Annotated in this window: 448 protein-coding genes, 25 tRNA genes, 3 rRNA genes, 1 other RNA gene, 1 pseudogene and 2 riboswitches (2 of these 480 running past the window's edge); of the genes and pseudogenes, 238 read left to right on the top strand and 240 right to left on the bottom strand. The window is 49.4% G+C overall.

All coding sequences use genetic code 11. The features are described from left to right. The 5 genes from mltG to IPP75_05615 form a co-directional block, all read right to left on the bottom strand. On the bottom strand, window positions 1–436 hold the beginning of the coding sequence (gene mltG, locus IPP75_05635) for an endolytic transglycosylase MltG (GenBank protein ID QQS69362.1). 626 nt of this gene lie to the left of the window's left edge; 436 of the gene's 1,062 nt are visible here — the first part of the coding sequence; the start codon lies at window positions 434–436; its stop codon lies beyond the left edge, outside the window. Further along, the gene (ruvX, locus tag IPP75_05630; protein QQS69361.1) at window positions 426–851 is read right to left on the bottom strand and encodes a Holliday junction resolvase RuvX; all 426 of its coding nucleotides are present in this window, start codon (window positions 849–851) and stop codon (window positions 426–428) included. The genes mltG and ruvX overlap by 11 nt, the downstream gene beginning before the upstream one ends. 2 nt (window positions 852–853) lie before the next feature. After that, window positions 854–2,695: a hypothetical protein gene (locus IPP75_05625; GenBank protein QQS69360.1), complete on the bottom strand. Its 1,842-nt coding sequence runs from the start codon at window positions 2,693–2,695 to the stop codon at window positions 854–856. Then, window positions 2,688–3,965 carry an ethanolamine ammonia-lyase reactivating factor EutA gene (locus tag IPP75_05620; GenBank protein QQS70165.1) on the bottom strand — a complete coding sequence of 426 codons (1,278 nt, stop codon included), beginning with the start codon at window positions 3,963–3,965 and terminating at the stop codon, window positions 2,688–2,690. Before IPP75_05620 ends, IPP75_05625 begins: the two co-directional genes overlap by 8 nt. A 298-nt stretch (window positions 3,966–4,263) precedes the next feature. Next, a complete protein-coding gene (locus IPP75_05615) occupies window positions 4,264–4,548 on the bottom strand; it encodes a hypothetical protein (protein QQS69359.1) in 285 nt (94 codons plus the stop codon). Between the two features lie 370 nt (window positions 4,549–4,918). Between IPP75_05615 and IPP75_05610 the strand changes: the two genes are divergently transcribed. Continuing rightward, a complete protein-coding gene (locus IPP75_05610; GenBank protein ID QQS69358.1) occupies window positions 4,919–8,110 on the top strand; it encodes a hypothetical protein in 3,192 nt (1,063 codons plus the stop codon). 131 nt (window positions 8,111–8,241) lie between these two features. Here the strand turns inward: IPP75_05610 and IPP75_05605 are convergent, their stop codons facing one another. The 10 genes from IPP75_05605 to IPP75_05560 all read right to left on the bottom strand — a co-directional run bounded on the left by IPP75_05605 (window position 8,242) and on the right by IPP75_05560 (window position 22,377). Continuing rightward, window positions 8,242–9,054 (bottom strand): hypothetical protein, encoded by an 813-nt coding sequence (locus IPP75_05605; protein QQS69357.1) that lies wholly within the window; start codon window positions 9,052–9,054, stop codon window positions 8,242–8,244. 234 nt (window positions 9,055–9,288) lie between these two features. After that, the gene (locus IPP75_05600; GenBank protein ID QQS69356.1) at window positions 9,289–11,241 is read right to left on the bottom strand and encodes an alanine--tRNA ligase; all 1,953 of its coding nucleotides are present in this window, start codon (window positions 11,239–11,241) and stop codon (window positions 9,289–9,291) included. A gap of 90 nt (window positions 11,242–11,331) precedes the next feature. Then, window positions 11,332–13,710 (bottom strand): hypothetical protein, encoded by a 2,379-nt coding sequence (locus IPP75_05595; protein QQS69355.1) that lies wholly within the window; start codon window positions 13,708–13,710, stop codon window positions 11,332–11,334. Between the two features lie 134 nt (window positions 13,711–13,844). After that, window positions 13,845–15,023 carry a tRNA-specific 2-thiouridylase gene (locus IPP75_05590; protein QQS69354.1) on the bottom strand — a complete coding sequence of 393 codons (1,179 nt, stop codon included), beginning with the start codon at window positions 15,021–15,023 and terminating at the stop codon, window positions 13,845–13,847. Window positions 15,024–15,418: 395 nt separating this feature from the next. Next, window positions 15,419–16,339 carry a hypothetical protein gene (locus tag IPP75_05585; protein QQS69353.1) on the bottom strand — a complete coding sequence of 307 codons (921 nt, stop codon included), beginning with the start codon at window positions 16,337–16,339 and terminating at the stop codon, window positions 15,419–15,421. A 69-nt stretch (window positions 16,340–16,408) separates the two neighbouring features. Beyond that, complete coding sequence (locus IPP75_05580) at window positions 16,409–17,401, bottom strand: DUF916 domain-containing protein (GenBank protein ID QQS69352.1); 993 nt, start codon at window positions 17,399–17,401, stop codon at window positions 16,409–16,411. 170 nt (window positions 17,402–17,571) lie between these two features. Then, the gene (locus IPP75_05575; GenBank protein ID QQS69351.1) at window positions 17,572–18,540 is read right to left on the bottom strand and encodes a hypothetical protein; all 969 of its coding nucleotides are present in this window, start codon (window positions 18,538–18,540) and stop codon (window positions 17,572–17,574) included. A 121-nt stretch (window positions 18,541–18,661) separates the two neighbouring features. After that, window positions 18,662–19,906, bottom strand: a complete 1,245-nt coding sequence (locus IPP75_05570; GenBank protein ID QQS69350.1) for a hypothetical protein — start codon at window positions 19,904–19,906, stop codon at window positions 18,662–18,664. Between the two features lie 164 nt (window positions 19,907–20,070). Further along, window positions 20,071–21,315 carry a hypothetical protein gene (locus tag IPP75_05565; GenBank protein QQS69349.1) on the bottom strand — a complete coding sequence of 415 codons (1,245 nt, stop codon included), beginning with the start codon at window positions 21,313–21,315 and terminating at the stop codon, window positions 20,071–20,073. A 303-nt stretch (window positions 21,316–21,618) separates the two neighbouring features. Continuing rightward, on the bottom strand, window positions 21,619–22,377 hold the full coding sequence (locus tag IPP75_05560; protein QQS69348.1) for a hypothetical protein: 759 nt from the start codon (window positions 22,375–22,377) through the stop codon (window positions 21,619–21,621). A 293-nt stretch (window positions 22,378–22,670) separates the two neighbouring features. Between IPP75_05560 and IPP75_05555 the strand changes: the two genes are divergently transcribed. Continuing rightward, window positions 22,671–23,672, top strand: a complete 1,002-nt coding sequence (locus IPP75_05555; protein ID QQS69347.1) for a hypothetical protein — start codon at window positions 22,671–22,673, stop codon at window positions 23,670–23,672. A 97-nt stretch (window positions 23,673–23,769) separates the two neighbouring features. Here the strand turns inward: IPP75_05555 and IPP75_05550 are convergent, their stop codons facing one another. The 8 genes from IPP75_05550 to IPP75_05515 form a co-directional block, all read right to left on the bottom strand. Beyond that, window positions 23,770–24,444 (bottom strand): hypothetical protein, encoded by a 675-nt coding sequence (locus IPP75_05550; GenBank protein ID QQS69346.1) that lies wholly within the window; start codon window positions 24,442–24,444, stop codon window positions 23,770–23,772. Window positions 24,445–24,506: 62 nt separating this feature from the next. Beyond that, a complete protein-coding gene (locus IPP75_05545) occupies window positions 24,507–24,821 on the bottom strand; it encodes a F0F1 ATP synthase subunit epsilon (protein ID QQS69345.1) in 315 nt (104 codons plus the stop codon). A gap of 10 nt (window positions 24,822–24,831) precedes the next feature. Beyond that, entirely contained in the window at window positions 24,832–26,148 is a 1,317-nt protein-coding gene (locus IPP75_05540) for a F0F1 ATP synthase subunit beta (GenBank protein ID QQS69344.1), read from the bottom strand. 124 nt (window positions 26,149–26,272) lie between these two features. Continuing rightward, a complete protein-coding gene (locus IPP75_05535; protein ID QQS69343.1) occupies window positions 26,273–27,178 on the bottom strand; it encodes a F0F1 ATP synthase subunit gamma in 906 nt (301 codons plus the stop codon). Window positions 27,179–27,245: 67 nt separating this feature from the next. Beyond that, a complete protein-coding gene (locus IPP75_05530) occupies window positions 27,246–29,237 on the bottom strand; it encodes a sodium-transporting two-sector ATPase (GenBank protein ID QQS69342.1) in 1,992 nt (663 codons plus the stop codon). Further along, complete coding sequence (locus IPP75_05525; protein QQS69341.1) at window positions 29,234–29,779, bottom strand: hypothetical protein; 546 nt, start codon at window positions 29,777–29,779, stop codon at window positions 29,234–29,236. The genes IPP75_05530 and IPP75_05525 overlap by 4 nt, the downstream gene beginning before the upstream one ends. Then, entirely contained in the window at window positions 29,769–30,392 is a 624-nt protein-coding gene (locus tag IPP75_05520; protein QQS69340.1) for a hypothetical protein, read from the bottom strand. Before IPP75_05520 ends, IPP75_05525 begins: the two co-directional genes overlap by 11 nt. Before the next feature lie 30 nt (window positions 30,393–30,422). Further along, window positions 30,423–31,268 carry a hypothetical protein gene (locus IPP75_05515; protein ID QQS69339.1) on the bottom strand — a complete coding sequence of 282 codons (846 nt, stop codon included), beginning with the start codon at window positions 31,266–31,268 and terminating at the stop codon, window positions 30,423–30,425. 86 nt (window positions 31,269–31,354) lie between these two features. Between IPP75_05515 and IPP75_05510 the strand changes: the two genes are divergently transcribed. Then, window positions 31,355–32,188, top strand: a complete 834-nt coding sequence (locus IPP75_05510; GenBank protein ID QQS69338.1) for a hypothetical protein — start codon at window positions 31,355–31,357, stop codon at window positions 32,186–32,188. Between the two features lie 102 nt (window positions 32,189–32,290). Here the strand turns inward: IPP75_05510 and IPP75_05505 are convergent, their stop codons facing one another. From IPP75_05505 to IPP75_05455, 11 genes are all read right to left on the bottom strand, one after another. Then, window positions 32,291–33,430, bottom strand: a complete 1,140-nt coding sequence (locus tag IPP75_05505) for a cysteine desulfurase (protein QQS69337.1) — start codon at window positions 33,428–33,430, stop codon at window positions 32,291–32,293. 237 nt (window positions 33,431–33,667) lie between these two features. After that, window positions 33,668–34,051, bottom strand: a complete 384-nt coding sequence (locus IPP75_05500) for a hypothetical protein (GenBank protein ID QQS69336.1) — start codon at window positions 34,049–34,051, stop codon at window positions 33,668–33,670. Then, window positions 34,032–34,469 carry a hypothetical protein gene (locus tag IPP75_05495; protein ID QQS69335.1) on the bottom strand — a complete coding sequence of 146 codons (438 nt, stop codon included), beginning with the start codon at window positions 34,467–34,469 and terminating at the stop codon, window positions 34,032–34,034. Before IPP75_05495 ends, IPP75_05500 begins: the two co-directional genes overlap by 20 nt. Before the next feature lies 1 nt (window position 34,470). Continuing rightward, window positions 34,471–35,286, bottom strand: a complete 816-nt coding sequence (locus IPP75_05490; protein QQS69334.1) for a TatD family hydrolase — start codon at window positions 35,284–35,286, stop codon at window positions 34,471–34,473. Window positions 35,287–35,291: 5 nt separating this feature from the next. Further along, window positions 35,292–36,740 (bottom strand): methionine--tRNA ligase, encoded by a 1,449-nt coding sequence (locus IPP75_05485; GenBank protein QQS69333.1) that lies wholly within the window; start codon window positions 36,738–36,740, stop codon window positions 35,292–35,294. Between the two features lie 189 nt (window positions 36,741–36,929). Next, the gene (locus tag IPP75_05480; GenBank protein QQS69332.1) at window positions 36,930–37,988 is read right to left on the bottom strand and encodes a hypothetical protein; all 1,059 of its coding nucleotides are present in this window, start codon (window positions 37,986–37,988) and stop codon (window positions 36,930–36,932) included. Next, on the bottom strand, window positions 37,985–38,320 hold the full coding sequence (locus IPP75_05475) for a PadR family transcriptional regulator (protein ID QQS69331.1): 336 nt from the start codon (window positions 38,318–38,320) through the stop codon (window positions 37,985–37,987). Before IPP75_05475 ends, IPP75_05480 begins: the two co-directional genes overlap by 4 nt. A gap of 64 nt (window positions 38,321–38,384) precedes the next feature. After that, window positions 38,385–38,645, bottom strand: a complete 261-nt coding sequence (locus IPP75_05470) for a hypothetical protein (GenBank protein QQS69330.1) — start codon at window positions 38,643–38,645, stop codon at window positions 38,385–38,387. Window positions 38,646–38,680: 35 nt separating this feature from the next. Continuing rightward, a complete protein-coding gene (locus tag IPP75_05465; GenBank protein ID QQS69329.1) occupies window positions 38,681–39,091 on the bottom strand; it encodes an HIT family protein in 411 nt (136 codons plus the stop codon). A gap of 181 nt (window positions 39,092–39,272) precedes the next feature. Next, on the bottom strand, window positions 39,273–39,815 hold the full coding sequence (locus IPP75_05460; GenBank protein QQS69328.1) for a ClbS/DfsB family four-helix bundle protein: 543 nt from the start codon (window positions 39,813–39,815) through the stop codon (window positions 39,273–39,275). Window positions 39,816–39,830: 15 nt separating this feature from the next. After that, window positions 39,831–40,265: a DUF1801 domain-containing protein gene (locus tag IPP75_05455; GenBank protein ID QQS69327.1), complete on the bottom strand. Its 435-nt coding sequence runs from the start codon at window positions 40,263–40,265 to the stop codon at window positions 39,831–39,833. Window positions 40,266–40,374: 109 nt separating this feature from the next. Here IPP75_05455 and IPP75_05450 point away from each other — a divergent pair, with 109 nt between their 5' ends. Then, window positions 40,375–40,653: a hypothetical protein gene (locus tag IPP75_05450; protein QQS69326.1), complete on the top strand. Its 279-nt coding sequence runs from the start codon at window positions 40,375–40,377 to the stop codon at window positions 40,651–40,653. 57 nt (window positions 40,654–40,710) lie between these two features. Here IPP75_05450 and IPP75_05445 read toward each other — a convergent pair. The 5 genes from IPP75_05445 to IPP75_05425 form a co-directional block, all read right to left on the bottom strand. Beyond that, window positions 40,711–40,795, bottom strand: a tRNA-Leu gene (locus IPP75_05445). 42 nt (window positions 40,796–40,837) lie between these two features. After that, window positions 40,838–41,746, bottom strand: coding sequence for a TPM domain-containing protein (locus tag IPP75_05440; protein QQS69325.1), 909 nt, complete (start codon window positions 41,744–41,746; stop codon window positions 40,838–40,840). A gap of 118 nt (window positions 41,747–41,864) precedes the next feature. Further along, on the bottom strand, window positions 41,865–42,455 hold the full coding sequence (locus IPP75_05435) for a LemA family protein (protein QQS69324.1): 591 nt from the start codon (window positions 42,453–42,455) through the stop codon (window positions 41,865–41,867). 209 nt (window positions 42,456–42,664) lie between these two features. Continuing rightward, window positions 42,665–43,477, bottom strand: a complete 813-nt coding sequence (locus IPP75_05430; protein QQS69323.1) for an IS982 family transposase — start codon at window positions 43,475–43,477, stop codon at window positions 42,665–42,667. Window positions 43,478–43,532: 55 nt separating this feature from the next. Continuing rightward, entirely contained in the window at window positions 43,533–44,786 is a 1,254-nt protein-coding gene (locus IPP75_05425; protein QQS69322.1) for a transposase family protein, read from the bottom strand. Window positions 44,787–44,922: 136 nt separating this feature from the next. On the opposite strand from IPP75_05425, the gene IPP75_05420 reads away from it, so the two are divergent. Beyond that, entirely contained in the window at window positions 44,923–46,698 is a 1,776-nt protein-coding gene (locus IPP75_05420; GenBank protein ID QQS69321.1) for a lactate permease LctP family transporter, read from the top strand. Between the two features lie 86 nt (window positions 46,699–46,784). Here the strand turns inward: IPP75_05420 and IPP75_05415 are convergent, their stop codons facing one another. The 3 genes from IPP75_05415 to IPP75_05405 form a co-directional block, all read right to left on the bottom strand. Beyond that, complete coding sequence (locus IPP75_05415) at window positions 46,785–47,183, bottom strand: hypothetical protein (protein ID QQS69320.1); 399 nt, start codon at window positions 47,181–47,183, stop codon at window positions 46,785–46,787. 127 nt (window positions 47,184–47,310) lie between these two features. After that, window positions 47,311–47,384 (bottom strand) — tRNA-Cys (locus IPP75_05410). A gap of 61 nt (window positions 47,385–47,445) precedes the next feature. Further along, window positions 47,446–48,444 (bottom strand): TerC/Alx family metal homeostasis membrane protein, encoded by a 999-nt coding sequence (locus IPP75_05405; protein QQS69319.1) that lies wholly within the window; start codon window positions 48,442–48,444, stop codon window positions 47,446–47,448. 397 nt (window positions 48,445–48,841) lie between these two features. Between IPP75_05405 and IPP75_05400 the strand changes: the two genes are divergently transcribed. The 8 genes from IPP75_05400 to IPP75_05365 all read left to right on the top strand — a co-directional run bounded on the left by IPP75_05400 (window position 48,842) and on the right by IPP75_05365 (window position 60,253). Further along, complete coding sequence (locus IPP75_05400; GenBank protein ID QQS69318.1) at window positions 48,842–49,927, top strand: DUF4922 domain-containing protein; 1,086 nt, start codon at window positions 48,842–48,844, stop codon at window positions 49,925–49,927. Window positions 49,928–50,307: 380 nt separating this feature from the next. Then, window positions 50,308–50,384: transfer RNA gene (locus IPP75_05395), tRNA-Gly, on the top strand. Window positions 50,385–50,854: 470 nt separating this feature from the next. Continuing rightward, window positions 50,855–54,619, top strand: coding sequence for a hypothetical protein (locus tag IPP75_05390; protein QQS69317.1), 3,765 nt, complete (start codon window positions 50,855–50,857; stop codon window positions 54,617–54,619). 176 nt (window positions 54,620–54,795) lie between these two features. Continuing rightward, window positions 54,796–56,259: an AAA family ATPase gene (locus tag IPP75_05385; GenBank protein QQS69316.1), complete on the top strand. Its 1,464-nt coding sequence runs from the start codon at window positions 54,796–54,798 to the stop codon at window positions 56,257–56,259. A 445-nt stretch (window positions 56,260–56,704) separates the two neighbouring features. After that, complete coding sequence (locus IPP75_05380; GenBank protein QQS69315.1) at window positions 56,705–57,106, top strand: hypothetical protein; 402 nt, start codon at window positions 56,705–56,707, stop codon at window positions 57,104–57,106. Between the two features lie 9 nt (window positions 57,107–57,115). Further along, complete coding sequence (locus tag IPP75_05375; GenBank protein ID QQS69314.1) at window positions 57,116–57,532, top strand: DUF1761 domain-containing protein; 417 nt, start codon at window positions 57,116–57,118, stop codon at window positions 57,530–57,532. Between the two features lie 482 nt (window positions 57,533–58,014). After that, window positions 58,015–58,986 carry a hypothetical protein gene (locus tag IPP75_05370; protein QQS69313.1) on the top strand — a complete coding sequence of 324 codons (972 nt, stop codon included), beginning with the start codon at window positions 58,015–58,017 and terminating at the stop codon, window positions 58,984–58,986. 289 nt (window positions 58,987–59,275) lie between these two features. After that, window positions 59,276–60,253 carry a hypothetical protein gene (locus IPP75_05365; protein ID QQS69312.1) on the top strand — a complete coding sequence of 326 codons (978 nt, stop codon included), beginning with the start codon at window positions 59,276–59,278 and terminating at the stop codon, window positions 60,251–60,253. Window positions 60,254–60,300: 47 nt separating this feature from the next. On the opposite strand, the gene IPP75_05360 is transcribed toward IPP75_05365, so the two are convergent. After that, complete coding sequence (locus tag IPP75_05360) at window positions 60,301–61,134, bottom strand: hypothetical protein (GenBank protein ID QQS69311.1); 834 nt, start codon at window positions 61,132–61,134, stop codon at window positions 60,301–60,303. A 144-nt stretch (window positions 61,135–61,278) separates the two neighbouring features. On the opposite strand from IPP75_05360, the gene IPP75_05355 reads away from it, so the two are divergent. Then, a tRNA-Phe gene (locus tag IPP75_05355) sits at window positions 61,279–61,354 on the top strand. Between the two features lie 64 nt (window positions 61,355–61,418). Here IPP75_05355 and IPP75_05350 read toward each other — a convergent pair. The 4 genes from IPP75_05350 to IPP75_05335 all read right to left on the bottom strand — a co-directional run bounded on the left by IPP75_05350 (window position 61,419) and on the right by IPP75_05335 (window position 65,065). Next, window positions 61,419–62,123, bottom strand: a complete 705-nt coding sequence (locus IPP75_05350; GenBank protein QQS69310.1) for a VIT family protein — start codon at window positions 62,121–62,123, stop codon at window positions 61,419–61,421. 434 nt (window positions 62,124–62,557) lie between these two features. Beyond that, on the bottom strand, window positions 62,558–62,731 hold the full coding sequence (locus IPP75_05345) for a hypothetical protein (protein ID QQS69309.1): 174 nt from the start codon (window positions 62,729–62,731) through the stop codon (window positions 62,558–62,560). 45 nt (window positions 62,732–62,776) lie between these two features. Continuing rightward, complete coding sequence (locus tag IPP75_05340; GenBank protein QQS69308.1) at window positions 62,777–63,286, bottom strand: hypothetical protein; 510 nt, start codon at window positions 63,284–63,286, stop codon at window positions 62,777–62,779. A 153-nt stretch (window positions 63,287–63,439) separates the two neighbouring features. After that, complete coding sequence (locus tag IPP75_05335; protein QQS69307.1) at window positions 63,440–65,065, bottom strand: alpha-glucosidase C-terminal domain-containing protein; 1,626 nt, start codon at window positions 65,063–65,065, stop codon at window positions 63,440–63,442. A 150-nt stretch (window positions 65,066–65,215) separates the two neighbouring features. Between IPP75_05335 and IPP75_05330 the strand changes: the two genes are divergently transcribed. The 3 genes from IPP75_05330 (at window position 65,216) to IPP75_05320 (ending at window position 68,291) form a co-directional block, all read left to right on the top strand. After that, entirely contained in the window at window positions 65,216–66,463 is a 1,248-nt protein-coding gene (locus tag IPP75_05330; GenBank protein ID QQS69306.1) for a transposase family protein, read from the top strand. Window positions 66,464–66,530: 67 nt separating this feature from the next. Next, window positions 66,531–66,737 carry a hypothetical protein gene (locus IPP75_05325; protein ID QQS69305.1) on the top strand — a complete coding sequence of 69 codons (207 nt, stop codon included), beginning with the start codon at window positions 66,531–66,533 and terminating at the stop codon, window positions 66,735–66,737. Between the two features lie 252 nt (window positions 66,738–66,989). Beyond that, window positions 66,990–68,291: an alpha,alpha-trehalase gene (locus IPP75_05320; GenBank protein ID QQS69304.1), complete on the top strand. Its 1,302-nt coding sequence runs from the start codon at window positions 66,990–66,992 to the stop codon at window positions 68,289–68,291. 14 nt (window positions 68,292–68,305) lie between these two features. On the opposite strand, the gene IPP75_05315 is transcribed toward IPP75_05320, so the two are convergent. After that, entirely contained in the window at window positions 68,306–68,866 is a 561-nt protein-coding gene (locus IPP75_05315) for a helix-turn-helix transcriptional regulator (protein QQS69303.1), read from the bottom strand. Between the two features lie 65 nt (window positions 68,867–68,931). On the opposite strand from IPP75_05315, the gene murB reads away from it, so the two are divergent. The 4 genes from murB (at window position 68,932) to purD (ending at window position 73,637) form a co-directional block, all read left to right on the top strand. Next, window positions 68,932–69,963: a UDP-N-acetylmuramate dehydrogenase gene (gene murB / locus IPP75_05310; GenBank protein QQS69302.1), complete on the top strand. Its 1,032-nt coding sequence runs from the start codon at window positions 68,932–68,934 to the stop codon at window positions 69,961–69,963. Between the two features lie 113 nt (window positions 69,964–70,076). Continuing rightward, window positions 70,077–71,528 carry an amidophosphoribosyltransferase gene (locus IPP75_05305; GenBank protein QQS69301.1) on the top strand — a complete coding sequence of 484 codons (1,452 nt, stop codon included), beginning with the start codon at window positions 70,077–70,079 and terminating at the stop codon, window positions 71,526–71,528. Beyond that, on the top strand, window positions 71,525–72,220 hold the full coding sequence (locus IPP75_05300; GenBank protein ID QQS69300.1) for a hypothetical protein: 696 nt from the start codon (window positions 71,525–71,527) through the stop codon (window positions 72,218–72,220). The genes IPP75_05305 and IPP75_05300 overlap by 4 nt, the downstream gene beginning before the upstream one ends. A 112-nt stretch (window positions 72,221–72,332) precedes the next feature. Further along, the gene (gene purD / locus IPP75_05295) at window positions 72,333–73,637 is read left to right on the top strand and encodes a phosphoribosylamine--glycine ligase (protein QQS69299.1); all 1,305 of its coding nucleotides are present in this window, start codon (window positions 72,333–72,335) and stop codon (window positions 73,635–73,637) included. An 18-nt stretch (window positions 73,638–73,655) separates the two neighbouring features. Here purD and argH read toward each other — a convergent pair whose 3' ends face one another. From argH to IPP75_05270, 5 genes are all read right to left on the bottom strand, one after another. Then, window positions 73,656–74,846: an argininosuccinate lyase gene (gene argH / locus IPP75_05290; protein QQS69298.1), complete on the bottom strand. Its 1,191-nt coding sequence runs from the start codon at window positions 74,844–74,846 to the stop codon at window positions 73,656–73,658. Beyond that, the gene (locus tag IPP75_05285; protein QQS69297.1) at window positions 74,836–76,134 is read right to left on the bottom strand and encodes an argininosuccinate synthase; all 1,299 of its coding nucleotides are present in this window, start codon (window positions 76,132–76,134) and stop codon (window positions 74,836–74,838) included. The genes argH and IPP75_05285 overlap by 11 nt, the downstream gene beginning before the upstream one ends. A gap of 457 nt (window positions 76,135–76,591) precedes the next feature. After that, window positions 76,592–76,807, bottom strand: a complete 216-nt coding sequence (locus tag IPP75_05280) for a hypothetical protein (GenBank protein ID QQS69296.1) — start codon at window positions 76,805–76,807, stop codon at window positions 76,592–76,594. Between the two features lie 270 nt (window positions 76,808–77,077). Then, the gene (locus IPP75_05275; GenBank protein ID QQS69295.1) at window positions 77,078–77,788 is read right to left on the bottom strand and encodes a hypothetical protein; all 711 of its coding nucleotides are present in this window, start codon (window positions 77,786–77,788) and stop codon (window positions 77,078–77,080) included. Window positions 77,789–77,867: 79 nt separating this feature from the next. Continuing rightward, entirely contained in the window at window positions 77,868–79,277 is a 1,410-nt protein-coding gene (locus tag IPP75_05270; protein ID QQS69294.1) for a serine hydroxymethyltransferase, read from the bottom strand. Window positions 79,278–79,712: 435 nt separating this feature from the next. Between IPP75_05270 and IPP75_05265 the strand changes: the two genes are divergently transcribed. Then, entirely contained in the window at window positions 79,713–81,236 is a 1,524-nt protein-coding gene (locus IPP75_05265; protein QQS69293.1) for a UDP-N-acetylglucosamine 1-carboxyvinyltransferase, read from the top strand. Window positions 81,237–81,306: 70 nt separating this feature from the next. Here IPP75_05265 and IPP75_05260 read toward each other — a convergent pair whose 3' ends face one another. The 3 genes from IPP75_05260 to IPP75_05250 all read right to left on the bottom strand — a co-directional run bounded on the left by IPP75_05260 (window position 81,307) and on the right by IPP75_05250 (window position 83,207). Then, complete coding sequence (locus IPP75_05260; protein ID QQS69292.1) at window positions 81,307–81,903, bottom strand: sortase; 597 nt, start codon at window positions 81,901–81,903, stop codon at window positions 81,307–81,309. Between the two features lie 556 nt (window positions 81,904–82,459). Next, window positions 82,460–82,534, bottom strand: a tRNA-Gly gene (locus IPP75_05255). 10 nt (window positions 82,535–82,544) lie between these two features. Continuing rightward, on the bottom strand, window positions 82,545–83,207 hold the full coding sequence (locus tag IPP75_05250) for a hypothetical protein (GenBank protein ID QQS69291.1): 663 nt from the start codon (window positions 83,205–83,207) through the stop codon (window positions 82,545–82,547). A 178-nt stretch (window positions 83,208–83,385) separates the two neighbouring features. Between IPP75_05250 and IPP75_05245 the strand changes: the two genes are divergently transcribed. Together IPP75_05245 and IPP75_05240 are read left to right on the top strand one after the other, a co-directional pair. Further along, window positions 83,386–83,462, top strand: a tRNA-Arg gene (locus tag IPP75_05245). A 50-nt stretch (window positions 83,463–83,512) separates the two neighbouring features. Beyond that, on the top strand, window positions 83,513–84,472 hold the full coding sequence (locus tag IPP75_05240) for a YihY/virulence factor BrkB family protein (GenBank protein QQS69290.1): 960 nt from the start codon (window positions 83,513–83,515) through the stop codon (window positions 84,470–84,472). 622 nt (window positions 84,473–85,094) lie between these two features. Here the strand turns inward: IPP75_05240 and IPP75_05235 are convergent. Both IPP75_05235 and IPP75_05230 read right to left on the bottom strand, forming a co-directional pair. Further along, window positions 85,095–85,171, bottom strand: a tRNA-His gene (locus IPP75_05235). A 178-nt stretch (window positions 85,172–85,349) separates the two neighbouring features. Next, entirely contained in the window at window positions 85,350–85,703 is a 354-nt protein-coding gene (locus IPP75_05230) for a hypothetical protein (protein QQS69289.1), read from the bottom strand. A gap of 272 nt (window positions 85,704–85,975) precedes the next feature. Between IPP75_05230 and IPP75_05225 the strand changes: the two genes are divergently transcribed. From IPP75_05225 to IPP75_05215, 3 genes are read left to right on the top strand one after another with little or no spacing between them, the layout of a single operon-like run. Then, the gene (locus IPP75_05225) at window positions 85,976–87,082 is read left to right on the top strand and encodes a hypothetical protein (protein QQS69288.1); all 1,107 of its coding nucleotides are present in this window, start codon (window positions 85,976–85,978) and stop codon (window positions 87,080–87,082) included. Next, entirely contained in the window at window positions 87,079–88,299 is a 1,221-nt protein-coding gene (gene pgsB, locus IPP75_05220; protein ID QQS69287.1) for a poly-gamma-glutamate synthase PgsB, read from the top strand. The genes IPP75_05225 and pgsB overlap by 4 nt, the downstream gene beginning before the upstream one ends. After that, window positions 88,296–89,024 (top strand): DUF2272 domain-containing protein, encoded by a 729-nt coding sequence (locus tag IPP75_05215; GenBank protein ID QQS69286.1) that lies wholly within the window; start codon window positions 88,296–88,298, stop codon window positions 89,022–89,024. Before pgsB ends, IPP75_05215 begins: the two co-directional genes overlap by 4 nt. 8 nt (window positions 89,025–89,032) lie before the next feature. On the opposite strand, the gene IPP75_05210 is transcribed toward IPP75_05215, so the two are convergent. The 4 genes from IPP75_05210 to IPP75_05195 all read right to left on the bottom strand — a co-directional run bounded on the left by IPP75_05210 (window position 89,033) and on the right by IPP75_05195 (window position 91,194). After that, window positions 89,033–89,677: a hypothetical protein gene (locus tag IPP75_05210; GenBank protein QQS69285.1), complete on the bottom strand. Its 645-nt coding sequence runs from the start codon at window positions 89,675–89,677 to the stop codon at window positions 89,033–89,035. A 23-nt stretch (window positions 89,678–89,700) separates the two neighbouring features. Next, entirely contained in the window at window positions 89,701–90,534 is an 834-nt protein-coding gene (locus tag IPP75_05205) for a hypothetical protein (GenBank protein ID QQS69284.1), read from the bottom strand. A 247-nt stretch (window positions 90,535–90,781) separates the two neighbouring features. Next, window positions 90,782–90,858: transfer RNA gene (locus tag IPP75_05200), tRNA-Pro, on the bottom strand. Window positions 90,859–91,117: 259 nt separating this feature from the next. After that, window positions 91,118–91,194, bottom strand: a tRNA-Pro gene (locus IPP75_05195). A 310-nt stretch (window positions 91,195–91,504) separates the two neighbouring features. Here IPP75_05195 and IPP75_05190 point away from each other — a divergent pair. Beyond that, window positions 91,505–92,701, top strand: coding sequence for an ISAzo13 family transposase (locus IPP75_05190; GenBank protein QQS69283.1), 1,197 nt, complete (start codon window positions 91,505–91,507; stop codon window positions 92,699–92,701). A 61-nt stretch (window positions 92,702–92,762) separates the two neighbouring features. On the opposite strand, the gene IPP75_05185 is transcribed toward IPP75_05190, so the two are convergent. From IPP75_05185 to IPP75_05120, 14 genes are all read right to left on the bottom strand, one after another. Next, on the bottom strand, window positions 92,763–93,380 hold the full coding sequence (locus IPP75_05185) for a hypothetical protein (protein ID QQS69282.1): 618 nt from the start codon (window positions 93,378–93,380) through the stop codon (window positions 92,763–92,765). Next, complete coding sequence (locus IPP75_05180) at window positions 93,380–94,177, bottom strand: YmdB family metallophosphoesterase (GenBank protein ID QQS69281.1); 798 nt, start codon at window positions 94,175–94,177, stop codon at window positions 93,380–93,382. Before IPP75_05180 ends, IPP75_05185 begins: the two co-directional genes overlap by 1 nt. A 126-nt stretch (window positions 94,178–94,303) precedes the next feature. Further along, window positions 94,304–95,269, bottom strand: a complete 966-nt coding sequence (locus tag IPP75_05175; protein QQS69280.1) for an IS1 family transposase — start codon at window positions 95,267–95,269, stop codon at window positions 94,304–94,306. Between the two features lie 605 nt (window positions 95,270–95,874). Further along, window positions 95,875–96,396: a hypothetical protein gene (locus tag IPP75_05170; GenBank protein ID QQS69279.1), complete on the bottom strand. Its 522-nt coding sequence runs from the start codon at window positions 96,394–96,396 to the stop codon at window positions 95,875–95,877. 67 nt (window positions 96,397–96,463) lie between these two features. Continuing rightward, window positions 96,464–102,514, bottom strand: coding sequence for a hypothetical protein (locus IPP75_05165; protein ID QQS69278.1), 6,051 nt, complete (start codon window positions 102,512–102,514; stop codon window positions 96,464–96,466). Between the two features lie 121 nt (window positions 102,515–102,635). Next, a complete protein-coding gene (locus IPP75_05160; GenBank protein QQS69277.1) occupies window positions 102,636–103,382 on the bottom strand; it encodes a hypothetical protein in 747 nt (248 codons plus the stop codon). 3 nt (window positions 103,383–103,385) lie between these two features. Then, window positions 103,386–103,715: a hypothetical protein gene (locus IPP75_05155; protein QQS69276.1), complete on the bottom strand. Its 330-nt coding sequence runs from the start codon at window positions 103,713–103,715 to the stop codon at window positions 103,386–103,388. A gap of 18 nt (window positions 103,716–103,733) precedes the next feature. After that, window positions 103,734–105,248 carry a ribonuclease Y gene (gene rny, locus IPP75_05150; GenBank protein ID QQS69275.1) on the bottom strand — a complete coding sequence of 505 codons (1,515 nt, stop codon included), beginning with the start codon at window positions 105,246–105,248 and terminating at the stop codon, window positions 103,734–103,736. 170 nt (window positions 105,249–105,418) lie between these two features. Then, complete coding sequence (locus tag IPP75_05145; protein QQS69274.1) at window positions 105,419–106,411, bottom strand: class F sortase; 993 nt, start codon at window positions 106,409–106,411, stop codon at window positions 105,419–105,421. A 27-nt stretch (window positions 106,412–106,438) separates the two neighbouring features. After that, window positions 106,439–108,160, bottom strand: coding sequence for a hypothetical protein (locus IPP75_05140; GenBank protein QQS69273.1), 1,722 nt, complete (start codon window positions 108,158–108,160; stop codon window positions 106,439–106,441). A gap of 106 nt (window positions 108,161–108,266) precedes the next feature. Next, complete coding sequence (gene tsaB / locus IPP75_05135) at window positions 108,267–108,659, bottom strand: tRNA (adenosine(37)-N6)-threonylcarbamoyltransferase complex dimerization subunit type 1 TsaB (GenBank protein ID QQS69272.1); 393 nt, start codon at window positions 108,657–108,659, stop codon at window positions 108,267–108,269. Window positions 108,660–108,671: 12 nt separating this feature from the next. After that, window positions 108,672–109,793 (bottom strand): hypothetical protein, encoded by a 1,122-nt coding sequence (locus tag IPP75_05130; protein QQS69271.1) that lies wholly within the window; start codon window positions 109,791–109,793, stop codon window positions 108,672–108,674. A 197-nt stretch (window positions 109,794–109,990) separates the two neighbouring features. Continuing rightward, window positions 109,991–110,428, bottom strand: a complete 438-nt coding sequence (tsaE, locus tag IPP75_05125) for a tRNA (adenosine(37)-N6)-threonylcarbamoyltransferase complex ATPase subunit type 1 TsaE (GenBank protein ID QQS70164.1) — start codon at window positions 110,426–110,428, stop codon at window positions 109,991–109,993. After that, window positions 110,400–111,791 (bottom strand): lamin tail domain-containing protein, encoded by a 1,392-nt coding sequence (locus tag IPP75_05120; GenBank protein ID QQS69270.1) that lies wholly within the window; start codon window positions 111,789–111,791, stop codon window positions 110,400–110,402. Before IPP75_05120 ends, tsaE begins: the two co-directional genes overlap by 29 nt. A gap of 239 nt (window positions 111,792–112,030) precedes the next feature. Between IPP75_05120 and IPP75_05115 the strand changes: the two genes are divergently transcribed. Both IPP75_05115 and IPP75_05110 read left to right on the top strand, forming a co-directional pair. After that, on the top strand, window positions 112,031–112,546 hold the full coding sequence (locus IPP75_05115) for a PRC-barrel domain-containing protein (protein ID QQS69269.1): 516 nt from the start codon (window positions 112,031–112,033) through the stop codon (window positions 112,544–112,546). 58 nt (window positions 112,547–112,604) lie between these two features. Next, on the top strand, window positions 112,605–114,062 hold the full coding sequence (locus IPP75_05110) for a hypothetical protein (protein ID QQS69268.1): 1,458 nt from the start codon (window positions 112,605–112,607) through the stop codon (window positions 114,060–114,062). Here the strand turns inward: IPP75_05110 and IPP75_05105 are convergent. The 5 genes from IPP75_05105 to IPP75_05085 all read right to left on the bottom strand — a co-directional run bounded on the left by IPP75_05105 (window position 114,044) and on the right by IPP75_05085 (window position 117,532). Beyond that, window positions 114,044–114,649: a RecX family transcriptional regulator gene (locus IPP75_05105; GenBank protein QQS69267.1), complete on the bottom strand. Its 606-nt coding sequence runs from the start codon at window positions 114,647–114,649 to the stop codon at window positions 114,044–114,046. The genes IPP75_05110 and IPP75_05105 overlap by 19 nt on opposite strands. Next, window positions 114,646–115,158, bottom strand: coding sequence for an NUDIX domain-containing protein (locus IPP75_05100; protein ID QQS69266.1), 513 nt, complete (start codon window positions 115,156–115,158; stop codon window positions 114,646–114,648). The genes IPP75_05105 and IPP75_05100 overlap by 4 nt, the downstream gene beginning before the upstream one ends. Next, the gene (locus IPP75_05095) at window positions 115,159–115,737 is read right to left on the bottom strand and encodes an alpha/beta hydrolase (protein QQS69265.1); all 579 of its coding nucleotides are present in this window, start codon (window positions 115,735–115,737) and stop codon (window positions 115,159–115,161) included. Window positions 115,738–115,739: 2 nt separating this feature from the next. After that, entirely contained in the window at window positions 115,740–116,777 is a 1,038-nt protein-coding gene (gene recA / locus IPP75_05090) for a recombinase RecA (GenBank protein QQS69264.1), read from the bottom strand. A gap of 137 nt (window positions 116,778–116,914) precedes the next feature. After that, window positions 116,915–117,532, bottom strand: a complete 618-nt coding sequence (locus IPP75_05085) for a transposase (GenBank protein ID QQS69263.1) — start codon at window positions 117,530–117,532, stop codon at window positions 116,915–116,917. Between the two features lie 86 nt (window positions 117,533–117,618). Here IPP75_05085 and IPP75_05080 point away from each other — a divergent pair, with 86 nt between their 5' ends. From IPP75_05080 to IPP75_05035, 10 genes are all read left to right on the top strand, one after another. Next, on the top strand, window positions 117,619–119,442 hold the full coding sequence (locus IPP75_05080; GenBank protein QQS69262.1) for a type II/IV secretion system protein: 1,824 nt from the start codon (window positions 117,619–117,621) through the stop codon (window positions 119,440–119,442). A gap of 9 nt (window positions 119,443–119,451) precedes the next feature. Then, window positions 119,452–120,663 (top strand): type II secretion system F family protein, encoded by a 1,212-nt coding sequence (locus IPP75_05075; GenBank protein QQS69261.1) that lies wholly within the window; start codon window positions 119,452–119,454, stop codon window positions 120,661–120,663. Between the two features lie 172 nt (window positions 120,664–120,835). Then, window positions 120,836–121,324, top strand: a complete 489-nt coding sequence (locus IPP75_05070) for a prepilin-type N-terminal cleavage/methylation domain-containing protein (protein QQS69260.1) — start codon at window positions 120,836–120,838, stop codon at window positions 121,322–121,324. Window positions 121,325–121,406: 82 nt separating this feature from the next. After that, window positions 121,407–121,868, top strand: coding sequence for a prepilin-type N-terminal cleavage/methylation domain-containing protein (locus tag IPP75_05065; GenBank protein ID QQS69259.1), 462 nt, complete (start codon window positions 121,407–121,409; stop codon window positions 121,866–121,868). Beyond that, the gene (locus IPP75_05060; GenBank protein QQS69258.1) at window positions 121,865–122,656 is read left to right on the top strand and encodes a hypothetical protein; all 792 of its coding nucleotides are present in this window, start codon (window positions 121,865–121,867) and stop codon (window positions 122,654–122,656) included. The genes IPP75_05065 and IPP75_05060 overlap by 4 nt, the downstream gene beginning before the upstream one ends. A gap of 3 nt (window positions 122,657–122,659) precedes the next feature. Continuing rightward, window positions 122,660–124,078: a hypothetical protein gene (locus IPP75_05055; GenBank protein ID QQS69257.1), complete on the top strand. Its 1,419-nt coding sequence runs from the start codon at window positions 122,660–122,662 to the stop codon at window positions 124,076–124,078. 48 nt (window positions 124,079–124,126) lie between these two features. After that, window positions 124,127–125,197: a type IV pilus assembly protein PilM gene (gene pilM, locus IPP75_05050; protein QQS69256.1), complete on the top strand. Its 1,071-nt coding sequence runs from the start codon at window positions 124,127–124,129 to the stop codon at window positions 125,195–125,197. Further along, window positions 125,197–125,793, top strand: coding sequence for a hypothetical protein (locus IPP75_05045; GenBank protein QQS69255.1), 597 nt, complete (start codon window positions 125,197–125,199; stop codon window positions 125,791–125,793). Before pilM (IPP75_05050) ends, IPP75_05045 begins: the two co-directional genes overlap by 1 nt. Beyond that, window positions 125,783–126,382, top strand: coding sequence for a hypothetical protein (locus IPP75_05040; GenBank protein ID QQS69254.1), 600 nt, complete (start codon window positions 125,783–125,785; stop codon window positions 126,380–126,382). Before IPP75_05045 ends, IPP75_05040 begins: the two co-directional genes overlap by 11 nt. Further along, complete coding sequence (locus IPP75_05035) at window positions 126,379–126,684, top strand: hypothetical protein (GenBank protein ID QQS69253.1); 306 nt, start codon at window positions 126,379–126,381, stop codon at window positions 126,682–126,684. The genes IPP75_05040 and IPP75_05035 overlap by 4 nt, the downstream gene beginning before the upstream one ends. Window positions 126,685–126,689: 5 nt before the next feature. Here the strand turns inward: IPP75_05035 and IPP75_05030 are convergent, their stop codons facing one another. From IPP75_05030 to ruvA, 8 genes are all read right to left on the bottom strand, one after another. Next, complete coding sequence (locus IPP75_05030) at window positions 126,690–127,412, bottom strand: PH domain-containing protein (protein ID QQS69252.1); 723 nt, start codon at window positions 127,410–127,412, stop codon at window positions 126,690–126,692. Between the two features lie 53 nt (window positions 127,413–127,465). After that, the gene (locus IPP75_05025; protein QQS69251.1) at window positions 127,466–128,533 is read right to left on the bottom strand and encodes a transposase; all 1,068 of its coding nucleotides are present in this window, start codon (window positions 128,531–128,533) and stop codon (window positions 127,466–127,468) included. 82 nt (window positions 128,534–128,615) lie between these two features. After that, a complete protein-coding gene (gene ruvB / locus IPP75_05020) occupies window positions 128,616–129,641 on the bottom strand; it encodes a Holliday junction branch migration DNA helicase RuvB (GenBank protein QQS69250.1) in 1,026 nt (341 codons plus the stop codon). An 11-nt stretch (window positions 129,642–129,652) separates the two neighbouring features. Then, window positions 129,653–130,474 (bottom strand): aldo/keto reductase, encoded by an 822-nt coding sequence (locus tag IPP75_05015; protein QQS69249.1) that lies wholly within the window; start codon window positions 130,472–130,474, stop codon window positions 129,653–129,655. Continuing rightward, entirely contained in the window at window positions 130,443–130,946 is a 504-nt protein-coding gene (locus IPP75_05010) for a hypothetical protein (protein ID QQS69248.1), read from the bottom strand. The genes IPP75_05015 and IPP75_05010 overlap by 32 nt, the downstream gene beginning before the upstream one ends. A gap of 2 nt (window positions 130,947–130,948) precedes the next feature. Beyond that, window positions 130,949–131,593: an SDR family NAD(P)-dependent oxidoreductase gene (locus IPP75_05005; protein QQS69247.1), complete on the bottom strand. Its 645-nt coding sequence runs from the start codon at window positions 131,591–131,593 to the stop codon at window positions 130,949–130,951. Window positions 131,594–131,603: 10 nt separating this feature from the next. Further along, window positions 131,604–132,488, bottom strand: coding sequence for an aldo/keto reductase (locus IPP75_05000; protein ID QQS69246.1), 885 nt, complete (start codon window positions 132,486–132,488; stop codon window positions 131,604–131,606). Between the two features lies 1 nt (window position 132,489). Next, window positions 132,490–133,062, bottom strand: a complete 573-nt coding sequence (gene ruvA, locus IPP75_04995; GenBank protein ID QQS69245.1) for a Holliday junction branch migration protein RuvA — start codon at window positions 133,060–133,062, stop codon at window positions 132,490–132,492. A 117-nt stretch (window positions 133,063–133,179) separates the two neighbouring features. Between ruvA and IPP75_04990 the strand changes: the two genes are divergently transcribed. Then, window positions 133,180–133,857 carry a transposase gene (locus tag IPP75_04990; protein ID QQS69244.1) on the top strand — a complete coding sequence of 226 codons (678 nt, stop codon included), beginning with the start codon at window positions 133,180–133,182 and terminating at the stop codon, window positions 133,855–133,857. Between the two features lie 36 nt (window positions 133,858–133,893). Here IPP75_04990 and ruvC read toward each other — a convergent pair whose 3' ends face one another. From ruvC to IPP75_04945, 9 genes are all read right to left on the bottom strand, one after another. Beyond that, window positions 133,894–134,370 (bottom strand): crossover junction endodeoxyribonuclease RuvC, encoded by a 477-nt coding sequence (gene ruvC, locus IPP75_04985; GenBank protein ID QQS69243.1) that lies wholly within the window; start codon window positions 134,368–134,370, stop codon window positions 133,894–133,896. Further along, window positions 134,351–134,794, bottom strand: a complete 444-nt coding sequence (locus IPP75_04980; protein ID QQS69242.1) for a hypothetical protein — start codon at window positions 134,792–134,794, stop codon at window positions 134,351–134,353. The genes ruvC and IPP75_04980 overlap by 20 nt, the downstream gene beginning before the upstream one ends. Before the next feature lie 39 nt (window positions 134,795–134,833). Continuing rightward, entirely contained in the window at window positions 134,834–135,649 is an 816-nt protein-coding gene (locus tag IPP75_04975) for an inositol monophosphatase (protein QQS69241.1), read from the bottom strand. 4 nt (window positions 135,650–135,653) lie between these two features. After that, window positions 135,654–136,379 (bottom strand): YebC/PmpR family DNA-binding transcriptional regulator, encoded by a 726-nt coding sequence (locus tag IPP75_04970; GenBank protein ID QQS69240.1) that lies wholly within the window; start codon window positions 136,377–136,379, stop codon window positions 135,654–135,656. A gap of 96 nt (window positions 136,380–136,475) precedes the next feature. Continuing rightward, window positions 136,476–137,177 carry a Crp/Fnr family transcriptional regulator gene (locus tag IPP75_04965; GenBank protein QQS69239.1) on the bottom strand — a complete coding sequence of 234 codons (702 nt, stop codon included), beginning with the start codon at window positions 137,175–137,177 and terminating at the stop codon, window positions 136,476–136,478. A gap of 16 nt (window positions 137,178–137,193) precedes the next feature. Then, window positions 137,194–138,660 carry a ComEC/Rec2 family competence protein gene (locus IPP75_04960; GenBank protein ID QQS69238.1) on the bottom strand — a complete coding sequence of 489 codons (1,467 nt, stop codon included), beginning with the start codon at window positions 138,658–138,660 and terminating at the stop codon, window positions 137,194–137,196. A gap of 47 nt (window positions 138,661–138,707) precedes the next feature. Further along, window positions 138,708–139,217: an NUDIX domain-containing protein gene (locus IPP75_04955; GenBank protein QQS69237.1), complete on the bottom strand. Its 510-nt coding sequence runs from the start codon at window positions 139,215–139,217 to the stop codon at window positions 138,708–138,710. A gap of 67 nt (window positions 139,218–139,284) precedes the next feature. Beyond that, window positions 139,285–139,665 (bottom strand): ion transporter, encoded by a 381-nt coding sequence (locus IPP75_04950; GenBank protein QQS69236.1) that lies wholly within the window; start codon window positions 139,663–139,665, stop codon window positions 139,285–139,287. 236 nt (window positions 139,666–139,901) lie between these two features. Beyond that, a tRNA-Lys gene (locus tag IPP75_04945) sits at window positions 139,902–139,977 on the bottom strand. 312 nt (window positions 139,978–140,289) lie between these two features. On the opposite strand from IPP75_04945, the gene IPP75_04940 reads away from it, so the two are divergent. From IPP75_04940 to IPP75_04925, 4 genes are all read left to right on the top strand, one after another. Then, entirely contained in the window at window positions 140,290–141,717 is a 1,428-nt protein-coding gene (locus IPP75_04940) for a glutamine synthetase (GenBank protein QQS69235.1), read from the top strand. 68 nt (window positions 141,718–141,785) lie between these two features. Beyond that, on the top strand, window positions 141,786–142,856 hold the full coding sequence (serC, locus tag IPP75_04935) for a 3-phosphoserine/phosphohydroxythreonine transaminase (protein ID QQS69234.1): 1,071 nt from the start codon (window positions 141,786–141,788) through the stop codon (window positions 142,854–142,856). After that, window positions 142,853–143,773, top strand: a complete 921-nt coding sequence (locus tag IPP75_04930) for a 3-phosphoglycerate dehydrogenase (GenBank protein ID QQS69233.1) — start codon at window positions 142,853–142,855, stop codon at window positions 143,771–143,773. Before serC ends, IPP75_04930 begins: the two co-directional genes overlap by 4 nt. A gap of 113 nt (window positions 143,774–143,886) precedes the next feature. Further along, on the top strand, window positions 143,887–145,446 hold the full coding sequence (locus IPP75_04925; GenBank protein ID QQS69232.1) for a hypothetical protein: 1,560 nt from the start codon (window positions 143,887–143,889) through the stop codon (window positions 145,444–145,446). On the opposite strand, the gene IPP75_04920 is transcribed toward IPP75_04925, so the two are convergent. From IPP75_04920 to IPP75_04885, 8 genes are all read right to left on the bottom strand, one after another. Then, on the bottom strand, window positions 145,443–145,940 hold the full coding sequence (locus IPP75_04920) for a hypothetical protein (protein QQS69231.1): 498 nt from the start codon (window positions 145,938–145,940) through the stop codon (window positions 145,443–145,445). The genes IPP75_04925 and IPP75_04920 overlap by 4 nt on opposite strands. 188 nt (window positions 145,941–146,128) lie before the next feature. Further along, entirely contained in the window at window positions 146,129–146,632 is a 504-nt protein-coding gene (locus tag IPP75_04915) for a DUF192 domain-containing protein (GenBank protein QQS69230.1), read from the bottom strand. 6 nt (window positions 146,633–146,638) lie between these two features. Then, entirely contained in the window at window positions 146,639–147,703 is a 1,065-nt protein-coding gene (locus tag IPP75_04910) for a hypothetical protein (protein ID QQS69229.1), read from the bottom strand. 3 nt (window positions 147,704–147,706) lie between these two features. Further along, complete coding sequence (locus IPP75_04905) at window positions 147,707–149,086, bottom strand: ATP-grasp domain-containing protein (GenBank protein ID QQS69228.1); 1,380 nt, start codon at window positions 149,084–149,086, stop codon at window positions 147,707–147,709. 102 nt (window positions 149,087–149,188) lie between these two features. Next, window positions 149,189–150,001, bottom strand: a complete 813-nt coding sequence (locus IPP75_04900; GenBank protein ID QQS69227.1) for an IS982 family transposase — start codon at window positions 149,999–150,001, stop codon at window positions 149,189–149,191. A gap of 82 nt (window positions 150,002–150,083) precedes the next feature. Beyond that, a complete protein-coding gene (locus tag IPP75_04895) occupies window positions 150,084–151,049 on the bottom strand; it encodes a hypothetical protein (GenBank protein QQS69226.1) in 966 nt (321 codons plus the stop codon). Between the two features lie 128 nt (window positions 151,050–151,177). Beyond that, a complete protein-coding gene (dnaJ, locus tag IPP75_04890; GenBank protein QQS69225.1) occupies window positions 151,178–152,335 on the bottom strand; it encodes a molecular chaperone DnaJ in 1,158 nt (385 codons plus the stop codon). A 62-nt stretch (window positions 152,336–152,397) separates the two neighbouring features. Continuing rightward, window positions 152,398–155,316 (bottom strand): hypothetical protein, encoded by a 2,919-nt coding sequence (locus IPP75_04885; protein QQS69224.1) that lies wholly within the window; start codon window positions 155,314–155,316, stop codon window positions 152,398–152,400. A 170-nt stretch (window positions 155,317–155,486) separates the two neighbouring features. Between IPP75_04885 and IPP75_04880 the strand changes: the two genes are divergently transcribed. Continuing rightward, the gene (locus IPP75_04880; GenBank protein ID QQS69223.1) at window positions 155,487–155,756 is read left to right on the top strand and encodes a zinc ribbon domain-containing protein; all 270 of its coding nucleotides are present in this window, start codon (window positions 155,487–155,489) and stop codon (window positions 155,754–155,756) included. A gap of 182 nt (window positions 155,757–155,938) precedes the next feature. Here IPP75_04880 and IPP75_04875 read toward each other — a convergent pair whose 3' ends face one another. From IPP75_04875 to IPP75_04845, 7 genes are all read right to left on the bottom strand, one after another. Beyond that, window positions 155,939–157,090, bottom strand: coding sequence for a hypothetical protein (locus tag IPP75_04875; protein ID QQS69222.1), 1,152 nt, complete (start codon window positions 157,088–157,090; stop codon window positions 155,939–155,941). A gap of 53 nt (window positions 157,091–157,143) precedes the next feature. Beyond that, window positions 157,144–159,072 (bottom strand): molecular chaperone DnaK, encoded by a 1,929-nt coding sequence (gene dnaK / locus IPP75_04870; GenBank protein ID QQS69221.1) that lies wholly within the window; start codon window positions 159,070–159,072, stop codon window positions 157,144–157,146. 346 nt (window positions 159,073–159,418) lie between these two features. Further along, complete coding sequence (locus IPP75_04865) at window positions 159,419–159,898, bottom strand: nucleotide exchange factor GrpE (protein QQS69220.1); 480 nt, start codon at window positions 159,896–159,898, stop codon at window positions 159,419–159,421. Continuing rightward, the gene (locus IPP75_04860) at window positions 159,899–160,147 is read right to left on the bottom strand and encodes a hypothetical protein (protein ID QQS69219.1); all 249 of its coding nucleotides are present in this window, start codon (window positions 160,145–160,147) and stop codon (window positions 159,899–159,901) included. Between the two features lie 83 nt (window positions 160,148–160,230). Beyond that, window positions 160,231–160,467, bottom strand: coding sequence for a hypothetical protein (locus IPP75_04855; GenBank protein QQS69218.1), 237 nt, complete (start codon window positions 160,465–160,467; stop codon window positions 160,231–160,233). Then, a complete protein-coding gene (locus IPP75_04850) occupies window positions 160,464–161,162 on the bottom strand; it encodes a transcriptional regulator (GenBank protein QQS69217.1) in 699 nt (232 codons plus the stop codon). Before IPP75_04850 ends, IPP75_04855 begins: the two co-directional genes overlap by 4 nt. Window positions 161,163–161,787: 625 nt before the next feature. After that, window positions 161,788–162,504 (bottom strand): hypothetical protein, encoded by a 717-nt coding sequence (locus IPP75_04845; GenBank protein ID QQS69216.1) that lies wholly within the window; start codon window positions 162,502–162,504, stop codon window positions 161,788–161,790. A gap of 100 nt (window positions 162,505–162,604) precedes the next feature. Here IPP75_04845 and bcp point away from each other — a divergent pair, with 100 nt between their 5' ends. The 4 genes from bcp to IPP75_04825 all read left to right on the top strand — a co-directional run bounded on the left by bcp (window position 162,605) and on the right by IPP75_04825 (window position 164,561). Beyond that, a complete protein-coding gene (gene bcp, locus IPP75_04840; GenBank protein QQS69215.1) occupies window positions 162,605–163,066 on the top strand; it encodes a thioredoxin-dependent thiol peroxidase in 462 nt (153 codons plus the stop codon). A gap of 268 nt (window positions 163,067–163,334) precedes the next feature. Further along, entirely contained in the window at window positions 163,335–163,628 is a 294-nt protein-coding gene (locus IPP75_04835) for a transposase (protein ID QQS69214.1), read from the top strand. Window positions 163,629–163,695: 67 nt separating this feature from the next. Continuing rightward, window positions 163,696–164,400 carry a DDE-type integrase/transposase/recombinase gene (locus IPP75_04830; protein ID QQS69213.1) on the top strand — a complete coding sequence of 235 codons (705 nt, stop codon included), beginning with the start codon at window positions 163,696–163,698 and terminating at the stop codon, window positions 164,398–164,400. After that, entirely contained in the window at window positions 164,340–164,561 is a 222-nt protein-coding gene (locus IPP75_04825) for a transposase (GenBank protein ID QQS69212.1), read from the top strand. The genes IPP75_04830 and IPP75_04825 overlap by 61 nt, the downstream gene beginning before the upstream one ends. Before the next feature lie 53 nt (window positions 164,562–164,614). Here IPP75_04825 and IPP75_04820 read toward each other — a convergent pair whose 3' ends face one another. From IPP75_04820 to IPP75_04805, 4 genes are read right to left on the bottom strand one after another with little or no spacing between them, the layout of a single operon-like run. Further along, window positions 164,615–164,950, bottom strand: coding sequence for a hypothetical protein (locus IPP75_04820; GenBank protein ID QQS69211.1), 336 nt, complete (start codon window positions 164,948–164,950; stop codon window positions 164,615–164,617). Continuing rightward, on the bottom strand, window positions 164,950–166,794 hold the full coding sequence (locus tag IPP75_04815; protein ID QQS69210.1) for an elongation factor 4: 1,845 nt from the start codon (window positions 166,792–166,794) through the stop codon (window positions 164,950–164,952). Before IPP75_04815 ends, IPP75_04820 begins: the two co-directional genes overlap by 1 nt. A gap of 32 nt (window positions 166,795–166,826) precedes the next feature. Continuing rightward, entirely contained in the window at window positions 166,827–168,428 is a 1,602-nt protein-coding gene (locus IPP75_04810) for a virulence factor MviN (GenBank protein ID QQS69209.1), read from the bottom strand. A 40-nt stretch (window positions 168,429–168,468) separates the two neighbouring features. Then, entirely contained in the window at window positions 168,469–171,027 is a 2,559-nt protein-coding gene (locus IPP75_04805) for a type IV secretion system DNA-binding domain-containing protein (protein QQS69208.1), read from the bottom strand. Window positions 171,028–171,143: 116 nt separating this feature from the next. Here IPP75_04805 and IPP75_04800 point away from each other — a divergent pair, with 116 nt between their 5' ends. Continuing rightward, entirely contained in the window at window positions 171,144–171,566 is a 423-nt protein-coding gene (locus IPP75_04800; protein QQS69207.1) for a hypothetical protein, read from the top strand. Here IPP75_04800 and ftsH read toward each other — a convergent pair. The 4 genes from ftsH to tilS all read right to left on the bottom strand — a co-directional run bounded on the left by ftsH (window position 171,563) and on the right by tilS (window position 177,360). Then, complete coding sequence (gene ftsH / locus IPP75_04795) at window positions 171,563–173,431, bottom strand: ATP-dependent zinc metalloprotease FtsH (GenBank protein QQS69206.1); 1,869 nt, start codon at window positions 173,429–173,431, stop codon at window positions 171,563–171,565. The genes IPP75_04800 and ftsH overlap by 4 nt on opposite strands. Before the next feature lie 97 nt (window positions 173,432–173,528). Beyond that, window positions 173,529–175,487, bottom strand: coding sequence for an ABC transporter permease (locus IPP75_04790; protein ID QQS69205.1), 1,959 nt, complete (start codon window positions 175,485–175,487; stop codon window positions 173,529–173,531). Next, window positions 175,484–176,305, bottom strand: a complete 822-nt coding sequence (locus IPP75_04785) for an ABC transporter ATP-binding protein (protein ID QQS69204.1) — start codon at window positions 176,303–176,305, stop codon at window positions 175,484–175,486. Before IPP75_04785 ends, IPP75_04790 begins: the two co-directional genes overlap by 4 nt. 128 nt (window positions 176,306–176,433) lie before the next feature. Further along, window positions 176,434–177,360 (bottom strand): tRNA lysidine(34) synthetase TilS, encoded by a 927-nt coding sequence (tilS, locus tag IPP75_04780; GenBank protein ID QQS69203.1) that lies wholly within the window; start codon window positions 177,358–177,360, stop codon window positions 176,434–176,436. Between the two features lie 17 nt (window positions 177,361–177,377). Here tilS and IPP75_04775 point away from each other — a divergent pair, with 17 nt between their 5' ends. Both IPP75_04775 and IPP75_04770 read left to right on the top strand, forming a co-directional pair. Continuing rightward, window positions 177,378–177,638 carry a hypothetical protein gene (locus IPP75_04775; GenBank protein ID QQS69202.1) on the top strand — a complete coding sequence of 87 codons (261 nt, stop codon included), beginning with the start codon at window positions 177,378–177,380 and terminating at the stop codon, window positions 177,636–177,638. Then, window positions 177,635–178,186, top strand: coding sequence for a histidine phosphatase family protein (locus tag IPP75_04770; protein QQS69201.1), 552 nt, complete (start codon window positions 177,635–177,637; stop codon window positions 178,184–178,186). The genes IPP75_04775 and IPP75_04770 overlap by 4 nt, the downstream gene beginning before the upstream one ends. On the opposite strand, the gene IPP75_04765 is transcribed toward IPP75_04770, so the two are convergent. Further along, window positions 178,146–179,180 carry an IS30 family transposase gene (locus IPP75_04765; GenBank protein QQS69200.1) on the bottom strand — a complete coding sequence of 345 codons (1,035 nt, stop codon included), beginning with the start codon at window positions 179,178–179,180 and terminating at the stop codon, window positions 178,146–178,148. The two genes, IPP75_04770 and IPP75_04765, sit on opposite strands and share 41 nt — an antisense overlap. 104 nt (window positions 179,181–179,284) lie before the next feature. Between IPP75_04765 and IPP75_04760 the strand changes: the two genes are divergently transcribed. Beyond that, window positions 179,285–180,049 (top strand): sulfite exporter TauE/SafE family protein, encoded by a 765-nt coding sequence (locus IPP75_04760; protein ID QQS69199.1) that lies wholly within the window; start codon window positions 179,285–179,287, stop codon window positions 180,047–180,049. Window positions 180,050–180,155: 106 nt separating this feature from the next. Here the strand turns inward: IPP75_04760 and IPP75_04755 are convergent. Continuing rightward, a tRNA-Met gene (locus IPP75_04755) sits at window positions 180,156–180,232 on the bottom strand. A 211-nt stretch (window positions 180,233–180,443) separates the two neighbouring features. Between IPP75_04755 and IPP75_04750 the strand changes: the two genes are divergently transcribed. Continuing rightward, window positions 180,444–181,325: an aminoglycoside phosphotransferase family protein gene (locus IPP75_04750; GenBank protein ID QQS69198.1), complete on the top strand. Its 882-nt coding sequence runs from the start codon at window positions 180,444–180,446 to the stop codon at window positions 181,323–181,325. Here the strand turns inward: IPP75_04750 and IPP75_04745 are convergent, their stop codons facing one another. The 5 genes from IPP75_04745 to IPP75_04725 form a co-directional block, all read right to left on the bottom strand. After that, entirely contained in the window at window positions 181,326–182,111 is a 786-nt protein-coding gene (locus IPP75_04745; protein ID QQS69197.1) for an SDR family oxidoreductase, read from the bottom strand. It abuts the gene before it with no gap. A 76-nt stretch (window positions 182,112–182,187) separates the two neighbouring features. Further along, window positions 182,188–183,102, bottom strand: a complete 915-nt coding sequence (locus IPP75_04740) for an SHOCT domain-containing protein (GenBank protein QQS70163.1) — start codon at window positions 183,100–183,102, stop codon at window positions 182,188–182,190. A gap of 165 nt (window positions 183,103–183,267) precedes the next feature. Next, window positions 183,268–184,263: a glycosyltransferase family 4 protein gene (locus IPP75_04735; protein ID QQS69196.1), complete on the bottom strand. Its 996-nt coding sequence runs from the start codon at window positions 184,261–184,263 to the stop codon at window positions 183,268–183,270. 113 nt (window positions 184,264–184,376) lie between these two features. Then, on the bottom strand, window positions 184,377–185,039 hold the full coding sequence (locus IPP75_04730; protein QQS69195.1) for a hypothetical protein: 663 nt from the start codon (window positions 185,037–185,039) through the stop codon (window positions 184,377–184,379). A 26-nt stretch (window positions 185,040–185,065) separates the two neighbouring features. Continuing rightward, window positions 185,066–186,757, bottom strand: a complete 1,692-nt coding sequence (locus IPP75_04725) for an LCP family protein (GenBank protein ID QQS69194.1) — start codon at window positions 186,755–186,757, stop codon at window positions 185,066–185,068. A gap of 931 nt (window positions 186,758–187,688) precedes the next feature. On the opposite strand from IPP75_04725, the gene IPP75_04720 reads away from it, so the two are divergent. Both IPP75_04720 and IPP75_04715 read left to right on the top strand, forming a co-directional pair. After that, window positions 187,689–188,153, top strand: a complete 465-nt coding sequence (locus IPP75_04720) for a G5 domain-containing protein (GenBank protein ID QQS70162.1) — start codon at window positions 187,689–187,691, stop codon at window positions 188,151–188,153. A gap of 83 nt (window positions 188,154–188,236) precedes the next feature. Beyond that, window positions 188,237–188,998, top strand: a complete 762-nt coding sequence (locus IPP75_04715) for an alpha/beta fold hydrolase (GenBank protein QQS69193.1) — start codon at window positions 188,237–188,239, stop codon at window positions 188,996–188,998. A gap of 6 nt (window positions 188,999–189,004) precedes the next feature. Here IPP75_04715 and IPP75_04710 read toward each other — a convergent pair whose 3' ends face one another. Further along, window positions 189,005–189,925: a hypothetical protein gene (locus tag IPP75_04710; protein QQS69192.1), complete on the bottom strand. Its 921-nt coding sequence runs from the start codon at window positions 189,923–189,925 to the stop codon at window positions 189,005–189,007. 128 nt (window positions 189,926–190,053) lie between these two features. Between IPP75_04710 and IPP75_04705 the strand changes: the two genes are divergently transcribed. Then, the gene (locus IPP75_04705; GenBank protein ID QQS69191.1) at window positions 190,054–191,247 is read left to right on the top strand and encodes an MFS transporter; all 1,194 of its coding nucleotides are present in this window, start codon (window positions 190,054–190,056) and stop codon (window positions 191,245–191,247) included. A 603-nt stretch (window positions 191,248–191,850) separates the two neighbouring features. Here the strand turns inward: IPP75_04705 and IPP75_04700 are convergent. The 7 genes from IPP75_04700 to IPP75_04670 form a co-directional block, all read right to left on the bottom strand. Beyond that, window positions 191,851–191,925 (bottom strand) — tRNA-Met (locus IPP75_04700). 60 nt (window positions 191,926–191,985) lie between these two features. Then, window positions 191,986–192,675, bottom strand: coding sequence for a hypothetical protein (locus IPP75_04695; GenBank protein QQS69190.1), 690 nt, complete (start codon window positions 192,673–192,675; stop codon window positions 191,986–191,988). Window positions 192,676–192,730: 55 nt separating this feature from the next. After that, window positions 192,731–192,967, bottom strand: a complete 237-nt coding sequence (locus IPP75_04690) for a hypothetical protein (GenBank protein QQS69189.1) — start codon at window positions 192,965–192,967, stop codon at window positions 192,731–192,733. A gap of 123 nt (window positions 192,968–193,090) precedes the next feature. Beyond that, complete coding sequence (locus IPP75_04685) at window positions 193,091–193,561, bottom strand: septum formation initiator family protein (protein ID QQS69188.1); 471 nt, start codon at window positions 193,559–193,561, stop codon at window positions 193,091–193,093. Between the two features lie 42 nt (window positions 193,562–193,603). After that, window positions 193,604–193,679, bottom strand: a tRNA-Ile gene (locus IPP75_04680). 67 nt (window positions 193,680–193,746) lie between these two features. Next, window positions 193,747–194,484, bottom strand: a complete 738-nt coding sequence (locus IPP75_04675) for a hypothetical protein (GenBank protein ID QQS69187.1) — start codon at window positions 194,482–194,484, stop codon at window positions 193,747–193,749. Beyond that, the gene (locus IPP75_04670) at window positions 194,481–195,389 is read right to left on the bottom strand and encodes an ATP-binding cassette domain-containing protein (GenBank protein QQS69186.1); all 909 of its coding nucleotides are present in this window, start codon (window positions 195,387–195,389) and stop codon (window positions 194,481–194,483) included. Before IPP75_04670 ends, IPP75_04675 begins: the two co-directional genes overlap by 4 nt. A gap of 108 nt (window positions 195,390–195,497) precedes the next feature. Between IPP75_04670 and IPP75_04665 the strand changes: the two genes are divergently transcribed. After that, window positions 195,498–196,379, top strand: a complete 882-nt coding sequence (locus IPP75_04665; protein QQS69185.1) for a magnesium transporter CorA family protein — start codon at window positions 195,498–195,500, stop codon at window positions 196,377–196,379. A gap of 74 nt (window positions 196,380–196,453) precedes the next feature. Here IPP75_04665 and IPP75_04660 read toward each other — a convergent pair whose 3' ends face one another. From IPP75_04660 to IPP75_04620, 9 genes are all read right to left on the bottom strand, one after another. Continuing rightward, window positions 196,454–197,038 (bottom strand): HAD-IA family hydrolase, encoded by a 585-nt coding sequence (locus IPP75_04660; GenBank protein ID QQS69184.1) that lies wholly within the window; start codon window positions 197,036–197,038, stop codon window positions 196,454–196,456. Next, window positions 197,035–197,877, bottom strand: coding sequence for an NAD(P)-dependent oxidoreductase (locus tag IPP75_04655; protein ID QQS69183.1), 843 nt, complete (start codon window positions 197,875–197,877; stop codon window positions 197,035–197,037). The genes IPP75_04660 and IPP75_04655 overlap by 4 nt, the downstream gene beginning before the upstream one ends. Next, window positions 197,874–198,557 (bottom strand): HAD-IA family hydrolase, encoded by a 684-nt coding sequence (locus IPP75_04650; protein QQS69182.1) that lies wholly within the window; start codon window positions 198,555–198,557, stop codon window positions 197,874–197,876. The genes IPP75_04655 and IPP75_04650 overlap by 4 nt, the downstream gene beginning before the upstream one ends. Then, the gene (locus IPP75_04645) at window positions 198,544–199,575 is read right to left on the bottom strand and encodes a tRNA-dihydrouridine synthase (protein QQS69181.1); all 1,032 of its coding nucleotides are present in this window, start codon (window positions 199,573–199,575) and stop codon (window positions 198,544–198,546) included. Before IPP75_04645 ends, IPP75_04650 begins: the two co-directional genes overlap by 14 nt. Window positions 199,576–199,579: 4 nt before the next feature. Beyond that, a complete protein-coding gene (locus IPP75_04640) occupies window positions 199,580–200,452 on the bottom strand; it encodes a hypothetical protein (GenBank protein ID QQS69180.1) in 873 nt (290 codons plus the stop codon). A 2-nt stretch (window positions 200,453–200,454) separates the two neighbouring features. Further along, on the bottom strand, window positions 200,455–200,742 hold the full coding sequence (locus IPP75_04635) for a hypothetical protein (protein ID QQS69179.1): 288 nt from the start codon (window positions 200,740–200,742) through the stop codon (window positions 200,455–200,457). A gap of 35 nt (window positions 200,743–200,777) precedes the next feature. Beyond that, window positions 200,778–201,884, bottom strand: a complete 1,107-nt coding sequence (locus IPP75_04630) for an ABC transporter permease (protein ID QQS69178.1) — start codon at window positions 201,882–201,884, stop codon at window positions 200,778–200,780. Between the two features lie 2 nt (window positions 201,885–201,886). After that, complete coding sequence (locus IPP75_04625; protein QQS69177.1) at window positions 201,887–202,651, bottom strand: ABC transporter ATP-binding protein; 765 nt, start codon at window positions 202,649–202,651, stop codon at window positions 201,887–201,889. A gap of 115 nt (window positions 202,652–202,766) precedes the next feature. Then, window positions 202,767–202,964: a hypothetical protein gene (locus IPP75_04620; protein ID QQS69176.1), complete on the bottom strand. Its 198-nt coding sequence runs from the start codon at window positions 202,962–202,964 to the stop codon at window positions 202,767–202,769. A 301-nt stretch (window positions 202,965–203,265) separates the two neighbouring features. Here IPP75_04620 and IPP75_04615 point away from each other — a divergent pair, with 301 nt between their 5' ends. Continuing rightward, window positions 203,266–203,787, top strand: a complete 522-nt coding sequence (locus IPP75_04615) for a hypothetical protein (protein ID QQS69175.1) — start codon at window positions 203,266–203,268, stop codon at window positions 203,785–203,787. Between the two features lie 259 nt (window positions 203,788–204,046). Here the strand turns inward: IPP75_04615 and IPP75_04610 are convergent, their stop codons facing one another. After that, the gene (locus tag IPP75_04610; protein ID QQS69174.1) at window positions 204,047–204,649 is read right to left on the bottom strand and encodes a hypothetical protein; all 603 of its coding nucleotides are present in this window, start codon (window positions 204,647–204,649) and stop codon (window positions 204,047–204,049) included. A 70-nt stretch (window positions 204,650–204,719) separates the two neighbouring features. Here IPP75_04610 and IPP75_04605 point away from each other — a divergent pair, with 70 nt between their 5' ends. Both IPP75_04605 and IPP75_04600 read left to right on the top strand, forming a co-directional pair. Then, window positions 204,720–206,012, top strand: coding sequence for a hypothetical protein (locus tag IPP75_04605; protein ID QQS69173.1), 1,293 nt, complete (start codon window positions 204,720–204,722; stop codon window positions 206,010–206,012). Continuing rightward, window positions 206,009–206,755, top strand: a complete 747-nt coding sequence (locus IPP75_04600) for an endonuclease/exonuclease/phosphatase family protein (GenBank protein QQS69172.1) — start codon at window positions 206,009–206,011, stop codon at window positions 206,753–206,755. Before IPP75_04605 ends, IPP75_04600 begins: the two co-directional genes overlap by 4 nt. A gap of 127 nt (window positions 206,756–206,882) precedes the next feature. Here IPP75_04600 and IPP75_04595 read toward each other — a convergent pair whose 3' ends face one another. The 7 genes from IPP75_04595 to IPP75_04565 all read right to left on the bottom strand — a co-directional run bounded on the left by IPP75_04595 (window position 206,883) and on the right by IPP75_04565 (window position 213,815). Continuing rightward, window positions 206,883–208,637 (bottom strand): hypothetical protein, encoded by a 1,755-nt coding sequence (locus IPP75_04595; protein ID QQS69171.1) that lies wholly within the window; start codon window positions 208,635–208,637, stop codon window positions 206,883–206,885. Between the two features lie 33 nt (window positions 208,638–208,670). Further along, the gene (locus IPP75_04590; protein ID QQS69170.1) at window positions 208,671–209,117 is read right to left on the bottom strand and encodes an NUDIX domain-containing protein; all 447 of its coding nucleotides are present in this window, start codon (window positions 209,115–209,117) and stop codon (window positions 208,671–208,673) included. Continuing rightward, on the bottom strand, window positions 209,110–209,706 hold the full coding sequence (locus IPP75_04585; protein QQS69169.1) for a threonylcarbamoyl-AMP synthase: 597 nt from the start codon (window positions 209,704–209,706) through the stop codon (window positions 209,110–209,112). Before IPP75_04585 ends, IPP75_04590 begins: the two co-directional genes overlap by 8 nt. Window positions 209,707–209,717: 11 nt before the next feature. Further along, window positions 209,718–210,092, bottom strand: coding sequence for a hypothetical protein (locus IPP75_04580; protein QQS69168.1), 375 nt, complete (start codon window positions 210,090–210,092; stop codon window positions 209,718–209,720). A 20-nt stretch (window positions 210,093–210,112) separates the two neighbouring features. After that, window positions 210,113–210,928 carry an A/G-specific adenine glycosylase gene (locus IPP75_04575; protein QQS69167.1) on the bottom strand — a complete coding sequence of 272 codons (816 nt, stop codon included), beginning with the start codon at window positions 210,926–210,928 and terminating at the stop codon, window positions 210,113–210,115. A gap of 23 nt (window positions 210,929–210,951) precedes the next feature. Continuing rightward, window positions 210,952–212,934, bottom strand: a complete 1,983-nt coding sequence (locus tag IPP75_04570; GenBank protein ID QQS69166.1) for a hypothetical protein — start codon at window positions 212,932–212,934, stop codon at window positions 210,952–210,954. A gap of 161 nt (window positions 212,935–213,095) precedes the next feature. Beyond that, window positions 213,096–213,815 carry a hypothetical protein gene (locus tag IPP75_04565; protein QQS69165.1) on the bottom strand — a complete coding sequence of 240 codons (720 nt, stop codon included), beginning with the start codon at window positions 213,813–213,815 and terminating at the stop codon, window positions 213,096–213,098. Window positions 213,816–213,851: 36 nt separating this feature from the next. Here IPP75_04565 and IPP75_04560 point away from each other — a divergent pair, with 36 nt between their 5' ends. Beyond that, window positions 213,852–214,907: an amidohydrolase family protein gene (locus IPP75_04560; protein ID QQS69164.1), complete on the top strand. Its 1,056-nt coding sequence runs from the start codon at window positions 213,852–213,854 to the stop codon at window positions 214,905–214,907. A 330-nt stretch (window positions 214,908–215,237) separates the two neighbouring features. Here the strand turns inward: IPP75_04560 and pyrB are convergent, their stop codons facing one another. Together pyrB and aspS are read right to left on the bottom strand one after the other, a co-directional pair. Next, the gene (gene pyrB / locus IPP75_04555) at window positions 215,238–216,158 is read right to left on the bottom strand and encodes an aspartate carbamoyltransferase (GenBank protein QQS69163.1); all 921 of its coding nucleotides are present in this window, start codon (window positions 216,156–216,158) and stop codon (window positions 215,238–215,240) included. A 31-nt stretch (window positions 216,159–216,189) separates the two neighbouring features. Then, window positions 216,190–217,947 (bottom strand): aspartate--tRNA ligase, encoded by a 1,758-nt coding sequence (gene aspS / locus IPP75_04550; GenBank protein ID QQS69162.1) that lies wholly within the window; start codon window positions 217,945–217,947, stop codon window positions 216,190–216,192. Between the two features lie 201 nt (window positions 217,948–218,148). On the opposite strand from aspS, the gene cas2 reads away from it, so the two are divergent. Then, complete coding sequence (gene cas2, locus IPP75_04545) at window positions 218,149–218,649, top strand: CRISPR-associated endonuclease Cas2 (protein ID QQS69161.1); 501 nt, start codon at window positions 218,149–218,151, stop codon at window positions 218,647–218,649. Window positions 218,650–218,764: 115 nt separating this feature from the next. On the opposite strand, the gene IPP75_04540 is transcribed toward cas2, so the two are convergent. Both IPP75_04540 and IPP75_04535 read right to left on the bottom strand, forming a co-directional pair. Beyond that, a complete protein-coding gene (locus IPP75_04540) occupies window positions 218,765–219,025 on the bottom strand; it encodes a CBS domain-containing protein (protein QQS69160.1) in 261 nt (86 codons plus the stop codon). Between the two features lie 8 nt (window positions 219,026–219,033). Then, window positions 219,034–219,792: a hypothetical protein gene (locus IPP75_04535; GenBank protein QQS69159.1), complete on the bottom strand. Its 759-nt coding sequence runs from the start codon at window positions 219,790–219,792 to the stop codon at window positions 219,034–219,036. Window positions 219,793–220,034: 242 nt separating this feature from the next. On the opposite strand from IPP75_04535, the gene IPP75_04530 reads away from it, so the two are divergent. After that, window positions 220,035–220,712, top strand: coding sequence for an IS1595 family transposase (locus IPP75_04530; GenBank protein QQS69158.1), 678 nt, complete (start codon window positions 220,035–220,037; stop codon window positions 220,710–220,712). Window positions 220,713–220,780: 68 nt separating this feature from the next. Then, window positions 220,781–221,461 (top strand): thioredoxin domain-containing protein, encoded by a 681-nt coding sequence (locus tag IPP75_04525; protein ID QQS69157.1) that lies wholly within the window; start codon window positions 220,781–220,783, stop codon window positions 221,459–221,461. Between the two features lie 333 nt (window positions 221,462–221,794). On the opposite strand, the gene IPP75_04520 is transcribed toward IPP75_04525, so the two are convergent. From IPP75_04520 to IPP75_04505, 4 genes are all read right to left on the bottom strand, one after another. After that, window positions 221,795–222,457 carry a nicotinate-nicotinamide nucleotide adenylyltransferase gene (locus IPP75_04520; protein ID QQS69156.1) on the bottom strand — a complete coding sequence of 221 codons (663 nt, stop codon included), beginning with the start codon at window positions 222,455–222,457 and terminating at the stop codon, window positions 221,795–221,797. Then, on the bottom strand, window positions 222,450–222,614 hold the full coding sequence (locus tag IPP75_04515) for a hypothetical protein (protein ID QQS69155.1): 165 nt from the start codon (window positions 222,612–222,614) through the stop codon (window positions 222,450–222,452). Before IPP75_04515 ends, IPP75_04520 begins: the two co-directional genes overlap by 8 nt. Before the next feature lie 28 nt (window positions 222,615–222,642). Continuing rightward, window positions 222,643–224,190 (bottom strand): hypothetical protein, encoded by a 1,548-nt coding sequence (locus IPP75_04510; protein ID QQS69154.1) that lies wholly within the window; start codon window positions 224,188–224,190, stop codon window positions 222,643–222,645. 58 nt (window positions 224,191–224,248) lie between these two features. Continuing rightward, a riboswitch (cobalamin riboswitch) is annotated at window positions 224,249–224,468 on the bottom strand. Between the two features lie 38 nt (window positions 224,469–224,506). After that, window positions 224,507–225,022 (bottom strand): hypothetical protein, encoded by a 516-nt coding sequence (locus tag IPP75_04505; GenBank protein ID QQS69153.1) that lies wholly within the window; start codon window positions 225,020–225,022, stop codon window positions 224,507–224,509. 66 nt (window positions 225,023–225,088) lie between these two features. Between IPP75_04505 and IPP75_04500 the strand changes: the two genes are divergently transcribed. Then, entirely contained in the window at window positions 225,089–226,444 is a 1,356-nt protein-coding gene (locus IPP75_04500) for a hypothetical protein (protein QQS69152.1), read from the top strand. Here the strand turns inward: IPP75_04500 and IPP75_04495 are convergent. Beyond that, window positions 226,431–226,862: a GtrA family protein gene (locus IPP75_04495; protein QQS69151.1), complete on the bottom strand. Its 432-nt coding sequence runs from the start codon at window positions 226,860–226,862 to the stop codon at window positions 226,431–226,433. The genes IPP75_04500 and IPP75_04495 overlap by 14 nt on opposite strands. After that, window positions 226,863–228,209: an O-antigen ligase family protein gene (locus IPP75_04490; GenBank protein QQS69150.1), complete on the bottom strand. Its 1,347-nt coding sequence runs from the start codon at window positions 228,207–228,209 to the stop codon at window positions 226,863–226,865. It abuts the gene before it with no gap. A gap of 60 nt (window positions 228,210–228,269) precedes the next feature. On the opposite strand from IPP75_04490, the gene IPP75_04485 reads away from it, so the two are divergent. The 6 genes from IPP75_04485 to glmS all read left to right on the top strand — a co-directional run bounded on the left by IPP75_04485 (window position 228,270) and on the right by glmS (window position 236,661). Further along, entirely contained in the window at window positions 228,270–229,244 is a 975-nt protein-coding gene (locus tag IPP75_04485; protein QQS69149.1) for a carbohydrate kinase family protein, read from the top strand. Beyond that, complete coding sequence (locus IPP75_04480; GenBank protein ID QQS69148.1) at window positions 229,241–230,530, top strand: adenosylhomocysteinase; 1,290 nt, start codon at window positions 229,241–229,243, stop codon at window positions 230,528–230,530. Before IPP75_04485 ends, IPP75_04480 begins: the two co-directional genes overlap by 4 nt. Before the next feature lie 132 nt (window positions 230,531–230,662). Then, window positions 230,663–230,781, top strand: a riboswitch (SAM riboswitch). A gap of 36 nt (window positions 230,782–230,817) precedes the next feature. Beyond that, a complete protein-coding gene (locus tag IPP75_04475; GenBank protein ID QQS69147.1) occupies window positions 230,818–231,948 on the top strand; it encodes a methionine adenosyltransferase in 1,131 nt (376 codons plus the stop codon). Window positions 231,949–232,172: 224 nt separating this feature from the next. Beyond that, a complete protein-coding gene (locus IPP75_04470) occupies window positions 232,173–233,621 on the top strand; it encodes a sugar transferase (GenBank protein QQS69146.1) in 1,449 nt (482 codons plus the stop codon). Next, window positions 233,611–234,741 (top strand): glycosyltransferase, encoded by a 1,131-nt coding sequence (locus IPP75_04465; GenBank protein QQS69145.1) that lies wholly within the window; start codon window positions 233,611–233,613, stop codon window positions 234,739–234,741. The genes IPP75_04470 and IPP75_04465 overlap by 11 nt, the downstream gene beginning before the upstream one ends. Before the next feature lie 84 nt (window positions 234,742–234,825). After that, complete coding sequence (gene glmS / locus IPP75_04460) at window positions 234,826–236,661, top strand: glutamine--fructose-6-phosphate transaminase (isomerizing) (GenBank protein ID QQS69144.1); 1,836 nt, start codon at window positions 234,826–234,828, stop codon at window positions 236,659–236,661. Here glmS and IPP75_04455 read toward each other — a convergent pair whose 3' ends face one another. The 3 genes from IPP75_04455 to IPP75_04445 are packed head-to-tail and all read right to left on the bottom strand — an operon-like array spanning window position 236,662 to window position 239,574. Continuing rightward, entirely contained in the window at window positions 236,662–237,747 is a 1,086-nt protein-coding gene (locus IPP75_04455) for a glycosyltransferase family 4 protein (GenBank protein ID QQS69143.1), read from the bottom strand. It abuts the gene before it with no gap. A gap of 2 nt (window positions 237,748–237,749) precedes the next feature. After that, the gene (locus tag IPP75_04450; GenBank protein QQS69142.1) at window positions 237,750–238,529 is read right to left on the bottom strand and encodes an HAD-IIB family hydrolase; all 780 of its coding nucleotides are present in this window, start codon (window positions 238,527–238,529) and stop codon (window positions 237,750–237,752) included. A 1-nt stretch (window position 238,530) separates the two neighbouring features. Then, window positions 238,531–239,574 (bottom strand): NTP transferase domain-containing protein, encoded by a 1,044-nt coding sequence (locus IPP75_04445; protein QQS69141.1) that lies wholly within the window; start codon window positions 239,572–239,574, stop codon window positions 238,531–238,533. Window positions 239,575–239,667: 93 nt separating this feature from the next. Here IPP75_04445 and galE point away from each other — a divergent pair, with 93 nt between their 5' ends. From galE to IPP75_04430, 3 genes are all read left to right on the top strand, one after another. Then, window positions 239,668–240,681, top strand: coding sequence for a UDP-glucose 4-epimerase GalE (gene galE, locus IPP75_04440; protein ID QQS69140.1), 1,014 nt, complete (start codon window positions 239,668–239,670; stop codon window positions 240,679–240,681). Window positions 240,682–240,772: 91 nt separating this feature from the next. Beyond that, on the top strand, window positions 240,773–241,327 hold the full coding sequence (locus IPP75_04435) for a hypothetical protein (protein ID QQS69139.1): 555 nt from the start codon (window positions 240,773–240,775) through the stop codon (window positions 241,325–241,327). Between the two features lie 65 nt (window positions 241,328–241,392). Then, complete coding sequence (locus IPP75_04430) at window positions 241,393–243,561, top strand: hypothetical protein (protein ID QQS69138.1); 2,169 nt, start codon at window positions 241,393–241,395, stop codon at window positions 243,559–243,561. A 140-nt stretch (window positions 243,562–243,701) separates the two neighbouring features. Here the strand turns inward: IPP75_04430 and IPP75_04425 are convergent, their stop codons facing one another. The 5 genes from IPP75_04425 to IPP75_04405 form a co-directional block, all read right to left on the bottom strand. Beyond that, window positions 243,702–244,208, bottom strand: coding sequence for a hypothetical protein (locus IPP75_04425; protein QQS69137.1), 507 nt, complete (start codon window positions 244,206–244,208; stop codon window positions 243,702–243,704). 78 nt (window positions 244,209–244,286) lie between these two features. Next, a complete protein-coding gene (locus IPP75_04420; GenBank protein QQS69136.1) occupies window positions 244,287–246,530 on the bottom strand; it encodes a glycosyltransferase in 2,244 nt (747 codons plus the stop codon). Then, window positions 246,527–247,471 carry a methyltransferase domain-containing protein gene (locus IPP75_04415; GenBank protein ID QQS69135.1) on the bottom strand — a complete coding sequence of 315 codons (945 nt, stop codon included), beginning with the start codon at window positions 247,469–247,471 and terminating at the stop codon, window positions 246,527–246,529. Before IPP75_04415 ends, IPP75_04420 begins: the two co-directional genes overlap by 4 nt. 25 nt (window positions 247,472–247,496) lie before the next feature. Beyond that, window positions 247,497–248,723, bottom strand: a complete 1,227-nt coding sequence (locus IPP75_04410) for an ABC transporter ATP-binding protein (protein QQS69134.1) — start codon at window positions 248,721–248,723, stop codon at window positions 247,497–247,499. Further along, complete coding sequence (locus tag IPP75_04405) at window positions 248,720–249,517, bottom strand: ABC transporter permease (protein ID QQS69133.1); 798 nt, start codon at window positions 249,515–249,517, stop codon at window positions 248,720–248,722. Before IPP75_04405 ends, IPP75_04410 begins: the two co-directional genes overlap by 4 nt. A 133-nt stretch (window positions 249,518–249,650) precedes the next feature. Here IPP75_04405 and IPP75_04400 point away from each other — a divergent pair, with 133 nt between their 5' ends. From IPP75_04400 to IPP75_04385, 4 genes are all read left to right on the top strand, one after another. Continuing rightward, window positions 249,651–250,856 carry a glycosyltransferase family 4 protein gene (locus IPP75_04400; GenBank protein ID QQS69132.1) on the top strand — a complete coding sequence of 402 codons (1,206 nt, stop codon included), beginning with the start codon at window positions 249,651–249,653 and terminating at the stop codon, window positions 250,854–250,856. After that, window positions 250,840–252,006 carry a glycosyltransferase family 4 protein gene (locus IPP75_04395; protein QQS69131.1) on the top strand — a complete coding sequence of 389 codons (1,167 nt, stop codon included), beginning with the start codon at window positions 250,840–250,842 and terminating at the stop codon, window positions 252,004–252,006. The genes IPP75_04400 and IPP75_04395 overlap by 17 nt, the downstream gene beginning before the upstream one ends. Window positions 252,007–252,041: 35 nt before the next feature. Further along, window positions 252,042–252,980: a GDP-mannose 4,6-dehydratase gene (locus tag IPP75_04390; protein ID QQS69130.1), complete on the top strand. Its 939-nt coding sequence runs from the start codon at window positions 252,042–252,044 to the stop codon at window positions 252,978–252,980. An 86-nt stretch (window positions 252,981–253,066) separates the two neighbouring features. After that, a complete protein-coding gene (locus IPP75_04385; GenBank protein QQS69129.1) occupies window positions 253,067–254,308 on the top strand; it encodes an acyltransferase in 1,242 nt (413 codons plus the stop codon). A gap of 381 nt (window positions 254,309–254,689) precedes the next feature. Here IPP75_04385 and gmd read toward each other — a convergent pair whose 3' ends face one another. Then, window positions 254,690–255,718: a GDP-mannose 4,6-dehydratase gene (gmd, locus tag IPP75_04380; GenBank protein ID QQS70161.1), complete on the bottom strand. Its 1,029-nt coding sequence runs from the start codon at window positions 255,716–255,718 to the stop codon at window positions 254,690–254,692. 95 nt (window positions 255,719–255,813) lie between these two features. Here gmd and IPP75_04375 point away from each other — a divergent pair, with 95 nt between their 5' ends. Next, window positions 255,814–256,905: a glycosyltransferase family 4 protein gene (locus IPP75_04375; GenBank protein QQS69128.1), complete on the top strand. Its 1,092-nt coding sequence runs from the start codon at window positions 255,814–255,816 to the stop codon at window positions 256,903–256,905. Here IPP75_04375 and IPP75_04370 read toward each other — a convergent pair. The 6 genes from IPP75_04370 to rpmH form a co-directional block, all read right to left on the bottom strand. Next, window positions 256,902–257,477 (bottom strand): hypothetical protein, encoded by a 576-nt coding sequence (locus IPP75_04370; protein QQS69127.1) that lies wholly within the window; start codon window positions 257,475–257,477, stop codon window positions 256,902–256,904. The two genes, IPP75_04375 and IPP75_04370, sit on opposite strands and share 4 nt — an antisense overlap. Window positions 257,478–257,495: 18 nt before the next feature. Further along, window positions 257,496–260,468, bottom strand: coding sequence for an SGNH/GDSL hydrolase family protein (locus tag IPP75_04365; protein QQS69126.1), 2,973 nt, complete (start codon window positions 260,466–260,468; stop codon window positions 257,496–257,498). A 79-nt stretch (window positions 260,469–260,547) separates the two neighbouring features. Continuing rightward, the gene (locus IPP75_04360) at window positions 260,548–261,015 is read right to left on the bottom strand and encodes a KH domain-containing protein (GenBank protein ID QQS69125.1); all 468 of its coding nucleotides are present in this window, start codon (window positions 261,013–261,015) and stop codon (window positions 260,548–260,550) included. Between the two features lie 2 nt (window positions 261,016–261,017). Then, window positions 261,018–261,974, bottom strand: a complete 957-nt coding sequence (locus tag IPP75_04355) for a membrane protein insertase YidC (protein ID QQS69124.1) — start codon at window positions 261,972–261,974, stop codon at window positions 261,018–261,020. A 1-nt stretch (window position 261,975) separates the two neighbouring features. Further along, a complete protein-coding gene (rnpA, locus tag IPP75_04350; GenBank protein ID QQS69123.1) occupies window positions 261,976–262,359 on the bottom strand; it encodes a ribonuclease P protein component in 384 nt (127 codons plus the stop codon). A gap of 10 nt (window positions 262,360–262,369) precedes the next feature. Next, window positions 262,370–262,507, bottom strand: coding sequence for a 50S ribosomal protein L34 (gene rpmH, locus IPP75_04345; protein QQS69122.1), 138 nt, complete (start codon window positions 262,505–262,507; stop codon window positions 262,370–262,372). A gap of 276 nt (window positions 262,508–262,783) precedes the next feature. On the opposite strand from rpmH, the gene dnaA reads away from it, so the two are divergent. The 3 genes from dnaA to recF all read left to right on the top strand — a co-directional run bounded on the left by dnaA (window position 262,784) and on the right by recF (window position 266,628). Then, window positions 262,784–264,175, top strand: a complete 1,392-nt coding sequence (dnaA, locus tag IPP75_04340) for a chromosomal replication initiator protein DnaA (GenBank protein ID QQS69121.1) — start codon at window positions 262,784–262,786, stop codon at window positions 264,173–264,175. A gap of 285 nt (window positions 264,176–264,460) precedes the next feature. Continuing rightward, a complete protein-coding gene (dnaN, locus tag IPP75_04335; GenBank protein QQS69120.1) occupies window positions 264,461–265,552 on the top strand; it encodes a DNA polymerase III subunit beta in 1,092 nt (363 codons plus the stop codon). Between the two features lie 20 nt (window positions 265,553–265,572). Continuing rightward, complete coding sequence (gene recF, locus IPP75_04330) at window positions 265,573–266,628, top strand: DNA replication and repair protein RecF (protein ID QQS69119.1); 1,056 nt, start codon at window positions 265,573–265,575, stop codon at window positions 266,626–266,628. On the opposite strand, the gene IPP75_04325 is transcribed toward recF, so the two are convergent. The 7 genes and pseudogenes from IPP75_04325 to IPP75_04295 form a co-directional block, all read right to left on the bottom strand. Further along, entirely contained in the window at window positions 266,629–268,011 is a 1,383-nt protein-coding gene (locus IPP75_04325) for a hypothetical protein (GenBank protein QQS69118.1), read from the bottom strand. 119 nt (window positions 268,012–268,130) lie between these two features. Further along, window positions 268,131–269,399 (bottom strand): peptidoglycan DD-metalloendopeptidase family protein, encoded by a 1,269-nt coding sequence (locus tag IPP75_04320; protein ID QQS69117.1) that lies wholly within the window; start codon window positions 269,397–269,399, stop codon window positions 268,131–268,133. Continuing rightward, complete coding sequence (locus tag IPP75_04315) at window positions 269,396–272,557, bottom strand: peptidoglycan DD-metalloendopeptidase family protein (protein ID QQS69116.1); 3,162 nt, start codon at window positions 272,555–272,557, stop codon at window positions 269,396–269,398. The genes IPP75_04320 and IPP75_04315 overlap by 4 nt, the downstream gene beginning before the upstream one ends. A gap of 80 nt (window positions 272,558–272,637) precedes the next feature. After that, a pseudogene (locus tag IPP75_04310) lies at window positions 272,638–274,485 on the bottom strand (DUF87 domain-containing protein). Window positions 274,486–274,558: 73 nt separating this feature from the next. Continuing rightward, window positions 274,559–275,422, bottom strand: coding sequence for a hypothetical protein (locus IPP75_04305; protein QQS69115.1), 864 nt, complete (start codon window positions 275,420–275,422; stop codon window positions 274,559–274,561). Window positions 275,423–275,445: 23 nt separating this feature from the next. Next, window positions 275,446–276,579 carry a PrgI family protein gene (locus IPP75_04300; GenBank protein ID QQS69114.1) on the bottom strand — a complete coding sequence of 378 codons (1,134 nt, stop codon included), beginning with the start codon at window positions 276,577–276,579 and terminating at the stop codon, window positions 275,446–275,448. A 52-nt stretch (window positions 276,580–276,631) separates the two neighbouring features. After that, on the bottom strand, window positions 276,632–279,847 hold the full coding sequence (locus tag IPP75_04295; protein QQS69113.1) for a hypothetical protein: 3,216 nt from the start codon (window positions 279,845–279,847) through the stop codon (window positions 276,632–276,634). A 380-nt stretch (window positions 279,848–280,227) separates the two neighbouring features. Between IPP75_04295 and IPP75_04290 the strand changes: the two genes are divergently transcribed. From IPP75_04290 to IPP75_04265, 6 genes are all read left to right on the top strand, one after another. Continuing rightward, window positions 280,228–281,055, top strand: a complete 828-nt coding sequence (locus IPP75_04290; protein ID QQS69112.1) for a hypothetical protein — start codon at window positions 280,228–280,230, stop codon at window positions 281,053–281,055. Continuing rightward, a complete protein-coding gene (locus IPP75_04285) occupies window positions 281,052–281,351 on the top strand; it encodes a hypothetical protein (protein ID QQS69111.1) in 300 nt (99 codons plus the stop codon). The genes IPP75_04290 and IPP75_04285 overlap by 4 nt, the downstream gene beginning before the upstream one ends. Beyond that, window positions 281,348–281,755 (top strand): hypothetical protein, encoded by a 408-nt coding sequence (locus IPP75_04280; protein ID QQS69110.1) that lies wholly within the window; start codon window positions 281,348–281,350, stop codon window positions 281,753–281,755. The genes IPP75_04285 and IPP75_04280 overlap by 4 nt, the downstream gene beginning before the upstream one ends. 4 nt (window positions 281,756–281,759) lie before the next feature. Then, on the top strand, window positions 281,760–282,227 hold the full coding sequence (locus IPP75_04275; protein QQS69109.1) for a TrbC/VirB2 family protein: 468 nt from the start codon (window positions 281,760–281,762) through the stop codon (window positions 282,225–282,227). Window positions 282,228–282,275: 48 nt separating this feature from the next. Continuing rightward, window positions 282,276–282,725 (top strand): hypothetical protein, encoded by a 450-nt coding sequence (locus IPP75_04270; protein QQS69108.1) that lies wholly within the window; start codon window positions 282,276–282,278, stop codon window positions 282,723–282,725. 111 nt (window positions 282,726–282,836) lie between these two features. Further along, window positions 282,837–283,685, top strand: coding sequence for a transposase family protein (locus IPP75_04265; protein QQS69107.1), 849 nt, complete (start codon window positions 282,837–282,839; stop codon window positions 283,683–283,685). A gap of 90 nt (window positions 283,686–283,775) precedes the next feature. On the opposite strand, the gene IPP75_04260 is transcribed toward IPP75_04265, so the two are convergent. Beyond that, window positions 283,776–284,264, bottom strand: a complete 489-nt coding sequence (locus IPP75_04260) for an Hsp20/alpha crystallin family protein (protein ID QQS69106.1) — start codon at window positions 284,262–284,264, stop codon at window positions 283,776–283,778. Between the two features lie 282 nt (window positions 284,265–284,546). Here IPP75_04260 and IPP75_04255 point away from each other — a divergent pair, with 282 nt between their 5' ends. After that, window positions 284,547–285,083 carry a ComF family protein gene (locus IPP75_04255; protein QQS69105.1) on the top strand — a complete coding sequence of 179 codons (537 nt, stop codon included), beginning with the start codon at window positions 284,547–284,549 and terminating at the stop codon, window positions 285,081–285,083. 276 nt (window positions 285,084–285,359) lie between these two features. On the opposite strand, the gene IPP75_04250 is transcribed toward IPP75_04255, so the two are convergent. Beyond that, window positions 285,360–285,452, bottom strand: a tRNA-Ser gene (locus IPP75_04250). A 46-nt stretch (window positions 285,453–285,498) separates the two neighbouring features. Between IPP75_04250 and IPP75_04245 the strand changes: the two genes are divergently transcribed. Next, window positions 285,499–285,669 (top strand): hypothetical protein, encoded by a 171-nt coding sequence (locus tag IPP75_04245; protein QQS69104.1) that lies wholly within the window; start codon window positions 285,499–285,501, stop codon window positions 285,667–285,669. A 95-nt stretch (window positions 285,670–285,764) separates the two neighbouring features. On the opposite strand, the gene IPP75_04240 is transcribed toward IPP75_04245, so the two are convergent. Then, window positions 285,765–285,854 (bottom strand) — tRNA-Ser (locus tag IPP75_04240). A 64-nt stretch (window positions 285,855–285,918) separates the two neighbouring features. On the opposite strand from IPP75_04240, the gene IPP75_04235 reads away from it, so the two are divergent. From IPP75_04235 to IPP75_04220, 4 genes are all read left to right on the top strand, one after another. Continuing rightward, on the top strand, window positions 285,919–286,278 hold the full coding sequence (locus IPP75_04235; protein QQS69103.1) for a hypothetical protein: 360 nt from the start codon (window positions 285,919–285,921) through the stop codon (window positions 286,276–286,278). A 5-nt stretch (window positions 286,279–286,283) separates the two neighbouring features. Next, complete coding sequence (locus tag IPP75_04230) at window positions 286,284–286,994, top strand: hypothetical protein (protein ID QQS69102.1); 711 nt, start codon at window positions 286,284–286,286, stop codon at window positions 286,992–286,994. Between the two features lie 92 nt (window positions 286,995–287,086). Next, complete coding sequence (locus IPP75_04225) at window positions 287,087–287,605, top strand: hypothetical protein (protein ID QQS69101.1); 519 nt, start codon at window positions 287,087–287,089, stop codon at window positions 287,603–287,605. A gap of 277 nt (window positions 287,606–287,882) precedes the next feature. Then, window positions 287,883–288,869: an IS1249 family transposase gene (locus tag IPP75_04220; GenBank protein QQS69100.1), complete on the top strand. Its 987-nt coding sequence runs from the start codon at window positions 287,883–287,885 to the stop codon at window positions 288,867–288,869. 47 nt (window positions 288,870–288,916) lie between these two features. Here the strand turns inward: IPP75_04220 and IPP75_04215 are convergent. Further along, window positions 288,917–288,993 (bottom strand) — tRNA-Arg (locus IPP75_04215). A 355-nt stretch (window positions 288,994–289,348) separates the two neighbouring features. Between IPP75_04215 and IPP75_04210 the strand changes: the two genes are divergently transcribed. Then, window positions 289,349–289,440 (top strand) — tRNA-Ser (locus tag IPP75_04210). A gap of 170 nt (window positions 289,441–289,610) precedes the next feature. Here the strand turns inward: IPP75_04210 and IPP75_04205 are convergent. Continuing rightward, window positions 289,611–290,933, bottom strand: coding sequence for an FAD-dependent oxidoreductase (locus IPP75_04205; GenBank protein QQS69099.1), 1,323 nt, complete (start codon window positions 290,931–290,933; stop codon window positions 289,611–289,613). Window positions 290,934–291,141: 208 nt separating this feature from the next. Between IPP75_04205 and carA the strand changes: the two genes are divergently transcribed. From carA to IPP75_04185, 4 genes are all read left to right on the top strand, one after another. Continuing rightward, window positions 291,142–292,209: a glutamine-hydrolyzing carbamoyl-phosphate synthase small subunit gene (gene carA, locus IPP75_04200; protein QQS70160.1), complete on the top strand. Its 1,068-nt coding sequence runs from the start codon at window positions 291,142–291,144 to the stop codon at window positions 292,207–292,209. After that, window positions 292,206–292,343 (top strand): hypothetical protein, encoded by a 138-nt coding sequence (locus IPP75_04195; protein QQS69098.1) that lies wholly within the window; start codon window positions 292,206–292,208, stop codon window positions 292,341–292,343. Before carA ends, IPP75_04195 begins: the two co-directional genes overlap by 4 nt. Then, window positions 292,340–295,525, top strand: coding sequence for a carbamoyl-phosphate synthase (glutamine-hydrolyzing) large subunit (carB, locus tag IPP75_04190; protein QQS69097.1), 3,186 nt, complete (start codon window positions 292,340–292,342; stop codon window positions 295,523–295,525). Before IPP75_04195 ends, carB begins: the two co-directional genes overlap by 4 nt. A gap of 316 nt (window positions 295,526–295,841) precedes the next feature. Beyond that, a complete protein-coding gene (locus IPP75_04185) occupies window positions 295,842–296,828 on the top strand; it encodes an IS1249 family transposase (protein ID QQS69096.1) in 987 nt (328 codons plus the stop codon). On the opposite strand, the gene IPP75_04180 is transcribed toward IPP75_04185, so the two are convergent. From IPP75_04180 to IPP75_04170, 3 genes are all read right to left on the bottom strand, one after another. After that, complete coding sequence (locus tag IPP75_04180) at window positions 296,783–297,463, bottom strand: transposase (GenBank protein ID QQS69095.1); 681 nt, start codon at window positions 297,461–297,463, stop codon at window positions 296,783–296,785. The genes IPP75_04185 and IPP75_04180 overlap by 46 nt on opposite strands. A gap of 25 nt (window positions 297,464–297,488) precedes the next feature. After that, a complete protein-coding gene (locus tag IPP75_04175; protein QQS69094.1) occupies window positions 297,489–297,674 on the bottom strand; it encodes a hypothetical protein in 186 nt (61 codons plus the stop codon). A 485-nt stretch (window positions 297,675–298,159) separates the two neighbouring features. Further along, on the bottom strand, window positions 298,160–298,768 hold the full coding sequence (locus IPP75_04170; protein ID QQS69093.1) for an HAD hydrolase-like protein: 609 nt from the start codon (window positions 298,766–298,768) through the stop codon (window positions 298,160–298,162). Between the two features lie 173 nt (window positions 298,769–298,941). Between IPP75_04170 and IPP75_04165 the strand changes: the two genes are divergently transcribed. Together IPP75_04165 and IPP75_04160 are read left to right on the top strand one after the other, a co-directional pair. Continuing rightward, window positions 298,942–299,457 carry an HIT family protein gene (locus IPP75_04165; GenBank protein ID QQS69092.1) on the top strand — a complete coding sequence of 172 codons (516 nt, stop codon included), beginning with the start codon at window positions 298,942–298,944 and terminating at the stop codon, window positions 299,455–299,457. Next, on the top strand, window positions 299,454–299,627 hold the full coding sequence (locus IPP75_04160) for a hypothetical protein (GenBank protein ID QQS69091.1): 174 nt from the start codon (window positions 299,454–299,456) through the stop codon (window positions 299,625–299,627). Before IPP75_04165 ends, IPP75_04160 begins: the two co-directional genes overlap by 4 nt. Before the next feature lie 137 nt (window positions 299,628–299,764). Here IPP75_04160 and IPP75_04155 read toward each other — a convergent pair whose 3' ends face one another. Together IPP75_04155 and IPP75_04150 are read right to left on the bottom strand one after the other, a co-directional pair. Next, window positions 299,765–300,610 (bottom strand): HAD-IA family hydrolase, encoded by an 846-nt coding sequence (locus IPP75_04155; GenBank protein ID QQS69090.1) that lies wholly within the window; start codon window positions 300,608–300,610, stop codon window positions 299,765–299,767. A gap of 83 nt (window positions 300,611–300,693) precedes the next feature. Further along, window positions 300,694–303,264 carry a valine--tRNA ligase gene (locus IPP75_04150; protein ID QQS69089.1) on the bottom strand — a complete coding sequence of 857 codons (2,571 nt, stop codon included), beginning with the start codon at window positions 303,262–303,264 and terminating at the stop codon, window positions 300,694–300,696. Between the two features lie 232 nt (window positions 303,265–303,496). On the opposite strand from IPP75_04150, the gene IPP75_04145 reads away from it, so the two are divergent. After that, window positions 303,497–303,778, top strand: coding sequence for a type II toxin-antitoxin system RelB/DinJ family antitoxin (locus tag IPP75_04145; GenBank protein ID QQS69088.1), 282 nt, complete (start codon window positions 303,497–303,499; stop codon window positions 303,776–303,778). Next, on the top strand, window positions 303,775–304,032 hold the full coding sequence (locus IPP75_04140) for a type II toxin-antitoxin system mRNA interferase toxin, RelE/StbE family (protein QQS69087.1): 258 nt from the start codon (window positions 303,775–303,777) through the stop codon (window positions 304,030–304,032). The genes IPP75_04145 and IPP75_04140 overlap by 4 nt, the downstream gene beginning before the upstream one ends. Here IPP75_04140 and tsaD read toward each other — a convergent pair whose 3' ends face one another. Further along, window positions 304,033–305,100 carry a tRNA (adenosine(37)-N6)-threonylcarbamoyltransferase complex transferase subunit TsaD gene (gene tsaD, locus IPP75_04135; GenBank protein ID QQS69086.1) on the bottom strand — a complete coding sequence of 356 codons (1,068 nt, stop codon included), beginning with the start codon at window positions 305,098–305,100 and terminating at the stop codon, window positions 304,033–304,035. 156 nt (window positions 305,101–305,256) lie between these two features. On the opposite strand from tsaD, the gene IPP75_04130 reads away from it, so the two are divergent. Together IPP75_04130 and murE are read left to right on the top strand one after the other, a co-directional pair. Then, on the top strand, window positions 305,257–308,025 hold the full coding sequence (locus tag IPP75_04130) for a hypothetical protein (protein QQS69085.1): 2,769 nt from the start codon (window positions 305,257–305,259) through the stop codon (window positions 308,023–308,025). Window positions 308,026–308,078: 53 nt separating this feature from the next. After that, window positions 308,079–309,446, top strand: coding sequence for a UDP-N-acetylmuramyl-tripeptide synthetase (gene murE / locus IPP75_04125; GenBank protein QQS69084.1), 1,368 nt, complete (start codon window positions 308,079–308,081; stop codon window positions 309,444–309,446). A 16-nt stretch (window positions 309,447–309,462) separates the two neighbouring features. Here murE and IPP75_04120 read toward each other — a convergent pair whose 3' ends face one another. The 3 genes from IPP75_04120 to IPP75_04110 are packed head-to-tail and all read right to left on the bottom strand — an operon-like array spanning window position 309,463 to window position 311,996. Continuing rightward, window positions 309,463–310,707, bottom strand: coding sequence for a hypothetical protein (locus tag IPP75_04120; protein QQS69083.1), 1,245 nt, complete (start codon window positions 310,705–310,707; stop codon window positions 309,463–309,465). Between the two features lie 3 nt (window positions 310,708–310,710). Next, complete coding sequence (locus IPP75_04115; GenBank protein ID QQS69082.1) at window positions 310,711–311,598, bottom strand: amidinotransferase; 888 nt, start codon at window positions 311,596–311,598, stop codon at window positions 310,711–310,713. 56 nt (window positions 311,599–311,654) lie between these two features. Then, window positions 311,655–311,996: a hypothetical protein gene (locus tag IPP75_04110; GenBank protein ID QQS69081.1), complete on the bottom strand. Its 342-nt coding sequence runs from the start codon at window positions 311,994–311,996 to the stop codon at window positions 311,655–311,657. 249 nt (window positions 311,997–312,245) lie between these two features. On the opposite strand from IPP75_04110, the gene IPP75_04105 reads away from it, so the two are divergent. Further along, window positions 312,246–312,512, top strand: a complete 267-nt coding sequence (locus IPP75_04105; protein ID QQS69080.1) for a co-chaperone GroES — start codon at window positions 312,246–312,248, stop codon at window positions 312,510–312,512. 112 nt (window positions 312,513–312,624) lie between these two features. Next, complete coding sequence (gene groL / locus IPP75_04100) at window positions 312,625–314,262, top strand: chaperonin GroEL (protein ID QQS69079.1); 1,638 nt, start codon at window positions 312,625–312,627, stop codon at window positions 314,260–314,262. 96 nt (window positions 314,263–314,358) lie between these two features. Here groL and IPP75_04095 read toward each other — a convergent pair whose 3' ends face one another. From IPP75_04095 to IPP75_04075, 5 genes are all read right to left on the bottom strand, one after another. After that, entirely contained in the window at window positions 314,359–314,808 is a 450-nt protein-coding gene (locus IPP75_04095) for a putative toxin-antitoxin system toxin component, PIN family (GenBank protein ID QQS69078.1), read from the bottom strand. Continuing rightward, window positions 314,756–315,022, bottom strand: coding sequence for a CopG family transcriptional regulator (locus IPP75_04090; protein ID QQS69077.1), 267 nt, complete (start codon window positions 315,020–315,022; stop codon window positions 314,756–314,758). The genes IPP75_04095 and IPP75_04090 overlap by 53 nt, the downstream gene beginning before the upstream one ends. Window positions 315,023–315,092: 70 nt before the next feature. After that, the gene (locus tag IPP75_04085; protein ID QQS69076.1) at window positions 315,093–315,617 is read right to left on the bottom strand and encodes a hypothetical protein; all 525 of its coding nucleotides are present in this window, start codon (window positions 315,615–315,617) and stop codon (window positions 315,093–315,095) included. 143 nt (window positions 315,618–315,760) lie between these two features. Continuing rightward, on the bottom strand, window positions 315,761–316,447 hold the full coding sequence (locus tag IPP75_04080) for a class E sortase (GenBank protein ID QQS69075.1): 687 nt from the start codon (window positions 316,445–316,447) through the stop codon (window positions 315,761–315,763). Between the two features lie 61 nt (window positions 316,448–316,508). Beyond that, the gene (locus IPP75_04075) at window positions 316,509–317,045 is read right to left on the bottom strand and encodes a hypothetical protein (protein ID QQS69074.1); all 537 of its coding nucleotides are present in this window, start codon (window positions 317,043–317,045) and stop codon (window positions 316,509–316,511) included. A gap of 104 nt (window positions 317,046–317,149) precedes the next feature. Between IPP75_04075 and IPP75_04070 the strand changes: the two genes are divergently transcribed. Continuing rightward, window positions 317,150–318,184: a bifunctional phosphoglucose/phosphomannose isomerase gene (locus IPP75_04070; protein QQS69073.1), complete on the top strand. Its 1,035-nt coding sequence runs from the start codon at window positions 317,150–317,152 to the stop codon at window positions 318,182–318,184. 6 nt (window positions 318,185–318,190) lie between these two features. Here IPP75_04070 and IPP75_04065 read toward each other — a convergent pair whose 3' ends face one another. Both IPP75_04065 and IPP75_04060 read right to left on the bottom strand, forming a co-directional pair. Beyond that, on the bottom strand, window positions 318,191–319,531 hold the full coding sequence (locus tag IPP75_04065; protein ID QQS69072.1) for a UDP-N-acetylglucosamine 2-epimerase: 1,341 nt from the start codon (window positions 319,529–319,531) through the stop codon (window positions 318,191–318,193). Between the two features lie 12 nt (window positions 319,532–319,543). Then, window positions 319,544–320,623 carry a mannose-1-phosphate guanylyltransferase gene (locus tag IPP75_04060; protein QQS69071.1) on the bottom strand — a complete coding sequence of 360 codons (1,080 nt, stop codon included), beginning with the start codon at window positions 320,621–320,623 and terminating at the stop codon, window positions 319,544–319,546. Between the two features lie 83 nt (window positions 320,624–320,706). On the opposite strand from IPP75_04060, the gene argS reads away from it, so the two are divergent. The 7 genes from argS to IPP75_04025 all read left to right on the top strand — a co-directional run bounded on the left by argS (window position 320,707) and on the right by IPP75_04025 (window position 324,761). Continuing rightward, a complete protein-coding gene (gene argS, locus IPP75_04055) occupies window positions 320,707–322,395 on the top strand; it encodes an arginine--tRNA ligase (protein ID QQS69070.1) in 1,689 nt (562 codons plus the stop codon). Further along, window positions 322,396–322,872 (top strand): NADAR family protein, encoded by a 477-nt coding sequence (locus tag IPP75_04050; protein ID QQS69069.1) that lies wholly within the window; start codon window positions 322,396–322,398, stop codon window positions 322,870–322,872. Further along, window positions 322,869–323,258 (top strand): MscL family protein, encoded by a 390-nt coding sequence (locus IPP75_04045; protein QQS69068.1) that lies wholly within the window; start codon window positions 322,869–322,871, stop codon window positions 323,256–323,258. The genes IPP75_04050 and IPP75_04045 overlap by 4 nt, the downstream gene beginning before the upstream one ends. Before the next feature lie 2 nt (window positions 323,259–323,260). After that, window positions 323,261–323,662: a peptide-methionine (R)-S-oxide reductase MsrB gene (msrB, locus tag IPP75_04040; GenBank protein QQS69067.1), complete on the top strand. Its 402-nt coding sequence runs from the start codon at window positions 323,261–323,263 to the stop codon at window positions 323,660–323,662. 30 nt (window positions 323,663–323,692) lie between these two features. Continuing rightward, complete coding sequence (locus IPP75_04035; protein ID QQS69066.1) at window positions 323,693–324,049, top strand: hypothetical protein; 357 nt, start codon at window positions 323,693–323,695, stop codon at window positions 324,047–324,049. Between the two features lie 65 nt (window positions 324,050–324,114). Beyond that, on the top strand, window positions 324,115–324,378 hold the full coding sequence (locus IPP75_04030) for a hypothetical protein (protein QQS69065.1): 264 nt from the start codon (window positions 324,115–324,117) through the stop codon (window positions 324,376–324,378). Beyond that, on the top strand, window positions 324,378–324,761 hold the full coding sequence (locus IPP75_04025; GenBank protein QQS69064.1) for a PIN domain-containing protein: 384 nt from the start codon (window positions 324,378–324,380) through the stop codon (window positions 324,759–324,761). Before IPP75_04030 ends, IPP75_04025 begins: the two co-directional genes overlap by 1 nt. 232 nt (window positions 324,762–324,993) lie before the next feature. Here IPP75_04025 and IPP75_04020 read toward each other — a convergent pair whose 3' ends face one another. After that, window positions 324,994–325,323 carry a helix-turn-helix transcriptional regulator gene (locus IPP75_04020; GenBank protein QQS69063.1) on the bottom strand — a complete coding sequence of 110 codons (330 nt, stop codon included), beginning with the start codon at window positions 325,321–325,323 and terminating at the stop codon, window positions 324,994–324,996. A 149-nt stretch (window positions 325,324–325,472) separates the two neighbouring features. Here IPP75_04020 and IPP75_04015 point away from each other — a divergent pair, with 149 nt between their 5' ends. The 3 genes from IPP75_04015 to IPP75_04005 all read left to right on the top strand — a co-directional run bounded on the left by IPP75_04015 (window position 325,473) and on the right by IPP75_04005 (window position 326,977). Then, window positions 325,473–326,045 (top strand): NAD(P)H-dependent oxidoreductase, encoded by a 573-nt coding sequence (locus IPP75_04015; protein ID QQS69062.1) that lies wholly within the window; start codon window positions 325,473–325,475, stop codon window positions 326,043–326,045. Between the two features lie 8 nt (window positions 326,046–326,053). Next, window positions 326,054–326,239 carry a hypothetical protein gene (locus IPP75_04010; protein ID QQS69061.1) on the top strand — a complete coding sequence of 62 codons (186 nt, stop codon included), beginning with the start codon at window positions 326,054–326,056 and terminating at the stop codon, window positions 326,237–326,239. A 111-nt stretch (window positions 326,240–326,350) separates the two neighbouring features. After that, complete coding sequence (locus IPP75_04005; protein ID QQS69060.1) at window positions 326,351–326,977, top strand: NAD(P)H-binding protein; 627 nt, start codon at window positions 326,351–326,353, stop codon at window positions 326,975–326,977. Window positions 326,978–327,049: 72 nt separating this feature from the next. Here the strand turns inward: IPP75_04005 and IPP75_04000 are convergent, their stop codons facing one another. The 3 genes from IPP75_04000 to IPP75_03990 are packed head-to-tail and all read right to left on the bottom strand — an operon-like array spanning window position 327,050 to window position 329,897. Further along, on the bottom strand, window positions 327,050–327,670 hold the full coding sequence (locus tag IPP75_04000) for a Crp/Fnr family transcriptional regulator (protein ID QQS69059.1): 621 nt from the start codon (window positions 327,668–327,670) through the stop codon (window positions 327,050–327,052). 27 nt (window positions 327,671–327,697) lie between these two features. Beyond that, a complete protein-coding gene (locus IPP75_03995; GenBank protein QQS69058.1) occupies window positions 327,698–328,063 on the bottom strand; it encodes a response regulator in 366 nt (121 codons plus the stop codon). 31 nt (window positions 328,064–328,094) lie between these two features. Beyond that, a complete protein-coding gene (locus IPP75_03990) occupies window positions 328,095–329,897 on the bottom strand; it encodes a CHASE domain-containing protein (GenBank protein ID QQS69057.1) in 1,803 nt (600 codons plus the stop codon). Between the two features lie 484 nt (window positions 329,898–330,381). On the opposite strand from IPP75_03990, the gene IPP75_03985 reads away from it, so the two are divergent. From IPP75_03985 to IPP75_03955, 7 genes are all read left to right on the top strand, one after another. Continuing rightward, a complete protein-coding gene (locus IPP75_03985; protein ID QQS69056.1) occupies window positions 330,382–330,636 on the top strand; it encodes a GlsB/YeaQ/YmgE family stress response membrane protein in 255 nt (84 codons plus the stop codon). Window positions 330,637–330,657: 21 nt separating this feature from the next. Then, window positions 330,658–330,927: a hypothetical protein gene (locus IPP75_03980; protein QQS69055.1), complete on the top strand. Its 270-nt coding sequence runs from the start codon at window positions 330,658–330,660 to the stop codon at window positions 330,925–330,927. A 69-nt stretch (window positions 330,928–330,996) separates the two neighbouring features. Continuing rightward, a complete protein-coding gene (locus IPP75_03975) occupies window positions 330,997–331,401 on the top strand; it encodes a YggT family protein (protein QQS69054.1) in 405 nt (134 codons plus the stop codon). Window positions 331,402–331,660: 259 nt separating this feature from the next. After that, window positions 331,661–332,239 carry an oligoribonuclease gene (orn, locus tag IPP75_03970; GenBank protein ID QQS69053.1) on the top strand — a complete coding sequence of 193 codons (579 nt, stop codon included), beginning with the start codon at window positions 331,661–331,663 and terminating at the stop codon, window positions 332,237–332,239. After that, window positions 332,229–332,903 carry an HAD family hydrolase gene (locus IPP75_03965; protein QQS69052.1) on the top strand — a complete coding sequence of 225 codons (675 nt, stop codon included), beginning with the start codon at window positions 332,229–332,231 and terminating at the stop codon, window positions 332,901–332,903. The genes orn and IPP75_03965 overlap by 11 nt, the downstream gene beginning before the upstream one ends. After that, window positions 332,890–333,534 (top strand): HAD family hydrolase, encoded by a 645-nt coding sequence (locus IPP75_03960; protein ID QQS69051.1) that lies wholly within the window; start codon window positions 332,890–332,892, stop codon window positions 333,532–333,534. Before IPP75_03965 ends, IPP75_03960 begins: the two co-directional genes overlap by 14 nt. Window positions 333,535–333,558: 24 nt before the next feature. After that, window positions 333,559–333,912 (top strand): MmcQ/YjbR family DNA-binding protein, encoded by a 354-nt coding sequence (locus IPP75_03955; GenBank protein ID QQS69050.1) that lies wholly within the window; start codon window positions 333,559–333,561, stop codon window positions 333,910–333,912. Here IPP75_03955 and IPP75_03950 read toward each other — a convergent pair. Next, window positions 333,909–334,604: a hypothetical protein gene (locus tag IPP75_03950; GenBank protein ID QQS69049.1), complete on the bottom strand. Its 696-nt coding sequence runs from the start codon at window positions 334,602–334,604 to the stop codon at window positions 333,909–333,911. The two genes, IPP75_03955 and IPP75_03950, sit on opposite strands and share 4 nt — an antisense overlap. A gap of 92 nt (window positions 334,605–334,696) precedes the next feature. On the opposite strand from IPP75_03950, the gene IPP75_03945 reads away from it, so the two are divergent. The 5 genes from IPP75_03945 (at window position 334,697) to IPP75_03925 (ending at window position 340,986) form a co-directional block, all read left to right on the top strand. Next, window positions 334,697–336,481, top strand: a complete 1,785-nt coding sequence (locus tag IPP75_03945) for a DNA primase (protein ID QQS69048.1) — start codon at window positions 334,697–334,699, stop codon at window positions 336,479–336,481. After that, entirely contained in the window at window positions 336,462–337,574 is a 1,113-nt protein-coding gene (gene rpoD / locus IPP75_03940; GenBank protein ID QQS69047.1) for an RNA polymerase sigma factor RpoD, read from the top strand. Before IPP75_03945 ends, rpoD begins: the two co-directional genes overlap by 20 nt. A 43-nt stretch (window positions 337,575–337,617) precedes the next feature. After that, the gene (locus tag IPP75_03935; protein QQS69046.1) at window positions 337,618–338,460 is read left to right on the top strand and encodes an HAD hydrolase-like protein; all 843 of its coding nucleotides are present in this window, start codon (window positions 337,618–337,620) and stop codon (window positions 338,458–338,460) included. 148 nt (window positions 338,461–338,608) lie between these two features. Then, window positions 338,609–340,210, top strand: coding sequence for a M48 family metalloprotease (locus IPP75_03930; GenBank protein ID QQS69045.1), 1,602 nt, complete (start codon window positions 338,609–338,611; stop codon window positions 340,208–340,210). Then, window positions 340,210–340,986, top strand: coding sequence for an HAD family phosphatase (locus IPP75_03925; protein ID QQS69044.1), 777 nt, complete (start codon window positions 340,210–340,212; stop codon window positions 340,984–340,986). Before IPP75_03930 ends, IPP75_03925 begins: the two co-directional genes overlap by 1 nt. A 59-nt stretch (window positions 340,987–341,045) precedes the next feature. Here the strand turns inward: IPP75_03925 and IPP75_03920 are convergent, their stop codons facing one another. Continuing rightward, a complete protein-coding gene (locus IPP75_03920; protein QQS69043.1) occupies window positions 341,046–341,609 on the bottom strand; it encodes an AAA family ATPase in 564 nt (187 codons plus the stop codon). Between the two features lie 131 nt (window positions 341,610–341,740). On the opposite strand from IPP75_03920, the gene IPP75_03915 reads away from it, so the two are divergent. Genes IPP75_03915 through IPP75_03900 form a run of 4 tightly spaced genes read left to right on the top strand, consistent with a single transcriptional unit; the run spans window position 341,741 to window position 345,101 of the window. Next, the gene (locus IPP75_03915; protein ID QQS69042.1) at window positions 341,741–342,151 is read left to right on the top strand and encodes a peptidoglycan-binding protein; all 411 of its coding nucleotides are present in this window, start codon (window positions 341,741–341,743) and stop codon (window positions 342,149–342,151) included. Between the two features lie 18 nt (window positions 342,152–342,169). Continuing rightward, window positions 342,170–343,387, top strand: a complete 1,218-nt coding sequence (locus IPP75_03910) for an O-antigen ligase family protein (protein ID QQS69041.1) — start codon at window positions 342,170–342,172, stop codon at window positions 343,385–343,387. Further along, window positions 343,368–344,516 carry a hypothetical protein gene (locus IPP75_03905; protein ID QQS69040.1) on the top strand — a complete coding sequence of 383 codons (1,149 nt, stop codon included), beginning with the start codon at window positions 343,368–343,370 and terminating at the stop codon, window positions 344,514–344,516. Before IPP75_03910 ends, IPP75_03905 begins: the two co-directional genes overlap by 20 nt. Window positions 344,517–344,525: 9 nt before the next feature. Beyond that, window positions 344,526–345,101 (top strand): hypothetical protein, encoded by a 576-nt coding sequence (locus IPP75_03900; GenBank protein ID QQS69039.1) that lies wholly within the window; start codon window positions 344,526–344,528, stop codon window positions 345,099–345,101. A gap of 10 nt (window positions 345,102–345,111) precedes the next feature. Here IPP75_03900 and IPP75_03895 read toward each other — a convergent pair whose 3' ends face one another. Then, on the bottom strand, window positions 345,112–347,946 hold the full coding sequence (locus IPP75_03895; protein ID QQS69038.1) for a cation-transporting P-type ATPase: 2,835 nt from the start codon (window positions 347,944–347,946) through the stop codon (window positions 345,112–345,114). 110 nt (window positions 347,947–348,056) lie between these two features. Between IPP75_03895 and IPP75_03890 the strand changes: the two genes are divergently transcribed. The 15 genes from IPP75_03890 (at window position 348,057) to IPP75_03820 (ending at window position 358,879) form a co-directional block, all read left to right on the top strand. After that, window positions 348,057–348,359: a hypothetical protein gene (locus IPP75_03890; protein QQS69037.1), complete on the top strand. Its 303-nt coding sequence runs from the start codon at window positions 348,057–348,059 to the stop codon at window positions 348,357–348,359. A gap of 38 nt (window positions 348,360–348,397) precedes the next feature. Next, complete coding sequence (gene polA / locus IPP75_03885) at window positions 348,398–351,118, top strand: DNA polymerase I (GenBank protein QQS69036.1); 2,721 nt, start codon at window positions 348,398–348,400, stop codon at window positions 351,116–351,118. Between the two features lie 75 nt (window positions 351,119–351,193). After that, a complete protein-coding gene (locus IPP75_03880; protein ID QQS69035.1) occupies window positions 351,194–351,469 on the top strand; it encodes an AbrB/MazE/SpoVT family DNA-binding domain-containing protein in 276 nt (91 codons plus the stop codon). A 1-nt stretch (window position 351,470) separates the two neighbouring features. Continuing rightward, the gene (locus IPP75_03875; protein QQS69034.1) at window positions 351,471–351,863 is read left to right on the top strand and encodes a PIN domain-containing protein; all 393 of its coding nucleotides are present in this window, start codon (window positions 351,471–351,473) and stop codon (window positions 351,861–351,863) included. A gap of 6 nt (window positions 351,864–351,869) precedes the next feature. Beyond that, on the top strand, window positions 351,870–352,535 hold the full coding sequence (locus tag IPP75_03870; protein QQS69033.1) for a class I SAM-dependent methyltransferase: 666 nt from the start codon (window positions 351,870–351,872) through the stop codon (window positions 352,533–352,535). 272 nt (window positions 352,536–352,807) lie between these two features. Further along, window positions 352,808–353,701 (top strand): hypothetical protein, encoded by an 894-nt coding sequence (locus IPP75_03865; GenBank protein QQS69032.1) that lies wholly within the window; start codon window positions 352,808–352,810, stop codon window positions 353,699–353,701. A 69-nt stretch (window positions 353,702–353,770) separates the two neighbouring features. Beyond that, window positions 353,771–354,073, top strand: a complete 303-nt coding sequence (locus IPP75_03860; protein QQS69031.1) for a hypothetical protein — start codon at window positions 353,771–353,773, stop codon at window positions 354,071–354,073. Beyond that, window positions 354,070–354,342 carry a type II toxin-antitoxin system YafQ family toxin gene (locus IPP75_03855; protein QQS69030.1) on the top strand — a complete coding sequence of 91 codons (273 nt, stop codon included), beginning with the start codon at window positions 354,070–354,072 and terminating at the stop codon, window positions 354,340–354,342. Before IPP75_03860 ends, IPP75_03855 begins: the two co-directional genes overlap by 4 nt. Before the next feature lie 44 nt (window positions 354,343–354,386). Next, window positions 354,387–355,265 carry a hypothetical protein gene (locus tag IPP75_03850; GenBank protein QQS69029.1) on the top strand — a complete coding sequence of 293 codons (879 nt, stop codon included), beginning with the start codon at window positions 354,387–354,389 and terminating at the stop codon, window positions 355,263–355,265. Further along, a complete protein-coding gene (locus IPP75_03845) occupies window positions 355,234–355,506 on the top strand; it encodes a hypothetical protein (GenBank protein ID QQS69028.1) in 273 nt (90 codons plus the stop codon). Before IPP75_03850 ends, IPP75_03845 begins: the two co-directional genes overlap by 32 nt. 87 nt (window positions 355,507–355,593) lie before the next feature. Beyond that, complete coding sequence (locus tag IPP75_03840; GenBank protein ID QQS69027.1) at window positions 355,594–355,935, top strand: PadR family transcriptional regulator; 342 nt, start codon at window positions 355,594–355,596, stop codon at window positions 355,933–355,935. After that, window positions 355,932–357,056: a PspC domain-containing protein gene (locus IPP75_03835; GenBank protein ID QQS69026.1), complete on the top strand. Its 1,125-nt coding sequence runs from the start codon at window positions 355,932–355,934 to the stop codon at window positions 357,054–357,056. Before IPP75_03840 ends, IPP75_03835 begins: the two co-directional genes overlap by 4 nt. 61 nt (window positions 357,057–357,117) lie before the next feature. Next, the gene (locus IPP75_03830; GenBank protein ID QQS69025.1) at window positions 357,118–357,705 is read left to right on the top strand and encodes a hypothetical protein; all 588 of its coding nucleotides are present in this window, start codon (window positions 357,118–357,120) and stop codon (window positions 357,703–357,705) included. A gap of 18 nt (window positions 357,706–357,723) precedes the next feature. Then, window positions 357,724–358,302, top strand: coding sequence for an HAD family phosphatase (locus IPP75_03825; protein ID QQS69024.1), 579 nt, complete (start codon window positions 357,724–357,726; stop codon window positions 358,300–358,302). Further along, on the top strand, window positions 358,295–358,879 hold the full coding sequence (locus IPP75_03820) for an HAD family phosphatase (GenBank protein ID QQS69023.1): 585 nt from the start codon (window positions 358,295–358,297) through the stop codon (window positions 358,877–358,879). Before IPP75_03825 ends, IPP75_03820 begins: the two co-directional genes overlap by 8 nt. Here the strand turns inward: IPP75_03820 and IPP75_03815 are convergent. Then, window positions 358,859–359,116 (bottom strand): hypothetical protein, encoded by a 258-nt coding sequence (locus IPP75_03815; GenBank protein QQS69022.1) that lies wholly within the window; start codon window positions 359,114–359,116, stop codon window positions 358,859–358,861. The genes IPP75_03820 and IPP75_03815 overlap by 21 nt on opposite strands. 109 nt (window positions 359,117–359,225) lie before the next feature. On the opposite strand from IPP75_03815, the gene mutM reads away from it, so the two are divergent. Further along, entirely contained in the window at window positions 359,226–360,098 is an 873-nt protein-coding gene (gene mutM / locus IPP75_03810) for a bifunctional DNA-formamidopyrimidine glycosylase/DNA-(apurinic or apyrimidinic site) lyase (GenBank protein ID QQS69021.1), read from the top strand. Here the strand turns inward: mutM and IPP75_03805 are convergent. Beyond that, window positions 360,093–362,270 (bottom strand): bifunctional alpha,alpha-trehalose-phosphate synthase (UDP-forming)/trehalose-phosphatase, encoded by a 2,178-nt coding sequence (locus IPP75_03805; protein QQS69020.1) that lies wholly within the window; start codon window positions 362,268–362,270, stop codon window positions 360,093–360,095. The genes mutM and IPP75_03805 overlap by 6 nt on opposite strands. 142 nt (window positions 362,271–362,412) lie before the next feature. Here IPP75_03805 and IPP75_03800 point away from each other — a divergent pair, with 142 nt between their 5' ends. From IPP75_03800 to holA, 4 genes are all read left to right on the top strand, one after another. After that, on the top strand, window positions 362,413–363,489 hold the full coding sequence (locus IPP75_03800) for a Fic family protein (GenBank protein ID QQS69019.1): 1,077 nt from the start codon (window positions 362,413–362,415) through the stop codon (window positions 363,487–363,489). A 61-nt stretch (window positions 363,490–363,550) separates the two neighbouring features. Next, the gene (locus tag IPP75_03795; protein QQS69018.1) at window positions 363,551–363,841 is read left to right on the top strand and encodes a hypothetical protein; all 291 of its coding nucleotides are present in this window, start codon (window positions 363,551–363,553) and stop codon (window positions 363,839–363,841) included. After that, window positions 363,838–364,104 carry a type II toxin-antitoxin system mRNA interferase toxin, RelE/StbE family gene (locus IPP75_03790; GenBank protein QQS69017.1) on the top strand — a complete coding sequence of 89 codons (267 nt, stop codon included), beginning with the start codon at window positions 363,838–363,840 and terminating at the stop codon, window positions 364,102–364,104. The genes IPP75_03795 and IPP75_03790 overlap by 4 nt, the downstream gene beginning before the upstream one ends. Window positions 364,105–364,113: 9 nt before the next feature. Beyond that, the gene (gene holA, locus IPP75_03785; GenBank protein ID QQS69016.1) at window positions 364,114–365,034 is read left to right on the top strand and encodes a DNA polymerase III subunit delta; all 921 of its coding nucleotides are present in this window, start codon (window positions 364,114–364,116) and stop codon (window positions 365,032–365,034) included. 37 nt (window positions 365,035–365,071) lie between these two features. Here the strand turns inward: holA and IPP75_03780 are convergent, their stop codons facing one another. The 3 genes from IPP75_03780 to rpsT form a co-directional block, all read right to left on the bottom strand. After that, window positions 365,072–365,455 (bottom strand): type II toxin-antitoxin system VapC family toxin, encoded by a 384-nt coding sequence (locus tag IPP75_03780; protein QQS69015.1) that lies wholly within the window; start codon window positions 365,453–365,455, stop codon window positions 365,072–365,074. Next, on the bottom strand, window positions 365,452–365,739 hold the full coding sequence (locus tag IPP75_03775) for a hypothetical protein (protein ID QQS69014.1): 288 nt from the start codon (window positions 365,737–365,739) through the stop codon (window positions 365,452–365,454). Before IPP75_03775 ends, IPP75_03780 begins: the two co-directional genes overlap by 4 nt. A gap of 172 nt (window positions 365,740–365,911) precedes the next feature. Beyond that, on the bottom strand, window positions 365,912–366,277 hold the full coding sequence (gene rpsT, locus IPP75_03770; protein QQS69013.1) for a 30S ribosomal protein S20: 366 nt from the start codon (window positions 366,275–366,277) through the stop codon (window positions 365,912–365,914). A gap of 174 nt (window positions 366,278–366,451) precedes the next feature. Between rpsT and IPP75_03765 the strand changes: the two genes are divergently transcribed. The 12 genes from IPP75_03765 (at window position 366,452) to IPP75_03710 (ending at window position 379,158) form a co-directional block, all read left to right on the top strand. Continuing rightward, on the top strand, window positions 366,452–368,440 hold the full coding sequence (locus tag IPP75_03765; protein QQS69012.1) for a hypothetical protein: 1,989 nt from the start codon (window positions 366,452–366,454) through the stop codon (window positions 368,438–368,440). 27 nt (window positions 368,441–368,467) lie between these two features. Then, window positions 368,468–369,154: a tRNA pseudouridine(55) synthase TruB gene (gene truB / locus IPP75_03760; GenBank protein QQS69011.1), complete on the top strand. Its 687-nt coding sequence runs from the start codon at window positions 368,468–368,470 to the stop codon at window positions 369,152–369,154. A gap of 76 nt (window positions 369,155–369,230) precedes the next feature. After that, window positions 369,231–369,497 (top strand): 30S ribosomal protein S15, encoded by a 267-nt coding sequence (gene rpsO / locus IPP75_03755; protein QQS69010.1) that lies wholly within the window; start codon window positions 369,231–369,233, stop codon window positions 369,495–369,497. A 175-nt stretch (window positions 369,498–369,672) separates the two neighbouring features. After that, entirely contained in the window at window positions 369,673–371,823 is a 2,151-nt protein-coding gene (gene pnp, locus IPP75_03750) for a polyribonucleotide nucleotidyltransferase (GenBank protein ID QQS69009.1), read from the top strand. A gap of 99 nt (window positions 371,824–371,922) precedes the next feature. Next, complete coding sequence (locus IPP75_03745; GenBank protein ID QQS70159.1) at window positions 371,923–372,234, top strand: four helix bundle protein; 312 nt, start codon at window positions 371,923–371,925, stop codon at window positions 372,232–372,234. 39 nt (window positions 372,235–372,273) lie between these two features. Then, window positions 372,274–372,900, top strand: a complete 627-nt coding sequence (locus IPP75_03740) for a uracil-DNA glycosylase (GenBank protein ID QQS69008.1) — start codon at window positions 372,274–372,276, stop codon at window positions 372,898–372,900. A 33-nt stretch (window positions 372,901–372,933) separates the two neighbouring features. Further along, a complete protein-coding gene (locus IPP75_03735) occupies window positions 372,934–375,051 on the top strand; it encodes a ribonuclease J (protein ID QQS69007.1) in 2,118 nt (705 codons plus the stop codon). A 70-nt stretch (window positions 375,052–375,121) separates the two neighbouring features. Continuing rightward, window positions 375,122–375,631: a hypothetical protein gene (locus tag IPP75_03730; protein QQS69006.1), complete on the top strand. Its 510-nt coding sequence runs from the start codon at window positions 375,122–375,124 to the stop codon at window positions 375,629–375,631. Beyond that, window positions 375,631–375,864 (top strand): hypothetical protein, encoded by a 234-nt coding sequence (locus IPP75_03725; GenBank protein QQS69005.1) that lies wholly within the window; start codon window positions 375,631–375,633, stop codon window positions 375,862–375,864. The genes IPP75_03730 and IPP75_03725 overlap by 1 nt, the downstream gene beginning before the upstream one ends. A gap of 44 nt (window positions 375,865–375,908) precedes the next feature. Further along, window positions 375,909–378,170 (top strand): DNA translocase FtsK 4TM domain-containing protein, encoded by a 2,262-nt coding sequence (locus tag IPP75_03720; GenBank protein QQS69004.1) that lies wholly within the window; start codon window positions 375,909–375,911, stop codon window positions 378,168–378,170. 398 nt (window positions 378,171–378,568) lie between these two features. Beyond that, window positions 378,569–378,949, top strand: a complete 381-nt coding sequence (gene rpsF / locus IPP75_03715; GenBank protein ID QQS69003.1) for a 30S ribosomal protein S6 — start codon at window positions 378,569–378,571, stop codon at window positions 378,947–378,949. A gap of 5 nt (window positions 378,950–378,954) precedes the next feature. Next, complete coding sequence (locus IPP75_03710) at window positions 378,955–379,158, top strand: 30S ribosomal protein S18 (GenBank protein ID QQS69002.1); 204 nt, start codon at window positions 378,955–378,957, stop codon at window positions 379,156–379,158. A 162-nt stretch (window positions 379,159–379,320) separates the two neighbouring features. Here IPP75_03710 and IPP75_03705 read toward each other — a convergent pair whose 3' ends face one another. Then, window positions 379,321–380,280, bottom strand: coding sequence for a transposase family protein (locus tag IPP75_03705; protein QQS69001.1), 960 nt, complete (start codon window positions 380,278–380,280; stop codon window positions 379,321–379,323). A 152-nt stretch (window positions 380,281–380,432) separates the two neighbouring features. Here IPP75_03705 and IPP75_03700 point away from each other — a divergent pair, with 152 nt between their 5' ends. The 8 genes from IPP75_03700 to IPP75_03665 all read left to right on the top strand — a co-directional run bounded on the left by IPP75_03700 (window position 380,433) and on the right by IPP75_03665 (window position 384,540). After that, window positions 380,433–380,909 carry a single-stranded DNA-binding protein gene (locus tag IPP75_03700; protein QQS69000.1) on the top strand — a complete coding sequence of 159 codons (477 nt, stop codon included), beginning with the start codon at window positions 380,433–380,435 and terminating at the stop codon, window positions 380,907–380,909. Window positions 380,910–380,914: 5 nt separating this feature from the next. Continuing rightward, a complete protein-coding gene (locus IPP75_03695) occupies window positions 380,915–381,235 on the top strand; it encodes a hypothetical protein (protein QQS68999.1) in 321 nt (106 codons plus the stop codon). Between the two features lie 55 nt (window positions 381,236–381,290). Further along, on the top strand, window positions 381,291–381,620 hold the full coding sequence (locus tag IPP75_03690) for a hypothetical protein (GenBank protein QQS68998.1): 330 nt from the start codon (window positions 381,291–381,293) through the stop codon (window positions 381,618–381,620). A gap of 1 nt (window position 381,621) precedes the next feature. Continuing rightward, on the top strand, window positions 381,622–382,188 hold the full coding sequence (efp, locus tag IPP75_03685) for an elongation factor P (protein QQS68997.1): 567 nt from the start codon (window positions 381,622–381,624) through the stop codon (window positions 382,186–382,188). A 35-nt stretch (window positions 382,189–382,223) separates the two neighbouring features. Then, on the top strand, window positions 382,224–382,562 hold the full coding sequence (locus IPP75_03680) for a GIY-YIG nuclease family protein (GenBank protein QQS68996.1): 339 nt from the start codon (window positions 382,224–382,226) through the stop codon (window positions 382,560–382,562). Beyond that, a complete protein-coding gene (locus IPP75_03675) occupies window positions 382,559–383,035 on the top strand; it encodes an NUDIX domain-containing protein (GenBank protein ID QQS68995.1) in 477 nt (158 codons plus the stop codon). Before IPP75_03680 ends, IPP75_03675 begins: the two co-directional genes overlap by 4 nt. Next, window positions 383,019–383,744: a TlyA family RNA methyltransferase gene (locus tag IPP75_03670; protein QQS68994.1), complete on the top strand. Its 726-nt coding sequence runs from the start codon at window positions 383,019–383,021 to the stop codon at window positions 383,742–383,744. Before IPP75_03675 ends, IPP75_03670 begins: the two co-directional genes overlap by 17 nt. 136 nt (window positions 383,745–383,880) lie before the next feature. Then, complete coding sequence (locus IPP75_03665; GenBank protein QQS68993.1) at window positions 383,881–384,540, top strand: hypothetical protein; 660 nt, start codon at window positions 383,881–383,883, stop codon at window positions 384,538–384,540. 14 nt (window positions 384,541–384,554) lie between these two features. Here the strand turns inward: IPP75_03665 and IPP75_03660 are convergent, their stop codons facing one another. Continuing rightward, a complete protein-coding gene (locus IPP75_03660) occupies window positions 384,555–385,205 on the bottom strand; it encodes a Crp/Fnr family transcriptional regulator (protein QQS68992.1) in 651 nt (216 codons plus the stop codon). A 188-nt stretch (window positions 385,206–385,393) separates the two neighbouring features. On the opposite strand from IPP75_03660, the gene IPP75_03655 reads away from it, so the two are divergent. Together IPP75_03655 and IPP75_03650 are read left to right on the top strand one after the other, a co-directional pair. Next, window positions 385,394–386,020: a PH domain-containing protein gene (locus tag IPP75_03655; protein QQS68991.1), complete on the top strand. Its 627-nt coding sequence runs from the start codon at window positions 385,394–385,396 to the stop codon at window positions 386,018–386,020. Between the two features lie 30 nt (window positions 386,021–386,050). Then, window positions 386,051–387,775, top strand: a complete 1,725-nt coding sequence (locus tag IPP75_03650) for a serine hydrolase (protein QQS68990.1) — start codon at window positions 386,051–386,053, stop codon at window positions 387,773–387,775. Between the two features lie 3 nt (window positions 387,776–387,778). Here the strand turns inward: IPP75_03650 and IPP75_03645 are convergent, their stop codons facing one another. The 3 genes from IPP75_03645 to IPP75_03635 form a co-directional block, all read right to left on the bottom strand. Then, window positions 387,779–388,678 (bottom strand): hypothetical protein, encoded by a 900-nt coding sequence (locus IPP75_03645; protein ID QQS68989.1) that lies wholly within the window; start codon window positions 388,676–388,678, stop codon window positions 387,779–387,781. Between the two features lie 116 nt (window positions 388,679–388,794). After that, the gene (ychF, locus tag IPP75_03640) at window positions 388,795–389,889 is read right to left on the bottom strand and encodes a redox-regulated ATPase YchF (protein QQS68988.1); all 1,095 of its coding nucleotides are present in this window, start codon (window positions 389,887–389,889) and stop codon (window positions 388,795–388,797) included. Continuing rightward, complete coding sequence (locus IPP75_03635) at window positions 389,834–390,103, bottom strand: hypothetical protein (protein ID QQS68987.1); 270 nt, start codon at window positions 390,101–390,103, stop codon at window positions 389,834–389,836. Before IPP75_03635 ends, ychF begins: the two co-directional genes overlap by 56 nt. A gap of 82 nt (window positions 390,104–390,185) precedes the next feature. Here IPP75_03635 and IPP75_03630 point away from each other — a divergent pair, with 82 nt between their 5' ends. The 16 genes from IPP75_03630 to IPP75_03555 all read left to right on the top strand — a co-directional run bounded on the left by IPP75_03630 (window position 390,186) and on the right by IPP75_03555 (window position 406,154). Next, on the top strand, window positions 390,186–390,776 hold the full coding sequence (locus IPP75_03630) for a hypothetical protein (protein QQS68986.1): 591 nt from the start codon (window positions 390,186–390,188) through the stop codon (window positions 390,774–390,776). Window positions 390,777–390,942: 166 nt separating this feature from the next. After that, on the top strand, window positions 390,943–392,970 hold the full coding sequence (locus tag IPP75_03625) for a hypothetical protein (protein QQS68985.1): 2,028 nt from the start codon (window positions 390,943–390,945) through the stop codon (window positions 392,968–392,970). A 472-nt stretch (window positions 392,971–393,442) separates the two neighbouring features. Further along, window positions 393,443–394,483, top strand: a complete 1,041-nt coding sequence (gene pilM / locus IPP75_03620) for a type IV pilus assembly protein PilM (protein ID QQS68984.1) — start codon at window positions 393,443–393,445, stop codon at window positions 394,481–394,483. Next, complete coding sequence (locus IPP75_03615; GenBank protein QQS68983.1) at window positions 394,483–395,232, top strand: PilN domain-containing protein; 750 nt, start codon at window positions 394,483–394,485, stop codon at window positions 395,230–395,232. Before pilM (IPP75_03620) ends, IPP75_03615 begins: the two co-directional genes overlap by 1 nt. Further along, complete coding sequence (gene pilO, locus IPP75_03610) at window positions 395,233–395,904, top strand: type 4a pilus biogenesis protein PilO (GenBank protein ID QQS68982.1); 672 nt, start codon at window positions 395,233–395,235, stop codon at window positions 395,902–395,904. It abuts the gene before it with no gap. Beyond that, a complete protein-coding gene (locus IPP75_03605; protein QQS68981.1) occupies window positions 395,901–396,152 on the top strand; it encodes a hypothetical protein in 252 nt (83 codons plus the stop codon). Before pilO ends, IPP75_03605 begins: the two co-directional genes overlap by 4 nt. A 15-nt stretch (window positions 396,153–396,167) precedes the next feature. Then, a complete protein-coding gene (locus tag IPP75_03600) occupies window positions 396,168–397,970 on the top strand; it encodes a type II/IV secretion system protein (protein ID QQS68980.1) in 1,803 nt (600 codons plus the stop codon). Window positions 397,971–398,119: 149 nt separating this feature from the next. Continuing rightward, window positions 398,120–399,187, top strand: a complete 1,068-nt coding sequence (locus IPP75_03595) for a type IV pilus twitching motility protein PilT (GenBank protein QQS68979.1) — start codon at window positions 398,120–398,122, stop codon at window positions 399,185–399,187. Further along, window positions 399,187–400,407: a type II secretion system F family protein gene (locus IPP75_03590; GenBank protein ID QQS68978.1), complete on the top strand. Its 1,221-nt coding sequence runs from the start codon at window positions 399,187–399,189 to the stop codon at window positions 400,405–400,407. Before IPP75_03595 ends, IPP75_03590 begins: the two co-directional genes overlap by 1 nt. Window positions 400,408–400,539: 132 nt before the next feature. After that, window positions 400,540–401,019, top strand: a complete 480-nt coding sequence (locus IPP75_03585) for a prepilin-type N-terminal cleavage/methylation domain-containing protein (GenBank protein ID QQS68977.1) — start codon at window positions 400,540–400,542, stop codon at window positions 401,017–401,019. Window positions 401,020–401,113: 94 nt separating this feature from the next. Beyond that, a complete protein-coding gene (locus tag IPP75_03580; GenBank protein QQS68976.1) occupies window positions 401,114–401,965 on the top strand; it encodes a prepilin peptidase in 852 nt (283 codons plus the stop codon). A 98-nt stretch (window positions 401,966–402,063) separates the two neighbouring features. Then, complete coding sequence (locus IPP75_03575) at window positions 402,064–403,131, top strand: transposase (GenBank protein ID QQS68975.1); 1,068 nt, start codon at window positions 402,064–402,066, stop codon at window positions 403,129–403,131. A gap of 53 nt (window positions 403,132–403,184) precedes the next feature. Beyond that, the gene (locus IPP75_03570; protein ID QQS68974.1) at window positions 403,185–404,021 is read left to right on the top strand and encodes a type II secretion system protein; all 837 of its coding nucleotides are present in this window, start codon (window positions 403,185–403,187) and stop codon (window positions 404,019–404,021) included. A 4-nt stretch (window positions 404,022–404,025) separates the two neighbouring features. Next, complete coding sequence (locus tag IPP75_03565) at window positions 404,026–404,439, top strand: hypothetical protein (protein ID QQS68973.1); 414 nt, start codon at window positions 404,026–404,028, stop codon at window positions 404,437–404,439. After that, entirely contained in the window at window positions 404,439–405,110 is a 672-nt protein-coding gene (locus tag IPP75_03560; protein ID QQS68972.1) for a prepilin-type N-terminal cleavage/methylation domain-containing protein, read from the top strand. Before IPP75_03565 ends, IPP75_03560 begins: the two co-directional genes overlap by 1 nt. 33 nt (window positions 405,111–405,143) lie before the next feature. Beyond that, window positions 405,144–406,154, top strand: a complete 1,011-nt coding sequence (locus IPP75_03555) for a pilus assembly PilX N-terminal domain-containing protein (protein ID QQS68971.1) — start codon at window positions 405,144–405,146, stop codon at window positions 406,152–406,154. 111 nt (window positions 406,155–406,265) lie between these two features. Here the strand turns inward: IPP75_03555 and IPP75_03550 are convergent, their stop codons facing one another. After that, on the bottom strand, window positions 406,266–407,174 hold the full coding sequence (locus tag IPP75_03550; protein ID QQS68970.1) for a tyrosine-type recombinase/integrase: 909 nt from the start codon (window positions 407,172–407,174) through the stop codon (window positions 406,266–406,268). 80 nt (window positions 407,175–407,254) lie between these two features. Between IPP75_03550 and IPP75_03545 the strand changes: the two genes are divergently transcribed. The 13 genes from IPP75_03545 to IPP75_03485 all read left to right on the top strand — a co-directional run bounded on the left by IPP75_03545 (window position 407,255) and on the right by IPP75_03485 (window position 415,928). After that, window positions 407,255–407,767 (top strand): nucleoside-diphosphate kinase, encoded by a 513-nt coding sequence (locus IPP75_03545; protein ID QQS68969.1) that lies wholly within the window; start codon window positions 407,255–407,257, stop codon window positions 407,765–407,767. A 308-nt stretch (window positions 407,768–408,075) separates the two neighbouring features. Beyond that, a tRNA-Arg gene (locus IPP75_03540) sits at window positions 408,076–408,150 on the top strand. Between the two features lie 11 nt (window positions 408,151–408,161). Further along, window positions 408,162–409,079: a hypothetical protein gene (locus tag IPP75_03535; GenBank protein ID QQS68968.1), complete on the top strand. Its 918-nt coding sequence runs from the start codon at window positions 408,162–408,164 to the stop codon at window positions 409,077–409,079. Window positions 409,080–409,104: 25 nt separating this feature from the next. Beyond that, a complete protein-coding gene (locus tag IPP75_03530; protein ID QQS68967.1) occupies window positions 409,105–409,680 on the top strand; it encodes a PH domain-containing protein in 576 nt (191 codons plus the stop codon). 5 nt (window positions 409,681–409,685) lie between these two features. Beyond that, window positions 409,686–410,813, top strand: coding sequence for a peptidylprolyl isomerase (locus IPP75_03525; protein QQS68966.1), 1,128 nt, complete (start codon window positions 409,686–409,688; stop codon window positions 410,811–410,813). Window positions 410,814–411,265: 452 nt separating this feature from the next. Further along, window positions 411,266–411,342 (top strand) — tRNA-Asp (locus IPP75_03520). 258 nt (window positions 411,343–411,600) lie between these two features. After that, the gene (locus IPP75_03515) at window positions 411,601–411,855 is read left to right on the top strand and encodes a type II toxin-antitoxin system Phd/YefM family antitoxin (GenBank protein ID QQS68965.1); all 255 of its coding nucleotides are present in this window, start codon (window positions 411,601–411,603) and stop codon (window positions 411,853–411,855) included. Further along, complete coding sequence (locus IPP75_03510; GenBank protein QQS70158.1) at window positions 411,855–412,274, top strand: type II toxin-antitoxin system VapC family toxin; 420 nt, start codon at window positions 411,855–411,857, stop codon at window positions 412,272–412,274. The genes IPP75_03515 and IPP75_03510 overlap by 1 nt, the downstream gene beginning before the upstream one ends. A gap of 186 nt (window positions 412,275–412,460) precedes the next feature. Then, window positions 412,461–412,796 carry an MscL family protein gene (locus tag IPP75_03505; protein ID QQS68964.1) on the top strand — a complete coding sequence of 112 codons (336 nt, stop codon included), beginning with the start codon at window positions 412,461–412,463 and terminating at the stop codon, window positions 412,794–412,796. Between the two features lie 92 nt (window positions 412,797–412,888). Then, window positions 412,889–412,964 (top strand) — tRNA-Thr (locus IPP75_03500). 516 nt (window positions 412,965–413,480) lie between these two features. Further along, window positions 413,481–413,555, top strand: a tRNA-Gly gene (locus IPP75_03495). A 228-nt stretch (window positions 413,556–413,783) separates the two neighbouring features. Continuing rightward, window positions 413,784–414,143, top strand: a complete 360-nt coding sequence (locus IPP75_03490; GenBank protein QQS68963.1) for a hypothetical protein — start codon at window positions 413,784–413,786, stop codon at window positions 414,141–414,143. 165 nt (window positions 414,144–414,308) lie between these two features. Next, window positions 414,309–415,928: a glycosyltransferase family 2 protein gene (locus tag IPP75_03485; GenBank protein ID QQS68962.1), complete on the top strand. Its 1,620-nt coding sequence runs from the start codon at window positions 414,309–414,311 to the stop codon at window positions 415,926–415,928. A gap of 45 nt (window positions 415,929–415,973) precedes the next feature. Here IPP75_03485 and IPP75_03480 read toward each other — a convergent pair whose 3' ends face one another. Beyond that, window positions 415,974–416,384 (bottom strand): hypothetical protein, encoded by a 411-nt coding sequence (locus tag IPP75_03480; GenBank protein ID QQS68961.1) that lies wholly within the window; start codon window positions 416,382–416,384, stop codon window positions 415,974–415,976. 560 nt (window positions 416,385–416,944) lie between these two features. After that, a tRNA-Val gene (locus tag IPP75_03475) sits at window positions 416,945–417,021 on the bottom strand. Between the two features lie 513 nt (window positions 417,022–417,534). Here IPP75_03475 and IPP75_03470 point away from each other — a divergent pair. The 4 genes from IPP75_03470 to IPP75_03455 are packed head-to-tail and all read left to right on the top strand — an operon-like array spanning window position 417,535 to window position 421,251. Then, window positions 417,535–417,894: a cupin domain-containing protein gene (locus IPP75_03470; GenBank protein QQS68960.1), complete on the top strand. Its 360-nt coding sequence runs from the start codon at window positions 417,535–417,537 to the stop codon at window positions 417,892–417,894. Then, the gene (locus IPP75_03465; protein ID QQS68959.1) at window positions 417,882–418,748 is read left to right on the top strand and encodes a hypothetical protein; all 867 of its coding nucleotides are present in this window, start codon (window positions 417,882–417,884) and stop codon (window positions 418,746–418,748) included. The genes IPP75_03470 and IPP75_03465 overlap by 13 nt, the downstream gene beginning before the upstream one ends. 55 nt (window positions 418,749–418,803) lie before the next feature. Further along, a complete protein-coding gene (thrS, locus tag IPP75_03460) occupies window positions 418,804–420,675 on the top strand; it encodes a threonine--tRNA ligase (protein ID QQS68958.1) in 1,872 nt (623 codons plus the stop codon). Window positions 420,676–420,687: 12 nt separating this feature from the next. Next, entirely contained in the window at window positions 420,688–421,251 is a 564-nt protein-coding gene (locus tag IPP75_03455) for a hypothetical protein (protein QQS68957.1), read from the top strand. On the opposite strand, the gene IPP75_03450 is transcribed toward IPP75_03455, so the two are convergent. Next, complete coding sequence (locus tag IPP75_03450) at window positions 421,180–422,151, bottom strand: transposase (GenBank protein ID QQS68956.1); 972 nt, start codon at window positions 422,149–422,151, stop codon at window positions 421,180–421,182. The two genes, IPP75_03455 and IPP75_03450, sit on opposite strands and share 72 nt — an antisense overlap. Window positions 422,152–422,496: 345 nt before the next feature. Between IPP75_03450 and IPP75_03445 the strand changes: the two genes are divergently transcribed. The 7 genes from IPP75_03445 (at window position 422,497) to IPP75_03415 (ending at window position 426,337) form a co-directional block, all read left to right on the top strand. Continuing rightward, window positions 422,497–423,105, top strand: coding sequence for a hypothetical protein (locus IPP75_03445; protein QQS68955.1), 609 nt, complete (start codon window positions 422,497–422,499; stop codon window positions 423,103–423,105). A gap of 51 nt (window positions 423,106–423,156) precedes the next feature. Continuing rightward, complete coding sequence (locus IPP75_03440) at window positions 423,157–423,363, top strand: hypothetical protein (GenBank protein QQS68954.1); 207 nt, start codon at window positions 423,157–423,159, stop codon at window positions 423,361–423,363. 9 nt (window positions 423,364–423,372) lie between these two features. Beyond that, on the top strand, window positions 423,373–423,633 hold the full coding sequence (locus tag IPP75_03435) for a type II toxin-antitoxin system RelE/ParE family toxin (GenBank protein QQS68953.1): 261 nt from the start codon (window positions 423,373–423,375) through the stop codon (window positions 423,631–423,633). Continuing rightward, complete coding sequence (locus IPP75_03430; GenBank protein QQS68952.1) at window positions 423,614–423,937, top strand: MGMT family protein; 324 nt, start codon at window positions 423,614–423,616, stop codon at window positions 423,935–423,937. The genes IPP75_03435 and IPP75_03430 overlap by 20 nt, the downstream gene beginning before the upstream one ends. A 35-nt stretch (window positions 423,938–423,972) precedes the next feature. Then, complete coding sequence (locus IPP75_03425) at window positions 423,973–424,872, top strand: tRNA dimethylallyltransferase (protein ID QQS68951.1); 900 nt, start codon at window positions 423,973–423,975, stop codon at window positions 424,870–424,872. A gap of 60 nt (window positions 424,873–424,932) precedes the next feature. Further along, entirely contained in the window at window positions 424,933–425,574 is a 642-nt protein-coding gene (locus IPP75_03420; protein ID QQS68950.1) for a transcriptional regulator, read from the top strand. 136 nt (window positions 425,575–425,710) lie between these two features. Beyond that, a complete protein-coding gene (locus tag IPP75_03415; GenBank protein QQS68949.1) occupies window positions 425,711–426,337 on the top strand; it encodes an MBL fold metallo-hydrolase in 627 nt (208 codons plus the stop codon). On the opposite strand, the gene IPP75_03410 is transcribed toward IPP75_03415, so the two are convergent. Beyond that, window positions 426,282–426,485: a four helix bundle protein gene (locus IPP75_03410; GenBank protein QQS68948.1), complete on the bottom strand. Its 204-nt coding sequence runs from the start codon at window positions 426,483–426,485 to the stop codon at window positions 426,282–426,284. The genes IPP75_03415 and IPP75_03410 overlap by 56 nt on opposite strands. Window positions 426,486–426,652: 167 nt before the next feature. After that, window positions 426,653–426,844, bottom strand: coding sequence for a 50S ribosomal protein L28 (gene rpmB, locus IPP75_03405; protein QQS68947.1), 192 nt, complete (start codon window positions 426,842–426,844; stop codon window positions 426,653–426,655). An 84-nt stretch (window positions 426,845–426,928) separates the two neighbouring features. Between rpmB and IPP75_03400 the strand changes: the two genes are divergently transcribed. Continuing rightward, window positions 426,929–427,540 (top strand): site-2 protease family protein, encoded by a 612-nt coding sequence (locus tag IPP75_03400; protein QQS68946.1) that lies wholly within the window; start codon window positions 426,929–426,931, stop codon window positions 427,538–427,540. A gap of 61 nt (window positions 427,541–427,601) precedes the next feature. Here IPP75_03400 and IPP75_03395 read toward each other — a convergent pair whose 3' ends face one another. Then, a complete protein-coding gene (locus tag IPP75_03395) occupies window positions 427,602–428,069 on the bottom strand; it encodes an asparaginase (GenBank protein ID QQS68945.1) in 468 nt (155 codons plus the stop codon). A 457-nt stretch (window positions 428,070–428,526) separates the two neighbouring features. Here IPP75_03395 and IPP75_03390 point away from each other — a divergent pair. Continuing rightward, window positions 428,527–428,603: transfer RNA gene (locus IPP75_03390), tRNA-Pro, on the top strand. On the opposite strand, the gene IPP75_03385 is transcribed toward IPP75_03390, so the two are convergent. The 3 genes from IPP75_03385 to IPP75_03375 all read right to left on the bottom strand — a co-directional run bounded on the left by IPP75_03385 (window position 428,582) and on the right by IPP75_03375 (window position 431,702). After that, the gene (locus IPP75_03385; protein QQS68944.1) at window positions 428,582–430,234 is read right to left on the bottom strand and encodes a recombinase family protein; all 1,653 of its coding nucleotides are present in this window, start codon (window positions 430,232–430,234) and stop codon (window positions 428,582–428,584) included. The two genes, IPP75_03390 and IPP75_03385, sit on opposite strands and share 22 nt — an antisense overlap. Window positions 430,235–430,289: 55 nt before the next feature. Further along, entirely contained in the window at window positions 430,290–430,724 is a 435-nt protein-coding gene (locus IPP75_03380; protein ID QQS68943.1) for a hypothetical protein, read from the bottom strand. Window positions 430,725–431,162: 438 nt separating this feature from the next. Next, complete coding sequence (locus tag IPP75_03375; protein QQS68942.1) at window positions 431,163–431,702, bottom strand: hypothetical protein; 540 nt, start codon at window positions 431,700–431,702, stop codon at window positions 431,163–431,165. Between the two features lie 262 nt (window positions 431,703–431,964). On the opposite strand from IPP75_03375, the gene IPP75_03370 reads away from it, so the two are divergent. Then, window positions 431,965–432,177 carry a hypothetical protein gene (locus tag IPP75_03370; protein QQS68941.1) on the top strand — a complete coding sequence of 71 codons (213 nt, stop codon included), beginning with the start codon at window positions 431,965–431,967 and terminating at the stop codon, window positions 432,175–432,177. 361 nt (window positions 432,178–432,538) lie between these two features. Beyond that, a complete protein-coding gene (locus tag IPP75_03365) occupies window positions 432,539–433,249 on the top strand; it encodes a reverse transcriptase-like protein (GenBank protein QQS68940.1) in 711 nt (236 codons plus the stop codon). A 38-nt stretch (window positions 433,250–433,287) separates the two neighbouring features. Here the strand turns inward: IPP75_03365 and rnpB are convergent. The 6 genes from rnpB to IPP75_03335 all read right to left on the bottom strand — a co-directional run bounded on the left by rnpB (window position 433,288) and on the right by IPP75_03335 (window position 437,854). Further along, window positions 433,288–433,674, bottom strand: an RNA gene (rnpB, locus tag IPP75_03360) — RNase P RNA component class A. Between the two features lie 135 nt (window positions 433,675–433,809). Beyond that, on the bottom strand, window positions 433,810–434,160 hold the full coding sequence (rplT, locus tag IPP75_03355; protein QQS68939.1) for a 50S ribosomal protein L20: 351 nt from the start codon (window positions 434,158–434,160) through the stop codon (window positions 433,810–433,812). A gap of 4 nt (window positions 434,161–434,164) precedes the next feature. Beyond that, window positions 434,165–434,359: a 50S ribosomal protein L35 gene (gene rpmI, locus IPP75_03350; protein QQS68938.1), complete on the bottom strand. Its 195-nt coding sequence runs from the start codon at window positions 434,357–434,359 to the stop codon at window positions 434,165–434,167. Between the two features lie 24 nt (window positions 434,360–434,383). Further along, window positions 434,384–434,932, bottom strand: coding sequence for a translation initiation factor IF-3 (locus IPP75_03345; GenBank protein ID QQS70157.1), 549 nt, complete (start codon window positions 434,930–434,932; stop codon window positions 434,384–434,386). 101 nt (window positions 434,933–435,033) lie between these two features. Further along, window positions 435,034–436,569: a YifB family Mg chelatase-like AAA ATPase gene (locus tag IPP75_03340; protein ID QQS68937.1), complete on the bottom strand. Its 1,536-nt coding sequence runs from the start codon at window positions 436,567–436,569 to the stop codon at window positions 435,034–435,036. A gap of 325 nt (window positions 436,570–436,894) precedes the next feature. Continuing rightward, window positions 436,895–437,854: a transposase family protein gene (locus IPP75_03335; GenBank protein ID QQS68936.1), complete on the bottom strand. Its 960-nt coding sequence runs from the start codon at window positions 437,852–437,854 to the stop codon at window positions 436,895–436,897. Between the two features lie 477 nt (window positions 437,855–438,331). Here IPP75_03335 and IPP75_03330 point away from each other — a divergent pair, with 477 nt between their 5' ends. The 9 genes from IPP75_03330 to IPP75_03290 all read left to right on the top strand — a co-directional run bounded on the left by IPP75_03330 (window position 438,332) and on the right by IPP75_03290 (window position 451,286). Continuing rightward, window positions 438,332–438,685 (top strand): hypothetical protein, encoded by a 354-nt coding sequence (locus IPP75_03330; protein QQS68935.1) that lies wholly within the window; start codon window positions 438,332–438,334, stop codon window positions 438,683–438,685. A gap of 51 nt (window positions 438,686–438,736) precedes the next feature. After that, the gene (locus tag IPP75_03325) at window positions 438,737–439,000 is read left to right on the top strand and encodes a hypothetical protein (GenBank protein ID QQS68934.1); all 264 of its coding nucleotides are present in this window, start codon (window positions 438,737–438,739) and stop codon (window positions 438,998–439,000) included. Window positions 439,001–439,106: 106 nt separating this feature from the next. Then, window positions 439,107–441,980 carry an ATP-binding protein gene (locus tag IPP75_03320; protein ID QQS68933.1) on the top strand — a complete coding sequence of 958 codons (2,874 nt, stop codon included), beginning with the start codon at window positions 439,107–439,109 and terminating at the stop codon, window positions 441,978–441,980. A gap of 135 nt (window positions 441,981–442,115) precedes the next feature. Further along, a complete protein-coding gene (gyrB, locus tag IPP75_03315; protein ID QQS70156.1) occupies window positions 442,116–444,095 on the top strand; it encodes a DNA topoisomerase (ATP-hydrolyzing) subunit B in 1,980 nt (659 codons plus the stop codon). Window positions 444,096–444,098: 3 nt separating this feature from the next. Next, window positions 444,099–446,669 (top strand): DNA gyrase subunit A, encoded by a 2,571-nt coding sequence (gene gyrA / locus IPP75_03310; GenBank protein QQS68932.1) that lies wholly within the window; start codon window positions 444,099–444,101, stop codon window positions 446,667–446,669. 40 nt (window positions 446,670–446,709) lie between these two features. Continuing rightward, window positions 446,710–447,522, top strand: coding sequence for a hypothetical protein (locus IPP75_03305; GenBank protein QQS68931.1), 813 nt, complete (start codon window positions 446,710–446,712; stop codon window positions 447,520–447,522). Between the two features lie 276 nt (window positions 447,523–447,798). Continuing rightward, window positions 447,799–449,269: ribosomal RNA gene (locus IPP75_03300) — 16S ribosomal RNA — on the top strand. Between the two features lie 253 nt (window positions 449,270–449,522). After that, window positions 449,523–450,581, top strand: a complete 1,059-nt coding sequence (locus IPP75_03295) for a Fic family protein (protein ID QQS68930.1) — start codon at window positions 449,523–449,525, stop codon at window positions 450,579–450,581. A gap of 159 nt (window positions 450,582–450,740) precedes the next feature. After that, on the top strand, window positions 450,741–451,286 hold the full coding sequence (locus IPP75_03290; protein QQS68929.1) for a hypothetical protein: 546 nt from the start codon (window positions 450,741–450,743) through the stop codon (window positions 451,284–451,286). Window positions 451,287–451,357: 71 nt separating this feature from the next. Here the strand turns inward: IPP75_03290 and IPP75_03285 are convergent, their stop codons facing one another. Further along, a complete protein-coding gene (locus IPP75_03285; GenBank protein QQS68928.1) occupies window positions 451,358–451,939 on the bottom strand; it encodes a GNAT family N-acetyltransferase in 582 nt (193 codons plus the stop codon). A gap of 83 nt (window positions 451,940–452,022) precedes the next feature. Between IPP75_03285 and IPP75_03280 the strand changes: the two genes are divergently transcribed. The 7 genes from IPP75_03280 to IPP75_03250 all read left to right on the top strand — a co-directional run. Then, window positions 452,023–452,099, top strand: a tRNA-Ala gene (locus IPP75_03280). Window positions 452,100–452,422: 323 nt separating this feature from the next. Then, window positions 452,423–452,499 (top strand) — tRNA-Ile (locus IPP75_03275). Between the two features lie 817 nt (window positions 452,500–453,316). Next, window positions 453,317–457,187 (top strand): 23S ribosomal RNA (locus IPP75_03270). 253 nt (window positions 457,188–457,440) lie between these two features. Next, window positions 457,441–457,557 (top strand): 5S ribosomal RNA (rrf, locus tag IPP75_03265). A 375-nt stretch (window positions 457,558–457,932) separates the two neighbouring features. After that, window positions 457,933–459,480, top strand: a complete 1,548-nt coding sequence (locus IPP75_03260) for a prepilin-type N-terminal cleavage/methylation domain-containing protein (protein ID QQS68927.1) — start codon at window positions 457,933–457,935, stop codon at window positions 459,478–459,480. Next, window positions 459,467–460,066, top strand: coding sequence for a type II secretion system protein (locus IPP75_03255; protein QQS68926.1), 600 nt, complete (start codon window positions 459,467–459,469; stop codon window positions 460,064–460,066). Before IPP75_03260 ends, IPP75_03255 begins: the two co-directional genes overlap by 14 nt. Then, window positions 460,063–461,373, top strand: partial view of a hypothetical protein gene (locus IPP75_03250; GenBank protein ID QQS68925.1) — the 5' portion only. It continues 297 nt past the right edge of the window; the window shows 1,311 of its 1,608 coding nt (coding positions 1–1,311); it begins with the start codon at window positions 460,063–460,065; the stop codon falls past the right edge of the window. The genes IPP75_03255 and IPP75_03250 overlap by 4 nt, the downstream gene beginning before the upstream one ends.

Below are 461,373 nucleotides of genomic sequence, written 5' to 3'. Positions count from 1 at the left end.
CAACGAGTGCTTGACGGATTTGGTCAAGCCGCTTGCCGGGAAGTATGGTTACGAGGGTTGTTGCCACCTTACCCCTCGTGAGCTGTGAAACGATTTCCGGTACACCCTGATTTTGACTTATTTCGTAAGAACCGGCCTGCAGATACCGGCTGACTTTATGAAATCGTGCATAGTACTGAAATGCCGTTTCGCTCCGGATTAGTCCCGCTGTTTTGAGCTTTTTTGCAATGCTCTGAACCGAATCCCCCTGTTCGATTGCGACCGTTTCTGCTCCGGTGCCACCAACGGGCCTTAAACCTGCCTGGTAGCTTCGCCAAAACAAAAGCCCTGCAACAAGGACTCCTACGAGCAGTACTGCTATGCCGCCAAAAACAATCTTCCAAACACTTCGTTTGGGTCTATGTTTTGCGGCAAATCCATGCATTTTATATGCCATTATTATCTCCTCCTTCATCAAAATATCGCTCGAGTATTACAGCTGCTGACATGGCGTCTACGTCTGATTTTGAGTAGTCCTTGCCCATGGCTCGCAAGGCTGATTCGGCCTCTTCGCTGGAAAGCGTCTCGTCAGCAGTTCGTACAGGTATGGTCAAAACACTGCTGAGCTCTCGGGCAAATGCGGCACATAGTTGACTCTGTTTGCTTTCGCTGCCATCCATATTGTGCGGCACGCCCACCACTACGAGCCCTATACTCTCCTCGACAATGATACGCTGTATCGCTACTAACAGATGTTCCGATGCTTGTAGCGTGGTAAGGGGTCGAGGCAACCGTGCAATTTTGTGGGCAATAGCGAGTCCCACTCGTTTCGAGCCATAGTCAATCGCCAGTATGTACTCGTAAGCCGCCATGGTTACTTAGTAGTTGGTTTTACCACTGTAATGGTGATTTTAGTTGTGTCTTTCGGAGCAGTAGATACCCAGAACGGCCCGTAGCTTACCTGCACATCGGTAACACCCGGAAGCGCACCAATAGTTTGCTTTATTTCGTTTGCTTTCTTGCTTGCAACCTGCTTCTTGAGTTCTTCAACGTTGAGCTCTGGGCCAGCGACCGATTCCACTCGCACGCTGACAACGGCGCTTGTCGCCGAACCAGGAGTTTGCTGCGTAAACACTGCCTTGGCGATACCGTCGTCGAGAATTTTTTGCTTTTTGCTGTCAATTTGCTCGTTCACATTTGCAACGACAAGTGCCTGCAAATCGAGTTGTTTTATACCAAGCATGCTGTAAGGCACTACAGCACTTACCGTCACAATATCTGCTGTTTCACCCGGGTTTGCACTTGGAGTTACCTGTTGTTCGCCAGCTAAAAAGGTCGACGGTATGGGCAAAACCCCTTTTGCTCGCAGCGCCGCCTCCATGTCTTGTTTTAACTGCGCTGTGTCTTGGGTGGAGATTTTCGCCTTTGCCGCGTCTATGTCAGCCTGGGCGACAACCTTGACGATTTCGTCTGTCCCGCCGGAAAATGCCGTAGATGACTTGGCGGTGACATTGTTGAGCGAAAGGGTAAATGTCGACGCTGCAATGTTATATGATACGCCTGGCTTTAGGGCCGTAACCGACACCGTTGCCGAAGTGTCGCTCAAGCTCTTGCATACCCCGCCACTCGTAAAAGCACTTGTATCCAACACAGCTGTCGACTGCGTTATGTAGGTCATACCGCCAGAACTCACACTAGTTCCTGTTGGCACCGTAATGGTATTCCCGCTTGCGCTGCAGTTTGTGAGTAAAACTTTGCCGGTTGCTTTTTGACCCTTGTTCAGCTGGCCAGTTGTCGCGATTTGCTGAGTATAGCTCTTCTGTTGGGTCTGTGCGGTTGCCGGAACAATCTTATTTTCCTCGTCGAGTTGCTTTGCAGCGGTGTTGAGTGTAAGGCTTAGATTACTCTTTACGACCTGTGAGTTTGTTTGAATAACTACTGTTGCCTTCGGCAAAACTTTCGTCGCAAACACCCAGCCCACAATAAGCGCAATAACCCCAAGGATAATCAAAGCAACGCGCAGACGAAACGCATCAAAATTAGGTACGGCCAGCTTTTTATTCTTCTTTACGGGCGTTACATTCGGTTTGTCTTCGCCCGTGGTTTTGCCTAGCTCGGTACCGTCATCAATAATAACTTCTTCACTCGGCTCATCAGCAACAGGCGTCATGCCGGCCAACTCACCAATGGGTGTTGTGGCGGCCGTCTCTGCATTGAATTCTTCGTCTGAGTTCGCGGTACTGTCCGCGACTGAGAGAGGCTCATCCACACTTTCGGGTTCATCGCTCGGCATGTCTGGACGCGGAGGAATAGTTGGCTTGCTCGAAGGTGTTTCAGCAACGTGCATACCAATAAGCCCTGCAAGCGGCAAAAGGCTCGCCTCTGACGTCACAAGAACAAGATTCTTCTTTTCGGACTCAGCGGCACGTTTCAGTAGTCGCATATTGACAATGCTTTGTAGTACCATCGCACGTTTTGGCAATACCAATGCAATGATGCCGCCCTTTGCGCTCTTGACCCTCTCAATTATGGCCGTGATTTCGTCGTCAACATCAACATACAATGTTTCTTTTGCTGTTGTGCCAGTAACCGTACTTAGCTTCGGCGAAGGAGTCAGTGCCGCGATTGGTTTGCGGACAGGTTTTTGCTTAACAGGCTTTGGCGATTTAAGCTTCGGCTTGCCCGCTTTCACGACTATCTTATTTTCATCAGACATGGAGAATCCTATCCAGCTTTTCTTTTATGCTATCGCCGCTCGTACCGGTATATTGTACCGTATCGAGTCCTACTCGCAGCAGGCCCATAGCCGTTACATACGTATGGTCTTTCACTTTGCCGCTCTGGTCAATTATGCCTACTACTTGGTCAGGATGAATATGTTCGATGATAGGCTTACGGGTAAACGGCAGTTTTGTATACCAGTCGCTGTCGTGTAAACGGTCAACCAACATTTGCAAACTTGAACCGCCCCCACACAGGTACAAACGGTGCGGCAAATGGTCAAGCTTGGTAAATTCGCTCAGCGCCAGTTCAACGCCGTCGACCCACACATCGAGTACTTTTGAAAGCGCCTCTTCGACTGCGGCAACTTTTTGCGTAGGCACACTATTCACTGCGAGACCCAACTTCAGCTGTTCGGCATCATCAAACTCTACGCCTAGGTCACGCTCAATAGCTCTCGTAAATGCCCGGCCACCTATGCCAAACATCTTTGTTCCCTGTACGCCTCCGTCATTTACCACAGCAATGTCCGTAGTACCACCACCCACGTCCATCAGTATGGCGCTCATACTGGCCGACTGGTCGTCTCCAATGACCGAACGAGCCACGGCAAATGGTTCGGCCGCCACCGCCACCAGGTCAAGGTCTAGCTGTTCCGCTGTGCGTTCTAACGCACCAATGTGTATCAGTGGCGCAAAAGCGGTGTAGAGCTGCACGAGTACGTCCTTGCCCTGAAAACCGACTGGGTTTGTGACGGGGTAGCCGTCTATTTCCATACCAACGAGCGCACTATTCACCAGACGCACACTAACGTCCTTACCGCCCAGCTCCCAGGCAAGCTGTTGCTTTGCCTTTGCTTCGGCCCGTTGCTGAACGAGTTTGATAATGCGCTCAACTTCGGGCATATCCATAGCCCTTTCCGGCGTTTTGCGCACAACTCTTACGGTGGTAGTGGTCCCCTTCACTAACTCACCAGCTATACCAATAACTGCGCTTCGCACACTCACACCTGCCTGCTGTTCGGCCTCGTTGAGCGCAGCGTCACAGTTTTCGACCACTCCGCCGATGTCCGCAATAGCTCCTGCCTGCATATCGCTAAGCTTTTGACGTGCCCTGCCAGTACCGATGATGTCGATGGCCTCATCAGTCACGCGCGCTATCAGTGCCTTCACGTACTCTGTGCCTATATCGAGTGCAACGAGATACTTTTCTGGCGGGCCAGCCTCTTTCCCGCGCTTAACCCGAGTTTTGGCCTTTGTAGCCATAGCAGCAGCACTATCTTTAAGAACCTTGACCTTATCAAGCATATGGTTTCCATTTTACCATAAGATGGAGCGCTGACCCACACTCACTTTTTGAATGTCATCTTGAGCGAAGCCGAAAGATCCCGTCTGATGTACGCCTAACGAGATCCCTCCACTCCGGTCGGGATGACACAGGAGTAAAAAGTGAGTGTGGGTCAGGATGCAGTGCTCGCAGTAACGTTTTGCTCATCTAAGGAGCGGAGCCATCTGTGCGAGCACATTTAAACCAGAAATGGATAGCCTTCCAGATGAGAAGTCTTTATAGACGTTTGTGTGCCTTAGGATCAAACAAGCGTGCCACCGGAATGTACTCAACGTCTTCACCGTAATTGGTCTCTAGCTCTTCAGCACCTTCCAAATTCCAGCCCGCTTCCGGATGATTTTGGACTGTCACGCAAAACCCTTCGAGTGTGCGCGTAATCATTAGTGGCATGTGCTCCGCCTCTTCGGGACTGGTCGGATGGGTGGCGTCTAGCCACAGTCGTCGCTCCATATCAACTCGCATGGCATACGGCCTGGCAAAACGGACATCGTCAACCTCCATGTGACCAATACGATAAACATCGAGTTCTTCGGGCAACAAGGCGTGTCGCCTACCGCTTTATACTTCTCTAAACATCACAATTCCTTTCGTACACGGATTTCACACCAGCCAGCCTGCTCAGATGCGGAACATCTGACTCCGCCGGCTTCTTTGGCTCCTGCACATTTTTCCTCTGTAGTACTCACTTCACCGTACCCCAGTACGGTTCGTTCCGTGCTGCGAGGAGAAAATGCACATGAGCGGTAGAGTGCGAAACTCGTGTCTTACTAATTTATAAGTAACTACATTGTAATAAATGGTATTGCAATTCTATTCTATATTAATTAGAAAATTGCAATATTATTTTATAAGTAGTATAATTCATTGCATTATGAGTGCTGAAACGTGCCAAACGCTGGTTCGTCCTGAGTTCTGTCATGCCGAGATAGAAGCGATGATAAATGAGCCTTCCTTACTTGCCTTACAAAGGATGGGGACATACAATCCGAAACTTTCCGCTAGAATGGATTTCCAAGAGGTCGCTCCTGACGGACACATGCGCTTCTTCCTCCGCGAGCAGTCACTCGGTTACTACGATGAAGTCATTACCGCGCTGCACGCTCTTGAACCTGAATACAAAGGATTCCTGAAGAAATCTGCCTATGAAAAACCCGAGCGTATCATACATCACCCTGGCATGTTCGCCGGCGTCTTGAACGAGGAAGAGAACGAGGAGGTATGCAGGGCTGCCGCGGCCAATGAGGTCTTGATGTCGGAATTCTTCGATGAATTCGCTGTTACAGCGCCTAAGCACGTCGCCGCCGAGGCAGCCAACCAAGTCCTAACGCTTCAGGATAACATCCCGGTGGTATCCATGCTCGCCGCTTTGCGTGAAACCAATGCCCTTCCCCCTTTGGAAAAGCGCGGCCGTTTGTTGGACAATATGAACCGTAACGCCTACTTCTGGGGCTCATTAGGGGCTAAAGCGGTTTTATGTCCACCGGTCCGCAAAGACAATGACTACACAGGGCGCAACCACCGCGCCATGGACAATCTCAAAGAAACGATTGCCGCCGGCATCATCAGCGTAGAGGAGATTTTGGCGAATCTGGACGGTCGTATCGAAACAGGCTTGTCGACACTAGGGAGCAGCGTATATGCCCCACAAGTCCAACATGAAGCAATCGGGACACGCCTTTTGTTTGACCTACAAGGATTCTCCGGCAGATCAAAGGAGGAAGCTGTACTTGCCGCAGTGAAAGCAGATCTGAAACTGGAGCTGAAGAGGCACTCGCGATCACATGAACGAATCTTCGCATATTTATCCAAAGACGACCCAGTGCTTTCAGCTGCGATCCAACGGTTATGCACGGATTATGACGAATTACACGGCACCGACACGCTGAAAGCCTTTCAAAAAGAACTTACTGACGCGCAAAACGGCATCGAACATACGAAGTCAAGCTGGGAAGCACGCGTTTATAGCGCTGACCACGAAACGCTCCAAAAGATACATGATGCCTTGCTTGAAATACCTGAAGGCGAAAAACACCCTAGGGAGCTGAAGGTTTATTCCGCCCTTGAAATATCTCCCGACGATACCGAGTTCGCCCGTAGTGTTATAGAGCTGGCTGCGCTTAGGAAAGAGGACTATCTTCTCTATCATTTGGATAAACTTGCGAAGCTTTATGAGGGGGAAGAAGAACGCCTGAAAAAAGTCGTCATGACCCTTTGGAATGAATCGAAAGATAACGTACCGACAGATACATGGGATTTGCTCGCTTCCATTGTAGGCGAGGAGGATTCCATAGTGGAAAGCATCAGGAGGAAAGTGCTGAATAGCAGTTCTCTTTATAATATGGCCTATACTATCCGCGATGTGCTTGAAGCGGACAAACCGGCTCTCACCACTGAAGAATGCGTCCAGATGCTCACCGAACGTCTCTCAGGCATGGATGAAGATGACGAAAACTGGGCCCAGCAAATCGTGATTAACCTCTGCTATAACTTCTTCGGCAGCAAATTGACCAAAACTATGCTCACACAGTTACCAGACACGAGCAAGCTGAAAAATACTTTACTTGATACTGAGGATGCATACGTCAGGACACTCTTGGAAAGTCCTGAATACTTTGACGTATACATGGGGGCGTGCAGCCTTCGCAAAATTGCCCATAAAATGACGCCGGAGGAAATCGAGCGAAGTGTATCCGGCATATTCAACAAGCTTGCCACTGAGCATCTTGTCGATACGCTGTGGGCCATATGGCCTTACATGACCGACCACCATAGACAATACGTCTTCGACAGGTTTACGGCCAACCCAGCACTCATGAGCCTGGAATCCCAAAGATCCTACATGGAGCGGTACTTCAAACAGAGCATCGAGAGCCGAGTGCTCGCCCAGACGCCTTACGAAGACCCCTTGCGAAAAGTCGCACCGAAAGCCCATGGCGGCATGATCCGACGATTACGGGCGAAGACATTCAGTGATGAAGTCCTCAGCGAACGAGTATCAGCCATGCCATTCGCACCGGAAAGCATTGAGGGTAGGCGGCGTAACATCCTGCTGCATTATTCTTACTTCTATGATTTGTGCGACAGGTTGCGGGACTGTACTGACGTCACGGCGACGCTCCCGGTACTGCGGGGCAAAAGCACTGAAAAGAATGAGTTGGCGGCGCTAGAGACAATGGTCCTATACCGGGAGCTTACCGGTCAAACCGAGATGAAACTGCTCGCGGCGCTCACGCCAGAGGAACGCTCAGAAGGAACCTGCCGCCTTGCACTGGAACGGCTGGGCGTATACGACCAGCGGGCAACGAATGCGATAAGCTATCTGCGCGCGGACGGTATAGATCTCATAAAATATGCCATGTGGCTGCACACCTCAAGCCGAAGCGGAAAGCTCCAGAATTACTTCGGTGAGATGATGGGTTTCATAGGAGATGGCAATGATATTAACGCCTGGAAGTTCAGGCATCCGAAGGGCAATAACCTTACAGATATACCGGAATCCGCACTAGAAATATGGAAAAAAGACCATACCGAAGCTTTCAAACTGGCCAGCGATGCCTCTACTATCACCCTGACACACGCATTGGAAGCGGTGTATTTGGCCGGCGTACAGCCCATAAGTAACTGCCTGCATTATGCGTATGGATCGAACCAACATGGCGCTGGCGGCCTGCTCTCGGCAGACGCGAAGATGATGATTATGCGCAACAGCGGCGGGAACGTCATAGGCAATGCGGTCATGAGAATCGCGCAGGACGATCGCATGAAACCGGTCTTGGTGCTGGAACCGTTATACGCGATGCACCCTGACCCGTACTGGAAACGAGAAATGGTCATGAACGCCATCACCACAGCTGAGAATTATGCAAAAGGCATGGATATGCCTCTGTTTGTCTTGTCGGCCGGATTCCAGACTGAGATGAGACGTGCCGCGAAGACATTATGGTCAGGCGCGAAGTTTACCTCGGCACTGCTGTACCCCACAACAGCGCCTTATTCGTACGATGACTCTGCCGGCATCACGGAAAAGAGAGCTTTCATACATGCGCTGAAGCGCGGTCCGTAGCTAGCATAGTTTCCCTAATAAGTGATACGCGCACGGGTAAATAATGCCTGGCGCGATTTGAAACTGCGGGGTCAAATCATCTTGGCAAGCTCATGCATATTTAACTTACTGAGTGAAACAAAACAGAAATTCTATCGCATTACCGTCGCATTGTCACCGGTTAGGTAATCGTAATAGACTGTCGGCCGTACTGTCCGTGCTATTACGCGTGCGCCACCAGTTCTGTCGAAGCCGCTTTCGACTGTTTCTACGACAACTCCGCCAGCATCAATATCTATAGCAAGCTGGCCTCGGGGGATATCTTTGTCCATGACTCCTATTTCTTGAGAGTCGGTGTATCCGCTCTCCTCACCCGGATCAATCAGTATCATCGCCTGAGTAGCGAGCTGTCCGTTGCCATCAGTGGCGTTTGCATATGCTGCGTAACGCTTGGAAACTCCTTGCGACCACCATGACTTATCGCGTACGGCAGGCATGACAACACACGCACCGTCTATACATGCCGCTACGAAGAAAGTCCCGCTACTCTTTGCGAAATCGGCCAACGGCTGGAGCTTACCAGCGATTTTCTCAGGGTCGGCTTCTCCGAAAGGATAGACATGTTCAAACCATTCGCCAGTTTTTCTCGCATCTATGCTTCGCCGTAAGTCGAGTGTAGGGTCAAATTTGTCATCCACCGGTGTTAAATCTACTTTCTGACCGATAAAAGCCGCTCTTATTCCTATTTGGTATGTTCGGCCGAATACAACACCCTCTCCCGTCCGAATAGATAAAATCTCCCCAGGAACTGAATCTGCCGTAGTCTGAGTATGTACTGACAGAGCTGTAGCAATTGGACCATCTACTATTATTTCCTCGGATGCATCAACGAAGGGAAGACTTTCATAGGGGCGGACAATCTTGGGCTGTGTGAGCGCTGGATCACGATTGGAAAATGAAATCATTTGACTCTCCTCATATAAGATAAGAATTCAACATTATAAAATATACAATACGTTATTCGTGCACGTTTTTCAATATTAAATTATAGTTTATTCAAGGTAATTGGTGGTTAAGGATATCTACTGTCGGAAAGTTTGACTCTCGGTCAGACCATAGCGGCCGTTACGCCAGAAGAGTCCAAAGGTCTCTGTCTGTAGGCGCGAGCGAAGGGTCGTCGTAGGCTATACCGTCGTAGGCTATACCATCGCCGCTTTAATTCTTCTGATGCCGGCGGAGCTGGCTTCTTCTTTGAGGATTTTGTAGTGTTTACCGTTTGGTTTGCCGTCGTCATCGGTAGCAAGCTGGCCGGTGTGGTCAACGTGCGGGCCACCGCAGATTTCGAGTGAAACTATGTGGTCGTCTGTACCCATTTGGTACACCTTAACCGTATCACCGTAGCGTTCGCCAAAGGGGCCGATTGCTCCCATATCGAGCGCCTCTTGGGTTGGGTACTCGGTAAATTTCACGGGGTGGTCTTCGGCGATCCACTGGTTTACGAGGTCTTCGGCGCGTTTGATTTCTTCTGGGGTCATTTTGCGGTCGAGGTTAAAGTCAAACCGCAACCGTTCTTCGGTGATATTGCTGCCGTGCTGGCGCAGTTCTGGCCCAAAAATTTCGCGTAGGGCACTTTGTAGCAAATGCGTACCGGTGTGGTAGCGTTTGTGCTGCATAGTGTGTCCACCTAGCCCGCCTTTGAACGTACCTTTTGCGGCCGTTTGGCTTCGCTGACGCTGTTCTTGCATCCTGGTATCAAATTGTTCACGCCAACCTTCATCTACTTCAATTCCCTGTTTAAATGCTTCCTCAACACTCAGTTCAACCGGGAAACCATACGTGTCGTACAGTTCAAATATATGTCTTCCCTCCAGCTTTATATATGTAAGTTCAGATTGTTCTACACTTGGGAGTGAACTAATGGGTGCTTCTTTGGTACTTGCAATCAATTTTAAATGTTTTAGTCCGTTTCGGAGGGTTTGGCGAAAGGTTTTTTCTTCTTTCACAAGGATGGCAATAACGTTTTCACGGTTTTCACGAACTTCGGGAAAATCCACTTCATAAATATCTGCAATCACTGGCACAACTGCTTCAAGGAAGTTTTGCTCTATACCAAGGTCAAAGGCAAAGCGAATGGCACGGCGCAGCAGACGGCGCATAACGTAGCCCTGCTCTTTATTGCTCGGCGTCACACCATCGACCGCCAAGAAGGTAGCGGCACGGAGGTGGTCGGCAATCACACGCATGCTTTCGGTGTGGCTATCGTACGTCTTGCCGCTGATTGTCTCTAGCTTTTCTATAATCGGCCAAATGACAGATATTTTGAACATATCAGGCGAGTTGAGCTGCGCGGCCGCGATGCGCTCAAGGCCAGCGCCAAAGTCGACGTTTTGTGCTGGCAACTTCTCGAAGCCAGCTTCGGTACGCACATACTCCATAAACACTGAGTTACCTATCTCCATAAAACGGCCACAGTCGCAGTTCGGGTGACAGTGTTCACCCCATTTTGGGTCGTGCTGTATAAAATCAAATTCGTAAAATACTTCGCTGTCGGGGCCACCTGGTTCGCCCGCAGGCATGTCGGCAATTTTACCAGCACGGCACCACCAGTTTTTGCTCGCATCGTAGAAGAAAATTCGACCGCTCTGCATGCCTTTGGTGTAGCCATCTGCCTCCGAGCCTATGTCGACAGCTTTGGCTTCAATGCCTTTTGTCTTGAATAGTTTTTGCCAGATTTCGGCCGATTCGGTGTCTTTTGGTATATTGTTTGCGCTGTCGCCAATGAACGCGGTGACATATAGCTTCTGGGGGTCGAGCCCGACCACGTCCGTCAAAAACTCCCAGAACCAAGGCAGCTGCTCGGCCTTGAAGTAATCACCAAGACTCCAGTTGCCAAGCATCTCAAAAAACGTTGTGTGGCGGTTATCGCCAACTTCTTCGATGTCTTGGGCACGCAAACAGGTTTGGCTGTCAACCAACCGGTTGCCTTTCGGGTGAGCCTCGCCTAGCAAGTACGGCAGTAGCGGCTGCATACCACTGCCCGTAAAGAGTGTGGTCGGGTCGTTATCGGGCACTAGCCGTGCCCGCGGAATGACCACGTGGCCACGCTGAGCAAAATAGTGCAAGTACGCCTTACGTATATCTTGTGCATTCATACGCTGTAGTATACCAACCCGCCCCCTATTTCGGCCATACCTTGCAAATAACCTGCACGTACGAGCATGTTATTTGCAAACACCGCAGACTTAACGACGAACATAATACACATTGTGCCTATGGAACAGCCGAAACACAGGGATTGCCGCGATAAGGAGGCCTGCGAGTATGGTGCCGACACCAAGTTTCATGTTTATTGGTATACTCCCCGTCCCTATTCCCGAGCTTGGTTCGGTGCTTCCGGCCGCTGCGGCCGCCTCCCGGGGGGCGAGCACGCGGTAGATACCTCCGTTTCGGCTATAGTACACATCACCCAGCGAATTTACTGTCACCTGTGAACCTTCAGCCACATACGTGTCAGCAAATGTGGTCGGGTCTACACTGAGTACCCTGCCGCCAACAGAAACTACTAGCTGTCCGGCACGGTTCGCAATGTTGCTAGCACTCCCGGCCCCGTTGCTAAAGAGCCTCGTACGTGCAACACCCAGTGTTTGAGGATTGAATTCAAAAAGTGTTGCTCCTCCTAAACCATATAGCTTGCCCCCAGGACCAACTACCATGCTGGTGATAGATTTTGCGCTCGCGACTGGCACGGTTTTCACCTTGAGTGTCCGCTTTTCTAGGTCATAGGCCACAAGTGCCGCACCACCCGCAGCGTTCGGTCCTACACTACCACCTATATACAGTGTGCCGTTATGATACAGAAGGCTTGCAATAGATTGGTCGTTTAGCACTGTTTGCGCAGGTAAAGACACGGCTTGTTTTGCTGTGGCATATACCCCCACAGAACCACTCGGCTTTGCGCCCATTTGACTCACCCCAAATGCAACCTGTCCCTTCGCGGCACCCGCAAGAGCACTCACCGTTCCAGCGCCTAAGCTAACCGGCCCGCCAAAACTAGGTGTTGTGGTCTGCGTGCCTGCATCATACCGTACAATCATACCCGTCGTCGTGCCAGCCAGAACTGACCCTTCAAGCGCAACCATACTTGCAACTGCTCCTTGCGGCTGTGCAACCATCTTACGAGCTTCTGACCTATCTCTGTCTGCTTCAAGTACGGCTGCCCGCTGAGCACCCGATGCAGCATAAAGCGTGTCGTCAGGTGCGATTGCCAGCGCCGTAACAGGCTGAAAACCACCTAAAAGGGGCGAGGGTGCGGCAATTTTTAAGCCCCGGTTTGTGGTATTTGCGACAGCTAGCCTGCCGCTGCGGCTATAGACAACGCACCGCGTTGCATCGAGCCAGCAGTTTCCGCGCACGGGCTGCATATCGTTACTGTTCGCCGCCTGTCTGAACGCCTTTGTGGTTGGGTCGTACGAACCAAGCGCACCGAAATATACCGTTGGTGGCCGCACCATAGTTACCGTAGTAGTGACAGAGGACGCTTCTGTCTGCCCTGTCTGTCCGCCAGGAGTCTGGGCAGAATCTGTTTCGCTTGCCTGTTCATTGTTCTGCGTCTGAGTCTGAGACTGATTTTGAGTTTGCGTCGGCTTCGGGTCGTTTTGTTTTTTGGGCTGCCCCGAGGTGCCAGTTGTGGGTGTATTCGTCGTGTCCGGTAGTGTTGTGGTCGGCTGGTTTGTTTCCGCTACGGGTTGCGCCACTGTAGGCGCCGCAGCTGGTACCGTCACAACCGTCTCTTGCGGGAGCGAACCAGCAATATTTCCAGATAACGCCCGCTGGTCAACAACAGCTGCTTGGGCTAGGTCATACACCACTGTTTGAGATTGTGTTGCGAGGTACAGAAATCCACCGTACGCTGCTTCGACCCGCAGCGAGGTCGTTCCTGCGGGGAGATTTTGGACAGCAAGTGGTGTTTGGGCGCCGGATTGGGCGTCTATACTAAGTATGCCGAGTCCGTTCGCACTGTACAGTTTGCCTTCTTCATACGCCAGACCACCCTCGGCCTGCGGCAATACCCCTGCATCACGCCACGCGCCGGTTCCGGCACTGTATCGGTACAAACGGCTTGTGGACTGTGTCTGCGCCACAAAGTACGCCGCACCACCATCGGCTACTACAGCGTCGGTAAAGGAAACCCGTGGAGAACCTGGCAGTTCCTGCTCGCTAACAGTCAGTTTATCTGGGTCAACATCGTAGACATAGCCAGCGCTTGTTCCTACAAGCACATGGCGGTTCGGTAAGCTTGCATACGCCCGAGCGGTCACAAATACGCCATCAACGCGCTGCTCGGCACTATAGACTCGCTGCATGGTACGAAGATTTATCACCTGCAGCGGCGCATTAATACCCGCAGGCATAGTCACTGCCAGTGGCACACCATTTTTGTCTTTGGTAAGCACCATGCCATCAATGCTCGTCGCAATGAATGGTTTGCGAGCCACCAGCTCTTCAGAGGACTGCGCAAAGGCTACCGGCATCCAGACACCAAGAAGCATCCAACCTAGTACCGCTGCCATATAGACAAAACGGTTAACCCGAAACGGTGCGTGAGATAACGCAAAAACCATGAGAGACGACCTTTTTTAATTTTTGTACTGTTTATTTGATGAAGTACATGCTTATGGTAACAAACCAAAATATGCCCGTCAAGTGGCACAAATAACATCTCTGTTGTGTTGCAAATTTTACTGCGTAACTGGCATCACGCCACGATGCCCCCGCCGAGTACGGCATCCCCTTCATACAGAACAGCCGATTGGCCGGGAGTGATGGCGCGAACAGGGCTATCCAGGTGAAGTTCACCCCTGTTTTTTTGGGTATCCCAGGTGAAACGAGCTGGAATGAGCTCGGCGCGGTAGCGCGTACGCACAGAGTACGCTTTTCCTTCTGTTGGCGCATTGTTAATCCAGTGCAGTTCAGCAAGCTGGAGGCTATCGCGCCAGAGACTCGAGTCTTGGATGTCGGTGGTGACGTAGACTTCGTTTTTCGCCATGTCTTTGCCGGTGACGTAGTATGGCAGGCCCCCGCCCACCCCCAGCCCTTGGCGCTGACCGATGGTGTAAAAGATGGCTCCGTCATGTTCGCCAATTCGTACCCCGTTTTGGTCTACGATATCGCCATGGGGCTGTTCGCCGAGTTCATGGATAAGAAAATCTTTTATCCCTACTTTACCTATGAAACAAATCCCTTGGCTGTCTTTTTTACCCGCTGTGGCTAGACCACGTTTTTCCGCTTCGGCGCGTACTTCCGCCTTTGTTGAGAACTCACCAATGGGCATGAGGCTGTGGCGCAGAGCGTCTTCCGTGACCCGGTAGAGGAAATAGGTTTGGTCTTTTGCGGTATTGGCGGCAGTATGCAGCGACGCGGAGGTTGGTAGTTGGTAGTTAGTAGTTGGTAGTTGGTAGTTGGTAGTTGGTTGTTGGGCGTCAGGAATTTGGAATTTAGAATTTAGAATTTGTTTGGTATTTGATATTTGTGATTTGGAATTTGCCGAATTATGAATAATCCTGGCGTAGTGTCCGGTGGCAATCATGTCTGCGCCATCGGCTAGGGCTGCCTCGAGAAAAAGCTTAAACTTGACCTCTTGGTTACACATAATATCTGGGTTTGGCGTAATGCCCCGGCGATAGCCGTCAAGCATATAGTCAACTACTCGCTGACGATATTCGGTCTCGAAATCGTAGAGCTTGAAGGGAATGTCGAGCTGCACCGCCACTCGCTTTGCGTCCTGATAGTCCTCTTTCCACGGACAGAGCATGCCAGGCAAGTCTTTACTCCAGTTCTTCATATAGACTCCCGTGACGTCGTAGCCCTGCTCTTTCAAGAGCGCCGCTGTTACGGAACTATCCACACCGCCGCTCATACCAACGAATACTTTCATGGGAATAAGTATCGAGTATAAAGTAGTAAGTGACAAGTGCGGTCAAGTGTTTTTGGGTGGGGGCATAGGGCTTAGTTGCGGCCGCAGGCCGCCAGGAATCGTCGCGCTAGCGACATAGCTTAGTGGTGGCCATGCGTAACCTCCTGGCTCAGCTGTTGTCGGCTTTGACAACTTCCGACAGGTGGCGCGACTTGTTTGAGTGAAGTTAGGAATGCCAGTGGCAATCCTGGCTGAACGAGTTGTCGCGTCAGTTGTCAAAACGAACAACTAGCTGACCAAGAGGTGGAGCTTTTGGCCTGGTTTTAGGTCCAGGACCTTTTGGCAGCAAAAGGTCCTGGTCGGCTGGCGGGCGCGAAGGCCCGCATTTGTTTTTGCGGCAAAAGAGCTTGGTCGGTTTAGCGTTGGATTTCGTTGTTGTATAGCTGCGCCTGCTGCTCAAGCTGCTTGTGGATGGCTGTCAGCTCGTAACGCTTACCAACCCAGAACATAGCAATAATGAGTGGGACCATTAGCAGTAGCGGCCACCAGATATATACAACTTTTGTGACCCCTCCACCGTTTGCTCCATTTTTACTTCCTGTGCTGCTCTGGGTAACAGGCCCATTTCCAACACCAACAATCTGTAAAAAAGCAGTCGCGCCGGTAGAATCGGTCGCTTTTACAACCACCCGATATATACCAGCGGATTTATAGGTATGGGTAATATCAAATGTGCCGGCAAATGGCTGACTCTTCAGGTCTGTCGCACTGCCGTCACCCCAGTCGACACTTATGGCGTAGGGTCCGGTACCACCACTAAGAATGATTGGCCATGTTAACTGTGAGCCAACGGGAGCACCAAGCTTAGCAAGGTTACTAGAAAGAGTAATACGCTGCCCAAAAGCAGCAAATTGGGTGTCCTGAAAAGTAACCGTCACTTTGTTACTCTCAGGGCCCTCTTGGTCAAGCGCATCATATACCTTGGCAACAAGCTCATTGCTCCCGCCAAAAATGTCAACCTGTATACTGTAGCTCCCCCCGGCGCAATCCGCCGAACCAACAAAAATGTTGTTGCTAAAGATTTTTACCAGCAGACCAGTTTTACAGAGACCACTAACTGTTATAGGGGTTGTGTTGAAACTACGGCCCGATGTGGGGGTTGTAATGGTTGCCGGCGTTGTTGGGGGTGGACTCGAAACTTTTCCCTGCAAACCAGTAGTGCCACTTTGTTGGGGGTTGGGGCTACCAATTTGTCCATGTACCGTTGCAACGGTGCCAACAACAAGCAGCAAGCTTAGCACGGCAGTTGGTAAAAGTTTCTGTGTAATGTGTCTCATAAATGACTACTATGCTTATGGTATACCTCAAGCATACCGGAAAATGAGCTCCGCGACCAGACGTGTCTTCTAGCGACGACCAGCCCGACGAACGACACCGGCGTTATAGCGCTTTATTGCTCTCGGCAAACCAAAAATCGCAAAGATTATAAGCCCAAGCAGCACTAAACCTATGACAATCAATACAAGAGGAAGTACAAAGAAGCTCGTCTTCCCGCTAATCAGCTGCCCCGTGGTCCCATACCCAAAATTTCCTTCAACCGTATATTTTCCCCATGAGCCAACTTTGTCAAGCTTTATGCTAAACCGCCTTATGCTATCTGGCAATACATTGCCCTTGGGGTCGGTGTTATTTATTTCTGTCGTTTGCAAGACTTTGTCACCTTTTCGCAAAATAATCTTCCCGAAGGGCTGCTCGTGAACATTTCCGGTGTTCTTGAAACGTGCCATCACATACAAATTCTTATTGCTCGTAAAGAACGCGCTCCCGCTATTTGCCGTTTCGCTCTTCCTTACGTCAAAACTGGCTAGCGTCATGCCCTCTCGAATATCACCAGGTACACGAACGAGAATGAGCGAACCTACACTTGCTGAAAGAGTAATGTTTTGTCCTTGCTTGCCGCTTATTGCCAAAAATCGGACTGCCCCAAAATATCCGCCACCTGCGGCATCTTTTGGTATAGTTACGCTTACTTTTACGTTTTTGGATTCACCTGCGTTTACCGAAATATTAGGAATAGCCGCAATATGACGCTTTAGGCTATGGCTAGGAGCATATTTATCATCATCAAGGATGAGGGCCGGCTGTCCAAGCTCGTTGTCACCGGCAATAAAATCGTTAACGATTGCCTTGTATGTTGTGTTCGAGTTGGTTACGTTTTTTACGGTCACCGTTACTGTTTTTGTTTCACCGGGCGCAATGACTAGTTCTGTTCTAACGGGAGAAATAAAAATACCACTACCACCATCTTGTGTCTGGGCGCTGGCGCTTTGAATAGCCAGACTAGCCGTAACCCCGACCACTGCAATAACGATTGATACAAGTTTAATAAAATTGCGCATGGCTTCCCTCTTTTTAGTCTTTGCACTTATGGTAACAGAAACGGAGTTTTTTACAATGTATTGTCGCTGTTATTTTTACCATATGCTCATCGTGTGCTTGCATTATGTCTCGCCCCTAAACGTTCACTGAACGTGGTTCGCCTTTTTGACGTATGCACAAGAAAGCCAGCTCAGAATGTTGCGAGTGCAATATACTGTAGCGTTGTCACATATATACCAGGCGCCTGTCCATTCGCAATATTGACTATATAGCTTATGGTATATAGTCGATAGGCATCTGATGTTGTTGAGTTTGCGATAACATCGCCGGAAACAAACTTATAACTATTTGGGGTATTGTATCCCGCACCAATGGTTGCCACACCGCTTCCCTGCACTTCCTGTCCCACAGATGGGTTCACGTTAGCTCGAAGATTCATACCAAACTGATTCACACCTTGCCGAGATACATCTGGTACTGCAAGTGGTGTAATTGTATTCACTCCAGACGTAAGGGTCGGGCCAAATGCTCGTACGGTATACCCAAACTCAGCGTTCGTCGCAACGAGCATTTGCAATTTTCCTGTTTTCGTAGACGTCGGAGAAAAGTCGCCAAAATCTGTATATGCCCCTGTTGCGGTACCACAGTCATACGGCTGGATTGTCACTCCCGTACAAAAGAGCAAAAATGGAGGCACTGTTACGTTAATGCTTAATGAGCGGTTAATATTAAACGCCAGGCCGCCATAGTCAAGATTAGGACCGGTTGCATCTGTGGACGCAAATGACTCTACCCGAATAAAATACGTTCCTGCGCTGCTAGGATTGACGATGTTTGAAAATTCATACAATGCCGCGGTGTTGGCGGGGGGAATACCCGGCGTTCGCGTTAGGATTATTTCATTACCTGTCGAGGCTGGAGATATTGTGAAGCCATTTATCCCCGTTTGCACTTCTAGGACAGCTCCCGTTGCACTAAAACCCGTTGGTGGTGTGCAAGGTTGGCCAATCAACGGGTCATTGGCACACACTTGTAAACGTACACTCCCAACCGAGGAAGCGCTCTGGTGGACAAACGAAACCTCGTATCGAGTCGTCGCACTTACTACAGAGTTTGACAGCTTAACTGAACGAACCTGTAGCTGAATCCCCTGGGCCATATTTACCCAAAAGACTACTCCCCCCAGCATAACTGGAAGGAGTAGTAGAGAGAAAACACCTTTTTGTATTTTGGAACGATTGAACATAGGAGACCTTTCCACCGTTCCTCGTATTGTACTTCTAGAACGTACCCGTCGCAATCAGTATCTCATTGCCTGTGTAGATGCCGGCTGGAGTCGTTAGACTTGGGGTGGCAGCAAACACTAGGTTGCTATTGATGCGGCTGACTGGACCAGTACTAGAGGCGATTGGGTCACCGTAGGTACTTCTGACACCTTCTGTTGTGTTGCGGTTGTCCATACCGTAGTAGATGGTGCTTGGGGTACCTTCGTTCTCATGCGTACCATCGTTGTAGTTCGCGTCGGCCGTGATTGTACCGGTGCTCGACGCAACACCCGTGGTTGTCCGACTGTCTGAGACAAAGAGTCCAAAGGCAGCGGTGCCAGCGACGAGGTTAACAGGTGTGCTACCGTTACCACCACCGTTGATGCCAGGGATGTTACAAGTACCAGCAGGAGGTGAGGTCGTGAGACCAGCAACTGCACAGGTGTTCGTGGCTTTCATGCGGACAATGGCGCCACTGGTTGCGTTTGTAGAAAGCTGCATGTAGGCCGTAGCGGCGTCAATGGAGCCAGCGTCAAGTACTTTTGGTGTACCTTGACCAATTTCGAGAGCGGGAGCGGTTGACTCAGCACATTCGTCGACACTTGCACCACCGGTACCGTCAATGTTTACACCAGAGACACAGAAGGTCAGTGTTTCCATAACGCGAGCCGTGATACTAATTTGTCGGACTGTGCTCATAGCAATACCACCGTAGTCAACATAGGTACCCGTGGTAGTTGCACCACCGGTGGTGTTGGCTGGTGAATACCCAGAACCGTTACCGGTAGCATAGGTAAGTACGCGAGCATAGAATGATGTTCCTGCTGCAGTTGTTGGGTTGGTGAACCCACCAGTAAACGTAATAGTGATTGGTGTCGCTGCTGTCAAGGTGAGGCCGGTGACAAGCACAGTGTGAACTGGGCTACCAGACCCAACTGTCGCGACGCTACCGGTGTCTACCGTGGGGCTTGAGATAGTTGGTACTGTGGCGGCAGAGAATGCACATGTTGCGCCAATGAGCGGTGTGTCACCACAGAAGTCAACAATGAGCTCCTGCGCATTTGCGACTGGCGTAAAAGTTAGTTGATACTGAACACCAGTGGCTGATGGTGTAGAGTCGCTGAGCTTGATGGAGCGGGTCGTCACCTGCGCGGCTTTCGCGACAGATTGCTGCAAAAGCGGCATGACTGCCCCCGCCAGCAATGCCAAGGCCGACAGGAACGCCGCGCTGCGTCCAATTATTTTATTATTTATTTGCATAACACTGTTCTCCTATAGTTTTTATTTTAGGTGTTAACCTCGGCATCGTATCACGCTTGCGGCTAGTTTTTCAAGTATAAAACTATAGGAGCGAGAAGCCGATACGCTCGTTGCGCACCGGCTTCTCCTTACATACGTTGTATATTCTACTCTATCTGTAGACCCTAGAACGTACCCGTCGCAATCAGTATCTCATTGCCTGTGTAGATGCCGGCTGGAGTCGTTAGACTTGGGGTGGCAGCAAACACTAGGTTGCTATTGATGCGGCTGACTGGACCAGTACTAGAGGCGATTGGGTCACCGTAGGTACTTCTGACACCTTCTGTTGTGTTGCGGTTGTCCATACCGTAGTAGATGGTGCTTGGGGTACCTTCGTTCTCATGCGTACCATCGTTGTAGTTCGCGTCGGCCGTGATTGTACCGGTGCTCGACGCAACACCCGTGGTTGTCCGACTGTCTGAGACAAAGAGTCCAAAGGCAGCGGTGCCAGCGACGAGGTTAACAGGTGTGCTACCGTTACCACCACCGTTGATGCCAGGGATGTTACAAGTACCAGCAGGAGGTGAGGTCGTGAGACCAGCAACTGCACAGGTGTTCGTGGCTTTCATGCGGACAATGGCGCCACTGGTTGCGTTTGTAGAAAGCTGCATGTAGGCCGTAGCGGCGTCAATGGAGCCAGCGTCAAGTACTTTTGGTGTACCTTGACCAATTTCGAGAGCGGGAGCGGTTGACTCAGCACATTCGTCGACACTTGCACCACCGGTACCGTCAATGTTTACACCAGAGACACAGAAGGTCAGTGTTTCCATAACGCGAGCCGTGATACTAATTTGTCGGACTGTGCTCATAGCAATACCACCGTAGTCAACATAGGTACCCGTGGTAGTTGCACCACCGGTGGTGTTGGCTGGTGAATACCCAGAACCGTTACCGGTAGCATAGGTAAGTACGCGAGCATAGAATGATGTTCCTGCTGCAGTTGTTGGGTTGGTGAACCCACCAGTAAACGTAATAGTGATTGGTGTCGCTGCTGTCAAGGTGAGGCCGGTGACAAGCACAGTGTGAACTGGGCTACCAGACCCAACTGTCGCGACGCTACCGGTGTCTACCGTGGGGCTTGAGATAGTTGGTACTGTGGCGGCAGAGAATGCACATGTTGCGCCAATGAGCGGTGTGTCACCACAGAAGTCAACAATGAGCTCCTGCGCATTTGCGACTGGCGTAAAAGTTAGTTGATACTGAACACCAGTGGCTGATGGTGTAGAGTCGCTGAGCTTGATGGAGCGATCTGAAAACTGTGCTGCACTCACTAATGCATGCTGCAGCACCGGTACGGCGCTACCAACTACGAGCGCCAGCGCCATCAGGGCGGCCGTCGGGCGTCGTAGCGACTTATAGTTGATATTCATAGGTAAATCTCCTTAATGTTGTAACGTGTTAATTAATATTTACATCATCAATGTAACACTCCTCTTACAATCTTGCAAGAATATTTACAGAGAAAATTCATACTTTGTTGTAAAAATTAATGCTAAACGTTGTTAATAATATATATAACACTTTTCGCTTCGACTATTTTAAGTTACCCAAATATGGCCCTATTCATTGTGTTCAAATACTAATGGCTCGCATAGACAAGCTTTGTTTTTTGTTTCGGGTGCAGAGCGTTGCGCTACGGCTTGATGAAAACACAGGCAGGAGCAACGTACCGCCTAAAAGGTTGCCGTTGCAACGATAGATTGTCCGGTGGAATATGTACCGCCTGGGGTGACGGCAGATATATTCGCAATATAAGAAATTGTGTAGATTGTATAGCTTGATGAAGATACAGACGAGGCAATTGTATCTGTTGAATTGTACTTAAATGAGTTCACCGTATTATAAGCAGCAGAAACTGTGCCAAAACTAAAGGGCTCAGTGGGGTAGTCGGGGTCATGGACCGGTTCGGTTCCGAACGCATTTGGTGATGCTGTCGCAAGATTATTCGCACGCAAGTTCATGCCGAACTGTTCGCTGCCAACACTAGATGCAGCTCCCGACATCGGCGCTAACTGGTGACCACTGTTGGTAGGTGGCGCACCGACAATTTGCACGACGTAACCGCTACTCAAATACGACTTTACCTTGAATTGAACAGTGCCTGTTTTCGTTGAGCCTGTGTCTAGCACGCCGAGGTCAACATCTGGCGAACCTACAATTGAAGCCTCGAGCCATGGAGTTCGGTCGGTGTTGAAACCAGCCTGAGCCTGAAACGCGCTTCCTTTCGTATTACCAACCGTAAGCTCTCCTGCTGACTGCTTCGAGCAATAACTCCCAGAACAGGCGTTCAGTTCGCCGCCAGTACCAAAAAAGACTTCGTTGACCTGATAACTTGAGGAAGATGACTGTTGCGCAAATACGGCCGTAGCACTCCAGCTAGTTGCGAGTACAATCGAGACGAGGGAAATCCGAAATAATGTTTGTATTTTCATAATAGTATTCTACTCACGCTTATTTTCTCGCATTTTGTGTTTCGATGCAAACAAAAGACCTCTTGCAGAATACGCCGTATATCCAGAACGCGATGATTTTTGTTTCAAATTGGCAATAGCCGACAAATCGTAACCGTTGTTACGATGCGAAGGTTATTGATTTATTTGGGACAAAAAGGGCGCGTTATGGACTGCGGAGTTATTTTGCGGGGAGGTCTTAAGCAACAATATTATTCCTTTTAAACGGCTCGTGCTGTATGATTAAATCAGTATAAGCATAAGAGAAAAGCCCCATGGCAGATGATGAAAAAAAGAACGGTGAGGATTCGAAAAGTCTCGAGTCTGCCGGCAGCAGCAGCTCTCTTGAGACGAGCGCGGACGACAACAGTCTCGAAAACAGTGCGAGTTCGGCTGGCAAAATAGACGATACGCCTTTGGCATCAGCCCAACAGGGCTCTTTTGTCCAGCAATTCATCAGAAAAGTGAATATTTATTTGTTGTTGTTCGTATTCTTGCTTGCAGTTGCGGGTGGAATAATTCTTATTACATATCTCAACAGCAAAAAACAAGAAAAAAGCACCATTCAAACTCAATCCCTCAGTCAAGATACACTCAAGCAGCTCGCAACCAGTGACGTAACAGTCGGTCAGCCGAAACAAATTCTGAGCGTGCAAAGTAATGCTGTGTTTGCTGGCAAGGTACTCATACGTGACAGCCTAGAGGTTGCAGGGGCAATTCAGGTTGGAGGAAGTCTTAGCGTGCCTGGAATAACCGTGTCGGGTAATAGCATATTCGAACAACTCCAGGTAAACAAAGGCCTAAACGTAGCAGGCGATACAAGCATTCAGGGTCAGCTTGCCGTCCAGAAAGGACTGAGCGTTGCGGGTGGCGCCACCTTTGGAGGGACGATATCCGCGCCAGCAATCACCGTAAACACCCTGCAGATGAACGGCAGTCTTACGCTTACTCGCCACATTGTCATTGGCGGTTCTACACCCGACAGGGACAACGGGCCAGCCCTCGGAGGCGGCGGTACCGTCGCGCTCAGCGGCTCCGACACCGCTGGAAGTGTCAATATAAACACTGGGACCAGTCCCGTGGCTGGCTGTTTTATTACCGTCAACTTCACTCAAAAGTATAATGCCACACCAAATGTAATTGCGACTCCTGTCGGCTCAAATGCCGCCCTTGTCGGCTACTATGTAAACCGTAGTGCTTCGAACTTTAGTATTTGCGCCGCAAACAACCCACCCGCAAACGCCAGCTTTGGGTTTGATTATTTCATTGTGGAGTAGTCCGGACTTACGGTTTCGTCTTACGTGTCATACAAAGTATTATTTGTACAGACCCTCGACAGTTTGCTGCCTACACATTTGAAAACGCCAAAAAATTCTAACGAAAACGCATGCTCGAGAGTATATTATAGAAAATACTATAGCTTGGATTTATTGCACTGTCAGTATACTTTAGGAACACTGCATATTCCTTACCGCTGTCGGTTTTGATAGTGAAGAAATTGCTCCCATCTTTTGATATTGTCCCCACAACGGCCCGACTCGGGTTTGCCATATCGCACAAAAAATCTACCTCTTGCCATTTTGCTGGAGCAAGGCCGGTCTTAGCATCCCGCTTGCTTGCCTCTGTGAAGGTAGTACAATTTTCTGAAACGACATCATGTGAGATGGTAGCCGAGCCGCCATAGACAACGATTGCCCGGTTTATGCCTAAGCCTTGGGGAGTTTTATTGATAAATATCTCCAGCACCTGACCGTCCGAGTCATGGATATACATGTAATTGGGAGTATGCGTTGACTGGGTCACGGGCACTTCTTTCCACCCGCTTGGAGCCTGAAACATAACTTCAGGTTTTTCAAATGTCTCCATCTTTAGCGTATTTGCGCCGTAAGACCTACTAAGAGACGGTGTGCTTTTAATTTCCTGTTTCGGTGAAAGTCTGAGATTGTTTAAGCCGTACACTATCCCAACAATAATAAGTATTACGAACAACCAAAAGAGACGCTTTTTAAGTCTTGTATGTTTGTGTAACTGTCTATCGAGCTGATACATACCCTGTCCCCGCCTGTACTATACCATAGTTGACCAAAAGCACCGGAAACACCGGTGTTGGCCTACACATCCAAGAACACAATGACACTGTCTGCTTTAACATGCATAATCCCACCCTGTATACGGATTTTTTCTTCGCCGGTTTTGGTACGGACAATGATATCGCACGCCACAAGGAGCGTGATGAAATTGTGGTGCCTCGGCAAAATGTCAAAGGGACCTGTCTGACTCGCCGCACTGATACTTTCGGCATCACCATCAAAATATACCTTGTACGGCGCATAGACCTTTACATACATGGAGGTGCTGTCCGCGGTGCCCTGTTTCGCCTGGGATGCTTCTTTTTCCTCTGTTGGCTTCACTTGGTCTTCTTGCATACTGGGCTACCTAAATGATTATTTCTTCGATGCTCTTGAGGGTTTCCTCGCGCGTGAAGTAATCGCCCTTTATGCCGTTGTGTTTTGTCATGACATTCATGTTTTGGGAGAAATTGGTAATGAGCTTTTTAGCCTTGGCGTAGTCAGCTCGGTCTGCAGGGCTCAGTTCGTTTTCACCAATAATGGCGATGATGCCTTTGAGTGACTCATACTTCTGCAGCAGGGCTTGCACCTGAACACTCAGGAGGTAATGTCGTTCGCCAACAATCTCCGGCGTGAGTAGGCTAGAGTTTGTAAGCGTTAGGTCAACTGCCGGTCGCACGCCTTGTTCGGCCACTTTACGCGACAACACTATAATACTGTCCATCTCATGCTGAATAAATTGCACTGCCGGGTCAGAGATATCATCGGCTGGGACGTAAATAGTCTGCACCGAAGTAATGGAGCCGTTTTCGTTCGCGCTCAAGCGGTCCTGAAGAACTTTCACGTCCGAGAAAACAGTAGGCTCATATCCACCTTCGTTTGGCACCTGGTCCAAAATGGTCGAAAGTTCGTTGCGGGCCTGAATGTAACGGAACATGTTGTCCGCAAAAAACAATATGTCTTTGTGTAGTTCATCGCGAAAATGTTCCGCTGCAGCTGTTGCCGACACACCAATGAGTGAACGCTGTACCGGATTTTCGTTCATTTGCGCAAAGAACATAACGGTGTTCTTAAGCAGGTCGTTTTCGCGCAGTGTATCCCACAGCTCGTGTCCTTCACGAATACGTTCACCAATGCCGGCAAAGAAAGAAAGGCTACCGTCACTCTTACCGCCGCCTTGGGCAGTATTGTTTATAAGCTCCATGGTAGTCACGGTTTTACCAACACCGGCACCTCCAATTACCCCAATTTTTCGCCCTTTTACAAAAGGAGTCAGGAAGTCAATGACTTTTATGCCTGTTTCCAAAATTTCTGGTTTGGCCACGGTAAAATTACTACTCCGGGGCGGAAGTTTCATGATATCTTTGCGTTTTGCTTCGTCGGCGCCAATGGCCGGCTGGCCGTCCAGCGGGTCGCCAAGGGCGTTAAGAATGCGGCCAATGGTTGGCTCACCAAGCGGCACTTCAATCCCTTTGCCGGTGCGTTGTACCGTATCGCCCTTTAGGAGGCTCCTGTCTGTTCGCACATTGAGGCAAAAGGCAATGCCGCCGACCTCAAGATGGTCGACGAGCAGTTGCGTTTTCTGCTCGTTGTCGGCCGCGAGTATTTCGTTGATTTCGGGTGGGTCTGCGTCAAATTGTACGCGCACAACGAGGTCTTTTATGGAAACTACTACGCCAGCCACAAGTCGCTCCCTTCGGTCGCTTCAAATTCCAAATTCCAGATTCCAGATTCCAAATGAAGCTCATTGGAATTTATGTATTGGAATTTGTTTGGTATTTGGTATTTGGTATTTGGTATTTGGCCACTCATGCTGCCACTCCTGCTTTACTCTTTTTCATGCCATTGATAATCTCTTTTAGACGTTCGTCTTTCACGCCGCGGCGCGCCCGGTTGTAAGCAAGGTGCAGGTCGGCTTTTTCTTCGTCGGCTCGTTGGTGCGAGGCACTCATAGCACGGAAACGCGAAGCATACTGAGCCAGCTTCGACTGTAGTATCAACTGCCCAAGCGCAATTTTCATCATAGAACGCTCGAGGTGAGAAGCAACGGCGAAACTAGACGGCTCAAAAATATAGTTTGCCTCACTAATAACCTCATCGGGTTTATCACTTGCCATACCAGCAGTTTTGACCGCCATAGAAAGCGAGATTCGCTTCACTTCCTGGTTCATGAGGGATATATATTGCTGGTAAAACACACTGCATTTTTTGTACTCTTGTACTTCCTTAATAATGGGCGCAACATTGATATTTTTGTCTTTACTGGGCAGTTTGTAATACTTCCGGAAGGAAACACCTCGCTGCGAAAGCTGCATCGCGCCGTGATGCCCAATGACAATGATGTCGTTCTTGTCTTTATCGTAACTATCGAGCATGGACTGCACGAGTTTTTGGTCAATGTCACCACTAAAACCACCTTCGGCTGTAATGATAATATAAAGCTCTTTATCGATTATGGTATGACTCTTGCCTTCATCTCGCCCAAAGCTAAACAGGCTGTCGACACGAAGCTGGGTATAGATTTTCCAGATTTCATCAAAGAATTTAGTGGACTCAAGAACCTGATTTTTCGTTTGGGCGATGCGCATACTGGCAATACCCTCAAACACACTGGTTAACTCTACTAGTGTTGCCATGCTGGCTTCATCTTTGGCGATTTCATTTGGCCGCCTCACCGGTCGCTCCCCCTGGTCGCTCCAAATACCAAATACCAACTACCAACTACCAAATGAAGCTCATTGGAATTTATGTATTGGAATTTGGTAGTTGGTAGTTGGTCATTCATGGTTTTTTCTCCGGAATTACCGCATCCATGACGTGACCATTTGTCGCTGCCTTGTTTTTTTGCTTTTCAAGCTCAACAGACATCATTTCGTCAACTTTTTGCTCCTCTGTCTTTTCGGGTTTCGCTGTCTCGGTATGTTCGGTAGCCTTCGGTTCTTCTTTTTTATCCTCATGCTTTTTCCCGCCTAGCAGCTTCTTGAACAGCGGGTGCGCCGGTTCGTCCGAGTGTGTCTGTTCTGGTTGTGCAATAGGCGCTGGCGGTGACGTATCGGCACTATCTGAATGCTCTTCTGGGGTTGGGGCGGGCGCTACCGGCTGCTCGGCAACTGGCTCTGGCTGCGGCGCACTATCTGTGGAGGCCTCGGAATCACTCTCTGCTGGTTTTTCTACGGGCGAGGTATCATGCTCTTCGGCAGGAGTGGCTGCTTTATCCGAAGCATCTGGTTTACTTTCTTCGGTTTTTTCGGACTTTTCACCGTCTTTTGCGGCATCTGCTTTGGTGTCAGTGGCGTCTTTTGGTGCATCGGGCTTGTCTGCCGTTGGTTCTTTTGTATCGACCGGTTTTGGTGCGTTCTTCACGCATTCACCGGCAAGCATGTCGTGAACCTTCTGGTAGCCTTCGTCTTTTTCAACCTTCTTAGCAAAGTCGTTGGCGTTTAGCTTGAGGGCATTTATATCTAGTACTGCGCCGTCTTCAAGGTTCAGTACTATATCGAGCATAAGCTGCTGCGCCATAAGCGAGAAGGTGTCTCCGGGCGCCTGCGTCAAGAGTTCAAACACACGCTTACCGGTGGCAAGCGCCTTTTTGGCTTCAGGGCCAAGCTCCGAACCGAAGTGCGAAAATTCCTCGGCTTGTCTGTAGCTCGCGAGCATTTTGAGCGTTTGCGCAGCAAGCTCTTTTTGGCGCTTGTTGTGGCCGACACCACCGGCACGCGTCACGCTCAGGCCGATGTTGAGCGCTGGGCGAATACCATTTCGGAACGTATCCATATCAAGAATCCATTGACCATCGGTAATAGACATAATATTTGTCGGCAAATAGGCAGTAATATCACCATTGGCCGCATGAACGACCGGAATAGAGGTAAGACACCGCCCCGTGCTGTCAAGACGCCCAGCGCGCTCAAGCAAGCTAGAATGGGCATAGAACATGTCGCCAGGGTAGCTATCTCGCCCCGGACTCACCCCAGAAAGCAGCGCAACTTCGCGGTAGGCATGGGCGTGGCTGGTCAGGTCGTCGTAGACAATAATGGTGTCTTGGTCGCACTTTTGCCACAAATATTCGGCCATAGCACATGCCACGTACGGTGCAATGTAGCTCATAATGAGCGACTCAAACATGGTGCTCACAACAACAATAGCTTTTTCCATACCGCCGTTATCTTGCAGGCGCGTGAGGAGGGTATCGACATCGCTACGACGCTTCGCAATAAGGCAGTAAACCACAATCTGGTCAGTATTTTTTTGGTTAATCGCCAGCTGCGTAACCACAGTACTTTTACCCGACTTACTGTCTCCCAGCAGAGCCATGCGCTGACCGCGCACCATCGGAAAGAGAGCATCTATGGCCGTCACGCCGCTTTCAAGCTGGTCTTCTACGAGCTTACGGGTGTACAGGGGCGGCGCGGTATTAAAGACCGGCCATGTTGCGTCGGCCGGAACTGGTCCTTTGCCGTCCAGGGGGTCGCCAGTTACCGAGACAACCCGACCCACAAAGTCCTTGCCAACCTTACATACAAGCTCTTGATGCTGCAAAACCGCTACCATGCCGACGCGCAACGGCTCCGAACCAAGATGCAGCACCAGCACATGGTCCTCCAGAATTTGGTTTATGAAGCCCTTGCTCCCGTCTTCGAACATAACGAGAGCATGAAGGGCAGAGGGCTGGAGGCCGCTAACCTGCACGAGGAATTTATCAACACCAATCACTTCACCAACCGGCTTGCCAGATTCGACCAATTTTTCAAAGTGTTGGTTACTAAAACTCATGATACTCCCTCGACCACCGGTGGTGCAGGCATTGTGGCAGTGGCGGGTTGGGCGTTTGACTCCCGTAGCCGCTTCATTAGCAGCTCTCGTTTGTCGGCAAATGATTTCCCGAGTGACATATCAAAATACCGGTTTGTGGTACGAAGCACACAACCCGCTCCAATGCCCGGCTGCAAACCAACCGCTACTAACACATGCGGGTGTACATGTGCCCGCAGCCACATGAGTAGTTTGGCAAGAAACTCAGGAGTAGGGTCGGCACTAAAGCTCATATGTATTTTCGGCGCTTCTTTACGGAGTAGTTTCAAAAACTCGAGCAGGCTTTTTCGAGCATGCGGGTCACGCAAATCGAGTTTGTTTGTTTCGGCCAGCTGGTCCATCAGAGCACTCAGCTTGGGAAGCTGCACGTCCGCACCGGTCCGAATCTTGTCGCTGGTCATCGCTGCTTCAAGTCGTTCGAGTTCACGTATAAGCCGGCCCAGGTCAATCATACCGACAACCCCTACCGGCAAAACTGGTGCCGCCTGAGTTTCAGGCACCATGATTTATATCCTGTATGATAGCTTCGCGGTTTGCCTCAAGGTCAGCCAAGATGTATTCGAGTTGGTCGTTCAAATCAATTTGGTCACCTATAGCGGCAAGCACGTAATGGTTGATGATATCGGTCATATTCTGCTCGAAACGCTCAACCATTTGCTGCTTCTCGGCAACAATCTGCGCCTGTACCTGCTGACCTAGCTGGGCGCGCTGTTCCTCTATGGCAGAGTTTGTCTTCTGAATAGAGTCTATGGCAAGCTGTTTAGCGTCGTTAATGGACTGTTCGTATTTTGCGAATTCATCTTTGAGATTTTTAGTAATCTCTTCCTTCATGTATTCGTTTAGCTGGCTGGTGGTGAGCCGAAGATCTTGCTGCAAAAACATAGCATTTTCGGAAATAATCTTCTCGAAGTGAAGACGACCCCTGTTGCGAAGCTCTTCCCGGAAGGTGTCGTTGAATATGTGCTCCACATCTTCTTCGGCAGCTTTTTCTATATCGGCATTGTCATTTCCTTTTTTCTTGCCGCCGGTTGTACCCATACGCACCGCGAGCCATATGAAAGCCAGAGTCGCTGCCAGTAAGCTCCCGAGTATCAGTGCCAGCTGCCAAATTGTCATATATGCGTCCCCACCCCTATATGCTTGTGTTTACAATTTCAATAGTAAGTATATCGCGATTAGGCCAATAACAAAAACGATTAGCCCCAGTACCACAACCTGAATAAGCCCCCGAAGAATAGACTTCTTCGCGAGAGGATTGCGACCGATGGAAACGAGGCTACTGCGTACCCCGCCGTACAGTAGGCTGCCAGTCATAAAAATGGTAATAAGCAAGATAGCCAAACTTACGTACAGTCGTACAGTGCTCACTGGTTTGCCCGCAATACTGTCGCCTGACTTACGCAAGAAAGCTGGAACGGGTGGTCCGCTGACCGAGACGGCGAGCGGATTACGCGAAATACCAATGTCTATTTGTATAAAGCCAATGGCGACATCTTTCTTGCCGGCTGAGGTCGTAAGCGCAGCATTGCCGCTAACATTTTTTGTGCCGTCAAAGCCACTGAGTGCCTTGCCAAGAATTACTCCTTGCCGCGAGTCTGCCTTCATGCCTATACCGTCCAGTGCCGATATGCTTATGATGTCACCGCTTTTGATTGCGCCGTTCTGGTTGCTTACCAGCGCGTCGTACTTGCCGTTTGAAGCAACATACACTTGCGCGTTACTACTATCGCCGCCCAAAGACACCACGGTGTCGTTTGCCGAGACAACCACGCCGTGCATGGCTTTGTCGGTTTTGTTCGTGAGCGCCTGAACTTTTCGGCTATCTTTCGGGTCAAGCATGACTATCATGCCCTTCTGGACAACCCCAGTTACACCGTAGCCCTGTGAAACCGTTTGCGCGCTAACGATACTGGGGAGCGAAACGACTAACCCAAAAAGCGCCAGTAAAACAAACCGCTGTATTTGACGAATCTGTTTTTTTATCTGTTGCATATGCTTCAAAGTATAACCGTTTTACCACTGATACGACAAGGCTTTTTATCGGTTTCTTCGCAACTTTCGACTATACTAGAGAGACTATGTCTATCACCAAAGCAATCATCCCTGTAGCCGGCTGGGGAACACGCCGGCTTCCTATTACTAAAGCCATTGAAAAATGCATGCTACCCATTGGCAATCGCCCAATCGTCGACTACGTTGTGCGCGACTGTGTCGCAGCTGGCATAACCGACATTTACTTTATTGTTGGCGAACAAAGCGAACAGCTGCACACCTACTACCGTGATAATGTCGAGCTTACCGACTACCTTATCCGAAACGGCAAACAAGATATGCTACCGCTTACAGAGACACCTCTTGCTCGGTTTCACTACATCGTACAGCCAAGCTACGGCAAATACGGCACCGCCGTTCCAGTTGACCTAGCCATGCCGTACGTCAACGAAGGTGAATCTGTGGTGGTTGTCATGGGCGATGACTGTCTCTATAACAGTGACGGCAGCTCCGATATTGTACGTATGCTCGAGGCAACCCCAGAAGGACAAAGCGCTATACTTGCCGTGCCGGTGACCGATAGCTCCATACAGCAGTACGGCCACATTGTAGCTGACGACCAGGGCAATTTGGTGCGAATTATTGAACATCCAGACCCCATGCCAGAACAATTCATGAAAAATGTCAGCAAGTACGTCTTGAATTACTCTATGCTCAAGGCGGTGAGCGAATACGTTGCCCAGCCTATTGATGCGGGCAAGGAATACTACATCTTCCATCCATTCCAAAAAGTTATAGAAGACGGCGGTGTCATGAAAGTAGTTTCCGCGCAAGGAAAGTATCTCGATGCGGGAACCGTCGAGGGCTGGCTCCACGCCAACCAAGTCGTGATAGCCGAAACCCACCCCACCAATCTCTAGACCCAAGGAAAACCATACTCAAAACCATACTCAAAGGACAGTCCTCTTAGAGTGGTTTTTTGTAAGAGATAGTTATTTTCTTCCATCTGTTGTTTCGTTGTGTTATTTACCTTTTGTTATATCTGTGAGCGCTTGAATGAATTTTTCCATATCGGCTTTGGTGGTTGCGCGGCCCATGGTAATTCGCAGGCTACTCTGGGCAGCCTCATCGCCGATGCTCATGGCGCTCAGTACGTGACTTGGCTCCTCGGAGCTTGCGCTACACGCCGAGCCAGCTGCAGCGAAAAACCCACGCTCTTCGAGCTGCAAGAGTACGCGCTCGTTATCGAACCCGGGCAAGGTAAGATGTACATTGTTGGGCAGGCGGTATTTGAGCGACCCGTTGATGATTACACCTGGGATTTTTTGGCATAAGAGGCGGATAGCTCCGTTTTTCACTTCGTTTAGTCTTGCAGCCTCGTTTTGACGCATCGTTTGCGCCACATCAAGTGCCGTTGCGAAGCCGATGGCACCAGCGACATTTTCGGTACCACTACGCAGCCCTCGTTCTTGTCCGCCACCCCGGATTATCGGAGATAGCTTCACGTGACTTGCCGCGTATAGCACGCCGGTTTGCTTTGGCCCGTATATTTTACCGCCATTTAAGGTCATGAGGTCAATGCCAAGGCTCGCAACAGATAGTCCAAGATAGTTTGCCGCCTGGCACGCATCGGTATGAAAGTACAGGGGCGTCTTATTCCCTGCCTTTTTTCGTTCGGCACGGATTTCTGCCAGCATGGCCGAGATATGGCGCAAGGGTTGAATGGTACCGACTTCGTTATTCGCGTACATGACGCTCACGAGCACCGTATTAGGAGCAATTTTCTGACGCAGGTCGTCTAGAACCACCCTGCCCTGCTCTGTCGCAAGCGCAACGGAACAATTAAACTGCTGCGCCGGTGCTAGCACAGACTCATGTTCAATGCCGCTAACCACAACGGAGCAATTTGGAAAATTTGCCATAACTCCCGCTATAGCTAAATTATTCCCTTCTGTGCCACCAGCAGTAAAAATAACTTCGGTCGGTCGTGCCCCGAGCCAGTGCGCCACCCTACCCCGCGCATCTTCCAGCGCCTCCCTTGCCTGCCGAGCCGGCAAATACGTAGCCGACGGGTTGTAAAAGACGTCTGAAAAATACGGTTGCATAGCAGCTAGTACCGCTGGGTCAACCGGCGTTGCCGCCGCGTGGTCAACATATATCATAGTATTATTTTAACTCCATAATCATTGTGCTACCACTACTGAAGTTATTATGAGCAAAGCGAACGAGGCGATAGCCGAGCTTTAGAGACAGGAAGAGAGCTGGTGCGGATTCACTCGGCAGCAGCGAGGAGGTGAGACTTGCCAGTGGCGAGTCGCAAGGCAATCTTCCGGGGCAAGCTATGCCTGCCGCAGTGAAGTTGCGGGGTCGCAGGATGTGACAAGGGCATCCTTAATTCTTTATACCCCCGCTTGTGCTAACAGTGGGTCAAACTTCCCATGCATTCGGCGCTGATACTCTTTTATTGCTGCACCAAAACGCTCGGCTTCTTCAAGTGATGCGGGCTGATACGGCTGGCCGTCCTGCGCTTTGTATATCCCTTGAGGCCGTATGTCATACCGAGTTGTTCTCACCTGGCGTGAACCGTCTTTGTCCGTCCATTCTTCGTGCCAAACCCACGTGTGCCGGTCAAGGCAGAAGAATTCACGCCGAGTGCCCGCTGGAATCTGCCCAAACACCTCACCGCCCATCTTTGCAAGGTCCCTCAAAATATTGCGGTGGATGGTTGCTTTTCGCGCTTCAATATCTTCTGAGCCTATAATATTAAGCAGCTTGCGTAACATCACCTGCCTCCGGTGGGATAGTAGTGTATTGCGCTGCCACTTGGGCTCGAGCTGCGTTAAGGCTCACGACATTTCCTGTATTTGGCGGCACGCCCGCACTATTCTCAGTTGTCTGGAATAAGTAATCCATAGCACGGTCAACCATCATTTGGCTTTTAGATATTTCTGCAACTATGGGGTTAGTTGACCCGGGCGTATCTTTGATTGCATGGCGGGCAATATCTCTTTGAACAGCTTGAACTTGTGGTAATCGTCTGTGATTTGCAATAGAAAACGCGTAATCGTTTGCAGAGGCATCGGTCTCAACCATAACAGCCCCAATCATATGCCTCTCAAGCTCGCTGAGAGCAGGAGCTTTATTGGTCATCTCTGGACTCTTTATGAAAGAGCCAGTAAAAGTGGGGAGTTGGATTTTCATACTATGTACGTTTAAATAACTTCCTTGCATTTGTGGTGGTTGTTACGGCTAGCTCACTAACAGTAGTACCTCTTAGCTCTGCTAGAAACTCCGCCGTTTGCACTACATGCTTCGGCTCACACACTTTACCACGAAAGGGCTTAGGAGTCAAGAAGGGGGCATCTGTTTCTAACAGTAGTGAGTGTTGTGGAATTGTGCGATATGTCACAATTTGCGCTTCATCCCGTGTAAAGGTGGCAATACCGTTGACTCCAATGTACAGCCCATGGGCTACTGCTCGCTCCATATTTTCCTGCGAGTCAGTGAAACTGTGCAGCACACCCCTTACCCCCTGGTAACTTTCAAATATCGGCCAAAAATCATCGAATGCCTCTCGTACATGAAAACTAAGCGGCAGATTGTGTTCCAACGCCAGTTCGAGCTGAAACCGCAAAACGGCCGCCTGGTCTTCCTTGGGCGAGTGGCCATAAAAATAGTCGAGCCCACATTCTCCAACCGCCACCACCTTTGGCAGCGAGGCAAGCGCCGCAAACCGCGCTTGGGTGTCGCGCCCCAAATGGTCTTTTGCCTCATGGGGGTGAATACCAATGCTTGCCCAAACTCCTTCGTGCTTTTGGGCAAATGCAACCGCAAGTTCACTATCTGCCAAGGTGGTGCCGATGGTGAGCAGGCGCGTCACACCAGCCTCACGCGCAGCAGCCAAGACCGATTCTGCGCTCCGCGTGTTTTTGTCTGCAAACCATTTATCGTGTACGGGCGTCAGGGCGGCTTCTATTTCATGCACGTGACAGTGCGTATCAAAAAACGAGGGTGCCACCTAGGTTACTCCTGAGGCGCTGAAAGTTCAAGTTTTGGGAAAAGTGTGCCTTCCACAGGGTGGACTATGCCGTCAGCAAACAGAGCCTGTATTTTCCCAGCAGTCGAAGGTAAAAATGGCTCAAGCATTTGGGCAATCTGCAGCAAATCGCCCACAAAGGCAGCAAGGACTTCGCGCAGGTGGTCTTGGTCGTCGGTTTTGGCTATGAGCCACGGCTTTTCGGTGTCTATAAGCTGATTAAGCCCCCGCACCTGTTCCCATACACTGTCAAGTGCTCGGTCGAATTTGCAGAGCGCGATGGCCTCTGTGTAGGCCCCCATGTCATGCTCCGCTTCTGGCACATCGCCTATGACGCCGCCCTGATATTTCTGTACCATGGCAGCTGTCCGTTGCACGGCATTGCCAAGTTCATTGGCGAGTTCGTTGTTGTACGCCAGCTCAAATGCTTCCCAGCTAAAATCACCATCATCATAGCTCGGTACATGGCGCAAGAAATAGTAGCGGAACGCATCGGCACCGTATTTCTCAATAATTTCAGTGGGGCTCACGCTGTTACCGAGCGATTTGCTCATTTTCTTACTGTCGACAGTCACATAGCCGTGGACATACAGTTGTTTCTGCAGGGGCAGGCCGAGACCAAGCAAGATCCCCGGCCATATGGCGGCATGAAAACGCAAAATTCCCTTGCCCACCACCTGCACGTTTGCTGGCCAATACTGTTTAAAGTCGTCGTGTTCGGGATAGCCCAGCACCGTTATGTAGTTGAGGAGCGCGTCAAACCACACGTAAATAACCTGGCTTGAGTCGCCCGGCACGGGTATGCCCCAGTCAATCTTTTCTTTCGGACGTGAAATGCTGATGTCGTCTAGGCCTTCGCGCAGCAGCGACAGAATTTCGTTGCGGCGGGTGGCAGGTGTTACCAGAAGCTCGTTTTTCTCTATGGCTTCGCGGATGGCCCCCGTGTAGTTGCTAAGCCGGAAAAAGTAGTTTTCTTCCTCGATTTTTTCGTACGGGCGGTTGTGGTCAGGGCAAATGCCCTTGTTCTCTTGCACGGTCGTTTCAGTAAAAAACTCTTCGTCGCCAGTGCAGTACCACCCCACATATTTGTTTTTGTAAATGTCACGTGCGAGTGCTTTCCATATGACCTGAACGCGTTCTTCGTGGGCTTTGTCTGTGGTGCGGATAAAACGGTCAGGCTTAACATCGAGCGCCGCCATGAGTTCGCGGAACTTTTCTGACATTTGGTCGGTAAACTTTTGCGGATCTAGCTTGAGTTCGGCAGCTTTTTCGGCAATTTTGCCGCCGTGTTCATCAGTGCCAGTGCTAAAAATGGTGTCTTCACCTCGCACCCGCGCTGCCCGCGCCAGCACATCGGCCATCACAAATTCCATAGCGTGACCCAAGTGCGGTTCGCCATTGACATAAGGTATAGAGGTAGTAACGTAGTATTTCATTATAGATATTGTACCTGCTTTCTCTCCCCGTGTCATTCCGGGCCTGCCTCGGAATGCGGGAGGTTAAAAATAGAGTTAAGAGATATGAGTTAAGAGATATGAAAATTATGCCCGCGGGGGCATTATGTTCACCTGGGAAGCAAAAATAACAGAGAACGTTTTCATCTGGGGTAAATTATATCGCATCTCTTACGATTTGACGAAAAGGCCATAGTTAGAGTTAACAGTTTGATTTTGAATGTCACCGAAATCGTATGGGCGAAGAGTACCATCAGCAGTAGTGGTATACATTTGGAGCACGACGTTTTGTTTTGGGTGATCGCGGCGTAGTGCATCATAGGCGCTGCAAAGTTGTGTGGTGTCTATAGTCCCATCTGACATACGCGTCTGTATGGGTACGCCCAACTGAAACCCTTGGTCGCGGAGCTGGCGAAATAGCATACCATTCGTTTCGTTATCGAATACATACGGAATTTCATCACCGCATTGCTGCAAGTAGGCCAGCCTCGGATGGAGAGGCGCTGTGTTGCTATTAGAGAATCGACTGGATTTGGGCGGGGGAATGGGTGTAACAAGCCGGGTTTGCCAGACAAGCAGTATTAGGCAGAGGCTCGCAACTATACCAATTGGGCGGTGCAGTTGCGGGCGACCTACGGAGTGTTCTCGGTATAAAACCACTGCAAGTAGTAAAAATGCTCCGCTGAGTAGCGCGTAGGGCTGCCAATTATTCGACCATGTATTCTGAGCTCCATTTGGCTCCGCCCAGCTCCGTACCGCACCAAGGGTGGTCTGTGTTTTTTCCCAGCGACCCTGTGCGACCCCTTCCGAAGAAAGCGCCTGCAAAGCTACGGTGCCAGTGCCTACAGCAAAAAACACCGCCACAGTAATAGCAATTGTGCGTAACCCAGAGAGCCAGTTGTGTCGTGAAATATAGTGCTTTTGCGCCCACAAACGCAGCGTCAATATGCCTTTTGTCAGGCGCAGGGGTTGAACTGATAACGGTTCGGAACTACTGTGTTTTTCAGGCAAGCCAACCAGTTCTATAGCATGATGTAACTTGGTTTTTGAAATAGTCTCTCCGCCCTCTGTAAGTAGCACATCGCGCAGGGCCTCAACGTTTTGACGGTAGACTTTGGAGCGAAAACGGGTCAAGCGCTGGAGCTCCTTAAGGTGCGCAACTAGCAGCGGCTCAGCAGCAGTCGAAAGGATGAAATCCTGGCCTTGCAGGGTTACAACAGTTGTTTTCATGGTTTTCCTCCCAGATATGTTTGTATGTACGTTAGAAACTCACGGTATTCGGCTAATTTTGCCTGGCCCTGCTTCGTCAGGCGGTAGTAACGCCGCGGCGTCTGGCCCGGCTCCATCAGCCAGTCAGAATCAAGCAGACCGTCTTTTTCCATGCGGTTCAGAAGCGGATAGAGCGTGCCCACTCGTGACGTAAACGGCGTTTTACTCAGCGAAATCAGCAACTCAGCGCCGTATCGTTTCCCTTTTTCCAGCTCAGTCATGACTGCCAAATGCAACATCCCGCGGATAATCTGCTGCTTTTCTGGGTCATTTCCAATATTTTTATTTGTCATAGTACTATTTTGTATAATAGTATACGGTTATGCTCTCCGTCAAATAATAATGCATTGCCTGGGTTTACTGAATATTAATCGCAACAAATACCAAAACCGGGGGAATAATGAAATCCAGGAAGAATTTGAGTGTTTTTGGGTTAGGATGAACGCCAAGTTTTGAAAGATACCACTCGTGGAATGTTTTTTTCTCGCCAAATTGCGCCGTGCTGAGAACACACCACCCAAATATTATCAGTTGCGCATAATACACTAGCACCCCAACTGTTATCAGCCGCCAGTCGAGCCAGAATGGCGAAGTGTAAGCCACAACAATGAGCGCCATATGTCCTACGATTATTAGTGGCCGGAAAAATCCTTTCACGATAAAAGCTTGGCGACTTCTTTGGCTTCGATAGGGTCGAGGTCGGCAAAAAGGTCGGTTTCAAACTGTTCCGATACTTGATATAAATAGTCCTCATTAGTCCGCGGAATAACATGAAAATGAACATGGTTAACTTTTAGCTTATTTTGCTGTTTGAATGGTCTATAGTTTTGCCGTATGTCACACCCATCACCAAGTTTACCGATTATTTTTTGCTCAACATCGTAGATTAAATCAAATATGTCCGTAAGTTCTTCGTGCGTGAGCTTCCACGGCTCCTCAATGTGACGCTTAGGAATCACCAGTATGTGCCCCGGAACCTTACGCGGGTTACTCAGCAGCATAAAAGCATGCTGGTTCTCGGTAATAACCCTACCCTTTGCATCACAAAACGGACAGTTTTTCATGCGGTTTCCTTTTTACTGGTGAGATTTTACGCCCACACTAGAACCCATTTTAGCACTAAATCCGAGAACTGAGATTTTCGGCGGCTCGCCCCCAACCCGACCCGCCGAACTGCTTCGCAGGGGTTTTGTAATAGTTTTTTTGATCGAACCTATCTCGTCAAGAAAGAAAGATGTATCGGAATCATTTTCGCACAGTTTTTAGATGCAGCTTAATCTTATTTATTGCCCAGTCATAGTGGCTCGCTGTTGCGGAAACGCAGTATGCACCTAGCGTTGACGTCTCAGTCCAAGCGAAGTGTTTTTTCTCAAATAATTCCTTGTCAGATAGCGAATCAATCAACTGCATTACTTCTTTGTGACTGGCAAGCACCATCGTCCTCGCCATGACATATGTAGTTGTTTGATGTTTCTCCCAAAACTCTACGTTCATCTTGCCGTATGTCTTCCAGTTGTACGGCTCGGGCAAAAATGGTTGGTTTTTGCCGTGTTGGTTGGATTGTATCCAGTCAAGAAGTAGCTGATGCCACTCGTACAAATGTACGAGCACGTCACGCAGGTTTTTATCGCGCTTCCAGTGAGCTTCTTTTTTATTCGCAACTAAATCGCCAAAGGCAAAGGTAGCCTCTTGCTCATCGCCAGACAAGGAGTTGACAAGTTCCCAAATCTTCGTAAATTGATCTTCAGAAGCTTTTACGAGCTCTGCTTTAGTTGTTGCTCTGCTCATAAATACCTCCTTTAATTACCACTGGCTGTAGTGAAGTTCGCCATTTTTATATCGCATGTTGATATCTTCCAGCATAGCCATAAGTGCCTCTTCGTGGATGTCGCTCAGCCGCTTAAACCGAATACAGCTTTTGCCGACGTTGACTTTGCCAAGCTCGGGAGCGTACTTTTCGGCCACATACTGGTCGTCGACTATTGCACATGCGTACAAAGCCATGTAGTGCTTCTGAGCCGCTAGCGCAAGTACCGGCCAGGTTGTCGGCGTTTTGGCGGATTTCGGCTGATACTGCATCTCACCGTAACCCAAGCTTACACCACCGCTTGTTGGGAATAGGACGGGTTGCATATCGGGAGCATGCAGACGAATTAGCGAATCGACTACGGCAAGTTCGGGACCAAAAGTACCGGCTTTATCAAAATATTCTGCGAACGATCTAGCTTTAATGAGCATATTTATAGGCCTTTGTTATCCTTGATATTGTCATATTGCAATTATAACATCGTACATATTTGACCAAGACATAGACCGCCAAACCTTTCTCGCTAAAAAATCGGAGATTTTGAGCGAAAAGAAAAGTTTAGAGGAAAGTTTGACGAACATAACAACCAACCAAAATTCGTGGATAGAACCTATGCAAAATTGGCTCAAAACCGCAAAATCTATCTGTTATTTGCGCGAAACCGACGACTTTAGCGGACAAAAAGCCGTCTTGTCTGAAATCTTTGGATTGAACCTGTTTTTGCTCAGCAAAACCCTCACCCAAACCCAAACGGCGAAAGCCCAAAACCCACTTTTTGAAAGGGGGCGGAAAGTGGGTTTTGCTTATGGCGGGAACTAAGAAATCTGAACCAAAAAATCGCCCAGAAGGGCGAATATTTGGATTTTTACTCAGAATTGGTGCGCGGGGCGGGACTTGAACCCGCACGACTTTTGGTCACAGCATTTTAAGTGCTGAGTGTCTACCATTCCACCACCCGCGCCTATCGTCATTGTACCAAAGACATGGGGACACGAGAATAGCCTCACCAGCTGCCGCCGGAGCCGCCACCGCCGAACGAGCCGCCGCTGAAGCCGCCAAAACCGCCTCCGCCCGAACTGCCAAACCCACCGGAGCCGCCAAAGAAACCGCCGCCACTTCCCCAGAAACCAGTGTCATCGCCACTGGCTGCCCGCGACCGATAATTTTTGGAAAGCAGGTAGTCGAGTAGTAAGCCCAGTAGCAATCCCAGGCTAAACACAACAGAGGCCAACAGGGCAGCCGCGGTGAAAAACAGGATTATACCGGGTATAGAACCTATGACGCCACCTGCCCACCAGCTCTTGGTACGCGCTAGGAACGAAGCAAGGTAGGCAAGAACAAAAATGCCAGCGTAGACGAAGAACTCTAGGACTCCTCCGCTCGGCAGAGTTTTCTTTGGCTCACTTAGTCGTTCCCCGCCAATAACGGCAATCATGCTGTCGACCCCGCTCGTGATGCCGGCAGTATAGTTGCCTTGTTTAAACGCTGGCGTTATTTTTTCACGGATAATGAGGCTACTTTGTAGGTCAGTAAGGTACGGTTCTAGCCCGCGCCCAACCTGTATACGCACTTTTCTGTCCTGAAGCGCCATAAATAGGAGCGCCCCGTTGTTCGCTTCTTTACTGCCAATTCCCCAGCTCTGTGCTACGCGGAAACTGTAGTCGAAGTCGTCTTCGCCTTGCAAACTTTTTATGGTCAGCACGGCTATTTCGTTTCCCGTCTTCGCCTTATAGTCGATGAGTTTTTGACTCAACTGCGCTTCGGTGGCATCATCTATAACATTTGCCTGGTCAAGTATGGCAGTTTGTTTTGGGGATGACGGGATATCGAGCGCGGAAGCAGTGACATTCCATACACTAGTAGCTGCAAGTGCAATCAGAAAACCAGCGGTGATGGAGCGGATTAGTTTCATTTCATCCTTATGACTTTGTCATTCCGGCCATCGCGCCGGAATCCATGGTGCTTTCCGCCAAAACGTGCCACGGCAAGAAACGCATGGATCCTGAAACAAGTTCAGGATGACAGTGTCTTTATTGAGCAGCGGCTGGCTGGGTTAAGTTGACCTTTGGAGCATTTTCGGCACCGGTTTGCGCAGTGTATAGGTCTTTTTTGTCAAAACCAAACATGCCAGCCAGAATGTTTTTGGGGAAGCGCTGAATCATGGTGTTGTAGGTGGTGGCGACGGCGCTGTAGTTATCGCGTTCTACTTTTATGCGATTTTCCGTGCCCTCTAGCTGAACCATAAGGTTCTGGACGGTTTCGACACTACGCAGTTCTGGGTAGTTCTCTACGACAACCAGCAACCGACTCAGGGCACTTTCGTACTGCTGCGAGGCAGCCAGCCGGTCTTCGGTGGATTTTGCGCCGCCATACTGCGTGCGAGCCGCTGCGAGGTCACCAAATACTTTTTGCTCTTGGGCTTGTGCCCCCTTGACGCTTTCGACGAGGTTCGGCACAAGGTCAAACCGACGCTGGTAGGCGCTGTCGAGTTGTGCCGCAGCTTGGTCAACTTTGTTGCGCTGCGTAACGAGCCCGTTGTAGCCGCCGACAAACCAGCCGAGCAGGCTTAGCAATAATACACCCACAATACCAAGTGTCATCATGCCTTTTGATAGTTTCATATACTTCCTCCAATTACGTATATATAACTATACACGAATAGACTCGTTATGAGTCGGAATAGTCGGATAGATTATTTTTCAGCTGCTCCGCCTACCCGTCTGCGCGACTATTCCAAGTGCTAGTGCAGTATATTCCAATCCAAGAATGAGCCTGAAGCTACCAGAAACAAACAGCTAGCGTTTTGTATATAGTGTCTTCAACACCCCAATCACGCATTAGCCATCTGGTAACCAAGTAGTACCCGCACATAGTGTGTAAAGTAACCTTTAACACTTCTTGGGAACGAAGTGACCAGGAAGTGGTGTTCCTTAAGCTTACCGAAGGTAGCTTCTATCTTTGGTCTCATGTGGAGCAAAAGCATTTGCCAGTCTGCGGCTAATTTCTTTCTTTGAGTATGATGCGGTGGTGCGATCACTATAGTTTTATGTTTCTTCCAGAGTCGCTTGCGCATGACGCTGCCACCGTAGTGACTATCGCCGACAAGTATCTTCGTGTGGTCATTCACGAGTTGTTCGATGTGCTGATTGTCGTGTTCATTAGCAGGAGTAAATACAACAGCTGCTAACCTGTTGTTGTAATCTATGGCCGCATGGAGCTTGAACCCGTAGTGCCACCCTTGCCAGTTCTTGCCAAAGTCGGCTACACCCTTGGCTACTTTGTGTCTGTTAGCACGTATGGGCTTACAGACGGGGAGCATTGTGCTGTCGACAAAGCGGAGCGGTGCTCCGCTTGCTAGAAGCGTCTGTAGCAACCAAACCATCTGTGGCAGTAATCGATGCACGTGAGCCACAAAGTTTTGGTACTTGGGCATATGAGGAAAACAATCCGAGTACTCTCTGCAAGCCCAGCCGTACAAACTCGAAAGGTTTTTGTGGGGTTCGGTGAGGCCATCCCATATGAGGATAGTGAGGAGTTCACTGTCTTTAAGGGCCGGATGCTGACCTCGTTTGTTTGGTTGGACGACTATGTCGTCTACCCAAACAAACACATCTACGATATTATTCCTCTGTAAAGCACGCATATTTTCCTCCTGTTTGTTTTGAAAGATTTACAAGAGAAATTGTAGCGTGCTTTATCTATTGGTGGCTAATGCGTGATTGGGGTTTCAACAACTGGTCTTTTGCTTTGTTCATGGCTATCGCCCAAGCTGTATCACTTTCAGCATACGCCACTTCGTCTAGTTTCTCAAAACTGCTGCCTGTCTTCAGGTATTGTTTGGCGTCTGGCAATGACTTCAGCTTCTCGTACGGTACCATGTACCCATTGACTGGGTAGCGATGTGTCCTCTTGCCCGTCTTTGAGTCAACGCTCGTTATGCGGTAACCGCAGGGTCGGTGGAAGTTCAGGTAGGGCACAAACCACGTACAGTACCAGCTGTTAATATCCGGAGCATATTCCCTGGGTATATGCGCATAGCCTAGGGCTTTTCGGATAATGCTACCATTCTTGGTTTCAACCAATCCATTGTCTCCGCTTTGGTAGGCTCGAGACTTACTGAGCTTGATGAGCATTGCTTTCAGGAGGGCAGCAACTTGTTTGTTGATGTACTCCGAGCCATTGTCGGCGTGGAATTCTACAATGACAAATGGGAACAGCACCAAAGCTGCTTCGAGGGCTGGCAGCATGTAACGCTCAGTGATTCTCTCGACCGCGACCACCACCTCCCACTGGGTAACTTCATCAACCAGATTGATGTGGTACACACCCTTTTCTTTGTCCTTATCTCCCTGGTGGACAGTATCTATACGGATGAAGCCAGGTTGACCGTTCGGGCGTGGTTTGCGGCGCTCGCCAATAGCTATTGTTGTTGCTTGCGTTTTGGTGAACGTATGGCTTTGGTTACGGTATGTTACGGTGCCACGTAGATTGTATATGTGGCTGACGGAGATTGCGCTAAGTCGTTCGTAGCGTGCATCGCCAAATGTCACAAAGGCTCGTTGGGCTAGAACTTTTGCCGCTTTGCCACTGAGCCGATCATGGGCATCATCCAGCTCTGCTAGCAGCCCAATGTCTTCACGCGTGTAGCGCAGTGCAAACTGGTTTCTCATGTTCACTGGCTCCAGCGCAATACAGCCAGTCCGCAGGTACTGTCCAATAAGCCGAGTCACCTGGGCACGGCTGTACCCCGTGACGGCTATGGCGTATTCTCGAACGACGCCTTTGTCTTTTTTGCCCAAGTGCTGGTAGTCAAGACGAACGACCAGTTGCTGTAACCAGGCATAAGCCTCTTGCTTATGTACGATTGTAAGGTCAAGTGACTGAGTGCCTGAGACAAACTGTCTGAGTTCTTCAATAGTTGGTAGCGTGTGTTGCTGCATAGTAATAGTCATCCTCCCATGCTATGCCAGCTGTCGATATTTCAGGCTCATAGTATTTTAGAACCTGATAGGCGGTTCAGGCTCATTTTGCGTTGGATAAGAGTAGTGCTATTCACATTCCGCTTATGCATGCTATAGTGACAATAACATGTGGGTACAACTCACGAATCCGTTTGAAAATACCGCGCTGTCTGCAGCAGTTGCTGCTGTGCCAATCGTAGCGCTGTGTGCCATACTGCTTAGCCGCAAAATGGCGGGGTGGAAAGCCAGCTTGGTTACGCTAGGTCTTGCGCTTTTGGTCGCGGTATTTGCCTTTACTATGCCGCCGCACCTTGCGCTTCTATCGACGGCCTACGGTGCCCTCCAGGGGCTTTTCCCCATTGGGTGGATTGTGCTGAATGCTGTGCTTTTGTACAACATTTCGGTACGCACCGGCAGTTTTGCCATTGTGCGCGACACTATAGAATCAATTACGGTTGACCGGCGGCTACAGGCACTCCTGATAGCCTTTTGTTTTGGCGCGTTTTTGGAAGGTTCAGCCGGGTTCGGCGCGCCGGTGGCAATAACCGCTGGCATGCTGGTAGGCCTCGGTTTCAATGCGCTGTATGCTGCGGGGATATGCCTCATAGCCAACACCGCACCAGTGGCATTTGGCGGCATAGGCATAGCGGTGATTACGGCCGGTACGGTGACAAATATAGACCCGAACCTGATTAGCCGCATGGTCGGACACCAGCTACCGTTTATTGCCGCCATTATCCCGCTGTGGCTTACCGTCATCATTGCCGGGTGGAAAGGGGCGCGAGAAATATGGCCAGCGCTCGTCGTCGCTGGCGGCTCGTACGCGCTTACCATGTTTGCAACGGCTTCGTTCATAGGCCCAATGCTTCCCGACATTCTCTCGGCCGTGGTGTCTATAGCATGTATGGTCATTCTGCTTAAATTTTGGCAACCAAAAAAGGTTTGGCGCTTCCCTAGTGAACGCACCGAAACAGCGGTAGCGCACACCAAAACGCACCATCATTCCACCAGCACCATTGTGCGTGCCTGGACGCCGTTTGTGCTGCTGGTGATTTTTGTGGGCAACTGGGGCAGTACGGGCATAAAGGCGCTCCTAGACCACACAAGCCTAAAAATTCCCTTTGGCGCGCTTGACCACGCTATCCTGATTGGCGATAAACCCAAAGAAATTGTGTACAGTTTTGGCTGGCTGTCAGCTGCTGGTACGGCCATTTTGTTTGCGGCAATTTTGTCGGCGCTGCTCCTGCACATGCCGTGGCGGGCATTTTGGGAAACTGTGCAAAAAACACTGCGCGAACTTTCTAAACCGCTTCTTACTATTGCCGCAGTAGTTGGGTTTGCCTACCTTGCGAATTTTTCTGGTATGTCGGCTGCACTCGGTCACGCCCTGACAGTGACCGGACACTGGTTTCCGCTCATTGCACCGCTTCTTGGCTGGTTGGGGGTTTTTATTACGGGTAGCGACACGTCATCTAATGCGCTCTTTGGCGGCATACAGCAGCAAACGGCGCATACGCTGGGGATTGACCCCACCCTCACCGTTGCGGCAAACACCAGCGGTGGCGTGACGGCAAAGATGATTTCGCCCCAAAGCATCGCCGTCGCCACGGGTGCGACTGGCCTCACCGGGCAAGAAGGAACGCTCTTTCGGTTTACCATTTTGCACAGCCTTGCGCTCGTGAGCATCATAGGTGTAATTACGTACCTACAGGCCTATCACCTGCCCTGGATGATTCCCAAGGCCGCCGAAGTTGCCGCTGCCGCCAGCCAGACGCGCATAGGCGGTGGTGAGATGGTGCTCGTTGTGCTTTCGGTCGTGGCCGTCATCGTCACGGCCCTGGTTGCGCTTCCAAAGCGCCTCCCAAAGCCAAAGAATTCCGCTGGCACGGCTGTCGCGGAATAGGGCGCAACAGCCAGCGTTCAGCGACCAGGTCATCAACTCTCTCCTGGTAAAAGAGGAAGTCGCGGTGCGGGTGCAAAAGCCCGTGTTCAAAGTATCTTGGCGAGAGCCTCAGGCGTTCTTATCACCTTATCTATAAGCGCATCACGGCAAGGGTCGCCCGTGTTTTGACTGAGCGCAAAAATAGGTTTACCCAGCGCCGAGGCATAGGCCATTTCCATAGTCACGCTCGCGCCGACATAGTCATCTTTGTTATACACATAGCAGACTTCCGCCTTGCGTATCCAGTCGAAGTGCTCGAGCGTCAGACCTTTGAAAACTTTGCTGGTGATGAATGCTGAGTGGAACATATCGGTTTCAGCCACAATATCGCCGCCGCTCGGAAAACTCGGCTCAAACACCAACACCCCCAGCTTCTCAAGCCTCGCACAAAACGCCGCAATTTCCGGTGCATACTTTTTACTGCCGCACACAACAACAGATTTCATAGTCATTCATTGCCCCTGCAATTAGTTTCTTATACGAGTGCGTTAGCACGAGCTTTAGGGGGAGTGAATGTTTTTGATTTTAGTTCAAAAACATTCAGAGGGGCTAGCCCTTCTTCTAATTTACTTATGGAGGCACCGAGCGGGTTCGAACCGCTGTACGAGCTTTTGCAGAGCTCTGCCTAACCACTCGGCCACGGCGCCATACCGTGTGATTATACAGGAGTGGGACGAGTTTTGGCTACCTGGTTACAGTGTTTGACCGCTATGCGGCTGGCTGGTGTGGCGGGACGGGGTTTTTAAATAAGAGTGAGGCAGCCACTCCGCTCGTTAGTATCGTGAAAAGGATGCCGAGGCTAACAGCAATCGGCGGATGAAATCCAAGTGGCGCGGCTATCATCTTTAGCCCAATCCACAGCAATATGCCGGCCAGTGCCCAGTTGATGGCCCAGAACTTCGATGAGACGGCGTCATAGACGAAAAAGAGTGAACGCAGCCCCAAAATGGCAAAGACATTGCTGGCATAGGCAATGTAAGTGTCCCCTGTTACTGCGAGCACGGCCGGGACGCTATCGACTGCAAAGAGGATGTCGGTCAGTTCTATCATGAGGATAACGGCTGCCATCATGGTGAGCATGCGCTTACCGCCTACGACAGTGGTAAGTTTATTGCCATCAAATTTGTGGTGAATGGGCAATAGTCGGTCGAGAAGTTTCCAGGTTTTGGTTTTCAGAATATCATCGGGCTCTGGGTGTTCGGCCGAGCGAGCCTGCTGGAAGGCGTGCAGCGCAGCCCGGAGCAAGATGAGCCCGAAAATAATGCTAACCCACGAAAAACGCTGCAACAGCTCCAAGCCCGCTACAATAAATATCAGACGGAAAAGAATGGCCCCAGCGATACCGTAGTTCAGGATACGCCGGCGATACCGCTGCTCGACATGGAAGGCGGTAAATATGATACCAAACACAAAAAGGTTATCGAGACTGAGTGCTTTTTCGACAGCCCACGCCGCGACGTATTCGGCGGCGGCACGCTCACTGATAAAAATATAGATAGGGATAGTAAAGAGCAGCGCGATACTTATGTAAAACACCGACCATTTGACAGCCTCACGGAAGCTCACCACGTGGTCACTGCGTCCGTGAATGTATTCGATTATGGCATAGAGCACTAGCGCAGCACCGATTGCGGCATACATAAACCACGGCACCGCGTAGGTTACAGCCTCGTTTGCCGTCGTTTCGGCAGCAAATAATATATTCATGCCCGACCAGTATACCACGCGAAACGCTCTCACGAATTTCGCACCAGCCAGCCTGCCCGAGATGCGGAGCATCTGACACCGCTGGCTTCTTTGACTCCTGCACATTTTTCCTTTCCAGTACTCACTTCACCGTACCTCGGTACGGTTCGTTCTGTGCTTCAAGGAGAAAATGCACATGAGTACAAAGTGCGAAACTCGTGGCTCTGTGAAATGTTTGAGCACAAGTATAGGTTTTTTATGGATGTTCAGCCGCACCCAAAAACGTTTGATTTTAGGCAGAATTACCAACATCCTGAGTCAGAACGAATCATTGGTGACGCTTTGCGCTGAAAAAGGCACATTATTTGCCGAATGCAGTTATAATGCTCTTGGAACTAAATCTACAAATAGCAAACATATGCCCGTTAGCATAGACCAAACCGTACGAACATGCAGTTCATGGCCACATGAAGGTGTCGAGGTGCCAGGCCGCATACTTGACATCCCAGAGATATGGCCGACGGGAAAGCCTCAAGACCCCGAGAAACTCACCTTGGCACTTGGTGTCCTTTGCGCACAGCAGCTCGCAACATGGCCAAAGTATGCTACAAGGGTCGGCGGCCTAGACAAGTTACAGTATGAACAAGTCGCCGTCGGAGGCGCCCATGTTTTAGTTCAGTTTAACCCAGGCAGAAGCCAGCGCCCAAATTCTCACACGAACATGAAAATTACACCCGAAAATTGCTTTCTTAGTCCAGGCAATCAGCCCGAGGAAGAGAGAGCAATCATCGTAGGCAATGCACTTATTTCCGTGAATCCATTTCCGCTTTCACCAGAGCAATTTGTCGTATCATCTCGTACCCATGAACCACAGACACTAGGTTCTCAGCTCACTGCAATGCTTACGCTAGCTAAGGCTATTCGGGGCAACGGTACACTCGGCTATAACGGTGCCGTCAACGGAGGAGCGTCTAACCCCGAACATGCCCACATGCACATCGTGCCAGGCCTTCCAATAGAAGCTGGTTTGGCAAAAAGTGGCTTGGGCAAAGCACTCCTTTCCCGAAATGGCGTAGACATATACATGCCCGGAGGCCTCGTTGCATCTCAAATTGTCGTGCGGGGTAGTGAGCCGAAGGCAGTCCAAGATACCATGCTCCGCCTAGCAGATAAATTACGGGTAGCGAACGAACGGGAAGCACGCATGAATGTGACGGCACGCTATAACGGAAAATCTAATGTCTTTCAAGCCATACTTACCCCAAGAAACGAGGCTTCAGCAGAAGTTGAGTGTATGACTACCGGAGAGGGCGACAAACCTGAACCCGTTACCTTCCCTCTCACTCCCGCATTTGCCGAAATGAGCGGACTAATAATTCTACCGTTCGAAAAGGGCCGCATACAGGTGACCGAGCAAGTGGTGCGCCAAATTTTCAAGACAACTGCTCGTGGCTACGACGAAACACGCGACAGCCTCGGCAATCTCCGTTCACTGGCTGCGTAGCGTTTGGCAGTTGCAACCACGCCAACAAACAAGTATAATCTCTCCCTGTTAGTCGTACTGGTTTCTAACCAAAATCACAAACTAGGGAGCGAAGTCGACCGTTTGTGATTTTGAGAGGAGCACCTGGCTAAGACTGGAGCTCGGCGAAAGAAAATTATTTTTTTTCGGCGCAGCGGAAGTCGCTGCCAAGGTGTGACGAGCGGGTCTAGCTCAGTTGTTTAGAGTGAGGACCGCCAGTGGCGGTACGCAAGGGAGCCCACTCTTGCAAACTAGTTTGCAAAGATGTGGCGACGGGGTCGCGGAATGTGACCGTTCCTTGCCAGGCCAAGTGCGCGCTTCGCAAATACCACACCGTACTTTACAATATATTTACCACATATGCGGGTCTAGCTCAGTTGTTTAGAGCGCGTCCTTGCCAAGGACGAGGCCAGGGGTTAGAGTCCCCTGACCCGCACCATGTAAAGAGTCTCACGAAAGTGAGGCTTTTTATATGGTCTGGCGTGAGAGATTCTAACGCCTGGCCGAGTAGAGGCCAGGCTGAGAAGCACCAGTGGTGCTTTGCAAGGGAATCTTCCGGGTCAAGCTATGCTTGACGCCGTGAAGTTCCGAGCCTGCCGAAGGTAGGTAGAGTCCCCTTACCATAAAAAATATCCCAGGTTAAACCCGCCCCTGTTATTTTGCCGTCCCAGACGAAAATTCACATTAACCACCCCTGTGCGAGGATAAACCTCGTAAGACCAATTAACTTCTTATAACCTCCTCGCTAACGTAGGACGACTGTTGTATAATTTTGCTAGGATTTCAACCCGTTTATAACCTATGACAAAAATACCAGTAACTATCAGTCAACTAGCAAAATACGGTCTTGACTATGTAAGCCTAATATCAAGTAGTGCCTCAAGAAGTCGACCGATTAAGACTGAGCCTATGGACGGCAGCCTCGTGCCTGTCGCCGATTTGATTTTTAAAAGTGAAGTCGACTCGACAACAATCAACCTAGTCACCTCATTGGGCAGCCAATATGACCCAGACTTATCGAGTGAAGATAAGACTGACGAACAGCTCCAGGCTGAGCATCGCGTTGTACGCGACAGGGCTATCTTCGATAAAATCCAAGAAATTGACACAAAGATAAAAACTGACGAATATACAAAGAGGGTCGTCTTGCAGACTGGCTTTATATCCTTTGAGGGTAAACGCTACAAGGAGACCGAGTTCGGTGAAGAGTATGAAAACTACGAAGCACCGTTGTTACAAATTCCAGTAGCTGCCATTAACTTTAGATACACGAGCGATGGAGCTAATGTAGTCATTGAGCTACCCGATAGCTATGTAGAAGTATTGAGCGGCCCACTCAAAAACTACTTGCCGCAACAATACTACGATAACGTTTTTAAGTTTGTTGCCGACTCGGAAGCTGAGGGTAAGACTAGCCTCCCAATCGGAAGTGAGTTTATTGAAGATTTGTGGTCAGCAATTAGAGTGCAACTTGATAGAGTAGATGCCAAGTCCATTTCTGAATCACCAAGTTTTGATACCAGCATAGTTGCGATTACGAATAAGACTAACCACTTTTTAGCTGAAGACCTTAGGGCGATTGCTGCTCTTGAAGATGAAGACCTGATTGAGACTTCCTTAGGAAGCTGGGTATCTGACGAAGATATGGCAATAGAACAGGCCGTATCAGACGATGGCAGTACAGAGATATTCTTTCCATTCGATTATGACAAGTTCCAGCTTAAAGTATTGGGCATTACAGCCAATAAGGCCGTCATAGTCGAAGGTCCTCCTGGCACTGGTAAATCTCAAACCATTTCAAACCTACTAGTTCATTTAGCATCTACAGGAAAAAGAATATTATTCGCTAGCCAAAAAGACCAGGCGATACGTGGAGTAAAGGACAAGCTAAAAACTCTTGATGTACCATTTCTCTTCGGCTACATACCCGATAAAACCTCTAAGCTATACACGGCTGATGACGAAAAAGACAGTGCTGCGAATACGCTGATAGCGTTAAATAGAGAGTTTCAGAAAGGCAAAGTCGGCGACTTAAAAGAGCCGCTTGAGTTGCTTGCTGACCGTTCAAAGATTTTCGTAGAGAATATGAGCATTGAGCGTTCACTCTACTCGCTTTATGAAGAACGTCGAAACCTAGGCTACCTCGACCCTTATTATAATTACGGTATCGACCTAGAGTTTTATAACCAATGTTTAGATTTTGAAAAGACTATTGAGAATCTCGAGTCTGCAATCAAACAATTCGAGAATGCTCACAGTAAATTTATAAGAACAGCTGATACCAAATTTAAGGACCTTGAAATTGACTATCAAGGAACTATTGCTTCCATAGAGAACGTAAACGATTACTTCAAAACCCATATGCCAGAACGGTCTGGCTTTTTTGCGAGCAAGGTAAATGACCTAAAGCTTCGTAGTGCACTAAGAGAACACTGCAAATCCATCCCTCAAGAAATATACGTAGAGTTTGAAAAGATATTATTTTCCGACAATACAAAGTCAGCAAAACTAAAATTACTAGATGGACTTAAGGCATACTTTGTATATTCAAATGATAACCAAATATTAGCGAATACCCGTTCAGAACTCGACGAATTTCTTCAGAACAAAGATATGCCACATACTGCCCTCGCAAGCCTTAAAAAGATAGTCAGCGAACACGGTAGCGAGAACAAAGTATTCGAAGACCTCGAAAGGTATAGTGAGATTTCTGCTCATATAGACGAGGCGTCGTTATACTCCGCAAACGAGCTGAACCGAGAAATCAAAGATATTCGAAAGTTCTATAGAAAAAACATTACTAACTATGTCCGCAACCGAATACTAACAAGAGTTGGTGAAGCTAATAACAGCAAAGAGCTAAGAGCGACTTTAGCACAAGTTGCCAGAAGCCTTTCAAAGAGCAAGAAAGCAAATAAAACTTTTGACAGGCTTAAGCATAATGAAGATAACTTTAGTGCTATGTCAAAAGTTCTGCCTATCTGGATGATGAGCTTGGACGATGTGAGTCGTATTGTCCCATTGGAGATGAACGCATTTGATTACGTGATTATTGACGAAGCATCACAGTGTAATTTTGCTTATGCGTTTCCAGCAATGTACCGTGCAGAGCACACAATATTCTTTGGGGATACGTTACAAATGCGTGACGATAACATTATGTTCAAGTCTAATGACCAGCTTAATGCAATAGCAAAGAAGCATAAGATTCCTGATGTTTATCAGATTAAAGCTGAAGAAGACACAGTTAAATCAGTGATGGACATCGCAAATCTAAATGGGTTTAAGACCACAACTTTAAAGTATCACTATCGGTCCCCTAAAGAACTAATTGGCTTCTCTAATGAGGCATATTACGAACCTATCGGCCGTAAGCTTGAAGCTGTAAACGACAATATCGTCCCCTACAAAGATACTGGTCGTGTCTTGCTTAATCATTTGGTAACTCCAAATGATAATGAGGAGATGGGCAGTAGAACAAACATTGCGGAAATACACAAAATCCAACAGCTGGTAGAAGAAATTAAGATAGACCCAATTCTAAAAGACAAGTCTATAGCAATATTGACATTCTTTAACGAGCAAGCCGAAGAAATACGTAAAGCCATCCCGGATGAAGACATCAAAGTTTCGATTATTGACGGCATCCAGGGTGATGAACGCGATATTGTAATTTATTCATTTGTCATCAAAGACCCATGCGATAAGCGACGTTATATCGCGTTAACTGGCGAAGGTGGCGAAATACGTAAAGACATAGCTGCTGGCCGTGTGAACGTTGCGTTTAGTCGTGCCCGACTTCAAGTCCATTGTGTGACATCTCTTGCTACAGAGCTTTGGCCTGAGGGTATTTGGATTAAGAAGTACCTGGAGTATGTCGATAAGAACGGAGCAATATCAAGAAGGCATAGTAAAGCTGAACAGCGTTTTGATTCTCACTTCGAAGAGCAAGTTTTTAACTACTTATCGAAACAACTTGATGCGAATGAGTTTACACTGGAAACGCAAGCAGAGTCACTTGGGTTTAAAATCGACCTCGTTGTTCATCATAATGGCAGGAAGCTTGCCATCGAGTGTGATGGCCCGACTCACTTTGAAGGCGGAGACGGGCAAGTTTATGTACAGAACGACTGGGAACGTCAAGGTGCCTTAGAGGTAGCGGGATGGACCTTTTATCGTATTTCCTACTTTGATTGGGTTGACGATCAGGCAGAAGAAGAGAAAGCCTTACTGGTGCATCTAGGAGAGTTCTTTAATGATGAGCATAATGCAGGCAAGACGAGTGTCGTTAAAGAGCTAGAAAAAGAAACGGTTGCACCTGAAGATGCCCCAAAAGACACGTATATTACCGATTTCTCTGATGAACGGGTTGATAATGTGAGTCCCGTGAACGCAACACCCGCACCACGAGCAACTAGAACGAAGGCTAAGACTTCGACAAAAAAAGAGTTTAGTGTCGGAGACCGTGGTGTTGACCAAGAAGTATTTGAGGGCTACTTGCAAGCTAGGTCTGGCGGAACGATAAACATAAGATACCAAAGCACACGTCCTGGCAGTGGTAATTATTGGCGAAGTGTCAACTTAATCAAGTACGACGGTACTTATCTCTACTCGGAAGGCTCTGGTAGTTACCCTATCCGCTACCGTCGCGATCGTGTGCTTGAGTTTAAATAGACACTCATTTTACTATCTTTATTCCCAACAATATTTCACCCCTGTTAACTATATTTTATTGTTGGGCGATTTCCAAAACATAGGATTTTTAGTCGTCGGAACATTTTAGGTAGGTAGTGCGTTTACGGACTGACTAAAATACACTTTTTGATAGGTAGGGGGACTATAATGTAGACGTGGACAGCATAAGTAAGCTCACTATTGAGGGCTTTAGATTATTTAAGGCATCTCGTACAATCGAGTTTCAAAAACCCGATAACGATAAAATTGGTCTAAATGTAATTGTAGGCTCGAATAATGTAGGCAAGTCATCGGTACTCAATCTTATTGGTACGGGCTATTATAATCAGGTTAACCGTGAGGACTGGACTTCAGATAGCCCAAAGATAATTGTGGATGCGGGTGATAAAAAAGGTATTATTCAATACTCAAAAAATCAAACCAACCCTACCATTATTCAAGAGCCTGAGGGTCAATGGCCAAATATTATCAGTATGTACTTGCCCTCTGATAGACGCTGGGCATTTGAGGCATCAAACGTTTATATGGGTATGCTTGGCGGAAATCCAAATCCCACAGATACTGACCGTATTAACCAGCTTTATCAAGTGTCTCAAAACGTATCAAATAACTATGGTTCAAACCAGAACTTTGAGGAAACACGAAAGCCAAATCAGAACTTTCTCAGCACTCTACTCGTTATTTCCGAGAGCGACAACCTCACTGAAAAATATACCGATTTAGTGAGAGAGTTTATACCAAATTACACAGGTTTTGAACTACTGAGGCAAAGAGGCAATAAGTATCAAGCCCTTTATCGCTCGACCCAATCGAACCAAGTTATCGATATGGCACTGGTTGGTGATGGCGTACAAACCATTATGGTTATTTGTGCCTACTTGCTGCTTATCAGAGAAAGTCAGGCGGGTGCTATAAACGGTATTCAGCAACAAGTTAGTATGCTCGTCCTAGATGAACCTGAAGCCTCCCTACACCCCCAAGCTCAAAAGAAGCTCTATGAGTATATAAAAGAGATATCGAGAAATGTTCAGGTCATAATGGCTACACACTCACCTTATATGATAAGTTGGGATATTATACCTAAAGGTGCAAAGATAATTAGAATAGCCTCAAGCGATGGCGAGCAAGCCGAAGTGTACGAGCTTTCCAGAGATAAACACCCTGATATAAGATTTACTACACAGCCTAGGCGACAGCATAACCTAGACATTATTTCGAGAGAGATTGTTTTTGCTGATAGAGTTTTAATGGTTGAAGGTTTAGACGACGCAAATATTTTACGTGAGTATATTCTCAGTGAACATATAAGGGCGAACTTTGAAATATGCGGACACGGTGCTGATGGTGCGGGCAGTATACTTAATTGGCTAAAACTGGCGACTGCACTAGGTATTAAACCATCTGCTATTTACGATAATGACAGCGTAGCGGACTACCAGATGGCTACGGCTGTATATGGCACTGACCTTATTCAAAAATGGACAACAGACGACATACGAGATAAGCCAAAAGATAAAACTCCCAAGGTAGGCCTCTTTAATGAAGACGGTACGATTAAGGCATCTTCAAAGCAGGAGGTGGAGGGTATTATCCAAACTATTAACACGGCTCTAGTCTAGGGCGTGTAAGTCTAGTGAGGAACTAACATATTCTTATAGTTGGTATACGGGACAGCCAGTATATCCCTCCAGCGTTGCACTTCTGACCTCAATAAAGTGTAGTAGTCTATGTCGTTATGGTGTACAACTTTTGAGTGGTCTTGCACCAAAAGAAATGCCTCAGCTTGTCTGGGGTTTTTCTTTTGGTCTGGTAGGGCTCTAATTCCTGCCAAAAAAGGCCAGGGTGAAAACTGCCGGTGGCAGTTTGCAAGGAAATCTTCTCTTGAAAACTTGTTTTCAAAGAAGAAGTTTCGAGCCTGTGGAACGCTGGTAGAGTCCCCTCACCCGCACTAATAGAAAATCGAAATACCACCCCTGTTAAGCACCGAATATTTCGGTACTTTTTGCTTAGACCCATCCGATACTCTAAATATTAGCCTTGGCCTTATTGTAGTAAAATTAATTCATGACAACGAACTATTACGACACGTTAATCCAAATAGCTGAAGACTCTCCCATTGCAGTTGCGGAAGTGCCCGTAGCAAAGAATAACAAACCAACGATAGCTAGTATGCAGTACGACATGGTTGCAAATAATCCTTACCAGTTCACGTCGGACGATGTGATATTCGGGATTTATGCTAAGCGCAATCAAATAGAGCCGAGCCAAGCCGAGCGAGAAAAGTACTTTTCGAAAGGACAGCCATGCTTTCGCTCATCACCACTAGGTAAAAGATACGGTTGGGGCGTACACAGTAACTCCGAAGGCAAGATAGCTATATATCCTGCCGACTCAAGTGAGTATATACAACTCGCGAGTGACCCGACCGTAAAGCAATTAAAAGCAATGCGCTCTAAAAGAGCATAGGGAGAATACATGTTTAATACATTAAATGAAGTTAACTGGCTAATAATCTTACTTGCCACATTTGTTTATTTCATACTCGGTGCAATTTGGTTTACTCCGTTATTTGGAAAGGCATACGATGCCGGTACGGGTGTAATAAGGTCTTCTAAGCAAAAATGGCCAGCGATTTATTACTACGCACCATTTCTGAGCAGCTTGGTGGTAGCGATTGCGATAGGCGTAGTGATGTACGCATTGAATGTCCAGAACTTTGCAGATGCCGTTATCACCGGATTGCTCTTCGGAATTAGCTTAGCTGCAATTTCGTTTAGTAACGGCGTAACGCCAAACATGCCCCGACCTGTTACTTTCGGACTTGTGGTGGGCGGCTACCACCTAGTAAGTGCAATAATCGTTTCGATTATTATTTATACCCTCGGCATGTAAATAATCTGGCGAGCAAATCTCCTGATAAATTAAACATTCCTACTAACTCCCTTAGTTTATTCGTCCAGGTTATCGGGTAAAGTGGTTGAAGTACGTCGGATATGTGGCACCAAGTAAAAAGTCTCACGAAAGTGGGGCTTTTTACTTGGTTATGGGCTGAGAGATTCTAGCCTCTGGCCTCGTAAAGTCCAGGTTGAGAGCCGCCAGTGGCGGGTCGCAAGGCCGGAAACTGATTGCGAGCTATGCTTGCAGTAAGTTGAGGCGAGGGGCGAGAACCGGCAGAAGCATCGTTCCAACGAGATCGTTGCAGAGCGCCATTAGTACTTCGCAAAGAAGTTTTTGAAATCCAGGGTCCGAAATCTAGGGGCTAACGAACTCACCTCTTATTTGGGTTAGGCCCTTTAGCCGTTCATTTACTCCGTACATTTCTTACTGAGCTACCAGATGAGGCTAGTTCGTGATTCTGGTAGTATACTTGTGGTATGGATACACCATCTGATGTACCGGAGAAAACTAGGCTATCTTGGTTACGTATGACCAAAAAGTGCGGCATTATCATAGCGATTCTTGTTAGTTTACTAGCAATCACGTTTGGTGTTGTTTTCTCAGCGATGCAACAAACTACCGCAAAAAAATCTACGGCGGCAGGCAATCAATTCATAAAATCTGCTGAAACCTATGTCATGTCCACCCTTCCCAAAGCAATTTTGAAAGCGGAAGCGGAAGATTCTAAGATTGTAAATAAGGCAAATGACAGCCGTCCAGCCCCAACACCATCACTCGACACTGTGCTCACAAAAGAACAGCGCGCCGCAATGAATGCACCATATGTCTTGCCATATGAGATAAGTGCCAAATCACTTGCGTCACATGCACCACCAAAGCTTGCCGCTATTCCTGACGGTGCACAAAAGAGTGCGCAATACGCTAAGGCAGAGGCCTTACAAACAGACTTACAGGACATGTACAAGAAGATTGGCGAAAGGTATGCTGCCGAAAATTGCAGCGTAGAAGTAAGAAACGCAATCATGGCTCTAAATATGGAGATTACTGACAAAGAAGAGGCTCCTCGACGCTCTGACGCAATCGGTGTAAAAGAACTTTACGAAGAGGAGCTGCCTATTTTTGAAAAATATTATGCCCAAATCGTAAACGACCAGACGAAGGTGTGCCTTACAAACAGCAAGATGAGAATTTTTGATAGTCAATTTGCAAACATCATAAAACAACGTAGATACGTTGCAACACAAATTGGTGCTGGTGTGCGCGGCGAACCACTACACCGACCAATCCTAAGCTCAGTAAATTCATACAAAGAGATCGTCGCAATGCAGCTCTCCATGTCAATCTCAAGTTTCAACCAAACTAAAGTAGACCCCAAGACAATACTTTACGATTTTGCCGTTGAACAGTTTCCTTACCTTAAACCAGATATTCGACAGTTTATGTATTAAGACCTCGTAACATCTATCGAAAAGAAGCTAGGACTTTTGTTTTTGATATTATGCCAAATGGGATTCTGCAAACTACCATTTAGGCAGGTACCGTAGGGGGCCTCGAAAAAAATGGTGTGAAATACAGTAATTTGTGCTAGAGTTATATTCATGTCCATACAAAGTTTCGGCTTTAGCTTTTTTACCACTCCTCGCAAGGAGGCCGTGTAAGCTTTTAGCCAAAAACTACCAGCAAACACCCGCCTCCACCAGGAGGCGTTTTTAATTATAAAGATACAAGGATACATACATGCCACCGATCTTATTACCTATAGAATCATCTACCGTTGCTATTCAGGGAGAGCCGGGTTCGTTTCATGATGTCGTTGTTCGTCACTCGAGACTACTTATAAATCCGCGGATCGTTGCGTGTGAGACTTTCGAAGAAGTGCATGATAAATTAAACAAGCACGAAGTTGACTTTGGTTTTACTGCACTCGATAACACGGTCGACGGTCAGGTTCAGCCTTCTATGCAAGAATTGTTGCGAAATGATGACTCTTTTGTAGTTGAAATGTTGCGGGCACTCATTCGCCAATATCTGGCGGGGCACGAAAGTTTCTCCTCACTAGACGCACTACAAGAAGCTGGCGATAGCGTTCGTGTTATTTCACACCCAAAAGCATTAGGTCAAGCAAGGGTTGCTCTACGAAAAATACTACCCCATGCGATTTTAGAAGAAAGAAATGATACTGCTGGTGCTATGAGAGAAGTCATAGAACGAGCAGGCGAACCAGATAGGCATGGTTTACGCTACGTTGCGATTGCTGGCAAAATGGCCGTACACAAGTACCGAGATCAGGGCGCAGTGGCAATCCTTAATGATCCGGTAAGCCCAGACAATAATTACACAACCTTTGCGCTTTTATCTCCGGAGCCCCTTCTAAATCCATGGGCGACAGATACCGCACTGCACATAAAGCAGCCCGCAGACCATCCCGGGTCTCTTGAAGAAATTCTTCGCCATATGCGAAGACGAGATTTTGATATACGCCATCCATTTGCGCGTAGGAGTCTCGGCCTAAACCTAAGCGCTATTGATAGCATATCTGAAGCAAGAACGGCAGCTCGCTACAGTTTCTACATGAATGTCGTGGCTGCACTCACACATTCAAGCGTACAGACCGCAATACAGCAACTTGAACGGGCCGGCAATGCAGTGCGAGTTATTGGTAGCTACAGTAGCTCGCAAATTGATGACCCCGAGAAAGCTCTATTGGCCGTATAAAGTAAAGCGGCCTAATGACCGCTTTACATCCTAGCGCATATTACTTACTAGTCATCCATGTCGTCATGCTCGTGTTCACGATCACCGTGATGACCGTGGTGGTCCACAACGTGCTCAACATACGATACGCACTTCCCTTGATTTTGGAAGCCCCAGTGGTCGACCGTCATAAGCCTTTGCCAGCCACCGTTTTTGCACTGATTTTTCGTAGTAACGACTTTCTTGAGAGTGTAAAGTTTATCATTTGGCTGGATGCCAGGATGTGACACCATGTACTGCCCTCGGACGTCATTGACACTAACAGCCTTTGTGCTGTCATCTACATATATGTGGGCAACGTCCGAATGATTACTTATGCCCTTCACTGTTAGACTGGCTGGCATGGTAACGCCCGAACCTAAGTCCACATCCACACTGCCCCATACGTTTGCAGCAGTCGTTAGATTACGCACCGTGACTTCGGAGCCATTGACGACCAGTCCGTTTCGGCTATTGTTCTTAAGTATTACACTCACTAGTTTCACGCCGGATGATTGAAAAACATTAATACCGTGTAACTTAACACCCGCTGTACCATCGATGGTAAGGTTACGAACGGTAACGCTATTCATTCCAACAACACCGAGTGCGGCATTATTATCATTGTCTGTCTTTGTGAAATTTGGAGATATGGTATGCCCACCGCCCTTCACTACTGTGTTTGATGGCACATTTATTTGTGCTGTACTTGTACAGTCAGCAGTCAGTTTCCAGACGCCAGCGATACTATCGTCGAAAGAGCAGCCGTTTACGGTAGTTAGTGCGCTTACGCTACTGGTCGAAAAAGCTGCCGCCGCAAGAAATCCAAGCACGACTAGCCCTGTTGTAAGATACTTTCTCATAAACCCTCCTTTAGATGGTGCTTATAGTTTAAACCTATTGCTCAGGAATAAGTGTGTTTTATCTTACAAAATAGTTACGGTAAGCTGGCGCATTTGCACGGCTTGAGTTTACACCTCTGTTAGGCTACAATAGCCTGTTAGTGTGGCTCTTTAGCTCAGTTGGTAGAGCAGAGGCCTGAAGAGCCTTGTGTCCCCAGTTCGAGTCTGGGAGGAGCCACCAAGTAAAAACCTCAGTGAAAGCTGAGGTTTTTACTTGTCTAGCGATAGCTAGGCGAAGAAAAGCTCTAGCTTATTGCAGTACCAAAAGCGCGGCCGATGGCGTATGTCACCGCCATAGCCGTTATACCGCCGACCAGTACGCGAAGTACGGCGGCACGTTTGTTGGCGCCACCAAATTTTGCGCTGTAGTAACCGGTGAGGAACAGCCCCGCAATGACTGCCAGCAGTGTGGTCTTTATGCGGGTACTATCGGGCGAGGCAACCGCCGCCGTGAGCGGTATGAGCGCCCCCAGCCCAAACGAAAAGAACGAGGCGATACCAGCTGTCATGGGGTTAGTGAGGTCGTTTTCGTCAAGCTTCAGTTCGGCCTCAAGGTGCGCTTTTACCGGGTCATCGGCGCTCAGTTCGCGCGCAAACTGAAGCGCGGTTTTGCGTGAAACGCCCTTTGCTTCATAAAACGCTGCCAAGTCTTCCAGCTGACCAGCCGGATCTTTTTCCAACAGTTTCTTTTCGCGCGCTATGAATGCACGCTCGGTGTCACGCTGCGTGCTAACCGATATGTACTCGCCGACCGCCATGCTAATAGCCCCGGCAATTAGTCCAGCGAGGCCGGCCGTAAATATTGCACCCTTGTTGTTGGTAGCACCTGCCACACCAAAGATGAGCCCTGCGGTACTAACAACGCCATCGTTTGCGCCAAGCACGGCCGCGCGAAGTCCATTGAGCTTGTCGTTTTGTGAAAGTGCTAGTTTTTTCTTGAGTTCGTCCATAGGTGCCTTCTTTTCTTATATATTGAAAAATTAATTGGTCAGTATCTTTGAGATACGTTTGGTGGGATTGGAGGGGCTCGACCCACCTTCGGCGGGCTCGGAACTTCACGGCGTCAGGCACAGCCTGACCCGGAAGTTTCCCTTGCGACCCGCCACTGGCGGGTCTCACCCCGACTTGCGTCAATGTGAATGCTGCGACCAACGCCAACTGAGCTACAATCCCTATCCAAGAGGCCTAGCCGCATCCTGCGGCCCCGGAAGTTCACTGTTGCAAACAAGTTTGCACCGGAACATTCCCTTGCCGACAGTCACTGACTATCCTCACCTCTTCGCCGATTCGGAATAAATCCGAATACTGCTCTCCTCCTGCCCTAAAGCTCGGCTATCGCCTCGTTGACGATACAGGATGCTTCGGTTGCACTAGCAAGTATACGCTAGTCTTTTGGTGATGTGGAGAGGTGCCATAGGTGGCAGTGGCGGCAGTGATAGGCGTGGGGGCGGCGGCCGTACCAGTATTCACTTGTGGTAGCCGTGGCTGCAGCCTGTTTTTTTGTGTCAAAGGCAATCTTGTCTGCACAGGGTAGTTTTACTTCATCTTTATCGTCCATATCTGTTATTGTACCCCAATGCCAGTTTAGTTTTCGTCTAACCAGTTATTTTTTCCTTACTACCGTTTCTCCGGTCGTGTGATCACGTGTCAACTGACCTAGCAAAGTGAGCATTTCAACGCGTAAACCTTCTAAGGGCAGTACGATTCCCTCGTAACTGGTGGGCGGCAGCTCTGCTCTCTCGGCAGCGCTATATCGCCTAACGAGCCCTAAATCCTCCAGATCTTCACGAGGTAACAGATAGTATACTGTAGTCACGCTTGGAGCATGTCTTGGTATGTTTGTACGGCAGGCGCGACACGGCTCCATTGTCGAGACGATTGTATCAATACTCGATCTAGGCAAGCCTAAGCTCGCGCTCAAGATTGCATATATTTCAGCGTGCAGCTCTGGGGCATTTAGTCTTTTATCTGATGCTACTCCAATCCCGCACGTCCATACGGAAGAGAGAGCAACCGCACCGACAGGTACATCGATACCACGCTGTTCCCATGCTGCACGTGCGATAGTCACCGCATACCTGGCCGCTTCCTCAATATGCGATGGGACTGTCATTTCCATATATCTATACTATACCATATTTTTTTATATTACGATATTTGCTGTAGTGATTGTTTGGTGCTCTAAAAAAACTCTGTTGATTCTCTAGAACCCTTGTTTGATACCGGCATTAGGCCAGGGACAATAGATCGTACTAGCAAAGCCACCTTAGGCGGAGTGCATTTGCCCAACTATCACGGCCTCGTACGGCTGAAGTTTAAGCTGATTTTTTCGAGATATACCGGCCGAGCATGACTGCATCGAGGACATTAGAATATGGCTTCCCGGTGGCAGGTCATAACTGCGGCGTCGATTGGAAAAATTCAGGACTATAAGCAGCTGTTCATTACCAAGCATCCGGGCAAAAGAAAACACGTGCGGGTTTGTTGCATCGAGTGTTTCATAGCCACCATGCTTGAGCACGTTGCTCCGAGAACGGAAGTCGAGAAGCCAACGGTAGAGCGAAAGAAACGTATCATGTTTTTGCGACATTGTCGCAATGTTGCACTGTTCATGCTGGCCAGCAAGGGGTAGCCATGGCTTGGCATCACTGAAGCCAGCATACTGACCGCCGTCCCACTGCATCGGCGTACGTTCAGGGTCACGCCCTAGGCCTAAACCAGGCTTAATAGCGTTGAGTGGGTCTTGTTCTTCGTCGGGAGCGATGTAGGCATTTTTCATTCCAAGTTCATCACCATAGTACATAACCGGCAGCCCCGGCAGTGTTGTCTGTAATATAGCTATGAGGCTCGCCTGACGCTCGCCAACCCGTGAAACCAGTCGCGGCTGGTCATGGTTGCCAAAACAGTAAACAGGGGTGTGCTGCGATGGGTCGATAAAGCCTTGAAACTCAGTTATGAACCCTCTGAAATGTTGCGCCGTAAAGGTAGCATTTATGCCTTCGAAATTAAATGGCATGCTCACGCGCGGGTTCACCCCATAAAAGCCAAGATATTGGTCGCGCGTGGTAAAGACGCCGTCGGGGTAGTCTTCAAATATCATAATTCGGTCAGGATACTGCTCGACAACATCGGTGAGCTCACGCAAATAGTCAAATAAGTGCGGTCCAAAACGACTGTGCACGTGAAGCAGCCTCCAGTACGGATCCGCGCTGGGCGTCTCTATAAATGCAGGATTAAGCGGATCGTCACGTAAGTGTTCATCCTTGGAAATCCAGCGCACCGCATCTGCCCGCATTCCGTCTACGCCTAGGTCAAACCAAAACCGCAGAACTCGCTGCATTTCACGGCGAACGTCTGGGTTTTCCCAGTTCCAGTCAGGCTGCTCTTTGAGGAATGTATGTAGGTAGTACTGCCCGGTCGCTTCATCCCACTCCCAGGCAGAGCCACCGAATATGCTAATCCAGTTGTTTGGTGGGGAGCCGTCTGGTTTGGCATCACGCCAGACATAATAGTCACGTTTTGGGTTATCACGGGAAGATTTCGACTCCTGAAACCACGGGTGCTGGTCAGATGAATGGTTCGGCACAAAATCTATCATGACTTTAATGTCTCGCTCGTGTGCTTTTGCTATAAGCTCCTTGAAGTCATCAAGACTGCCAAACAGTGGATCTATGTTGCAGTAGTCACTCACATCATAGCCAAAGTCGGCCATGGGGCTCGGAAAAAAAGGCGAGAACCACACCGCATCTACCCCAAGTGAATCTGGCTCCCCCTTCAAGTACGGCAGTCGACGAATAATCCCCTGCAGGTCGCCCACACCATCCCCATTGCTATCCTGAAAGCTACGCGGATAAATCTGGTAAATCGCATTCACATCTTTCCAGGTTTTCATGTTTATTCCTTGCTTATGTGTGTCATTATACTTCTCTTGTCGAGCGGCGTCGAGCGGCACTCTTATCCAACGCAAAATGAGCCTGAACCGCCTATCAGGTTCTAAAATACTATGAGCCTGAAATATCGACAGCTGGCATAGCATGGGAGGATGACTATTACTATGCAGCAACACACGCTACCAACTATTGAAGAACTCAGACAGTTTGTCTCAGGCACTCAGTCACTTGACCTTACAATCGTACATAAGCAAGAGGCTTATGCCTGGTTACAGCAACTGGTCGTTCGTCTTGACTACCAGCACTTGGGCAAAAAAGACAAAGGCGTCGTTCGAGAATACGCCATAGCCGTCACGGGGTACAGCCGTGCCCAGGTGACTCGGCTTATTGGACAGTACCTGCGGACTGGCTGTATTGCGCTGGAGCCAGTGAACATGAGAAACCAGTTTGCACTGCGCTACACGCGTGAAGACATTGGGCTGCTAGCAGAGCTGGATGATGCCCATGATCGGCTCAGTGGCAAAGCGGCAAAAGTTCTAGCCCAACGAGCCTTTGTGACATTTGGCGATGCACGCTACGAACGACTTAGCGCAATCTCCGTCAGCCACATATACAATCTACGTGGCACCGTAACATACCGTAACCAAAGCCATACGTTCACCAAAACGCAAGCAACAACAATAGCTATTGGCGAGCGCCGCAAACCACGCCCGAACGGTCAACCTGGCTTCATCCGTATAGATACTGTCCACCAGGGAGATAAGGACAAAGAAAAGGGTGTGTACCACATCAATCTGGTTGATGAAGTTACCCAGTGGGAGGTGGTGGTCGCGGTCGAGAGAATCACTGAGCGTTACATGCTGCCAGCCCTCGAAGCAGCTTTGGTGCTGTTCCCATTTGTCATTGTAGAATTCCACGCCGACAATGGCTCGGAGTACATCAACAAACAAGTTGCTGCCCTCCTGAAAGCAATGCTCATCAAGCTCAGTAAGTCTCGAGCCTACCAAAGCGGAGACAATGGATTGGTTGAAACCAAGAATGGTAGCATTATCCGAAAAGCCCTAGGCTATGCGCATATACCCAGGGAATATGCTCCGGATATTAACAGCTGGTACTGTACGTGGTTTGTGCCCTACCTGAACTTCCACCGACCCTGCGGTTACCGCATAACGAGCGTTGACTCAAAGACGGGCAAGAGGACACATCGCTACCCAGTCAATGGGTACATGGTACCGTACGAGAAGCTGAAGTCATTGCCAGACGCCAAACAATACCTGAAGACAGGCAGCAGTTTTGAGAAACTAGACGAAGTGGCGTATGCTGAAAGTGATACAGCTTGGGCGATAGCCATGAACAAAGCAAAAGACCAGTTGTTGAAGACACTATATACAAAACGCTAGCTGTTTGTTTCTGGTAGCTTCAGGCTCATTCTTGGATTGGAATATACTGCGGCGTATAGTAAAAAACATGAAAAAGCAATCACCGCCCCGACAACCGATTGTATTAATCCTGCTTGGTTCCTCCCTGACTACGCTTGGCCTCTGTATGCTCGTCATCATAATTACGAACGCTCACCCTTCAGCGTACTTACGTATCTTGCAGCTAGTTTTCAGCCTCACTGGAATTTGTATTATCTTCGCTGGCGTAGCAATGTTACGAAAAAAGCAGTCCTAGGCATACCCTCCCCCAGCTTGTACCCACTGCAATCGAGCAACACTTGCAGAGCGGACAAAACTCTCATATCTTTAGTTTCGGGAGCCTTGGGAGGACAGTCCTCCCAAGGTTGGAAATGTGTTGTGATATGTTACTGGCGGGAGAGGCGGAGGCTACGATAGTATTTCGCGCATCACGTACACGCCCGTTACGAGGGACACATGTCGGTTTTACCGTTGACGCGGCGGGGGCGACAGCATACGCTTAAAGCATATGCTAGATAACGAGCTGTTCGACAAAGCAATGGCCGCGGCCGAACAGGCGGCGCGAAAACTACTACCCGCAAAACACGTACCATTGTCGGCCACAGATGTTGCTACTGCTCGATCTTACATTGCCGACTATTGGGTAAAGCTGGAGCGTTACCATCCAGCAGATGATGAAAGCTTGCTCGGCATGCCAAACCCATACCTTGTGCCCAGCTACGATGAAACGGCCAGCTTTGACTATAACGAACTGTACTACTGGGATAGTTACTTTATGGTACAAGGCATATTAGATGAACCGCACCGAGACTTAGTCATCGGCATACTAGAGAATCTGCTGTATTTGTTTGAGCGGTTTGGAGCTGTCCCAAATGCTTCTCGAACGTACCTAACCGGGCGGTCACAACCGCCGCTCCTAACCAGTTTTATATTTGATGTTTACAGTGCCTATTCCCTTAGTGAAACTTGGTTAAAAAAAGCAATATCCGTTGCGCAGGAAGAATATCGCGTCGTATGGTGCGGCACAAAGAAGCCCAACGAACGGCTTGTGTACAAAAATCTCAGCCGCTACTACGATATTAACCACCTTCATGACCTTGCCGAGGCCGAAAGCGGCTGGGATATGACCCCACGGTTTAACCGCAGGGCGCTACATTATCTTCCGGTCGACTTAAATGCGCTGCTTTATAAATATGAGACCGATTTTGCCCGCGCTGAAAGAATTTTTGGCAACGAAGAGGGGGCAAAAAAATGGCTTACGGCAGCCGAGAGCCGCAAAAAAACCATGAATGAACTCATGTGGGACCAACTACGTGGCCTGTACTACGACTATGACTTTAAAAAACAGAGACGCGGTAACATAAGTAGTCTAGCGGCATATTTCCCCATGTGGGCTGGAATGGTAAGCGAAAAACGGGCTGCAAATCTCGTGAAAGCACTGCGGCGATTTGAAAATAAAGGCGGTCTCGCTACAACCGACGCTTTACCACTTGGGCAGTTTGTGCCCGGTAGCATGCCCGTCCAGTGGGCCTTCCCGAATGGCTGGGCACCGCTCCACTTCATTGTCGTGGAAGGCCTGTTGAAATACGGCTACCGTGAGGACGCTGAACGAATTGCTACGAAATGGCTCCACACCAACCTTGACTGGTTCAATGAACATGGCGTGTTTCTGGAAAAATACAATGTGGTTAGCCCCGACAAACCACCGCAAAAAGGCGTGTACCCCAGCCAAACCGGCTTCGGCTGGACAAACGCCGTGTTTGAACGGTTTTGCCAAGAGTTTATAGACGTGAAGTCGGCCAACCCGTAGCTTCCTCGGGCTTACTACTCGGGTTTATTTGCTTTTCCGCCGCTAAGCCGACGGGTATTACCAGGATTATCGTGGTTATACAGTACTTGGTGCAAAATGCCCATGACCGCTTTTGCTTGGTCGTAGCTCATGCCAATCCGCGAAATAGTCAGGTGCGGCGCATCTGGCCCGGCTGTCTGAGAGAAGTTGACTATAACTCCCTGCTTGTTGGAAACAACTTCCACGCTATCGCTGTACATTACTCGCGGGTCAAGCATTATCATCATGGCGGCAGTACGCTGACGAGCATCGTCTTGCTCGGTGTGGGCGTGCGGTTCGCTATCTTCATGTTGATGGTAGCCGGCCAAGTGCCAGAGCTCATCTGCGTTATCGTCCTCTAGTCCAAAGTGACTAATGAGTAGTAAGAGTATGTCTTCGCTGGGGCGGTCTTTGCCCGCCTCTATGTTTGAAAGATATTTTTCTTCAATTTCCACTGCACCAGATACCTCTGCAACACTTTCGCGGTGCGCTTCACGGAGCTTGCGAAGCTTTTTGCCGAGTAGGCTGTATGGTGCGGACGTATCTTTCTGTGCCATAGGCTTTCTATTCTATCCCTGTTAGGGCCGATGTGCAAGAGCGATACTGGGTGTATACTGGGGTTATGCTCACCATAAACGAACACGTTTCTCTTGCCAGCTACTCTACCATGCGCCTTGGCGGCGAGGCAGCCTATCTTACCGAAATCCATACGCGCGAAGACCTAAAGGAAGCCTTCCGCTGGGCTAGTGAGAAGGAGCTGCCCATGCTCATGATTGGAGGCGGTAGTAACATCGTCTGGCGGGACGAAGGTTTTCCGGGACTCATTATGGTAAATCGTATACTTGGCTACGAAGATTACGTGTCGCTCGACAGCCACTTCATAACCGTTGGGGCTGGCGAAATCTGGGATACGGTGGTCGGTCGCAGCGTAGCTGCCGGGCTCACGGGCATTGAAGCACTCAGTCTCATTCCGGGCACTGCCGGGGCAACACCGGTACAAAATGTTGGAGCATACGGCCAGGAAATCGCCCAAACTATCACTAGCGTCGAAGTATTTGACCGTACCACCGGTCAGCTGACCACTGTGCCAACAGAGGCCTGCGGGTTCTCCTACCGCCATAGCCTGTTTCAGACCGAATACCGCGAGCGGTTTTTCATAACTGCCATTACACTTCACCTCACAGCCGGAAACCCCTTCCCGCCTTACTACAGTGCTGTCGAGAAGTACCTCGCCGAGCACCCAGTGAATGGGCCTGTGACCCCAAGGGTCATTCGCGATGCCGTCATTGACATTCGCAGCACCAAGCTACCAGACCCAGCGCTCGTCGCAAATAACGGCTCGTTTTTCGCAAACCCAATCGTAGACGGAAAAACATTCATTGAACTCATAGAAACCTACCCCACCATGCCCAACTACCCAAGCGAAGGCGGTGGCGTCAAAATCCCCGCTGCCTGGCTGATTGAACAAGTGGGCTACAAAGACGTGCACGATAGCAGGACTGGCATGGCAACATGGCCCGCCCAACCACTTGTACTCGTCAACGAACACGCCAAAAGCACCGCTGACCTCCTGAAATTCCGCGATGAAATTACCCAAGCCGTCCAATCTCGCTTTGGTATCACCCTCTGTCAAGAACCCGAACTCCTCCCGTAGCTTGCGTACAACTATACAAAAGCGGTACTATATAGGAAGTACGGAGCGAATGTAATGGACAGATAATGGTAGGGCTGTCTGTTTGGCGTTTACTCCCGGAGGATTTCCGACACATGGTTATTAACCAGTCTTATATGCGTCCAAAAGAAAAATGTGCCGTTTTTGGCATATTTGGAGCGAGCCCAGAAGTAGAAGCGGCTCGTTTGTCGTTTTATGGGCTATGTGCACTCCAACATCGCGGGCAAGAAAGCTCGGGTATAGCGAGCAGCGATGGCAAAAACTTGCACTTGCACAGTGACTTTGGACTCGTGACAACTGTCTACCGCGAAGATGACCTGGTGAAGCTTCCTGGCCATATTGCCATCGGTCACAACCGCTATTCTACCTCTGGTGGCACCGACGACTGTTTTAACCAGCCATTCTTAGACGACAAGCACGACTTAGCCTTTGCGCACAACGGGAACATCCCCGACACCACCAAGCTTCAGGAGTTCCTCAAGGGCCACCATATCTCTACGCGCAAGCTGAATGATTCCGGCATGATGGCAGCGGCAATCGCCTGCCAGCTCGAACAGGGTCTGTCGCTGCCCGATGCAATAGCCGCATGCTACCCACTCTTCACTGGCGTGTTTTCGGCCGTGGCCATGAACCAAGATACACTAATTGCCTTCCGCGACCAGCACGGCATACGGCCGCTTTCTCTCGGCAAACTCGAAGATGGCAGCCACATCGTTGCTAGCGAGACGTGCGCCCTCGACACCATAGGAGCAACCGTAGAGCGCGAAATTGCCCCAGGTGAAATGGTTGTCATCACAACAGATGGTATTGAGTCTCGTCAGGTAATCCCAGGCGAACAGAAGCTCGATATCTTCGAGTTTGTCTACTTTGCACGCCCCGATAGCATCATCCTCGGCAAAAGTGTCAATGAAGTGCGAATGAATTTCGGACGTATCATGGCACACGAGTCACCGGTGGCAGCAGATGTTGTTATCCCCGTTCCAGACTCGGCTATTCCTGCCGCACTCGGTTACGCCGAAGCTAGCGGTATACCGTTTGAAATGAACCTTATAAAAAACCGCTACATACACCGCACGTTCATTCGCCCCACGGCCGAACTTCGCGAGCACGACCTCAAAATGAAACTTAACCCGCTGGTAGATGCCATATCCGGTCGACGCGTTGTCCTGGTGGACGACTCAATTGTGCGCGGTACCACCATGCGTAAAACCGTGCAAATGCTTCGCGACGCTGGCGCCACTGAAGTTCACCTCATGATAAGCTCACCACCCGTGCTCTACCCCGACTACTACGGTATAAATACTCCGACACAAAAAGAACTCGTTGCCTCGGAAATGACCGTGCCAGAAATACGTGCATACGTGGGTGCCGACTCGCTGTATTTCCTGAGTTACGACGGCATGATAGAGGCAACTGACCTCCCCGAACACTTTTTTTCGGCTAGTTGCTTTACGGGCATATACCCCACACCCATCGGAAAGCGCGCGAAGGAAATTACCCACATAAACATCACCGACCGGCTCGTACCGGAGCAAACTGCGGCATGAAGCGTGCCGCCATCGCCATACTGGCATCGGGCAGTGGCAGCACGGCAGAAGCATTCATCCGTAACGTACAGACACAAAACTACCCGCTCAATGTCCGTCTGGTCATATGCAATAATCCAGATGCGTTTGTTTTTGAACGCATCAAACATTTGAATAGTGAGCTGAACCTCAATATTACCTCTGTGGTCGTGAACGGTCACACGCAGGCAGCAGAAAAACCCCCTTTGCATGGGCAACAAACGGACGAAGAGCAAATGGCAATTTTGGAACTCCTCCAAAAACATAACATTGACTGCGTTCTGCTACTGGGTTACATGAAGCGTGTGGGTACACGGCTAATCAGTCGCTATGGATGTCTACCAGAGCACACAAGCATATACCAGTGCCGTATGTTTAATACGCACCCTGGTTTGCTGCCTCAAACCATTGGAACCCACGGTCTGGGCACCCAAGAATACACGCTGGCACAAGGTATGACAGAGGCCGGACAAACCCTCCATGCAGTCGCTCACGAGTACGACACAGGGCCGACTGTGGCCGAACATCGCGTTGTGGTTGAACCCGACGACACAGCAGAGACACTCTTTGCCCGCGTACAGACCGCAGAAAAGGAGCATATCGCTAGCGACATCATGACGTTTCTAACTGCACAGGAGGAGTACCACAGCACCCACGACTCAACAGTAACGTAACGTTGTCATCCTGAACTTGTTTCAGGATCCATGCCTCTGATCAGATACAGAACCGCTCAGATTGCATAGATTCCGAAACCAGTTCGGAATGACACAAGGAAAAGGAGGTTCTATGGCAACTGTACTAATCATCGGGAGTGGCGGGCGAGAACACGCGCTGGCGTGGGGCATGGCACAATCGCCCACGGTTGAAAAAGTGTTTGTTTCGCCCGGGAATGCCGGTACGGCCACGGAAACTAAATGCGAAAATATCGCAATTTCTGGTGATACTGAAGTGGTTGCGTTTTGTAAAGATCACAGTGTTGATCTTGTGGTTATTGGTCCTGAGGCACCTCTGGTAGCTGGTCTGAGCGATATACTACGCGCTGCAGGTATCACGGTTTTCGGCGCTAGCAAAGCCGCTGCGCGGCTCGAGGGCAGCAAGGCGTTTGCCACCGAGTTCATGCAGCGCCACAGTATTACTATTCCTGAATCTGTCATCGTGGATTCTGCGGACAAAGCTCAGGCAGCAATTGCAAAGTTTGGTGGGGCAGCAAAAAGCGTCATAAAAGCCGATGGTTTAGCCGGGGGCAAAGGCGTGTTCTTGCCAGATACTGATGCTGAGGCGTCCGATGCCATAAAAAAGATTGTGAGCGGCAAAGTAGACGGCGACGGTAGCCGGTTTGTTATACAGGCTAGGAACCACGGCCCGGAGGTTTCTGTGTTTGTGCTGAGTGACGGCGAAAACTACCAGATAATTCCGCTCGCCTCTCAGGATCACAAACGACTTCTTGCGGGCGACAAAGGACCGAATACTGGGGGCATGGGTGTGTACGCCCCCCTGCCCGACTGGATGCTTTCGGCTGCACAATGGAACAAAATTGCGACAATTGCGCAAAAAACCGTCACAGGCATGGCTACAGATGAAGCGCCGTATCAGGGAGTACTATACATGGGCCTCATGCTTGCCGAAGAATTGGGTGGTGACCCGCTGGTTATTGAGTATAATGCCCGTTTTGGCGACCCAGAGACAGAGGTTATAATCCCGCTCCTACACGGCAACGGTGTCGATATATACGATATGCTGTATGCCACTGCCACAGGTGCCATAGCAGAATTTGCACTACCAGAAAATTACAATGCTGCCGCACTAACCATTTGCCTCGCCGCCGAGGGCTACCCCGAAGCACCCAAAACTGGCGCAGAGATTAGCGGGCTTAGCGAAGAGTACCGAGATGTTAGTGTTTTTCACGGTGGAACAAAGCTCGAAAACGGCGCCACTGTTTCTTCAGGTGGTCGTGTCCTCTTTGTCACCGGCCTAGGCGTGAACCTTGAAGCCGCTTCAGCTGCCGCTAACGCGGCCATTGGCGAAAATGCCATTCACTTCCCCGGCATGCAGTACCGCCCCGACATCGCCTGGCGCGCCCTCGGTTCGTAATCACATACCGCGCACTTCCTATTGGTATCGCTCCTTTACCTTCTGATACGCGTCGCGAAATGCTACCCCCTGTCGCACTAAACGATTAACCTCACTCACGCTTTGCATGTCAGAAGTTATCGCTTTTTTGAGCGCTGCTGAATGCATAATTATTTCAGGGATTGTCGCAGTTAACACGTCGAGAGTTTCAATTAAAATAGTTGTCGCCATGTAAAGCGGCTTTTTCATTAGCTGGTAGTCTCTGTGATAACCGCTCCCAACGCCTGTTGCCACGGCTGCAATCTGTCCTGTGTATGTCGAATACATGTGTGCATGGGCTCTCATCACCTCAAACACATCGTAGTTTCTTTTATGTGGCATTATGGACGAACCAGTTGTGTATTCATCTGGCAAACTCATAAAATTAAATTCTTCTGTCGTGAACAAAATCATGTCATTTGCAAATTTTCCCGCAACCGTCATCAATAGTGCATACGCCTGAACAACCGATTGCTCAAATAAGCCTCTCGACATACCACAGTAGAGGGGATTCTGTTGAGTTTTTCCAAATCCTAATGCTTTCGTCGTGAGGTCGCGCCGTATTGGCAAATCAACCCCATAGCCAGCAGCTGACCCAAGAGGATTCTGGTCAATATAGTGATGTGTTGCCTCTAGGAGCAGCTGGATGTCAGTGAATGCGTCATGATAGCTCATTAGCCATGCTGAGACGGTAGATGGCATCGCCTTTTGGGTATGTGTGTACCCTGGCATCGGCACTGCACTAGTGGCTCGCGATTTTTGTTGCAACTGGTATGCCACACTCGCGAGACCGCGTTGCACAAGCTCGAGGCTATCTTTCATGTAGAGTCGCATCATCACGAGAGATTGATCATTTCGACTTCTCGCAGTATGTATTTTCTTACCCGCGTCACCAACTTGCTCAATTACATACGCTTCAATCGCACTGTGCCCGTCCTCTACACCAGGCTTTATGACAAATGAGCCCTTTTTCCACTCTGCTTTAAGCTGCTTGAGTGCTGCAACCAATGCTGTCGTTTCACTCTTGCTCAGAAGGCCGCACTGGCCAAGCATTTTTGCATGGGCAATCGACGCCTTTATATCCCAGCCGAGCAGTACTGCGTCTAGCCAGACGTCATCCCCGACCGTATACTTTTCGACTATGGGATTAAGTTCTGGGCCTGATGCGCTTTCCCAAAGTTTATTGCTCATAGTTATATACTCCGTACGAGGTTTGTTGTGACAGGTTATATATTTCTATGAATCCTGGTGACGCATTTTGGTTGAACGCCGGATTCCTCTCAAATGTAGCGAGATTTTCATTAAATAATGAGTAGGGGGAATCGAGCGATACTACTACCACACTTCCTTGATGTAATTTTACTGTGACACTTCCTGAGACTTTTTTATTTTGGTTTTTTATATAGGCGTGTAGATGTGCCATGGTCGGCTCAAACCATTGAGCCGCATAGAGCAAATACGCCCATTTCTGGTCAATGAATGATTTCATTTCATTTTCCACTCGGGTCGAAACCAGCATCTCTAGCTTTTTATGTGCCTGTGTCAAAATAGTGCCGCCAGGGTTTTCAAAAATTCCTCTTACTTTAAGTCCGACGAGCCTATCTTCAATAAGATGAACTACTCCTACACCATGTCGAGCACCAAGCAGGTTGCAGTGTGAAATAATATCTACTAATGGCATCTTCTTATCCTGCACTCCCACTGGCACGCCGTGCGCGAACTCAATGGTAATGTATGCAGGCTCAATTGGCGTGCTAGCAATAGGGTTGCACCACCGCAATATCTTCTCGAGAGGCGCTTCAAGAGATGGCTTTTCTATTTCACCACCTTCAGCAGAGTTGCCCCACATGTTTTCATCATATGAATAGAGGCTAGCCTCAGTTTGTATCACATTAATACCGTGTTTCTTCGCATATGCCAGTTCCTCTGCTCTGCCCATTGCCCATTCCCTTACGGGTGCAATGATTTTCAAATGCGGCGCAAGAGTAGTGATATACGATTCAAATCGCACTTGGTCATTACCTTTGCCTGTGCAGCCATGCGCCACTACCTCACAATTCGACTTCTCGGCAATTTGTACCGCAATTTTCGATATCATGACTCTTCCAAGCGGCGTATGAAGAGTGTACCCGCCCTGATAGTCGGCGTTTGCTTGTATGGCTAGGCTAAGTATTGATTCTGCGAACTCCGTTTTTGCATCATATACCAGCGCCTCTACGGCACCAAGATCAAGCGCCTTTTGCCGGATTGCCTCTAGGTCATCTGCTCGCTGGCCAATGTCGACTGTCAGCGCCACTACCTCGCACCCATATTCCTCCTGAAGCCACTTCAGCATCACCGATGTATCTAGCCCACCCGAATAAAGTAATAGGCATCTGCCAAAATTGCCTTTTATTGCCTCATACGAGGCTACCTTCTTATAGGCAGGGGCATTCCAAACCAACTGCTTTGCATTTGTTTGTGTGTGTATGTAACTCATAAATATCCTCCAAATAAAAAGACTCCCGGTACTATGGGAGTCGTCTCGGAGTCTGATTTTTTTATGCGCGAGGACCACTCCCATTCATACGAGAGTCACGACGGTTTTGCATGTAGTATTCACATTTCATACATGTACAATAACAGAATTTTGAGTCTGACACAATAGTAGCACCCCTAACTGCTCACTGCGCCGAAAAACAGAAGCCAGGATTAGCTCGATAAGACCCATCTCGACGACTGCCTCATCTGTTAAGGGTTTTGTCGTCTTACCATTGTCGAACGAATTAACAGATATTGGGAGGTAGCGAGCAGTTACGAGCACCCTGCCCATGGCTCGCATGTCTATCTCGGAGTCACTACTCCCTGTTTTGTAGCTATAATAACAACTAGACTAAAGAATAGTGCTAGACAAATTAGGAATCTTTTTTCAACGAAGTGTGTGGATATAGAAGCAGTTACAAAACGCCGGTGAAAAACTGCACGAAGGATATAAGGGCGACGGTATCACCAATACGTTCGAGTTGGTCGTGACCAGCTTGCTGTGATTTCGGGATGAACGACGCAAAAAATGCGAGCACCCAAACACCAGCGAGTTGCACCCACGCCACCACCAGCGGTCCTTTTTCGGTAGATTTGTACCACGGCTTTTTCAACTTTTGATTTTGAGCCATAGTTTGATTGTACAGTAAGTCTAGCTAATAGGCGGGTAGTCGGCAGGGGGCTTTCGGTGGCTAGCTCAGAGCATAGCTGTAGACAAAGGCCGCCCGTTGAATCATCGCATAAGCGATGCGACTAAGACGACCGCGCGGAAGCTCCTGGCTCAGGTGTTATCGGACTCTAGATTTTCGTAAAAATGTGACGCAGCAGAATTATTGGGTTGTGTTTACCATTTAGCAGCCGGCGAGAAGCTAGAGCTGTACCGAAACCTGTCGGCTACTTTCTCAGTTAGCAGCGAGACTTTCAGCGCCGCGAACGTGCTGAAGCGCACCCATCATAATAACCCAGCATGCATCTGAGGAGAGTACCCTGGCACCGGGAGAGTGCTCATTAGCCCACTGACTCATATCGTCCATTTGTTCGTAAGGCACGGTTATGCTTGAGACGTGAGGCAACTTAACTTCCGGCCCAAGTGCAATGCCGTCACCATAATCACTCAGTGGTCGGCCAGAGACAACTGCCTCTACCGCACTACCATCTATACCAAACCAGACGCCATAACTTCCTCTTTCAAATGTGTAGCTTGTGTTGGGGCTTCTTGCACCATATACTTCGGACAATGCACGAGGTGGATAGTGCAGATGCGGATTTTCTAGCGCTTTATGCTGGCGCAGATGCTCACCGTACTCCCCTGTACGGATTTCTTCACCTTCATCGTGGAGCTGTTTGGCGCTTACAATTGCACCGCGGCGCGCAATACCGACCAATGCCCTTGCATTTGTAACATGAAAATAATTGCCTAGTGCTTTAAGCGGAGGAAATCCTAGGCCCGCAAGCTCTGCGATGAGCTCATCCGTCGCATAATAGTCCGCGCCATGGGCATGCCCTGTGTTAGTCATGCCGGTAATATCTGGCCGCGAAGCACAAACAGCACCACCTTGTCGCAAAGAATAGCTTGGCTCGGGCGGCCGTAGAACAACTAACCGTTCTGACATAAAAGAAATTATAGCACTTTTTTTAAAAAATGCAATCAGTTCATGTGGCTTCTACATTTTTTGGACACAAGAGGTTAGACTAGCACTTGCAGGGGTCGCAAGAACAGGTTTCACCGCATTTGCAGGTTTTACTGGGGTGAGTTTCACCGCATTTGCAATCTTTGCAGTCCGTACAATCTTTTTTGCCACTACAGTCGCCGCATTTTTTCGTATCGCTTGGGAGAGGGAACTGGCGAGAGAATGCTTTTACTTCTTCGTGAATGGCAGCGAGTTTTGCGTCGTCTTCGCGGGCATCAATTGCCTGCTTCATCCACTCAGCAATCTTCACCATATCTTTTTCTTTCAGCCCGCGCGTAGTAATTGCCGGGGTACCAAGGCGTATGCCACTGGGGCGGAATGGCGGGAGCGTGTCGTTTGGTACGGAGTTTTTGTTGAGGTTTAGGCCTACTTTATCGAGCGCTTTTTCGGCAACACCACCGTCTATACCGAAGCTCTGGTGCACATCTGCCAGTATAAGGTGGTTGCTCGTACCGCCGGCCACCAGCACAAAGCCGCGCTTTTTCAGTTCTTCTGCCAGTACCGCCGCATTCTTCACGACCTGCTTCGCATACGTTTTGAATTCTGGGCGGAGGGCTTCACCAAACGCCACGGCTTTTGCGGCAATGGTATGCATGTGCGGGCCGCCTTGCGTGCCAGGGAAGATGGCGCGGTCTATGAGTGTAGGGATGTTTTGAATGGTCTTTTCTGGTGCCTTGAGCGGGGTCGACACCGTGCCTTTAGAAAGAATGAGGCCGCCACGCGGGCCACGCAGCGTTTTGTGGGTGGTAGTGGTTATGACATGGAAGCCATAATCAAACGGGTTCTTCGCTTCACCCGCCACAATCAGCCCGGCTATATGCGCCATGTCGGCCATAAGCAAACAGTCGGGACCAACCTCTTTGGCAATGGCCGCGAATTTGGCATAGTCGAGTTCGCGCGGGTAGGCACTAAAGCCTGCAAGCAAAATCTTTGGCTTGTGTTTAAGCGCCAACTCGCGCAGTTCTTCGTAATCTATCTCGCCAGTCGTAACATCTTTCACCTTGTAGCCGACAAAGTTGTATATGTGCGCCGAACGGGTCATGGGGTTACCGTGGCTCAAGTGACCACCGTGACCAAGGTCCATTCCAAGCACGGTGTCACCTGGTTCGAGCCAAGCATAGTACACGGCTTCGTTTGCGGGAACGCCCGAATGCGGCTGCACATTGGCATGGTCTGCCTTAAAGAGTTTTTTCGCGCGGTCTATGGCGAGTTGCTCGAGCGGGTCGGTGAAATCTTGGCCACCATAGTAGCGCTTACCCGGGTAGCCTTCGCTGTATTTGTTCGTAAAAATACTGCCGTTTGCTTCAAGCACATCGGCCGAGACGTAGTTTTCGCTCGGGATAAGTTCTAGCCCTTCGTGTTCGCGATTGTCTTCAGCAGCAATCAAATCAGCCACTTGCGTATCTACCATTGCATACCCTCCTTATTTGGAATTGTCATCTTGAGCGAAGTCGAAATACCTTCTGAAACAAGAAGATTCCTCCACTACGGTCGGAATGACGTAACCCCTTATTGCTACCTATAGTGTAACCCGTAGCGAATGAGCAGCATATAGTAATTTTGTCTGCGGAACTGTTTAGGAGGACCTTGTCCTCCTCGCTTATTCGGAATGAATCCGCATAAGCTCTCCTCCTGCCCTAAAGCTCGCCTGTCGGCTCCGTCGCTTCGCTGACACAAAATGGAGGACCTTGTCGCATCCTGCGACCCCGCAACTTCACTGCGGCAAGCATAGCTTGCCCGGAAGGTTGCCTTGCGACTCGCCCCTGGCAAGTCTTTCGCTTTGCCCATTGCTTGATTGCTTGTCGGAATTGAGTGTAATATACCACTAGTGATATAATAAGCCTCCATGACAACGCAAACAAACGAACGAATTGGTGATTTTGTGGCGCGTGTGCGCCAAGAACGTGGCATGACTCAGACTGAACTCGCTAAGCGGCTTGGTACGAGCCAATCTGCCATCAACAGAATAGAGAAGGGGCGGCAAAACCTCAGCCTAGAAACACTCGGACGACTGAGCGAAGCACTCAATAAACAAATAATTTCCTTGGGTAGTGGTTCGGTTAATCTACGCATAGCAGGTGGGCACGAACTCCATGGCTCCATTCAACTCAAAACCAGCAAAAATGCAGCAGTTGGCCTCCTGTGCGCTGCGCTGCTAAACCATGGTACAACTAAGTTTGTAAATTTCCCTCGTATCGAGGAAGTGTTCCGGATACTCGAAGTGCTGGAAAGCATTGGAGTGCAGGCCAAGTGGACAAACGGGAGCGACCTGGAGCTACGCCGGCCCGCCAAACTAAATCTGGGCAACATGAACAAAGAGGCTGCCCGAAAAACCCGCACGGTAATAATGATGATGGGCTCGCTCATGCATGAGCATAAAGAGTTTAAAATCCCCTATGCGGGGGGTTGCAAGTTGGGCGAACGCACGGTGGAGCCACACCTCTTTGCCCTGCAAGAATTTGGCCTCGACGTTAAAGCAACCAGCGGCCACTACCAAGTATCCGTGAAGCCAAGGCCCGCTGGCAGGTTTGCGCTGTACGAAATGGGTGATACCGTTACTGAAAACGCCCTCATGGCTGCCGCTGGGCGCGAAGAGGAAACCACCATAGAGTTTGCCAGCGCAAATTACATGGTGCAAGATGTGTGCTTTTTCCTACAGAAGCTTGGTGTCAAAATAGACGGCGTAGGGACAAGTACTCTGCGCGTTCGTGGCGTCAAAAACATCAAGAAAAATGTAGTTTACGCACCAGCCGAAGACCCTATAGAAGCCATGTTCTTCATAGCTGCAGCCGTGACCACAAACTCGGAAATCACCATTGAACGCGTGCCGATAGCGTTCGTAACACTTGAGCTCCTAAAGCTCAAAAAAATGGGCCTGAGATACGATATAACCGAGCGATACCATGCTACAAATGGCAAAACCGAGCTGGTTAATCTTCACATCCAAAAACACAACGGCGAACTACGCGCACTCATAGATAAAATTCATTCACTCCCCTACCCCGGCATAAACACCGACAACTTGCCCTACTTTGTTCCTATGTGCGCCGTCACCAAAGGTCGCACACTCATTCATGACTGGATGTATGAAAACCGCGCCATTTACTACACAGAGGTCACAAAAATCGGTGCAACGGTGGAGCTGGCTGACCCGCATCGCGTTTACATAACCGGCCCAACCAAGTTCACCCGCGCAGACGTATTTTGCCCGCCCGCCCTTCGTCCAGCCAGCCTCCTGCTCATAGGTATGCTCGCTGCGGATGGCGTTTCGACACTACGCAACATATACACCATTCAGCGCGGCTACGAAGACTTGGCCGAACGCCTAAATAGCCTTGGCGCTCGTATAGAAGTATTTCAAGATTTGTAGAAGATGTCGGGACGGGCCATAGAATAACGAATTCGGCGTCTCGAACGCACTCGGAGCCTGTACAAATGAATTACTTGCGTCCGCTGTAGGTAAAGTAAAAAAGCTGGCGGAATTCGCTGAGCGTTGGGCCAGTGCAAGTTTGTAGCATGAGCCGCGGAGGTCCGCTGTAGTTCAGAACGCCGACATTTGTTGGGTCAACCACCTCGTGACTGACCAGTTTATATACAAAAACAAATCCTTTGTCTGTCGTTATGATAGCTTCAGCACCGGGCTGAATTCCTAGTAGCGGGCCAAAGACCCACGAGGTGGCATGACCGTATATAAAAGTATTGCCCTCGCGTGAATTTGCCAACTTTGATGCTGTGTCAAACTGAACTTTGTCGTTATGAAGTGTCCAGGTTCTCGAAACAGTATCGTATGAGCCGTCTACCACCGGTAGGCTGATTCCAACACTAGGAACTTCTATCTTGATTGGTCGACCAATGGCAAACGGGACCGGTGGAGTTATTTTTGTATAGTCAGGCAGGGCTGCAGCATAGGCCTTAAACTGTTTGTCATACTCACGCAACGCAAGCGGGTAAACAGATGCGCAAAGCAATATGCCCATGGTCAGGATATACAGTGCTGCTTTCGTGGTAAACCCAAAACGCCTTTTCTGCGGTGTCATAGGTATATTATATCATAATTTATACAAAATATGTTACTGGTACAACATTTTAAACAAAGGTAGGACCTTATTGACCGGTTACGAGGCGTTCGTCCGAGCTTCAGGGGGAGTAGGCCGTATTCGGATTTATTCCGAATACGAGCCGTTGAGGGTGAAGTTTGCCAGCGGCAAACCGCAAGGCTCTCTGCCGGTTAGGCTATGCCTAACCACACGCAGAAGCGGGACCGCAGAATGTGGCGAGCCCCTCATATATTTGGTGGGGGGAGTCGACCTTTCACCTTCGGTGAAACCCTGCTCCCATGGTCGCAGGGCAAGGGCGGCTGAGCGCCACTGGCGCTCGCGTTCGCCTCACCCAGCCCAGAACCATGCAAAAAACCTTTCCTTTCGGAAAGGCCTTTTGCATGGTGCGGGTGGGGGGAGTCGACCTTTCACCTTCGGTGAAACCCTGCTCCCATGGTCGCAGGGCAAGGGCGGCTGAGCGCCACTGGCGCTCGCGTTCGCCTCACCCAGCCCAGAACCATGCAAAAAACCTTTCCTTTCGGAAAGGCCTTTTGCATGGTGCGGGTGGGGGGAGTCGAACCCCCGTCCCGGGCTTGGAAAGCCCCTATAATAGCCGTTATACGACACCCGCTTGTTTCTCATTATACCTGATTATAGACTCCTTGCATCCATCCTTTTAGACGTCGAAAAAACTGCACTCCGTATTTCTGCTCCCCTCTTGCGCGCAAAATAATGTGGGCAGTGCCATATGGTAGTTTCCCGGCAGCCTTTCGGCTTTTATTTTCCCGCTTATCTATACTAACCCAGCCAAAATTGCTCTCAGATAGGCCAGTTGTCTTCAGCCAGAAGTCCTTACTAAGCTCCGGGCTAGTATCGGGATAAATGTGTATAGCCAAATTTATATTTTTGTCTGGAACACCAAGCCCACGCAACCAGGCCATTATCAAACGTATGACCTCGGGGTCTGAATTTGCTACTCTTACTTGTTCAGTAGTTTTAGCTCCTTCCCCAATATACAACCCGAGACCCAGCATCCAAAGATCCCTTTCCGTCAATGTGCCTATATCTGTGATGCCTCTTCCTATTTGTGCGGCTGTATCTGCAATCCTTTGTCTGCGACGAACTAATCCAGCTCTTTTTGAGCCATTTTGCATCCTTTCCCGCACCTGAGCATTTGGCGTGAACTGCATATTCCGAAACCAATAGCTCATTGTGCTTAACGGAACGCCTGTCTTTTCATGTATTAGTACATAGGAATAACCCTGCCGCCTCAGCGATAAAGCTTTTGATTTTTTGTTTACCATAATATTAGTATAGTATATCTAATTCATATATTCGAAATGTGAAGGCTATTAGAAGTGCAGCGCTCCCTGGTAGCTTAGTTGGGAAGCTTTGAGTAAAAGACGTATGCGGCATCTATTCTAGCCAACTGGGTTTTAACTTTCTACATGATTTCGCTATACTCTCAAGTGGCGCTTGTATGCCCTGGTAGCTCAGCTGGATAGAGCAGAGGACTTCTAAGCCTAAGGTCGCAGGTTCGAGTCCTGCCCGGGGCGCCACAATTGATTCTTCATTTTGATAATCCCAAGTGAAGTTGTACTCTGTAACCATGGCATCCGCGGTGAAAAAAAGAAATTTCATAGAACGAAAAATAGACTGGCTTGACCACTTTCAGCAAAAATCTTTGTTCTCGTTTCCCTACGCCGTACTCAAAAAACATAGTGATGATGAAGCTGGCTACCAGGCCACTCTTATTGCCTACTATGGGTTTTTATCTATATTCCCACTCCTTATAGTCGGCACCGGCATTGTGCAAATATTATCCCAAAATGACCCAACGCTTCGTGAAACTTTTTTGCGTAACGCTACGAGCTATTTTCCGGCCATAGGCAATACCCTTGCAGACAGTATCAAAACTCCAAGCAAAAGTGGCCTAGCCGTTTTCCTGGGCTTACTGATTGCACTGTACGGCACCAAAGGCGTAGCACACGCAGTGCAACACGCCCTCAACCACGTATGGTCCGTACCGCGAAACCGCAGAGCCGGCTTCCCTAACTCAACGTTCAAGAGCTTTGGGATAATCGCTTTTGCCGGAGTAGGGTTCATTGCCGCAGCCACACTCATCGGGTATACCACGGCAGCAGAGCATGAGCTATGGGCACGCATGTTGCTAGGCACGGGCGGGTTCATTGCGCTCTTTAGTGTGTTTTGGGGGGTGTATACATTTGGGTCATCGGCGCGACGGCATCCTGTGGTAAATGTGTACGGTGCACTTTTTGCCGCCGTAGGGTTCCTCGTTCTGCAGACGCTCGGTAGCTATATTATTGCCAACCAGTTGAAATCGCAGACTGGCCTAACGGCCCAGTTTGCAGTGGTACTTGCTATATTGTTTTGGCTCTACCTGCAAGCACAGGTATTTTTGCTTGGAGCAGAGCTCGCAAGTGTGCGATTTCATCGCCTGTGGCCACGTAGCATTACCCCTCAGCCGCCGCTACCCGCCGACCACAAAGCCTACGACCTATATAGACACCGCGAAACTTTCACCGATGACAAGCCCGTTGGACACTAAAAACTACACCTCCGCAGTATATGTTGATACCTTACGCGGCCCATCTTTTCCCAAGATAAAGTCCCCGCTTTCGCAGGGGCTTTACAGGAGCGAATAATGGGGCTTGGTCACCTTCGGCGACCCCACAACTTCATCTTTGAAAGCCACGTATTTCACACCAGCCAGCCTGCCAACCAGCAAAGCTGGTTGCACCGCTTGCTTCTTTGACTCCTGCACATTTTTCCTTTCCAGTACTCACTCGCCGTACCCTAGTACGGCTCCTTCCGTGCTTCAAGGAGAAAATGCACATGAGCTCAAAGTGCGAAATGCGTGAAAGCATAGCTTTCAAGAGAAGATTGTCTTGCGACCCGCCACTGGCGGGTCTCACCCACGGCCTTGGGCGTGTGTTCAAGCCGCCACGCCGCCAAGATAAAACCCCCGCTTTCGCAGGGGCTTTATCTTGGGGCGAATGATGGGGCTTGGTCACCTTCGGCGACCCCACAACTTCATCTTTGAAAGCGTAGCTTTCAAGAGAAGATTGTCTTGCGACCCGCCACTGGCGGGTCTCACCCACGGCCTTGGGCGTGTGTTCAAGCCACCACGCCGCCAAGATAAAACCCCCGCTTTCGCAGGGGCTTTATCTTGGGGCGAATGATGGGGCTTGAACCCACGGCCTCCAGTGCCACAAACTGGCGCTCTAACCAACTGAGCTACATCCGCCATAAAACAGAGGTGATTATAGTCGAAATATGACAAAATTTCAATCATGCGAAAAATCTTACGTGAAACAGCACACTCAAATAGCTTTTTACATGCCGTTTTATACGTAAAAAAGCCGAAAAATCGGCTTTTTTACTTGGGAATGCTATTTCTTCTCTGTTTATTTCGTCTGGGGTGACTACGCGGCCATCGTTTGGTTACGACGTCGGTCGCTTAACGCAGTCAGAATGGCTAGCCCCATAACTGTCAGACTCATACTCACCGCCACCCACACACTACCGCCGGTATTTTCTAGCTTTGGCGGGTCAACTGCGCCGAGCACTTGCGGAATGGTGTTCTTTTGGTTTACGAATGTACACTTCACATCCGCACCCGGCACGACTTCCATGGTTACCGAACTGCCTTCACGAGTTATCTCAGCCCCAGTACACGTAGCGCCGTTCAGTGTCCAACCGTTCACGCCATCGTCAGTCAGACTAAAGCTAGTCTCTTCATCGCCGCCACCGTCGCATTTTTCAGGCGCGTCACCCAAGATGTTAGGTTGCTAAATCGTCTCATAGTCCGTGCACCTCCTCTATTCCAACACCCTAGCCACCCGTATATTCCGCACTATACGCCCCTTATCTCGCAATTGAAAGCGTGAGTGGTATTGATTGTTTCCCAAAGCTGTTTATTCTGTTGTTGTTATACGCCAGCTTTGTTTATTTTTCTGTAAAAAACTTTATAAAACCAAGAATCTATTTTTACTACAATTTTATTGTATTTTCGTAAATTTTATGTTATATTAAATTCCGGAGCTATGAGATGGATGTCTTAGATTATTCGTACGAACTGATGCGCTTGCTCTTCCTGAGTGGAGCAGTCTTTGGTTTGCTGTATAAAAAACGATACGGCGTGACACCTGGCGGCATCATTGTGCCGGGGACACTTGCGATTGAGCTTGGGAGCAGTTTGAAGGCATTCTCAATCTCAATCTTAACAGCCGTTATCTGTTATTTTCTGCATAAATACACCTTTGGTAAGTACGCACTATCAAAACGCCAATCCAACTATATCTTTATTGCATATAGCGTCTGTATCAACATTGCGTTGACCCTCCTGCTCGGAAAACGCCATTGGATATCGACGGAAATTGGCACGATTAGCCTTATCTCATCTGGCCTGATTGCCATTTCAGCTCACAAATACCGTCTTGGCACCGTCCTCAGAGGAACACTGAGCGTCACGGCACTCACGTACCTGGTTGGTCTGACTCTCGCCAGTTTCGTTCCTTTCCACTTACTTTCCCAAACGACGATTCAGCTCAGCAGCTACGTCAGACTCGGTTTCTTGCACGCTGCCATTTTCTTCCCGCTCAGCCTACTCGCTTCCTACACTATCTACCGAAAGATGAACACCAAGCTATTTGGATACCTCCTGCTCCCCTATATCGTCGTGATGCTGACGAGCTCATTACTACAGGCCGCCCTCATCTCAGCAGCCATCTACGTTAACTACTACTTCGTGAAGTATGTCATGGAACGAACCCTCATTATTGGACTCGAGCGATTCGTCATTAGCTTGTTCGGAAGTTACTTCTTTATTTCCCTGATTGACTGGATCGCGATTCAGACGAAAGTTCATGGTTACCGGCCATCGCCGCTGGCTGCTCTGGTAGTCGTTACGGTTGCAACCAATAGCCTTGTCCTGTCCATTCCTCGTTTACACCTGCGGCGCGCCGATTTTTCGATTGCTCAGAAGATGTTGCAGATGAGCACCGGCACAGTGGCAGCGTACATTAGACGGGCTGCAGCCAATGGTCTCAGCCGCTGGAACGCTGCAAACTGGGCATCCCTGTCGCACCGTCTCAGCGTGACGACAAAACAATCCCTACATCTGAGGCGTCCAGCCTGGCTCAAGGAGCAGCTATGATTATCCCCTTGTTTGTCGGCTTGCTGTACGCGATCTATCTCGTATTTTCAGCCTATGACACGCGGAGATATCACCGTCAGTTAAATCAGATTCCTCATCGTATTCACGTTAATGGTATCCGGGGTAAATCTTCGGTGACCCGCCTGATTGCTGCCTCGTTACGCGAAGGTGGGCTACAAACGGCCGCCAAGACTACCGGAACAGCCGCACGGGTTATTATTGATCACGACACAGACATTCCGGTGCCGCGCAAAGAAGCCGACATTGCCGAACAACGGCGCATGATTAGTGCATATCTTGGAAGCAAGCATAGCATGTACACCAGTCGGCCATACCAGGCAATTGTATTCGAGTGTATGGCGATTAACCCACTGTACCAGCGCTATCTCGAACGAAAAATTATGCGTTCTACGATCGGAGTTATCACCAACGTCCGTGAAGACCACATGGATCTGCTTGGACATACCTTGGCAGATATTGCTCGTAGCCTTGCTTCAACGATACCAATAAACGGCCACTTGGTGACTGCCGAAACCGACCCTGCAATTCTCGCCATTCTTCGAGAAGAGTGTGAGAAACGAGGTAGTAAACTCCATCCGGTTGGTACCCACCGCGTCAGCAGTAGGCAGATGGCCAAGTTTGCCCATTTTGAATATGCCAGCAATGTCGCCATCGCCATTAAGGTTGCCGAGCTCATCGGGATCAATCGACAAACCGCCCTGAGTGGGATGCACAAGGCGAATCCAGACCCTGGGGCATTTGTCCTGCAAGAGCTAGCTGTCCCCAATCGAACCCTGTTTTGGGCGAACCTCTTTGCTATTAACGACCGCGAGAGTTTTATCTATACAGCCAATGTCTTACACGAAAAAGTCGGGCCGAAGACGAAAAAGGCTGTTATCTTGAACAACCGTCTCGATCGCCCTGAACGAGTCCTCCAGTTCGTAAACATTTGTCTTGACGACATTAAAGCAGACTACATTATTACGTTTGGTGACTACGAGCCGCAGATCAAAAAAGAATTGGCACGGCACACCAAACATAGGGCAAAAGTCCTTTACCTAGGAAACTCGACTGCGTACAAGAATGCTGATGGCGAGACATTGTTACGTGCCATTACGAAAAAGATTCGCGCCAAACGATGCGTGCTGTATGGAACGGTCAATATCCACACGAAGCAAGCCGAAGCCCTGTTGCATGTTTTGGAGCCAGCCGTATGATCACACGCAGACTGACAAAGTTACCTCGTTTCCTTAGAGAAACCTTGCGTACCTTCTTTACCGGTGATCGGACGCCAAGACGCTTTGTAACACAAAGTCTTCACACGCTATCCCTCATCGTCTTCTTTAGTGGGGTTGCCCTCGCGCAGCATTCAGCCACCAAGCCTACGGCGCTCAGCCTCAACCAGGTCACGCCGGCGAACACGACCACCTCGGTATCACCTTCGACTCCAAATACCGAGAGTAATGGACTGAAACGAGCAAGGATTGCGCTCGCTGAGTACGGTAAAGGAGTAAAAGAACGAGTCCCTGGGTGCAACTGTGGCCAGGCAGTTGATGTTTACACCGGAGGTAACCCCGTCCAGTGGTGCACCGCCTTTGCAAGCTGGGTAGCCCAGCAAGCCGGTACTCCAGTGCGCAACCCGGATACCCACGGCTGGCGAATATTCAATTCCCAAAAATTTATGGCCATCCTCCAGGCAAACCATGCTTTCTACTCAAAACAAGATTTAATCGACAAGAAAACAACTCCTCAGATTGGTGACTTTGTTATATCTTGGCGTGGTAACTATGCAGAAAAGCTCGGTCACGTCGATATTATTGTGAAGTTAAACCCGAACGGTACGGCTGATCTCGTCGGTGGCAATGTCGGGAATGCCATTTCATACCGTGCAAACTATCCCTACCTCGATTCGTACGGTTTTCAAGGAATCGGGCGACCATAGCCGTCGAACTACGGGGTACTCAGCAGTTGAAGTAGTATGCCGACTGCAAGAGGGACAATGAGGTTATCAAAGCCAAGCGCAGCAATGTTCTCAAGCAGCGTCGCGGCAAACGCCCCACCGATTATATACGGCCAGGCCAGTCCGTTATCTGATAATGCGCTGTAGCCGATGAGTAATGCCAGCGATATGACAAAAAAGGTGGTGCTACCGGCAAGACTTTTGGTGCGGCCATAGAGATGATATTTGTTTTCGGTACCAAACCGCCCGCCGATGATAGCGGCAAATCCATCGGCCAGCGCCATTTGCAAAATAGCCGCAGCATAAATTCCTTTTGACGTGGTAATGATAGTAAGCAGACCGACGCTAAGCGCAAAGAATATTTCACCGTACGTTGGGCGCTGCACACTGCCAATAGCCTTAAACACGCCCAGGTGCATACTCGCCAAAACCACTACAAAAAACGCGAGGCTGAGGAGGCGTATTTCCGTCCAGTCAAGGAAATACGGCCAAAATGCCACGAACGTACCGACCGTGACATGCACAAATTTGCGTCCGACTTCCCCGTGCAACCAATGCTTTCGCCAACCCCATTCGCTAAGAAGCAGGAGCCCAAACACAATGCCAACCGCAAGGCCCATGTTTATTAGATTCATCACCAAATATTGTACGCTTGAGCCTAGTAGGCAGCAAGGCTGGCAAGAAGCGCGTCGTACTGGGTGCGCAGTTCTGTAGAGAACAAGACGTTTGGCTCTGCCATGTGCTGGGCGGGGGTGGTTATGCCCGACGCTGGCGCAAAGTCACGAGCATAATTTACGGCAACAACGCGGTAGCGCGAACCGCTAATAACTTTATGTCCCTGGACACATACGCCAGAGACGAGCAAGTTAGAAACTGATTCTTGAACACTGTAGCCTCCGGCGGAAGAAGGTAGGCTTCGGACTGCGTACGAAACATCGGCGCCGGAGCCTTCTATGCCATGCCAGCTCGTGTCGTATGCGCTAAGCGGGGGGACAACATTGTCCGGCTCCAAACAGCCAACACCGCGACCGACAGAGGTAGACCAGTCATCGCTCATGCCCCCCACAATAACATATGGGTTTGACGAAAAGCGCACAACCTCACGATGGCCAGTGTCTGCAGCCGCAACTTTTGCATCTTGTACGCTCGCCGTTCCCCAGCTGGTTGGATAGCAGAACTGTACGCCAAAAGATTCGTTCCTGAATGCTGTCTTTTCACTCCCACAGCTAGATGATGTTGTCTCTTCAATCTTTTTTTCTGTGGTCGTTTGAGCTGGTTGTTTCTTTTCCGAAGCGGTTATCTTATTTTGTGCTGTTTTTGCCGGTGCAGTAGCCTTGCCGCCCAGCAAAAACCCAACCAGTACTGCTAGCCCTACTACTATGAGCGCGACCGAAGCATAGAGCACCTTCCTGGGCAGGCGTTTTGTTTTTGCGACCGCCGCTACCTCGGCTTCATCGTTTTTCTGAGTATCGTTATTCGTTTCTGGCGACATAGTACCCTCCGTGTTATATGCTTCATACTACAGTGCATGGGGAATTTTGCAATAAGCACTAGCGTAGTTGGGGTGGCAGGATTATCGCTGCGCTCCTCCACTCCGAAAGGGACGTGAGCAAGCTTCCGTTTCCTTTCTCCGCTACGCGACCTTCACGACCTACGATCTTTGCTGCGCGAATCTCTGGTCGTGGGTCCAAACCCGGCTATGCCATACAAAAGACTCGGCACGTGCCGAGTCTTTTGTATGGTCGGGGTGGCGGGATTTGAACCCACGACCTCGTCGTCCCGAACGACGCGCGCTACCAAGCTGCGCTACACCCCGGTGAAATTAACAGAGGTAATTATAGCACCCTGGGTGAAAAGCCGTAAATAACACCTGTATTGCATGAGGGAAGATGCGGCGTAGTATCCCACGAGGGGACAGGATTATCGGGCTTCGCCCTCTTCCCTGCGGTACTCGCTAAAAACAAAAGTAAACTTTCGTTTTTTGCTCCGTTCCTCGTCCACGAACCTGCGCGCAAGCTCGCACCACATCTCACTGACATAAGAAAACACCCCAGCTCTGCTGAGGTATTTTCTTATGGTCGGGGAGACAGGATTTGAACCTGCGACCCCTCGGTCCCAAACCGAGTGCGCTACCGGACTGCGCCACTCCCCGACAAATTGACGACGTAAATGTATTGTACCCTATTCTATGAACGCGGTAGAACCAAACCGCGGTCACTTTCGGCGACCCCGTCGCCACATCTTTGAAAGCACAGCTTTCAAGAGTGGACTCCCTTGCGGTCCGCCACTGGCGGATCTCACGCTACCGGACTCAAGCCACTCCCCGAAGGTCACAGCACGATTTTAACAGATATACCTTCGGATGTACACAGCTTCACATTACCTGTTCTAGTTCTTCATGCTATAGGCCTCCTGACAAAATAATCACCACAACATAGCCTCAATCTGCCATACTGTTAGGTATGACAGAAACAAATACGATCACCCAAGAAAACCAATATGAACTACTACGCCCTGTTCTCAATGAACGCCAATGGCGTATATATCTCGGGACAGAAGCTCGTAAGCTAGGGCTCGGTGGTATCTCACAGGTTGCCAGGGTTGCCAGCGTAGATCGTGAGACGGTCTCCAGAGGGATAGCTGACAGTAAAGCCCCACCACTCCTTGACCGTATCCGTCTACCTGGTGGCGGCAGAAAGACACTGACGGATACTGACCCAACCCTGGAAACTGATCTTGAAGCACTACTCGATCCCAAGGGGGATCCAATGAGCCCAATACAGTGGACTACCAAATCACTCAGTAGGCTTGAGAGCACTCTCAACAAAGCCGGTCATGCAGTCAGCTACCGTACAATTGGCCGTATCCTCAAAGCAAAAGGCTTCTCCCTACAGGCAAATAAGAAGAACGTTGAGGGTGTTTCACACCCTGACCGGGACGGTCAGTTTCAATTGATCAATACTACCATCAAAGACTTTCTAGCAACCGGCGACCCTGTTATCTCAGTTGATTGTAAGAAAAAAGAACTCCTCGGCAACTTCAAGAACAATGGCCGGGAATGGCAGCCAAAAGGTAGCGCAGAAGTCGTCAATGTCTACGACTTTCCATCTCTCGCCGACGGCAAGGCGGTGCCGTACGGCATCTATGATCGACTCACAAACACCGGGTTCGTGAATGTCGGCACCAGTGCCGATACCTCAGCCTTTGCTGTTGAAAGTATCCGACGGTGGTGGAAGGAACATGGTCGTAAACTGTATCCCAATGCAAAGCGTCTCCTGATCACTTGTGACGGTGGCGGGAGTAATGGTTCACGGAACAGGTTGTGGAAGAAGGAATTACAGGAGTTGGTCGATGAGATAGGTATACCGATTACCATCAGGCATTACCCTCCAGCTACGAGCAAGTGGAATGCCATAGAGCATAAGCTCTTCTCATACATATCCATCAATTGGAGAGCGAAGCCATTGACTAGTCTAGAAACTATAATCCGACTTATCTCCAGCACAACCACCACATCAGGGCTGACAGTCACAGCCGTAGCCGATACGAATATCTATGAAAAAGGCATCAAGATATCTGACAAAGAGCTCGCCGCACTAAACGTGCGGCAAGAAGACTTTCATGGTGAGTGGAACTATACGATTGGGGTGTCGGCTTAGGATGTGGGGATTATTTTGTCATGAGGCCATAGCATTGAGAACTAGAATGTAAGACGTAGATTTAACGTTTAGAGAGACGGCCTTTTTCGGGGATTCGCCATCTGCGCAACAACCAGGTTTGGCACACAAAACACATGAGAGCCGCCACAGAGAGGAAGGCAAAGCCAAGAATAATTATTTGGGTCTCGACGTTATTCTGGTTTATGCGAGCAATAAACACTATGCCGAGCGGCGTCAGCGCTAATATCATTTTCACCCAAAACAACACACGTTCGGTGAGCAGTTTTCGTTTACGGGCAGGGATTTTTTCAACTGGTTTATGAGCAACCACAGGAACCGCCCTTTCTGCGGCCACATGCACTACTTTATTGGTAACTTTTGCTGCGGCGGGGATGTATTTGGCAAACACCACATAGAAAACTGCACCTATAATAACCGCTGCCAATAATATGGTTCCAATCAATAAAAGTATGGATGGCTCTTGCGCCGCTACTGTCGTAACAGGACGAAGCTCTTCTACCGGTACATTCTTTGGAAAGATTGTCTTGCCAAGCTCAGAGTCAAAAAATCCCGGTAAATACAGCGCAAGCAGCCAAAACCATTCCATAAACACAGTAAAATAGCCTGTTCCGCCCAGGATTTTCAGGATTGAATTATGCACCTTTTTCTTTTGCTTCATTATTCCCACACCTCGCGAATGTGGCGGACGTGTACAGCGCGACCGGTGGAATCGTCTATTTCGGCGAGCAGGGCGCAGAACTGCATACGGCCGGATGTCTCAAGTTCATTTCGCGTTTGGTAGCCGTCGCGCCAACGCGGTATTATGCTGTCGAATGTTACGCCCAGGGAAGAGTCCAGCGAGCCACACATACCAACGTCGGTTATGTGTGCCGTGCCCTTCGGGAGCACCTGTGCGTCCGCCGTCGGCACATGCCAGTGGTCACCAACCACCATGCTCACGCGGCCATCGAGGTAGTGGCCAAACACAATTTTCTCGCTACTAAAATCACCGTGTAGGTTCACAACGCTGGCGGCGTATGATTCGCGGGGAACAGCCGCGAGGATTTCGTCGATTTTCTTCAACGGATTTTCTGTCTCTACTTCGGCCTGCTTACCGACTATGCTACCAAGTATACTCACCACCAGAACTATACTTTTGGGCGAATCAACGAGCTTATAGCCCGGCCCTGGGCAACCAACCATATTGGCCGGACCGACCACTGGCTGCTGCGGGTCTTCGAGAAATGAAGTTAAACGCTCATCTGTAAATGAATGGTTCCCGCCCGAAAATGCCTGCACGCCAGCAGCTTGCAGGCGCGCCATGTCTTCTGGCGACATGCCCTTCCCCTCTGTAACGTTTTCTGCCTGCGCCACCACAAAGTCTATGCCCTCACTACGTACCAAACCCGGCAACATTTTCTCAACTGCCCGCATACCCATTTCGGCCATAACATCGCCCACGTAGAGGATTTTCATGCTTACAGTATACCTGTTTGGGGAGTTTGAGTTAAGGAGAGAGGTCAGAGTTAAGAGATACGAAATAAGAATGCGGCCGCAGGCCGCATAGAAATTGTGGCTTAAGTCACATTTCGGGTGGCTCAGTTAATCTGTTCTCTCAGAGAAGAAACTACGGAGGATTGTAATTGTACGCTGTTTTGAGGTTCCTCTGTGTGCGGTTAGCCTGTCTTTCCAGACACCAAATCTACCTTCTAATGCGTTGGTGGTATTGGCTGGGTTCTTGCCAGTATCTCGTTGGTACGCTTGCATGTAGTCGTGCTGGTAGGTAAACAAATTGTCCAGGTTGCGGACGAGGCTGAAGTAGGCTCGCCTGGTACGTTCATGAGCGTATCTTCCTGTTATGTCATCTCGCTCTTTGAGCCATGAGCCGTACTGTTCGTACCAATCCGCCAAGGCAGCTGCAAACGTGGTGATGTCAGTTCTCGTGAGGGTAAGTGCTATGTGTCTCAGTGCAACGTTCTGCGCAAGCCTGGGTCGACGAGTGAGGCATCTGGTCATAGCCATGAGTTGATGAAACTGACAGTACTGTACAGGTATGGCATGATCTTCTAGCATTGTCTTCACGCCTCTACGCCCGTCAATGGTTGCCATGATGATGCAGTAGCCTAAGGACTCAAGTGTATCTGTTGCGACCTCATAATCCCTGGTTCGCTCTGTCCCCTCCAGAACGGCATAGTAGAGGACAGTGTTCTCGCCCAGGGCTGTATTCGCAGTAGGGTCAATAACGACTAACATACCCCAGCCATCAAAGTAGGTGACATCCATGACGACGGCAACCACACGAGGCTTGTGGACAATAGCTGGTGGCACATATGCAGCGAGACATGATCGTATACGTGTCTCACCGACCTTATGCGAACGGGCGAGATCACGGACTGTTCGGCCATCAAATGCATACTGATGCCAGAGTTTTTTTAGACGTCTGTCTGGTCGTGGTTTACTTTGCCATGATGCACCGCAATCTTCACAAACATAGCGTTGTAAGCCACGGCGTATACCATTCTTCTTTACGTTGGTACAATGAAAAAACGGACAGCGTTTCGCTCTCATAGTTTTTCTCCTAATTAGTTTTGCAACCTTAGGATACTATGAACAGCGAGCCTGTCCGTTTTAGTTGAAAGTAAGCATTAGCAGCAACCCGAAATGTGACTTAAGCCGAAATTGTCGCGCCAGCGATACAACTAGTGTTGGCCATGCGGAAGCTCCTGACCAGACTGTTGTCGGCTTCTACAACTTCCGAAAGGCAACGAGACTTGTTTGACGAGCAGCTAGTATGCCGGTGGCATACTAGCTGAGAGGAGTTGTCGAGTTGGTTGTAGAAACGAACAACTGACTGCCAAGATGCTGAAGCTCTGGCCGAGGTTTCTCGCTTCCTCTTTTCCGGCAAAAGAGGAAGTCGGCTGGCAGTCCGAGAACTGCCATGTGAAGTAAAGTTTAGTGAGACTGTGAAGATTAGTGAAAACACAGACGATAGTAGAGACGTATGGATGCTGAAACTAGTTCAGCATGACGGAGCATAAAGGCGTATGTCTTTCAATCAGGCCCGAGATAAGGTTGAGGATGACAAAACCGAACAAGCGCATGGATTCCCGCGTACGCGGGAATGACACCGTTGAGGAGCAATCCCTCACTTGACTCACGATGAAGGGGAAACCCTAGCGGGTGGTGGTCTTGGTGGGGGTTGTCGTCGCTGGCGTCTTCGTGCTGGCTTCTGGCGCCTTGTTTTCTGTGGTGGTACCGTTCGTGTTTATGATGGGCGCGATATTAATGAGCTGGTTGTTTGACTCACGGTAAATGATGGCGCGCTTGGGGAAAATGACGAGGTAGTCGCCCTTCTGGACGTTTTTGTAAAACTCGGCGTTTGCCTTTTGCAGTTTGGCTGGGTCTTCGACCCGTGCAACGGTCGGTGCTTCTGTCTCGTCTATTCGTAATACTTGCTTGAGCTTGTCCAGAACTCGCTTCGTTTCTGCACTGTTTTGCGCTTTCTGCGCGCTTGACGGATCACTTTTTACATCTTGGTACTTCTGGTAAAACACAAATGTACCTACCAGCCCTACAAGCGCAAGGCCTACCGCAGCCGCTACAAGACCATTTTTACCTGATATACTAAAACGACCCCTGTTTGATTTAACTTCGTTCGTATTTTCGTCTTCATCTTTTACCATTGTATCTGCCATATACTCCTCACTTTTCTTTACGTTAATTGTAGCGCGATTGACTGCAATGGTCTAGGTGAATTCAATGTTATCGGACCTGAATGTAGGCATTTCTAAACTGTGGGTCATCTACGCCGTTACCCTGTTTGCACATTATGCGAAGATATACGTCTGACTTGGCAGCGCCCGTTACGGCTGTCCAGGCTGAACTTTTCAATTCAGCCGTACCGCTTACATCCACTTCTGGACCGGTAGCTCCGTCTAAGTTAGCATACGTGCCTGTTTGGGTCGTAGCATATTGGACGCGACAATCGGCTCCTGCCGTTACTGCCCCCGCCATGCGACTTATGCCGAACCGAAACTCACTGGCACGAGTTAAATCTACTTGTAATCGTATAGGTGTATTCAAGAACTGTGTCTCCGCTGCGGGCATATTGGTCCACGTCTCTAGACCTGCCGCAAATGCGTATTCGTTATAGGCGGCAGGCACACAATCAACCCATGCGGTCCCCTGATAGCACCGGAATTTATTATTTGTTATATTGTAATATATACTGCCAGCTATGCCTGTTGGATCCGAGCCGCTTACTCCGTCGAGTACAAGCAGTACATCGGCTGCATCATCGACGAGTGTCCCAACCTCAACTGTATTCGAGATAGTATCAACCGTGAACATAGGCAAGTTTGCGGCATCTTGAACAACAAACGCATTGGCATTGTCGGCGGAGTTTTTGAAGAGTAGAGTGCCGCTATCGTTTACTGTCAGGACAGCAATACCTGCATCCTGCACCACGAAATCACCCGTGCTATCAAGATTGATGTTGAAAGCATTGGCACCAAGCGCAATAGTTGTTGTCGCGTCAAGGGCCATACTGTCTTTGAATTCGGTAAAGTCGAGGACGTCTGGACTTATGTCTGCGGCCGCAATGGTGCCATCGGTTATTTCGCCTGTTTCGACGCTGGTGCCAATGCTGGAATTGAGCGTCACTGTACCGCCCAAATTTATTGCCCCACCACCAGTCAGACCCGTGCCAGCGCTGACGGTCACATTCGAAAATGCAAGGTCGGCGTTGGCGACCGTGCCATCAACAATCTTCGTGCCATTCACGCTATCGGTCGCAAGCTTAGCCAGCGCCACTGCGCCATCCAGAATTTTTATACCCGTAACACTATCACTGCCCAGATCTATTGCAGCAATTGTTCCGTCTGCAATCTCGCTGCTCGTTATGTCGGTGCCGAGCGTGGCAGCAACGGTAATAGTGTCGGTTGTACCGTTACTGGTAATGCTCACACCGCTACCGTTGGCAAATGTCAATGTATCGGTAGTAGAGTCGGCTGCAGGGTTGCCAGCATCGGGCGTCGCAATAGTAAGGAAGAGGTTTTGCAGCTCGTTAGTCGTGCTGCCATCGACTTCGCTGGTCAGCCCTAAGTCGCTGCCACACATCCACGCGCTGCCATTGTATTTGAAGATTTCGCCGTTCAGACAGCCATTGGCCGCGACATCGGCAAACACAATTGTACCGTTGGTGATTTCACTGCTGTCTATGCTGGCACCAAAGTCGTTCGCAAGGTTGAGCGTGATAGTGCCACCAAGCGATACCGCGCCACCGCCTGTTAGCCCTGTGCCGGCGCTAACTGTGACGCTCGAATTTGCTAGGTCAGTGTTAGCGATTGTGCCGTCTGCAATGTCGGCACTCACAATAGTGCCGTCGACTATTTCGGCAGAGTCTATGCTAGTACCGAGCGTGGCTGCCACCGTAATGGTATCGGTGGTACCATCTCCGGTAATAGTGACGCCGCTGCCTCCGCTAAGGGTGAGTGTATCGGTCGCACTGTCTGCGACCGGACTTGTACCTGAAGAGGCTGCAAAGGTTTCAAACGAATTTATAGACCCCCCAGTTGCGTCTGCCGCACAAGCCCAAGCGCTACCGTTCCACTTCATGATTTGGTTACTTGAGCAACCGTTTTGCGCGATGTTGCTGAATTGGATTGTGGCACTGGCAAGGTCTGTACCAGTAATCGTACCGTTCGTTATTTCGCCGGACTCAATTGTCTGCCCGAGTTTTGTGACATTGCTGCTTAATGCGGCGTCGTCAACCGAACCGGCAGAACTAATGGTGAGCGCATCGGCTATATTTGCGTCGCCGAGCGTGCCGGTGTAGCTCAAGCTGCCAAGAGCAAGTGTCCCACTGCTGAGCGTACCAGTATTGTCGGCATCAAAGATATAGGCTTCAACTGCCGCCTCTGAAAGAGTGGTGTCACTGTCGGTACCACAGACCCAGGCAGAGCCGTTGAACTTGACGATTTCTCCGTTGTTGCAGGAATTGGCAGCGAGTTTTGAAAAAGTCAAAGTTGCGTCATCGATTTCCGCGTTGCTGATTGAAGTACCAAGTGTTGCAGCGATGGTGATAGTATCGGTTGTGCCGTTGCTCGTAATGTTCACACCACTGCCATTTGCTAACGTCAGGCTATCGGTAGTGCTATCGGCAGCCGGATTGTTCGCATCAGGCGTGACGACAGCCTGAAATACGTTTTGCAGCTCGTTCGTCGTGCTGCCATCGACTTCGCTCGTGAGGTAGCCATTGTTACTCACATAGGTATCGACCTGGGCTTCGCTCAGCACAGTGTCAGTGTCGTCGCCGCAGGCCCATACCCCGGCAACACGCTTCACAATCTTGCCGTCTACGCAGCTGAGAGCCGCCAGGGCATCGGTGTTATCAAGGTATCCAGCAAGGTCGATGTTAGTCGGGCTACCAAGACTGGTTATGGTGAGGATATTGCTGCTGAGGTTCAGGTCTTGCAGCTCGTTTGATGTTGAACCATCGACCTCGCTGGTGAGGTAGCCATTGTTACTGACATAGGTGTCAACCTGACCTTCCGTGAGTACGGTGTCAACATCGGCCGCGCAGGCCCAAGCACTGCCGTTCCATTTAGCAATTTGCGTGTTGGAGCAGCTCAGGCTCGCCAGAACATCGGTGTTGTCTAGGTACGGTGTAAGGTCTACGGTACTGGCGTTACCCGTGATTGATACCGTGTTGCCGGTGCGCGAAATGGCCTGGGCGTCGGTGTTGTCTAGCAGATTGCTGAGGTCTTGTGTGTTACCGCCAGAAATGCTCAGTACATGCGTGCCGGTGTTGTAGCTAAGCGTTTGACTATCGGTGTTGTCGAGGTAGCCAGCCAGTGAAACGCTGTTGCCGTTTAGTATGCTGAGATTATTGCTGGCAAGCGAGAGAGTTTGAGCATCAGTGTTCGTATCGACATCTGCCGCGCAGGTCCAGGCGCTGCCGTTCCACTTGGCAATTTGGTTTGTGCTACAGCTGAGGCCTGCCAAGACATCCGTGTTTATACTGGCAATATCTACGCCCGTTCCGCCTGAAATATTCAGGGTAGTCCCCGTAAGGCTCAGGTTTTGACTGTCGGTGTTGATAGGTGCGAGGTCAATGCTGTTGCCACCCGACACCGTAAGTGTTGTACCAGCGAGGCCAAGTGTCTGGGAGTCTGTGTTATCGAGGTAGCTCGCGAGGTCCACGGTGCTCGCGTTACCCGTGATACTCAGAGTGTTACCCGTCTTGCTGATGGCCTGGGCGTCGGTGTTGTCGAGCAGACTTCCAAGGTCAGCCGTGTTGCCGCTGCTAATAGTCAAAATGTGCGTCCCGCTGTTCCAGGTAAGCGTTTGTAGCTCGTTACTCGTGCTGCCGTCGACTTCGCTGGTGAGGTAGCCGTTGTTGTTAGCGTACGCGTCCACTTGAGCTTCGTTGAGCACCGTGTCTACGTCGGCGGCACATGTCCAAGCGCTGCCGTTCCATTTTGGTATTTGGTTATTGGAACAGCTGAGGCCAGCAAGCACATCGGTGTTGTCGAGATAAGCTGCCAAGTTAACCGAACCGCCATTTACCAGAGAGAGCGTGTTGCCACCAAGTGAAAGGGCCTGACTGTCGGTGTTGTCTAGGTAGCCCGAAAGATCAACGGTGCTGGCATTACCAGATATGGAAAGAACGTTACCCGCTTTCGAGATGGCCTGGGCATCAGTGTTGTCGAGGTAGCTGGCGAGCGAAACCGAATTGCCGCCAGATATACTTAGATTATTGCTGGCAAGCGACAGAGTTTGCTGGTCAGTATCGACCGCGGCATTCGCACACACCCAGGCACTGCCGTTCCACTGCGCGACCTGGCCATTACTACAGCTCAGGCTTGCCAGTGTGTCGGTGTTGTCTAGGTAGCCGCTCAGGTCAACGGTACTGGCATTACCCGTAATGCTCAAGGTGTTGCCTGTTTTGGATATAGCTTGTGCGTCGGTGTTGTCGAGTAGGCTGCTTAGGTTTGCCGTATTACCTCCGGCAATAGTTAAAATGGCAGCACCACTGTTCCAGCTTAAAGTCTGTGCGTCGGTGTTGTCGAGGTAGGAAGCGAGGTTCACGGAATTTCCGCCAGACACACTCAAGACATCCGCAACCAGCGAGAGAGATTGAATTTCGTTTGTAATACTGCCGTCGACTTCGCTCGTCAGGTAGCCGTTGTTGTTTGCGTAGGCATCCACTTGAGCCTCATTGAGCACGGTGTCCACATCCGCGGCACACGCCCAGGCACTACCGTTCCACTTGGCAATTTGGTTGGTTGCGCAGCTGAGACCGGCCAGGACATCGGTATTTATGCTCGCAATATTGATTGTGTTACCGCCGCTTACCGAGAGGTTTGTGCCAGCGAGGCTAAGTGTCTGGGCGTCGGTGTTTATGGGGGCAAGGTCAATGCTGTTACCGCCAGATACCGTGAGCGTTGTGCCAGCGAGGCTAAGTGTCTGGGCGTCTGTGTTATCCAGGTAACTGGCTAAGTCGACAGTACTGGCGTTGCCTGTAATGCTAAGGGTATTACCGGTCCTTGAGATTGCTTGGGCGTCGGTATTGTCCAGGTACGGGCTGAGGTCAATCGTGCTTGCACTACCGGTAATCGAAATAGTGTTGCCTGTGCGAGAGATAGCCTGGGCGTCGGTGTTATCGAGCAGGCTTCCAAGGTCGGCGGTATTGCCACTGGATATCGTAAGGATATGGGTGCCGCCATTCCAGCTGAGGCTTTGCAGCTCATTGCTAGTGCTGCCGTCGACTTCGCTAGTGAGATAGCCGTTGTTTGCGACCCATGCGTCAACCTGAGATTCGTTGGTGGTTGTGTCGTTATCTGCCGCACAGGCCCAGTTGCTACCGTTCCATTTTGCAACTTGGTTCACTCCGCAAGCAAGACTTGCCAAAACATCGGTGTTGTCGAGGTACGCGGCCAAGTTAACCGAACCGCCATTTACCAGAGAGAGCGTGTTGCCACCAAGTGAAAGTGCCTGACTGTCGGTGTTGTCGAGGTAGCCGGCCAGCGAGACACTATTGCCATTAAGAATGTTTAAGTTGTTGCCCGCTAGGTTGAGAGTTTGAGCATCTGAACTAGCGGCCGGGGAGGCGCAGCCCCATGCACTACCGTCCCACTGTACGACCTGGCCCACGCTACAGCTTAAGCCCGCCAGAACGTCGGTGTTTATGCTAGCGATATCTACGCCTGCGCCACCAGATATGTTTAGCGTGGTTCCACTGAGGCTTAGGTTTTGACTATCGGTGTTAATGGGTGCAAGGTTTATGCTGTTGCCACCCGAAACGGTGAGGGTTGCGCCGTTCAGACTCAGGGTCTGCGCGTCGGTGTTATCGAGGTAACTTGCAAGGTCTACGGTGGTCGTACTGCCTTCCAGCCCAAGTGTATTGCCAGATTTCGTCAGCGTCTGCCCTCCAGCCGCTACAAGGCTGCCAAGGTCAACAGTATTGCCATTCGAAATAGTCAGGAGATGTAGCTGTTCATCCCAAGATAAGGTTTGGCCATTTACGCCACCACCCGATAGCTGCAAATACGAACCCAGCTGGCCACTCGCCTGTAGCTGCTGAAGGCCGGTTGCAACGGTAAGCGCACTTTGTTTTTGTTGCTCTGAAGAAAGCCGCCCACTACCCTCCCCAAGCCGACGTAGGTTTGAGACCGGGCTACCAAAGTCTGGGAAAAACGTAAACAGTATAAAGAAAACTATGATGGCAGTCGGTACCATGCGGGTAAAAATATACCGCCAGCCATATTCGGCGCGTGTAGCTTTTGTATCTGGTGGAGTATATGCTTGCATGCGAGTTTTACGTGAATGTGTGTGTTAGCAAACGCTGTAAAAAATTATACGCTTATGGCTATTTTTTGCAACAAAAAAACAGAGGTAGTATGTAGTAGAATTTACTTCACTAATTTGTGCGCTACACCGCGGGAGAAAACTGTACTGTCACGCTAAAGGTTTTTGTTTCATTTGGCTGTATTTCAGACGCTGGATTGTCGGAAAGATACCCACTTTCGGTTGGCTCTACACAGATGAAATCGCGTGACGATTCTGACCAGACGGCAAAGAGCGGCAGACCCCCGCCAGAGATTGTCCATGTGCCACGGCTTGTTACAAGCTGCGCTTCTGAGCTAATGCTATCAATTTTGCGGGTGGCGATAAGTTCATCTGCAGCAAGCTGGTGTGCCTGTCCATCTATGACGACCTTTGCTTGCTCTGCGGTTTCGCCAGCAAGTACCGGAAAATACGGATGAAACGCCGGGTTTGCCGTGAATTGCTCTATGCCAATGTTGCGAACTTCGAGTGTTTCTTGCAGGCCATTTTCTAGTAGCTTTATGGCCAGCTCCATGCCGCATCCAGCATAGACAGGCGATAGGCCGTCCACCTGGGACGCTGGATTATCAAGGGTGAGTTTCACCTGGGACTCAGTTTGGTCGGATATTTCCCACTGGCAATTCCGGGCAAAACCATGCTGGTTAAGCCCAACCGTTTCACCGGGTCCAAATATGGGCGCGCACAGCGGAATACCACCGCGGTTTTTACCACTGGGCATATCCCGCCGAGCGAACAGCAAGTCCATCCCATCTGCAGTAGTCCACGACTCCACAAATGCCCCGTCGGCATTCACGACAGCATGAAATCCATTCGGGTGTTGTATGTCAATCATTTCCTAATATTCGAGTTGGACGCCGGTTTGTTTAGCGATTTTTTCAATCCAACGTTCCATACGGGCAATTTGAGCGTCCCGAGCATGGTTGTCTGTTTCGATATCATCGAGCCGTTTTAGGAACGCATCAAGCGTATTATTGAGGCGCTCAAAATTTTCTTCTAGCTTGTCAACGCGAGCTTCGAGTCGATCAAACCTTTCATCAACTCGCTCCATAAATGCGTCGAGTACACTTGCAATATCATGGACTATCTTCCCATGCAAATCTTGGCCAAACACATCGAGATCGGCCTTTGTGACGTAATCGTCGTGAACAACAGATTTCGCGCTCATACTGCTTACTATTATACCCTACTTCGCAAATTCGATGGCGCGAGTTTCACGGATGACGTTGACCTTTATGGTGCCTGGGTAGTTCATGCTGCTCTCTATTTTGGTAGCAATGTCGCGAGCAAGACGGATGGCACTGAGGTCGTCAATTTGCTGTGGCTTAACAAACACACGGACTTCACGACCGGCGCTGATGGCGTAGGATTTCTCTATACCGTTAAAGCCATTGGCAATGTTCTCTAGCTCCTTCATGCGCTCGGCAAAGTTTTCGGCCGAAATGTTGCGTGCACCTGGTCGGGCGGCAGATACTGCGTCGCATACACGTACGATTACCGCCTCCAGGCTCGTCGCCTCCATGTCATCATGGTGTTGTTCGGCAGCAAGCGCAACTTCTTCTGGCGCACCATACTTGCGAAGCATTTCGCCAGATATATGGTGGTGCTTGCCTTCCATTTTGTGGGTAAGCGCCTTGCCGACGTCGTGAAACAATGTCGCGTACTTTGTAGTAGTTGCATTAGCACCGAGTTCTTCGGCGAGCATGCCGGCCATGTGCGCCATCTCGGTGGAATGTTTAAGGACGTTTTGGCCGTAACTGGTGCGGAAGCGCAGTTCGCCGAGCATATGCAAAAGCTCTTTTGGCACGCCTATGACGCCAACTTCACGGGCAGCGTCTTCACCGGCGCGGACAACGTCTTTTTCAACGTTTTTCTGAGCTTTTTCGACAACTTCTTCGATGCGCCCTGGGTGAACCCGGCCGTCTTTAAGAAGCAGTTCGAGCGCCTGACGAGCGACCTCGCGGCGTACAGGGTCAAAACAACTAAGGACAATGTAGCCCGGGGTGTCATCGACCATTATGTCGACACCTGTTGCCTTCTGTAGCGCCTGGATGTTGCGGCCTTCTTTGCCGATAATTCGGCCCTTCATTTCCTCATCTTCTAGCTTCACGCTCGTCAGGGTACGCTCGGCCGTTACCTCACTCGCCATACGTTCCATGGCGGTGACCAGCAGCAGACCTGCTGACTCCTCGGCGTTGTCACGGGCTTCGTTTTGTAGCTTGGCAACAAGACCCATCAGGTCGTTGCGGATATCGCGCTCGGTCATCTGCATGAGCTTTTCGGCTGCATCGGCTTTGCTAAGCTTGGCAATCTTCTCAAGCTTTTCCTGCTGTTTTACGCGAATATCACGAATCTCGTTTTTGAGCGACTCTACTTCGTCCTCACCAGTGCGCAGTTTTTCACTGCGCTTGTCGAGTTCGTCGAGTTTTTTGTCGAGCGTCGTCTCACGCTGGACCAGTCGGTTTTCGAGGTCTTTCAGTTCGTTGCGGCGCGTTTGTTCTTCTTTGCGCGCCTGGTCGGCGACTTTGCGAGCGTCTTCACGTGCTTCATCGACAAGCTTGTCGGCTTCTTTTTTCGCCTTTGCCAACTCCTTGGCCGCCTTGTCATCTGCCTCGGCAGATTTCTTTTTACTGAGGTATGTGCTGCTGCCATAGCCAAGGCCAAGCCCTGCTACCGCGAGCAAAATGGTAATTGGATCCATGATCTCCCTTTCGTTCGGCCGGGCTTTACACGCAGCAATCGCTATCACTTCTCTAGCTACGACGTATCAACCCACCAAATTTCAACATAAAATTAACAATAGGTGGCTTCTCCCGAAAACTCCTTGAGATGCCTCCCTAAATAATACGCCGGTTCATTGCACCACGTCAATTACTGCATGACAGCACGAACAAGCACGCGCTGCTTTAGCGAAAATGTCCCGGGGACTTGACTACCCGCACAGGTAATCAGCGTCAACCCCGGCTTCGCAGTATCGGCCGAGACAATCATGCTCCCCATATCAACCTGCTCTTTGTCTACAACTTTTACATCAACTACTTTGTAGGTAAATACTTGTCCATCACCACGCTTGACCGAGATATCATCACCGCCACTGAGCTTAGTTAGGTCGTGGAAGATACCGCGCGTCGCTCCAATACCCGAGTGCCCATCGATTAGCATAGCCCCATTTTCACCTGGTTGCGAAGACCCATTGTACCAGCCCGCGTCGTAAATACCATACGGAGCCTGAAGCTCATTTTTCCGGTCAACACCCATAGGCAAGACTCGAGCGTGGACTTTCAGTTTTGGAATATCAACATAACGCGGCCTCAACGGAGACACCGCGTAGTTCCGAATAGTAGCGGCAGAAGGTTTTTCAGTCGAAGGCGGTACCGTTTCATCAGTACTACCTGTTGCGTCGCCCTTTACTTGTGCCTTATTCTGAAGTGTCTTTACCTGCACGGCAACCTGTTTGTTGGCAATAAAGCCGCCCAAGCTTACATATAAGCCAAAGCCAAACACCACGGCTGCAGCAAAATACATTATTGTCTGTTTTCGCAGGAGCGCCCTTAGCGGACGACGCTTCTTTCCTCTTGCTCGCTTTGTGGCGTAGACATCTTGACGGGGCTGGATTGTTGCAGCGGGTTGGGCGCCATGATGCCTCATATGTTTTGGCTTAACGTCCATGTATTGCCGCGGGGCGGACGTTTTAACAGAGGTTTTGTGCGACGCTTTTGGCGAAAGAGGCTGTCTTCGGACAGTAGCAATATCTTGGATGGTCCGCGACTGCACTGGTCGCGGCACATAGGAAACACTACGGCGCTTGTACCGTAGTGTTCCTGCAAAAACCTGGTTGTCGAGCGTCAAGCGCGCGTCGGACATGCGAGTATATCCTTAGTACTTTGTTGTTTATTTGCGTCGGCGAGTTGTGTGCGCGCGGGCATGAGCAGGGCGAGTTTTGCGAGCCATGCCAAGTAGCAGCAGTGCCGCACCAGCGGTAGCACCGAGCGTTAGAAGTGGGTTAGCAGACACAAGCGCAAAGCCCGTATCTGGAGCTGTTGGCTGATTCTGTACAGTTAACACCACGTCGTTGCCATCACCACCCTTGTACGATATCTTGAACACCACACCATTTTGCGTAAATGTTGCACCCTCAGGTAGATCTTTGAATACGCCCTGTACGGCTTGTGTGCCTTGGTTGTCAATAATGGTAAATGTTTGGCCTTGTTTTGGCGTATAACCATTGAAGCGCGTGGTTGCAAGCACTGATGTAGAAGTCCCATTTTGGTCGAGAGCAACAGTTGGGTAAGTTGCTGTCTTGTTGGTGACTTTTATCTGATCATAGCCAGTACATGGATCTGCGCCGCCAAGTTCAAACTGGTATTCACCCTGTATGTTCAGTGTGTCTACCGAGATACAACCTGGACTATTGCCTGGCGCGACACGGCCACCCTCGGCAACAGACAGACCTTCTGTTAATGTGCCCGTGCCCTTTAGTGTGCCGCCAGGTTGAACATACACGCTAACACGCTGCCCGTTTAGCGTCGCTGTTTCATTTGACACGACCGTTACATAATCAGTGGTAGTGCCGTCTAGCGCCGTGACTTTAACTGGGTTTGTCTGCGAGCCACTTGGCGTAGCTGATGTGTTACTTGTAGCGTTGTTTGTGAATGTACCAGTCGAGTTTGTAAGTTTTGTGAGTGACTTCCCAGCACCGGTGATGGTTCCGGTGAAGCTAACTGCAACTTTACCACCCACATAAACTTCGGTATCAGAAAGCAGTGTCACTGCACTCGACCACGTTCTGTTTGAGGCGAGGGCAGCGGATGTATCTGGATCCGTATCTGGACTAAAGCTGACGCTAGGATTATCCGTAGCACTACCGCCTCCAAACGTCATGGGTTTTGAGTAGTCAGTAAGGCTCATTGTAGCTCCGTTTTCCACGGTTACAGAGCCATATGTCATGTTGTTCAAGTCGTTATTTACGACACCCACACCGCTAGAGCCAATCCCACCTGACTGGCATCCGGTCGCGGTAGTTATACCTTCCCAACCAAGTGGACTTGCCACTGTCACGCTCCCAGCCGAGCTTCCGCTAGCGAAAGATGAAATGGCATTTCCGTACATACTGCTTATGGTCAATTTCCCTGGAGTAACTAGCTTGTACGGTGCCCAGCCAAGTGCCTCGCCATACATACTCAGGTCACCTGCTCCGGTAACAGATGTCGGGCTGACTGATGGAATGCTTACGCTGCAGGTCGATGCTTTCTCCATCGTAATTGCCGCCCCAGCAACAAAAGCTAGTTTGTCAACGGTGTAGCCAGAGAAGTTACTACCCCGAGGAACCACGACAGATACAAGTCCACCCAAGTCAACATTCAAGTCATTGGTTAACGCAACGTTTGAAGCTTGCATTTGATCAAAGCGAATGATATCCCCCGCCAGCGGGGCGCCTCCGCCGCAGCCCGACCAATTTGTGGCCGTACTGAATTTGTTGTCGCCGGCTGTGCCAGTCCATGTACAGGTTTGTACTGCGGCGTGGGCGACGCCGGTGAAACCGAGGGTGAGCAGCGATGACAGTGAGAGCACTGCCGCACTTGTGCCCGAAATAACTCGTTTAAGACGATTCATTGTAGTTCCTTTTGTAGTTTTTATTTGGTATTCCTGAATATGTATATACTCCATGCCTAACCGAAACACAAGCACTTTGGCACATTTTCTGTGGAAAACCGGCCTCTTATTTCTTTTGGGGGGTTATGTGTACGGGTGCGCCGTAGTGGGGCACAGCTACACGGTCATTTTCACCGCGGATTAGCCTTTCCACCCCTGTTTCAATCCACCTGGGATTTTGAGTGGCTACAATCGGAACATTGAGCCCTTGCGCCAGTGCGTTCGCAACCGTAAGGCCTATTCGAAGTCCCGTAAAACTACCCGGCCCCTGAAACACCACTATGCTCTTAATGTCATGCCAATCTTTATCCTGGCCGTCTAGCATGGTCTTCACCCTAGCGTGAATTGTCTCTGCCAATTGCCGGTGTGCCGTCCAGGTTTCATAAGCCAGTTGGGTTGCGTCATCGTACAGTCCAATCTCTGCCTCGGGGTTATCTGTTCTGAGTGTGAATATCAACATACTGAGCGTATATTAGCGCCCAGTACCACTAGATGCCGGGGCACTGCTGCACGTCGTGTCGGGCACAATGTACAAGGTCACGCTCCGAGCCAGGCGCTTCGCTATGGTATCGTTCTCCGAGCCTGCCCATGCGCCACCCGCGTAGGTCGAAATGTTTGTTGATTTCATGACTTCAATTCTGTCGGCTGGAACACCATTACTAACAAGCCTAGACTTAATCTTTTCTGAGCGTTGGGTTCCAAATGCCAGGTCTGCCGGTGCAGTTGTAGCGACAACACCTTCAAGTTTGATAGTAAATTCTTTGTCACTGTTTGTTTTATAGAAATCAGCAAACGACTTTACCATGACATCAGCATTGTAGCCTGCGTAATCATTCTGTGTATCAAAATTCAGGCTATCCGGTAAGAAGTAGGCGGGACGGTTGTAGTATGAGCTTATCAGATCTTGCTGGGACGAATAGTCTATTGATCCAGAACCATTGCCACCATTATTGGCGTTCACAATGGTATCAAAGTCTGATTTGGCTAAACACGTGGATTTTGAGCTTGGTTCTGTGGCTGTTATATCTGTGTCGCCACTTTCGGTAGTTTTTGTCGAACTATTCCCGGGCACCAAAGATAGCTCTTTCGCGCTAAATACAAAGCTTGAAACAACCCGTTTCCCATCTTCTTTGCCAGTGGTGACTCGCGCGTATTTTGTGTCTCCGCCAGACAGATCAAACAGATAATAACTCTCGCCCGAACTATTAAACTGCTGTTTGTTCAGCTTGGATTTTTCACCTTTTAGCTTCGCACCAGCACTGGTAAGAAATGCCTTCGTACTATTGTCGCCCGTTTGCTCAACCGCCTTGTCTATGTTGCCCTCGGTCACGTTGTTCATAAAGGCCTGCGCAAGTGCCCGTGACTGCATTTTTGGAGATATCACTACAAAAAACATGATTGCCGCAATTAGCAGTACAACAACCCCCGCAATCAGGCCTATAATCAGCCCCGTGTTGCTATTATGAGCGGGCTGGATTGGAGCGATTGGGGCACTCGGACTTACCGGACTTGGTTCGGGGGGCACTATCGCCACAGATGCTTGTGGGGTTACCTGCACAGGCGGTTGACTTGATCCGTTAGTATTTGGGTCCATTTTCCCTCCTCTTATGATTCCTTTTATGCTCCTATTGTATCACTTCGCTAAAATTCACGCTCTCAGCGCTGACCCACACTCACTTTTTACTCCTGTGTCATCCCGACCGGAGTGGAGGGATCTCGTTAGGCGTACATCAGACGGGATCTTTCGGCTTCGCTCAAGATGACATTCAAAAAGTGAGTGTGGGTCAGCTCTCAGCGTGGAAACAAATACGAGAACTTTGTCGAAAATGCGCAATCGATGATCCGTTCTGCTTCTCCAGCCGCGCTTATCGTGATGGTGGTGCGATTTTTGGGCAGTACCTCACGTACAACATCACTCCATTCCACGATCACGACAGTCAAGGGATCACTCAGATACTCCCGAAGCTCATCTACTATGATGCCGGGGTCATCAAGCCTATAAAAGTCGAAGTGAAAGATATTAAGTTTGGGGGCATCATATTGGCGAACAACAGTAAATGTGGGGCTTGCTACCCTGTCGGGGCTGCCAGCTCCACGTACTAGCCCACGTGTGAATGTCGTTTTGCCGCCACCAAGGTCGCTCACGAGCTCAATCACCTCGCCACCCTTCAGCCGCGCACCAATGCGTTCACCAAGCGCTTCAGTGTCTTCGGAGCTTCGCGAATGCATTTGCCAAGTCTTTTCGGTAGACATATGCTCCATATCCTACCGCGCATGCGGCTACCAGGGCAAGTACGCCTGGGTGTACTGCTGTGGGTTTTGGCAGCGCACTAACCTGTTTCGCAGGTGTTGTTGCGGTGTCTTTTGCCTTTGCGGTAGTTGCCTTGCTTGGTTTCTTTGACGTAGTAGTGGCAGGCTTTACCTTAGCGGCTGCACTTGTTTTCACCACCTTCTTGATAGCCGAGGCTGGTAGGGAAATTGGCTGGGCAATAATGTTGGTAGCGGCCTCCGTTGGCTTTGTTGTCCAGTACCACGCCCCGTTCGCCAGTGCCCATGCTTGACCGTCTGGAGCTGAATCGTACGGGTCTGACTGCGCAACAACCGCGCCAGAGCCATCCAGTACAGCTGCCTGTCCACTTGTGTTACTCATGCTCAAGCCTGTTTGGCTGGCATAAAAAGCCCGGAAACTCTTCGGCGCCATTGTCACGCCGGAAGGAAATAGGTAGGAATGCTTCGTCGCAAGACCTGTTTGAAGCGTAAAGCCAGAAAGATAGAACGGGGCATCATTCGAATTATAGAGTTCAATATATTCGTCCGTACTGTCCGTGCCCGTGCCAGCTGGGTTCGGCAGCAGCTCGGTAATGAGCGGTGGCGCAAGCCCGGCATTATCACCTGGGATAGCAGTTTCATCAGGGGTGGTCTCAACTTCATTTATGTTTTCGATGATTGCCGGAGGCTCTACGGCTGCCTGCACCCATTCGACTGTTTCAGCCGGTACGGTACTACCGAGCGGCGCAAGCATCAGCGTGCAGCCCGCCAGATTCCCAACGCGCCAAGGGTTTGCAAGACTAGGGTCGTGGTACCAAAGGGCGTATGTCATGCTTGCAGTTTCTTTCCGTAGGTCAAGAGCTGCAGTTGTCGTTCCCGTGACGCCAGGTTTTGCCCAGTTTACGCTGTCTACTGTAGTGAATGTACTCGAAAGACCGCTACTTTGGAGCCGACGTACCACAAATGTCCCCTTTGTATCTGCCAGCGAGACTGAGAGTTTTGTAACTAGCACCGCGTCGCAGGTAGCACCACCGTCGCTCGTCATGAGTAGTGCCTGACCAGCCGCTAGTGACCGAGCGGGAAGTTGTTGTGATGGCACAATAGCTCCTGGGTTTGCTGTGTCGCTGCCCGTATAACCAACCCAGTACTCACTAAGGTCGGTAATATCGGCCGTAGCTTGCAGTACAACCAGTTCTTCTCCGGTAATTTTTATCTCGCGAATAACGAGTGGCGGCACCACTACCGTTTCTGCTTGAACTTTTAACGGTACGAAGCTTAACGTTATTATTATTCCCACCCTGAGGATTGTACTCAGGTATTTCATAGTTAGTTCCCAGTCTATGCCCCTCAAAAAACCTATTGCAAGCACAGGCACAATAAAATATGTTTGTTATTTACAACATGTTTCGTCTTGAACCAATCTGCAACGGGATGATTATAGTAAATATTCCACACTTTTTATTCGGGCGAGCAAAAAGTGTGGAATCTAGCGTTGTCACGTAGATGATATATTCACACTTCCCTCAGTATGCAGGCTATTGCAGACACGGTATAATGCTTACTATGTTGAAGCTGAGTGAAAGTCTTACTGGCAGGTCAGTCATGAGCCTCAGAACGGGCCAGGCTGTCGGGACAACAACTGCGGCAATATTTAACCCGAACAACCTAAAAATAGAAGGTTTTTACTGTACTGACCGCTTCAGCAAGAAGCAGCTGGTGCTACTCTACCAAGATATCCGTGACATCATCCCGCAAGGTCTCGTCGTCAATGACCATGATGTGTTGGTTGAGGCGCATGAACTTGTACGGCTGAAGAAGGTGATGGACATAGGCTTTGAGCTCATTGGCAAACAGGTTGTAACTCTCAGTAAGCAGCGGCTCGGAAAAGTGTCTGATTACTCTGTCGAAGTAGAAACTATGTACGTACAGAAGCTCTACGTTTCGCAAGGGCTATTGAAGGGCCTAACGAAGGGTAACCTTGCCGTAGACCGTTCGCAAATAAATGAGATTACCGACAAAAAAATCATTGTAAATGACCTCCTCGATTCTGCGACCGTTCCTGCCGGCGCCGCCGCCTAGTTTTTGATATCTTCTAAACATAGTTGCTAATATAGATATTTTGTGTTATGATTTATATATGATTCGTTTGCCCTCCGCGCCCCAGGGCTCAGAGCCACAACCCGCAGGACAAATTACCTTGGAAAGTTTGCGGGATAAGTTTTCTCTGCCTGGCTTTACCGTCATCGAGGATACTGTCAGACAATACGAAACGTCAATCGAAGATATCCTTACTCCCGACACAACACAAGCGTCTTCTGTTACCGAGGTTGCACAGTCGCCATTTATCCTGTGCGGTGAAGACTGGCGCCAAGAATGTCAGGCGCTTCACGTAGACGCAGAAAGAAGTTTGGACAAAATAAAGAATGATGCTAAGCGAGTTGTCAGAGATGAGTTCGCTGCTTGTGGTATATACTTACCCGCCGAAGGCGGAGAAATACCAGAGGCATTGGCTGAAGCCGTGCAGGTATTTGAAAGAGCCGTTCAGCAGCTTCAGAACAGTGGTACTGCCATTTCAAGCGAGCTCAATACAATGCGCAGTAGATATCTTTGGCTTGTGGACTCATTTTTGGGAGACCCCTTACTCCCTGAGGATATTTCCGCGCGCATGCAAGAAAAGCTACAGCAAAAGCTTGCAAAGTTTGCGTTACACGATACTGCACCTCCCCAACCTCCGAGATGGCAAATCTTCAAACGAGCAGATTACACCGATCAAGCGAAAAAACAGGCTGGGTACCTTCGGAGTCGTTTGGGTAACGAAGCCTTGCCAACACCACAACACGTACTGGACGACTATTTCAAGAGTGTTCGGGGCGTACATATGAGAAGTGTTTACGGATACCGGCCGATGGTACTCGACAGAGGTTTTGAATCGGACGATACAAGCCAGATAGATAGCTTCCAGCGAGAGCATTATGATGCCTTTGGCGGCGAATACCTCATCGCGCTGACCCCCAGCGAATGGGCTGAAAGAGCAACTAGAACTTCGCTAAATGCAATATTATACAGCGACGACAGTCCGGTGTCTGCTTTTCTAGATGCCGCTGTCGATAAGATTTCTACAAATAAGGAAGATTATTGGCCAAAAGCCGCTGCGACGAGACGTACCACTCGAAAGCAAGCAGCCGCGGGCTATCAGTCAACACATATGCCAGGTAGTTCAAGCCAGGAAGCGGATAGATTGTACTCTCGTGGTAGTGAATTCAATGATGTAGCACCTAAAACCTTCAATAACGATCGGGAGCGATCTGTTTACGACGACATGCTGCTGGTTTTTGACGCAAGGTTGCCGCATGATGCTACGACAGATCTTCGCGATCGGATTAACGGAGTATGTGAGCAACTCATCAAACAACGGCCAGGTTTCATCGCAAAATATAAGCCTGGTGATAAATTATCTCGCCGTAGCATGCTCACAAAGCTGCGAGTAGCAACGCACCCGGATAGAACTTCCGATGGAGATATTTGCGCCATTCTTACAGATTTGCAGAATAGGTTGCGTGAGGAAGAGCAAATAGCTCAAAGCCCTTCTTCATAAAGAACAATCTTAATATCTTGATAGTTGAAGCCTTGGCTGGCTAGGTAGCGTATGAGTTTTTGGGAATCTTGGTAGCGGGTTTGGGTGCGCTTTTTTTCGATGAGAGCGCGGAGGATATCTCGCTCATCAGTTTCGTCCTCCGTAAGAACTGTGGTGATTATGTCATCGGTAATTTTCTTTTGCCGGAGTTCCATTCGCAGCTTTCTGGTGCTTGTTGCTTTAAGGAGTCGCCTGTTCTCGACCCAGCACCGCGCAAACTCCGCATCATCCACCAGCCCTTGTCGCCTTAGCTTTGGGAGGACAGTCCTTCCAAAGTCGTCGCTATAGCCTTTGCGCCGAAAATAGTCGTGCAGTTCACCCTCACTGCGCATGCGACGCGCCACATATGCAAGAGTGAGAGCATAGGCCTTGTCCGTCTGGGATTGCTGTTTTGCCCCTGTTAGCTCCACCTGGGATAGTTCCTGCCCTACCACAAAGCCACTATCCAGCAAACCTTCGGCACTCAAACTAAATGCATATTTGCCATCAACAAAAATGGAGTATCTTCCTTCTCGCTTGACCTGCGTTTTGATGGCCGTAATTTTCATGTTTTGTACAAAAATTCGTTTGTTTCAAGCAACCCGTCAGCAATCTGAGCGGGGTTATTCTGGATGAACGACCCAATCTCTGTCCGGCTAATCCAACGCACGTCGGCCACTTCGTCTTCCTGGAGGGTTAGTGTCGTTTCAGCCGGAATAGCGCCCCGGTAAAGCACTGTAAAGCGATTCAGTTTTCGCCAGTCGTATGAACCATTCGATTTATAGTAGTTGATTTGCTCGAGCTGGGTAACAACCCCAAGCTCTTCATAGAGTTCGCGCTCTGCCGCTGCAAGATATCCCTCGCCCGCGTCGACATGCCCTGCCGCTGCGGTGTCCCAACACCCTGGGTATAGTTCTTTGTCGTCGTGACGTTTCTGGAGCAGGATGTTTCCAGCCGAGTCTTCAAGGGTAATGCGCACAACCCTGTGTCGCAGTCCCTTTTCTTGAGCCTCATCCTTTGTGGTCGTGCCGATTACCGAGTCCTGGTCATCAACGATATCTATATGTTCGTCTCTCATTTACAGGAGTCCATCTCGCCTTAAAACTTCTGTCAGCTGTGTTAGTTTTTCGAATTTCGGCGATGTGCTGATATGTCCGCCTCCCGGGATGGTAATGAAAGTTCCGTCGACATCTCTGCAAAGCTGTTTTGCTTCAGCGTAGTCACAGTATGGATCATCGTCACCGTGGACAAAATAGAATGCCTTGGCACCTTGCTTTATTTTTTCTGGGGTAATTGTTTCAATGAAAAGAGCATCAAACTGGCCGGGTTCATACCATTTAACCTCTTTCAACAGGCGTTCATTCAAAAAAGTGCCGACGAGTACTGCTGCTTTTATTTTGGGAAACCAATCAGAAGCAAGCAAATGCAGGAGGGTTGTGGCGCCGGAAGAATGACCAATGACGATGTTGTCTGAAAAATCCCAACCGGATTGCCGCAGAAACGTATCGTACGCAGAGAGATCTGGCGTATGGCACTCGGGCAACTGCGGGAAAAATACTTCGTAGCCTGCCTGTTCCAGCCGACGCTGCAACCACCCTTGCCACGGCAATCCAGTAGGTGTCCCATCTGTCCCATGTAGTATGACCGCCCTTTTCACGCCTATTCCTTTGTAGCGGCTTCGCGGACTTTGGCGGCTATTTCGGTTTGGACTTTGGGGTTTTCTTGCAGGTAGGTTTTGGCGGCTTCGCGGCCCTGGCCGATTTTTTCGCCGCCGTAGGCGAACCAGGCACCAGCCTTTTCAACAATGTTGTGAGTAACCGCTAGGTCAAGAATGTCACCTGCTACCGAAATACCTTGGTTGTACATAATGTCAAACTCGGCTTCGCGGAAGGGCGGTGCAATCTTGTTTTTCACCACTTTCACGCGGGCACGATTGCCGATAACGCTATCACCGGCTTTTATTTGCGAAATGCGTCGAATGTCCATACGTACCGATGCGTAAAATTTAAGTGCGTTTCCACCCGTAGTTGTCTCTGGGTTGCCAAACATCACTCCAATCTTCATGCGAATTTGGTTGATGAAAATGACGGTGGTTTTACTGCGGCTAATAACGCCAGTCAGTTTGCGAAGCGCCTGGCTCATGAGACGCGCCTGCAAGCCCATGTGACTATCGCCCATGTCGCCCTCTATCTCGGCGCGCGGTACCAGTGCGGCCACCGAGTCGACCACTATGAGGTCAACGGCGTTACTGCGTACCAGTGTCTCTGTAATTTCAAGTGCTTGCTCACCGTTGTCCGGTTGGCTGAGCAACAGGTTTTCAACATCCACCCCAATACGCTTCGCGTAGGACGGGTCAAGCGCATGCTCGGCGTCTATAAACGCAGCCGTGCCGCCACGTTTTTGCACCTCCGCTATAGCATGGAGCGTCAGGGTGGTCTTACCGCTTGATTCCGGCCCGTAAATTTCTATAATGCGCCCCTTCGGGATGCCTCCGCCCAATGCAAGGTCGAGACTAAGGCTGCCTGTCGGCGTGCATTCAACCTCAACACCCTGATTTTCGCCAAGCTTCATTATGGAGCCCTTACCGAATTGCTTTTCGATGGTTTCTAGCGCTAAGCCAAGGGCTTTCGCCCGACCCTCACCCTCTTGCTTTGCTTCTTTGGTGTTGTCTACCTTATCGCTTGCTGCTTTTGCCATTTTCGTCCTCCCGTCTACGGTCACCTCGCCGGCAACCTGAATCAAATAATATTGTAGACACTGGTATACGCCCCCACGCCCCACAATGCAAACTCATTCCCAATTTCAAAGGACAGTCCTTTGAAATTGGTTTTTATCTACCATTCGTTGGCTAGTTCTTTTTTGAAAATTTCGATTAACTTCTTATTTTCTTCATAATCTGCAACAAATTCGGCGTATGCGGCGGGGCTTTTGAAAAGTTCTAACACGCGTTCAGGCCTCAGCCACGATACCGTATCTTGTTGCAAATAATACGGCAGGCTCGAGAACTCGTAGCTACGCCAATGGCGAGGGTTTAGGTGAATATACCGGGTGATATGTTGCAGGTACGCATCGTCAGTAATCATTGAGGCTCTGTAGCGCGACTCGAACAACGGTCCAGTGCGCTTGTACTTCTTGTTGAAATATCGGCTGTAGCTCGTCATGATACTCTGCATAAGAGATGTAAGCTCGTGCTGATGACGCTGGAAAAAGAACAGGTGAAAATGATTCGGCATGAGACAGTAGGCAATTAAGTCGACTTTATTATAGAAATTTGGGTACGACACACCATTTACGTTTTTTGCCTCTTCGGGAGAGAGGTATCTTTCGAGTATTTGAAGAAAGGTTATGAAATCTTGCTCATCGATGAATATTCGGTGTTTGCTATTACCCCTTGCGTACACATGGTAGTAACTTTCGGGAGCGTCTAAACGCATAACATTTCTTCTTGGCATAACCATACAATACCATATTTTTCCGTTTCAAAGGACTGTCCTTTGAAAAGTGGTTTGTGGTTATGGTTTTTGTTATACTGTGGGGAATGCGTGTATCAGATAGTTTGGTGGAGAAGCTACTGGCGTCGACTGGTAAGTTTACGGACGAACAGCTCGAGGCACTCCGAAAACAAGAAAGAAGCGAAAAAAAGCCCCTGCAAGATGTGGTAGTAAGTAGTAATACTCTGAGTGAAAAAGAACTTACTCAGCTGTATGCCGCAGAGGTAGATGTTCCTTTTGTAGAATTTGTGGCGCGTGACCTTCCCAGAGAAATTGTTGAGTTGATACCAGAGCGAGTAGCACGACAACACCGGGCGATTGCCTTCCAGACCGGCGAAGACGGCGTGGTATTCATAGCCATGGAAGATCCCGATGACGTGCCGGCGATAAGCTTTCTCCAAAAGCAACTCGGTAAACCGGTTCGGGTACATCTCGCGACAACGACGACAATTCAGAGCGCACTTGACCTATACAACGGTGATGCGAGCAATGTTGGGAGCGAAATAGAAAAAGTTATCGCCATTCAAGAAAAAAATGATGCCGATGAGGTAGTCGACAAAGCCGACGTAGCCGAAGACTCGCCCATTGCTCAGACCGTAAACCTCATCATAGACTACGGGGTGAAAAACAGTGCCAGCGACATTCACATTGAACCTCGAGAAAATTTTGTTGTGGTACGGTACCGTGTAGACGGCATACTACGCGAAGTGAATAAGCTTCCCCGCAAAGTCCTTGGCGCACTCGTGTCGCGCATAAAAATTCTCGCAAACCTCAAAATTGACGAACATCGCGCACCACAAGACGGACGCTTCAAAATAGTCGTGAGTAACCACGTCTACGCGCTTCGTGTTTCAACGCTCCCCATTGTAGACGGCGAAAAAGTTGTTATGCGAATTCTGGACGAGTCAAGTAAGCCGGCAACGCTCGAAGATTTGGGCTACTGGGGAGGCGCCCTTGAGGCGGTGCAACAAGCAATCGTTCAGCCACATGGTATGGTTCTGGTCACGGGCCCAACCGGTTCTGGCAAGTCTACCAGCCTCTTTAGCGTGCTTAGTATGCTCAATAGTCCAGGGGTAAATATCAGTACCGTGGAAGACCCCGTGGAGTACCGTATATTTGGCGCGAATCAGACGCAGGTGAACCCACTTGCTGGTATGACGTTTAGCAGCGGCTTGCGCGCACTGCTTCGCCAAGACCCGAACATCATTATGGTGGGAGAAATTCGCGACGGCGAAACAGCAGACCTCGCCGTCCAAGCGGCGCTCACGGGCCACCTCGTATTTAGCACCCTACATACAAACAATGCCGCGACCTGCCTACCTCGTTTACTGGATATGAAGATTGAGCCATTTCTTATTGCGAGCACTGTCAGAATTGTTGTTGGACAGCGTCTCGTACGGCGACTATGTATTGATTGCCGCGAGGTTTATGAGCCCGATGCCGCTCACCTCGACAAGCTCTACAAGATATTCCAGCTTAAGACTGGCGAAACAATGAAACGCCTACATGAGCTTGAGCAAACCGCACTAGAAGCGGGTCTCGGCGCGGCGACTCTCAGCAAAACTAATACCGCCGACCCAAGTGCTCTTGGCACCTCAACGAGCGGCATTGTGCGGCTCTGGCGACCACATGAAGATGGTTGCGATACCTGTAATCACACCGGCTATCACGGTCGAATGGGCATATACGAAGTGCTGCGTAACACCGATGACATACAGCAGCTGATTGTCGGCAACGCAACGAGCGAGAAACTTCAAGAACAAGCCTTGCGTGACGGCATGTTAACCATGCAAGTTGATGGGCTCGTTAAGGCGCTGCGCGGGCAGACTTCCATAGAAGAAATCTTGCGCGTTACGGCCGAGAAAGCTTAGTATAAGCATATGCTTTTTACATACAAAGCCCTCCGGAAAGACAACTCGAGCGTATCGGGCACCATAGAGGCCGCCGACCGTGATGCTGCCATGACCGCCCTGTCTCACCAAGGACTTCACCCTTTGCTCGTCTCGGAGGCTAGTGCACGCCGTGGTTTTGGCCTGAATAAAAAAGTCAAAAGTAGCGACATGGTTATTTTTACCCGCCAACTTTCTACCATGATTTCGGCAGGTGTACCAATTGCACGAGGCCTCGCGACGCTCCAAGAAAGTGCAAATAGCGCATATTTCCGCGAGGTGCTCGGGAAAATCACCAAAGACATAGAGGGCGGCACCCAGCTCGGCGATGCGTTTGCTAAGTTCCCCGGCGTATTTGACGAAGTGTATGTGAACATGGTTCGTGCCGGCGAAGAAGGCGGCATACTTGACGATATTCTGAAACGGCTCGCCACTCAAGTCGAACAAAACGCCAGTATCCGCAAAAAAATTAAAGGTGCCATGACATACCCCGTGGTAATTCTAAGCATAACTGTCGTTGCCTTTTTTGGGATTATGTTTGTGCTCATGCCAAAGATTTCCAAAATCCTGATGGACCTGGGTGGGCCCGATGCAAAACTCCCCGTGTACACACAAGTGCTGCTAGACCTCAGTCACTTTAGTCGCAAATATGCGTTTATACTCATCCCTGGCACATTTTTGGTTATATGGGCGGTGCGCCGTTACATCCAAACACCAAAAGGCAAATATCAGTTTCATGCCCTACTCTTGCGACTGCCCATTGTGAAGACCATTGTGACTAAGGTAGCAATTGCGCGTTTCTCTCGTACTTTTGCATCACTAATGTCGGCAGGGGTCGCCGTACTGGATTCTTTATCTGTTACGGGAGGGGCTATTGGCAATAAAGTCATAGAGAAGGAACTTGCCGCCGCCGCGGTACAGGTAAAAAACGGCCGACAACTGTCAGAAGTAATCGCCGAAAGCAAACACTTTCCGAAAATTGTGTCTCAAATGCTGGCAGTCGGCGAGGAAACAGGCACAACCGATACGGTCCTCATAAAAGTTGCTGATTTTTACGAAGAGGAAGTATCTACGGCTATAGATAGCCTTGCCTCGGTTATTGAGCCAGTTATGATTTTGTTTTTGGGTGCGGGCGTAGGTCTTATAGCCGCGAGCGTTATGGGGCCAATCGCCAGCCTGAGCAATAATGTTGGGAGCAATTAAGCCTGCTACTCGCTGTAGCAAAACTCCATTTTGCTAATATACTACTTGCCCTGCTCTCTCGAATTTCAAAGAGAGGACTTGACGTCGCTCCGCTTATGGTTATAATCAGACGCAGACTTACGGGCAAATCCGTCAAGCATTATAAAATCATATAAAAGGAGGGTGGGCCCCTATGGTTTCACTGAAAAGTAAAAAAGGTTTCACAATCGTTGAACTTTTGATTGTGATTGTCGTCATCGGTATCTTGGCGACGCTTGTGATTGTAACGTTCACTGGCATTCAGCAAAAAGGTCGTAACAGTCAGCGCCAGACTGACGTCAAGGCTATTCAAAGCCAAGTTGAAGCATTCTTTGCACAGCACGGTTTTTACCCAACTTTGGCTGATCTCCAATCTGCAACGTTCGTGTCAACGTACCTTAAGGGCTTGCCGCCAGAGGCACTGAAAGATCCTAAGGGTCCAACGGCAAATATTGGCGGTACGACTGATAGCGACAACTACAGCTACGTTGCCGAGGGTCCAACAGGCGGTACCGTAACCTGCGACAATGCTGTCGCAAATCCGCTTACGGGTGGTGAACCAGTTGATAATGGTTGCGACGCGTTCACTGTCTCTGCAACCCTTGAAGGTAGCACAACACCATTCACGCAGCAGAGTAACTAAAGTACTTTCATGTTTCCAGACAGGGCCGCACAGATAGCGGCTCTGTTTTTTTGGTACATAAAACCGTATAATAAACATAAGCATGAAGCGACCATTTAAAGGGGTGGGTACCAATGAACGCGGCTTTAGCGCTGTCGAGTTTTTAATTGCAGCTGTTGTATTTGGCGTACTGGTGACAGGCATAACCGATGCCTACATAACCATTCGCAAATCATACCGGATTGCCCGGCAACTCAACGAAATCTACACCGTACTGAGCGCCTGCCCAGAGATAGACCGGGCCCTCGAGTTCAACTCCATAACCGGCACCTCAAACTGTTACCCAAACAATAGTTTCGCAGTCGAAAATAACCAGGGCGGCAAAATTACCTATACCCCAGCACTCACTGTTACAAACACCTCGGCGCTTCCGGTATCTGACTCGTTGAGTGCGATTCCCGACTCGAAGGTGCTGAACATAAGCGTCGGCTACCCCCAGGAGAAAAACAGCCCTCCTCTAGAGCTGCGCATGCTTATTACCCGGAATGGGGTCGGCCAGCTATGAAATTTCGCTCGCTTCATGCCCAACAAGCCGGCCTGACAGTGATTGAGCTCATAGTAGTTATGACATTAACATTGATATTCTCAGGCATGGTAATTTCGTTTGCCCTGGACTACTGGGGCGCCTCAACAAGCCTCCAGAACGACAGCGAAACCTTTGTCACGCGACAAAATCTGGGCGATATACTACGCGACCGCCTAAACTCCGCAGCGAACCTCATAAATCAAAACGGCATACCAGACGCCAACACCCACGTTTCGGACCCAGCCGACCCGAGCGGCTCATACTGGACCCCCATTCATGCCGTACCCCGGGATATTGTTCTGCCAGCCGTTGGACAGTTTGCTCCGGTGCTTTACTACAACGGGCCAAGCGTCACGACAGCGAAAACTCAAATTATGAACGGTACACAGCCGTACTACGATGAGTTCATTCTGTACCTAGACGGGTCGCAAAAAACCTTAATGCTCCGAAACTTGGCAAACCCTGGCGCAAGCGGCAACCGCTATCGTACGACCTGTCCAGCCAGTACCGCAACATCTACTTGTCCGAAAGACCGCATTGTTGCAACCGATGTCACTTCGGTGAGTTTGCGGTATTTTTCGCGGTCTGGGAACGTAATTGACTGGACATCTATAATCGACCCTATTACTGGCGCATACATCGGCCCCGACTACCCCTCCGTAGAGGTTGTTGAACTTACGATTAACCTTGGTCGGGAAGCAATCATTAACGGGGCCCAGGGCACAAGCAACCAAACCATTGTGCGCGTCGCACTGAGGAACGGATAATCCATGCAGAAAAATTTTCGCGAGAATGGCTCAATTCTAGTAACCATCTTGGTTATTACTATGTTTTTGTCCAGTGTCTTGTTTGGGCTTATGCTACTAGCCAACTCTAACCTCTATAGAGCAAGAGGAAGAATTCTACTGTTACAGGCCCAATATTCCGCAGAGTCTGGTGCCGATGCTGCCATAGCCACCCTAAACAGCGGGAATACCGCTTACGCTGGAACGTCGAGTGATGTAACCGTCCTTAGTGGCAGCCAGTACCGCTCAACCTACTCTACTACGGTCACCGCAGGCAGCAGCGCAAAGGAGAAAATTATTGTCGCGACCGGCAAAGTGTATAGCCCAAAGGGAGCAACGACCCCAAAATTCACCCGCAAAATTCGTGTGACCGCCCAGCGCTCCTCAACAACAACTGCATCGTCAGTTGTGAGCCGTAACATTGTGGACATTGCTAGCGGCGTAAAGAAGCTGACGGCCCGCGATATTTATGCCAACGGGTACATTGTGCTTAACAAAAACACAACTGAGCTCATTGCAGAAAATATAACTGTTGCGGGCAAAAATACAAGCGCACTCAACTGCTCCATTAGTGGCGCAGGTAAACTACTGAAACCAGCGTCGTTTAGTAACCCAGCCCAGACCAAAACAAAACTGACGCTTGCCTTCAATAACTGCATTACTCCCCCCGGGAACACTTCAAATGCGAATTTCGACGTGCTCGTGAATAACACGAATGTCACTCCTATACAGTCAACCTATATACCCTGGAATCAATTCATGGACGCATCCTACCAGAACTCACCGAGTGGCTGCAGCGACTGGACAACCGGTGCCTCGCCTCGAAGCATCCCCAGCACCGGAAACGCCAAAAAAACTCACTTTCCAGACAGTGGCAATAATGTTAGCGCCAGCTGTGGCACATCGGGGAATCTTGCTCTCGGTTCTAATACCTACGTCATAAAAGACCACGTGCATGTTCGGGCAAACCTGTGTGGCGCAAGTGCATGCACGCCAACGTTTGAAAATCCTGACGCGTCAATAAAATTTGTTTTCGTAGAGGGAACCATTAACTTCGACGCCGTCAAAACAACGAGCGCAAGTGGCCCGCTCGTTTTCATAACGTACGGTGCTGACCCCGCCTCAAAGGCCGGTGTTTGCCCATATGGCGGATCATTATTTCTCGGGCAAGCAGGTAGCAGTGATACAGACGCGCCCAAAATATACTTTATGGCAATGAACGGCCTCTGTATTGACAAGACAAAGTTTGATAATTCGCCAGCCCTTGGCGGCATAAGCGGCAAAAACATATACGTCGCGTCTAACCCAAGCACCCCGCGCGACCTCGCCCTCGACCCGACCTTCCCTGTTGACCAAATTCCAGTAGACTTGGCATGGCGGCAAGCGGCCTATGAACGGTTGTAGTATGGTATTATAGGATAAAGAAATACTTATGTTTAACGAGTGGGCAGCATGAAAAAAACACACCCAATCCCCTATCTGTTTGAGGACAAGCCGCTGTTCGGCATGGACATAGGCCACAATAACGTGCGAATTATACAGTTGCAGGAGACGAAACGTAAGCCACGGGTTGTTGGGTACGGCGAAATAAACTTCGACGCCAGCCTTATCGAGGAGGGCGTCATTGTCAAGCCAGAGGAACTTGCTGCAGATATACAGAAGCTTTTCAAGCACAGCCTCGTTGGCGACATTACCACCAAGCGCGTCGCTATGAGCGTACCCATCGCAAGAGCGTTTACCCGGTCTGTTGAGCTTCCGAAGCTTAGCGACAAAGAAGTGATTGCTGCCGTACAAACAGAGGTAGAACAATACATTCCGGCTGCAGCGGAAAGTTTGTACATTGACTATTCGACCGTACAATCCAGTAAGGACAAGTGGACAACGTTTATCGTCGCCATGCCCCGGCGAATCGTTGATTCGTATCTTTTGGTTGCCCGTTTGCTTGGGCTTGAACCAGTTATTATTCAAACCTCAAGCGGAGCAGGGGCATACCTGTTTTCTCACGACAAACAGGGCGATTTGCCGAGTGTCCTCGTGGACTTCGGGAGTGACAGCGCTGATATTACCGTTTACGACAAAAATCCAATCGTAAGCGGCACGGTCGCATGTGGCGGCGAGGACATTACAAAGCTTATTGCGAAAGAACTAGAAGTAAATGTCCGCGAAGCAACCATTATAAAAACAAAGTACGGCCTAAGCTACAGCAAAAAGCAAAAGCAAATTGAGGCCGCACTAGAAAATAATTTGTCAACGCTGGTGAAAGAAATCCAGCGGAGCGTGCGCTACTACGAAGAACGCTCAAAGAGTAAACAGCGTATTGCGCAGGTTGTTGTAATGGGCGGCGGCGCAAACATGCCCGGTCTTGCCGATTATCTTACCAGTACGCTGCGCATTCCCGTTCGCGCTTTTGACCCTACGCATTTTATTGAATTCGGCCGCTTGCAGCCCTTTAATCAATCCGAGCGTATGTCATACGTTTCTGCGGCGGGCCTCAGTATACTTGAACCAAAGGAGGCGTTCTAGTGATAAACCTCCTCCCGCCGCCGCTCAAACAGGCCTATCGGTATGGTCGTATTAACAGGCACTTAACCCGCTGGATAACGGTGCTTGTCTTTAGTATCATCGGTGTTATTGTCATTACTGGAGTCGGCTACATTTACCTCAACCAAACAACAGAAAACTACAAAAAGCAAGTCGCGGCCGCAAACGCGCAGCTTGCAGCTCAAAACCTTTCCACCGTACAGCAAGAGGTAAAAGATATATCCAACAACCTGAAACTTGTGGTAGACGTGCTTTCCAAGCAGGTTCTTTTCTCTGAGCTGCTCACCCAGATAACAACGCTGCTTCCGAGCGAAACAAACTTGACTGGACTATCAATATCGCAAGCTCAAGGCGCAATAGATATCACCGCAGCCGCCAAAACATACGGCGCCGCTACACAAATGCAGGTAAACTTGAGCGACCCCGACAACGGGGTGTTTAGTAAGGCAGATATAGTCAGTATTAACTGTTCCGGTTCTACAGCTTACCCATGCACTGTGGTACTACGCGCCCTGTTTTCGAACAGCAGTTCCTATATGCTCATAAATAACGGCAAGGGGGCTTCGGGTGGACAATAAGAAACTCAGTCTTATCCTTGCGGGAGTGGCTAGCCTACTTGGCATAGGACTATTCGCCTCTGTTTTCTTTGCAAATAAACTGCTCAGTACAAAATCAGTAGAGCTTAGTAAGCTGAAGGCACAAGGTCAGGTTGCCGATGAACTGCAGATATCACTTCGAAAAAACAGGGCAGATATCGCAAAATACGCTGGCCTAAACAAAATAGCAAAGACGGTGGTACCGCAAGACAAAAACCAGGCACAAACTGTCAGCGAGATAGTAAAGATAGCAAATGACAGTGGCATCACAAAACTCACCTCAATTACCTTCCCTGCGTCGACCTTGGGTGGTACTGGGGCAGCAAAGGCCCAGGCCTCTTTAACACAAGTCACTCCCGTAAAGGGCATCGCCGGCGTATATCTTCTGCCCATAACCATTACGCAAGACTCAAACAACACGGTACGCTACGCGCAGTTTATTACCTTTTTGCAAAAGCTAGAGAACAATCGCCGCACTGCCCAAGTTAGCTCCATAAGCATCACCCCAGACGGTAAAAACCCGAATAACATTTCATTTACCCTTATTGTAAACGAGTATATAAAGCCATGAGCGCATCTATTGACACCGATCGGTTAAATAAGCAAGTCCACAGGCTCCTCACTTCATTCCTAAAACACGTGGCAATTCTGTTCTTCCTTGTATTAACTGCTCTATATGGTTTTCTTGTTTGGCGTATAAATGTACTCAGTAGTGCTCAACCAAGTCAGGAAGACATTACGGCCGCCACACAAAATGTGCCAAAACCAAAAATTTCTCAAGAAGTAGTACAGAAACTCCAGGGGCTACAAGACAATAGCGTGCGCGTTCAGGCCATTTTTAACGAAGCCCGCCAAAACCCGTTCCAAGAATAGTATTGCTACGCTGGATTTTCTTTATCGGTCTGAACCTGTGCTAGTTCCGTTTGTTCCTGCGCCCTCGCCTGGTACTGTTGGAAGTCTAGGAATTTTTGATATTCTGCAGCATCCACCGTAACACTGTGTGCTTGTTGTCCGTCTTTTCGGATAGACGTTGGGAGTCGACCACTCTCGAGCGCAGCAATAAAGTTTTCATGTGCTTCTATGAGTACTTTTGCAGCCGCATCGGGGCTAGGTACGGCCGAAAACGTGTAGTTCGCCTGTTCGCCAGGCGTTTCTATGGTGACAGCTCCAAACCCAAGTAGTGAACCAAAAAAGTCTTTGCGTACTGACACGTCTGCCACGTGCTGTAAACTCAGCTGCGATACTTTACTGCCAAATAAGCTTGGTTGTAGCACCTGTAGTACTGCTTCATCGGTTACAACCAACTGCTCTTGTGATTTTAGCCACGCCGGTATGGTTGTTGCTATTGCCGCCAGGGCACTGAAAAATCCCGCACCGGCAAGCACAACAGACCGGTATTGACTCGTGACTGTTTCTGAACTGCCTGCTGGTGCCGTAAATGCAACCGCCGCCGCCATAATAGCAACCACCGCAAAAAAGCCAATGAGCCAAATCGAGACATACACGAACCAATGGTGCCGAAACACACCCAAGATTTCTTCGTCCGCGCCAATAGGAAGACGTTTGTGGAGGCGTTCATTTAGTTTTGAGTCTATAGCCATACCTTGTATTATACCAAACTAGTCTGGGATGAGCTTTTTCCCCTGACCCACACTCACTTTTTTCCTCCTCCCCGTACATGAGCCACCGGTATCGGTGGTAGCAGCGGCGTACGTAGTAGCCGTTGCATATACTCCCAGGCTTGCTTGAACCAGCTCAGTCGTTTCTTGGGATGAATCTTCTGCTGTTGTTTTGGTAGTACTTTGACCGCATAGCGCCACAGTAACCACCAACCGAGGAAGACAAACAGCAGCAAGTTACGGATGACTTGTGGTTTTCTGACTCGTTGCCACTCCAATCGTTGCAACCACTTCACATCCTTGAAGGCTTCTTCAATTTCGAACCTTTCTGCGTAACGGTTCAGGACTTGTCTTCTGGTGAGGGCCTCTGTTCCCTCGCTCGGTAGGTTGGTCAACAAAAACCAGGGCTCCGGATCCTTCATGTTCGGATTGTAATCCGAACGAATAAGTCGGAGCTTATGTGTATGGTACGTGATGGGTAATTCCTCATGACTAATGTCATGGATGGGTTCCTTCCACCAGCTGGGATCCCAGGGAAGCTGAACGAGCTTGTCGCTCTTGGTACGAGCGATGAAGTGCACATCGTACAGGGCAAACAAAGTGAACAGTTTGTCACTAGCAAACCAGCGATCCATGACAAGTACCAGTTGCAGATCTGGTGCATTAACTTGAAGGAAATGGAACAGTCCCTCCAGCGCCACTAGAAGTGGCGCAATGAGAGCTGCTTCGCTGAGGTTCACCTGACACCAAATGGGTATAGCTCGACCCTTGCGATGCGACACCGCCAAGATGGCGATACAAAACGGGCCGAATTGAGAGTGGTCCAGAGAGCAGTACCACCGACCAGTATGCGAAGCTAACGCTTCGCTAACCAACAATCGCTGCAAGCGCACTGGCAGTTCCTCGTCAGTAACTAACCGACGAATGCGGTTTTCTCCAGTCCAGCGATTCAGCCCAAGCGTTCGACCAGCAGCGTTGAGCGAACAGAACTCCTGAAGGGAAAACTGTTCAACTCCGAGGAAGAAGCGACGAGCCTTAGCTTTTGGGATGTATGTCGCACGCAGCCGCTTTACAGCAGTTGCCATCTTTTGTAGTGTAGTCATTAGAAAACGACCTTTCTGTTTTAGCTTTTGTAACCAAAACTGTAGGGTCGTTTTTGTTATGTGTCAAAAAAGTGAGTGTGGGTCAGCTTTTTCCCTCTGTTGGTTTCACCCCGAGGTGGCTATATGCCTTATGTGTCACCTTACGGCCGCGTGGGGTTCTTTCCAGCAGTCCTATCTGAAGCAGGTAAGGCTCTATGAAGTCTTCTATGGTGCTGCGTTCTTCGGCCGTCATGGCGGCAATGGTTTCCACGCCCACAGGACCACCGGCGTAATTTTCTATTATAGCCGATAGAATCATGCGGTCAGCCGGGTCAAGCCCAAGCCCGTCAATCTCAAGCAGTTCGAGAGCTTTGGTGCTGATTTCGGTGTCGACAATTCCGTCGCCGTTTACATCGGCATAGTCGCGGACACGTTTGAGCAAACGGTTTGCTATACGCGGCGTAAGGCGGCTTCGTTCTGCCAGCTTTAGCGCCGCTGCTTTGTCAATCTTAACCCCGAGTATGCCTGATGCCCTCTGTATAATGGCCTGAATTTCACTTGGAGTGTAAAATTCCAGCCGGTGGACATGCCCAAACCTATCACGCAGCGGCGCCGCTAGTGCGCCTGTGCGCGTCGTAGCGCCGATGAGCGTAAACTGGGGCAAATCAAGCCGTAGCGAGCGGGCACTCGGGCCTTTACCAAGCATGATGTCGAGTTTGTAATCTTCCATGGCGCTGTACAGCACTTCTTCGACCGTGCGGTGCAGACGATGGATTTCATCTATAAACAGGATGTCACCGTCCTGAAGGTTCGTGAGTAGACTCGCCAAGTCACCCGCTCGCTCTATGGCCGGCCCAGAGGTAATGCGTATTTGCGCACCCATCTCGTTCGCAATAACGCTCGCCATGGTAGTCTTGCCCAGCCCGGGCGGACCGTATAGCAACACGTGGTCGAGCGGCTCCCCACGCTTTTTGGCTGCCGCTATTGCCAGCTGAATGTTTTTCTTCAACCGCTCTTGCCCAATGTAATTCGCAAAGTCGTGCGGACGCAGTTTGAGCTCAAACTCAACCTCATCAGTCGAGTCATCGTCATCCGCTACCACCGTATTCATAATCCGCTCAATCGCCATAGTACCCTACATTATGGCACATGTGTCGGATCCCAGCACGTACGGAGGTCTTGATCGAGGACAGCAAGGCGCTTCATGTCCTCTTCATCGAGCTGGAAGTCGAAGATATCTACGTTCTGCTGTACTCGTTCCGGCGTGACGGACTTTGGTAACACCACGAGGCCTTTGTCCACACACCAGCGCAACATAATCTGCGCGTAGCTTTTGTGGTGTTTCTGGGCGATTGCGACAATGGTGGGGTCGTCCATCTTTTTACCATGAGCAAGGGGGCTATAGGCCTCCGCAACTATGCCGTGTTCACGGCAGTATTCGAGCAGCTCAGGCTGCTGCAAAAACACATGTAGTTCCACTTGGTTGACCACCGGCATCTCTGTTGCATACAACTTCATTTCTTCGAGGTGTTTTATGGTGTAGTTGCTAACACCGATACTTTTTGCGCCACCTTCTGCCTTAATATTCTCGAGTTCAAGCCACGCCTTTTTGCGCATGAGTGACACTGGAAAGTGCAACAGTAATAGGTCAACGTAGTCCAGCCCAAGCCGCTCCATCGATTGGCGGTAACTTTTTCGCGTTTGTCCAACTGCAATAAGCTCGGTGCGGATTTTTGTAGTAACAAAAAGCTCCCCGCGAGTTTTACCGCTGCCTCGAAGTGCAGCACCAAGCCACTCCTCGTTACCGTACGCGTGGGCATCATCAAAATGTACATATCCAGTACTTAAAGCTGCCGTAACTGATGCATGCAAATCGGCTTCAACTTTTACCCGCCACAGCCCCAGTCCTACTTGCGGTATCTCCCGCCCATCAGACAGCCCAATCTTTGGTACGTTTATCATAGACGGCGACTCCTTCCTTTTTTAGCGCTGCCAATGCTTTCAGCTTCGTAGATTCTTCGTCAAAATACAACACAAGCTGGTTGCCAACCTTCAAGCCTTTGCGCTTCAGCAGAATCATTTGCGGATACGTTCGCTGGAGCACGATATCGTTGGTAGGTATTTGAATGCTGTCGTTCCCGACGCTGAACCGCAACAAACCCTTCTTTATTTCATACTGCATTACCTCGCTCCCAGTCATACGAATCATACGTCCTCTTTGCCACAAAGAACGGAAAATCATTAATGGCACTATTACCACAATCACCACAAGTTCTGTGAGTAATACCACCCGTAAGAATCCACTCGAAAATTGCTGAAGCACTAATATTGCCAGAAATGCACCAGCAATAAGTAATGCTTCTCTGGGAGAAAACAGTATCGCAAAAACTGATTTTACGCGCTGTTGTTTAGTAATTCTAACTTGCCACTTCATCCTTATTTCCTGTTTATGATTATTTCGCTAACCTCCATGTTTTTAGGAAGTTCCAGAAGCTGCTTGAGGCATTTGGCTACTTCATGGGGATCCATAAAGCCAGATGTATCCATTTGTTCGCCGCCTTTCTCAAACATGCCAGTCTTCATACCACCGGGGCAAAAACTTATAACACGGCACGGCGTATGTTTCAGCTCAGCCTGCAGCCCAAGTGTAAAACCACGCTGTGCCCATTTCGACGCCCCGTACACAAACTCATTTGTGGGTTTTGTACCAGTGGTTGAAACCACACTCACAATATCAGTACCATCACGTTTTATAAGCTCTATGAGCCGAGAAACAAGCTCTATGTTCGAAGCCACATTTATCTCAAACGTTTTTCGCACTACGGCCGGGTCAATCTGCCCAAGTTCTTGTACGGTAAAATGCCCGGCACATAGAATGAGCGCTTCCATAGGTTCTTTGGACTGGTGAATTTCTGCGACTATCTTGGCAACGTCGTTTGGCTCACTGAGGTCACCCAAGAAGTTATACTCGGCAACATCACACGTCCGACGAGATATGTTTGCAACCGTCTGACCCTCAAGCGCATACAGCTTTGCAATTTCCCTCCCCAGCCCATCGCTTGCCCCGGTAATAACTATCATAGCGACCTCCTTATGGTTTTATGGCTGCGTCGTAGCCCAATGGAACGCGGTCAGATACCAGCGTTTGGCCAGGAAACTCATCGCTGAGTCTTTGCCAGTCCTGTGCATCCAGCTCCCAACCAAGAGCACCAAGGTTCTCATCTAGGTGTTCAGGTGTTGAAGTTTTGGGTATGGTAATGACATTCTGCTGTGCAATGAGCCAGTTCAGTGCTATTTGGTATGGAGTTTTACCATATTTTTGTGCCATTTCATGCAAGATTTTTGCTTTTTCGAGCGCACCCTTGCTAAGAGGACCCCATGCGGTGACAAAAATATCGTTTTCTTGACAGTAGTGCAGGACGCCTTTATCGGTTATCTCACGGCAGTCTAGGCTATAGTGTAGCTGGTTGCAGACAAGCTTACTCGCGGTGTATTTTTGCGCTTCGGCGAAACGGCTTACTGTCATGTTACACGCGCCAATGTTACGTACCATGCCCTCTTCAACCAGGCGGTCCATTGCGCGCATGGTGTCAGCTATGTCCGTGCCTGCATCTGGAAAACGGTGCAGTAGGTATAGGTCTAGGTAGTCGGTTTTTAGGCGCTTCAAACTCGCTTCGCACGAACGCATTAAATCATCATATCCCTGATGATTACCAGAAACTTTTGAGGCGACAAAGAGTTTTGAACGGTCTACGTCTGCTGTTGCAATTGCAATCAGTTCTTCCGCATGGCCGTTTCCATAACTTTCCGCTGTATCGATGTGCGTGATACCTTGTTCAATTGCGTACCGAATAGCACCAATTTCTATTTCATCCTGTGAGCTATCCGCCTCCCAGCGACCGCCCATCTGCCATGTTCCCAGTCCATACACAGGCAGTGAAAATCCTGATTTGAGCGTTTTGACAGGTATGTCCATGTTAGCCCTTCAGCGCTTGTTTTATTCGCTCTTCGGTCGGGAGACTAGCATCTATTTGTTGCAGGGCAATTGCCGCATCCTGAGGGGAGTAACCGAGTGATACAAGCGCCTCCACGGCTTCGTCCTTCGTGTTCACGCCAGGCCGGTACACCACATCTTCAGCCGACGCACCTGGGGCTAAGCCAACTTTATCGCGCAGTTCTACCACAATCTGCTCTGCTGCGCGCTTACCAACACCCTTGGCACTTTGTAGTAACTTTACATCACCAGCAGCAATGGCACCTCGCACCGTGGCTGCAGACCCGAGGTCTAGCACGGCCATCGCAACCTTTGGCCCCACGTTTTTTACGCCAAGCAACTGTTCAAACAACTCTTTTGTTCCCTGCTCGCTGAAACCAAACAGGTCATAGCCCTGCTCGCGAATATGTTCGTACACGTAAAACTTTGCTTCCTTGCCATCTGCTGAACGGCCAAAGTCTTCGCTTGAGACGCTGAGACCATACCCCACACCTCCTACATCGAGCACCAACCCCGCCACCGTCTTTTCCACCACCCCACGCAAGCTCACTATCATCCTTCCATTATCCCACACTTCCCCTGCGTCAAGGACGGACCCTGACGCATCCAAAACGAACATATAGCAAACCGCTGCTGCTTGCGTCAGGGTCCGTCCTTGACGCATACTGTGGGCATGCCCGGAAAAAACATCATCAAGCAATACGCTCCAGAGAGTTACTACCACTTGTATACAAGAGGCGTAAACAAAAACATTACCTTCGACGGAGAGGCTGACTTCACTGTTTTCATTGGATTACTCAAACGCTATCTCTCACCAAAACCTAGCAAAAGCAATACTCGGCACGTATACCCATCTTTCGTCGGTCGTCTTGAGTTGCTTGCGTACGCTCTCATGCCAAACCACATACATCTTTTTGTGTATCAGCACGACCAATATGCCATACGTGACTTCATGCGGGCGCTACTCACTAGCTACTGCATGCAGTACAACAAAGTCCACAAAAGAGTCGGCCCGCTTTTCCAGAGTCGCTACCGTGCCAGTTTGATAGGAGACGACGCCTACCTCCAGCATATTTCACGCTACATCCACCTAAACCCGCACGACTGGAGAGAATCGGACAAAACGAGCCTTGATTTTTACCTCGGCAAAAGACATGCTGATTGGATTAGTACAAAGCGAATTATGGAGTATTTTTCGTCATCTGAAAACTATTTAGATTTTCTAGAAGATTATGAGGATGTCAAGAAAATGTACGATGAAATCAAGTGGGATCTCGCCACCATAGAAAACCCAGACCCAGAATCACCGTACGAACGGCACCTGCGTCAAGGACGGACCCTGACGCAGTAGAAGGCGTTGCGTCAGGGTCCGTCCTTGACGCAGAAGTTATGTGATTTTGCGGGATTGGGCGTGGGTGAGGGCGGCAGCGAGGGCGTCGGCGCAGTCATCGGGCTTTGGCACTTCGGCAAGTCCGAGGTGTATACGTACCATTTCTTGAATTTGTTTTTTATCGGCCCGACCATAGCCGGTAATAGCCATTTTTATCTGAAGTGGCGTGTATTCTGCTATTTCAAGATTGTTTTGGCTGCCGCATAGCAGCACGACACCCCTGGCCTGTGCCACCGTCATTGCAGTCGTAACATTGCGCGCAAAAAAGAGTTTCTCTACTGCCATGTGTGTTGGTTTTGTCTGCGTAATGATGTCTGTTAGCTCGTCATAAATTGTCTGCAAACGCACTACGTCGTCTTCATGTGCTGGCGTACGAATTACGCCAGCATCTACCAACTGCGTTTTGCCGCCCGTGACATCTATGACCCCAAAACCGAGTATGCCGGTTCCCGGGTCAATCCCCAGTATTCTCATTCGCTTTCACCTGGGATTCGGTTTTGTTCTCTGTGACCTTCACTTCGACTGGTTTTTTTTGCGGTCGGTAAAATATGGTCACCGGGGCAAGAAGCGCAGCCACAAGGCCAAGCCAAAATACCACGTTTACGACCGCATAGAATATGCTAAACCGCTGAATATCATAGGTTGCACTTTCATAATTCCCCCGTGCGTACGACACAACCTCTTTCTCGGCAACGGTCGCCGGGAAGCCATACCATTTACGCGTAAATTTCGCCGCGTCTTGTGTGCTAACCTGGTTCGTCGTCTCACCGTAGTAAAACCCTTTCGGAACATCAACCTGCCGCTGGCGTACTGGTACGAACGCTAATACTACAGATGTTATTGCCACAAGCGCCAAAAAACTTAGAAAAATAATCGTCGCCCGTTTGAACTCTTTCATACCAGCATAGTAGCACGTCACCCAGCCCAAAAACAGTGGCTACGCGTGCATACCTGGCAGAGCTGATGCTCGAATAATATGTAGCATCTTTTCGTGAACAATTTCGTTGCATGACACAAGTAGGCCATTTGCAAATTCGTCATATCGACGAGGACTGCCAAATATGTCGCTCGCAACTCCACCCGCCTCACTCACGAGAAGTGAGACTGCGGCGCTATCCCAAGGCGAGCCATACAGTAAGAACCCAGCTGCAAAATTACCTTTTGCAACTTGCCTTGCTCCGTACACGGCCGAAATAAAGTTGAACCCGCGCACATCAGCTGCATTCAACCCTGTGACGATATCTCCGATAGAAACGGTTGGTTTGATACCCCAAAGTCCACTTCCCTGCATCACATACTGACCAGCTAAATCTTTCGTCTGGCTTGTACGAAGCGTTTTCTCGCCGCAGAAAGCGCCACCACCCTTTGTTGCAAACATAAGTTCATCAAGATAGGGGTCATACGTTACCGACACATACGGTTGCCCGTTCTGCCGGTCGACCAAGGCAAGCGAAAATGTACTCACCGGAATACCGCAGCTAAACGGGCTGGTACCATCTATGGGGTCAACAACCCAGAGAAGCTCGCGTTTCGGTTCATAAGATGCTTCTTCACCAAGCACACCGTACGAGGGAAATTCACTCTTTACGCGCTCGATGACAAGTTCGTTAATTTGAGTATCGGCAACCGTGAGTGGTGTTAAGTCTTGTTTTTGTGTTATGGCAAGCTCGCTGGAACGAAAATAGCGGCGCATAATCTCACCTGCATCAAGCGCTAATGACTTTGCAAATTGAAGTTCTTTTTCGTACGCCACTAGGCTACCCCAGCAGGCCTTCGGCAATGTCGAAGTTGACGTGCGTATTTGCGACATCGTCGCAATCATCGAGTGCGTCCATGAGGCGCATAATTTTGCCAGCCGTATCGGCATCGGTAACGTCCACGGTGTTGTTTGGCACATAGGTTAGTTCTGCCTCGGTAATTTCGTAGCCACGAGCCTTTAGCGCGTCACGCACCCGTGCTAGTTCCGTTGCGGCGGTGTACACCTCGCTCAGCTCGCCATCTTCCTGCACATCTTCTGCGCCTGCGTCGAGCGCTTCCAGCATGAACTCATCGCCCTTAGCTTTCACCACAATCAGCCCCTTGCGCATAAACTGAAATGCCACCGCGCCCTTTTCGGCGATATTACCGCCGTGCTTACTAAACGCCAGGCGCACTTCCGGATAAGTACGGTTGATGTTGTCGGTTGCTACCTCGACCAATATGGCAACACCACCCGGGCCGTAACCTTCGTAGAGCACTTCTTGCAGCTCTGCCGCAGACTTGTCTTTTATGCGGTCGATTGCCCGCTGGATGTTGGCATGCGGCATATTTGCCATTTTGGCTTTGTCTATGGTAAGACGCAGGGCAAAATTGGTTTCTGGGTCAGTGCCGCTCCGGGCCGCTATGGCTATGGCATTACCAAGTTTGGTAAACACCGCACCGCGCGCCGCATCTTTGGCACCTTTTTCTCGTTTTATGGTAGACCACTTGCTATGTCCGGACATACAAAAACTACTCCATTTCTATCTGTTAGCTTACCATGTTTTAAGCGAAATAGCTAGTGCGGCAAGACAAAAATGCCCTCTTTCCCGTTACGACTCTTACCCTCGGCCGGGCAATGTATGTTTGAGTTCGAGACTGTCGAACTCATCACCCCTGTCTGTATGGAACAGCCTGTCACAGTCAACAATGTAGGTAAATTTTTGGTAGTCAATGAGTTCTTTTGCTTTGAGCTTATGCAGTTCAACCGCCGCTGTTTCTCGCGTAATTCCAACCATCTCCGCTATGTCCTGATGACTCAGCCGTAACCCTATTTTACAGCGACCGTCATCTTGCTTTTCACCAAAACGCGTGACGAGGTACTGAAGTATGTAAATGAGCTTATCCTGCGCATATGAGTGCTCTAAGGCATAGACATGCATGGTTGCGGCAACGTAGTGAGACATGTAGTTTTGGAAAATCTGCTCCTTTAGCTCTAGGTTTGTGGCGAGAGCATGTTCGTAGTCTTCTTTGCTCACCGCCAGCACCGTGCAGTCAGTCAGTGCCTCAAAATAGTAGATACACTGCTGTGACTTACCAAACACCCACGACATGGGAAACACATCGCCAGCCGTAAGAATGGTGACCGTGCGCTGGTCTCCGTCGCCCGTAATACCATAGACCTTCACAATGCCACTGCGCAGTACCATGACACTCGCGGGTACTTCACCTTGAAACAGGATGGTACGTTTTTTGGGGTAGTGGCGGGTTACCCCCACTGGCTCGAGAACTGATAGCTTGCCGTACTGTTTTCGTTCATCCATTGTCTTATTTATAGCATTAATACCGTGTCGTGGCTAGCTCGGTAAACCATATCCGCTTCTTTTTACGTAACAGATAAATGACCGTGATTATGAGTGCGTAACAGAGCGTCATGTCAACGACACTTAGGTACGAGTGGGTACGAAACACATGGGGTATTTGCGAAAGCAGGACAGTTACGTCAAGCATGTAGGTAAGCAGCAGTTGTGCCGGCAGCGCCGCCCAGCCTGCAGCAAGAGGAACGAGCATGCCCGCTAGCCCAGCGATAAAACTCAAAAGCATTGCTATGGGAATAAACAGCGCAACGAGCATATTGGCCAGCAACCCCACCAGTGAAACCTGGCCAAATATAAACATAACAAGCGGTATGGTCATGGCTTCTGCTGCCAGTGTTTCTACCGCCATGCTTGCAAGAAGCGGAGGTTGCTTTTTTGGGAAAAGCCGGTGCAGAACCGTAGGCGCAACGACCAATATGCCGAAAAATGCCAGCATAGACAGCCACCAGCCAATATCACTCCAGATATACACGGGGGTTGCATATGCTGTTAGTGCTGCAGCCAGCAAAATCAGCACCATCGGTCGAACCGGTCGACCATAATACCACGCGGCAAGCGCTAAACCACTTACTACTGCCGCGCGAACTATGCTCGCACTGGCACCAGTCACCAGCATAAAAAATCCTACCAACAACAGCGCCACTAAAACCATGAGTTGCTTTGAACGTTTTTCAAGCAAGCGTTTCGAGGCATTGAGCAGTATAGTCAAGTTATAACCACTGACTGCAATAATATGCGTTAGGCCAACCATGAGGAATGCCTGCGAAATAGCAAATGGCAGTGTACTCCTCTGCCCTATTAGCAGGCCACTGCCGAACGATGCCGCTGGTTCTGGCAGGGCAGTTTGCATACCGGCTACGAAACTACGCCGAAAATTATCCGCCCACGTCTGTTCGCTGGCAATACGCTGTATTTTTGTGTAGCTCATAGTGGCCTGTTTGCCGCCGCGAGTAGGGTATAGTTTGCCACTAACCTCCACTATATCGCCTCTATACACTGCAAACTCGCCGAAACCACTAACCTTTATGGTGCCCGGAGCCGAAACCACCATGGGCGATACAAACTGAACCCGTTTGACCTCAAAACTCAATTGCCCGCTCACACCATACACGGCGTCTTGACTAACTTTTGCGCGGAGCGTTACTTGCTGACGGGCGAAGTCTTGGTAGGGTTGTAGTGCTCGTAAATACACTGCTCCGCGCCACAAACCCAGACTAAGGCCAAACAGAGCAAGTAAAATGAAGTGAAATACGGGCTTTTTTACCCCTGTTAGTGCCAACACTCCAAGTAAAATGACAAACCAGCCCGGCAAAACTAAGTGCAAACGCGCCAGCAGCAAGCCAGCCAAAAAACTCGTGCATAGCGCCAGCACTTTATCTGTCCGCCGCGCTCGCATGTGGAGATACGAGGTAAAAGAAAACCACCGCATAATTCCAGACTAGCACTCGTGAACGCCTAAACCATGAGCGTCAAATGCTACGCGGCCAGACGAAGGCTATCCAAAACATCAAGGACTAACCCACCTAACCGCACTGGGGGTGATGTATCAAAAACTGGTACAGCCGCCACATCGTCTATTTCTCCGCATCGACGTATATTCCCCAGGAAGTTCGTTATACGATACGCACTTACATCAACTAAAATTGTCGGGTCATGTACGGCAGGGCCTACGTCTCGAGTATAAAACTCTGGGAAATAAGCAGGTATTATTCCGAGCTCTTCCTCAAGCTCTCTCCTGCAGGTGTACTGCAAACTCAAATCACCTGAATCCTTTTTACCCCCGGGCAACGTGTATTCTTTTCGCGCGCGTGAAACCGCCACGACGATACTTGCGGTATCTGGCAAACGACTTAAATCACTTACTGGCCGAGACCCGAGACCTTTTTCAAGTACTATTATGCCTGCAGCAACTGGGATAGCGCCTCCCAGTGCAATAAGTTCACTTCTGCATATAACGTGCTCTTTTTGCTTGTTTATTTCAGACATACTACCGCTAGTATACTCCCAAATTTTATATTTCAAGTAGTCTTTATGCTTTTTGCAAATCAGAAATTTACTCAAACAATCTAGTGTTGCGTTCGTAGCGGAGGTGGGCAAATATTTTCAGCAGCTTTAGCAGGCGAAGCAGTCGAATAGCGCGCAAAATTTCAAATGAGGCAGTCGGTACAGGTACTGCGGCGATAAGGTAAAACCAGTAGTGACGAACATAGCGTGCTCTGTCACGCGCGTAGTACCACTCAAACAAAAACTCAGCGAGAAAAATGACCCCAACCACAACATCAAACCACTCAACCGCAAGAAGTTGTTGGTGACTAAGCGTCTCGAAATGCTCAAGCGCCAAAAAGCAAAAGCTGAGCGCAACCAGCGTGAACATGACTACTTCCTTTATGGCGAGAAACCGCCGGAGTTTTTTAAGCTGTTTGCGACTATGCATCGTGCTTATGAGTATAGCCCAATAAATACCCCATACAAGCTGAGGTATTTATTTCGAGGGCCCAGTGAGACCTCGCCTTTGGCTCGCGCACTTTGCAGTCCTCGGAGTAAACTCCTGCGGGCTGCTCCGCTGGCGTCGAACTTCACGACTACGATTTGCTAACGCAAATCTGTCGTGAGTTCAAGCTCGCTGAAACCTTACCATACAAAAAGCTCCCACGGAGGGAGCTTTTTGTATGGAGGGCCCAGTGAGACTCGAACTCACGACACGAGGCTTAAAAGGCCTCTGCTCTACCGGCTGAGCTATGGGCCCTCGTCAAAATACGACTACGGGTTCCGTTGCGCCAAAAACAAGCAAACTTGTTTTTACCGAACTGCACCCTGCGTCGATTTCTCCTCTCGAAATTTCATTCAGTCGCTTCGCTCCTTGGATTGAAATTTCGGGCAGGCTGCAATTTCCGAGGGGGAAATTAACTCCTTACATTATCGATATTTTGAGTAAAAAGTCAATGATGTGTTCGCGAAATGTAGCGCGAAAATTACTTTTTAATTACTAATTTTAAATTTAATATTTTATATTTTTATTATAAGTATTATAATTTTTAGTATAAAAGGAGGAATATTTATGCCTAATGACAAAACTCTAAAAAACTTTCTAGAGCTTGACTACGAAACAATTGAGGAAATGAACCTTGCCGCACGGGCCATCACCGACCCAGACGAAGCACGCGACAAGCATGTAGCATACCTTGAGGAAGCGCGGCAGCTCAAGGCGGTTACCCTGTGCTTTAGCGACATAGAAGGACGGCTACATATGCTCGACTATGACCGCAAGTTCTTCCTTGCCTCGCTCGATAACCTCACGTTTGATGGTTCATCCATACGAGGGCTCAGCGAACAGAATGAGTCAGACTTAAGACTACAGGTCGACTGGACGAGCCTCACCTTTGTGCCGGCAGACATTTTTGGGGCTGGCAAGGTTATCGTCTTTGCCAATATCTGCGACCGAGAGCTAAAAGCCTACGCGACCGACTTCCGGGCGCAGCTACAAGGCTACGCTGCGGAATTGAAAGCCAAACAGGGCATGGAAGCCTATATGGCGCCAGAGATTGAAGGGTTCCTGCTCCAAGGTGTCGATGCCGAGCAGCATTACGATGGCCGCAAAGGCTTTTCGCTTGTTTCCACCGGCGGCTACTTTCACTCCCTGCCCCTCGATGAGCTGCGCCGTTTCATAGACGCAACCGCCGAAGCCCAACGCGCCATGGGTTTCGGGAACGAAAAAGACCATCCCGAAGTAGCACCCTCACAGTTTGAAATTAACTACCGCTACACCGATATTGTTCGCGCCTGTGACCAAGCGCAACTGTACAAGCTGGTCTGCCGCCAAATAGCTATGAACATGGGCATGACAGCAACATTCCTCCCCAAACCAATCCAAGGTGTAAACGGCAATGGCATGCACACCAACCTATCGCTTGCGAAAAACGGCAAAAACCTTTTTTATGACGGCGGCGGCGAAGCCGGACTTTCCAAACTGGGCTGGGATTTTGTGGGAAATATTCTACATCGCGCCTCCGACCTATGCCTTATTCTCAATGCCAGCGTGAACGCCTATCGGCGGCTTGACCCAGCGTACGAAGCGCCCAACCAAATCAAAGCTTCTGCAAACGACCGCAGCTCCATGATACGAATTCCTTTTGCCAATGAAAAAACCGCTCGCATAGAGGTACGCTCTGTTGCACCGGACGCAAACCCTTACCTGGTCGCCTTCTCCCTTCTCAAAACCGGACTCGATGGCAAGCCTCCTCGCGTCGATGCGAGCAAACGGCCCCGTGTCCGTGTCCTACCAGACAGCATCCACGACGCCATACGCATATACAAAACGAGTGACTATACATCGCGCCTGCTCGGTGAGGATTGCAAACAAAAATACCTTGCGCCCAAACAAGCCGTTGCTAACCGCAGCGCGCTTGAGCTTGGCACGCGCATAAAATCCGAGGAAATCATCCACCACCACGAGGTCACCAACCAGTTTTTGTGGAACAGTTTCTAGTCCGTTCCAGCCCGTTGTTTGACGAAGCGAGGCTTCAAAGCGTACCATAAAAGTACAAGGAGGGGCAGATGAAGGTACATAACTTCGGGGCGGGACCGGCGGTCTTGCCAGACGTGGCAGTGAAAAATACTGCTGAGGCAATCTTAGAACTTGACGGCAGTGGGTTATCGCTGCTTGAAATCTCACACCGAAGCACTGCATTTGAGGAGATTGCCCGTGAAGCCGAGGCGCTTTTGCACGAGCTACTGAATGTCCCAAGCGGATACCGCACGCTGTTTCTTGGCGGCGGTGCCAGCACACAGTTTGTAGTGGTGCCGTACAACTTGCTGAACAGCAAAGCTGCCTACCTCGAGACCGGCGCGTGGGCTAAAAAGGCCATCGCCGAGGCAGAGCATTTTGGTGAGCTCGAAGTAGTAGCGAGCTCGAAAGACAAAAACTTTACCTACATTCCTAAGGATTACACCATACCGACCGATGCCGATTATTTCCACATCACGACCAATAACACCATTTTTGGCAGTCAACTCCGCACCGATATAGACAGCCCCATTCCACTGGTAGCCGATATGTCATCTGATATTCTGAGCCGCCCCGTGGATGTCAGTAAATATGCCCTCATTTACGGCGGGTGCCAGAAGAACATGGGGCCAGCCGGCGTATCATTTGTGATTGTCCGCGAGGATGCTCTCGGCAAAGTGGAAAGACGCATACCAACCATGCTCGATTACCGCACTCATGTTGAACACAGTTCGCTGTACAATACGCCGCCCGTTGCCAGCATTTATACCGTTCGGGAGGTTCTAAAGTGGGTAAAGGCCGAGGGCGGCGTGAGCGAAATGCAGCACAGGGCTGAAGTGCGCGCAGCACTGCTATACAGTGAGATTGATCGTAATCCTCTGTTCTGCGGTACCGTCGAGCCAGCGGACCGTTCGCTCATGAATGCCTGTTTCGTGATGAGCGAGGGTCATGAAAGCAAAGAACAGGCTTTTCTCGACTTTGTAGCCAAGCGCAACATGATTGGGTTGCAGGGTCACCGTTCGGTGGGCGGATTCCGCGCCAGCATGTACAATGCCTTGCCCCTAGAGAGCGTGCAAGAACTGGTAGACTGCATGAAACTATTTGAGGAGGAACAGGCATGAATGTACTACTCGCCACCCAAAAACCATTCTCGGCTGACGCCGTTGCAGGCATAAAAAACATTGTCACCAAAGCAGGCCACACCCTCACCATACTAGAAAACTACAAGGACCAGTCCGACCTATTAAAAGCGGTCAAGAAAGCCGAGGCGCTCATCGTCCGCAGCGACATTGTGGATGCAGCGGTTGTGAAAGCCGCGCCGAATTTAAAGATTGTTGTGAGGGCCGGAGCAGGCTATGACAACATTGACCTTGTAGCGTGCACAAAACGCAATATTGTCGTCATGAACACGCCAGGCCAAAACAGTAATGCCGTCGCCGAGCTCGCTATAGGCCTCATGATTTACTCTGCTCGTAATTTATTTTCACCCGGGACGGGCACCGAACTTCGGGGGCGTTCACTTGGGCTCCACGCTTTTGGCAACGTTGGCAAATTGGTTGCCTCACATGCCCGCGGGCTCGGTATGAAAGTCTACGCTTACGACCCGTATGTGGGAAATGAAATTATGCGTGAATACAATGTCGAACCAGTCGCCACACTTGAGGACCTGTACCGCAGTAGCCACTACCTATCACTACACATCCCCGCCCTACCCGATACTATTGCTTCGGTACGTTACGAATTGCTTTCACTGATGCCCCACGGCGGAACACTGTTAAACACCGCGCGGAAGGAAGTTATCCACGAAGCTGACCTGAAACGCGCACTAGCTGAGCGCCCCGACCTGTCTTACGTGGCAGATGTCATGCCAGACAGCTACGAAGAGCTGGTAGTTGCCTTTCCTGGAAGGGTCTACGCCACACCAAAGAAAATGGGTGCCGAAACACTTGAGGCAAACGAAAACTCTGGCCGCGCCGCCGCGCAGCAAATTATCAATTTCTTTGCGTCAGGTGACACAACACACCAGGTAAACGGGTAGTTACGCAGTTACTGAGTGGGGTAGGAAAAATTCTCCGCAAACGGAGCCCAATATTGTTAATGTATTTATGAAATAATATACCGTTATTAATTAATAAATGTTATAATTGAGATATGAATTCAGGCCCTACCAACTACAACGTAGATCCTCTCTCACACGCGTCAGCCGAGCTGGACGTACTATTTAATCAGGTTCCATTACATACTGACTTGGGTTCGGCTGTACTAAAGGAAGAGTTCAGCCATGGGACCACATCGCCACGGATTGTACGAACTAATCAACTAGCTATTGCGTGTTTAGATAGTTGTACCTCGTTCAGGGCTGACCTAAATAGCGCTTTGGGAGCCTTTGCACATCATGAAAAAAAGTTGGATGAGTTTATTGAGGGAAAAGATACAGGGTTCGTCGCATATCAAGCCGGAAGGAAAGGCGGACAGGCACTAAGGACTATCCAGGAAGCATTAGAAGACCACAAAACCTCAATTGATCCCGAAAGTGGTCTTGAGCTGGCACGTAAGCATCTTGCTACCTATAATGAGTCACATGCTTCTGAACTACTTGTCGGACCAGTATACATAACCCTGCGGGGATTACGCGGCAAGCATGAACGTAACCTGTTTGAACCCCGCTGGCGTCACCGATCTCTTCTCTCTGGTAGAATAGTTACCCCCAGCTTAGCGGCGTTATATCTAGCACAAACTGGGCACCTCCCACCAGGGACTGCGACTCTGACCTCAGCTGGCGCTGTCTTAGTATTGTTTACGGGCCTTTATACTCACATGCCGATGGGTAATCGTAGCCTATCAACCGCAAAGGATGATCTATATAACAATCCAATCGTATATAGAAAAATACGCAAAGAACACATGGGCAATGGGGCATTCATGGGTGCGCTTATGAGCGTTGGTCTGCTTGACAAGGTTCAGGGCTTAGCAGCTTGGCAGCAACAGGTTCGCGAAAACGGACATAAAACTTGTTTCCCAGATGTTACGGATAGTAACGAGCAACATATTGATGCTTGGGACATGAAGAATCCTGTTTTAGCAGGCAGCAGGGCAGACTTGGTCGAAAACACAATACACCTCGGAGCCCACTCAGGCCAAAACCTGAGCTTTCTTACAGGACCCAATAGTGGTGGCAAGTCAACGCTTTCCAAAGCTTTAATCCAAAATCAGATTTTAGCTCAAATCGGTGCGCCAGTAGTGGCTACTCGCTTTGGTACCAACATCGCTGATACTATTGCATACCATATTCCACTGCCCCCTGATCTTTCAGAACAGAGCGGGCGGTTTGGCTTCGAACTTCAAAGAGTTCGGTCGATACTCAATGCAGCCTCGCCAGCATCTTTAACCATACTCGATGACTGCCTCGACGGCACAACTCACGAAGAACGTCTTGAGGTTCTGCAAGCTGTTATGGCAGAATTCGCTTACACTGCCGGGAATACTGTTTTCTCGACCCATGCTCATGAACTGGTAGATGATTTTGCCAACCATGAGCTAGGCCAATTTCTTCAAGTTGAGTTCTCTGGCAAAGGTCCGACATACAGAGTCATTCCGGGTATTTCGCATACTTCCCACGCTCGTGAAGTTGCGGAGAGCTACGGTTTTGACAGACGACAAGTCGCAGAGAGAATTCGAAAAACCGGTAAGACTCCGCCAGACTGGCTCTAGCCTTTTTTGTGCTTCTTTTTGTCGCCGTCGGGCTTCCATCGCGTAGAAAATAGGTTGAAGAGTACCAGTCCAGTACCGCTCAAGATAATGGCCGTCTGTAGGCTGTATAGCTGATGCCAGAGTTCTGTTGCAGTCACGTCAGCCTGAAGTGCGCGCGAAAAGTATGGCGTTGCCAAAAGCGCAAGCAGCGCCCCGGCTATTAGCGCAAGCGTTGCACTCAGCACAAGTTTTACACCCTTTGATTTCTTGCGCGTAAGAAGAATGGCGGCTGCCATTGGCGCTACCAGCAGCCCAAGCTGTACCCATTGCATAGTTGCCAGCCCGCCCCCGCTACGAGCAGATGCGAGCACCGTGTTGGCATCGCCAGCAACATAGGTTGCCAGTACACTTCCAAGACATAGAGACAAAAACGTAAATACTCCACTGGCATGTAGCAGCAAAACCGCTACAAATGGCACTAACACCAGTAGCCCAACCAAGATTTGTGCGTCCATACTGACACTATACCATAAGCATTATTTGGTAGTACGTGCTCTTCGTCTGAATGATTTGTACGTACGATAAACCGAACGAGCTACCGCAACGAACGCAATGAAACGACGTATCCGAAAAATGAGTGAAATCATAGGCATATACTACAGCTACAACTGAACTATTTCTTTAATCCAGCTCACACTATGCATCACAAGTGTATGTTCAGCGTTTGGCCTACAGCAAATGATTGCCCGGCGATTGTGCCAGATGGTAACTCAAGCACGTACGACGCCGGTTTTGTGGCACAAAAAAGCTTCGGAAAAGTTTGCGGCGATACATCAGCTGACATGTTGATGATTTTCTTCGCAGTATCGAGCCATAGCATATCTATGCTAAAGCGCATGCTTTTCATCCACATACAAGCCTGTTGTGGAGGGTCAAACACAAACAGCATACCGCTGTTTTCAGCCAGCCGCTCCCGGCCGCTCAGGCCACGTATTCGTTCTTCCTCAGAATCGGCAATTTCTAGTGCATAAACAGTATCTTTCCCCTGAAGTCTCGGCCCTGCGCTCACGGACTCTCGGATTAACACCACTAGAAAAGTAATAACTATCGCAACAGCAATAATAACCAGCGAAACCAGAGCCGGGCTACCAACCCGGACCCGAGACGCTGTCTTTGTTTCGGTTCCTTCCAAAACGTAATTAGACATATTACCTTATTGTACCGCACGATATTTGCGTATGAGCGCATCTGCGACTAGCCCGCAAACCGGCCTTTGGGTACCTACTGTTGGTGATTCGTGGAGCCGCAGACCCGGTGCCGCATTCAATTCGATTAGAAAAGACTTCCCCTCCGAGGGCGAACTGGCAATGTCCGTTGACATAATATCGACCCCACACAGCGGTAAATCAATTGAGCGAAGCAATTTTTCTATGCGTTTACACAAATCGGTATTTACGATGTCCGTCACATCTTCGGTTTGTCCACCAAGACTAACATTGGCTTTATCTAGAAGTTTTACTGTCTCGCCCAGGGCCGGTACCATGCCTAGGAATGCCTTTCCTCTGGCTCGTTCAATCTCAACAAGCGGAGTTATAGACATAGAACCTACTATTTTGTCGCCATCAAGTGACCCATCCCGCACAGCGTACCATTGTTTTCGCCTTTCCTCATTCGAACTAGAAACGAGCTCATGTATCGTATGCGTTCCATCTCCTACGATTTCTGCAGGACTTCGACGCACCGCGGCAACAAATGTATAATCGACAAAAAGCAGACGATAATCTTCCCCCTTAATGTGTTGTTGTATTAATACATCGGGGCATAATCTTTGTGCTTCAGAGACAGCCTGCTTAAGTACCCCTTTGTCTTCTATGCCAACAGTAATTCCATTTCCGTGAGAACCTTTAGCAGGCTTGACAACAACTGAGTGAAATCGCCTCAGGAAACTATCTGCGAAATCATATGACACAAATTTCTCTGTTTCAGGGACTGGTAGGTCGTAGGCTTTAGCAACAACCCATGTTTTTCCCTTATCGGTGGTTATAGTTTGAGCTAGTAACGAGTTTAGGGACGAAATAAAATTTAGTCTGTATGCCCTAAGAGGAATGGTAAGTTCCTCATATTTAACGAGGAAATATCGCTCACGATGGTTCGCGTTTTTCTGGTCATACAATACAAAAATTTTTGCACCCTTTTCGGCAAAACACCTTAAGACGCCCCGCATTGACGAACCGTTTCCAAGCATCGCGGTAACGGTTTTATAATCAACCTGTTGCATTTTCTACCCGGGTAGGTTAAATGTGGTTTTAATTGCACTTACAAGCTGCTGCGCTTTAGGATTAAGGTCGCTACCCTTCATGGTTTTGCCGAGCTTCATTATCTTGAGGATGCGTTTGCCGCGTTCGATTGTTTCTCCCTCGTTGTATCGACACATAATAACCATAGTGTCTTCGCCACTACGGCAGTCCTTGAGCGAGTAGCCATCTTTGACAAATTCCACGCGGTCACCAACTAGTTTGTATATTCCTGGTCGAATGTACTGTTTAAGTACAAAATCTTCACTACTCTGGTTGTTGAGTATCATAAGTGAGCCCGGTTTTTTGTAACGTGCAGCGCTTGGCAGAGCTTCGGTATCAGTAACCTCATAACGGTAGTTCCCGAGTTCAAGAATATGAAGTAGCATAAATGGTATTTTGCCATTAAGCATTTGCATGTCGCTAATGATATGAGAATATCCGGTCAGTCGAGCGTTGATTTCTATCGCGTACACTTCATCCTCAGGGGTTACGATAAGGTCCACGCCAAAGACTCCCTTATACCCGTGGCTGGATAGCTCCGAACCAATGACCGATGCGATTTCCTGCGCGCGATGCTGGACAATATCGGGGTATTCCGCCCCAATTTCGCCGCCGCACCATCGGGTTGCGCCTTCGAGTTTTGGGTTACATAGATATTTGCTGTCTACCAGCTGGCGCTGGATGCCTCCGCTAAAAATGCCGTATTTAGTAATACACACTTGAATGCTTGAGACTTCGCCGCGAACAAACTGAGACGCAACGACAGTACGACCTTGTGAATATTTTTTGAGTGATTTTACGGCGTCAACATAATCATCTTCATTGTGAATGGCGTAGCTGCCTTTTGAACCGGACGATTCTTCGTCTTGCAACATAAATGCCCCGCCAAACCGTTCGCGAAGTTCGCGGTACGAGGCTGCACGGTCAAGTTCATTCATGTACTTTATTTCGTACTCGGGTACTTTGATAAGGTCAGCAAATTCATCGCGAAAATATCGTTTATTCTCATAGGCATGAGCAATGGTGGGGGAGTTCATTAGGTACGTGAGAGGATTTACTTTGTAGGGTGGGTCAAGCGGCGAATAAAGGGGATACTTGCGCCGTGGATCCGCCTTAAACATCTCAATAAATTTCTTAGTAGTAACAAATTTACCGATGTTTTCGCCCGGAGTAAGCTTATTGAGGTTCAAAGATGTGACTTTCGCTTTGAGCGGCAGGTCTCTAAGCCAATTTTGCTGACGCGGGGTGACTATCTGTATATCGTCAAACAACATATCTAGAATAAGGAAATTATAGGGGTCAGGGCTCAACACCCCAATGGGGCGCGATGCATTATAATCGATAGCTAGCTTGTGTTTAACCATAATTGTCTTTTCTACGGTTAGTGTAGTACGAAACCGCGCGAGAAGGAACAGTACAAATTATAGCATGTTAAGGTTAATTTTGCAATATTATGATTACCCCAATCACGCATTAGCCATCTGGTAACCAAGTAGTACCCGCACATAGTGTGTAAAGTAACCTTTAACACTTCTTGGGAACGAAGTGACCAGGAAGTGGTGTTCCTTAAGCTTACCGAAGGTAGCTTCTATCTTTGGTCTCATGTGGAGCAAAAGCATTTGCCAGTCTGCGGCTAATTTCTTTCTTTGAGTATGATGCGGTGGTGCGATCACTATAGTTTTATGTTTCTTCCAGAGTCGCTTGCGCATGACGCTGCCACCGTAGTGACTATCGCCGACAAGTATCTTCGTGTGGTCATTCACGAGTTGTTCGATGTGCTGATTGTCGTGTTCATTAGCAGGAGTAAATACAACAGCTGCTAACCTGTTGTTGTAATCTATGGCCGCATGGAGCTTGAACCCGTAGTGCCACCCTTGCCAGTTCTTGCCAAAGTCGGCTACACCCTTGGCTACTTTGTGTCTGTTAGCACGTATGGGCTTACAGACGGGGAGCATTGTGCTGTCGACAAAGCGGAGCGGTGCTCCGCTTGCTAGAAGCGTCTGTAGCAACCAAACCATCTGTGGCAGTAATCGATGCACGTGAGCCACAAAGTTTTGGTACTTGGGCATATGAGGAAAACAATCCGAGTACTCTCTGCAAGCCCAGCCGTACAAACTCGAAAGGTTTTTGTGGGGTTCGGTGAGGCCATCCCATATGAGGATAGTGAGGAGTTCACTGTCTTTAAGGGCCGGATGCTGACCTCGTTTGTTTGGTTGGACGACTATGTCGTCTACCCAAACAAACACATCTACGATATTATTCCTCTGTAAAGCACGCATATTTTCCTCCTGTTTGTTTTGAAAGATTTACAAGAGAAATTGTAGCGTGCTTTATCTATTGGTGGCTAATGCGTGATTGGGGTTATGATTCGGTTGAAAATAGTTCATTGAAAAGCAGAGGTGCTATATGTACCGGCTCTCCTTGGGAAGGATATTCGTGAATTTTTAGACCTGGGGAGCTATTTACTTCAAGAAGCGGGATGTACTTGCCCTCAATGGGCTGTGCAATATTTTCAGTCATAATATCAAAACCAGCAATAAATAATCCCATTGCCTTGGTAATAGCGCATGCGGCGGCGACCCATGTTTGGTCTACTATGTCAGTCACATTTGCTGCTTCACCTCCGGCGCTTACGCTTTCTATGCCCGATACGCGGATAATCTCGCCCCTTGCAGGTATGTGCTGCATTGCAGGACTCCCTAGATATGCTTCGACCGCCTTGTGTTCTACCACCTTCAGGGGAGTATCTGAACCGTGACCACGACGGGGATCTTGATTGAGTAGCTCCACTAATTGTGAAACCGATGATACTCCGTCGCCAATAACACGTGCCGCACGACGCTCAGTTACGACCGGGACCTTTCCATTAATCACTAGTATCCGGTATAGCTTACCTTTGATTTGCTTCTGTATAATAACTCTTCCCGATGCGCTATTGTTCTTTGCCAAACTAATCGCAGCATACAACTTTTCGTGCGTTTCAATACCAACGCTAACACCAACACTTTGCGAGCCGTCAATAGGTTTTACGACAACAGTTCCGTACTGCTCGAGGAATGGCAGTGCAGCCTCAAAATTGTCTACAGTTGCGTATGGCGGCACATCATAGCCAAGTGATTGAACGAAAGAAAGTGTGAGGTCTTTATATACTGCTATGTGTCTTCCGTTTGCAGAACTTTTCATCGGACGCGAACCGCTAAATGTCTCAGTTTCGCCATCTGGGGTTGTAATTTTGCATAATTGAGCTCGCGGCCCAATCGTTTTCACCGCCCAGCCACGCTTCGCCGCCTCTTGCAGCAACAGCTGTCTTGTTACACTATTTGCCATTTGCGTAGTATAGCACTCGCTATTGTTGTGCGCTCTGAACTTTCTTGTAGATAAGATAGATTACCACTGCGAGTACTATCAAAATAAGCAATTCCATGGTTATGAGACCGCGTTGATTGAGCTTACGCTTATGCATGTGACTCTATTATTACGTGTTTGTAGCAAAAAGTGAAGCCTAGAAAAAGCCGCGTTTTTTTTGGTTCGGCCCGGAAGGCCTCGAGGAGTTCTTGCTGCTGCTTTGACAACTTCGTCGGCGTATCGACAATGATAGTTACTATATGCGCCCCACGGGTTTCTTTCTGAAGGTGCGGGACACCGTGGCCGCTCAGTTTAAAATCGCTCCCACTTTGGGTCCCAGCCGGAACTTTCATACGCACCGCTCCGTCGACCGTTTCGACATCTATTTCTGTACCGAGGGCGGCATCGACCATGCTGACGTGTTCGTCGCTGAGTATGAGGTCGCCTTCACGCGTAAAGTGTTTATGCGCTTTGACGCGGATGTGGACGTACAGGTCGCCTTTCGGGCCATTCGCAACAGCTTCGCCGTGCTCACGCAGGCGAATTGTCGCACCGTCGTCTATGCCAGCCGGGATTTTGAGTTGGACGGTTTGAGTGCGGCGTTCGGTGCCCTTGCCGCGGCAAACGCTACACACTTTTTCGGGTACTTTGCCCTTGCCCTGACAGGTTGGACAAACCGCCGCCTGCTGAATGTTGCCAAATATAGTTCGCACAGCCTGCACAACTTGGCCATTACCTTTGCAAGTGTCGCAGGTTTTGAGCTCATGACCTGGTTCGGCCGTTGTGCCTTTGCAGTGGCTACACGTGTCTTCTAGGTTGAGCCGGAGTTCGCTTTCGGTACCAAAAACGGCGTCTTCGAAGCTAATTTCCACGCGTGTCTCAACGTCGTTTCCTCGCGCCTGACGCTGCCCGCGACTCCCACCGGCACCGCCGCCAAAAAAGCTACCAAAAATGTCGCCAAGGCCAAGGTCACCAAAGTCAAAGTTTACGTTTTGCCCATTCCATTCACCGCCAAAACCACCAAACGGATTGCCACCTCCGCCACTGGCGCCACCCACGCCGGCGTGGCCAAACTGGTCGTAACGCTGGCGCTTGCTTTGGTCTTTTAGCACCTCGTAGGCCTCATTTACTTCTTTGAATTTCACTTCATCCCCACCCTGCTTGTCGGGGTGTAGCTCTACCGCCTTCCGGCGAAAAGCTTTTTTTATTTCGTCTGCACTGGCATCTTTGCCAACGCCCAGCACTTCGTAGTAATCACGTTTTGACATTAAAACTATTGTACAAAACTAGCACTCAAAAGTCTAGAGTGCCAATATTTGTCCCCTCCCCGTTATTTTTTTGAGTCGGATTTTTGCAGTTGGTATACGGCAAGGCCTATGAGGAAAACGGCGAGAAGCGTGAGCGAGAGCCATGCCAATGACCGTAACTGGTACAGAACTGCGCCAACCGCCACGTACATGCCCCAGCGTGTCACAAAACGATTATGTATAGCCATACCAAGTAGCATAATGGCAATTTGCTCGCCCAGGAACCACCAGCCGTACAAGCCACCAGCATTGCCGCCTATTACCTGCAGGCCAAGTGGAATTGTCGCCGCGCAGAGCATAGCCACCAAGTAGCTCTGGCTTGTTGCCGCATCACCTCGAGTTGCTCGCCAGTAGGCATAAAGACCGAAAAGTACGGCCAGGATATGTGTGTACACCTGTATATTTTCTACGCCGTTGTACCACAGAAGCCACATAAGCGAGAGGGCTATGATGCCTCCCGCCCATTCTCGGTCGCTTTGTTCGCGGTTCCAGGTCGCATGCAGTGTTGCACAGCCAGCTATCGCCAGTCCGAACGGCATTGTCCAGTGCGTACCAAGAGCAAATGTGGCCGCTGGTGCTATGTAAAGCATCACTAGCGAGGCAAGCTGGAACTGACGAGCATACGCAGTTGATTGTTTGTCGGCAGGCTGGAACCAGCCGACAAGATAACCCATGAGCGCAATCATCGTACTTAGGAAAACATACCAGCCAACTCCGTCTTGATTAAATGTGCCCCATAAGGCGGCCTGCAGCAGTAGCGGCAGTATGGTCATGATATCTGGCCGGCGTTCTACGTTTCGCGCAATGTACATCCATATGGTGGCCTGTAGTAAGCCCACAACCGCTGGCGCAAACCGCGATCCAGCCCATGCGGCACCAAACGATATTACACTGGCTGCAATATATCCGAAGACATACGACTGGCTGTCGCTATGGAGCTTTCGTTCAAGCTCCGACAAGGCAATCGGTAGCTTTGCGATACGCTTCATTGCAACCGCGCGCGCTACGACCATGCCTACCAAACAGAGCAAAAAACTACCCGCATACCATTCCGATGTTTGGAGTACTGGGAAAACGCGCGCAAAACCTATCGGGAGCAGTAGCCATAGGAAACTCCCGACCCATCGAGCAGTCTCAAGCCGATTCGCAAAAACGAGTACAAGATTCCACGTGCATCCTACAGCCAAGCCCGCCAGCCATACGCTTGGCTTCGATACCGCAAACACCGCCGGTAACGCCACAAAAAGACTACTTGTCTGAAGCCACTCCGCCACATCATCGTAGCGATATATGGCATATGCCACCACCGCAGAAAGCAGTCCGGCTACAAGCACCGACATAGAGCCTGCAAAGATTGCTATGAAGCTCGCAAGTGTAAGCGTGAGAACAAGCGCCGCCCGCCAATTTGTGCGCCACTCTTGGGTGTCGAGCGCTTTACGTCGTGTTGCTACAAAAATAACGAGCTGAAGGAAGGCGACTGCACCCGTCGCAACCGCCAATCCCCAAGCATGCCACTTGTTCTCGACGGCACGTAAACCAATACTAAACGGAAGCGTTACCGCAACTCCTATTGCGGCACCGTACATGTCTGGGCGATACTGTCTGACCCACAGCGTTAGGCCAAATATGACAGCAGCCAGCGTTGCAACTGCCGTGTACCATGGCCGTTCCCACCCCAAGAATGCGGCGACAACGAGTGATAAAAAGGTGATGTTAGCAAAAACTTGCATAAGCGAGGATCTGGCTCGTGTGAGTAGAACCCCTAGCTGCAGCGCGCCCAATACCAGCAGCAGTACCGTCACGTCTGTCAGTTTGTGCTGAGCGCCGTACGCAAAACAGGCAAGGCTTAATAGCAACGATACGTGTGAAACTACTGCGTTATTAATTCTCACATCATCCCGCCGGGCCTTCCAAGCCTGCAAGCCGTAGTAGAAAGCAGCGAGCAGTAGCGAAACGCCAAGCTGCACCACGCCGTAGCGCGGCCAAACGTACAGCGCCGTCAATATAGAAATCGGTAAAAGCAAGCTGCCGCTTAATGTGGTTGGCTCGTCGTAATCATCAACTTTTTTACGGTACAGCGACCATGCTTGCATGCAAAGCCCAACGGCTGCAAATCCCCAGCCGTAGAAATACAATGGCAACTGTAACACCGAAACGGCTGACTCAAACAACGAAACAAATGTACCGATAAAGATATATTCCATAAGCGGCGTCTTGAGCTTACGCAACGCGTGTCCATACAGCCCCAAACACAGCAGTGACGTTAGCAACCAGACCAGCTCGGGCTGGTCGTGCATAACATATGAGTAGGTCGCAAGACCCGCGAGCGGCGCGAGCATGAGACCCATACCTATAAACGTATTACCCGCAGCTTGCAGCTTCGGTTTATTGTCGTGCAGCCATAGTCCGCCGAAGTAGAGTGCAGACATCACGACTAGCACTGTTGCAACCCGGATGCTACCATACGCACCAGAGAGCGCCACAAAAAGCCCGGCCGAAGCCAGAAAAAGGAACGCGCCAAAGTAGAGCAAGAGTGTCGTATTATCCAAACTTGAGGGTTGTTGAGTACGGTCTGGTACATTACCCGAAGACTGCCAGTCAGGTACGGCTTCGGCGATAGCAGCCGGTTCAGCAACCGCAGCAGCCTGCACTGTAGCCGCAGAGTTTTCCGTCTTATCTCTATGTCGCTCGAATTCTTCTGTATCTATGACCGCTGTCGCCTCTAGTAGCGAAGGTGATGGACTCGGCATGCCTTGCGCCTCTAGGTCAGAAAGCATGCGGGCAAGCAGCGCTCTTTCGGCCTTAGTTTTTACACCATGCCTATATGCCGCTATGTAATCCATCCACTGCTGGTTTACGGAATTCGCCGGTGGTGGCGCTGTCTTACCCCTGCTAGAGAGGACAATAATGACAATAATTGCGAGGATAAAAAACCAAAACATGCACCCTCCTTGTTATTACTCATACTCTAGCATATGCAATTTGGGGTGTATATGTCCTCGGTTGCCTCATAAGACCGTCTGTAAAACCCATGCTCGTCTATGCTGCGGTTTTACGAAGTACCGAGTGGTAGGATTTTTAGCAGTGTATACTGGAAATGTAAGGAGTGACCATGAGTAAACAATGTCAAAGCTGCGGGATGCCTTTGCAAACAAAGAAGGCTGGTGACTGCCGCGGCAGCGAAGCCAATGGCGCCAAAAGCGAGCAGTGGTGTAGCATGTGCTACCAAAACGGTGCGTTCATAGGACCAGACCGCACGCTCGAGGAAATGAAAACTATCGTCGACAAGGCGCTCGTTGAAAACGGCAGCAGCCGCCTTATGCGCTGGCTGGCACAAAAGCAACTCCCCCGGCTCAAACGCTGGAAAACCAAAACGAAGTGAAGCTCACTGCTGTTATCCCAATATCCCGGGTGAAAACAGTGCTTTCAGAGGTCAGTCCTCTTAGCACCATCTGGTGCTTTTTCGCAGGCATGTTCGCGCTGAGTTTTTAACACCACAAACTAACCTATGCTATTTTTTAGCGTGAGTGAAAATAGTTTTTTAAGAATGAACTGCCTAGACAATCATTTGTTACTTATGAGTTCTGAAAGTATGCTGGGTGATTCTTTCCCGCCTAGATGACCGATTGGGCGATACTCAAACATTGAAACTGCGGCAGTTTGAACAATTGTTTTCAAGTCCTCATCTCTAAGAGCGCTTTGTTCATCAGGTGCAGCTGTTCCGTCCCTGGTTTTAGCTACAGCTACCACGACTCCCTCAACTGTCTTTGCGACCACAGCCCGATGATGGTATTGCTCAAGTAAGTTCTGGCTTACTTTTAGTTGTCTGACTACAAAGCTATAGCCAATATACACACCGAGCAATGCTCCATAAAAAGTAAGGCCAAGAAAATATTTACCAATTCCCTGTAAACTTCCAATGTCGCTCAGCTTGAGCCAGCCAAGCAGCACAGAAACCACCCCAATCCCATAGATAATTAGGACAAATAGGAGTACTCCATACCATCTTGTTCGTAACTTATCAAAACCAGCAACTCTTTGTTCAAAAACTTTTATGCGTGCATCATAGTGGGTTGCCCATGACCGTGCAGCCTGTACGGTTTTGATGTCGGCAATACGTTTTTTTGTAGCGTCGTTCGTCTTAGCTTCAAATTCAGTATATTTGAGATCAATTTTTTCTGAGGTCTTTTTTTCTAATGAGTCAAAGGCTGCCTCGATCTTCTGTAATGCCGCTTTAGTAAATGGGGATTTTGCCCCTCCTTTAAACGGAATGGAGTTCTTTACGGTTTTACCCAAGTCAAATATCAGGCCAAAGTCCTTTGACATATTTGCATCAACAATGATTTGTCCGTCTGCAGAAAGATTAGGATTGCCATCACTATCTAACCCCACACTCCATAACCCAATAGTGCTTCCGAGATGTATAAAGCTGCCTTGTTCGATCACATTTGGCTGAGATATTACGGTCTCTCGTAGCGAATTATTGAATATAATCCATCTATTTATTAGCTCACTCTTCGGGTAGTAAAGTGATGGCGATGTTGATTGATCTGTCACCGTCTGAAGACCAATCTTTATGTCCTGCCACATCTCAGCAAATCCTCGAAGTCGCTGGTTATTATTGTTCTTTGCGTGCTCAAGAAGCAGACCCACCTCTAGCGTCGCCCAGTTTTCCTCATTTATTGGTGTAGGCCAATTTTGGATTTCCTCAAACATTGCGCATTTCCTAGTTCATACATAAAGAAGGCGCATTTCTGCGCCCTCGTGGATTACTTTTCGTCGACGACTTCGCCTTCTATGGGGCCATCGTCTTTCTTTTTCTTGTCTTTTTTCGTCTCGGATGACGATTCTTCAGATGCGTCTTCACTTGGAGCGGCTGCTTCCGCTTCTTTGGCGGCCTGCTCGTACATCTTGGCGCCGATGGGCATGAGGACGTCGTTCAGCTCTTTGGTGGCAGCTTCTAGGGCGTCTTTGTCGGCCTTTTCGTCTGCGACGACTTTCTTGGCCTTTTCGACCGCTTCATCAATAGTCTTTTTATCGTCGTCACTAACCTTTTCTTCGCCCTTCAGTTTCTCGGCCTGGTACACGGCGCTGTCGAGGTGGTTGCGGGCTTCTACGGCTTCTTTTTTGGCTTTGTCTTCCTCGGCGTGGGCTTCGGCTTCTTTGGCCATTTTTTCTATCTCTTCTTTGTCGAGGCTACCGCTGCCCTGAATGGTGATGTTCTGTTCTTTGCCAGTGCCCTTGTCTTTGGCGGTGACATTCAAAATACCGTTTGCGTCGATGTTAAAGGTCACTTCTATTTGCGGTATACCGCGTGGCGCGGGGGCGATGCCGTCGAGTATGAAGCGCCCGAGCGATTTATTGCCCTCGGCCATTTCGCGTTCACCCTGCAGGACATGCACTTCTACCTGCGGCTGGTTATCTGCCGCCGTACTGAACACTTCGCTCTTGCTAGTCGGAATGGTGGTATTGCGGTCGATAAGTCGGGTCATTACGCCGCCCATGGTTTCGATACCGAGGCTCAGTGGGGTCACATCAAGCAACAAAACGTCCTTTACATCACCCTGGAGCACGCCGCCCTGTATGGCCGCGCCGATGGCGACAACTTCGTCTGGGTTCACACCCTTCATAGGGTCTTTGCCGAAGATGTTCTTCACCTTTTCAGCAACGGCTGGCATGCGGGTCATACCGCCCACCAGCACAACGTTGTCTATGTCGCTGGCTTTCAGCCCGGCATCTTTGAGGGCCTTTTCGCACGGAACAGCCGTTTTATCTATAAGCTCGCTCACGAGCTCTTCCAGCTTGGCGCGGGACAGTTTGTGCTCGAAGTGCTTGGGGCCATCGGCGTCGGCGGTGAGGAACGGCAGGTTCACGTCCACTTCCTGCGCAGTAGAAAGTTCTATCTTGGCTTTTTCGGCTTCGTCGCGAAGGCGCTGCATGGCGGCATTGTCCTCACGAATGTCTATACCGTGCTCTTTTTTGAACTCGTCGGCAAAGTAGTTAATGATAACGCGGTCAAAGTCGGCACCACCAAGGTGGGTGTCGCCGTTGGTACTTTTTACTTCAAATACGCCGTCACCGAGTTCGAGGACGGATACGTCGAACGTACCACCACCAAGGTCGTACACAACAATCTTCTCGTCGGCCTTCTTTTTATCAAGCCCATAGGCAAGTGCAGCGGCCGTTGGCTCGTTTATGATGCGTTTGACTTCAAGTCCGGCAATTTTACCGGCGTCTTTGGTAGCGTGGCGCTGGCTGTCGTCGAAGTAGGCTGGCACAGTAATGACCGCTTCGGTCACTGGCTCACCCAAGAACGCCTCGGCGTCGGCCTTGAGCTTGCCAAGAATCATAGCGCTCACTTCCTCTGGGCTGTACTCTTTACCCGCCATCTTTACCTTGGTGCTATTGCCGCTTTTAACGATTTCGTAGCCCATGAGCTTGAGGTCGCGCTGAACTTCTTTGTCGTTGAAATTCCGGCCAATGAGGCGCTTTACTTCATAAATGGTGTCTTTGGGGTTGGTGACCTGCTGGCGGCGTGCTACCTGGCCAACGAGCCGTTCACCCTTTTTATTGACAGCTACCACTGACGGCGTAGTGCGATTGCCCTCGCTATTCGTAATAATCTCTGGTTTACCAGACTGCATGACGGCCATGGCGCTGTTGGTTGTACCAAGGTCGATACCGATAATTTTGCTCATAATTCTACCCTTTCTTGTTAGCAGTTATACCTATAGAGTGCTAAAGTAGCTCCATTGTATACAAATTAGCACTCACCTGTCAAGAGTGCCAATTTTCTATTTCATATCAGTTACAAAACTGTGCAATGCTAAAACAATGTCTACTTCTGTTAGATCTTCGCCCACACAAGAGCTTACAACGTCTCGTAGGCTGCGCAATTCATCTTCATCTTCCGAGGCTTTTCGTAAGCCATCGGGAGTAAAATACTCATTTGTGAGAGCATATAATAAAACGAATGCCCTGACCGCATCGTGAAGTGTCAGGTCAGGGGCGCATTCTTGCCAAGTAGGAAATGACTTGGCCACGTTAGCCTTTCACGCGGACCATGGCGTGGCGGATGACGTCATCGCCTAGGCGGTAGCCGCTTTGGAGTTCTTCGCTCACCACTTCTTGCTTGCCATCACCTGCCTCCATACTAACCGCCTCGTGCAGATGCGGATCAAATGGTTCGCCGACGGTCTTGATGCGCTCGACACCGATGTCTGCTAAGGTTTTTTCAAACTGCCTGACGATACCCTCTATACCTTTAACGTATTCGTTCCCTTCAAGCTCTTTCGGAACATGTTTTAGCGCGCGCTCAAAGTTGTCGATAATAGGCAGCAGGTCTTTCACCACACTTGCCTTCACTGTTGAACGAAGTGAAGCGATTTGCTCGTCGTGCCGACGGCGAATGTTGGTGGCATCTGCTCGCTCACGCTGCAGCGCCTCTGTCAGCTGGGCATTTTCGGTAGCCAGCTGCTCAGCTACTTGTGCATAATCTAGGTCATCTTGCTTCTTTTTCATCATTTAGTTACTCCCTAAAAATCTTTCTACGGCACTTATACCCAAAGTTGCGGATGCCGTCACTAGCGCTTCTTCCACCTCTTTGGGTGTGTGCCCGTCCTTGACATACCGCTCTGCTTCAGCCATAGTGACCGCCCTTAATTGCTGTGCACCGATTAGATGTCCTCCTGAGACCATTTCTTGAAACGCTGCAACACTATCATTTGCCCATTCGTCTAACGGCGGTTTGTCTTTGCATTCATCAAGCGCCATTACAACGCCCCACCCAAAGCTTTTTCGTACGTGGAATGAAAGCCGTAGTCTGATTAGTGTAAATCATTTTGAATTGATTGTTTTTATTGTATTTCATCTGGCGCATTATCCTGATCTGCTGAAGGATTAGCTGCGGCAAGAGCAGCGGCAAGCAATACATCCAACGCTTCGCCTATACCAAAATCTTGTGGCGTTTCAGCTGCGAGCAATTCACCAGCCTGTACAGCAGCCTCTTGCGCCCCAGCCGTATCACCCGCTGCAGCCAGTTTACCGGCTTTGCGAAACCCGTCTGATAAGTGTGGGTCTGGACCCGAAGTCATAACACTTCCTCCAGGGTTCTCCCGGCGTGTGCGACGAGCGACATGACATCGCGGTAGCTTTGGCGAGTGGGGCCAAGCGTGCCTATGTAGCTGTGGTCGCTAAAAGGGCTACGGAACCGGCTGATAATGAGGCTCGCATCGGCACTGCGGCCAATGGGGTTTTCGGCACCAATGTAGACGCTCAGCGGCTGGTTTGGCGCGGCTTCACGCAGCCACGGTTCAAGATTATCAAGTAAACGCGCTACCTGTTGCACCTGGGCTCCGCCGTGAAATTCGGGCTGGCCAAACAGGTTGCTGAGGCCGGAAATATACAACTGGTTGCCAATGGTAGCAAGACCAAGATTATGAGTTAGTTCCACCAACGTATCCACGGCGTTACGAATGGCACGTTCGGGCAGGCCGCCGCCTTCAAGTCGTGCCGCAAGGGCACGTTCGGCACCGCGTTCCGGCTGTTTTTCGTCTGCTTCGGCGAGATTGTTTACGTAAAAACGGTAGCCTTTGTCGGTCGGGATGCGCCCGGCACTGGTGTGCGGCTGACGTATGAAGCCAAGGGCTTCAAGCTCGGCCATCTCTGCGCGTATGGTCGCGCTCGATACTCCAAACACCTTTGCAAGGAGACTACTGCCAACAGGCACGGCTACTTCAGCGTACTGCTCGATAATGGCTGTGAGTATTTGCTTTTGCCTAGGACTCATGACATCTCCTTGAGACAAACCTACGGTTTTTCTCAACGCGCCGGGCAAAAAATGCGATTTTTGCTCGGGCTGCTCTTTTCCCTATTCATTTTTAATGGTATAAGTTTATCAAACTGGCACTCAAAAGTCTAGAGTGCTAGGGATGGTGGTTAGGGGTTAGGAGTTTCCAGTTTTCAGTTTTCATTCAATTTCTCAGTGAGCAAGTCCCCAGAGAGTTCAGAATTCATAGTTCTGCCTGCGGCCGCAGGCCGCTAGTTATCCGTCGCGTTAGCGACATAACCAGTAATGGCCATGTGTAACCTCATGGCTCAGGTGTTGTCGGCTTTGACAACCTCCGACAGGTGGCGCGACTTGTTTGAGTGAAGTTAGGATTGCCAGTGGCAATCCTGGCTGAACGAGTTGTCGCGTCAGTTGTCAAAACGAACAACTAGCTGACCAAGAGGTGGAGCTTTTGGCCTGGTTTTAGGTCCAGGACCTTTTGGCAGCAAAAGGTCCTGGTCGGCCGGCAGTCCGAGAACTGCCAGTGTGAGTGAGGTATGGTGAGACCATAAAGTGTAGTGAATACATAGACGCTTTAGAAAGCGTATGGATCCTGAAACAAGTTCAGGATGACAATTCCTAATTCCTAGGTATGGCTCTTCAAATCGTGCAAAATGCGTTCTACCCAAACGCGGTAGCTCTTGTCTATTTGGCTGAATTTGTCATCGTGCTGAGCAATGCCTTCGGCCGAGTGAACGGCCTGGTCAAGGTCTTCGTTTATGAGGAAGTGATAGTATGGGCGGCTTAGTGCATCTTCCAGTTCACGTATGGCACTTTCGCGGCGGGCTGGCCATGCCTCATTAAACTCTGCCTCGTTTTCATACCGACTTTTTATCCGTTGCATCCATACCTCGTAGCTCGGCGGCACTACAAAGACGGCAATAATGTTATCTGAAAGCGATTTAAAGGTGTGTACACCCTGTACATCAACATCCACAATGGGCATTTTCCCCGCCTCGGCAGCACGCTCAATTTCGCTCGCCAGAACACCGTATATGTACTTGTGAACAAGCGCAGCCTCTATGTACTCACCAGCTCTTAGTTTTGCGACTGCTTGCTCGGTACTTAAGAAGTGGTAGTCAATACCGTCCCGTTCCAAAACACCATTATTTTCGCGTGGCTCACGAGTCGTACTGGTAACAATATCGTGGTAATGCCCGGTTTTTAGCATGCCGTTCATAATGGCATTTTTCCCGGCACCGGCTGTCCCAGCAAAGATAATGAGTTTCTGCGAACGCAGCGTCTCAACAGTTTTTTGGCTCGGGTGATAGTTTTGGAGTAGTTGTTTTATGTCGTCTTGCATGTAGTAGTTATAGCAGGAATGGGGCGTCAAACCAAACGTCAGCTTACCTTTCAGCGAGTCATGTCAGGGCAAACCTGCTCTTTGTGCTACAGTATCAGTCATGAAGCAGGCGCCAGACTTTACCCTCCTAGACCAAAACAGCGAAAATCATTCACTGCGAGATTACCGCGGAAAGTGGGTGGTGCTGTATTTTTACCCCAAAGATGAAACACCCGGCTGCACTATAGAAGCCTGTGGTTTTCGCGATACGCGTGAAGCCATAGCCGAATTTGGCAATGCCGTTGTAATTGGCGTTAGCAAAGACTCGCCAGAAAGTCACCGTAAGTTTGCCGAGAAGCACGGCTTAAATTTTACGTTACTTAGTGACCCCGACCACGCCGTTGCCGCTGCCTATGACTCGTGGGACCCAAAGTTTTTCTGGGGGAAAACCTTGCTGGGCACCAAACGAAACACGTTCCTAATAAACCCCGAGGGTATGATTGCAAAAGAGTACCACGGCGTTGACCCCAGCACACATGCCGCCGAAATCATCACCGACCTAAAAATACTCCAAAAAACCTGATTTCACCTAGGACGGATTATTAACAGATATGGGTTTTACTTGGTTTTAACTGTCTCCGGAAAATGAGTAATGATAGCATCCTTGCATTCAGAAATTATATGCGGCAAATAGCTTAGGTCTAAATCCTCTACGACATACTCATGTTTTTCATACACTGGGTCGGGCCGAAGAACAATCACACCTTTTAAGTGTATAATGCGCACCCAATCCTGCTCAACCCAATAAGACCTCTTCTGGTATACTAAACCATCAAAGGAGGTCTCTAGCAATGAGACGACAATTCACTGCTGAGCAGAAGGCGACGGTAGCCTTAGCTGCACTCAAAGGCGACAAAACCATTAACCAAATAGCCTCAGATTTTGAGGTTAACCCCACCCAAGTAAAGCAATGGCGGGATGCCGCAAAGTCCAGTATGGCTGACGCTTTTGCCGACAAACGAAACGCTGCCGCTAAGGCAGCTGACGCCCAGAAGCGAATCGATGAACTCCATCGGGTCATTGGCGTCCGTGATGCTGAACTCGAATGGCTTAAAAAAAAGATCCATCGTGAGCTGGGGCTGTAGCTCGCCAGACGCTTGTACCCCTTCGCTTCCACTAGTCAGTACGCTCTCATCAATCCATCGGTACGATTTGGCCGGTCTCATTGAACCAGACCATCCGTCCTTGTCGGTGACCCGGCAGACTGCATTGCTGGGACTGAGCAGACGCACGGCCTACTACCAGCCAGTAGACAATCCCAAAGCTCAAGCCCTGCTCAAACGGGACATGGATGCCGTCGATGTCGTCTACACGGATTACCCGTTCTACGGCTACCGCCGGATGCATCTGGAGCTACTGGACCGGTATGGTCTTGACCTGGGTCGAAAGCATATTCGTACGGTGATGAAACTCCTTGGGATAGAGGCTATCTACCCTAAGCCGAATACGAGTAAACCCGGTGTTGGCACGGGCCACAAAATCTATCCGTATCTGCTGCGTCATGTGAAGGCGGCATACCCGAACCACGTATGGGGCACGGACATTACATACATCAAAACACGGGATGGGTTCGTCTATATGGTAGCGTTCATCGACTGGTATAGCCGGTATGTCATATCCTGGGCCTTGAGCGACACACTGCAAAACGGTTTTGTCTTGCAGGCGCTCAAGGACGCACTGTGCTTTGTGGACGACTGCGGGCTGTCAATTCCAGACATCTGCAACTCTGACCAGGGTAGCCATTTACAAGTGAAACATACACGGGAACCCTGGAACAAGCAGGCATACAGATCAGCATGGATGGAAGAGGCAGATGCCTGGACAATATCTTCACTGAGCGCCTATGGCGCACCGTGAAATACGAGGACGTGTTCCCGCATGCCTACCAGAACCTCGCGGAGGCACAGGCAGGGCTGGAACAATACTTCACGTTTTACAACCACAAACGAAAACACCAGAGTCTTGACTACCGAACACCAGCAAGCGTATATTTCGACGTACGAACCGACCAACTCTAAGCGGCTTCGTAACCAATACTAACCAGTACCGGAACAGGTCTACGTCAAAGCGGTTATGTGAGCAGGTTGGGGAGCGCAGTATAGTGTCCTAGTGAATCAAATTTGAGCTCAACATGAAGATGTGGCTCGAGGGTACCGAATTGGAGCAGGCCGTGACCATTTGTATGCAATTTCTGACAGTCATCTTGCAATGCCTTCAGGTCGCAGTGGTGCAGCGCAGCTCCACTAATCTCCACCGTAGAACACGCGGTTCGATATGAAATGGTGGCACGCAACCAGCCGGCATCATCATAAGAATTTTGTTCCGTCAAATTGAGGCTTGGAAATTCTTTGCCGTCCACCCATATGTGCAGTTTTCCTATTGTTATATCAGGTTTGTCTGTCATCATTAATCTCGCTTGAGCATGACGGTGAAGGCTTCGGATGGGATGTCGACTTTACCGAAGCGTTTCATGCGTTTTTTGCCTTTGGCCTGTTTAGCGAGCACCTTTTTCTTGCGGGACACGTCGCCGCCGTAGAGCCCAATGGTCACATCTTTGCGGTAGGCCGATATGTCTTCGCGAGCAATAAACCGGCCGTTTATGCCTGCCTGCAAAGCAACCTGGAAGTTCTGGCGCGGAATAACTTCCTTTAGCTTTGCCACCACATCGCGGCCCAGTTTTTGGCTTTCACTGCGGTGCGCCATAACACTCAGTGACGATACCATTTCTCCGGCAACGTAAAAGTCTACTTTCACCAGGTCTTCGGCGCGGTAATCATCGAGTTCGTAGTTGAAACTGCCGTAACCGCTCGTAATGCTTTTGAGTTGGTCGTAAAAATCGGTCAGCAGGTTCGCGAGCGGTGCTTCAAAGCTCACGAGCGCTCGGTCTTCCATGTAGCTGAGGTTTTTTTGCAGGCCGCGCTTGCTGCTTATGAGCTGAATGACCGGGCCAACGTATGTTTGCGGCACAACTATCTCACCCTTTATCCATGGTTCACGAATTTCGGCAATTTTGGTCGGTTCGGGTAAGTCGGCAGCAGATTTGATATCTATTTCTGCGCCACTAATGAGCCTTACCTGGTAGTCGGTGCTTGGGTTAGTAACGACAAGCTCAAGGTTATATTCGCGCTCCAACCGCTCGCGGATGATATCCATGTGGAGCAGGCCTAAGAAACCAATACGCACGCCAAACCCAAGTACTGGTGAATTTTCTGGCGCAAACTGCAGGGCGGAGTCGCTGAGGCTGAGTTTTTCTATAGCATCCTTCAGTTCTTGGTAATATTCGTTTGACTCTGGGAAAAAGCCCGCGTATACAAACGGTTGGACATTGCGGTAGCCTGGCAGCGCTTGTGCGGCAGGCTGGGACATCAGCGTAATTGTGTCGCCGACCTTGGCTTCACGGGTCGATTTTAGGTTGGTGACAATGTAACCGATTTCGCCCACCTGCAGGCTGGGCCGTGCGGTCATTTCCGGTGTGAGTGCACCGACCTCAAGCGCCAAACCATGCGCGCCTGTTGCCATCATTTTAATGCCAGCGTTTTTTGTGATTGCCCCATCAAACAACCGTACGTACAGAATGACACCGCGGTAATCGTCGTAGTAGGAATCAAATATTAAGGCGCGCGTGGGACGACCTTTTTCACCCGGGACCGCACTTTCCCCTCTGTCATTTTCACCCCATTCAATTTCAGAGGACAGTCCTCTTAGAGTGGTGGGGGCGGGGATTTCGGCAACAATTTTCTTTAGCACAGCGTCGACGCCTTCGCCTGTTTTTGCGGAAATAAGCAAAATGTCTTCTTTTGTACAGCCAAGCAGTGCAATCACTTCGCGGCTAACCTTTTCGACATCGGCAGCTGGCAGGTCAATTTTGTTAAGCACCGGTATGATATGAAGGTCTTGCTCCATGGCGAGGTAGACATTGGCAAGCGTTTGCGCCTGTATACCCTGGCTGGCATCCACGACCAAAAGTGCACCCTCGCAAGCCTGCAGACTACGGCTCACTTCGTAGCTAAAGTCTACATGACCAGGGGTATCGATAAGGTTCAGTTCGTGACCCTGATACTCCATACGCACAGGAGCGAGTTTGATGGTAATGCCCTTTTCGCGCTCTAAATCCATGCGGTCGAGTAGCTGCGCTTTCATATTGCGCATCTCGACCGTTCCGGTCAGCTCAAGCAACCGGTCAGCCAGCGTCGACTTCCCATGATCTATATGTGCAATTATGCAGAAGTTTCTTATTTTAGACTGGTCCATGTTCTGGACAGTATAACAGAGGTGGGCTGGATTTAATATTCAATTTTGACTGGTTTCATCACGAACCGTTTCACCGAAGCAAAGAATTCCCGTGCTTCACTAAGCCCAAATAGTGCCGAAACAACCAGGTGTGTTGTAATAGTTGCGCCAGCAATTGCGCTTAGTTTGTACAGTAAAACAAGCCCCTTATCGGCCGTCATAAGCGGTAGGAATTGGACGGCTATAAACCCGGCCACAAGACTAAAGCCCGTCACCGATATTATGCGGAATATACCGCTCCAAAACTCTGCGTCAAACAACTTACGGTCACGTTTGAGCATAATGGCGCCAAGCACAGTTACTTCCACAGCCGCCACAATGGACTGGGCTATGGCTAGTCCAACCACCCCATAACTATACGGACGTGAAAGTTCATACGCCAAAACAACGTTAAGGCCAATTACAAATATAGAGACAACGAGCGGCGTCCGAGTGTCTTTCTGAGCGTAAAACCAGCGCGAAATAATGGCAAAAATGGTTCTAAACAGTATTGCCACACACAGCGCACCAAAAATGATAGCAATGTCACCACTTGTATTCCGCGAAAAAATTAGGCGCGCCAGGTAGCCTCGACCAAAAAAGCTTATAACCACAACTGGCAATATTATCCATATGATGAGCCGTAGCGTACGAAGAAAATCTTGCCGGAATAAGTCGGGCCTGCCCTGGCTTAAGCGCGTATTGAGACGCGGAAACACTGCTGTAGATATGGCGGTACCGATGAGCAAAATTGGTGCAGTATGCAGCACGTACGCGGTGTTGTAGTCGGCAACAGCTTTTGCCCCGCCAAGCTGCTGCGCAGATGCGAGATTTGTTTCAACAATACTCTGCACTTGGTCAAGGCCTTGGTCTAGTGACCGTGGTGGCAACTGTTTCAGCATGGAGCGAAAATCGTGCGAGCGCTTGATAGACGGCGACCAATGAAAGCCAAGCCCCGAAACACCAATCAGTATAACCAGCAGCTGTAAAAGTGCGCCAATTGCTGCACCTATAGCAAGCCCAACTATGCCAACACTATCTTTAAATATATACAAGCTGACAATAATACTGACGTTATAGAATATGGGCGCTGTTGCATAGAAGAAAAACCTGCCAAAAACCTGTTGGGTCGAAGCAATTATGCCCGAAATGGTAAACAACATGGGGTTCAGCGCAAGTATCCGCATCATGGTTGCGACATTGTGGAGCTGCTCTGCGGTGTAACCGTGCGTGAGCTTCTTCGCAAGCACGTCTGCAAATATAAACATAAACACACCGACGATTGCCAAAAATATGCCAAGGAAATTAATGAGGCTCGTTGCCAGCTCCCAAACACCCCGCCGGTCACCCTTTGCCAGTTTGTCATTCAAATAAGGCATAACTGCCACACCAAGAGCACCTGCTGCAATGATAAAGAAAAAGAAGTCTGGCAACACAAATGCCGCAAAGTACACCCCGGCGTTTTGTGGGTCGGTTATAGCGAGGTCACCGTAGTTTGCATTCACCAATTTGGTCCGAAAAAACCCGAGAACTTGGGAAATAAGGGCCGCTCCCATGAGCAGCATAGCGGCATTGCCGAAACTGATGCGTTTCCATTTTCGTGTCGCTATTCGCATATCTCTACGTAGTATAGCTCTCCGGCGGGCATGAAGTCACTTACTTTAAATGAACAACATGCTCTTCAGACAATACGCCATTGTTGTTAGTGTGTTCGGGCGATGCAGCAGGAGTAGATGTTTTTTTACGCTTCCGAACCCGTTTGCGTTTAGTCTTTGCTGGCTCCTCCTTTGTTGTGCTCGAGGAAATAACCGTTTTTACAACGCTTGTTACCTTCTGGTTTGTTGCGGGCTCTGTTTTGGGCTGCGTAACCCCGCTAGCTGGCGTGACTGATGGTTTTGCCTGCGGTACAGCCGCGACCGACCCGGAGAGGCCGTAGCGCTCACCAATAAACCGTTCTACAGCGCTTCTCTGCTGCGCATACAGCGAGCGACTATGGTCAATAATATGCTGGCTATAATCAAACGGAAAACCGGGCAAGTTTAAGCTTATGGCGGAGAACGCTTGGACTTTTTCTCCCCCTATGGTCATACTCACCGCAAAGTGACGGTTGTGCATGTGAACCATATCGTGGTCGGTAAACTTCGGCTCAAAATATTTCATCATGGTGCTCGCATCGTCTGCACTGGTTCGGAAGCTAATGATAGACCCCACGTTACCAAATACTGCGTCTTTTACTTCTGGGAGCATTTGGGCAATATACTGGTTTGCAACGGTGAGGTTTAGGCCATATTTGCGTGCTTCGCTCAGGATGGTAGCAAACGAATCGGTCGCAAAATTCTGGAACTCATCGACGTACAGGTAGAACGGTGTACGTTGTTCTCCTTGTATATCTGCCCGAGACATTGCCGCCATTTGCACTTTTGTTACAAGCAGCGCACCAAGTAGCGCCGCGTTGTCTTCGCCAACAAGCCCACGGCTAAGGTTTACGATAAGAATTTTCTTCTCATCCATAATTTGACGGATATTGAAACTGCTTTTCGGCTGGCCAATGATATTACGCACGAGCGGATTTGCTGTAAACGCGCCAACTTTGTTTAAAATGGGCGCAACCGCTTCGGTCATGAATTTTTCGTTCCAGCTGGCGAATTCAATCGTCCAGAAATTGCGTACCACTGGGTCGGTAACATACTGGAGCACATCGCTGCGGAATTTTTTTTCGGTGAGCATGCGGGTTATGTCTAACATGGTCGCTTGCGGATAATCGAGCAGGGCGAGCAGACAATAGCGCAAAATATATTCGAGCCGTGGCCCCCAACTATACTCAAACATGCGCTTAATAACACCAATCAGCTCAGATGAGGTGTGGGTTTTAAGCTTTGGGTCGTAGATTTCGAGTGGGTTGAAACCCATAGGAAAGTCTGTGTCGGCGGGGTTGAAGTAAACGACGTCGGCCGCGCGTTCGGGCGGTATTCGTTTTAATATATTTTGAGCATAGTCACCGTGCGGATCGATAACTGCAAAACCGTAGGGACTATATATGTCGGAGATAGTGAGCAGCTCAAGGAGGCCTGATTTGCCCGTACCCGTCTGCCCAATAATGTACAGATGTCGGCCTCGGTCGGTGCGCGGCATGCCAAACATAGTGTTGTGTCCACGAAAGTTCGTGGCAGCGAGGGGACTGAGCGTATCCTGCGTAGCTGCCGAGACAACGGGGAGGTTTGCTGGCGGCTCGGCCGTTTGACTGGTTGCCCACATGATGTACGGTGTTTCTACCGTGGTGTGCGGCAAGTGATACAGAGTGGCAACTTCTTCAATATTGCACATAAACCCGACCTTGTTAAACGCCCGACTGCGAAAATGTGCAATCAGAAACGGGTCGTCAATAATCCGCTTGGCCTCAAAGCCATTCAGGTATGTACTATTGAACTGCTTGTAACTAGCGACAATTGACTGCATTTGCAGCTGTGCCTGCTGTTTCAGAGTGTTCCCCCGGTAAACAATCCGCACCTGGGTTTCAAACGCCAACTTCTGGGTTTTTTGTTCTGCGGCACTTATACGCGTTTGCTGGTCGTCGGTTAGTTTGGCGGCATCTGCTTTCGTTTCTGGTGGCGCCCACAGCACACTAAGCATGCCGGTGGTTGTCATGCTGGACTGCCCTTTCATCTTCGCGACATAGCGTTCGCTGGCTCTATGCCAGTTTTGACTGGCGGGACGAATGAGTAGCTGCAGCCACGCCTCTTCGTCATCGCTAAACTTGGCAAGCGTCGCGGTAATGGCCGCAAGTGGATCTACCTCGAAACTTTGAAAAGTCTTTATGGGCAAAGCATTATTCCCTGTAAACCGCAGTTCGGTCACAAGCTGGGTCGAATACTGCTCCTCGGGATTATGTGCCGCATAATCTTCCACCTCAGTTATATGGACTGTGGGATACTGTGCATAGATTTGTTCTTCCACGTAACTTACTAGGTAGCGCGGTACCCACACATAAAAACCAATCCGTTTTCCGCGCACGGCTATTTCAAAACTAAGCCGTTCGCGTTTGGCCGCCTTTAAGATACCTGGCGTGGGTATGGTAAGTAGCCCGTGCAGACTGGCGAACATTTGCTCGGCCGCCAGTTCTTTTTTATCGTTGGTGCGTGGCACCTGCAGGAGTAGTACCACCCCTGTATCATCATGCGTTGGCTCTTCGGCCTTTCCAAATAGTTTTCCCGCCATAGTGAATTCCCGCTCCGTAAGCGGTTTCACCTCCTATTGTCTCACTTTTCGTGTATGAAAAATAGCCGCGTTTCCATGATTTGTAATTTATTCAATAAATATGTTATAATTATACTATGTCTAAATCAAAAAATGGCGAGCTCGCGCCTATTCGATATTCGTTTCATCCCACATCTGGCCCAGACTCCGAACAAGTTGCAGTAGGGGGCGCAGTTTGGGGAAAACTAGTACCAAATACCAGAAAAGACCGCAGATGGTGGCCATTTAGTGGAAATGCCAGTCTAGCACAATACGCAAGCCTCACAGTCGACTTAGATTCCAGCCCACGGGACGGGACTCTTAGAACCGACTATACCCCTCCGACGCTCACTATGAATAGTATGCTCGGTGTGCTTGTTTTTGGCACTTTATCTGAAGATGGTACCTTTATTCCTGATGAAACTCAACCAGAAGCTACCGTTGCGGTCCGTGGTGAGTATCCCGGTGCAACACTCGAATTGGCGGTCGTAGAAGCTATTGTTCGAGCCCAAACCAGTTAGTACAGCGCGGCTTCTTTAGGCAGATGCGAACCATCAAATAGCTTAGCGACTTCTTCTGCTTCGACGGTTTCTTTTTCCAGCAAGGCGTCTTTTAGCTTTTTCAGCTGTGCCATGTTTGCATTTATTACCCCACGGGCACGCTGGGCCGCCTCTGTTATAAGTGCTTCGACTTCGTCGTCAATAATTTTGGCCGTTTCGTCAGAGTATTCGCGTTCGTGCATGATGCGCTCCATCATAATGCCCTCTTCGGCGTGGAACACTTGGTCGCGAAGTTTACTTCCCATACCCTGTTTGGTAACCATTTCGCGCGCCAGTTCGGCGGCTTTCTGGAGGTCATTGCCGGCACCAGTAGTTACGCGGTCTTTCCCATACATAATTTCCTCAGCTATACGACCACCCAGCATACGAGCCAGCACATCTTTGTATTCGAGAATGCTGTGGTAGCTCTTGTCTTCAGGAGGGATAAACCAAGTCACGCCGCCAGTACCACCACGAGGTATGATGGTAACTTTGTGCACGACATCACTGTCTGGCAACACATGCCCAACAATGGCATGCCCAGCTTCGTGATACGCGGTGAGTTCTTTTTCTTTCTCGTTCATAACCTTGCTCTTGCGCTCCGGGCCAATCGCCACGCGCTCAAAAGCTTCAGTCACATCTTCTTGTGTAATCTGGTTGTGGTTATTTCTAGCAGCAATAATCGCCGCTTCATTGGCAATGTTTGCTAGATCTGCACCGGAAGAGCCAGCTGTTTTGGCGGCAAGGGCATCTAGGTCAACGTCTTTGGCAAGCGGCTTGTCTTTGAAGTGAATCTGTAGCACCGCCAAGCGGTCAGCTCGTTCTGGCAGGCCAATCATCACACGGCGGTCAAAACGCCCCGGGCGAAGCAACGCTGGGTCCAGCACATCGGCTCGGTTGGTAGCGGCAAGCACTATGACGTTTTGCCCCTGTTCAAACCCATCCATTTCTACCAAAATTTGGTTGAGTGTTTGTTCGCGCTCATCATGACCACCACCCATACCACTGCCGCGGCGGCGGCCAACGGCGTCAATTTCGTCGACAAATATGATGCACGGTGCGTTTTTCTTTGCTTTGGCAAACAGGTCACGCACGCGTGACGCACCAACACCCACAAACATCTCTACAAATTCAGAACCGGAAATACTGAAAAATGGCACGCCAGCTTCGCCAGCGACGGCGCGGGCAAGCATGGTTTTACCGGTTCCGGGTGGCCCGACCAGTAGTACGCCCTTTGGAATTTTTGCACCAAGTGCCGAAAACTTTTTGGGAAACTTCAGGAACTCCACTACTTCTTCTAAATCTTGTTTGGCCTCGCCCTGTCCAGCTATTTCCTTAAAGGTAACTTTGTCTTTTTCGTTGCCATACAGTCGGGCGCGAGATTTTCCGAAACTAAGCGCTTGGTTACCCTGCCCCTGCGCACTGCGCATCATCCAAACCAGTAATGCCCCTATAAGCAGCACTGGCACAATGGTGGTCAGCCCAAAACCGACAATGTTCGAGGTGGTCGAGCTAGACGGCTTGGCCGTAATCTTCACTTTGTCGCTCTTGATGCCCACGTCCACAGTGGTAGCGCCATCCTCGAGCCGTGATTTTAGCGTTGGCTTTTCCTTGTTCTTTTCCGTGATAACAAGCTGAGAACCATTAACTTCTATTTGGTTATACTTGCCAGCATTTGCTTCTTTGACAGCCTGCGAGAATGGGATTTCTTTGAGTGCCGTCGGTTGGTTCATTGCCGAAACCGCGATGAGTGTAAACAGTGCAATGAGGGCTATAAAGCCTATGTTTTTCCCGGTACGCTTGCCTGCAGGCCGCTTACCGCTTGAACGGGGTGATTTTGTCTCCATGTCGAACTAGTATACAACAGATACGTGACTTTTTCGACGATTTCACCTAGGATACACTTTTTAACAGAGAAGAGATTCACCCGACACGGTCTTATGTCTAGTTTTCATCACGCATGTCACGGATGGGGTTGCGCCCCAAGTTTGTGGCCAGTGGGAGCAGAGCGCTAAACAATGCCGACGCAACGATAATAGCCGCAATCGCAACCATAAGCTGACCATCCACCCCAAACAATACAAATTTTCTGTTTACGTCAGCAGCATTATACGCAAGGACGGCAGAAGTACTGATGTCTTGTGAATATTTGCCACTAAGCCAGAGCGAGATGATTGCGCCAAAACACAATGCTATGAGCGTAATCCCAATACCGAGATATATCGTGTATGTAAGGTAGACTTGACGAATATCGTTTCGTGTCGCACCGAGCGCACGAAATACAGCTGTTTCGCGTCGGCTGTCGGCTATAATTTTCCCCACAATGCCCATAAGTACCAAAGTAGCCAAGACGACGACCACGAGCGTCACATACTTCATGACCTTCCACACGCTTTGGCGTAAATCCTCTATAGCAGCCGCATTGCTGCCAAATGGTTTCATGTCGAAATATTTTCCTGCCGCATAACATTTTTGGGCACGACCAGCGTCTTGGCCGGGTGGCATCATACCGTTTGATTCAACTGAACATGTCTTATTTTTTACAAATGAACGAGCCTCTGCCAGGGTCGCGAATTCTGCATAGTACGCCCGTTCCGTGGGCAACGCTTTGTCATACGCGGTAACAAAGTTTGCAATGCTGGAATCAGGCTTTATGACGTTTACAGGTGAGAACCAACCGCTACCAAGACTTGATTGCAATATAGACGATGCAAGTGAACGCACGCTAAAGCCAAACTCATAGTTTTGGTCGGGTACAAGACCCACGATTCGCACAGGAACGATTGACTGAACTGGGTCTGGGTACGCCTCGTATTGTTTCTTGAATGCGAGCTCGTTGGCAGCTTGCTTTTTCTCTTCAGCAGAGCGCGTATCTTTTGTGATAGCAACCGCGCCACATGCCTCTGCCGGTACCGCATACTGGAGTGCGGGCGGTTGAAAATCACGCTTACCTTTGTTGGCCGCCATTTCACGAACCTGATCGCGAGCTATCTGCATAAGCTCCGCGCTTGACGCATTGCGGTAACATAGCTGGGCAGTTTTACCAGCAATGGCCTTGCGAACCGTGACGAGGCGTTCAAGCCGCTGACTTGATGTCGCCGTTGAGTTCAGGGGTGTCATACCCAATATCTCTTCCGCAACACTCATTGGTGCAATAACTGGCACGCTATTGTCCCTTCCTAGAGCTAAGTTTTGGCCCGGTAATACAAACGGGAGGAGTAAGTCACTATCGAAGGCCGACCAACCATTGCTGGTCAATGTATCAAAGCCAGTTGGGCCGTGGCCGCCGGTAGTATCTTTTTGGGTCTCTTTACCGTCTTTAATGGGCTGAATGTAACTATTGACCAGGCGCATACTCGGCCCTTCGAACACACTATAGTACGTACTTTTGTAGATTTTTTTCGCACCTGCTTGTGTTGCTGTTGCAACGAAATCATTGTAATCAATGTGCTGTACTGTGCGCATTTTTTCAGCAAAGAGCGCATTTGCTACTGGAGACATCCCATTGACGTAATACTCCTCGCTTCCTTTCGGACCACCCTGCATTGTCGGTAGATTGGGATCGACCGCAGGGTCGTATGTGATACCTAGGCGTTTCGCTGCTGCCTTTTTTTCGCTCGTCAGCCGAACTGTTTCAGTGCGCAAACGATCCATGAACTCTTTATCGTCACTTGAACTCCACAAGTTTCCGGCAACAATGGGACGAGCTTGAATGATAAAGCGGCTGCTCAAGCCCTCGTTACTAAAACCCTTTAAGCTTTGAGCTATGCCGCTAATCATAAACGCTACTGTTGCGATACCTGTAAAAAGGAGCGCCACAATTGTAATCACGATCCCTGTACGAACGGGTCGGGTCCGTAGTTTGGCGGCGGCAAGACGAATGCCATCAACTGGGAACATCATGCCACAATTCCCCCGTCGCTCATGTGAATTGCGCGATCTGCCATAGCGGCAAGCGCTAGGTCGTGCGTGACGACCACAATGGTCGCACCGCGCTCATCACGAATCCGCTGAAAGAGCTCGAAGATGGCGGTCGCATTTGAGCTATCGAGGTTACCGGTCGGTTCATCTGCGAGCAAAATCTCTGGGTTATTCTGTAGTGCACGCGCTATGGCCGCTCGCTGCATTTGCCCGCCAGACAGTTCACGTGGGTAGTGGCGCAAACGGTCAGCAAGACCAACCGTTTCGGCGGTTTCCTTGCTTTTTTCGGCACGGACTGCACGCTTGGTGCGGGCGAACATAGCCGGAACTTCTATGTTGGTTTGCAGCCGCAAAAACGGTTGCAAGTAAAAGAACTGGAACACAAAACCAATGGTGCGGTTGCGGAAGCGCGATAGCTTCCCATCGCGTAATTTTTGGAGGTCTTGGCTATGCACGGTGATAGCCCCGGTCGATGGTTTGTCGAGCCCGCCGATGAGTTGAAGCAGGGTGCTTTTGCCGCTGCCGCTCGTGCCTGTAATGGCAACAAATTCGCCCTTGTGTACCTGCACGGTCACGTCTTTGAGTGCCTCAACCGATGTTTTGCCCACTTTGTACGTTTTACTCACATTTTCAACATGAACGACAACTTCGCTATTTTTGGGAGTATATGATTTAGACTCACGAATGGTTTTAGCCGCTAACTTGAGCTCCTGAAGCGCAGTCTGCGCGTCCCCGTCGCAAGCCTTGAGGAGTTGCGTTGCATACAAGCGTTTTTCTTCTGTATTGTCTCGGCCCGCCATTTATTCTAGTATGCACCGCTTATGCTTGGTTTGCAATTAGCATACTCCGCAATATCACGCTAATTTTCCACACTTATTAGTCGGCCGAGTAAAAAGTGTGGCGAGACTATAGGGGCAAATCATTACACTCAATTTTGAAGGAGGGCATCGCTACGCTCTAGGTGCAGCGAATTTCCTTTGGCTATATCTACCTGTGAACCGTTTCGGCCGGTGCGGACGGCAGTGTCGAGTCGTAGGATAAGTTTGGTTGTCACTCCAATGGACGTGTTTCGGCGCAGCCATTCTGCCAGAACTTCCCTGGCCACTTCTTTTGGTAGTTCCCGGTACGCCAAACGGTCAATACTCTGGGGCGTGGTATGCCGCTGCAAGTATTCTCCCACAAGGCCCGTAATAGCATCGTTCAGTTCGGCCGCCTTTGCACTGTGTTCCAGCAGTTTTGCGCGGGCTTTTTCGTCTAGTTTTGTCACGACATGCTTGCGAATGTAGTTGCGTAAGTATGTTTCGTCGGCGTTTGTGCTGTCTTCGCGCCACGCCAAATTGTGCGAATGTGCATAAGCCCGAATCTGTTTTTTTGTCATACCTAATAGCGGCCGCCGCACAAGCTGACTTGACCGTAGCGAGCTGAGCCCTCTGCTTTTTGTTCCGCGTAGCCAGTTGATGATGATGGTTTCTAGCACATCGTCCTCGTGGTGGGCCGTGATGATGGCATCGGCGCCTGTCGCCTGCTTTACTTTTGCAAGAAACGCATAACGTGCTTCCCGGGCAGTCGCCTCACTCGCTCCCGCTCCCAACTCCGCTCGGTCATACACGAAAGACAGCCCGTACTGTTTGGCCAGTTTTTGTACCAGCTTTCGGTCCTCGACAGAGTCGGGCCGAATGCCATGGTCGAAGTGCGCAATAATTAGGGCTGAGGGCTGAGGGCTGAGGGCTGAATTTGTTCTACTTTGCCTTTTGTCCTTTGCCCTTTGCCCTGCCAACATATGCAAAAGCACCACCGAGTCCACTCCCCCGCTTACCGCCACCACATACCGCCCACCCGGCAAAGTAATTTCCATATACTATAATTATACGCGTGAAAGATACATCACTGGAAGCACGAGTTGCAGCACTCGAGGCCAGAAACAAGAAAGTTGAGGCAGAGAAGGCATGGGAAACCAGCTGGGTGCGACGCGGTGCCATTATGCTACTGACCTACCTGTGTGTGGTTGCCTACTTGCATTTCGTCATTCACGTGAGTCCGTGGCTGAATGCGCTAGTTCCTGTTTTGGGGTTTGGGCTATCTACCTTAACTCTGAGTTATATAAAGATACTCTGGAAAGGGCAAGGAAAATGAAACGACTCTACTTTATACGCCACGGACAGAGTGAGCTGAACAAGCAAAAAATATTAGCAGGCCACACCGACACGCCTCTGACGGCAAAAGGACGATCGCAGGCAAGGGCGGCAGGAAAAAATGCCCATGGCCTCGCCATAGATTGCATTGTGTCATCTCCTCTGAGCCGGGCGCATGAAACAGCACATATTGTGGCGCAAGAAATCGGCTTTCCGGCAGATACGATTATCTTGAACCCACTAGTAATAGAGCGGACGTACGGTGAATTGGAAGGTACCCCGTGGGATACCGAATCGCATATAGATGACCTTGACGGCGTGGAAACGCTCGCTGCTGTACTCGCACGCGCCCATGAAACACTGACGTTTGTGAGCTCGCTTCCGTACGAAAATATTCTCATAGCCAGTCATGGTACATTTGGGCTTGCCCTGCAAGCAGCCATACAGGGTGAGCAAACGTTTCAAGACGTAGATGGTATACCAAACGCCGAGGTAATTCGCTTCATCCCTACATTCTCATTCGAATCCGAACACCCCGTAGCTTTTTAATCTCACTTGAGAATACCTCATTCGGTGTTTTGTAGTCCAATCGTTTCCGTGGTCGGTTATTAATTTCTTCTACGATGTCATTCAAGTCTGCCTGGCTTAGCGCGGTGAAGTCAGTTCGCTTTGGCAGGTAGCGTCTGAGTAAGCCATTCGCATTCTCATTGCAGCCGCGTTGCCAGGAGCTGTATGGGTCGGCAAAATAGGCCTGTATATGCAGCTGCGCTTTGAGTACCGCATGTTGATGGTTCTCGCGGCCATTATCCAAGGTGGTCGTCCGCCTCGCTCGTGCCGGTAGGGCCTTGAATATGGCGAGCTGAGCCGCCACGGTATCGGCGCTCGTAATTCGCGCGACCTTACGGGCGAACAACTTGCCGGAGACTCGTTCGACTTCCGTGTGGATGCCATCGCCGACCGATTGTTTGCCCTCCACGCTGTCGCCCTCGTAGTGACCGAACTGTTTACGCTTGGCTACTGCCTTTGGCCGCTTATGGATGCTCACTCTATCTGGTATGTGGCTCTTATGGACACGTCTGCCTGGGCGTCTACGCCGCTTCTTCTGCTTTCTCGGGAGATACTCCCAAAGCTTCAGCTCGACTTGCTCAGGTGCGTAGAGGTACCGGTATATCGCCTCATGGCCAAGCCGCATGGCAGGGGTATGCGGATAGTCAATGGGTAGCCTGCCGGCAATTTGTTCCGGACTCCAGCCATCACGAATGTGCTGTTCAACGTAGGCGCGTAACCCAGCATATTTTGGCAAGGTGAGCTTTGGTTGCTTGCCGCTGCGTTTAGCGCGTTTGTTGCGCAGAGACTGCGCATGGATGGCAACATAGGTTACGGCGTGCACATTAGAATCATGCCAACTACCGGCTTCCAGCTCATGGCTGACGGTTGAGGGTGAGCGGCGTACTTGTCTGGCTATTTCGCGTACGCCGCAACCCCTGCTGTGTAACCGGGCAATCTCATCACGGTCTTCTGGCGTTAACTTCTTTGCTCCCATCTGAACATTCTACCTTTCTGGTAGTGTTCGGATTCTTACGAGAACTTAGAATCTAGCCCGTTCTGTCGGCCAGTGCTATACTAATAGCACAAGCGAAACCAAAAATGGAAAAAGATATCATCATATTAGTCGTGGGCATGGTTGTAGGCGCCATGAATGCAATCGCCGGCGGCGGTATGCTCATAGGCTTTCCGGTGCTACTAAGTTTGGGCGTGCCGCCCCTGGTGGCCAATGTTACGGCAAACATCATTACACCTCCCGGTCAGCTTGCTGCCGTATTTGCTTATCGTAATTTTTTGCGAAAAGTGCCCAAGCGGTACATTCTTATTTTGCCGTTTGTGGCAGTCGGGGCGCTTGCCGGAGCGCTAACACTGCGTGCCATGCCCAGTAACGACTTTGCCAAAATGGTTCCCCTACTCATTCTTTTTGGTGTTGCGCTATTTGCTTTTCAGCCTTCGCTGCATTTTCACCTGCACAGCCACCTACACGGCCGCCGAAAAAACTTGCTACCAATTTTGCTCATAGGGGTTGCCTTGCTGCCTATTACGTTTTACGGTGGATTCTTTGGGGCAGGCTACGGATTCATTATGCTGGCGTTTTTGGGGCTCGGCAAAATTCACGAAGTTCACATGCTTGCCGCCATGAAAAACGTGTCGGCCATACTGGTTTCCCTGATATCTATTGCCGTCTTGTATTCAACCGGATTGGTCGACTGGCATATTGGCATAGTCATGGCCGTAGGAACCACCATTGGCGGCTATCTTGGTGCGCGCGCCGCGAAAAGGGTATCTTCCTACTGGCTGCGCATAGCGGTCATCGTCATCGGCCTCGCCGCCGCCACCCACCTCGCCCTGAAGAACTATTCCTGACATTTCACCCGGGATCGCTATTTCTCATCCGTCGACTTCACCTCACTATATAAACCCGATATGAAGACTTTGAAAATAGCCTCCGAAGAGGCTATGAATCCTATTTTGGTAGCACCAGGTGGGCTCGAACCACCGACCTCAGGCTTATGAGTCCTGCGCTCTAACCAGCTGAGCTATGGTGCCTCGTCGAAGCTGCCGGCTATACCTCGTTTCGGCTGTTCGCCAAAAGCTTCGGTCTTTGCCAATGCGTCTCCTCTTAAAATCCTATTCAGTCGCCTACGCTCCTTGGCTTAGGATTTTATACAGCTTCAAGAGAACAGAGGGGATTGTAACAGATTGAACCGCAGATTTCCAGATTTTCGCCACATTAAAAGCGGTCTGGTATTATGATCCCATGCCTGCTCAAGAAACATCTACCAATACTATCGCCCGCGAAAAGCAAATCATACAAGACGTGATTGGCGCTAATAGCATTGAGGGGATTTTACTCAATGACGCCGGTTGGGACAGTCGAGTTTACGAGGTCAAACAGCATGGGTATTTCTTTAAGTTTCCACGATCAAACAAAATCCGTCGACGCTATGCTTTCGAGCTTGCGGCACTCAAATTAGCGAGTACGCTCACATCATATGTCCGTACACCTGAGCCGCTGTGGATTGGTAAAGATTACGCCTACTTTGGATACGAAGGCGTCAAGGGAGAGACGCTTGGGTCTGTCTTGCCAAGCCTAACCGATTCCCAAAAGCACATCATAGGCGAACATATTGGGCATTTCTTGCGATTATTACATGATTCGAAACTCGATGGGGCGAGAGAGGTATCGCCTGAAAGCGAAGCTGCTCAAATACAACGCTGGTATAACGAGAATCAAACTGGGATAGCAAAGCTTTTCGAACCACAGAAACTTGCGAAACTCGAAAAACTGGTATATCACACCTGGCCACGGCAGTTAGCAATACTGGGCTCGGATTCGGTGTTGTGTCACGGTGATTTTCATTTCGAAAATATCCTACACGATGCCGGGCAAGGTGTTGGCGTTATAGATTTTGGCGACGTCGCCTATTATGATCGCTCAAAAGATTTCCTAGAGCTAGATGATGACCCAATCGTATACCAGTCAGCGCTACAAGCCTACGGATACACCCCTAAGGATTTTGAGGAAAAAATCGCTCTACGCCAAAATATGATTCAAATCATCAATCTCGGTTTTTACCTTGGCAAGCAAAACCATTCTGGCATACAAAAAACTACTGAGAAAATTATGTTATTTTTGTAGCTACCGCAGTAGGCGGCCGCCGTCGGCTACTATGAGGGAGCCAGTGAGGTAGCTGCTGAGGTCGCTCGCGAGGAACAGCGCCACGCGGCCCATTTCGTCTGGGTCACCAAACCGTTTCATGGGTATCATGGCCGTAAACTGCGTTACCATTTCCTGGTTCATTTCGCCCATGTGTGTGCCGGGCGTACTCACCCCGCCAGGCGCGATGCCGTTTACCCGTATGCCGTGTTCCGCTAGTTCCAGCGCAGCGTTTTTCAGAAAACCCCACACACCGTGCTTCGAGGCATCGTAGGCAGCAAGACCCACGGCCGACGGGTGCAGTGAATCTATAGAGCAAACGGTGATAATATTGCCTCCCCGCCCCTGCTCTTTCATGATTTCGGCCGCCTGCTTGGTGCCAAGAAACACGCCCTTCAGGTTGACATCTATAACTTTATTAAACTGCTCTTCGCTCATGTCTGCAAGGGGTACCATGGGGTATATGCCCGCGTTATTGACCAGTATATCTAGTCCGCCAAAGTTATCGGTAGCCACCCGTAGCAGCGCCGAAACATCTTCAGCCTTGCTGACATCGCATAGCCACGTCGCAGCTGAGTTTGCACGGGTAGCATTGAGCTCTCCAGCAAGAATATCCATTTGCTCTTGCGCGAGGTCGCCAATAACAACGTTTGCGCCGGCCTCATGCAGCCTGCGCACAATGGCTTCGCCAATCCCCATGGCGCCGCCCGTCACCACCGCAACCTTGCCGCTTAGGTTAATAAGTTCGGGTAAAGAAAGTGTGTTCATTTTTCCATTGTACGCCCTAGCGCAATAATACGCTCATCGAGCTGCGGTCAACAAAAGCTGCAAGAAAACGAAAACCCTAGAGCCCAAGAATCTGTTTCTTTTTTGCTTCGAAATCGGCCTCTGAGATTATACCTTTTGCCTTTAGCTCAGCTAGCTTTTCGAGTTCACCCGTCTGTATAGGCGGCTGGGCTGCTGGCGTCGGTGCCGGAACTGGCGTGGCTGGTGCAGCACCCTGCAAAACACCAGCCGCTGCCGACAACGGCTGCCGCCCTCCGCCAAAGTTAAATATCTTTCCAACAAAATCAGTCTTAATCTGGTCAACTATAGTTTGCAAGTTAGTACCCTGCGGTAAGGTTACAGCAAGGGCACGCCCGCTCCGTAGCAGTTTCCAGCCAAAGATGATACTTAAGAGCCGTATGAGGAACGTAACCAAGCTTGCAACCACTACAAAAAGACCAACAAAGAAAAATATTTTCAAAAACAGGTCCATTGTCTTCACATCGTATGCCCATGAGGCAGGCTTATCGGGATTGTAGTTAATAGTTATTTGGTCACCAGCAGAAAGACCACAGTTACTACTTGAGCTTACGGTCGATTGGCTTCTGTATTCTTTTGACCCAACTGTGTAGGAAGCAACCATACTACACGAAGAGCCCCCAGAGGAGCTTGAGGAACCAGAACTATTTGTTTGGTCCGGGATCCCAACCGATACGACCGTCGCAGTTGTGGTAGCAGTCATGGCACTCGTTCCCGCAATCTTCCCTATTGCCGTTGGCATAACCATAAATACCACGCCTAGCAAAATGCCGCCAAGCGAGCCAAATATGCCAGGCCTTTTCTTTCCGGCGAACGGGTTATCAATTCCCGTTAATCCGTCCAAGACTAGCAGGCCACCGATAGCCTGTTGGGCGGCAGCGTACGTTGCAGTGTCTTTCTCTTTATACTGATTAAGCATGTCCTTTGCTTGTTTTTTCAAATTCCCCAGTGTCATTACCTGCTCCTTTTTTCTACTGATTTCTATTTATCATTTTCAAAGCGAATTATACACCGTTTTTTGTGAAGAGAAGAGGCATGATGCAGCATAAACAGTATGAGTCGACTGCCTAGAGGTCTGTGAAGGCAAGCCTAGGTAACAAAGATGGCTACTTGTGGCGTTTTACACATGTAAAACATCGAGTAAGCTCGTTAGTGACGCATCCAGCGTAAAGTTGGCCTTCGCCACCGTGCGTTCCTTTTTTGTGGCTGCGCCAAGGGCAACGGCTTGCTCTATACCCTTCAGAAGCGCCTTAGGGTCGCGCGGCTCCACGAGCGTGAGTAGGCCGCAGTTGGTTTCGGGTAGTCCGCCCAAGTTGCTTGCGACCACCCGACAGCCCGCATGCTGTGCCTCTATAGAAAGCATGCCGAACGGTTCAGCGTACACTGACGGTACAACCAATATGTCACTCCGGCTCAGCAAGCCTGCCATGCCCAGAACTGTTTTTTGCGGCGGAAGTAGTTGGGCGTATTGGTAGCCCTGTAGCATTCGCGCTATGGCTCGGCCAGTCTCAACATGCTGCCCCGCGAGTACAATGCTTACTTTGTGGCCATTGCGACGCATTACCTTTTCGTGCAGCATTTCTAGAACGGTATAGATGCCCTTTTCTGGGTGCAGGCGTCCAGCGTATAAAATCCTCGTGTGTTTGGCTGGTTTTGAGCGTACTACGCTTCCAAATACTGGGTCGGCAAAAGGCAACACTATGTGAATGCGGCTATACGGAATGTCAAGATACAGCGCCCACTGTTGCGCGCTATAGACGCTGGTTGCTATAACACTTTTGCCCGCTATATATGACTGGTACTGAAGTCTTTCACACGCATCGGGTATGACACAGTGCAGTATGATGGCCGCTTTTTGCTTCGTCGCTACCTGGTACGCAGCGTTCACAAATACAATTTGCCCAGTAAGTGCGGTAAGTTCGGCTGGTTCGCGCAGTGCCAAAAATGGAATATCGGCAAAATCTTTGCGACTACCTCGCTTACCGTGGCCAATCGTCACCACTTGTGCTGAAATACCGCGGCGCAGCAGCTCCCGTACGTGGCCGGCCGTGTACGTTTCTGACCCGCCAGTACCAGCCAACATCGGCTCACCGGGCGGCCACACAAATGAAATCATTGTCGCTCCTGTCGTTAATCGACTAAATAGAGTTAAGGAAACGACTGGTGCTAAGAGGAGTTTATCTTAAGATAATCTAGTATCTACAGTATACCACATTCGGCAGAAGATTGCTACTTCGTGGTGCGCTTGCCGATAGTTTTCGTAGTTTTTACGACCTTTTTGGCTGCCATGCGCCCAGGAGTGGCCTCGAGTGTTTTTTCCGGGCCAGGACAATGGCACTGCCCCATTTCGCCGCGATTTTTCATCATCATGCAGTTACGGCAGCGGCAAAAACGAACAGCCACCACCACAAACAAACTAGCTGCGTAGCCTAGTAGTGTCAGCAGTAAGAGCCGCTGGGCGCGTTTTTCCGTCATTTTGAGCGACTGACCACCAACCACATAGTAATCTTTGGCCGCCACGGTTACGCTCGCAATCCGAACACCCGGGCGCGGCGCCCACGTGACGGCGTGTGGCTCACCCGGCTTGGCATGGTTTACAACGCCCGCCGGCATGACAGCAAGCTTTTTGTACAGATAGCCCGACCCGGCAACTGGCTTGCCTTTTTTGTCGTATACAATAACGAACGGCACCGGGTTGTTAGCAAGGTCGGTCGCACCCATTTGTATACTGGTTAGCCCAAATCCGGCATCGAGTTGCTTTGCAGCCTGTGTTGCAAGAAGCTGCGGCATGTCATTTGCCATGAGCCTCCCTTGCTGCTGCACGAGTCCGTACATGCTAGCGAATACGATGGTTATGAGAAGAACGCGTGAAATAAGTGGGTGTCTATGCATATGCTGTATTGTACAGTAGTAGTGAGTTAGTTTGTACCAGTATTGGTTGTTTTAGGCACAGCGCTTTCCCCAACAATAAGTATGAAATCTGCTGCTGGGTAGCTCTTAGACAGGGTGGCCTCCGTAACAACGCTGGCTCCGTACGTTTTCTTCAAGTAGGCGAGAGTGTTTGGTTTTTTGCCAAGCGAATTGTCTATAATGGTCGTCTTTGGCTGATTTGCGGGGGCATCACCAACAACAAGAACGTCTGCACCTTGATTAAACAACTTCAGTTTTTCCTGTTTGGCTAGGCCAAGTGAATCTGTGCCGTTTAGTATCACGATACCGGCATTTTCCTTAACAAGTGGTCCGGCGGTAAACACTTTTTTGATTTGAGCGGCAATTTCACTGAAATCATCGAGGCCTGCCGCAGGTATGAGTGCCGACTGTCCTTCCGGAGAGGTGTAACTCGCAAGCATGGTCACTTTGTCGCCCTTGAGTGTGTTTATGTTGTATGAGTCTATTTTGGCATTGTCGATTTTTTTCATGTAGTAGTAGAGTGATTGCATTTCGCCAATCTGTAGGTCGGTGCGCACGTTGCTGCCAACTGCCTCGACAAGGTTGCTAATTTTGAGCGGGTTGGCCACAACCGCAGGACTCGACGCCTTATCTTTTATGGCTATAAGCATCTGCCGCTGGTTTTCAGTACGGTTAAAATCTGCCTGCGGGAACCCGTAGGACCCATAGCCTTCACCGCGCGCCCTTGCCAAATTCAGTGCCTGCTTGCCATCGAGCTTTACTGGGCCGTTGGGGTACTTTGCCAGGGCGCAGCATCGGCGTGTTGTCCAGTCAAGGCTGGAGTCATATATCCCCCGCGGGTCTTCGCTTTGAATATTAATAGTTATGCCACCGACGGCATTTACTAAGTCCTTGAACGCTGTGTAATTGACCAGGGCATTGTAGTGAATGTTTAATCCAGTGGCGTCTTCGACCACTGTTTCGAGTCCTTCCATACCGCTTTCTGGGAAAACCGAGTTGATTTTGCCGTGACCGCCTTCAGGTTTTGCAACCCAGAGGTCACGAGGAATGCTCAGCATAAGTGCGGTGTCATTTTTAGTGTTTACGCTGAGCACCATAATCGAGTCGGTCAGCTCTGCCCCGCCGTGGCCAAGGTCGTCGGCAGAATTACCTGCTACCAGAACGTTCACGCGACCATTGTCATTACGCAGTTCAGATGGCCGAAATACGCCGAGCAGACTAAATGGGTTTTTGTTGCCAGTGAGCTTGGCAATGTCTTTGTAGAACCGGGCACCAAATGTAAGCACCCCTATCAGCAGGAGTATGCCTAGAAACTTGAAAAATCGCTTAACCCTACCGCCCTTCTTCTTGTGCCGTTTGGCAGCCTGCTTTTCGGCCTTTTTCGCTTGTTTAGCGGCTTTGCGTTTCTGGCGGCGGCTCAAGCCCGGTTCGTCGAGCGGAACGTACTTTTGCTCTGAGCCGTCTAGGCGGTAATCTGCGCGCTCGGGCTGAACCTGTGACTCCGTCAAAACAGGGGAGGGGAGGTTTCGTTTTGGCATATCGGGCAATCCTACCGTCCTACCCTGAGACGGCGCTGAAACAACACCCGGTGTAGCGGGAGTGCGGAATTGTGGACGCCTGGGTGTCTGGCCTGGGCCAGTCAGGAAGCCATCCACGCTCGTCGCCCGACGAGGCTGAAAACTGTCGTACTTTTCTGACATTGCTTACGGCTAGTATAGCATTTTGCTCCGCTCGCTCCAATTTCAAATTTCAGTTTTAATTATATTTTTTTTATTTTGGCGAAAGAGTGTAGTGGTATAGGTTTTTCATAGCAACTAAGTTACAGGTACGTTCTGGCGCGGGTACCAAAACACAGGTGACCGCTTGCACGAAATGGTCTCCCCTTCCCTGTTTTAACGTAACGAAGCAAAAAAACTTTCAGCGCTATGACTGAAAGCTTTTTTGCGGCTTCTCGCGAAAACTACAGTAGCTGTAATTCTTCGTCGATGGCCAGTATAGCGGCGTCGCTACATGGTACTAGCTCATACGCCAACCCGTTTTGTATGGCAAACAACATTGCTCGCCCTTCTTCCCTGTTTTTTTATGTTTTGTAGGGATGTTATGTTTGTGTTTTTTGGCAATAACAACTACTCACGCCCGTATTATATTTCGTGTTTTGTAGTGGCCAATGCCACTGCATCTAGGGCGCCTTTAACATACCGGTTCGCTTTTTTTCTTTGCGTTAACCAGTCGGTTTTGTGGTTGTAATTGCTTTTTGTTTTGTTAGACGCCCTTACTGGCGCCTCTATCAAAACAGTATTAGTATAGCAAAAAGCTTACGTTTTGTCAATATTTATTGTTTGGCTATGGCTAATATTGCTTCTTCTCATAATCAGCCTTATGCTTATATAAAGGAGGGTGGGCATGTCTACATTTTTTTCACTCATGTTGCTTGGGGTGCTCAGCATATATCTGTGGAGCCTGCTGAAACCGAAAAAATTCTCCACGGTCATTCATCGCGATACGAGTAGGGGCAACCTTACAAAATTCTTTTTGCCTACCTTGTTAGTGCTGTTCGTAGTAATCGGTATAACCGCACCAGCTCAAACTGATACGAAGGTTTTGCAAACCACGGCAAATGTGAAACCACTTATGCAAGAAACGAGTAGCGTAAAAGGCGTAAGCGAACGCAAACCTGTTATTGAAACTGTTACTCGAACAGAGACAGAAGTGATTCCGTTCAAAAGTACAAGCGTAAATGACCCTGCCATCTCGGCAGGCACCACTACCATCAGAACCGTAGGTATAAATGGATTGAGAACCAAAACATACCTCATCACCATGACTGACGGCCAAGAGACTGCCCGTAAGCTAGTAAGCGACACGATTACTCAGGCACCAGTAGATGAGATAACGCACAACGGCACAAAGCGTGCAGTAACCCAATCCACTCCCGTCTGTGACAAAAACTATAGCGGCTGCGTACCCGTAGCAAGCGATGTTGACTGCGCAGGAGGAAGTGGCAATGGTCCGGCATACGTAGCTGGACCGATTAACGTCATCGGCAACGATATCTACGGGCTAGACCGCGACAATGACGGCATAGCCTGCGAGTAGGTCACTCTGTTAGCGGCGATTGTGGGGCGCTACGCATTGATGAAGAAGCCTCAAACTCTAGTACGCTGCGTTATACTGGGAAGATGTTTAAGAAAGTGAATATATCGACCGCTCTTGGGTATAATCTTGCAGGAATGCTGCACGAGCCAAATACCGACACGCTTCATCCGCTGGTGATTTTGCTGCATGGGTTTACGGGGTGGAAGGAAGAAAAACATATTGAGACGCTTGCGGAAGATTTAGCGGCACACGGGATTGCGGCGCTGCGGTTCGACGCACCGGGTTCAGGCGAGAGTGAAGGAACGTTTGAACATGATTACACAATGACGAATTACATTGCAGCCGTAGCTGATGTACTGCAGTATGCAAAAAATATCCCGGGTATAGATAACAGCCAAATCGGACTATGGGGTCACAGCATGGGTGGCTTCGTAGCGCTCGCTTCCGCGGTAAAATATCCAGACATACGAGCCGTTTGTTGCTGCCAGCCATCGTCGGGCCCAAAAACTATGAAACCTGGCGAAGAAGAAACGTGGCGCTCGCTCGGCTGGCAGGAGTTTTCTAACGACCACTTCCAAGGTATTCGCTTGCCCTACAGCTTTTATCTCGACCGCCAGTCCTACCACGCACGGCAAGAAGCGCCAAAGCTTGCCATACCTTCGCTGTTCATAGCGGGCACTCATGACCGCTCTGTGTCACTTGAAGACATTCGCGAAATGGCTGCGCTTGCCCCACAGCCGACCAGCTACGAAGAGTTCGAAACAACTCACGGCTACCACAAATACCCAGAAGCAATGCAGGCTATTAACGAAACAACTGTCAGCTTTTTTCAAGAATACCTGTAGCGAGGGTTAGGGCGCCATATCATCGTAAAGTGTGTCGAATGGCTTTGCATTAACGATTTTATCAATTTGTATGCCGGTATCATTTTTTGCAGTAGCAGGTAGTTCACTTACAAAATCGCCAGCTTCTTCGGTTACATACACGGAAAATATTGTGCTGCAGAGTGTTTCGGCAGGAAGATTCTCCTCAATCAAGTTTCCTTTTTTGTCAACAGTTACCTGACTTTCTAGGGTAGCTTTGTCACCAAAGATGTTCTCTATAATAACGTCGAGATTATCTACCTCCGGAAACTTGTTTTTGAATAGCGCTGTATACGCATTTTTGTCTGCCACAAACTGATACACATAGTTTCCGTCTTTCACCCGATACGATTTATAGGAAAAGACCTTTGAGTCAACTATCTCCTTCGCTATAGCGTCGACATTTGAGGAGGGAGCCATGATAGACGAATTGAAAGCCATGACTTTATTGTCCAGCTGTTCGGTGACGGATTCTTCGGGGTCTGCAACTTCATACCATTGGTCCAACACTGGCGCCCAAAGTTTTGGTAAGTCAAATACGCTGCCTTCTTCATTTGTGTACGAGCCTGAAATTTTATCAAGTCGAATATACGACTTTTCGTTCTGTTGTTGAAACGAAGCCGAGATTTCTATGTCTTGACCGCTCGCGTCCGACGAACAGGTAGCCCTACTTTGCAAGCGAAGCTCCTTACTTGGTAGTTTTACATATCCCTCATATACCTCTTTTATCCCCGTTCCGGTGCTCGATTGCCTTTGGAACAATGCTTCCGACTGTAACCCCTTCTTCACGTAGTTATAGAAGACCTCGTCTGGTTTTGGCCGAAGCTGAAAATATGAGAATGCTGCGGCCACTAGGAGCACGGCGAGCATAAGTACACTTGTGGTAATAATGTTTTTCTTTCGACCCATGTGACCTCCTCTTATAGTTTAACTATACACCGTTGTATATCATTCTAGAATAAATTGCTATGCTTTGCTTTGCGGTAAAATGCCGTATGAGCGTTTAAGGCATATTGGTATACTAACTAAGCATTTATATGAAACAGCAACAACCTAATGTCTCTCTCAATACCCGACTGCGGCCGCTCTACGTTGCTGCGTTTTTTCAGAGTTTTGTGCTGTGGTACGCTGCAGAGAAGCTTTTTATGCGTAGCATTGGGTTCAGTGATGCAGATATTGGGTTTATGGTAGCGGTGTATTCGGCAGTAATGCTGCTTATAGACATGCCGTCGGGTCTGTTGGCCGACCGGTGGAGTCGGAAAGGTGTCCTCATATTAGCTAGCTTCGCACTTGCCGGTGCCGCCTTTGTTGGTGGCGTCAGTAATGGCATAGGCCTGTACTTGCTTTGTGCTATTTTATGGGGCGTTTTTTACGCCTGCTATGCCGGCATGTATGAATCAATCGTATACGATACATTGGCAGAGGAAAAACAATCACCTGCTCTCTACCGGAAAATCTACGGTCGTATTCAAATAGCCGATAGTGCAGGTCTTGTTCTGGGTGGGCTCGTTAGTACGTTCGTTGCAACACGGTTAGGCCTGCGCGAAACGTACTTTCTCTCCATCCCGTTCGCACTCCTCGCTGTCACCGCCCTGTTGCTATTCCGCGAACCACAGCTGCATAAACATCGCAGGCAACTACTGGGCGCGCAGGTTCGAGAAACATTTCGTGTTGTCACGCGCAGAGGGTATGCCCTACCAGTCGTCATATCCCTCGTTATAAAAACAACTGTTCTTTTCATGATGTTTGAGTTTGCTCAGTTGTGGCTCATAACACTCAACGCTCCGACCGGATTCTTTGGGTTCGCGGGGGCTTTGCTGTACGCGGCCATTGGATTTGGCGGCTGGTTTGCGCAACATCTACACATTGCCTCTCGCAAACGAATGGTGTTGTTTGTTGTGTGTTTAGTGGTGAGCTTATGCGGTCTTGTATTTGTAAAGCAACTATTTATTGTGGTACTCCTGCAATTTGTAGTGATAGGCACATTAGTGGCTCTGGCGATTGCACTCACCAGTGTTCTGCACGACCTACTACCCTCCCACATACGCGCAAGCGCTGTTTCAGCCACTAGTACATTTGGCCGCGCCCTTATTATTCCTTTAGCGCTACTTTTTGGTTATGTGAGTGAACAAAGTTCGGTATTTTCCGCGACATATATCTTGCTTGTGCTAAGCATGTTCATGAGCTTGTTTGTGTTTACAATTCGCAGAAAGCATGTTGGTTCAGAGTAGTCGAACTACCTATGGTTTACGACATATCCCCGAAGTAAATATGAGGTGATTTATCGCATGGGGAGCGGCGGTCGTAAGTTTTGGGGGCGGGACCAGGACAGCGGACTTCGTCCTTCTCCGCTGCGGCGTGCTCGTCCGTCAGCTGACGGACTGCTCGCGTCCTCACTCCGCCGAACCTTTTTGGCTCGAATCTGAACCTCAGAACCAAGTAAAGAGTCGGTCGAAAGACCGGCTTTTTACTTGGTTGCGGGACCAGGGGCAAAGCCTTTGGCTTTCGCACTATGTCGTGCTCGAAACAAGTTTCTGCGCGCGACTTCGTTGGCGTCGAACCAGTGACCACGCACGCATTCGCGTGCTAGTCCCAGGTTCGCATCTTGGCCAAAACCAAGTTAAAACCCCAGTTGACACTGGGGTTTTAACTTGGTTGCGGGACCAGGGGCGCTGCTATTGGCAGCCATTCCTCATGTGCTCGAAGCAAGCTTCTGCGCGCATTCGTCATGAACGAACCCGGGGCCTACGCATCGACTGCGTCGCTGCTGGTCCCAGCTTCAAGTCTTGGCCTACAACAAGAAAAACGCCCCACCTTCGGTGAGACATTTTTCTTGGTTGCGGGACCAGGACTCGAACCTGGGACCTCATGGTTATGAGCCATGCGAGCTGCCGCTGCTCCATCCCGCGGCGACTGAACGGTTCTAAACGTTAGATACAAGTTTAACAGAGGTGTAAACAAAAGTCAAACTATGCAATCACTCGAACGCGGCTGAAGTTTTTGCCCGAAAGTTGAGGAAATGTCGTATTATCCCACGTAGACTCTGTCCCGCTAAGTTGCTTTGGTGATAACACCAGCGGACGATAGGCATTAACTGTCCTCTTCAGCGCGCCGGCACCTGCCCAGTATTTAGCAACCGTATCCTTTGTAGACCCGACAGCCAGTGGCCTGCCAGGTGCAAACGGCTGTGTAAATGCAATGATTTTATTTGTTTCTGGGGCATAGTAACCTGTTTCATTCCGCGCGAGATAGTAAGCCCTATGCAAGAGCTCGACCTTTTCGCGCCAAAGTGGATCCCTTTGCTGTTCTGGGGTCACGCGCGTATTGAGTTCTACGGACGCCCTTTCGGCTTCACTCAGCTGCGGCAGACCATTCGGAAGTGTTTTTGCAAGCTCTGATACTGATCTATCAAGAGAAGTTTCGTAGTGTTCTCTTGATGTAAATAGACTGCCCACTCCCGTATGTGTCAGCGTCAGGTTTGCTGGCTGAAAGGGTCGTACAAATGATAAAACCGCGTCGCGGCTCGCCCGGTATGATTCTACGTCTTCCTCGGAAATATTGTTAAGTCTCGGCACTATGTAGTCATCAAGAAGGAAGTCAAACCATAGCCCCGGTTTATATACTGCACATATCGGTTTGAGCCACTGCGTATAGTACATATAGGCAAAAACCTCTGTCCAGTCAGCTTCGGGCGATTCTTCGAGCCGCCATAGCTTATAGCAACCGCCGAAAAAATATCACTTTTATCGGCTCGTTTGCCTCGACACTGGCAGCGATTGATTTTTTAATGTGCGCTACATAGTCATCATTCAGAGAATATTTGCGAAATTTTTTCGTTGTTAATAGCCGAAAAAGAATCTCGTTAATATTCGATGCATTTATATTGTCAACGACTTCAACCGGCATAGCCAATTGTTCAAGTGATGACTCTATATATTCTTGTGCAGTCATAGTTTGGAGATGCGGGGCGGTCATAACGTGCCGTTATTGCCGTTCCGGGCAATCACCTATTCTCGGTCACCGCATCGTATATACTGTAGCACGGTGTTGACCTGAGTTTGAAACGTTGGCCTATCAAGTGTTCGTCCGGTGGAAGAAGAAATCAATCCATGATTCGAAATTTTCTTGGTAAAACGGCTTGTTTTTAGCAGGCTGTTCTTTATCTTCGCTTTCTGGCACCGCCACCGTGTTGGCAAGTGCTGTCTCTTTTGGTACAAGCAGCACCGTTTCACCCGGAGACGCGAGGCCAAAGTTTTGCCGTGCTGCCACCTCGCGGTATTGGCTGGTAGTGTAGTAGTTGTTCTCTAGTTTCTGGGTCTCATTTTGCAGCTTTTTCACCTCGTTTTGCTGCTGCATACGAGCTACCTGCTGCTGAAGGCTGTAGTTCGTTTGTATGGCCTTGGTTCCGCTCCAACTTATAAGAAGCACAAGCACCACAAATGCCAACGAACCAACATTGCGTACATCGCGCAAACTGAGTATGTAGGCCCTTACCGGCTCTTCGTAGCGGTACCATTTGTTGATGATGTTTGTCTTTAGCTTCACCCCTCTAGTATACCACCCCTGTAAACAACGCTTCGAGACTTATGGTGGGGGCGGTAGGACTTGAACCTACGACCAATCAGTTATGAGCCGACTGCTCTAACCACTGAGCTACGCCCCCTACAGAAATCCCGAAGCTGCGAGATAGTATAGCAAATCTAATCTATTTTTCACAGAGGTGACAAAGACTAGTTCGCGTCGCGCCTTTCAAAGAAGAACCACGCGGCTGCTCCCCCTGCTACAATCCAAGCAAGCACTATTACCATGGACTTCTCTGAACTAAACAGACCCGGGATGTTTGGCTGCACTATCACGCCTTCGAGCGCCCTAAACGGCAGGTATCCGGCATTTGACTTTAGTAGCAGGCTGAGAAGCTGTTCAGCAATGTTAACTCCAAACAAATACATCACAATCACACTTACTTGATTTCGTAACAATAGGCCCAAAATAAGAGCAAACATACCGGCTCCCCATATATACATTGCACCTTTCGCCACAATATCACCCCAAGCAATGCTTTGCGCACCCATGGTCTCGCCGCTCGCCGCCAGCCCAGCTACCCCACATGCAACCCCGACCAAGATAAACACGCCTGCACCCGCCAACATAGTCAGTGAAGCGACAATAGCTTTCGCAAAAACGACAGTTTTTCGGCGGCGAATAAGGGTTAGCGTGTGATAAATGGTATTATGTCGATATTCTTGCGTAATCTGCAGCAATATTAGAAGGCCAAGCAAAAAACTCGTACCCTGTATGGTAGATGTGATAATCCTTGCCAGAAAGCCGCTACCAATGCCCTCCAAGTGCTTATACCCGTTTACCCAGCCGTCCATAAGTATGACAAGCAAAAGGCCTAACCCCAATATGACATATGTAGAACGAAGTGTAATCAGCTTACGAAACTCGGAGCGTAGTGCAGACATCATTTCTTGCCTCCTTTTGCAGAAAATTCTTCGGTTCCAGCCGTAAGCTCCAAAAATGCTTCCTCAAGTGATGCGTCCTGCCGGGCAAGCTCCAGCACAGGCAGCCCGGCTTTAAAAAGAAGCTGGCCGACTTCATCCGTCGTCTTGCCAGATACTTTAAATCCATCATCCTGAGCGGTAAATTTCACCCGGGATGCCTGAAATGCCTTCTTAAGCTTCACCTCATTTACGCTTCTCACAAATACGCCGGCGTGCGCGCTCCCGGCCACCAGTTCTTTTATGGAGCCCTCTGCTATAAATTTGCCTTTGCCTATCACTACCACGTCGTCTGCCATTTGCGCCATTTCGCTTAGCAAGTGACTCGAAACAAACACAGCATTGCCCTTGTCTGCGTAGTCTTTGATAAACTGGCGCAACCAGGCTATACCTTCGGGGTCGAGGCCATTGGCGGGTTCATCGAGTATGAGATACTTCGGCTCACCCAGTATAGCTGCAGCAATCCCGAGTCGCTGACTCATACCAAGGCTGAATTTACCCGGACCCTTTTTGGCAACGTCTGCAAGTCCGACAATGTCGAGAACCTCATCGACTCGTTCTTGCGCTATACCGCCCGCGTCGGCCAAAACGCGCAAGTGGTTCCGTGCCGAGCGAGTTGGGTGAAATGCCTTTGCCTCTAGCAGTATCCCAACAACCTTCGAGGGATGCATATGGTCATATAGCGGCTTCTCGTCAAAGAGGGTTTTGCCCCCGCCTTTGTCTAGCCCAAGCATAAGCCGCATCGTAGTCGACTTGCCAGAGCCGTTTGGCCCCAAAAAGCCCGTTACTTTTCCCGGCTCAACCGTAAAAGTTAGGCTATCTACCGCTAGCTTCTTTTTGTATTTTTTGCTCAGATTTTGCGCTTGTATCATCTTGCTATTCTACTCCAGTCGCTTCGTTTCGCAACATAAAAATGCGGCAAGGCGACGCATCGCAGTCGTACTAATGCGTTTTTACCGTAAGCGCGATATACTAATCGTATGCAACGAAATGCGTGGGTACATGCAGAGTCACCGAGTGAGCACGAAATAAAGCTCCTGTGCGATAAATATAACCTTTCGGAACGGTTTGTGCGCGATGCCCTTGACCGCGATGAAATTCCTCGAATCGAAACCACCGGCAAACATAGCCACACCTACGTTATTACACGGTTTGCCTACCAAACAGATGATGGTGATATACAAACAGCGCCCATTTTGTTTGCCCTGGACGACGAGCGGCTCATTACCGTCAGCCTCGAGAAGCTCCCGAGCATACAGGACATATTGCCAGAAGATGCTAGCGACGGCGACGGTGGAGACCCGGTCCACCTTATGCTGCTGATACTGCTCAAGATAGATGCCGACTACGACCGTTTCATTCATGACTTATCTGGCCAAATCCGCCGCCTGCTTGAGCGACTCGGCAACCGCGAGGTCGGCCCACGTTCATTCATTCGTTTTGTTCACATAGAAGACGACATGAATGATTTTCTCAGCTCACTCGTGCCAACAAATGCGGCGCTTCGGCATCTCCTAAACGGCAGCTCGGTGTCTGGCTTTGCCGCTCACCGAGAGCTAGCCGAAACAGTTATACTGAATAACGAGCAATCTATTCAAACGTGCGAAACAAACCTGAAGTCGCTAAACTCCATTCGCCGCACCTACACGCTTATAGGCTCGCACAATCTTGACCGCACTATCAAAATCCTCACTATGGTTAGCGTGTTTATTTCCATACCAACCATGTTTTTCAGCATGTACGGCATGAACATAGACCTTCCTGAACAACGCAATACACAGGCCTTCGGCGGTCTCATAGTAGTGTGTCTCATCACCGTTATTACTGCCTACGCCATTGGCCGCAAAAAGCGGATATTTTAGTAGCGGCACCCCAACGGTGATTCATATTAGTATCAATTCTGTCCCAGCTGGGACAGAATTGATACTAGTCGCTATCACGTGAGATTCAGGGCAAGAATCTGTTCAAGTTTGGCTCGAAATGTCGGCAAATCGTTGTATTTGACGGTTTTTATGCCGAGCCCTTCTGCCCCGACAAGATATTCTTCGTGGTCGTCAGTGAAGACTGCTTCTTCTGGCGAAACTCCGAGTCTGTCTAGCGCGAGTTGATAGATGCGGGGGTCGGGCTTCTGAAAGCCGACATTGGCGGAACGGATATCGACATCAAAAAGCGCCCGAAGCTCCGAATGAATCAACCGCTCTATGACGCCGTGCCCGACATTACCGAGAAAGCCAACCTTGTAGTGCGGCTTTAAGTCGCTTTCGATGTAACGAAATAGCTCGAGATTGGGCTGCTCCTCGCGCCTTTTATGCGCGAGCCATGCTTCAAGTGACATACCCAACTTAGCCGCAAACGCCTCATTATAGGTCTGTTCGTCCACCTCCCCTGCGCACTCACGGTAGATAATATCGTCCAGAAATGCCTTGTCGCACAGCGGGTTCCCGCCCGCCGATTCGTACGTACGCCATATACCCTTCCCGACAAGCACTCCAAAACAGTCAAAGATGATAGCCTTAATCATCGCGCTATGTACGTCCAGTCGTCATGAGCATGACCCTCGTCAATCGCTCTTTGGTATGCCGCCAGTGTTTGCGAGATGAGCGGCACCTGCGCTGGGTCGATGTTGCGCAGCGCATAGGTTTCGTCTTTGGCTATGAGTTCTACGGCAAAGTTTATGGGGTCGGGGTAGTTTTGGTAATCTCGCCAGGCCATTTGCGTAGTGGCGCCGCCGGGCTTTTCCGCCAGCATCTCACCTGTTAGCTTTTGGTCTAGTCCGAATGCGTTTGCGAGACGCATGGCTTCGCCGAACCCTGCCAAGTGCACGGCCTGCAAACAGTTCAAAACCAATTTTATGCGTGTGCCATAACCAGCCGGGCCGAATAGTTTCACCTGGGAAGCTATTTTCTCCAGATGCGGTTTTACTTCGTTTAGTTTTTGCTCGTCACCACCAACTAGTAGCAACATGGTGCCGCCCTCTGCTCCCGCCCGACTGCCAGTCATGGGCATGTCGAGAAACGTTAGGCCTTTTTCGGCACACGCCCGCACAAGCTCGTCGACCCACTCTACTGATAGCGTCGCGCAGCTAATGAGCGTTTGCGCAGCGTTTGCGTGGGCAATGATGCCATTTTCACCCAGCCACAGCCCGCGCGAAGATTCGTCATTTGCCGTTACTTCAAGCACTATATCAGCAGAGCCAACCGCGTCTGCAACAGAGGCTGCCAGCCGCGCGCCGCGCGCAACCAAATCTTCTGCCTTGTCTAACGAACGGTTCCACACAGTCAGTTCGTACCCTTGCTTCAGAAAATTACTGGCAATCCCATGCCCCATTATCCCCAAACCCAAAACTGCTATTTTTATCATGATTGTTCCTTGTGATTTATTAGCCCTAGAATTGCTACAGGTATCTCAGTAAATGACTGTACAAATGCATCTACCGGATAATCCGCGAAATCTTCGCGCGTTCGTATGCCCTCTTCTAGGTTTGCGACAAAGTGCAGCCCGGCACCTTTCGCGGCAGCAGCATCTCCTGGCTGGTCACCCACGTAGACACATTCTTCAGGTTTCAGGCCATGCTCACTCTCTATGTGTGCAAACGCCCGCGGGTCTGGTTTATGAAATTTCATGTTATCGAAGTAATATATAGCGTCGACGTAGGTATGCAGAACGTGCTCTGGGTTAAGATAATGACTCATTTCCACCGCACGACGAGAGGTGAGCAACATATTTATCAACCCCATTTCATGCAGCTGTTTCAGGGTGGCGATATTCTCCTTCGCAATAGTATCAAGCCGGCCGGTTTTTACAAACTCATCGTATTTTGGCGAAAACAATTCCCAAAATTTTTGCTTGTCGACCCTGTTGTTTGAACGAATAGGAAGGGCATCGTCGAGTTTCATGCCCCATGTTTTACGGTGAACAGTACGCTCTATGGGGGGAAGCCCAAGTAACGCATACACTTCATTCTCAAGATGCCAACATGCCTCTTCAGTTAGAGTTAGGTTGCCGTCTATGTCGTGTATGACTGCTTTAATTTGCCGCATTGAAACCATTATACCTTTTGTGTGCTTCATCTAATGTGGCTAGTAACACGTCGGTCGAATTGGTTATCATGAGTTTTTCCCTTAGTTCTTTAGCGCCGTCGAAGCCTTGGATGTAGATTTTGCAGAATTTGTTGAGGGTATGAATGGGTCGCTCGCCGTTTTTCCACGTAGCCGCAAACAGCTCGACGTGTCGTCGAAACAGATTGATTTTACTTACTTCATCACATTTTTCCCATTTCAGAGGACTGTCCTTTGAAAATACGTAGGGGTTGTGGAAGACGCCGCGGCCGAGCATGATGCCGTCTAGTTTGTATTGGGCTGCGAGGGCTTCACCCTGTTCGCGGGACATAACATCGCCATTTCCAATAATGAGTGTGCTAAGCTTCTTGCGGTCGCGCATACCGCGCGCCGTTCCAATTAGCTCCCAGTTTGCCGGAACTTTGCTCATTTGCTTGCGTGTCCGACCATGGATGATAAGAGCCTGCAGATTTTGCTCGAGTAGGAAGTCAATCCAGTTCATGTCTACTTCATTGAAGCCAACCCTTGTTTTCACGCTGAGTGGGAGACATCCAGCAAGGCCGTCTTTAGATGCAAGAATTATTTCTCGCGCGAGCGGCCAGTTTTCGCGGCGTATAAGGGCAGCGCAAGCACCGTTTCTCACTTCACTTTTTGCGGGACAGCCCATGTTCAAATCAACACCGGCAAAATTGACGCCGTTTGGCAGCCCAAGCTCGCGCGCCAACGAACCGTCAGCAATCTGTTCGCAGACTGCACGAAAGTTTTCTGGCTGCAGCCCCCACAACTGGGCGATTACCTTCCCTTCCTTCTCGGCGAAACGAAGCTTTTTAAGTAAATTTGGTCGCCCCGGGCTCATCAGCCCGTCGACATTCACAAACTCGGTAAAAAACAGGTCTGGCGCGGCGCAACTAGCCACCACCTGCCGAAATACCGTGTCTGTCACGTCATCCATCGGCGCCAACACAAAAAACGGCTTCGGCATATCTGTATAGGAATTCATACGCTTATTGTACAGTTTTGGCTATAACAAAGCCCTGTTCTTCAAGGTATGCGCTTGCTCGTTCAATTCGCTCGGTAAATACACCTTGCTTAATGAGACTGTAGCTTCCAAGCATACTGCAAAGCCGGTTCACATACCCAAGGTGTCCATTGCCTTCACGAAAATGCACCATTCGCGCTAAGATTGTCCGTTGGGCCAATTGTTCTTGTTTAACCCCCCAGCCTCGCTGGTCGCCTATGGCGTCGAGTGCATCGGGGATTATTTGTTCAAGCAGCGTAGCTCCCCGCATACGCATCTTTGCTTCACTGCCCATACGCGCAAGTCCAGCATTGCGCCCCTTTGTCGCCTCAATAAACTGCTTCAGCAATTCTGATTGCTGCACAAGCGTACCGCGGTATATTTCTAATGCTTCCATCTTCGGTACGAGCGTGTGTTCCGCAGCTCGACGAGGAGCATCAGAATCATAACTCGCCTGACCTTTGCGTTGGTTTTGTGCATTTCTGGTAACGACTGATGCTTTCCGTCCATACGCCTCTATGTAATCTGGGAGCAATTTTCTTTCCGCGGCCGACAATGCAACGGTCGTTATCCTTCCGCTGGCAGTCCTGTGTGTAACCGCTTGTTTCCCTCTACCGCCTTTGTCCCGCTGGACCGCAGTACCTACCAGTGAACTAAAAAGTGCACCCGGTTCGGCAAGCGCTCGCATGTGGGCGGTAATGTCAGAAAATGTTTCGCCTATTGAGGCTTGATAACAATCTTCGGCAACTAGTAGCCTTGCAATGGCCATGCGAGTATCATTCCAATCTGGTCGTTCAGTGGGTGGCGGAGTAGACGGTTCAAGCCCAGGGAGCGTATCTGCATGAGGGGTGTGCGACATAATTATCCGAGAATCTTGGGTTTGCCTTGTTCGTCTAAGCGCATGTGCGCACACGCCTTACCTGGTTGGATAGTAATACAACAATCGCCACACATTTTTCCTAGCCCCTGTGCAAGCGTCTCTCTGACCTCCTGTGCAGAGCTTACGTGCCGATCAAAGTCATCAGGACCAACCGGAATACCAATGTCTCGCAGCGCTTCTGGGTCACCCTGCATACCACGTAACCCCTCATAATACGATGCCATGAGCATGCTAGGGGTGGTAATAGATGTTCCTCGGATAAAAGCCATATTTAAATGATAGCATTTTTTAGCATTTTTCGCAACTATTCCCAGCGGAAGACGCGGAAGGCTATGAGGTAGACCACGACGCACCAGCCTAAAATAATGCCGAACTGTGGCAGCAGGTCAAACACGCCGCGATTTTCGGTGATAATGAGCCGTGCGGCGTCGATAACCGGTGTTAGCGGCAAGTAGTTCGTAACCCCCTGCAGCCATTCGGGCATGAGAAACCGTGGGAAAAAGCTCCCCGAAAGAAACATCATGGGGAAGGTGATTATTTGGGCAAGCGGCGCCGCCTGTCGTTCATTTTTTGCCCAGCCACCCACCGCCAGCCCTATACCAAACAGCATAATTGCACCGAGCGAAACCAGCAGCCCCAATACCAAATAATTCCCCCTCATGTTCAGATTAAATACCGTTAGCCCCACCACAAACATGGTGGCTATGGAAAGCAAGCCGACAATAGTGTTTGAAATGGTGTTGCCCAGGAAGTACTGCCACACCTTCAGCGTAGTGGTATGGTACCGCCGAAGCACACCGCGCTCTTTCAGCTTTGGAAACACGCTGGTTGGGCCAAATATGCCCGCACCAAGGAGTGAAAAACCAAGCAGCCCCGCAAACACATAGTCAAACTGGGTTAACCCCTGTTTGGCGGTAGATTTCGCCGTAACGGTGAATGGCTTTTCTGACGGCACAAACTGCTTGTTGATGCCTTCAAATATGCCGTTCAAAATGGCCGCGAGTGTCTGCCCGCCCTGTTCGTTGCTTTTGTTGTAGAGTACTTGGGCTTGTCCGGTTGGATAGCCCTTGTCGCCCACCCGTCCAAATTCTGCGGGCAGAATAATGGTGGCATCTAGTTCGCCACGACTCATTTTTTCTTGGGCTTCGCCTAACGTTTTCACCCGGGAATCTATTTTTAACACCTTATCTTTTCGCCCCATTTGTTCAAACTGCTTGGCGAACTGGGTGTCAGAACGGTTTAGGAACGCCACATTGAAGCTTACGCTGTTGTTCTTGCCAAAAATTCCGCCAAACACAAACAGGAACAGCAACGGAAACACAAAGGTAAAGAACATTGCTAGTTTGTCGCGAAACAGCCGGCGAATGTCAATTTTTACGAATGTAAAGATGGGTAAGAGTGATTTCGGCATGGTTAGTCCCTCAGTGCCTTTCCGGTTAGGTCTATGAACACGTCCTCTAGGTTTGCCTGCTCCACATGCTGAGCTTTAGTGAACCCTTTCTTCAAGAGTGCTTTCACAAGGTTTTTGGGGGTATCGAGGGCGATAATTTTGCCGCTGTCCATCACTGCCACACGGTCACAGAGCAGCTCGGCTTCGTCCATGTAGTGGGTGGTCATAATGACGGTGACACCACGGTCGCGGACTTCGCGTATGAGGTCCCAAAGGTTCCGGCGCGCCTGCGGGTCAAGCCCCGTGGTGGGCTCATCGAGGAAGAATACCTTTGGCCCATGCACCAGCGCTGCGGCAATTGAAAAACGCTGGCGCTGCCCCCCAGAGAGGTTTTCGACGTAGCTCTGCGCTTTATCCTCGAGCTGGAGGTCGCGCAAAAACTTCATGGCATCAACTTTTTCACCGTAAGCAGCCGAGAAAAACTCTAGTAGCTCCACAAGCTTGGTTTTTTCCTCAAAACTCGGTGTCTGCGGCTGGACGCCAATGAGGCCCTTCACTTTGTCCGGGTTTGTGGATACATCTAGGCCGTCGAGTACCGCCGAACCACCATCAATCGGCCGAAGCGTCTCGAGCATCTCGAGCGTTGTGGTTTTCCCTGCTCCATTCGGCCCCAAGATGCCAAAAATTTCTCCTTCTTTCACCTCAAAGGATATACCGCCTACGGCCGGCTTACCGTCATATAGTTTGCGAAGTTCCTTAACAACGACAATAGGTTTTGTGCTTTTCATAAAAATACTGTAGCACGACTTATACTTGTTTTTTGTAGAAAATGTCGCATTTTATAGCGGCTACAAAACAAAACGCCCGGATTACCCGGACGCTTTGCGTAATACACAGGTTTATCTAGCCGCGCTTGACGGTTAGGAAACCGTTGCGTGGGTTTTCGTTCACGCTAAAGCCAGCTGGAAGCTCACATGCTTCTGGACGGTCGTCCTTGCTGAAGTAGTAAATAGTCTGCTCTTTGCCACCACGAAGTGTGACTTTCTTTGAGTTTAGGTGATAAGTAACACCTTTTGAATTCTTGTGCGTGTATCCTGCCATAGGAATCTCCCTCTCTTAACTTTACGTTAGTACCCCTACGATACATCGGTCGTAATCTGTTTGTCAACACCCTAAGTACCAATCACAACACCTTACAGTTTTAGTATTGCTTCCCGCTGAACGGTATATTACACTTATGATTGTAAATAATTAATGTCTTAAAGGTGGAAAAATGGATTTTAGACAATTGAATTCAGCCTCAGCTAATCGGCAAGAGGCCGGCCCCGCTCCTACCCCACAGGCTCAACACCCTGTCGGTAAAAAGAGTACAGGAGCATCAGCACCAAAGTGGTTAAATCTCATGAGTGTTGCAATCCTGTTTGGAATAGCCATACTGCTACTCCTGTTAACCCTATTGTTTGCGCGCAGCGGCAATACCGATAACGAGTTCGACTATGTTGGTAAGAAACAATATCAAGCTGTCTTCCTAAATAACGGTCAGGTTTACTTCGGAAATATTGATAACCTCAACGCAAAATACGTTGACCTATCGAATGTATACTATCTAACGCAAAACGCTGCGACTAATGCAACTGGTCAACAACAAGCAACGGGTGACTACACCCTTGTTAAGCTAGGTTGTCAGCAAATTCACTCTCCAACCGACCGTATGCTTATTAACCGCGACCAAGTGACCTTCTGGGAAAACCTGAATAGTGACGGCAAGGTCGCCAAAAGCATTGAAGAGTTCAAGAAGCAGAATCCAAAAGGACCTGATTGTACTGAGCAGACCAGCCAAACCCCTGCGGCAAACACTCCAAGCCAAGCAAGCAATAACAGTTCGACAACACAAAACACACAGAACACTACCAATAAACGCTAGTTTTCTAGACACAAAAAAGCCTCCTTTTGGAGGTTTTTTTGTTTTGCTATTATCCAGTTGTCTATGTAAAAGCTAAGGTTACTATGTCTAGTATTGTCCGCTTATTAGCTTTCTGGGGCATAATATGGTTATCAAGCTAAGGGTAAACCAAAAATAGGTACCGTAAGACAGGAAGATGCTCACTGCCCCTTAAAGTACGGGGGTTTGTTTGGCTCAGCACAAACAGAGGGGACACGATACCCTAGTCGACTCCGGCAAGCTATTTCAAATACCGCTTCATGAACCAGCGATACGTGCCTGTCAGAATAAATCCGGCAGCACTCATAACCGTAACTACCAGGCTCCACCCCGCCAAATCTGGAGACCATTTTGCTGAGACAAAATCAAACTTGTATAGTGCGTCTGGTATGTCTCCAAGCCGTACCCCGCGCGCTTCAGCATAACTTTCTATGCAGTTTATTGTATCTTGAGCATTTGAAGTCTGCCCTTCGACACTACAGGACTGTAGTGCTTGATTGTATAATGCGCTATTGTTCCTCCCGAGCGAAGCCTGTCGCTCAGCCTGCAGCCGTTCATAGGTGTACTTTAACTGAATGGGCGGGTGAGCTCCGTTAGCGCCCGTTTCAAGGCTCGTGTTCATATGTCCGTGCACATGCTCGCGCAAGGCCTTCAGCGCGCTCTCAACATCGCCGTTATTTTTGTCGGCTTCAAATACTGCCGTACGGAGTCTACCCATTTCTACGTTATTGTGCTGTAGGGCCCTAACAGTAACATAGCCAAATATAAGCGTTATTACCAGAAAATACCACGGATGCACTTTCCTCAAATATCGCCAATAGTGGTGCAACTTTCTTTTATCCATACCACTTATGATTATAACAGCTCACAGGAAGCTACTTGCTACTTGCTACTTGCTACTTGATAATATAGCCATGCACATATTTTTTTCGGGTATTGGCGGCACAGGTATAGGCCCTCTCGCTATTGTGGCAAAGCAGGCAGGACACGAAGTTTCCGGTTCAGACAAGCAGGAATCGCTGTACATAGATTACTTAAGAAAACACGGGGTAACAGATATATCTATCGGTCAAACACAAGCAGATATATCGGCGGCTCATTTGCGTCAACCAATAGATTGGTATGTCTACTCCTCTGCGGTGGCGATTGAGCAACCAGATGCACCCGAATTTCAGTTTTGCCGCGAAAATGGTATCCGTATGAGCAAACGCGACGAGCTACTGAACGAGATTTTGTCGCAAAAAAACCTCAAACTCATCGCCATAGCAGGAACACACGGCAAAACGACAACGACCGCAATGACTGTATGGACTATGAAACAGCTAGGCATCCCCCTTGGTTACATCCTCCCCGCGAAAAGCAGTTTCGCTGAAATGGGTGCTTATGAAGAAGGGGCGCAGTATTTTGTATATGAATGCGACGAATTTGACCGCAATTTTCTCCAGTTTACACCACATATTTCGATAATAAGCGGCATCGACTGGGATCACCCCGACATATACCCAACTCGCGAGGAATACTACCAGGCATTCAGAACATTTATCAAACAAAGTCATAATACATATCTATGGAGCAAGGATGCTCAGCAAATAACCGTAGGGCAATCCGCGAACATACATATTCAATACTCAAAAGATTACAAGGGAGTGTCGACTCTGGCCGGGAAAGTGAACAGAGCAAACGCATGCCTAGTAGCGAGAGCATGCGTAAATCTACTCGAGGGTCGGTCATTATCGGAATACATACGAATATTGAATATGTTTCCGGGCGTCTCCCGCCGCTTTGAGCAAATCACGCCCGGACTTTACAGCGACTACGCCCATACACCCGAGAAGATACGGGGGGCGTTGCAGCTCGGTCATGAAGTTGCCGGGGATAGCCTGGTTGTCGTCTACGAAGGTCTGCACAACACCCGGCAGCATTTTATCCATAACGAGCTCGAAGCCCTATTCGAAGGAACAAAAAAGCTATACGTTGTCCCTAGCTACCTCGCGCGAGAAGATGAAACCCTAGAGCTACTCACGCCCGAGAAATTAATCGCCAGCATGAATGAGGTCGTCCAAGCAAACGCTGAACCAGCTGCCCTCGAAGACCACCTCAAGCAGCGACTGCAAACCCACCTCGACAGCGGCGATACCGTACTGTGCTTGTCCGCCGGCGGAGGCGGCAGCCTAGACGAATGGCTTAGACGGGAGTTTCAACCATGAAGCTCTTGCAGCTCAACGTCTGGATGGGGCGTCTAACCCGACAAATACTTCCGCTAATTGAACAGGAGCGGCCAGATATCATCACAACGCAGGAGATATTTAGCGCTAACGGCATTGTGGGGCTACCCGACAATACATTCCACCTGCTTGAGCTTATGAAAGAGCGCTGCGAATACACCTCCGTTTTCTTCTCGCCCATTTACGAAGCTGTTTACGCTGATGTGACTGTTGGTTGTGGCAATGCAATCTTGAGTAAGTTCCCCCTCTCGGAGCAAAAGACAGTTTTTACAAACGGAGAATTTAACCGTCACCAGAAAGATGCGGTGTTTGAGTCAAACATTCGAAACGGGCAGATAGCGCTCGTGACTATGCCTGATGGTCGTACTTTTTCTGTGGTAAACCACCACGGCTACTGGGAACCAAACCCGGTCGGTTCGGAGAAAACTGCGCAGAGCTTGCAGAAATTGACTAACGAAGTACAGAAATTGTCAGGCCCTATTATTTTCGCGGGTGATTTAAACATAAACCCAGGAACACCAGCAATGCAACTCTTCAATGATTATTTGACTGACCTAACGGCCACCCACAACATTACAGATACAATGAGCGTGCTCTGTAAAGTACCTGGTGTAGCGCCGGACCACATTCTTGTAAATGAAGGGGTGGTTGTAAAGGAATTTCGAGTGCTTGACGACCTTGTCTCTGACCACAAAGCCCTTTTGCTTGAGTTTGATATATATTAACTCACCTTACACAAACGGTGCAATGTGCGTCCAGGGTGAGTACCGCAGCGCAGCCGTACTAGAAGTACGGTGGAGCGAGGAACCGGAGCCGTGGACGTGCAGGGTGCCGTTTGCGTAAGGTGAGATCTTAAAAGACTACAATAAGTAGCACTATGAGTATGATAACAAGCGCAATAAACCAGCCGACGGTTCCAGCAGGGGTTGTTGGTGGCGTTGTAACGGTTTTTAGGAGCGATTGCTGCTTTGCTGGAGCACCTGGCTGAACTTGCTGCATCGAAGAACTGCTTTGCGACCGGTTAGACGGCCCTTGGCTACCACCCTCTGACGAACTAGCGCCCGAACCGCCAAGCGCAGCAGCAACAAGTGCGACCTCCCCCGCTGCTGCGTCTACCTGTTGCTTTGTTTTTGGCCCCGTTTCGTGGCCTCTTTCCTTATAGTATTCGTGCCCATACTCAAACGATGTTTCTTGTACGGCTTTCCCGTGACTATCCACCTCTATATTGTGCCAGGCACTTCGTTCTATGTGGTGCCCCTGGGCCAGCTCGAGCTGCTCGCGCAAACGCTCTTGCTCAATCTGCTCAGCCTTTGAAAGCACTCTCGTTGTCTCCTTACGTTCCGCTGCAAGCTTCTTCTCTATTTCTGCCTGAATCTCTGCTCTTTGGCGAACCGCCTCGGCCGTGGAAGGCGTTTGGATAGCTCGATTCCCCTCCGGTCCCGCAGCTATGTTCGTTCGTTCACCCAGGCGATACTTTTCGGCATGCGCTTCTCGAACTTTCGCAGTTTCTGCTTCCCGAATGTGGTCCCAGCGTATGTTTTCTATTTTTTTACCCTGTTCTTTTTGCTCAATGGCAAACTTGCGTTCCATTCGTTTTTCACGTCGCTTGTGCCGAATGTGCTCTATACCACCACCCACTATCAAACCAGCCAGAAGCCCACGGTTACGACCACGCCTATAGGCATAGTCCTCGGCATTTTCAATGGTACGCCCTATGTTTAGCGTGTTGGGGGTAGCTAGATTTGGAGCCAAATTTCCTGCCGCCGGTGCTGCATAGCCGTTTGGTCCATATGTTTGATTTGGATTATAGACCCGATTTGCCGCAGGCCGCCGATACGGAGGGCCGGGCGGCATAACAGGTGGGCCGGGCGGCGCCGGAGGCGCTGGGGGGCGACCGCCCGAACCACCACTGCCGCCTGTTGTTGATGGCGTTGCCGATGAAGATGGGCGCGCCGAGGAAGATGATGAACTTGTGGTTGTCGTAGCCCCCCCTGGCGTTGGTTCTTCCTCCTCTTCAGATTCTGGAACTACTGCTACTTCAGCTCCAGCTACTGGAGTGGTGGCCTCCGATTCATGGTTAGGCTCCGCCTCAGCCTGAACTTCTGGTTCGGTGTCTGCTTCAGACGTCACTTCGGCAGCAGTAATTTCGGCTGTTTGCTGAGATAGTACCTCCTCAACCGCTCGCTCAACAATTGCGTCATCACGCGACTCAGGAACCCGAGAAAGTTCACGAAGATTTATTTCCCCTTCGCCTGCTAATGCCTGTACGACACTCTCCTCGGCTCTCTGCTCCGGAGACAAAGTCTCTGGGGCGACCTCAGTATTACTAGGCTTATCTTGAGTAGTTTCTGACGATTTCGTGGGTACCTCAGTAGATTCTTTTACGCCTAGTATTCTGTCTAGGATAGGTTTTGATTTCTCTGCTACCTCAGCTTTGGCGGCTTCAGCTTTTTCAGACCCTCGCTCTGACGCGCGTGCGACAATACCACCTAAACCGCGACCACCGCGTCCTTTGCTGCTCGACTTGCTATCTGACGAATCTTTTTCTGAACTTTTCGAATCACTATCTGATGCTTCAGGTCCAGTGGTTGTTAGTCGCTCTGACATATTGCAGTTATTTTACCAGATTTACCCTTTTTTTCAACATTCCGAATGATACTCGCTATATGTTTTGCCCGCGGTCCAAGCTTCTAGCATTGCCCCTACGGGTGGAACGACGTTTTCGGGTAAAGCATCGAGATCAAACCACGCAATTTCCTCGTGCATGTCCGGTTCTGCATTACGGGGCTCACCGCTCCACTTTTTCGCTAAAAACATCACGTCACACCATTCCATGTCATCATTCCGGCAACTCAGATGCACAAACTCAGTGTCTTCTAGCCGTACCGTGACTCCTACCTCCTCTTTCGCCTCCCGAACGGCAGCCTCAAGAAACCCCTCTCCTCGTTCTACTTTGCCAGAGGGCAGGCCGTAGTAGCCATCCATCCAGGCAGTATTTTTACGCTTTACAAAAAGATACTTTCCATCTTGTGCAATGAGCATAAAGGCAGCGCAAAATGGCCGTTTTGTCGTGGCAAGATTAGACACGTTGTATTCTCCCTGCTTCATTTATTTTGACTGCGCCTTCTCGAAGCACTTCTATGGCATCGTCAACGATTCGAATAATGGTTGAGGGCGGACGGTCTCTGAGAACCCCGCCGTCTACGTAAAAATCCACATCATTACCAAAATATGCCTTAGCCTCTGCGATAGTGTTCGCCGTTGGTTGACCCGGGTGGTTGGCGCTTGTTGTCATGAGCGGTCCAGTTTGCCGAAGCAGCCCTCGAAGCACTTCGTCGTCGGGTATACGAACAGCTAGGGAGCGCTTTCCTTGGTGCAGGTATAACAGATTATCTGCGCAAGTGATAACGACGCTGATAGCATTTGGCCAATAATGTTCAACCGCTTTGACGTATCGACCGCGTAAGCCAAGGTCAATGAGCTGTTGCACGCTCGCCGCAAGCACGGTGCCTGGGTTTGCCTCACGCGATTTGACCGTAAATAACCGCTCAATAGCCGGCTCGCTACTAGCCATACACACAAGCCCATAAACCGTATCTGTTGGCAGCACACCGACAGCTCCCTGCTTCAGCAGTGTCCTAAGCTCTTCATTGTCGACAGAAGCGAAGGTTTGCACGCGTAACAACCTTAGCCCTTACTGTACACGTAGTATGCAAGCACCGATAGGGCAAGAAATATGATAACCGCTGCAACAATAACACCAATAGGAAGCGTTCGGGGAGGTTTCGGCTTGGCCGGGGCTGCCTGGGGGGCAGGTTTTGCGGCGGGGGTCATGTCGGGTGCCGGAGCCGCTTCACTCGCGGCGGGCGCTTCTGCGACTGGTGTATTTTCGGCTGCTGGCGCCTGTTGTACGGGCGCCTCTGTGGCAGCCTGCCCCGTTGAGGGTGGCGGTGTTTGCACGGTGGGCGCAGGTGGTGGCACGACATCCATAACCGGGCCAGAAGCCTGGGTTGTAGGCGCGGTTGTTTCAGGGCTTGCTGTTGGAGCGGTTTGTGGATTCATATACCTTCTATTCTATCATTTTACAGGCTATACTGCTCGCCCTTCTTTTTGATGAGCCCCTCAGTTACAAGCTCCTCAAGAATGCCAAACAGGCGTTCATCGTCTATAAGGCGCCCCAAGTGCATGGCAGTCGAGGATTTATTACTCAGTTCACGTAGCACCTGCCCGCGAATCTGTCTTTTAGAGCCTTCAAACTTTGACTGTTTTGTGTATTGCTTGCTCCGATGCAGGTTTTGAACGCGTGTTTTTAGGTAAGAACCGTAATCCATGAGTGCCCAATAAAACTCACGCGGGTGTTCCCGGTCGAGTGTTCGCTCCAAACAATCCCGGATGAAATCATCAGATACAACATCGGCATCCCTGGTGAAATGATGTATGTAGACTGTGCGGATATTTGTTTCTATAAATACAGCCGGCTGGTTCCAGGCATAGGCCAAAATGGCTCCTGCTGTATTTACGCCAACCCCCGGGAGTTTTGTCAGTGCTTCTTGGCTACCCGGGAACGAGCCAGTCTGCTCAATACACTGCGCAGCTTGCCATAGGTACTTGGCGCGACGGTTATAGCCTAGTCCTTGCCACGCGCGCAGTACCTCACCCAATTCGCTTTCAGCCAGTGCCGACACATTCGGAAAGCTCCGCAAAAATGTCTGATACTTGGGGATTACCCGGGCAACTTGTGTTTGCTGAAGCATACACTCGCTGACAAGAATTTTATAGGGTTCGAAAGTACCATTCGCCTCTGGAAAACGCCACGGCAAATCATGACGACCATGAGAACGGTAATACTCCCAAACAGCCTCAACAAACTCCGCAATTGTTTTCGTCTGCGCGTTCACCTGATTATGATATCACTCGAAGCCTATCGTATGGCCGTCAGACTGACATCGGCAATCTTTCGGGGAGTGCCACCGTCTACGCTGACTATGTAATCTGCTGTTTCGCCTGCGCCTACTACGCGGTACACAACTGCTTTTTCTCCTAACCAATATGCCACTGCCTGCATGCTACGCTGCGAAACAAGTTCTTTGTCTTTGCCGTCGCTAAGGTTTCGCAGCAGCAAGACACCTTTATTGTCACGTACGTCTACCCAAACGCTTGTCTTGAGGTCGGGGCTATCGACAAAATAGGGTGAGCTGTATTCGGCCGGGGGCGTTGATTCCACTGGGGCTGAGGCGCCAAGAGTATATTCATACCACTTGGTTGGCGTTTGGAACTTAAGTTTTGTGTAGTCACCGCGCAATAATGACCAGGCATCGCCTGTATAGAGCGTTTTCTTGCCGGTGCCGTCGATGTTGACATGTGCAAACGTTTCTTTTGCGCCAGAGTCCGTGGCAGACACCGTGTAGTAAACGGTATTGCCTATAAGGTATTCCCCGGCAAAATAGTTAGCATTAGCAAGCTGGAACCGCTTGTTGGCACCAAAATCGTAGGCGATTATTTTTTGACGATTTGCGTTTGCGGCACTTGTACCAGCCACCGTTTGACGGTACAGCAAGGTGTCGCCGCGCCAACCAAGCAAAGTGATTTGCTCGGCATATTCAATGTTAACCCGTTCACCGGTTTCAACGTCCACTACAAACAATCCCGCAAGAAGATATCCATCTTTATTGCGTTTATCGTCGCGCGAGGACACAACCGCCACCTTGTCGCCCGATTGCTTTGGCAGCACTGTCATGGCCTGTGTTTCCAAGCCGGTGCCGGCAAGCAGTACTTCGCGGTCTTTACCGTCTACATACACCTTATACACGTCGTACTTACCGCTTTCTTTGCTAATAAAAATCGCTCTTGCGGAAGGAACAAGTTTACGCTTTACAGTGCCGCTCTGCGCCTCGCTGAGTTCTACTTCTTCGGTGCGAACAGTTTCGCCAGAAATCTTTATGTTGTCCGCGCCTCCGGGAGCAACCGTGAGTATGGCTTTGCCATCTTTGCTTGACTTAGCAGTTGCTTCACCGCTAGTAACAGATATGTCGGCAAGGGGCTTGCCGGAAAGATAATCTACCAATTCGAAGCTGAGTTTTTGCCCAGTTGGCTTAAGAGTAATTTCGCCCATGTCAACAATGCGCATACCAAAATCAACCTGCTTCTTGACACCAGCAAAAGCGAGCTTCCGTATATCTACTTCCTGCGCACCAAGGTGGATGCCCTCAAGCCGTACCTGCCCTTTTTCGTCAGTTTTGCCAGATACGCCATCTACCGAAACGACTGCGTTTTGAAGCGGCAAGTTATTTGCACCATCGAGCACACTTACGAGTACGCTAGACCGTACACCGGCAGTGTTTAGCACAAGGTTTCGAACCGGCCTCACAAATATCACCAATACTGCTAGTACAACACCGAAAGCGACGGTACCATACCGACTCCATTTGTTATCCCACCACTTATACCAAGCGTTCTTTAGGCGCTCAAAGATGGACGGCTTCATAACAATTGCTTTTGGTCTTGGAGTGTCCGAGGACAGTGCAGCATCGGCGTCATTTTTTAAAATATCGTCTACAGCAGCAACCGTGGCCGCATCCTCAGGCTCGGCGTTTGCCTTGAAGTCTGACGGCAACTGCTCCATGTCTAAATCTTTTTCATATGGAGCATTGTTTGCTTGTGCCTTTAACCTCGCATTGATACTATCGATTGATTCTTCGGTAGCTGTTTGTTCCGTGTCTGCTTGCTGCGATATAGCCTCGGGTTGCGCTGTTGGCTCTTGAGCAGGTTTTTGCTCCGCCTCAACATCCTGTTCAGGTGTCGGCTTATTACCATCAAACCCTTGTGGTGGACCCATAATTTCAGTGACGTGCCTTTCCGCTTTTAGTTCTTCTGGGTCTGGTGTTTGAACGGGAATTTTTGCCATACTGCTTATCCTTTAAGCATATTGTAGCAGAAATGCATACAAATAAGCCGTACGGAACTACACAAAAGCTTGTCTAGCGGTAAAGTCGAATCTTTTGAAGCGCTTTTGCCTACAAAACCGCGAAAACAGTACCGGTATGGCGCGCGAACAACTCGTACGCATTATTGCATGTAGTTCTGGGCTTTTAGTGTGAATTGTTTGGTGAGAAGAGTATGATATTGCGCAAAGGCGGTGCGGGCTTCGGGGAGAGTAATTTTCCACGTCCAATCTTTTTCGAGTTTGGCGAGGTTTGCGGCCAGTAGTTCTTCGGTTGAAAGTTCTGGGTGCTCGCGCCAGTACAGGCTTAAGAATGGCCCCACCATGTGCGAACAGCCGTCGGCGCTGGCCACAATTTGCACCTCCAGCGGAGCCGTGCGTAAGTCAAGTTCCATCTTTTTATCCATGGTTTCTATGCCGCTCACTGCGCGTTCCACAAAATCCCGGGTGAAACCCATCTCTGTTAATTTCGCTATCCCAGCCGAAAGTGTCATTGCGTACTCATCTCCCAAGACATTTGGAGCGACGGCAAGTTGTACGGTCTGGGATGAAACGGGAGCACCGGAATGCAGACGTATGGGTGATACGGCGGAATGAGGAGCGGATTGTTTCGCCCGGAGCGTGCTGCTTGCCGTCGGCCCAACCAGAATTTTACCGTAGTCGTGCAACCACACCATCACCTCCACAAGCTCCTTGTCCGCTGCCGGATACTTCTCGCACAGCTCAAACGCTATCCGCTCCACAATCTCCAAGTGCCACCGCACAAACCACTCATGATGCACAAACCCAGGGTTGGCCGAAACCTCCCGCACATGCTCTTTCCACGCCGCAATCTTCTGGTTCATACCGTTCATTGTACCAGCTGCGGTATACTGATGGTTATGAGTGATGTTTTGCGGTTGCCGGGGCTGGTGGATGTACACGTACATTTGCGGGAGCCGGGGCAAACAGACAAAGAAGACTTTGTGAGCGGCACGCGAGCGGCTCTAGCTGGCGGCTTTACTACCGTATGCGATATGCCAAACAATGCCGAGCCCATCACCACCCCCGAGCGACTCGAGGCAAAAATAGCACTGGCTAGCAAAAAAGCGGTGTGTGACATAGGCTTCCACTACGGAACGCTGGGTGACAACCTCGACACCTTCGCCCAGGCCGCTAAACACGCGGTAGGGCTAAAGGTGTATTTAAACAATACCACTGGCGGCTACACGCTTGACCCTGCTCGGCTCAAAGAAATTTATGCCGCTTGGCCGCGTGAGCAAGTAGTGCTACTACACACCGAAGAAGACACTATAGATATAGCCATCGAGTCGCTGGAGGGCCTGGACCGCCCAGTACACGTCTGCCACATGCCCAGCCGGGCCGTGTTAGAGAAAATCATTGCCGCCAAGCAAAAAGGCTTGCCCGTGACCTGCGGCGTCACACCACACCATCTGTTCCTCACCGAAGACGATGTGCCACGCCTTGGCGTCTACGGCAAGATGAAACCGCCGCTTAAGTCACGTGCCGACCAAGAGTTTTTGTGGGCGCACCTAAGCGACATTGATATTTTTGAGTCTGACCACGCTCCCCACACCCACGAAGACAAAGCCGCCGGGGCGTTTGGCGTACCGAACCTCGAAACCACCCTGCCCTTACTACTCAAGGCTCGAGCCGAGGGCAAAATTACGCTCGAGCAAATCATAGACAAGTGCCACAAGAAACCAAGTGAAATTTTTGGCCTTTCAACAGATGAGTTCACGTACGTCGAAGTGAAAATGGAGCCGTACGTTATACAAAACGACGGCCTGCAAACCAAATGCGGTTGGTCACCGTTTGCGGGCACTGAAGTTCCTGGCCGAGTCCAGAAAGTCGTACTCCATGGCGCCACCGTCTACGAAAACGGCGAATTCTCGGCAGTCAGCACCGGTCAGGTTCTGACCCCCTTCGCGACTTAAGAACAACCAACGCTTAACGACCAAGTTATCAACAAACAATCACCTTCCAACGAATTACGAAACACGATTAACGACAAACGAGTGCGGCCGCAGGCCGCCAAATAATCATCGCGAAGCGATATAACTAAGGTTGGCACTGCGGAGGGCTCCCGGCCCAGCTGTTGTGAAACGGCACAATATAAGCGAAAATGCGTGTCCAATTAGTGTTTTCGCATCGTGCCCGTTCACAACAGCTGCCGAGAGTCCGGAGATGTGCCGAGACTTTTTGCCTACTTTTTCTTCGGCAGAAAAAGTAGGTCGCCTGAGGGCGCGAAAGCCCGCATTAAAGACTTATTTCTGACTAAACAAATAATCCAAAAGCGCCATACGCACATACACACCATTGTGCGACTGCCGGAAGTACGCGGCACGCGGGTCAGCATCTACTGCGGCAGAAATTTCGTCTACCCGCGGCAATGGATGCATAATGACCGACTTTTCTTTCATGCCTGCCAGCACCGTTTCATCCACCACAAACCCCGCCTCAAGCGTCGGGTCTTCAAGCCGCTCTTTCTGCAACCGAGTCCAGTAGACCACATCGGCCTGCTTGGTTGCCGCGTGCACGTCTGCCGTTTCGGTAAAAGACACGCCGCGTTCTTTTAGCAGCGCCTTTATGTCATCACCCATGCAGAGCTGTGGGGTCGAAACGAACGTAAAGCTAGTACCTTTGTATTGGCTCATAGCCTGCGCAAGCGAGCGAACTGTGCGTCCGTGCGCGAGGTCGCCGCCCATAACAATATTCAGCCCCTCGAGCGTGCCCATTTCGCGCCAAATGGTATAGACATCTAGCAGTGCTTGGGTGGGGTGCTCACCCGTTCCGTCACCGGCGTTTATGATTGGCACCGGACTCGCTGCAGCGGCACGGTCAACAATACCTGTTTCTTTGTGCCTAATAACAATGGCGTCGGCATAGCCGCACACCACCCGCACTGTGTCTTCTATGGTTTCACCCTTTATGGCAGATGAGAATTCTGCAGCATTTTCGGTGCTAACCACCCCCATACCGAGGCGCTGGGCAGCGGACTCATGGCTTAAGCGCGTTCGTGTGGAAGGTTCATAAAACAGTGTTGCAACGACCTTATCTGGGTACAGTGCCCGCAGCTGGTTTCTGCCGTCTGTCGTTTCCAGTAGCTTGCGGAACTCCTCCGCTTTGTTCATAAGTTCCGTCAAAACTTCCGGCGTAAGCTGGCCGGCCGCTACTAAATGTTGCACATGAACCTCCTTCTTTTCGTAGTCTATTGTACTACTCAGTGACGGATATGCTAAGTTCTTTCAGCTGCGCGGCTTCTACTGCGCTCGGGGAGTTCATCATGACGTCGAGTCCGGAGCCATTTTTGGGGAAGGCGACTATTTCGCGGATGTTTTCCTCGCCCATAAGCACCATAAACAATCGGTCAAGGCCAAAGGCGCAACCGGCATGCGGCGGCGCACCGTACTTGAAGGCATTTAGCATGGCGCCAAATTTTTCCTCTACGTAAGCTTCGTCGAACCCGAGCAATCCAAATACTTTGTAGAGCACCTCTGGGTTGTGGTTGCGCACGCCGCCACTGCAAATTTCGTAGCCATTCGCGACCATGTCGTACTGGTCGGCCAATATTTCAAGCTTGTTTTCAGTGTTATCTAGCGCGTGTGCCCCGCCCTTTGGCATGCTGAATGGATTATGGCCAAAGTCCATTTTGCCGGTTTTTTCGTCTGTCTCGTAGAATGGAAAGTCAACAATCCAACACAGGGCAACCGTGTCTGGGTCTTTCAGGCCGAAGTGACTAGCAAACTCACCCCGCAGCCGTCCAAGCACTTTGTTTACCATCTGGCGTGTGTCTGCGCCAAAGAACACGGCATCGCCGCCTTCCGCCTGGGATCGTGTTTTTACTTCGGTGAGTTCCGCCTCATTCATAAATTTGGCAATTGGTGACTGCACCTCACCGTCTTTGTAGGTTAAGTATGCCAGCCCACCAGCACCCTCGTTTTTCGCAATTTCTGTAAAGCTGTCTATTTGGCTGCGACTTAAGCTCGCACCGCCTTTCACGCAAATGGCTTTGACCGCACCTCCACTAGCAACAGCATTTTTAAAGACACCAAATTCAGAACCAGCAAACACGTCGCTGAGGTCCACCAACTTCATGTCGAACCGCAGGTCTGGCTTGTCTGAGCCATACGTTTCCATGGCTTCGGCATACGGAATTCGCGGCACATCTTCGTTCAGCAATTTCTTACCAGCAAAGTCACTCACGAGGCTTTTTATGAGCGGGTCAAAGGTGGTACGCACTTCTTCGCCGTCTTCTATAAAACTCATCTCGGCGTCGAGCTGGTAGAATTCTCCGTACAGTCTGTCTGCCCGGGGATCTTCGTCGCGGAAACAGGCGGCCAGCTGGTAGTAGCGAGGTAGGCCGCCGACCATAAGGAGCTGCTTAAACTGCTGCGGCGCCTGGGGTAGGGCGTAGAATTTGCCCGGGTGTATACGCGAGGGAATCAGGAAGTCGCGCGCACCCTCTGGGCTGCTGTTTGCTAAGATTGGAGTGGCTACCTCGATGAATCCTTGTGATTCTACAAAGTCCCGCATGTATTTGTAGTACTCCGCGCGTTTTTTGAGCATATGCTGCATTTTTGGTCGGCGCAGGTCTAGATAGCGGTAACGCAAACGAAGGTCTTCGTTGGCTTGAGCCTCGGCAAATGGCTGTATGGGCAGGGTGTCGGCGCGGTTAAGAATACGAATGTCAGTGACTTTCATTTCAACACCACCAGTTTCCAGGTGTGGATTACGCAGGTTTTCGTCTCGTTCGTTTACGGTGCCAGTGGCGGCGATGACGAATTCATCGCGCAGTTCTTCGGCCGTTTTGAAAGCCTCAGCCGTCTCGGGGTTAATGACCAGCTGCAGCAACCCGGTGTGGTCACGCAGGTCTATAAAAATTAGCCCGCCGTGGTCACGGCGCGACTGCACCCAACCCATAGTAGTAATAGTTTGGCCAACTTGTTTGATAGATTCAGCTGCAAGTGTTCGCATGTATAGTTTTCCTCTAGTATTTTATGTGCGGCTTCGGCAGGGTCGAGTACACGCAGTAGCCCGGCCAGGCTACTCGCCGACCCGTAGATTTATATCTGTCGCCACACTATATTTCATCGCTGCTATTGTACCATCTTTCCCCTAATTCCCCTATCGCTATCAAATCTGTCCCAGCTGGGACAGATTTGATACAATGTCGACATGCGAAAAGATCCTTTGGCAGATTACCGAACCATGAAACACCCTGCTCTCATATACGTACTCCGTGGGTTACTGCCGCCAAATCGCGAAAACCTTCTGCTCTCTTTCAAACCTGGCAAATTCTTCTACGAGCTGTCCAAGGTATCGGGCTATAAAGAACAGTATGTTAAGACAGCGTATTACCGCGCGCGAAAACAGGGCTTCATAGATAACAGTAAAATTCCCCAACTGACTGAAAAAGGACTCCGCAAAGTACGGCCTTTCGTAGCCAAGTCTTTAGGCAAAGATGCGCGTATATTGCTCATATATGACATCCCCGAATACATGGAGTCCGAGCGGCGCGCTTTGAAACGACTGCTCCATAATCTGGGCTTTGAGCTCGTGCAGCAAAGCGTCTGGTCGAGCGAAAAAGATCATCGTGAAACCATCCGCGAAGCCGTCAAAGAGTTGGATATTGCTGGGTGCGTTCAGATATATGAAAGTATACGGCTAAAGATCTAGCTCGCACCGATTTCTACGACTCGTTATCAATCCTGTCCCAGCTGGGACAAAATTGATACTTTTCGTGGCGTTGAGCACGAAACAGGAAGTGTGGTTTATAAAATGGTTACGATTCCTATGGGGAGGGTTCGGTGCGAGCTGCATGGTCTTTCTTGGCGGCAGCGGCGGCTACGGCGCGGAGGTCGTCGTAGCGGTCAAACTCATCGACAATGAGCTTACCTATCACTCGTTCCAGCACGTCTTCTATGGTGATTATGCCCACGTACTCTTCAAAACTGTTCACTACAATGAACAGGTGCTGCTTAGTTTTTATGAAGGCTTGCAGTGTTTGGTACAGCGTAAAATCTTCATGCACGTAGGTTACCTTGCGGCGCATAATGTTACTCACTGTGCCCGACTTTTTGGTTGCGACCAAGTCGTGCAGGTAGAGCACCCCGACAATGTTATCCTTTTCACTTCGTACACTGGAAACCGGCTGTGGCCACTGGCGTGGAGCTCATCCATAAGCACAGGACCGACTGCATCAGTTGCGGCGACCGATTTGACGACCCGCTTCGGCACAAGAGCGTCAGAAACTGTTTTGTCGCCAAACGTCAGTGCATGAGATAGCAAATCGATTTCACCATGTGCTATGCGGTTGTCTGGCTGATTTTTTTGCTGCTCTAGCAAGGCGGCAAGGTCTTCTTTTTCGTACAGGCCGCTGTGTACACGTACCGGCCACACTTTTCTGAGCGCACGGGCAAGCTGCGCAAATAAAGGGTGAAGGCGCTCAAGCACCCAAGACAAAGCAGGCGAGACACTGCGCGCTAACCAAATGGAAACTCGATTGGCTCCACCCTTCGTTTCGACAAAAATTAGCCCAAGCATGGCAATAATTACAAGCATAGGTAGCGCCAACCATGCATCGAGCGCCTGCACCATGAACACAAATGCTCCGTAGGCAAACAGCGTGAACAAACCCCCCAGCACGAGTTTCGCACTCAAGCCATAGGAAGAAGAACGGTATAGTACGGCGGCAACTTCATCACCGCCACGCGCCCTGCGCTTTAGCTCCTTTTGACTCACATGACTAAATACGCGGTACAAAGAAGCAAGTACAATTGCAAGCAATGCGCAAACTAGTCCGAAAATAAATGGCGTCATATACCCGTCTATTATACCTCAAGTCCTCCTGACTTTTGGGCTCATTAAACTAAAACGGAACAACCGCTAAACTTGTAGTGTCAAAGCTAACAAGAATAGAAAGGTTGTTCCATGACTAAATTAACAGACATTCCTAGTAATAAGAAGTGCTGGGTGTTCCTTAACAAACTAGCATTTGGTGACACACTCCGTTGTTCACGATGCACACAAACACTAAAGCTTCAGTATGTGCGTCGCTATGCATGATGCTCGCAGTGCCGTCGGAAGTATCGGCCAACAGCTCATCAAGGTTCTTGGTTGTACGGCATGAAGCTGAGCCCCAGACAGCTCTTCGTCCTGCTCTGGTGCTGGCAGTACAAAAGAGCCCCGACACCGCATGTTTGGTAGCGCATGTCAGCTACCCAACAGTTGAGCGGTGGTACGGACGGTTCAGGTGTCATCTGCCGGATGAATCAGACACTATTCTATGCGGCCTCGTGCAGATAGACGAGAGCTACTTCGGGAAGCTGAAGAGCACACAGCCGCAGACAATTGTGACTGGAGCAATTGAACCGGATACTGACCGTATTGCACTCAGGATAACGAATTCCAGAGGACAGGATGTCCTAGAACAATTCGTACTGGATACCGTAAAGTCAGGAACAAATGTCGCCACTGACAAGTGGTATGCCTACCAGGATTTGCCGCTGCTTGGCTATACCCACGAGAGCTGGAACCATAGCACTGGACAGTTTGCTGGAACAAACCAGATTGAACGCATCTGGAGCGAGATAAAGCGGTACTTACGAAAACTCTATGGCTGCGTACCTACCAAGAATCTTCAAACGGTTCTTAATGAATGGATGGCTCGGCATAACCAGCCGCATCTTTTTGACTCACCATTCACCTACCTACAGGTTTGCTTGTTCCATGTTCGTTGACAGAGCCTGACTTTGCTCGGCGGTTACCAAGATGTGGTACCATAGCTAAGACAACAGGAGGATTACGTATGGATAAACGATTTTGGGCTATTGTCGGGATAATTATTGTGGCTTTTGGCGGCATTATTGCCATGAACAACAAAAGTCAGGATAGCCCAGGAGGCAAGACGGGAAACGAGTCAAAAACAACAAGTCATTTCGCTGGTAAACTCGACAGCAAAGTTACCCTTACCGAATACGGCGACTACCAATGCCCCGCCTGCAAAAGCTTTTACCCCGTAACAAAACAGGTTAAAGAAAAATACGCGGACCGTGTCCGGTTCCAATTCCGTAACCTTCCCCTCACTTCCCTACACCCAAATGCATTTGCCGGTGCTCGTGCGGCCGAAGCGGCCGATATGCAAGGGAAGTTCTGGGAAATGCATGACCTGCTTTACGAAAACCAAGACCCATACGGTCAAAGCGGGTGGGTTGCCAGCAAAGACCCGCTCTCGGACTATTTTGTAAAATATGCAGAACAGCTTGGTCTAAACACGACCACATTTAAAAAGGACTTTGCGAGTACAGCTGTAAATACACGAATAAACGCTGACCTTGATGAATTCAAGGCTACCAAGGAGCAACTGTCGACCCCGACCTTCTTCCTGAATGGCAAAAAAATTGACAGCAGCCGCCTCCTAAGCGGCCAGCAGCCTAATCTTGATGCGTTTAGCAAGGTTTTAGACGAAGCACTTACAGACTTCAAGTAGTATTGCGGTGACATAACAAAAAAGGGGCAAAACAGCCCTTTTTTGTTAGTAATGTATGTACTGCTGCCAGCCGGGTCGTTTGACTCGAACCCGGACCAACGACGGCGTGTCGTAGGCTAGCTTAACTGGTATAGACATGAAACCTCCTCGTAGCTCGACGTGCCTCGCACTCACAGCAAACTACACTGTCTGTTTTTGTAGAATTTGTAAACATTTTTGTCTCTGTTTGCACCTCGCCGTGCAAAAGAAGATACCACAACTATACCAACCCACTTATGGTGCGGTCAATAGCTGCCACGTGGTGATTTTGTCAGCGTATTACATCTGTTGAGCCTATATATACAGCCATTCGCGCTGCGCATACACCTTCACGCTCAACAGAAGCCCTCGTACGCCGCGCCTTTCACGAATGGCAGCTCGTACCTGGCTCGAACTGACGCTGGCGGCATGGCTTTCAAAAATAGTCACGGCCGACGGCATAACGGGAAGCCCTTCAACCGCGTGAGTAACTTGTTGTTCGGTCTCGTTGTGTCGCCTCCCAACACACAAATCTACGTCAAACAATAAACTCTCTATGTGTGGCCAATCTACCATATGACCCAGTACGTCAGAACCGCACAAAAAAACCAGTTTGGCGCCCGGGTACGCCTGCTTCAGGCGCGGAAGCGTGCGAAGCACAGAAAATGTCTTGTCTTCAAGCTCTATGATGCCCAATTGACGGTACGGACGAATAGCCCTCCGAATCATCGCTACCCGGTGTGCAAAATGGGTGGTGTGCTGTTTGCGGTGCGGGTTCCGTTCCGGCGCAAAAATAACAGTGTCAAGCTGCGCCTTCTGTGCCGCTTGCAGCGCAAAGGCAATATGCCCCGCGTGCACTGGGTCAAAGGTGCCAGAGTATATGCCGATACGTCGTTTCACCTGGGATTGCAGTTTTACAGAGGTTGGTTTCACCTCATCTCCCTGCTGTAACCGTGAAAGGTCGGAGCTTTCACGCATCAAGGGGCATCCCTTCACAGCATTTGGTAATGCTCTTGCACGCTGGGCAGGCAAAGTGACCGTGTACTGGCTCGAGCGGATAGTGCCCGCAGACTTCGCAAAACAGCTCCGGAGCTCGTTCCTTCACCATTTCTGCGTATGGGTCAATGTCATTCATACACATTCATTATAGCGATAGTTTGGCGTTAGCTCGCAAGAACGTAATCTTGGCGTTTTTTCGGCTGAGACGTATTTGGGGATTTATTTGAAACCTTGTTAACAAGACTCGATACTTCCCAGAACACGGGCGCAATCAAGGAACCGGTGCTTTTCGGAATATGTTTGTTCGGCTTCTTTTTCGCGTCCACCTTCGGACCGCAACCAACACTGACGCCACAATGCTTACAGGTCGGTATAAGCTTGTGGCGTGGACGGGTATTGGGGTGCCCGTGCTTGCAGACAAAGTTCAAAGAGCCATACTCATCTTCATCTTTGATACTTTCGGCTTCTTCTTTGGCAATCTGTTCAGGGGTCTTCAAGCTACCGTCTTCATTATACAAAGAACCCTTCCCCCTCAAGCCAGACACACCGCTCGGACATGAGCCTGAAGCTGCATTGGTGCGGGCCTTGGTCATTGCCATCTGGACCTGATGCATGTTGCCTCTTGCATAGTGGAATCGAGCCTCCTCGAGGTCGAGGGCCGCTTTGGTGCCAAAAACTCTGCTATCTATAGTGTAGTCCACAAGCGCCCTCTCGAGCGTGTGTCGTTCGGACACTTCATGCAAACGTTTCACTGCCTCAAGCGGACTGCGAATGACAGGTGCGAGCAATAGTAGTTCATTAACTATTTTCTGTACCGTCGGCTCAAACTGCCGTTCACGCTCTTTGCACTGCTCGAGGTACTGTACATAATCTTGCCGTGGCCTTTCCATGCCAAAAAATGTGCCGCCAGCAAGGTCATCCCACAGTTTTACGAGGTCGATGACGCCATCTGGCATGTACTCTTTTGGTACAAGCAATACGCGGCTGATGATACCGGCATCATCGAGCCCACGCCAATCTTCGCCAAACTCTTTCCCGAAGGCAACGGCTACCTCATGGTCATAGCGCGATTCCCCGTCCTGTTTCACTCCCGCAACAAAAGCAGATTCGGTCGTAACGCCACCCTCTTTGGTTGTTGTAGCCTGTATTACCAGTGATTTGGAGAACGCAAAGAAGCCAAGTTCGTCCAGCGTACTGTCGTCAGCGTTTGGGCAAAGCGAAACGACTACAGCATAATTCTCCTCTAGCAAACCCTCTCTCCGAAGCGCATCTATATAGTATGCGTTGCGCGTTTCGGCTTGAGTGCGCGGTTTCAGAATGGGGTTGGCGTTTGCGTACTTCAATGTGTTTGCCTGTGTCTGTTCGCTGCTCTGACCGTGCTGCTCAATATCGCCACGTTCGTTTATGGTTTGCCGCACTTCCATGACATGACCAGCCTTAAACGTGCGTTCAATGACGTCGCTACGTGCATTTGCAGCTATCAATTCAGTATTTCGCTCCTGTATTGCTTCATGCAGCGTCGACTCTTTGGCTTCTCGCTCGCAATTAATCGCAACATTTCCAACACGCCGTGCAAGCTCATCAGCTTTTGCCGCAGCTTCGTGCTCTAATAGGGCGAGCCTGAGAGACAAGTCCCCTAGTAACTCTGCCTCCACCGCAGAGAGCACCTCCTCAGGTGCTTCACGGTCTAATGTCGGTGCATGCTCGTGCATAAAAAATACCCTCGTTTCCGAGAGTAAGCAGCTATACGCGAATACGCGTGTACGCTTCTGCTCGGAAGACTTTACAATCGTGTCTGGCTTACCAGTTTCGAGACAAAACTACGTTTTTTCTCGACGCGCCGGGCAAAAAATGTGATTTTTGCTCGGGCTGCTCTTTTTCCTTTTCAACAAAGAGAGCACATGGATTACAGTTGCGGCACAGCTGAGGATTTTCACCTCATTCCGATTTTATTTTGTAAATTTTGAGAAACTATCTAGAGTCTAGCACGCAAGCCCAGGCACTAGATATAGTAATTTTTACGTGATGCTACAGTTTCGGGAGGCTGGTGCGCAGGGTCGTCAGGCGAGCGGCAAAGCTCTGGGCAACGCCCTCAAGCCCGAGCACTTTGAGCGACACGAGAACGACGGCAATGTCTTCGACCTGCTGGGGTGTTGGTACGGCCTGAGACTCGGCATCGACGAACAGTTTTTCAACCTTACTAACGAGCCACTTTTCCTCTGCCTCTTTGATTTCGTTGGTTAACAATGGCGCTGGGGCTTGCCCGCTGGGGTTAACGACTTCGAGTGAGCGAGCGCTATGGTCGCGCTTTATAAGATGACCGCGCTTGATGAGGTTTCCAACATGGAGCGCTACTGTCGCAACAGATGTATAGTTCAGTCCACTCATGATTTCGCGGTAGCTGGGGCTATAGCCATGCTCGACAATAAACTGCTCTATGAACGCAAGTAGTTCCTTTTGTTTTTTGGTCGGCCGCATTGGTTTCACCTGGGATTGACTTGCATCAGATATGTTCTTCACCTCATTTGTTTGCTTTTCGTTCATGTATACTATTATGTCACACTTTACGATAAGACTATGGTGTGAGACACTACGCCAGAGGAGATGCACGTGAAGGAAACAGATACTCTTTCGCCTATACATATTTTTAAGGAACTAGAGCGGCTTATAACAAAAACAGATATCTACCCTCTAGAAAAAGACAACTTAATTATCCAGCAAGATGCGTTTGCGAGATTGGGGAGCGTTGATAACGAAACTGGTAGCGGGGAGCCGTTTGCTACCCTAGAACTCGGAAAAAAAGAAAGCGATAAGGCGCTACGATACGCGCTTACGCTTGCGGACCTGGGATTTTTACTTGATATTGAGGGCTGGGGCCAGATGCAGTTTTCGTATAGTACTATTGGTAAAACAAATAATTCGGCTGCAAGAGCAATTTTTGCAACACTGTCGTGCCTCGCGAATGGGCAAGTGTTTGTGCTCCACACCGTGCGTGGTGAACGCTTATGTGCAGCTGAGTTAGTTTTCCGCGAAAAAGCGGCGAATCAGCCTACTCTGCTCTCTATTCAGGGAAACTATCCGAAATTTCTTAAGAGCGGAAGCGAGGAGGATTATGAGGTACACATCCTTAAGAACGCATACCATACACCTCTCTATTTACTGAAAGATGCCACGCTGCTCCGAGCAGAAAAAGCAGATGGCTCAGCGCTTGAACTCCCTAGAGTTTATGCAAAAAACGCATTAACACCGCTAACAAAACAGTCCTACACCGACCTTATGAGCGTTGCGGGCAACGATTTAATCGGCGTGAAGGACGATAAAGAGCTCGAACAAACACTCTTTCGTATGCCCGAATATTGGATTATTGGTGCATTTCTCGGTGTCGCTGTCTACTTCTTGGTTTTGCGGCAATTCAATGCGCCGGTTTATCTGGCAGGTTTGCTTGGATTTATTGGCAGCGGTTATTTCACCGCAAAGGTGATGTTCTACAAAGAGGAGCTACGGTTGACAGACCGAAAAACATGGCTGACATATACCTCTGATTTCCTAGGAAAACTCCTCCGTCTCGAGTATGTATACGCATTTACATTGTTTGGAGTGGTTGTATCGACGAGTTTCCCTATATACATCCTGAAAGATTCAGGTAAGCTCGTACAGCTCTATGAGCTCGCAGACGTAACAACACCATGGGTTTCGAGTGTCTTTTTCCTCTTGGTTGGTGCGTTTGCACTTGCTCTGCAAAAGCATTGGCTTGCACGATTCTCGAGTGCCGTCCTAGGATGCATAAGTATAGTTGGGTTATTCATAGCGAATAGTCTGACGGACACCTCGGGAAAAGTAGCAACCCCAGAACCACAAACCACTATAGCTATCGCCTTCTACCTGCTCACCATTTCCCTTGCCATTGCTGTAGCCATCCAGACATGGCGCTCTCGTAAAAAGAATGCTCCGGCTACCTCACTTTAAACACCCAGTGTTTGTACCAGAGCCATTTCCAGATGGTGAAGAAAACGCTGGAAATCCAGAGGCCAAGGAACGGGGTAACACCAAGCCACTTCAGGCCGCCAACAATGGCGTAGTCTATAGGGATATTGAAGAGACTGAACGGCACAAACTTTTTCAGCACTTTTTTGTGCCCCTGCTGACGCGCCACATCGCTAAACGCCAGATAGTGCTGGATAAGATAATTCAGCGACCAGCCTATAAGGTCGGCAATCCCCTTCGCTACAAGCCAATGCCAGTGCAATAGACCATAGAGAAGAGAAAATACTAGGTAGCCACTTACGAAGAATGCAGCACCCCCGAGGTTGAAATAGATAAATTGTAATAGGCCTCTTCGGTTTGGTATATGAGACGCAAGACTACGCGCATGATATTCGAACATCTAGGCACGTTCTTTCTGCGGAGCCCCCGCCAGCGCTATGCCCGCCAAACCCCACCACATATACGCCAACGTCACGTCAGCCCACGCGTAGGAGAGCATGTTTACCGCGGATAATCCGGCGAAGGTTGCCAGCAAAGCCCGAGAAAAAGTATTACGCCGTTCGTAAAGGGCCCGAGCGAGCCAGTAGCAAAGTATGATGAAAATGCCGAGGCCAAGCCACCCTGTTTCTTGCCCAACGGAAAGAAAATAGTTTTCGCTGTTGCGGGCAGGTGTTGTGTCTTCAAGCATCGATGCTGGTCCTGCCGTCCCAGGTCCCCTGCCAAACGGTTCGGTTACAACATCTTCGACACCTTCTCGAAGGGCAAAAAGCCTATTCTCATTTGATGTCTGTGAGGCTGTAGAGTTGTCGTTCATGTGCAGAATGACATTCTTAAAACCCTGATTGTTTTGGGTGAGCAAAATACCGGCGAACAACACAAACAATGCCACTGCCGAGGATACAAACACAGGCCGAGTGTTCAACGCCAACCGCTTACTTACCGCAAACCACACCAATCCAGCCACCACCAGCCCCACCCACGCACTGCGCGAAAAACTAAGGTACAGTGCCGCTCCGGCTACCGCGAGCAGCAAATATTTACGAGCCCTCCGTCGCATGAAAACCCACACGAGGAATATGCCAAAAAGCACATAGGCGCCGAGGGGGTTTGGGCCGCGCAGCGTCGACTGAGCTCGGATGGTTGCGGTGTCCTGGTTAATTGTTTGTATTGGCACAATGGTGACGCCCTTTTCATAGCCCACATGCTTCAGAAAATCCGGTGGCAAAACAAAAAATTGCAACACGGCAAAAGTGGAGACGATAGCAAGGGGAACAAATACCAGTTTTTGCCAGTGCCTTACCAGCCACGTACGTTCAAGGGCGACCGCGTAGACCAGCACGAACCAAACCATGGGGCGAAGACTGAGCAGCAGACCATAGCTTGCTGGACGCAGACCGACATTTCCGCGCAGGGTCGCAACGGCAAAATATAAAATGGAGATAAGTATATAGAGAAGAATTGGCCATCCCAGGTGAAATTTGGATAGCCCACGCCACATCCGGTGAATGCGCCCGCTTGCCAAGAACCACAAACTGAGACCAAAGACGGCCACTTCCGGCCAAAGCCTCAGCAATGTATAGTGGCCAACTAGCGTAGAGGCCCATACCGTCAACAAGGCGTGCACAGGGACAACCGCCAGCACAAAAGCGACAACATAATCAGGTAGTCTGGTGCCGAGGTGGCGCTTGACAGACTGGTGCCTGGTAGCGCCCTTTGCCCTTTGCCCTTTGCCCTTTGCCCTATCCATATTCCCCTAGTATACCAGCGGGTTTGGGTGTTTCCGTGATGACCGATATACTTATTGTCAATGAATGTGCGACCAATTGTCTTGACCGGCTCAATAGCCATAGACCGGATTATGAGTTTCTCTGGCTCGTATGAGGATTATCTCCATGCCGAAAAACTTGATAGCGTGTCCGTTTCAATCTTTCTCGATAGTTTGCGTGACACGTACGGTGGCGTGGCGGCAAATATAGCGTACACGTTGTCTTTACTAGGCAACGAACCGTACCTACTTGGTTCGGTCGGGCCAGATGCGGTAGAGTACATGGAAAAGCTTGCGCGGCATGGGGTAAACATAGCCCACATTCACGAAAGTACACTGCCGACAGCGAGTTTCAATGTTATTACCGACCGCGACCAAAACCAGGTTGGTGGGTTTTATCCGGGCGCAATGTTCGACAGTGACAGCCTCAGTTTAGAACCTTGGCGCGGGCAAAACGCATTGGTCGTCATTTCGCCGCACGACCCCAAAGCCATGCGTAAGCAAATAGAGGAAGCCCGCGAAATGAATCTGTCAGTGTGCTACGATATTGGCCAGCAGGTTAGCAATGCGCCAGCCGAAGATATTCGGGCAGGCGTAGAGGCAGCGGAGATGCTTGTTCTAAACGATTACGAATTCGCTGTGCTCTGCAAGCGAACTGGGCTCGAGGCACATGAAATCACTGCGCAAGTGCCAGTGGTCATTACGACGCACGGACCGGACGGGTCTCGAATTGAAGGCAGGGATGTTGAAAAACCTATTGAGATTGGAGTCGTCAGCGCCAGTGAAGTTGTAGACCCGACCGGTGCGGGTGACGCGTACCGAGCTGGGCTATGTTACGGCTACGCCCACGGCTGGTCGTTACGCGAAGCGACACAGCTTGGGGCAACCTGCGCAAGCTTTGCTATAGAAACACTGGGCACGCAGACGCATACATTTGACCTCGAATCACTTGCAGAACGATATGAAAAAACTTTTGGCGCACCGCCACCATTTAACCCCGTAAAGGAGAGTGTATGAACGATTATAAGGTAGCAGATATAAAGCTCGCCGAGTGGGGGCGCAAAGAAATTCTTCTTGCAGAGAAAGAAATGCCGGGCCTCATGAGCCTGCGAGCTGAATACAAGGCAGCCCAACCGCTCAAGGGTGCGCGGATTGCTGGGTCACTCCACATGACTATCCAGACGGCTGTGCTTATTGAGACACTGGTCGAGCTAGGGGCGGAAGTCCGCTGGTCGTCCTGCAATATTTTTAGCACCCAAGATCAGGCGGCGGCAGCAATAGCAGCCTCAAACATTCCTGTTTTTGCCTGGAAGGGTGAAACCGAGGAAGAATACTGGTGGTGCGCCGAGCAAACCCTGACGTTTACAGATGGTAAGGGGCCAAACATGCTACTCGACGACGGCGGCGATCTAACCGGACTTATCCATAGCAAACACCCTGAGTTGCTTGCGGATATCAAGGGAGTTTCCGAGGAAACCACCACTGGTGTGCACCACCTGTACCAAATGCTTGAGAAAGGCGAGTTAAAACTACCCGCAATAAACGTGAATGACTCGGTAACCAAAAGCAAGTTCGATAACAAATACGGCTGCCGAGAGTCACTGGTAGACGGCATAAAGCGCGCGACCGATGTTATGCTGGCCGGCAAAGTCGCCGTAGTGGCTGGCTATGGTGATGTCGGCAAAGGCAGCGCGCAGTCGCTCGCCAGCTACGGCTGCCGCGTGCTCGTTACCGAAATTGACCCCATTTGCGCCCTGCAGGCACAGATGGAAGGGTACGAAGTTGTGCTCATGGAAGATGCCGTGAAGGAGGGTGATATTTTTGTTACCACCACTGGCTGCAAAGATATTATTACCGTCGAGCATATGGCGGCTATGAAAGACGCTGCCATTGTCTGCAACATTGGGCATTTTGATGTAGAGATACAGGTTGACCAGCTCATCAACACTGCCGGCGTTACGCGGGACGAGATTAAACCACAGGTCGACCAGTTTACCTTCCCCGACGGCCACCGCATAATACTGCTCGCGGAAGGCCGCCTGGTAAACCTCGGTTGCGCCACAGGGCACCCGAGTTTTGTTATGAGCAACAGTTTTTGCAACCAGGTACTTGCACAGATTGAGCTGTGGACGAAAACGTATGAGGTGGGCGTATACATGCTACCGAAAGAGTTGGACGAAAAAGTCGCGCGCCTGCATGTCGAGGCGCTCGGCGGCAAGCTGACAGAACTCAGCGACGACCAAAGCAAATACATCGGCATCTCCAAAAACGGCCCATTCAAACCCGAACACTACCGATATTAATTGAGCAGAAATGTAGCAGATGTCAGCTCACAGATGTCCGCACCCGCATGTCTGTAAAATGTTCCTTGCTACATTTCTGCTACCTGTTTGTCTGAACTCTGCTAAATGCTATACTAGGTGTACTTAACAAGTGAGATATCGAGAGTACGGCGAGCGTTCTAGCGCGGTGACCCGTCGGCAACCATCTATTTTCAGTAGAACGGTGCTTCATCTAGCCTCTGTTACTAACGTAATGGTGGGAAAGATATGGTCATGACCACTCCTTTCCTGCGCGGAAAGGATTTTTTATGACAAGCAATACCATAGGGGACGCCACGCTATTCACCAGTGAGTCGGTGTGTGCCGGGCACCCAGACAAAATGGCTGATGCCGTGAGTGATGCGCTGGTGGACGCCATATTGAGGCTTGACCGGCAGGCGCGTACTGGTATAGAAACCGTTGTGGGCGCCAACCAAATTAGCCTGTTTGGCGAAATCAAAACGAGCGCCAAAGTAGACTTCGAGAAGATCGTCCGCAGTAAAATTAAAGAGCTTGGCTACACTAATCCCAAGTGGGGGTTTTCTGCAACCGAGTCGCATTTTACGAACTTCCTGCACCAACAATCGCCCGAGATTGCCATGGGCGTCGATGTGGACGGCGCAGGCGACCAGGGCATGATGTTTGGCTTTGCCTGCAACGAAACGCCTGAGCTTATGCCACTGCCGATTGCCATGGCACATGCACTTACTCGCCGGATTGACGAGTGCCGCGAAACTGGGGTACTCAAGTGGCTACGCCCAGACGGCAAGGCACAGGTGACCATTCGCTATGACGAAGATGGCAAGCCAGTGGCAGTCGAAAAGTTGGTTGCAGCGGTTGCGCACCACGAGGATTTCACCGCGGATCAAGTACGAGCAGATGTAATTGAGCATGTTTTTCACCCCATTTTGCGTCACTACGGATTTACGTTGCCGGCCGAGCACAATATTGTCGTAAATGGCACGGGACTGTGGCACATACCTGGTCCGGAAAGTGATGCCGGCCTTACGGGGCGCAAGATTGTTGTCGACACGTACGGCGGATACGCTCGGGTCGGCGGCGGCGCGTTTAGCGGCAAAGACCCAAGCAAGGTTGACCGCAGCGGTGCATACGCGGCACGCTACATCGCAAAGAATATCGTAGCCAAAGGGCTTGCTGCCAAGTGCGAGGTCGGCCTAGCCTACGTCATTGGCCAACCAAAACCACTCATGCAAACTATCGATACATTTGGTACCGCCACGGTGAGTGAGGCTGAACTGTACGCGTTCAAAGACAAGCTCATTGACACCAGTGTACGCGGAATCATCGAGCGGCTCGACCTTCGCCGTCCCATTTACAGCGCAACTAGCGCATACGGCCATTTTGGCAAAGCCGACTTGCCCTGGGAGAAAATCGCCTAGGTCAGTACCGTTTCACCATTAACCCGAATCCCGCTAGGAAAATCAGATAAAGAACCACTATCACCCTCACATTTCGCACATTCTTCTTCCAGTACGCGGTAGCGGTAAGTCTATTACCACTACCTTACGTGCTTCAGAATAAGCGCACGAACTGCAAGCATGCTAGTAGCCTCCTCTGTTTTTCCTAGCGGGATTCGGGTTACCAGTGGTAAAATCACTGATAGATGAAAAACAATGCGTCGCTGGTGTATAACTTCTTTTTGGTGGTGGGCGACGCCGTGGCCTTGCTGGCGAGCTTCATTGCGGCCTTTGTTATACGCGGCGCAAGTGATGTCGCCGTGGCAAACCCCATGGACGGCAGCACCTATGTGCTCATTTTTGCGAGCCTGCTTCCCTTTTGGATCCTCATATTTGCCCTGCTTGGTCTCTACAACGCAAATATATACGAACGCCGGTTTGTTGAGGCAGGTCGACTGTTCGTTGGTTCGTTTGTGGGCTTGCTCTTTATGGTGTTTTGGGACTACATGAGTCTCCAAACAATCTTCCCAGCCAAGCTCGTGCCGATTTATGGATTCGGGCTCGCGTTTGTGGTGCTGCTTTCTCTGCGCAACATTGCCCGCATCATCCGTACTTCCCTGTTCTCTTTTGGTATTGGCCTGAACCGCATAGTCATAGTTGGCAAAACTCCGGTGACACGCGAGCTCCTGACTTCGCTCGCAAATACAAAACAATCTGGCTACGAAATCGCTGCTGTAGTTGGCTACGGCAAACGATCACCAGAAACAGTTCCGGCTTTTGATACATTTGAGGCGTTTCTTCGTAGCAAGCCCAAAGACATTCACAATATCATCCAGACTGAGCTGTATGCAGATGAGGAGAGGAATGCGGCTATATTTGACTACGCCCAGCAACATCACATTAGTTATCGGTTTGTGCCAGGAAATAGTGAACTTTTTGTGGGCAACATAGACGTGGACCTCTTTCGTAATAGCATACCGGTCATTCACGTACACCACACTGCGCTGTTTGGTTGGGGGCGCATACTGAAACGCCTGACTGACATTGTGATTGGTGGACTCCTTTTTATACTGAGTCTGCCACTATGGGTTGTAGCTGGCCTGCTCATAAAACTCACCGACCCGTCTGGACCTGTGTTTTATAAAGCAAAACGCATGAGCCGCTTTGGGACGCCCATTTACGTCTACAAATTTCGCACCATGAAGCAGGCGTACAACAATATGTCTCCGGAGGCAGGTTTTGCAAAGTTGGGCAGGCCAGAACTTGCCCAGCAGTACCGTGAAAATGGTGACCAGCTCACAAATGACCCGCGCGTCACCACCATTGGCAGGCTGCTTCGCACCGCTAGCCTCGACGAACTGCCACAGCTATGGAATGTTGTACACGGAGAAATTAGCCTGGTTGGCCCACGTGCACTCGACATCTACGAACTGGAACAGTATGACAAAAAGAACCTCATTCTCAGCGTAAAATCCGGCTTAACCAGCCTCGCGCTCGTATCGGGACGACACGCCATGAGCTTTGATGAGCGAAGAAAGCTTGACCTTTACTATGTACAGAACTGGAGCTTCTGGCTCGATATAGTCATCATCACCAAGACAATCCGTGTTGTCATAGAGCGTTTGTTCAGGCGTGGAGCGCGCTATGACGCGTAGCCCAAAGCTGCGAGTGGCTATTGTGCACGACTGGCTGGTAGGGGGGGGCGCCGAGTTAGTCGTCGAGCAGCTGCACAAACTCTTTCCCGAGGCACCCATTTATACGTCTTACGCGACTGCGCAGTGGCGCAAGCGGCTAGACAACAAAGTCATCACGGGGTGGCTGCAACCGTTCGGGAAGCTACGGAAATTTTTGCCAATGCTTCGGATTGTGTACTTTAGTCGTTTGAAGCTGAGCGGCTACGACCTTGTTATTAGCAGCTCGGGCGCAGAAGCAAAAGGCATAAAAGTACCTCCCGGAACCCTGCACGTAAATTACTGCCATGCACCGACTCACTACTACTGGAGTCGCTACGAAGAGTATATGAAGCGCCCGGGGTTTGGTGTGCTTGACCCCATTGCGCGCTTCGGGTTGTGGCTGTTTGTGAAGCCGCTTCGGCGCTGGGACTACAAAGCAGCCCAACGACCGGATTATATAGTTGCAAACTCCACGCACATACAACGCGAGGTTTTGAAGTACTACGGCCGCGAGAGTACGGTCATATTTCCCCCTGTCTACTATGAACGTTTTCAAAAACACCGGGCACGCATCAAACGGAAAGGGCTTATCATATCAGGTCGGCAAACGCCCTACAAACGCTTTGATTTGGCTGTTGTTGCCTGCACAAAACTTGGCATACCGCTAACGGTTATTGGTGCGGGACCCGACCACGCACGACTGCGCCGCCTGGCAGGAAAAAGTGTGACATTTCTTGGGAAGGTTAGCGATACTGTGCTTGAAGAAGAGTTTAGTCGAGCAGAAGGACTTATCTTCCCCGGTCTCGAAGATTTTGGCATTACCCCTGTTGAAGCGATGGCAGCCGGCATGCCCGTTATTGCCTACCGAGCGGGCGGGGCGTTGGACTATGTAAAGCCAGGCGTAACGGGAGAGTTTTTTGAAAAACATACCGCCGCGTCGCTTGCAAAAGCACTGCAAGAATTTAACGGCGGCAGCTACAGTAGCGCCGCCATAAAAGCCTATGCAACAAAATTCTCGAAGGAAAAATTTGCCGCAAACGTAAAGTCATTTCTGGTGGAGTGTCTTCGCAGCCGTCATTCGCGCATAAAAAACGTCAAATAAATGCTGCCAGGGTCACTTGCTGCGCGTATGATAGAAGTAGATACTTGCTAGATTGCCTTCAGACTATAACGAAAGGATACATACATGTGCGGCATAGTTGGCTATATTGGTACTGATAAAAAAGGTGTTTCGGTCGTACTGGGTGGCTTGCAAGCGCTGGAGTACCGTGGCTATGACTCTGCCGGCGTGGCTTACCTGAGTGACGGCGAGATTATGGTTACAAAGCAAACCGGACGCGTTCAGGCGCTCGTTGATTCACTTGGTCAGCCCACACCAGAAAGCGCAACTGCTATCGGCCACACACGCTGGGCCACACACGGCACCCCAACAACAGCAAACGCGCATCCGCACTTTAATGCAGATAAAAGCATTATGGTCGTACACAACGGCATTATCGAAAACTACGCAGAGCTTCGGGAAAGCCTGAAAAAACAGGGCTATGAATTCCAAACAGAAACAGACACCGAGGTAATCCCCCACCTGCTTGACTATTACACAAAAGAGGCCGACACATTTGAGGAAGCTTTCCGTCGCACGCTCGGCCAGCTCCGGGGTGCTTATGGCCTCGTCGTCATGACGTCACGAGAACCAGATGTGTTGTATGCGGCACGACTTGGCAGTCCGCTTGTGCTTGGCATTACCGATGATAGCTCGCTTATACTTGCCTCTGACCCAGCTGCACTCATGGCGCATACGAAACAAGTTGTCTACCTAAATGACCAAGAGTACATTGTGGCTCACCGGGGAGGCGAATACACGCTCCACGACCTAAAGCTTGATATGACAGTGGAGCGCTCTGCCGAAACGCTTGATTACGACGCCGACCAGGCACTGCTAGGAGACTATCCGCACTTCATGCTTAAGGAAATTTTTGAGGCACCGCAGACAATTCGTTCGGCCACACTCGGGCGCATAAAGCCAGAAAGCGGCATCGTGAAACTGGGCGGGCTCGAAAGTGTTGCCGACCAGCTAAAGTACATTGACCGCATTGTCATAGTAGCCTGCGGCACGTCGTACTATGCCGGACTCGTCGGCGAGTATCTTATAGAAGAAATTGCTGGCATTCCGGTTGAAGTGCAGCTCGCCAGCGAATTCAAATACCGTGACGAACCGTTTTCGCGTAGCACTGCCCTACTCGCTATTTCCCAATCCGGCGAAACAGCCGATACTATTGCCGCGCTCCAAAAGGTAGAAAATTACGGCGTGTTGCGGCTTGGGGTTGTCAATGCAGTGGGTAGCACCATTGCCCGTATAACCGACGCGGGCGTGTACTGTCATGCAGGGCCCGAACAGGCAGTGGCAAGTACGAAAGCCTTTGTTGCGCAGGTAACCGTGCTCACGCTCCTTGCACTGTATCTCAGTGAGGGAAACAGTCCCCTCTACAAACCACTTTTGGCCGAACTCGATGCGTTACCACAAAAGGCAGAGGCTGTTCTGAAGCATGCCGAAGATTTCAAACAAGTGGCTCTGCGGTATAAAGATGCCCGAGATTTTCTGTTTATTGGCCGCAAATATGGGTTCCCCTGCGCGCTCGAAGGTGCACTGAAGCTCAAAGAGATTAGTTATATACACGCTGAAGGCTACGCCGCCGGAGAAATGAAGCATGGGCCGCTCGCCATGATTGACGAAAACTTCCCGAGCTTCGCCATTGCACCGAACAGCCCTCTGCTAGAAAAAATCTACAGCAATATAGAGGAGATCCGCGCTCGAAAAGGCCCTATTGTAGCAATAGCCACTGATGATAATAGCCAAATTCGAGAACTTGCAACAGATGTTATGACCGTGCCAGATACTATGGAACAAACATCGCCGCTCCTGGTTGCCATAGTCATGCAGCTCTTCTCATACTACATAGCGGTCGAAAAGGGTCTTGATGTCGATAAACCACGCAACCTCGCCAAATCTGTAACGGTTGAGTAGCTACCTTTTCCGACTCGACTCAATGGTTTCAGCGAAGAGCCCTAGGTAGGCTTCGGCGGTCTTGTCCCAGTCGTAAGTCTTGAGCGTGGCGGTGCGAACTTCTGCGCGGTTTAGCGATGGGTTTTTCACTTCATTCACTATTTTCTCCAGATACGCCTTCACTTCATCGACCGGGACAAGCCAGCCAGTTTTGCCATCTATGACTGCATCGGTCACGCCAGAATATTTGCCTATGACGGCGGGCGTACCGCAGCTGCTAGCTTCCGTAACAACCATACCAAATCCCTCAAACCCGAAGCCCTCACGGTTGGGCATAACAAATAGGTCGGCAGCGTTATAGAGGTTCTTTAGGTCGTCACCCAGTACATAGCCCGGCAGGTAAACTGTGTCCTGCAAGCCCAACCGCTCTATGGCAGCCGTGATTGCTTCGTAGTCTTTGCCCTTGCCCGCTATAACACAGGCCACACTGGGTAGCTCGGCGCGTAAACCTGGCATCACATTTTCTATAAACCAGAGCGCACCTTTGCGCTCAGTAAGACGACCGACAAGAATAATGAGCGGGCGGTTTTTTAGGTCGACGCCAAGCTTTTCGGCAAGTTTTTTTCGCGCGGTACCGCGGTCCTCAAGATACCAATCGTCGTGTACGCCCCAGTGAATGAGCTGGGTCGGTACCGCAGGAAGCTTTTGGTGTACCTTTTCTTCTGTGGCACGACTAATGGCGGCCGCAGCACTGAGGTGTTTCAGCGCAGGTATGACTGTTCTCAGGTACAGCGGATTTTTGTAAACCATTTCCGTACCGTGTATGGTTGCCACAACTGGACGCCTGAGAAGCGCTCGGAAAATAGGCGTCGCCGCCCCCATAAGACCATCTTGTACGTAAATAACATCTGGCCGGAATACCCAGCCGGTCACGACTGCCCGGAGCATCAGCCACGGGAACACAACCGGTAGCCACTTGTTTGCGCCGCCAAATTTAATTAGTTTGATTTCGGCGCGGTCTTTGAGCGCGTCGTAGAGCCACGCTGCCACGTTTTCCATGCCGCCCACAGTTGGGGGAAATTTACGCGTGACATACAGTATTTTCATATTTATTTCGTTATATGTAATATGCCTTCGAGGACAAGGGCAGTGTCCTCCCAACGTGATACTTCGAGACTATCGATGCCCATAGCCTTTACGGGATAGTCATTGCCGCCTTCTTGCAGCTTATCGCCAAGAAACAAAATATCGTCTTTACCAACCTTAAGCATGCCCATGAGTTTTTCCATGCCATAGGCTTTATCTATACCAGGTTTGGTAACGTCGATAGAAGTTGCTCCACCGGCTCTGACTTCAAAATCGGGCAATTTCTCAGCTAAATACTTCTGCAGTTTTAGCTTTTTCACAGAATCTGGATCCCACGCCTCTTTCAGGTCTACGCCCTTTTCTCCTAATTCTGCAACAACATCTTGCCCGAGTGCGGAATACGTCACCTGGCTACCCCGGTCTTCAATCATTTCGCCATATAGTTTTTGTGGCCGGTAGCCCAGCGCATCAACGGCCGCGTTCATTGCGGCCACTATGTGTTTCTTTTCTGCCGAGCTGAAATCCTCCGCGTACACGAGCTGCCAATCGCTGTTGGCGATGCTATATGTATAATACCTGGTACCGCACGTCGGCATAATATGAAGTTTTTCGAGTTTGTCCGGACTGACATGGAGGTTGTCGATAAGTTGCAGTTTGAATTGATCAAATTTTCCACCAGAAATTACGCAAATATGAAAATATTCAAGTAGTCCGCCGAGTGCTTCCGCCATTCTATCTGGCAATGTGGATTTGCTTGGTGCGAGTGTTCCGTCAAGGTCAAATGCGATAACTTTTTTTGCCATTTTATTGCTCCTTCATACGCTCTACGGCGTCTTTCACTTTTTGACTCAGGTCTTTACGCGCGACCAAGATACCGTTTGGCGTATTGACTACCACAATATTGTCGAGACCTATCACCACAACTGGCTTATCCTCTTCGTTACGTATATATGTGTTTTCCACCTCGTCTTCATAGATGTTCCCGCCTCGGCAATGATTGCCATGCTCATCAGACTCGTTTGCTTCATGCAAATCCTTAAATGAGCCCAGGTCCATCCAGTCGAACCCGGCCGGTACAACATATAGCTCTTCCAGCTTTTCTATAAGTGCGATATCGATTACTTCGTTCTCAAAGCTCAGGTATGTATCGGCGTAGTTCTTGCTGTCGTCATCTCCTGCAGTAATGAGTTTTTGATAGTTCTGGTAGAGTGACGGTGCATGTGCTTTCATCTCGGATACAAATGTGTTGACTGAGCCCACAAAATAGCCACAATTCCAGTAGTACCTGCCGCTTGCGACGTACTTTTTCGCTGTTTTAAAATCTGGCTTTTCTTTAAAAGACTCAACACGATACGCTTGAGTGGTCCCGGCAAGTTTGCCGTCCCGTTCAATATAGCCAAAACCGGTCGCAGGAAATGTCGGCTCAATCCCAATAAGCGTAATGCGTTTTTGGGCATTCGTGACTTGTTGAGCCAGATTGAATGACGCAACGAAACCTTCAACATCTCTGATGTGGTGGTCGGCATGAAGAAACGCGATAGGCTCGTCATTATCATGACGCTTCGATATATACGCCAGAGCAGCTACGATGCAGTTGGCCGTGCCTCGACGGCCTGGCTCGGTGATAAAATGCTCCTCATCTACCTGTGGCATCTGCGCTTTGATATGATGCGCGTGACTGATATCTGGCACTACATAAATCTCTGTGCTTATTTGCGATGCACGATCATAGGTGTTTTTCACCATAGACTTGTCGTTTGTAAGCTTTAGAAGCTGCTTCGGAAAATCTGGCGTACTCAGCGGCCACAGGCGTGTCCCCGACCCTCCAGCAATAATAACTGTTATCATGTACCCTCCTCGCTTGATTCTGCAATGTAAGTATAGCGCGACTTGCTGTGGATGACGACTGTGTAAGCTACAACACCGTGCTATAATCAGGCAATGCGGATACTAGTCACTGGCGGCGCCGGATATATTGGTTCACACACTGTCGTTGAGCTGCTGGAGGCAGACAACGAGGTTGTAGTTGTAGACAACCTATCAAACAGTTCTGAAGAGTCTTTGCGACGAGTTGAAGAAATTACTGGCAGAAATGTCATATTTCGTGAGCTGGATGTTAGGTATGCTACCGAGCTTACGGCGGTCTTCGATGAATTCGAATTCGATGCGGTTATGCATTTTGCTGGGCTAAAAGCCGTCGGGGAGTCTGTTGAGAAACCGTTGGCATATTACCGAAACAATATCGACTCAACATTAACACTTATGGAAGTGATGCGAAAAAATGACGTGCGCAAACTGATCTTTAGCTCCTCTGCAACAGTATACGGCAATCCTAGCGAACTACCGCTTACCGAAACTAGCCCGACCGGGCAGGGTATAACAAATCCTTACGGCCAGACGAAATACATGATAGAGCAAATCTTGCGTGATATTGCTACCGCCGCACCTGAGCTCGAGCTCACCTTGCTACGCTACTTCAACCCCATCGGAGCACACTCTAGCGGGCGAATAGGCGAAGACCCCAAAGAAATCCCAAATAACCTCATGCCATATATTTCACAAGTAGCGGTTGGCAATCTCGACAGGGTGCGCATCTTTGGCAATGACTACGATACACCTGACGGTACGGGAGTCCGTGATTATATTCATGTCGTTGATTTGGCAAAAGGCCACTTGGCGGCGCTTGCAAAGAGTAAGCCCGGAACAAACGTCTACAATCTTGGAACAGGCACCGGCGTCTCGGTATTGGAGCTGCTGCGTGCGTTCTCTAACGCAGTTGGCAAGGATATACCTTACGAAATAATCGCTCGGCGACCAGGTGACGTAGCCACCTGCTTCGCGAGTGCCGCCAAAGCCGCGCGAGACCTGAACTGGCGAGCAGAAAAGACCCTTGAGCAAGCCTGCGCTGATAGTTGGCGCTGGCAATCACAAAATCCTGCCGGCTACGCCACTTGATGCGTTAGTCACCTCTAGGCTCAATAGGGGGTATATTGCAAATAATCGTGCATATGGTTATAATAATATGGTTATTTCAAATATACATGGTATGAATAGTCTCTCGCATATGTCTCGCACCAAGGAAGCCGTCTTTACAGCGTTCTTATTGTTATTTGTAGCCGGAATAGCTCTTATTATTTCTGAATTAACTAATAGAACCGACCTCATTCATATGCCTGGCCGTCAGACCAAGCCAGTCTTGAGCGGACCAAGCCAAAAAGAAAAAGCGGCTCAAGCAAAGGTTGATGCCGAGAGCAAGCAGCAATATCTAGATAAGGCCAACTCTCAAAGTCAGACCCAGCCGCCCCCGCCAGCCGCAACCAGCACAAGCCTTAATCTCACCCCATCTCAGTCAGGAACTACCGTCACCATTCTCACCAAGATACAGGGCGTCTCAAGCGGAAGCTGTACACTCACCATCACGAACGACAGCAAGAGTACCGAGCAAACCGCCCAAATCATATACCAACCGGAATTCTCCTCGTGCGCCGGGTTCAGCGTGCCGGTGGGTTCTCTGGGGGCTGGAACGTGGAATATCGCTGTGAAAGTCACGCCTGGTACAGGTGAAGTTGTGGAGCAAAGCACATCGCTGGAGGTACGTTGATGAAATATGTCCGCATATTAGTCTCTGCCCTGGTCATGTGCACAATCACCTTGCAAGTAGTTCCTATGCAGCGGGCTCAAGCAGTGACGGCAGCGGACTGGAGAGCGGGACGCATTATAGACGACGGCATCTTTACCAATGCAAATGATATGTCCGTAGCAGACATTCAGGCGTTTTTGAACAGTAGAGTTCCGGTTTGCGATACGAATGGAACATTACCGGCTAGTGAGTATGGACGGCCAGACTTGACACACGCGCAATATGCGGCTTCGCGCGGTTGGCCTGCGCCGCCATACATATGTCTTAAGGACTACTACGAAGTGCCTAAGACATCCCCCGGACCAGGGGTTCCTGCCAACAATTTTAGAGGTTCCATTCCCTCTGGCGCGATTAGCGCCGCACAAATGATTTACAATGCCTCACAGCAATATCAAATAAATCCGAAGGTACTTCTCGTTACTATTCAGAAGGAATCTATTGGGCCATTAACGACCGATACATGGCCATTGGAGCGACAGTACACGTATGCAATGGGTGCGTACTGCCCTGACAGCGGCCCAGGCGGTAGTGCAAACTGTGACCAAAATTATGCGGGATTCTCCATTCAAATTGCCCAATCAGCTGCCTTAATGCGCTGGTATCTCGATAGCATGACCCAGTCCTGGTGGCAATACAAAAAGCCATACCAAGTAAACAGTACTCTTTGGAATGTTGCCCCAACTGGTTGCGGCGCAGCCAATGTATATATCGAGAATAAAGCAACGGCAGCGCTCTACACATACACTCCCTACCAGCCCAACGCGGCAGCCCTTGCAAATATGTATGGAACTGGCGACGGCTGTAGCGCGTATGGCAACCGCAATTTCTGGCGTATGTACAGTGACTGGTTTGGTTCCACCATAACACCCAGTTACGCTGCAGCTAGCGTCTCTCAAGGAGCATCCCCCTGGCTGAAAAATGATGGCGAAAGCAGTCGCATGCAATATACATTTAAGAATATTGGCATAAGGGCCTGGTATGATGAAGTTTCTGCATGGAATGCCGGCCAACCACCCGTTAGACTTGCTACGGATTTGCCCTTGAATCGTTCAAGTGGGTTTGAAGACGACTGGCGTTTTGGTGCTACCCGCCCTGCAGATACATTTGCGGCCGTGTATGAATCTGATGGAACAACCCTTGCGACGAATCAGCATATTGTGCAGCCTGGGCAGATTGCACGCTTCGAATTTTCCTTAAAAGCAAAAACTTGGATCGGCTCTGGCCAGCGCTACGAGGGCTTTCGGCCAATCGTTGAAGGCTGGGGGCCAATGTGGAGCAGTGGTAATTATTATTCGGTCATACATGTTATACAGTCGGATTATTCATACGGATTCAAGGGGCAAAGTCCTTATCCGTCGATAATACAGTCCAATAGTTCACCTGCCTGGTTGCAGTACCAAAACACTGGTAACGTCGCCTGGTACGATGAGATTTCTGCTTGGAATGCCGGGAGACAACCAGTACGACTTGGTACTGATGGACCGATTAACCGAATAAGCACATTTAATGATGCCTGGCGGCTTGGTGCTACCCGCCCTGCAGATACATTTGCGGCCGTGTATGAATCTGATGGAACAACCCTTGCGACGAATCAGCATATTGTGCAGCCTGGGCAGATTGCAAAGTTCAGCTTCAACTTACGAGCACCAAGTACAAAAGCTCCTGGTTTTTACCCCGAGGCGTTTCGGCCCATAGTAGAAGGACGAGGTCCTATGAATGGACCGGGAACTTGGTTGGGGGTGACGATCATGCCAGCAAACTACTCGTATGAACATAAAGGGCAGTCTAGCTATCCAACGATTCCGCAGGGGGGATACAGTGGCGCCTGGTTGCAGTACCAAAACACTGGTAACGTCGCCTGGTACGATGAGATTTCTGCTTGGAATGCCGGGAGACAACCAGTACGACTTGGTACTGATGGACCGATTAACCGAATAAGCACATTTAATGATGCCTGGCGGCTTGGTGCTACCCGCCCTGCAGATACATTTGCGGCCGTGTATGAATCTGATGGAACAACCCTTGCGACGAATCAGCATATTGTGCAGCCTGGGCAGATTGCAAAGTTCAGCTTCAACTTACGAGCACCAAGTACAAAAGCTCCTGGTTTTTACCCCGAGGCGTTTCGGCCCATAGTAGAAGGACGAGGTCCTATGAATGGACCGGGAACTTGGTTGGGGGTGACGATCCCCTAGCGCGCTATTCGCTATTCTTTCTCGGTAAAAACCTCTACCGATGTGCCGTACTGCAGTGCGTCAACTCCGCCCGCTAACTTTTGTGATGCGTCTTGTACGGTGTAGGCGTCCCAACTGCCTTGACCGAACGCCGTATGGAACTACTTAAGCGCACCGTCTTTACCGTTAGCATACACATCTACTCCTGACGTACCCCAGATGATAGTAGGCGCATAGTCTACTTCGTAGTCTGTCCGGATATCGTACGTAACCCATGGGCTGGTTGGTGTCTTTTCTGCTTGCACCAAATGGTGTGCGGTGTTTGCCAGAAAGAGTTCTACGGTGGAGCCGCTTAGTACTGCATCGACCCCACCATCGAAATTCTTACTGGCAGGTAGAACGGTGTATACATCCCATGTACCCTGGCCGAAGTTTGTATGGTGCTGCACAAGCGCACCGTCTTTCGCTATGGTAAACACGTCTACACCCGTGGTCCCCCACAGCACTGCAGGTTTGCCTTTCAGTTGGTAGCCTGTGCTTATGTCTGTATATGTCCAGCTGCCCGATGGCGTTTTCTCAACCTGAATCAGTTTGTTGTTGCTGTCGGTTACGAAAAGTTCTACAGTACTACCCGTTGTAGCATTGTGCACGCCACCAGTAAAACCCATACTTGATGGCAGCACCGTATACACCGTCCAACCTGGCTGACCGCAATACTCAACCCGCGGTTACGGAGCCTGTGGCCTTTAGGATGACTCTTTCACGTCAATTACTTGGTCGACAAGTTTTAGGAAATCTTTGGCGAGCACATCGCCGGCGAATTTTTCGCGGGCAATGCGTAAAGATGCTTCGCCCATCTTTACACGTAGTTTGCTATCGGAGGCTAGCTTTATAAGGTAGTCTGCTAGCTGCTCACTGTTTTCATTCTCTATGAGGAATCCATTCATCTCATGCTGTACAACTTCTGGTATACCGCCCGCGCGCGTACCGACGACAGGCTTCCCTGCTGCCATGGCTTCTATGTATATCTGCCCGAAAGATTCATAACGCGAGGGCGCAACAAATATATCACAAGCTTTATAGGCATCAGCCAGATCCTCATCGCTTACTCTACCTACGAAGGCGACGCGTTTGAACCACGATTGATTAGAGTATTTTTTCCTGAATTCGGCGAAATATGACTTACCCTTCTCGTCTTTTCCGTCTTCATCTCCTACGAACTTGATGCGTGCGTTAGGTATTTCACTCAGCATTTTCGGCAGCGCAGCCAGTAAAACATCCGTTCCTTTCCGCCTTTCCGCCCTGCCTACGTACAGGATTTCCACCGGTGCGTCATACCTCTGGCGCGCTGCCCATACCTCCCAACCTTTTCTAGCCGTGATGAACTCGGGCCCGACACCTAGCGGCAATGTTACGGTAGGGGCACCGCGAGCCGCAAGTGTCCTCCAGTCAACGTTATAAAGCTCGCCAATTGTATGCTTAATATTATCAGATATGGCCATGATGCCGTCTGCCCGGACGACGCATTCACGCTCAAGCTCATACGTTATATCGTAACTAGGTTCGTCCACATTGAACCACTGCGTTTCGACCACCTTTTTCAGAGGAGACATAAGCGTCAGTATAGTCGGCGCAACTTTATGCACCATCAGGCCCAAACCCTCGGCATCCCATAAGGGTGCTAGTACGACGTCCACTTTTTCTCGGTCATGGATTTTTCGAACAGTGGCAAGCACGCTCCTAGCATGAGCGAGCTGATGGTCTACTCTTGGATAACCAGTTGTTCTGGTCAGATACTTATTGGGTTGGTGCCTATACAACCATGCCCCATCTATGAACTGAATCGTTCCTTTCTTATTCTCATTCAGTGCTCGTGATACTACAGATACGGTATGCCCAAGCCTGCTTAACTCTTTGGCAAGAACTCCAGTATACCTTGCTATGCCGTCTGTTTGGTGAGGCGGGAAACCTTGGCTGACCAACACAATATGTCTCACCGTTGCGGGTTTTTGTATCTTCTTATAGCGCAAGAAAGTATCCGGCTCATACATATAGCCCTGCATGAGCTTTCGTTTACCCGAAAAACCACGTCGATACCCACGCATAAAAGCCCGACACAATGCGAAATAGCGCGAGACCCCCTCACCGAAAGTAAAGTCACCGCTACGAAAAAGTTTGTATGGGAACGATAGCTTCTGACGCTCTGCCAGGAAAGGCTTGCTGAGCCTCTGATGCAAAGGCCTCTTGCCCGCTGTATTCAGCAGGCCGAAGTATATTGTGTTCTTCACTATAGCATCCCAGACTACCGTCTTCTTGCTATTCTTTCGCCGAAAACTTGGCGCCATCTTATGGTGGACGTATGCGTTCTCAAGCTGTGCCACCTTATATCCTGCTTGTATCAACCTAACGCAGACGTCGCTTTCATCGTGATAATATTCTATTTCTTCGTCAAAACCGCCCACCTCAATCAACGGCTCTCGTCTATATGATGCATTGGTACCGATATTTACATTAAACCAGTCTCCAGCAGGATCGTTGTATTCATATGGCTTGTCATCACGAGTAACCGGGTACCCCCAGACATCGATCGCCCCATAGCTGAACTGGAAACCGGAGCCATCCGCATTGAACACGCGGCCACCTGCAGCCGCGACTTTCGGATCTTCATACGCTTTCACTAAATCTGCAAGCCAGTTCGCCTCAGGAACTGCATCATCATCTATGAATGCGATGATATCGCCCGATGCGTGTTTGATGCCTATATTGCGTGAGATTGAAAGATTGAATGGGGCAGTATAGTATTTTACCTCGAAATCTTTTACTACATCTTCGGTATTGTCTATGGAAGGGCCATTTACTACTATTACTTCAAAGTTGTCGTATGACTGCCGCTGCAAGCCTCGTAGTGTATCACCAATGTAAGCTCCCCTATTGCACGTATTGAGAACAACCGAAATTCGGGGCGAATCTTTCTGCTGGGAATTTTTCATTTAACGACTAGGACTTCCATTTCAAAACATTCGCCATTACGGCGCGAGTCAGCAACAATCTTGAATTCCGCCTCCGGAAGAACGGTATGTATAAGTTCTTCCATGGACTTGATAGAGAAGTGGTTGAAATGATAATCACTCGCATAATCTTGGCCACCAAGCGCGACCGAACGAAATTCCTGCCAGGCTACTTCACCGATGGCATAACGTTTCGCCATGTCTTCTATGTTGGGCGTTATTATCCGCAGTCTTCCGCCTTTCCTCAGTAGACCGAACCAGTACACCAGGATTTTCTTCAAATCATTTTGAACAAAGTGTTCGACGACATGAGAAGAAAAGATTTCATCTAAAGATTCCTCCTCAAAAGGCATATCCAAGACATCCGCGACTACGTCTATGCCGTCGAGGGCGCGATGATCAAGATTAATGTAATCCTGCCTTATGTCCATGCCTGCTCCGACATTGACTTTCTTGAGTTCTTTGACACGTTTTTGGTTGATTATCTCCGCCTTAAAGGGTTTCTTGTCTTCTGCCGCTGCAGCGGAGCCACCTTTACGGAGTTCTACCAGCTCATAGTTTATTTCTTTCTTGAACCTGTCAATGAGTATATGGGTCTCTTGTATTTTTTCGTCAAGCTTGATATTGATCGCGTTATTTATACTGGCCTCAAGCTCCTCTACGCTAAGCTTGTTTAGCTTTTCAGCGATATCCGTCAGTTCATATACGACATAGCTGTCTACCTGTGTTTTTTGTTCTAAATAGCCCTGAAATATCTTCCGGTATAATTTTACTCCGGTGCTAAATGGCTTTTTAGCCAGTCGCACGAGAGGATTTCGGGACGCAATATAAAATGTGCCGACAAGTTCACCATATGGCTTGACCTTATCGGAACGATGCACTGCTTCTCGAGGTTCAAGGCTGTGTATCGCTTTATTCATCATACTTTCAATTTCCGTTTTTTCCAGCTTATGACTCATTCACGTCCTTTCTAGATATCTTGGCTTGCAAATTACGCGACGGATCAACAAGCGCGGATGTATCTACCCCTCTTTGAACTGTGAAAGTGACCGCTTCATCAATCCAATCATAGGCTTCTCCGGCTAAGTCGTGCGCAGCTATAGTAAGGGTATACATACCCGATTTAAAAATATTCGGTAACCGCCAGTCGAAGGTCACCGTATCCCCGACCGAAAGTTCAGTGATGTCTTGTCCATCAAGTTTTGAGTTGGTTCCCATGAGTATCTGTCCGGTAGCATTTCGTATCTGAATTCCAAGTATCGGATTCTCGACAGCCTTTTGGGCTACGATCTTAGCGTGAACTAAAAGCTGCTCGCCCGTATAGACCTTCGCTTTTTTTCCATCCGCTTCAAATAGTTCCACCGCTTCTATAGTAACCGCTTTATTCCCCCATCGCTTATCTTTTTTCGTTTGCGTATTACTGCCCAGCTCTTCGAAATTTAACCTTCTATAAAGATTCGCGATTGCTTTGCTATTACCTAGAGACAAGACTTTTCCCTTATCTATGAGGATAGCCCTGTCGCAAAACTCCTCGACAGCAGACATGTCATGAGTTACCAGCACCACGGTCTTACCAGTTTTCTTCATATCACGAAAGATATTCAGACATTTTTGCTGAAAATTAACGTCACCAACAGCCAGCACCTCATCAATGAGCAGTACGTTATTGTGAGCTTGGATCGATATTGAGAACGCGAGTCGGACCAGCATGCCTGATGAATAATTGCGAAGCTTCTGATCCATGTACCTTTCCAGCTCCGCAAACCGTACGATTTCATCATATTTCGCTTCGATTTCCTTCCTGCTTAGTCCAAGGATTGCAGCGTTCAAGAATACATTATCCCGACCCGTGAGCTCCGGGTTGAACCCGATCCCCAGCTCAATGAAAGGGGTGAGCTTACCATGTACTCTCACAGTCCCGGAGGTGGGTTCATATATACCGGCAAGCAGCTTTAAGAGGGTACTTTTACCACTGCCGTTGCGTCCTAAAATCCCAAAGAATTCACCCTTCTTAACTGAGAAAGATACTCCGTCCAATACGATCTGGTTTTCGAAGCTACTGCGGCGAAAACTGAGTATAGACTGTTTTATTGACTTTTTATTGTCGTGCGGAAGTTTGAATATTTTTATTAGTTTTTTTACTTCAATAGCATCAGGTTGTTCATCTTTGGTCATAAGTCTTCAGCTATCTTTCCGATGTTTCTCTTAAAATACAGGTATGCAAATACCCCCAGCAGAACGGGCGCAATAATACATAGCGACGCTTTCGCCTTACCGAGTATTTCCCAACTCGTCAGCGTATGATTCGTCACGAGAACATCACGCATATCCTGGATGATTTGCGCGATAGGGTTCAGCGATATGAGGGCGTGATATTTTTGCGGAATCTTCGATATGGGGTAAATTATCGGGGTAGCATAGAATGCAACCTGCAGCAGGAGCTCCCATATATACTTTATATCCCTGAATCGGACATATAGTATCGACAGAATAAAACCGAAAGCAAGGCTTATACCGACAAGTTCAAGTATCAGAAGCGGCACCAGCACAATAGCCCAAGGGCTCGGGTCGATTCCTGCAAAAGAGATAATAACGCCTACCACCACAAGATTGATGAGGAGGTTGATCGCTGATGATAGTACGGCTACAAGTATTACGGTATAACGCGGAACCATAACTTTCCTGATCAAGTCTGCCCTGTCCACGAGTGAACTTAGAGCATTTCCAGTTGCCTCGGCAAAAAAGTTCCATAACATAACCCCAAGCAGCAAGTACGAGCCAAAGTGAGGAATATTGTCGCCTACCTTAAAGAATTTTGCAAAAACGATGTAGAGTATTACGAAAAGACTAAGAGGTCTTACCAACGACCATAGGTAACCAAGTGCAGACCCCTGATATCTTATCTTGAAGTCAGTGATTAACATCGCACCCAAAAGTGCCCTAGACCGTTTCTTAAATATACCCAACATTAGGCACTATTATAGCACTGTCGATGTCGGTAAGTATGTCAACGCGTTGTAATCTTTTGATCTGTATGTGTTTCTTAGAAATATTGTATATGTCATACTAAATCAATATTCAACATAATCAATGGATACAGATATGAAGATAGGCATTGATCTGCGCCCCATGCAGGGTGAGACCCGTTTCCGAGGGATAGGCAAAACTGAGGAGTTCTTTATGAGCGCACTGAGCCGCCTGCCGGAAAGGTCATTGCACCATTTTACCTTTTACGTGGATGCGGATATACCTCAGCCAGAAATCACCACCCTATTCCCTGACTCAATTGTACGGACCATAAAAAGCCCTAAACTGGGCCGCAAACGGTACTTTCGTTCTTTTCTGCCCTCCTTCAGCGTAGCTCAACCAAGCCCTGATGATATAGATGTATTTTTACAGTTCGATGCGGCTCTGGGCGTCCCCCGAAGCGTGTTGACTGTGGTCATATTCTACGACCTTATCCCGCTTTTGTTCCGCGATATAGAAAAAAAATCCTCGAAAAATATTCGGCCTTTCAGGCGCTTGAAAGATGGTTTGGCGCGACATATGTATTGGCAAAAGTATCTCCGATTCATACACTCATTCCAAAAAGCTGACCACTTACTTGCTATATCAGAAAGTTCAAAAAAGGACCTGCTGCGTTACTTGCCGTCCATCTCAGCCTCACGAGTTACGGTCGTTCCGCTTGGAGTTGATCACTCTTTCTTTGTCTCAAGCGGCAAACCATCAGATAGAGTGCGCGAGTTAGCTTTAAAACCGTACATTTTATACGTAGGGGGCATAGATACCCGCAAGAATGTGGCTGAACTTGTGAAAGTACTTTACGCATTGAAACCTGCACACCCGGAGCTTCGCCTTATTGTAGTCGGCAAGGAATTCTCGCTCGAGGATCAGCTGGCAGATCGAGGTTGGTACGCGGAATTACACAACAATGAGGCATATGCTAAAGACGTCCTGAGCACCGGTTTTGTGACACACAATGACTTACTATATCTATATAGACGGGCCCAGTGCTTCGTCTTCCCAAGCCTCTATGAAGGCTTCGGCTTACCCATACTGGAGGCGATGGCGGCTGGTTGTCCAGTGGTCGCGTACGACACCTCGTCCATCCCAGAAGTAGCAGGAGATGCGTGTATCTTGGTCGAGCAGGATAACAACCTGTCCGCCGCGGCGGAAAGAGTACTAAACAATAATACCTTACGGCAAGATCTCATTCAGAGGGGCAAGGAACATGCCGCCCGTTTCACCTGGGACAAAACGGCCAAGATGATACTGGAGAAGGTAGTCGAGCATGGCAATAAAGCCTAGCAAAAGATCAATCGTGTATTTCGATGCCCAGGTACTTCTGGGCGAGAAGACCGGAGTAGGGTATTTTTGCCATACACTGATCGCACAGCTAGCGGCCGTCATGCCAGAGACTAGATTCGTCGGGCATGCGTACGACTTTATGCTTAGGTCAAAAGCAGACTTGCCGAAAGCGTCAAACATATCGTATGTACGTAACCCTTTCCTACCCATCCAGTTTGTGAATCTGCTCCGGCGATTCCGGGTCGAAATACCGCTGGAGCTACGGATATTTAGGCGGGCTGCTATGGCACTACACCTGAACTACCTCAGTGTGCCATCACTCTTTCGGACTCCTGCGATTGGCTTCATATATGACATGTGTTTTGTCGACCACCCAGAGTTCGTCTCGAAAAAGAACCGGCAGGACCTTACACGTTTCGTCCCAGATACTCTGCGGCGATGTAGCCATATCGTGACCATATCGAATTTCACGGCGGAGCGGTTACGGAACAATTACCCGACATATAGCAATGATATGATCATTCTCCCAATCCCGCCCGCGCCGGCCGCCGACATCACTGCGACGCTTTCCGACCGGCTCATAGATCTTGGCGTACGTTCCAAGAAATACGTGTTGTACATCGGTACGCTGGAACCGAGGAAGAACATTGTCGGACTCGTACGGGCTTATAAGTGCCTTTCTGAAAAGATACGTGCTGAATATTCACTAGTCCTGGCTGGCGGCAAGGGGTGGAACGATGAAGATACTCAGGCAACGATACAAGAAGCCGAAGACGCCGGCCTACAAGTGATACGAACCGGCTATGTCAGTCAGTTTGAAAAAATTGCGCTCTATCGGCATGCCGCGTGCTTCGTGCTCCCTTCACATTACGAGGGCTTCGGTATGCCGATTTTTGAGGCTATGCAGCAAAATATTCCTGTTGCAGTTACTGACATTCCTGTTTTCCATGAGGTCGCTGGAGACGCAGCAATCTATTTCAAGCAGACCGACCCAACAGATATAACAAAGATCCTTACCAAACTTCTCGCCGATGACGCACTTCGCCAAACACTGATCCAAAAAGGCCAGGAACGGCTTACCGGCTTTAGCTGGAGTGCAAATATACGCACAATGCAGAGCCTACTTGACTCTATGTTGCGAACTCGGTAATTGTCCCCGGGGTTTGCATCTGTCATACTGGTCTTATGAGTAAGGTGTTAGTAACAGGTGCAAATGGATTCGTAGGCAACCACCTTGTAAAGGAGCTGGCAGATGCTGGCTATGAAGTTGTAGGGGTCGGTGGCCCGAAACTACCCGGTATGAAAGACCCCCTGGGCCTTACCGATTACATCGTTGCGGACCTAAACAATCCCGAAGAAGTTGCAAAGATTAATTTTCAAGGGGTAACCGGTGTTATTCATCTCGCTGGGCTTGCTGCAGTCGGACCATCTTTTGAACAGCCGCTTCAGTATGTGGCTGTTAACATAGGGATGGAAGTAAACCTATTTGAAGAAGCCACCCGTCAAAACGTAAAACCAAAGTTTATCATCATTAGTAGCGGCGCGTTGTATGACCCAAATGCAGAAATGCCTATTTATGAAGACTCGACAGTGCTTGCCAATTCCCCCTATGCTGTCAGCAAAATTGGTCAAGAAGAAATGGGCAAATACTACAAAACGCGTGGCTTTGAAGTAGTTATTGCCCGGCCATTTAACCACATAGGGCCGGGTCAAAACCTCGGATTTATCGTTCCAGACCTAGCAAAACAGGTGATTGACATTGAACGCGGCGGCGCAGACAAAATTCTTGTGGGTAACTTGGAGGCAAAGCGTGATTATACAGACGTACGGGATATTGCTCGGGCGTACAGATTACTGCTCGAGAAGGGTCGCTCCGGGGAAACATATAACATATGCTCCGGCACAAGTCGCAGCGGACAGGAAATGCTAGACCTCATCGTCTCAAAATCAAGCACAGCCGTAACAGTCGAACAAGACCCCGCCCGTATGCGGCCGTCCGACACGCCCGACATATATGGCAGTCACGAAAAGCTTACTACCGATACCGGCTGGCAGCCAGAAATACCACTCGAAACGACCATCGCTGATGTCATCGCCGACTGGCGCAACAGGGATAGCAGTTAGCCGTAATCTGGTTCTTTTTACCCGGTCGTGCTATGCTCATGACAGCATTTGGCAGGTGGGAGAATGAGGGCAAACAGTAGATGAAAATGGAGTCAGTCTCCCAGCTTTGGTTTAAAAGAAGCGCCACACAGTCCGACGAAAAAACATCAACAAATACGAAAAAAATTACCGCACTGGATAGCGTCAGAGGTATCGCGGCGTTCAGCGTCATTTTATGGCATTTCGCCAGTATATTTTTTCCTGCTGCAATCGGAGCAGGATCCGCATACGCACACAGTTCTTACGACTTCTGGTTTTATCACTCACCACTGGCCTCATTATTTTCCGGCAGCTTAGCTGTTTCGCTTTTCTTTATCCTTAGCGGATTCGTTCTCAGCCTTCGTTTTTTTGAGAATAAACAGTCTTCGTTATTCACAGCTTCTTTCAAGCGCTATTTTCGTCTTATGCCCGTTGCATTCTTCTCGATTATTATGAGCTACGCGATTTTGTCGCTCGGATATTACACGAACTCCACAGACAGCGCCATACTACACTCACCCTGGACGGGAAATACGTACTTTTCTTTTTCGCCAAGTTTTATCGGAGCTATTTGGCAAGGACTCATTGGCGCGTTCACATTACAGGCAGAGGCAAGTTCTACGTATAATCCCGTGCTTTGGACTATCTACTATGAGCTACTTGGGTCTTTCATCATATTTGGGCTCGCTTCAATGTGCAGGGGAATGCGAAGGCGATGGCTATTGTACAGCATCGCCATAGCAGCTTTTATCCATACGTACTTCGTTGGTTTTATTGCTGGAATGATCCTTGCCGATATATTTGCCACTTTTCCGGCAATATTCAGAAAAATTGCGATGCTGCCTTGGCCGTATAAAATATGTTCTCTTCTGTTGGCTTTTGCTATCGGTTCATACCCTTCAATTGTAGGGCTTGAGGGATCAAATTTGGGAAAATATTGGCAAATGCTCACCCTGAGTAACGGCGACCTTCTGCTATCCCGCACCATACTTCAGCTCATCGCTGGCGTGATTATCATTATTCTTGTGTTGAGCTGGGATAGACTACGGCGACTGCTCGAAAACCCTGTTGCTTCGTGGCTCGGCAATATATCTTACACCGTTTACGCAGTTCACCTCATTTTACTTTATAGCCTAACGACGACTGTTTTCGTCTATTTCCGAAATCACCTTGAGTACATGCCTTCAGCATTTCTCTCGTTACTCACAACCCTTCCCGTTATTCTTTTCGTTGCACATTTTATGCACATTTACATCGAGCGTCCCTCGATAGCACTTGCAAACCGTATTGGTGAATGGGCCAAGAAGTGATTACTGCGCACCATTATACTATTGCTTTTCACTTCCTGAAGTACTGTTCAATACAACCATCAGCGACATCATCGCCGACTGGCGGAGCCGCGAATAGATTATCGAGGATATAGTCCTTGAAATTAGCATGTTTTTATTGATTTTTTAGCAAAAATGTGTATAATTAATACTCAATGACGCCTACACAATCAATAGCAGAAACGGGCCGTCGCGACCCAGTGTTCCACGGAGGCGGTTTTGAGGTCAGCTACTTTACGAGTTATGCCTAAGGGTTGCAGATAGTCGCAGAAGGTATCGGAAAGACTGCGCTCGCGTCGGCCGCCATCAGCCTAGACACCGAGCAAAAAACGGCAATTCGTGATACCGCGTTGATGAATACACCTAGGCCTGAAGGTCGTGGGTAACCATTAGTCGCACAAGACCCGGGAAATCAACAGCGCGCTTCCAGCCTAGAACTGTTTCGGCTTTTGCTGGGTTACCGAGTAAAATATCTACCTCGGCCGGCCGGTAAAATTCTGGGTTTACCCTTACCCGGACAACACCATTCTGGTCAACGCCTTCGGTTTTTTCTGCCTCACCTCGCCACGTAATATCTATGCCCACTTCTGCAAAGGCGAGCTCGCAAAACTCACGAATGGTGTGGGTTTCTCCGGTAGCAAGCACGTAGTCATCTGGTGCATCCTGCTGCAGCATGCGCCACATACCTTCTACGTAATCACCAGCGTAGCCCCAGTCACGCTTGCTATCTAGATTCCCCAGTTCAATGAACTCTTGGCCGCCAGTCTTTATGCGGGCAACTGCCTGGCTAATCTTGCGCGTCACAAACTCTGGGCCGCGGCGGTCGCCTTCGTGATTAAACAAGATGCCGCAGCTCGCGTGCATGCCGTAACTTTCACGGTAGTTTTTGGTTATCCAGTGACCATACAGCTTCGCAACACCATAGGGGCTTCGTGGGTGAAAAGCAGAGTCTTCATCGTAGCCCTTCCCAGGACGGTTGTAGTCGAGACCGCCAAACATTTCAGAGGTCGATGCTTGGTAAAAACGGGTGGTTTTTTCTAGGCCACTCAGGCGGATTGCCTCAAGCATGTTTAGAACCCCCTTACCGGTGACATCACATGTCAGAATTGGATCGCGGAATGAATAGCCCACGTGACTGATGGCCGCTAGGTTGTACACTTCGTCCGGGCGAATCGTCTGCACGGCACGTGTCAGCGCAGAAAGATCAAGGAGGTCTGCCATAACAAGTTCGGCGTAGGGCATCTCCTCTTTCAGCGCTTTGTACCGCGGGTGGCTTGCTTCCATTTGGCCTCGAACAACGCCGTATACTTCATAGCCTTTTTCGTGCAGCAATTTTGCAAGATGCCCGCCGTCTTGTCCTGCTATGCCAGTAATGAGCGCTTTTTTCGCCATGATTTCATCAAACTCCTCTTTATTACTACCCCTAAAGTATACCACCCCCCATGCAGCTGTGGTAGCAAGCATAGGAGATAGTCTATACTTGGCATATGAAAATAGTAATAGATGCCCGTGAGTTACGAACAACAACGGGGCGATATATAGAAAGGCTGCTTCATTACCTACAGGAAGTTGATACTGTCAATACATATAGCGTGCTCATTAAGCCGGAAGATGCACCGGGCTGGACCCCAAGCAACTCTCGGTTTACAAAAATTGTGTGCCCGCACAAAGAATTCACACTTGCCGAGCAAGTCGGGTTGCTTCATCAAATTGCCCAACTACACCCCGATGTTGTTCATTTTCCCATGGTTCAGCAGCCAGCCTTCTACCGTGGCACCGTTGTTACCACCATGAATGACCTCACGACCACCCGGTTCCGCAACCCCGCCAAAAATGCGTTGGTGTTTTGGCTCAAGCAACGCGTCTACGTATGGCTCAATAAGCGCGTGGCAAAAAAATCCGCTGCCCTTATTTCTTACAGCGAGTTTGTGCGTGATGATGTGGCAGCTTTTGCCCATGTTTCGCCAAACAAATTTACCATTATTCCACTCGCCGCCGACGCAATTCGTGAAAATGCAGAGCCGCTGGCCGCTCTAAAAAACAAACGATACATAATGTACACGGGCAAGCCCATGCCACACAAAAATTTGGGGCGATTAATTGATGCGTTTGTGGTGCTGCAAAAAACATACCCTGAGCTTATGCTAGTTCTCGCGGGTAAGAAAGATGCGAACTATGCGCGACACGAAGAGCGAGTGCTGCGTGAGGGCATACAAAACGTGATATTTACCGGTTTTGTGAGCGAGGGACAGCTTCGCTGGCTGTATGAAAACTGTGCTGCGTATGTCTTTCCGAGCTTGAGCGAGGGATTTGGGTTACCAGGACTGGAGGCAATGGTTCACGGTGCGCCCGTGGTTAGCAGTAACGCAACGTGTTTGCCGGAAGTGTACGGCGAGGCGGCACACTATTTTGACCCCCTAGATACTAGCGACATGGCCGCCAAGATTGGCGAGGTGCTGTACGACGAAGCGCTTCGAAGCAATTTGATTAAAAAGGGCAGAGAACAAGCGGCAACATACTCCTGGCGCCGCACCGCGGAACAAACCCTAGAAGTCTACGAAAAGGCACTCGGGAATTAGTAGTATTCTTTCAGCGCGGAGCCCGTGCAATCGTAACTTACAACTAGTACGTTTTTATCGTAGTTCGTATCTGTGCCGTCTGTGGACTTATTGCCATAGCTTAAGCCGCATGTCAGTGTTTTATACGAATAGACAAAAACCCCAGATTGCTCATTGCGATTGAGGAGATTCTTGGTATTGTCATACATAAACTCCCATGGGATTTGTTCTCTGGAGGAATTAATCTTCGAAATTAATGCGTTTTGCTGTTCTTGCGTACCAACAAATGTGACTATGCCCATAACAACACAGCCTAGGCTGCCCTTGGAAAATTTTTCCGAACTATAGGTACAATATTTGCGCATCTCTTTGCTAGTGGGGGCAAACTTTGATACATCGTCTATTAGTGCTTCAATCTGCCCTTCTGCTGACTTATATGTTGTTCTTTCTCTGTATACTTGCACTTGTTTTACCCCAATAAGTGCACCAATAATAATCACCAATATCAAAAGAGTACTACGTGCAGGTCCGAGGTTTTTTTGCCATTTTTGGAATTGTTTTGCGTATGAGGTTTTACGTTTTCGATTCTTCATATAGCTATTGTACAACAGCTAGCCGCGTCTACTGCGAAACACCGTCAATACAAATAGTGTTACGAAAGCAGTCGTAGCCAGAGCAATCAACGTTATGGTATTTTCGCCTCTGGTTGCTTGTCTGTTTGGCTTTTCGGGCATGTCCGTTTTTTTGCCGAGCACGTTTGTAGCTGCCGTAGCTGCGACGTCCGTACCGTTTTGCAAGTCAATGCCGGGGGGCGTTAGAACATAGCCGAAATATGGCGGTAGGCTTGGGTTTGGCTGTGTCGAAGTGGGGTTATTCGTGTTTGTAAGGCTATTCGACGAACCTGTCGGCCGAGTAGCTGTGGTCTTTGGTTGTGACGAATCGTTCTCGTTAGCATTGTATTCGGGTGGGATATAGGGCACAACGATACTTTGTGAACCACCAGGTGTACCGGTATTTTCGTCGGGATCAAACGCGATTGGACTTCTCGAGGGAAGCTCGGGCACTGAATCGTTTATGGATATGTCTCGCAGCTCGCTATCACAGGCATCGTCCGCACCATCGTTGTCCTGGTCAATCCCGAGTGAGCCTACCAGAACGCACGCTTCTTGCTCGTTTGGTGTTCCATCTCCGTCAAAGTCATCTGTCTCTTCCGCCACATATACCACTTCACGTAAGTCAATAGGGTCCCCGTTAGGCGTCACGCCATATATATCGAAAGTATGTAGCCCAACGGGGATATAATCTGGAATAGTGAATACAAAACCTTTTGTTTCATCGTAGATACCCTCAAATAGTGTCACGGGGTTAGAACGCAGAACACCTTTAATTGAGGTGCCCTGTTTAATCGTTCCCTTTGGCGCGTTCGTTTTGTACGGACTGTTTTTGAGCAATACGCTTATATCGCCTGCGTCTGACCACTTTATTGCTTCTCTGTGGCGCTGTTGTTCTGGAGCGTGTTCAACATCTTTCAGGAGCGAGCTTGTATAGTCTAGGCTTGGTTTGTTGTTAGCTTTCGGCGCAGGCATTGGGGCCGTTAGGTTAGTCGTGCTCGAGATGACTCGTTGCGCGAGCAGCCTATGACCTAAGGCTGTGGGATGGTAGCTTTCATTCCCAATGCCTATGGTCTTTGAATATGTTTTGCCACCTGCATGCGCCTGCACCTTAACACCCTTGTCATCTCCCGTCGTCAGGCCGTTCACTCCAGCATTGTTTTTTGGAGCCTCACAGAGTCTATAGCCGTTTAGTGCACTCTCGGTATCGACATAGTACACCCCTGCTTCGGCAGCAGCTCGCTTGATAACACTATTGAGGTAGGTGATTAAGCGCGCTCCAAATTGCACTTCGGCGGCGTTGAAGTGAACATTTGCTCCACAAGCGCCGCCCTCTTTCAGTATTTGGGGATAGCCCACTACATACACCCGCGCTCCGCCACTTTCAGCGAGTACACTTTTGTAGGTTTTCACAAGTCGCTCATACTGACCGAGTATTTGTTCCATGAGTTGTACGCGGTCTTCGTAGTAGTGGTAGCACGTGCCGGCCACTTCCCCCGCAACGCAGGTGGCGAGTATTTTTGCAAATGCAACATCGTTGCCACCGACCGAAAGCAAGATGGTGCGAGGTTTGTATTCGCGAGCAAATACTACTTGCTGAGCATAGCCTGGAGAAAAACTCTTGATAGTGTTTACTTGGTTACGCTCTTCCCACCTTTTTTTATTGATTACTTGCCCCAAGTAGTCGTCCTCTCTCGTAACCTTCTTCTCTGGGTCTGTTTCTGGGTCCCCGGCGGCCATCGATACGTCAAACATCGTTGCGCCGGAGCAGGCGACGGAGTGGCCGTATTGGAAGGCTTGGGCGCCCGCACGGTACGGGTAGGAGAACCACGAAAGGTGGCATTTGTTCTGTTTCGTATCTGTACCAGCAGAGTAGGTACCTGCGGCACCTTCACCAGAAATGTATGAGTCGCCCATGCCAAGCACGCTGACGTACTCGCGACTGGTGGTGGTTGGCACACGGAGACTATAGCGCGCAACTTTGTATGCGCTCGGACCGGTGCGGTCGTAAATAGTGTCAAACGTCAGCGTATCGATGCCAGTAAAGCGAACCCGGCGCGGATATTCAGCCGTTGGCAGCACGTCTCGTATGCCCCGTGTGTTCCCCGTGCGGTATTCACCGGTCCAGTAGTCTTTGTACTCACAGCCGTTGTGTTTCGTTGGTTCAAGGAAGTTTGGGTACTGGTCTCGGCAGGCTTGCGTATCATACACCCGCAGTGATGGTCTCGAGCTGCTTCCATTTGGAACCGAAAAGGTTATTGCCACAAATCGACCATCATCGCTGACGGCCAAATTATTCGTGTTCTTATACCCAAAACCATACGTGTACGAAGCCGCATCCCACGCAATCAGCTTCCCTTGAAGCGCTGTAAGGTCGTAGCGAAATATACCTTTGCCCCTCACAACCCCCACCAACCAATCACCGTTGCTTGAATAGGCAACACCCGATGCATTGAAGCTCAGCGCGCCCGAGTCACCTGGTATTTTAATAGTTGTGCTTGGCTGTCCTCTGTACTCGTACACTTTTTTACCCCCGTAGTATTCGGCAAATTTTAGTTGGGCTGGGTCATAGGCGCCAAGACGGATTGCGTTAACTCCGTTCGATATGGTTGAGGTCACGATTGTGTTGGGTCGGTTTGGAATACTGGGCAAAATAAAACCGCCGTAAAACTGGTCGTACGGGTAGGTGCCCTTTGGCCCATCGAGCAGCATACCACCAGCAATGGTGCCTATGGGCGTTTTATATGCACAGGAATCTATCGTGCTTGACCCGTTCGGAAGCTGCGTCGGCGTGCAGTCGTGGTTTAGACTTGGCGGTTCTAGATTTTCTGGGAGCTCAGCGACCTTTTCAATTATTGGCTCGGCCGCGCTAAGCCACGCTGTACGCGGTGATGCAGCCCACACCACTCCCCCGCCCATTACTAGCGCGACGAGACATAAAGTTGTTGACCAGAGTTTATTCGTTCGTCCCATAGGAAACTCGCTTTATTGCGATTATATCCTATTGTACTGTTTGATGCAATATTGCTATATTGCTTGTGTTTGTAGTTTACTAATCGGCGAGTTTGAGGACAATGTGACGGTCACGGCCCTCGCCAACAGAGTCGCTAGCTAGTCCTGCCTCGGACGCCACCCTGTGTACGGTGCGGCGGTCGGCGGCGTTCATGGGCTTTACCTCAAACGACTCGCCTGTTTCTTTCACTTTCTTTACCCACCCCTCTACGGTCTCGGCGAGGCGGTCGGCGCGTTGCTTCTTGTACTCGGCAACGTCTACATTTACCCGACACAACGTATAGTTTTGGTTCTTGAGTGCGCTGCTGACCAAAAACTGCATAGAGCGCATGGTTTCACCGCGCTGGCCAATCAAGAAGCCATTGAGGTGGGTAGATGGTATGTTTAGCTCTATTACTTCATTGTCCTCTGTGGTCGCGTACACGTCCGTGTTTAGGCCGTAAAACGACAACAAATCTTCCAGGTACTTCTTGGCGTACTGGATTGCCGCTTCAACGTCATTATTCATGGTTACCTCCGTTTCTTCTTAGACTTTTTGGAGGTTTTTGTGCGTATTTGTTTTGTGGTTGTAGTAACTATTTCTGCTTCAGGGGTAGATGAATAGGATATTTTACTGCCGCGCTCGGTTTTAAGCGGCTTGTCAGACTCGGCCGCCTCAACAAGCTGCTCGGCATCATCTTCGAGCGCCTTTTTCTGCTGCAAATACGCCACCACACCGCCAGTGAACCAGTACAGACTAAGGGCGGCCGCGAGGTTGATGGTAAAGAAAAACACCATAAAAGGAATAACGTACTGCATGCTTCGCCCGACAGCGGCGCTTACTTCTGCCTGGTCGGCCTGTTGACCGTCGCCTGCAGCTTTCAAAATATGTCGGAGCTTTCGCGCCTCTTTGTCTGTCGGCATTAGCTGGCGGCTGGTAAGGAACTGTATGCCGGCACTGAGCAGCACAAGAACGAGCGCCGGAACATACGTACCTTGGCTGTTGATAGCAACCTTGGAAAGGTCAATAACACCAAAGAGCGAGTTATCGAAGGCCTTAATATTGCCAGCCAAGTGCTCCATCCAGGGTAGGTTTTGCAGCGGCGCATACGCAAACTGCACAATTTGGTTAGGGTCTTTTATGACCTTAATGAGGCCCATGTATAGCCCTATGAGTACAATCATTTGGACAATCAGCGTTGGAAATGCACCAAATGGGTTAACACCGCGCTCTTTGTACAACTCCATCATCATCTGAGCTTCACGCTGTCGGTCACCCTTCGCCTCTTTTTTGATGCGCTTGAGCTCTGGCTGAAGCTGGCGAGTTATCTTCGTCTGCCTTAGCTGCTTCTTTACGAGCGGCCACATAAAGAGCCTAATAACCACGGTAAATACTATGATTGCTAAACCAAAATTGTGCCCGGGTATAATCGCATAAATAAGTACGAGCAAATTAAAAATGGGCTGGACAACAAAATCCGTAAACATACTACTCCTTTTGCCCCTCTACTATACCACGTTCTTCTCGGGTAAACCGCGCCGGCAGTGCTTTTGACAACACCCCCTGAAGCTCACTGCGTAACTTGGGTGGCGTCATTGTGGCTAGGGAGATGTCGTAGACACTGAGTACGAAATCGTACCCCTCCACTGCGCCCTGAAACTGTGAACGCACCAGCTCGTACACGCGCCGACGAATTCGGTTTCGTATAACCGCCGACTTGCTGACCTTGCGACTAACCACCACAACAACCCGGTATCCCGCTTCGCTTCTTTTGCTGTAGCGCAGCGATAAAAGCCTTCCGCGAACTTGTTTACCGCGATACGTTAGCCGCACACCCCTGGAACCATGAAAACGATTCTCTTTGCGCAGCATGTGAAGTAAGTTATCGAGTAAGTTGTGCGCGGCCCTTGTTGCGGCGGCGCTTTAGCACTGCGCGGCCCGCTCGCGAGGCCATTCTTTTTATAAAACCGTGCTCTTTGGCGCGGTGTCGTTTTTTTGGTTGGTAGGTTCGTTTTGGCATGGTCTCTTCCTAATGTTATTAGCTGACATATAGTATAGCACGGCCCGGTCGCCCAGCGCGCCATAGCCTTATATATTTGCTATTCTTGCCATAGTATAGCAAAGTTATCCCCCTTTTCCCAACATTTTCCACAGAAGCTACGGTGTTAGCCTGGGCTGTGGATAAATACTACCCCTTGGGACTCTTTTTCTGCTTGACAAAATAGTTGTAGAAAAAGTTGTGGAAAACTTTCGTCTCCTTCAGTATAGTTTACCTAAGAAACGTGGAGCGTACCGTATGAATGCTGTCGATTATGACCGGCTGTGGCAAACTGTTTTGGGTGACATAGAAATTTCTCTTTCGCGAGCAAATTACGTCACCTGGTTTAAAAATACCCGACTGATTGATTTTGCTGATGGAGTCGCAACCATTGGAGTGCAGAATGTGTTTATCAAACAGCAACTCGAACGAAAGTATGCCGATGTCATATCGGCTTCGTTAGAAAAAAATGACGTCCACACATCTGGGATTGTATTTAAAATCCAAGCTAGTGCACCCCGGTCTCGCGAGACAGACGAACGGGCAGTATTTCAACAAATAGAAAAAGCCCGGATGGTTCCCAGCCCAGGCAATGGGCAACACCGAACCGCAAGCCCCCTCACGCATACTTACCGCCAGGGCCTTAACGAGAAATATCGGTTCGAGAACTTCATTGTCGGGTCTGGTAATGAACTCGCATATGCGGCCTGCCAAGCGGTTGCCGCTGACCCCGGGAAAAAATATAATCCTTTGTTTTTATATGGCGGCGCGGGAATCGGGAAAACCCACCTCATCCAGGCGGTCGGAACCGCCGTACTCGCAAACCGCCCAGGCTCACACGTTGTGTATGTGTCGAGCGAACAGTTTGTGCAAGAGTTTGTAGATGCGCTCCGGTTCAAAAAAAATACCGACTTTGCTGACTACTATAGAAGCGCAGATGTTCTGATTGTTGATGATGTACAGTTTTTAGCAGGTAAAGAAAAAATACAAGAGGAGTTTTTTCACACCTTTAACGCGCTCCACCAGGCAAATAAGCAGATAATTATTAGTAGCGACAAACCACCCCGCGAGATTCCGACGCTTGAAGAGCGACTGCGGAGTCGCTTTGTATGGGGCATGAGTATAGATATGCAAAACCCCGACTTCGAAACCCGCTGTGCCATCATCCAGTCTAAGGCCGAGGAAAAAAACACTGTTTTGCCAAGCGATGTCGTTGAATACCTTTCAACACAGTTTCAGACAAATATTCGGGAGTTAGAGGGCGCACTCAATCAAGTCCTCGCGTTTTGTGAAATGCGCGACCTTTCACCAAACCTTGCGATTGTGAGTGGCTTACTGGGTTCTTCAAAAAGCCGACCTAAGCATCTGAGCGCCCGGCAAATCGTTGAGCGCTGCGCCAAATACTACCAAATACCACTCGAGGATATTATGGGACCAAAACGAGATAAAGACATTGTGGTTCCTAGGCAAGTTGCGATGTACCTTCTTCGTAGCGAACTCCATTTGAGCTTCCCAAAGATAGCGTTGGAGCTAGGCAGAAAAGACCATACAACAGCAATCCATTCTGTAGAAAAAATAGAGAAAGAAACTGATTTTGACCCGTCTATTCGTACGGCTTTAGCCGAAATTAAGGAGCGCCTATATGCTTAGGTTTGTTTGTGGGTTGTGGATTGGTTGTGGGCGCTTTGTGGATACTATGCTTCGCTTTCTTGGTTTTACACACACGGCGTTGGTAGGTTTAGTGTCGACTGGGTATAGTACAGGCCTTTATGCTCAGTTCAGACCTTGTGTTTTGGGCAGCACTATCCACAAGGTTAGAGTTTATTTTCCCTCTGTTATTCTTGGTTTTTCCTCATTTTCCACATCCCTAATAATAACTACTTCTTGGTATAAAAATAATTTTTTCATTAGTTCGTTGTGTGGAAAGGTAGCCATATGAAACTAAAGGTAACTCAAGAAAACCTTACAAAAGCACTTAACTATGTTGCTCGCGTTGCAAACACACGCTCAACACTACCCATTCTCGCAAATGTACTTCTTTCTATAGAAGACAATCGGCTGAAGCTTGCAACAACAAACCTTGATATTGCAATCTCTAGCACAATCGGTGCGCAGGTGCAGGAAGAAGGAAGTCTTACGGTGCCGGCACGACTTTTCCAAGAACTCGTCGCAGGGCTACCGAGTGGTGTGATAGAGCTCGAACAAGACGACCAACGGCTAAAAATAACAGCCGAGCAATATAAATCAGTTATAAATGGTGTTAGTGCAGAAGAGTTTCCTGTAATGCCAGCAATAGAAAAAGGTAGCACATGGACAGTGCCCGCACCCCTACTCAAACAAACCCTTCACCAGGTTTTATTTGCCGCTTCAGGAGACGAGAGTCGGCCGGTCCTAACCGGTGTATATGTTCGTTCCATTGAAGGGGTTTTGTATTTTGCGGCAACAGACAGTTACCGGTTAGCCGAAAAGCGGCTCAATAACACAAAACAAGACGTAAACCTTCTCATTCCCGCCTCTGCCTTTCAGGATGTGCTTCGAGTTATTAATGACCAGGCTGAAGATGTGACTGTTGTTTGCGATGACCAACAGGCACTGTTTCGGGTTGGTGACGTTGAGGTTGTGGCTAGGCTTATAGAGGGTACGTACCCAGATTACCGAAAACTAATCCCAACATCATTTGCTGTGGGAACAACCTTGTCGCGAGCAGAGCTTATTAATATAGTCAAAGTAACGAGTTTATTCGCGCGTGAGAGTGCCGGGAGTGTTGTGCTTAGTGTGGACGAGGCGAGCCAAAGTATATGGGTTCGTGCGGTTGCCTCACAACTTGGTGAAAACAACGCGACTGCCTCTGTTAAAACAAAAGGCACGGGTTCTATTACCCTCAACTCGCGCTACTTACTCGAAGCGCTTCAGGCAATGGAAGGCAAAGAGGTGTATTTAGGGTTTAACGGCAAAGTCGAAGCGGTTCTTTTGTCTGACCCGGGCAGCGATGACTACACACACATTATCATGCCCCTAAAAAGCTAGGCGTAGGCTATACTGACCGCATGATATCGAATGTTCGGCTGCAACATTTTCGGTCTTATGCGGACAGTGCTTTTGAGTTTGGTGATGGCGTAAATATAATTGTCGGACCAAACGGAAGCGGCAAAACAAATCTACTTGAAGCCCTACTCGTCTTGGCGCGCGCGGGGTCATATAGGGTTGGAGATAATGACTTGGTGGCATTTGGTGCTGATTGGTCAAGAATTGACGGTGTTGTCGACGGCACACAGGAAAGAAGTATTATTCTCAAGAAAGGCGCCCTGCTCCAAAAAACATACACCGTGGGCGCCAAAACATACTCACGTCTGCCAGAGAAACAAAAAATACCAATTGTTCTATTTGAACCAAATCACCTCATGCTGCTACAAGGACCCCCCGAGGGAAGAAGAATGTACCTAGACGATATTCTTGAACAAATAAAACCTGGCTATAACGTGTTTCGTAAAAACTACAAAAGGGTGCTCGCCCAGAGAAACACACTCTTAAAAACACCACACACAACGAAACAAGAGTTTTTTCCATGGAACCTGCGGCTCAGCGAGCTCGGGGCGGTTATTTACCGTGCACGGCGCGAGCTCGTTGACGAACTCTCGACCCACATACAGGACACCTATAAACAGCTTGCGGCAACCGACACAAAGATAGGTGTTAGCTACGAGAGTCGTTTAGTGGGGGTTGACTACGAATCGCAACTTATGCGGGTGCTTGAAGATAATTATCACTCAGATACCTCACGAGGGTTTACCTCATTTGGTCCTCATAGAGATGACATCATAGTACGGTTTGGTAACGTGCCGGCCGCCCTAACCGCCTCACGCGGCGAATCGAGAACAGCAACACTGGCGCTAAAAATACTTGAAGCCCAAATACTTGAACGGACCCGAAACCAAAAACCACTTATGCTGCTGGACGATGTTTTTAGTGAGCTCGACGGCGCCCGTCGTCAGTCACTAACAAGCCACTTACAAAACTTTCAAACCTTTCTTACGACAACAGATGCGGATATTGTAGTGAAGCATTTTACGTCCAGCACAATTTTTCCAACAGGGACGCAATAGTTACAATTCAGCACTATTAACCACAGTATAATCATTAGGGAACGCCATCTTGTCGATAACAGCCTTTAGGTTTTTTTTAACACTAGCCTCATCAATTGCTCGCCCAGAGATTTGGTCATAATATTCCGGAGTTACAATAACAAGATTTTTATATACAGACACAGACGAAACGGCTTTAGAGCGCAATACATTCAATACAATCTTGTCTATAGGAACTACACCTGTTGTTTCCCTCTCCTCAACAAGTAGTCCAATTTTTTCCTGACGAGTATCAATTAGGCAAAGTAGATACGTATCATTTGCTGCAGGCGAAAAACCACACAGGCGATAATCTCCAAAAGTGTAATCATAAGAACCCGAATCACGCAACGGATCATAAGACATAATACCAAGTGAGGAAACTATACGAAGGCTTGACGACGAGGTTTCAAATACGTCGACTATCCCAGGAATTGTATAGAGTTGTTTTGGTTCCGAACCCTTGACATCATACACCGTCATGCCGACCGAATTTATTGCACAAAGTCGATACTGTGCACAGGTTATTGCCGTCGAGAATATTTTAGGCAAAACGATATGCCTTTGTTTATTATTGGCGTATATGATAACCTCGGATGTGCCAGGGAGGTCTTTTGTAGCCGTCATGTCATTCTCTGGATTTAAGCTCTCAGTCGCCGTAGTGTCGGTATATAAGATTGCAATATCGTCTTTGTGTGTACGGACACTGGCTGGACTGAGACCAGTAGTGTGGGGCGGCTCGGGTCGGAGGCGGATGGAAGACATGGTTTCTGGATTGATATAGAAATAATCTGCCCTTGTACTTTCATAAACCAGAACACCAGACATATAAGGACGCATCTCATACCTATAGCTTGGATCAAGGGCACCAATCCGTACACGGTCAGCACCAACTAACTCCGGAGAAATTCTTTGCAGTGAGTAGCCCGCCACACCCTCAGTATCTTTTAGTAAAGCAACAGCATCACCCGATTTTGTTATTGCAACACCGCCCAAATCCCCAAATAGACTATTTGTGGGCAATAATGAACTATAAGAAGGTGTGTAGCCAGATGCAGGCAAGTGCTTCTCTATTCTGTACGCAGAGTCATCGCAGGATGCAGAAAACATCGCGTCACCATTATAGAAGGAGCAGGGGGATGGATTATTGCCAACAAAACTTCGTGATTTTTCTGCAACAAGCGATACATTTATAGATGTGGTCCTCAACAAACCCCTAGTCTTTTGTATAGCAAAGAAGTTCTTCGCACCTTGCTGAACCACAACCTGGTATGTGTCGTTCTTGACGACCCTCTTTATGATCTTGTCCGATGAATTGAAGGAGGTGGTTGCCCCAGACTCCCCAATGATTTTGTATGTTCGCATACCTCCCGACACATTCACAATGTACACATATGAGTGTCCCCAGGCCCAAGACATACACATAAACAACAAACAAGCGAATATGCCAACGGCCAATAGCTGTATTTGTTGTTTTTGCCGCATTACTTTTTCCCCCAGACGTATGTACAGCCGACTGTGGGCAGCTGTTTAATATCTGGTATGCTAGCGCCACTCCCAATGGCCATCAGGAGGGTTTGGGGACAGACCGCTTTACCATTAACTCTGATACCAAGATGAAGATGTGGACCGGTTGAATGCCCCGTACTTGCCGAGTGCATTATTAGCTGACCTGCTTTAACCGTGTCCCCTTGTTTTGCCCCAGGAACTGAGCCACCGTCGCTACCATGCCCATACTGCATTGTTACCCCTCCCCCAACGTCGATTATAACACCATAACCAAGACCACCTGTGGCTGTGCCAGCGGGTGCCGATGTAATTTTCCCGCCTGCTACAGCATAGACCTCTTCCCCTAAAGGAACGGGTATATCAGCGGCGGGGTAGTCGTGGTGCGCTTTTGAAAACCACTCTGGGTGTTGGTCAAACCACTTTTTCTTAACAGGTAGGCTGTAGTTCCCGTTTAGGAAAGCGCTCGAACCCCCACCACCCCCACAACTTGAGTCAGGGGACGGGCTAGTAGATGGGATTGAACCATATTTTTTCAGCGCATCTATTGCGTAGGAAAGGCGGGCACTGACAGTGCCAGACTGGTCAAGTGGCCGTTCATATCCTATGTACTTCCCTCCTGCTAATTTATTCCCTTGGAATGCGAGAACAGCTTCACGTAAGTCGGTTTGTTGTTTTAAATCATCCCCTGCCCCCTTTTCCGGTATCGAAGTTTTACCCTCGAGCTGACTCCAGACGAAGGCTATCTGCACGCCAAGATTGTTTGCCTCCGCAACGGTATGAGCAGCAGTTTTGGTTTGAGGATCGATAGAGTTAATAAACTTCGAACCAGGGGTCCACTGCACCAGCCCCCACCCCACACCAGAGCCACTAGCAAGAAACTCCTCCGCGGTTGTTATCTGACTTGGTTGCGTACCCTGTTTTCTTTGTGGTAGTAATCCTGACTCTACCATCATATTACCGATGACTCCCGAGGCCTGTACGGGCGTTAGCCGTCCTGGTTGTGTAAGATAATCAAAAATAGCCTTCCCGTTTTGTTCGCTTGTCCCATTTGGTATGTTGGCACCACCCGCAAGGCAGCCTAGGAGTGCCTGGTTTTTTTCATACCATACACTACCAATCAAAACCATATCAAGAGCGTCACCATCAAGTGGTTCGGCGGTGGCGATAACAGCGTTGCCGAGTACCATCAACGATCCAAATATGGTCAGGGTGCTTTTTATGCGGTTGCTGTATATTGACCTCATTGCGGCAACGCCCCGAACGCCTTTATGAGGATTGGTTGCACGTTTGAAGAAGTAGGATTACCCGTTATTGGGCTTGAGTATGCCTGGAAGTGAACGTGTGGTTGCGTGCCCTGTGCACAGGCTGGTTCACCTATAACACCCAAGGTTTGGCCCTGGTCTATACGAGCACCCTCCTGGCTTTGTAATAATGAGCCTCCTCGAAAATGAGTATAAAAATAGTAATTGCCGTCATCACCCTTAATTTGTATACTGGGAGACCCCCCACGCTCTGGGGAACACGATGGCTTTGGTCTATATCTTACTACGGTACCCCCTACGGCAGCCACGACCTCTGTGCCTGGGTTGTCAAATATATCTGCTGCGGGATAGTCGTGGTGACAATTTGTTTGACTGGTGTAACACCAAGCCCACTTAGTCAGCTTATAGGTTGCATCCTGATATTGCGCCGTCTTGATTCTGGTTTGAGTGGTTTTTAGCGGGAATGTAAAGTTCCCAACAGTACCAAGCTCCCCTCCGAGTGTAACAGCGGTATTTGTCGCGGGCGGACTGGGGAGAAGGCTTTTATCATACAGACCGCCATTGGTCGCGACTGAAGCACGGATCAAGAGGCATGGATTAGTTTGGTCGTGTTCGGGGAGTTGACTTATGTCATTTATGCGCGTCGTTGAGTTCCCCCACGTAACAGTAGTATTGGGGTCATCACACTTTGCCGACTCCCAGTAGGCTTCTGGGTCAGCAATAAATATTGAGTCATCCTCGGCGTAACCATATTGGGTTATACCAAATGGGTCTTTTTCGGGCAACTTTGCAGCCGCAGAAGCGTCTCTAGAAGTAACCGCATCAATAGAACTAGCTAAAGAACGTAAAGGGTTTAATGTGGACGCAATTAGGCCACTTTGTGCCGCGCCAGAGCCACTAGGGATGCTCATAGCTATTTTTGACACAAGAGAATTACTGTTCTCTTTGCTGAACATCCTGGCATACAAGGGTAGTTTAGAATATTCATAATGTTTTTGTTCGGCATCCGCCTTATATAAGGCCTTGACTTGTGTTGAGTTTAAAACCTTTCCTCCGAGGCCAAAGTGGCGTGTGTAGTTTGTGAGTATGTTAATTCCGCCAACCATTGTCTCAAAATACCGTGCACCGCTTTGGTTTGGGGTAGAGGCAAGGACAAATATTTTTGCAAACACTTCGTTTTTTAGCCACTCTAGCACTTCAGTAAGTTGCTGGGGTGTAATTGCCGCAACAAGCTTAGAGAGAGGCTCTTCAATGAAAGAAAAAATACTCAGTATCCCGTCCCTAATATTAACCCATACGTTTGCGACGAAACCCGGAAATGCGAGAAAGGGGTTGTTTGTAATTCCATCTACAGCAACCTTGGTAACAAAGGCAAGAGTACCAGTGGGGGATCCGATTGCCACATTCGGACAAATAAGTGCGCCTGCTGGATACCCTTCGCCATCGTCACACATGGCATTCGTCGCGGTGCTTTCTGCGTATGCCCTGGGGAAAAGAGAGGCTACCGGTTTTTGGGTACCCCCGCCCATGATTGCGCCATATAAAGGGCTGCTTTGAGCGCTTCCTCCCCCCTGGTCACGCGATGCGTCGGCTCCATACAGAAGAGAAAAGGAATTGAGGGTGGCGGGGTCGGCGGATCCGCTCATCAGCTCGCTCGCATAAGTTAGCGCCATTGTAGCGGTACCAACCATTGCCGTCTCATTCATAACGTAGTTCATGTGTAGTATAGTGGGTGCTGCTTTTTGGGCGCCGGAAATCAAGCTAGCACCAAGGTCAATCCACCCAACTACTGGAATTACTTTCACGGCTATTTTGGCGGTGGTCTCTCCCGCAATTTGTTTTATGAGGTATTCCACTGCCCCCTTCGAGCGAATCTCATCGGCCTGCTTGTTCAGTTCTTCTATAGAAGCCTTACCGTATTTTGATTGTAAATCCACAAGTCTTAACTGAAGATCTTTTTGGTATTTCGTTCTCCTCTCTCCCGTGCTTTCCGAGCTGTCAAGGTCGCCACACGTGAAACCATCGAGCGCGCACTCTAAAGAGAGACCGATAGAGGTATTTAAGGGGGTAATAACTCGTTCAATAAAACGACCCTTCGCTATAGAGAGGAGCTCGGTCTTTGTTGCTTTTATTTTCTTTCTTGTTTCACATGCGACGATACAATATCGGGGAGAATACTTACGGTCAATCAAAGGCATGCCTATAAACCTTATGTACATTCTATCTCTCAGGGTCAGGGCGGACATGGTTCGGCTTAACTCGCGGTGAATCTCTTTTTTTCCACGAAGTTGTGCAAATGCCTTATCTTCGAAATCACGAGATTTTCCCGTGTAGGTTCCAAGCTCGACACCTTCTCGAATTTCGGGCGTAGTCAAGAACACTTTGTTTCCTTTCGAGGTTGCTTCAAGCCGGATCTCGATACCCTTTTCAGCGAGTTTTCCTTCTATGTTAGCGTCGCGCCAAGCCCGGAAGTTGGCAGTAACTATGTTTGTTTTTCCGCTTACGTCTGCGCAGGACTTGGTACGGCGCGTCGTAGTGCAGCCATTCTTTACCATACCGGGTACTAAATATTTCACAACATAATAATGGAATATATTGTCACCCATTTTTTCGACAGCCCGCCTAGAGATAGCGTTATATGCATCGTGAACGTTTAGGGGTATGTGTATAAACTGGAGTGTCAGAAACATTGAAAAACCAAGTATCCCACCTCCTCCAAGTAACGCCCCAAAACCACCAAACATCATTGCCTTTTTTCGCCGCGAAAGAAATGATTTTTTTAGTTTCGATTTTTTGTCTTTCTTGTCCAACGCTTCTTTCTCGTCCGCTTCGGTACCGGTGTAATTTAGCTTATCCGCGCCCTGACTCTCCTTTTCGGATAGATTTTTTGCAGAATCAAGCTTAGCCGACCCAGACTCTTTGGCATCGGGACCATTAAAAGAGTCTTCTAGGTCATCGATGGCATTTTCGTCTGCAATGTCCGACCCTGACTGTGTCGCTGAAGGCATGGCAAAATTGCGCTCAAGGTCGTCAGCGGCCGGAGCGTTGTAGAGGTCCTCAAGTTGCTGCGGGGACATGTCTTGATTGTCTAGTGTCTGCAGGCTCTTTGGTTTGTATTGGCGGTCTTCGTCTCGTGCCATGACTATGACAAATTATTTGTACTCCCAGGGTACAATTGGTTTTCAAGATCTATAGTTCCGCTTGCCTGACTCATGTCGCCCTGCTTCATGGCTTGGACTTGTTGAGGATTCGTTGTAATGAGGCCTGTTTCCGTAGGGCTTGCTACCACCTGTATATGCACATGGTTTTGGCCGGCGAAGAATAGCCCCTGGCCGACCGGGAATTGTCCAAGGCGCTTCTTTTCCTCGTCGGTTAGTTTGAACACATCACTAAGGACATCTACTGCGCTGCTTGATTGTTTGAGGAGGATTTGCATGCTGGCGTTTGCGACAATGGCGCGCCCCATTCTGGAGCCCATGAAGTCTTCGACGTCCTGCGTGATAGTGGTGATGCCGAGATTGTACTTTCGTGCTCGTTTGGCAAGACTAAACAGGAAGTTGGCACTGTCTTCGTATTTCATCAGCTGCCACGCCTCGTCGACAATAAGAATGCGTTTCTTCTGGTCGCTCTTCGTTTTGTTCCAGATGTAGTTTAGGACAATGTACATAGCAACTGGTCGCAGTTCGTCTTCGAGGTCGCGAATGTTGAAGACCACCAATGGATTGTTGATATTGATGTTGCTCTGCTGGCTAAAGATGCCCGCGAAGGTACCGCTTGTATATTTGCGGAGTCGCTGTGCAAGCTGGGGGCCGGTACCGCCCATATGAAGCAATGTATCATACAGGTCAGCGATGGTTGGTGGCACCGAAGAATGCGTCAGGGGGTCTTGTGTAATACCAGCCTTCGCGTAGGTGTCTATAAGTGCCGCGTCGAGGTCCGCCTCTTCTGTAGGAGACAGTGCTGGAGCGAGCGCTCCGTTGCCCCCAAGTAATTGGGCTTGAGCGCCACCCATCATGAGGCGCAAGAGTCCGTGGAGTGTGATGAGGTTTGAGCGGAGGGCATTGTCTGCCTCCTCACCATCCACTACCTGGGGTAGGTCGAACGGGTTAATTCGTGTTGTAGAATTAAGGCTCAGGCGAACGTACGCGCCCGCAACAGCGTCACACATGCGTTCGTACTCGTTTTCGGGGTCAACGATAAAGATTTCGGTGCCAAACATGAGGCTACGCAGCGCCTCGAGCTTAACTGTAAAGCTTTTCCCTGCGCCGGACTTTGCAAACACAACAGAATTGCCGTTTTCGAGACTGAACCGGTCGAAAATAACGAGGCCGCTATTGTGCATATTTATGCCATATAGAATGCCGTTGTCTTGACTAAGGTCGGCGCTTGTGAACGGAAAACTGGTGCTAATTGCCCCCGTACTCATGTTCCGACGTATTTGTAACTGGTCAACCATCTGCGGTACGACGCTATTAAGTCCCTGTTCTTGCTGGGAGGTTGCCGCCTTACTATACACCAGTTGCTGGCCGAGCATACTCTCGACCTTGTGGCTGACAAACTCCAGTTCATCTTGGCTTGCTGCGTATATGGTAAAGTACAAACCAAATCGAAAGAATCGCTCCTCCCCCACCTGAAGCTTGTCGCGCATTTCTTCTGCATCCAGAATTTGTGCCTGTTTGGCAGGGTCACGCACCCGACCTTTCTCGGAATCAATTTGGAGACCGGCTTCGAGTTGAGTGACTTTCTTGCGGAGGTTTTCAAGCACAACCTGACTTTCCACGGGGTATACATAAATGGAAAGATCCATCACCTCGTCGAGGTTAACCAATCCGCTTAACCAGCCTGTGTAAATCTGTCTCGGGTAGCCGTAAACGTAATAGGTGCGCGCAAGGCGGGTGCCAATCTGGAAGTAGGTACTAAAAAACTCAATACTACTGGGTGCAATAAAATCTCGCAGCGCCGTAATGCCTCTACGAAAGGCTTCATTTACCTCGGCCTGTTCTTTGGCTTGCTGGGCTTGCGCAAGGGCAATGGGGTCTAATGCTGGTTTTTTCTTGCCGAAACCCATTAGATAAAAGCTCCTCTTGCATCAGAGAACAATAATCTCGGCAAGGAAATAAGCACCAAAAAAGGATATGGCATCACCCGAGCTCCCTTTGTAGGTGCTGTTGTGGTGCCATGCCCTCACCTTTTTGCACAACCTCTGCGGTCAAATCGTTGAAATTCTTCAGTTGCTGTCGGGTGGCGGTGTCGGGGTTGTATGTGTCGTAGTAGAGCTCTATTAACTCCTGGGTGTCTAGGGGTAGGCCCTGAATGCCACACTGCTGTAGCCCGCCAAGAACGGCCTGAACCCGATTCCTAAGCTCGTCCTTTGCTTTCATAAGGTCTGGTTCGTTAATAACAACATGATTCTCGTTTTTGCTAAAGAGTTCTACAAAACCAGTGAAAAAGTTTTTACTTTGCGTAAGCGCTTTGTCTGGGCCTACCGCGGGCTCATATGGAACTGCGATATAAAACTTCTTATCCATGATGTTCGTTTGGAGCGCCAGCTGGTCTATGTAGCCAATGTAGTCGTCCATAAGAAGCGCGAGAAGCATGTTATCGTGTTCGGTGCGGATTTTATCAAGCTTTTCTACGTACGGCTGTAAATCTACCTTCTGAGAGCGTATGAAGATTTGTATCGGGAAATACAACGAGTTCAAGAACCCCTGGTAGGCGTATTCGGTTGCTTCTTGCTCCTGGGGGCTCATGAGGTCAAAGTTGATGCTTTTGACCATAACCACCGCCCGATAGCTGCCATTGTTCATGATGACTATGCCGTCGCGAATCTCTGCTATCTGTAACGTGTTTTGGGTGCTATTAGGGTTACTTTTTAGGGCGACACCGGCTGCCGGTTGGCCTGGCGGTGGCATTTGGCCAGGCGCGGGTGGCTGGGGCGTATAGGGGGGTGTCGGCATGCCCTGTTGTGGCATCTGAGCTGCGTATGTTTGCTGGTTTGGGTCCATGCCTACGATTGCCTCATTTATATCTAGTGAAGTGATATCACAACTTCGCCGTCATTGCTCTGCACTTCTTTCTTCGCCTGACGAGCAATTGTCGCAACGTCTAAATCGTCGTTTCTTGCTAGGTTCATTATAGCAGCCTCCTTCTCTGAAGTCACTTGTGCTTTTTGTCTTTCGGCCCGCTGTTTTTCAGCCGCTTCTGCGGCCTTTTGTGCCATGAAAAGTCGTTGTTCTTCGGCAAGCTCCGCCGATGTTTTGATGTGCTTTAGGTGATTATTTGCGGTGCTATGTGACTCGTTGGTTGCTTTTAGTTGGACAATTAGAGCCTCTTCTTCTGCGGTGGGAGCTACCGCTTGAGCGACAGCGGGTGGCTCGCTTGCTGTAGTCATGCCTGGTGCAACCACGGCGGCATTGTTGAACGTAGACTGTCCGGCAACTGGTGTGGGTTGGTGCATAAACCAATAGTCATTCTGGGGGGTATTCTGAGGTGATTGTGCGGTGGACTGAGCGGTAGGGGACTGCATTTGCTCCAGGAGCTGTTGCCTTTGAGCGGTAGCGGCGCTTTGAATCATGGAATCAAAATGCTGTGCTACTACACTTGCGCTTGGGTCGAGCATATCGTCTGTTGCGCGTACGTCAACGCCACTTACGTCCTGAGGCAGGGACATTGCATCAACAAGGCGGTCAGACGCTGTCGAATAAGAGCTCGGACCCGTTGATAGGTTTACATTCACATTTTTTACGGCCCAGCCTCGGCTATCGATTGTATCGGCAAGAGCATGCAAGCGGCTCCTAACCTCTATTTGACTTAATCCATTTGTTAGACTTCGTTCAATTTTCTTCGGCACCGTAATAGTCACTAGTTCTTTTGCGCCACTCTGGTCCCAAATGCGCTTACGAGGCTTTAACATAAAGCGCAGTTTTGCTATGGCCCACACCTCAGTGGGCTGGTCGCCGTGCCACGGTATGGCCAGAAATCCAGTAAACAGTGCGGGCGGAACGAAAAATATCAGCAAAAACCCCACATTTTTTGTAAGTGCAAAAAAGGAAAGATATAGCAAGAAGGCCGAGATAGCGGCATAGATAAACTGCCGTAAAGTCAACGGCCCAACAAGCTTGTCCTCTGCCTCAACATCCTGTAAAACCTTATACGTCGCCATACTGTTTATAGTATAGCAGCTGATGCCACTTCTGGTTTATCAGACGCTCTTATTATGCAGCCGGCGCATCGACCATAGCGGCCCTGCCGGCGGCATCACGCATACGACCACTTGAGTACTCGCGACGACGAGCCGTGAATAAATCAATAAGTTCTTGGCTTGCTGCTACGTCGCTATTGCCGCGACAATAGTCCATTATTTCCTGTGTTGATACTGTGCCCCCTCTCGCTGTGAGGAGTGGCTGGAGTATTGTGCGCATTCCGTCTGAAAGCTCTTCTGCGTAGTATTGTTGTTTCAGCTGTGTCGCAAACTGTTCCCGTGCGTCTATAGAAGCACTTGAAGCCATGTCTTGGAAGTTTGCGAAAGTTGCAAACTCAGAGGCCAACGTGTCCATGTCGTTGGTGCCAGTAAGCAGTCGGTTGCCCCCGCTTTCAAAACCGGCCATATTGTCAGTAAGGGTTGCGTTGAGGCGCATGCCGCCTTCCCGCGCAACCTTTCGGGCTGTACGCAAGTTACCGAGCTCGGCCTGACTATTGCGCATGCTCTGGTAGGATTGGCTACGAAGTAGATTTTGTTGTTCGTCCGTCAGGGCGCCATTCCCCCGCTCACCCATAGTGGCGATACCGACGCGCTGACTGAATGTCATACCACTAAAATCTGCGCGTGCTTGGTTTTGACCCAATACGCCACCAATGTCCTCGTCGCTCATTATCCCTTGTTTGATGAGGTGATTGGAGGCCTCAGCTATGGCTTGGAAATCTGTTTCGTGCGTGGCTTCATTGAACCACCCCGCACCATCCATTGTTTGACCACGGAATGCGGCTGCTTTCATTGCCCTGCTGCCCATAACGGTTCCAGTCCCTGCTTCCAGCTGGCCCATGCGCATTCGAGCACGCTGTTGCATTTGATTTTCACTGAGCCCTTCCGCTGTCATAGCAGCTCTGTTCCTATTAACATATTCGCGCAAATAATCACCACGCGAATTTGCATAAATGGCCGGGATTGTCGCGTCGGTCGCGCCCAGAGAAAAGCCTTTGTCTTTTTCGGCTCGCTCGGCTGCTGCGTCTTGAATGAGCTTTTTCTCTGCCTGCCTGTACTGACGTCTTCCAGAGCGAGTAAGACTGAAACCCCCCTGACGAGATAAAGCACTACGTCGTGCATAGCCAGTGACTAGCGCGGGGCCTCTTTTCGCGCCAGTGGCATATTCGCCTTTCCGATATTCCGAATTCTCATGCAAGAACTTATTTCCCTTGCCCATAGCTTTGCTGCCAAGTCCGCTTGCCCAACCAATTGCTCCCCCAAGAACTCCCCCGAATTTCTGTGCAATTGGAATTATGAGTACTATGGGTCCGACAAATATAACCACAACCAATATGTAACCGCCCGGCAAGTTTTCAATCTGACTCGTTACTCGTGCCATTGCCTCGCCGGAGGCGAGTAACCCCATAATCACCGGGAAAATTGCCAGGCTAGTAATGGTGGTATTTTTCCAGAACGCCCATACCTTCTGCGTCCCAGGCAGTACATACGAAGCAATAGCTAACGGCGCCAAAAGGAGGCAAAGCATAATTACTACCCACCGTAAGCCGAAGAGCATAAAGGCCAGAAAAATGATTAGGCCAACAATTAACAGCAAGGTAATAACACCAACTCCGCCCAGAAAGTATAGCTTTGGTATCCCTACAACGATGGCCACAAGTACAGTTGCCCAGTTATAGACCGTATTCGTGGTGTCTATTTTAGCAACGGGCATATTTGCAAAGGGGCCAACAACTAGGTCATGTGTCCAGCTTCCGAGGTCATTTGTGAGCTCTATAAAGAACTGCATTAGGTTCCAAGAAAGCGCGATTCCCACCAGTGCAACGCCAAGACGAGGCAACAACTTGCGTATGGTGTATGCATCCAAGATCTCAAAACCAAGCGCTTGGCTAATCACCATCGCCAGGCCAGCAATAACAATGATAGCTATCGCGATGTTTCGAAAACTCGCCCATGCAGTACGAAGGTTGTCGGTAGCGCCGCCCGCTCCTGTTTTACCAAAAACGTCTTGGGTTGGGAAAAACATCAATCCTTCTATGTTGCTTGCCAGAGACTTCGAGAATGACTCAAGCGCGGCAGCAACTGGACAAACTATCCACTCCATAGAATCGCCGTCGAATCCGCAAAGACTGGTCGGTGCATCACCAGCGCCGGAATTGTTAGTTGATCCAGTAGGGTTTTGGGTCGGCGTAATCCCGGTTGCTCCTATAGCTTTATCGCTTTGGCCCCATAGACACGCCTCGTTGTTGGTAAAACTGTCTGGCCTAGATGCTATTTTTGGATAAGCTCCGCTACAATAGGTCGCGTTTGTTTTGTTGGCGAAGCCATCTTGGCAGGCTTTTAATGCGTCTGTGCTTCCGGCGTACCTATCCTCACACGTTCCCGGCCTGTCGCCCGTACCGGGCATATAACTGCTTTTCCACTCCTGGGCTACGGCGGGATTCTTGGCTAATTCGTTTGCGGCTGCTACGATTTTAGGACAAGTCTTCGAGGGTTTATCATCCGAATTCCAATGGCCGTTAAATTCGTCATCAAACGCAACATATAAACCCGTGTTGTATTGTCGCCTTTGAGTTTCAAAGGTTCCATCGCTCCGCAGAACCTCTATGTCAGTAATATCCTCGGCTAGGACTAGGGATGTATTATTCTCTCCCGCATTGCATTGTTTTAGAAAAGCCAAGTTTACATAGTAGATGTATTGCAGCAGCTTACTGTTGCTATAGGCTGCAAAAACATCATACCCAGCAGAGCTATTAATAATCGCTCTAACTTTCTCTCCGGTTTCGGCATTTGCGTCGAGTCCAAGCTGTGAGTCGTTTCTTAGTGATTTACATTCGCCGTCGTTCACCCGTTTGGCTCCGATATCACACAAGAAGTTTAAAGTATCTTGTGGCGTAGCCCAGGGTATATTTAGGTGGCGGATAGCATCAAGAGCAAATGATTTATCATTACACTTTCTGGGATCGGCTCCCGTTAGGCCCGTCACAAAGCTGTCACCTGGCCCGACATTCATTGCATTAACGCTGGCATCGCCACTCATATCAATACTGTATTTGCCGTTGCTAAAACAGTTAATTAACCAGGATCCATAATAAAACGCCTTGGCCTTATCCTCGGGGTAAGAAGATGGGCTTACAGCTGCGTAAGTCCGTACGGTAGGCAATAGCACAAAAGCACATACTACCAGTAGTAACCCCAAAAGCGACGCTGTGCGCTTCTTTTTGCTCATGCTATAAATAATACGTTAGCTCGGAGGTATTCACAAGACTGCGCTTACCCCCCGCGATTGTTGGTACTTACCGAGAGCGTCATAGTAAGAGTACAAAACAATTACACGAACGCTTCAGAGAATAGATTTATTGAAAAAATATATAAAAATTTCTTCCAGCGGCGTCTCGGGATAAGTTATACATCATACTAGCGTTTGGCGGGCATAGTTCACCACAGATTAAACCTACCACAGAAAAAACCAGATTTGCGAAAGGCGCCTCTAGATTAATCGGGTATGTTCGTTGTAAATTGTCGGTGGCTAACCGCATGTTTTGGCTGGCCACATATAGCGTTACGTCTTGATGGATATTGTCGCGCATTATATAGTGGTGCATAAGCATGAATATCCGTACAAAATTAATTATCCTAGCAGCTGGTCTGGCATTCGGGATTGCTGCACTTATGCCGCTATCAGGGAAGGTATATGCCTCAGAAGGAGACGCGGCAATATGTCCAACCGGTCAAACAAACCTTGCGGGACATCAGAGAACGTGTTGTCCAATCGGGCATAGTTCAGACACGCAGGATTGTTTTGTTGCTAAGTATGTTAATCCAACCATAAAAATGTTCAGCATGGTTGCTGGGGTGGCTATTATTGCTGGGGTTATTATGGGGGGGATACAGTATTCGGCATCTGCAGGAGACCCTCAAAAAGCCGCAGCCGCAAAATCTAAGATATCTAAAGCATTATTAAGCCTCGTGGTATTCATGTTCCTGTTTGCGGGCATACAGTTTATGTCACCGGGTGCGCTTAATAAGACATCTACTCCTGCAGCCGGCACGGGGTCGCTTGCTTCTCGTTGTTCAAAACCGTTCCTTGGGCTTAAGCCCTGGTTCGCCTATCTCCCGGCTGAAGCGTTTGCAGATGGTCCCGGAGGTGGAAAAACGTGTGATGTCACAAACTTTAAGCTGTTGGGTGATGATGCAGGAACGAAAAGTCACTTGCTCCCCGTAGTGTTAGCGCTTGCAGACACACTAGTACGGATCGCCGGGCTCGTTGCGGTAGGGTTTGTTATAGCTGGAGGTATATTGCTTACAACGAGCCAGGGGGAGCCAGAGAAAACAAAAAGAGGTCGTGAGAGTATTATTAATGCGCTCGTCGGGCTCGTAATAGCTATAGTGGCAGCAGCGGTCGTGTCCTATGTAGGGGGGAGGCTTTCGAAATGATGAAATTGTTTTATCATCTTGCTGCAGATATAAATTATTCGCCCCTTCCAAACAGTGGTGCTACAGGAGATATTGCGAAAGAATCTATTCCCGAAATACTCCGTATCGTATTTGGCATATCTGGATCGGTCGCGCTACTCATCATCGTTATTAGCGGACTTCGCTATATATTGGCCTCTGGTGATCCCGCAAAGATGGCACAAGCAAAAAAAGGCATACTTTATGCAGTTATCGGTCTTGCGATTGCGCTCTCCGGTTATTCTATAGTTACCCTCGTGGTAAGGGGGCTGGGGTGATAAAGCAACGGTTTCTTCGATTTGCGATGTTTGGCGCGCTTGTAGCGGGATGCGTAGGGATGGTTGTTGCCATCCCTCATACTGTAGGTGCGAAAAGCATAATTAGCGATGCTTGCACATTTGCGCCCGAATCAGAAACATGTAAGAGTGATAACGCAGACGCTGCGCAAAATCCGCTCACGGGCACCTCAGGTACCTTATATAAGGTGTCTTTAATCGTTGCTGTTATTGCGGGCGTAGCGGCTGTCATAGTCATGATTGCGAGTGGCATACGCTACATGACATCTGGCGGAGACAGTCAAAAGGTTAGTTCGGCTAAGAATACCATGGTTGGGGCTATCGCGGGCCTAGTTATTATTGTTTTAGCACAAACCATAATCACATTTGTAGTAAAGAGGTTATAAAAGTATGAAAAAGAATATTTTACGAAGGGGCTTAGGGGTTTTGATGGCGCTAGGGGTCATGAGCTTTATGCTATTTGGGCATCTTGTCAATGCGCAGGCACTTACTCCGAATCAGCAGGCTGTTTGTGATTCGATTGGGAGCGGCAATGCCTGTGCCGAAACAGATGACCAAGGGGGCACGAAGGTCGACTCTGTTATAAAGTCAGTTGTTCGTTTACTTGGTATAGTGGCAGGTATAGTAGCTGTAATAATGATAATTATATCTGGCATAAAATATATTTCTTCTGGCGGTGACAGTAGCAAAATTGCTAGCGCCAAAAACGCGCTCATCTATGCAATAGTAGGCATTATAATTGTCGCGCTGTCACAAGTTATTGTCAGGTTTGTACTCGGACAAACAACCAAATCTACTATGAAATGTCCAACTGGCCAGGTAGTTAGTGCAGAAGGCACGTGTGTCAATAAAAATTAAGATTGAAAGTATCTACCACAAGTGGTATAAACATAAGTAAAGCAATAAATGAAAGGCTTCAAGATGATTAGTAAAATACGCATTAAAATCGCCAGCTTTCTTGCGGGTGCCTTACTTGTCGCAGCACCGTTGGTAGCGCCGGTCGCTGTATACGCAGTGGATATAGGTGAGTGTGTTGGTCAAGGTGTAGACATCAACGGAGCAATAGGCGAAGACTGTCTCTCAACGTCAAATGATGCCGGCACAGGAAATACTGATATTACAAACGTCATCAAGCTCATTGTAAATATATTTTCAATAGTCGTGGGCTTCCTCGCGGTCATTATGATTATTTGGGGTGGTCTCCGCTACATTACCTCTGGCGGCGATAGCGGCAAGATTACCACCGCAAAAAATACCATCATCTACGCACTTATTGGTCTTGTTATAGTTGCTCTGGCGCAATTCATTGTCCGATTTGTGCTTTCAAAGGCAAGTAACCTAGGAACATCAGGTTAGATGTAAAATCCCCGAGCGTTATTTAACTTTCTAGACAACCAAAGTAGCCTCCTCCATGGTAAAAGTTAGAGTACAACCAACTAACTAACCCAACGAGAGGAGGCTACCACTATGGTAGTACATAAACGAACACGGCTCATGCCGTTTCAACGTAAAGCATTGGCAGAGGATTATTTTGTCCTCAACTTACGTAAGAAAGATCTCATTGCCAAATATGGGGTGTCCTACCCCACTATACAAAAGATCCTCACTCGGGCTCGGCGGGATGACTACAGCCTGCACGTCAGTACTAACAAACGCTACCAATGCCTGGAGTACGGCTTAAAGCGGCTGGGCAAAATTGAGCGATCAATCCAAGATAAACTAGCCCGGACTGCCAAACGTTACGAGAAAGACTATCCAGGCGAGATGTTGCATATGGATACTAAACGTCTACCACTACTTACGGGCGAAACGAAGCTGGACGGCCATGAATATCTGTTTGTGGCTATTGATGACTACTCAAGAGAGCTGTACGTTGGTATCTACCCCGACAAGAGCATGTTCAGTAGCGCGGATTTCCTCAGTACTGTACTGGCTCAATGCCCCTATGGTATTGAACGAATCTTAACCGACAATGGCACCGAGTACAAAGGCCGTTACGGTGAACATGCTTTCATGAAAGCCTGTGGCGAGGCTGGCATCACCCAGAAGTTCACCAAAGTGAAGTGTCCGCAGACGAATGGCAAAGCCGAACGAGCCATCCGAACACTAATGGAGAGCTGGCATAACGCCGAGGTATTTAACAGTCGTGAGGAGCGAGCCAAAGCCCTTACCAGGTTTGTGAATTACTACAACTGTGTACGCCCACACAAAGGCATTGACAAGGCGACGCCGCTCGAGCGACTATGTGAGTACTTTTACCAGTACGAGCGGCCTATGAAGGAAGCTGGAAAAGTTAAACAACGCGAGGTTTTCTAACAGGTTAGATTTATTAAGTAATAAAAAATGCTCGGGCTTCCCGAGCATTTTTTATGTTTTGACCAAAAACCAATTCAAAGTATGGTCGAGTTAAACGACCTGAATTTTCTTTACGGTGTCCTGTTTTACCTTGGTGAAGCTCACGGTGAGTACGCCGTCTTTTAGAGCGGCCTCAATGTCTTCTTCTTTTACGGGTACTGGCAGAGCGATGCTGCGGCTGAATTCACCCCAGTAGCATTCCTGTACGAAGTAGTTTTCCACCTGGTCTTCGTTGCCGGCGCTAAGTGTACCGCGAATGCTTAGTGTGTTGTCTGCAATGCTGACGTCCAGGTCGCCCTTATTTACCCCAGCGGTGCGCGCCTTAACAACAAGCTTCTCCTTGGTTTCGTACACGTCTACAGCAAGCTGGCCAGGCAGAACGGCTTCTTCGTCGTTCCACTCATCGGCGCCGCCATCGTCCATGGGAACATCATCGTCAGACTGCACGGCTGCCTGGGGCATGGCCTCATCGCCCAAAAAGGCTGCAGTCAATTCATCTTCTTCCAGTAACAAATCGTCATCACGATTGCGTCGTGCCATAGTAGTTATTACCCTCCACCGGCGTGCTTGCCGGATTACAAAATAGATAGCGTCTTGCGTGTTTGTGTTAAAAACAGTATAACTGAGGCGATTAACAGCGTGCAAGACGGGCGCACTTATTTACAACGGAATAATGACAACATGCTACTGTTAGAAAAATTAATTGGGGTCTATGCCCCTCACGTATGCCTAGGTTGCGCGGTTGAAGAAAATCGGCTACTCTGCCTTTCTTGCCGGGCAGCGCTGGCCTACGTACCGTCTCGATGTTACCGTTGCCACGCCGTGACGAGAGACTCCGACGTCTGCGTGTCATGTCGGCGCCATACTCCCCTGCGACGTGTTTTGGTGCTGACGCACTATGATGATCTTCCCAAAGAGCTCTTGCATCACGCAAAATACGAGCGTGCCCATAGCGGCGTAGCTGAAATGGCGGAGCTTATGGTACCACTCCTGCAGTTTGTTCCGTCAGGGGCCCTGTTTGTGCCCGTCCCAACGGCGACCGGCCGGGTTCGGCAGCGGGGTTATGACCAGGCGGTAGGGCTAGCGGAAGCATTAAGCGCATTAGCTGGCACGTCATGCAGTCATTCCCTTGCCCGCCTAGGCCAAGCACATCAGGTTGGTGCCGGCAGAAAAGAGCGACTAGAGCATTTGCGAGGTGCGTTTCGTGTTAGGCTGCCAAAAGAGGTAGCCGGCAAGCACATTATTCTCGTTGACGATGTTTTGACCACTGGCGCTACTCTTGAAACAGCTGCCCGTATACTGAAAAAAGCCGGCGCCCGAAGAGTAGATGCAATGGTATTTTGCCAAGCCGGTCAGTGACCCTGTGCGGCTGAGCGCCACTGGCGCTCGCGTTCGAATCAATCCCTATATCAAAGAAAGAGAGCCTAGCTTTTTCAGCCAGACTCTATTTCTTTGGCGGAGAGAGAGGGATATCGGGCGAGCTTCCAGCTCGCCCTCCTCTCTGCGGTACTCGCTATAAACATGCAAGCACGTTTATAGCTGCGTTCCTCGTCCGCCGAACCCTCGGGCGAGTGTTCTCACCCCATCTCAGGCCAAGTAAAAAGAGCCTACCCTTTCGAGCAGACTCTATTTACTTGGCGGAGAGAGAGGGATTCGAACCCTCGCAGGGACTCTCGCCCCTCTAACGATTTAGCAAACCGTCCCCTTCAGCCACTTGGGTACCTCTCCGGGGCATGAGACAAACCTGCGGTTTTTCTCATCGCGCCGACAAAATGTGAACCATTTTGTCGGGCTGCTCTTTTCCCTTTCTGCGGGAATGCTTGCCGTTATTTTATCAGACGGCGTGGCATTTGTTAACTTGGCGGAGAGCGAGGGATATCGGGCGAGCTTCCAGCTCGCCCTCCTCCCTGTGGTACTCGCTATAAACATGCAAGCACGTTTGTAGCTGCGTTCCTCGTCCGCCGAACCTAGGAAGGCTCGTGCACCCGCTCACTCAGCATACAAATTCCATATACCCCTTCGGGGCATACACAGTTTGTATGGCGGAGAGAGTGGGATTCGAACCCACGGTACCGTTGCCGGCACACTTGTTTTCAAGACAAGCTCCTTCAACCGCTCGGACATCTCTCCTCTTTTACGAGTATAACACAAAGATGACGGTACACTATACCGTTTTATGGTATAGTGTAGAAATATGAGAGATACACAACGCAAAGGTGATATCGCGGTCGCTGTTGCTATAGCGAGCTTCACTAAGCTTGGCTATGATATATCACTACCGATTACCGAATCGGCAGCTTACGATTTAGTAGTTGACGATAACAGCGGACTGCATCGAGTTCAGGTGCGCTTTACCAGTGGTCTTGAAGTTGATTTGCGTAGAATTCACTCAAATTCAAAGGGCTATGTTGTGCGAAAAACGAAAGAGAAGGCATATGATTGGCTCTACGTACTAAAAAGTAACTCCGATGAATATCTTATTAAACAGTGTCTTGATAATCGTCGTTCGGTTCGGCCTAATACATCCCAACTTCTGCAAAATGTAGTACAATAGCGCTTATGCAAGAGCAGCAACCAGGACAGGTCATCGCACCAGGCGCCAGTGCCCCGCGACAAGTGATGCCGCCTGTAACTCCTGAAGTATCAGCCGTAGCCCAACAACAACCAGCGCCGGTATCACAATCCGCGGCATCTGTGGCGCTTGAGCCGCAGAGCACTGTAGTTGAACAGCCGGCTATGCCAGAAGTAGCGGAATCAAACGAATATGCTAAGTACGAAAATCAAGCCCCTGAAGAATACCCCACAGATATGGTTGACACTATCACATGGACGACAGCAGAAAATCTAAATCATCAAAAAACTTCTAAGTGGTACGGGGCTTACTCATTGGGAGCTATTCTACTCGCCGCTGTACTCTTCTTTATTACGAAAGACATTATTTCGACAGTGGTAGTCATCGGTGCCGTAGCTGGATTACTGTTCATTTCGTCCAGGGAGCCAAAACAGCAAACATACACCTTGCGGGAAGATTTTGTTCAGGTCGGCAATAAGCCATATGGTTTGCATGATTTTAAGGCTTTTTCGGTTGACGAAGAGTCACCGGTACTAGGGATAACCCTTTTGCCACTCAAGCGCTTCATGCCTCCTGTTGTGCTGTACGTTGATGAAGCCAACGAAGAAGCAGTTGTTGATTACATAGCAAATTTCCTCCCCATAGAACCGCACAAAGTGGATGCGATGGACAGTCTTCTGCGTCGCTTGCACTTTTGAAATAACCATAACTAAAACTAGTAATCCAAAGTATATTGCTTTTTTGCAACTATTCTGCTATCGTACACCTATAACGTATTGAGGTAAGGTATATGTACGAACAAAACAGAGTGTCGGTCGTAGGAAGAGTGTTGTGGTTTCTTGTATCACTCCTCATCTTGGCGGCGCTTGTTTGGTTTGTGCTATGGCTGCTCTTTTGGCGTAGCCCAAAAGTCGACAAAGCCGTTGATACGGCAGCTAACACGACCCAGACTGCGGTTAAATCTGGCTCTAGCGCCATAGAAAAAGCTATCGATACTCCAACGAATAAACAGTCTACCGATACAACTTCCTCCTCTGCCGCCACTTCTGGTACTGGCACAACGCAAACTTCCACGCAGACACAGACGCCGACGAGCAGTACTAGCGCCACAGAATCGGCAGCAACATCGACCTCAGCTACTTCAAAGACAACAACAGGTCAGACGAGCTCAACTGCAACACAAACTCCAAGTACAACTACGGAGCTTGCAAATACGGGAGCGGGCGAGGTGCTTCTCCCTGTTGCAGCAGCAATACTTGGCGCCTCGGCCTACTACCATGTCCGCCTCCGCCGCAAAGTTACGTTGTAAAACGGCTGAGGGCCGTGTCCGTCCCAGCTTTGTTTATGGGTATTGAGGTTTATCTGCTACACCCGCCAGGATGTGCTACGCTTGCACGGAACTCGCTTTTCGGTGCAAGCACCTGTACGCTCATTCCTGTACGAACCTACGACCTACACTCACTTCGTTCGTTGGTCGTAGCCCCAAACCTCCGGAATAATGAGTTATAGGCACCCTCGTGTTGGTGTTTCACCACTTTTACCTCTGTTATTGACTCATAAGTAATGTCGGTAGACATTACTTACCTATGAAACAGAGAGGTTTTCGCTATTGTCGTGTGTGTAAAACTAAGCTCCAGAAATGGGGCAAGACAGGTGCTGGGAAGCAGCGATGGAGGTGTCCTGTGTGTAGCCTCACAGCCACAAAGCCACGACCAGACTTACGGCGAGTGTTTGTGTTTGAGGGATTCATGTCTTGGTTGCTCGGCAAGGATTCTCAGGACGACTTAGCTGCGGCTAGCCGAACGTTTCGTGACCAGACTGCCTGGTGCTGGGGCGTGCCCGTGCCGAGTGTGCTGAGGGGTGAATGTCATCACTGTGTCATCGTTGATGGCATCCGTGTTAGCGGCCACGTCTGCCTCATTGCCCGAACGACTATGTTTGTTATTGCCTGGATGTGGGTACCATACGAAAGTAGTACATACTGGGCCACGTTCCTCGCCTCACTGCCTGCACCTACCTACGTTGTTTGTGACGGCCAGAAAGGCCTCCTGAAGGCTCTTCCCCTCTGTTGGCCTGGTACGATCGTCCAGCGCTGTCGATTCCATATCTGGCTTAATGTAAAAACAAAACTGACACTGCATCCTGAGTCAATTGCAGGAAAAGAGCTGCTCGTACTCACCAAAGATTTGCTCCATGTTAGGACACGAAAACATGCCAGGCACTGGAAACAAAGACTAAGACGTTGGTACAAGCGGCACCAAAACTATGTCAACGAACGAACCGTAAAACCTTACCCAAAACCAAGAGAAAGGAGCTGGCGGTACACCCACGAACGACTCCGTAGTGCCTACCGTCAGCTCGATAAAGTCACAGATGATGCGCTTCGTTCAAGCTACCGACCACACGCAGAACTGCCAAGCACCACAAACCATGTTGAGGGTGGCATGAACAGCCAAATCCGAACCAAACTAAAGTACCATAGAGGCATGTCTCGTGAGCACCAACGAGTGCTTGTTAATTGGTACCTTTATACACGAAGCGAGGGGAGAAAACCAACACGTTTTTGCCTATAACTCGGAATAATCAAGAAAAAAGCCCATCTTACGATGGACTCTTTTCTTGGTACACCCGACAGGATTCGAACCTACGACCTTTGGCTCCGCAAGCCAACGCTCTATCCAGCTGAGCTACGGGTGCTCGTCGCAACTCGGCAACGACTTCCGCTGCGACGAAACAAGATAAATCTTCTTTCGTCGAGCTTCAGTCTCGGCCGGTTGCTCCTCTCGAAATTTCAAACGGTCGACTTCGCTCCCTGGTTTGAAATTTCGGAAACGCCAAATAAAACTCGGCGAGAACAGGGGTGATTGTAGCACATTTTTTGTTCAGTGGCTAGCCTGAAATATCATCTTCAATCTGTTACACTATGTATGGCCAACCTGAAGTCTTTGTTGTTTGAGCGAAGCGAACGAGCCGTGAGGTGAGCTTTAGGGGGAGTGAAGTAATTTAGATTTATTCTAAATTACTTCAGAGGGGTGAGCCCTTCTTTAATCGTGGAGAGGTCGCATAGTCCGGTCTAGTGCGCTACACTCGAAATGTAGTATAGGGGCAACTCTATCGAGGGTTCGAATCCCTCCCTCTCCGCCAAATAAAAAAGCCCGCCAAAAGGCGGGCTTTTTTATTTGACCTGGGACGGGATGAGAACGGGAGTGCCTGTGGCACTCCCCGCCCCGAAGCCCGAAGATTGCCGGTGGCAATCTGAGTGGTCAGGCAGAAGGCCCGAGGCGAATCCCTCCCCCTCCGCCAAGAAAATGCGCTTACCGCGCAATCTCTCGAGCTGCACGCTTGCCAGAAAGATATGCACCGTGCGTTGTTGACGGGTATAGGCTACTAGTGTGTTCCCCCGCAAAGTGTATTCGACCGTAGGGCTCCGCAATCGTATCATACATCTTAAGTGACGCCCCAGGTGGCACATATGAGTAGCTGCCGAGAGTAAAAGGGTCGGCATACCATTTGCTTGTCACGACTACATTTGGACGGGTGGCGCGAGTATAGGCGCTCGCGAGCGCCTCGTAGGCTTGACTGCCAATTGCTTCGTCGCTCAAGCCTTCAAGGGACGTTGCATCGTTCCCCCCATGGAGGGCAAGCAGTGTGGGCTTACCTGTAGCTGGCGCGAGGTTTATGAACTCGCCCCATTTTGTTCCATCGCCGCGCATAATTCCTATGGTGGTTGCACCATCCCAAAATATTTGGTCAAACGTAAGGAAGGTTTTATGCAAGTTGCCCATTTTTAGGCTTTGAATTGCTGTACGTTTATCTTTGGGTAGTTGCGGCTCAAACGTAACGCTCCCTTTTTGTAGCACCCCAAGTGGCAACGTCACTACCACAGCATCAGCGGCGAACGTTTTATCATCTTTTGCGGTAACTACTACCTCCGAGCCGGTATCTTTCACTTTGGTAACAATATGGTTAAGGCGAATATCTATACCTTCTGCCAGCTTCTTTATAGCTGTTGTGTAGTCGCCAGTCACTAAATAATCCCCGCCCCTAAACTCATCTTCCTCATCGTACTGAGTCGTCGAGATATCAGCAATATCAGCGCCAACTTCAGTTTGCGTATCTATTTTGAGGCGGTACAGGAGCTCATCGTTGTTGCCGCTGTGAGTTTTCCCAAATGAATTCCATGTGTCGAGCAGTGACTGGTCTTTTTTGAGTGAATATTTTTTCGAATCAACAAAGCTGAAGAATGGCTCTAGGTCATCATCAACCTCTGTCTTTACACCATTTTTGTAAACAACTATGCTATCAAAATTTACCTTCTCCATATTGGCACCTTCACTTTCAAGCAGCGCAGCGACAGGATTTTTCTGGTTACCGTGTATAAACGACGCACCCAGCTGGTAGGTTTGCCCGGCAACATTTGTTGACTGAATCCGCCCGCCTATGGCATCTTTTGCCTCCAGTACAATCACCTCATGACCGTCTTTGTGTAGCTCATGCGCGGCAGTCAGCCCAGATATACCGGCCCCAACAACAATAACGCGCTGTTTGCTTGGCTTAAACTGATAGTTCATGAAATATATTCCTCCTAAAGTTGCCGCAATGATAACTATAATTGCGAACAGATGCTGTTTATTCATGAAGACATCATACCCTAAACCTAAGAGAGGTGTTTTGTCTTGCTTACGTAACATCGAAAGCTGGGGGCGAGAGGCGCAAGCCATTGTCGTAAATTTAACTTGCGTACCCCCTGTTCGCTCTGATGTCGAGGGTTGCAAGCATGGTAACTATCTGGTAGATTTACTAGCAAGCATGGAGAAAAACCTACTCAAAACACATAGTCAAAACATGCACGTTCGCCGTTCCGAAAGGAACGTTTTTTTTAGCCAAAAACCAGGGCGGCTGACACTGAGCGACGGAACCGTGTTTGCAGGCAGCATGCCAGACTGGCAGACCGGCACCTATGACGGCGAGGTTGTGTTTAGTACCGGTATGACTGGCTACGTTGAGGCGCTGACTGACCCGTCGTTTGCGGGACAAATTTTGGTATTTACTTATCCGCTCATTGGTAATTACGGTGTTGACCTCACGGCGGCAGAATCTGACCGCATACAGGTGCGCGGCGTTATCATGAGTGACCTAGCACCTCACTGGAGTCACGCGGGCGGGCAACAGTCACTGCCAGAGTGGCTTCAGAGTCAGAATATTCCCCTGCTCACCGGCGTAGACACCCGGGCGCTCACGAAGTATCTGCGCACAAGAGGTGTTATGGCGGGCTCTATTAGTGCGACGGCCACCGCGCTGCCAAAAGCGGTTGCCATTCCCACCATATCCATATCAGAACCAGTGGCGTACAACGCTGGCGCGGGCAAGAAAAAGGTCATTTTGGTTGACTGCGGCCTTAAGGAAAACATTTTGCGTTCCCTGCTTGCGCTTGACTGTGAAGTGAAACGCGTCCCATATAATTATGACTACTCAGGTGAAATATACGACGGCGTGGTACTTTCGAGCGGCCCAGGCGACCCTGCGGACTACACCGAAACCATCGCAATAACCAAAAAAATACTTGCGCAGGGCAAGCCGCTCTTCGGCATATGTTTGGGCAACCAAATTATGGCACTGGCGGCCGGCGGTACAACCTACAAGCTCAAGTTTGGCCACCGCGGCCACAACCAACCGTGTCAGGAGGACGCTACCAAGCGCTGTGTTATCACCAGCCAAAACCATGGCTATGCCATAGACGAAAAAACACTGCCCAAAGATTGGCGTGTCAGCTACCGCAACCTCAACGACAACTCGGTCGAAGGTATTGCCCACAAAACCAAGCCGTATTTTTCGGTACAGTTCCATCCAGAGGCCTGTCCTGGCCCGACCGACTCCGGCAATTTGTTCAAAGACTTTGGAGCTATGCTATGAAAAATGTACCCTCTCCTGTCATCCTGAACTTGTTTCAGGATCCATACGGCAGGAGTGGCGTCCGTGACATGGCATGGATGCTGAAACAAGTTCAGCATGACAAGCCAGGCAGTCTACAGGAGCAGAGCACATGAGCATACAAAAAGTAGTCGTCCTTGGGTCGGGAGGCCTGCGTATTGGTCAGGCTGGCGAATTTGATTATTCGGGTTCACAGGCCATAAAGTCGTTCAAGGAAGAGGGCATCGAGACGGTGCTCATAAACCCAAACATTGCCACCGTACAAACAGATGACGATATGGCCGACCGTGTCTATTTCCAGCCGCTCAATGTTGAAACGGTCAGCAAAATACTGGAACGCGAAAAACCCGATGCCATTGCACTTAGCTTTGGCGGCCAAACCGCCCTCAACCTTGGCCTTTCTCTTGAAAAAAGCGGTATTTTGAACAAACTGGGCATTCGGGTGCTGGGTACTCCGGTAAAAGTGATTGAAACAACCGAAGACCGCGAACTGTTTAAGCAAGCTCTGGCCGAAATCGGTACCAAGACTGCACGCAGTTTCACGGCAGAAACGGTAGAAGCGGCCTTGACTGCCGCGAAAACGCTTGGCTACCCAGTCATGATGCGTTCGGGTTTTAGCCTTGGCGGGCTTGGCTCGGGTCGCATAGATACCCCGGCGCAGCTGAAAGCGCGTGCCAAAGAAGTATTGGCGGCCGTACCGCAAGTGCTCATAGAGGAGTATCTGGTGGGCTGGAAAGAAGTGGAGTACGAAGTAGTGCGCGACTGCGACGGCAACACCATTACCGTGTGCAACATGGAAAACTTTGACCCCATGGGGGTACACACCGGCGAAAGCATTGTGGTGGCACCGTCGCAGACCCTTACGAATTACGAATACCACATGCTGCGCGAGGTGGCTATACGCACCATAAATCACCTGGGCATCATCGGTGAGTGTAACATTCAGTATGCCCTGCACCCCTCGAATGGCGAATACCGGGTAATAGAGGTCAACGCCCGACTAAGTCGCAGTAGCGCCCTTGCCTCCAAGGCTACCGGCTACCCGCTTGCCTTTGTCGCCTCAAAACTCATGCTTGGCAAGCGCCTGTACGAAATCAAAAACAGCGTCACCGGCAAAACGTCGGCATTCTACGAACCGGCACTCGATTATCTAGCCGTAAAGATGCCGCGCTGGGATTTACAAAAGCTCAAAAGCAGCGACCACCACATAGGCAGCGAAATGAAAAGCGTTGGCGAGGTCATGGCGCTCGGCCGGTCATTCCCAGAGGCGCTGCAGAAGGCAACCCGTATGCTGAACATCGGCGCGCACGGACTGAGTGTGCACCCGTACGACATTTCTGACCCCATGGATGAAGTCACGCACCCGACCGACCGTCGGCTGTTTGCTATCTACGAAGCTCTAAAGCAAGGTGTGTCAACCGAACAAATCCACGAAGCATCACATATAGACCGTTGGTTTCTTGACCACATTGCCGCCATTTATGGCACCGAGCGGCAGCTAGCTGGTGCCTCACTTACTGCCGAACGCTTGCGTCAGGCCAAAAAAATGGGCTTTAGCGACGGCGTCATCGGCACACTGACAGGCCAGACAGAACGGGCCGTCCGCGGCACTCGGCTCAAGCACGGCATTACGCCAGTTATCAAGCAAATAGACACCCTTGCGGGGGAATTCGACGCCGAAACTAACTACTTGTACCTTACTTATCATGGTACCGTGCACGATGTTGAACCGCTTGGTGCCAAAACGGCGATTGTGCTCGGCTCGGGTCCGTATGCCATTGGCTCATCAGTTGAGTTTGACTGGTCGGCGGTAAATACGGCCAAAACACTGCGCCAAAACGGGTACAAAACCATCATCGTTAACTCTAACCCAGAAACGGTCTCGACCGATTTCGACCGCTCCGACCGGCTGTACTTCGATGCCCTTACGTTTGAGCGCATCCAGGACATTGCTGACTTTGAAAACCCAAGTGGCATTGTTGTGTCGGTGGGCGGTCAGATTGCGAATAACCTTGCCCTGCCCCTGCACAAAGCCGGCTACCCCATTCTTGGCACTTCCCCGCTCAAGATTGATATGGCCGAAGACCGTCAGAAGTTTTCCGCCATGCTGAACCAACTTGGTATAGACCAACCAGATTGGACAGAGGTGACTTCCCTGTCGGCTGCAAAGAAATTTGCGGTGCGTGTGGGCTACCCGGTGCTTATTCGGCCGTCGTATGTGCTGTCTGGCGGGGCAATGAGCGTGGTGCGCACAGAAACAGAAATGGAGCGCTACCTTACCGCGGCTACGAAATTATCGCCCGACCACCCCACGGTGATTTCCCAGTTTGTCCAAAACGCCAAAGAACTCGAAATAGACGGCGTTGCCCTCAACGGCCATCTTGTCATATATGCCATATCTGAACACGTTGAGAATGCTGGTGTGCATTCGGGCGATGCCACGGTGGTCTACCCTGCCCAGCGTCTGTACCTCGAAACTGTGCGACGCGCCAAACTCATCGCCAAGCAGGTAGCAAAAAACCTCGACATAACTGGGCCGTTCAACATTCAGTTTATTGCCAAAGACAACGAACTCAAGGTTATCGAGTGTAACGTGCGCGCCTCGCGTTCTTTCCCGTTTGTGTCGAAAGTATCGGGCTACAATTTTATTCAGATTGCGACCGAAGCCATGCTTGGGCAGCCGCACCCGGAAATATTCCTCACGCTCAGCCTCGATCACGTGGGCGTCAAAACGCCGCAGTTTTCTTACAACCGTATGAAAGGCGCCGACCCGGTAGCAGGGGTTGAAATGGCTTCTACCGGAGAAGTTGCCTGCTTTGGGTCTGAGATAGAAACTGCCTTTTACCGCTCGTGGCTCGCAACCGAGCAGAAGATTGAGGGCAAGCGTGTGCTCATAAGCCTGGCCGACGAGCAAAAGTACAAGTTCATAGAGGAAGCTCGTAGCCTGGCGGAAAGCGGCTGGACCGTCTACACTACCCCCGGCACGCACGACTTTCTGAAGGAACACGGCATAAAAACCAAACGAGTCTATAAAGTTCAGGGCAAACAAACACCAAACCTCGCCGACCTCATTCGCAGCCACAAACTCGACCTTATGGTGAGCATTCCCTCACGCGAAGAAAAAAGCGACGAAGCCTACCTCATGCGCCGCCTCGCCATAGACAACCATATTCCCCTTTTCACCAATGCCGAAACGGGCCGCTTGCTGCTTCGCTGCCTGTCCGACCCAAACCTCGCCGACCTTCAGCCCAAACACTGGCGCGAATACGTCCCGGTTTCACCCGGGAAGTCAAAATAACAGAGGCGCGTTTCACCCCACCCTGCCCCAAAGACAAAATTTATAGTGTAAAATTGCATTTTAGCAAATATTGTGCTATATTGTACATCGGATTTAATGAAACAAAAATGAACCCAACACACGCAGCACAAAAGAGCGTTCCTAGCCCTTCATTACTAGATAGGGACGTATGGCAAGCACATATATCGCCGCCCTTTAGTACTCCAGATGAGGAGTATATACCAAACACGGAGTTATAGGCACCCTCGTGTTGGTGTTTCACCACTTTTACCTCTGTTATTGACTCATAAGTAATGTCGGTAGACATTACTTACCTATGAAACAGAGAGGTTTTCGCTATTGTCGTGTGTGTAAAACTAAGCTCCAGAAATGGGGCAAGACAGGTGCTGGGAAGCAGCGATGGAGGTGTCCTGTGTGTAGCCTCACAGCCACAAAGCCACGACCAGACTTACGGCGAGTGTTTGTGTTTGAGGGATTCATGTCTTGGTTGCTCGGCAAGGATTCTCAGGACGACTTAGCTGCGGCTAGCCGAACGTTTCGTGACCAGACTGCCTGGTGCTGGGGCGTGCCCGTGCCGAGTGTGCTGAGGGGTGAATGTCATCACTGTGTCATCGTTGATGGCATCCGTGTTAGCGGCCACGTCTGCCTCATTGCCCGAACGACTATGTTTGTTATTGCCTGGATGTGGGTACCATACGAAAGTAGTACATACTGGGCCACGTTCCTCGCCTCACTGCCTGCACCTACCTACGTTGTTTGTGACGGCCAGAAAGGCCTCCTGAAGGCTCTTCCCCTCTGTTGGCCTGGTACGATCGTCCAGCGCTGTCGATTCCATATCTGGCTTAATGTAAAAACAAAACTGACACTGCATCCTGAGTCAATTGCAGGAAAAGAGCTGCTCGTACTCACCAAAGATTTGCTCCATGTTAGGACACGAAAACATGCCAGGCACTGGAAACAAAGACTAAGACGTTGGTACAAGCGGCACCAAAACTATGTCAACGAACGAACCGTAAAACCTTACCCAAAACCAAGAGAAAGGAGCTGGCGGTACACCCACGAACGACTCCGTAGTGCCTACCGTCAGCTCGATAAAGTCACAGATGATGCGCTTCGTTCAAGCTACCGACCACACGCAGAACTGCCAAGCACCACAAACCATGTTGAGGGTGGCATGAACAGCCAAATCCGAACCAAACTAAAGTACCATAGAGGCATGTCTCGTGAGCACCAACGAGTGCTTGTTAATTGGTACCTTTATACACGAAGCGAGGGGAGAAAACCAACACGTTTTTGCCTATAACTCCCAATGTGGTTTCTTTGGGCTCGGCTAAGATTGGCCTGACAGCGGGATAAGCCACAGGTTTGTTTGAGCTCTCGATGCAGTACCTCGACACTCCAACGGCGCTCGAAGTATTTCTTGACTTGTTCGCGGGTGAGGTCAGTACGACTTGTACCAACATAATCCGTGCGGCCGTTACTGGCCTCAAACCGGAAGACTCTGATCCACCCATAGCCTTTCAGATATGTCACCAAGCCTGTATCTGGTATATCTAACTCTCTGAGCTGGATATGTGGCTTACCGACTAACCGGTTGCTCCTCAGCCCCATGACCCAGTCCCAGCCATGAGAGCGAACTGCCTTAAGGTTTTTTAGAGAGCCGTACCAGCTATCCGCAACAACCATCTCCGGGCGTAGCCCTCTCTGTCTTGTGCTACTCAGCATATCCTGGAAGTGATCATTCTTAGTCTTGCCGTCTTCTGGCGGGTTCCAGATGCGGTAGTCCATAGGAATGTAGTGTTCTGTATCTACTTGCCACAACGCATTTACAACGCCAATCCCTCTGGTGATGTCATGCTTACTTCCCGCATGCTGCCAGTTCACAAGCTCCATCTTGCCGCTTCGGCTTTTGTCGATGACGACATCATCGAAGACCAAAATGCCAGGAGTGGCGCGAACTTCCTTAAGCGGCAGCTTGCCACAGGTCTTTGGGCTGTATCTTTTCAGATGCTAGCCAACGGGAGACGCTGTCGTGAGAGAGCATGGCATTGTCTGGGGCTACTTCGCTCAAGCTGAGCGCAGAATACCGTGAGGAGGTGACCTCCAGGAATGAGCAGTACAGCTCACGAGAACATTTTGAACGAGACATGTTTATTTTCCTTGTTTACGAAAAAGCATGACTGACGTCATGCTTCTAGGCTAGCAAAGAATTGGGGAGTGCGAAACTCGTGGTGTGGTATACAGGATGGGGATTTTCTTACTATTGACCCCACGCATCGAAAAGACCGTAGTTTCGTATATGGAGCATACCGCCAGACGCTCGCTATGGCTGTTGAGCGTTCGGGCGACCTAGTCACACCACGCCATATAGTCAGCGCATACTTTGAGGATACGGGCGAACTGGGGGAATCGGTGAACGCATGCAAATGGTAAGGGGTTTCATCAAGGCTTACGGACCTCACGCTCTGCGGTCACTAGAAGAAACAATGCAGCGCGCACGATATTACACCAACGATAACGGGGATCTCGGAGAAAAGCTTGCTTTATGTTTTAGTCCCCCTACGTTTGACGAGAAAGGTAATTATGTTTGCCACGGCACGATTGATCCGAGCAAGATGCCGGGGTCGGAAGTATTCAATGGCGGTTTTGGCGGAAGAAAGTAATCTCGAAGTAGTCGATACCGAGCGCTCGTGCTGCGCCCTCGTCGTTGCTACTATCGCCCACAAACAGGTAGCGGTCTTTCGGTGTGCCGTCGTCTAACAGGCTCCAGCCTTCGGGGTGCGGCTTGGCCAGCCGGACATCGTTGCGCGTTACAATCTTTGTGAAATGCTGGTGAATTCCTAGCTCTAGTAGCGCGCGCTCTACCGTTGTGCGCATGTTTGCCGACCACGCGTATAGCGTCTTCCCCTGCCCCGCCAGCATATGAACGGCCCCCGCCAGCTCATCATACGGCGTATGTGCAAAGTAGGTGCGTTCAAACTCTTCGCTGGCCTCTAGCAGCGCGGGCAAAAAAGTTTCGTACTTTTCGACGTGCTCATTTGTGTAACGCCCCCACGCCATACCCGGCTGCGATGATACTTTGCGGAAAGAAGCCGCTTGCTCGGCGGGCAGACGCCTAGCTATCATCTCCACCCATTCGTCCCACGGCAGGTTCAGGAGCGTCAAGGTAGCATCGAGGTCAAAAATAACGTGCGTGTAGCCGCGGGCGTCAATTTGGTGTAAGAGTTTCTCGACCTCTGTCATGCACGCATCTCGCACTTTGAGCTCATGCGCATTTTCTCCTTGAAGCACGGAAGGAGCCGTACTGAGGTACAGCGAGTGGTGTCGCAGCCGCGCAGGAAAGAAAGAAGTTTACTTTTTCTTTCCGAGCAGCGAGAAAAGAGGCGAAGCCGATGTACTGGAAAGGAAAAATGTGCATGAGTCAAAGAAGCCAGCGGTGCAAGCAGCTTTGCTGGTTGGCAGGCTGGCTGGTGCGAAATGCGTGTCATGGCACTATTGTAGCAGCTGCCGTATACTCTAAGGGTATGGAAGACTCAATTTTTACGAAGATTATCAAGGGTGAAATCCCCTGTCACAAGGTGTACGAAGACGAACACACATTCGCTTTCCTTGATATTTTCCCGGCACAGCCCGGTCATACGCTTGTGGTGCCAAAAAAGCAGGTTGAGTTTGTGTGGGATTTGGCTGCCTCGGACTATCAGGCTCTAAGAGATACAGTTCAAAAAGTTGCCCGCAATCTCCGCGAAAAATCTGGCAAGACGTATGTGGGCGAGCTTATTGTTGGTGTTGACGTGCCGCATGCACACATTCACTTGGTGCCCTTCAATACCCCAGACGAACTCGACAAAGCATTTCATAAAGATTCCGGCGAGCCAGACCACCCGGCGCTTGCCGCTACTGCCGAAAAATTACGAATGGAGGATGTTCCATGAGCCCAGTATTTGTTGCCTTATTGTTTGCCGTTGGGGTTGCTACGTGGGTGTACACAAAACTTCAACAGCGCACTGGCTATGGTAATAGTAAAGATGCTTTCAAAGGCGCTGCCATAGCCGGAGGAATTGCCTTCGTGGTTTTGCTGACGCTTGGCCTTACCCTGCTCTAGAGGGTCTATGTTCGTCTTAACTTTAGCACGACAGGTGTAGCTAAACCCTCAAGAGGCACAACAGATCTTAATACATCTAGGTATCAATTCTGTCCCAGCTGGGACAGAATTGATACCTAGGGGGAAACCGAAAAGACTTAAGTGGTTTGCAATGCGGTGTATATAGCCGCAATAGCCTCACCCGGTTGGTGTGACTGAAACTTCATGGTGTGCCAGCCAAGGCGACCGGCGGCAACTAGGTTAGGCCGGTCGTCGTCAATCAGTAGTATCTCTTGGGGTGACAGCTCGGTTCGCTCCGCTGCAATTTGATATATTTTCTCCTCGGGTTTTATGGCTCTCACCTCTGAAGAATCGATAATAATTTCGAAGTTTACTGCTGGCAGCAGCCCCCTTGCCTGCATGGTTTGAACCAGTCCAGGCATGGTGTTTGTTAGCAGCCCCACTCGGTAATTCTCTGCCACCCACGAAACAAGCTCGCTCATACCGGGCATGGCTTCTTGGGCATCTAGGTAGTATTGGTACCAATCTACCATAATTCCGAGCCGCTCGGCGAGGGCGGTGTTCAGTTCGTCAATAGTTTTGTCGCCGCGGCAAACGGCATCGTTGTACTGCCAATACACTGTTTCTACGGTGTCGGGAGCTGCCCCGCTCTCTTCTGCAAGGCGCGTAAAGGCGCTGCTGGCGGCACGCACCAAACAGCCATTCATGTCGAAATACACAAAACGAATGCCATTTTGCGACACGCGCTTTTCGGCAGGCGCACTTTGCCTTGTACTAACATTTGCAAGCAGCTGATCGAGCGTAATGCCGAGCGTTGTTGCTACTTGCTGAATTGTAAAAACAGACGGTGCTTTTATGGCGCCTCGCTCTATTTTGGCTAGCGTCGAATAGCTCAGGCCAGATTTTTGGCAGAGTGTTTGCTGTGTGAACCCTGCGGCTCGCCGCGCTTGTTGCACGACGGCCCCCAACCGCTTCTCATCCATATAGCTCTATTGTACTAGCATGGCTTGTAATTTGCTAGCCAGATACGGCGCTGGTGTTACGAAAAAACGACTGCCCGAGCGGGCTATTCACGCAGGTCGGCAAAACGGAGTTGCTCGGTTTTCAGGCGCGCAAGGGTGGTTTCGGCCTCAGATAACTGGGCTTCAGTTTCACGCACAACTTCTTTCGGAGCGTGTTTTGTGTAATTTTCGTTGTTCAGACGGCTGTGCAGATGGGCAATTCGTGCCGACGCGGCGCTTATTTGGGCACCAAGCTGTTCAAGGTGAGCGGCCGCAATCTCGCTGTCGACGTCGAGCCAGCAGGAATGGGCGGTAGAAGTCAAATGCAGCCCGTTGCCGTGTGTAACCTCGCGCACGCCGTCGAGCCCGGTCAAGCGACAAATGAGCTCGGCGTTAGTTGAGAGGAATGGTACGTCGGTGTAGTACAGGTGTGGTTTCCTGAGCCCCAGGCTGCGAATAAGGGCGCGTACTTCAGTGACAATGGTTTGTATTTCTTCGAAGTCAGCTGCGGCTTTTTTGTCTGTTTTAAATGTTTTTGGCCAATCTTGAATGGCCAGAATGCTCGTGCCCGTCCAGGGTACGACCTGCCAAATAGTCTCTGTTACGAACGGCGCAAACGGGTGGGCAAGCTTTAGAACGTTCTCGAGAACGTAGGCGAGCACTCCCCCGCCCTCCGTAGTTTTGCTGGCTTCGATATACCAGTCGGCTACATCGTCCCACACAAAGTGGTACAGCGTATCGTAGGCTTCACTGAAGCGGTATGCTTCCAAATGTTCACTCACTACTTCTGTTGTATGTTGTAACTTGCTCAACACCCAGTGTTCAGCATCGGTCTTCGGCTCGTGGTTAGGCTCTTCGGTGAGTTCGCCGAGCCGCTCGAGGGTGTAGCGAGATATATTCCACAGCTTATTACAGAAATTGCGCGCCTCTTCTACCTTGCGGCTATCGTAGCCTCGGTTTACCCCTGGACTTCGTCCGGCAAGCAAACCCATGCGCAGAGCGTCTGACCCGTATTTGTCCATAACGGGTAGCGGGTCAATAACGTTGCCAAGGCTTTTGCTCATTTTGGAACCGTCTTCCGCCATGACGTAGCCGTGGATGTATACTTCTCGGAACGGTACGTCGCCAGTCACGTATAGACCAAGCATGACCATGCGGCTGACCCACGGGTACAAAATCTCGCCGCCGGTGTCGAGCAAACCAGTTGGGTAGAACTGGTGGAAGTCGTCGCCGTCTGGAAAGTCGAGTGTTGCATATGGCCAGCTGGAGCTACTAAACCAGGTGTCGAAAACATCTGGGTCGCGGTGATACGTTTTGCCGTCCAGCTCTAGTATTTCTTGGTCGACACGGTCATCAAAAATCCAATCGTCGCGGTCGTTGACGTTCTGGAAGGCGGGTATAGGTATACCCCAGGCAATCTGCCGGCTTATGTTCCAGTCACGAAGCCCTTCTAGGTAGGTAATAAGCTGGTCGCGCTTGCCGCTCGGGTAAAAACGAATTTTGTCGGCCTTGAGGGCTTTGATGGCTTCTTTCGCGAGCGGTTGCATATCTATAAACCACTGTTCCCTTAGGATTGGTTCTATGACGGTACCGCACTTGTAACAGTGGCCGACATTGTGCGTGAAATCTTCGGTTTTCACGAGAAATCCTTCGTTTTCAAGGTCACGTACGACCGCTTCCCTGCCCTCGAGGACATTCAGACCGCGGTACTTTTCGGGCGCTTCGTCGGTTATTTTTCCTTCGTGGCTAATGATGGTTATTTTTGGAAGCGCATGTCTTTCGGCGGCATCGTAGTCGTTTTGGTCGTGAGCTGGCGTGAGTTTTACAGCGCCGGTACCAAATGTAAGCTCGACAAACTCGTCGGCTATAATGGGTACTTCCCTACCTACCAGTGGCAAGCGGACAGTTTTGCCAATGAAGACACTATAGCGCTCGTCGTCAGGGTGCACGGCAACACCGGTGTCGCCGAGCATGGTTTCTGGCCGTGTCGTTGCTACCACCACTTCCCCGCTGCCGTCTACGAGCGGATAGCGGATGTGCCAGAGTTTGCTCGAAACTTCCTTGTGCTCGACCTCTATGTCGGCAAATGCAGTACCGTGGTGGGTACAGAAATTCACCAGACGCTCGCCTCTATACACCAGGCCGTCATCCCATAGTTGTTTGAATGTTGCGTAGGCGCGCGTAATGATTTTCTCGTCTAGGGTAAAGACGTACCGGCTCCAGTCGCAGCTGGCGCCGAGGCGGCGGAACTGGTTTTCGAAGTTGTGTTTGTTCTGCTGCACGAAGTCATACACCTGCGTGTAGAGTTCTTCGCGGGTAAAGTCAAAGCGGCTCTTCCCTTCTGCGGCAAGCTTCTTTTCATATACGACCTGTGTTTCAAACCCGGCATGGTCTGCCCCCGGCAAATAGAGTGCGGCATTTCCCTTCATGCGCTGGTATCGAATAACAACGTCGTAAATGGCGTTGGTGAGTCCGTGACCTAGGTGAAGGTTACCGTTGGCGTTTGGTAACGGAAAAACCATGGCAAAGTTGTCTTTACCGCCTCGCTTTTCTGGCACAAATGCTCCACTCTTCTCCCATAAATCGTAGATATCTGTTTCGTACTCGCCTGGTTCATAGACTTTTGGTAGCTGCATACCTACTATTGTACCACCCCTGGGAGATGAAGCCTACATGCTCAGGTTTGGCTGTATGTCTAGGCTGTAAGGGTCGGCGGTGGGGCGGGCTAGTTTCATGTGAAAATGGGAATTCATTGCGCATCTAGCATTATGACGCTACGAGACTTCTGATTGGGCTGGAAATGACGAAAAGAAGGCATGATGCTCAAGCTTGTTTGACATGAGTATATACTCGGTGTATACTTTTGGTATGAGTAATTATGCGGTTATTAATCTTAAAACAGATCCTGTTTTGAAAAAAACAGTACAGAAAATTGCAGATGAACTGGGTGTGAGTGTAAGCGCTGTGCTCAATAACGAGCTGCATCGATTTGCGCGTGAGCGAAGTGTGACGTTTGAGCTGCCAGAGATTCCCAATGCTAAAACTGCCAAACTGATGGAAAAGTCTCGTAAAGAGATTGAGGCAGGGGATTACTACAAGTTTGATTCCAATGATGAAGCGTTAGCTTTCCTGCACGAACAGCTCTCATGAATATTCGCCTTACAAAAGGTTTTGTTAATCGGGCTAAACTGCTTCGTGCTGCTGAGCGACAGAAACTTGAAGCCAGGTTGGCTCTATTTGCACAAAACCCATTACATACGCAATTACGCAATCATCGTCTGAGGGGAAAATGGAGCGGATACCGCAGCATAGATATTAGTGGTGATATCCGCGCTGTATATTTTGAATCTGGTGATGAAGCTGTGTTTGACCAGGTAGGCACACACAGTCAGCTGTACGGATAATTACATGCTCAGGTTTGGCTGTATGTCTAGGCTGTAGGGGTTGGCGGTGGGGCGCGCCTGTTTCATGTGAAAACAGCCCAGCGTGGCTATCATGGCGCCGTTGTCGGTACACAGGCGTGGGTCGGTGTAGGCAATGGGGCAAGGGAGTCTTTCGGCGAGCTGGCGGCGCAGCTCTGGGCTGGCTGCCACGCCGCCAGCTATGACAACACTGGCAGGCGAAAACTCTTCGTATGCTTGAAGCGCCTTATCGACAATTGTTTCTATAGCCACATGCTGGAAACTCGCAGCAATATCGGCCTTCTGAGCCTCAGAGAGGCGTTTTGGCAGGTTTTTTGACGGAAATGTATGGTCTTCGCCGATTAGCTCTTGAGCCGTCCGTAGTACGGCTGTTTTGAGCCCAGAGTAACTAAAGTCGTATTTACTCATCTTAGCTTTTGGGAAATCGAAGGCATATGGGTTGCCCTTTTTGGCGATCTGACTAATCTTTGGGCCGCCAGGGTAGGGGAACCCAAGCATTTTCGCTACCTTATCAAACGCTTCTCCTACGGCATCGTCGCCAGTTTCTCCCAGCAGGGTGTAATCAAAATGGTCTCTGAATACCGCGAGTTGACAATGCCCCCCGCTGACGATAATAGCGAGCATGGGGAAAACGGGCTGCGTAGTTGGTAGTTGGTAGTTGGTAGTTGGTTGATTGTTATCTTCTGTTAGGAAGTTAGCGTATACGTGTGCTTCGACGTGGTTAATAGCATACAAAGGTTTATCATATGTGATTGCAAGCGTCCGAGCAGTTAGTACACCTATGAGCAGGGAACCGCCCAAGCCCGGACCGTACGTTACGGCTATAGCGTCTATATCGTCCCAGGTGGAACCGCTCTCTGTTATAGCTGCATCCACCACGGAATTAACGGCCTCTATATGGCTTCGCGCCGCTATTTCAGGCACCACACCACCGTACTGCGCCTGCAAGTCGGCACTGCTGGCAACCACATTCGAAAGCAGCCTATACCCGTCTTCGACAACGCTCGCTGCAGTTTCATCACAACTTGTCTCGATACCTAGAACTCTCATCTGGTACGAGTATACCAAACTAATCGTTGTAAAACATTTGACATACCCGCAAACACAGGTCTATATAGTTGACAAAATGCTTAAGATTTGCTAATATACACATGTTAAAACACAAAACAAAAAAATATCATAACCTCTTAGGAATAGATAACAATCATGGCAGCACCAGGCGAAGGAATCACACCCGCAATAGACCCGACCGACCAGGCCGGACCTATCGTTGACCCTGCAGACAGGTTTGCCGGACCATTCACTCCCGAATTGGTTGATGATCTGCAAGCTACAATGCTTCGGGTTGCGGATGGGGCTCGCACAGGCGCCCAGCCACCAGATGACCTTGCAGCCCTAGACAAACTTGCAGCCGGAGTCAGGACCGAGACGGTGTATATTGAGGATGGTTCTGCAGCCAGTGATAGCGATGAAGTTGTCATGGGGCCACAAACTTTATTTTTCCGCACGACAACCGGCCAAGACGGGAAGCCCCGTGAGGAGGAACTCAATCCTACCGTTGGGCAGGCACTTTTGGACTATAGGCGCCAGTGGAGCCCACAGGATAATACAGAGACAGGTAGTTCAACTCCTTCGGGCTGGACCGCGCCAAAACCTGTTGGCACAGAGCCTCCTCGGGGCACCGCAAGAACCGGGAGCGGTCGTCCAACTAACTCAAAAAAGCATGCTCCCCCAACTGGGTCGGGCAATCCTAAACCGTCCACTTCTGGTGCGTCTGCGCCGGAGACCAAGACCTCAGGTGATGGATATGACGGGGTGAGAGATTTACTGACAAGAAGGCACCCCGGAAAAGGGAAGCCGTCCTTGCTGACTCGAGAGGAAGAAGGGGAGCTTGATGCGCTTGCGGGTTGCGTGACTAGGACTGAAAAAACTGCGCCAAGTGGTGCTCCCTACGCCGAGTACACGTTAGTGGAAACAGACGCTTCAGGCAATGTGACAGAAACGGTATTGCCGAAAGACGTCGGGGCCCGGCTATATGGGCACAACGAAGCTGGAAAAAAGGCAGCGGAAGCCGCTGCTAAAAAAGGTGGGGAACAAACGGAGCCTACAAAACCTGAACCAGCGCAAGACAGTCCGAAAGCATCGGAGCGTAAAAAAACCCCAGAAGTAAGAAAACTAAATCACCCACTTCGTTCGGTTGCAAAAGAGCGTACGCCTCGCGGTGAAGATAGGCACATAGATGAACGCGGATTGTATGCTGTTTTTGGTGGGCTGAGCGAAACAAGCAATGCACAAAACGCTACCAGACAAGCCGAAAAAGCTATAAGGGACTTCTATGCTCAAGAAGAAGGTCAACCCGAGAGCCCTGCTGAGGCCGCGGCACGGATGAAGGCGGCATTTATGCATACCCAAGAAACATTACCTCGTGACGGTAGTGGCGGAGTTTCGTCTGCCACTGTTGCAAAGGTTGAGCACATAGAAGGGAAGGATTACCTCATAACAGGAAGCATTGGAAACTCGCCTATCATGCTTTGGCGAAATGGACAGCTAACCCCTATAGGAAAAACCCAAGAAACTGGAACGTATATGGCTGATGGCTTCGGACATCCGCACCATGTTGATGGAAATGAAGGAGGCTTCTTTAGTGTTGAGCTTCAGCCTGGGGACATGGTCCTTCTTGCTTCGGGTGGCACCTTAAGTGATAAGCAAAAAGACAGGGACGCTCGTAGCATGAACTTGCCTAGCCAGCTTCTCCGTGAATATGGAGATGTGTTTACGGTGGCGGCGCTTGGAAATGGTTCAGATGCAAAGTCCGCCGAGCGTGCAGCGGAATTATGTTGCACCTTAGGGAGAACAGGCGCAGATAAATCTGCAATTCTCTTGCAGTATGGCGAGGTAATGAAACCTCGTCCACTCGATATTCGCTCCGGTCAGGGCAGAACATTTCGTCGCACAAGGGAATCATTCAGTCGTACAGATTTCAGTCCACATGCTTTTAGTGGAGCTGATGATGCGCGAGGCATATACAGTGCTTACAATTTACTTAAAAACGCCGATGTGAGAAGCGGTCGTAGCCCCGCCGAAGCCGCTCAACAAAGAGCGCGCCTATACCTTGAAAACCAACCCCAACCCCGTACTATAGAAGACGCTATGACACAGCTGCATGAAGCCATGCAGCGTAGCGCGAATGCGACTGCCTTGCATGGTGAGCGAAATGATGCTGAAGGAGTACTCACCCGTATCATAGAGGTAAATGGGAAACCTCATTTAGTTGCAGCTCGTGCGGGTCATGGCATGGCTGCAGTCTACCGCGACGGCACGTTAGCTGATGCCTTTGAAGGCGATGACCTTGTCGCTCATGTCACTCGAAATGGCCATGAAATCGCTGTTCGGGCACTTGAAAGAGGCGATAAAATACTCATAACTTCTGCCGGTATATTCGGCGACGGTGATGTACCGCGTGATGATGCAGCAACGCGCCGGTATAGCGAGAACAATGTAAGCATACGAGATATCTTGGAGACAGAAGGTGACCCTCGAGAAGCTGCTCAACGATTTATTGAAGAATATGGTCAGGAAGGTAGAAATCCTGACACTGGAGCGCCTGGTCGAAACTTTAGAGAAAAGGCAGCCGTTGTTATTCAGGTAGGTCAGCCCGATCCATTTGCTACTAATGCCGAGCGACTTACACCAGCAGGACCGGGAAGCACAAATCCAGCGCTACGGGGACCCGGTTTGCTCCGTCCAACACATAGAGCCGATCAAGAAGCGTCCTTAGAAGCAGGACAGGAAGTAGTCGGTGCATATATTGAGGATGACGAGGACGTTGCCCTTCGCGGGCTTGGCAAAGCAGTGCACTGGCTAAGAGATAAGCGTGCGCGTACAGCTCGGAAGCAGGCCACGAAACGTAGCCGCCATGCTTCAGTCTTGCCTGGTGCAACCCCAAATAACAATAATCGCAAAAAACGCCCATAAACAACTATCAGAATTATGTTAGATAGTTACACGTGTTCGCTATACTGTAGGGTATGAGTATACGAAGCATGGTGAAGCGGGTGGTGCCGAGCGGGTTGTTTGCCCGGGTTGCGCCTGTGGGGCATTTGGTTGAAGCGGTTTTTTGGAATGTGGTATATGGGTTTCCGGGGCGCGGGCTACAGGTTATTGGGGTAACTGGTACGAACGGTAAGACGACTACAACGTTCCTTATCCATCACATGCTGGTCGAGGCGGGGTATAAGGCCGGGATTATGACCACAGTTGGTTACGGTGTGGGGCGGGACATTCGACCGCAAATTCACCATATGACCAATGTTGGCCCGCGCGAACTCATGCAGCGGCTCAAGAAGATGAAAGCGCAGGGCATGGACTGGCTGGTGCTGGAAACCACGAGCCACGCGCTGGCGCAGTACCGCACGTGGGGCGTACCGTACAGCATTGCCGTCATGACGAACATTACACACGAGCATCTGGATTATCATAAAACGTTTGAAAACTATCGGGCGGCCAAACGGCGGCTGTTTACACTAGCACAGCGAAACGCACGAGGAAGGCGCCTGGGTGTGGTGAATGCCGACGACCCTCATAGTGTCGAGTTTGGGCAGGAAACCGAAAATAGGGTGTCGTACGGGCTTGAAGCGGGCGATGTGCGGGCAACCAGCGTGCAGCTTCGGCCGGACGGCATTCGCTATACCGCTACGGCCGGTACAGACACGTACCATATTTCCAGCCATTTACCGGGTAGTTTTAATGTGTATAACACCTTGGCTGCTGTGTGCGTGGGGCAGGCGGTCGGGCTCACACGCGAGCAGGTAGAGCAGGGAATTGCCACCTTGCAGGGTGTGGAGGGGCGGATGGCAACGGTGGATGAAGGGCAAGATTTTTCTGTCATCGTAGATTTTGCGCATACGCCAGATAGCTTTGAGAAGCTGTTCAAAGATATACGGCCAGTAGTGAAGGGGAAGTTGATAGTATTATTTGGTTCGGCCGGGCGGCGCGACGAAGCCAAGCGGGCAGTGCAGGGAAGACTGGCCGGGAAGTACGCCGATGAGGTGGTAGTTACCGAAGAAGATGACCGTGATATGGACGGCCAGCAGATTATGGAACAGATTGCAGCTGGCGCGGCCGAGGCGGGTAAGGTGCAGAATAAAAACCTATTTCTTGTACACGACCGTACCGAGGCGATTGCGTTTGCTTTCTCTCGCGCGACATCGCCCGACGACACGGTACTGCTACTGGGTAAAGGACACGAAAAAACCATAGAGCGGAACGGCCCACGGGCCGCCGAACTCCGTCATTTGCAGCAGGACGATACCAACCCCGAACGCGTTCGCACGGACCCGTGGGATGAAATTGCTACTGCGAAAGAAGCACTTGCACCTATACTAGACAAACAGTAAACAAAGTACAGTCAACTTAGCTTTCACATTTTGTAAGCAGCGGCTGACGCGCGATAGCTTGATCGACTGCGCTTGAAGCGGCGGGGATAACGATATGGCCAATATATCTGTCGGATAGGTTGCTGTGGGGACGCAGGCCGATAATGCCGCCAAGTATTTGTTGCCAACGTTCCATGTAAGCAGCGTGGCTAGCACTTTCGTTTGGGCTACCATGCGTGGCGCCCAAAACAGGCAGATTGCAAAAATTAGCCCCAAAATCGCTCGTAAATGCCTTTACTGAAGAGTCGTTGTATACAGTTGTGTCTTGGTCGGGAGATAGTCTGATGATATTGACGCCAGCAGCTGTAAGTCGGTCAACTATATCTTGAGGAATTGGGGCGTCAATAATATCCGCTTCGGCCGAAAGGGCACTGTTTCCAAGCGGTTGGTTGTGAGCGCTCAGATTTCGGAACTTATCGGCGAGCGTCTGAGCAACAAAGAGTCTATCGGTGACCACTCGTGCTGGTTCCTCGGACAGTCTATTTATCGACTCTGCTATAAAGCGAGCTCCAGGGCCAATTGAAAAGGTGGGATTCGATTGTTTCTTGCGAGGGGCCCCTACACTTAAGCCGCGGACAACGCTTTGCGCCGCAAGACCTTGCACATCTGAAGTGCTGTAAGGAGTAGAGTCCATTACCATGGTTACCTGTATGTCGGGATGGTGCCCCACGAACCAGGCTGCGACAACGAGTGCCGTCTTACCCCCCATGCTATGGCCATCAAGAATGAGTAGTCTTTTTTGCGTGCTTTCACCAAAACGATTTTCGCGCGGAGCGGGCATGTCCTCAAATATGCGTGATGCAATTGTTTTTGCGTCAACATTTTTGTTTCCGTTGCGGGCAAAAACAAGCCTAGCGTTATATTCTCTGGCTATCTCCTTTTTTGCCTGGGCCATGTCATCGTAGTTGGCATTGAAACCAGGAGTGGTGGCAATAGTAACTAGGGTGTCACTTGGTTCAGTATCGTTGACGATATGCTCAATGTTTACATCTGGCCGGCCCAGTCCCGCCTCCCAGACAGGGTTAATTGCACTATCGGTCCTTGCCAGCCCCCCAACTGCCAGTGCTCCTAACCCAATGCAGGCGGCAATTCGCCTTGCTATTTTTTCGAGCTTTTCAGCACAATCAACCGATGGCACAAAAGCCTCTTCAAATGGCAGAATCGGAGCGGATGGAAACGCCTCAGTATGCGGGGCAGATATCATAAATATACTAAAAACCAAGTTCTATTCATTGTCAAGGGTGAGGGTGGTGCAGCGGATAAAACCACCACCCTTGGCCAGTTCGGGCATGCTGAGTGTGATAGTCTGAAGACCGTGAGCTTCTATGGCGGCCCGAAGTTCAGGAGCGTTTGCGCTCATAACAACAGTACTGCCAGTGCTAACGAGATTGCAGGCAAAGGCTTCTTTCGCCTCGGCAAAGCTCACCTCTATTTTTTCAACACCACCAAAGTTGGCAAGGGTATCGCGAGACTCAGGCATAAAAGCTTCTGGGCACCAGGCAATAAGGCCTTTTTGTTCTGCGGCGGGGAACCGAAGCACGGACAGCGCAAGGTCAAGGTCATAAAAATAGCTATCGGCCCAGCCAGAAACAGGGTTTGTTACTGGGTTTCCGGTTTTGTCTATCTGGGGGATGGTGCGAAGGGTCATTACTTCATAGCCGAGCGTTTCTGCTAGGTATGGATGAACTTCGGGGTCTGTGCGGTAGCCGCTGCCGCAAAAGAGATAATTGCCACAGGGAAGGGCATCACCCTGGCCGCTAAACTTTCGGTCATTTGGTACGGTATAAACCCGTTTCCCGAGCTTCTTCAGAGCTTCTTCGGCGTAGCGCTGTTCGCCACAGCGTGATGGTGGTAGGCTAGATAGCACGGCTTTGTCGCCACGCACCAGTGCCCAGTTGGCGGTGTAGACCCCGTCTTGCAGGTCTGGCGGCGCAGCGGTCTTGACTACGGTAACACCTATACTTTCAAGCGTCTCCCGAAGCTGCGTGTGCTCTGCGATGGCTCGTGCTACGTCGACAACCTGTGCACTATCCATAAACGGGTTTATGGCCTGCCCATCATCGAAGTATTCAGCCCCACTCATAAGTACCGTTTTGTTCATCTGTGGTTGCATGAGAGCAGTATAGCAAATGGTTGTTTCGGCGAATTATCTCGTCGTGCGTGCTATGCCTAATTTTTCACCAAAATAGAGCCATCTTCGCCGTAAACCAACTTTCCTCTGTTGCCCCCACTAAGTTCCAGCGCCATGCGAAGTACTCGTGGGTCAAATTTGAGGGTAGTAACCTCACTTGTTTTTGAGGCATTCGGTGTACCTTGTGATTGGGGGGCGCCTGCGACTCCCAGGGTGCCTGAGGTGGCTATCTCATGCGCACGTTGAGTCGTGGGAGGCTCCATATCTACTACGTCAGTAAAGGATGGAGTAGAGTTTCCGTAGTTGGCGCTCGCTGAAGTAAATACCGGTATTTCTGTTTTTGAGGGCATAAACACCATGTTAACATAAAATAGCTCCATTGTCCATAGTATTTTATTCAATATCAAACCAACATGTATGCTTGACCGGGAATTGGCAGTCGGGTATAGTGAGTGCTAATGCGTTAGCACTCGGTTGCGAGAAGTGCTAACGCTTCGGCTTCGCCTCTGGCTCGAGAGTTATGAGACATGAGTCAAGAGACAAGAGGGGAAGTTATGTCGCCTGTGGCGACAATTTGAAAGCTGGATTCCGGGTCAAGCCCGGAATGACAACAAGTAAAAGGAGGATATATGAGTGTACCCATTCAGCCGCTAGCAGATTACGTGGTGGCGCAGCACGAAGAGGCGGCCAAAAAGACAGCCAGCGGCCTGTATATACCGGGCAATGCCCAAGAAAAGCCAACAGTTGCAAAGGTAGTCGCCGTAGCGGTTGGCGTGCGCGATATAAAAGTCGGCGACCGGATTGTGTATAAAAGCTACAGCCAAACAGAGGTGAAGGTAGAGAGCGAAACATTTCTGCTTGTCAAAGAAGAAGACGTCCTTGCAACTGTTAAATAGCTGATTAAAGAGGAAAGATTAACGATTAACGAAGGGGAATGATAAAACGGGAAAGGGGAAAGATTCTTTCATCTTTAATCCTTAATCTTCATTCCTATCCGAAGGAGATAATATGGCAAAGAAAGTTTTTTACGATGAAGAGGCTAGGCGGCGAGTGCTCGCTGGAGCCGAAATTTTATACAATGCGGTAAAGACCACCATGGGGCCAAAGGGTCGCAACGTGGTGATTAGCAAATCCTACGGTGCACCGAGCGTCACGCACGACGGTGTGACAGTGGCTAAGGGCGTCGATATCGCTGACGTAGACGATGAGACGCTCGGCTACAAAGTTGGTGCAGAGCTCATTAAGCAGGCGGCAAACAAAATGAACGATGTCGCTGGAGACGGTACCACCACCGTAACTGTGCTGACCTACCACATCTTGAACGAAGCCAACAAATTGATTGCGGCGGGTCACAACCCCATGCTGCTGCGCAAAGGCCTTGAGGCAGCGGCGCACGAAGTAATCACCAAGCTCGAAGGTTTGAGCGAGGATATTCAGGGCAACAAAAAGCGCGTAGCAGAGGTGGCAACCATTTCGGCTGGCGATAGCGCCATTGGCGACCTGATTGCTGATGTCATGGACAAGGTCGGCCGCGACGGCGTCGTGACGGTAGAGCAGGGCCAGGGCCTTGGGCTTGAAAGCGAAGTAGTGGAAGGCTTTACATTCGACCGTGGGTTCGTGAGCCCGTACATGGTGACCGACACTGGTCGCATGGAGGCTGTGTACAATAAACCGGCCATTGTTATTACGGATAAAAAAGTTTCGAGCGTGCAAGAGTTTTTGCCGCTGCTCGAAAAACTGGCGCAAGCCGGTAAAAAAGACCTTGTACTCCTGTGTGAGGATGTAGAGGGTGAAGCACTCGGTACGCTAGTGCTGAACCGCTTGAAGGGCGTCTTTAACACGGTCGCCATCAAGGCTCCAGCCTTTGGTGACAAGCGTAAGGAAATGCTCGAGGATATTGCTGTTCTCACCGGTGCGCAGGTGATTACCGAAGACCGCGGCATGAACTTTGAAAATGTTGAGCTCGATGTCGTGGGTACGGCTCGCAAGGTTATTGTGGGCAAAGACGAAACGACCATCATTGAAGGAGCTGGTTCGGCTGCCGATGTGAAGGCTCGTATGCAGCAGATTGCTGCGCAGGCCGACGCTGCTAGCAGCGAGTACGACCGCGAAAACTACCAGAAGCGCCACGCGGCTCTCTCTGGTCGTGTTGCCGTCATAAAAGTTGGCGGTGCAACCGAAACCGAAATAGAGGAAAAGAAATACCGTGTTGATGACGCAGTAGCTGCCGTAAAGGCTGCCCTGGCCGAAGGTATTGTGCCCGGTGGTGGTGTAACGCTCATTAACCTTTCATCTGTTGTGTCGACCGACGATGACGACGATGCTGTGGCCGCTGGCCGAGCTCTGCTTGTGCGTGCACTAGAACAGCCATTTCGTATTTTGCTCACCAACAGTGGGCTCAATGCCGACGAGTGGCTGCCCCAGGTTAAGAAAGCCAAGGCTGGCCAAGGCGTAGACGTCAACAAGCCCGAAAAACTCGTTGACCTGAAGAATGCCGGCGTGGTTGACCCAACACGCGTCACCAAAGAGGCACTGCAAAACGCCGCTTCCATAGCAGGCACCAGTATGACCATGGGCGCCCTAGTGGTAGAAGTCCCCGAGCCAAAGGCTCCGGCTGCCCCAGATATGGGCGGCATGGGAATGTAAATATATGAGGAACCCCGGGCGGGTTCCTCATCGCTTCGCTGCTCTTCCTGAAAGTGGTAAAAACAATCTCGGAATCAATCCGAGATTGTTTTTGAGTTAGTCGATGAAAAGTTCAGTGTAGTCGGCGACGGAAAGCACCGCCATTGGCGTGTGGTCGCGGTAGCCCAACAAATCTTGGTCACCGGTTATGATAAGTGCATGGTATTCGCGGGCGAGCGCCACAACATCGGTGTCATTAATATCGCGAACCTTGATTGCAGGGTCGGGTTCATAGCTGTGACAGTATTCTTCTAGCTTTGTTCGGATAAACCGAATCTCTTTTTGGGAAATAGCTAACTTCCTTTTTGATTGCTGCACCAGTTCTTCCACAATGAAATCAGAGAGTATCATGGTGTGATGTACGCAAATGTGCCGTAGCACCGTCTCGGGCGTGCCTCCAAAATACAACGCGCTTATGAGGACGTTTGTGTCGACGACTATATTGTAGCGGTTATTAGCGGACGTGCCAGCGGCCAGACTTTCGGCGCTGAGCGGTAAGGTCTGCAAGAATTTCCGCCTCTGGTGCAGACGCGTCTTTGGCGCCAATTTTTTTGCCCTCACGGAATATATAGTCCCATTCTTTTTCGTTCTTAAGGTACTGGATAGCAGCTGCTCGCAGAAAATCGCTGCGCGAACCGAACTGCTCGGCAGCCACAGCGTCAATTTCCTGCACCAGTGCCTGCGGAAACGAAATATTAAATGTTTGTGAAGATGTTTTCAAAGCGCTAACCTATCAACGTATTGTATAGAAAATGTATGGAAAGTCAATACATATTTCATACAAAAATATTCTATTTGCCGAAGGGGCGGCGGGGGCCGTTGAAGCTGGTGGGTGGGCGGCGGTAGGTGAGGCCGGAGCTGGTTGGGGGCTGTGGTGTTGTACCCGGTTTGTTGTAGCGGATGTCAGAGTTCTGCTGGTAGATCTGGAGCTGTTTTTCGGCGGCAAGTGGATTGGTACGCTTGAGCGTTTCAAAATCCATTCGCTGTCGTTCGGTGAGGCCACCGGGCAAAGGACCACTTACCCCAGTATGGGATTGATAATTCGACTGAAACGATTGCTTAGCCTGCTGTCGAGCTTGGTCGAACAGGGCGGCGCGCTGGCTTTGTGGCGACATGGTCTGAAAGCCATCTGACTTTATGCGTTGCATGTGCGCGGGGGGCTGACCCGTAGCAGAAGGCCGAGAGGCTTGCATAAAATCGGGGCGAATTTGTGCCCCAAAGCCTTTGGTTGTGCTACTCGCTGGACTAGGCTGACTCGGCATGCGACGTGGCTGGTTGCTCGGTGAGAAAGCATTACGGCCGGATTGGTTGAACATATACACACTTTACCATAAGCATAAAGGTTAGTCAATCTACGTCTAGCCGAGCAAAATGTTTTGGGCGTTGTGGTTGAGGTACCAAAGGAGAGCTAGGCTCAGGGCGAGCAAAAAAAGCAGCACAAAAAACTTGGTTTTTTCTGTCACGGGGTTACTCCTGTGGGCTTTACTTCATCTGTGGTTAATTGATCTGTTATGGTGGCCGGATTTTCACCTGGGAGTGGTTTTGCAACAACGACGAGGCGATTCACTGGGTTCCAGAGGGGCGTACAGGTGTAGAGGGTGAGTCGGGTGTCTTCGGTGGGTCCCTGAACGTACGTATCGGTCGCTGCATGGGTACGACTAGACTCAACGCGGTAGCGGTACAGTTTCCCCTGGTACCACAGTCCAATGTCATCACCCGGTTCGAGCTTATTTAGGAAATAAAAGATACCTCTGGGGCCAGTGTAACTAAAGCGGTGACCAGCAATGACCGTGTTGCCGCCCTTGTCTGGACTGCTCGCAAACGGGAGACGCCAGGCGCCTTTATTGAGTAGTGCAAAACTATCTCGTTTTGGTCCCTCAATAAGTGGGGTTTCAAGCAGCATCTTTGGAATAATGAGACCGTCGTGGGAGGCATCGGCGTGAAACGCATCAGGGGTGTTTTTGCCATCCTGGGTGAAACTTGGCTTGTTGAGGCGTTCGGTGAGCGCCTGTTCTGCAGAGCCACCACGGGTTTGCCACCAGTATGAAAGGCCGGGCAAAACCGGCAGCGCAATGATATAGCTGTTTATGAGGATAATTGCAGTTAGTAAAATGGTATTGGCGCGGTGCCAGCGCTTGTCAGACATGTGTAGTAAGTATCGGGTATTGAGGGGCGAGTAGCAAGTACGATGCGTAAGGTCGCCGAAATTAGGCTGATTTCTTTTGTTGGGTAAAGTAGTTAATTTCGTTTATGACGTCCAGTAGTGCCTGCGCGCGCGCTTTATCGTCAGGGATAGATTTTGCGGCTTCCAGAGCGTCCTTTAGGAGCGTTTCATTGTCGGTGCTTTGAATCATCATCATGGTTGTTCGGAATTTTTCTTCTGGTGTTTGCTCGAGGTGGTCGACTAGGGGAGCAAGTTGGCCGAGGGCTTGTTGCTTTAGGTCGAGCAAATCACCCGATGCTGCTGGCGCGGATGATGCGCTGTCGTTTGCAGATGGGTCGGCTACCAAGGAGTCTTGCGTCTGTATGGGGGCTGGCGCCGACGAGGTCTCGTCGGCAAGTGGGTTATCGAACGTGGGTGCGCCTGGTGTCTGGGTGACGGTTGTTGTTGGGCTTGCCTCTGGCTCATCCACTGCCTGGGAAGGAGTGTTGGTGGCCGAAGACGAGGTGTCTTGCAGCGTGTTCGGTTCTGTGACGTTGCTGCTCGGCATTGTCGCGTTATCATCTTGGTGTCCAAAAAGCATTGTGCCCCCCCTTGTTTGCTTCGGCAAACCGTTTTCATTTCACGGTTATCAATTTACAATAGACATTGTAGCAAACCATAACCAGAATGTGCTAGATATTGTTAATGCTAGATGACATACATAAAATTCACCGCCTTGACCCATCTGATACCCTTGGTGAGGTTGCTGGTTTTCCTGAGCAGCTGCGTACGGAAGTACCGTGTGAACCACGTTTTTTGGCTGCGCGTGACATTTTGAATGTTGTCTATGCGGGCATGGGCGGTTCGGCCTTGGCAGCACTGCTGGTGCAGACATGGCCTGTTATGCGAGTGCCGTTTGAGGTGGTGCGTGACTATAATTTACCTTCATATATTGGCGAAAAAACATTGGTAATCATTGCCAGCTACTCAGGTAATACTGAGGAAACAATATCGGCGCTGTATGAAGCCGAGTCAAAGGGTGCGCAAATTGCTGTTATATCAAGTGGCGGTACATTGTCTGAGCTAGCTAAAACCAGAGGCTATTCACTTGCAACGCTACCAAAAGTAGTTCAGCCGCGATTTGTGGTAGGGTATAACTATCGAGCACTACTGGGGATACTGCAATCAGCCGAGTTATTTTGGGGCGACATGGGCGAAGTGCTCGAGGCTGCTGATTTTCTAGTGGAAACTGCCAAAGAACTGGCTCCCGAAGTACCGACATCGCGCAACCCTGCGAAACAGCTTGCTGAAAAATGTCTTGGAAAGTCGGTTGTGATTTACGCAGGGCATAAGCTGGCACCAGCTGCGTACAAGTGGAAGATTGGATTTAATGAAAATGCGAAACAAATAGCGTGGTGTGGGTTGCTGCCGGAGTTTAATCATAATGAAATTGTCGGCTGGTTGCGGCATCCTGAGCACAAACCCTATGTTGTGATAGATTTGCATAGCTCTTATGAGCATCCGCGTATTCGCACGCGCTTTCGGGTAGCCGAAGAACTGTTGGCTAAAACCAGACCTTCGTCGTTTTTGGTTGAAGCGCAGGGTACAAGCTTGCTGCAACACGTGCTATGGGCGAGCATGCTCGGTGATTATGTGACTATATATACGGCGTTGTTGAGCGGGGAGAACCCTGCTCCTATCGATATTATTGAAACGTTCAAGAAAGCCCTTGACGCTTAGTATGCGCTATAAAACTAAACTGATACGGGCTTCTTCGGTTTGGAAAAGGCCAAACTCGTCGTCGACACGGGCGAGTACTCCGTCTACTATTTTCTTAGAAACCTTTTCGCCGTATAAATTGCCAACATTTGCCATAGCACTGTTGTTCATGGCTCCCCGAATGACCTCTACGACAAAATCGCTGTCAATAGGCGGTGCTTGGACATTTGCGCCCGCTAGAATTGATTCTGAGCGGTCGCTCCCAAACCGGAGTGTTACGCAGGGTACGCCGAGCAGGTTCATTTCTTCTTGCATGCTCCCTGAGTCGGTTGCTACAGCGGCGCACTTGCGCATAGCGGCAATGACATCACGGTAGTACGGCCAGACATCGGAGTAAATGAATGTTTCAGGGTACTGGGTGACAAGAGCATTGATGCGTTCGCGCAGCCCGAATTTGTCAATCGCTTCCTCGGTACCAAAAAGAGATATAAGCAACACCGAAGACCCCTGTTTCACAAGCTTTTCCATGGCTTCAATGAGCACGGTAAACCGCTTTTCGTCTTGGGTATTTTCCCGGCGATGTATACAAAAACGAACAAATTGACCGTTTTGCAACTGCGGATATTTCTCGAAGATGGTCGATTTTTCTGAATCCCGTATGGCCACTTGCGTGGCGTCGGCTACGGTGTTGCCCACGACTTCAATAGTACTTGGGGTGAATCCTTCGGCGAGCATAAATTCACGGTCGAGTTCAACGGCAGCGGCGTGATAGCCAGAGGCCGGCTCGGAGACGCGAGTGTTGAACTGCTCGGGAAAGGGCTCCATGCTACCCTGTTCAAAGTTTTTGCGAACTTGCATGGCGGCGTAGTATTCATCCCAGTTGAAGTTGCCATTTTTAAAGTCTGCATAAAACTTTTCGTACACTTCTTTTTTTGGCGTTAGGGTGCGGATACCGGCTTCTACATGAACACACGCAACCCGGTGCATGTATGAGCCGAGCCCTATGGCCATCGATGTGCTGGTGTCGCCGTGTATATAGGGAATGGGTGTCTTGTTTTGGGCGTGTAACCATTCGATAACGCCTCCAAAACGCTCAATCATTTGGGCTATTTTATTATGGAGCGAGCCCTCAATACCAAGAAGAATGTCAGCCTCTATGCCGAACTCTTCCATCATGCCGCCACTGTAGCGGAAGTCGTAGTGCTGCCCCGTGTGACACAGAAGAACCAGCTCACCTCGGCTATGCAGCTCGTGGTACAGGGGTGCTTGCTTGATAATATCCGGTTTGGTTGCGATAAGAACAATATGCACGATACGTTTATCGGAACTGGTAACTTTTGTTTTTGCCTCGGGGGTAAAATAATCCACGCTACTCCTTGTCTACAAGTATTTATCAAGACCGCGTTGCTTGATTTCTTCTATAACCGTTTTAATGTCTTGGCTATGGCCCTTGTGCATAACTAGCAGGGAGTCGGCCGTATCTACGACAATTATGTCTTCGAGTCCCACTGTCGCAATAAGTTTTGTCGGGTTTTCTGAGCGGACCATACAGCCCTGGCTATCAACGTCTATGTGGTGTGGTGTATGAGTGACAACGCGACTTGCGTCGCCGTTCGTATCTGCCAGCAGGTCATGCAGAGCGCTCCAGTTGCCTATGTCATCCCAGGTAAATTCTGCGGGTATAAGTACAAGCGGAAATTTTCGCGAATCAATGACTTCAATTTCGTGTAACATTTTTGGTGCTGCTTCGAAGTGGTTTGCGTTTGAGGTGTCCAAGTATTGGCGTACTCCGGCGACGCTCTCGGCGCTAGCTTCATTGTAGGCTTCTAGCAACGTTCTTGCCGCAAAGCAGTAGTAGGCGACATTCCAGAAAAATTCTTTGCTTTGTGCATACCGCTTTGCAACTGGGTAGCTTGGTTTTTCGACAAACTTTTCAACAGAGTAAACCTTCGGGTCAGATTGTACTTCTGAGTCAATTTTGATGTACCCTAGTCCTATATCTGGCCTGGTTGGCTTCACGCCCATTAAAGCAATTTGTTCGGGATGGGCGGCTACATATGCGTGAGCTTGGCGCAAAACGTCTTGGAATACATCTGGTTCGGCTATGGCGTGGTCAGAGGCCATAGAAAAAATAATTGCTTCAGGGTCGCGTCTGTGCAGCACCTCGGCAAAAAGCGCAAATGCAAGCGCAGGCCCTTTTGCTACTGGCTCTACTACGAAATTGTTTGCTGGTATTTCAGGAAGAAGAGATTTTATTTTCTCGACATAGTTAGAGGTAGTGGAGACTAAAATATGGTCGGCCTCATAGACACCTCGAAGTCGTTCGTAGGTATCCTCTAGAAGTGAATGTTCACTGACGAGGCTTTGCATTTGCTTTGGCAGTTCCTTGCGGCTAATTGGCCACAATCTGGTTCCTGACCCACCCGCCACGATAACAGCATAGTTATGGTCTTTGTTCATATATTCTCCGTTTGGTGCTGCTCTCGACTATACAGAAGAACAGTAGGTTGAGCAACCGGGCAATACCCCTTATACTACAGCGTATGAAACACGAGTTGGAGCAGACTGTATCGGCCGTAGTAAAGGAATTTTTTGCGGTTGATGTGACTGTGGAGTTAACGCGGCCAGAAGCGCACCATGGCGACTACGCGACGAACGTTGCTTTGCAGCTGAGTAAGCAGGTCGGCAAAAACCCCCGCGAGATTGGTGAAGCATTGGCCGAAAAGCTTCGGGGCGATGAACGACTTGCAGTCGTAGAAGTGGCTGGCCCCGGGTTTTTGAATCTACGCCTAACCGACCAAGTGTTAGCAGAAAGCCTACATCAGCCCCAGGCGCGACCACTACAGGGGCAAACGATAGTTACTGAATATTCAGACCCGAACCCGTTCAAGGTGCTGCACGCGGGGCACTTTTATACCAGTGTAGTGGGCGATGCCATCTCGAACATTTTGCAGACAAGCGGGGCGCAAGTGCATCGAGTGAACTTTGGCGGTGATGTGGGACTGCATGTCGGCAAGACCATGTGGGCGATTGTGCGTGAGCTTGGCGGGGAGCATCCGGAAAAACTGGCCGATATTCCAGAGGCAGAGCGTTCGGAGTGGATGGCACGTTGCTATGTGGCCGGGACGAACGCCTACGAAGATGATGAGAGCGCCCGGGGTGAAATCATTGCCTTGAACAAGCGTGTCTACCAGCTGCACAGCGACAGTGACCACGACTCGCCATTTGCACAAGTGTATTGGACGTGCCGACAGTGGAGCTACGACTATTTCGATGCATTTTACCAGCAAATTGGCAGTGGGTTTGAACGGTACTACCCAGAAAGCCAAACAGCTGGCGTTGGGCTGGCGGTGGTGAAGGAACAGCTTGTAAAGGGTGTTTTTGCAGAATCGGACGGAGCGGTCATATTCGACGGTGAGAAGTTTGGCCTGCACACGCGGGTATTCGTGAACAGTGAGGGGTTGCCGACATACGAAGCGAAAGACGTTGGCCTCAGCATGAAAAAGTGGGAAGACTACCATTTTGATAGCTCGGTTATCATCACGGGCAACGACATTGTTGAGTACATGAAGGTGGTATTGAAAGCCATAGAGCAATTTGAACCCAATCTTGCACAGCGAACTCGGCACATTACGCATGGCAACGTGAAGCTAGCGGGCGGGGTGAAAATGAGCAGCCGCAAGGGTAACTTCCTGCGAGCGGTCGATGTCATAGACGAAGCGGCCGCGGCAAACCGTGAAGCGACCGGCCAGGAAAACGTATCAACTGTACTCGCTGCCATAAAGTACTCGTTCCTAAAGAACCGCATCGGCGGAGATATCATCTTCGACCCCAAAGAATCGGTCGCGCTTGAAGGCAATAGCGGCCCGTATTTGCAGTATGCCCATGCCCGGGCCAGGAGTATCCTGGGCAAACACCAAACACCAAGCACCAATGACCAAACAAATTCCAAATCCGAAATTCCAAAGGAGCTGCAGCTTGGAGAGCGATTGCTGGTGCGCAAACTCACTGAATACCCTGAAGTCATTAAAAAAGCTACCACCGAACTCATGCCACACCACATTTGTACCTATCTGTACGAACTGGCACAAGAGTTTAACCGTTTTTACGAAAAAAACCGTGTCATTGGCGACGACCGAGAGGCTCTGCGGCTTGGTTTGGTCGAAACCTATGCCGATACGCTGAAAACAGGTCTAGAACTCCTCGGCATCCATGCCCCAGAGAGGATGTAAATGTACCCAGAGCCTGAGCAGCAGCTGACGTACCAGACAGTAGACGCCGCGTACTTTTTTACCCATGCCCTCGACCCGCTTAGTAATTGGTCGGCGCACGCGGTGGAGCTGTGGGGGCAGGTGTTTCCGACTGTGGAACATGGATTTCAGTGGCGGAAGTTTGCGCAGAGTGAGCCAGATATTGCCAGCGCGATACTCCGGGCACCAAGCCCCTGGGCGGTCATTCAGCTTAAGAAAACAATTGGCGATGGCAAGATGCCGGTGGATTGGCATGAACGCCGAGTGGGTGTCATGGAAGAACTGCTGCGCGCCAAAGCGGCTCAACATGAAGATGTTCGGGATTGTTTACGTAAGACAGGCAGCCGGAACATTGTGGAAAATTCACCGGTCGATACCTTTTGGGGTTGCGGCCCTCGCGGTGACGGCCAAAACATGATGGGTGTACTATGGATGAAGACAAGAGAGGAGTTACCATGAAAGAAAAGACTAGGCGTACCAAAGACTCAATAGCGACCATACTGGACGAACCCGATGAGGTTGTGAAGCGGCAGGTTGGCGGGTTTGTGCATTTTATGCGCGAAAAAGCTGTGGTGGGGCTGGCGGTCGGCTTTATAGTCGGTCAGCAGGCCCAGGGGCTTATAAAACAGCTGGTGGACAGTTTCATAAACCCGTGGCTGACGATTATTGTTGGTTCAAAACTTCAGGAACGCGTGTCTTATGTGGGCGGTGAACCATTTGCATGGGGAAAGTTTGTCTATGTGTTTATAAATTTTATGTTCGTCCTTTTGGCTATATATATTCTGATAAAACTGTTTAAGCTTGATAAGCTTGATTTGCCGAAAGAAGTGAAAGCGAAGAAGTAAATATGCCATCCCAAGTGAATCCAAGTCTGTCTGACGAACAGAAAAGGGTGCTTTTCGAGAGGGCTACTGAAGTGCCTGGCAGTGGTGAGTTACTAGAGGAATCGCGCGACGGCATGTACGCGTGCGCAAACTGCGGGGCAAAATTATTTATGAGTGACGCTAAGTACAAATCAACCACGCCAGGACTTGTTGGCTGGCCAAGCTTTGCCGAGGCGGCGAATAACGATGCGCTTGTACTCACACCCGACAATTCGCTTGGCATGATGCGTACGGAGGTGACGTGTGCCAACTGCGGCGGCCACCTTGGCCATCTTTTTACTGGTGTTGATGACCACCCGTCGGGGAATCACTACTGTATAAACTCACGTGCGTTATCGTTTAATCAAGGAAAAAAGGAGAAGTAAATGCACATTTATCTTGATTCTGAAGATCTAGTGATTGAACCTCAAGGGATTGAGCAGTTGTGGTCACTCAGTCGTGGGTTGCGCGTTCCACGTTTGGCGGTCACACACGCCGATTGGCAGGAGCACGCTGTTATGGCCGGGCGAGACATTGGTATGCGATTTGGCACCGGATTCCCTGGCGTGCTGGCGGCGGGATGGTTCTACAGTAAATCCTTTGGCAAATCTTACCTGTTTTTGCGCCGTCCTACTTACCGTTGGAAGAAAATGCAGATAGAAGCGGACCACGTCGTCACGCTCCGACTCCGCAACTTCACCTGCGATACCATCCGCTTAACCATTGCCGACAAATCCCTGGCCAACACCATCCTCCACTGGGCAAAGAACTAACCCAACATAGGGAGTTCAGCGTCAAGGATTGACTTGAAGTTGAAGTTCATGTTAAACTTTAACTTATGACAACAATTACGGCAGTTGAACTACGAAAAAACATGGGCGAGATTTTTCGCCGCGTGGAAAAGGGTGAGGTATTTCGGGTCACGTACCGTGATAAGATTGCAACTGTTTTATCTTCTCCCAAAAAAGTGGCGAAAAAACATCGTATGGCAGGCCTCGATGCTCTCGATAGCTCTCCACGTACACCGTACTTTGACTCTACTAAACCGCTCAAAGACCTTTACCAAGAGTCGCTGGGCGAGAAATACGGTAGGTATATGTAGTGTCACGGGTGTGTTTTGACGCAAACGTGTTGCTCGAGACGGTGCTCGTACGAAGCGGCAAACGAGCAGCTGACCAAGTATTGCATGCGGCGGCCGGCGAGGCATCTGTCTCGGCACTGACGGGGCACCTCCTGTTCCATTTTGGCCGCCGCGAGCGCCCGCTAGACCGGTTGCAGGTATTTTTGGATGAATTTGAGATTTTGGCGCTCCAGGCTGGTGATTTTGAATGGGCATACCATAATGTGCAAAAAAGCGATTTTGAGGACGCGCTACAGGTGTCGGTAGCTCTCCGTGCGGGCTGTGAGGTGTTTTATACGTTTGACCGTAACCTATACGCCGCCTACAAACATCTCCCGAAACTCACCATAAAACTGCTCACATAACCTGCGTTAGGGTCCAACCCTGACGCACCCGGATATGAGCGAAATGAGCCGAAGGTGAACGAGCCGATAGGCGAGCTTTAGGGCAGGTGGAGAGTCCTTTCGGATTTATTCTGAAAAGGCGAGGAGGTGAGAATCGCCGGTGGTGAGTCGCAAGGCAACCTTCCGGGGCAAGCTATGATTGCCTCAGTGAAGTTGCGGGGTCGCAGGAGGTGACAAGATTCCTCCTAAGTATTCAGCACTCTTCGTGGTGTTTGTTGCCCCAGGTGGCCATGGCGGTCAGTACGGGAATAAGGTCATGGCCTTTGTCTGTAAGGGTGTAGACAGTGCGGGGAGGAACTTCGGCAAATGTTTGTTTGGTGATTACACCCGATTTTTCAAGTGCTTCAAGTCGCTGACACAAGGTTCGGGGGTTTACGCCAGATACTGACTTTTCAAGCTGACTAAATCGTTTTGGGCCAGAATATAGGTCGCGGATAATGAGGGCAGTCCATTTCTGGCCGACGACGCGGAGAGCCGAGGCGATACAGCCAATTTGGGGTTCAATGGGGGCAGAAGATTTCATGGTATATGTTCCTTTCCGATCAGTAGGAGACCCTTCGGCTTCACTACGCTACGCTCAGGGTAAAGTATCGTTCTTAAAAACGATACTTTACTTTGTATAGTTACAAATGTATACTTACTATATAAAGTATATCATAAGGAGGGAAGAGTATGAAACTAGGTATTATCATTGGCTCTGTACGGCAGGGGCGCGTGAGTGGCAAATATGCAAAATGGGTTGCAAATGAGGCGGCAAAGCTGACTGGCGTCGAAATCACTACCATTGACTTGCTTGATTACAAACTACCTATGTTCGACGAAGCAATTTCTCCCCAGTACAACCCAAGCCGCGTTGTTGAGGGTGATGTGAAGAGGTTTCTGGAAACGCTTGGTGCTCAAGATGCATACATAGTTGTGACGCCCGAGTACAACCGTTCAATCTCTGGCGTACTCAAGAACGCGTTTGATTACGTGGCCTTCGAGCTTGCCAAAAAACCGGTGGCCATAGCGACGCATGGTTCAGCTAATGGCGCCCAGGCAGTTGCGCAATTACGGGGTATCGTTCCAGGTATGCAGGCAGTTACAACACCGACTTTCATTGGTTTGCCGTACATGGAAATGCAAAACTTCACTGACGAGGGTGAATATAAGAGCGATATGGCTGAAATGTTTACTGGCCTGCTGGGCAACGTACTTACCGAGCTCAAATGGTACGGTGAGGCGTTGGCTGCAGCCCGGAAGTAAATCTCACAATGCGCGGGTTCGTCCGCGCCCCACGACTTCCTTTTTTGGTGGCAAAAAAGGAAGCGAAAAAAGCCAGGCACATCTCCGACCTCTCGGCAGCTGTTGTGACAGACTACAACGCAAAAACACTGCTGCGTCGCATTTTTGCAGCTGTTGTAGCAAGTCACAACAGCTGGACCGGGATGTCTCCGTAGTGCCAGCTCTAGCTGTATCGCTAGCGCGATGGTTGCTATAGCGGCCTTTGGCCGCGCCCTTATCTCTTATCTCATATCTCTTAACTCTTTAGCTCTTGCTATACTGTATGCATGAAAATAGTGGTGTTTGGGGCGGCTGGGAGAGTTGGTTCGAAAGTAGTTGAGCTGCTGCTGGCCGAGGGTCATGAAGTTGTGGCCTGTGTGCACTCGAACGACCCATTTGAATCGCAGCCAAACCTTCGGGTGGTGAAGCTTGACGTGCACAATGCGGTGAAGGTCGCCGAAGTTATTTCGGGCTCCCAGGTGGTTTTGTCTGCGGTGAGCAACTGGGGGAACAAGGCCGGCGATGTGCTGACTGCTGCAATGCGAGCGGTGGTACCGGCCATGAAACGGGCCGGTGTACGGCGGATTATTTCACTGACGGGCAACGCTGCGTTTACGCCAGACGACAAACCTACGGCTATCCAGCGGGCAAATAGAACTATGCTGCAAAAACTTGCACCGAAAGTACTGGAGGACGGGGAAAAACATATGGCGGTGTTGCGGAATTCAGGGTTAGATTGGACCGTGCTTCGTTCGCCGGTTATGAATGAGCTGGGCGGGCAGGGGTATGTGCTGCGCGAAAAGCTTTCGGGGCCAACAGCGACCATCCAACGGCAGGCGGTAGCGCAGGCTATGCTTGACCAACTATCAGACACAGAGTGGCTGCAAAAAACTCCCGTTATTTGGCGCGGATAGAATGTTTTGCTACATGCGGGTTTTGCCGCAAAAATGACTGTAAAACGGGAAGGCCGGAATGTTTGAGTATATTTACAGTGTTACGTCGGTCAGGTTGTCATCGCCCAGGAGTTGAGTAAGTAGGGGCAGGTTTATGGTGTAGAGCTTGCTTTTTTCCAGTACGGCTTTTTTGGCTTTGAGTTTTGCAAGCTCTATACTGACGGTTTCGCGTGACATGGTGCATAGGTTGGCAAGATCTTGCTGGGTCAGCTTCATATCTATACGGTAGAAACCTTTGCCAGCGAGCGGTAGCCCGAAGCGCAACGTCAGGTAGCGAAGGGCGTGGCCAAGTTTGTCATAGGCGGTAGCCTGGCCAAGAGCGTTGACGTGTAGTAGAGCACCGACGTAGCGTTTGCTTTCTGCGTCGTGAGAGTCTGGTTGACTGGCCTGGAGTTCACGGAAAGCATCGCCGCGGTGCGTTTGCAAAGTACAATCGGTGAGAGCCTCGTAGTAAAACAGTGTTGCTGGTGCGGTTTCGTAGGCGGTCTCTACAGGAAAGTAGTCGCCAGGGCCGTAAAGAGCCACATTTACTTCATTGCCGCTGCCGAGAATAGTGTAGGCGCGGACTATGCCGCTGGTAATAACATGTACGCCGTACACGGCCTCACCCTGATACACAACAATCTGCTCTTTACGAATAGTCTTCTCGCGCATGGTAGGGATATTGTGGGGTTCAGGTGCTTAGGAGTCAAGCGTATTCTGAATAATCCGGACGAGTTCGGGCGGCGTTGCCCAGGCCTTGAGCATGTAGCGGGTGGCACCAAGCTCCATGACCTCCTCGATTTCTTTTTTGGAATCGAGGTTGCTGAAAACAATGATAGGTATAGCTGAATTGTTCTCGAACTGCTGCAGGAACTCGCGCCCACCCATAATGGGCATGAGGAGGTCGAGGAGAATGATGTCTGGGGTAAAATCTTTCACGACATCCAGGGCCTCACGACCATTAAAGGCTGTCTGTACATCGTAGCCGTTTTTGGTGAGCATTATGGAAAAAGCGTCGCTTAGGGCGGCGTCATCTTCGACGAGCAATACTTTTTTGGCACTCATTATCCTGCCAGTATAGTCCGCACGGCGTAGGTTATTCTGTGAGCTGGATAACATTATGCTCAGTTTTGGTGTAGATAGGCAGCGTTAGTGTAAAGCTTGCACCATGTTGACCATTGGACTGCACGGTAATGTCTCCGCCGTGGGCAAGGGCAAATCGGCGTGCGAGGTACAGGCCCAGGCCGCTACCACCTTCTTTGGTTGAAAGTTCGTTGGGGATACGGCTGAATTTTTTGAACAGTTTTTCGTAATCAGACTCGGCAATCCCCACGCCGCTGTCACTCACGACAAGCTGTGCTAGGTTGTCCTGCTCGGTCAGTTTTACGTGTATGGAACCTTTTTCAAATGAATATTTCACCGCGTTACTCAGGAGGTTTTCGATAATCATGCGCACAAATCGTTCGTCTGCTAGGACTGGTAATTCTTTTGGGATAGTCTTTTTAACAGTGATGGATTTCGCCTGATAGGTTTGAGCCATACTGTCTATGATGTCACGCGTGACACCAGCAAGGTTAAAACTACTAGGCTGCACAATAAGCTGGTTTGCGTCAGCCTTGGCGACGTACAGAAGCTGGTCGATGATTTCGAGCTGGCGGTCGTTCGACTGGTAGGCTTTGTGTGCTATAGCAGCTTGCTCCTTGTTGAGCTCACCAAAGTAACCTTGCTCGAGCATGCCGACGTACTGGCGGACACTGCTGGCAGGGGTGCGTAATTGGTGCGAGGCGAGGGCGAGCAGCTCATCCCGGGTGCGTTGTAGCTCTAGGTCGTGTTGTGATTTCACCTGGCCAATACGAAGCTTCAGCAATGTAAAAACAAGGCCGCCCAGCAATATGCTGGCACTGACACCCCCAACAAACATAGTCACCGTGCCCGCACTACTACCCAGTAATGTCTTTGGAATGTGCAGCGTCAGTTGCCACATGCGGTTACTTGATTTGAGTTTCCCGCTCAAATCGTCGCCTTTAGAATTCTTACCACCGGGGACCTGGTAGTTCGAGAGCGGAGCGGGAATAGTGCCCGTAGCATCGGTGAGCTCGTAGGAAATTCCGAGCTTGCTGAGCTCAGTATTTTTTTCGGCCATCATATCTTGGATGCGAAACGCGAGATAAACATAGCCAACGAGGTTTTGCCGCCGGTCTTCTATTGATTCAGGGACGAGTGCAGCGCGGTAGACAGGATAATAAAGTAGTACGCTTTTTGGTTTTTCTTTGGTGGTGCTACCATCGTCTTGCTTGAGCACGACTGGACCGGTCAGCCCGAACGAAGCTTTGTCGCGCGCAGCTGTCATGGCTTGGCGCCTTGTTGGTTCGGTAAACATGTCGTAGCCAAAGGCCTTCCGGTTGACATCATCAAATGGTTCTATGTACGTAATGGCGGTGTATTCCGAGCGTTCACCCACTGGCGTTATGCGGTAGTCTGGAAAGCCCTCAGAACGTACGGCTTCAACATGACTGTCGAGGGCGCCGGATGGGATATATGTGGCGTACCCGACGCCAAGAATTTCCGGAAAAGCAGTGGCTACTCGGCTGGTTTTGAAAAATGTAGCCCAATCATCGCGGCTAATGGCCTCGCTACCTTTAACATTCACGGCCGTTGCGCCAGAGAGCAGAATTTGGCTGTAGTTTGCGAGCTTGCCGTTTATGTAATTGGCAGATGCGCGGTATTGCTGCTGTTTTATCTGCTGGTATTTGGTGGCTTGCTCTGACTGAGTACTGTGTATATAGAGGTAAGTCGAGAGAATACCGACAGCTGCAAGCAGTATAGAAACAATGGCCGCAGCCGTTGTAACGTCACGGGGAGAACCTTTAGTTACTGGATGTAAAAATCGATTTTTCATATGCTTCTGACTCTACTCTAACAGATTGTTCTTGTAGGCAGTGTGAGCTGGGTAACATTTTTTTGGTCGGCCGGCTCATAGTTTGAAATGCGTCCCCGGCCTACTATGAGGTCATTCCTCCGCAGCACATTCACAAATAAGCTTCCACGAAAAACTCAGGCGAACCGGGTTTGGACGACTTCACTACCGTACACATTCATGACTACATGAACAGCAACTCTCGTTAAACGAGAATAAATGAAAGGATTACCTATGAAACAACCAGAACTCGAACTGCGTATAAATAAATTTTTGACCAGAAAATCACGAGAATTCCCCGAACTGTTCGACGAGCGGTAAATAACCGAAACGGCAGCAGCAAATACAACGACCGACATGGTCACCTGACTGCCCAACTACGTTTCTGCCGCTCTCGAAAAGAGGGTTACTCAAGTACTACTAACTACTAACTACTAACTACTGTCTTCGGACAAGGAGAATTACTATGAATATTATTGTTTGGATTATTTTCGGCGCATTGGCCGGTTGGATTGCCTCACTTATTGCTGGAACAGAAGCTCGCCAGGGCGCGGTTGCCAATGTGGTTGTCGGAATTGTCGGCGCATTTGCGGGCGGCTTTCTGATGCAGCTTATAGGCAAAAGTGGCGTTACCGGGTTCAACCTGTATAGTCTGCTTGTTGCTGTCTTGGGCTCAGTTGTTCTGCTCTGGGTATACAAAATGGTAACGCGCCGGGCCTAATCGGCCGAAAGAAATCGAACTATGAAAGTTAAGCAATTTCTATCAGGCACATTCACACTTATTTTGTGGGCAGTCGGCATAGAAGGCGTCGCTTTCTTTGACGATTTGTTCTTCCACCAGCAGGCGACCAACCGATTTTGGGATACCACGTACAACTGGTATCCCCTTATCGGCGGCGTAATTGCAGCGGCAATGCTGCTGAGCGCACTGCGGGTATATGTCCCGATGCGTCGCCCTAAAACGTACCGACTGCCCGAATATGCTCCGGCGTATCAGCAGATTCGGTCGTAAACACTTGCGAGACCTGGCCATTCGCTGAATGGCCAGGCATTCATTACTACTATAACTAAAGGAAAAACTATGGTTCAAGAATCACAAGTTAATGTTACAAGAGAAAACGGACTCGATGACGACGGTAATGTCGTGCAGTCTCAGCGTGTTGTTCGCCGCGAAGAACACACCGCCAGCCCGTCGGGCGTGGCAGCAAATGTTATTTGGCTGGTTTACGGCATTGTTGCTGGCTTGCACGTCATACGGTTTTTACTTTCACTGCTCGGCGCCAACAGCGCCAATGCGTTTGCAAACTTCGTCTACACAGTGACGAACCCGTTCGTTTCCCCGTTCCGTTCGCTCTTTAGCGTCGATACCACCGTGGGTAATGGGACCGGCCGTTTTGAAATAGAAACGTTGGTTGCACTCGTCGTCTACGGCCTCATCACCTGGGTGCTGATACGTACGGTGCGCATACGTAAGGATGTTGCCTAAGCAGTTGTCGCCGCGCAATCAATAAAACCGTCCATTATGGGCGGTTTTTCTATATGCTCTTATGACGCGTGATTGAACTTTCTGTATATACCCGAAACGCCACAGCTTTCCGATTTTTCACCCATTCTTTCCTGCCAAAACCGTGCCTACCCTCCTCACCATATCCAGATATAATTCGTCGGGTATGCATGGTTTTGATCCTGGAAATCTATGGCTGAAAATTTCGGAAAGCCACGGCGTTTGGGTATACTACTAAGCAATGCGTGAGATAGATAAATCAGTTCTGCCAACGCGGTTGCTGTGGGTTGACCTGGAAATGACGGGGTTGGATGCAACGCAAGACGTTATTTTGGAAGTAGCAGCGGAGGTGACAGGCTTTGAGCTGAACACGCTGGCGAGCTATGAAGCAATTGTGGCGCAGCCGGCCGGTATTGTCGTTGAGCGAATGCAAAAAAACGCGTGGTGGCAGGGGTATCCAGAAAACCGTGATGAATTTGTGCGCAAAACATCGGATTCTGCTACGGCGAAGCCAAGTTTTGTCGTGGAGCAAGAACTACTCGCACTCGTCGAGCAGCATTTTGGGAGCGAACCAGCGGTGTTGGCGGGGAACAGTATATATAACGACCGCAAATTCGTTGCGCGCTACTGGCCGAAGCTTGACCTGAAGCTGCACTACCGTATGCTGGATGTGAGCGCCTGGAAGGTGTTTATGCAGGGCGCGTACGGGGTGAATTTTGAAAAAAAGGAAGTGCACCGTGCTTTCGATGACATCCAGGCCAGCATAGCCGAGCTGCAGCACTATCTAGAATGGTTTGCAAAGCAAAGCCATGACTCATGAACCCGGCATAAAAGCTGTTATTTTTGATCTGGATGGGACGGTTATAGATACGTTTGAGCATATTGTGCAAGCGTTTGAGCTAGTGCTGCCGAAGTTTGGTGTGCAAAAAACGCGTGAAGATATACGCGCGGTCATCGGCAAAACGCTCGAGGAATGTTACCGCGAATTTCTGCCAGAAGCGGTTGCGTATAGCGCGGCCGAGCTCCATCACGAAACCCAGCAATCACCAGAGATGTATGAGCTTATAACGGTCTATGAATCGCTCCGGCAAGTAGTAGATGCGCTTCATGAGCAGCAGCGCAAGGCGGCTGTCTTGACCAACCGAAGCCGCCGCTCAGTTGACCTCATATTTGCACACACTGGCCTCGCTGATACATTTGATGCGGTTGTGACGGTAGATGAAAGCGGCGCGCCAAAGCCAGATTCAGCCGGTATCTATATACTTGGGAAGCGACTTGGCATAGAAGCGAGTGCTATGGTCATGGTCGGTGATACGGCCATAGACGTGGTGACTGCTGAACATGCTGGTATGGCAGGGAGCGTTGGGTTGACGCATGGCTTTGGTTTGCGGCGCGAGCTCGAAGAGGCAGGGGCAGATTACGTCATAGATTCGCTCGCAGAACTGCCGGGCGTTGTGGAGAGGCTGAATAATGGCGAAGATTAAAGCCGTACTTTTTGACCTGGATGGGACGCTGCGGGATACGAAAGACATCATTATAGATGCGTATATGCACGCGGTGGAGGTGCATAATGGGCGGCGCCCGAGTCTGCAGGAGCTGCAGCCACACATCCACCATCATTCTGAGGTGTACAAAGCGCTTTCGGCGCACGTTGCGTATGAGCCATGGCTCGAAACGTACCGTACAAAACTCAGTACTGCCTGGATGGAGGCGCCGTTTTTCGAACACGCCGAAAAAAGCCTAGCAGAACTAAAAATGGCTGGCTTAAGACTGGCGGTTGTGACCTCAGCGGAGTATGAACGCACAATTGAGTACCTCAGCTATCGGAACATAGACCAATATTTTGAAGTAGTTGTGGCGATGCGCGACGGTTTTCGACCGAAACCAGCGCCGGACATGATGCTTGAAGCGCTCCGCCAGCTAGATTGTGCGCCTGAAGAAACAGTTGCCATTGGCGATATGATTACCGATGTTCAGGCGGCGCATGCAGCGGGTATCAGGTGCATAGGCATCACGCACAGGTTTGCGAGCCGCAAAGAGCTTGAGATGGCCGGGGCAGATGAAATTATCGATTCGCTCGCGCCGTTCCCTGGAAAAATACAGCAAATGAAGTGAAAATACGCTACAATGACCTCTGATATGAATCATAATGAAGTTGAAGAGTACATCTTAAGCATGCCAAACAGTTTTCTGGATTATCCATTTGGCGAAGGCGTGGCTGTCTACAAAGTTGGTAACCCGCAGAAGCCAACGGAAGGGAAAATGTTTGCGCTTGTGGCCGAAGGAAAAGACCCGCTAAACCTCAGTCTCAAATGCGACCCGCAGCTGGCCGTTGTCCTGCGTGAAAAATACGAAACAGTTTTACCAGGCTATCACCTGAACAAAAAACACTGGAACACGCTCATCTTGAGCGGTCAATTGGGCCAAGACGACGTCAAAGACCTTATTCGGCACAGCCACCAATTGGTATCGGCCAAGTCTGGCAGTGATTAGGCAGAGACATTGTCTGCTTGGATAATCAGGGTCTTCCCAGCACTAAAATTCGCGTCGAGTATTTTTTTGAGGTTTGCACTACTCGTTTGTTTGTACGTTTCCTTCAACTGGTCTAGATAATCTTGCAGCAGAGTAGAGAGTACTTTCTTAACAGCGCTGTCATAGGTGCTCGTTGCTTTTGCATTTTCAAGGAGCTTATCGGTAGTAGCGTCTTGTTTAAGACTGAGCTGCTTTGGGTCAATCTTTGTTCCAGCTTTTGTGGCGTATCCCTGTAATTGTTGCTGACTCGTGCTGACGCTGAGGTTTACGGTGTAGGCGAACCCTTTGGTGGTTTCGCTTTGGGCAGCTTGTTGGGCCTGCGTGGAAACGCGGATGATTTCTTGCTGCTGCTGGATTAAACCCAGCAGGGATTCACCAGAGGTACCTTTCGGCAAAAACTGCGTCAGAACGAGGCCGACAATCAGCAGAATGCCCCCAATGAGGCCTATTCCCAGCAGTAGTCTCATGGGCCCGCTTGCACTTGCTGCAGTTGGTTTCTTCTGGTTAGCATTTGGGTTCAAAATAAAGTCGTATGGGTTTGTGCTCACTGGGGTCGCAGAAGAAGCCTGTTGTACGTCTGGTTGCGGACTTGGCACGGGTGCCTGCTGCGGAGTCGCGGGTAGCTGGCCATAATTCGGTTCGTTCGGATTCATTATGCTTATGGTACGGGAGTTCAGAGACAAGAGTCAAGCGGTACATGCTTTTGCTTGCTAGTTAGTACTTGTTAATTGATACTTAACTATGTATGGATGCGAAGGAAGAGGTTCGGGAGCGGCTGGCTATAGAGGACGTGATAGGCGAATACGTTCAGCTGAAGCGTGCTGGGCGCACCTGGAAGGGGCTCAGTCCTTTTGGTTCCGAAAAAACGCCCAGTTTTGTAGTGAGTCCCGATAAGCAGATTTGGCACGATTTTTCCTCTGGGCGCGGTGGCGACATTTTTAGCTTTATTCAGGAAATGGAAGGCGTGGATTTTAAGGGTGCGCTCGAAATTCTTGCTCGTCGGGCTGGCGTCGACCTTGAGCAGTACCGCCAGAGTGGTGCGCAAGGCCCGACCTCGCAGACGAAGGAGCGGCTGTATGAGGTTAGTGAGCTCGCCTGCAAGTTTTATCAGACACAGTTTAGTCAGAATAAGACGGCGCTTGCGTACGTGCTTGGGCAGCGGGAATTCACGAAAGAAACGGCGCTTGCGTGGCGACTCGGCTACTCACCGAATAACGGGAGCGCTCTTCTCGATTTTCTTCGCGGGAAGGGATTTGATGAAAAAGAGATTCAGCTAGCCGGCCTAACAAGCAAATCGTACCGCGGTGTCTTGCAAGATATGTTCCGTGGACGGCTGATGATACCGCTATGTGACCCGCAGGGGAGGGTGATTGGTTTTACGGCACGACTACTTGACGATGACCCAAATGCACCGAAATATATAAATACCCCCGGCACGCCACTGTACGACAAAAGCCGTCATGTGTTTGGGCTGCACCTCGCCAAAGACGCTATACGCAAGACAAAATATGTGGTTCTGGCAGAAGGCAACCTCGATGTTATTGCGAGTCACCAGGCTGGCGTTCGCCAAGTGGTCGCTACAGCCGGAACGGCACTCACCGAGCCAAACTTGAAGGCACTTAGTCGTCTAACGGGCGATATTCGCCTTTGTTTTGACGCCGATAAAGCAGGTATAGCCGCTACCGAACGAGCCATACCTATTGCTGGGAAAGTCGGTGGTTTGCAACTAAGTGTTATAAGCATACCGACCGGAAAAGACCCAGATGAACTCATAAAACAGGATGTTGCCGCGTGGCAAGCGGCCATAGAGCAGCCCCAGTACGCGCTGGATTGGCTTATAGACCGCTACCGCGCCATGCTCGATTTGTCGACGGCGCTCGGTAAACGTGAACTGAGCGACGTGGTACTTAGAGTTGTGCGGCAGTTGCCCGACAGCGTCGAGCAAGACCACTATGTTGGGCGGCTTGCTGAGCTGCTGAGTGTCAGCAAAGACGCGCTGGCGACGAAGCTGACTGGTGCGCCCAGCGAGACAGCGCCTCTTCGTCGTCGACCATCCCAGGTGAAGGCCACCTCTGTCGAAAAGGCCATCCTAGACAAAGTGAAGGTGGAAGAACGGCTGATTGCACTGGCGCTTATGAAGCCGAGCCTCCGGCATGTACTGTATCCGCTTGACCCAGATATGTTTACAGACGACGACGCTCGCCACGCCTTTGAGTTTCTGGCTGAGCACCCGGATTTTGACGGCAGCGACCAAGAAGAAGTGCAACAGATTGCAGAGTATGCTAAAATATTGTCATTAGTCTATGAGACGCTGTATCAGGATGTCGAGCCTCTCGAGCTTCGAAGTGAAGCGAAACGTTTGCAGGCTACGCTGATACACCAATATGTTCGAATGCAAAAACAAACGCTGAGCGCAGCGCTACAAACAGCGACACCAGAGGAAGCGACACAGCTGCTGGAGCAGGTTCGCGGCCTCGACCAATTATTACGAATAGAACAAGGAGACGATAGTGGCACCGAAGCAGGATGATAAATCGAAGTTAGAGCAAGCCAAAGCTGGCCTGCTAGAAAAAGCTAAAGCGGCCGGTAGTATAGACGCGAAAGATATTTCGGCGGTTATACCAGATGTGCCAGATAACGTGGAGCTGCTGGACTCGCTCTACACCGAACTCACCGAGGCGGGCGTAGACGTGATAACGCCAGAGGAGCCAGCACCGTCTGACCTAAGCGACGAGTGGCTTATAGACGAAGAAGAAGAGATTGTTCTCGAGGACCAAACGTATTTAGATGACATTGCAGACGACTCTGTACGCTTGTACCTGCGTGAAATCGGCAAAATACCGCTGCTCAATGCCGAGGAAGAGCTAGCGCTTGCGAACCGTGTGGTGGCGGGAGACAAAGAGGCGAAAGACCAGATGGCAGAGGCAAATATGCGCCTGGTGGTTTCGATTGCCAAGCGCTACGTTGGGCGCGGGTTGGACCTGCTGGATCTCATTCAGGAAGGGAATACCGGTTTGCTGCGAGCGGTTGAAAAGTTTGACCCAGATAAAGGCTTCAAATTTAGCACCTATGCAACGTGGTGGATTCGCCAGGCAATTACCCGGGCTATTGCCGACCAAGCACGTACCATTCGCATACCTGTTCACATGGTAGAAACTATTAACAAGCTACTGCGCACCCAGCGTCGCCTCACACAGGAATACAACCGCGAACCGACCAATGCCGAGATAGCGCGGGAAATGGAAATTGACGAGGCAAAAGTAGAGCATATTATGAAAATCAAGCAGGATATTTCCAGTCTTGATGCAAGCATACGCGATGACGAAGAGGAGTCGGTACTGGCCGACTTTATCGAAGACGAAGACACAATTACCCCAGAAGAGTCTGCCACCGGCCAGCTACTGAAAGAACAAGTAAAAGATATGCTTAGCGCGCTTACTGACCGCGAGCAGAAAATACTAAAACTTCGCTTCGGGCTGGAAGACGGCAAACAGCACACACTCGAAGAAGTAGGCCAAGAGTTTAGCGTTACCCGCGAACGTATTCGTCAAATAGAAGCCAAAGCGCTCGCGAAACTGCGCAAGCACAAAGACGCCCGCAAACTCCACGACTACATTAAGTAGATTTTTGCTTATATAAGAATAAAGTGATATAATACACCAACATATGCGTTTAACTGAGAGTGTATTTACTGATGGCGTTGACTTTCCCGAGGCCGGTTTCCACGGGCTTATTCTCGATTTTGATGACACCATAACATCGCCACTTATTACAAAGGGCAAGCAGAAAGGCCAAAGAATTCACGATATATCCCGAATATTAGCGGCACGGGAGATTGGTATTGAGATGGGGAACGAAACCCTTATTGGCTTAACTCCTGAACAGAGTGAGGAATCATACCTTAAAGCCGCCGAGCCAACACTAGAAGGTTCGATAGCGTACCTCCTTCACAAGGCAGGTGTGTTTAGGAGCCATAAGGACTATGATGCATCAAATGAGTGGCTTGTGAAGATAGTAGACAAGCGCACAGAACTACACACAAAATTACTTAAGACACACGTAGAGCTTAATCCTGGTGCAAGGGAACTGATGCAGTTTGGTTATGAGAGACTACCGCACGGTCTAGCAATTGCAAGCATGGCTCAATCTGGTGATATCGCTATTGTTCTTGAGAGGTTCGGTCTCGATGTGTATATGCCTGAAGATAGAATTGTTGCGCGCGAGCTTGTTAGTAAGCCAAAACCTAACCGCGAGGTGTTTGATACGGCATATCACAGGCTTCAAATTCCTTCGTCTGGTAATGCAAAACAAGATGCCCGAGAGCGATTGCGCACGGTCGCGGTTGATGATTCTCGTGGTGGAGTTATCGCAGCAAGCAAATCAGGTGAATTTGCCATAGGGCTAACTTCAAATATGTCACCAGATGGTTTTAAGGGCGCACCGGCAAAGATTATTGTGCCAGATTTGCGAACCATTAAGGCTATTATGGAACGACGGGTCGCTGCCTAGCTCTCTGTATTCGCCAACAAGTCAGTGTTAACAGGCTAACGAAAAACAAACGGGAAATTCAGGATGTCTGCGGATTGGCGCTTTTTTATCGACGCTATTATATTTATGCATATGTAATCTGCTACACTTTGTGTAGAAGGAGATTGCTATGAAACTTGTTGGGGCATCGTTGGTTACATTGGGGCTGATATTTTCATTTGTGTTCTTTATAGTCATGCTGGTTTTACTCCAGACGGACTCGGTGAATCTATGGTTGGCCATGGGTCTGACGGTGGTTTTCAACTTTCTCATGTGGCTGGTGGGGCCCTGGGTAACTGACTGGATAAACAAGTTTTTCTACAAAGTGCGGTTTATGAGCCCCGAAGAAGTTGCAGCTGAGCACCCTGAGGTAGCCGAACTCATTGCATCGGTCGCGGCGCAGTATAACTTTAAGCACCCGAAGGTCGGCATTATCCCAGATAACAACCCGACAGCATTTTGCTATGGGAGTGGCCGGTACAACTCTCGCCTCATCGTCACCCAGGGGCTGTTTAAGTACCTCAACACCGGAGAACAGCGGGCCGTTGTGGGTCACGAAATGGGGCATATTGTGAACCGCGACTTCATAGTAATGATGATAGCGAGTACGCTCGTGCAGCTGTTGTACGAGATGTACTTTTGGCTTTCACGCAGCAAGGGCGACCGCAAAAGCAACCTGGCCGCCATCGGTTTTATTGCATACATTCTTTATATCATTGCATCATACCTGCTTCTTTTCTTGAGCCGGACACGCGAGTTGCTGGCAGACAAGTTCGGTGCCCAGGTCGCTGAGCCGGAAGACCTGAGTAACGCGCTTATAAAAATCGCCTACGGCATAGTCAGCGAAGAAGATACGGGCGCAACGAATCGTTTGCTTCATAGCACGCGCCACATGGGGTTGGTAGACGTCAAAGATGCCAAGCATACGGGAGGTGTTTCGTATATTACAAACAACGACAGGCATGCGGTGACCGAAGCAATGCTATTCGATGCGTACAGCCCGTGGGCGAAACTGATAGAGCTAAACTCGACTCATCCCCTCACGGGGCGTCGTGTGCAGCATTTGAGTAAAATGCCAAGCAAGTCTGGGAGAATCTTTAGCTACGATGTCGAGGCTGCAGCGAGTCGCGTCATGCTCGACAAGAGTCGGCTGTGGTCGGTGCTGTGGAGCGATCTTGGTATTATGCTACTGCCGTACGCGGCCGGGATAGGCGCGGGTTTCTCGACACGGAATTTTGGTGTCGGGCTCGCCGTATTTGGTGCTGGGCTGATTGCAAAAACACTATACCGCTACCCATCGGCGCAGCCAGTACAAACGACTGTACTAGACGAAATGCGTAACCCATACGCCTCGCCACTGCGCGGTAAAGCAGTAGCCCTCACAGGTGCGCCTGTTGGGCGTGGTGTGCCTGGCTATGTTTTTGGCGAAGACCTGATGTTTCAGGACAAAACTGGTTTGATTTTTATGGATTATCACTCGGTTTTTAGCTTCTTTGGCAACTTGTTTTTTGCCCTGAAAAAGGTGAAGAAACTGCTTGGGCAGCAAGCAGCGGCCAGTGGCTGGTTTTACCGCAGTATTGCCTCGGCACTCGTGCTGCAACGTATGGAAATACAGGGGCAAAAACCTATAAAAAGCTACCGCCGCGCGTGGTCGTTCGTGTGGGCGGTGTTACTCATCGCTATCGGCGGGCTTGTTGCGTTTGCACAAGCCAAAGCAACTAGCTCACTCTGATGTCTGACATGCTTCCGTTCCAGCCGCTTGGCGCTATTTTTGACATAGACGACACGCTTCTCGACAACTACCCGAAGACTCATAACCTTGGCCTGCACGAATATGCACGGCTACTTGCCCTGCGTGAAGTTGGTGAGAAGTACGGTATTCGTGAGCTGGCTGAAACGACAGAGGAACATAACAAGCACGTCATACAGCGCGCTCGTGAGCATAGTATAGAGGGTGGCATATGGCAGCTGTTTTATGAGCTTGGCCTGGTTCAATCACCGGTTATTGACCACAAACATGCCCTGCTCCAGGAAATTGCGCAGCGTAAACACGAACTATACGAGCCGGTTTTACATGAGTTTGGAGCGCCGCTGCCGATGGCGGTGGAGTTTGTGAAGGCAGTGTATGTGCTGACGGACGGCGCAATTGCTATAGCCAGTGGCGCGCAGCGGGCAGACGTATGGGCATTTCTGCGAATGACTAAGCTCGATACGTTGTTTACAGAACACCGGGTTATTACCAGACAGGATTTCGTGCATGCCAAACCAGACCCCGAGTCTTTTGAATCAGCGTTCGACACGCTCGGTTTGGCAGATGAAAACAGGCTGCAGGTACTGGCGTTCGAAGATGACCCGAAAGGCATTGCATCTGCCAAACAAGCTGGCTTGTACGCGTGCGGCATTACCTCGCGGTTCGCTCCCGAGGGCCTAGCGACTGCTGATTATCAGCCCGATATAATCCGTGATTCTTACGTTGATTTTGCCGCTGTCCTCGGGATTAACTTGTAGTGCTATTTCGTCTGGGATGCGAAATTAACAGAGAATAGTTTTACCTCGTTCCACTTTTCCTAGGCAAGACTGTGCGCACGGAGAATGGCTTCGAGCTGAGCGTATGTTTCCTCGGGAGAGGAATCGTTGATGACGGTATGGTCGGCATTTGCAATGGGGCCGCCCTTATCGCTATTTTCTATTTCGGCGTATTCGCGTGCGGTGGCCTCCTCTTCATTTAGCGGCCGAACGGGGCGGTTACGCAGACGTTCGTGTCGTGTCTGGCGCGCGCTCGCCACGGCGATAATGACAGCATTTTTGCCGTACCGCTCCTTGAACACTTTGTATTCTGCCCAGCTATATATACCGTCGGCTATAACAGTACGTGCACCCTCGCTCACTAGCGCGTCTATTTTGGGCAATATGCGCTTGGCCATGACGTCCATGCCCTCGTTTGTGCGGAGTTCTTCGCGCACCATCTTTTCATTTGCTTCATTGACCTCTAGGCCGCGGCGCTTAACTTCATCTACGGTAATTCCGCCCAGGTATACGCTTGGCCAGCCCTTTTGCTCGAGATATGCAACACACAGACCTTTACCAGCACCTGGCATACCCACGAGGGCAATAATTGTTACATCTTTCATACCAGTATTTTAGCACTAGGGAGTCATAACGACGATCCGTTCGGTAATATATTTATTCAATATTGACTTTGTACGCTGTTGAACTTATGCTTAGAACGTATCGAAACAATCAATACCGAGAGGAGAAAATAATGTTTATTAAATTGAACCAAAAAGGTTTCAGCCACCATTTGGTAATCCCAATAATTGCTGTGTTTGTTGTCGGTGGGATAGGTACTTACTTGGCAATGAAAAGTAGTGCCTACAGCTACATGAGCGGCTCTACACCGTATACATGTAATCAGGATCCAACACCAACTCTTCGATATAGGAGTACAGGGAACTGCGTGAAGGCGCTGCAATATGCGCTGAATCAGTGGATATCATACCAGAGTATCCCAATCTCAAAGCTGGTAATTGATGGTAGTTTCGGGGGAAAGACGCTAGATGCGGTAAAGCGGTTCCAGGAACGTCAGGGTCTAAATCCCGATGGAGTTGTCGGCGACAAAACATGGGCTAAGCTTGCCAGTGGCTGCGGAATTCGCTACTCCTGCTCTAAATAGTCCGACGTGTTAGGTAGCATGAAAAAAATAAAAGCAGTCGACTTGAGGCTGCTTTTATTTTGTACGCTTCTTGCTCTGCCACTTTTCTATGTCATAGATCAGCCGCTTGTGAGCCGGGCAATACGGTTTTCTGTCTTGTTGCTTGCAGCATTGTTTGTGGTGAGCACCAGTATGCGACACCAGCTTGTTCAGAACTGGTATGGCCTACCGAAGCTTGTCCGGTACGTGACTACGTTTATGACCGTTATGATGGTGTTTTCGACCGTGCGTTCGCCAGATATCGTAGAAGTTCGTCTGTTTGGGCTCACCCCGGAGTATCTAGGATTAGTGACCTGGGTTTCATTTTTAACTTTGGCGATAGGTCTTATGGATATTGCTCAGAAAGCTGTGCGATCGAAGATAACTTTGTTCGTCATGATTGTTTGTATGCTTGGCTCACTGTATATCAATCAGTTCTATATACGATACGGCTTTCGTGTCAGTGGATTGTTGCTACAGGCAACATCAATGGGTATGTTTGCGAGTATTGCGTATGCTATTGGCCTGAAGTCCATTTCGGTGCACAGACAACTTTTCTGGAAAGGGATGAGCTGTGCGCTTGCGTTCGTGGCTGCTGCTACGGTGGTTTTGACACAGTCAAGGATTAGCTATTTTGTCTTGGCCGTGCTCTCGGCAGGAGCAGTTATGGTGGCGTGGAAACGAAGTAAGATTGTCGTCGGAATTGCACTGTTCACACTGCTGGCTGTTTCTGTTTTGCCTAGACTAGAAACCAATTATTTTGATCGTTTTGGGGCTTCAAGCGTAAACCGTGGTGTTTCGTATCGACTGAGTTTATACAAAACATCGGGACTCGATATCGTAAAACACAACAGCGTTATCGGGAACGGGGCGAACAGTCTTCCTCCTGCCATCAATAATCAAAATGAGGTCCCAGAAGATATAAAGAAAAGCCTACGCACAGGTGAGCTCTTTATGTCCACCCACAGTCTTTACTTTGACGTTGCGTATTACTTTGGTCTTGTAACCTCTGTTAGTTTGATGGTACTTACGATTATTGCAGTGCATAGATACGTGCGTAGACGTGGCTATTTCATGTTGGCATTGTTTGGCATTTTGATAGCAAATGCTCTATGCAATACGCCGAGCCTTGAGCTGACCTTGTTATACTTTATGGTTTTATTTGCAGCCTTTTGCCCTACTAAACTAGCAGATAGACATGCGTCGAAAGTTACATAAAAATATCGGTAGAGGGGCGGCATGTGTGCTGGTAGCCGGCGTAGCGGTAAGCGTATTGCTCCCAATACGCGTGCATAACGCTGCGCTACAAGCTCAGAGTTTGTCCTGTGGCGCACTAGGTACGACAATCAACGACAGGATACAGTCGGCAACCGCCGTAGCCTTACAGAAGGCAGTAAGGGAGTATCACGCACCGGCTGGTTTCATTATGATTATGTCTGTTCGGTCCGGTGCGATAGTTGCCGCCTCGGATTATGTCGAAGGGAAAACGAGCAGCGCAATGGCAGAAGCCGGCACCCCCTATGAGGTTGGCTCGGTCATGAAGCCACTCCTTGTTGCGGCGGCACTTAACGAAGGAAAGATTACACCGTCATTTTCGTATTATGACGCAGATAAGGTTACCGTCGACGGCAGGACAATCGTCAATGCAGTCGCTCATGGTACTGGACACAAAAGCTTGGAAGATATTATTGTGCTATCACTTAATACCGGGGCAGTGCATGTGCTTCAGAGAATGGGAGGGGATAGCCTGGGAGCACAAACAAGGGGTTTGTGGCATGACTATCTGACAGATCGTTACAATTTTGGCACGGCTGGATTTGCGGTGGAAGGGATAGATAAAGTTGGCACCGTCCCGCCCGTAGGCATACCAGATGCCCGATACCGGTATGCGCAAACAGCATTCGGGATTGGTCTCACTATATCGCCGGCGCAACTTAGTGCCGCATATGCTGCGGTAGTTGGTGATGGAAACTATCGTCGTCCGTTTCTGTGCGAAGATACAAACAGCACTTTACATAAGGGTTCTAGGATTATGTCTCAGCATACGGTTGACTCGATGCGATTTTTGCTGCAGAAAGCTCTCCTAGTTAGTAACCCTGGTGGAAGTATTCCAGGGCACATCTCTGGCGGTAAGAGTGGCACGGCGCCTATTGCCCAGAGCGAAGGGACCTATAATCCGGATAGTAATAATGGAACATACATAGGCTACTATGGGAAGGATGAGCCAGAGTATATTCTACTGGTCCGGCTTACAAACCCAATTACGCAGAGCTATGCGAGCAGGGCAGCTGCGAATGTTTGGGCACAGTTAGTGGCTACTTTGACTCACCACAAAGTGATACAATAACGAAGCATTATGAAACCCAAAATATATTTACCAACTGCCATACAATGCATCGGGCTGCCGCTCCTGGTGCTCTTACTTACTGCCCTGGCAAATGTCACGTTGATACGTCAGAGATTCTTTTCGACTGATTCGGGCGACATTGCGCTTGGGTACGTTGCAATGGTTGGGTATCGGTTAGACAATGATGCGGTGAATGGTTTTGGAGTTTTTTTGTTTTGGGCATTGGTAGGAGCTCTGGGTTATGCGATTGCCGGGCTGCTGGTTTTTCTTGTACATTCTTTTCGTTCAGAGCTGGATTTTAAGCAATATATTGCCCCTATGTCATCAAAATCAGCTGGGGAGGCGCATCGAGTGGAAGTGATTCGCTTGCTCGTACGTTCGATTGCGCTTGCAGGACTAATTGTTTGGGTTGTATTGAGTCTTTCCTTTGCCATCCCTTACCTCGATAAACTTGGCAAAGAACTAGTAGTTTCTGGTGATGTTATTTCGGGTATTCTGCTTGTCGTATGCGGGGGGATACATGTATTTATCCCCATACTGCTCAGCCGTCTATTCTTGCTTCGCGCACGAGTATTTGGCTCATAAGAGTAAGAGGCTATTTGCTGGTGCGCGCAGCAGACAAATGCTTGCGAATGGTGTCGTGACCATGATGGGTAAATAGAGCGGTGCGCGAGTGTTTGCGGGCATGAATGTGAAGCTCGCGTATGAACACAAAAATGCCGACCGCAACGAGCGCCCACATCCAGTCAAGGAAACCTAGGGGCGCGCTACCAAAATAGTGGTTGATGGGGCTGTAAATGATGAGGCAGACGAGTGTCAGCGAAAGGGCGTAGGCGCCCCACAGAGTGCGGTTATGGAACTGGTAGCGCGTAAACAGGCCGTGTTCGCTGCGTCGCTGCAAGATGTTAGCGAGCTGTATAAGCGCAATCGAAAGGTAGGTCATGCTAGTGGCCCCCATATGTATGAGACTGCCTGGTTCTATGTGCGAAGCAGACAGGCCATGTCGCCAATAGTAAAACAGGTAGTTGCCAAAGGCGAGCAAGCCCATAAGCAAGCCTGCCCACACTAAGTCGGTTATGCTGACGCGGTTTAGTATGTGGTGATTGAGCTTGCGCGGTTGTTCTTTCATGAGCTTGCCCTCGCCTTTGTCGCGGCCGAGTGCGGCTATGGGAAATAATTCGGCTATGAGGTCTATAGCTAGAATTTGCATGACGGTAATAGCAAGCGGTATATGAAATGCGGCTGCCGCCGCGAGGCTGGCAAGGTTTGCGACAAGCTCTGCGGAGTTACTGGTGAAGCAACTGAGCGTTCCCTTTTGGATATTGCGGAAAATAGTGCGGCCTTGCTGCACGGCGCCGACAAGGGTATGAAAGCTGTCGTCGAGTAGGATGATATCGGCCGACTGTTTGGCCACATCGGTACCAGTAACGCCCATTGCGACTCCTATATCGGCGCGCTTGAGGGCGGGCGCGTCATTTATGCCATCGCCTGTTACGGCCACTACCATGCCGCTTTTTTGGGTTAGCTCGACTATGCGGAGTTTGTCTTCGGGAGCTACACGGGAAAAAATGGTGCCACCGCGTCTTACGTGAGCCAAAATTTGTTCGTCACTGAGTTCGGGAAGATCCTCGCCAGCTACCACCGTCAGGTGTTCTGGTTTGTCGGCGAGTTTGGCGCGCACAGCTATGGCGCGGGCGGTTGTAGCGAAGTCTCCGGTAATGATAGAAATAGCCATGTGTGCCTCGCGTGCGGCAACCATGGCGGCAGGGACTTCATCGCGCAGTGGGTCAATCATGCTCACCATACCCAGGAACGTCAGCTCTTTCTCGGCATCCTCTAAGGGGTGTTTATGAGCCTCAAAACCTTTGGGCAGTTCACGGTAGGCGAGCGCTAGGTTTCGCTGGGCCGCAGCAGCGCGCTCTTCATGGTAGGCTAGCAGGCGTTTGGTGTCATTCTCAGTCATTGTACGCGTGAAGGTGTGGTCCCAGAGCTTTGTCGAAAGCTCTATAACGCTTTCAGGCGCGCCTTTCACGAACAAATATTGCTTGCCGTTGTATTCGCGCACACTGCTCATGCGTTTGCGGGCGGAGTCAAAGGCGTATTCTTTGGTTTCGGGGTAGGAAGTATTGAGCGTGGTTGGTTCTACCCCAGCTTTGCGGGTAAGGGTAATGAGGGCGCCCTCAGTTGGGTCGCCAATGACATGCCAGGTAGCATGTTCGTCGTCGGGTGGATTGACTTGAGCGTTGCTAGCGAGAGCGGCGGTTTCAAAAAATATTCGCATTTCTTCGAGTTTTTTACCTGGGACTGGCTTTCCGTCTCTGTTAGTGACAACTCCATTTGTTTCGTAGCCAGTGCCGGTGACCCCGTATTCTGTCTTTCCTATGAGAATTTGCTCGACGGTCATTTCATTTTTGGTAAGGGTGCCGGTTTTGTCGGTAAGGATGACATTGGTTGCGCCCAGCGTTTCAACAGCACTCAGTTTTTTCACGAGGGCACGGGCGCGGGCGAGCTTGCCGGCTGCTCCGGCCAGAGCAGTATTGATTTCGGCGGGCAGCCCCTGCGGAATCAGGGAACTGGCAATGCCTATGGCAAAAAGTATGGCGTCTTTTATGCCAAGGTCGGCACCAATGGCTATTGGCAGCAGAATAGTGCAGAGTAGCACGGTGCCCCAGGTGACTTTTGTAGCAATGTTATTCATTTCCATTTGGAGCGGGCTGAGAGATTTTTTGGTTTCTTGGCTGAGGCTGGCAATACGCCCGAGCTCGGTATGCATGCCGGTCGCGACAACCACTCCGTACCCTTCGCCGGTAGCAATGGTGGTGCCCATGAAGACCAGATTTTGGCGGGCAGAAAGGGGAACGGTACCGGATAGGGCGTGTTTGAACTTGCGCGTTGGGTTGCTTTCGCCGGTGAGGGCAAAGTCATTGGTGGTGAGTTCGTCTTCGCGCAGTACTCGCAGGTCGGCCGGTACGCTGTCGCCAGCCTCTATACGGACAACATCGCCCACAACCAGTTCGTACGAGGGAATTTCCACCTCTTTGCCTACGCGCTGCACCTTGGCTTTTGCCACAACCAGTTTTTCCAGTGATTCTATGAGTTTTTCGGCTTTGAATTCTTGAAGATAGCCAATCATAGTGTTGAAGAAAACGAGGGCGAGTAGCACAATGCCCGCTCGGCTATCGCCTAAGTAAAATGCCAAGCCAGAGCTTGCAACCAAGAGTAGTATCATGAAGTCGCGGAACTGGCGGGCGTAGCCCATGACCCACCATTCTTTCTTTTTGACATCGAGTGCGTTTGGCCCGAGTTGCTCGTACCGTTCCGCCGCTTCGTGTGCGCTAATTCCTTGCTCGTCCGACTGAACCTGCTTCAGTACCTCTGCTGGGCTCAACCGGTAATAATGTAGCTGTTTGTCTTCCCCCACCGTGTTCATAGTATTAAGTATAACTTTTTTAGTGCAAAAGAACAGAGGTTAACTTGGGACTACTTGCTACGACATGGTACACTAAATTGTAAGATATATTACAAAAAGGAAGGTATAAGATGAAAACAATCCCACGATGTCCGTATACCGGCATTGCTTGTCCTCGGGTTACGGACGGCCTGCCACATGAAGTACTCTCGAGTTCGGTAGGCGGTAAGGGGGTGTTTGAACTTCACCTAGGCCGGATGGCACGGCTTGCAGATTTTGATAACGCTACGCCATGTGATGTGATGGAAGAGCCAGTACTTCCTGAAGTTGGCCAAAATGTTCCCGTCACTACAAAAGGAGAGGTTGCGGTTGTTGTGGGGCCTACCGCAACTACGAGTTGTCTCGAGCTTCATCCTTGGGGTAAAGTGGCCTAGCCTCACCAAATCTCTCTTTCTCGCGTATAATAACACCTATGGCTGAGGAGCAGAGGAAACGGTTGGCGGTGATTGACGGAAAGTCGGTCTTTTACCGTGGGTACTACGCTATGTCAAACCTCAGTACCAAAGACGGCACGCCTACGGGCGGCGTGTTTGGGTTTGCAACCATGGCGCTCGAGGTCATTCGTCGCCTCAAGCCAGACTATGTAGCGGTGGCGTGGGACAAGCCAAAAACGAACATTCGCTCGCGGCTTGCCATATACCCAGAGTACAAAGCAGGGCGCAAGCCAGCACCACCAGACTTTTATGAACAAATCCCGGTGCTGCACGAACTTCTCGATGCGTTTGGCTGGCCGCTGTACGAACTCGATGATTACGAGGCAGATGACATTATGGCCACACTCGCACACGAAGCGAGCAAAAAGGGTATAGAAACGCTGCTTATTACCAGTGATATGGATGCGCTGCAGTGCGTCGGGCCGCTAACCAAAATGTACCGGCTGAAAAAGGGTTTAAGCGACATAGAATTGTATTCGCCAGAAAGTTTTACGGCCAAATACGGCATAGAGCCCGAACAATTTCTTGACCTCAAAGCGCTCAAAGGCGACAGCTCAGACAACATCCCGGGTGTGCCGGGCATAGGTGAAAAAACTGCTATACAGCTGCTGCAGGACTACAAGACCATGGACGGCGTGTATGAAAACCTCTGGCAGGTGAAAGACAGCGTGCGCAAAAAGCTCGAAGCTGGTAAAGAAAGCGCTTACATGAGTAAAAAACTTGCCGCGCTGTGGTTGGATGCGCCCGTGCCGCTCGACCTCGAGCGGATGGACGGACATATGGGTGCAAACCCAGTAAAGATTGTTGAGTTACTCGAAAAGCTTGAATTTAGGAGCCTTGCCCGCCAGCTACCCGAGATTTTACACGTGGATTTGCAGCATCATGAATCTGGCATTACGAATCATGGATTTACCGTTGGAGAGAACCGTATCATCGACGATGAGGTGAAACTGGCTTCTGTAAAAATCCCAAATGGGGCGGAGCTGGTAGTGTACGGGCGCTCGGCTGGAGTAGCGGGGCGTGACCCGAAAGTGCTCATAGTATCGGCAGACGACAAGCTGACTTATGTGTTTGACCTAGCAAAAGTTGATGCTGCAAAAGTCTTTTCAAAATTCAAAATTCAAGATTCAAGATTCATTGGCTACGACGTGAAGTCTAGCCTAAAGACACTGCTCGGTATGGGGGTGGAGAAACTGCCCGAAGTCGCACACGATATACTGGTTGCGGCGTTTACGCTCAATAGCCTGATTCGTGCGCAAACATTGACCGATCTTGCCGCTGACGTACTCGGATACGACGGCTCATCTTTTGAAAATATGAGCGACGAGGAACTGCTTGGTCGCGGTGCTGAAATTGTGGCCGTAATACGAGCCATAGTCGCTAAACAGCGCGAAGAATTTCAGGCAAATTCCAAATTCCAAATTCTAAATTCTACTGTCGATATGCCCGTTATACCGGTACTCGCACGTATGGAGTACGCGGGGATTCAGCTCGACACATTGTACCTGGCACAGTTTTCTGAACAAATCGAGGACAGCATCTCCGACCTTGAACAACAAATTTATGGTCATGCTGATGCCGAGTTTAACATTGCCAGTCCGGCGCAGCTTGCGACTATACTTTTTGACAAACTTGGGTTGCCAACAGCGGGTGTGAAAAAGGGTAAGACTGGCTACAGTACAGCGGCAAGCGAGCTGGATAAACTGCGCGTAGCTCACCCCATAATTGACCTTATTAGTCAGTACCGTGAGGTGACGAAGCTAAAAAATACCTATGTTGATACGCTGCCAAAACTGGTCGACGGCCATGGCCGTGTGCACACCACATTTAACCTCACCATTGCCCAGACCGGCCGACTCAGCAGCACCGACCCAAACCTGCAAAATATACCGGTGCGCACAGAACTAGGCAAGCATATCCGGGCGGCGTTTGTGGCGGGCAAGGGCAGGAAGTTCGTGAGCGCCGACTACAGCCAGTTTGAACTACGCCTTGCCGCAGCCATGAGTGGCGATAGCGAGATGGTGAGTATGTTTAATCGCGGCGCAGATATTCACCTGACCACAGCGGCCGAAGTGTATGGTCGAAGCCCCGAAGATGTCACCAAACAGATGCGTTCAGCGGCAAAAACCATTAATTTTGGTGTGCTGTACGGTATGAGCCCGCACGGGCTGGCGGCTGCAACAGGTATGAATTTTACACAGGCTAAGTCGTTTATAGACGAATATTTCAAGGTACGCGCGCCGCTCCTCGGCTACCTAAACGGCCTGAAGGAACAGGCCAAAAAAGATGGCTACGTCGAGACACTGCTGGGCCGCCGCCGCCCGATGCCAGACATACATTCGAGCAATTTCATTGTGCGACAAGCCGCCGCCCGCGCGGCAATGAACATGCCTATTCAGGGCACCGAAGCAGACCTGATGAAACTGGCAATGGTGGCGGTGGAAAGGGCGTTTGAGGCGCGAACTGTGCAAGGTCAGACCTCTCAAAAAGTGCAGCCTGGAAGGTCTGACCTTGCACAGTTCGCCAGTAAGCCCCAGCAACTGCTTCAGATACATGACTCTATCCTTGTCGAATGTGCCGAGCAAGATGCTGAAAAAGTGGCAGACATACTCAAAACCACCATGGAAGCCATTTACCCGGATCTCCCTGTAAAACTTGCAGTAGACACCTCCATAGGCGACAACTGGGGCGAACTGTAGCTCCTAGGTGTGTCGCGATATTGATTCCAACGTAATACATTTACAAAAAGTATTACGTATGGTATATTTCTTACCATGAAAACATATGCGACATCTACCATGACAAGCAAGGGGCAGATTACCTTGCCGGCAGCATTTCGGACAGCCATGAAACTACAGCCCGGGAAGCGGGTAGAAATACGTATGCATGGTAATCAATTGACTATTTTAGCTCCTGTGAGCATTGAGACTGTTCGAACAGAAAATAGGGAATACATGCGCCAGCACATTGTACAGGTGCCGACGCAAGAGCAGATTGATGCTGTTAAAATAGCTGAGTATCGCCAAAAATATGCGTTAGGTGAAGCATAGTATGCAAAAATCACTCGATGCAAACTTCTTGCTTCGCTGGCTTTTGGGTGATGTGCCCACTCAACAAGCTTTGACGGACAGGGTTATGTCTGGCAAAGACATTTTGCATGTCGCGGACATGGTACTTGAAGAGATTGCATACGTCATGGAAAGGGTAATGGGGCTGCCTCGTAGCATGGTAGCAAACAATTTCCGCGCCATCATGGCGCAGGCAAATGTAAACTGCAATAGGTCAGTACTCTCCGGAGCATTGCCGCTGTATGAAAAACATACTGCGTTATCGTTTGTTGACTGTTGCCTAGCGGTGCATGCTGAACTGAACGGTGCTATACCGTTGCTTACATTTGATAAAAAACTTGCTCGTCAATTACCCAATGTTGAACTAGTAGAATAAAGAGTTATGGAGAGGCTGTATTCACTAACCGAAGAGTATGGACTAGGTTTATTAACAGAGGCTGATAAGTCAGTGTTGAGTGTTGGCATCTCAACGGCTGGTGCAGCAGAAATACAGATGGCGCAGCGGTTATCTGAGCGTCGTATCATTGCCACGACTATTGATAGGTCGGGCGTTGGTCTGGCTCAAGACGCAGTGAAAAACGCTGGCGTTTCTGACCAAGTAGAGGTACGTTTAGAGGATATCGCAAGCGATCTTCCATATGCAGACGAAACATTTGATTTTATATACGCTCGACTGGTTCTTCACTATTTGCCAAAACAGCAGCTAGAGAAAGCGGCGCAAAATATTGCCAGGGTAGTCCATGGTGGCGGTAAACTATTTGTCGTTGTTCGGTCGACGGACTGCTTAGAAGCGAAAGACCCCAAGTCGCTGTACGACTCAACGACATGCATGACTACGTATCATACTATCGACCGCCCCACTGTCACATCACGCCGGTATTTTCACTCAGATGATTCGATAACAGATGTATTAACAAGGCACGGATTTGTGATAGATGAACTGACCCACGTAAAAGAAGCACTCGCGTTTGGTTTTGAGCGAGATATACTTTCGACTCACAAAGACGATCTCATACAGCTTGTTGCAAAGAAAATTGCAATCAGATAACAGAGTTTGGTTGTAAGGAGAAGATGAACATCATGAGAGATTAGGTTAGAATGACTCTCATGGAAGGTTTGTTTCTCATGTTGCCACTTTTTGGAGTAAACATATGGCATGCTATTTTGCTATATACCGCAAAGTTGAAAACAGGAGCGTATGCGAGTATCAGTGAGTCTGCAGTTGTGAGTACGAAGCTGCTACGCTGTCATCGCATAATACACATTTTGGGAGCAGGGTGTTTTATTGCTTTTGCTTTACGTTCTTATGACTCACTAGGGATGAGCGTTGGGGTGCTTATAGCTGCGGCCGTATTTGATATTTTGCAGGTCGTTCATCTAAACCAAAGAACCGATCATAGTCCTTTTAAGCTTCACGACCCTCACCAACTACTGGCATGGGCAATGGCGGCAGGCTATATGTTGTTTTGTCTGCTTTTTGCCATTCACGAGCATGTTCCTTTGGTGCTAGTCAGCGGGTACCTCGCTGCGCTTCTTTTGGTTGCAATATGGAATTACCTGACTCGATTTGCTAATTTTTGGCTCGCGCAAATGGTCTTTTTTGTGCTCACTTCGCTAATGATGGGATTTGTGGCCTATAAATCATATCTGGCGAATACACACCTGGCTATTTTACCTAGGGAAAATTTGTTACTGGGTGCCGTGGTGATGGCACCGGCGCTGGGGTATGTGTTTCGGCGAGAGCCGTTTGGTAAACACTGGTCAATTAGCCTGCATGCTTCCGCGCGGCGAGATACAACATTTGTTTTCGGCGGTGCCATGTTTATCGCAACGGCGCTGCTAGCAGTGTATTTTGAGGGCTGGCTCATACCGAAGTATGACTACGGTGTTGCGCTGCGGTATGCCCTTAGAGCGACTATAACGTGTTTGGCTTTACTGGCGGCAATCCCGCACTACGAAGGCAAGTGGCAGGGGAGAGTCCACGTTGCGATTTCATGGGCGATGGTTGTTATCATGCCTGTTATTTTGCTGCTGCATGCGCTTGAAAACTTGGGCACAATGGGCGGCTACCTTGCTCTGCTGGCAATAGCCATACAGGCAACGTTACTCGGAATATTTTGGGGCATAAAAGGCATGCACGAGCGTTTTGCCTTGCTGCAAAGCATTTTTATCGCAGTTTTCTTTGCCGCCATAGTCATTTTCGGTTATTTGTAATGTGTATCAAAATGTCATGCAGAGGACACCTAGTTGACATTCTAGATGTATTTTGATACCATTATCGCTATGAATAGCACATCACGCATAACTATACCGGTCGATGAAAACTTTCGCAGTCAACTTGCTTTAAAAGCGAGCAGCCTAGGGTTTGATTCTATCCAGGCTATGTTCCGATATGTGGGAAGGGCGCTGGTGGACGGGCGCCGGGTTGATTTTGGGGAAGTAGAAGACAGCTGGGGTTCGCCTCCACAGCATGTCGTCGAACGGTGGAGACAAAATGCTGTAGAACATGAAAGAGACAAAGCGAGGGGGGTCGTCAAAAGCTTTACAAGCTCCGACGACGCTCTAGAGTACCTGAACTCTCTATGAAGCCGATTGAGTTTGATAAAAGTTTCATAAAAGCGTACAAAAAACGTATAGTACATGACCAAAAACTCAAAAAGCGTTTTGGTCTGCGTTTTGCACAATGGCAGAGCGGTGAACGCAGCGCTCCCTTATTTGACCATGCGCTCGGTGGGAGTATGCTGGGGTTTCGCGCTTTTTCGGTTAGTGGCGATGTGAGGGTTATTTACTACGAAACAGACGAAGCGTATGTTTTTACGGATGTCGGCACACATGCACAGGTGTACGGGGAGTGATCGCAGTGTGGCAGAAATTTGGGGACTATCGGGCAGGGAGAAGGGTGCGAAAGCAGAGTTCGGGTGCGCGGACGGTGTATGAAGATGTGCAGGTTAGTTTGCGCAACGAAGTGCCCATAGCGAGTCGTCGTTGGCGCGGGCAGCCCGATGTGCAGCGTTTGAAACCACTTATCGAACAGGCCAAAAAAGAGGCTAATGACATAGAGTCTTCTGCAAACCTGAGTGGTGCAAAGGCATGGCACTGGCTGCGGGCACTGGTACTGCAAGCGCCGCAGGCGGCATTGGCACAGGGGCAAATGGACAAGCACCCCCACGGGTACCATAGTCGGGGGGAGCGTTTGTACGAGCTTATAGACTTTAATGACGCCTTTGTCTCGACGGTGCTGGCGCTCGACGAACCGCTGTTGGCGGGGTTTAGCGACGAAGCGAAACGGCTCATGGACTGGTTTTGCAAAAGAGTCGGCGTACGGGCCTTTAGCGACGAGCAGTACCAGGCTATTGTGCAGGGGCTCAGTCGCGAAATAGCTGTGTACCGCGGTGTGCAAAAGGAAGGCTTTGCTGCATCAATGACCAGCCGGGCAAGCGACGCCCTGGGGATTGACATGATTATCACGGACCGAGCAACCGGAAAATACGTAAACATTGACTGCAAAGCCCCAAGTGCCTACCGTCATCGTATTTACGACCTACTGCGCGAGGGCAGACTCACCGCAGAGGAGGTGACAGCGGCGGAAATGCTGGGCTACATAGGCGAAATGAACGGCCACGGCGGTGAACGTACCGAAGTTATATTGTGGCGAATAGAAAAGGAACGGTACGGCGAAATTGCAGGGTTTAGTTTTACTGACACTACCGAGCTTGGAAAGGCAATCCGCGCTATACTGGACACATATGGAACAGCAACGACCACTCATAGACGATAAACTCGCGCGTGAACTTACTCGCCAGCTAAAGATTATTAATTTCTGGATTAGCTTGTTCGGAAGCATTATCGTTATCACGCTGCTTATGCTCGGGCTCCTTGTTTTTAAGGTTGTAACGTACGTGCAAAGTACCGAACAAAAGGTGAGTGACCTGCGGCAAAAAACAGTGAACACGCTGAATGTAAAAGACGACTTATGTAAAAACAGTGTGCTCAGCGGCAGTGGCTACTGCAAAAACTGAACCCCTGCGTAAAACGGGTAGGTGATTAAAATATATTGACAATAATATTTTGACATGGTACCTTGGTATAGAAAGGTAGCTTTGAACATGCCGGACAAAGAAAAAATAGATGACAGTTTCGCCCCATTACGCAAAGGGCTGCTTGAGTTTGCTGTGCTCAGTACAGTTTCTCGGAGCAAGGTATACGCAGCAGACATCCTTGAACGGTTGCTTAGTACGCCGTTTGCCACCAGTGAGGGCACACTGTACCCGCTGCTTTCAAGACTCAAACGCGATGAATATCTGGCGTATGAGTGGGCAGAGAGCGAAGCTGGTCCGCCACGTAAGTATTACAGTCTAACGCCAGCAGGCAAGGCGCGCCTGACGGAGCTGCACGTGTACTGGAACGATTTATATAAAAGCCTTGAGGAGCTAGGAGGCAAGCAATGAAAAAGGTGACTACTATTAATTTGAACGGGCGGGCCTATCAGGTTGAAGAAGAAGGGTATGAAGCCCTGAAGGCCTATCTGGACAAAGCAGAGAAAACACTCGCTCATAACCCCGATAAAGAAGATATTGTGAACGATATTGAGCAAGCTATTGCCGATAAGTGCGATGCTGAGCTAACGAGTGGAAAAAACGTTGTGTCTGCACGAGTCGTGCAAGACATCTTGGAAAAGGTTGGGCCTGTTCACGAAACCGATGATTATGACGACGAGAAAGTAGAAGTTTCAACGCAGCAAGAGCAACGCAAACTCTACCGCTTGCCAAAAGATGGCAAGATTGCGGGCGTTTGTGCCGGGCTGGCAGCCTATTTTGGCACAGACGTGACCGTTATGCGGCTACTATTTGTGGTTCTTACTTTTGTTACGCAAGGGTTCATGATTCTCGTGTATTTGATACTTGCTATTGCGATGCCAGAGGCCAAAAGGCCTGAAGAGGTCGCGGCAGCCTACGGGAGGCCCGATACGGCGAAAGAAATCGTTGGTAAGATGAAGCAAGTGGCTACAGATAAGGACAATGTTGCACGGGTTGGTTCGGTTATAACCACTATCGCGAAAGTCGTGGCAAATATTGCCATTGTCCTGATAGTCATTGGCCTTGTGGTGTTGACTGGTTTTCTGGTCGCGGGAGTATGGGCGGCGCTACTCGATGAGCTCAAGATGAGTGGGACGTTGGCGGTCATAACACCGTGGAAACAAATAGCATTTTTTGGGGCGGTATATGTGCTACTTGCTTTGCCACTATTCTGGCTGTACCGGCTGTTTGACAGTGTGAGTCACCCGAAACGAGAAAGTGGCCATAACGATTCCCGTGTCTTAAACATTACTACCGTCGTATTATGGACCATTGCGCTCTTTAGTGTGCTTACGTTTGGTGCTATATATGGTGAAAGTATTAGCGATTTTGCGAATCGCAATGACGGCTACATTAAAGTGGGCAGTAACGCCATATGTATTGACGATAGTAAGTGTGGTACCTACTACGAGTGGTACGAAGAAAACGGCACGCGGCATGTAGAGGGGATTAACCCGTCGCAAACTCCTGCTGTAACAGGCGAATGGCGTTAATCACTGCTCGGTACGAGGAAGCATTGCAAAATTAAAGCATTTATGCTATAATGCTTACATTATGGTGAATGACAGTCCGCGAATCATCCGAATCATCGTATTTTTGCTAATTGTTATTGGTCTTATATGGCTCATTATCCTTCTCTTTAGTAAGGTGTTTAGTGGCGGTAATCAGAATGCACCTATCGTAACGACAAAGTTGAGCTCATATGCGCACAGTGGCACGGCAGCCGAATTCCTCATAGACGGGCCGATAGTCGTCAACCAGAACCACCGCAGCATACGAATTACAGTCGAAGCGTCTCAGAGCAAGATTGAGCTCATGAGCGGTTATGAGGGCCAAGTTATACGCCAAGAAGTTTTCCCCAACACACAAGACGGATATCTTAACTTCCTCAAAGGTTTAGATACGCTGGGCTTTACAAAAGGGAACAAAACGACCCTAAAGGACGAACGCGGGCAGTGTCCGCTCCAGAGCCGCTATGTGTACTCGCTGAAAAACAATGGCAGCGACGTGCTCCGGTACTGGTCTACTTCGTGCGGCACCGGTAGTTTTGGCGGGAAGCGAGATGCGGTGAGGCAACTTTTTGAGCGCCAAATCCCTCCTGTGACGTACAGCGAGTTTACCCGCGGCATGACTGTGCGTTAACTTGCTACAATAAAGCATATGAAAATACGTGCGGTTGTATTTGACTTATACGGAGTGCTTGGCCTTAATGGCTGGCAACAGTTTAAAGCAGAACATTTTTCTGAGCGTTCCGACGAATGGGAGCGCCTACGACGGCTGGGACAGCGGGCAGACGCAGGGTTAGCAACCCAAGAGGAGTTTGTGCAGGCTTTAGCTGCAGCGACTAAACAAAGTGAACGAACAATTCGGCATCAGTTTGAACATACCCGGGTTAATACACCTTTGCTAGATTACATTGCTGGTGAACTCAAGCCAGCGTACAAGATTGGACTATTGAGCAACACGAGTCACGACGTATTTCAAAGCATATTTTCTGCTGAGCAGTATGCATTATTTGATGCCGCTATAGGTTCATTTGCCGTTGGCCTGACAAAACCAGACCCGGCAATGTTTGTACTGATGTGCCGCGAACTAGACGTGGAGCCAGAGGCTTGCGTGATGGTTGATGACAAATCTACGCACCTGCTGGCTGCTGAAACTATGGGCATGCGAGGTGTTCTATACCAAACGGCCGAGCAGACCATACAGGACCTACGGGGTATGCTAGCCGATGATTAAGGCCATTATTTTTGACTGCTTTGGCGTGGTGCTCACCGATTCGCTTCAGGAGATTCGTGCTTCGCTGGCGCGCGAAAATCCTGTAGCTGCTCTTGAGGTAAAGGACATTGTCGCCGCAAATAATAGGGGATTGATAGAGCCTCAAGAATCAAATACGAGAATAGCCAATATTCTTGGTATGGACGTCGAAGATTTCCGGGCTCAAGTACGCGCAGGAGAAGTGCGCAATCAACAGCTTTTGGACTATATTCTCGTCCTTCGAAAACACTACAAAACCGGTATGCTATCGAACGTGGCGATGGGCAGCTTAGACAGGCGATTTCCGAATAACGAGCTTGCGCGCTATTTTGATGCGGTTATTGCCTCTGCCGAAATTGGGTATATAAAACCCGATGCCAGAGCGTATGGTATTGCGGCTGAGCGGTTGGGTGTGCTGCCGAACGAGTGTGTATTTACCGACGACAAACCGGATTTTTGTGAGGCGGCGCGCCAGGCAGGCATGCAGGCAGTCGTGTATACGGATTTTGTTCAGTTTACGGACGATTTGAACGCATTGCTAAGAGACGCGAAACAGTAGTTTTTTCTCTGTTTGAGCAAACTTTTGAATGGCTGGTGCATTTAACCGTAGCGTACCAATGAGCGCTGCGCTTCGCGCGGCAATGAGAATCGTACGTTGCTGGATTGTGACTGTCACCTCATGGTCATAGTGTCGCCGGACGTATTCTTTTATAGCCTGCGCTTCGGGGGGAATATCAAAATCCTTGTTGCTGAGTATGTCTGCAAGACCGTCCATAGAGCTATAAGTATCTGGCATTAATGGTTAAGTATCAAGTACGGCAAGGTTGCCTGCAATATCCTAATAAGCTTACTGTACGTTCGGATTATTGAAACATCTTGAGGTTGGGGAGGTGTACAATGGGAGCATGCCAGAGCTACCAGAGGTAGAAACCATACGCCGCGGGCTTACGACACTGCTTGTCGGAAAGACCGTATGCGGCGTTCATAACTACGGGAGTCTAAAAAGTTTTCCGAACGTACCAGCGGATGTTAAGCAGTTTCTGGTGGGGGCAACAGTCTCGCGAGTGTGGCGAAGGGCAAAGATGTTGTTCATCGAGCTTTCAAGTGGTTATACGCTAGCATGTCACTTGAAAATGACAGGGCAGATTATTGTAGTGAGTGATCACGAGCGGTGGGGAGCGGGGCATCCAAACGATAGTTTTGTGCGGGAACTGCCAGACAATACCACTCGTGAGCACATTGACTTCACCGACGGTACCCGTATGTATTTTAACGACCTTCGTAAATTTGGTTGGATGAAACTGTATCCTACGAGCGAAATACAAAACATGGATTTTATGAAAAAAGTTGGCCCCGAACCGCTAGAAAGTTCATTTACGGGTGAGGTGCTGTACCAGCGACTGCAGCGGCGAAAAAATACGTCGATTAAAGCAGCTATTCTTGACCAGACCGTACTGGCTGGGGTTGGGAATATTTACGCAGATGAGTCACTGTGGGCGGCGAAGATACACCCAAAAACACTCGTTAAAAACGTATCCGCAGCAAGTATCCACTGCCTAGCATCTGAAATCAAAGCCGTTATGAAGCTTTCCATAGAAAAGGGCGGCAGTACCGACAAAAACTATGTGAATGCCGAAGGCAAAAAAGGGAGCTACCTGAGCTTTGCGAATGTGTTCCGGCGTGACGGCCAGCCCTGTCCGCGCTGCGGCACAACCATCACCAAAATCCGTGTCGCCGCCCGCGGCACCCACTTTTGCGAAGTTTGTCAGTCGTTATAGTTTTCGCAGTAGTTGGTGGACGGTGGTTGGGTTTGGGAGGCGATAGTTAGCCAGAGTACGGCCGCGGCCGACTTTAATAGTGTAGGCGGTAGGCGGTAACGCTGCAAACATGTCTTCGTCGGTGGTGTCATCGCCTATGGCCATAACGAAATCATATTCTGACCCTATAAGCCATTCTTGCACAGCATGACCTTTGCTAATATCTAGCGGGTGAACTTCTAGCACCATTTTACCGTCTTTTATGCGTAACCCATGGTTCTGTGCGAGTGGTCTGAGAAGTTGCTTTAGTGCGATGAGATTTTTTTGTGCCGAAAATGGCGTTGCATTCCGGTAGTGCCAAGCAATGCTATAAGTTTTTTGCTCTGTCATTGAGCCAGGCGTTTTTTTAGTATACTGATTAAATATTTTTTCTACCTCGTCTTTCCATAACAAAGACGACTGGGTCGTCTGCCTCCAGCTTTTATGGTCATGGAACCTAATCCATCCGCCATGTTCCGCCACCAGGGTGATTGGAAGATGACCCAGCCATGTGTGGAGGTTATTTTTTTCGCGCCCACTAATGACAACGACATGATTTTTTGGGTTTTTTGCGAGCTTTCGGAGCAGTGCAATAGTTTCACTAGATGGCTTCGCCTGCTCTGGTCTCTGTACTATAGGTTGAAGTGTGCCATCATAATCAAAAAGGAATAACCTTTTATGGGCGTATTTATGTTGTGCTTTGAGATGACGCTGTAACGACTCGCTCAGCGTACGGGTTATGCGAATGGTTGGAACTGGGATTGGATGCTCGAGTAAGTCAATAAAACCAGCAGCCCACTTGTCTATGGTATTTCGGCGCAGTATACGTTGCATTTTGCGGGTACGACGCAGAAAGCCACTCGGGGTCATGTTGAGCGCGTCGGTTAAGCCGGTGACAAGGCTGCGTAATTTGTAGGGGTTAACCAGTACAGCATCTTTCAGTTCTTCGGCAGCACCAGCGGTTTCGCTGAGAATGAGTATGCCATCGCTTTTCGGGTGACTTGCCAAATATTCCTTGGCGACGAGGTTCATGCCATCGCGTATAGGGGCAATGAAGGCAACATCGGCGCGTTGATAGAGGGCAGCATACTGTGCAAATGGTAGCGGTGAAAAAATAGTTTCTACCGGTTGCCAACGGCGCGTACCGAACTGGGAGTTAATTTGCTCAACCAGTTTTTCGACATCGACCCTGAGCTTCTGGTAGGCGGCTACTTCTGTACGTGATGGCATGGCTTGCATGACCATAACTACTTTACCGCGAAGTTTCGGATTTTCTGCAAGCAGCATGCGGTAGGCCTTTAGCCTGCCTAGGAGGCCTTTTGATGGGTCGAGTCGGTCTATAGTAAGAATGACTTTTTTCCCTAGGTATTTCCAGAGTAACTTTTTGTGTTCAATAGTGACTTCGAGCGAACGGCTAGCATCGGCAAACTTGCGGTAATCGATGCCAATGGGAAGGTCAGTCACGCGTACAACGCGCTCCGGGAGTACTACTTTTTTGGGTGCTACTAACCCAATCTGCAGTTCACGACTGCATGACAGAAAGTTTTCTACATAAGCAGATGTATGCATGCCAATAAGGTCTGCGCCCAGAAGTCCTTTTGTCAGCTCGGCTGCGTGCTTCGACTCAAGAAATATATTGCTCGAAGGGAAGGGGATATGAAGGAAAAAGCCAATGTGACTTTTGGGGCGGGCAATACGGAGCATTTCTGGGAGTAGCATAAGCTGGTAGTCGTGCAGCCAGAGTCGGTCAGTTTCGCGACTAAGTGATAAAGTGGCCTCGGCATATAGTTTATTTACCTCTTTATATGAGCGCCAGTTTGAGGGCGTGTCACCTGCGTCGACTTTCATGTGGTGAAAGAGCGGCCAGAGCACGCTGTTGCTGTAGCCGTTATAGAAACCATCTAGTTGTTTTTGGGTAAGGAAAACAGGGTAGCAATGGTGTTTGCGAAGCTCGACCGTAATATGCTTTCGTTCGCCGTCGGTGAGGTCGTCGCTAGCTATACCGGGCCAGCCTATCCAGCGATTGGCGCCAGTTGTGGCGTATGAAGACAAACCAGTCGCTAGCCCTCCGGCCGAAGGGGAAAATTCTAGCTTGCCGTCCACCTTTTTCACGCTCACCGGCAGCCGGTTGGAAACAATCACAACTCTCGGCATGTACATACATTATCGCACATAATCCTCCGGCCCGCTGTAGCACACTTCGCAAACATTCATACAAAACAACAAATCTTGACAAATCACAAGCTTTTTGCTAAGATATATATCGTTCAATGAAAAACAAAAAAGGTTAGTCCATATGTCCCAAGAAGCAGTCGCTCACAGTACAAATAATGTTGGTGAAATCTCGGCATTCATGGCTTCGAATGAGGCTCTTAACGACCCAATTCTACGGCGTGATTATTTTGAACACATGAATGGTGATGGCTTCATCGACTTTCTTCAACAGACTGCATCAGTTGTGCGTACTGGAGACAGCGAAGCAAGACAAGCATTTGATGGTGAAAAAGTAGGACTCATGGGACATGAAGTTCCTGACCAGCGCGAGAAGCAGGCGCTCCTATATGAGACTTGGGATGTTGCTCGGGAATTCCTGCATGACAGAAGCCTATCGGATGCGGATGCGCTTGAGCGAGCTGCGCTCGCGGTAGCGGGGGGGGTGTTGCTTGCCCATCCTTTTATCGATGGTAACGGCAGAACGAGTCGCATAAGTTCCTTTCTCATTGCTCGCGGCCCTACAGATGAAGCCGCTATTTCTGGAATCGTAGGTCAGTCAAGTGGCGCAGGTGGATGGGAAGTTTCTCCTGTTAATTTAAGATTGCCTTCGCGAAAAGAATATAAAGGTAATCAACCAGATGATATTGACTGGGAATTCCAATTTGCGGGTGAAGGGGAAGATGCTTTAGGTGGAATTGTGGCAAATAGTTTGTACAAAAATGCTGCCCTGAGGGAATTTATTGAAAATCACAGGCAGACAATAGGTTCCCGGCTTAACAACTGCACACAAGAAGTCGAAGGCAGAAAAGTACTTAGTGGAGACAGGTTTCTGGAAGAGATAGTCGCAGATGAAAATGGCGGCATAGCGAATGCTAAAGAAATCCTAGGAATTCTTCGCAAACAAAAAGCGGCAAATGTACGACGATACTTGCAGGCTCTGCTTGTTGAATCTCCTACTGGCCTCGTAGCGTCAATCTCCCCAATAGAGGGTAAGGCTTACGAGGAACTTCACATTAGAGATAGGGTGGTTGCCAAGTACCTGGGAGAAAATGCCGTTAATGGTATGTTGACACCTATTCAGCAGCAGGTTCTTCAACATCGTAGATTCTCTAAGATACACCGTAATGAACTTGAAGCTAAGGAGTCTGAAGCGGCCTAGGCCGTGTAAGTTATATTGGACTGGGATTGACAGGGAAACTACAAAGTATATACTTGGTAGTATGAGTACTACAAAAGCATCCGATACAACTGTTATGAGTGTGAAGGTGAAGAAAGACCTGAAGGCAAAAGCACAAGCGGTGGCCGGGCAGTATGGCATACCGCTGGGGACTTTGCTGAATGCGTATATGCATCAGTTGGTTTTGACCGGGCAAGTGTATTTTCCAGCGGTCGAGGTGGCCACGCCGCAGATGGAAAAAATTATCGCCGAGATTGAAGCTGAGCGCAAAGAAGGTAAGACCATCGGTCCGTTCGAGACAGTCGAGGAATTTATAGCCGACCTAGAGAAATGACTGTGAGTATCGAGTATCACCCTCGGTTCAAAAAGCAGTACAAGAAGCTTCCGTCTTCTGTGCAAGCACGTTTTCAGCAGAGAATAAAACTTCTGATTATTGGGCCAGATAACCCTACGTTGCGGGTGCATGCCCTGAAGGCTGAGTACAAGGGCTACTTAAGCATGAATGTAACCGGAGACATTCTCGCATTGTTCTACTACGAAGGCACAAATGTAGTAGTTTTTGGCTTTATAGGGACACACAGCCAGTTGTATGGGTAAAATAGAACTGTGATAACCACGCTGACGGGAGAGAATGATGTGGAGCGGGGGGCGGCTTTGCGCTGTGCCGTTGCTGAGTTTGAAAAAGAGTATGGTGATATGGCGGTGGAACGGCTAGACGGGGAAGAGGCGCCCTACGAGCGCATGGAGGAGGCGGTACAGAGTTTGCCGTTTTTGGCGGCACGGAAGCTCGTGGTACTGCGCGCGCCTGGCGCAAACAAAGAATTTACTGAAAAGTTCGCAGCGTTTATGGAAGCCGTTTCAGATACAAACGACGTCATAATCGTAGAGCCAAAGCTAGACAAGCGGCTGACCTACTACAAACAGCTAAAAAAACTGACAGCGTTCAAAGAGTTTGCCGTGCTGGATGCGGGTGGATTGGCGCGATTTGCAGTTGAATACATAAAAGAGCGGGGTGGCAGTATTTCGAGCGGTGCTGCGCGTATGCTTGTTGAGCGCGTGGGTACAAACCAGCTTGGCTTGCAGCAGGAGCTCGATAAGCTGCTCGTTTTTGACCCGAAAATTACCGAGCAATCTATAGAAAACCTAACTGAAAAAACACCTCAAAGTACTATATTCGAACTGCTCGACGCAGCATTTACTGGTGACACTAAACGTACCATGCGTCTTTACGACGAGCAACGGGCGCTAAAGGTTGAGCCGCAGCAGGTTATTGCCATGCTGGCTTGGCAGCTGCATGTGCTGGCTGTCGTGAAAACTGCGAAACAGCGCAGTGTTGACGACATAGCCCGCGAAGCCAAACTGAACCCCTTTGTGGTGCGAAAAACGCAGGGTCTGGTGAGACACATTACCCTCGCGCGGCTCAAAGAACTCATAACCCGACTCCGCGAGTTTGACCTGCGCACCAAAACAGAGAGCATCATCCCCGACGAAGCCGTTCGCTACTACCTGCTGACCATCACAAGATAATTTCATTTTTTATACAGACGTATCCAAAATGAGAATGCTATTTGCGGGCGTCGATAGTGGGGTAGGATGAGTCGAGTAAGGTTTGATCAGCGGTAAGAAGTGGCAGGTTTTCGCACTGAGCTTGGGCGATGAGTAGACGATCGAACGGGTCTTTATGGCTCAAGGATATTTCAGCGTACTTCTCTAGGTGGCGGTTAGTTATGGCAAGAAGATGGATATTCGCTTCGGCTAGGCCCTGGCACAAATTGGCAGGATTGTACTTGAGCTTTCCAGAGCCGTGTTTGAATGTGAGTTCAGTGAGACTTGCGATAGAGACATATAGCTCTTCTGCTGTCTGCAGTGTACGCTTAGTGGCTGGGCTAAAGCGATACGACTCGAACAGCAGCCAAATATAGATATGAGAATCAATGAGAATGGTCATGTTGTACCAGGAAAAGGTCTGTCTATGCTTTCTTCTATCAGGGCATTCAGCTCGGTATCGGGGCCAACTAGCGATGCATAGTCGTATGCGTCAGGAATAGCCTTGTGATCCCAAACACCGATTTTGCGGAAAGATTTTTGCGGCGTTTTGGCGACATGGATAGGTGTAAGCATAAACTGGGCTGTGCCGTAGGCGCCGACGTATATTGTTTCTCCGGCGGCAGCTCGTTTACCAAGCTTGCTCAGGTGCGTCTTCGCTTCGTAAATTGTATAGACTTTACTCATGTTCCTACTATAACTTGACCAACATGGTCTAGTCAAGTCTGACCAACTTGTATTGTTAATAAACAAGCCCTTTACCTGCCGCAGCCGGAAGTACGACCGGATATTGGAGTCGCGGGGCAAGAGTTCCCCGGCTGCTAGACCGCCAGAGATTCATTTTCTTATCGAAAGGAAACTATTTTTTGGCTGCTGGCTTCTTTGCGGGGGCAGCTTTTTTCACCGGGAATGCTTTTTTAACAGAGGTGGCTTTTACTTTGTCGCTTTTGACGCCAGCGGGAACGCCAGCGTTACGGGCGTTACGAGCGGCTTGAGCCTTTTTGCGAGCGACCTTGTTTTTGTGCAAAATGCCTTTTTTGGCAGCTCGGTCTAGCTCGCTCTGGACTTTGTCGAGCGCCTTGACTGCCTTCTTTTTGTCAGTAGCAGCGAGGGCCGAACCAAAAGCTTTCACAGCGGCTTTCAGGCTTCGCTTGGTTTTGCTATTGCGAACGGTAGCCTTAGTAGCAACTTTCACACGTTTTTTTGCTGATTTAATAATGGGCATAGAGTTCCTTTTTACCTAGAGTTAGTATTTGCTCGGTGTCAACTATACCGCATACCATCTCTGTTGTAAAGGAGTAGAGACATCCTTTCGTCAAAAAAGTGGTAAAAACACTCGACAGCTCTTTACGCTTATGGTACCATTTATGCGGACTTTCTGTAGCCAAATAAAAACAATATGGATGAACAGCAAAAACAACTTGTAGCCAAGCTCAAAGACGCCCAGAACGTATTAGTGACGGTGAGCAAAAATCCTTCGGTAGACCAGCTAGCTGCTGCTATTGGTTTGACGCTGGCACTCAATAAACTCGACAAGCATGCCACGGCGGTTTACAGCGGCCAGACACCCAGTACCATAGAGTTTTTGAAGCCCAAAGAAACCCTAGAAACAAATACCGACAGTCTGCGCGATTTCATTATTGCACTCGATAAATCCAAGGCCGACAAGCTACGGTATAAGGTTGAAGACCAAGTCGTTCGGATTTTTATAACACCGTACCGGACGTCTATTTCCGAAAACGACCTCGAATTTAGCCAGGGAGATTTTAATGTTGACGTCGTTATTGCGCTGGGCGTAAAAGAGCAGACAGACTTAGACGAAGCGATTAGCGCGCATGGACGTATTTTGCACGACGCGGTGGTGTCCACATTATCTATAGATGGCAACTCAGATTTAGGCACGCTCAATATTGTGAACTCGAAGGCAAGTAGCTTGTCAGAAATGGTCACCAAGCTGGTGCAAAATCTCGACAAATCCATATTGGATATGCAGATTGCAACGGCTTTGCTGACTGGTATTGTTGCCATGACCGAACGGTTTAGTAATGACCGAACCAGCCCGGAGACAATGAGCATAAGTGCGTCTCTTATGTCGGCCGGAGCAAACCAGCAACTTATTGCAACAGAACTGGATGCAGAAATTATCCCAGAACCGAAACGGCTGAGCGCCACTCAACCCGCTGTAGAGGACGCTCACGTCGACCCCGGTATGCTTGCAATTGATCATAGCGAGCCAAGCCCAACTGCCGAGTTACCACCAGTACCTTCGAGAACACAATCAGACGCAGATGCCCAAGATGATCCGGATGAAGTGGAGTTACCGGTACCTCCTGAACCGGCAGCACCGCAAATCCAAGTCGACGAAAACGGCCAACTTATAACCGCAGATGAGGGCAATCACCCCCGAATAGGCGTGGTACATGGTCAAACAAACCCCTTATCGAATGATGGTGGAGCGCACTCGGCAGTCACCCGAGAACGTGTACTCGAACCGCCTATGCTTGGTGGGGAGTTGACCGCAAATACTAACGAAGAGGGTCTTGGTGAGCCAGCAGAGAATCTGACAGCGCCATCTCAGCAGACGCCCATACTTTCTCATAATGAACGAACCATAACCCCTGCGCCAAATAATAGTATTCCCGAACCAAAGAAACATCCTGCCCAGTTGGAGCCCACGACACTACCACCGCTTCCGCGCCAAGAATCTGCTGCGCCTCAGATGCCGGCAGCATCACCTGTACCTCCCCCTACGCCAGTACCGTCAGTCCAGGATATTGTCTCGGCTACAGCTCAGCAGCCGAACGTTGCGGCTTTAGTGCCAGAACCTAGCCCTCAGCCACCCGTGTCACCACCTATTGTACCGAGCCCGTCCGCCATGCCAGCCCCTAGCTCAACAGATGAATACGAAGATGATGAGTACATAGATACCTCACGGCAAACACTGAGTGATATAGAGCACGTTGTCGACAGTCCCCATCTAGCTGCCGCGGATGGAGGAGTGAACAACACAGGTTCAGAAGGAGACGTCGATGTGGCTCGAAAAGCGGTAGAGGACGCACTTGCGGCTCAACCGACACAGGGTGCGCCTGACCCCATTGCAGCACTCAATGCCCAACCACTTGGTCCGCAGTTACGCGAAGGAAATGTTCCCGATATAGTGTATCAGCCTGCACCCGGCTTTGGTGTGGCTACTAATACGGGTTTCAGTGAACCAGTTCCTGGTAACTCGCCAGCCGATCAAACACTTGATATGCCGCTACCCCCTCCGTCTGGCGTAACTTTTCAGTCTGGTATAACAACGAACCCTACTGCCCAATCGCGACCGACCGATGCTACCTTGCCCGCCGCTCCGTCGGTTCCGCCTCCTCCCATATTCCCGAATGCGTAGGCAGCGGAACGTGGTACGCTAAGTGTTATGCAGGGATTACTCCTTATAGACAAGCCCGCTGGGTGGACGAGTTTTGATGTGGTGAATTACGTGCGCAAAATTGTTGCGCAGGCCGAGGGCAAGAAACCTAAAAACTGTAAAGTAGGGCATACGGGCACACTTGACCCGCTGGCTACGGGGTTGCTCGTCATACTGGTGGGCAAGGAGTACACTCGCCGTGCTGCTGAGCTAAGCAAACACGACAAAACGTATGAGGTCACGATGAAGCTGGGTCAAACAAGCACCACGGGTGATGATGAGGGGGAGAAGACCCCTGTTAATTCGCGTATCCCGGGTGAAAACGAGGTCACAGCGGCACTCAAGAAATTCACCGGGAACATCATGCAAACCCCGCCGATCTATTCAGCCATTAAGATCAATGGTCAGAAAGCCTATGACTTGGCTCGGAAGGGCAAGGAGGTGAAGCTTGAACCGCGCCCAGTAACTATATATGAAATAAGAAACATGAAATATTCATACCCTCTGGTTCGGTTTACCTGTGATGTCAGTAGTGGCACGTATATTCGTTCACTGGTGGCAGATGTTGGTGAGGCGCTCGGAACGGGCGCGTATATGTCAGGCCTACGCCGTACAAAAGTGGGTGATTACGATCTGGCAAATGCCGCGCAGTTGAGCCGGTTGGGCCAAGTCCAGCTAGCAGATCTATTGCAATAGGGGTCGGCATCTGGTATACTCCCATGCAACGCCATCAGTAGTCTCTAAGGAAGTTTTGAAAGGATTGTTTGTATATATGATTTCAGCTGAGAAAAAGAGTGGAATTGTGAAAGATTTGCAGAAGAGCAAGGAAGACACAGGCAGCGCTGCCGTGCAGGTGGGCATATTCACCGAGCGCATCCGTGAGCTGACCGAGCACCTCAAGGTGAATAAGAAAGATTTTGCGGCTCGCCGGGGGTTATTACAGCTTGTGGGTAAGCGCAAGCGGCTTTTGCAGTACATTGCTGCGCAAGACGGACAGGCGTATCTGAACCTCATTAAAAAGCTTGGTATTCGACGTTAAACTTTAGAATTTAGAAGTTGGAAGTTGGAATTTAGGATACCTAGATTCCAAGATCTAGAACCTACAATTCTAGCTACATTAACTATTGGTGGGTGATAAAGAACAGGTTTCCACTTTGGCTAACAAAGAGTGGATGCTTGAACCTTGTTGCTCACCCGAAAAAAGGAGGCTACACATGAGCCAAATTACCACCAAAACTATCAATCCATACGGCAAAGACCTTGTGGTTGTCGAGACAGAGTTCTGCGGGCGGACACTGACGCTCGAAGTCAACCGCGTTGGCTTTCGCACCACCGCAAGCGTTCTCGCGCGCTACGGAGACACCGTAGTCCTTGGCACTGCCATGCTAGGGAAGCCTATTCAGGGGATGGATTATTTCCCGCTTTCCATTGATTACGAAGAGAAGTTTTATGCGGCCGGGAAGATTAGCGGCAGCCGTTTTATCAAGCGTGAAGGTCGCCCAAGTGACGACGCTATCCTCATTGGCCGCCTTATAGACCGCCCTATCCGCCCACTCTTCCCGAAGGGCTACCGCAATGAAGTGCAGGGCATCGCAAGCGTTCTTAGTATGGACCCGGCGTTTCGCCCCGACATGGTCGCTATGATTGCCATGAGCGCAGCCCTTATGCTGACCGGCGCACCATTTGACGGTCCAGTTGCTGGTGTGCGCGTTGGCATGACCGATGGTGGTGAGTACCGAGCATTTATGAGTGCTGAGGAGCTAAACGCGAGCAAACTCGACCTTGTTGTAGCCGCCCGCGAAGGTGGTGTCATGATGGTTGAGGCCGGTGCAAACGAAGCCACCGAAGAAGAAGTGGTGGCTGCACTGAAATTTGCCGAGGAAGCTATAAAGCCCGCACTCGCTGCGCAGGCTGAGCTTGCCAAAAAGGTCGGGGTGAAAGCCACCGAATATGAATTAATCCTCCCAGACGAAAAAATCCAAGCAGCTGTAGACAAATGGGTGGCCGGTAAGCTCGGCGAAGACTTGCGATTGCCGTACCCAGAGCGAAACGAAATGATTGGCGTGCTCAAAGAGCAGTTCCACGTTGCATTTGCTGAAGAGCTAGGTGAAGAGCTCTACACAGTTGTACGCACTCAGTACGATGAAGCCTTTCAAATGGCACTGCACAAAGATGTTCGCGCCGGCATAGTCAAGGATGGCACGCGCCCCGATGGCCGCAAGCTGACCGACATTCGTCCGTTGAGCTCTGAGGTTGGGTTGCTGCCGCGTGCTCATGGCTCGAGCCTCTTTACGCGTGGCATGACACAGGGCATGAACATTGTTACCTTGGCACCACTATCGTACGCGCAGCTCGTAGACACCATGGAGAAAAACGAAGAGCGCCGCTACATGCACCACTACAATGCCCCTGGCTATACGGTTGGCGAAGTGCGCCGCCTCGGCAGCCCCGGCCGCCGTGAGATTGGCCATGGCTACCTGGCAGAGCGCGCCCTTTTTGCCGTACTGCCCGATGAAGCGGTTTTCCCCTATGCCATTCGCAGCGTTACCGAGATTATGAGCCAGAACGGTTCAACCTCTATGGCGGCAACTTGCAGTAGCTGCCTTGCCCTTATGGATGCTGGCGTACCGCTGAAGGCACCGGTATCGGGCATTGCCATGGGGCTGATGGTAGACGGAGACAAGACGTACATTCTAAGCGATATCGCTGACGCCGAAGATTTTGCGGGTGACATGGACTTCAAGGTTGCCGGAACAAGCAAAGGCATTACTGCCCTGCAAATGGACATGAAGGTCCACGGCTTGTCTGTCGATGTACTGGCACAGGCACTCGCGCAGGGCAAGGATGGCCGTGCCTTCATACTCGCACACATGCTTGAAACAATTGCCGAACCGAGGGCAGAACTGAGCCCATACGCACCTCGCGTGGAAAGTATCCAGATTAACCCAGACAAGATTCGTGAAATCATCGGTAAGGGTGGTGAAACCATCCAAAAGATTACCGCAGAAACCGGTACCGAAATCGACATTAAAGACGACGGTACGGTTATGATTGCCAGCCCAGATGGCGTGGCTATTCAAAAAGCCAAGGACTGGATTGCGAGTATTGTCGAAGACCCAGAGGTTGGCAAAATATACGTCGACAAGCCAGTAGTGAGCGTGCTCGACTTTGGCGCCTTTGTGCAGATTATGCCCGGCAAAGATGGCCTCGTGCATGTGAGTGAAATGAGTGAAGAACGTGTTAATAAACCGAGCGACGTTGTAAAAGAAGGTGACCTTGTTACCGTAAAACTCGTCGCCATAGACGACCGCGGCCGCCTGCAACTGAGCATGAAAGCCGCCGCTCGAGAACTAGATAAGAAATAACTAATTGATTAGCCTGTCACATGTAACCTGTCACTTTGGATTAACAATTAACTTGTAACGATTATGTCAAACGAAATCACGAAGCAAATACTCGAAGATATGCTCGATTTGAGCGTGGTTGTCATTCGCTATGCTGAGTCCCAAAAGGTTAATCGATCCATCCAAGATCAGCTCATACGAGCGGTGACAAGCATCGGGGCTAATTACTCAGAGGCACAAGATGCTTCATCTAAGAAAGATTTTCTCAACAAAATCTACATTGCCAAGAAAGAAGCGTCGGAAACAGTTTACTGGCTGAAGCTTCTAGCAAGGTTGAATGAGACAGACGAGAACTTGGCTCTTGAAGATCGCGCACGTAAATTTGTACTGCTCTTACAAAAGATAATTAATACGTCGAAGGAAAAATCGTGACACGTTACAGGGTAATCCAACGTGACAGGTGACATGATAATGGATAATCAGAGAGATAAGCAGAGTAATCTGCATGAACTCAAGGCGCGAATTGAGTCTGCCGGTATCACCCCAGATCTTCAGGCGCAGGCGACGCAGCTCGTGTTTGGGGAGGGCAATCCGGATGCGGACGTGTTGTTTATAGGTGAGGCGCCGGGGAAGCAGGAAGACCTTCAGGGCAAGCCCTTTGTGGGGGCAAGTGGGAAGTTTTTAGACGAAATGCTCGCGAGTATCGGTATGAAGCGTGAGGACATATACATTACGAACATCGTGAAATACCGTCCGCCAAACAACCGCGACCCTTTGCCAGAGGAGAAGAAAGCGTTTTTGCCATTCTTGCAAGAACAGCTGGAGATTATCCAGCCGAAGATAATTGTGACACTTGGGCGGCACAGCGGCGGAGCGTTTCTGCCCGACCTTCATATAAGCCAGGATCACGGCAAGCCAAAACGAATTAGAGTTAAGAGACAAGAGATAAGAGATAAGAATAGCCAGAGCGGTGGCACGATGGAGCTAGTGATTGTACCCTTGTACCATCCTGCGGCCGCTTTGTATAACGGTGGGATGAGGCAAACCCTCATGGATGATTTTGCGCTCATTCCAGAGATATTAAAGAAAGTAAATTAATTAAGAAACTAAGTTAAGAAAAAGGAAAGTAATATGGACAACAAAGGAAATAGAGGTAAGCGACCACAAAATGGCCAGAAAAATGGGCAACGAGGTGGAAGAAACGGGGGCGGAAACGGCTTCCGCGGTAAAAACGGCGGCGGAAATGCTACGCAGAACCAGTCTCAGCCGCAAAACGGCGAAAAACGACCAACGGTTAGCCGTGGCGCTGCCGTGCGGGCACAAAAGCGGACACAAATGGACGCGCAGCGCGTGGCAAACCAGTGGATGCCCGCCCAGGTAGACGAAAATCGCCGGGCAAACTTTATAGACGATTCACCGCGTCTGAAAATCATCGGCCTTGGTGGCATGGACGGCGGCGGGAGCAAAAACATGATGCTTGTAGAGTATGTGAATGACGCTGTAGTTATAGACGCCGGAAACGACCTGAGTGTTGACTTGCCGGGCATAAACTACGGCATAGCCGACACGGCGTACATGGAAACAATCCGGCATAAACTGCGCGCGTACATTATCACTCACGGCCACCTTGACCACATAGGCGGGTTACCGCACATTGTGCCAAAGTTCCCGGCACCGGTATATGGCAGTAAGTTCACCATTGGCCGGGTGCACGAAATTTTTGAGAATTTTGGTTTGCCTATGCCAGAAGGTTTCGAACTCAAAACAGTCGAAATGAACGAAGACACCCACGAGCGCCTGAAGATTGGTGAATTTTTTGTAGAACTGGTGCGGGTGACGCACTCAATACCCGGTAGCACTATTGTGGTACTCGATACACCAGTGGGGCGCATAATCAACACAGGCGACTTCCGCTTTGACCCGAACCCGCTCGACCACGAACGCACCGACATGGAGCGGCTCATAGAGCTTGGCAACGAAGGTGTGCTAGCACTGTTGAGTGAAAGTACAACAGTCGAGCGAATGGGGCGTACGCCGAGCGAAAGTACCATCGAACAGAGCTTTATTGACATTATGAATCAGGCACCGGGTCGGATATTTGTTGGGGTGTTCAGTACAAACATGAACCGCATACAGATGATTGTAAATGCTGCCGTTCATCATGGTCGCAAGATTGCCATTGACGGTCGCAGTATGGTAAGCACACTCGAAATGGCTGTGCGCCATGGCTTTATGAAGATTCCAAAAGGTACGTTTGTCTCGATTGCTTCTGTACCGGCGCTAACCGACGACAAAGTCGTTGTTATCTGTACGGGCAGCCAGGGTGAGCCATCGTCTGCGCTGCAGCGTATGGCAAATGGTGAACACAGGCACATAAAACTAAAAGAGCAAGATACCGTCATTCTCTCTAGTACACCAATCCCGGAAAGCGGTAACGATGCGCTTATTGGCCAAATGGTTGACGACCTTACGAAAAAGCATGTGCACGTGTTTGAACACCGAAACCACGACCTTGACGGTGTCGGGCCACTGCACGTATCTGGGCATGCGAGTCGCGACGAATATGCCGAAATGATTCAAATGACCAAGCCGAAGTTTTTCATACCAATCTACGGCGCATACCGGGTAAAACAGCGGCATATTGAACTAGCCATCGAGCAGGGTATACCGCGCGCAAACTGCCTAAACGCTCTGAACGGCGAAGTTATAGCCCTTACCCCCGAAAAGATGGAAGTTATTGGCGAGGTACCAAGCGGCACTATACTCGTTGACCAAACGGGCGCTATTGTCAGTAACGTGGTGGTCAAAGACCGCGTGCTTCTGGCCGAAGAAGGCCTAGTGGCGGTTGTACTCACTGTCGATAAGAAGTCGGGCAACTTGCTTACGAGTCCCGATATCATTAGCCGCGGCTTCATATATATGCGTGAACAAGAAGATATGATGAATGGTCTGCGTAACGAGGTTCGCCGTGCTGTCCAGCAGCGCTACAAGCGCATCGACATAGACCGGTTTAAGGCCGAACTGAAAGATCACATTACGCACTATTTGTTTGAACAAACCGGTCGCAGCCCAATAGTTATACCGGTGCTTAACATTGTAGGTGGTAAAAACGAAAAACAAGCTCCCCAGGGCAAAACAGACAAACCTGCAGAACCACAGAAAACACCAGAAGAGATTGCCGCCGAGCAGCAAGCGCGCTTCCAGGCCATGCGCGAACGTCTCCTCAACCAAGATCTCCGAGTTGACTAGAAGCAAGCATATTGACAAATAGTCAATAATTTGCTATCATATAAACATGATAGTTCGGTAACAAAAAACCATGTTTGGCAAAAGAAAAAAAACTGAAAAAACTGAATGGCTGGGCTGCAGCTCAGAAATGTATGTCATTCTTTGGGGTCATCCTCAAATTCCATCTGCTGATATTCAGACAAAACCCCATGCCTTTGATGTGCAAAAGAGGATCTCTGTTCCCCTACGGAAAATTTGGGCTATGGCAGGGATGGCATCGTTTACGGACGACAGTGTAAAGGCTCTTCCAAGCGGTGAAAAAGTGGCTAGCTTGGAATATGCGAACAGGCTAAGGGGCACTACGGCAACGGTCTATAACCAAGATGACCCAATTATACTAACCCCATTTTCGGATGCCAACGGAAATGTAGGGTATAAGGTTGCGGAAGGCAGGCATAGGGTGCTTGCCGCTATCGGTGGGGGTAATATGACACACATTGAAGTTGATGTACGCATACCTCAAAATTCCTCTGAGATGGATTTTTATCCGGGAGTTATTGTTGACGAACAAGCCGTTGTTTTGCAAGGGGGTAACCAGTAATGGCAGGCCCATTGAGATTCGGCATAATTCGAGAAAATCGCCAGAGACTACTGGAGGGCGGTATCGCCGATAGTCGTATAGAAGTTGCAAGACTTGGAACTGCAAATTCTGTTGGTTTTGTTGCAATGAACGAGGTTGCTAAACAGTTTGAACATTTGCGAAATATTAGAGACATGCAGGGTCAGGTAGACGCCATAGAGACATACGAAGGAACACCAGATGAAAATAGGTAACATTCTAGACTAGAACATCAATATCGAGTATAATCAAAAGCGTTATGGCGAAAAAGAAAAAGCAAGCAAAAAAGAAGGCAGCAGCTCCGGTTGAGCGAGAACCATCGCCCGTTGTGGGCTATGTGCTAGCGGTAGTTTTTATACTGGCGGCAATTTTTATATTTCTAGGTGGGTTTCACGCTGGTGGTACGCTACCAAAAGGGCTTTTTGGGGCCATGAGCTGGCTTTTTGGCTGGGGGGCGTGGCTGGTGCCGATAAGCCTGCTGTACTGGGGTTACTACAAATTTACGAACGATGACCACCGGGTACCACGCGGCCGCGTTTTTAGTATGTATATGTTTTTGGTACTTATGTCGGCCTGGTTCTTTACGGCGTTTGCGAGCGTTAAAGATGAGCCGGGTCTAGCTACGCAAATCGTGGGTGGTAACGGCGGTGAAGTGGGTGGTGCTGTGGGCGATGCTGTTCTCTCTGCTCTAGACAAGGTTCCGGCGAGCCTGCTATTTTTTGCGTTTGGTCTGCTTACATTCTTTTTTGCTTTTGGCATATCGCCCAAAGTACTACTAAACCTAGGTAAGCTATTCCGTCGTGGCGAAAATGACGAGCCCGAAGGAGAACTGGCCGCACTGAAGGCCAAAGCGGCGCAGAGTGGTTTTCAGCTGAACGAAGGTGTGCCGGTTGTGAAGCATAGCGAAGGTTCGTTGACGAAGGAACAGGTTCACCATTCCAACTTCCGCAATACTGCACAAAAATTGAGCGCAAACGAAAGTCACGAAGCTCTTACTACGGCGAGTGATCCCGACTGGAAGCTGCCGGGGGTTGACCTACTCGACCAACGTCAAGACAAGGCCGATGCCGGGAATGTGGAGGGCAACGCCCGGATTATCAAAGAAACATTTGCTAACTTTGCCATAGACGTGGAAATGGAGGGTGCAAACATCGGTCCGCGCGTCACACAATACACGCTGCGGCCACCCACTGGCGTCAAACTGACGAAAATTACCGCGCTCGAAAACAACCTTGCACTTGACCTAGCGGCCACAACTATCCGCATGGAAGCGCCCATACCCGGTAAACGGGCGGTGGGTATAGAGGTGCCGAATGTAAAGGGCGCAACGGTGCGACTAAGTTCTATTTTCCAATCACGCGAGTGGGCGGAGTCGGAAGGTGCGCTCACATTTGCTATAGGGAAAGACATAGTGGGCCACAGCGTGGTTGCCGACCTAGCGCGTATGCCGCACCTACTTGTAGCTGGTCAGACAGGCTCTGGTAAATCTGTCATGATAAACGACATCTTGACGAGCCTGCTATACCGCAACAGCCCAAGCGACCTCAAACTCATTCTGGTTGACCCCAAGCAGGTTGAACTAACGCCGTACAATGACCTCCCGCACCTCCTGACGCCCGTTATACACGAGCCGGAAAAGTGCATATCGGCGCTCAAATGGGCGGTGGCAGAAATGGAACGTCGCCTGCGCACTATGGCAGAGGTGAGCAAGCGCAATATAGAGGAGTACAACCTCATTAAGCCAGAAGAAAAAATGCCCTACGTTGTCATCGTTATAGATGAGCTAAGTGACCTTATGATGATGGCGGCTCGCGATGTCGAGGCACTCATTGTGCGCGTGGCGCAGAAAGCACGGGCGGCTGGCATACACCTTATACTTGCAACGCAGCGTCCGAGTGTGAATGTTATAACAGGGCTCATCAAAGCGAACGTTCCCGCTCGCATAGCATTTACGACCGTCAGCCAGGTAGACAGCCGAACTATCATAGACCAAATGGGAGCAGAGAAGCTGCTCGGCCGGGGTGATATGCTGTACCAGACATCTGAAATGCCCGCACCAAAACGTGTTCAGGCGGCATTTGTGAGCGATGGCGAGACGGTCAAAGTGAACGATTTCATCCGCGAACAACGTGCGCCAGACTACAACGACGAAGTCGTAAGTCAGCCGGTGCAGCTTGGTAAGGGCGGGGTAGTTGTAGCTGACGACCATGGTGCAAATGCCGATGAAGATATGTTCCGTGACGCAGTACGCGTTGTTATAGAAAGCCGTAAGGCTTCGACGTCGCTACTGCAACGCCGTCTCAGAATTGGTTATGGTCGAGCAGCACGGCTTATGGAGGAAATGGAAGAACAGGGCATCATAGGCGCGGCAGATGGCTCACGCCCGCGCGATGTACTGGTGAGCTCGCTTGACCAAGTTTTTGGCGAAGGGGGCGCTACGAATGACGAAAGCGGAGCAGGCCTTGATGATTACGGCGTACCTACCGAGCCTACTGAGCGAGACGAATTTCTTGCTCGCTAATGTGCTCAGAGTACTGGCGGTTAAAATAGTTAATACAATAAATGTGTTCAGTTTAATGTATTTGCATTGTATTTTTTGTTGCAACGCGTACAACGGATAGGTTTTGAATAACAGATGTGGATAGACATTTTTACTACACATTTTGCTTGCGTTTTATATTTTGCAGGACTACCATGGAGTTAAAACAAACAAGCCAAATGGAGCGAGATGGTGGCCTGCCGAAAGTGTATTGAGAGACTACACCAGGGCTACCATCATCTCACTCCGGGCTCAGAAAACAAGGCTGCCTGAGCGGGCAGTTTTTTATTGCTTTTGTGTCATAAATACGCTATAATTTTACTTACAATTAACTCAGCTTGCAGCACTTGGCGTGCAGGCAGAAACCAAAGGAGCACCTAGTGAATCAATACGAAATCGCCATTCTCTTCGACCCAGGTCTAGAAGTAGACCTTGAGCAGGCAACCAAAAAAGTTGAAAAACTATTTACCGACAATGGCGGCAAGGTAACCAATGTCGATAATTGGGGCAAGAAAAAACTAGCTTATCAAATAAAGAAGCACGACAGTGCCGTCTATGTTTTTTATACACTTGATATCCCGGGTGATAATGTTCGCAAAATTGAGTCTGTCTTAAACATTACCGACGAAGTTATTCGCTTTCTCATTGTGCGCCCAGACCTAAAGAAACTCGCAAAAGCAGAAGCCGAAAAGGCTCGCAAAGCAGAGCAGGCCGCAAAGCGCGGTGAAAGCGACGATAAAGAAGAGGAAGAAGAGGAGTAGAAACTATGGCAAAGATTTTTAAACATCGAACAGACGTCGCCTACTTTGACTACAAAGATTTCAAGACGCTTCAGCGGTATGTTGACCAGTACGGCAAAATTGAAAGCCGCAAAAAAACTGGCCTAACCGAGTCTGAGCAGCGCCACCTGGCCGTCGCTATTAAGCGGGCTCGACATATTGCACTGCTTCCATTCGTAGCTACAGCCTAGAAGCAGTTTAGCAGAGAGCAGACAAACATTGAGCAGAAATTTGGCAGGTGGCATTTAGCAGACTCACGGGTAGTGGCGTCTGAGACCTGATATCGGTCAAATTTCTGTTACCTGATACCTGTTTGTCTGTTAAATTGTACTAAGCCCCAATTGTCCAGACACTTAGACATGAGTTACTGTTCCTTTCCATACCGCTTCATAGTGCTCCATTGGCGGCAGGTTATTGCAGCTGCTATGCCGTCTCACGCGATTGTATTCGTTCTGCCATAGTTTCATTGCTTCGTTGAACGCGACGACATCAAGCTCGGTCGTTTTGGTGACGTGGTAAAACTCTTCTTCGTCTGTCCGATGGCTCCGCTCGACAAAACCATTATGTTGGGGTGTACCCGGTCGGGATAGCTTGTGCTCGATGCCCCGGTCGAGCAGGTACTGCGTGAACGGGTGGATACGTCTGAGCTCATGGTCACGCTTTTTGTTACCGCCAGTAGACAAATTGGTGAACGTGGAGTGGTTATCTGTCTGGACACATTCCACCGTAATACCAATCGATTCGTAGAACGCCAGGGCTTCACGCACAAAGGCGATTGAGTTGCTATTCGACAAGCCATCCTTGACCGCCAGGTACCGGATCTTGCTGACAATGTCTATCGCTGTAAACTGCTGTCTCCGACTCCGTCGTTTATCTTCGTCCGGACGAACCGGTGCAGCCTTAGTGTCAATCTGCACTCGGTAGCCTGGATAGGGCGCGTAGAACGGTCTCGTTGGCTTTTTCTTTGGATGTTTCTGGTGCTTTACGAGGTCGGCTCGTTCAATAATGCCGCGGACAGCTTTCTCGCCAATGGATATTCCAGAGTCACTCATCTCATCGACGATTCGCTTCGGGCCATAGGATAGTCCCAGCCTGATTTGTAGCACCAAATCCTCAATGTCTTCATTCGTCTGCCAGGATACCCTGCCTTTTGGTCCAGGCTTCTGCGGGAACAGTTCGATCCGCCAAGCATAGATAGTATCCCGATGGATCCCAAACATTCGGGCAGCGATTGCCGCGCCTTTCGCATCGGCTTCAGTTAACACTCGTTTACGATAGGCAATAACTTGATGTCGGGTTAGGTTCTTCTTCATACACATATGCCCCAATTCTACACACCGAGGTGTCGGAGGGATTGGGGCTTAGTATAGTTTGTCTGTTAAATCCACTTGACGATAACACTAACTGGGCGTAGGGTTGATAGTACAACTAAGGTAAAGGACATAGTTCCTACAAGGAGGACGAGATGGCTCGATCATTCAACCAAGTAATCTTAATGGGGAATCTCACCAGGGATCCCGAACTGCGACAGACGCCAAATGGCCAAAACGTATGTAGCTTTTCGTTGGCGCTCAACCGCGCTTACAAAGGGGCAGATGGTCAGTGGCAGGAAGCAACTGACTACGTGGACGTTGTCGCTTGGGGGCCGCTGGGGGAGCGTGTGTCTCAGTATTTGAACAAAGGCAGCCAGTGCTTAGTAAACGGACGTTTGCAGTCACGAAGCTGGGAGCAAGACGGCCAGAAGCGCAGCAAGGTTGAGGTGAACGCGCAGGATGTGACGTTCCTAGGTGGTCGTGGAGGTGATGGCGGTGGCAACGGCGGAGGATATCAGGGAGGTGGTTTAGACGGTGGCTCATCTCGCCCAAGTCCAAAGAAAAAAGACGATGTGGTTATAGAAGACGTGGGCGACGAACCAATTAACCTCGACGACATACCGTTTTAAGTGCCATGCAAAGTCTGACGGGGTTTGCCGCCCAGCTGGAAAGACGCGTACGGGCTGTACTGCGTGAGTACGACATGGATTCGCTGGGCGTGTCTGAACGCCAGAATATCACACAGCTGAAGAAGGCGCTTCACGAAATAAAGCTTGATGTGCGGGACTACGAATATGCCGAGACAAGGGAAGAACAGCATAAATGGGCAAAGATTGGTCGTCACAATTTGGCAGCAGCTAATGCACTGATGTTACGCCTTGACACCGTGTTTGGGTCGGCCGACGTGGCCGAATTTGGCGGAGTCATCGACGAACTCCAGGCAAAACTTTCGTAAGACTACCGCTGCGCTAACAGGGGTGGTATACTGAAGCTATAGTTAGGAGCAACTGATGATACAACAAGAGCAAGCGCTACAGTATTTTCGGAATGAGTGTGAAAAAAACGGTGTTTCGGTTACGCAAGCTGACAGCATGCAAGAAGACACCTGGAAATACTGGTGCTATACCTACAAGGTAGGGCTGCGCGGGCCGGGTAAAACGTATATCCTGAAAGAAAATGGCGATATATATAACTTTGGCTCGAACCCACTGCTCTCACATGTTATTGATGTGCCGAGCTATATGGAATTTGTCGGCGCCGTACATGCACTTTGCGTTGAGCGTGGCTGGGAGATAGATGATGAAATGAGCCTTGGTAAAATAGGAAACATAGGAGACTAGTATGGCACTAAGCATAACAAATCTTAAAAAAGGGGTAGTGTTTCAGCTTGACGGCGAGCCGTTCCGCGTTGTGGAGTACAACCAAAAGGTTATGGGGCGGGGTGGAAGTATAGTGAACGTACGTATACGCAGCCTGCTAGACGGTAAGGTGCTGGAAAAGACATTTAAGGGAAACGAGCAGCTCGAAAGTGCAGACGTGACGAACCAAACAGTACAGTACTTGTACAGTGACGGCAGCGTCTTCCACTTCATGAACCAAGAAACGTTTGAGCAGTTTGAGGTGAACGATGAACTCATGGGCGACGGCGCGGGCTACCTAAAAGAAGGTGACATGGTGAGTCTGCAGTTTTTTAATGCAGTACCTATAAACGTAGAGTTACCGAAAAATGTTCCGCTGTTAGTGACCTACACCGAAAACGCTGTAAAGGGTGATACTAGCAGCTCCATAACTAAAGATGCCACGCTGGAAACGGGCATAACCATCAAAGTGCCGGCTTTCATCAAACAAGGCGATCTCATCTCCGTCGATACCGCTACTGGCGCCTACCGCGAGCGCGTAAAAGAATAGCAATTGTCATTCCCGCGCAGGCGGGAATCTATCTTATGCATACATATTACGTCTATATATTAGCAAGTAAGCCAAACGGAACGCTCTATATTGGTGTGACGAATAATCTTGAGCGTCGTTTGTTCGAGCACAAACATGAACTGGCTGATGGTTTTACGAAAAAATCTGGCGTAAAAGCACTGGTGTATTATGAAGAATCAACGAGTATTGGGGCGGCCATTACCCGGGAAAAACAACTCAAAAAATGGGAACGCGCTTGGAAGATTCGGCTCATTGAAGAGGAAAATCTGTACTGGAAAGATTTGAGTTTAGATTGGAAAATGGATTCCCGCCTGCGCGGGAATGACAGTGAGACTGTGGGAGTCGGTATATGACACAGGCACCAGCAGCGGAATTCGTGCATGTTTTCGTTGGGCGTGAGGGTTTTGGGTTATTCCTACAGCATAGAGACAACAAACCTGGCATATATGAACCAGGGCAACTTGGAACTTGGGGAGGGAGTATTGAGCTTGGTGAAACGGCCGTTGATGCTGCAATTCGAGAGGCTTATGAAGAGCTAAATTTGCGGCTACTACCGCGCAACCTCCTACACCTCGGCAGTCTCGTATTTGATAGTATGGACACGATAGGTGTACCTCTGCGGAAACACATTGAAGCATACTTAACTGTAGTGCCATCCCGACTGAATATCCCCGTACGCGAGGGACAGGGTGGTATTACAGTATTTTTTGGCGAGAGATTGCCAGCCGCACCCAGACTCACTCGTATAGTTGCTACAGAAATGTTGGAATACTTCCCAGGCTCTTTTCCAAATGTGAAGGATTTTCTCGATGAAGCAGCGGCTTGATGTAGCTTTAACGCGGCGGGCTTTGGTAGCGAGTCGGAGTCAGGCAGAATCATACATACGGCTTGGAAAAGTACTGGTCAATGGACGTCCCGGGTTAAAAAGCGGACAGTTGGTATCTGAGGCCGACAAAATTGAAGTGAAAACGAGCGTACAGTATGTGAGCCGGGCGGCGCTGAAGCTCGAGAGTGCAGACAGTACATTTCACGTTGATTGGCGGGGAAAAACCGTGCTCGATGTGGGGAGTAGCACGGGCGGATTTACGCAATACGCACTACAGCATGGTGCCAAAAAGGTGTTTGCAGTAGATGTCGGTACCGAACAGCTGCACCCGAGCTTGCGTAGCGATGAACGCATAGAATTGCACGAAAAAACTGACATCCGGAATTTTATGACGAAAGAAAAAATCGACATTGTTGTGGGCGATGTTAGTTTTATATCACTCCGGGAAATTCTTCCTCATGTCTCAAAACTCATCACGCATGACTCTGTGCTTTTAGCCATGGTAAAGCCGCAGTTTGAAGCTGGGCAAAGCAGCGTGAAACACAAAGGGGTTATTAAAAACGACCGGATGCGGCGCGATATTTTGCACGATTTTGAAACCTGGGCGCGCGGGTATTTCATAATTCTCGACAAAAAAGACTCCGAAGTCGCTGGCAGTAAGGGAAACATAGAGCGCTTCTACCTCCTTCGCAAGCTTCCAAGCGAGTAAAGTAAGGCTTTCCATTCATAATGAGCGAAGCGAACGACCCGCCAGCCGGCGGGGAGCTTTAGAGCAGGAGGAGAGTAATGTTCGGATGTATTCCGAACTTGCGAGGAGAACAAGGTCCTCCTGTATAATAGTGCTTATGTACTATTTTCCCAGCCGGACGGCGGCAGGCGATTTGATTGCCGACCAACTTGAGGCGCAGTATCGCTACGAAGATTGCGCGGTACTCGCCTTGGGCGACGGTTCTGTGGTTGTTGGAGCGGAAATAGCCAAACGATTACACTGTGTTATCAACATGCTGCTATCATCTGCTATACAGCTGCCGAGAGAACTAGACGTATTGGCAACTATAGATAATTTTGGGGGTGTTACATTTAATACAGCGTATAGCCCGAGCGAGCTAGAGGAAATAAAGGCCGAGTACTTTAGCTATATAGAACAGCAAAAACTCCAAAAGCTTTTTGAAATGAATGAACTACTTGGGGCAGGGGGTGTTTTAAGGGCTGACTTACTCAGAAACCGTACGGTTATAGTTGTGTCTGACGGGCTAAATAACGGCTTTTCTATGCGGGCGGCGGCTGATTTCTTGAAGCCAATTAAAATAAAAAAATTGGTCATGGTAGCGCCTTTCGCGAGCGTGTCTGCTGTAGACCAGATGCATATGCTGGCCGATGAAATTGTGTGTTTAAATGTCATCGAAAATATCATCTCAATAGATCACTACTACGACAACAGTGCACTGCCCGAACATGAGGAAATTATCCGCATCTTGGAAGATATTATTCTCCACTGGAAGTAGTGGGCAGCGAGAATCTACTCGAGGAAGTCCTGTAGCGCGGATGTGTCGCAGAGGGTAATCCGAGACTGTTCGCTGACAAGGATGTTTTTTCTTTCCAGCTCCGAGAGAGTCCGACTGGTGGTTTCCCGTGTGGCACTTATGGAGCTGGCGATATCTTGGTGGCGCAGAGGCACATCTATTTTGACGCCATCGGGAGTTTTGACCCCAAATCGCTCTGCCATGCCCAGTAAAAACGAAGCAAGGCGTTCACGAACCGTACGATACTCAAGTGTCATAATGCGCTCGCCGTGCAAGCGGAACATATCAGCAAGTATCCCAACTACTGGGACGGCGGCTTCTGGGCGGGAGTGAAGATGCTCTAGAAACGTGTCACGACTTATTAACCATACTACTGTTGGGGCTAGGGCTGTGTAGATAATTTCTCTTTCTCTTCCAGCTAAAGCCCACGTTAAACCAAGAAGCTCCCCCGACTGCCGAATTATAAGCAGGTTTTCTTCCCCGTACTTGGTGATATCGTATGCTTTTACTAAACCTGTCTCAATATAAAATACCCCAGCCGGTGCGCCGCCTGGTCGAACAAGAAACTCGCCTTTTGAGTATTCTTGTTTGGTGCCGGTATGAAACAAATCAACCAACGCCGCCAGCTGGGTATCATCGGCTAGCATGGCCGTATTATCCCACAGAGAACCACCCCTGTCTATAAGAATTCATACTGCTTGGGCAGGCTGGTGTGATAAATGTCTCACCTAATTTGTGATGAACTTAACTGCCCGAATTTACCTCTCTCACTATACTGATGACTACGTAGGGAAATTTAGTCAATAGACCGAAAACCCTTCAGGGAGATACAGAGATGGTTAGTATGAAGCAAATCACCAAACAGCTAAGACAAATTGGGTGTGACTATGCCGTGTGGGGAAGAAGCGAAATTCGCGAGCTGACTAACATTCTCATGGACGACGAACAGATTCAACAAGCGGTCAATGGCTACTATGATGGTGGTTTTGCGCTGCTGTGTGTTACGAACTACCGCGTCTTGATTGTGGACAAAAAACCACTCGCACTCACCGTTGAAGACCTGCGCTACGACATGATAGCCGAAGTTGACTATAGTTCGCGCGTCTTTACCTCTGTGTTCCACATATACACCCCCATGCGAACGCTCATATTTACGAGCTGGAGCATCAGCAAACTTCGAACGAGCATGAATTATATTCAGCAGCGGGTAATGGAACTGCGAAACAACGACTACCTCATGAGTCAGTTCATGCAGCAAAAACAGTCTACACCGACCACGTTTGCTTCGGGTAAGCGTTGGCAGCGTCAAACGGTACCGCAGATGGTGCCGACAACGGCAACCGCAGAGAAACCTACAGCGGATTTTGAAACATACCGGCCTCCTGCTCGACCGCTGATGAACCCATACACCAAAGTGCCACTCCTGTCTCGACGTCGCAGATACCCAAGCTTCTACCTCTAGGCCTAGGTTTGCTATACTGTCATAAGCAGTATGAGACAAAGAGCAGAGTATTGGTTGCGGCTGGTTAATGTGTTCGTTGCTCGTCACACTAAACAGGTGTATTGGGTTGGTGGTGTGTTGGCGGCCGTCATCGTAGCCCAATTTGCGTACCCGGCAAACCGAACGCTGCCATTTGTGCGCCTAGATGACAAACGAGTTGGCTCGCAGTCCGAAAAACAGATTTCACAAACGCTCATAGACCAGTACAGCAATGTCCCGCTGACGCTTCATGTCGAAGGACCCGCTAAAGATTTGTCGCGGAAAACAACCATTGCGCCAGCCGGCTTGCAGCCAGATATTGACCGCATACTGAAAGAGCTCAAGTCCTATCCGTGGTGGCAGCGGCTGGTGCCCTTTAGCGGGCTTGCAAAGGGCTTGACGAAGAACCAGCCTATTCGCGTAACTTTTGACGAACAGCGTTTTAAAGAATACGCCAAGGGCGAGCTTGCGGCCTGCAAGGTAGAACCAAAAAACGCAGGAGTTATGGTTACGGATGGTGCAGTCGTGCTCGACGTTGCCAAAGACGGACAGGAATGTCAGCCAGATGTGTTACGCGGTGAGCTAAAACGTCTTTCGCTGGAGCCAAAGGGCGTTCATGCCTACATAGACGCAGAAACGGTGAAGCCGCTTCGCTCCGACAAGGACGTAGAGGGCAAGTTAAAAGAGGCTCAGGCCCTGACCGAACGTAAAATTTCGCTGAAACTTGCCGATACCGATTATCCGGTTTCCAAAGCAACGCTCGCGTCGTGGCTGGTTATTGCCGAAGACCCAAGCGACAAAAAGAAGCTGACGGTAGACGTCGACACAAAACCTATTCGTGACTACCTGAGCGAAATGCAAAAGAAAATATATATTGCACCTGGTATTACCACGGTGCGCACCACCGACGGTGTAGAAACAGGCCGGACTGAGGGTGCGGTGGGGCGGGGACTTAACTTTACCACAACCTCTGAAGCGCTTAAAAAACAGCTGCTTAGTGGCGACGGTGTGGTGACGGGTGAACTCATCTCGCTTGCTCCGCGGGTAACATACCAGCGTTCGTATTCGCCGACCCGCGCGGGTCTGCAGGCTTTGCTAAACGACATCGTGAAAGACAAGGGTGACTATGCCATATCAGTGCGCCTGAGTGATGGCAGTACGGTCAGCGCCAACGGTAGTAAGCGCTACCATCCGGCGAGTACGTATAAAATGTACGTTGCCTACAGCTTTTTGAAGCGGATTGAAAACAGTACATTTAAGTGGGATGACCCCGCTACGGCCGGCAAAAATATGAGTCAGTGTTTTGACGTCATGATAATCAACTCCGACAACACCTGTGCCGAGTGGCTGGGCGACAAGATTGGCTGGTCGAACATACAAAACGAGGTGCGCGCCTTGGGATTATCAAACACCAGTACAATACGCGGGGCGATGTATTCTACTCCCGACGACGAAACATTGTTCTTGCACAAACTCCAGTACGGCAACATCTTAAATACGCCGGAGCGCGACAGGTTGCTCGATGTTATGAAGCGTCAAGTGTACCGGCAGGGTATACCGGCGGGTGTGCGAGTAACCGTGGCAGATAAAGTTGGGTTCCTCGACGGCAAACTGCACGATGCGGCCATAGTGTATGGCAGTAAAACGTACATGCTCACCATAATGTCACAGGGGAGTTCGTGGGCGCAGGTTGCGGATGCGGCGCGCCAGATTAACGAGCAGCTGAATAGAATGTAGGGCTCATTGAAACTTTTTAGGGTACTTTCCTCGAAGGAGCGTATCTGTTACTTTACGGCGTCGTCGTAATTTTATGCCTCTATGGACTCGGTGCATTGTTCTGAGATGACTAATACTACCATCTAACGTATTCGTCGTGTTTGGTGGGTTATCGACCGTGTGGCAGGTAAACAAATTCGGTAGATTTGTCTTGAGGCTGCGGTAAGCTGCTCTAAGTCTTCTGTGAGTGTAGCTGGTACTCCCATCGGGGTGAATCGTTTTCTCTTTCAGGAATGTGTCCCATGTATGATGCCACACTCCAAGCCATGCCCGGAACGAGGCTTCGTCGGTCAGCGTCAAAAGATCGACGATGTCTTTGAGCTTTCTAGCGGCATCTGTTTTGGGATGCTTTGTCAGATAGTTCCGAATAGTCTTCTTCTGATGGAACTGGCAGTACTGCACCGGAGCAAGGCTAGAAAGAGCTTTGACAACGCCTTTACGACCATCAACCACAAAGCCAGTGAATACCCAACCCGCTTCTTGCATCAAACGGATACCTCGTAGATACTCCTCGACAGTTTCGTACCGAATATCGTACCAGAGAAGATTACGTCGTAGCTCAGGTGAGCGGAAGATAAGGGTACCGTCACCGCGTGAACGGAAGTAGGCGTCGATAGCGAGTGTAGTTGAGGTGGGTAGTAATTCCTGGTACGGGAGCGTCTGTGGGATGTTGTAGACGTCAAGCTTCGCTCGCATGGCCGGAACACTGACACGAAGCTCTTTGGCCAGCTGCTCGACTGTTTGCTTTCCCCAGACATACCTATCCCAATGCATGAAGGCAACCGATGAACGTATCTGTCTGCGTTTATCTTGAAACTTCTTGCGGCAATCCCGACAAAGGTACCGTGGACGCCCAGACTGCATCCCTACATGATTAATCCGTATGCTATGACAATGAGGACATCTTTTTTCATGCAATCAGCATGACAGAAAAACGGTGAAAGAGTACCCTAAAATCTTTCAGTTAGCCGAATGTAGCGTTATTTGCTCACGTTGAATTTGAACTCAACAACGTCCTCTGGCTGCATAACGTAGGTTTTGCCCTCGGTGCGAACCTTGCCCGCTGCTCGAGTTGCCTGCAATGACCCTGCGGCTATGAGGTCTGGGTAGCTCACTATGTCTGCGGCTATGAAGCCGCGCTCAAAGTCACCATGGATGACGCCGGCAGCCTGTGGTGCAGTTGCGCCGCTCGAGATTGTCCAGGCGCGGACCTCTTTGTCGCCTGCCGTGAGGTAGCTTTGCAGGCCTAGTGTCTTGTAAGCGGAGTGTATGAGCTGGACAAGGCCAGATTGGTGCGCGCCGTAGCTTTCAAGCAGCTCGCGGCGGTCGGCTTCATCGAGACTTCGCAGCTCGTGTTCTAGCTTGGCACAGACCAAAAGAGCAGGGGCGGGCATGACGAGTGCTTTCACCTGGGATGCTGTATTTTCATCTGTTAGCTTCACTTCATCTACGTTGAACAAATAAATTATGGGCTTTAGCGTCAGAAGTTGTAGCTCTTGGCGTAGCCACGGGCAGAACTCATGATTCATTATTGCTTCGTTTGCCCAAAGCGGTGTTCCGCTGTCGAGTGTTGCCTTGACGAGTTCTACAAACTCGATGAGGGTTTTTAGTTTTACGTTTGCTTTGGCTTCTTTTTCGAGTCGTGGCAGGCGGTTTGTGACGGTTTGGAGGTCAGCCAGAACCAGCTCGGTATTTATGACGTCTATGTCCTTTGCGGGGTCGTGTGCGTCATCGACATGGGCCACATTTGGGTCCTCAAATGCGCGTACCACTTGCACAATGGCATTGCAGGTACGAATGTGCGAAAGGAACTGGTTACCGAGGCCTTCGCCTTTGCTTGCGCCCGCCACCAGCCCGGCAATGTCCACGAACGTTACCGTAGCGGGCTTGATGGGTGCATTTCCATATAGCTCGCTGAGTTTCTGAAGACGCTCATCGGGTACCGGCACAATGCCCGTGTTTGGTTCTATGGTAGCGAAGGGGTAGTTTGCGGCCAAAATATTGCTGTCGGTCAGCGCGTTAAACAGCGTCGATTTCCCGACATTTGGCAATCCCACGATGGCTATACTTAGCATTTAACCTAATCTCCGACTGATTAGGCTGGTCACCACATTGGGTTGGAACGCCAGTATTGCTATAGTTAACATTTAATCCAACATCTCCATCTGCTAAAACAGGTATGTAACCCCGAACCTTTACTTCCCGCTGCGTAGCAATTACTTTACTAACAACTTTCTGAACAATCTCTTTTTTGCCAAGATAGTCTAAGTTCTCTGTTAATTTTATCATGCCTTCAACAAGTTTCTCTAGTGCGTAAAAATGTGGGTCTGACTCTTCACATGATGCTTATAGTTTGATATAGTATGAGAACATGCTACAAGGTACAAATCTAGCAAATGATGGCTCGCGCATAACCGTAAGTGACCAAGGCGGACGGCCAAAACATAGTCGTCGATATGTAGGGTTACTGCTCGGCATACTTTGTTTTGTGGTAGCTCTTCCTTTGGCTATTATAGGGTTTAGTAAGCTTACAAATAGCTCTTCAACGAACTCCCCCAAAGAACATAAGAAAGTCAAAATCAATAATTCATTACCTGCCAGCCAACAAGCAGAACAACAAATGTACAATGGTAATTACGATGCAGCACAGGAATTGCTCAAGGCGGAAGTTGCTAAAACGACCGATTTAGCAAGCCAAACAAAACTTTATGCGCAGCTCGCAACGAACGGGATAAATAGCAAACAATTCGCGGATGCAAGATTGTATGCACTTGAAGCTGAGCGATTAAAGCCTACACCGGGAACGGCTCAGTTGATAGGATATGTGGCCGAAAAAGCTGGAGACAAATCCACGGCGCGCAAATACTACGAACTAGCTCTTAGCCGTTTAGACAAAAACGACCCAGCTTATGCTATTTCTGCTGGGGATTACGAGTCTGCACTGAAGCGAGTTTCAAAATAATATGAAATATCACTTTAACAAAAAAAATAGCATATTCATAAGTGTATTATTCTGTGCGTTTTTAGCGCTACTGCTGTTTGCTCCCGGAAAATTTTCTGCACAAGCTGCAGCATACAACCATTACTGTAAGGTACTATCAAATCCGTATTCTCCAACGGATCTTTCAGTGAATACCGATCCGGTTGATGCCAACTGTGAGCCTGGCGGGCAAGACGATTTAGCTCTGACTAGCGTCAGTGACAAAACAACATTTATCGCCGCAATAGAAGATAAACTAGTAAATGGATACGGCTTCCAAAAGATAGGTGCGCAATACATTATTGGCGGTATTGGCAATGATGCCAATGCAAGCTGGCAAGTACGCGTAAACAATCCTAACGTCACAATAACCATAGAAGACTATGCATACGCGACAAACTCAGCGTACTATAATGTGGATAATCGTGTTGTAACATATTCTCACTCAGGAGTCGAACCTTCGATAGTCTTTCGGGTAGATGGAGTCATTGTTTATGCCATTAAAATTAATTGTGGCAATCCACTCGGAAATCTACCTGGTCTCCCTGTAGACCTGTGCCCTAATTTACCTGGCAATCAATCGGCTATACCATTTGGCTATGTCAAAGACAGCAACGGTGACTGCGACAGGCAACCGGTTAGTAACATCGGTACGGGCAGTTGTTTATCGAGGACAGTAACCGCCACAGCTAGCGATCCTGATTACAGTGGTTCAATTACAGTGGAAGTATGGGGAGACGGACCACCAGGTTCGGGAAAGTATTTAGGTTCCGCCATAACTTCCGGAGGAAGCATTACTTTTGTTGACCCTAACCCCGCGAAACTCATTACGTCAGGGAGGAGCTATTACTTTCGGGCAGTAGGTGTCAATACAGCTGGGAATCAAAATGGTGTTTATACCGTTGCAGGTCCCTTAACATTGCCGTCGTGCAACTCTTCTTCTTGCGGCTTACAAACATTTGCGTCATCCGGCATGATAGTTGGGCTGCCTCATTCGTTTGAAGTGAATGCACAATTAATAGCCTGGACCACACCACCATATACAGCCGGTACCTCGCCAGCAATGTATTTACAGATTAGAGATCCCTCTGGAGCCCTGGTATTTAATAATGCCAGTGTAGCGTATTCCGAGACAGGAATAATGCCAGCTTTTCTCAGATATACTTATACCTTCACGCCGACGGTTGGTGGCATATACACAATGGTATGGGGACTAAGCGGAGCCGGTTTGAACATATCATGTCCTGCGTCTGGAGGTCCTGTGACTAATACAGCCATGTATGCGCCGTATTTTTCAGTAACAGGCGGAGATATTTTGTCTGGCGGTGACATTCAGTCATGGAATGGGGACAATAATCCTGCATGGGGGATTGGGTACAATGGGGCAGGGACTAACCTCGCCGCGCTTGCGACCGGAAGTATATCTAATTTTGTGACAGGCATAAGTCTGCCCGGAGGCGTCAGTGCACAATCCGGTCATGGTTTAGCTTTTGCAAACACAACGTTTGGCGGAGGTACGTACGGAGGAGGATACAATGTACCAAATTACACGCCTCCCGTGCCGGTTTCATCGGCGACTGCTAGCCCCGGTACGTTGGATGTAGGGTCATTTGCGCCAGGCGACTACGACCTGACGTATAGTGGTGATTTAACGATCTTTGGCACGCTTCATCCCGGAGTTAGGCTGACTATCAATCTGACCAGCGGTAATCTCTACATTGCTAATCCGGGTATATCATACGGCATATATAATTCTGCTGCCGACGTCCCCAGGCTCAATGTATTTGTTTTGAACGGAGATATATTCACGGACAATGATGTTAATACAATGCGAGGAGTGTATTATACTGGAGATAGCGACGGAAATGGCAGCGGTGGGACATTCTATAGTTGCTCATATGGTCTCGGAAGCGCTGTTAATTTGCAGACATCAGCGTCGGGATATAGTGATTGTTATCACAAGCTGACTGTCTATGGTGCGGTTGTAGCAAAACGTCTAGTCCTCAATAGAACCTGGGGAAACTTAGGTAGTTTTAAAACCGCAAGTGCGGTGCCGGCAGACCCAGGTGAAGAATTCATTTACAGCGCTGAGCTGTGGATGAGCCGAGGCGGTAGTGCGTCCGGTATCGGTCCAGTCAAATATGATTCATACGTTAGCCTGCCACCAATATTGTAGGTTGTACTTTAGGCTTAGCATATGTCGATTAGGCAGGTGAGGCTTTGCGCCAGGTATAGACATACTTTCATCACCAACCTTGCCACTTACAGCGGATTGTGCGTTGGTATCGAATGTACGTCATGGTTTACCAATTCATTACCCCCACGAGTTTCGCACTAGCCAGCCTGCCTCCCAGCGAAGCTGGCCGCACTGCCGGCTTCTTAGGCTCCTGCACATTTTTCCTCTCCAGTACTCACTCGCCGTACCTCAGTACGGCTCCCTCCGTGCTTCGAGGAGAAAATGCACATGAGCTCAAAGTGCGAAACTCGTTACCCCTTGAAATTTCTCTTGATACCGAATTCGACACCAGTTCTTAGGGTATAACTATCTCCCTCAGGAGCTCATGCTTAGTGTTCATGACAAGATGACAAACCACTTTACCTAAAGCACTTGTGGTTAGATAGGAGTTTCTTTATAATGATGGATAATTATGAGTATATTGAGTGGGGTATCATCATTCTTTGGGCTTGATATCGGAACGACGGGTATCAGGCTGGTTGAGTTACGGGGATCTGGTGCTAGTAGGGGGCTTGTAAAATATGCGTATGTGCCAGTCGATGCAAAAGTGGCACAGAGTGATAGTAAGGCCGATCAGCAGAAGCTTGCTCAAATCCTTTCAAATTTAGTGTCTGAGGCTCGCTTATCTACGCGCAATGTCGCGGTGGGACTTCCGAGTAGCCGCGTCTTCACTACGGTCATCGACTTTGATCGAATTCCAGAAGGCGAACTTGGGAAGGCAATTCGCTACCAAGCAGAGTCGCTTATACCAACACCCCCTGCAGAGAGTAAGATTGACTGGGCTGCACTAGGCGACTCGCCAAAGGATCACACGAAGATTGAGGTTTTGCTCAGCAGCGTCTCGAATAACCTTGTTGAGCAGCGACTGGATATGATCGAATCAATAGGCCTTAATGTTATTGCATTTGAGCCTGATAATCTAGCGATTTCACGATCACTCATTACTTCCGATACCACGGCTCCCCAACTAGTAGTTGACATGGGTCACTTTAGCACTGATCTTGTGATAACTCTAGGAGGGGCGCCGAGACTAACCCGTTCAATTCCCACTGGCGTGGAGGCGGTTATTCGTTCGGCAACACAAAACCTGAATATAGATGATAAGCAGGCTCAGCAGTTTGTGAGTAAGTTTGGTGTGAGCAAGGATAAGCTTGAAGGACAAGTGTATCAGGCAATCATTGGCACAATAGATTTGCTCGTCAGCGAGATAGATAAGTCAGTCAAGTTCTTTCAGACACGTTATGCTGATACTCCCATCGAACGCATGATTGTTACCGGAGGTGCTTCCACAATCCCAGAATTTCCCCTCTATATGGCAAATAAATTTGGAGTCAATGTAGAGATCGGTAATGCTTGGCGTAATGTTGCCTTTGCTGCGGATAGGCAAAACGAACTGCTTGCAGTTTCGAACCAGTTTGGTGTGGCAGCTGGTCTTGCGGAAAGGAATGAATAATGGTACAGCTTAATCTATTGCCGGATATAAAGCTTGAATTTGTAAAAGCGCGTCGTACAAAATACCTCATGACATTCATTTCATTGGTTGTGGGTGGGATTTCCTTGGCTGTCTTTCTGTTCGCCTTCTTTTTCGTCAATGTAGTTCAGAAAAAAAGTCTCAGTGATCTGGATAGTGATATAAAAACGTACCATACTAAACTAAAAGGCTTTAAGAGTTTAGATAAAATACTCACGGTTCAGAGCCAACTTAACACCTTGACCAAGCTGCACGTACAGAAGCCTGTCGCCACCCGTTTGCTGTCATATATTTCGCAGGTAACTCCGGCACAGGCTTCCTTAGATAAACTTGATATAGATTTTGCCGTACAAACCATTTCAATATCCGGTAAGGCAGACAATCTCGATACCGTAAGCATCTATACCGATACCCTGAAGGGTACTCGGTATAGACAGTCTAAACCGGCTTCATCATTGGAGCAGGGTAAAGACTTATGTCCAAATTTGGACGGTGAACAAACAATAATTCCCGAAAATACAGTTGTTGATTCAGAAGGGAATTGTGTATCAGTGAAACGAGCGTTTAGCGAGGTGGTGTTAAAAAGTTTCAAGCGCGATGAAAAAGGTGCGAATTTTACTATTACGCTGAAATATGATCCAGCGCTTTTTGATGTTTCGTATGACACTAATTTGCTGGTACCAACAACAACCCCAACCAACGAGGGCAACTTATTTGGAGGCGAAAATTAGATGGCGCAATTAGTAACAGCCAAAAGGACATTAATCGATAAGGCTAATACGACGGTCGTCATAGTTGTAAGCGCTGCCACATTCTTATTGGTATTTTCGATTATTGCAACGAAGTCATTTATTCAGCAGGCTCAATATCAGGACAAGGTTATTCAGAAAAAACGAGTCGCTGTAAGAACATTAAAAGAAGACATAGAATCGACAAAAAAATTGCAAGCATCATACATAGCTTTTACGACTACTTCAACAAATGCTATCGGCGGCATATCGACTGGTTCCGGGAAGCAGGATGGCAATAATGCAAAAATTATTTTAGATGCTTTGCCTAGTACGTATGATTTTCCAGAACTGACGACGAGCCTTGAATCGATTCTATCTGATAAAAATGTAAAATTTAATTCCATTAATGGCACTGATGATGAAGTGACACAGTCGGCGAATCTGGTGAGCTCTACCCCTGAGGCTATTGCCATGCCCTTTGAATTTACCGTCTCAGGCCAGTACGATAACATCAGAAATGTCTTGACTGCACTTGAGGGTTCTATCCGTCCCATGCAAATCAATTCACTCAGTATATCAGGTAATCAAGATGAGTTAACCCTTGGCGTAGTGGCGCAAACATACTTTCAACCAGCGAAGTCACTGAACATGAGGAGCGTTATCGTAAAATGAAGCAAAAAGACATTGCCGTTATCATTGTTGTAGCAATATTCAGTGCGGTTGTATCTTTATTGCTATCAACAAAATTATTGATTTCGCCAACGAATCGCCAGCAAAAGGCCGAAGAGGTCGATAAAATCTCAACGACATTTAACCTGCCAGATGAACGCTTTTTTAATGAAGCTAGCATCAATCCAACTCAACAGGGTCAACTGGGCGATAAGACAAATCCAAATCCGTTTAATGGCGTCAACAGATAGGAGGGATACTGCTCCATGAGTGTTCTCTCGGCGACCACACAGACTCAAGTCGAAGATAAGCTCATTGAGGATAACGTGCTCACGCGGGCTGATTTGGCTGAGCTAAAACAACAGTCAAAAGATACCGGAACACCGTTATTTGGTTTACTGGTGACAAGCGGTAAGGTTACGAATGAACAGTTGACAAAAACGACTGCACATGTTTCGAAGATACCATATGTGAACTTACTTGAGGCAAAGATTGATTCTAAGGTGCTCGAACTGCTGCCACAAGATACCGCTGAGCGGTATATGGCGGTTCCTCTGGGTGAGATGCAGCACCGCCTTGTGGTTGCTATGCTGGATGCCGATAATGTACAGGCCGTTGACTTCCTGAGTAACCGGATTAATCGACCGCTGAAGGTATATGCAGCAAGTGAAGAAGGTATACGGCAGGTGTTGCACCAGTATTCGGCACAGCTGTCGGACAATCTTGTGGATGAAATTGGTAAAATGGGCGACGTTCTAAAAGCCGATAAGGCTGTTCAGGACGAAAAAAACTCACAGAAAACGGCTGACAATATCAAAACAATAGTGCAAGACTCACCCATCAGCAAAGCACTTTCAACTATTTTAGAATACGCTGCCAAAAATAGAGCAAGCGATATCCACATAGAGCCGCTCAAGGAAAGCCTAAAAATCCGCTGTCGGATTGATGGCATCCTCCGTGAGATTATGACCCTGCCAAAGTCGACCGAACCGCCACTTGTGTCCCGTATTAAGATTCTTTCTAATCTGAAAATCGATGAACACCGCATTCCGCAAGACGGTGAATTCACCGTCAGTGTTGCCGGGAAAGACATAGACTTACGTATCTCGATTAGTCCGGTTATATGGGGGGAGCAGGTTGTTATCCGGTTGCTGGATAAAAGCGGTACCAGTTTCCAGCTTGAGGAAATGGGATACCACGGGCGAAGCCTCAGGGCTATTCGGGCGGGTCTTGAACGCACAAACGGTATGATACTAACTTCCGGGCCAACCGGTTCAGGTAAGTCAACTAGCCTCTACGCACTTTTACAAGAGGTGAAGAGCGACGGAGTCAACATTGTGACTCTTGAGGACCCTGTTGAGTACAAGATGGATGGCATAAATCAGATTCAGGTGAACGCCGATGTTGGCCTGACCTTTAGTAGCGGCCTTCGCTCAATCTTGCGCCAGGATCCAGATATTGTTATGGTGGGCGAGATTCGCGACAAGGAAACGGCGGAACTTGCAGTCCAAGCCAGCTTAACCGGGCATTTGGTCTTCAGTACGCTTCACACCAATAGTGCTGCCGGAATTTTGCCTCGTTTGCTCGATATGGGTATCGAACCATTCCTTATCGCAAGTACGGTGCATGTGGTGATTGGCCAGCGCTTGGTGCGTCGCATAGGCAAAAACAATGAGCAATACCAATCGAGTGCTGTCGAGACCGCGGCAATAAAAGCCGCTCTTGGCAACTTTTTGCCTAAAGATGCGGAGCATATGGCTGAAGTTGCCGCAGACCTTGGCTATGAAAGCTTGCCATTGGCTGGTGATACCGCTTATACTTTAACCAAGGGCAAAGACAGCCCTGGTTCCCCGGGTGGCTACAAAGGTCGCATGGGGTTGTACGAAGTCTTTGAGGTAAGCGAAGCGGTGCAGCAGCTTATTTTGAAGCGAGCAACAAGCTCAGAGATTCAGGCGCAGGCAGAGAAAGAAGGCATGGTTACCATGCGCGCTGACGGATTTTTGAAAACACTCGCTGGCCAGACTACCGTGCAAGAAGTTAACCGGGTTGCATCAGCCGACAGCGCATAAATCAAGAGTTAAGAAATAAGAGATACGAGATAAGAGAGAGGGTGGAACATGAGAGTCAAGGTTCAAGAACAGAGAACAGAGGGTAGAATTTTCGGGACCAAAACAATGGATTTGGCTTTCTCTCGCTTGCAGCAGTGGGGGGTAAACTAATGAGCGGACAACCACGAATAGAAATACTGCTTGAAGAAGTTGTTAAGAAAAAAGCCTCAGACCTCCATCTACAGGTTGGCTTACCACCAATGTTACGCGTAGACGGTTCGCTTATACCTGTTGCTGCCGCAGACATTCTCACTGAGGAAAGTGTTGAAACCCTGATATTTGCCATACTAGACGAAGACCAAAAGCAGATTCTCTTAAAAGACAAAGAATTCGACTTTAGCTTTGCGTTTGGCGACCTCGGACGTTTTCGTGTCAACGCCTTTCATGAACGGGGTAACCTGGCGGCAGCCCTACGACTTATTCCAAACGAGATGCTAACTATTGAGCAGCTCGGGTTGCCGCAGATCGTCTCGAAGTTTGCTGAATATCCGCGTGGCTTAGTGCTGGTCACTGGGCCAACTGGTTCGGGTAAGTCTACTAGCTTGGCAGCACTTATCCATAAGATCAACATGGAGCAAGGGAAGCACATTATTACCATCGAAGACCCCATAGAGTACACGCATAAAAGTAATAAATCCATCATCGTACAGCGCGAAGTGCACTACGATACGTACTCATTCAGTGCAGCACTTCGTTCCAGCCTACGCGAAGATCCAGATGTTGTGCTAATCGGTGAGATGCGCGATCTCGAAACCATAGCAAGCGCAATAACCATTGCCGAAACGGGTCACCTTGTCTTTGCGACGCTTCATACCAATAGCGCCGCCCAAAGTATCGACCGCATGGTCGACGTTTTCCCGCCGCACCAACAGCCGCAAATTCGCGCACAACTAAGCAACATCCTCATGGCCATTTGTAGCCAAAGGCTTATTCCTGCCATTGGCGGTGGTCGTATTGCGGCTGCCGAAATTCTTGTGGCGACTCCTGCGGTTCGCAACATCATACGCGAAGGCAAAACTCACCAACTCGATGCTGTTATTCAAACCGGTGCGGAATTTGGTATGCAGAGTATGGACAAGCAACTTGTGCAACTTATTCACTCAGGAACGATTAGCTATGACGAAGCTCGCAACTATGCCATAGACATTGATGAATTAGACAGATTGATGAGGGATTAATGCTAACATATAGCTACACAGCGCGTAATCCGCAGACCGGCAAGCAGGTGAAAGCAACGGTTCAGGCAGACAGCGAGGCTGCTGCCGCAAAATTAATTAGCGCCGAAGGACTCGTTCCTACAGATGTAACCCTCGAATCCTCCTCTCCTGGAATGAATTTTTTCAAGGGGCGTATAAAAGCTAAAGATCGAGTGCTTTTTAGTCGCCAGCTAAGCACGCTTATTAATGCAGGCCTGCCCCTGCTGCAGGCGCTAAGGAGCGTAAACAGCCAGGCGACGAGTAAACCGCTCAAGGTAGTGTTGAGTCAAGTCATTGGAGATGTTGAAGGTGGTGGCACGCTTGCGGCCGCTATGGGGAAATTTCCGCGCGTTTTCAACCCTGTTTATATTGCGTTGATTGCGGCCGGGGAATCATCGGGAACGCTCGATCAAGCTCTTGACCGTCTTGCCGTACAACAAGAGAAAGAAGCTGACCTGAATGCAAAAATCAAAGGTGCAATGATATATCCTCTCGTTGTTGTATTAGTCATGATGGCAGTTGTGGGATTTATGGTGGTGAAGGTGTTGCCTCAGGTAAAAAATATATACGACGGTATGCAAAACGCTCAGTTACCGCTAATTACCAGAGTCCTACTAAGTATTTCTGATTTTACCATCCACTTTTGGTGGGTTATGCTTTTGGCGTTCGGTTTCGCAATTTTCTTTACAACGCGCTGGGCGCGCACTGGCCCAGGCAAAGAGGTGATTGATAAACTGAAAATGAGCGCATGGCCCATAGGAAGCCTTTTTATGAAGGTCTACATGGCCAGATTTGCGCGTACGGGCACAACGCTAGTATCTACCGGTGTTCCGTTATTGCAGATGCTCAGCATTACCTCTAAGGCAGTCAACAATGTGCATATTGAAAAATCAATCATGAGAGCTTCGGAAAAAGTCAAAGGAGGCAAAAGTCTCGCCGATAGTTTAGAAAATGATCCGCACTTTCTCCCGCTGGTGCCGAGTATGATGCGTATTGGCGAGCAATCGGGTGCACTTGAGCAGATGATGGCAAAAGTTGCTGATTATTACGAAAAAGAAGTCGATACAGAAGTGGAAACCATATCCTCTATCATAGAGCCCGTCATGATGGTGTTACTTGGAATTGTCGCATTCATCATAGTTGCCGCAGTTCTTCTGCCCATCTATGGATTAGCGGGAAAGAATGGGTTGGGTGGTGTGTAAGATATTTCACAGAACGGTCTTACTGCAGCGTGCGAGACTCAATACATGAATATCACCTATTGCAATATGCTAAACCATTCAGTATTATTTGAAGCATAAGTAGAATTAAATAAGCAAAGGGGCACTTGCTATATGCAAAAAACTACACAGCGATCTAAGCAACAGGGGTTCACAATTATTGAAGTGTTGATAGTACTAGCTATAGCCGGTCTTATTCTGCTCATTGTCTTCCTGGCGGTACCGGCATTGCAGCGGAATAGTCGGAATACTGCCATTCGGAATGATGCGTCCAATGTTTTGAGCGGTGTGAATGAGTTTCAGGCCGCGAACAATGGTAAGATGCCGTCAAATATCCCCGATCCCGGCGGCGCGACAGATGTCGTCATTGGTAACACTCCTGACAGTCCGGTGACATCTAAGGTGAGAGCCGGAACACAAATTCGGTTTAATGGGGCAGATCCCTCGGCCATTGCGGATACGGGTATCATAAATATTCGAATAAACTACGGCTGTAATGCAAATACACCTACCGCCAAACCTCGTGCTGTGGCGGCTACCTATGTCGTCGAGACTGGTGGCACCGGTGTCGCTCGTCAGTGCACAGAGAGTTAGCCTCGGTTACAATTGCAATCCGTCGGTAGTTACAAGAGCGTCCTGAGGGACGCTCTTGTGCGGTGAATAGCCACAGGCCAGCAAACTTGCTATTATGATTGAAATGGTTATCGTTTTATTTTTTTTCGGGTTATTGTGCGGAAGTTTTGTTAATGCCCTCGTTTGGAGGCTGCATGCTCAAATTAATCCAACCCATAGAAAGAATAATTCGAAACGTGCAGCCAGGCATCGGAACGCAAACTTATCAATCTGGACCGGGAGGAGCGTGTGTACGCGCTGTTACCATGTATTGGCTGCTAAAGATCTTATCCCGCTCGTTAGCTGGCTGATGTTACATGGGAGATGTCGGTATTGCCATAAAACTATTTCTCGCCAGTATCCTCTGGTGGAATGTTTCACCGGCTTGCTATTTGTTGGTTTGTTTTTGTGCTGGCCGTTTGCACTTCATGGGATTGGTTTGGTTTTATTTATCTTTACGCTCATTTGTAGCGTACTGTTTGTTGCACTAGGGGTATATGATTACAAATGGTACATTCTACCCGATAAACTAGTCTTTACTCTACTCGGGGTTGCTATCTTGCAGGCAGCTGCAATGAGTATACTTCACCGAGAGTGGCGCCTGCTTATTGATCCTGCTCTAGGTGGGATACTATTGTTCGGATTGTTTTGGTTTATTTATCAAATTTCGGACGGGCAAGGGATTGGCGGGGGAGATGTCAAATTGGCTTTGCCGCTCGGTATCATTGCAGTCAATCCAATCAAGGCGCTGCTGGTGCTTTTCTTCGCATCGATGCTGGGCACTCTAGGCAGCATACCTTTGCTAAAACAGGGAAAAGCAGGTCTACAAAAGCACATACCTTTTGGGCCATACCTCTTAGCAGCCTGTATTCTGGTAGTACTTTTTTCAGACCGTATCGGCGAGTGGTATACCAGCTCTCTATTGTGAAAGAATAATTGTCTGACCCACACTCACTTTTTTGACACATAACAAAAACGACCCTACAGTTTTGGTTACAAAAGCTAAAACAGAAAGGTCGTTTTCTAATGACTACACTACAAAAGATGGCAACTGCTGTAAAGCGGCTGCGTGCGACATACATCCCAAAAGCTAAGGCTCGTCGCTTCTTCCTCGGAGTTGAACAGTTTTCCCTTCAGGAGTTCTGTTCGCTCAACGCTGCTGGTCGAAAGCTTGGGCTGAATCGCTGGACTGGAGAAAACCGCATTCGTCGGTTAGTTACTGACGAGGAACTGCCAGTGCGCTTGCAGCGATTGTTGGTTAGCGAAGCGTTAGCTTCGCATACTGGTCGGTGGTACTGCTCTCTGGACCACTCTCAATTCGGCCCGTTTTGTATCGCCATCTTGGCGGTGTCGCATCGCAAGGGTCGAGCTATACCCATTTGGTGTCAGGTGAACCTCAGCGAAGCAGCTCTCATTGCGCCACTTCTAGTGGCGCTGGAGGGACTGTTCCATTTCCTTCAAGTTAATGCACCAGATCTGCAACTGGTACTTGTCATGGATCGCTGGTTTGCTAGTGACAAACTGTTCACTTTGTTTGCCCTGTACGATGTGCACTTCATCGCTCGTACCAAGAGCGACAAGCTCGTTCAGCTTCCCTGGGATCCCAGCTGGTGGAAGGAACCCATCCATGACATTAGTCATGAGGAATTACCCATCACGTACCATACACATAAGCTCCGACTTATTCGTTCGGATTACAATCCGAACATGAAGGATCCGGAGCCCTGGTTTTTGTTGACCAACCTACCGAGCGAGGGAACAGAGGCCCTCACCAGAAGACAAGTCCTGAACCGTTACGCAGAAAGGTTCGAAATTGAAGAAGCCTTCAAGGATGTGAAGTGGTTGCAACGATTGGAGTGGCAACGAGTCAGAAAACCACAAGTCATCCGTAACTTGCTGCTGTTTGTCTTCCTCGGTTGGTGGTTACTGTGGCGCTATGCGGTCAAAGTACTACCAAAACAACAGCAGAAGATTCATCCCAAGAAACGACTGAGCTGGTTCAAGCAAGCCTGGGAGTATATGCAACGGCTACTACGTACGCCGCTGCTACCACCGATACCGGTGGCTCATGTACGGGGAGGAGGAAAAAAGTGAGTGTGGGTCAGAATAATTGTCTATTACCATATCGCTTATGCTATACTGGGCGTATGATTAGGGGTGGCGATACCACACCGGCACAGGGTTTTACTGTTGTTGAAACGCTTATTGTCCTGGCTGTGACAAGCGCACTGTTCCTCAGTGCGGCTATACTAATAAATGGTCGGCAGCAGAAGACTGAGTTCGCCGTTGGCATACGCGGTCTCCAGCAGCAAATCCAACAGAGTATAAACGAAACACGAACCGGAAACTACCCATCAGCGGGCGGCTTTACCTGTACGGATAGCGGCCCACACAATGTTACAATTACTGCTTCGGTGGGCAAAGAACAGGGGACAAATGGCGAGTGTATTTTTGCAGGAAAAACACTAGTTTTTGACCCGGCAGATCATCCGAATAGCTTTTTTGTTTACTCGCTCGCTGCACGGAGGCTCATAAGCGGTCAAGAGGTTAAGTATGCGGCTGATGCAAAAATTACTGCCGTCGCCCCAACGAGCTCCAACCCGTCCATCCCAGATTTGACAAACAAAATTGATATACCGAATAGTATTGAGTACGTAAAGGGAAGATCTGTCGGTGCTGGTGCTTGGAATACAAATGTCCAATCATTTGCTCTGTTGTCTACATTTGCTGATTTCCAGTCGGTTGGAAATGGATCCGGGGGATCCCAGAAAATAAGACTTGCTGGATACGGAGCATGGAACCCATCCGATGAAGTAAACAACATCAATAAAGAGATGAACAACCCGTATGCCAACAGGTACCCTGCGTTTGCGAATGGCATTGAACTTTGTTTTAAGAGCGGGGGTACGAATCAGTCTGGCCTAATCACCATTTCCAATGGGTTAGAAGTGAAGCTGAGCATAAAAAATGGGACTGGGTGCTGAAACAATGCGTGTTTTTAAAGCTCATGCGCGAAGGAAGCAGGCAGGCGATACCATTGTCGAGGTGCTGATAGCGGTTGGTATTGTGAGTATGGTGCTTGTGAGCGCCTATGCGGTTACGAATCGTAATGTTCGCGCATCACAGGAGACCCAAGAACAAATGTATGCCCAAAAACTTGCCGAACAACAAGCCGAACTATTGCGCTCAACTAGTATTTCGTCTGGTGGCGGCTGTTTTAATAGTACTAATGTGTTCGTTATTTCGGCGCCTCATAGTGCGGCTTGTGAACGGAGTAACGGGGGGGCTAAATACGGGGTATCTATTACGAACTCTGGTTCGCGCTACAAGGTAAACATCGACTGGGTGACGCTAGGAGGTGGAACCTCGAATGTAACAATATACTATTGGACGGCAGGGTGATGAAACGTTTACGTACTATCCAAAGTGACTTGCGGGGATTTACGATAACGGAAATGATGATTGCGACGATGGTGTTTTCTGTTATCTTGCTCGTTATCTCTATGGGTATTGTGTCTTTCAGCAATCGTTACTATAAAGCCTCAAACCAATCAACAACACAAAATACAGCTCGATCAATCATTGATTCTATAAGCCAGGCTATACAGTTTGGTACCGCAAATGTGTTCCCAAGCGGGGTAAATAACTATTTTTGCGCTGGTGGAAATCTATTTATGTTTGATACCACAGGGGCAATGTATACCGGCTTAGCAGGCCAAAGAGGGGTATATATGGTGCCAATGGATGGAATAGCGATGGCGGGTAGCTTATGCCACAATCAGTCTTTGCTTTCTGGCCAGCAGTTACTAGGCGAACGGATGCGCATAACACAACTTTCGGTTGTACAGATACCTGCCGTATCAAATATGTATAGCATAAGCATCTCAATCGCATATGGTGACAATGATCTTCTGTGCGCCCCGTCCACGCACCCATCGAGTTGTGATTCAACAGCTGTTACGCTGACAGATGCACAGCTACGGGCTTCGCCAGATGTTACCTGTAAGGGCAGAACCGGATCGCAGTTTTGTGCAACAAGTCGATTGACGACAACTGTTCAAAAAAGGGTGTAAAAAGCACGGGGGTCGTGTACAATGAAAGTAACCATGAGTAGCTTAGTGATAAAGGACGATAAAGGACTCGTTTCGTTCATGATTACCATCATCATGATGCTTGTCATCACGCTCATCGTTATTGGCTTTACGCAGGTCTCGAATCGTAACCGTAGGGAGTCGCTTGATCGCCAGTTGAGTACTCAAGCATTCTATGCTGCAGAGTCTGGCGTAAACGAGGCGCTCAAAGTGCTTCGAACGAGTCCAACTGCAGAACAGAGTATTTGTGACGGTGTTGTTTTCCCCGCACAATCATTGAGCGTAAACCCATCCGTCAAATACACCTGTGTTCTTGTCGATCCATTTGTGCCAGATATTATCACTGGCCTGAATGCTATGTCCTCGACGGTTTTCCCTTTTGATACAGTTGATGCTGGCGGTAATCCAGTAGCTACAACGAGATTAACATTCAAGTGGTCCCAGCCCCAAGGTGGTCCGACATCAACTGCCGGTTGTCCTCTTGGAAGCGGTCAATTCAGATCGTCCATAAGCTACAGCTGTAATTATGGGTTACTTCGGGTGGATATCGTCAAAGCACCGTTTAACTTTTCGGGCGGCGCTGCATCTCTTAATGCCTTGACTTCTACATTTTTCTTGCAACCTACAAGAGCTGGTGGCGGGCCGGCCTCGTATAGCATCGGTTCATCGAACGCGTATATTATACCTTCGCCCTGTGTTGCTGCAACCGCATCTTGTACGGCATCAATTCCACTGAGTGCTGGTTCCCAGGTAGCAAATTATAACGCGCGGTTTACCATGTACTATCGTGACGCAGAGACAGTCACGATTGATGCATTTAATGGTGCCACATCCCTTGATTTCAAAAATGCACAAGCAAGCATAGACTCCACCGGTAAGGCGATTGATGTTTTGCGTAGAATAAAAGTTCGCGCTCGGTTAAACACGCCAGACCCGACATTACCCCCCGGCGCAATACAATCCCAATCCAGCGTGTGCAAAAGATTTACGGCTGCGCCGGGACTGTACGCGTCTTTCTGCCCATAGCACTTTTCTGTGGGAATCTCGTGGGCTAGGCCATTCCTGTATTGTCTTGTCGCGATGAAGGCTTTGATGATTCATAGCCTCTGGTTATGCCAAGTTCGGATTAAGGAAATATTACATATGGTGGAATTTTTCGTGGACGGCTTTTAGGTGTGGGTCGGTGACGTGGGTGTAGATTTGCGTCGTAGAGATGTTGCTGTGGCCGAGCATGGCTTGAACTGAGCGCAGATCGGCACCGTTCATGAGCAAATTTGTTGCAAATGAGTGGCGCATGGTGTGTGGGCTGACGTGTTTGGTGATGCCGGCGAGTAGGGCGTAGTGCGCGACAAGGCGCTGGACGCTTCGAGCGGTGAGGCGATGGAAATTACCGCTGCGGTCAACAGTTTTCCGGCCACCGTAGCGCATAAAAAGCGGTTTTGTTGTATCGGTACGCTTGTCGAGATACTGCTGAAGCCAGTCGGCTGCCACTGCGCTAATGAAAATGGGCCGGTCTTTTTGGCCTTTTCCCCGTACCATGAACTCGCGGCGTTTGAGGTTAATGTGATCGCGGTCGAGCCCTACAAGTTCAGACACGCGCAGGCCTGAGCTAAAGAGGAGCTCCAGGATTGCTCTATCGCGTAGTCCGGCCACTGTGTTCGAATCGGGCTGGTCAAATAGACGCTGGAGTTCTTCTTCATTTAGGAATGTCACTTGGGGTCGTTTCGTCCGGGATAGCTCTATGGTATCTGGTGCCATGCACTTCATTTCGCGTTTATGACAAAATTTTAGAAAGCTACGCAGGGCAATGAGGTGGTAATTTAGCGTTGTTTTTTGTAGCTCATCGTTTACATTGGTACCAAGTCGGTTCAGCCACAATCGCCATTTACGTACCAGTTCTTGGTCTATATCCTGCACGGTGATGTCACCGGCGTAGTCGGCAAGGCGCGTTAGGTAGTGGTCGTAATTGCGAATCGTTTTCTGCGAACGGTTTTGTTCAATCTCAAGATATTCTAAAAAATCTGTTTTAGCTTTGATAAACTGCATACGCTTCATTGTACACCAGATTGTGCGACGTTGGCAGCAAACAGCTCATCTGTTACAATGCTAGGAAAAGAAAGGATTCTATGGAACAAACCCTCGTTGTTTTTAAACCAGATGCCGTCATGCGCGGCGTGGTAGGAGAGATTATGACGCGTTTTGAGCGCGCCGGCTTCAAGATAATTGGCATGAAGATGGTGCAGCCCGATCATGACCATTTTCATGGGCATTACGAAGGCATTGGTACACTCAAAACACGTAAGGGCGACGAAATTTTTGAAAGCCAGCTTGCAGCTATGGAGGTTGGTCCGGTGATTGCTATGGTGCTGGAAGGTGTTGAGGCAGTGGAGTTTGTGCGGAAGATGGTTGGCGATACGCAGCCAAAAACCGCGCTCCCTGGCACGATTCGCGGAGATTACGCCCATGTTACTTACGGTCAGGCAGCGTCGGCAGGGTTTGGTGTGGCAAACCTGGTACATGCCTCGGCAACTACCGAAGAAGCCGAGAAGGAAATAGATCATTGGTTTAGTGATAGTGAACTTTTTGCCTACGAAACGGTACACGAATTCTTCACGCAGCCGCGCAAAAAGGCTAAGTAACCCTTTATAATTGAGCACTTATTGTGCTCACAAGTCCCGATAGTTCAACGGATAGAATAACTCCGTCCTAAGGAGCAGATGTTGGTTCGGCGGACGAGGAACGGAATCAAATACATGCTTGCATGTATTTGACGAGTACCGCAGGGAGGAGTGCGCTGTAAGCGCGCGTATCCCGGCGTAGCTGGAAGCGAACCGGTGCTATGATAAGATTATGGTGTGTCCCGATAGTTCAACGGATAGAATAACTCCGTCAAATGCACCCCATGAAATCTGGTGATTTCATGGGGACCCCGCTAGAATACATATACGCCCCGGTAGCTCAATGGATAGAGTAGCTCCGTCCTAAGGAGATGATATAGGTTCGATTCCTTTCCGGGGTACCAAGCGACTCACCATGAATACAAAACCATACGATGTTATTGCATTTGGAGGCCTGTACCTCGATATTAACACCTCTGGATTGCCATTTGACCACAGTGGCATACCGGTCGAAACTGAGATACTCGGTAGTAAATACGTAGCCCTACCAGGGGGTTCTGGGGTTAATTTTGTTCGGCGACTGCAGCGTTTTGGGCTAGCGGGTTTATTTATTGGCATGAAGGGGGGTGATGCTACCGGAGCGCTGGTTGAACAACTTCTTGCAGATGAACGTATAGCCGCTTGCCTTATTTCTGATGAAGGTGCTCAGACAAATGTTGGTCTAAATATGGTTAGTAACGATGGCGACCATGCGGTGTTCAGTGTGGGGAGCGCAAACCAAGCTCTAACGGCTCAATTGCTACTTCCCGAGCTCGCAAAAGAACTCACCAGTGAAACATTCTTGTATTTTGGTACGTTATACAAGCTAGACGGACTTTCGGCTCATTTTATGGACATTGTTGCGCTGGCGAAAAAGCAGCAGACGACAATGGTAGTGGACCACGGCAGAATTACACCCGGCGTGCTGGCAGAGCGGTACGAACAAGTCAGAGAAGTGGTGTTGGCTGCAGACTATTATTTACCGAGTAAAGCCGAATTCCTCGAGACTTGGGAGGTCAGTAGTATCGAAGCGGGGCTTCGCATGTTGCAGGAGCGAGCACCGCAGCTCATAACAGTAGTTAAAGATGGTTCCCGTGGAGCGCACTATCTAGAGGATGGTATGGTAAAAACCGTACCTGCCGTAAAGGGCATCCACGCGGGTAACGTCACAGGCGCCGGCGATACCTTTAACGCAGGCTTCATAGCTGCCCTGAAACAGGGTCAAACATTTTCATTGGCCGTAGCACATGGTTGTGAAGTAGCGGCTGCGCACATAGCAAATCAACTCCCTTAGGGGCGAAATCTGCTACAATACGCTTATGGCCAAAGAAAAACTGGCAAAGCTAACAGCGGCAGGTCGCGCAAAATACTTTGAAGACCAAATGGATGACGAAGAGGTGCTGTACGTGTTTCGCAAGCACCCGATTGTGATGCGGAAAGGACTTGTGATTGGGTCACTTGGCCTGCTTGTCGGCCCTCTATACACACTTATACTGACATACACCCAGCCAAACAATCCGCCGAGCATGACATTTTTTTACGTGAGTTTTCTTGCAAGTGTTGCGCTGAGTGCACTCCTGTTTTTCCCCTCCTGGATGAGCTGGCACTTCAGTGTGTTCATAGTAACAACGGAGCGGTTTATTCAGATAACGCAAAAAGGGTTTTTCCACCGGAGTGTTGTCGATATGGGTCTGAACCAGATACAGATGGTTAATTATGAAGTCAAGGGGCTGCAAGAAACGCTTCTGGGGTATGGTACTATAATGATGCAAACATTCGTGGGGGACCTGCTGATTCACTATATACATCATCCAGCAAAAACCCAGAAACATTTGCTCGAAATACTGCGCAAAGAAGGGGTGGAAGCGGCCGGTATGCCGCAACACGAGGTATAGTCCATATGAAGAAGTTGTCGCTAAAGAGGGGTGTGAAAACGGGTCGCACAAAAAAAGTGCGCACTATTGTGCCGCAGGTGGCCCAGCGCTTCCGCAAGCCCACACTGCAGCAACAGACAGAGGCGGCTCTGAGCAATGTTCCGCGTATAACAAACGAAACTGTTGCGGAGCATAGGGAAGAGGTTCTGAAGGGCGCCCGTAAATATAAGTACCCTTTGGAGCATTCAAAACACCGTATCGTCATAGTATCTTCCGTCTTGCTGGTAGCTGCACTGATAGGATTTTTTGTCTATACCGGCCTGAGTCTGTATAGGTACCAGTCAACCTCTTTGTTTATGTACCGCGTTAGCCAAGTCCTTCCGCTTCCCGTCGCAAAAGCGGGGGGTAGATGGGTCTCGTACGAAAGTTATCTTTTTGAGCTAAGGCGTGTTATGCACTACTACGAAACACAACAGCAGGTAGACTTTACGACAGATACTGGAAAGCGACAGCTCGAGACGTATCGACCGCGTGCATTAGACCAGGTGATTGCGTTTGCATACGTGAAAGATTTGGCCGCACAGAACAACGTTCGGGTGGCCGAGCAGGAGGTAAATGATGCCATAGCCGTGCTACGAACGCAGAACCAGCTTGCAGCAGGCGATGATGAGCTTGAAGCCGTTATGCAGAAGTTCTTCGGCTGGTCATTAGGAGATTTACGACGCCAGCTTCGTGACGAGCTTCTGGCGCAAAAGGTTGCGGCTAAGCTTGATACAGTGGCGTTCTCAAAAGCCCAAAATGTAGTGTTACAACTAAAAAACGGAACTGACTTTGCTGCTCTTGCCGCCCAATCTTCAGACGACGCAAACACAAAAGCGAATGGTGGCCAGTACACTGATGCTGCCATCAGTATGAAGAGCCAAGAAGTTCCACCCCGGGTGGTACGTGAGCTGGGTAAGCTTCAGCCTGGAGCGGTTTCGGGTATTATCACAACTCCAACTTCGTTTGAGGTTGTAAAACTGCTGAGCAAAGAAAATGGTGCTTATAAAGCGGCACATATACAAATAACGTTTTCCCCCATAGAATCTTTTGTTCAGCCCTTACAGAAAAAGAATCCACCCAAAAAGTTTATAAAAGTAGAACTCCCGAAATAGTTGCAATTTTATTGCTAGCTTGGTACACTGACCTCTGTTAGTTTCGCTCTGTCTACTGCGTAGCAGGGGAAAAGAACTGCCAGGGTTGATATTTGCCTTACCGGCTCTGTGCAAAGTGTGATTTCCAAAACTCCAATCCAAGGAGCGAAGCGGATGAATGGAGTTTTGAGAGGAGTGGCTGGCTGAGGTTGTAGCTCAGTGAAAGAAGCATTTTGCTTGTTTCACTGTAGCGGAAACCATTGCCATGCCGCGACGAGCGCCCGTAGTGAAGAGGCCTATCACGCCTCGTTTGATCCGGAGGAGATCGCCGGTTCGGCGGACGAGGAACGGAGTCAAAAAGATGCTTGCATGTTTTTGATGAGTACCGCAGGGAGGAGCCCGACAAAGGAGGGCGTTTGTCCTAGTCGGGCCGACCTAATTAACAAAATAATCTGGTACAATTACACCTGTATGCGCCCGTAGTGAAGAGGCCTATCACGCCTCCCTGTCACGGAGGAGATCGCCGGTTCGAATCCGGTCGGGCGCGCCACTAAAAAAGTCTCACCAAAGGTGGGGCTTTTTTAGTGGTCTGCACGTCGGTTTGAGCCGGCGATTAGTGAGCGCAGCGAACGTAGATTGCCGGTTCGATGACAAGGAGCACGCGCAGGAGCTCGCTCCGAGCATGCGACGCGGGCAGTAGCAAAGCGTTCATCCGGTCGGGCGCAGGGGGAAAGGCGAAGTCGGTATTCACAAAATATCTCTTACGATCTCTATTGACAGGCTAGACTGTCTAGATTACAATAGGATTATGACATGGCAACTCCAAGAAGCGAAAAACAAACTGAGCAGCGTCGTAGATATAGCTCTCAGTCAGGGGCCGCAAATTATAAGTCGGCGCGGGAAAAACACAGCTGTAGTAGTGAGTTACGCCGACTATCGTCGTATGCTTCAGCCGGCTCACCGCCTAAAGACGGCGCTAAAGAAGGCAGATTTTTCTGGGCTCGACCTGGCCCGCGACAGAGCAGTGGTAGGTCGACAGACAGATGAAGGGGTGGTTCAGTGATAGGATATTTGGTTGATACAAACGTCCTTAGCGAATTAGCCAAACCGGCTCCGAACTCCGAAGTGAGCGCTTGGTTTTCCCAAGTGAGTGAGCTAGAGCTCTTTACATCATGCCTGGTGCTCGGGGAGATAGAAAAAGGGATTATGCTTCTAGAAGACGACATGAAACGTCGGCAACTGACTACTCAACTACAAGATATACAAGACGCTTTTGAGGGCCGTATCATCTCACTCGATGTGATAGCGGCAAAACTGTGGGGTGATTTGACGGCTGTAGGGAGTAAGGCTGGCAGAACCCCTCCCATTATCGACGCCATGTTGGCCGCACAGTGTCTCGCCCATAACCTGACATTGGTTACGCGCAACCTCAAAGATTTTGAGCAGTTTGCTGGGCTTCAGGTGTATTCTCCCTGGGTCTGATGCTTGGATATTTCGACCATCAGGCAACGAGCAGTCAAATGGGGCTGAACTCAAAACCTCATTTTTGTAATAAATATCTCTGTAACAGATAGAATTACATATGCACACCAGTGATATTTCTTCTTGCGCATTAAAATTCGGTGTCGTATACTTCGAATTACAACAGAGGTAATAAGGGAGATATATATGGCAAAAGCAAATCACGTAAAAGGTTTTGTGGATTTTGTTCGCGAGCAAGGCGTCGTTGGTCTAGCGGTCGGTTTGGCTATCGGTACTGCGGCAGGTGCGGCCGTAAAAGAGATTGTTGATCAATTTATTAGTCCAATAGTCGGTTTTATTCTCGGCGGTGCTGACTTAAACGGACTAGAGTGGAACACCGGGCTTAGCCGCGGTGGAGAAGACCTTATCTTCGGCTGGGGAGCAATCCTTGGTGCGGTGATTACGCCCTTGGCAACGGCATTTGTGGTCTACCAGATTGTCCATATGGCCAAGCTTGACCGCATGGATAAGAAAAAAGACTAATTTTCTTTTTGCACTATAAAAAAGCCCCTCAATAGGGCTTTTTTATATGGGGTTGTACACCTCGTGCCTACTCCGTTATACTTTACAGCGTTGCCACCTTAGCTCAGTTGGTAGAGCATCTCATTCGTAACGAGAAGGTCGCCAGTTCGATCCTGGCAGGTGGCTCCACGTCGGAATATGTTACAACCTCACCTGACTTTCGGCAATCAAGTGGCCAAAAGTCAGGTGGGGCTTCGCACAGTTCCTCCTCACGAAATTCCATTCAGTCGCTTACGCTCCTTGGATTGGAATTTCGCACCCGGACAAAGTCCGGGCTAAAGGGTTTTTTGAAAGGACGGATTTATTCCGGCTTTTCAAAACTAACTAAAGGGAAAAGAGAAGCAAAGCGATGAGAAAAACCGTAGGTTTGTCTCATTACGCGGGTGTCGTATAACGGCTATTATGTAGCCTTCGTGAAGGCTGAGACGGGGTGAGACCCGCCCGTGGCGGGTCGCAAGGAAATCTTCCGGAGCAAGCTGGCTTGCTGCCGTGAAGTTTCGGGTGAAATATGCCAGTGGCACATTGCAAGGACGCCTTTCGATGAAAGCTGCGCTTTCAATAGGGAAGCGTCGGGGTCGCTGAAAGTGACCACCGAAGGTGAGTCGACTCCTGTAGAACCCCCATTTATGTTATGATAACAGGCAAGCGGGTGTCGTATAACGGCTATTATGTAGCCTTCCCAAGGCTGAGACGGGGGTTCGACTCCCCCCACCCGCACCAGGCAAAAGGCCTTTCCGAAAGGAAAGGTTTTTTGTATGGTTCTGGGCTGGGTGAGGCGAACGCGAGCGCCAGTGGCGCTAAGCCGCCCTTGCCCTGCGACCATGGGAGCAGGGTTTCACCGAAGGTGAAAGGTCGACTCCCCCCACCCGCACCATAACCCGTTTATAGTCACGTACCGATTACCTATAAAGATTACTGATAGTTCTGCTACAATACAGTATTAGATTTATGTCATCGCAAAAACATTTTATTCAAGACCGGTCGGCGTTGTTGCTGGTGAGCCTCAATGCGTTTTTGGCGTTGGCGGCCCTAGTTCTTGTGGCGCTCAAGCTCGATTCCAGCAAGGGAACGGTTAATTACATTGTGTCGTTCCGTTCATCTCTAGGGTTTGATGGCTATACGCAGGGAACGGCATGGGATATCGTGAGTTTTATGGTTGCTGCCGTTCTTATTTTCACGGTTGGGTTGGCACTGGCGTATCGCACCTACAAAATAAAGCGCGAACTTTCCTTGGGAGTGCTTGCACTTACATTACCACTGCTGGTGTTGCTCATAATTGTCAGTAACGCACTGCTTCTCCTCCGATAGCATGACCGACTTAAAGACAGCATACTCTCAATTGCACCAGCCTTGCCTTTCAGACGCACCCTGTATGCCCGTTTCATTCGTCGCCATATCCCCAGGATATGCCTCCTCACGAAAACGACCATCCAGAGCACGTCTGCAAAGCCAATCAGAGGGGCAATTGAGAGTATGATGTCTTTAGAAATCCCACGCGAGCAGGACAGGAAGGGGCACTATAGGTTCTTTGAAATTCTGCCCGGCGCACTCAGCTGGAGCATGTTAGCACTGCCGTTCATACTGAGCTTTATAGATGTTAGAATTGCCGCCTTGTTCATGTTTATTTATGTCCTTATCAACTTCGCCAGGGGCGCCGCTAGTGCGGTTCGCTCTATGCAGGGTTTTCGCACACTAAAACAACACCAAAAACTACCGTGGCCGACCATGCTCAACGAACTTGCACAGGGCGTGATACCCCCTCGCGTGAAGCGACCAAAGTGGCATCACTATGCTACTGCGGGCACCAAAGAGAGGCCGCTGCTTATGGAGCCAGACCAGGTTGTGCACGCCGTTATTATTGCTACCTATAAAGAATCTCGTGATGTGCTTGGACCGACTATAGAGGCGTTGCTGGCGTCTGAATTTAACATGAAGCAAGTTATCTGCATACTTGCCTACGAAGAACGCGGCGGGGAAGCGACAGAACTGCAAGCAACTGAGCTGATGAAGCAGTACCAATCGCGGTTTATGGATGCATTTGCGGTGAAACACCCCTCAAATATACCTGGAGAGATAATTGGCAAAGGTGGTAATGTGACGTATGCTGGCCGGGCGCTTGAGACTTATTTAAAAAAGAACAAAATTGACCCGCTGCGAGTGGTTGTCACAACGCTCGATGCCGATAATCGGCCAGACAAACACTATTTAACAGCGCTCAGTTATGCCTACATTGTTTGTCCAGACCCCGTACACTCATCGTTCCAGCCCGTTGCGCTCTTTTCGAATAATATCTGGGATCCGCCAGCGCCTATGCGCGTTCTTGCAACCGGTAACTCTATATCGCACCTTGTGTTTTCACTTCGGTCTCATGCGCTTAGGAATTTTTCGGCACATGCTCAGCCGATGGTTGCGCTACAAAAAACCGATTTTTGGAGCGTGCGCACCATAGTGGAGGATGGTCATCAATTCTGGCGCTCCTACTTCCGTTTTGAAGGGAACTACCGGGCGCTGGCGCTCCATTTGCCCATCTACCAAGACGCTGTGCTCTCAGACACCTACTGGAAAACGCTGAAAGCACAGTTTTTGCAGTATAGGCGCTGGACGTACGGCGCCTCTGACCTTGCCTACGTGGTTCACATGGGGTTCTTCCGTAAAAATACCATACCAAAACGTGACCTTATAGCAAAAACGTGGCGGCTTCTCGAGGGGCATGTGACCTGGGCTGTCGGGCCCATACTAGTTCTTTTCGGTGGATTTATACCGGTACTTTTTCACCCAAAAAGCTATGCCGCCCTAGAGTTGCCACTCATTGTTAGTCGTATACAGACGTTTGCAATCTTCATTGCGGTTGTAACCGTGTTTTTGGCGCTAAAGACCCTGCCCCCAAAGCCAGCCCACTATAAGCGGCATAGAAATATCTTCATGTTGCTTCAGTGGGCCTACTTACCATTTACCACACTTATTTTTAATTCATTTGCTGCGCTGTATTCGCAAACACGGCTTATGCTTCGGAAATACATATCAAAGTTCGACGTAACAGATAAAGCAGTTGTTTCTAGAGCAGCCGACGGTAGCACCAGCAAAAAACTGTAGCTCCACGGTGTGGGTTGGTTACTTAGCGAGTTCGTCTACCGGAGTTTATGCCGAGCTAGGGGTATGGTAGGCCCTGTAGTGTGCTGCGGCCAATGCGTCAAAGCGGCTGAGCACGGTGTATGTCTCTGCTGTAATGTTCGCAACCTCTACAACTCCATTTTCGGCTGTGGTCAGCAATGCTTGTGTAACCGTAGTCGCTAGGGCTGCAGCGTCGCCTACGGCAGTCGGGCGGTGTCCGAGTGATGTAGCGAGGCTGACGAGCAGTATATCTCTTTCAAACGGCTCTAGGCCTGATTTACGTTTTACGACTATTGTCGCCGAGTAGTCAATGCGTTCGTTTGTCGTAAACACGGCACCGCAAGCACTACACTTACGCCGTCGCCATATTTGGTTTATGCGTTTCTGCGGCCGAGAATTCACGACCTCGGTCTTACCGCCACAATAGAGACATACCATGTCTACATGTTGACATATCGCTTACGAAAATACTAGTGGAAAACATGACATGAATAGTGGAAAACGAAAACCCGGTCTTCTTACGAAGACCGGGGCATTGTCCTATGAAGGGAACCGGTACCTATGCAGTCCTTACCCGGCGTACGCGCACAACACGCTTAACGCTTGGGAGTTCTTCATAAAACAACTGGAAGCCCGCAAGCGAGCTTGGTTGTTTTGTACTCAGTGAAAACACCTCGTTTAACGTGGTATAGTCTAGCAAACAAGGACTTGCAAGTCAAGCATAAACATTGTATACATAAGCAGTATAACAGAGGTAATGCTTCATATCACATTAGTTCGCATCCGTCTGTAATTTGTTTGTTGCACCATGAAAAAAGCCAGCTTTTGTTAGCCTCATACCTTGGTGGGCGGTATAAGAAGCCGCTCCGTCTCTTCCAAGGCTGCCTTCCCAGAGCGAGCTCCTGCGGGAGTAGCCTTTCCACCAAACCATCGCTCGCTATGCAGGGCTCTCCTACTCGTCAGCACCATAGAAAAACCCCTATTCAGGGGTTTTTCTATGGTGGGCGATGTAGGATTCGAACCTACCACCTCCACAACGTCAATGTGGCGCTCTAGCCAAATGAGCTAATCGCCCGAGGGTGGGTGGAACATACGAAATATACCAGATGGGACGGAGTAATTCAACCGTCACAGCATGCTATGACAGTTGTACACTCACGAATTTGAGGGTATATCACGGCCGATATAAAAATTGCGAAAGTGGGTTATCCACTTATCCACAGCTGCATATAAAAAAGTCCAAAAAAGTACTAGCATCATGCAGCTAGTGTGTGTATACTAGCATCTGAGGTGAGGTTTTGCCGAGAGGTTTTACCACACTAAGAATCGGACGTCTTTGCGAGAGCGTCCGATTTTTGTTTACAGGTTGTTTCTTCTCGACCAAAGCTGGAAGTGGTATAGTGAGAGGCAAGTGATGACGTGGATTCACCACCCACAGAGCTTCGTCGGTGTGGCAACAGAGTACGATAACTACAGTTGCAAGAGTAAACGCCCCAGGTGGAACCTCCGGATATCACCGGACCCGAGGCACGCTAGAGAAGACAATAAGTCTAATCAGCGTGTTTTTTAATTTTTCGGAGAAGGTCCAATGAAGGTTAGCAAACTGTCAAACGCAACATTTGAGTCACGGGAAGGATATGAAAGAGCTATCCTCTTTAATGATGATGATTTTGGGTCTGCAACTAAACTACAACTAATGCGCTTGGCTGCTGGGAAAACTATTCGCCCACATCATCACGTTCAACGTACGGAGTGTTTCAGGATAGTGTCTGGTGAGGGTCAGATAAAAGTGAATGGGCAAGTGGTGGCAACATCACCTGACGATATAGTGCTCTGTGAGCCTGGGGATGTGCACGAATTTATCAACCTATCTGCAACAGAGCCACTTACCTTTCTGGTTATTCGTACAAATGATCCTGGTAATGAAGATATGATATGGGAAAAGTAAATCCAGCTAAGAAGTCTCTTGCAGAGCGTGTAATCAACATTGTACTTATTGTTCTTATCGGTCTTATTATTGGCACTTGGCTGTCTTCATTGCACATACAAACCGGTGTGCTTCCTGTAAAATTTGGTAACCAAGTATATGCAGATGTAATTACAAACCCTGCTCCGCAAACGTGGTGCTCGGAAAGTGACCGCCAGCCAAAAGAAGTGTATGCCGGCTGGCCATTTGTTCGTACGAGTATGGTTGATGACACGGCGTGCAGCAGATTCGGGTCTTTTAGCTATGAATATTTGTATCCGATGGGTGAGGGCGCGAATATACTTGTCGGCATATGCCTAGGAGTCGGGTTGATAAAAGTTTGGTTTTTGCTTATGCGTGTGTTCATGGGAGTACTAGGGGATAATCCAAGGTATGCAGAAAGAAATCACACGATTGCTGGTCTTTTGATTTATATAGTACTTGGCTGTCTCGTATGGATTAGCATAGTAGTGCCCAGCATGAGTCCACCATCATCTCCCTATATTAAATCTGCAATGCCATTTTTAATAAATATTCCTGGTGAGACAATCCGCATATTGCGTAGCGATACGACACTTTCTCCCGCAGATTGTATGGGAGTGACTTATGGGCGTGAATTCAAACAGTATTATGGTTTTCCGATTATCACAAAGGTAAGGGTGGTTGCACCAGATAATCCATGCTTGGCTGTAAAATATATCGAAACTGCGTATCCAATAGGCATATGGATCAATATTTTGACGGTCACAGTACTTTTTATTCGCGGCTACTTTAAGACAAAACAAATAATTTTGGCTGACATAGAGATTGCCGAAGAGAAGGGGAGGATTACGTGAAACGATCATTAACCGATAGCAAGTTGATAACGTATTAATGAAAGTAAGGAGAGAAATGAGTAATAGTCAAGACGATCTGTATGCTATGAGGCATAGTTTGGCGCATATTCTGGCGACGGCGGTGCAAGACCTGTGGCCAGAGGTAAAGCTGGGCGTGGGGCCAGTGGTAGAGAATGGTTTTTATTACGATATCGACCTTGGGCCAGAGTTAAAACTCAGCGAAGACGATTTTCCACGTATAGAGGAGAAAATGCGCGAAATAATTGGCTCGGCGCAGCCATTTGAGCAGTTTACTATGCCGGTGCAAGAGGCGCTACAATGGGCTCGGCAGTATGGTCAGCCGTATAAAGAAGAACTGCTTAATGACCTACAGCGTGAGGGCACAACGCTCGCTAAAGACCTAAACGCCGCACTCATGGGTTTACCGGCGGGCATAGTGGGCTCTACGGCTCCGCAGGCAGTGACGGAGGTGAGTTTTTACCGCAACGGTGATTTTACCGACCTCTGCCGTGGCCCGCACGTGGAATCGACCGATAAAGTTGGGGCATTCAAGCTTATGCGTGTGGCCGGGGCGTACTGGCGCGGCAAAGAAACCAACCCGCAAATGCAACGGGTGTACGGTGTGGCATTTGAGACGCCCAAGGAGCTAAGGCAGTATCTGGATATGCTGGAGGAAGCCAAAAAGCGTGACCACCGTAAACTTGGTACCGAACTAGACCTGTTTGTCTTCTCTGACTTAGTAGGGCAGGGGTTACCCCTGTGGACGCCACGCGGTATGACGCTAAAAAACCAGCTTGATGCCTTTGTGCAGGAGCTACGCGACGAACGAGGTTTCCAGCAGGTGGGCGTGCCGCATATAACCAAAAAGGATCTCTACGAGCGCAGTGGGCACTGGTCGAAGTTTAAGGATGAGCTGTTTCGCATTACCACGCGCGAGGGGCACGAGTTTGCCATGAAGCCCATGAACTGCCCACACCACACCCAGATTTACGCGAGTCAGCCACGCAGCTACCGAGACCTACCTATTCGCTACCGAGAATCAACCATGGTCTACCGGGACGAGCAGAGTGGTGAGCTGGGTGGCTTGAGCCGCGTACGGGCCATTACCCAAGATGACGCGCATGTGTTTTGTCGCACTGGCCAGGTAGAAGCAGAGGTACAACAGCTGTGGGATATTATAGAAACGTTTTATCAGGCTGTTGGTTTCGATGACCTAACGTACCGGCTTTCCACGCACGACCCCGATGACATGAGTAAATACGCTGGGGGGAGTGAAAGGTGGGGGTCCACGGTCGCTCAACTCGAGAATATTCTGAAGTCAAAGGTGGGTGATAAGTACTATGTGGGCGTGGGTGAGGCGGCATTTTACGGCCCTAAAATTGACTTCATGGGGCGAGATGCGCTGGGGCGTGAGCACCAAGTAGCGACCATCCAGCTAGATTTCAACCAGCCCGAAGGCTTTGACCTAACTTGCGTGGGCGAAGCTGGTGAGCCGGAGCGAATAGTAATGCTGCACTGCGCAGTAATGGGCTCGCACGAGCGTTTCCTAAGCATATACATAGAACATACCGCTGGTCGGTTCCCGGTGTGGTGTGCGCCAGAACAAGTGCGTATTTTGAGCGTTAACCAGGAACCCTCAACGGTGGAGTTTGTAGAGAAACTGCGCGAACAGGGCAGGGCGCTTGGCTTACGCGTAACCGTAGACAACAGCAACGAATCTGTCGGCAAAAAAATTCGCACCGCCGAGATGTGGAAGGTGCCGTACGTGATTGTGGCCGGGGAGAAAGAAGTAGGAGGCGGGGAACTAACGCCACGCATTCGCAAAGATCTGGTGGTAAACGAAGAAGCCAAAAGCTATACTGCCGGAGAGTTCCTGAAAACGGTCGCTCACGAATCCAAATCCCGCGTGAGTAAAACATCACTGTGATATAACTGTTGTATGTTAAAAATATTGCCTAGGCTTGAGGTTGTCTATGCTGTCAGCGATCTTGATGGCGTTTGGACGGATATCGCGGGTGCAGTTACGTCGTTCGGTAATAGAGTATTAGGCCTCCAGCTGGAACGTGGCGATTATTTCCGTTGCAAAGAAAATATTCCATCGCTCTTTGGGTTTAACCCCGATATACCCGCCCATATGCAAGAGGCTCGTAACCATTGGCAAAGATTTTGCGAGGAAGAAATGCCGCATCTGCCACTTCTCCCAGGAGCAGAGCAGTCTATTCAGGCATTCAGAATCGCCGAGGAGCTACTGGTTGCTTCAGGAATACGTCTCGTGAAAGATATCTGGACCGGACGCACGAATGAAAACCATGTAATCACAAGGCACTGGAAAGAAGTACATCTGCCGATTATGCGTCATGTAAGGCACGCAAAGGACTGGAGGCTTCCAAATGCCCACTTAATTTCCAAAGCAAGCACGAGTTTCGCACTTTCACCCATTCAACCGGGCAGCCAGCGCAAGCTGGATGCCTGGTTTTATGACCTCCCAATCTTGTTGGTATAGCGTCGTTTGGTCAATTAGCCTTCTCTTATGTTTTCGTACCCAGGTAAGCAAAGCTAACCCAATGTGGTTTCTTTGGGCTCGGCCAAGATTGGCCTGACAGCGGGATAAGCCACAGGTTTGTTTGAGCTCTCGATGCAGTACCTCGACACTCCAACGGCGCTCGAAGTATTTCTTGACTTGTTCGCGGGTGAGGTCAGTACGACTTGTACCAACATAATCCGTGCGGCCGTTACTGGCCTCAAACCGGAAGACTCTGATCCACCCATAGCCTTTCAGATATGTCACCAAGCCTGTATCTGGTATATCTAACTCTCTGAGCTGGATATGTGGCTTACCGACTAACCGGTTGCTCCTCAGCCCCATGACCCAGTCCCAGCCATGAGAGCGAACTGCCTTAAGGTTTTTTAGAGAGCCGTACCAGCTATCCGCAACAACCATCTCCGGGCGTAGCCCTCTCTGTCTTGTGCTACTCAGCATATCCTGGAAGTGATCATTCTTAGTCTTGCCGTCTTCTGGCGGGTTCCAGATGCGGTAGTCCATAGGAATGTAGTGTTCTGTATCTACTTGCCACAACGCATTTACAACGCCAATCCCTCTGGTGATGTCATGCTTACTTCCCGCATACTGCCAGTTCACAAGCTCCATCTTGCCGCTTCGGCTTTTGTCGATGACGACATCATCGAAGACCAAAATGCCAGGAGTGGCGCGAACTTCCTTAGCGGCAGCTTGCCACAGGTCTTTGGGCTGTATCTTTTCAGATGCTAGCCAACGGGAGACGCTGTCGTGAGAGAGCATGGCATTGTCTGGGGCTACTTCGCTCAAGCTGAGCGCAGAATACCGTGAGGAGGTGACCTCCAGGAATGAGCAGTACAGCTCACGAGAACATTTTGAACGAGACATGTTTATTTTCCTTGTTTACGAAAAAGCATGACTGACGTCATGCTTCTAGGCTAGCAAAGAATTGGGGAGTGCGAAACTCGTGGCAAGCAGTCTGTCGCGTCTCCCCTTTCCAATCTGGCTATATATAGAAGACGAGCTGTGCCATGCGAGCCCAGTTGCGTCTGCTGCTCCAGGTTCTCAAGTGGTACTATTCGAAGACCCAGAAAAAGAAATAAAGGCAGAGAGTTTACCGTCTAATGTATTGCGCATTGGCTCCCACGCACGGCTTGCTGAATTTGTTGTCTGCAAAGCGGAAGAAGAGATTAGAGGAATAAGAAGGCAACCTAGGCATGCGAAGGCAGCGGCGTGAAAAAACCCATTATCGCTGTTGATATCGATGACGTGCTGGCTGCGGAGGCGGAGTTTGTCGTGGCATATACAAACAAGTACTGGGGCGGTAGCTACACCCTGGAAGATTACACTGAAGCATGGAATCTGTTTTGGGGCGTTGATGTCGATGAGGTAGAGCGGCGGGCAGAAATATTGCATAGACCAGGTGTGGTTAGTCAGTACCACGTCACCCCAGGCAGTAGAGAGGTTTTGAAACAGCTTAAAGAGAAATATGAACTGATCGTAGTAACATCCAGACGTAAACGTGTTGAGCAGGAAACTCAGCGGTGGTTAGACGAACATTTTCCGGGTCTCTTTTCCAAACTAATCCTGACAGGTTTTTGGGATGACCCTAACGTTGAAGGCAGGCATCTACTATCGAAAGGAAGCTTGCTTAATGACTACCGTGTTGCATATGTGATTGATGACCAATTAAAACATTGCGTCAGTGCGACAGATCACGGGATAAAAGCAATTCTGTACGGCAACCTCTCGGCTAATGAGTATGCTGATGCTCGTGATGGTATGGAGCACTGTAAAGATTGGCGGGCTGTCGCGAAGTATTTTGATGCGGATGCATCTTGATGCATTGATGCATTGATGCATTGATGCTAAGCTATGAACATGAGAACCACTATGACTATAAATGACAAACTGTACAAACAAGTTCGGCGCAGTGCACTTGAATCTGGGGTCACAGTATCGAAATATGTTGAAGACGCGCTCATGGTTCAAGTGTTAGAGGATACTTATGATATGGAGGAGCTTGAGCGACGACTTAAAGAGCCCACCATTACCCATGCGCAGCTGGTAAAAGAGCTGAAAGCAGAGGGACTTCTGTAATTACGCTGCATGTACAGTATTGTATGGTCGAAAAGTGCCGCAAAGGAAATACGCAAGGTTCCAATTGCGCATAGAACCGTCATTGTGCGTAAGATTGCTATGCTTGCGAATGATCCACGGCCTGTGGGTTGCGCGAAGCTGAGGGGACACGATCGGCTGTACCGATTTCGCCAGGGGGATTACAGAGTAATCTATGACGTGGAGGATGAGAGACTTATCGTTATTGTCGTTGAGGTGCGACACAGAAAAGATGTCTACCGTGGATACTGACGCTGGGTTTCGGGGGCGGGTGGAGGCAGTGGTGGGGCAGATTCCGCGGGGGCGGGTGATGACATATGGGCAGCTGGCGGCTTTGTGTGGGAATGCGCGGGCGGCGCGGATTGTGGGAGGGATTGCACACTTTGGTGACCCGGCTTTGCCCTGGCAACGCGTGGTGAATAAGTCTGGCGGGCTGGCAGCAGGGTATCCGGGCGGCCGAGCTGCTCACGCTGAGCATCTGCGGTCAGAGGGTGTGGCGGTTTCGGAAGATATGCGGGTAGAGGTAGAAAAGCTACTGTGGTGGCCAGTAGAGTAGCGTATTTGGACTTTTGTCGGTAGTATTTAGCAGTAATGACGTTACTAACTACCAATAACAAACTACCAATTTCTGATTCGCAACTCATAGCCATAGTGGGAGAAACAGCCAGTGGTAAATCTGCGCTGGCAATGGAAATTGCTCGGCGGTTTGACGGCGAAATTATATGTGCCGATGCTATGACGGTGTATCGGGGGTTCAATATTGGTACGGCCAAACCAAGTGAAGCTGACCGTTTGACAGTACCGCATCACTTGCTAGACATTGCCGACCCGGCGCAGGGATTTAATGTTGCAGCGTTCCAGCGTCTCGCTAGAGGGGCGATGAGTGATATTTGGTCCCGGGGAATGCTGCCTATTTTGGTGGGTGGAAGCGGTTTGTACATAGACAGTGTGCTGTATGACTATGAATTAAAACCATCACTTAACATCGATGAAAGAGATGTATTAAATACAATGGAGCTTTCCGAACTGCTTGCGCTTGCATTGTCGCGAGGGCTCGATATTTCTGGGGTCGATGTACGCAATAAACGGCGCGTAATCCGCCTAATAGAAAACGGCGGGGTAGCTTCTGCGCGTGCTCCGCTGAGACCACATACGTGCATTGTTGGCATGCACATAGAACGGAATGAGCTGGAATCCCGGGTTAAACAACGGGTTGAACGCATGTTAGTAGCGGGGCTAGAAAACGAAGTACGAGGGCTATCGGACAAATACGGGTGGGACAGCGAACCCATGAGAAGCATTGGATACCGTGAGTGGCGCGAATACTTCTCAGGGCAGCAAAGTCTAGACGAAACCGAGGAGCGGATTGTACGTTCCACTATGCAGCTCGCTAAGAAACAGCGCACCTGGTTTAAGCGCAACAATAGTATTCAGTGGGTGGCTGACCCCAGTATTGCCGTAGACATTGTGACAACATTTCTGAACAAATAGGTTTTTGTTCAATACGCAAACCTGCTACACTATAGAGAGTATTGAATAAGGAGGTGCACCGTGGTAGAGCAACTATTTGGTTCCAAAACGCGCGTCAAGTTGCTGCATCTTTTTTATGAAAACCCTAACCGGTCATTTTATGTGCGTGAGATTACCCGCAAGATTGATGAGCAAATAAACTCTGTGCGCCGTGAGCTGGCTAATTTACTAAATATAGGCATCATCACCAGCGATTCTAGTAACAACAAAGTCTACTACGAAGTAAACCAGAAGTATGCTTATTATGCTCCTTTGCAAGAAATTTTTGGCGGGCAAAAGCCAAAAAGGTCGGCAAAAAAGCCCGCAGTTCTCCCCGAAGATGTCGCTGCAGTGCCCGAGCCAACTGTCCAGCAGGCTCCTTCGGAGCCAGAGGAGCCTGCCGCCCTGAAGCAGCTGGGAAATGTAGAAATTGCTGCTCTTATGGGTCAGTTCACTCGCGACGAAACCAGCGGGGTAGATGTGCTTATTGTTGGTAATGTCAACCGAAATGCGCTGCAAAAGTATGTGACCGACCTCGAGGAGCAAGAAGGCAAGGATCTTCGCTACACCGTATTTTCGCTCGACGAGTTCCGGTACCGCGTTCAAATAAAAGACCGCTTTATTTCTAACGTCTTGCTTTCCAAGAAACAAGTTATACTTGATAAGCCTGGTTTGCTGAGCTAGGGCGCTACGCAGCGCCCGGCTGTCTTTCGTTGGCATATAGTCTTGAATTGGGCTATAGTATACCTAAGACCTGTCGGTGGTTCGGGTTTTCTAATAAATATCTACTAACATCTACTACCAGGAGCGAAGTTACTTTATGGATATACAATTTTATGGCGCAAACTGTATTGTGCTTAGCAATAAGCAGGTTCGACTGGTGTTTGATGATAACCTAGAGTCTTTGGGTGCGAAATCAGTCACAAAAGACGGCGATATTTGCCTATTTACCATGCCGCACCAAAACCCCGTAAAGGGCGCCAAGATGACCATAGACATGGCGGGCGAGTATGAAGTGAGCGGCGTCAATGTGCGCGGTATTCAAACGCGGGCACACATGGACACGGAGCAGGAGCGCAACGCAACTATGTATAAGATTACAGTTGGCGAAACGCGAATTCTGGTAATTGGTCATATTTATCCAAAGCTAAGTGACTCAAAACTTGAAGATATTGGGCTAGTGGACGTTATGCTTATACCTGTTGGGGGCACGGGGTACACACTTGACCCAAGCGGTGCCTTGCAGGTTGTTAAAGAAGTTGAACCTAAAGTATTCATTCCGACACATTATGCCGATAAGGCATTACGTTATGAGGTGCCACAGCAATCACTAGAAGACGCCATGAAAGCATTCGGCATGGAGCCAAAAGAGACCACCGCCAAGCTACAATTTAAGCCGGCAGATGGGTCAGACACAACACAGCTTGTGATTCTCGAAAAGGCATAGGGCAGAAGCATCTGGTAACTAGAAGTTGCGTTTGGAGCTCGGCAACAGAACCCCTTGAAATAGAGTATAACTGAACCTTTTCTTTCTGAGATATTCGAGCATAGCCCTCAGCAATGTTACATGGAATAGATACGGCAGATTGCTGCATCTGGGGCTGATGAGGCCGAACTTTTCATTGCTTGGGAAAGTGTTTATTGACTGGTAGGTTTCAAGCGCCAGGGTATATCCAAACTGCTATGCTTTAAGGTTTGTATATGAGCCTTGCATACACTCTCTGCGTCCAAACTACCAACTACCAATGGCTAACTACTAAGCCTATGCCAAAAGGCCTTTTTTCTTCAGGGTACGGATGGCTTGGGTGCTGATTTTTAGCTTTACTTTTTTGCCATCGACTTCGACCGTTTTGGTCTGTAGATTTGGCTTCCAAACTTTTTTGGTGTGGCGCTGCGAGAAGCTGACATTGCTGCCGTACTGCTTGCCTTTGCCGGTAAGATCACATTTTTGCATTGCAAACTCCGAGTTAGGGTTAGATTCAAGGTGTAATTGTACAGATTTTCACGTCTGAAGTCAACGCTGATATACTAGTAGGCAATGGGTGAAATTTCTGTCTATAACTTCATTATACTTATTGGCTGCCTACTGGTAGCTATGACGGTGCACGAATTTGCTCATGCGTACGTAGGCATGAAGCTTGGGGATAGCACTGCGAAAGATGCAGGGAGGGTTTCGCTCAACCCGCTTGACCACATAGACCCTTTTATGACTGTTGTACTTCCGGCAATAACATGGGTAGTGTTTCATGTGCTATTTTTGGCGGCGAAGCCGGTGCCGTTTAACCCCGGCAGGGTAAAGTACGACGAATATGGTGCTGCCATGATAGCTGCGGCAGGACCGCTCTCTAACCTTGCTCTTGCGGTGTTGGCGGCGTTTGTGCTGAAGACAGTTGCGTTGAGCGGTCTGGCGTACGATGTACTAACGATGTTCTTAGTGCTTAACGTTGGTCTGTTCGTCTTCAACCTCATTCCTATACCACCCCTTGATGGCTCGAGAGTACTGTATGCATTCGCACCTGAATCAGTCCAAGACGTAATGGAGCGAATTGAACCATATGGGTTTGTGATAATACTTGCGCTCGTTGTTATGGGTGGTTTTGGCGGCTGGCTTGGGAATATGAACGAAGCTGTTTTACGAGCTATCTTATAGAGCCTATTTTTCATCGCAACACAATGACTATTTGCTGTAAGCAAGGTCCGGTGCTGCTGGACTATTTGTTGTTGAACTTATCCCAGGGAGTAATGAGCCCGTATAGCGCTATGTAGACTCCATGCTTCAACACCTGTGCGCCTGCAATGGCCATACCGAGGTTGAAGTCTGCCTCTGATTCATAGAATTTTTCGGGTAAGCGCGATCCAGTCAGTATGATGGTTTTTCCTTTTATGCCCGCGATTGCTTGTGCGGTTTTGTGGATGGTGTCTGTGCCGTGGGTAATAACAACACGATCCTCTTTTGCAGCGCTAACAGCCTTTTTTATTAGCTCACGGTCAAGGTCGGTCATGTCCAAGCTGTCTTTGCGCAGAACAGTCATAACCCTGTATGAAAAGTCGGGGTTCCCTCGTTCGAGAGTACGTAGGAAGCTTGGCTCACCGATTTCAAAGTAGTACCCATGGTTGTTGTCGTTCTCTGGGTAGTCTTTATCTATAGTTCCACCAGTTTGCACAAAAAGTATAGTCATAGTACGAGTATATCTGTTTGATCACTCTGTTACAAGACAGATTATCAGGGTATACTTAGTGGGCTGGGTAGGCCTCGTTTCGGCGGGGTGGCCAACGTATGATTATCTGAATACTAATCATACGGGAACCCAATATTTGTCTACGGCTGTGGTCGTAGCGTGCGGGTACCCACCTTGAATTTTTTTCAGGGTTAATCACGTTGGCGCCCAGCACTACTTTCGGTAATGATGCAGGTATATGCCATAATTGATTAGCTAACGCGTGGCATACCCAGACCGTCAGGTCGGGGTTGAGCCGAACGCTGCAGTGTACATCCCGGTGGCATGTACACTGCACGGGCGGAACAGCGACCAACGGTCGATGTTGCGGGGCAAGAAGATACCTCGGCCGTAAGTCGTGGGAGATTCATTTTCAGGCATCTGCTCAAAAGAAACTGGTGTAAAATAGAACTGACGTCGGGGTGTAGCGCAGCCTGGTAGCGCGTACGGCTGGGGGCCGTGAGGTCGCAGGTTCAAGTCCTGTCACCCCGACCATGTTCGAAATTACCCGTTCTTACGAACCCTGCAAAGGGTTCGTTTAACGTACAGGTAATATCGCACCTCTGTTTTGAACCTTTGCCGTATGCTTTTATAGTGAAGTTCAAGAAGAATTTTCGCAGCACTGCGTCTAGTTTCGCCATATCACCAGATTGACGCAGTATTACCCCTGTTTGACTGAAAAGTTCAAGATATTCTTGATATGTAAGCAGCGCAACCCCCAGACTGTCTCTTTTTGATTGCAGCTCTTGCTGCTCCTGCGTGAATACCTCTACCTCTTTGCTCAGCGCGTCAAGATCATAATGCTTTGAAAGCTCAGGTTTTTGCGCTACAAGCTTTTTTGCTCGATCGTATTCGCCTTGTTTATCACTTATTATCTTCGTGTAGCGGGCAATGGAAGAGGTGATGTCGCGTTTTTGAGTATGAGCATATTGCTTACTATCGGTCACGTATTCGTCGTAATTGCTCTGTGTAGTGAAAGAATGCTGCTCAAGGTAATTTGCGGCAAACTCTATCATCTTACTAGCGCGCACGGCGGAGTTCTTAAACACGCACCCGTCACTCTCGCAGCGGTAGTAATAGTAGTGCGTTAGGTTATCGCCTGAACGTTTTGAGGTGATTGATGACGTAAACGGCTTATTGCAAAAGCCGCAATAAACTCTACCACGCATGAGGTCAGCTAGTGTATCTCGTGACTCCTTAACAAGCATCGAAGAGACGAGTGCGGGCGACTTTAAGTCGCTGATTTTGTTTATAGACATAAACTCTTCTACGGTGACTACCGGCATAAAATCATAGTGGTCTTCTAGCTTCACTAGGTTATTACCGTATTTCAACACCCCTGCGTACACCGGATCTTTAAGCATAGAAGACACACTGTCTTTATCCCATTTGTATTTTTCGGGGTCTTTACCTCTTTTGCGTACCCGGTAATCAGACCTGTTCAGTGCCTGCACAATGGCTTCTTGCGTGCTACCCTCTAGCCTCATCTGAAATGCTGTCTTAATATTCGTAAACCAGTTATCGGGGAAAAGCCTGTCATCTGATATTAGATAGCCATGTTTCATCTTGCCTAGAAATAATCCGTCCTCTGTCATTCGCCGATTGCCACGCTTGATATTTTCGCTCAGGTGCTCAGAGTATTGCTTTGACAACACGAAAGATATGCCGAGCAGCATTTTGCCGGTTGGACTGTTTTCAAAGGAAGAAGTAGCAAACTGTATGTCTTTCAATATACCTTTGTCTAGCAAGTCTATAATCTCGCCTGCGTCCATCATATTTCTTGCGAGTCTATCGGGGTGCCACGCGACTATACCGTCTATCTTGCCAGACTTGATATCTTCAAGCATAGTTCGAAATGCCGGCCGAGTGTTCGGCTCTTTCGCCGAGCCTTTTTCTTCGCGTACAGCACCGATTATATTCAGCTCTTTCGGTACTATCACACGATCGTAGCAGTCTGCTATTTGGTCTGGGATTGAGCGTTCTTGCCGCTCATCATTCGTAGTAGAGCGGCGGGCATACAACACATAGCGCAAAGTTTTTATATCTAGCTCTTCTATGTCATCTTGCCGGTAAGCATTCTTCAGATTAGTAAATAAGTCAGCTGGTGTTAGTTTTTGCTCATTCATCACTCTTATTATCTCATATGAAAAAAGTTCAAGCGATATCTTCTTAAGGCCAAAACTACAGCATCTTTCGTGGAAGCGTCACGCCGTAATCTCTTTTAATGCTGTCTATCAGACGTGATTCAAGTTCTTCATCTGTCATGCTCGAATAGTCTATTGAGTCCCTTTCAATACTTACTTCGCTTTTATCCGTCCAGCCGAAGTTTTTAAGAGCAAAAATTGCGCCCGCTCCTCGACCGCTCTGCAAGAGTTCCTCATAAACGTTTTCAATCATAAGCCGGGCTCTTTTTATAGTGTAAGAAAACTCGGGTTTTTTCTCATAGTCATAAAATGACTGCCGACTCTCAAACCCGCAGTGAAGCATAAGGCCGGTTATAGTTAGAGGTCTTGCGGGTGATGACTTTGTGGCTGAAGAAAAGTAATTGTCTATCAATAACTGTAACTGTGCGGCATTTGAGAATTGTGGCGGCCGACCGATACCTGAGGCTGTCATAGCAGCACCGACCGGCCGATTTTATCTCTTACGAATATCTTGCCCTTTGGGTGAGGTTCAGCCATTGATGTACGAGCTACACAGATTGCTTCTACGCCTCGAGCAAGCCGGTTTTGAGATATTGTCGGCTCAACCACCGGCAAAACGGTATGCACACCTCTGTGCTCTTTACAGAGAAGATAACCGCGTGGTATCGAGCGGTTACAGCGGGTATTCCCAGATAGTTTATACAGGCAGTGATATCTCATGAGATAGCTTTCTTTTCGCTATCTCAAGTAAAAAAGAGGATAACGAAAAACAGCGCATTACAGCGCAAAATTCTTCATTATCCTCTTATGACTTCAAGAGTTATATGCCGCCTAAGGGCAGCGTAGCCCCACAAATGCAGGGTGCAGGCTCAATTGGAAAAGTACAAATACAGTCTACTGCATAAAGGTACTAGGCGCAATGTATCGAAACAAGCTGGTAGCGAAGCGTGGATTGAAGCTGTGAAACATTGCTTGCAAACTTTTGATTTTCGGCCGTCTCTTCGTTTTCACGCCAGCTGCTGTTATACGCGTTGCGCGCCGCCCAATAATCGGCTATGCGTTGTACTTCAGTTTGATGTCTACTCACTTCTGATGCATAATCGGAGTCGTATCGACTTTGGTAGGTAGCTTTTGCCGTTTCATCACAGGAGTATTGAAGAGGTGATATTACTTGAGGTGTAAGTGCGTTGTTTGGAGCCACATTTGAGGTTTGGGAGGTAGGTGCACCGCCTACAGGTCTTGATACGCCTGACTGTTGCAGAGAAACCTGAGGGGTATTATTGGCGACCGGCATGGCAGGCTGGTTCTTGATCTGCGTGGACGCCGCAGCTTCACGCTCAAGTCGGCGGCCAGTATTCTTCCCAGTTATGTAGCCAATGGGGTAAGTGATTAGGATTGCTAGAATGAGTAGAATTATTACTCGCCGTTTTGTTATTGCATTTTTATGCATACTGTCCTTTCTAGGCGAGTAATTAAAAAGCTCGCCATGAGCGATAGCCTACGCTACCCGACACCGTTTCCAGTGTGACCGTATCAAACAGTAGACTCATGACGAGCTTAAATGTTTGATACGGATTTTTCGCCATACCTGCTCCTATGGAGTGGCTCTAGGCATCGAGTGGGTGTTCCACTTACCCATCATTATAGGGGTAGTGGCAAGAAAACACTAGCGTAAGTATGACAAACACCTCATAATGTGGTAAAATACTACCATGACAGATATGACACAAAATAACAAAAATGAGTCATTCACCAGTTACTACGACGTAAACGATACGATTGTACGAGTGAGCTCCGACGGCGACGAAGTATGGGGCGAGGTTCTTACGACCGGCGCAGCATACCCGCCTCTTAAGGCACTCGCAGAGGGTCATGAGATAGACACGCAGACTGCCGCATCTCGCAGTGGCGTAGATATTTCTTAATACCTCAGGGTAGCAAATATTCTGGGCTTCACGTGCTCTATAGAGCGAAAGTCTGTGATAACTCCTTGCCAAGCGGGTACGTCGTGTACAATATACTGGAAGAGTTCAAGGGCAGTCTCTTGTGCTCGACCACATAAAAACCATCGGTCTCAAGCCGATGGTTTTTATGTGGTTTCGATGTGGTAGGCGCAGAGCCTGTGTTTGCAGGGTCGCGGACGAGGAGCGCAGATGCAAACCAAGCTTGTTTGGTTTGTATCGAGCACCGCAGGAAGGAGTGTCCGGCGGAGCCGGACGCGATAGTCCTGTCACCCCGACCATGGCCCACCTTTCTGGTGAGCTTATTGTTTGCTAAGATAATCTTATGTGGACCGAAACAAAACATGGGCTTTATAAACAATTTGTCTTTAGCGACTTTCATCATGCATGGGCATTTATGGAAAAGGTGAGTGCAATTGTGAATGACCTCGACCATCATCCGCGCTGGCAGAATGAATGGAATGTTGTTGAATTTTGGCTGTCGACACACGAGCCGAAGCAGATGATTACAGACCGAGACTGGGAGCTCGCAAAGAGGATTGACGCAGTTGCCGAGGGCGATGAAAAAGGAGTACCGGAAAGTAGTGATGATAAAAATACTACGCAAATAACAGAGGTGCAATTGTATGCGGATGGAGGCTCACGGGGCAATCCTGGCCCCTCCGCAAGCGGGTATGTACTGCTCGACATGGACGGGAACATCGTACATAGTGAGGGGGTTTTTCTGGGAATTACAACAAACAATCAGGCGGAGTATCAGGCCTTGAAGTTTGGCTTGGAGGCTGCGCTACGGCTTCAGGCGAGGAGCGTGCACGTGTATATGGACAGTATGCTGGTGGTGAACCAAATGAAAAAAATATTCAAAGTGAAAAACCGCGACCTATGGCCTATTCACGATGCTATACAACAGCTTCTTCCAAAGTTTGAGAAAGTGTCATTTGACCACGTGCCGCGCGAGCTCAATAAGCTGGCCGATGCCGAGGTGAACAAGTGTCTCGATGCCCAGCTTGGCTCGCAAGCTCAACGTGTCGACTAAATAGAAAATACGCTCGGAGAACGAACGTATTTTCATATTATGTTAGGTTACTTGTAAGCCGGGTTCTGTCGAGGCTAATCATCTATCTAGGCCTGCAATTGCTCGCAGGCTCGAGCGGGGTCAAACGTGAGCATCGCGGGAACGTGTATAGCTCACTCCTTGCAGCAGACAGGGTTTACCTACTCCCTATGTCACCATAGGGTGTTGTGCGCTCTTACCGTGGGACTTAACGCGAACAAGTTCGCCAGAATTCCCATCCACCTTACGGCGGACACTCGTTTCATCGTAACCAGCAAGCTGGCTGTTTCGTTTCTGTGGCACTTTCCCTAGGGTCGCCCCCGGCCGCCGTTAGCGGCTGTCACTCCCTATGCTGCCCGGACTTTCCTCTAATCTATGAAAGGACTAGCGATTAGCTGGTAATCTAACAGGGGTAATTATAGCATTTTGATAGACTTATTCCTAGTCGGAATGAAACCGAAATGCCAATTCAAGGTATGATTGTTTGACTGGACATGAAAACACCCCTAGTTTTAGGGGTGTTTTCATTTTCGGCGAGAGTTCTATTTCTCGAGTTTGGCGGCTTTTACGACTGCTTCAAAGGCTTTTGGCTCGTTGACAGCTAGTTCGGCCAAGACCTTCCGGTCTAGTTCGACGCCGGCGGTTTTTAGGCCAGCAATAAGGCGACTGTAGGTTGTGCCGTTTAGACGGGCAGCTGCATTTATGCGCGTGTTCCACAGGGCGCGGAAGGTGCGCTTGCGGTTGCGGCGGTCGCGGTAGGCAAACTGCAGTGCTCGGGTAGTGGCTTGCTTGGCTCGCTTTATACTAACTTGGTTCGGATGGCTAAAGCCTTTTGCTGCCGAACGGATTTTATTGTGTTTTGCTCTGGTGGTGACACCTCGTTTTACTCGCATGACGCTAGACCCCCAACTGCTTACGGATTATTTTAGTGTTGGTAGCGTTCATTGTCTCCAAACCAGCCAGCTTGCGCTTGCGAGCGCCGCTTTTCTTCTGTAGGAAGTGGCTAGCGTGTGAGTGACGGGTGCGAACACGACCGTTCTTAGTGACTCGTACGCGGTCTCTGGTGCCGCTATGAGACTTGAGTTTTGGCATGGTATCTCCTTGTCAATGACTCGTTTAAATTGATAAAACCGTATCAGGTGATGCTGCTGCTGGCTCCGGTTTGGGAGTTTTTACGGCGACGCCTCTGATAACAAACGAAAGTTGTTTGCCAGTGAGTTGCGGATTTTGGTCAACAGCTATACTGTCGCCAAAACTTGCAATTACCCGGTCGGCAAGTTTGAAGCCAATATCTTTGTGCGCGAGTTCGCGTCCGCGGAAGAAAAGAGTGATTTTCACCTTATGGCCGGCTTCGAGGAAGCCAGTTACTTTCTTCATTTTGACTGCGAGGTCGTGGTCACCAATCTTGAGGCCGAAGCGCATTTGCTTCATGTCAAGAACCTTGTTGTTTAGGCGATTTTTCTGTGCCTGTTTTGTCTTCTGGTAGTTAAACTTACCCCAGTCGACGATTTTGCAGACAGGTGGGTTGGCCCCCGGTGAAATCTCGACTAAGTCGAGTTCCTGCTCTTGCGCGAGCATATACGCTTCGCGTGAGCTCATGACTCCGAGCTGTTTGCCATCCGCATCGATGACCCGTACTTCTGGTGCCCGAATTTGTCCATTCAGGCGCGTACTCGTGCTGATTTCGACTTCTCCTTGGTTACTTTCGTGCTTGGAAGTGTAACAGATTAAGTCACAGAGGTCAAACGGCTTCTTTTGGCCGCTGATTAATTGTCGTGGAACTGGTGGGGACGGTACTGAAGGGCTTCCGCAATGTGTTTTGGCTGGATGGCGTCTGAGCTATCGAGGTCGGCAATGGTGCGGGCAAGTTTGACGCAGCGCATGTAGGCACGGGCGCTCAAGCCAAACTTTTCCGCTGCCGTGTCGAGCATATCTTTAGCAGCCGGTTCTAGTTGTGCAAGTGCTTTTACCTCTCGGTTAGTCATGTCGGCATTCAATTTCGCACATGAACCGAAGCGGGCTGCTTGGCGAGCCCGGGCTGCAGTCACTTTTTTGCGGATTGATTCTGAGGAAGGCCCGTCCGAGCGGCCTTCGCGGAGCAAGTGACTGTTGTCGATTTCATGAACGTCTACGTAGATGTCGATACGGTCAAGAATGGGGCCAGAAAGCTTCCGTCTGTACTGCACAATTTGGTGTGGCAGACAGCGGCAGGGCTTGCTAGTGCCATAATGGCCACAAGGGCAGGGGTTTGCTGTGGCTATGAAAATGAAGTGCGCTGGGTATTCAGCGGTTCCTTTAGCGCGGGCGATGGTAACGGTGCGAGTTTCAAGCGGCTGACGGAGTGCCTCCACGGTCACGCGCCCGAACTCTGGGAGCTCATCGAACAGCAAGACACCGCGGTGTGCCAGGCTCATTTCGCCGGGCCGGACTGTGTTGCCGCCTCCGACGACAGCGACATTGCTAGCGCTGTGGTGCGGCGAGCGGAATGGCCTTGTGGTTACGAGCCGATTGAAATCATTGCTCGCAAGGCTGTGTAGGTGGGTTACTTCTAGCATTTCGTCGCGGGACATGGCGGGCAGTAGGCTTGGCAGTATTTTTGCGAGCATGCTTTTACCTGTGCCGGGAGGGCCGCCGAGTAAGACATTGTGTCCGCCGGCGGCGCTGATTTCGACCGCTCGCTTGCCAAGCATTTGGCCGACAACATCTTCAAGACAGATGAGGTCTTCACCGGCCTCTATGGGTTGTGCGGATGCGAACTGCTCATCTGACGTTTTCAGGATAGTCGGTGTCTTGTGTCCATTTACGTAATCATATAGCTCTGTTAGCGTAGACACGCTAATGAGACGAACGTTTGGTACCAAACGAGCCTGGGCAACATTTTCCTCAGGAATAATGAATGTATCTATGCCGTGGTGTTTGCCTGCAAGTACCTTACCGATGATTCCGCGGACCGGACGGACCGAGCCTTCCAGGCCAAGCTCGCCGATGATGGCGCTACTCATGGGAATCTCTCGGCATTGGCCAGACGCACGTAGTATGGCTACTGCGATAGCCAGGTCGAAGCCGGTGCTTTCTTTTGGGATATCCGCCGGCGCTAGGTTTACCGTAATTCGTTTAATAGGGAGTTCTAGTTTTGAACTGGCAAAGGCATTTCGAATACGTTCCTTTGCCTCGTCGACGGCCTTTGTGGCGTACCCTACAATGACAATGGCAGGCAACCCCTTTGTCAGCTGGCACTCTATATCTACGACCAACCCGTGCTGACCGTTTTCCACCACCCCGTGGATAGGCTGAGATTTCATACTTCGTTAGGTTTGGATTATACAACTCTACAAAAAGAACGCAACCCATCTGTAGGAGGATGGGTTGCGTAACAATATAAATTTTTCTCTGTGTTTGGGTTTCGTTTTTCTTTATAAACGACGGCTTGCGAGAGGCCGTCGTTTTTTAGTCGTTTTTGTTTTTGAGCACTTTTTTTATTCAGTGCTACCCCTATAGTAGCTGGCTATTTTATGCTTGTCAATAACAAAATGCCTATGCTTTTGTGCGGCCAGGAATAACAATTCTGTTTGACTTATTCAGGACGAGCAAAAGTCAGGATGTACTAAGCCCCAATTGTCCAGACACTTAGACATGAGTTACTGTTCCTTTCCATACCGCTTCATAGTGCTCCATTGGCGGCAGGTTATTGCAGCTGCTATGCCGTCTCACGCGATTGTATTCGTTCTGCCATAGTTTCATTGCTTCGTTGAACGCGACGACATCAAGCTCGGTCGTTTTGGTGACGTGGTAAAACTCTTCTTCGTCTGTCCGATGGCTCCGCTCGACAAAACCATTATGTTGGGGTGTACCCGGTCGGGATAGCTTGTGCTCGATGCCCCGGTCGAGCAGGTACTGCGTGAACGGGTGGATACGTCTGAGCTCATGGTCACGCTTTTTGTTACCGCCAGTAGACAAATTGGTGAACGTGGAGTGGTTATCTGTCTGGACACATTCCACCGTAATACCAATCGATTCGTAGAACGCCAGGGCTTCACGCACAAAGGCGATTGAGTTGCTATTCGACAAGCCATCCTTGACCGCCAGGTACCGGATCTTGCTGACAATGTCTATCGCTGTAAACTGCTGTCTCCGACTCCGTCGTTTATCTTCGTCCGGACGAACCGGTGCAGCCTTAGTGTCAATCTGCACTCGGTAGCCTGGATAGGGCGCGTAGAACGGTCTCGTTGGCTTTTTCTTTGGATGTTTCTGGTGCTTTACGAGGTCGGCTCGTTCAATAATGCCGCGGACAGCTTTCTCGCCAATGGATATTCCAGAGTCACTCATCTCATCGACGATTCGCTTCGGGCCATAGGATAGTCCCAGCCTGATTTGTAGCACCAAATCCTCAATGTCTTCATTCGTCTGCCAGGATACCCTGCCTTTTGGTCCAGGCTTCTGCGGGAACAGTTCGATCCGCCAAGCATAGATAGTATCCCGATGGATCCCAAACATTCGGGCAGCGATTGCCGCGCCTTTCGCATCGGCTTCAGTTAACACTCGTTTACGATAGGCAATAACTTGATGTCGGGTTAGGTTCTTCTTCATACACATATGCCCCAATTCTACACACCGAGGTGTCGGAGGGATTGGGGCTTAGTATATCAGGACGAGCAAAAGCGTATTGACAAATCAAGCATGATGTAGTAGTATTGAACTTGGCTAAGCCAAAACAAAAACAACAAACAATAGTCGCTCGAGTTGCCCTAAAGGCGACAAGAGCGGTCAGTCAGTCGAAGGCGATAAGCGCTATACATTAATTTATATTGAGCGGATTTATCGCCTTTCGACCTATGTAAATTCAACGCCTAGGTAATATGCCTAAGGCGTGTTTTAATTAATCACAAGTTTCGCACCAGCCAGCCTGCCGTCCAGCGAAGCTGGCCGCACCGCTGGCTTCTTCGGCTCCTGCACATTTTTCCTCTCCAGTACTCACTCGCCGTACCTCAGTACGGCTCCTTCTGTGCTTCGAGGAGAAAATGCACATGACCTCAAAGTGCGAAACTCGTGTTAATCTAGGATTACATGAAACAGATGGAATTTATACATGCTGGGATTTTATGGCTAATTCTCCTTGCCTTTATGAGCTTGACGAGGCCGTATACGCTACCTGTTTCTGTACTCATTGTTCCGTTTGTTGTGAGTGGCCTTGCTTTGTTTATGTCTTGGCGGGCAATGGCAGGGTTATACTACAAGAATAAACAAGGCAAGTACGATGCCAGACGGGTAAACCTGCTCGGAGCAATCGTAAGCGCAGTTCTAGTGTTTGCGCTTGGACTAGAGTCTCTGGGAGAACTGACCCCTAAGGACTTCTTAGTTATAGTGCTTTTTGGCGCGGTCGCTTATTTTTATATGGTGCGCTCAACCAGGGAAACATAAAAGGTAAGAGGTACTATCATTGGTAGCCGCTAACGGTATATACTAGAAATAATGAACGAATTGCCACAGCCCATGGCACCACAGGTTTCGAATGTGCCCTCGCCCTCGCAAGCTCAACCGGTTGAGTCGGGTGCTGCTAGTATGTCACAGGCAGTTGACCCGAAAATACTACTTGAACGCGCTGCTGAACAAATAGACAGTATTGCTCTCCAGACGGCATCAAACCCATATGAACGTGCACAGCAGATTCATTCAATTAAGAGTGCATTTTTACGGGCAGCCCATGGAGTCGAAGTGAAGGACGGTTCACAGTAGTTATGGGGATTTTCTGGATTATATGTGAGCAAGGAAAACAATAACGATGTTATTAAGTCTACAAAGAATTAACGCAAAAAAGTTGAAATACGAGCGTGGACTTTCTATGGTCCCGATGCTTATACACTTGCCTCCAGCAAGCGAAGATACAGAGGTAAATGGTCGAGATGTTCGAGACCTAGTTGATGAAAATATTTCTAAAGCACAAATTATTTACAACATTATTGCGAGCACAATTGAGCAAAGTTTTAAAAATCGCTTTCATGGCCAACGTCATTTTTCGTTCGAAATCGTCGGACTAAAAGGGTTCGTTCGATTATACGTTGCGGTGCCCGCAGACTACATAAATGTTGTGCAGCAAGCTATCGTGAGCGCATACCCTGCGGCTCGCCTTGAAATGGTTCCTGAGTATAATATTTTTAGTCAAGTGGGTGGTATGAACGCGGTTATAGGTGGGCAGTTTAACTTAAAAGAAAAGTTCGCGTATCCTATTGCGACCTACCAAGATTTGAAGCGTGACGCCTTCCAGTCAATATTGAACGCTCTCTCTACTATGGAAAATGAGGATGGTGCGGCTATACAGCTCCTATTTCGTCCCGCAGATACTTCGTGGCGAAAAACAGCGACCGATTTTGCATCCGCAAAAAAGAAAGGCACAGACAAAGGTTTGTCAGCCGGTGCATTAGCCAAAGATTTGGTAACCGCATTTGTAAAGCCTCCCGAGCCAAAAGAAGAAAAGGATAAGCCAAAAGAAATATCTTCGCTCGAGCAATCTGTTATAGACGCTATAGAAGATAAAACTCGTCACCCGGGCTTTGAGGTTGCAATACGGGTAATAGCGTCATCAAACGTCTCGCAACGCTCTCAAGGAATTGTAAATAATATAGTAGCGAGTTTCTCTCTTTTTGATTCCCCCGGACGGAATGGGTTTGAGTATCATTCGGCAACTGACCCCTCAGAATTAGTAACGAATTTTCTTCTCAGGGCATTTCCGCAGCATAAGAAAAAGAACATATTGAATTCGGTTGAGCTTGCTACAATATTCCACTTTCCTGATCAGCGTAGCATTCCGACCTCACAACTTGAGCGGCAAGAATCGAAGCAGGTAGACGGTCCTCGAAACATGCCGAATGAAGGCTTACTGCTCGGCTTTAATGTATTTCGTGGCGTCAAGAAACCGGTTCGAATTGGGCTGACAGATAGACAGCGTCATATGTATGTAGTTGGGCAGACCGGTACAGGTAAATCAACGTTTCTTGAGAACCTAGCCCTACAAGATATGTTGCGCGGTGACGGCTTTGCGTTTGTTGACCCACACGGTGATACGGCAGAAAAACTACTAGCGATGGTGCCAAAAGAGCGTACCGAAGACGTTATCTATTTTTGCCCGTCCGACATGGCATACCCTATGGGGCTGAACTTATTCGAATTCCATACACCAGACCAGAAGGACTTTATTATTCAGGAAGTCCTAAACATGCTCTACAAGCTGTATGACCCACAGCACCAGGGTATTATGGGCCCGCGCTATGAAAGCTTGTTTCGCAATGCCGCTCTAACAGTTATGGCTGACCCTGCGGGGAGTACATTTGTAGATATCCCGAAGCTATTTCGTGACCCACAGTATGTTAAACAGAAGCTACCGTATGTGAAAGACCCGAATGTAATTGAGTTCTGGGAGAAAGAAATGCCCCAGAGTCAGCGCAGTAATGATTTCGGTGAGGTCGTGAGTTGGTTTGTAAGCAAGTTTGGAGCGTTCCTTAGTAATGAAATGATGCGCAATATTATAGGTCAAACAAAAAGCTCATTTGATCTGCGCGATATTATGGATAACAAAAAAATACTGCTTGTTAACCTGAGTAAGGGTAGGACGGGTGAGCTAAATAGCAAGCTCCTGGGTATGGTGTTCGTTATGAAGTTCCAGGCCGCCGCCATGAGTCGCTCAAATGTCCCAGAAAGCGAACGAAACGACTTTGCACTGTATGTAGATGAGTTTCAGAACTTCTCTACCGATAGCTTTGCGACTATCATGAGTGAAGCGCGCAAATACCACCTGAACCTCATTGTGGCAAACCAGTTTACAACCCAGCTAACGGAGGAAATCCGTGATGCCGTGTTTGGCAACATCGGTACAATTGTATCTTTTCGTATTGGCCAGAATGATGTGGAAAGCCTCAGTCGCTATTTTCAGCCCCAGTTTGACGGAGACGACTTGCTCCGTGTTCCAAACGCAAACACTATTGTCCGCACCCTCATAAATGGTGTTCCGACACAATCTTTCAGTATGGCGACGCTTCCACCTCTAGGCAACCCAAATCCGGGGCTTGCTGATGCGCTCAAGCAGCTATCCGCTGCGAAGTATGGCAAACCAAGGGCTGTGGTCGAGAAAGAGATATTTGAACGTTTAGCAACAAAGACTCCTGAACCAAAGCCATTTGCCAACCCATTTGCTGGTTCGGCTCCGGCACCGGGCGGTGGAGCCCCAGCAAGCGTATCTGCACCCCCAGCTCCTGTCATGGGCTCTCCATCGGCTGGCTCAGGGTCATTTCTAGATGAATGGCTTGCGAAACAGAAAAGTGTGCCAGCGACACCACGGCCCACAGTTACTCCACAGCCGAATGCTCCGGTAGAAACTCAGATCCAGCCTCAAGCAGCAGCAAATCCTGTTACCGACAGCCCCGCAATGCCCGCGGCTTCGCAAAATACTGATAGCACGACTCCACAAGGGAGCTATGAGTCCGGTAATGTCTCGAGCGCAGAACTCGACCAGCAGGAAGTAAAAGATATCGCAGCAGAGCTGAAGAAGGGGCTAAAGGCGCCCGAGGGAAATCTTGACGTACAGGCTCCACCGAAATCTCTAGAGATTTCGAATAGCCCACAACCAAAAAGTCAAAGTGAGGTGGCTCAGCCGGGTGAAGACACCATAGTGATAGATAGTGACGGCACGATTCATATGAAAAATCCAACTGAAGACGAATAGTTTTAGCGCCTAACTGTTGGCTAAGGCACATACGGGAACGGCTGTTTACGGCGTGTCGTATCTTGTAGAAACGTCAAATACACGATATACTAGAAGCTGAGTACAAAAGGTGTAGAACCAAAACGTAGAGGGGATATTCGAGTGAGTCAAGGGAAACAGTATTCTGCTGATCAAATTCAGGTCCTGGAGGGACTTGAACCGGTTCGGAAACGACCCGGGATGTATATAGGTGGCACCGGTATTGAAGGTCTTCACCATCTAGTGTGGGAGCTTGTAGATAATGGTATTGACGAGGCGTTAGCCGGGTACGCAACTCACGTTATTGTTGAAATGCTTGAAGATGGAGCAATCCGCGTGACCGACGACGGGCGTGGTATACCAACAGATATCCACCCCAAGACAGGCAAGAGCACCGTTGAAACAGTGCTTACCGTCTTGCATGCAGGCGGCAAATTCGGCGGCGGTGGCTACAAAGTCTCAGGGGGTTTGCACGGTGTCGGCGTGAGTGTCGTGAACGCACTGGCCACCAAACTAGCAGTGAAAGTATTCCGTGACGGCAAAGTTTACTATCAAGAATACGAAACGGGTGTGCCGCAGGGCGACCTGAAGGTCGTTGACAAATGCGATGCCGACAAGCATGGCACCGAAATTACGTTCTATGCAGATGGCACAATATTCACCGAGAGTACGGCCTTTAGTTACGACACCATTCTTGACCGTCTACGCCACGCAGCATATCTCACAAAGGGTGTACGAACAACTCTTATTAATCATGCAAACGGTAAGAAGTACAGTTTTTATTTCGAAGGCGGTATAAAGTCATATGTTGCAAACCTGAACCAGGGTAAGGAACCGGTCGATGAAGATATATTTTACGTCGATAAGACCATCGAAGACACACAGGTTGAGGTTGCGCTTCAGTATACAGAGAGCTTTAGCGAGACCATAAAGCAGTTTGCTAATAACGTATTCAACCCAGATGGCGGCTCGCACCTAACTGGTTTTCGTTCGGCGCTAACACGTGTCATTAACGACTATGCCCGCAAGCAGGGTCTGCTCAAAGAGAAAGAAGAAAACCTGAGCGGGGAAGACACGCGCGAAGGGTTGACGGCCGTTATATTAGTAAAACTGCCAAATCCGCAGTTTGAAGGGCAAACGAAGAACAAGCTCGGTAACCCAGAAGTGCGTGGTTATGTCGAGCAGGTTATGACGGAGTATTTGTCATACTATCTCGAAGAACACCCAAACATTGCCCGTAAGATTGTTGGTAAGGCGCTGCTTGCTGCTCGCGCTCGTAAGGCTGCTCGAGCTGCCCGCGAAAACATTATCCGCAAAGGTGTGCTTGATGGTGCTAGCATGCCGGGCAAATTGGCAGACTGCTCCAGCAAAGACCCAGCCAGTTCTGAGATTTATCTGGTTGAGGGTGACTCAGCCGGTGGCTCTGCCAAGACCGGTCGTGATAGTAAAACACAGGCAATTCTGCCGCTTCGCGGTAAGGTGCTCAACGTAGAACGCGCTCGACTAGACAAGATGCTCGCGAATAATGAAATCCTTAATCTCATCAAGGCCCTTGGGGTTGGGATTGGCGATTCGTTTAGCCTCGATGGACTGCGCTATCACCGAGTGATTATTATGACCGATGCCGATGTAGACGGGAGTCACATCTCGACACTCTTACTTACATTTTTCTTCCGTTACATGAAAGAAGTTGTTGATGGTGGGCACATATATCTTGCCAAGCCGCCGCTATTTGAGCTGGTGAAGGCAGGGCGCAAAAACAGTGTCTTTATATACGACGAAGCTGAGCTTGAAGCTAGGCTCGACGACACTATTGCTGCTCGTAAAAAAGAAGGTATTAAGGTAAACCCAGAAGACGAGCGCTACAAGCAGGCAGGCTTTATAGAGCAAAAGCGCTACAAGGGTCTGGGTGAAATGGATGCCGAGCAGCTGTTCGAGACAACAATGAATCCGGAAAAACGCGTGCTTGTACAGGTTAAAGTGGATGATGCCGAAAAAGCCGATGCTATTTTCAATAAGCTCATGGGTACAGAGGTAGAGCTACGTAAAAACTTCATTACGGCAAACGCAAAATTTGTGAAAGATTTGGATATATAAGATATGGATGACCAAACACTAGATAACACACCACTTGATGTCGAGGACGAAGAGCGACTTGAGCATCGGAACGAAGTAGAAATTATACAGTCGGACCATTCGCGCGTGGTCGAAGGCCGCACGGTCGAGAGTGTCATGGAAGATAGCTACCTGCGCTACTCTATGAGCGTTATCATCGACAGGGCTCTCCCAGACGTGCGTGACGGTATGAAGCCGGTGCATCGCCGCATTATGTATTCTATGAACGAAGAGGGGCTTCGCAGCAGTGCGCGGCACCGCAAGAGTGCAAACGTGGTTGGTGCAGTAATGGGTAAATATCACCCCCACGGTGACGCCTCTATATATGACTCTATGGTGCGCTTGGCGCAACCCTGGTCAACGCGCTATTTGCTCGTCAACGGGCAGGGCAACTTCGGTAGTATGGACGGTGACCCGCCCGCAGCTATGCGGTATACCGAAGCCAAAATGCATCGGTTGGCCGATGAGCTTTTGGCAGATATAGACAAAGATACGGTAGATTTTCGTGATAACTATGACGGCACCACACAGGAACCTACCGTGCTGCCGGCTAAACTGCCAAACCTACTGCTAAACGGACAGCTTGGTATTGCTGTGGGTATGGCTACGAACATTCCGCCCCACAACCTAAGCGAAGTTATAGACGCTACGGTATATAAAATAGACCATCCCGATGCCCCACTCGACAAACTGCTTGAGTTCATTACTGGTCCTGACTTCCCGACGGGAGGTATTGTGTATGGTGCTGGCTCTATTCGCCAGGCTTACGCAACCGGTCGCGGCGGAGTGGTGGTGCGCGGTGTTGCCGAGATAGTCGAAGGTGTCAAGGGCAGGCACCAAATTGTTATTAGTGAGATTCCGTACGCACTAAACAAAGAAAGTTTAGTTATCAAAATTGCCGACCTTGTGAAAGAAAAGAAAATATCGGGTATCAGCGATTTGCGCGATGAAAGTGCTCGCGGCAGCGTCCGGATTGTTATAGACCTCAAAAAGGACGCCTACCCCAAAAAGTTGCTCAATCAGTTGTATAAGCTCACCCCGCTTCAGACCAGCTTCCACTACAACATGATGGCCCTTATAGACGGCATACAGCCTCGAGTGCTTGGCCTGCAGGATATTCTAAGCGAACATATCAAACACAGACAGCAGGTTGTGCGCCGAAGAACAGAGTTTGAACTCCGTAAGGCGAAAGACCGAGCCCATGTGCTCGAAGGGCTCAAGATTGCACTCGATAATATCGACGAAGTCATCAATACTATTCGAGCCAGTCAGACCACCGAAGAAGCTCAGGCAAATTTGATTAAAAAATTTGCACTATCTGAAATTCAAGCCAAAGCTATCCTTGCCATGCAGCTTCGAACGCTCGCCGGCCTTGAGCGCAAGAAAATTGAAGACGAACTAGTCGAACTTATGAAACTCATTGCTGAACTAGAGGCCATTCTTGCCGACGAAAAGAAAATACTGGGCATCATAAAAGATGAGATGAAACAGCTTAAAAAACAGTACGGAGACGAACGTCGAACGCGCGTTGTTGCGAGCGAACTTAACAAGTTGAGCGACGAAGACCTTGTGCCTGATGAGCAGGTAGTTGTAACGCTTACATCGGCAAACTATGTAAAACGCAGTACTTTGGCAGAATACAAACGCCAAGGAAGGGGTGGAAAAGGTCGTCGGGGCATGGCTACACGTGAGGAAGATGTTATCGAACACGTTGTAAATGCATCTACGCATGATTTTCTACTGTTCTTCACGAACAAAGGTCGCGTCTTCCGCCTGAAGACATATGAAGTGCCCGCCGCCTCCTTAAATGCGAAGGGAATAGCCATTGTTAACCTCCTGCAATTACAGCCAGAAGAAACGGTAAGCGCTGTCATAAACGTGTCGAAGACAGAAAAGGAAACAAGCGCAAATCTCATAATGTGTACCGTCCGTGGCGTTGTAAAGAAAACACCGTTTGAACAGTACAAAAACGTTCGAACAACTGGGCTCATAGCCATTAACCTGGACGAAGGCGACGAGCTGAAATGGATTCGAATGACTACGGGCGACAATGAAGTCATTATAAGCACAAGCCAAGGACAGGCTATACGCTTCCACGAGCGCGATTCCCGACCCATGGGTCGAGTAAGCCGCGGCGTGCGTGGTATACGGCTACGTGCCGATGACCGAGTCATTGGCATGGACGTAGTGGATGAGCACAGTAGCATATTTGTGATTAGTCGCTATGGTTACGGTAAGCGCACAAAAGTTGCTCAGTTTACGCCACATGCTCGCGGGGGCGTTGGCATTCGTTCTGCCGTGGTAAACAGTAAAACGGGTGAGTTAGTCGGTGTGAACACATTAAGTGACACAGACGAGCAGGAAGTCATAATCATCAGCCAAAACGGTCAAACCATTCGTCTTGGGCTAAAAGATATTCCTGCACTCGGCCGCGCAACGCAGGGTGTTCGCATTATGCGTCTCAACGACGGCGACCAAGTTGTATCCTTGGCCCTCGTAGAGAAGACCGAACAACTAGATGAGGATGATGCCCTGGATGATGTGGGTGGACAGTAGAGTTTACTAAATCTACTAATTATGATACAATATAAATTGTATGGCTGAAATTTCACCTGTTGATTTGTGTGTTGTAACTGATGTAGATCGGACTTGCTATAAAACAGGTTTTGCAAAACTGAAGTTCCTTCTGGCGGTAGAGGAAGAAGTCGGCGTTCCGACGACTGAGATATCACGCGAGGTGGATGCAAGACGCGACCAGGGCAAAACGACACAAATTACTGACTGGATTAAAGAAATCGGCGCCGCAAAACATCTAGATAATGTATTTCAGCGATTTGTCGATACAACATCTCCGGAAGAAGTACTTTACGAAGATTTCCAGCCGTTCCTGGATGCAGTTGAAGAGTCTGATGTTGCCGTGGCGGTGCTTTTGACAATGGGGCCCACGCTTCATCAAGAAGCAAAAATCTGTACTATGGGCATACAGAATCGGTTACCATATGTGATAGTTGATCCAGAAATCACCCCTCGGGCTGATGTTAAAGATTGGCAGGTTCGTTCCTGGCGTCATGCGGATAGTGGACTAATATATCCTCCACAGCCCCGCCCAATATTATGGAGTGGAGCAGTCGCAGTAGTACCTCCAGCTCGAAATGCCATAATGGTTGAAGATAAATATCAGGCATTTGGCACCGGGAGTTCACGTCCTGAGCCAAATAATGCTCCTGGTATTGGGGGGTTTTGGATTGATAGGCCTGAGGAGAGAAGGAGAAGCCTTTCTCAAGCCGAAAGAGATATGCTACCGGAATCCATTGTATATGCTGAGGGGCTAAACGCTGTAACGGCGATGATTAGAGACCTTCATGCGCACGAGGGTCATCCTATGTTTCGACAATTTACCACAAAATAAATGTGTTGTGGTGAATACTACAAAATAGGGCAAATATATCCTTGACTTGTGGAGTTTCGACCTATACAATAGGCAGCTAGTGCTTTTGAGGTCTCTATTTAGTGTCTCTCAATCTTGTTCATTAAAAATTGAATAGTGCAACGTCCCCTTTTTACGAGGGGGACAATCAACGTCAGTTCACATTTCCGGCTTTTGCCGGAGTGAATTGTTTTAGAAATTTCGAATCATAGATTCATGAAAGTAAGTCAGATTCAATCTGGCGCTAAGACAAATTCTTTTTTGAAGAGTTTGATCCTGGCTCAGGATGAACGCTGGCGGCGTGCCTAATACATGCAAGTCGAGCGGTAAGGCTCCTTCGGGAGTACACGAGCGGCGGACGGCTGAGTAACGCGTAGGAACGTACCCCAAACTGAGGGATAACTGCTCGAAAGAGTAGCTAATACCGCATGTGCTCTACGGAGTAAAGCTACGGCGGTTTGGGAACGGCCTGCGTACGATTAGATTGTTGGTGAGGTAATGGCTCACCAAGTCGACGATCGTTAGCTGGTCTGAGAGGATGATCAGCCAGACTGGGACTGAGAACGGCCCAGACTCCTACGGGAGGCAGCAGTAGGGAATTTTCCACAATGGACGAAAGTCTGATGGAGCAACGCCGCGTGCAGGATGAATGCCTTCGGGTTGTAAACTGCTTTTATCTGTGACGAATATGACGGTAGCAGATGAATAAGGATCGGCTAACTCCGTGCCAGCAGCCGCGGTCATACGGAGGATCCAAGCGTTATCCGGAATTACTGGGCGTAAAGAGTTGCGTAGGTGGCAGAGTATGTCTGTAGTGAAAGCGTGTGGCTCAACCATATACACATTACAGAAACTGCTCAGCTAGAGGGCGAGAGAGGTTACTAGAATTCCTAGTGTAGGAGTGAAATCCGTAGATATTAGGAGGAATACCGATGGCGTAGGCAGGTAACTGGCTCGTCCCTGACACTAAGGCACGAAAGCGTGGGTAGCAAACGGGATTAGATACCCCGGTAGTCCACGCCGTAAACGATGGATGCTAGCTGTAAGAGGTATCGACCCCTCTTGTAGCGAAGCTAACGCGTTAAGCATCCCGCCTGTGGAGTACGGTCGCAAGACTAAAACATAAAGGAATTGACGGGGACCCGCACAAGCGGTGGAGCGTGTTGTTTAATTCGATGGTAAACGAAGAACCTTACCCAGGTTTGACATCCTTGGAATTTTGCCGAAAGGCGAGAGTGCTTTATTGAGCCAAGTGACAGGTGTTGCATGGCCGTCGTCAGCTCGTGTCGTGAGATGTTTGGTTAAGTCCATCAACGAGCGCAACCCTTATAGTCTGTTGTATTTTTCAGGCTAGACTGCCCCGGTAACGGGGAGGAAGGAGGGGATGATGTCAGGTCAGTATTACCCTTACATCTGGGGCTACAAACACGCTACAATGGCCGGTACAAAGGGCAGCCAAGTCGCGAGACGGAGCAAATCCCATCAAAGCCGGTCCCAGTTCAGATTGCAGGCTGAAACTCGCCTGCATGAAGTCGGAATCGCTAGTAACGGTAGGTCAGCTATACTACCGTGAATACGTTCCCGGGTCTTGTACACACCGCCCGTCAAACCATGAAAGTCGGGGGTACCTGACGTGTGAGCTTCGTCTCGCCCTAAGGTAAACCAGATGATTGGGGTTAAGTCGTAACAAGGTATCCGTACGGGAACGTGCGGATGGATTACCTCCTTTCTAGGGAGAAACTAACCTGCAAACGAGTAATCAATGCAGAGTTAGGTCGATGTCGATGGATTGTAAATCAGTACTGACAATCCAATTTCCGGCGCAAGTCGGACGACACATTCAGTTTCTGAACCTTATGTGATAACAACGTTGATTGCACTATTCAGTTTTTAATCAGGAAAGCACTGATACAATCTGAATGAACAAAGAAGGCCATCACTTGCGAGAGGCCTTCTTTTCTGTTGACTATAATCGTATCACTATGATACGATTATTATCTATGAATGATACGAATAATATAGTTCTAAGCTACTTCGAGAAGGGTAAAAGCTACTCTTCGTCAGAGATACACGCCCGTAGCGGGAGAAAAACATCTCTGGTAACTATAAAACGTAGCCTTTCGAATCTGTTGGCCGCGGGGTATCTAGCGCGAATTGGTGCCGGACGGTCGATACGATATACGTTAGAGCGCAAAGGACTACTGCTCCGAACGTTTGACGTGGATACCTACTTGGGAAAACCACAGCAAGACCGGATAATGCAGACGGGCTATAACCATCATCTATTTGAGTTGCCCCCAGTTACAATGGTGGGTGAGCAAGAAAATGAACAGCTTGATAGCGCGACAGAAAGTTATCGAAACAAAGCGAATGAGAATAGCGATGTTCGCAAGCGTGAATTGGAGCGTTTTGTTGTAGAGATGTCATGGAAATCTGCCCGGATAGAAGGAAATACATACACACTACTCGATACCGAACAGCTACTACTTTATGGCATAAAGTCGCCAAAAAATACTGAGTTTGAGGTGCAAATGTTGCTCGGGCAGAAAGCTGCCTTTACATTTGTCTATGAAAATCTTGAGCTTTGGCACGAACCAAGCGTCTCAGCAATAGAAAAGATACAGGAGCTTGCCGTCTCAGAATTAGGTGTTGCCCGAAATTTGCGACAGACGGTTGTTGGCATAACTGGTACAGAATATGTTCCTCTCGGCAATGCTTTCCAGATTAGAGAGGCATTGGAGCAGCTACTAGTCTACGTCAACGCAATTGATTCTGTTTACGAAAAAGCGCTGATGGTTGTATTGGGTATGAGCTACATACAGCCCTTTGCCGACGGCAACAAAAGGACAGCTCGTTTGCTCGCAAATGGCGTTTTGCTTGCAAACGGCTATGCTCCCATATCGTACCGTGCGGTAGACGAAACGGCTTACAAAGAAGCCACACTCATTTTCTACGAACAAAACTCCATTGTCCCCTTCAAGCAACTTTTTATAGATCAGTACATCTATTCCGCCACACACTACAACATCGCTGCAATGTGAACTACTAAGCATATGGCAACTTCTTTATGAAGTATTGTGATGTTTAAAATAAAATGCAATCGAGAGTAATAGCTCAAAATTACGATCATGTGAAGCTAATGAGAGTGCCGTTTCATGGGGTCGACAGTCTTGTTGAAGCCAAGGTATACTAGACTTATTATGCAACCAAGAGAATTTCCTAGTCCAAAAAACCCCATAGAAGTGAAGCCCTCATTTATAAAACGATGGCGCACGAACGAATCGTCATTGACGTTTTTCGGTGTCCTAATGCTGTTGTTACTGTCTGTAGCTATAGCAAAGTATGTTCCGAACACTCCGGAAAAACGGTTAGAGCGTGAAAATACTCGGTTGCAGGTTGAGCTTTCACGGGCGAGGGTAGACATTACCCGTGCTAGATACGATGAGAATACTCGAAGATACCCAGCCGCAGCATATGTACCTTCTGCGACCGACCCGGAAGCGATTGAGCTCGAAAAACTCGCAGTGAACTATGTGTGCGTAATGGTTGGTCACAACTGTGCTGCTGCAAAAGCGCAGGTAGAGAAAATACAAGCATATGAAGCGACTCAAACGGGCTCAGCACATGCGGTCATTACTGAGCCGCCTTCAACGCATAGATATCACCTCTATTTTGTTAGACGCAGTGGAAGCCCTGGGTGCCAGTTTATTTTATGTGGGATGAGACAAAACCTCCACAAGAAATAATGAATCGCTACGCCCTAAGCCCAGAAGTCTTCTAGGCTAACCTAGGCCTGTTTCTGCAGCATAAATTGGGGCTATTCATAGCGTTGGCTGAGGCGGATGTTGCGGAGTTTTTGGGCGAATGACTTCTTCTGTGAAGTTTGTGATGCTTTTTTCTCTGCTGCAGCGGGACGCTCAAAGAAGGCTATGGGTTCGGAGAGGTGAGTCGGGTTGGCCTTATGGTCGGCACGGGTGAAGCCGTTTTTTAGGTGGTATGCCTTTAGTTTTTCGTTATCGGCTGGGGCGGTCAGGCGAAGGAATTGACGGCCATTTTTGGCAACCTCCTTGCAAATGAGGTCTATTATTTGGCTACCCACGTTTTGGCCACGCAGCCCAGGCGCAACGACAAAACGATGTAGGTACCCGGCGACAGGGGGTTGCTGACCCCAACGCCCAGGGTCGTCCCAGAACAGCATAAATACCGCTACTATGTCTTCTTCTGTGTAGGCTACGTACATATTGCCGCCAGCAATAATGGCCTTTAGCTGTTTTTCGTCAGTGGCAGCTTCGCCCCAGGCAAGGTCGCCCCGATACATTTTGCTTCGTATGCCATGTTCGAGTATGGCTCGGATATCTTCTATGTCTTCGTCGATTGCCGGTGCTATTCCTATGTTCACGCGTATCACTATATCAAATTTTCCAGCCTCCGTGCTTGTTTTTAAAGGTGTATTCCGTTAAAATACTGCGGTAGTTTGGACGAGGGGTGATAGCTCAGTTGGCTAGAGCACCTGCTTTGCAAGCAGGGGGTCCGGGGTTCGAGTCCCCGTCACTCCACCAAAGTAGCTTTCTGTGGTTGCAGGAAGGGAAGCCCGAGAACAAATGTATTCCATTTGCGCGGTGCGATGAGAAAACCTGATGAAAGGTGTCTCACTACTATCATGGGGGCGCAGTGCCTCAAGCACAGCGTCTCCACCATTTATAACCTAGGGCGATATTTTAGCGGTTAGCTAAAATATATACTGAACCCAAATCGCGGAATAACTAAAATAAAAGCGATATGGCGTGAGGTAATATTAGCTCAGCTGGTTAGAGCGCGTCACTGCAAATGACAGCTGAGCGTTAGCGAAGCAAATTTACAAATTCAATCAATTCTAGCTGATGGGCGATTAGCTCAGCTGGTTAGAGCGCGTCACTGATAATGACGAGGTCGGAGGTTCGAGTCCCTCATCGCCCACCAGCTAGAACTGATTTACAAATCATTTTCTCCCGAGGAGATAATGACGAGGTCGGAGGTTCGAGTCCCTCATCGCCCACCAAGAATCAAAAATCCGCGTATGCGGATTTTTTTGTGATATATATTACACAATCGTCAAGCAGTATCAGAGGCGAAGGTGTTGCAAAAATGACTACGCGGTTGGCTTGACCGCCTCTGTAAAAGAGAGTAGAATTGTACGGATGCTTGAGTTTAGACAGTGAGGCTTCGGTAAGACCGACCAAACGGAAATAAACCGCCAAGCTTTAAGCTTAAACTCAAGCTAAAAACGCATCGTCATCTTTTCTTTTTCGAAAGATACGGACAACGGTGAAGTGTCTTGAGTCGCAACTTAACAAGTTGAAATGTTAGAGAAGAGAATTTGTTCGCTCGACATCGCTCGGGGTACCCCCTCGAGAGTTACAGCGAACAAGAAAGCAAGACTATTTGTTTTTACGAACAAATAGTCACAGTAGACAAACGGCTATTGGAATAAATTAGAGATAAGAGGCATGATTTAAGAGATAAGATTCCTTAACTCTTACGTCTTAACTCATAACCCTGATTTGTACATACCAATAACTAGTCAACACGAGCGTTTATTTTTACGAGTAAATGTTCGTGATTCGTCCGATAGTTCTTTAAGAACCATCGGACAATTGCACAAAAACGGAACAAACGAAGTTTGTTCTCGTCAAATCAAACTCTGACTTTTGACGGATTTATTCCGGCAAAAGTCTGTCCACTAAGGAAAAAGAGCAGCGAAGCGACGGGAAAAAACGTAGTTTTGTCCCGTTATTCGTAAAAAGTTACTCAAGCGCACACAACGGATGCCTTGACATGTAATACCGAAGAAGGACGTGATGAGCTGCGAAAAGCTCCGGGGAACAGCCAAATATGTTTTGATCCGGAGATGTCCGAATGGGGAAACCCGGCTAGAGTAATGTCTAGTCACCGCTATCTGAATATATAGGATAGTGAGTAGGTAACCGCCTGAACTGAAACATCTTAGTAGGGCGAGGAAGAGAAAGTAAACAACGATTCCGGTAGTAGTGGCGAGCGAATCCGGAACAGCCCAAACCTATTTTGCTTTTGCCTGGTAATTTATTACTGGCAAATAAGTTGGTAGACGAATGTAAATTAGGGGTTGTGACATTGCAAACATCCTTGTGTGGGAGTCCGCTTCTGCGGGAGTCCACACGAGGCAGCTAGATCTACCAGTGTCTAGCATAAGGTTAGAAATTGATGAGGCGAGCAGAAGCAGTTGGAAAGCTGCGCCATAGACGGTGATAGCCCGGTACGCCAAGTTTCATCAACCTTATATTTGCAAAGTGTCTTGCGAGCAAGACACAGACGAAAGAGACAAGAGACAAGAGACAAGAGTGGAAAATGCCAGCAGCGTAGCTGCTGTTTTATAAACTCGGCAGAGCCGAGGCAAGCTACTCTTAACTCGTGACTCTTAACTCATGACTCTGTGCCTCGCTTGCGAGACACGGTTGTCGAGTAGGTCGGGGCACGTGAAATCCTGACTGAATCTGGGGGGTCCACCCTCCAAGGCTAAATATATTACATGATCGATAGAGAACAAGTACCGCGAGGGAAAGGTTAAAAGAACCCCGGGAGGGGAGTGAAATAGAACCTGAAATTGTGTGCGTACAAGGAGTCGGAGCGGGCTCTTCACTGCGTGAAGAGCATGTAACCATTGACCTGTAACATGTCACATAGAATTACCATGTAACTTGTAACGTTTGAACCTTAATCGTTACACAGTAATGGGTAATCCATTGTGACAGGTGACAGGATAAAGGCTAATTGCTCATCATTAGTGATGAGCTCGTGACGGCGTGCTTTTTGTAGAACGATCCAACGAGTTATTTGCTACGGCAAGCTTAAGTCATATGACGTAAGCCAAGCGAAAGCGAGTCTGAATAGGGCATTCAGTCGTAGTAAATAGACCCGAAACCAGGTGACCTAACCATGGGCAGGTTGAAGCGTCGGTAAAACGACGTGGAGGACCGAACCGTAGCGAGTTGCAACACGCCCGGATGACCTGTGGTTAGCGGTGAAATGCCAATCGAACCTGGAGATAGCTGGTTCTCCTCGAAATAGCTTTAGGGCTAGCGTTGTACGGTAGCTGGTAGGGGTAGAGCTCTGTTTCGGACTGGGGGTCGCAAGATTACCCACCCTTGACAAACTACGAATACTATCAGTGGAACTACAGCAGTTAGAACGGCGGGGCTAAGCTCGTCGCTCAAAAGGGAAACAGCCCAGATCACCATCTAAGGTCCCTCAGTCTATGCTAAGTGGGAAACGAGGTGGGGTTTCTTAAACAACTAGGATGTTGGCTTAGAAGCAGCCATTCATTTAAAGAGTGCGTAACAGCTCACTAGTCAAGAGACCCTGCGCGGAAAATGTAACGGGGCTAAGCATAGCACCGAAGATGTGAGAGCGATGCATGGCATCGCGATTACCATGTAACTTGTAACATGTCACCTAGGATTACCCTGTAACATGTAACCATTGAGCTTCAATCGTTACACGCCAATCGGTAATTCATTGTGACATGATAATTGTGACATGATAATTGCAATGCTGTGCATTGCTCGGTAGAGGAGCGTTCCTCTCAGCGTTGAAGTTGAACCGTGAGGTTTGGTGGAGCGTGAGGAAGTGAGAATGTTGGAATGAGTAACCATAAGGCAGGTGAGAATCCTGCCCACCGAAAGAGCAAGGTTTCCTGGGCCACGGTAATCGTCCCAGGGTTAGTCGGTCCTAAGCCGAGGCGCGTAGCGTAGGCGATGGACAACGGGTTAATATTCCCGTACTGGCATGTATTTGTTATATGTGCGCGGCATAGTAGTAGGAGCGGATTCATGGTTATATCCGTCTAAGTACGAGAAATGCGTACGAATGAAACGACCATCAGGTTGAATTCTTATGAAAGTGCTGACTAGAAAAGCAATATAACGCGTGGTACATGCCATCCGTACCGCAAACCGACACAGGTGCTCAGGTCGAGAAGACCAAGGTGTACGAGTGATTCTTCGTTAAGGAACTCGGCAAACAAGCGACCGTAACTTCGGGATAAGGTCTGCCCCCTCACTCTGTCTACGACAGGTGAGTTAGCCAGTTTTCTTTTTGAAAACCTGTCTCAGCATGTAAGTTTATAACTTCTTACAGTGAGACAAATCGAACAATTTTTAGAGACATATCAATTAGAAAGCTGACCTCTAAAGCTCACTATGCGAAAACTGTTCTTATAGCCCAGAAGGGAAAAAGAGCAGCCCGAGCAAATGTATTCCATTTGCCCGGAGCGATGAGAAAAAACCGTAGGTTTTGTCTCATTAGCGTAGCTAGAGTGAGGGGGCCGCAGCTAAAGAACCCATGCAACTGTTTACCAAAAACATAGGTCTGTGCTAACACGAAAGTGGATGTATACGGGCTGACGCCTGCCCAGTGCTGGAAGGTTAAGGGGAGTTGTGTATGCAGCGAACTGAAGCCCCAGTGAACGGCGGCGGTAACTATAACCGTCCTAAGGTAGCGAAATTCCTTGTCAGGTAAGTTCTGACCCGCACGAATGGCGTAATGATATGGGTACTGTCTCAACGAAGAGCTCGGTGAAAGTGCATTGACGGTAAAGATGCCGTCTGTCCGCAGCAGGACGAAAAGACCCCGTGCAGCTTCACTACAGCTTGGCATTGAGCCGGGTTATAACATGTGTAGTATAGGTGAGAGGCTTTGAAGCTGAGACGCTAGTCTTGGTGGAGCCACCAGTGAAATATCACCCTTGTTATGATCTTGTTCTTACGGGAGCCGCAAATTGTATACAATTTGGGTTGTGTCACATGTAACCTGTAACGTGTCACATTGGATGACCATGTAACCTGTAACGATTGGAACTCAATTGTTACATGGTAATTGTTAATTCATGCGTGACAGGTGACAGGATAATTGGTACACAAGCCGAAGAAATTGCATGCAATTTCCGGCTTCCGGACCGTGTCTGGTGGGTAGTTTAACTGGGGCGGTTGCCTCCTAAAGAGTATCGGAGGCGTTCAAAGGTTAGCTAACTACGGATGGAAATCGTAGTGATAGTGTATACGCATAAGCTAGCTTGACTGTGAGGCCTACAAGCCGAGCAGGGACGAAAGTCGGAGTAAGTTTTCCGCTGTCAGTACATTTGTACAAGAGTGTGGTATCGGCAGCGCTTTCGGATAAAAGTTACGCCGGGGATAACAGGCTTATAGCATCCAATAGTTCACATAGACGATGCTGTTTGGCACCTCGATGTCGGCTCATCTCATCCTGGGGCTGGAGCAGGTCCCAAGGGTCCGGCTGTTCGCCGGTTAAAGAGGTACGTGAGCTGGGTTCAGAACGTCGTGAGACAGTTCGGTTTATATCCGCTGTGGACGCAAGGAAATTTGAGAGGATCTACCCCTAGTACGAGAGGACCGGGGCGGACGCACCGCTGGTGTATCAGTTGTTCTACCAAGGGCATTGCTGAGTAGCTATCGTGCGGAATAGATAAGCGCTGAAAGCATATTAAGCGCGAAACTAGCCTCAAGATTAGATTTCCCCATGATCCCCCAGAAAGACTATCTGGTTGATAGGCGCAAGGTGTAAGCATGGCAACATGTGTAGCCGAAGCGTACTAATAGGGACATTGACTTTTTACGACCTATGAATCGTGCATTTTTGTGCATGGTTCATAGGCAAAAAGTGCATTGACTAGTTATTGGTGTGGTTTTACCATACCGGTAGCAACGTTTGTTCAACATTGCTAGCTCTTTTCTAACATCCGTCTACTTGTAATGGACATCGACACCGACTGTGACATCACCTCGGACTGAGGGAAAAGAGCAGCCGGAGTCGGCGGATTTATTCCGCGACCCCGCGCGACGAGAAAAACCGTAGGTTTGTCTCTGTTATGTCGGTGCCCATAGCGAGAGGGAGATACCTGTTCCCATACCGAACACAGCAGTCAAGCCTCTCAGCGGTTACAATACTTGGGTCTTCTAGCCCTGGGAAAATAGCACGGTGCCGTTTTATGATTAAGCCCTCCATTCGTGGAGGGCTTTTTCTTTATCCAGGACTCTTGCAAAACGGCACATTATGGGCGAAAAACTCTGACTCCTCGCTCCGTCGTACTGCTAGTACGACTACGCTGTGGTGCTCGTTTTTCATCCCAGACTACACCATTTTGCAAAAGCCCTTTAGTAGAGTGTGTACTCTAATCGGGCGAGGCACCGTGCTATTTTCCCAGGAAAATGAATATTCAAAATAGCTACAGCAGTACTTTTGCTTGAGCCATTTAGTAAAAAATATTAGAAAAAGAGCTTTTTGTTTCAGCCGTGCTACTTTGCCGACATAACGAAGCAGGACATTTCTTGCAACGCGTAAAAGTGTTATGCTTATGACAGTATGCGTAAGAGAGAAATTCCTGCGGAGAATGGCTTTACCTTGCTTGAACTCCTTGTATCTATGACAGTCATAGGAGTCATGAGCATAGGGTTTTTTAGTCTTTTTACTGCCCTTGTCAGCAGTAGCACATTGGCAAAACAACGTTCAGTTGGCAGCACGCTTGCAAACAATCAGATGGAATATCTACGATCATTGCCATACGATAGTCTTGCGGTAAGTGGGGGTAGTATTATTTCGAGCTCATATATACCAGCTACAACGACGAAGAAGATAAATGGCATAAATTACACCATAACAACGAGCATAAGTTATGTCGATGATGCATATGATGGCTGTGGCCCATATCCAAACCTCGACTTAAAGAAGAAATATTGTCGTAATTTCTCATCCCCAGGAAATAGTGCAGGTAACAACCAGTTGAATGACACTAATCCGGGAGACTACAAACTTGCTCACGTAGTTGTGAAGAACTTAGGAGACACTCGTTTAGCAGTTATGGATACGCATATAGCTGCTCGTGTAGCAGAAACGGCTAGTACAACTGGCGCATTATTCATTACGGTAACCGATTCGGCTGGCAACGGAGTTTCGGAAGCGACTGTTAAAGTTACAAACACAACAATTACTCCAGCGGTAAGCGTTTCAGATTCCACTGACGCAAACGGTATAGCTATTTTTTATGGTTTACCACCAGATAGTGGGCTCGACTATATGATAGAAGCTCAAAAAACTGGCTACTCTAGTATTCAATCCATTCGTCCATCCGGATCGCTTCAGCCGACGTATTCAAGCCAAAAGATTCTTTCTCAGCAGTCATCGTATCTTGCTCTTGTTATAGCGCCTACGGATACCAACAGCCTTATCATTGAAACGACCAATACGTCAGGTGCGCCACTCGGTAATGTTAAGGTTCAGGTAAAGGGTGGCTACAAAAAATACACAACGTTAAGCGATACCTCGTACTACTTTGATAATTATTTGCCCGTGGATAGCCGTATTCTTACTGATGCAAACGGTATGGCGAGCCTGACAAGTCTTCCTCCCATAAACAGCTACTTTTTCTGCGGGACCAATGGCACTGGCGGTTGTGCGGTAGGCGGTACGGCGTATTATCTTGCTGCAGCCGTGCCCTATGGAGGCACGAACAGCCTTTCTCCTATTACCGTCCCATTGGGCGACCAACCAAATCCGGTCACGTTTCCTTATGATGGGTCTGAATACATCCAGAAGGTAAGGCTTATCCTTACGAACAGTAGTTCTTTCCCGCGTGTGTTTAGTATGAATCCAGATACGATTAACCTGAGTGATAATCTCCAAAATGTAAAAGTAGTATTTACCGGTGCGAACCTCACGAACGCAAACGCGACGCTGACACAAAACGGAACAACGTATAGTGACAATTCGTGCGTTGGTAGCGCTACCCAGTTAACGTGTAACTACGACTTAAATGGTGTGACGGCGGGCGATGTTCAGGTTACGATACAGAATGCAAATGGTACGCTCGTCTTGCCAACCATACCGCTTGGAGGTTTTCGTGTTAAGCCCTAAGCAGCGGGAAGAGCAGGGTTTCACCATTCTTGAAATGGTGGTCGTCATAGCACTCATTGGTGCGCTTTCAGTCATATTCTTTGTCGTTTTTAAAACCACTCTTGTTAGCTATCTTGACTTGCAAAAACAAGCAACAAGCTTTGGTCAGCTGAGTAGCCAGGCCGATAGAATCGCAAATGTTCTACGAGGGACCACGAGTATTAGTAGCGCTGGCGATAATGACCTCACGGTCTACACATACTTCTACCCGTCTGACGTCTATGTTTCGCAAGTGAGATACTATGTTGTTAACGGTGCGACCAAGCGTTTGTACGCCGACTTAACCCCGATGAGTGCAAACCCCCCACTTGGCACGCTGCAAACAGATAAGAAGAAAAGCTTCGTTATTATTGACAACTTCTATCAAGCGAGTGGCGGCAAGCTGTTTCGCTATACGAATGCAGTTGGCGCAGCTCTTGCCACTCCAGTTACTGATTTAAGCGTGGTCAAAACCATACAAATAAATCTTGCTACGCAGCTTGAAAACGCGCGTTCACAAGATATAAATGTGCAGGTGCTCCTGCGGAACAAGAAGAATAACCTATGAAGACGCTGGTGAGAAAACAAGGTTACTGCACGAAATTTTTACCACATAATGAAGCTGGCTTTACCCTACCAACCGTATTGTCATTCATTATCGCAATGTCAATCATTACGTCTACGGCCATGATGGTGGTGATGAACAATCTTACTTCGAGCGGGATTATCATTGGCCGTCAACAAGCGCTCCACATCGCCGAAGCCGGAGTTAATTATTATCTATGGCATATGGCACATAACTCTAGTGATTATAGGGACGGTAACACGACCCCAGCGACTCCGGACGCAAACCTAGGCTATGGGCCATACGTACATGATTACGTCGATGCAAATACTCAGAAAAAAGGCACGTTTACGATATGGATTAAACCAAGCAGTTTTGGCTCTACCGTTGCTACCATACGCTCAATGGGTAAAACGAACGATGGGGTAACGAGAACGCTTGAAGCTCGGATAGGAGCAGCGTCATTTGCGAGTTACGGGCTATTGGCTGATGTAGAGTTTTGGTTTGGTGACTCAGAGACAGCGAACGGTCCGGTATTCTCGAATCAGGGAGTTCATATGGACGGACCAAATACAGACACTGTTGGTAGCGCCAATGATGACTATGTTCCCAAGGTAAGTTATGGGGGTGATGGCTCTACGAAAAACGGTGTATGGTGTAGTGCGAGTGTCATTAACCCAAATTGTGTAACTCGCGACAAATCAAACTGGCTCTACCCTCGACCAACAATAGACTTTAACCAGGTCACAGGGGCATTATGTACTATGAAAAAAGTTGCTTTTGCGAACGATACCTCAACTGCTGGATATGCAAACCAAAATAACCCTTGCAATCTTGCGCCAGCGGCCCGAACTTCTGCATACATACCACGCTATAGCTCAAGTTCATTCAGTACTCGTCGGGGTTACTACATACAGTTGAATGCTAATAATACCTATGACCTATATCGTGTCAGCAATGAAGACGATACGCAGACCGATTACACAACCGCACTGACACGCACTGTTGTAGAAACGGGAATTGCATTACCGACTTCAGGAGTGATATTTGTTGAGGATAACGTCTGGGTTCGAACTGCATCAACCTTCACGGGCCGTGTGACTATAGCTGCCGGACGGCTTGGAAATGACACCAATGCTGCCGACATTAACATTGCCGGTGAAGTTCGTTACGGCGCCAAGAACGGAACAGACGCTATCGGTTTTGTTGCTGAAAATGACGTATTGATTGCTCCCTATGCAATTCCAAGAACTGGGGCATTTACATTTGAAATCGACGCTGCAGCACTCGCTCAAAGTGGTTCAGTGACA

The sequence above is a fragment of the Candidatus Saccharibacteria bacterium genome (assembly GCA_016700375.1).
In the GTDB taxonomy this organism is placed as follows: domain Bacteria; phylum Patescibacteriota; class Saccharimonadia; order Saccharimonadales; family UBA4665; genus JAGXIT01.
Note: the sequence above shows the minus strand (reverse complement) of the source record. Positions and strands in the feature narration are given on the sequence as shown.

Coding starts and splice junctions, on each gene's coding strand:
- IPP75_03795 (QQS69018.1), top strand. CDS start 363,551: ATGAGTACTACAAAAGCATCCGATACAACTGTTATGAGTGTGAAGGTG.
- IPP75_04015 (QQS69062.1), top strand. CDS start 325,473: ATGAAACTAGGTATTATCATTGGCTCTGTACGGCAGGGGCGCGTGAGT.
- IPP75_05340 (QQS69308.1), bottom strand. CDS start 63,286: ATGACAGTCCCATCGCATATTGAGGAAGCGGCCAGGTATGCGGTGACT.
- IPP75_04845 (QQS69216.1), bottom strand. CDS start 162,504: ATGCAAGACGACATAAAACAACTACTCCAAAACTATCACCCGAGCCAA.
- IPP75_05175 (QQS69280.1), bottom strand. CDS start 95,269: ATGAGAGCGAAACGCTGTCCGTTTTTTCATTGTACCAACGTAAAGAAG.
- IPP75_04900 (QQS69227.1), bottom strand. CDS start 150,001: ATGCGTGCTTTACAGAGGAATAATATCGTAGATGTGTTTGTTTGGGTA.
- IPP75_05495 (QQS69335.1), bottom strand. CDS start 34,469: ATGAAAATCCAACTCCCCACTTTTACTGGCTCTTTCATAAAGAGTCCA.
- IPP75_04315 (QQS69116.1), bottom strand. CDS start 272,557: ATGGCACGAGACGAAGACCGCCAATACAAACCAAAGAGCCTGCAGACA.
- IPP75_04150 (QQS69089.1), bottom strand. CDS start 303,264: ATGCAGCTACCAAAAGTCTATGAACCAGGCGAGTACGAAACAGATATC.
- ruvC (QQS69243.1), bottom strand. CDS start 134,370: ATGAGAATACTGGGGATTGACCCGGGAACCGGCATACTCGGTTTTGGG.
- IPP75_04260 (QQS69106.1), bottom strand. CDS start 284,264: ATGGCACGACGCAATCGTGATGACGATTTGTTACTGGAAGAAGATGAA.
- IPP75_04495 (QQS69151.1), bottom strand. CDS start 226,862: ATGTTCGAATATCATGCGCGTAGTCTTGCGTCTCATATACCAAACCGA.
- IPP75_05480 (QQS69332.1), bottom strand. CDS start 37,988: ATGAAAACAACTGTTGTAACCCTGCAAGGCCAGGATTTCATCCTTTCG.
- IPP75_05250 (QQS69291.1), bottom strand. CDS start 83,207: ATGGTAAACAAAAAATCAAAAGCTTTATCGCTGAGGCGGCAGGGTTAT.
- IPP75_04690 (QQS69189.1), bottom strand. CDS start 192,967: ATGACTGCACAAGAATATATAGAGTCATCACTTGAACAATTGGCTATG.
- IPP75_05345 (QQS69309.1), bottom strand. CDS start 62,731: ATGGACGATAAAGATGAAGTAAAACTACCCTGTGCAGACAAGATTGCC.
- IPP75_03595 (QQS68979.1), top strand. CDS start 398,120: ATGAGCGGACAACCACGAATAGAAATACTGCTTGAAGAAGTTGTTAAG.
- IPP75_03455 (QQS68957.1), top strand. CDS start 420,688: ATGTTAAAAATATTGCCTAGGCTTGAGGTTGTCTATGCTGTCAGCGAT.
- rny (QQS69275.1), bottom strand. CDS start 105,248: ATGGATCCAATTACCATTTTGCTCGCGGTAGCAGGGCTTGGCCTTGGC.
- tsaB (QQS69272.1), bottom strand. CDS start 108,659: ATGTTGATATTCACACTCAGAACAGATAACCCCGAGGCAGAGATTGGA.
- gmd (QQS70161.1), bottom strand. CDS start 255,718: ATGGCGAAAAAAGCGCTCATTACTGGCATAGCAGGACAAGACGGCGGG.
- IPP75_05415 (QQS69320.1), bottom strand. CDS start 47,183: ATGAAATCTGTTGTTGTGTGCGGCAGTAAAAAGTATGCACCGGAAATT.
- IPP75_03340 (QQS68937.1), bottom strand. CDS start 436,569: ATGAAATCTCAGCCTATCCACGGGGTGGTGGAAAACGGTCAGCACGGG.
- IPP75_05010 (QQS69248.1), bottom strand. CDS start 130,946: ATGAAGTGGCAAGTTAGAATTACTAAACAACAGCGCGTAAAATCAGTT.
- IPP75_04950 (QQS69236.1), bottom strand. CDS start 139,665: ATGCATAGTCGCAAACAGCTTAAAAAACTCCGGCGGTTTCTCGCCATA.
- IPP75_04160 (QQS69091.1), top strand. CDS start 299,454: ATGAGCCCAGTATTTGTTGCCTTATTGTTTGCCGTTGGGGTTGCTACG.
- IPP75_04480 (QQS69148.1), top strand. CDS start 229,241: ATGAACGATTATAAGGTAGCAGATATAAAGCTCGCCGAGTGGGGGCGC.
- IPP75_04800 (QQS69207.1), top strand. CDS start 171,144: ATGTCTAAATCAAAAAATGGCGAGCTCGCGCCTATTCGATATTCGTTT.
- IPP75_03820 (QQS69023.1), top strand. CDS start 358,295: ATGATTAAGGCCATTATTTTTGACTGCTTTGGCGTGGTGCTCACCGAT.
- IPP75_04560 (QQS69164.1), top strand. CDS start 213,852: ATGAGTGATGTTTTGCGGTTGCCGGGGCTGGTGGATGTACACGTACAT.
- IPP75_04670 (QQS69186.1), bottom strand. CDS start 195,389: ATGATACAAGCGCAAAATCTGAGCAAAAAATACAAAAAGAAGCTAGCG.
- IPP75_04915 (QQS69230.1), bottom strand. CDS start 146,632: ATGTCTAATTACGTTTTGGAAGGAACCGAAACAAAGACAGCGTCTCGG.
- IPP75_04600 (QQS69172.1), top strand. CDS start 206,009: ATGAAGCTCTTGCAGCTCAACGTCTGGATGGGGCGTCTAACCCGACAA.
- IPP75_03490 (QQS68963.1), top strand. CDS start 413,784: ATGTCATCGCAAAAACATTTTATTCAAGACCGGTCGGCGTTGTTGCTG.
- IPP75_04465 (QQS69145.1), top strand. CDS start 233,611: ATGACGCGTAGCCCAAAGCTGCGAGTGGCTATTGTGCACGACTGGCTG.
- IPP75_04325 (QQS69118.1), bottom strand. CDS start 268,011: ATGCGAACATACAAAATCATTGGGGAGTCTGGGGCAACCACCTCCTTC.
- IPP75_04400 (QQS69132.1), top strand. CDS start 249,651: ATGAAGATAGGCATTGATCTGCGCCCCATGCAGGGTGAGACCCGTTTC.
- IPP75_03745 (QQS70159.1), top strand. CDS start 371,923: ATGCTCGATTTGAGCGTGGTTGTCATTCGCTATGCTGAGTCCCAAAAG.
- IPP75_04375 (QQS69128.1), top strand. CDS start 255,814: ATGAAAATAGTAATAGATGCCCGTGAGTTACGAACAACAACGGGGCGA.
- IPP75_04880 (QQS69223.1), top strand. CDS start 155,487: ATGAGTAAACAATGTCAAAGCTGCGGGATGCCTTTGCAAACAAAGAAG.
- IPP75_05610 (QQS69358.1), top strand. CDS start 4,919: ATGAGTGCTGAAACGTGCCAAACGCTGGTTCGTCCTGAGTTCTGTCAT.
- IPP75_05390 (QQS69317.1), top strand. CDS start 50,855: ATGGACGGCAGCCTCGTGCCTGTCGCCGATTTGATTTTTAAAAGTGAA.
- IPP75_04790 (QQS69205.1), bottom strand. CDS start 175,487: ATGATGTTCCCAGTTGATGGCATTCGTCTTGCCGCCGCCAAACTACGG.
- IPP75_04825 (QQS69212.1), top strand. CDS start 164,340: ATGGATGGAAGAGGCAGATGCCTGGACAATATCTTCACTGAGCGCCTA.
- IPP75_04930 (QQS69233.1), top strand. CDS start 142,853: ATGAATGTACTACTCGCCACCCAAAAACCATTCTCGGCTGACGCCGTT.
- argS (QQS69070.1), top strand. CDS start 320,707: ATGAAACACGAGTTGGAGCAGACTGTATCGGCCGTAGTAAAGGAATTT.
- IPP75_04020 (QQS69063.1), bottom strand. CDS start 325,323: ATGAAATCTTCTGCCCCCATTGAACCCCAAATTGGCTGTATCGCCTCG.
- IPP75_04450 (QQS69142.1), bottom strand. CDS start 238,529: ATGGCAAAAAAAGTTATCGCATTTGACCTTGACGGAACACTCGCACCA.
- IPP75_05525 (QQS69341.1), bottom strand. CDS start 29,779: ATGGTGCCTGAAACTCAGGCGGCACCAGTTTTGCCGGTAGGGGTTGTC.
- IPP75_03775 (QQS69014.1), bottom strand. CDS start 365,739: ATGAGTAAAGTCTATACAATTTACGAAGCGAAGACGCACCTGAGCAAG.
- IPP75_04490 (QQS69150.1), bottom strand. CDS start 228,209: ATGGATAGGGCAAAGGGCAAAGGGCAAAGGGCAAAGGGCGCTACCAGG.
- IPP75_04320 (QQS69117.1), bottom strand. CDS start 269,399: ATGAGGTCAATATACAGCAACCGCATAAAAAGCACCCTGACCATATTT.
- IPP75_05605 (QQS69357.1), bottom strand. CDS start 9,054: ATGATTTCATTTTCCAATCGTGATCCAGCGCTCACACAGCCCAAGATT.
- IPP75_05465 (QQS69329.1), bottom strand. CDS start 39,091: ATGAAAAACTGTCCGTTTTGTGATGCAAAGGGTAGGGTTATTACCGAG.
- IPP75_03465 (QQS68959.1), top strand. CDS start 417,882: ATGGGAAAAGTAAATCCAGCTAAGAAGTCTCTTGCAGAGCGTGTAATC.
- gyrA (QQS68932.1), top strand. CDS start 444,099: ATGGATGACCAAACACTAGATAACACACCACTTGATGTCGAGGACGAA.
- IPP75_03570 (QQS68974.1), top strand. CDS start 403,185: ATGATTAGGGGTGGCGATACCACACCGGCACAGGGTTTTACTGTTGTT.
- argH (QQS69298.1), bottom strand. CDS start 74,846: ATGAGCAATAAACTTTGGGAAAGCGCATCAGGCCCAGAACTTAATCCC.
- IPP75_03660 (QQS68992.1), bottom strand. CDS start 385,205: ATGCTAGCCGATGATACCCAGCTGGCGGCGTTGGTTGATTTGTTTCAT.
- IPP75_04765 (QQS69200.1), bottom strand. CDS start 179,180: ATGGGAGCAAAGAAGTTAACGCCAGAAGACCGTGATGAGATTGCCCGG.
- IPP75_04395 (QQS69131.1), top strand. CDS start 250,840: ATGGCAATAAAGCCTAGCAAAAGATCAATCGTGTATTTCGATGCCCAG.
- rpsO (QQS69010.1), top strand. CDS start 369,231: ATGATTTCAGCTGAGAAAAAGAGTGGAATTGTGAAAGATTTGCAGAAG.
- IPP75_05145 (QQS69274.1), bottom strand. CDS start 106,411: ATGTCCGACGCGCGCTTGACGCTCGACAACCAGGTTTTTGCAGGAACA.
- rplT (QQS68939.1), bottom strand. CDS start 434,160: ATGCGAGTAAAACGAGGTGTCACCACCAGAGCAAAACACAATAAAATC.
- IPP75_03585 (QQS68977.1), top strand. CDS start 400,540: ATGCAAAAAACTACACAGCGATCTAAGCAACAGGGGTTCACAATTATT.
- IPP75_03605 (QQS68981.1), top strand. CDS start 395,901: ATGAAGCAAAAAGACATTGCCGTTATCATTGTTGTAGCAATATTCAGT.
- IPP75_05550 (QQS69346.1), bottom strand. CDS start 24,444: ATGTATCAGCTCGATAGACAGTTACACAAACATACAAGACTTAAAAAG.
- IPP75_04410 (QQS69134.1), bottom strand. CDS start 248,723: ATGACCAAAGATGAACAACCTGATGCTATTGAAGTAAAAAAACTAATA.
- IPP75_05115 (QQS69269.1), top strand. CDS start 112,031: ATGTTGAAGCTGAGTGAAAGTCTTACTGGCAGGTCAGTCATGAGCCTC.
- dnaJ (QQS69225.1), bottom strand. CDS start 152,335: ATGTCAAAACGTGATTACTACGAAGTGCTGGGCGTTGGCAAAGATGCC.
- IPP75_05400 (QQS69318.1), top strand. CDS start 48,842: ATGCCCGTTAGCATAGACCAAACCGTACGAACATGCAGTTCATGGCCA.
- IPP75_04265 (QQS69107.1), top strand. CDS start 282,837: ATGGTAGTACATAAACGAACACGGCTCATGCCGTTTCAACGTAAAGCA.
- IPP75_05025 (QQS69251.1), bottom strand. CDS start 128,533: ATGACTACACTACAAAAGATGGCAACTGCTGTAAAGCGGCTGCGTGCG.
- IPP75_04660 (QQS69184.1), bottom strand. CDS start 197,038: ATGATTAAGGCTATCATCTTTGACTGTTTTGGAGTGCTTGTCGGGAAG.
- IPP75_05240 (QQS69290.1), top strand. CDS start 83,513: ATGGCATCCGCGGTGAAAAAAAGAAATTTCATAGAACGAAAAATAGAC.
- IPP75_04305 (QQS69115.1), bottom strand. CDS start 275,422: ATGGACCCAAACCAGCAAACATACGCAGCTCAGATGCCACAACAGGGC.
- pilO (QQS68982.1), top strand. CDS start 395,233: ATGGCGCAATTAGTAACAGCCAAAAGGACATTAATCGATAAGGCTAAT.
- IPP75_04595 (QQS69171.1), bottom strand. CDS start 208,637: ATGTCAGAGCGACTAACAACCACTGGACCTGAAGCATCAGATAGTGAT.
- IPP75_05590 (QQS69354.1), bottom strand. CDS start 15,023: ATGAAAGTATTCGTTGGTATGAGCGGCGGTGTGGATAGTTCCGTAACA.
- IPP75_03990 (QQS69057.1), bottom strand. CDS start 329,897: ATGAAAAATCGATTTTTACATCCAGTAACTAAAGGTTCTCCCCGTGAC.
- mutM (QQS69021.1), top strand. CDS start 359,226: ATGCCAGAGCTACCAGAGGTAGAAACCATACGCCGCGGGCTTACGACA.
- IPP75_04235 (QQS69103.1), top strand. CDS start 285,919: ATGAGAGATACACAACGCAAAGGTGATATCGCGGTCGCTGTTGCTATA.
- IPP75_05160 (QQS69277.1), bottom strand. CDS start 103,382: ATGATTGACATACAACACCCGAATGGATTTCATGCTGTCGTGAATGCC.
- IPP75_03840 (QQS69027.1), top strand. CDS start 355,594: ATGCCGGACAAAGAAAAAATAGATGACAGTTTCGCCCCATTACGCAAA.
- IPP75_05035 (QQS69253.1), top strand. CDS start 126,379: ATGAGCGCATCTATTGACACCGATCGGTTAAATAAGCAAGTCCACAGG.
- IPP75_04075 (QQS69074.1), bottom strand. CDS start 317,045: ATGCTTTTTGGACACCAAGATGATAACGCGACAATGCCGAGCAGCAAC.
- IPP75_03335 (QQS68936.1), bottom strand. CDS start 437,854: ATGAAGAAGAACCTAACCCGACATCAAGTTATTGCCTATCGTAAACGA.
- IPP75_04195 (QQS69098.1), top strand. CDS start 292,206: ATGAAAAATGTACCCTCTCCTGTCATCCTGAACTTGTTTCAGGATCCA.
- IPP75_03845 (QQS69028.1), top strand. CDS start 355,234: ATGGAACAGCAACGACCACTCATAGACGATAAACTCGCGCGTGAACTT.
- IPP75_04645 (QQS69181.1), bottom strand. CDS start 199,575: ATGAATTCCTATACAGATATGCCGAAGCCGTTTTTTGTGTTGGCGCCG.
- IPP75_04365 (QQS69126.1), bottom strand. CDS start 260,468: ATGGGACGAACGAATAAACTCTGGTCAACAACTTTATGTCTCGTCGCG.
- IPP75_04750 (QQS69198.1), top strand. CDS start 180,444: ATGCCTGCTCAAGAAACATCTACCAATACTATCGCCCGCGAAAAGCAA.
- IPP75_03740 (QQS69008.1), top strand. CDS start 372,274: ATGGATAATCAGAGAGATAAGCAGAGTAATCTGCATGAACTCAAGGCG.
- IPP75_04865 (QQS69220.1), bottom strand. CDS start 159,898: ATGATGAAAAAGAAGCAAGATGACCTAGATTATGCACAAGTAGCTGAG.
- IPP75_03960 (QQS69051.1), top strand. CDS start 332,890: ATGGCGAAGATTAAAGCCGTACTTTTTGACCTGGATGGGACGCTGCGG.
- IPP75_05560 (QQS69348.1), bottom strand. CDS start 22,377: ATGAAAATACAAACATTATTTCGGATTTCCCTCGTCTCGATTGTACTC.
- IPP75_05510 (QQS69338.1), top strand. CDS start 31,355: ATGTCTATCACCAAAGCAATCATCCCTGTAGCCGGCTGGGGAACACGC.
- IPP75_03830 (QQS69025.1), top strand. CDS start 357,118: ATGGTGAATGACAGTCCGCGAATCATCCGAATCATCGTATTTTTGCTA.
- IPP75_04835 (QQS69214.1), top strand. CDS start 163,335: ATGAGACGACAATTCACTGCTGAGCAGAAGGCGACGGTAGCCTTAGCT.
- IPP75_03930 (QQS69045.1), top strand. CDS start 338,609: ATGAAACTTGTTGGGGCATCGTTGGTTACATTGGGGCTGATATTTTCA.
- IPP75_04695 (QQS69190.1), bottom strand. CDS start 192,675: ATGTACTATACGCAGTGGCTCAAACCGATATGTGCAGTATATAAACCG.
- IPP75_04970 (QQS69240.1), bottom strand. CDS start 136,379: ATGTCCGGACATAGCAAGTGGTCTACCATAAAACGAGAAAAAGGTGCC.
- IPP75_03975 (QQS69054.1), top strand. CDS start 330,997: ATGGTTCAAGAATCACAAGTTAATGTTACAAGAGAAAACGGACTCGAT.
- glmS (QQS69144.1), top strand. CDS start 234,826: ATGTGCGGCATAGTTGGCTATATTGGTACTGATAAAAAAGGTGTTTCG.
- IPP75_05365 (QQS69312.1), top strand. CDS start 59,276: ATGCCACCGATCTTATTACCTATAGAATCATCTACCGTTGCTATTCAG.
- IPP75_04955 (QQS69237.1), bottom strand. CDS start 139,217: ATGTCTGAAATAAACAAGCAAAAAGAGCACGTTATATGCAGAAGTGAA.
- dnaK (QQS69221.1), bottom strand. CDS start 159,072: ATGAGCAAAATTATCGGTATCGACCTTGGTACAACCAACAGCGCCATG.
- truB (QQS69011.1), top strand. CDS start 368,468: ATGCAGGGATTACTCCTTATAGACAAGCCCGCTGGGTGGACGAGTTTT.
- IPP75_03790 (QQS69017.1), top strand. CDS start 363,838: ATGACTGTGAGTATCGAGTATCACCCTCGGTTCAAAAAGCAGTACAAG.
- IPP75_04445 (QQS69141.1), bottom strand. CDS start 239,574: ATGATAACAGTTATTATTGCTGGAGGGTCGGGGACACGCCTGTGGCCG.
- IPP75_04220 (QQS69100.1), top strand. CDS start 287,883: ATGAAACAGAGAGGTTTTCGCTATTGTCGTGTGTGTAAAACTAAGCTC.
- IPP75_03925 (QQS69044.1), top strand. CDS start 340,210: ATGTCTGACATGCTTCCGTTCCAGCCGCTTGGCGCTATTTTTGACATA.
- IPP75_04720 (QQS70162.1), top strand. CDS start 187,689: ATGCAAGAAACGAGTAGCGTAAAAGGCGTAAGCGAACGCAAACCTGTT.
- IPP75_05270 (QQS69294.1), bottom strand. CDS start 79,277: ATGGTAGATACGCAAGTGGCTGATTTGATTGCTGCTGAAGACAATCGC.
- thrS (QQS68958.1), top strand. CDS start 418,804: ATGAGTAATAGTCAAGACGATCTGTATGCTATGAGGCATAGTTTGGCG.
- IPP75_05100 (QQS69266.1), bottom strand. CDS start 115,158: ATGAGAGACGAACATATAGATATCGTTGATGACCAGGACTCGGTAATC.
- IPP75_03865 (QQS69032.1), top strand. CDS start 352,808: ATGAGCGTTGGGGTGCTTATAGCTGCGGCCGTATTTGATATTTTGCAG.
- IPP75_05165 (QQS69278.1), bottom strand. CDS start 102,514: ATGCAAGCATATACTCCACCAGATACAAAAGCTACACGCGCCGAATAT.
- IPP75_05460 (QQS69328.1), bottom strand. CDS start 39,815: ATGAGCAGAGCAACAACTAAAGCAGAGCTCGTAAAAGCTTCTGAAGAT.
- rpmH (QQS69122.1), bottom strand. CDS start 262,507: ATGCCAAAACGAACCTACCAACCAAAAAAACGACACCGCGCCAAAGAG.
- IPP75_04435 (QQS69139.1), top strand. CDS start 240,773: ATGAATAGTCTCTCGCATATGTCTCGCACCAAGGAAGCCGTCTTTACA.
- IPP75_04285 (QQS69111.1), top strand. CDS start 281,052: ATGATGAAATTGTTTTATCATCTTGCTGCAGATATAAATTATTCGCCC.
- IPP75_04390 (QQS69130.1), top strand. CDS start 252,042: ATGAGTAAGGTGTTAGTAACAGGTGCAAATGGATTCGTAGGCAACCAC.
- IPP75_05325 (QQS69305.1), top strand. CDS start 66,531: ATGAAAAAGCAATCACCGCCCCGACAACCGATTGTATTAATCCTGCTT.
- IPP75_05285 (QQS69297.1), bottom strand. CDS start 76,134: ATGAGTTACATACACACACAAACAAATGCAAAGCAGTTGGTTTGGAAT.
- IPP75_03450 (QQS68956.1), bottom strand. CDS start 422,151: ATGTCTCGTTCAAAATGTTCTCGTGAGCTGTACTGCTCATTCCTGGAG.
- IPP75_04565 (QQS69165.1), bottom strand. CDS start 213,815: ATGAACCAGAAGATTGCGGCGTGGAAAGAGCATGTGCGGGAGGTTTCG.
- IPP75_03480 (QQS68961.1), bottom strand. CDS start 416,384: ATGGTATGTCTCTATTGTGGCGGTAAGACCGAGGTCGTGAATTCTCGG.
- IPP75_04520 (QQS69156.1), bottom strand. CDS start 222,457: ATGCGTGAAAGCTCCGACCTTTCACGGTTACAGCAGGGAGATGAGGTG.
- tsaD (QQS69086.1), bottom strand. CDS start 305,100: ATGAGAGTTCTAGGTATCGAGACAAGTTGTGATGAAACTGCAGCGAGC.
- IPP75_03880 (QQS69035.1), top strand. CDS start 351,194: ATGAAAACATATGCGACATCTACCATGACAAGCAAGGGGCAGATTACC.
- IPP75_05335 (QQS69307.1), bottom strand. CDS start 65,065: ATGAAAACCTGGAAAGATGTGAATGCGATTTACCAGATTTATCCGCGT.
- IPP75_04115 (QQS69082.1), bottom strand. CDS start 311,598: ATGCAACCACAGATGAACAAAACGGTACTTATGAGTGGGGCTGAATAC.
- IPP75_03665 (QQS68993.1), top strand. CDS start 383,881: ATGTACTATTTTCCCAGCCGGACGGCGGCAGGCGATTTGATTGCCGAC.
- IPP75_03720 (QQS69004.1), top strand. CDS start 375,909: ATGGCGAAAAAGAAAAAGCAAGCAAAAAAGAAGGCAGCAGCTCCGGTT.
- IPP75_04625 (QQS69177.1), bottom strand. CDS start 202,651: ATGAAAAGCACAAAACCTATTGTCGTTGTTAAGGAACTTCGCAAACTA.
- IPP75_05455 (QQS69327.1), bottom strand. CDS start 40,265: ATGCTCATTAAAGCTAGATCGTTCGCAGAATATTTTGATAAAGCCGGT.
- carA (QQS70160.1), top strand. CDS start 291,142: ATGCACGTTCGCCGTTCCGAAAGGAACGTTTTTTTTAGCCAAAAACCA.
- IPP75_05625 (QQS69360.1), bottom strand. CDS start 2,695: ATGTCTGATGAAAATAAGATAGTCGTGAAAGCGGGCAAGCCGAAGCTT.
- IPP75_03470 (QQS68960.1), top strand. CDS start 417,535: ATGAAGGTTAGCAAACTGTCAAACGCAACATTTGAGTCACGGGAAGGA.
- IPP75_03380 (QQS68943.1), bottom strand. CDS start 430,724: ATGACAGCCTCAGGTATCGGTCGGCCGCCACAATTCTCAAATGCCGCA.
- IPP75_04965 (QQS69239.1), bottom strand. CDS start 137,177: ATGGATGAACGAAAACAGTACGGCAAGCTATCAGTTCTCGAGCCAGTG.
- IPP75_03945 (QQS69048.1), top strand. CDS start 334,697: ATGGATGCGAAGGAAGAGGTTCGGGAGCGGCTGGCTATAGAGGACGTG.
- IPP75_03835 (QQS69026.1), top strand. CDS start 355,932: ATGAAAAAGGTGACTACTATTAATTTGAACGGGCGGGCCTATCAGGTT.
- msrB (QQS69067.1), top strand. CDS start 323,261: ATGCCATCCCAAGTGAATCCAAGTCTGTCTGACGAACAGAAAAGGGTG.
- cas2 (QQS69161.1), top strand. CDS start 218,149: ATGCGAAAAGATCCTTTGGCAGATTACCGAACCATGAAACACCCTGCT.
- IPP75_05120 (QQS69270.1), bottom strand. CDS start 111,791: ATGAAATACCTGAGTACAATCCTCAGGGTGGGAATAATAATAACGTTA.
- IPP75_04070 (QQS69073.1), top strand. CDS start 317,150: ATGCTAGATGACATACATAAAATTCACCGCCTTGACCCATCTGATACC.
- ruvA (QQS69245.1), bottom strand. CDS start 133,062: ATGATAGTGAGCTTGCGTGGGGTGGTGGAAAAGACGGTGGCGGGGTTG.
- IPP75_05570 (QQS69350.1), bottom strand. CDS start 19,906: ATGCAAATAAATAATAAAATAATTGGACGCAGCGCGGCGTTCCTGTCG.
- IPP75_03675 (QQS68995.1), top strand. CDS start 382,559: ATGACACAGGCACCAGCAGCGGAATTCGTGCATGTTTTCGTTGGGCGT.
- IPP75_05440 (QQS69325.1), bottom strand. CDS start 41,746: ATGAAACTAATCCGCTCCATCACCGCTGGTTTTCTGATTGCACTTGCA.
- IPP75_04475 (QQS69147.1), top strand. CDS start 230,818: ATGACAAGCAATACCATAGGGGACGCCACGCTATTCACCAGTGAGTCG.
- IPP75_04405 (QQS69133.1), bottom strand. CDS start 249,517: ATGTTGGGTATATTTAAGAAACGGTCTAGGGCACTTTTGGGTGCGATG.
- IPP75_03870 (QQS69033.1), top strand. CDS start 351,870: ATGGAGAGGCTGTATTCACTAACCGAAGAGTATGGACTAGGTTTATTA.
- IPP75_04820 (QQS69211.1), bottom strand. CDS start 164,950: ATGATGACAGACAAACCTGATATAACAATAGGAAAACTGCACATATGG.
- recF (QQS69119.1), top strand. CDS start 265,573: ATGATATCGAATGTTCGGCTGCAACATTTTCGGTCTTATGCGGACAGT.
- IPP75_04145 (QQS69088.1), top strand. CDS start 303,497: ATGAGTAATTATGCGGTTATTAATCTTAAAACAGATCCTGTTTTGAAA.
- aspS (QQS69162.1), bottom strand. CDS start 217,947: ATGCGAACACTTGCAGCTGAATCTATCAAACAAGTTGGCCAAACTATT.
- IPP75_04725 (QQS69194.1), bottom strand. CDS start 186,757: ATGTCAGAAAAGTACGACAGTTTTCAGCCTCGTCGGGCGACGAGCGTG.
- IPP75_05215 (QQS69286.1), top strand. CDS start 88,296: ATGATCACACGCAGACTGACAAAGTTACCTCGTTTCCTTAGAGAAACC.
- IPP75_03580 (QQS68976.1), top strand. CDS start 401,114: ATGATTGAAATGGTTATCGTTTTATTTTTTTTCGGGTTATTGTGCGGA.
- IPP75_05080 (QQS69262.1), top strand. CDS start 117,619: ATGCGTGTATCAGATAGTTTGGTGGAGAAGCTACTGGCGTCGACTGGT.
- IPP75_04705 (QQS69191.1), top strand. CDS start 190,054: ATGAAACAGCAACAACCTAATGTCTCTCTCAATACCCGACTGCGGCCG.
- IPP75_03435 (QQS68953.1), top strand. CDS start 423,373: ATGTACAGTATTGTATGGTCGAAAAGTGCCGCAAAGGAAATACGCAAG.
- IPP75_03320 (QQS68933.1), top strand. CDS start 439,107: ATGGTCCCGATGCTTATACACTTGCCTCCAGCAAGCGAAGATACAGAG.
- efp (QQS68997.1), top strand. CDS start 381,622: ATGGCACTAAGCATAACAAATCTTAAAAAAGGGGTAGTGTTTCAGCTT.
- IPP75_05305 (QQS69301.1), top strand. CDS start 70,077: ATGGTTATTAACCAGTCTTATATGCGTCCAAAAGAAAAATGTGCCGTT.
- IPP75_03545 (QQS68969.1), top strand. CDS start 407,255: ATGGAACAAACCCTCGTTGTTTTTAAACCAGATGCCGTCATGCGCGGC.
- IPP75_04620 (QQS69176.1), bottom strand. CDS start 202,964: ATGGCAGGATACACGCACAAGAATTCAAAAGGTGTTACTTATCACCTA.
- IPP75_05155 (QQS69276.1), bottom strand. CDS start 103,715: ATGAGCGCGAAATCTGTTGTTCACGACGATTACGTCACAAAGGCCGAT.
- IPP75_04295 (QQS69113.1), bottom strand. CDS start 279,847: ATGAGCAAAAAGAAGCGCACAGCGTCGCTTTTGGGGTTACTACTGGTA.
- IPP75_05620 (QQS70165.1), bottom strand. CDS start 3,965: ATGGCTACAAAGGCCAAAACTCGGGTTAAGCGCGGGAAAGAGGCTGGC.
- IPP75_05380 (QQS69315.1), top strand. CDS start 56,705: ATGACAACGAACTATTACGACACGTTAATCCAAATAGCTGAAGACTCT.
- IPP75_04505 (QQS69153.1), bottom strand. CDS start 225,022: ATGAACGAAAAGCAAACAAATGAGGTGAAGAACATATCTGATGCAAGT.
- murB (QQS69302.1), top strand. CDS start 68,932: ATGCTCACCATAAACGAACACGTTTCTCTTGCCAGCTACTCTACCATG.
- IPP75_03395 (QQS68945.1), bottom strand. CDS start 428,069: ATGACTATACTTTTTGTGCAAACTGGTGGAACTATAGATAAAGACTAC.
- IPP75_03950 (QQS69049.1), bottom strand. CDS start 334,604: ATGAATCCGAACGAACCGAATTATGGCCAGCTACCCGCGACTCCGCAG.
- IPP75_04710 (QQS69192.1), bottom strand. CDS start 189,925: ATGGGTCGAAAGAAAAACATTATTACCACAAGTGTACTTATGCTCGCC.
- IPP75_03575 (QQS68975.1), top strand. CDS start 402,064: ATGACTACACTACAAAAGATGGCAACTGCTGTAAAGCGGCTGCGTGCG.
- IPP75_05180 (QQS69281.1), bottom strand. CDS start 94,177: ATGAAAATCCTCTACGTGGGCGATGTTATGGCCGAAATGGGTATGCGG.
- IPP75_04360 (QQS69125.1), bottom strand. CDS start 261,015: ATGAATAATGACGTTGAAGCGGCAATCCAGTACGCCAAGAAGTACCTG.
- IPP75_03965 (QQS69052.1), top strand. CDS start 332,229: ATGACTCATGAACCCGGCATAAAAGCTGTTATTTTTGATCTGGATGGG.
- carB (QQS69097.1), top strand. CDS start 292,340: ATGAGCATACAAAAAGTAGTCGTCCTTGGGTCGGGAGGCCTGCGTATT.
- IPP75_04455 (QQS69143.1), bottom strand. CDS start 237,747: ATGAAAATACTGTATGTCACGCGTAAATTTCCCCCAACTGTGGGCGGC.
- IPP75_05190 (QQS69283.1), top strand. CDS start 91,505: ATGACAGAAACAAATACGATCACCCAAGAAAACCAATATGAACTACTA.
- IPP75_04630 (QQS69178.1), bottom strand. CDS start 201,884: ATGCCGAAATCACTCTTACCCATCTTTACATTCGTAAAAATTGACATT.
- IPP75_03725 (QQS69005.1), top strand. CDS start 375,631: ATGGCAGGCCCATTGAGATTCGGCATAATTCGAGAAAATCGCCAGAGA.
- IPP75_03935 (QQS69046.1), top strand. CDS start 337,618: ATGCGTTTAACTGAGAGTGTATTTACTGATGGCGTTGACTTTCCCGAG.
- IPP75_04875 (QQS69222.1), bottom strand. CDS start 157,090: ATGTTTGAGGAAATCCAAAATTGGCCTACACCAATAAATGAGGAAAAC.
- rpmI (QQS68938.1), bottom strand. CDS start 434,359: ATGCCAAAACTCAAGTCTCATAGCGGCACCAGAGACCGCGTACGAGTC.
- IPP75_04860 (QQS69219.1), bottom strand. CDS start 160,147: ATGGCGCTTGATGAATGCAAAGACAAACCGCCGTTAGACGAATGGGCA.
- IPP75_04165 (QQS69092.1), top strand. CDS start 298,942: ATGAGTCAAAGAAGCCAGCGGTGCAAGCAGCTTTGCTGGTTGGCAGGC.
- groL (QQS69079.1), top strand. CDS start 312,625: ATGGCAAAGAAAGTTTTTTACGATGAAGAGGCTAGGCGGCGAGTGCTC.
- IPP75_05130 (QQS69271.1), bottom strand. CDS start 109,793: ATGGACCCAAATACTAACGGATCAAGTCAACCGCCTGTGCAGGTAACC.
- IPP75_05320 (QQS69304.1), top strand. CDS start 66,990: ATGCTAGATAACGAGCTGTTCGACAAAGCAATGGCCGCGGCCGAACAG.
- IPP75_04080 (QQS69075.1), bottom strand. CDS start 316,447: ATGTCTGACAAGCGCTGGCACCGCGCCAATACCATTTTACTAACTGCA.
- IPP75_05105 (QQS69267.1), bottom strand. CDS start 114,649: ATGAAAATTACGGCCATCAAAACGCAGGTCAAGCGAGAAGGAAGATAC.
- IPP75_05085 (QQS69263.1), bottom strand. CDS start 117,532: ATGCCAAGAAGAAATGTTATGCGTTTAGACGCTCCCGAAAGTTACTAC.
- IPP75_04355 (QQS69124.1), bottom strand. CDS start 261,974: ATGTTTACGGATTTTGTTGTCCAGCCCATTTTTAATTTGCTCGTACTT.
- IPP75_03565 (QQS68973.1), top strand. CDS start 404,026: ATGCGTGTTTTTAAAGCTCATGCGCGAAGGAAGCAGGCAGGCGATACC.
- IPP75_04895 (QQS69226.1), bottom strand. CDS start 151,049: ATGGCAAATAGTGTAACAAGACAGCTGTTGCTGCAAGAGGCGGCGAAG.
- IPP75_03765 (QQS69012.1), top strand. CDS start 366,452: ATGGATGAACAGCAAAAACAACTTGTAGCCAAGCTCAAAGACGCCCAG.
- IPP75_03905 (QQS69040.1), top strand. CDS start 343,368: ATGCGTCGAAAGTTACATAAAAATATCGGTAGAGGGGCGGCATGTGTG.
- IPP75_04510 (QQS69154.1), bottom strand. CDS start 224,190: ATGCACGAGCATGCACCGACATTAGACCGTGAAGCACCTGAGGAGGTG.
- pilM (QQS69256.1), top strand. CDS start 124,127: ATGAAAAAAACACACCCAATCCCCTATCTGTTTGAGGACAAGCCGCTG.
- IPP75_04580 (QQS69168.1), bottom strand. CDS start 210,092: ATGAATCCACAAACCGCTCCAACAGCAAGCCCTGAAACAACCGCGCCT.
- IPP75_05405 (QQS69319.1), bottom strand. CDS start 48,444: ATGAATATATTATTTGCTGCCGAAACGACGGCAAACGAGGCTGTAACC.
- IPP75_03505 (QQS68964.1), top strand. CDS start 412,461: ATGGCAAAAGCAAATCACGTAAAAGGTTTTGTGGATTTTGTTCGCGAG.
- IPP75_03260 (QQS68927.1), top strand. CDS start 457,933: ATGCGTAAGAGAGAAATTCCTGCGGAGAATGGCTTTACCTTGCTTGAA.
- IPP75_03525 (QQS68966.1), top strand. CDS start 409,686: ATGAAGAAGTTGTCGCTAAAGAGGGGTGTGAAAACGGGTCGCACAAAA.
- ftsH (QQS69206.1), bottom strand. CDS start 173,431: ATGGAGACAAAATCACCCCGTTCAAGCGGTAAGCGGCCTGCAGGCAAG.
- IPP75_03530 (QQS68967.1), top strand. CDS start 409,105: ATGGCCAAAGAAAAACTGGCAAAGCTAACAGCGGCAGGTCGCGCAAAA.
- IPP75_05430 (QQS69323.1), bottom strand. CDS start 43,477: ATGCGTGCTTTACAGAGGAATAATATCGTAGATGTGTTTGTTTGGGTA.
- IPP75_04745 (QQS69197.1), bottom strand. CDS start 182,111: ATGAACACACTTTCTTTACCCGAACTTATTAACCTAAGCGGCAAGGTT.
- IPP75_03485 (QQS68962.1), top strand. CDS start 414,309: ATGATGTCTTTAGAAATCCCACGCGAGCAGGACAGGAAGGGGCACTAT.
- IPP75_05615 (QQS69359.1), bottom strand. CDS start 4,548: ATGGAGGTTGACGATGTCCGTTTTGCCAGGCCGTATGCCATGCGAGTT.
- IPP75_04885 (QQS69224.1), bottom strand. CDS start 155,316: ATGTTTTGGTTTTTTATCCTCGCAATTATTGTCATTATTGTCCTCTCT.
- IPP75_05515 (QQS69339.1), bottom strand. CDS start 31,268: ATGCAACAGATAAAAAAACAGATTCGTCAAATACAGCGGTTTGTTTTA.
- dnaA (QQS69121.1), top strand. CDS start 262,784: ATGAATGCTGTCGATTATGACCGGCTGTGGCAAACTGTTTTGGGTGAC.
- IPP75_04805 (QQS69208.1), bottom strand. CDS start 171,027: ATGGCGGGAAAACTATTTGGAAAGGCCGAAGAGCCAACGCATGATGAT.
- IPP75_04910 (QQS69229.1), bottom strand. CDS start 147,703: ATGCAACAGGTTGATTATAAAACCGTTACCGCGATGCTTGGAAACGGT.
- IPP75_04225 (QQS69101.1), top strand. CDS start 287,087: ATGTACGAACAAAACAGAGTGTCGGTCGTAGGAAGAGTGTTGTGGTTT.
- tilS (QQS69203.1), bottom strand. CDS start 177,360: ATGGAAATTACTTTGCCGGGTGGGCGGTATGTGGTGGCGGTAAGCGGG.
- IPP75_03985 (QQS69056.1), top strand. CDS start 330,382: ATGAATATTATTGTTTGGATTATTTTCGGCGCATTGGCCGGTTGGATT.
- IPP75_03325 (QQS68934.1), top strand. CDS start 438,737: ATGAACGAATTGCCACAGCCCATGGCACCACAGGTTTCGAATGTGCCC.
- IPP75_04185 (QQS69096.1), top strand. CDS start 295,842: ATGAAACAGAGAGGTTTTCGCTATTGTCGTGTGTGTAAAACTAAGCTC.
- IPP75_05065 (QQS69259.1), top strand. CDS start 121,407: ATGAAGCGACCATTTAAAGGGGTGGGTACCAATGAACGCGGCTTTAGC.
- IPP75_05580 (QQS69352.1), bottom strand. CDS start 17,401: ATGCGCAATTTTATTAAACTTGTATCAATCGTTATTGCAGTGGTCGGG.
- IPP75_04540 (QQS69160.1), bottom strand. CDS start 219,025: ATGCGCCGCAAGGTAACCTACGTGCATGAAGATTTTACGCTGTACCAA.
- IPP75_03705 (QQS69001.1), bottom strand. CDS start 380,280: ATGAAGAAGAACCTAACCCGACATCAAGTTATTGCCTATCGTAAACGA.
- IPP75_04385 (QQS69129.1), top strand. CDS start 253,067: ATGGAGTCAGTCTCCCAGCTTTGGTTTAAAAGAAGCGCCACACAGTCC.
- IPP75_05140 (QQS69273.1), bottom strand. CDS start 108,160: ATGAATCGTCTTAAACGAGTTATTTCGGGCACAAGTGCGGCAGTGCTC.
- IPP75_04045 (QQS69068.1), top strand. CDS start 322,869: ATGAAAGAAAAGACTAGGCGTACCAAAGACTCAATAGCGACCATACTG.
- IPP75_03735 (QQS69007.1), top strand. CDS start 372,934: ATGGACAACAAAGGAAATAGAGGTAAGCGACCACAAAATGGCCAGAAA.
- IPP75_05070 (QQS69260.1), top strand. CDS start 120,836: ATGGTTTCACTGAAAAGTAAAAAAGGTTTCACAATCGTTGAACTTTTG.
- IPP75_05375 (QQS69314.1), top strand. CDS start 57,116: ATGTTTAATACATTAAATGAAGTTAACTGGCTAATAATCTTACTTGCC.
- IPP75_05545 (QQS69345.1), bottom strand. CDS start 24,821: ATGCAAGAAGACCAAGTGAAGCCAACAGAGGAAAAAGAAGCATCCCAG.
- pnp (QQS69009.1), top strand. CDS start 369,673: ATGAGCCAAATTACCACCAAAACTATCAATCCATACGGCAAAGACCTT.
- IPP75_04425 (QQS69137.1), bottom strand. CDS start 244,208: ATGGGTTTTACTGGTGGCGTGCACAATGCTACAACGGGTAGTACTGTA.
- IPP75_03825 (QQS69024.1), top strand. CDS start 357,724: ATGAAAATACGTGCGGTTGTATTTGACTTATACGGAGTGCTTGGCCTT.
- IPP75_04925 (QQS69232.1), top strand. CDS start 143,887: ATGAATTCAGGCCCTACCAACTACAACGTAGATCCTCTCTCACACGCG.
- IPP75_04105 (QQS69080.1), top strand. CDS start 312,246: ATGAGTGTACCCATTCAGCCGCTAGCAGATTACGTGGTGGCGCAGCAC.
- IPP75_05210 (QQS69285.1), bottom strand. CDS start 89,677: ATGAATCTAATAAACATGGGCCTTGCGGTTGGCATTGTGTTTGGGCTC.
- IPP75_03415 (QQS68949.1), top strand. CDS start 425,711: ATGGATATACAATTTTATGGCGCAAACTGTATTGTGCTTAGCAATAAG.
- IPP75_05005 (QQS69247.1), bottom strand. CDS start 131,593: ATGATAGTTATTACCGGGGCAAGCGATGGGCTGGGGAGGGAAATTGCA.
- IPP75_03780 (QQS69015.1), bottom strand. CDS start 365,455: ATGACCATTCTCATTGATTCTCATATCTATATTTGGCTGCTGTTCGAG.
- IPP75_05110 (QQS69268.1), top strand. CDS start 112,605: ATGATTCGTTTGCCCTCCGCGCCCCAGGGCTCAGAGCCACAACCCGCA.
- IPP75_04535 (QQS69159.1), bottom strand. CDS start 219,792: ATGACGCCATTTATTTTCGGACTAGTTTGCGCATTGCTTGCAATTGTA.
- bcp (QQS69215.1), top strand. CDS start 162,605: ATGAAGCAGGCGCCAGACTTTACCCTCCTAGACCAAAACAGCGAAAAT.
- IPP75_03305 (QQS68931.1), top strand. CDS start 446,710: ATGGCTGAAATTTCACCTGTTGATTTGTGTGTTGTAACTGATGTAGAT.
- IPP75_04735 (QQS69196.1), bottom strand. CDS start 184,263: ATGATTTCATTTGTGTGGCCGCCCGGTGAGCCGATGTTGGCTGGTACT.
- IPP75_04290 (QQS69112.1), top strand. CDS start 280,228: ATGAATATCCGTACAAAATTAATTATCCTAGCAGCTGGTCTGGCATTC.
- IPP75_05350 (QQS69310.1), bottom strand. CDS start 62,123: ATGGACGAACTCAAGAAAAAACTAGCACTTTCACAAAACGACAAGCTC.
- IPP75_04980 (QQS69242.1), bottom strand. CDS start 134,794: ATGAAAGAGTTCAAACGGGCGACGATTATTTTTCTAAGTTTTTTGGCG.
- IPP75_03915 (QQS69042.1), top strand. CDS start 341,741: ATGTTTATTAAATTGAACCAAAAAGGTTTCAGCCACCATTTGGTAATC.
- IPP75_05000 (QQS69246.1), bottom strand. CDS start 132,488: ATGGACATACCTGTCAAAACGCTCAAATCAGGATTTTCACTGCCTGTG.
- IPP75_04525 (QQS69157.1), top strand. CDS start 220,781: ATGGATAAACGATTTTGGGCTATTGTCGGGATAATTATTGTGGCTTTT.
- IPP75_05600 (QQS69356.1), bottom strand. CDS start 11,241: ATGAATGCACAAGATATACGTAAGGCGTACTTGCACTATTTTGCTCAG.
- purD (QQS69299.1), top strand. CDS start 72,333: ATGGCAACTGTACTAATCATCGGGAGTGGCGGGCGAGAACACGCGCTG.
- galE (QQS69140.1), top strand. CDS start 239,668: ATGCGGATACTAGTCACTGGCGGCGCCGGATATATTGGTTCACACACT.
- IPP75_05015 (QQS69249.1), bottom strand. CDS start 130,474: ATGATAAACGTACCAAAGATTGGGCTGTCTGATGGGCGGGAGATACCG.
- IPP75_05075 (QQS69261.1), top strand. CDS start 119,452: ATGCTTTTTACATACAAAGCCCTCCGGAAAGACAACTCGAGCGTATCG.
- tsaE (QQS70164.1), bottom strand. CDS start 110,428: ATGCATTCGCGAAGCTCCGAAGACACTGAAGCGCTTGGTGAACGCATT.
- IPP75_03410 (QQS68948.1), bottom strand. CDS start 426,485: ATGCAGCAATCTGCCGTATCTATTCCATGTAACATTGCTGAGGGCTAT.
- IPP75_04815 (QQS69210.1), bottom strand. CDS start 166,794: ATGGACCAGTCTAAAATAAGAAACTTCTGCATAATTGCACATATAGAT.
- polA (QQS69036.1), top strand. CDS start 348,398: ATGGCTGAGGAGCAGAGGAAACGGTTGGCGGTGATTGACGGAAAGTCG.
- IPP75_03910 (QQS69041.1), top strand. CDS start 342,170: ATGAAAAAAATAAAAGCAGTCGACTTGAGGCTGCTTTTATTTTGTACG.
- IPP75_03645 (QQS68989.1), bottom strand. CDS start 388,678: ATGCAGTCTGGGCGTCCACGGTACCTTTGTCGGGATTGCCGCAAGAAG.
- IPP75_04415 (QQS69135.1), bottom strand. CDS start 247,471: ATGATGAATAAAGCGATACACAGCCTTGAACCTCGAGAAGCAGTGCAT.
- IPP75_04140 (QQS69087.1), top strand. CDS start 303,775: ATGAATATTCGCCTTACAAAAGGTTTTGTTAATCGGGCTAAACTGCTT.
- IPP75_04270 (QQS69108.1), top strand. CDS start 282,276: ATGAAAGGCTTCAAGATGATTAGTAAAATACGCATTAAAATCGCCAGC.
- IPP75_04640 (QQS69180.1), bottom strand. CDS start 200,452: ATGTCGCACACCCCTCATGCAGATACGCTCCCTGGGCTTGAACCGTCT.
- IPP75_04155 (QQS69090.1), bottom strand. CDS start 300,610: ATGGATGAGAAGCGGTTGGGGGCCGTCGTGCAACAAGCGCGGCGAGCC.
- IPP75_03655 (QQS68991.1), top strand. CDS start 385,394: ATGGTTAGTATGAAGCAAATCACCAAACAGCTAAGACAAATTGGGTGT.
- IPP75_03920 (QQS69043.1), bottom strand. CDS start 341,609: ATGAAAGATGTAACAATTATTGCCCTCGTGGGTATGCCAGGTGCTGGT.
- IPP75_03695 (QQS68999.1), top strand. CDS start 380,915: ATGCAAAGTCTGACGGGGTTTGCCGCCCAGCTGGAAAGACGCGTACGG.
- IPP75_03600 (QQS68980.1), top strand. CDS start 396,168: ATGAGTGTTCTCTCGGCGACCACACAGACTCAAGTCGAAGATAAGCTC.
- serC (QQS69234.1), top strand. CDS start 141,786: ATGAAGGTACATAACTTCGGGGCGGGACCGGCGGTCTTGCCAGACGTG.
- IPP75_04650 (QQS69182.1), bottom strand. CDS start 198,557: ATGCGGCAAATTAAAGCAGTCATACACGACATAGACGGCAACCTAACT.
- IPP75_03800 (QQS69019.1), top strand. CDS start 362,413: ATGTCCCAAGAAGCAGTCGCTCACAGTACAAATAATGTTGGTGAAATC.
- IPP75_03400 (QQS68946.1), top strand. CDS start 426,929: ATGGGTGAAATTTCTGTCTATAACTTCATTATACTTATTGGCTGCCTA.
- IPP75_05420 (QQS69321.1), top strand. CDS start 44,923: ATGTGGGTACAACTCACGAATCCGTTTGAAAATACCGCGCTGTCTGCA.
- IPP75_04785 (QQS69204.1), bottom strand. CDS start 176,305: ATGGCGGGCCGAGACAATACAGAAGAAAAACGCTTGTATGCAACGCAA.
- IPP75_03330 (QQS68935.1), top strand. CDS start 438,332: ATGAAACAGATGGAATTTATACATGCTGGGATTTTATGGCTAATTCTC.
- IPP75_03425 (QQS68951.1), top strand. CDS start 423,973: ATGACGTTACTAACTACCAATAACAAACTACCAATTTCTGATTCGCAA.
- IPP75_05260 (QQS69292.1), bottom strand. CDS start 81,903: ATGACACCGCAGAAAAGGCGTTTTGGGTTTACCACGAAAGCAGCACTG.
- IPP75_05275 (QQS69295.1), bottom strand. CDS start 77,788: ATGTCAGAACGGTTAGTTGTTCTACGGCCGCCCGAGCCAAGCTATTCT.
- IPP75_03805 (QQS69020.1), bottom strand. CDS start 362,270: ATGCCGAGAGTTGTGATTGTTTCCAACCGGCTGCCGGTGAGCGTGAAA.
- IPP75_05435 (QQS69324.1), bottom strand. CDS start 42,455: ATGAAACTATCAAAAGGCATGATGACACTTGGTATTGTGGGTGTATTA.
- IPP75_04810 (QQS69209.1), bottom strand. CDS start 168,428: ATGCGAATAGCGACACGAAAATGGAAACGCATCAGTTTCGGCAATGCC.
- IPP75_04570 (QQS69166.1), bottom strand. CDS start 212,934: ATGGCAAAAATTCCCGTTCAAACACCAGACCCAGAAGAACTAAAAGCG.
- IPP75_03515 (QQS68965.1), top strand. CDS start 411,601: ATGACATGGCAACTCCAAGAAGCGAAAAACAAACTGAGCAGCGTCGTA.
- IPP75_04855 (QQS69218.1), bottom strand. CDS start 160,467: ATGACTTCGGGTCCAGACCCACACTTATCAGACGGGTTTCGCAAAGCC.
- IPP75_03650 (QQS68990.1), top strand. CDS start 386,051: ATGAGACAAAGAGCAGAGTATTGGTTGCGGCTGGTTAATGTGTTCGTT.
- IPP75_05060 (QQS69258.1), top strand. CDS start 121,865: ATGAAATTTCGCTCGCTTCATGCCCAACAAGCCGGCCTGACAGTGATT.
- IPP75_04730 (QQS69195.1), bottom strand. CDS start 185,039: ATGCATAGACACCCACTTATTTCACGCGTTCTTCTCATAACCATCGTA.
- IPP75_04130 (QQS69085.1), top strand. CDS start 305,257: ATGGCAGCACCAGGCGAAGGAATCACACCCGCAATAGACCCGACCGAC.
- recA (QQS69264.1), bottom strand. CDS start 116,777: ATGGCAAAAGCAGCAAGCGATAAGGTAGACAACACCAAAGAAGCAAAG.
- IPP75_03900 (QQS69039.1), top strand. CDS start 344,526: ATGAAACCCAAAATATATTTACCAACTGCCATACAATGCATCGGGCTG.
- IPP75_04665 (QQS69185.1), top strand. CDS start 195,498: ATGCAACGAAATGCGTGGGTACATGCAGAGTCACCGAGTGAGCACGAA.
- IPP75_05470 (QQS69330.1), bottom strand. CDS start 38,645: ATGGCGCTCATTGTTGTGGCTTACACTTCGCCATTCTGGCTCGACTGG.
- ruvB (QQS69250.1), bottom strand. CDS start 129,641: ATGGCGATTGAGCGGATTATGAATACGGTGGTAGCGGATGACGATGAC.
- IPP75_03890 (QQS69037.1), top strand. CDS start 348,057: ATGAAAACAATCCCACGATGTCCGTATACCGGCATTGCTTGTCCTCGG.
- IPP75_04760 (QQS69199.1), top strand. CDS start 179,285: ATGGAAAAAGATATCATCATATTAGTCGTGGGCATGGTTGTAGGCGCC.
- IPP75_05170 (QQS69279.1), bottom strand. CDS start 96,396: ATGGCAGATACAATGGTAAAAGATGAAGACGAAAATACGAACGAAGTT.
- rpmB (QQS68947.1), bottom strand. CDS start 426,844: ATGCAAAAATGTGATCTTACCGGCAAAGGCAAGCAGTACGGCAGCAAT.
- IPP75_04655 (QQS69183.1), bottom strand. CDS start 197,877: ATGATAAAAATAGCAGTTTTGGGTTTGGGGATAATGGGGCATGGGATT.
- IPP75_03680 (QQS68996.1), top strand. CDS start 382,224: ATGCATACATATTACGTCTATATATTAGCAAGTAAGCCAAACGGAACG.
- IPP75_04230 (QQS69102.1), top strand. CDS start 286,284: ATGCAAGAGCAGCAACCAGGACAGGTCATCGCACCAGGCGCCAGTGCC.
- IPP75_05360 (QQS69311.1), bottom strand. CDS start 61,134: ATGAGAAAGTATCTTACAACAGGGCTAGTCGTGCTTGGATTTCTTGCG.
- IPP75_04960 (QQS69238.1), bottom strand. CDS start 138,660: ATGCGGTGGTTTTCTTTTACCTCGTATCTCCACATGCGAGCGCGGCGG.
- IPP75_05585 (QQS69353.1), bottom strand. CDS start 16,339: ATGAGACACATTACACAGAAACTTTTACCAACTGCCGTGCTAAGCTTG.
- IPP75_05055 (QQS69257.1), top strand. CDS start 122,660: ATGCAGAAAAATTTTCGCGAGAATGGCTCAATTCTAGTAACCATCTTG.
- IPP75_04485 (QQS69149.1), top strand. CDS start 228,270: ATGAATGTGCGACCAATTGTCTTGACCGGCTCAATAGCCATAGACCGG.
- IPP75_04205 (QQS69099.1), bottom strand. CDS start 290,933: ATGAATAAACAGCATCTGTTCGCAATTATAGTTATCATTGCGGCAACT.
- IPP75_03690 (QQS68998.1), top strand. CDS start 381,291: ATGATACAACAAGAGCAAGCGCTACAGTATTTTCGGAATGAGTGTGAA.
- IPP75_05185 (QQS69282.1), bottom strand. CDS start 93,380: ATGAAGCAAAAGAAAAAGGTGCATAATTCAATCCTGAAAATCCTGGGC.
- IPP75_03855 (QQS69030.1), top strand. CDS start 354,070: ATGAAGCCGATTGAGTTTGATAAAAGTTTCATAAAAGCGTACAAAAAA.
- IPP75_03860 (QQS69031.1), top strand. CDS start 353,771: ATGAATAGCACATCACGCATAACTATACCGGTCGATGAAAACTTTCGC.
- IPP75_03815 (QQS69022.1), bottom strand. CDS start 359,116: ATGCCAGATACTTATAGCTCTATGGACGGTCTTGCAGACATACTCAGC.
- IPP75_05265 (QQS69293.1), top strand. CDS start 79,713: ATGACAACGCAAACAAACGAACGAATTGGTGATTTTGTGGCGCGTGTG.
- IPP75_03895 (QQS69038.1), bottom strand. CDS start 347,946: ATGAACACGGTGGGGGAAGACAAACAGCTACATTATTACCGGTTGAGC.
- IPP75_03550 (QQS68970.1), bottom strand. CDS start 407,174: ATGCAGTTTATCAAAGCTAAAACAGATTTTTTAGAATATCTTGAGATT.
- IPP75_04000 (QQS69059.1), bottom strand. CDS start 327,670: ATGCGCGAGAAGACTATTCGTAAAGAGCAGATTGTTGTGTATCAGGGT.
- IPP75_05370 (QQS69313.1), top strand. CDS start 58,015: ATGGATACACCATCTGATGTACCGGAGAAAACTAGGCTATCTTGGTTA.
- orn (QQS69053.1), top strand. CDS start 331,661: ATGCGTGAGATAGATAAATCAGTTCTGCCAACGCGGTTGCTGTGGGTT.
- rpsT (QQS69013.1), bottom strand. CDS start 366,277: ATGCCCATTATTAAATCAGCAAAAAAACGTGTGAAAGTTGCTACTAAG.
- IPP75_04370 (QQS69127.1), bottom strand. CDS start 257,477: ATGAAGAATCGAAAACGTAAAACCTCATACGCAAAACAATTCCAAAAA.
- IPP75_03730 (QQS69006.1), top strand. CDS start 375,122: ATGTTTGGCAAAAGAAAAAAAACTGAAAAAACTGAATGGCTGGGCTGC.
- IPP75_04990 (QQS69244.1), top strand. CDS start 133,180: ATGCCCGGAAAAAACATCATCAAGCAATACGCTCCAGAGAGTTACTAC.
- IPP75_05555 (QQS69347.1), top strand. CDS start 22,671: ATGGCAGATGATGAAAAAAAGAACGGTGAGGATTCGAAAAGTCTCGAG.
- IPP75_03375 (QQS68942.1), bottom strand. CDS start 431,702: ATGCATAAAAATGCAATAACAAAACGGCGAGTAATAATTCTACTCATT.
- IPP75_04005 (QQS69060.1), top strand. CDS start 326,351: ATGAAAATAGTGGTGTTTGGGGCGGCTGGGAGAGTTGGTTCGAAAGTA.
- IPP75_04420 (QQS69136.1), bottom strand. CDS start 246,530: ATGAAAAATTCCCAGCAGAAAGATTCGCCCCGAATTTCGGTTGTTCTC.
- IPP75_03430 (QQS68952.1), top strand. CDS start 423,614: ATGTCTACCGTGGATACTGACGCTGGGTTTCGGGGGCGGGTGGAGGCA.
- IPP75_05475 (QQS69331.1), bottom strand. CDS start 38,320: ATGACAAATAAAAATATTGGAAATGACCCAGAAAAGCAGCAGATTATC.
- IPP75_04430 (QQS69138.1), top strand. CDS start 241,393: ATGCAGCGGGCTCAAGCAGTGACGGCAGCGGACTGGAGAGCGGGACGC.
- IPP75_05225 (QQS69288.1), top strand. CDS start 85,976: ATGGATGTCTTAGATTATTCGTACGAACTGATGCGCTTGCTCTTCCTG.
- pilM (QQS68984.1), top strand. CDS start 393,443: ATGAGTATATTGAGTGGGGTATCATCATTCTTTGGGCTTGATATCGGA.
- IPP75_04610 (QQS69174.1), bottom strand. CDS start 204,649: ATGGATAAAAGAAAGTTGCACCACTATTGGCGATATTTGAGGAAAGTG.
- IPP75_03365 (QQS68940.1), top strand. CDS start 432,539: ATGTGGACCGAAACAAAACATGGGCTTTATAAACAATTTGTCTTTAGC.
- IPP75_03590 (QQS68978.1), top strand. CDS start 399,187: ATGCTAACATATAGCTACACAGCGCGTAATCCGCAGACCGGCAAGCAG.
- IPP75_04030 (QQS69065.1), top strand. CDS start 324,115: ATGACAACAATTACGGCAGTTGAACTACGAAAAAACATGGGCGAGATT.
- IPP75_03980 (QQS69055.1), top strand. CDS start 330,658: ATGAAAGTTAAGCAATTTCTATCAGGCACATTCACACTTATTTTGTGG.
- IPP75_04470 (QQS69146.1), top strand. CDS start 232,173: ATGAAAAACAATGCGTCGCTGGTGTATAACTTCTTTTTGGTGGTGGGC.
- ruvX (QQS69361.1), bottom strand. CDS start 851: ATGGCGGCTTACGAGTACATACTGGCGATTGACTATGGCTCGAAACGA.
- IPP75_03635 (QQS68987.1), bottom strand. CDS start 390,103: ATGATAAAATTAACAGAGAACTTAGACTATCTTGGCAAAAAAGAGATT.
- IPP75_04175 (QQS69094.1), bottom strand. CDS start 297,674: ATGTCTCGTTCAAAATGTTCTCGTGAGCTGTACTGCTCATTCCTGGAG.
- IPP75_04010 (QQS69061.1), top strand. CDS start 326,054: ATGCGCGGGTTCGTCCGCGCCCCACGACTTCCTTTTTTGGTGGCAAAA.
- IPP75_05505 (QQS69337.1), bottom strand. CDS start 33,430: ATGATATATGTTGACCACGCGGCGGCAACGCCGGTTGACCCAGCGGTA.
- IPP75_04275 (QQS69109.1), top strand. CDS start 281,760: ATGAAAAAGAATATTTTACGAAGGGGCTTAGGGGTTTTGATGGCGCTA.
- IPP75_05485 (QQS69333.1), bottom strand. CDS start 36,740: ATGAAATACTACGTTACTACCTCTATACCTTATGTCAATGGCGAACCG.
- IPP75_04615 (QQS69175.1), top strand. CDS start 203,266: ATGAGTGTTGCAATCCTGTTTGGAATAGCCATACTGCTACTCCTGTTA.
- IPP75_04635 (QQS69179.1), bottom strand. CDS start 200,742: ATGGCTTTTATCCGAGGAACATCTATTACCACCCCTAGCATGCTCATG.
- IPP75_04715 (QQS69193.1), top strand. CDS start 188,237: ATGTTTAAGAAAGTGAATATATCGACCGCTCTTGGGTATAATCTTGCA.
- IPP75_03630 (QQS68986.1), top strand. CDS start 390,186: ATGCTACAAGGTACAAATCTAGCAAATGATGGCTCGCGCATAACCGTA.
- IPP75_05595 (QQS69355.1), bottom strand. CDS start 13,710: ATGGTTTTTGCGTTATCTCACGCACCGTTTCGGGTTAACCGTTTTGTC.
- IPP75_04110 (QQS69081.1), bottom strand. CDS start 311,996: ATGGAGCTATTTTATGTTAACATGGTGTTTATGCCCTCAAAAACAGAA.
- IPP75_03535 (QQS68968.1), top strand. CDS start 408,162: ATGAATACAAAACCATACGATGTTATTGCATTTGGAGGCCTGTACCTC.
- IPP75_04530 (QQS69158.1), top strand. CDS start 220,035: ATGATGCTCGCAGTGCCGTCGGAAGTATCGGCCAACAGCTCATCAAGG.
- IPP75_05425 (QQS69322.1), bottom strand. CDS start 44,786: ATGACTATTACTATGCAGCAACACACGCTACCAACTATTGAAGAACTC.
- IPP75_03700 (QQS69000.1), top strand. CDS start 380,433: ATGGCTCGATCATTCAACCAAGTAATCTTAATGGGGAATCTCACCAGG.
- IPP75_03995 (QQS69058.1), bottom strand. CDS start 328,063: ATGAGTGCCAAAAAAGTATTGCTCGTCGAAGATGACGCCGCCCTAAGC.
- IPP75_03555 (QQS68971.1), top strand. CDS start 405,144: ATGAGTAGCTTAGTGATAAAGGACGATAAAGGACTCGTTTCGTTCATG.
- IPP75_03560 (QQS68972.1), top strand. CDS start 404,439: ATGAAACGTTTACGTACTATCCAAAGTGACTTGCGGGGATTTACGATA.
- IPP75_04850 (QQS69217.1), bottom strand. CDS start 161,162: ATGAGTCCTAGGCAAAAGCAAATACTCACAGCCATTATCGAGCAGTAC.
- IPP75_03295 (QQS68930.1), top strand. CDS start 449,523: ATGATACGATTATTATCTATGAATGATACGAATAATATAGTTCTAAGC.
- murE (QQS69084.1), top strand. CDS start 308,079: ATGAGTATACGAAGCATGGTGAAGCGGGTGGTGCCGAGCGGGTTGTTT.
- IPP75_05575 (QQS69351.1), bottom strand. CDS start 18,540: ATGGCCCAGGGGATTCAGCTACAGGTTCGTTCAGTTAAGCTGTCAAAC.
- dnaN (QQS69120.1), top strand. CDS start 264,461: ATGAAACTAAAGGTAACTCAAGAAAACCTTACAAAAGCACTTAACTAT.
- IPP75_04170 (QQS69093.1), bottom strand. CDS start 298,768: ATGACAGAGGTCGAGAAACTCTTACACCAAATTGACGCCCGCGGCTAC.
- IPP75_03290 (QQS68929.1), top strand. CDS start 450,741: ATGCAACCAAGAGAATTTCCTAGTCCAAAAAACCCCATAGAAGTGAAG.
- IPP75_03875 (QQS69034.1), top strand. CDS start 351,471: ATGCAAAAATCACTCGATGCAAACTTCTTGCTTCGCTGGCTTTTGGGT.
- IPP75_05330 (QQS69306.1), top strand. CDS start 65,216: ATGACTATTACTATGCAGCAACACACGCTACCAACTATTGAAGAACTC.
- IPP75_04515 (QQS69155.1), bottom strand. CDS start 222,614: ATGAATGACATTGACCCATACGCAGAAATGGTGAAGGAACGAGCTCCG.
- IPP75_04940 (QQS69235.1), top strand. CDS start 140,290: ATGCCTAATGACAAAACTCTAAAAAACTTTCTAGAGCTTGACTACGAA.
- IPP75_05500 (QQS69336.1), bottom strand. CDS start 34,051: ATGTTACGCAAGCTGCTTAATATTATAGGCTCAGAAGATATTGAAGCG.
- IPP75_04740 (QQS70163.1), bottom strand. CDS start 183,102: ATGACACTGGGGAATTTGAAAAAACAAGCAAAGGACATGCTTAATCAG.
- pgsB (QQS69287.1), top strand. CDS start 87,079: ATGATTATCCCCTTGTTTGTCGGCTTGCTGTACGCGATCTATCTCGTA.
- IPP75_05565 (QQS69349.1), bottom strand. CDS start 21,315: ATGAATATCAACTATAAGTCGCTACGACGCCCGACGGCCGCCCTGATG.
- IPP75_04605 (QQS69173.1), top strand. CDS start 204,720: ATGCACATATTTTTTTCGGGTATTGGCGGCACAGGTATAGGCCCTCTC.
- IPP75_03670 (QQS68994.1), top strand. CDS start 383,019: ATGAAGCAGCGGCTTGATGTAGCTTTAACGCGGCGGGCTTTGGTAGCG.
- IPP75_03710 (QQS69002.1), top strand. CDS start 378,955: ATGGCAAAGATTTTTAAACATCGAACAGACGTCGCCTACTTTGACTAC.
- IPP75_05315 (QQS69303.1), bottom strand. CDS start 68,866: ATGGCACAGAAAGATACGTCCGCACCATACAGCCTACTCGGCAAAAAG.
- IPP75_04905 (QQS69228.1), bottom strand. CDS start 149,086: ATGGTTAAACACAAGCTAGCTATCGATTATAATGCATCGCGCCCCATT.
- IPP75_04085 (QQS69076.1), bottom strand. CDS start 315,617: ATGTTCAACCAATCCGGCCGTAATGCTTTCTCACCGAGCAACCAGCCA.
- IPP75_05030 (QQS69252.1), bottom strand. CDS start 127,412: ATGGCTATAGACTCAAAACTAAATGAACGCCTCCACAAACGTCTTCCT.
- IPP75_04300 (QQS69114.1), bottom strand. CDS start 276,579: ATGGCGACGTATAAGGTTTTACAGGATGTTGAGGCAGAGGACAAGCTT.
- IPP75_04770 (QQS69201.1), top strand. CDS start 177,635: ATGAAACGACTCTACTTTATACGCCACGGACAGAGTGAGCTGAACAAG.
- IPP75_05300 (QQS69300.1), top strand. CDS start 71,525: ATGAAGCGTGCCGCCATCGCCATACTGGCATCGGGCAGTGGCAGCACG.
- IPP75_05520 (QQS69340.1), bottom strand. CDS start 30,392: ATGACAATTTGGCAGCTGGCACTGATACTCGGGAGCTTACTGGCAGCG.
- IPP75_04675 (QQS69187.1), bottom strand. CDS start 194,484: ATGATGTCTGCACTACGCTCCGAGTTTCGTAAGCTGATTACACTTCGT.
- IPP75_03440 (QQS68954.1), top strand. CDS start 423,157: ATGACTATAAATGACAAACTGTACAAACAAGTTCGGCGCAGTGCACTT.
- IPP75_03955 (QQS69050.1), top strand. CDS start 333,559: ATGAATCATAATGAAGTTGAAGAGTACATCTTAAGCATGCCAAACAGT.
- IPP75_05530 (QQS69342.1), bottom strand. CDS start 29,237: ATGAGTTTTAGTAACCAACACTTTGAAAAATTGGTCGAATCTGGCAAG.
- rnpA (QQS69123.1), bottom strand. CDS start 262,359: ATGCTGCGCAAAGAGAATCGTTTTCATGGTTCCAGGGGTGTGCGGCTA.
- IPP75_04920 (QQS69231.1), bottom strand. CDS start 145,940: ATGGACGCACAAATCTTGGTTGGGCTACTGGTGTTAGTGCCATTTGTA.
- IPP75_03385 (QQS68944.1), bottom strand. CDS start 430,234: ATGAATGAGCAAAAACTAACACCAGCTGACTTATTTACTAATCTGAAG.
- IPP75_04050 (QQS69069.1), top strand. CDS start 322,396: ATGTACCCAGAGCCTGAGCAGCAGCTGACGTACCAGACAGTAGACGCC.
- IPP75_05205 (QQS69284.1), bottom strand. CDS start 90,534: ATGTCGCCAGAAACGAATAACGATACTCAGAAAAACGATGAAGCCGAG.
- ychF (QQS68988.1), bottom strand. CDS start 389,889: ATGCTAAGTATAGCCATCGTGGGATTGCCAAATGTCGGGAAATCGACG.
- IPP75_03370 (QQS68941.1), top strand. CDS start 431,965: ATGACAGATATGACACAAAATAACAAAAATGAGTCATTCACCAGTTAC.
- IPP75_05280 (QQS69296.1), bottom strand. CDS start 76,807: ATGGCTCAAAATCAAAAGTTGAAAAAGCCGTGGTACAAATCTACCGAA.
- IPP75_04060 (QQS69071.1), bottom strand. CDS start 320,623: ATGAACAAAGACCATAACTATGCTGTTATCGTGGCGGGTGGGTCAGGA.
- IPP75_03615 (QQS68983.1), top strand. CDS start 394,483: ATGGTACAGCTTAATCTATTGCCGGATATAAAGCTTGAATTTGTAAAA.